This window comes from Paraburkholderia caffeinilytica, from assembly GCF_051027425.1.
GTDB lineage: Bacteria > Pseudomonadota > Gammaproteobacteria > Burkholderiales > Burkholderiaceae > Paraburkholderia > Paraburkholderia caffeinilytica_A.
In genome coordinates this window covers 1,262,390-1,723,762 of record NZ_CP186553.1, presented here as the reverse complement: position 1 = coordinate 1,723,762, position 461,373 = coordinate 1,262,390, and the positions used below count along the sequence as shown (strand labels likewise).

Annotated in this window: 387 protein-coding genes and 2 pseudogenes (2 of these 389 only partly in view); 178 read left to right on the top strand and 211 right to left on the bottom strand. The window is 62.2% G+C overall.

What is annotated here, in order from left to right:
• The 4 genes from ACOSV0_RS28105 to ACOSV0_RS28090 form a co-directional block, all read right to left on the bottom strand.
• On the bottom strand, nucleotides 1–1,755 hold the 5' portion of the coding sequence (locus ACOSV0_RS28105) for a DUF2341 domain-containing protein (protein WP_434115656.1). 30 nt of this gene lie to the left of the window's left edge; only the first 1,755 of its 1,785 coding nucleotides appear in the window; the start codon lies at nucleotides 1,753–1,755; its stop codon lies beyond the left edge, outside the window.
• 117 nt (nucleotides 1,756–1,872) lie between these two features.
• Entirely contained in the window at nucleotides 1,873–3,426 is a 1,554-nt protein-coding gene (locus ACOSV0_RS28100; protein ID WP_434116180.1) for a ShlB/FhaC/HecB family hemolysin secretion/activation protein, read from the bottom strand.
• Between the two features lie 380 nt (nucleotides 3,427–3,806).
• Nucleotides 3,807–4,406: an adenylyl-sulfate kinase gene (cysC, locus tag ACOSV0_RS28095; protein ID WP_434115655.1), complete on the bottom strand. Its 600-nt coding sequence runs from the start codon at nucleotides 4,404–4,406 to the stop codon at nucleotides 3,807–3,809.
• Between the two features lie 13 nt (nucleotides 4,407–4,419).
• Nucleotides 4,420–5,586: a TIGR03032 family protein gene (locus ACOSV0_RS28090; RefSeq protein WP_434115653.1), complete on the bottom strand. Its 1,167-nt coding sequence runs from the start codon at nucleotides 5,584–5,586 to the stop codon at nucleotides 4,420–4,422.
• Between the two features lie 613 nt (nucleotides 5,587–6,199).
• On the opposite strand from ACOSV0_RS28090, the gene ACOSV0_RS28085 reads away from it, so the two are divergent.
• A complete protein-coding gene (locus ACOSV0_RS28085) occupies nucleotides 6,200–6,781 on the top strand; it encodes a hypothetical protein (RefSeq protein WP_434115651.1) in 582 nt (193 codons plus the stop codon).
• Between the two features lie 95 nt (nucleotides 6,782–6,876).
• On the top strand, nucleotides 6,877–7,869 hold the full coding sequence (gene gspK / locus ACOSV0_RS28080) for a type II secretion system minor pseudopilin GspK (RefSeq protein WP_434115649.1): 993 nt from the start codon (nucleotides 6,877–6,879) through the stop codon (nucleotides 7,867–7,869).
• Nucleotides 7,870–7,880: 11 nt separating this feature from the next.
• On the opposite strand, the gene ACOSV0_RS28075 is transcribed toward gspK, so the two are convergent.
• Nucleotides 7,881–9,530, bottom strand: a complete 1,650-nt coding sequence (locus tag ACOSV0_RS28075; RefSeq protein ID WP_434115648.1) for a transposase — start codon at nucleotides 9,528–9,530, stop codon at nucleotides 7,881–7,883.
• Between the two features lie 357 nt (nucleotides 9,531–9,887).
• Here ACOSV0_RS28075 and ACOSV0_RS28070 point away from each other — a divergent pair, with 357 nt between their 5' ends.
• A complete protein-coding gene (locus ACOSV0_RS28070; RefSeq protein WP_434115646.1) occupies nucleotides 9,888–10,721 on the top strand; it encodes a hypothetical protein in 834 nt (277 codons plus the stop codon).
• A 114-nt stretch (nucleotides 10,722–10,835) separates the two neighbouring features.
• Here ACOSV0_RS28070 and ACOSV0_RS28065 read toward each other — a convergent pair whose 3' ends face one another.
• The 8 genes from ACOSV0_RS28065 to gspG form a co-directional block, all read right to left on the bottom strand.
• Nucleotides 10,836–11,129 (bottom strand): FecR/PupR family sigma factor regulator, encoded by a 294-nt coding sequence (locus ACOSV0_RS28065; protein ID WP_434115644.1) that lies wholly within the window; start codon nucleotides 11,127–11,129, stop codon nucleotides 10,836–10,838.
• A 225-nt stretch (nucleotides 11,130–11,354) separates the two neighbouring features.
• On the bottom strand, nucleotides 11,355–12,353 hold the full coding sequence (locus ACOSV0_RS28060) for a FecR family protein (protein WP_434115642.1): 999 nt from the start codon (nucleotides 12,351–12,353) through the stop codon (nucleotides 11,355–11,357).
• An 11-nt stretch (nucleotides 12,354–12,364) separates the two neighbouring features.
• On the bottom strand, nucleotides 12,365–12,913 hold the full coding sequence (locus tag ACOSV0_RS28055) for an RNA polymerase sigma factor (RefSeq protein ID WP_434115640.1): 549 nt from the start codon (nucleotides 12,911–12,913) through the stop codon (nucleotides 12,365–12,367).
• 5 nt (nucleotides 12,914–12,918) lie between these two features.
• Complete coding sequence (locus tag ACOSV0_RS28050) at nucleotides 12,919–13,533, bottom strand: TonB C-terminal domain-containing protein (RefSeq protein ID WP_434115639.1); 615 nt, start codon at nucleotides 13,531–13,533, stop codon at nucleotides 12,919–12,921.
• Nucleotides 13,534–13,830: 297 nt separating this feature from the next.
• Nucleotides 13,831–14,343 (bottom strand): type II secretion system protein GspM, encoded by a 513-nt coding sequence (gene gspM / locus ACOSV0_RS28045; protein WP_434115638.1) that lies wholly within the window; start codon nucleotides 14,341–14,343, stop codon nucleotides 13,831–13,833.
• Nucleotides 14,307–15,758, bottom strand: a complete 1,452-nt coding sequence (gspL, locus tag ACOSV0_RS28040) for a type II secretion system protein GspL (RefSeq protein ID WP_434115636.1) — start codon at nucleotides 15,756–15,758, stop codon at nucleotides 14,307–14,309. Before gspL ends, gspM begins: the two co-directional genes overlap by 37 nt.
• A gap of 49 nt (nucleotides 15,759–15,807) precedes the next feature.
• A complete protein-coding gene (locus tag ACOSV0_RS28035; RefSeq protein WP_434116178.1) occupies nucleotides 15,808–16,317 on the bottom strand; it encodes a GspH/FimT family pseudopilin in 510 nt (169 codons plus the stop codon).
• A 7-nt stretch (nucleotides 16,318–16,324) separates the two neighbouring features.
• Entirely contained in the window at nucleotides 16,325–16,789 is a 465-nt protein-coding gene (gspG, locus tag ACOSV0_RS28030) for a type II secretion system major pseudopilin GspG (protein WP_434116176.1), read from the bottom strand.
• 158 nt (nucleotides 16,790–16,947) lie between these two features.
• Here gspG and ACOSV0_RS28025 point away from each other — a divergent pair, with 158 nt between their 5' ends.
• A complete protein-coding gene (locus ACOSV0_RS28025; protein WP_434115634.1) occupies nucleotides 16,948–17,382 on the top strand; it encodes a type II secretion system protein N in 435 nt (144 codons plus the stop codon).
• Between the two features lie 8 nt (nucleotides 17,383–17,390).
• On the opposite strand, the gene gspF is transcribed toward ACOSV0_RS28025, so the two are convergent.
• The 3 genes from gspF to gspD are packed head-to-tail and all read right to left on the bottom strand — an operon-like array spanning nucleotide 17,391 to nucleotide 22,490.
• Nucleotides 17,391–18,608, bottom strand: coding sequence for a type II secretion system inner membrane protein GspF (gene gspF / locus ACOSV0_RS28020; protein ID WP_434115632.1), 1,218 nt, complete (start codon nucleotides 18,606–18,608; stop codon nucleotides 17,391–17,393).
• A gap of 1 nt (nucleotide 18,609) precedes the next feature.
• Nucleotides 18,610–20,142 (bottom strand): type II secretion system ATPase GspE, encoded by a 1,533-nt coding sequence (gene gspE / locus ACOSV0_RS28015; RefSeq protein ID WP_434116174.1) that lies wholly within the window; start codon nucleotides 20,140–20,142, stop codon nucleotides 18,610–18,612.
• A 17-nt stretch (nucleotides 20,143–20,159) separates the two neighbouring features.
• Nucleotides 20,160–22,490 carry a type II secretion system secretin GspD gene (gene gspD / locus ACOSV0_RS28010; protein WP_434115630.1) on the bottom strand — a complete coding sequence of 777 codons (2,331 nt, stop codon included), beginning with the start codon at nucleotides 22,488–22,490 and terminating at the stop codon, nucleotides 20,160–20,162.
• A gap of 781 nt (nucleotides 22,491–23,271) precedes the next feature.
• Here gspD and ACOSV0_RS28005 point away from each other — a divergent pair.
• Both ACOSV0_RS28005 and ACOSV0_RS28000 read left to right on the top strand, forming a co-directional pair.
• Nucleotides 23,272–24,582 (top strand): substrate-binding domain-containing protein, encoded by a 1,311-nt coding sequence (locus tag ACOSV0_RS28005; RefSeq protein WP_434115629.1) that lies wholly within the window; start codon nucleotides 23,272–23,274, stop codon nucleotides 24,580–24,582.
• Between the two features lie 184 nt (nucleotides 24,583–24,766).
• Entirely contained in the window at nucleotides 24,767–26,095 is a 1,329-nt protein-coding gene (locus ACOSV0_RS28000) for a substrate-binding domain-containing protein (RefSeq protein ID WP_434115627.1), read from the top strand.
• A 160-nt stretch (nucleotides 26,096–26,255) separates the two neighbouring features.
• Here the strand turns inward: ACOSV0_RS28000 and ACOSV0_RS27995 are convergent, their stop codons facing one another.
• From ACOSV0_RS27995 to ACOSV0_RS27965, 7 genes are all read right to left on the bottom strand, one after another.
• On the bottom strand, nucleotides 26,256–38,846 hold the full coding sequence (locus ACOSV0_RS27995) for a filamentous haemagglutinin family protein (protein WP_434115625.1): 12,591 nt from the start codon (nucleotides 38,844–38,846) through the stop codon (nucleotides 26,256–26,258).
• A 301-nt stretch (nucleotides 38,847–39,147) separates the two neighbouring features.
• The gene (locus ACOSV0_RS27990) at nucleotides 39,148–41,424 is read right to left on the bottom strand and encodes a tetratricopeptide repeat protein (RefSeq protein ID WP_434115623.1); all 2,277 of its coding nucleotides are present in this window, start codon (nucleotides 41,422–41,424) and stop codon (nucleotides 39,148–39,150) included.
• Nucleotides 41,421–43,673 (bottom strand): tetratricopeptide repeat protein, encoded by a 2,253-nt coding sequence (locus tag ACOSV0_RS27985; RefSeq protein WP_434115622.1) that lies wholly within the window; start codon nucleotides 43,671–43,673, stop codon nucleotides 41,421–41,423. The genes ACOSV0_RS27990 and ACOSV0_RS27985 overlap by 4 nt, the downstream gene beginning before the upstream one ends.
• A 35-nt stretch (nucleotides 43,674–43,708) precedes the next feature.
• Nucleotides 43,709–45,931: a tetratricopeptide repeat protein gene (locus ACOSV0_RS27980; RefSeq protein ID WP_434115620.1), complete on the bottom strand. Its 2,223-nt coding sequence runs from the start codon at nucleotides 45,929–45,931 to the stop codon at nucleotides 43,709–43,711.
• 255 nt (nucleotides 45,932–46,186) lie between these two features.
• On the bottom strand, nucleotides 46,187–46,849 hold the full coding sequence (locus ACOSV0_RS27975) for a PulJ/GspJ family protein (RefSeq protein WP_434115619.1): 663 nt from the start codon (nucleotides 46,847–46,849) through the stop codon (nucleotides 46,187–46,189).
• The gene (gspI, locus tag ACOSV0_RS27970) at nucleotides 46,833–47,246 is read right to left on the bottom strand and encodes a type II secretion system minor pseudopilin GspI (RefSeq protein ID WP_434115617.1); all 414 of its coding nucleotides are present in this window, start codon (nucleotides 47,244–47,246) and stop codon (nucleotides 46,833–46,835) included. Before gspI ends, ACOSV0_RS27975 begins: the two co-directional genes overlap by 17 nt.
• 58 nt (nucleotides 47,247–47,304) lie before the next feature.
• Nucleotides 47,305–47,511, bottom strand: a complete 207-nt coding sequence (locus tag ACOSV0_RS27965) for a hypothetical protein (protein WP_434115615.1) — start codon at nucleotides 47,509–47,511, stop codon at nucleotides 47,305–47,307.
• Nucleotides 47,512–47,820: 309 nt separating this feature from the next.
• On the opposite strand from ACOSV0_RS27965, the gene ACOSV0_RS27960 reads away from it, so the two are divergent.
• The 6 genes from ACOSV0_RS27960 (at nucleotide 47,821) to ACOSV0_RS27935 (ending at nucleotide 57,283) form a co-directional block, all read left to right on the top strand.
• The gene (locus tag ACOSV0_RS27960; protein ID WP_434115613.1) at nucleotides 47,821–48,171 is read left to right on the top strand and encodes an Arm DNA-binding domain-containing protein; all 351 of its coding nucleotides are present in this window, start codon (nucleotides 47,821–47,823) and stop codon (nucleotides 48,169–48,171) included.
• Between the two features lie 507 nt (nucleotides 48,172–48,678).
• Entirely contained in the window at nucleotides 48,679–50,754 is a 2,076-nt protein-coding gene (locus tag ACOSV0_RS27955) for a putative bifunctional diguanylate cyclase/phosphodiesterase (RefSeq protein ID WP_434115611.1), read from the top strand.
• Between the two features lie 20 nt (nucleotides 50,755–50,774).
• Nucleotides 50,775–53,075 (top strand): putative bifunctional diguanylate cyclase/phosphodiesterase, encoded by a 2,301-nt coding sequence (locus ACOSV0_RS27950; RefSeq protein ID WP_434115609.1) that lies wholly within the window; start codon nucleotides 50,775–50,777, stop codon nucleotides 53,073–53,075.
• 363 nt (nucleotides 53,076–53,438) lie between these two features.
• Complete coding sequence (locus tag ACOSV0_RS27945) at nucleotides 53,439–55,190, top strand: methyl-accepting chemotaxis protein (protein WP_434115607.1); 1,752 nt, start codon at nucleotides 53,439–53,441, stop codon at nucleotides 55,188–55,190.
• Nucleotides 55,191–55,224: 34 nt separating this feature from the next.
• Entirely contained in the window at nucleotides 55,225–55,779 is a 555-nt protein-coding gene (locus ACOSV0_RS27940) for a chemotaxis protein CheW (RefSeq protein ID WP_434115605.1), read from the top strand.
• A gap of 571 nt (nucleotides 55,780–56,350) precedes the next feature.
• Entirely contained in the window at nucleotides 56,351–57,283 is a 933-nt protein-coding gene (locus ACOSV0_RS27935; RefSeq protein WP_434115604.1) for a helix-turn-helix domain-containing protein, read from the top strand.
• Between the two features lie 234 nt (nucleotides 57,284–57,517).
• Here the strand turns inward: ACOSV0_RS27935 and ACOSV0_RS27930 are convergent, their stop codons facing one another.
• The 7 genes from ACOSV0_RS27930 to oxdA all read right to left on the bottom strand — a co-directional run bounded on the left by ACOSV0_RS27930 (nucleotide 57,518) and on the right by oxdA (nucleotide 64,527).
• Nucleotides 57,518–58,573 carry a HoxN/HupN/NixA family nickel/cobalt transporter gene (locus tag ACOSV0_RS27930; protein ID WP_434115602.1) on the bottom strand — a complete coding sequence of 352 codons (1,056 nt, stop codon included), beginning with the start codon at nucleotides 58,571–58,573 and terminating at the stop codon, nucleotides 57,518–57,520.
• Between the two features lie 46 nt (nucleotides 58,574–58,619).
• Nucleotides 58,620–59,519 carry a transporter gene (locus tag ACOSV0_RS27925; protein ID WP_434115600.1) on the bottom strand — a complete coding sequence of 300 codons (900 nt, stop codon included), beginning with the start codon at nucleotides 59,517–59,519 and terminating at the stop codon, nucleotides 58,620–58,622.
• Between the two features lie 153 nt (nucleotides 59,520–59,672).
• Nucleotides 59,673–60,107, bottom strand: coding sequence for a nitrile hydratase accessory protein (locus ACOSV0_RS27920; RefSeq protein ID WP_434115598.1), 435 nt, complete (start codon nucleotides 60,105–60,107; stop codon nucleotides 59,673–59,675).
• Nucleotides 60,108–60,109: 2 nt separating this feature from the next.
• Nucleotides 60,110–60,766 (bottom strand): nitrile hydratase subunit beta, encoded by a 657-nt coding sequence (gene nthB / locus ACOSV0_RS27915; protein ID WP_434115597.1) that lies wholly within the window; start codon nucleotides 60,764–60,766, stop codon nucleotides 60,110–60,112.
• 27 nt (nucleotides 60,767–60,793) lie between these two features.
• The gene (nthA, locus tag ACOSV0_RS27910) at nucleotides 60,794–61,411 is read right to left on the bottom strand and encodes a nitrile hydratase subunit alpha (protein WP_434115595.1); all 618 of its coding nucleotides are present in this window, start codon (nucleotides 61,409–61,411) and stop codon (nucleotides 60,794–60,796) included.
• 110 nt (nucleotides 61,412–61,521) lie between these two features.
• Nucleotides 61,522–63,045 carry an amidase gene (locus tag ACOSV0_RS27905; protein WP_434115594.1) on the bottom strand — a complete coding sequence of 508 codons (1,524 nt, stop codon included), beginning with the start codon at nucleotides 63,043–63,045 and terminating at the stop codon, nucleotides 61,522–61,524.
• 423 nt (nucleotides 63,046–63,468) lie between these two features.
• Nucleotides 63,469–64,527: an aliphatic aldoxime dehydratase gene (oxdA, locus tag ACOSV0_RS27900; RefSeq protein WP_434115592.1), complete on the bottom strand. Its 1,059-nt coding sequence runs from the start codon at nucleotides 64,525–64,527 to the stop codon at nucleotides 63,469–63,471.
• 556 nt (nucleotides 64,528–65,083) lie between these two features.
• On the opposite strand from oxdA, the gene ACOSV0_RS27895 reads away from it, so the two are divergent.
• From ACOSV0_RS27895 to ACOSV0_RS27880, 4 genes are all read left to right on the top strand, one after another.
• Nucleotides 65,084–65,566 (top strand): group I truncated hemoglobin, encoded by a 483-nt coding sequence (locus ACOSV0_RS27895; RefSeq protein ID WP_434115590.1) that lies wholly within the window; start codon nucleotides 65,084–65,086, stop codon nucleotides 65,564–65,566.
• 275 nt (nucleotides 65,567–65,841) lie between these two features.
• Nucleotides 65,842–66,867 (top strand): helix-turn-helix domain-containing protein, encoded by a 1,026-nt coding sequence (locus tag ACOSV0_RS27890; RefSeq protein WP_434115589.1) that lies wholly within the window; start codon nucleotides 65,842–65,844, stop codon nucleotides 66,865–66,867.
• Nucleotides 66,868–67,440: 573 nt separating this feature from the next.
• On the top strand, nucleotides 67,441–67,713 hold the full coding sequence (locus tag ACOSV0_RS27885) for a hypothetical protein (protein WP_172178058.1): 273 nt from the start codon (nucleotides 67,441–67,443) through the stop codon (nucleotides 67,711–67,713).
• A gap of 72 nt (nucleotides 67,714–67,785) precedes the next feature.
• Nucleotides 67,786–68,187, top strand: coding sequence for an RcnB family protein (locus tag ACOSV0_RS27880; RefSeq protein ID WP_434115588.1), 402 nt, complete (start codon nucleotides 67,786–67,788; stop codon nucleotides 68,185–68,187).
• Nucleotides 68,188–68,466: 279 nt separating this feature from the next.
• Here ACOSV0_RS27880 and ACOSV0_RS27875 read toward each other — a convergent pair whose 3' ends face one another.
• The 11 genes from ACOSV0_RS27875 to ACOSV0_RS27825 form a co-directional block, all read right to left on the bottom strand.
• Complete coding sequence (locus ACOSV0_RS27875) at nucleotides 68,467–69,375, bottom strand: MxaL protein (protein WP_434116172.1); 909 nt, start codon at nucleotides 69,373–69,375, stop codon at nucleotides 68,467–68,469.
• 44 nt (nucleotides 69,376–69,419) lie between these two features.
• Complete coding sequence (locus tag ACOSV0_RS27870; RefSeq protein ID WP_434115586.1) at nucleotides 69,420–70,001, bottom strand: tetratricopeptide repeat protein; 582 nt, start codon at nucleotides 69,999–70,001, stop codon at nucleotides 69,420–69,422.
• Nucleotides 69,998–70,984 carry a vWA domain-containing protein gene (locus ACOSV0_RS27865; protein WP_434115585.1) on the bottom strand — a complete coding sequence of 329 codons (987 nt, stop codon included), beginning with the start codon at nucleotides 70,982–70,984 and terminating at the stop codon, nucleotides 69,998–70,000. Before ACOSV0_RS27865 ends, ACOSV0_RS27870 begins: the two co-directional genes overlap by 4 nt.
• Complete coding sequence (locus ACOSV0_RS27860; RefSeq protein ID WP_434115583.1) at nucleotides 70,981–71,817, bottom strand: calcium incorporation protein MxaA; 837 nt, start codon at nucleotides 71,815–71,817, stop codon at nucleotides 70,981–70,983. Before ACOSV0_RS27860 ends, ACOSV0_RS27865 begins: the two co-directional genes overlap by 4 nt.
• A 95-nt stretch (nucleotides 71,818–71,912) precedes the next feature.
• A complete protein-coding gene (locus ACOSV0_RS27855; protein WP_434115581.1) occupies nucleotides 71,913–72,776 on the bottom strand; it encodes a DUF58 domain-containing protein in 864 nt (287 codons plus the stop codon).
• Between the two features lie 3 nt (nucleotides 72,777–72,779).
• Nucleotides 72,780–73,799 (bottom strand): AAA family ATPase, encoded by a 1,020-nt coding sequence (locus ACOSV0_RS27850; protein ID WP_434115580.1) that lies wholly within the window; start codon nucleotides 73,797–73,799, stop codon nucleotides 72,780–72,782.
• A 269-nt stretch (nucleotides 73,800–74,068) separates the two neighbouring features.
• Nucleotides 74,069–75,031, bottom strand: a complete 963-nt coding sequence (locus tag ACOSV0_RS27845) for a LysR family transcriptional regulator (RefSeq protein ID WP_434115578.1) — start codon at nucleotides 75,029–75,031, stop codon at nucleotides 74,069–74,071.
• 15 nt (nucleotides 75,032–75,046) lie between these two features.
• Nucleotides 75,047–75,811 (bottom strand): hypothetical protein, encoded by a 765-nt coding sequence (locus ACOSV0_RS27840; protein ID WP_434115577.1) that lies wholly within the window; start codon nucleotides 75,809–75,811, stop codon nucleotides 75,047–75,049.
• Entirely contained in the window at nucleotides 75,808–76,719 is a 912-nt protein-coding gene (locus ACOSV0_RS27835) for a substrate-binding domain-containing protein (RefSeq protein ID WP_434115575.1), read from the bottom strand. Before ACOSV0_RS27835 ends, ACOSV0_RS27840 begins: the two co-directional genes overlap by 4 nt.
• 30 nt (nucleotides 76,720–76,749) lie before the next feature.
• Nucleotides 76,750–77,169: a c-type cytochrome gene (locus ACOSV0_RS27830; protein WP_434115573.1), complete on the bottom strand. Its 420-nt coding sequence runs from the start codon at nucleotides 77,167–77,169 to the stop codon at nucleotides 76,750–76,752.
• Between the two features lie 172 nt (nucleotides 77,170–77,341).
• A complete protein-coding gene (locus ACOSV0_RS27825; RefSeq protein ID WP_434115571.1) occupies nucleotides 77,342–79,159 on the bottom strand; it encodes a methanol/ethanol family PQQ-dependent dehydrogenase in 1,818 nt (605 codons plus the stop codon).
• Between the two features lie 465 nt (nucleotides 79,160–79,624).
• Here ACOSV0_RS27825 and ACOSV0_RS27820 point away from each other — a divergent pair, with 465 nt between their 5' ends.
• From ACOSV0_RS27820 to ACOSV0_RS27780, 9 genes are all read left to right on the top strand, one after another.
• A complete protein-coding gene (locus ACOSV0_RS27820; RefSeq protein ID WP_434115570.1) occupies nucleotides 79,625–80,023 on the top strand; it encodes a 4a-hydroxytetrahydrobiopterin dehydratase in 399 nt (132 codons plus the stop codon).
• Between the two features lie 147 nt (nucleotides 80,024–80,170).
• Nucleotides 80,171–81,199 (top strand): beta-ribofuranosylaminobenzene 5'-phosphate synthase family protein, encoded by a 1,029-nt coding sequence (locus ACOSV0_RS27815; RefSeq protein ID WP_434115568.1) that lies wholly within the window; start codon nucleotides 80,171–80,173, stop codon nucleotides 81,197–81,199.
• 184 nt (nucleotides 81,200–81,383) lie between these two features.
• The gene (locus ACOSV0_RS27810; RefSeq protein ID WP_434115566.1) at nucleotides 81,384–82,325 is read left to right on the top strand and encodes an NAD(P)-dependent methylenetetrahydromethanopterin dehydrogenase; all 942 of its coding nucleotides are present in this window, start codon (nucleotides 81,384–81,386) and stop codon (nucleotides 82,323–82,325) included.
• A 44-nt stretch (nucleotides 82,326–82,369) separates the two neighbouring features.
• Nucleotides 82,370–83,578: an ATP-grasp domain-containing protein gene (locus ACOSV0_RS27805; RefSeq protein WP_434115564.1), complete on the top strand. Its 1,209-nt coding sequence runs from the start codon at nucleotides 82,370–82,372 to the stop codon at nucleotides 83,576–83,578.
• Nucleotides 83,553–84,584: a methenyltetrahydromethanopterin cyclohydrolase gene (gene mch, locus ACOSV0_RS27800; RefSeq protein ID WP_434115562.1), complete on the top strand. Its 1,032-nt coding sequence runs from the start codon at nucleotides 83,553–83,555 to the stop codon at nucleotides 84,582–84,584. The genes ACOSV0_RS27805 and mch overlap by 26 nt, the downstream gene beginning before the upstream one ends.
• A gap of 107 nt (nucleotides 84,585–84,691) precedes the next feature.
• Nucleotides 84,692–85,663: an ATP-grasp domain-containing protein gene (locus tag ACOSV0_RS27795; protein WP_434115561.1), complete on the top strand. Its 972-nt coding sequence runs from the start codon at nucleotides 84,692–84,694 to the stop codon at nucleotides 85,661–85,663.
• Complete coding sequence (locus ACOSV0_RS27790) at nucleotides 85,656–86,600, top strand: triphosphoribosyl-dephospho-CoA synthase (RefSeq protein WP_434115559.1); 945 nt, start codon at nucleotides 85,656–85,658, stop codon at nucleotides 86,598–86,600. Before ACOSV0_RS27795 ends, ACOSV0_RS27790 begins: the two co-directional genes overlap by 8 nt.
• 105 nt (nucleotides 86,601–86,705) lie before the next feature.
• Complete coding sequence (gene fae, locus ACOSV0_RS27785) at nucleotides 86,706–87,215, top strand: formaldehyde-activating enzyme (RefSeq protein WP_434115557.1); 510 nt, start codon at nucleotides 86,706–86,708, stop codon at nucleotides 87,213–87,215.
• An 86-nt stretch (nucleotides 87,216–87,301) separates the two neighbouring features.
• On the top strand, nucleotides 87,302–87,709 hold the full coding sequence (locus tag ACOSV0_RS27780; RefSeq protein WP_434115555.1) for a hypothetical protein: 408 nt from the start codon (nucleotides 87,302–87,304) through the stop codon (nucleotides 87,707–87,709).
• 70 nt (nucleotides 87,710–87,779) lie between these two features.
• On the opposite strand, the gene ACOSV0_RS27775 is transcribed toward ACOSV0_RS27780, so the two are convergent.
• Complete coding sequence (locus ACOSV0_RS27775; RefSeq protein ID WP_434115553.1) at nucleotides 87,780–88,310, bottom strand: dihydroneopterin aldolase; 531 nt, start codon at nucleotides 88,308–88,310, stop codon at nucleotides 87,780–87,782.
• Nucleotides 88,311–88,719: 409 nt separating this feature from the next.
• Between ACOSV0_RS27775 and ACOSV0_RS27770 the strand changes: the two genes are divergently transcribed.
• The 3 genes from ACOSV0_RS27770 to ACOSV0_RS27760 all read left to right on the top strand — a co-directional run bounded on the left by ACOSV0_RS27770 (nucleotide 88,720) and on the right by ACOSV0_RS27760 (nucleotide 92,870).
• Nucleotides 88,720–90,834 (top strand): sigma-54-dependent Fis family transcriptional regulator, encoded by a 2,115-nt coding sequence (locus tag ACOSV0_RS27770; protein WP_434115551.1) that lies wholly within the window; start codon nucleotides 88,720–88,722, stop codon nucleotides 90,832–90,834.
• Nucleotides 90,831–91,409 (top strand): flavoprotein, encoded by a 579-nt coding sequence (locus ACOSV0_RS27765; protein WP_434115550.1) that lies wholly within the window; start codon nucleotides 90,831–90,833, stop codon nucleotides 91,407–91,409. Before ACOSV0_RS27770 ends, ACOSV0_RS27765 begins: the two co-directional genes overlap by 4 nt.
• A 78-nt stretch (nucleotides 91,410–91,487) precedes the next feature.
• Nucleotides 91,488–92,870, top strand: coding sequence for a DUF6513 domain-containing protein (locus tag ACOSV0_RS27760; protein WP_434115548.1), 1,383 nt, complete (start codon nucleotides 91,488–91,490; stop codon nucleotides 92,868–92,870).
• Nucleotides 92,871–92,892: 22 nt separating this feature from the next.
• Here the strand turns inward: ACOSV0_RS27760 and rpe are convergent, their stop codons facing one another.
• From rpe to ACOSV0_RS27720, 8 genes are all read right to left on the bottom strand, one after another.
• On the bottom strand, nucleotides 92,893–93,612 hold the full coding sequence (rpe, locus tag ACOSV0_RS27755) for a ribulose-phosphate 3-epimerase (protein WP_434115546.1): 720 nt from the start codon (nucleotides 93,610–93,612) through the stop codon (nucleotides 92,893–92,895).
• Nucleotides 93,613–93,640: 28 nt separating this feature from the next.
• Nucleotides 93,641–94,678 (bottom strand): class II fructose-bisphosphate aldolase, encoded by a 1,038-nt coding sequence (gene fba / locus ACOSV0_RS27750; RefSeq protein WP_434115544.1) that lies wholly within the window; start codon nucleotides 94,676–94,678, stop codon nucleotides 93,641–93,643.
• 91 nt (nucleotides 94,679–94,769) lie between these two features.
• The gene (tkt, locus tag ACOSV0_RS27745; protein WP_434115543.1) at nucleotides 94,770–96,812 is read right to left on the bottom strand and encodes a transketolase; all 2,043 of its coding nucleotides are present in this window, start codon (nucleotides 96,810–96,812) and stop codon (nucleotides 94,770–94,772) included.
• A 46-nt stretch (nucleotides 96,813–96,858) separates the two neighbouring features.
• A complete protein-coding gene (locus tag ACOSV0_RS27740) occupies nucleotides 96,859–97,731 on the bottom strand; it encodes a phosphoribulokinase (RefSeq protein WP_434115541.1) in 873 nt (290 codons plus the stop codon).
• A gap of 65 nt (nucleotides 97,732–97,796) precedes the next feature.
• Nucleotides 97,797–98,912, bottom strand: a complete 1,116-nt coding sequence (locus tag ACOSV0_RS27735; protein ID WP_434115539.1) for a class 1 fructose-bisphosphatase — start codon at nucleotides 98,910–98,912, stop codon at nucleotides 97,797–97,799.
• A 26-nt stretch (nucleotides 98,913–98,938) separates the two neighbouring features.
• Nucleotides 98,939–99,982, bottom strand: a complete 1,044-nt coding sequence (cbbX, locus tag ACOSV0_RS27730; RefSeq protein WP_434115537.1) for a CbbX protein — start codon at nucleotides 99,980–99,982, stop codon at nucleotides 98,939–98,941.
• Between the two features lie 54 nt (nucleotides 99,983–100,036).
• On the bottom strand, nucleotides 100,037–100,465 hold the full coding sequence (locus tag ACOSV0_RS27725) for a ribulose bisphosphate carboxylase small subunit (RefSeq protein ID WP_434115535.1): 429 nt from the start codon (nucleotides 100,463–100,465) through the stop codon (nucleotides 100,037–100,039).
• 126 nt (nucleotides 100,466–100,591) lie between these two features.
• The gene (locus ACOSV0_RS27720; RefSeq protein ID WP_434115534.1) at nucleotides 100,592–102,091 is read right to left on the bottom strand and encodes a form I ribulose bisphosphate carboxylase large subunit; all 1,500 of its coding nucleotides are present in this window, start codon (nucleotides 102,089–102,091) and stop codon (nucleotides 100,592–100,594) included.
• A 473-nt stretch (nucleotides 102,092–102,564) separates the two neighbouring features.
• Between ACOSV0_RS27720 and pqqA the strand changes: the two genes are divergently transcribed.
• The 3 genes from pqqA to ACOSV0_RS27705 all read left to right on the top strand — a co-directional run bounded on the left by pqqA (nucleotide 102,565) and on the right by ACOSV0_RS27705 (nucleotide 104,110).
• Nucleotides 102,565–102,639, top strand: a complete 75-nt coding sequence (pqqA, locus tag ACOSV0_RS27715) for a pyrroloquinoline quinone precursor peptide PqqA (protein ID WP_013342881.1) — start codon at nucleotides 102,565–102,567, stop codon at nucleotides 102,637–102,639.
• Between the two features lie 100 nt (nucleotides 102,640–102,739).
• The gene (locus ACOSV0_RS27710; protein ID WP_434115532.1) at nucleotides 102,740–103,339 is read left to right on the top strand and encodes a DUF447 domain-containing protein; all 600 of its coding nucleotides are present in this window, start codon (nucleotides 102,740–102,742) and stop codon (nucleotides 103,337–103,339) included.
• A gap of 27 nt (nucleotides 103,340–103,366) precedes the next feature.
• A complete protein-coding gene (locus ACOSV0_RS27705) occupies nucleotides 103,367–104,110 on the top strand; it encodes a (5-formylfuran-3-yl)methyl phosphate synthase (RefSeq protein ID WP_434115530.1) in 744 nt (247 codons plus the stop codon).
• Between the two features lie 52 nt (nucleotides 104,111–104,162).
• Here ACOSV0_RS27705 and ACOSV0_RS27700 read toward each other — a convergent pair whose 3' ends face one another.
• The 3 genes from ACOSV0_RS27700 to ACOSV0_RS27690 all read right to left on the bottom strand — a co-directional run bounded on the left by ACOSV0_RS27700 (nucleotide 104,163) and on the right by ACOSV0_RS27690 (nucleotide 107,207).
• A complete protein-coding gene (locus ACOSV0_RS27700) occupies nucleotides 104,163–104,753 on the bottom strand; it encodes an aspartate kinase (RefSeq protein WP_434115528.1) in 591 nt (196 codons plus the stop codon).
• A 256-nt stretch (nucleotides 104,754–105,009) separates the two neighbouring features.
• The gene (locus tag ACOSV0_RS27695) at nucleotides 105,010–106,143 is read right to left on the bottom strand and encodes a hydantoinase/oxoprolinase family protein (protein WP_434115526.1); all 1,134 of its coding nucleotides are present in this window, start codon (nucleotides 106,141–106,143) and stop codon (nucleotides 105,010–105,012) included.
• On the bottom strand, nucleotides 106,140–107,207 hold the full coding sequence (locus tag ACOSV0_RS27690; protein WP_434115524.1) for an ATP-grasp domain-containing protein: 1,068 nt from the start codon (nucleotides 107,205–107,207) through the stop codon (nucleotides 106,140–106,142). Before ACOSV0_RS27690 ends, ACOSV0_RS27695 begins: the two co-directional genes overlap by 4 nt.
• 14 nt (nucleotides 107,208–107,221) lie before the next feature.
• On the opposite strand from ACOSV0_RS27690, the gene ACOSV0_RS27685 reads away from it, so the two are divergent.
• The 11 genes from ACOSV0_RS27685 to ACOSV0_RS27635 all read left to right on the top strand — a co-directional run bounded on the left by ACOSV0_RS27685 (nucleotide 107,222) and on the right by ACOSV0_RS27635 (nucleotide 118,054).
• A complete protein-coding gene (locus ACOSV0_RS27685) occupies nucleotides 107,222–107,974 on the top strand; it encodes a HisA/HisF-related TIM barrel protein (protein ID WP_434115522.1) in 753 nt (250 codons plus the stop codon).
• A gap of 288 nt (nucleotides 107,975–108,262) precedes the next feature.
• A complete protein-coding gene (locus tag ACOSV0_RS27680; protein ID WP_434115520.1) occupies nucleotides 108,263–109,675 on the top strand; it encodes a formylmethanofuran dehydrogenase in 1,413 nt (470 codons plus the stop codon).
• A complete protein-coding gene (locus ACOSV0_RS27675) occupies nucleotides 109,672–111,372 on the top strand; it encodes a formylmethanofuran dehydrogenase subunit A (RefSeq protein ID WP_434115518.1) in 1,701 nt (566 codons plus the stop codon). The genes ACOSV0_RS27680 and ACOSV0_RS27675 overlap by 4 nt, the downstream gene beginning before the upstream one ends.
• A 21-nt stretch (nucleotides 111,373–111,393) precedes the next feature.
• Nucleotides 111,394–112,365, top strand: coding sequence for a formylmethanofuran--tetrahydromethanopterin N-formyltransferase (gene fhcD / locus ACOSV0_RS27670; protein ID WP_434115516.1), 972 nt, complete (start codon nucleotides 111,394–111,396; stop codon nucleotides 112,363–112,365).
• A complete protein-coding gene (locus ACOSV0_RS27665) occupies nucleotides 112,362–113,207 on the top strand; it encodes a formylmethanofuran dehydrogenase subunit C (RefSeq protein WP_434115514.1) in 846 nt (281 codons plus the stop codon). The genes fhcD and ACOSV0_RS27665 overlap by 4 nt, the downstream gene beginning before the upstream one ends.
• A 137-nt stretch (nucleotides 113,208–113,344) precedes the next feature.
• Nucleotides 113,345–113,911: a cytochrome b gene (locus ACOSV0_RS27660; RefSeq protein ID WP_434115512.1), complete on the top strand. Its 567-nt coding sequence runs from the start codon at nucleotides 113,345–113,347 to the stop codon at nucleotides 113,909–113,911.
• 193 nt (nucleotides 113,912–114,104) lie between these two features.
• Complete coding sequence (pqqB, locus tag ACOSV0_RS27655; RefSeq protein ID WP_434115510.1) at nucleotides 114,105–115,025, top strand: pyrroloquinoline quinone biosynthesis protein PqqB; 921 nt, start codon at nucleotides 114,105–114,107, stop codon at nucleotides 115,023–115,025.
• A gap of 87 nt (nucleotides 115,026–115,112) precedes the next feature.
• Nucleotides 115,113–115,874, top strand: coding sequence for a pyrroloquinoline-quinone synthase PqqC (pqqC, locus tag ACOSV0_RS27650; RefSeq protein ID WP_434115507.1), 762 nt, complete (start codon nucleotides 115,113–115,115; stop codon nucleotides 115,872–115,874).
• On the top strand, nucleotides 115,871–116,170 hold the full coding sequence (pqqD, locus tag ACOSV0_RS27645) for a pyrroloquinoline quinone biosynthesis peptide chaperone PqqD (protein ID WP_434115505.1): 300 nt from the start codon (nucleotides 115,871–115,873) through the stop codon (nucleotides 116,168–116,170). The genes pqqC and pqqD overlap by 4 nt, the downstream gene beginning before the upstream one ends.
• A 4-nt stretch (nucleotides 116,171–116,174) precedes the next feature.
• The gene (gene pqqE, locus ACOSV0_RS27640; protein ID WP_434115503.1) at nucleotides 116,175–117,395 is read left to right on the top strand and encodes a pyrroloquinoline quinone biosynthesis protein PqqE; all 1,221 of its coding nucleotides are present in this window, start codon (nucleotides 116,175–116,177) and stop codon (nucleotides 117,393–117,395) included.
• On the top strand, nucleotides 117,392–118,054 hold the full coding sequence (locus ACOSV0_RS27635; protein ID WP_434115501.1) for a response regulator: 663 nt from the start codon (nucleotides 117,392–117,394) through the stop codon (nucleotides 118,052–118,054). Before pqqE ends, ACOSV0_RS27635 begins: the two co-directional genes overlap by 4 nt.
• Here ACOSV0_RS27635 and ACOSV0_RS27630 read toward each other — a convergent pair.
• Nucleotides 118,024–119,034 (bottom strand): histidine kinase, encoded by a 1,011-nt coding sequence (locus ACOSV0_RS27630; RefSeq protein WP_434115499.1) that lies wholly within the window; start codon nucleotides 119,032–119,034, stop codon nucleotides 118,024–118,026. The genes ACOSV0_RS27635 and ACOSV0_RS27630 overlap by 31 nt on opposite strands.
• Nucleotides 119,035–119,239: 205 nt before the next feature.
• Here ACOSV0_RS27630 and ACOSV0_RS27625 point away from each other — a divergent pair, with 205 nt between their 5' ends.
• Nucleotides 119,240–121,624, top strand: a complete 2,385-nt coding sequence (locus ACOSV0_RS27625; protein ID WP_434115497.1) for a TonB-dependent receptor — start codon at nucleotides 119,240–119,242, stop codon at nucleotides 121,622–121,624.
• A 62-nt stretch (nucleotides 121,625–121,686) separates the two neighbouring features.
• On the opposite strand, the gene ACOSV0_RS27620 is transcribed toward ACOSV0_RS27625, so the two are convergent.
• Nucleotides 121,687–122,802, bottom strand: coding sequence for a beta-propeller fold lactonase family protein (locus ACOSV0_RS27620; RefSeq protein ID WP_434115496.1), 1,116 nt, complete (start codon nucleotides 122,800–122,802; stop codon nucleotides 121,687–121,689).
• 215 nt (nucleotides 122,803–123,017) lie between these two features.
• Here ACOSV0_RS27620 and ACOSV0_RS27615 point away from each other — a divergent pair, with 215 nt between their 5' ends.
• The 5 genes from ACOSV0_RS27615 to gph all read left to right on the top strand — a co-directional run bounded on the left by ACOSV0_RS27615 (nucleotide 123,018) and on the right by gph (nucleotide 126,660).
• Nucleotides 123,018–123,779, top strand: a complete 762-nt coding sequence (locus tag ACOSV0_RS27615; RefSeq protein WP_434115494.1) for an energy transducer TonB — start codon at nucleotides 123,018–123,020, stop codon at nucleotides 123,777–123,779.
• 21 nt (nucleotides 123,780–123,800) lie between these two features.
• On the top strand, nucleotides 123,801–124,616 hold the full coding sequence (locus ACOSV0_RS27610) for a MotA/TolQ/ExbB proton channel family protein (protein WP_434115492.1): 816 nt from the start codon (nucleotides 123,801–123,803) through the stop codon (nucleotides 124,614–124,616).
• The gene (locus ACOSV0_RS27605) at nucleotides 124,607–125,029 is read left to right on the top strand and encodes an ExbD/TolR family protein (RefSeq protein WP_434115490.1); all 423 of its coding nucleotides are present in this window, start codon (nucleotides 124,607–124,609) and stop codon (nucleotides 125,027–125,029) included. Before ACOSV0_RS27610 ends, ACOSV0_RS27605 begins: the two co-directional genes overlap by 10 nt.
• Nucleotides 125,030–125,173: 144 nt before the next feature.
• Nucleotides 125,174–125,944 (top strand): HAD family hydrolase, encoded by a 771-nt coding sequence (locus ACOSV0_RS27600; RefSeq protein WP_434115489.1) that lies wholly within the window; start codon nucleotides 125,174–125,176, stop codon nucleotides 125,942–125,944.
• Nucleotides 125,941–126,660 (top strand): phosphoglycolate phosphatase, encoded by a 720-nt coding sequence (gene gph / locus ACOSV0_RS27595; RefSeq protein WP_434115487.1) that lies wholly within the window; start codon nucleotides 125,941–125,943, stop codon nucleotides 126,658–126,660. Before ACOSV0_RS27600 ends, gph begins: the two co-directional genes overlap by 4 nt.
• Before the next feature lie 71 nt (nucleotides 126,661–126,731).
• Here the strand turns inward: gph and xopG are convergent, their stop codons facing one another.
• Together xopG and ACOSV0_RS27585 are read right to left on the bottom strand one after the other, a co-directional pair.
• Entirely contained in the window at nucleotides 126,732–127,367 is a 636-nt protein-coding gene (gene xopG, locus ACOSV0_RS27590; protein ID WP_434115485.1) for a XopG/HopH/AvrPtoH family type III secretion system effector, read from the bottom strand.
• Between the two features lie 187 nt (nucleotides 127,368–127,554).
• Nucleotides 127,555–130,314: a hypothetical protein gene (locus ACOSV0_RS27585; protein WP_434115483.1), complete on the bottom strand. Its 2,760-nt coding sequence runs from the start codon at nucleotides 130,312–130,314 to the stop codon at nucleotides 127,555–127,557.
• 377 nt (nucleotides 130,315–130,691) lie between these two features.
• Here ACOSV0_RS27585 and ACOSV0_RS27580 point away from each other — a divergent pair, with 377 nt between their 5' ends.
• The 6 genes from ACOSV0_RS27580 (at nucleotide 130,692) to ACOSV0_RS27555 (ending at nucleotide 139,680) form a co-directional block, all read left to right on the top strand.
• The gene (locus ACOSV0_RS27580; protein ID WP_434115482.1) at nucleotides 130,692–131,546 is read left to right on the top strand and encodes a methionyl-tRNA formyltransferase; all 855 of its coding nucleotides are present in this window, start codon (nucleotides 130,692–130,694) and stop codon (nucleotides 131,544–131,546) included.
• A gap of 167 nt (nucleotides 131,547–131,713) precedes the next feature.
• Entirely contained in the window at nucleotides 131,714–132,340 is a 627-nt protein-coding gene (locus tag ACOSV0_RS27575; protein WP_434115480.1) for a hypothetical protein, read from the top strand.
• 124 nt (nucleotides 132,341–132,464) lie between these two features.
• Nucleotides 132,465–133,385, top strand: coding sequence for a phage tail tip lysozyme (locus ACOSV0_RS27570; protein WP_434115479.1), 921 nt, complete (start codon nucleotides 132,465–132,467; stop codon nucleotides 133,383–133,385).
• Between the two features lie 179 nt (nucleotides 133,386–133,564).
• A complete protein-coding gene (locus tag ACOSV0_RS27565; protein ID WP_434115478.1) occupies nucleotides 133,565–134,227 on the top strand; it encodes a hypothetical protein in 663 nt (220 codons plus the stop codon).
• Between the two features lie 115 nt (nucleotides 134,228–134,342).
• Entirely contained in the window at nucleotides 134,343–135,791 is a 1,449-nt protein-coding gene (locus ACOSV0_RS27560; RefSeq protein WP_434115476.1) for a helix-turn-helix transcriptional regulator, read from the top strand.
• Between the two features lie 109 nt (nucleotides 135,792–135,900).
• On the top strand, nucleotides 135,901–139,680 hold the full coding sequence (locus ACOSV0_RS27555; RefSeq protein WP_434115474.1) for a hypothetical protein: 3,780 nt from the start codon (nucleotides 135,901–135,903) through the stop codon (nucleotides 139,678–139,680).
• 171 nt (nucleotides 139,681–139,851) lie between these two features.
• Here the strand turns inward: ACOSV0_RS27555 and sctT are convergent, their stop codons facing one another.
• The 8 genes from sctT to ACOSV0_RS27515 all read right to left on the bottom strand — a co-directional run bounded on the left by sctT (nucleotide 139,852) and on the right by ACOSV0_RS27515 (nucleotide 146,568).
• Nucleotides 139,852–140,697, bottom strand: coding sequence for a type III secretion system export apparatus subunit SctT (gene sctT / locus ACOSV0_RS27550; RefSeq protein ID WP_434115473.1), 846 nt, complete (start codon nucleotides 140,695–140,697; stop codon nucleotides 139,852–139,854).
• Between the two features lie 67 nt (nucleotides 140,698–140,764).
• Complete coding sequence (locus ACOSV0_RS27545) at nucleotides 140,765–141,250, bottom strand: type III secretion system protein (protein WP_434115472.1); 486 nt, start codon at nucleotides 141,248–141,250, stop codon at nucleotides 140,765–140,767.
• A gap of 17 nt (nucleotides 141,251–141,267) precedes the next feature.
• Entirely contained in the window at nucleotides 141,268–142,572 is a 1,305-nt protein-coding gene (sctN, locus tag ACOSV0_RS27540; protein WP_434116169.1) for a type III secretion system ATPase SctN, read from the bottom strand.
• Nucleotides 142,573–142,768: 196 nt separating this feature from the next.
• Entirely contained in the window at nucleotides 142,769–143,746 is a 978-nt protein-coding gene (gene sctL / locus ACOSV0_RS27535) for a type III secretion system stator protein SctL (RefSeq protein WP_434115470.1), read from the bottom strand.
• Nucleotides 143,740–144,630, bottom strand: coding sequence for a type III secretion protein HrpB4 (locus ACOSV0_RS27530; RefSeq protein WP_434115468.1), 891 nt, complete (start codon nucleotides 144,628–144,630; stop codon nucleotides 143,740–143,742). The genes sctL and ACOSV0_RS27530 overlap by 7 nt, the downstream gene beginning before the upstream one ends.
• Before the next feature lie 59 nt (nucleotides 144,631–144,689).
• Entirely contained in the window at nucleotides 144,690–145,490 is an 801-nt protein-coding gene (gene sctJ / locus ACOSV0_RS27525; RefSeq protein WP_434115466.1) for a type III secretion system inner membrane ring lipoprotein SctJ, read from the bottom strand.
• 1 nt (nucleotide 145,491) lies between these two features.
• The gene (locus ACOSV0_RS27520; protein ID WP_434115464.1) at nucleotides 145,492–145,896 is read right to left on the bottom strand and encodes a serine kinase; all 405 of its coding nucleotides are present in this window, start codon (nucleotides 145,894–145,896) and stop codon (nucleotides 145,492–145,494) included.
• A 99-nt stretch (nucleotides 145,897–145,995) separates the two neighbouring features.
• A complete protein-coding gene (locus ACOSV0_RS27515; RefSeq protein WP_434115463.1) occupies nucleotides 145,996–146,568 on the bottom strand; it encodes an HrpB1 family type III secretion system apparatus protein in 573 nt (190 codons plus the stop codon).
• A gap of 296 nt (nucleotides 146,569–146,864) precedes the next feature.
• On the opposite strand from ACOSV0_RS27515, the gene ACOSV0_RS27510 reads away from it, so the two are divergent.
• The 11 genes from ACOSV0_RS27510 (at nucleotide 146,865) to ACOSV0_RS27460 (ending at nucleotide 156,636) form a co-directional block, all read left to right on the top strand.
• Nucleotides 146,865–147,926: an EscU/YscU/HrcU family type III secretion system export apparatus switch protein gene (locus ACOSV0_RS27510; protein WP_434115461.1), complete on the top strand. Its 1,062-nt coding sequence runs from the start codon at nucleotides 146,865–146,867 to the stop codon at nucleotides 147,924–147,926.
• A gap of 4 nt (nucleotides 147,927–147,930) precedes the next feature.
• Nucleotides 147,931–149,952, top strand: coding sequence for a type III secretion system export apparatus subunit SctV (sctV, locus tag ACOSV0_RS27505; RefSeq protein ID WP_434115459.1), 2,022 nt, complete (start codon nucleotides 147,931–147,933; stop codon nucleotides 149,950–149,952).
• A 16-nt stretch (nucleotides 149,953–149,968) separates the two neighbouring features.
• Complete coding sequence (gene sctP, locus ACOSV0_RS27500; RefSeq protein ID WP_434115457.1) at nucleotides 149,969–150,922, top strand: type III secretion system protein SctP; 954 nt, start codon at nucleotides 149,969–149,971, stop codon at nucleotides 150,920–150,922.
• A 27-nt stretch (nucleotides 150,923–150,949) separates the two neighbouring features.
• Nucleotides 150,950–152,113 carry a type III secretion system cytoplasmic ring protein SctQ gene (gene sctQ, locus ACOSV0_RS27495; RefSeq protein WP_434115456.1) on the top strand — a complete coding sequence of 388 codons (1,164 nt, stop codon included), beginning with the start codon at nucleotides 150,950–150,952 and terminating at the stop codon, nucleotides 152,111–152,113.
• The gene (gene sctR, locus ACOSV0_RS27490) at nucleotides 152,100–152,756 is read left to right on the top strand and encodes a type III secretion system export apparatus subunit SctR (RefSeq protein ID WP_434115454.1); all 657 of its coding nucleotides are present in this window, start codon (nucleotides 152,100–152,102) and stop codon (nucleotides 152,754–152,756) included. Before sctQ ends, sctR begins: the two co-directional genes overlap by 14 nt.
• 11 nt (nucleotides 152,757–152,767) lie before the next feature.
• A complete protein-coding gene (gene sctS / locus ACOSV0_RS27485) occupies nucleotides 152,768–153,031 on the top strand; it encodes a type III secretion system export apparatus subunit SctS (protein ID WP_434115452.1) in 264 nt (87 codons plus the stop codon).
• Nucleotides 153,028–154,275, top strand: coding sequence for a hypothetical protein (locus tag ACOSV0_RS27480; RefSeq protein ID WP_434115450.1), 1,248 nt, complete (start codon nucleotides 153,028–153,030; stop codon nucleotides 154,273–154,275). The genes sctS and ACOSV0_RS27480 overlap by 4 nt, the downstream gene beginning before the upstream one ends.
• A gap of 44 nt (nucleotides 154,276–154,319) precedes the next feature.
• Nucleotides 154,320–155,417: a secretion protein SctD gene (locus ACOSV0_RS27475; protein WP_434115448.1), complete on the top strand. Its 1,098-nt coding sequence runs from the start codon at nucleotides 154,320–154,322 to the stop codon at nucleotides 155,415–155,417.
• Between the two features lie 39 nt (nucleotides 155,418–155,456).
• On the top strand, nucleotides 155,457–155,717 hold the full coding sequence (locus ACOSV0_RS27470) for a type III secretion system protein (protein ID WP_434115446.1): 261 nt from the start codon (nucleotides 155,457–155,459) through the stop codon (nucleotides 155,715–155,717).
• A 141-nt stretch (nucleotides 155,718–155,858) separates the two neighbouring features.
• The gene (locus tag ACOSV0_RS27465) at nucleotides 155,859–156,068 is read left to right on the top strand and encodes a hypothetical protein (protein ID WP_434115444.1); all 210 of its coding nucleotides are present in this window, start codon (nucleotides 155,859–155,861) and stop codon (nucleotides 156,066–156,068) included.
• Between the two features lie 112 nt (nucleotides 156,069–156,180).
• Entirely contained in the window at nucleotides 156,181–156,636 is a 456-nt protein-coding gene (locus tag ACOSV0_RS27460) for a CesT family type III secretion system chaperone (protein ID WP_434115442.1), read from the top strand.
• 63 nt (nucleotides 156,637–156,699) lie between these two features.
• On the opposite strand, the gene ACOSV0_RS27455 is transcribed toward ACOSV0_RS27460, so the two are convergent.
• The 4 genes from ACOSV0_RS27455 to sctC all read right to left on the bottom strand — a co-directional run bounded on the left by ACOSV0_RS27455 (nucleotide 156,700) and on the right by sctC (nucleotide 161,934).
• Complete coding sequence (locus tag ACOSV0_RS27455; protein WP_434115440.1) at nucleotides 156,700–158,124, bottom strand: type II/III secretion system family protein; 1,425 nt, start codon at nucleotides 158,122–158,124, stop codon at nucleotides 156,700–156,702.
• A gap of 3 nt (nucleotides 158,125–158,127) precedes the next feature.
• Nucleotides 158,128–158,934: a response regulator transcription factor gene (locus ACOSV0_RS27450; protein ID WP_434115439.1), complete on the bottom strand. Its 807-nt coding sequence runs from the start codon at nucleotides 158,932–158,934 to the stop codon at nucleotides 158,128–158,130.
• 21 nt (nucleotides 158,935–158,955) lie between these two features.
• Nucleotides 158,956–160,047, bottom strand: coding sequence for a sensor histidine kinase (locus ACOSV0_RS27445; RefSeq protein WP_434115437.1), 1,092 nt, complete (start codon nucleotides 160,045–160,047; stop codon nucleotides 158,956–158,958).
• A gap of 69 nt (nucleotides 160,048–160,116) precedes the next feature.
• Nucleotides 160,117–161,934 (bottom strand): type III secretion system outer membrane ring subunit SctC, encoded by a 1,818-nt coding sequence (sctC, locus tag ACOSV0_RS27440; RefSeq protein WP_434115435.1) that lies wholly within the window; start codon nucleotides 161,932–161,934, stop codon nucleotides 160,117–160,119.
• 110 nt (nucleotides 161,935–162,044) lie between these two features.
• On the opposite strand from sctC, the gene ACOSV0_RS27435 reads away from it, so the two are divergent.
• Nucleotides 162,045–163,145 (top strand): type IV pilus twitching motility protein PilT, encoded by a 1,101-nt coding sequence (locus ACOSV0_RS27435; RefSeq protein ID WP_434115434.1) that lies wholly within the window; start codon nucleotides 162,045–162,047, stop codon nucleotides 163,143–163,145.
• 120 nt (nucleotides 163,146–163,265) lie between these two features.
• On the opposite strand, the gene pilV is transcribed toward ACOSV0_RS27435, so the two are convergent.
• The 9 genes from pilV to ACOSV0_RS27390 form a co-directional block, all read right to left on the bottom strand.
• On the bottom strand, nucleotides 163,266–164,873 hold the full coding sequence (gene pilV / locus ACOSV0_RS27430) for a shufflon system plasmid conjugative transfer pilus tip adhesin PilV (RefSeq protein ID WP_434115432.1): 1,608 nt from the start codon (nucleotides 164,871–164,873) through the stop codon (nucleotides 163,266–163,268).
• Nucleotides 164,866–165,339 (bottom strand): type IV pilus biogenesis protein PilM, encoded by a 474-nt coding sequence (gene pilM, locus ACOSV0_RS27425; RefSeq protein WP_434115430.1) that lies wholly within the window; start codon nucleotides 165,337–165,339, stop codon nucleotides 164,866–164,868. Before pilM ends, pilV begins: the two co-directional genes overlap by 8 nt.
• A gap of 34 nt (nucleotides 165,340–165,373) precedes the next feature.
• Nucleotides 165,374–165,949, bottom strand: coding sequence for a type 4 pilus major pilin (locus ACOSV0_RS27420; protein ID WP_434115427.1), 576 nt, complete (start codon nucleotides 165,947–165,949; stop codon nucleotides 165,374–165,376).
• Between the two features lie 93 nt (nucleotides 165,950–166,042).
• Entirely contained in the window at nucleotides 166,043–167,119 is a 1,077-nt protein-coding gene (locus tag ACOSV0_RS27415; protein ID WP_434115425.1) for a type II secretion system F family protein, read from the bottom strand.
• Nucleotides 167,109–168,818 carry a GspE/PulE family protein gene (locus ACOSV0_RS27410; RefSeq protein WP_434116167.1) on the bottom strand — a complete coding sequence of 570 codons (1,710 nt, stop codon included), beginning with the start codon at nucleotides 168,816–168,818 and terminating at the stop codon, nucleotides 167,109–167,111. Before ACOSV0_RS27410 ends, ACOSV0_RS27415 begins: the two co-directional genes overlap by 11 nt.
• Nucleotides 168,819–169,048: 230 nt before the next feature.
• Nucleotides 169,049–169,714, bottom strand: coding sequence for a type IV pilus biogenesis protein PilP (gene pilP, locus ACOSV0_RS27405; RefSeq protein WP_434115423.1), 666 nt, complete (start codon nucleotides 169,712–169,714; stop codon nucleotides 169,049–169,051).
• Nucleotides 169,704–170,972 (bottom strand): type 4b pilus protein PilO2, encoded by a 1,269-nt coding sequence (gene pilO2, locus ACOSV0_RS27400; protein ID WP_434115421.1) that lies wholly within the window; start codon nucleotides 170,970–170,972, stop codon nucleotides 169,704–169,706. Before pilO2 ends, pilP begins: the two co-directional genes overlap by 11 nt.
• A gap of 25 nt (nucleotides 170,973–170,997) precedes the next feature.
• On the bottom strand, nucleotides 170,998–172,740 hold the full coding sequence (locus ACOSV0_RS27395) for a PilN family type IVB pilus formation outer membrane protein (protein ID WP_434115419.1): 1,743 nt from the start codon (nucleotides 172,738–172,740) through the stop codon (nucleotides 170,998–171,000).
• Nucleotides 172,740–173,681 (bottom strand): toxin co-regulated pilus biosynthesis Q family protein, encoded by a 942-nt coding sequence (locus ACOSV0_RS27390; RefSeq protein ID WP_434115417.1) that lies wholly within the window; start codon nucleotides 173,679–173,681, stop codon nucleotides 172,740–172,742. The genes ACOSV0_RS27395 and ACOSV0_RS27390 overlap by 1 nt, the downstream gene beginning before the upstream one ends.
• Before the next feature lie 921 nt (nucleotides 173,682–174,602).
• Between ACOSV0_RS27390 and ACOSV0_RS27385 the strand changes: the two genes are divergently transcribed.
• The 5 genes from ACOSV0_RS27385 to ACOSV0_RS27365 all read left to right on the top strand — a co-directional run bounded on the left by ACOSV0_RS27385 (nucleotide 174,603) and on the right by ACOSV0_RS27365 (nucleotide 177,152).
• Nucleotides 174,603–174,902: a hypothetical protein gene (locus ACOSV0_RS27385; RefSeq protein WP_434115415.1), complete on the top strand. Its 300-nt coding sequence runs from the start codon at nucleotides 174,603–174,605 to the stop codon at nucleotides 174,900–174,902.
• Nucleotides 174,903–174,910: 8 nt separating this feature from the next.
• On the top strand, nucleotides 174,911–175,300 hold the full coding sequence (locus ACOSV0_RS27380) for an HrpB1 family type III secretion system apparatus protein (RefSeq protein WP_434115413.1): 390 nt from the start codon (nucleotides 174,911–174,913) through the stop codon (nucleotides 175,298–175,300).
• Entirely contained in the window at nucleotides 175,297–175,806 is a 510-nt protein-coding gene (locus ACOSV0_RS27375; RefSeq protein WP_434115412.1) for a GNAT family N-acetyltransferase, read from the top strand. The genes ACOSV0_RS27380 and ACOSV0_RS27375 overlap by 4 nt, the downstream gene beginning before the upstream one ends.
• A gap of 135 nt (nucleotides 175,807–175,941) precedes the next feature.
• A complete protein-coding gene (locus tag ACOSV0_RS27370; protein WP_434115410.1) occupies nucleotides 175,942–176,442 on the top strand; it encodes an HrpB1 family type III secretion system apparatus protein in 501 nt (166 codons plus the stop codon).
• A gap of 110 nt (nucleotides 176,443–176,552) precedes the next feature.
• On the top strand, nucleotides 176,553–177,152 hold the full coding sequence (locus tag ACOSV0_RS27365) for a hypothetical protein (RefSeq protein ID WP_434115408.1): 600 nt from the start codon (nucleotides 176,553–176,555) through the stop codon (nucleotides 177,150–177,152).
• Nucleotides 177,153–177,379: 227 nt separating this feature from the next.
• Here the strand turns inward: ACOSV0_RS27365 and ACOSV0_RS27360 are convergent, their stop codons facing one another.
• The 3 genes from ACOSV0_RS27360 to ACOSV0_RS27350 form a co-directional block, all read right to left on the bottom strand.
• Entirely contained in the window at nucleotides 177,380–179,605 is a 2,226-nt protein-coding gene (locus ACOSV0_RS27360; RefSeq protein ID WP_434115406.1) for a S1/P1 Nuclease, read from the bottom strand.
• Nucleotides 179,606–179,802: 197 nt separating this feature from the next.
• Nucleotides 179,803–180,327, bottom strand: coding sequence for an arsenate reductase ArsC (locus tag ACOSV0_RS27355; RefSeq protein ID WP_434115404.1), 525 nt, complete (start codon nucleotides 180,325–180,327; stop codon nucleotides 179,803–179,805).
• Between the two features lie 134 nt (nucleotides 180,328–180,461).
• Nucleotides 180,462–180,731, bottom strand: coding sequence for an acyl-CoA dehydrogenase C-terminal domain-containing protein (locus tag ACOSV0_RS27350; RefSeq protein WP_434115403.1), 270 nt, complete (start codon nucleotides 180,729–180,731; stop codon nucleotides 180,462–180,464).
• A 95-nt stretch (nucleotides 180,732–180,826) separates the two neighbouring features.
• Here ACOSV0_RS27350 and ACOSV0_RS27345 point away from each other — a divergent pair, with 95 nt between their 5' ends.
• Complete coding sequence (locus ACOSV0_RS27345) at nucleotides 180,827–181,597, top strand: ParA family protein (protein WP_434115401.1); 771 nt, start codon at nucleotides 180,827–180,829, stop codon at nucleotides 181,595–181,597.
• A gap of 91 nt (nucleotides 181,598–181,688) precedes the next feature.
• Here the strand turns inward: ACOSV0_RS27345 and ACOSV0_RS27340 are convergent, their stop codons facing one another.
• From ACOSV0_RS27340 to ACOSV0_RS27260, 17 genes are all read right to left on the bottom strand, one after another.
• Nucleotides 181,689–182,933, bottom strand: coding sequence for an acyl-CoA dehydrogenase family protein (locus ACOSV0_RS27340; protein WP_434115399.1), 1,245 nt, complete (start codon nucleotides 182,931–182,933; stop codon nucleotides 181,689–181,691).
• 91 nt (nucleotides 182,934–183,024) lie between these two features.
• Complete coding sequence (locus ACOSV0_RS27335; protein WP_434115397.1) at nucleotides 183,025–183,789, bottom strand: SDR family oxidoreductase; 765 nt, start codon at nucleotides 183,787–183,789, stop codon at nucleotides 183,025–183,027.
• A 42-nt stretch (nucleotides 183,790–183,831) separates the two neighbouring features.
• Entirely contained in the window at nucleotides 183,832–184,851 is a 1,020-nt protein-coding gene (locus tag ACOSV0_RS27330; RefSeq protein WP_434115395.1) for a phosphotransferase, read from the bottom strand.
• 75 nt (nucleotides 184,852–184,926) lie between these two features.
• Nucleotides 184,927–185,613: a histidine phosphatase family protein gene (locus tag ACOSV0_RS27325; RefSeq protein WP_434115392.1), complete on the bottom strand. Its 687-nt coding sequence runs from the start codon at nucleotides 185,611–185,613 to the stop codon at nucleotides 184,927–184,929.
• A gap of 140 nt (nucleotides 185,614–185,753) precedes the next feature.
• Nucleotides 185,754–186,653: a LysR family transcriptional regulator gene (locus ACOSV0_RS27320; RefSeq protein ID WP_434115390.1), complete on the bottom strand. Its 900-nt coding sequence runs from the start codon at nucleotides 186,651–186,653 to the stop codon at nucleotides 185,754–185,756.
• 257 nt (nucleotides 186,654–186,910) lie between these two features.
• Complete coding sequence (locus tag ACOSV0_RS27315) at nucleotides 186,911–188,620, bottom strand: thiamine pyrophosphate-dependent enzyme (protein WP_434115388.1); 1,710 nt, start codon at nucleotides 188,618–188,620, stop codon at nucleotides 186,911–186,913.
• 244 nt (nucleotides 188,621–188,864) lie between these two features.
• Complete coding sequence (locus ACOSV0_RS27310; protein WP_434115386.1) at nucleotides 188,865–191,966, bottom strand: ATP-binding protein; 3,102 nt, start codon at nucleotides 191,964–191,966, stop codon at nucleotides 188,865–188,867.
• A 164-nt stretch (nucleotides 191,967–192,130) separates the two neighbouring features.
• Entirely contained in the window at nucleotides 192,131–193,885 is a 1,755-nt protein-coding gene (locus ACOSV0_RS27305; RefSeq protein ID WP_434115384.1) for a LuxR C-terminal-related transcriptional regulator, read from the bottom strand.
• Nucleotides 193,886–194,077: 192 nt separating this feature from the next.
• A complete protein-coding gene (locus ACOSV0_RS27300) occupies nucleotides 194,078–194,476 on the bottom strand; it encodes a DUF3331 domain-containing protein (RefSeq protein ID WP_434115383.1) in 399 nt (132 codons plus the stop codon).
• 2 nt (nucleotides 194,477–194,478) lie between these two features.
• Nucleotides 194,479–195,069 carry a helix-turn-helix domain-containing protein gene (locus ACOSV0_RS27295; RefSeq protein WP_434115381.1) on the bottom strand — a complete coding sequence of 197 codons (591 nt, stop codon included), beginning with the start codon at nucleotides 195,067–195,069 and terminating at the stop codon, nucleotides 194,479–194,481.
• A gap of 114 nt (nucleotides 195,070–195,183) precedes the next feature.
• A complete protein-coding gene (locus ACOSV0_RS27290; protein ID WP_434115379.1) occupies nucleotides 195,184–195,588 on the bottom strand; it encodes a MucR family transcriptional regulator in 405 nt (134 codons plus the stop codon).
• 290 nt (nucleotides 195,589–195,878) lie between these two features.
• A complete protein-coding gene (locus ACOSV0_RS27285) occupies nucleotides 195,879–197,378 on the bottom strand; it encodes an MdtP family multidrug efflux transporter outer membrane subunit (RefSeq protein ID WP_434115377.1) in 1,500 nt (499 codons plus the stop codon).
• Nucleotides 197,379–197,552: 174 nt separating this feature from the next.
• Nucleotides 197,553–199,814, bottom strand: coding sequence for an FUSC family protein (locus ACOSV0_RS27280; protein WP_434115375.1), 2,262 nt, complete (start codon nucleotides 199,812–199,814; stop codon nucleotides 197,553–197,555).
• The gene (mdtN, locus tag ACOSV0_RS27275; RefSeq protein ID WP_434115373.1) at nucleotides 199,811–200,905 is read right to left on the bottom strand and encodes a multidrug transporter subunit MdtN; all 1,095 of its coding nucleotides are present in this window, start codon (nucleotides 200,903–200,905) and stop codon (nucleotides 199,811–199,813) included. Before mdtN ends, ACOSV0_RS27280 begins: the two co-directional genes overlap by 4 nt.
• 21 nt (nucleotides 200,906–200,926) lie before the next feature.
• The gene (locus tag ACOSV0_RS27270; RefSeq protein WP_434115372.1) at nucleotides 200,927–201,166 is read right to left on the bottom strand and encodes a YtcA family lipoprotein; all 240 of its coding nucleotides are present in this window, start codon (nucleotides 201,164–201,166) and stop codon (nucleotides 200,927–200,929) included.
• Nucleotides 201,167–201,301: 135 nt separating this feature from the next.
• A complete protein-coding gene (poxB, locus tag ACOSV0_RS27265) occupies nucleotides 201,302–203,023 on the bottom strand; it encodes a ubiquinone-dependent pyruvate dehydrogenase (RefSeq protein ID WP_434115370.1) in 1,722 nt (573 codons plus the stop codon).
• Between the two features lie 271 nt (nucleotides 203,024–203,294).
• Nucleotides 203,295–204,209 carry a LysR family transcriptional regulator gene (locus tag ACOSV0_RS27260; RefSeq protein ID WP_434115368.1) on the bottom strand — a complete coding sequence of 305 codons (915 nt, stop codon included), beginning with the start codon at nucleotides 204,207–204,209 and terminating at the stop codon, nucleotides 203,295–203,297.
• Nucleotides 204,210–204,337: 128 nt separating this feature from the next.
• Here ACOSV0_RS27260 and ACOSV0_RS27255 point away from each other — a divergent pair, with 128 nt between their 5' ends.
• The 4 genes from ACOSV0_RS27255 to ACOSV0_RS27240 all read left to right on the top strand — a co-directional run bounded on the left by ACOSV0_RS27255 (nucleotide 204,338) and on the right by ACOSV0_RS27240 (nucleotide 208,530).
• The gene (locus ACOSV0_RS27255) at nucleotides 204,338–204,979 is read left to right on the top strand and encodes a glutathione S-transferase family protein (RefSeq protein WP_434115367.1); all 642 of its coding nucleotides are present in this window, start codon (nucleotides 204,338–204,340) and stop codon (nucleotides 204,977–204,979) included.
• A 39-nt stretch (nucleotides 204,980–205,018) separates the two neighbouring features.
• Entirely contained in the window at nucleotides 205,019–207,256 is a 2,238-nt protein-coding gene (locus ACOSV0_RS27250; protein ID WP_434115365.1) for a pyridoxamine 5'-phosphate oxidase family protein, read from the top strand.
• 184 nt (nucleotides 207,257–207,440) lie between these two features.
• Nucleotides 207,441–207,719, top strand: a complete 279-nt coding sequence (locus ACOSV0_RS27245) for a DUF1488 family protein (protein ID WP_434115363.1) — start codon at nucleotides 207,441–207,443, stop codon at nucleotides 207,717–207,719.
• A gap of 19 nt (nucleotides 207,720–207,738) precedes the next feature.
• Entirely contained in the window at nucleotides 207,739–208,530 is a 792-nt protein-coding gene (locus ACOSV0_RS27240; protein ID WP_434115361.1) for a phosphate/phosphite/phosphonate ABC transporter substrate-binding protein, read from the top strand.
• A 42-nt stretch (nucleotides 208,531–208,572) separates the two neighbouring features.
• Here ACOSV0_RS27240 and ACOSV0_RS27235 read toward each other — a convergent pair whose 3' ends face one another.
• The 4 genes from ACOSV0_RS27235 to ACOSV0_RS27220 form a co-directional block, all read right to left on the bottom strand.
• Nucleotides 208,573–210,606 (bottom strand): acetyl/propionyl/methylcrotonyl-CoA carboxylase subunit alpha, encoded by a 2,034-nt coding sequence (locus ACOSV0_RS27235; protein ID WP_434115359.1) that lies wholly within the window; start codon nucleotides 210,604–210,606, stop codon nucleotides 208,573–208,575.
• 79 nt (nucleotides 210,607–210,685) lie between these two features.
• Nucleotides 210,686–211,471, bottom strand: coding sequence for an enoyl-CoA hydratase/isomerase family protein (locus ACOSV0_RS27230; RefSeq protein WP_434115357.1), 786 nt, complete (start codon nucleotides 211,469–211,471; stop codon nucleotides 210,686–210,688).
• Nucleotides 211,472–211,500: 29 nt separating this feature from the next.
• A complete protein-coding gene (locus ACOSV0_RS27225; protein WP_434115355.1) occupies nucleotides 211,501–213,108 on the bottom strand; it encodes a carboxyl transferase domain-containing protein in 1,608 nt (535 codons plus the stop codon).
• A gap of 83 nt (nucleotides 213,109–213,191) precedes the next feature.
• Nucleotides 213,192–214,373 (bottom strand): isovaleryl-CoA dehydrogenase, encoded by a 1,182-nt coding sequence (locus ACOSV0_RS27220; RefSeq protein WP_115777137.1) that lies wholly within the window; start codon nucleotides 214,371–214,373, stop codon nucleotides 213,192–213,194.
• 278 nt (nucleotides 214,374–214,651) lie between these two features.
• Between ACOSV0_RS27220 and ACOSV0_RS27215 the strand changes: the two genes are divergently transcribed.
• The 3 genes from ACOSV0_RS27215 to ACOSV0_RS27205 all read left to right on the top strand — a co-directional run bounded on the left by ACOSV0_RS27215 (nucleotide 214,652) and on the right by ACOSV0_RS27205 (nucleotide 218,355).
• Complete coding sequence (locus tag ACOSV0_RS27215; protein ID WP_434116165.1) at nucleotides 214,652–215,371, top strand: TetR/AcrR family transcriptional regulator; 720 nt, start codon at nucleotides 214,652–214,654, stop codon at nucleotides 215,369–215,371.
• Between the two features lie 937 nt (nucleotides 215,372–216,308).
• Nucleotides 216,309–217,115 (top strand): DUF72 domain-containing protein, encoded by an 807-nt coding sequence (locus ACOSV0_RS27210; protein ID WP_434115353.1) that lies wholly within the window; start codon nucleotides 216,309–216,311, stop codon nucleotides 217,113–217,115.
• Nucleotides 217,116–217,236: 121 nt separating this feature from the next.
• Nucleotides 217,237–218,355, top strand: a complete 1,119-nt coding sequence (locus tag ACOSV0_RS27205) for a 3-deoxy-7-phosphoheptulonate synthase (protein ID WP_434115351.1) — start codon at nucleotides 217,237–217,239, stop codon at nucleotides 218,353–218,355.
• Nucleotides 218,356–218,680: 325 nt separating this feature from the next.
• Here ACOSV0_RS27205 and ACOSV0_RS27200 read toward each other — a convergent pair whose 3' ends face one another.
• Nucleotides 218,681–218,959 (bottom strand): HU family DNA-binding protein, encoded by a 279-nt coding sequence (locus ACOSV0_RS27200; RefSeq protein ID WP_006049832.1) that lies wholly within the window; start codon nucleotides 218,957–218,959, stop codon nucleotides 218,681–218,683.
• Between the two features lie 590 nt (nucleotides 218,960–219,549).
• Here ACOSV0_RS27200 and ACOSV0_RS27195 point away from each other — a divergent pair.
• Entirely contained in the window at nucleotides 219,550–221,517 is a 1,968-nt protein-coding gene (locus ACOSV0_RS27195) for a putative bifunctional diguanylate cyclase/phosphodiesterase (protein WP_434115347.1), read from the top strand.
• Nucleotides 221,518–221,606: 89 nt separating this feature from the next.
• On the opposite strand, the gene ACOSV0_RS27190 is transcribed toward ACOSV0_RS27195, so the two are convergent.
• Entirely contained in the window at nucleotides 221,607–222,335 is a 729-nt protein-coding gene (locus ACOSV0_RS27190) for a DUF899 family protein (RefSeq protein WP_434115345.1), read from the bottom strand.
• 342 nt (nucleotides 222,336–222,677) lie between these two features.
• Here ACOSV0_RS27190 and ACOSV0_RS27185 point away from each other — a divergent pair, with 342 nt between their 5' ends.
• Nucleotides 222,678–223,655 carry a LysR substrate-binding domain-containing protein gene (locus tag ACOSV0_RS27185; RefSeq protein ID WP_434115343.1) on the top strand — a complete coding sequence of 326 codons (978 nt, stop codon included), beginning with the start codon at nucleotides 222,678–222,680 and terminating at the stop codon, nucleotides 223,653–223,655.
• A 109-nt stretch (nucleotides 223,656–223,764) separates the two neighbouring features.
• The gene (locus ACOSV0_RS27180; RefSeq protein WP_434115341.1) at nucleotides 223,765–225,015 is read left to right on the top strand and encodes an MFS transporter; all 1,251 of its coding nucleotides are present in this window, start codon (nucleotides 223,765–223,767) and stop codon (nucleotides 225,013–225,015) included.
• A gap of 117 nt (nucleotides 225,016–225,132) precedes the next feature.
• On the opposite strand, the gene ACOSV0_RS27175 is transcribed toward ACOSV0_RS27180, so the two are convergent.
• Nucleotides 225,133–225,738, bottom strand: a complete 606-nt coding sequence (locus tag ACOSV0_RS27175; protein ID WP_434115339.1) for a peroxidase-related enzyme — start codon at nucleotides 225,736–225,738, stop codon at nucleotides 225,133–225,135.
• Nucleotides 225,739–226,115: 377 nt separating this feature from the next.
• On the opposite strand from ACOSV0_RS27175, the gene ACOSV0_RS27170 reads away from it, so the two are divergent.
• From ACOSV0_RS27170 to ACOSV0_RS27160, 3 genes are all read left to right on the top strand, one after another.
• Complete coding sequence (locus ACOSV0_RS27170; protein ID WP_434115337.1) at nucleotides 226,116–227,135, top strand: VTT domain-containing protein; 1,020 nt, start codon at nucleotides 226,116–226,118, stop codon at nucleotides 227,133–227,135.
• Between the two features lie 142 nt (nucleotides 227,136–227,277).
• Nucleotides 227,278–227,811: a MarR family winged helix-turn-helix transcriptional regulator gene (locus ACOSV0_RS27165; RefSeq protein ID WP_434115335.1), complete on the top strand. Its 534-nt coding sequence runs from the start codon at nucleotides 227,278–227,280 to the stop codon at nucleotides 227,809–227,811.
• Complete coding sequence (locus ACOSV0_RS27160; RefSeq protein ID WP_434115333.1) at nucleotides 227,808–229,013, top strand: MFS transporter; 1,206 nt, start codon at nucleotides 227,808–227,810, stop codon at nucleotides 229,011–229,013. Before ACOSV0_RS27165 ends, ACOSV0_RS27160 begins: the two co-directional genes overlap by 4 nt.
• A gap of 43 nt (nucleotides 229,014–229,056) precedes the next feature.
• On the opposite strand, the gene speB is transcribed toward ACOSV0_RS27160, so the two are convergent.
• The 3 genes from speB to ACOSV0_RS27145 all read right to left on the bottom strand — a co-directional run bounded on the left by speB (nucleotide 229,057) and on the right by ACOSV0_RS27145 (nucleotide 232,287).
• Complete coding sequence (gene speB, locus ACOSV0_RS27155) at nucleotides 229,057–230,019, bottom strand: agmatinase (RefSeq protein WP_434115331.1); 963 nt, start codon at nucleotides 230,017–230,019, stop codon at nucleotides 229,057–229,059.
• A 133-nt stretch (nucleotides 230,020–230,152) separates the two neighbouring features.
• Nucleotides 230,153–231,646, bottom strand: a complete 1,494-nt coding sequence (locus tag ACOSV0_RS27150) for an aldehyde dehydrogenase (RefSeq protein WP_434115329.1) — start codon at nucleotides 231,644–231,646, stop codon at nucleotides 230,153–230,155.
• Between the two features lie 89 nt (nucleotides 231,647–231,735).
• Nucleotides 231,736–232,287 carry a cupin domain-containing protein gene (locus ACOSV0_RS27145; RefSeq protein ID WP_434115328.1) on the bottom strand — a complete coding sequence of 184 codons (552 nt, stop codon included), beginning with the start codon at nucleotides 232,285–232,287 and terminating at the stop codon, nucleotides 231,736–231,738.
• A 417-nt stretch (nucleotides 232,288–232,704) separates the two neighbouring features.
• Here ACOSV0_RS27145 and ACOSV0_RS27140 point away from each other — a divergent pair, with 417 nt between their 5' ends.
• From ACOSV0_RS27140 to ACOSV0_RS27090, 11 genes are all read left to right on the top strand, one after another.
• Nucleotides 232,705–232,926, top strand: coding sequence for a hypothetical protein (locus ACOSV0_RS27140; protein WP_407945944.1), 222 nt, complete (start codon nucleotides 232,705–232,707; stop codon nucleotides 232,924–232,926).
• 303 nt (nucleotides 232,927–233,229) lie between these two features.
• On the top strand, nucleotides 233,230–234,024 hold the full coding sequence (locus ACOSV0_RS27135) for a gamma-glutamyl-gamma-aminobutyrate hydrolase family protein (protein WP_434115327.1): 795 nt from the start codon (nucleotides 233,230–233,232) through the stop codon (nucleotides 234,022–234,024).
• Between the two features lie 32 nt (nucleotides 234,025–234,056).
• Nucleotides 234,057–235,391, top strand: coding sequence for a glutamine synthetase family protein (locus ACOSV0_RS27130; protein WP_434115325.1), 1,335 nt, complete (start codon nucleotides 234,057–234,059; stop codon nucleotides 235,389–235,391).
• 49 nt (nucleotides 235,392–235,440) lie between these two features.
• Complete coding sequence (locus ACOSV0_RS27125; RefSeq protein ID WP_434115323.1) at nucleotides 235,441–236,886, top strand: aspartate aminotransferase family protein; 1,446 nt, start codon at nucleotides 235,441–235,443, stop codon at nucleotides 236,884–236,886.
• A gap of 73 nt (nucleotides 236,887–236,959) precedes the next feature.
• Nucleotides 236,960–238,081, top strand: a complete 1,122-nt coding sequence (locus tag ACOSV0_RS27120) for a polyamine ABC transporter substrate-binding protein (RefSeq protein ID WP_434115321.1) — start codon at nucleotides 236,960–236,962, stop codon at nucleotides 238,079–238,081.
• A 207-nt stretch (nucleotides 238,082–238,288) separates the two neighbouring features.
• The gene (locus ACOSV0_RS27115; RefSeq protein ID WP_434115319.1) at nucleotides 238,289–239,452 is read left to right on the top strand and encodes an ABC transporter ATP-binding protein; all 1,164 of its coding nucleotides are present in this window, start codon (nucleotides 238,289–238,291) and stop codon (nucleotides 239,450–239,452) included.
• Nucleotides 239,449–240,420, top strand: coding sequence for an ABC transporter permease subunit (locus tag ACOSV0_RS27110; protein WP_434115317.1), 972 nt, complete (start codon nucleotides 239,449–239,451; stop codon nucleotides 240,418–240,420). The genes ACOSV0_RS27115 and ACOSV0_RS27110 overlap by 4 nt, the downstream gene beginning before the upstream one ends.
• A complete protein-coding gene (locus ACOSV0_RS27105; protein ID WP_434115315.1) occupies nucleotides 240,417–241,328 on the top strand; it encodes an ABC transporter permease subunit in 912 nt (303 codons plus the stop codon). Before ACOSV0_RS27110 ends, ACOSV0_RS27105 begins: the two co-directional genes overlap by 4 nt.
• Before the next feature lie 39 nt (nucleotides 241,329–241,367).
• Nucleotides 241,368–242,951 carry a DUF3138 family protein gene (locus tag ACOSV0_RS27100; RefSeq protein ID WP_434115312.1) on the top strand — a complete coding sequence of 528 codons (1,584 nt, stop codon included), beginning with the start codon at nucleotides 241,368–241,370 and terminating at the stop codon, nucleotides 242,949–242,951.
• Nucleotides 242,952–243,024: 73 nt separating this feature from the next.
• Nucleotides 243,025–244,317, top strand: a complete 1,293-nt coding sequence (locus ACOSV0_RS27095; protein ID WP_434115310.1) for an NAD(P)/FAD-dependent oxidoreductase — start codon at nucleotides 243,025–243,027, stop codon at nucleotides 244,315–244,317.
• Complete coding sequence (locus ACOSV0_RS27090) at nucleotides 244,317–245,639, top strand: NAD(P)/FAD-dependent oxidoreductase (protein ID WP_434115308.1); 1,323 nt, start codon at nucleotides 244,317–244,319, stop codon at nucleotides 245,637–245,639. The genes ACOSV0_RS27095 and ACOSV0_RS27090 overlap by 1 nt, the downstream gene beginning before the upstream one ends.
• 33 nt (nucleotides 245,640–245,672) lie before the next feature.
• Here the strand turns inward: ACOSV0_RS27090 and ACOSV0_RS27085 are convergent, their stop codons facing one another.
• The gene (locus tag ACOSV0_RS27085) at nucleotides 245,673–246,554 is read right to left on the bottom strand and encodes a LysR family transcriptional regulator (protein WP_434115307.1); all 882 of its coding nucleotides are present in this window, start codon (nucleotides 246,552–246,554) and stop codon (nucleotides 245,673–245,675) included.
• A gap of 338 nt (nucleotides 246,555–246,892) precedes the next feature.
• On the opposite strand from ACOSV0_RS27085, the gene ACOSV0_RS27080 reads away from it, so the two are divergent.
• From ACOSV0_RS27080 to ACOSV0_RS27065, 4 genes are read left to right on the top strand one after another with little or no spacing between them, the layout of a single operon-like run.
• Nucleotides 246,893–247,111: a DUF3311 domain-containing protein gene (locus tag ACOSV0_RS27080; RefSeq protein ID WP_434115305.1), complete on the top strand. Its 219-nt coding sequence runs from the start codon at nucleotides 246,893–246,895 to the stop codon at nucleotides 247,109–247,111.
• Nucleotides 247,108–248,586, top strand: coding sequence for a sodium:solute symporter family protein (locus ACOSV0_RS27075; RefSeq protein ID WP_434115303.1), 1,479 nt, complete (start codon nucleotides 247,108–247,110; stop codon nucleotides 248,584–248,586). Before ACOSV0_RS27080 ends, ACOSV0_RS27075 begins: the two co-directional genes overlap by 4 nt.
• A 5-nt stretch (nucleotides 248,587–248,591) precedes the next feature.
• Entirely contained in the window at nucleotides 248,592–249,788 is a 1,197-nt protein-coding gene (locus ACOSV0_RS27070; RefSeq protein WP_434116163.1) for an amidohydrolase family protein, read from the top strand.
• A gap of 41 nt (nucleotides 249,789–249,829) precedes the next feature.
• Nucleotides 249,830–251,308 (top strand): amidohydrolase family protein, encoded by a 1,479-nt coding sequence (locus ACOSV0_RS27065; protein WP_434115302.1) that lies wholly within the window; start codon nucleotides 249,830–249,832, stop codon nucleotides 251,306–251,308.
• Between the two features lie 13 nt (nucleotides 251,309–251,321).
• Here the strand turns inward: ACOSV0_RS27065 and ACOSV0_RS27060 are convergent, their stop codons facing one another.
• Nucleotides 251,322–252,527, bottom strand: a complete 1,206-nt coding sequence (locus ACOSV0_RS27060) for an amidohydrolase family protein (RefSeq protein WP_434115300.1) — start codon at nucleotides 252,525–252,527, stop codon at nucleotides 251,322–251,324.
• 441 nt (nucleotides 252,528–252,968) lie between these two features.
• Here ACOSV0_RS27060 and ACOSV0_RS27055 point away from each other — a divergent pair, with 441 nt between their 5' ends.
• Genes ACOSV0_RS27055 through ACOSV0_RS27045 form a run of 3 tightly spaced genes read left to right on the top strand, consistent with a single transcriptional unit; the run spans nucleotide 252,969 to nucleotide 255,647 of the window.
• Nucleotides 252,969–253,676 (top strand): DUF969 domain-containing protein, encoded by a 708-nt coding sequence (locus ACOSV0_RS27055; protein WP_434115298.1) that lies wholly within the window; start codon nucleotides 252,969–252,971, stop codon nucleotides 253,674–253,676.
• Nucleotides 253,676–254,626 carry a DUF979 domain-containing protein gene (locus ACOSV0_RS27050; protein ID WP_434116161.1) on the top strand — a complete coding sequence of 317 codons (951 nt, stop codon included), beginning with the start codon at nucleotides 253,676–253,678 and terminating at the stop codon, nucleotides 254,624–254,626. The genes ACOSV0_RS27055 and ACOSV0_RS27050 overlap by 1 nt, the downstream gene beginning before the upstream one ends.
• A 10-nt stretch (nucleotides 254,627–254,636) precedes the next feature.
• Nucleotides 254,637–255,647: a DUF2891 domain-containing protein gene (locus ACOSV0_RS27045; protein ID WP_434115297.1), complete on the top strand. Its 1,011-nt coding sequence runs from the start codon at nucleotides 254,637–254,639 to the stop codon at nucleotides 255,645–255,647.
• A gap of 183 nt (nucleotides 255,648–255,830) precedes the next feature.
• Here ACOSV0_RS27045 and ACOSV0_RS27040 read toward each other — a convergent pair whose 3' ends face one another.
• On the bottom strand, nucleotides 255,831–256,256 hold the full coding sequence (locus tag ACOSV0_RS27040) for a PRC-barrel domain-containing protein (protein WP_120345032.1): 426 nt from the start codon (nucleotides 256,254–256,256) through the stop codon (nucleotides 255,831–255,833).
• A gap of 268 nt (nucleotides 256,257–256,524) precedes the next feature.
• Here ACOSV0_RS27040 and ACOSV0_RS27035 point away from each other — a divergent pair, with 268 nt between their 5' ends.
• Nucleotides 256,525–258,891 (top strand): DNA polymerase II, encoded by a 2,367-nt coding sequence (locus ACOSV0_RS27035; protein ID WP_434115295.1) that lies wholly within the window; start codon nucleotides 256,525–256,527, stop codon nucleotides 258,889–258,891.
• Nucleotides 258,892–259,011: 120 nt separating this feature from the next.
• Here the strand turns inward: ACOSV0_RS27035 and ACOSV0_RS27030 are convergent, their stop codons facing one another.
• The 3 genes from ACOSV0_RS27030 to ACOSV0_RS27020 all read right to left on the bottom strand — a co-directional run bounded on the left by ACOSV0_RS27030 (nucleotide 259,012) and on the right by ACOSV0_RS27020 (nucleotide 260,946).
• Complete coding sequence (locus ACOSV0_RS27030) at nucleotides 259,012–259,485, bottom strand: hypothetical protein (protein WP_434115293.1); 474 nt, start codon at nucleotides 259,483–259,485, stop codon at nucleotides 259,012–259,014.
• A gap of 478 nt (nucleotides 259,486–259,963) precedes the next feature.
• Nucleotides 259,964–260,683, bottom strand: a complete 720-nt coding sequence (locus ACOSV0_RS27025; RefSeq protein ID WP_434115291.1) for a putative type VI secretion system effector — start codon at nucleotides 260,681–260,683, stop codon at nucleotides 259,964–259,966.
• A 77-nt stretch (nucleotides 260,684–260,760) separates the two neighbouring features.
• Nucleotides 260,761–260,946 (bottom strand): hypothetical protein, encoded by a 186-nt coding sequence (locus ACOSV0_RS27020; RefSeq protein ID WP_434115289.1) that lies wholly within the window; start codon nucleotides 260,944–260,946, stop codon nucleotides 260,761–260,763.
• 1,215 nt (nucleotides 260,947–262,161) lie between these two features.
• Here ACOSV0_RS27020 and ACOSV0_RS27015 point away from each other — a divergent pair.
• Nucleotides 262,162–262,653 (top strand): hypothetical protein, encoded by a 492-nt coding sequence (locus ACOSV0_RS27015; RefSeq protein WP_434115287.1) that lies wholly within the window; start codon nucleotides 262,162–262,164, stop codon nucleotides 262,651–262,653.
• A gap of 282 nt (nucleotides 262,654–262,935) precedes the next feature.
• Here the strand turns inward: ACOSV0_RS27015 and ACOSV0_RS27010 are convergent, their stop codons facing one another.
• From ACOSV0_RS27010 to ACOSV0_RS27000, 3 genes are all read right to left on the bottom strand, one after another.
• Nucleotides 262,936–263,748 (bottom strand): hypothetical protein, encoded by an 813-nt coding sequence (locus ACOSV0_RS27010; RefSeq protein ID WP_434115285.1) that lies wholly within the window; start codon nucleotides 263,746–263,748, stop codon nucleotides 262,936–262,938.
• A gap of 342 nt (nucleotides 263,749–264,090) precedes the next feature.
• The gene (locus tag ACOSV0_RS27005; RefSeq protein ID WP_434115283.1) at nucleotides 264,091–265,218 is read right to left on the bottom strand and encodes an aminotransferase class V-fold PLP-dependent enzyme; all 1,128 of its coding nucleotides are present in this window, start codon (nucleotides 265,216–265,218) and stop codon (nucleotides 264,091–264,093) included.
• Between the two features lie 119 nt (nucleotides 265,219–265,337).
• Nucleotides 265,338–266,570 (bottom strand): hypothetical protein, encoded by a 1,233-nt coding sequence (locus tag ACOSV0_RS27000; protein ID WP_434115281.1) that lies wholly within the window; start codon nucleotides 266,568–266,570, stop codon nucleotides 265,338–265,340.
• Nucleotides 266,571–266,984: 414 nt separating this feature from the next.
• Between ACOSV0_RS27000 and ACOSV0_RS26995 the strand changes: the two genes are divergently transcribed.
• The 6 genes from ACOSV0_RS26995 to glnQ all read left to right on the top strand — a co-directional run bounded on the left by ACOSV0_RS26995 (nucleotide 266,985) and on the right by glnQ (nucleotide 272,047).
• Entirely contained in the window at nucleotides 266,985–267,560 is a 576-nt protein-coding gene (locus tag ACOSV0_RS26995) for a MarR family winged helix-turn-helix transcriptional regulator (RefSeq protein WP_434115279.1), read from the top strand.
• Nucleotides 267,557–268,450, top strand: a complete 894-nt coding sequence (locus tag ACOSV0_RS26990) for a DMT family transporter (protein ID WP_434115277.1) — start codon at nucleotides 267,557–267,559, stop codon at nucleotides 268,448–268,450. Before ACOSV0_RS26995 ends, ACOSV0_RS26990 begins: the two co-directional genes overlap by 4 nt.
• 82 nt (nucleotides 268,451–268,532) lie before the next feature.
• Nucleotides 268,533–269,645 (top strand): branched-chain amino acid ABC transporter substrate-binding protein, encoded by a 1,113-nt coding sequence (locus ACOSV0_RS26985; protein ID WP_434115275.1) that lies wholly within the window; start codon nucleotides 268,533–268,535, stop codon nucleotides 269,643–269,645.
• A 203-nt stretch (nucleotides 269,646–269,848) separates the two neighbouring features.
• Nucleotides 269,849–270,601, top strand: a complete 753-nt coding sequence (gene glnH, locus ACOSV0_RS26980; protein ID WP_434115273.1) for a glutamine ABC transporter substrate-binding protein GlnH — start codon at nucleotides 269,849–269,851, stop codon at nucleotides 270,599–270,601.
• A gap of 64 nt (nucleotides 270,602–270,665) precedes the next feature.
• The gene (gene glnP / locus ACOSV0_RS26975; protein WP_434115271.1) at nucleotides 270,666–271,322 is read left to right on the top strand and encodes a glutamine ABC transporter permease GlnP; all 657 of its coding nucleotides are present in this window, start codon (nucleotides 270,666–270,668) and stop codon (nucleotides 271,320–271,322) included.
• Complete coding sequence (gene glnQ, locus ACOSV0_RS26970; protein ID WP_434115269.1) at nucleotides 271,319–272,047, top strand: glutamine ABC transporter ATP-binding protein GlnQ; 729 nt, start codon at nucleotides 271,319–271,321, stop codon at nucleotides 272,045–272,047. Before glnP ends, glnQ begins: the two co-directional genes overlap by 4 nt.
• Nucleotides 272,048–272,366: 319 nt before the next feature.
• Here the strand turns inward: glnQ and ACOSV0_RS26965 are convergent, their stop codons facing one another.
• Nucleotides 272,367–272,768 carry a hypothetical protein gene (locus tag ACOSV0_RS26965; RefSeq protein ID WP_434115267.1) on the bottom strand — a complete coding sequence of 134 codons (402 nt, stop codon included), beginning with the start codon at nucleotides 272,766–272,768 and terminating at the stop codon, nucleotides 272,367–272,369.
• Nucleotides 272,769–273,332: 564 nt separating this feature from the next.
• Here ACOSV0_RS26965 and ACOSV0_RS26960 point away from each other — a divergent pair.
• Nucleotides 273,333–273,743, top strand: coding sequence for a cupin domain-containing protein (locus ACOSV0_RS26960; protein WP_434115265.1), 411 nt, complete (start codon nucleotides 273,333–273,335; stop codon nucleotides 273,741–273,743).
• A 75-nt stretch (nucleotides 273,744–273,818) separates the two neighbouring features.
• Here ACOSV0_RS26960 and ACOSV0_RS26955 read toward each other — a convergent pair whose 3' ends face one another.
• Complete coding sequence (locus ACOSV0_RS26955; RefSeq protein WP_434115263.1) at nucleotides 273,819–275,804, bottom strand: SMP-30/gluconolactonase/LRE family protein; 1,986 nt, start codon at nucleotides 275,802–275,804, stop codon at nucleotides 273,819–273,821.
• 487 nt (nucleotides 275,805–276,291) lie between these two features.
• Here ACOSV0_RS26955 and ACOSV0_RS26950 point away from each other — a divergent pair, with 487 nt between their 5' ends.
• Both ACOSV0_RS26950 and ACOSV0_RS26945 read left to right on the top strand, forming a co-directional pair.
• On the top strand, nucleotides 276,292–276,609 hold the full coding sequence (locus tag ACOSV0_RS26950) for a DUF4148 domain-containing protein (RefSeq protein ID WP_434115261.1): 318 nt from the start codon (nucleotides 276,292–276,294) through the stop codon (nucleotides 276,607–276,609).
• Nucleotides 276,610–277,143: 534 nt separating this feature from the next.
• On the top strand, nucleotides 277,144–278,829 hold the full coding sequence (locus ACOSV0_RS26945) for a phospholipase C (RefSeq protein WP_434115259.1): 1,686 nt from the start codon (nucleotides 277,144–277,146) through the stop codon (nucleotides 278,827–278,829).
• 205 nt (nucleotides 278,830–279,034) lie between these two features.
• On the opposite strand, the gene ACOSV0_RS26940 is transcribed toward ACOSV0_RS26945, so the two are convergent.
• The 3 genes from ACOSV0_RS26940 to ACOSV0_RS26930 all read right to left on the bottom strand — a co-directional run bounded on the left by ACOSV0_RS26940 (nucleotide 279,035) and on the right by ACOSV0_RS26930 (nucleotide 283,948).
• Nucleotides 279,035–282,133, bottom strand: a complete 3,099-nt coding sequence (locus ACOSV0_RS26940) for an efflux RND transporter permease subunit (RefSeq protein ID WP_434115257.1) — start codon at nucleotides 282,131–282,133, stop codon at nucleotides 279,035–279,037.
• Nucleotides 282,130–283,251, bottom strand: a complete 1,122-nt coding sequence (locus tag ACOSV0_RS26935) for an efflux RND transporter periplasmic adaptor subunit (RefSeq protein ID WP_434115255.1) — start codon at nucleotides 283,249–283,251, stop codon at nucleotides 282,130–282,132. Before ACOSV0_RS26935 ends, ACOSV0_RS26940 begins: the two co-directional genes overlap by 4 nt.
• A 79-nt stretch (nucleotides 283,252–283,330) precedes the next feature.
• A complete protein-coding gene (locus tag ACOSV0_RS26930; RefSeq protein ID WP_434115254.1) occupies nucleotides 283,331–283,948 on the bottom strand; it encodes a TetR/AcrR family transcriptional regulator in 618 nt (205 codons plus the stop codon).
• Nucleotides 283,949–284,034: 86 nt separating this feature from the next.
• Between ACOSV0_RS26930 and ACOSV0_RS26925 the strand changes: the two genes are divergently transcribed.
• Nucleotides 284,035–285,537, top strand: a complete 1,503-nt coding sequence (locus ACOSV0_RS26925; RefSeq protein WP_434115252.1) for an efflux transporter outer membrane subunit — start codon at nucleotides 284,035–284,037, stop codon at nucleotides 285,535–285,537.
• A gap of 206 nt (nucleotides 285,538–285,743) precedes the next feature.
• Here ACOSV0_RS26925 and ACOSV0_RS26920 read toward each other — a convergent pair whose 3' ends face one another.
• The 3 genes from ACOSV0_RS26920 to ACOSV0_RS26910 form a co-directional block, all read right to left on the bottom strand.
• Nucleotides 285,744–287,204, bottom strand: a complete 1,461-nt coding sequence (locus tag ACOSV0_RS26920; protein ID WP_434115250.1) for an MFS transporter — start codon at nucleotides 287,202–287,204, stop codon at nucleotides 285,744–285,746.
• A 136-nt stretch (nucleotides 287,205–287,340) separates the two neighbouring features.
• Nucleotides 287,341–289,308 carry an aconitase family protein gene (locus ACOSV0_RS26915; protein ID WP_434115249.1) on the bottom strand — a complete coding sequence of 656 codons (1,968 nt, stop codon included), beginning with the start codon at nucleotides 289,306–289,308 and terminating at the stop codon, nucleotides 287,341–287,343.
• A 106-nt stretch (nucleotides 289,309–289,414) separates the two neighbouring features.
• Entirely contained in the window at nucleotides 289,415–290,317 is a 903-nt protein-coding gene (locus tag ACOSV0_RS26910) for a LysR family transcriptional regulator (protein WP_434115247.1), read from the bottom strand.
• A 383-nt stretch (nucleotides 290,318–290,700) separates the two neighbouring features.
• Between ACOSV0_RS26910 and ACOSV0_RS26905 the strand changes: the two genes are divergently transcribed.
• The 4 genes from ACOSV0_RS26905 (at nucleotide 290,701) to ACOSV0_RS26890 (ending at nucleotide 296,022) form a co-directional block, all read left to right on the top strand.
• A complete protein-coding gene (locus ACOSV0_RS26905) occupies nucleotides 290,701–291,435 on the top strand; it encodes a gluconate 2-dehydrogenase subunit 3 family protein (RefSeq protein ID WP_434115245.1) in 735 nt (244 codons plus the stop codon).
• Nucleotides 291,435–293,213, top strand: a complete 1,779-nt coding sequence (locus tag ACOSV0_RS26900; RefSeq protein WP_434115243.1) for a GMC family oxidoreductase — start codon at nucleotides 291,435–291,437, stop codon at nucleotides 293,211–293,213. Before ACOSV0_RS26905 ends, ACOSV0_RS26900 begins: the two co-directional genes overlap by 1 nt.
• Nucleotides 293,214–293,296: 83 nt before the next feature.
• The gene (locus tag ACOSV0_RS26895) at nucleotides 293,297–294,589 is read left to right on the top strand and encodes a c-type cytochrome (RefSeq protein WP_434116159.1); all 1,293 of its coding nucleotides are present in this window, start codon (nucleotides 293,297–293,299) and stop codon (nucleotides 294,587–294,589) included.
• Nucleotides 294,590–294,828: 239 nt separating this feature from the next.
• On the top strand, nucleotides 294,829–296,022 hold the full coding sequence (locus ACOSV0_RS26890; RefSeq protein WP_434115242.1) for a porin: 1,194 nt from the start codon (nucleotides 294,829–294,831) through the stop codon (nucleotides 296,020–296,022).
• A 16-nt stretch (nucleotides 296,023–296,038) separates the two neighbouring features.
• Here the strand turns inward: ACOSV0_RS26890 and ACOSV0_RS26885 are convergent, their stop codons facing one another.
• The 4 genes from ACOSV0_RS26885 to ACOSV0_RS26870 form a co-directional block, all read right to left on the bottom strand.
• A complete protein-coding gene (locus ACOSV0_RS26885) occupies nucleotides 296,039–296,896 on the bottom strand; it encodes a helix-turn-helix domain-containing protein (RefSeq protein WP_434115240.1) in 858 nt (285 codons plus the stop codon).
• Nucleotides 296,897–297,038: 142 nt separating this feature from the next.
• The gene (locus ACOSV0_RS26880) at nucleotides 297,039–297,587 is read right to left on the bottom strand and encodes a carboxymuconolactone decarboxylase family protein (protein WP_434115239.1); all 549 of its coding nucleotides are present in this window, start codon (nucleotides 297,585–297,587) and stop codon (nucleotides 297,039–297,041) included.
• Between the two features lie 232 nt (nucleotides 297,588–297,819).
• Nucleotides 297,820–299,040: a porin gene (locus tag ACOSV0_RS26875; RefSeq protein ID WP_434115237.1), complete on the bottom strand. Its 1,221-nt coding sequence runs from the start codon at nucleotides 299,038–299,040 to the stop codon at nucleotides 297,820–297,822.
• An 86-nt stretch (nucleotides 299,041–299,126) separates the two neighbouring features.
• Nucleotides 299,127–299,669, bottom strand: a complete 543-nt coding sequence (locus ACOSV0_RS26870; RefSeq protein WP_434115235.1) for a hypothetical protein — start codon at nucleotides 299,667–299,669, stop codon at nucleotides 299,127–299,129.
• A 410-nt stretch (nucleotides 299,670–300,079) separates the two neighbouring features.
• Between ACOSV0_RS26870 and ACOSV0_RS26865 the strand changes: the two genes are divergently transcribed.
• Entirely contained in the window at nucleotides 300,080–300,781 is a 702-nt protein-coding gene (locus ACOSV0_RS26865; RefSeq protein ID WP_434115233.1) for a GntR family transcriptional regulator, read from the top strand.
• Nucleotides 300,782–300,839: 58 nt separating this feature from the next.
• Here ACOSV0_RS26865 and ACOSV0_RS26860 read toward each other — a convergent pair whose 3' ends face one another.
• From ACOSV0_RS26860 to ACOSV0_RS26820, 9 genes are all read right to left on the bottom strand, one after another.
• Complete coding sequence (locus ACOSV0_RS26860; RefSeq protein ID WP_434115232.1) at nucleotides 300,840–301,610, bottom strand: ATP-binding cassette domain-containing protein; 771 nt, start codon at nucleotides 301,608–301,610, stop codon at nucleotides 300,840–300,842.
• Nucleotides 301,610–302,599: an ABC transporter permease gene (locus tag ACOSV0_RS26855; protein WP_434115230.1), complete on the bottom strand. Its 990-nt coding sequence runs from the start codon at nucleotides 302,597–302,599 to the stop codon at nucleotides 301,610–301,612. Before ACOSV0_RS26855 ends, ACOSV0_RS26860 begins: the two co-directional genes overlap by 1 nt.
• A gap of 8 nt (nucleotides 302,600–302,607) precedes the next feature.
• Nucleotides 302,608–303,687, bottom strand: a complete 1,080-nt coding sequence (locus ACOSV0_RS26850; RefSeq protein ID WP_434115228.1) for a sugar ABC transporter substrate-binding protein — start codon at nucleotides 303,685–303,687, stop codon at nucleotides 302,608–302,610.
• 578 nt (nucleotides 303,688–304,265) lie between these two features.
• The gene (locus ACOSV0_RS26845) at nucleotides 304,266–304,994 is read right to left on the bottom strand and encodes a FadR/GntR family transcriptional regulator (RefSeq protein ID WP_434115226.1); all 729 of its coding nucleotides are present in this window, start codon (nucleotides 304,992–304,994) and stop codon (nucleotides 304,266–304,268) included.
• Between the two features lie 203 nt (nucleotides 304,995–305,197).
• Complete coding sequence (locus ACOSV0_RS26840; protein ID WP_434115225.1) at nucleotides 305,198–305,455, bottom strand: hypothetical protein; 258 nt, start codon at nucleotides 305,453–305,455, stop codon at nucleotides 305,198–305,200.
• A gap of 77 nt (nucleotides 305,456–305,532) precedes the next feature.
• Nucleotides 305,533–305,742 (bottom strand): hypothetical protein, encoded by a 210-nt coding sequence (locus ACOSV0_RS26835; RefSeq protein ID WP_434115223.1) that lies wholly within the window; start codon nucleotides 305,740–305,742, stop codon nucleotides 305,533–305,535.
• Nucleotides 305,743–306,023: 281 nt separating this feature from the next.
• The gene (locus ACOSV0_RS26830; RefSeq protein ID WP_434115221.1) at nucleotides 306,024–306,656 is read right to left on the bottom strand and encodes a response regulator; all 633 of its coding nucleotides are present in this window, start codon (nucleotides 306,654–306,656) and stop codon (nucleotides 306,024–306,026) included.
• Nucleotides 306,649–308,289, bottom strand: a complete 1,641-nt coding sequence (locus tag ACOSV0_RS26825) for a response regulator (RefSeq protein WP_434115220.1) — start codon at nucleotides 308,287–308,289, stop codon at nucleotides 306,649–306,651. The genes ACOSV0_RS26830 and ACOSV0_RS26825 overlap by 8 nt, the downstream gene beginning before the upstream one ends.
• Before the next feature lie 556 nt (nucleotides 308,290–308,845).
• Nucleotides 308,846–311,029, bottom strand: a complete 2,184-nt coding sequence (locus ACOSV0_RS26820; protein ID WP_434115218.1) for a tetratricopeptide repeat protein — start codon at nucleotides 311,027–311,029, stop codon at nucleotides 308,846–308,848.
• Between the two features lie 287 nt (nucleotides 311,030–311,316).
• On the opposite strand from ACOSV0_RS26820, the gene ACOSV0_RS26815 reads away from it, so the two are divergent.
• The 4 genes from ACOSV0_RS26815 (at nucleotide 311,317) to ACOSV0_RS26800 (ending at nucleotide 316,397) form a co-directional block, all read left to right on the top strand.
• Complete coding sequence (locus ACOSV0_RS26815; protein WP_434115217.1) at nucleotides 311,317–311,718, top strand: DUF2946 domain-containing protein; 402 nt, start codon at nucleotides 311,317–311,319, stop codon at nucleotides 311,716–311,718.
• Between the two features lie 82 nt (nucleotides 311,719–311,800).
• Nucleotides 311,801–314,179, top strand: a complete 2,379-nt coding sequence (locus tag ACOSV0_RS26810; RefSeq protein WP_434115215.1) for a TonB-dependent receptor — start codon at nucleotides 311,801–311,803, stop codon at nucleotides 314,177–314,179.
• 200 nt (nucleotides 314,180–314,379) lie between these two features.
• Nucleotides 314,380–315,900: a PepSY-associated TM helix domain-containing protein gene (locus ACOSV0_RS26805; RefSeq protein ID WP_434116157.1), complete on the top strand. Its 1,521-nt coding sequence runs from the start codon at nucleotides 314,380–314,382 to the stop codon at nucleotides 315,898–315,900.
• Nucleotides 315,901–315,935: 35 nt separating this feature from the next.
• The gene (locus ACOSV0_RS26800; RefSeq protein WP_434115213.1) at nucleotides 315,936–316,397 is read left to right on the top strand and encodes a copper chaperone PCu(A)C; all 462 of its coding nucleotides are present in this window, start codon (nucleotides 315,936–315,938) and stop codon (nucleotides 316,395–316,397) included.
• A 78-nt stretch (nucleotides 316,398–316,475) separates the two neighbouring features.
• Here the strand turns inward: ACOSV0_RS26800 and ACOSV0_RS26795 are convergent, their stop codons facing one another.
• Nucleotides 316,476–316,706, bottom strand: a complete 231-nt coding sequence (locus ACOSV0_RS26795; protein ID WP_434116207.1) for a hypothetical protein — start codon at nucleotides 316,704–316,706, stop codon at nucleotides 316,476–316,478.
• Between ACOSV0_RS26795 and ACOSV0_RS26790 the strand changes: the two genes are divergently transcribed.
• Together ACOSV0_RS26790 and ACOSV0_RS26785 are read left to right on the top strand one after the other, a co-directional pair.
• Entirely contained in the window at nucleotides 316,602–317,324 is a 723-nt protein-coding gene (locus ACOSV0_RS26790; RefSeq protein ID WP_434116155.1) for a DeoR/GlpR family DNA-binding transcription regulator, read from the top strand. The two genes, ACOSV0_RS26795 and ACOSV0_RS26790, sit on opposite strands and share 105 nt — an antisense overlap.
• Nucleotides 317,321–318,499, top strand: a complete 1,179-nt coding sequence (locus ACOSV0_RS26785; protein WP_434115211.1) for an MFS transporter — start codon at nucleotides 317,321–317,323, stop codon at nucleotides 318,497–318,499. Before ACOSV0_RS26790 ends, ACOSV0_RS26785 begins: the two co-directional genes overlap by 4 nt.
• Here the strand turns inward: ACOSV0_RS26785 and ACOSV0_RS26780 are convergent.
• From ACOSV0_RS26780 to ACOSV0_RS26690, 19 genes are all read right to left on the bottom strand, one after another.
• Complete coding sequence (locus ACOSV0_RS26780; RefSeq protein ID WP_434115209.1) at nucleotides 318,496–319,188, bottom strand: methyltransferase family protein; 693 nt, start codon at nucleotides 319,186–319,188, stop codon at nucleotides 318,496–318,498. The genes ACOSV0_RS26785 and ACOSV0_RS26780 overlap by 4 nt on opposite strands.
• 105 nt (nucleotides 319,189–319,293) lie before the next feature.
• Nucleotides 319,294–320,277 carry a type II secretion system F family protein gene (locus tag ACOSV0_RS26775; RefSeq protein WP_434115208.1) on the bottom strand — a complete coding sequence of 328 codons (984 nt, stop codon included), beginning with the start codon at nucleotides 320,275–320,277 and terminating at the stop codon, nucleotides 319,294–319,296.
• Nucleotides 320,278–320,318: 41 nt separating this feature from the next.
• Nucleotides 320,319–321,296, bottom strand: coding sequence for a type II secretion system F family protein (locus ACOSV0_RS26770; RefSeq protein WP_434115206.1), 978 nt, complete (start codon nucleotides 321,294–321,296; stop codon nucleotides 320,319–320,321).
• Between the two features lie 76 nt (nucleotides 321,297–321,372).
• Nucleotides 321,373–322,740 carry a CpaF family protein gene (locus ACOSV0_RS26765; protein ID WP_434115205.1) on the bottom strand — a complete coding sequence of 456 codons (1,368 nt, stop codon included), beginning with the start codon at nucleotides 322,738–322,740 and terminating at the stop codon, nucleotides 321,373–321,375.
• A 16-nt stretch (nucleotides 322,741–322,756) separates the two neighbouring features.
• On the bottom strand, nucleotides 322,757–323,950 hold the full coding sequence (locus ACOSV0_RS26760; protein WP_434115203.1) for an AAA family ATPase: 1,194 nt from the start codon (nucleotides 323,948–323,950) through the stop codon (nucleotides 322,757–322,759).
• A gap of 30 nt (nucleotides 323,951–323,980) precedes the next feature.
• Nucleotides 323,981–324,445, bottom strand: coding sequence for a TadE/TadG family type IV pilus assembly protein (locus ACOSV0_RS26755; RefSeq protein ID WP_434115201.1), 465 nt, complete (start codon nucleotides 324,443–324,445; stop codon nucleotides 323,981–323,983).
• Nucleotides 324,442–324,924: a TadE/TadG family type IV pilus assembly protein gene (locus ACOSV0_RS26750; protein ID WP_434115200.1), complete on the bottom strand. Its 483-nt coding sequence runs from the start codon at nucleotides 324,922–324,924 to the stop codon at nucleotides 324,442–324,444. Before ACOSV0_RS26750 ends, ACOSV0_RS26755 begins: the two co-directional genes overlap by 4 nt.
• An 11-nt stretch (nucleotides 324,925–324,935) precedes the next feature.
• Nucleotides 324,936–326,186 (bottom strand): pilus assembly protein TadG-related protein, encoded by a 1,251-nt coding sequence (locus tag ACOSV0_RS26745; protein WP_434115199.1) that lies wholly within the window; start codon nucleotides 326,184–326,186, stop codon nucleotides 324,936–324,938.
• 89 nt (nucleotides 326,187–326,275) lie between these two features.
• Nucleotides 326,276–326,584, bottom strand: a complete 309-nt coding sequence (locus ACOSV0_RS26740; protein ID WP_434115197.1) for a hypothetical protein — start codon at nucleotides 326,582–326,584, stop codon at nucleotides 326,276–326,278.
• A 21-nt stretch (nucleotides 326,585–326,605) separates the two neighbouring features.
• The gene (locus ACOSV0_RS26735; RefSeq protein WP_434115195.1) at nucleotides 326,606–328,543 is read right to left on the bottom strand and encodes a type II and III secretion system protein family protein; all 1,938 of its coding nucleotides are present in this window, start codon (nucleotides 328,541–328,543) and stop codon (nucleotides 326,606–326,608) included.
• A gap of 105 nt (nucleotides 328,544–328,648) precedes the next feature.
• Nucleotides 328,649–329,494, bottom strand: a complete 846-nt coding sequence (cpaB, locus tag ACOSV0_RS26730) for a Flp pilus assembly protein CpaB (protein WP_434115193.1) — start codon at nucleotides 329,492–329,494, stop codon at nucleotides 328,649–328,651.
• A gap of 63 nt (nucleotides 329,495–329,557) precedes the next feature.
• Nucleotides 329,558–330,985: an ATP-binding protein gene (locus ACOSV0_RS26725; protein ID WP_434115191.1), complete on the bottom strand. Its 1,428-nt coding sequence runs from the start codon at nucleotides 330,983–330,985 to the stop codon at nucleotides 329,558–329,560.
• 103 nt (nucleotides 330,986–331,088) lie between these two features.
• On the bottom strand, nucleotides 331,089–331,637 hold the full coding sequence (locus ACOSV0_RS26720; protein ID WP_434115190.1) for an A24 family peptidase: 549 nt from the start codon (nucleotides 331,635–331,637) through the stop codon (nucleotides 331,089–331,091).
• A gap of 114 nt (nucleotides 331,638–331,751) precedes the next feature.
• Entirely contained in the window at nucleotides 331,752–331,940 is a 189-nt protein-coding gene (locus ACOSV0_RS26715; RefSeq protein ID WP_434115188.1) for a Flp family type IVb pilin, read from the bottom strand.
• Nucleotides 331,941–332,931: 991 nt separating this feature from the next.
• Entirely contained in the window at nucleotides 332,932–333,135 is a 204-nt protein-coding gene (locus ACOSV0_RS26710) for a hypothetical protein (protein ID WP_434115186.1), read from the bottom strand.
• Nucleotides 333,136–333,583: 448 nt separating this feature from the next.
• Nucleotides 333,584–334,537, bottom strand: a complete 954-nt coding sequence (gene rbsK, locus ACOSV0_RS26705; RefSeq protein WP_434115184.1) for a ribokinase — start codon at nucleotides 334,535–334,537, stop codon at nucleotides 333,584–333,586.
• A gap of 27 nt (nucleotides 334,538–334,564) precedes the next feature.
• Entirely contained in the window at nucleotides 334,565–335,566 is a 1,002-nt protein-coding gene (locus ACOSV0_RS26700) for an ABC transporter permease (RefSeq protein WP_434115182.1), read from the bottom strand.
• Between the two features lie 3 nt (nucleotides 335,567–335,569).
• Nucleotides 335,570–337,195 (bottom strand): sugar ABC transporter ATP-binding protein, encoded by a 1,626-nt coding sequence (locus ACOSV0_RS26695; RefSeq protein WP_434115180.1) that lies wholly within the window; start codon nucleotides 337,193–337,195, stop codon nucleotides 335,570–335,572.
• A gap of 72 nt (nucleotides 337,196–337,267) precedes the next feature.
• Nucleotides 337,268–338,233 carry a sugar ABC transporter substrate-binding protein gene (locus ACOSV0_RS26690; RefSeq protein WP_434115178.1) on the bottom strand — a complete coding sequence of 322 codons (966 nt, stop codon included), beginning with the start codon at nucleotides 338,231–338,233 and terminating at the stop codon, nucleotides 337,268–337,270.
• A gap of 206 nt (nucleotides 338,234–338,439) precedes the next feature.
• Between ACOSV0_RS26690 and ACOSV0_RS26685 the strand changes: the two genes are divergently transcribed.
• Nucleotides 338,440–339,312 carry a LysR family transcriptional regulator gene (locus ACOSV0_RS26685; protein WP_434115176.1) on the top strand — a complete coding sequence of 291 codons (873 nt, stop codon included), beginning with the start codon at nucleotides 338,440–338,442 and terminating at the stop codon, nucleotides 339,310–339,312.
• Nucleotides 339,313–339,415: 103 nt separating this feature from the next.
• Here ACOSV0_RS26685 and deoA read toward each other — a convergent pair whose 3' ends face one another.
• From deoA to ACOSV0_RS26665, 4 genes are all read right to left on the bottom strand, one after another.
• The gene (gene deoA, locus ACOSV0_RS26680) at nucleotides 339,416–340,735 is read right to left on the bottom strand and encodes a thymidine phosphorylase (protein WP_434115174.1); all 1,320 of its coding nucleotides are present in this window, start codon (nucleotides 340,733–340,735) and stop codon (nucleotides 339,416–339,418) included.
• A gap of 125 nt (nucleotides 340,736–340,860) precedes the next feature.
• On the bottom strand, nucleotides 340,861–342,135 hold the full coding sequence (locus ACOSV0_RS26675) for a NupC/NupG family nucleoside CNT transporter (RefSeq protein WP_434115173.1): 1,275 nt from the start codon (nucleotides 342,133–342,135) through the stop codon (nucleotides 340,861–340,863).
• 105 nt (nucleotides 342,136–342,240) lie between these two features.
• Nucleotides 342,241–343,287 (bottom strand): purine-nucleoside phosphorylase, encoded by a 1,047-nt coding sequence (locus tag ACOSV0_RS26670; protein ID WP_434115171.1) that lies wholly within the window; start codon nucleotides 343,285–343,287, stop codon nucleotides 342,241–342,243.
• Between the two features lie 47 nt (nucleotides 343,288–343,334).
• Nucleotides 343,335–344,339, bottom strand: a complete 1,005-nt coding sequence (locus ACOSV0_RS26665; protein WP_434115170.1) for a nucleoside-specific channel-forming protein Tsx — start codon at nucleotides 344,337–344,339, stop codon at nucleotides 343,335–343,337.
• 486 nt (nucleotides 344,340–344,825) lie between these two features.
• Between ACOSV0_RS26665 and ACOSV0_RS26660 the strand changes: the two genes are divergently transcribed.
• The 4 genes from ACOSV0_RS26660 to ACOSV0_RS26645 are packed head-to-tail and all read left to right on the top strand — an operon-like array spanning nucleotide 344,826 to nucleotide 348,962.
• Nucleotides 344,826–347,171, top strand: a complete 2,346-nt coding sequence (locus ACOSV0_RS26660; protein WP_434115168.1) for a TonB-dependent receptor — start codon at nucleotides 344,826–344,828, stop codon at nucleotides 347,169–347,171.
• A gap of 27 nt (nucleotides 347,172–347,198) precedes the next feature.
• A complete protein-coding gene (locus ACOSV0_RS26655) occupies nucleotides 347,199–347,846 on the top strand; it encodes a MotA/TolQ/ExbB proton channel family protein (protein WP_434115166.1) in 648 nt (215 codons plus the stop codon).
• Nucleotides 347,843–348,241 (top strand): ExbD/TolR family protein, encoded by a 399-nt coding sequence (locus tag ACOSV0_RS26650; RefSeq protein WP_434115164.1) that lies wholly within the window; start codon nucleotides 347,843–347,845, stop codon nucleotides 348,239–348,241. The genes ACOSV0_RS26655 and ACOSV0_RS26650 overlap by 4 nt, the downstream gene beginning before the upstream one ends.
• A 58-nt stretch (nucleotides 348,242–348,299) precedes the next feature.
• Nucleotides 348,300–348,962 carry an energy transducer TonB gene (locus ACOSV0_RS26645; protein ID WP_434115162.1) on the top strand — a complete coding sequence of 221 codons (663 nt, stop codon included), beginning with the start codon at nucleotides 348,300–348,302 and terminating at the stop codon, nucleotides 348,960–348,962.
• Between the two features lie 80 nt (nucleotides 348,963–349,042).
• Here the strand turns inward: ACOSV0_RS26645 and ACOSV0_RS26640 are convergent, their stop codons facing one another.
• From ACOSV0_RS26640 to ACOSV0_RS26620, 5 genes are all read right to left on the bottom strand, one after another.
• Nucleotides 349,043–349,894: a carbohydrate ABC transporter permease gene (locus ACOSV0_RS26640; protein WP_434115160.1), complete on the bottom strand. Its 852-nt coding sequence runs from the start codon at nucleotides 349,892–349,894 to the stop codon at nucleotides 349,043–349,045.
• A 10-nt stretch (nucleotides 349,895–349,904) separates the two neighbouring features.
• Nucleotides 349,905–350,900, bottom strand: a complete 996-nt coding sequence (locus ACOSV0_RS26635) for a carbohydrate ABC transporter permease (RefSeq protein ID WP_434115158.1) — start codon at nucleotides 350,898–350,900, stop codon at nucleotides 349,905–349,907.
• 71 nt (nucleotides 350,901–350,971) lie between these two features.
• Complete coding sequence (locus tag ACOSV0_RS26630; protein WP_434115156.1) at nucleotides 350,972–352,225, bottom strand: ABC transporter substrate-binding protein; 1,254 nt, start codon at nucleotides 352,223–352,225, stop codon at nucleotides 350,972–350,974.
• A 74-nt stretch (nucleotides 352,226–352,299) separates the two neighbouring features.
• Complete coding sequence (locus tag ACOSV0_RS26625) at nucleotides 352,300–354,294, bottom strand: beta-galactosidase (protein ID WP_434115154.1); 1,995 nt, start codon at nucleotides 354,292–354,294, stop codon at nucleotides 352,300–352,302.
• Between the two features lie 11 nt (nucleotides 354,295–354,305).
• Nucleotides 354,306–355,463: an ABC transporter ATP-binding protein gene (locus ACOSV0_RS26620; RefSeq protein WP_434115153.1), complete on the bottom strand. Its 1,158-nt coding sequence runs from the start codon at nucleotides 355,461–355,463 to the stop codon at nucleotides 354,306–354,308.
• Between the two features lie 192 nt (nucleotides 355,464–355,655).
• Here ACOSV0_RS26620 and ACOSV0_RS26615 point away from each other — a divergent pair, with 192 nt between their 5' ends.
• The 6 genes from ACOSV0_RS26615 to ACOSV0_RS26590 all read left to right on the top strand — a co-directional run bounded on the left by ACOSV0_RS26615 (nucleotide 355,656) and on the right by ACOSV0_RS26590 (nucleotide 362,611).
• Nucleotides 355,656–356,693, top strand: a complete 1,038-nt coding sequence (locus ACOSV0_RS26615; protein ID WP_434115151.1) for a LacI family DNA-binding transcriptional regulator — start codon at nucleotides 355,656–355,658, stop codon at nucleotides 356,691–356,693.
• A gap of 380 nt (nucleotides 356,694–357,073) precedes the next feature.
• The gene (locus ACOSV0_RS26610; protein WP_434115149.1) at nucleotides 357,074–357,835 is read left to right on the top strand and encodes a flagellar brake protein; all 762 of its coding nucleotides are present in this window, start codon (nucleotides 357,074–357,076) and stop codon (nucleotides 357,833–357,835) included.
• Between the two features lie 479 nt (nucleotides 357,836–358,314).
• Nucleotides 358,315–359,319 (top strand): sugar ABC transporter substrate-binding protein, encoded by a 1,005-nt coding sequence (locus ACOSV0_RS26605; RefSeq protein WP_434115147.1) that lies wholly within the window; start codon nucleotides 358,315–358,317, stop codon nucleotides 359,317–359,319.
• A gap of 174 nt (nucleotides 359,320–359,493) precedes the next feature.
• Complete coding sequence (locus ACOSV0_RS26600; RefSeq protein ID WP_434115144.1) at nucleotides 359,494–360,480, top strand: ABC transporter permease; 987 nt, start codon at nucleotides 359,494–359,496, stop codon at nucleotides 360,478–360,480.
• Between the two features lie 76 nt (nucleotides 360,481–360,556).
• On the top strand, nucleotides 360,557–361,354 hold the full coding sequence (locus ACOSV0_RS26595; protein WP_434115142.1) for an ATP-binding cassette domain-containing protein: 798 nt from the start codon (nucleotides 360,557–360,559) through the stop codon (nucleotides 361,352–361,354).
• A 30-nt stretch (nucleotides 361,355–361,384) separates the two neighbouring features.
• Nucleotides 361,385–362,611, top strand: a complete 1,227-nt coding sequence (locus tag ACOSV0_RS26590; RefSeq protein WP_434115140.1) for an ROK family transcriptional regulator — start codon at nucleotides 361,385–361,387, stop codon at nucleotides 362,609–362,611.
• 117 nt (nucleotides 362,612–362,728) lie between these two features.
• Here ACOSV0_RS26590 and ACOSV0_RS26585 read toward each other — a convergent pair whose 3' ends face one another.
• On the bottom strand, nucleotides 362,729–365,809 hold the full coding sequence (locus tag ACOSV0_RS26585; protein ID WP_434115138.1) for a transglycosylase domain-containing protein: 3,081 nt from the start codon (nucleotides 365,807–365,809) through the stop codon (nucleotides 362,729–362,731).
• Between the two features lie 196 nt (nucleotides 365,810–366,005).
• Nucleotides 366,006–366,998: a LysR family transcriptional regulator gene (locus ACOSV0_RS26580; RefSeq protein ID WP_434115137.1), complete on the bottom strand. Its 993-nt coding sequence runs from the start codon at nucleotides 366,996–366,998 to the stop codon at nucleotides 366,006–366,008.
• A gap of 160 nt (nucleotides 366,999–367,158) precedes the next feature.
• Between ACOSV0_RS26580 and ACOSV0_RS26575 the strand changes: the two genes are divergently transcribed.
• The 3 genes from ACOSV0_RS26575 to ACOSV0_RS26565 all read left to right on the top strand — a co-directional run bounded on the left by ACOSV0_RS26575 (nucleotide 367,159) and on the right by ACOSV0_RS26565 (nucleotide 370,512).
• Nucleotides 367,159–368,091 carry a dihydrodipicolinate synthase family protein gene (locus ACOSV0_RS26575; protein WP_434115135.1) on the top strand — a complete coding sequence of 311 codons (933 nt, stop codon included), beginning with the start codon at nucleotides 367,159–367,161 and terminating at the stop codon, nucleotides 368,089–368,091.
• A 227-nt stretch (nucleotides 368,092–368,318) separates the two neighbouring features.
• The gene (locus ACOSV0_RS26570; RefSeq protein ID WP_434115134.1) at nucleotides 368,319–369,695 is read left to right on the top strand and encodes an NAD(P)/FAD-dependent oxidoreductase; all 1,377 of its coding nucleotides are present in this window, start codon (nucleotides 368,319–368,321) and stop codon (nucleotides 369,693–369,695) included.
• Between the two features lie 121 nt (nucleotides 369,696–369,816).
• The gene (locus ACOSV0_RS26565) at nucleotides 369,817–370,512 is read left to right on the top strand and encodes a TetR family transcriptional regulator (RefSeq protein WP_434115132.1); all 696 of its coding nucleotides are present in this window, start codon (nucleotides 369,817–369,819) and stop codon (nucleotides 370,510–370,512) included.
• Nucleotides 370,513–370,619: 107 nt separating this feature from the next.
• Here the strand turns inward: ACOSV0_RS26565 and ACOSV0_RS26560 are convergent, their stop codons facing one another.
• The 3 genes from ACOSV0_RS26560 to aroQ all read right to left on the bottom strand — a co-directional run bounded on the left by ACOSV0_RS26560 (nucleotide 370,620) and on the right by aroQ (nucleotide 373,469).
• The gene (locus ACOSV0_RS26560) at nucleotides 370,620–371,999 is read right to left on the bottom strand and encodes an MFS transporter (protein ID WP_434115130.1); all 1,380 of its coding nucleotides are present in this window, start codon (nucleotides 371,997–371,999) and stop codon (nucleotides 370,620–370,622) included.
• Nucleotides 372,000–372,123: 124 nt separating this feature from the next.
• Nucleotides 372,124–373,017 carry a shikimate dehydrogenase gene (locus ACOSV0_RS26555; protein WP_434115128.1) on the bottom strand — a complete coding sequence of 298 codons (894 nt, stop codon included), beginning with the start codon at nucleotides 373,015–373,017 and terminating at the stop codon, nucleotides 372,124–372,126.
• Entirely contained in the window at nucleotides 373,014–373,469 is a 456-nt protein-coding gene (gene aroQ, locus ACOSV0_RS26550; protein WP_434115126.1) for a type II 3-dehydroquinate dehydratase, read from the bottom strand. The genes ACOSV0_RS26555 and aroQ overlap by 4 nt, the downstream gene beginning before the upstream one ends.
• Nucleotides 373,470–373,789: 320 nt before the next feature.
• Between aroQ and ACOSV0_RS26545 the strand changes: the two genes are divergently transcribed.
• The 3 genes from ACOSV0_RS26545 (at nucleotide 373,790) to ACOSV0_RS26535 (ending at nucleotide 376,601) form a co-directional block, all read left to right on the top strand.
• Nucleotides 373,790–375,673 carry a bifunctional sugar phosphate isomerase/epimerase/4-hydroxyphenylpyruvate dioxygenase family protein gene (locus tag ACOSV0_RS26545; RefSeq protein ID WP_434115124.1) on the top strand — a complete coding sequence of 628 codons (1,884 nt, stop codon included), beginning with the start codon at nucleotides 373,790–373,792 and terminating at the stop codon, nucleotides 375,671–375,673.
• Nucleotides 375,674–375,852: 179 nt separating this feature from the next.
• Nucleotides 375,853–376,185: a hypothetical protein gene (locus ACOSV0_RS26540; RefSeq protein WP_200651445.1), complete on the top strand. Its 333-nt coding sequence runs from the start codon at nucleotides 375,853–375,855 to the stop codon at nucleotides 376,183–376,185.
• A gap of 155 nt (nucleotides 376,186–376,340) precedes the next feature.
• On the top strand, nucleotides 376,341–376,601 hold the full coding sequence (locus tag ACOSV0_RS26535) for a hypothetical protein (RefSeq protein ID WP_434115122.1): 261 nt from the start codon (nucleotides 376,341–376,343) through the stop codon (nucleotides 376,599–376,601).
• A gap of 32 nt (nucleotides 376,602–376,633) precedes the next feature.
• Here ACOSV0_RS26535 and ACOSV0_RS26530 read toward each other — a convergent pair whose 3' ends face one another.
• The 6 genes and pseudogenes from ACOSV0_RS26530 to ACOSV0_RS26505 form a co-directional block, all read right to left on the bottom strand.
• On the bottom strand, nucleotides 376,634–376,963 hold the full coding sequence (locus tag ACOSV0_RS26530) for a hypothetical protein (protein WP_434115121.1): 330 nt from the start codon (nucleotides 376,961–376,963) through the stop codon (nucleotides 376,634–376,636).
• Nucleotides 376,964–376,974: 11 nt separating this feature from the next.
• Nucleotides 376,975–377,742 (bottom strand): helix-turn-helix domain-containing protein, encoded by a 768-nt coding sequence (locus ACOSV0_RS26525; protein WP_434115119.1) that lies wholly within the window; start codon nucleotides 377,740–377,742, stop codon nucleotides 376,975–376,977.
• Nucleotides 377,743–377,999: 257 nt separating this feature from the next.
• Nucleotides 378,000–379,280, bottom strand: coding sequence for an FAD-dependent oxidoreductase (locus tag ACOSV0_RS26520; protein WP_434115118.1), 1,281 nt, complete (start codon nucleotides 379,278–379,280; stop codon nucleotides 378,000–378,002).
• A gap of 152 nt (nucleotides 379,281–379,432) precedes the next feature.
• Nucleotides 379,433–379,684 (bottom strand): annotated as a pseudogene (locus tag ACOSV0_RS26515) ((2Fe-2S)-binding protein); the annotation flags it as partial.
• Nucleotides 379,677–380,804: an NAD(P)/FAD-dependent oxidoreductase gene (locus ACOSV0_RS26510; RefSeq protein ID WP_434116153.1), complete on the bottom strand. Its 1,128-nt coding sequence runs from the start codon at nucleotides 380,802–380,804 to the stop codon at nucleotides 379,677–379,679. The gene ACOSV0_RS26510 and the pseudogene ACOSV0_RS26515, both read right to left, overlap by 8 nt.
• On the bottom strand, nucleotides 380,801–381,757 hold the full coding sequence (locus tag ACOSV0_RS26505) for a 4-hydroxyproline epimerase (protein ID WP_434115116.1): 957 nt from the start codon (nucleotides 381,755–381,757) through the stop codon (nucleotides 380,801–380,803). Before ACOSV0_RS26505 ends, ACOSV0_RS26510 begins: the two co-directional genes overlap by 4 nt.
• A 347-nt stretch (nucleotides 381,758–382,104) precedes the next feature.
• Between ACOSV0_RS26505 and ACOSV0_RS26500 the strand changes: the two genes are divergently transcribed.
• Nucleotides 382,105–383,010 (top strand): dihydrodipicolinate synthase family protein, encoded by a 906-nt coding sequence (locus ACOSV0_RS26500; RefSeq protein ID WP_434115114.1) that lies wholly within the window; start codon nucleotides 382,105–382,107, stop codon nucleotides 383,008–383,010.
• A gap of 62 nt (nucleotides 383,011–383,072) precedes the next feature.
• On the opposite strand, the gene ACOSV0_RS26495 is transcribed toward ACOSV0_RS26500, so the two are convergent.
• The gene (locus ACOSV0_RS26495) at nucleotides 383,073–383,792 is read right to left on the bottom strand and encodes a response regulator transcription factor (RefSeq protein WP_434116152.1); all 720 of its coding nucleotides are present in this window, start codon (nucleotides 383,790–383,792) and stop codon (nucleotides 383,073–383,075) included.
• Nucleotides 383,793–384,200: 408 nt separating this feature from the next.
• Between ACOSV0_RS26495 and ACOSV0_RS26490 the strand changes: the two genes are divergently transcribed.
• Both ACOSV0_RS26490 and ACOSV0_RS26485 read left to right on the top strand, forming a co-directional pair.
• Nucleotides 384,201–385,502, top strand: coding sequence for an MFS transporter (locus tag ACOSV0_RS26490; protein ID WP_434115112.1), 1,302 nt, complete (start codon nucleotides 384,201–384,203; stop codon nucleotides 385,500–385,502).
• Between the two features lie 160 nt (nucleotides 385,503–385,662).
• Nucleotides 385,663–387,315 carry an MFS transporter gene (locus tag ACOSV0_RS26485; RefSeq protein WP_434115111.1) on the top strand — a complete coding sequence of 551 codons (1,653 nt, stop codon included), beginning with the start codon at nucleotides 385,663–385,665 and terminating at the stop codon, nucleotides 387,313–387,315.
• A gap of 273 nt (nucleotides 387,316–387,588) precedes the next feature.
• On the opposite strand, the gene ACOSV0_RS26480 is transcribed toward ACOSV0_RS26485, so the two are convergent.
• From ACOSV0_RS26480 to ACOSV0_RS26455, 6 genes are all read right to left on the bottom strand, one after another.
• Entirely contained in the window at nucleotides 387,589–387,861 is a 273-nt protein-coding gene (locus ACOSV0_RS26480) for a hypothetical protein (protein ID WP_434115110.1), read from the bottom strand.
• A 64-nt stretch (nucleotides 387,862–387,925) separates the two neighbouring features.
• Nucleotides 387,926–388,357: a DoxX family protein gene (locus ACOSV0_RS26475; RefSeq protein WP_434115109.1), complete on the bottom strand. Its 432-nt coding sequence runs from the start codon at nucleotides 388,355–388,357 to the stop codon at nucleotides 387,926–387,928.
• Between the two features lie 209 nt (nucleotides 388,358–388,566).
• A complete protein-coding gene (locus tag ACOSV0_RS26470; protein ID WP_434115107.1) occupies nucleotides 388,567–388,974 on the bottom strand; it encodes a VOC family protein in 408 nt (135 codons plus the stop codon).
• 30 nt (nucleotides 388,975–389,004) lie between these two features.
• The gene (locus ACOSV0_RS26465) at nucleotides 389,005–389,469 is read right to left on the bottom strand and encodes an RbsD/FucU family protein (RefSeq protein WP_434115105.1); all 465 of its coding nucleotides are present in this window, start codon (nucleotides 389,467–389,469) and stop codon (nucleotides 389,005–389,007) included.
• A 135-nt stretch (nucleotides 389,470–389,604) separates the two neighbouring features.
• Nucleotides 389,605–389,865, bottom strand: a complete 261-nt coding sequence (locus ACOSV0_RS26460) for a hypothetical protein (protein ID WP_434115103.1) — start codon at nucleotides 389,863–389,865, stop codon at nucleotides 389,605–389,607.
• Between the two features lie 30 nt (nucleotides 389,866–389,895).
• Complete coding sequence (locus ACOSV0_RS26455) at nucleotides 389,896–390,264, bottom strand: nuclear transport factor 2 family protein (RefSeq protein ID WP_434115102.1); 369 nt, start codon at nucleotides 390,262–390,264, stop codon at nucleotides 389,896–389,898.
• A gap of 293 nt (nucleotides 390,265–390,557) precedes the next feature.
• Here ACOSV0_RS26455 and ACOSV0_RS26450 point away from each other — a divergent pair, with 293 nt between their 5' ends.
• The 7 genes from ACOSV0_RS26450 (at nucleotide 390,558) to flhC (ending at nucleotide 395,563) form a co-directional block, all read left to right on the top strand.
• Nucleotides 390,558–390,929: a type II toxin-antitoxin system RelE/ParE family toxin gene (locus ACOSV0_RS26450; protein WP_434115100.1), complete on the top strand. Its 372-nt coding sequence runs from the start codon at nucleotides 390,558–390,560 to the stop codon at nucleotides 390,927–390,929.
• The gene (locus tag ACOSV0_RS26445; protein ID WP_054039070.1) at nucleotides 390,926–391,228 is read left to right on the top strand and encodes an addiction module antidote protein; all 303 of its coding nucleotides are present in this window, start codon (nucleotides 390,926–390,928) and stop codon (nucleotides 391,226–391,228) included. The genes ACOSV0_RS26450 and ACOSV0_RS26445 overlap by 4 nt, the downstream gene beginning before the upstream one ends.
• Before the next feature lie 156 nt (nucleotides 391,229–391,384).
• Nucleotides 391,385–392,236, top strand: a complete 852-nt coding sequence (locus tag ACOSV0_RS26440; protein ID WP_434115098.1) for a helix-turn-helix domain-containing protein — start codon at nucleotides 391,385–391,387, stop codon at nucleotides 392,234–392,236.
• A complete protein-coding gene (locus tag ACOSV0_RS26435) occupies nucleotides 392,233–392,763 on the top strand; it encodes a GNAT family N-acetyltransferase (RefSeq protein ID WP_434115096.1) in 531 nt (176 codons plus the stop codon). The genes ACOSV0_RS26440 and ACOSV0_RS26435 overlap by 4 nt, the downstream gene beginning before the upstream one ends.
• Nucleotides 392,764–392,913: 150 nt before the next feature.
• A complete protein-coding gene (locus tag ACOSV0_RS26430) occupies nucleotides 392,914–394,137 on the top strand; it encodes a YeeE/YedE family protein (protein WP_434115094.1) in 1,224 nt (407 codons plus the stop codon).
• Nucleotides 394,138–394,658: 521 nt separating this feature from the next.
• Complete coding sequence (flhD, locus tag ACOSV0_RS26425; protein ID WP_408229570.1) at nucleotides 394,659–394,979, top strand: flagellar transcriptional regulator FlhD; 321 nt, start codon at nucleotides 394,659–394,661, stop codon at nucleotides 394,977–394,979.
• A gap of 14 nt (nucleotides 394,980–394,993) precedes the next feature.
• Nucleotides 394,994–395,563 (top strand): flagellar transcriptional regulator FlhC, encoded by a 570-nt coding sequence (gene flhC / locus ACOSV0_RS26420; protein WP_434115092.1) that lies wholly within the window; start codon nucleotides 394,994–394,996, stop codon nucleotides 395,561–395,563.
• Between the two features lie 215 nt (nucleotides 395,564–395,778).
• On the opposite strand, the gene ACOSV0_RS26415 is transcribed toward flhC, so the two are convergent.
• The 6 genes from ACOSV0_RS26415 to ACOSV0_RS26390 all read right to left on the bottom strand — a co-directional run bounded on the left by ACOSV0_RS26415 (nucleotide 395,779) and on the right by ACOSV0_RS26390 (nucleotide 402,750).
• Nucleotides 395,779–397,107, bottom strand: a complete 1,329-nt coding sequence (locus tag ACOSV0_RS26415) for an Nramp family divalent metal transporter (RefSeq protein WP_434115091.1) — start codon at nucleotides 397,105–397,107, stop codon at nucleotides 395,779–395,781.
• 60 nt (nucleotides 397,108–397,167) lie between these two features.
• Nucleotides 397,168–398,361 carry an acyl-CoA dehydrogenase family protein gene (locus tag ACOSV0_RS26410; protein ID WP_434115089.1) on the bottom strand — a complete coding sequence of 398 codons (1,194 nt, stop codon included), beginning with the start codon at nucleotides 398,359–398,361 and terminating at the stop codon, nucleotides 397,168–397,170.
• Between the two features lie 192 nt (nucleotides 398,362–398,553).
• A complete protein-coding gene (locus tag ACOSV0_RS26405; protein ID WP_120344862.1) occupies nucleotides 398,554–399,210 on the bottom strand; it encodes a methionine ABC transporter permease in 657 nt (218 codons plus the stop codon).
• Nucleotides 399,203–400,360, bottom strand: coding sequence for a methionine ABC transporter ATP-binding protein (locus ACOSV0_RS26400; protein ID WP_434115087.1), 1,158 nt, complete (start codon nucleotides 400,358–400,360; stop codon nucleotides 399,203–399,205). The genes ACOSV0_RS26405 and ACOSV0_RS26400 overlap by 8 nt, the downstream gene beginning before the upstream one ends.
• 12 nt (nucleotides 400,361–400,372) lie before the next feature.
• The gene (locus ACOSV0_RS26395; RefSeq protein WP_434115085.1) at nucleotides 400,373–401,788 is read right to left on the bottom strand and encodes an LLM class flavin-dependent oxidoreductase; all 1,416 of its coding nucleotides are present in this window, start codon (nucleotides 401,786–401,788) and stop codon (nucleotides 400,373–400,375) included.
• A 122-nt stretch (nucleotides 401,789–401,910) separates the two neighbouring features.
• Nucleotides 401,911–402,750: a MetQ/NlpA family ABC transporter substrate-binding protein gene (locus ACOSV0_RS26390; protein WP_434115083.1), complete on the bottom strand. Its 840-nt coding sequence runs from the start codon at nucleotides 402,748–402,750 to the stop codon at nucleotides 401,911–401,913.
• Nucleotides 402,751–403,064: 314 nt separating this feature from the next.
• Between ACOSV0_RS26390 and ACOSV0_RS26385 the strand changes: the two genes are divergently transcribed.
• Both ACOSV0_RS26385 and ACOSV0_RS26380 read left to right on the top strand, forming a co-directional pair.
• Nucleotides 403,065–403,430 (top strand): helix-turn-helix domain-containing protein, encoded by a 366-nt coding sequence (locus ACOSV0_RS26385; protein WP_434115081.1) that lies wholly within the window; start codon nucleotides 403,065–403,067, stop codon nucleotides 403,428–403,430.
• A complete protein-coding gene (locus tag ACOSV0_RS26380) occupies nucleotides 403,423–404,724 on the top strand; it encodes a type II toxin-antitoxin system HipA family toxin (protein WP_434115079.1) in 1,302 nt (433 codons plus the stop codon). Before ACOSV0_RS26385 ends, ACOSV0_RS26380 begins: the two co-directional genes overlap by 8 nt.
• A gap of 96 nt (nucleotides 404,725–404,820) precedes the next feature.
• On the opposite strand, the gene ACOSV0_RS26375 is transcribed toward ACOSV0_RS26380, so the two are convergent.
• The 4 genes from ACOSV0_RS26375 to ACOSV0_RS26360 all read right to left on the bottom strand — a co-directional run bounded on the left by ACOSV0_RS26375 (nucleotide 404,821) and on the right by ACOSV0_RS26360 (nucleotide 411,835).
• A complete protein-coding gene (locus tag ACOSV0_RS26375) occupies nucleotides 404,821–406,437 on the bottom strand; it encodes an efflux transporter outer membrane subunit (protein WP_434115077.1) in 1,617 nt (538 codons plus the stop codon).
• 13 nt (nucleotides 406,438–406,450) lie between these two features.
• Nucleotides 406,451–409,636 carry an efflux RND transporter permease subunit gene (locus ACOSV0_RS26370; RefSeq protein ID WP_434115076.1) on the bottom strand — a complete coding sequence of 1,062 codons (3,186 nt, stop codon included), beginning with the start codon at nucleotides 409,634–409,636 and terminating at the stop codon, nucleotides 406,451–406,453.
• Nucleotides 409,637–409,723: 87 nt separating this feature from the next.
• Entirely contained in the window at nucleotides 409,724–410,935 is a 1,212-nt protein-coding gene (locus tag ACOSV0_RS26365) for an efflux RND transporter periplasmic adaptor subunit (protein ID WP_434115074.1), read from the bottom strand.
• Nucleotides 410,936–410,980: 45 nt separating this feature from the next.
• Nucleotides 410,981–411,835 (bottom strand): alpha/beta hydrolase, encoded by an 855-nt coding sequence (locus ACOSV0_RS26360; RefSeq protein ID WP_434115072.1) that lies wholly within the window; start codon nucleotides 411,833–411,835, stop codon nucleotides 410,981–410,983.
• 172 nt (nucleotides 411,836–412,007) lie between these two features.
• Here ACOSV0_RS26360 and ACOSV0_RS26355 point away from each other — a divergent pair, with 172 nt between their 5' ends.
• Both ACOSV0_RS26355 and ACOSV0_RS26350 read left to right on the top strand, forming a co-directional pair.
• On the top strand, nucleotides 412,008–413,012 hold the full coding sequence (locus ACOSV0_RS26355; protein WP_408215396.1) for a LysR family transcriptional regulator: 1,005 nt from the start codon (nucleotides 412,008–412,010) through the stop codon (nucleotides 413,010–413,012).
• A gap of 268 nt (nucleotides 413,013–413,280) precedes the next feature.
• A complete protein-coding gene (locus ACOSV0_RS26350) occupies nucleotides 413,281–413,589 on the top strand; it encodes a DUF4148 domain-containing protein (protein ID WP_434115070.1) in 309 nt (102 codons plus the stop codon).
• Nucleotides 413,590–414,744: 1,155 nt separating this feature from the next.
• Here ACOSV0_RS26350 and ACOSV0_RS26345 read toward each other — a convergent pair.
• A complete protein-coding gene (locus ACOSV0_RS26345; protein ID WP_434115069.1) occupies nucleotides 414,745–415,818 on the bottom strand; it encodes a purine-nucleoside phosphorylase in 1,074 nt (357 codons plus the stop codon).
• Between the two features lie 245 nt (nucleotides 415,819–416,063).
• Between ACOSV0_RS26345 and ACOSV0_RS26340 the strand changes: the two genes are divergently transcribed.
• Nucleotides 416,064–417,044: an aldo/keto reductase gene (locus ACOSV0_RS26340; RefSeq protein WP_434115067.1), complete on the top strand. Its 981-nt coding sequence runs from the start codon at nucleotides 416,064–416,066 to the stop codon at nucleotides 417,042–417,044.
• Nucleotides 417,045–417,146: 102 nt separating this feature from the next.
• Here the strand turns inward: ACOSV0_RS26340 and ACOSV0_RS26335 are convergent, their stop codons facing one another.
• From ACOSV0_RS26335 to ACOSV0_RS26320, 4 genes are all read right to left on the bottom strand, one after another.
• A complete protein-coding gene (locus ACOSV0_RS26335) occupies nucleotides 417,147–418,052 on the bottom strand; it encodes a cation diffusion facilitator family transporter (RefSeq protein ID WP_434115065.1) in 906 nt (301 codons plus the stop codon).
• Between the two features lie 156 nt (nucleotides 418,053–418,208).
• Nucleotides 418,209–423,050, bottom strand: a complete 4,842-nt coding sequence (locus tag ACOSV0_RS26330; RefSeq protein WP_434115063.1) for an NAD-glutamate dehydrogenase — start codon at nucleotides 423,048–423,050, stop codon at nucleotides 418,209–418,211.
• Between the two features lie 168 nt (nucleotides 423,051–423,218).
• Nucleotides 423,219–423,995 carry an alpha/beta fold hydrolase gene (locus ACOSV0_RS26325; protein WP_434115061.1) on the bottom strand — a complete coding sequence of 259 codons (777 nt, stop codon included), beginning with the start codon at nucleotides 423,993–423,995 and terminating at the stop codon, nucleotides 423,219–423,221.
• Nucleotides 423,992–425,026 (bottom strand): M14 family zinc carboxypeptidase, encoded by a 1,035-nt coding sequence (locus ACOSV0_RS26320; protein ID WP_434115059.1) that lies wholly within the window; start codon nucleotides 425,024–425,026, stop codon nucleotides 423,992–423,994. Before ACOSV0_RS26320 ends, ACOSV0_RS26325 begins: the two co-directional genes overlap by 4 nt.
• Nucleotides 425,027–425,317: 291 nt before the next feature.
• Between ACOSV0_RS26320 and phnC the strand changes: the two genes are divergently transcribed.
• The 4 genes and pseudogenes from phnC to ACOSV0_RS26300 all read left to right on the top strand — a co-directional run.
• Complete coding sequence (gene phnC / locus ACOSV0_RS26315; protein ID WP_434115058.1) at nucleotides 425,318–426,235, top strand: phosphonate ABC transporter ATP-binding protein; 918 nt, start codon at nucleotides 425,318–425,320, stop codon at nucleotides 426,233–426,235.
• Nucleotides 426,236–426,278: 43 nt separating this feature from the next.
• On the top strand, nucleotides 426,279–427,256 hold the full coding sequence (gene phnD, locus ACOSV0_RS26310; protein ID WP_434115056.1) for a phosphonate ABC transporter substrate-binding protein: 978 nt from the start codon (nucleotides 426,279–426,281) through the stop codon (nucleotides 427,254–427,256).
• The gene (phnE, locus tag ACOSV0_RS26305; RefSeq protein ID WP_434115054.1) at nucleotides 427,253–428,092 is read left to right on the top strand and encodes a phosphonate ABC transporter, permease protein PhnE; all 840 of its coding nucleotides are present in this window, start codon (nucleotides 427,253–427,255) and stop codon (nucleotides 428,090–428,092) included. The genes phnD and phnE overlap by 4 nt, the downstream gene beginning before the upstream one ends.
• 211 nt (nucleotides 428,093–428,303) lie before the next feature.
• A pseudogene (locus ACOSV0_RS26300) lies at nucleotides 428,304–428,546 on the top strand (EamA family transporter); the annotation flags it as partial.
• A 68-nt stretch (nucleotides 428,547–428,614) separates the two neighbouring features.
• On the opposite strand, the gene ACOSV0_RS26295 reads toward ACOSV0_RS26300, so the two are convergent.
• Complete coding sequence (locus ACOSV0_RS26295) at nucleotides 428,615–430,126, bottom strand: PLP-dependent aminotransferase family protein (RefSeq protein ID WP_434115052.1); 1,512 nt, start codon at nucleotides 430,124–430,126, stop codon at nucleotides 428,615–428,617.
• A 137-nt stretch (nucleotides 430,127–430,263) separates the two neighbouring features.
• On the opposite strand from ACOSV0_RS26295, the gene ACOSV0_RS26290 reads away from it, so the two are divergent.
• Together ACOSV0_RS26290 and ACOSV0_RS26285 are read left to right on the top strand one after the other, a co-directional pair.
• Nucleotides 430,264–431,547: a 4-aminobutyrate--2-oxoglutarate transaminase gene (locus ACOSV0_RS26290; RefSeq protein ID WP_434115050.1), complete on the top strand. Its 1,284-nt coding sequence runs from the start codon at nucleotides 430,264–430,266 to the stop codon at nucleotides 431,545–431,547.
• Nucleotides 431,548–432,617: 1,070 nt separating this feature from the next.
• On the top strand, nucleotides 432,618–434,078 hold the full coding sequence (locus ACOSV0_RS26285; protein ID WP_434115048.1) for an NAD-dependent succinate-semialdehyde dehydrogenase: 1,461 nt from the start codon (nucleotides 432,618–432,620) through the stop codon (nucleotides 434,076–434,078).
• Between the two features lie 78 nt (nucleotides 434,079–434,156).
• On the opposite strand, the gene ACOSV0_RS26280 is transcribed toward ACOSV0_RS26285, so the two are convergent.
• From ACOSV0_RS26280 to mdlC, 4 genes are all read right to left on the bottom strand, one after another.
• The gene (locus ACOSV0_RS26280) at nucleotides 434,157–435,293 is read right to left on the bottom strand and encodes a porin (protein ID WP_434115047.1); all 1,137 of its coding nucleotides are present in this window, start codon (nucleotides 435,291–435,293) and stop codon (nucleotides 434,157–434,159) included.
• Between the two features lie 209 nt (nucleotides 435,294–435,502).
• On the bottom strand, nucleotides 435,503–436,774 hold the full coding sequence (locus ACOSV0_RS26275; protein WP_434116150.1) for an MFS transporter: 1,272 nt from the start codon (nucleotides 436,772–436,774) through the stop codon (nucleotides 435,503–435,505).
• 366 nt (nucleotides 436,775–437,140) lie between these two features.
• Nucleotides 437,141–438,592 carry an aldehyde dehydrogenase gene (locus ACOSV0_RS26270; protein WP_434115045.1) on the bottom strand — a complete coding sequence of 484 codons (1,452 nt, stop codon included), beginning with the start codon at nucleotides 438,590–438,592 and terminating at the stop codon, nucleotides 437,141–437,143.
• Nucleotides 438,593–438,647: 55 nt separating this feature from the next.
• Nucleotides 438,648–440,267, bottom strand: coding sequence for a benzoylformate decarboxylase (gene mdlC, locus ACOSV0_RS26265; protein ID WP_434115043.1), 1,620 nt, complete (start codon nucleotides 440,265–440,267; stop codon nucleotides 438,648–438,650).
• 226 nt (nucleotides 440,268–440,493) lie between these two features.
• On the opposite strand from mdlC, the gene ACOSV0_RS26260 reads away from it, so the two are divergent.
• Entirely contained in the window at nucleotides 440,494–441,402 is a 909-nt protein-coding gene (locus ACOSV0_RS26260; RefSeq protein ID WP_434115041.1) for a LysR family transcriptional regulator, read from the top strand.
• A gap of 151 nt (nucleotides 441,403–441,553) precedes the next feature.
• On the opposite strand, the gene ACOSV0_RS26255 is transcribed toward ACOSV0_RS26260, so the two are convergent.
• Complete coding sequence (locus ACOSV0_RS26255; protein WP_434115040.1) at nucleotides 441,554–441,880, bottom strand: DUF4148 domain-containing protein; 327 nt, start codon at nucleotides 441,878–441,880, stop codon at nucleotides 441,554–441,556.
• A gap of 98 nt (nucleotides 441,881–441,978) precedes the next feature.
• A complete protein-coding gene (locus ACOSV0_RS26250; RefSeq protein WP_434115038.1) occupies nucleotides 441,979–442,974 on the bottom strand; it encodes a GlxA family transcriptional regulator in 996 nt (331 codons plus the stop codon).
• Between the two features lie 361 nt (nucleotides 442,975–443,335).
• Between ACOSV0_RS26250 and ACOSV0_RS26245 the strand changes: the two genes are divergently transcribed.
• The 5 genes from ACOSV0_RS26245 (at nucleotide 443,336) to ACOSV0_RS26225 (ending at nucleotide 447,909) form a co-directional block, all read left to right on the top strand.
• Complete coding sequence (locus ACOSV0_RS26245) at nucleotides 443,336–444,289, top strand: choline ABC transporter substrate-binding protein (RefSeq protein WP_434115036.1); 954 nt, start codon at nucleotides 443,336–443,338, stop codon at nucleotides 444,287–444,289.
• A 96-nt stretch (nucleotides 444,290–444,385) separates the two neighbouring features.
• Nucleotides 444,386–445,315: a 3-keto-5-aminohexanoate cleavage protein gene (locus ACOSV0_RS26240; protein WP_169485965.1), complete on the top strand. Its 930-nt coding sequence runs from the start codon at nucleotides 444,386–444,388 to the stop codon at nucleotides 445,313–445,315.
• A 78-nt stretch (nucleotides 445,316–445,393) separates the two neighbouring features.
• Complete coding sequence (locus tag ACOSV0_RS26235) at nucleotides 445,394–446,359, top strand: L-carnitine dehydrogenase (RefSeq protein ID WP_434115034.1); 966 nt, start codon at nucleotides 445,394–445,396, stop codon at nucleotides 446,357–446,359.
• 100 nt (nucleotides 446,360–446,459) lie between these two features.
• Nucleotides 446,460–446,969 carry a thioesterase family protein gene (locus ACOSV0_RS26230; RefSeq protein ID WP_434115032.1) on the top strand — a complete coding sequence of 170 codons (510 nt, stop codon included), beginning with the start codon at nucleotides 446,460–446,462 and terminating at the stop codon, nucleotides 446,967–446,969.
• The gene (locus ACOSV0_RS26225; protein ID WP_434115030.1) at nucleotides 446,962–447,909 is read left to right on the top strand and encodes an alpha/beta hydrolase; all 948 of its coding nucleotides are present in this window, start codon (nucleotides 446,962–446,964) and stop codon (nucleotides 447,907–447,909) included. Before ACOSV0_RS26230 ends, ACOSV0_RS26225 begins: the two co-directional genes overlap by 8 nt.
• A 36-nt stretch (nucleotides 447,910–447,945) precedes the next feature.
• Here the strand turns inward: ACOSV0_RS26225 and ACOSV0_RS26220 are convergent, their stop codons facing one another.
• Together ACOSV0_RS26220 and ACOSV0_RS26215 are read right to left on the bottom strand one after the other, a co-directional pair.
• On the bottom strand, nucleotides 447,946–448,782 hold the full coding sequence (locus ACOSV0_RS26220) for an alpha/beta hydrolase (protein WP_434115029.1): 837 nt from the start codon (nucleotides 448,780–448,782) through the stop codon (nucleotides 447,946–447,948).
• Between the two features lie 223 nt (nucleotides 448,783–449,005).
• Nucleotides 449,006–449,782, bottom strand: a complete 777-nt coding sequence (locus tag ACOSV0_RS26215; protein ID WP_434115027.1) for an NAD(P)H-dependent oxidoreductase — start codon at nucleotides 449,780–449,782, stop codon at nucleotides 449,006–449,008.
• Between the two features lie 85 nt (nucleotides 449,783–449,867).
• On the opposite strand from ACOSV0_RS26215, the gene ACOSV0_RS26210 reads away from it, so the two are divergent.
• Nucleotides 449,868–450,767 carry a LysR family transcriptional regulator gene (locus ACOSV0_RS26210; protein ID WP_434115025.1) on the top strand — a complete coding sequence of 300 codons (900 nt, stop codon included), beginning with the start codon at nucleotides 449,868–449,870 and terminating at the stop codon, nucleotides 450,765–450,767.
• A gap of 98 nt (nucleotides 450,768–450,865) precedes the next feature.
• On the opposite strand, the gene ACOSV0_RS26205 is transcribed toward ACOSV0_RS26210, so the two are convergent.
• The gene (locus ACOSV0_RS26205) at nucleotides 450,866–451,747 is read right to left on the bottom strand and encodes an aldo/keto reductase family oxidoreductase (protein WP_434115023.1); all 882 of its coding nucleotides are present in this window, start codon (nucleotides 451,745–451,747) and stop codon (nucleotides 450,866–450,868) included.
• Between the two features lie 105 nt (nucleotides 451,748–451,852).
• Here ACOSV0_RS26205 and ACOSV0_RS26200 point away from each other — a divergent pair, with 105 nt between their 5' ends.
• The 5 genes from ACOSV0_RS26200 to ACOSV0_RS26180 all read left to right on the top strand — a co-directional run bounded on the left by ACOSV0_RS26200 (nucleotide 451,853) and on the right by ACOSV0_RS26180 (nucleotide 457,617).
• The gene (locus ACOSV0_RS26200; protein WP_434115022.1) at nucleotides 451,853–452,746 is read left to right on the top strand and encodes a LysR substrate-binding domain-containing protein; all 894 of its coding nucleotides are present in this window, start codon (nucleotides 451,853–451,855) and stop codon (nucleotides 452,744–452,746) included.
• A 276-nt stretch (nucleotides 452,747–453,022) separates the two neighbouring features.
• Nucleotides 453,023–454,240, top strand: a complete 1,218-nt coding sequence (locus ACOSV0_RS26195) for a sensor histidine kinase (RefSeq protein ID WP_434115020.1) — start codon at nucleotides 453,023–453,025, stop codon at nucleotides 454,238–454,240.
• A 55-nt stretch (nucleotides 454,241–454,295) separates the two neighbouring features.
• Nucleotides 454,296–454,784, top strand: coding sequence for a GNAT family N-acetyltransferase (locus tag ACOSV0_RS26190; RefSeq protein WP_434115018.1), 489 nt, complete (start codon nucleotides 454,296–454,298; stop codon nucleotides 454,782–454,784).
• A gap of 540 nt (nucleotides 454,785–455,324) precedes the next feature.
• On the top strand, nucleotides 455,325–457,163 hold the full coding sequence (locus tag ACOSV0_RS26185; protein ID WP_434115016.1) for a S10 family serine carboxypeptidase-like protein: 1,839 nt from the start codon (nucleotides 455,325–455,327) through the stop codon (nucleotides 457,161–457,163).
• Nucleotides 457,164–457,224: 61 nt separating this feature from the next.
• On the top strand, nucleotides 457,225–457,617 hold the full coding sequence (locus ACOSV0_RS26180) for a 2-oxoglutarate dehydrogenase (protein WP_434115014.1): 393 nt from the start codon (nucleotides 457,225–457,227) through the stop codon (nucleotides 457,615–457,617).
• A gap of 478 nt (nucleotides 457,618–458,095) precedes the next feature.
• Here the strand turns inward: ACOSV0_RS26180 and ACOSV0_RS26175 are convergent, their stop codons facing one another.
• Nucleotides 458,096–459,052, bottom strand: coding sequence for a hypothetical protein (locus ACOSV0_RS26175; RefSeq protein WP_434115012.1), 957 nt, complete (start codon nucleotides 459,050–459,052; stop codon nucleotides 458,096–458,098).
• A 352-nt stretch (nucleotides 459,053–459,404) separates the two neighbouring features.
• On the opposite strand from ACOSV0_RS26175, the gene ACOSV0_RS26170 reads away from it, so the two are divergent.
• A complete protein-coding gene (locus ACOSV0_RS26170) occupies nucleotides 459,405–460,871 on the top strand; it encodes a metallophosphoesterase family protein (RefSeq protein WP_434115011.1) in 1,467 nt (488 codons plus the stop codon).
• Between the two features lie 179 nt (nucleotides 460,872–461,050).
• On the top strand, nucleotides 461,051–461,373 hold the start of the coding sequence (locus ACOSV0_RS26165) for a patatin-like phospholipase family protein (RefSeq protein ID WP_434115009.1). It continues 2,008 nt past the right edge of the window; 323 of the gene's 2,331 nt are visible here — the first part of the coding sequence; the start codon lies at nucleotides 461,051–461,053; its stop codon lies beyond the right edge, outside the window.

Sequence of the window (461,373 nt, the reverse complement as noted above, 5' to 3'; positions counted from 1 at the left end):
ATTGCTGTGCGCTTCCGCCAGACGCGTCACAAACTCGTCGACGAACACCTGCATGTTCGCGGTCACGTTCTTGTTGCGAATGAGCAGGTAGTTGTAGCCAAAGAGTGCGGGGATCGCGACGAACAGACCTGTGACGGTCGCAAGCAATGCGGCGGCAATACCCGGGGCAATGGCGTTGACGTTCACGTCGCCCGCGGCGGCAATCGCGGCGAACGTGATCATCACGCCGACCACCGTGCCCAGCAGGCCGAGGAAAGGGCCACCCGAAATGGCGATGGTCAGCAACACCATCGATTTCGACAGCCGCTGGTTTTCGCGCACGAGCGTGGCGTCCATCGTCGCGCGGATCGCTTCGATCGATTCGGCGGTGATCACGGTGCGGCCATTGCCGTCGACCCGGCTGTGAATTTCCGAAACTCCGGCCCGGTAGAGGCGATACAGCGACGACTGGCGCAGACGCTTGCCTTCTTCCGATTTCTCATCGGTGTGAGCGAGACCCACCAGGTGTCTGCCCGCTACCTCACGGAAGCGCCGCACGAAGAAACCGTTGGCCTTGTCGACGTTACCGACATAGGTCGCCTTGTTCCACATCACGACCCATGAGGTAAATGCCATGACCAGCAGAATGCCGATCACCACCCATGCGTCCACCGTCACCGACTTGACGATCACGCCAAAGTAGCCAAAACCGAAACCGGACTGCTTCTCATCGGTGCCGTATGAAACCAGTTTCGATTCGGCACCCTGGCTGAGCGCATCGAGTGCGATCAGCGTCGCCGGTCGCGCCACCTTCGAGAGGCGCAACTCATCGACCACGCCGTTGAACGACGTGAAACCGGCCGGCGCACCGGCGATATCGCCACCGACGGCCGCCGCGCCCGTCAGGGCAGGCAATGCCGCCGCCACCTGGGTGTATTGCTTGCCGCCGACATAAAGCGTCAGGTTTTTGCCGTCTGCCGTCACCGCCACATGAGTCCACTGGTTCGCCGCGACCGGCTGACCGGCCGGCGTACGAACCGGTGCCGGACTGCCTGCCGCGCCGTCCACCTCGGCAAAGGGCACGCCGTTGTCCAGGCCGATCAGCAGCCCACTCGCGCCGTCGCGACGGCTATAGAGCAGCGTGTTCGGTGCGAGCGCACCCGGCTTGACCCATGCACTAAAAGTAAAGCTGCCGCCCGCGCTCACGTTCAGCGAGGGGCTGGCCGGCAGATTCAGCGGGCCGGACCCGTCGAGCTGCGCCGCCTTGCCGACGATGCCGTCCTCGACCGTTCTCTCCGGTGCGTTCTGCGCGTTGTTCCCATACGCGGTCAGATCTTTCGGCGGCGTACCGGCCGCACCGTTGAAGTGATAGACCAGCGTGTAGTCCGGGTCGAACGTGTCGGCGGCCTTGCTGCCGTCCGGCGCTTTCTTGTTGCCGTAGTACATCCAGATGTTCTGTGCCGCGCCCGCCGGGAATTGCGGAATGTCGACCCAGATCAGCGCGACGCCAAGCACTGCGTCGTACTGCTCGATGTGGTAGTTGAGCGGCGTTTTGTCGTCGGCCGCGACGAAACGGATGTCCGCACCGTTATCCTCGAGTCCGTCGAACTGGAAGTTGCCTGAATGCAAACGGATCAGGAGCGGCACGCGACCGGCGGACTCCGTGACGTTGGCGCCCTTGGGCGTCGTATCGATCGTGATCGCCTTGCGATAGGACCAGTCGTTCTGCCACCAGGCGTTGGCCACGCCCGGCAGACACCCCATCAGCACTGTCATGGCTGAAATGAAAAGAAATAACACTCGCTTCACAGTCGTACTCCCCCGATAAACCGGCTGGATCGCGCCGGCACAACACTTTTGAAAACCGGTCAATGCCTGTCGCTCACGCATTGTTCAGAACGCCAGACGAACAAAGAAATCGAAACGCGGGCTGTACTGCTTCGTATAGACCCCCGCCTTGAGCGGCCAGCCCGCCTCAAAGTCCGCGCTCGCGTACTTCAACAACTGGATGCGCGTGCCGAATCCAACCGATAGCAGATTGAAACTGGAGGTCTGCTCCGGCAGCGGGCTGAGCAGCCACAGATGCGCGGCATCGACAAACGCGTGGAAGCGCCACTCATTGATACGGCCATCTACGGCGCCGCCCAGATACTTCGAGATGGACGGGCTGCGCAGTTCCAGCGAGCCGATCACGCCGCTGTCCGCGGTGTCCTCCGCCTGCATGTAGCCGCGCACGCTGTTCATGCCGCCTGCGGCGAACTGTTCGCTCGACACCAGCGGCGAGTTCGCCAGCTGCGCGCTCACATGTGCGTTCGCGTCAATGTCGTGACCGAAATGCTGCGTGTGATTCACGTCGAACTTGCCGTATACGAAATCCGGCGTCGCGTTGTAACGCTTGTTGTCGTATGCATTCCAGTCGCTGCCCACACCCCGGATGTTGGTCGTGAGCGACGCCGAAAACGCGGTCTGCGAGTTCTTCAGGCTCAGTTGTCCGTTGTACGAAAACGTGACCGGCACATAGGTCAGCGGCGCGGTCGACGTCTGTCCTGCCAGGCTCACGTTCTCGTCGTAGTGCTTACGGTCGATCTCTACGCTGGCCGACTGCGCATACGTGTCGCTGGACGGTAGCGCGTAGATCGCGGTAAAGCCGAACGTCGTGCCTTTGCCCAGCACATTGGTGCCGCCCAGCGAAGCGACATTGCTGTCCGAATGAATGACCGTGGCCAGGAAACTCCAGTGCGAGTCCCGCAACGGCGCGAGGTAGGAGAACGAATACACCCGCGCGTCTTCCGGATGCTGCGGCGCGATCAGGTAGGTGCCCGAGAGCACATGTCCGAGTTGCCACAGGTTCGAGTAGCTGAGCGACGCGGTGGTGCGCAACGAGGACGTATTGGGGCTATTGTCGTTGTTCAGTTCGAGGCTGCCGTGCAGCGGATTGTGATCGTCGACCTTCAGGTCGACGTCCACCGTCTGCGGCAGCGCACCCGGCTTGAGTACCGGGATCACCTGCCGGTCCGCCGAGCGGTTCAGGTCCGTCAACTGCTGCTGGGCCACCGTGAAATCCGGCACGCTGCCTTCGGCAAGCGCGGGTACCGCGTCGCGGATGTTCTGCGGCGAGTAGTATTTCGCGCCTTCCACGCGCAGGCGTCCCACCTTCGCTTCGACCACTTGCAACAGGATCACGCCGTTGTTCACGCGTTGCTGTGGCAACTCGACCACCACCGACTGATAACCCTTATCCTGATAGACCTTCTGCAGTGCGTCCCGCGCAGCGTTCACGTCCGAAAGCGTCTTGCCCGGACCTTCGAACGGGTAAACCGCCTTCTCGATATCCAGACTCTGAAGCGCCGTATTGCCGCGTACGATGTACTCGTTCACGTCGAATGTTTGTGGCGAACCGGCTGCCGGTGCTGCTCCTGCCGGCGCAGACGCCCCGGGCGCCGCCATGGTAGCGACAGGCGTGCTTCCGGTTGCCGGTCCGGCATTCTGGGCGCTTGCGCCAGGTGCAAACGTCAACCCGCCAACCAGTAGTGCCCCTGCGAAATGCGGTCCGAACCGGCCGTACGCGAGACCGTTTATCGATCCTTGCGTACGCGCGCGCATTCGCCCAGGCATTGGCTTGCGCGCTTCGTCGTGTGATTCCCCGATAATTCCTGGCGTCATGCGCCATTCCCCTTGTCTGTTCGAAATCGTCCGTCTTGTCGTCCGGCCGCCCAGCGATGACACGTGGGCGTTACATCGCGCACATGTCATCGACGTGACAATTAGTTTGTATTCCTAAAAACAACGTGCGTTTAGTCTTCTTCAGATTAACGACGTATCTCCCGCTATACCACTCGCCGACGCGGAAGCATCCGCACAGACGTTCGCACCATGTCGATGTTCGCGAACTCCCGTTCCACGAAATCCATCAACCGCGTCACGCACTCGTCGACCGTGTGCGCGCCGGTATCGACCACCAGATCCGGATTCAAGGGAGGCTCCCAAGGCGCCGACACCCCGGTAAAATCAGGTACCTCGCCGCGCCGCGCCTTCCCGTACAAACCCTTTGGATCGCGCGCCTCACAAACCTCGAGGCCGGCTTTGACATACACTTCCCGAAACCGCTTGCCGACAATCTCGCGCGCCCGCCCCCGCATCGCGGCCAGCGGCGCAATCAGCGCAACGACTGCAATTTGACCGGTGTCCGCAAGGACCGCGGCGACCTCGCTCGCACGCCGCACGTTCTCGTAGCGGTCGCGCTCCGAAAAGCCCAGATCGCTGCTCAAGCCCCGCCGTAGAACATCGCCATCAAGCACCGTCGCGCGGAATCCCCGAACCATCAGCGCCGTTGCCAGCGCATGAGCAAGCGTGGTTTTACCCGCCCCTGAAAGGCCCGTTAGCCACAACACGGGCGCATCGTCGAATCCCTCATCGTTGGGCACCATCGCGCCGGATGACCTAGCCTGCATGTGCTTCGCCCTCGTCCTCTTCAGCAGGCCGTGTCTGCCAGAAGCCACCGTTCATGGTGACGATCGACGGCGTCTCGAACCACTGCCGCGGACTGAGAATCTCCGCACGCAGAATGCCCGGCAGCACCTGCACGTCGAAAATCTCCTCGACGCCGTTGTAAAACTCCAGGATTCCAAGCACCTGTCCGCTCCGCGCATCCACGGCTGCCACACCCGCTACCAGTTCGTCGCGCTCCGCTTCGATCGGCAGCCCTTGCGGTCCGCGTTTGTCGCGCAGTCTGGAAAGCCCGATGAACAGCACGCCGCCGTATTCGACCAGACCGTGCGTAAAACCCGGCAGCTTTGCAACCACACGCTTCGCACCGGTGCCAGGATCGATCTGCAGCAACTGTCCACGTCCACCTTCGAGCACGTAGAGTTGCCTGTTGATCACGCGCGGCGAATGAGGCATCGATAACCCCGATGCAACGATCCGGCCCGACGGCACTTCCATCACGATGCCACCGTCGGCCATACCCTTGCGCCACCCGAACGGGGTATCGGTCTGCCCAAGCGCGGTCACAAAGCGCACCTTGCCGTCATGAAATGCCATGCCGTTCAGATGGCATCGGTCTCCAGGACCGAACTCCGTCACGAACGGCGGCTGCCAGATAGATGTGAAATTGAAAAAGCCGTCGATCACGCTGATGCACGAGTAGCGCGTATTGATTGCCAGCACGACGTTCTTGTCGAACACCATGTCGTGCAGATCCAGATCGCCGGTGTAGTGCGCGGTGCGCGGCACAAAAACCGCGTCGTAGTAATCCGGGCGTGCCGGATAGCGCGACGCGAGCGACGGGACATTGGCGAAAATCATCAACTCGTGACTCGTGGCGATCGCAAGGCGATTACCCGACACCGCAAGTCCCATCGAACGCGGCAACAGACAGGCGGATAACGTCGGAATGCCCTTGTCGACGCCGAGCAAGGCGACCCCCGACGGGCGCCGGCTGATCGCCAGCGTGCACTTCAGCGAGGCGAGCACCTCCAGAAAGCGCCCGTTGTCGCGCAGATTGATGAAAGGCGAGTCGGCTTCGCTCGCATTCGTCGACGGAACAACTTCGCCTTCCCCGGCCTGCAATGCGTCTGCCGACTCGCTGCCTTGAACCTGTTCCACGTCCCTGTGCCTTTCAGAACTCCACGGCGCCCTGATAATGGACAACACGTGGTCATGCAATAAAAAGGCTGCGCGGCATCAAAGAGATCATCGCGCAGCAAGGAGCGATCCGGTGCGCTATTAGCGCGCTCTTCAAACGTCTTCCACCATTCCCCGGGATGAAATTAGCCGGCAACAGCGATGCCCGGGTTCATACCTACATAGACGGAATGAGTTACCCGATACCGCATACTTTTTTTTGCGTCAGCTTCGCGCCGATGATCGCTGGCAATTCACCGGCTTGCGTTGCAGTGTTTCCGCCGGCTCATCACGTATCTGAATGGCTCGCTAGCGCCGATATGGGTTGAATTAAGTCAGACGAAAGCGCGTTTATGGTCCTCTTTCAATACGTTACTTTTTATGACAGACCTTAACGACTCTGAAATATGCGCTGCGCGTATTTTGTACAGGCAGTGAAGCCACTGATCTGCTGCCGCCAAATCCGGTTTTCGTCTCACCCACGACGATTCTGAATGCGGCATAGGGACCGCCCATCCGTCTTATAAGAAGAAGACGCCGATATTCATGCAAGCGCGGCATCTCAGCTTCCCGGATGTCCATGAAAAATGTGCCTATGTCCATCGCCATGATGTTGCTCCGGCGGCTCGCCGAACGGTTGTTGCCCGGCGCCGTTGCCGCGAGCCGGTCCGCGGTTCCCGGCTCACGCCACACCGGCGGCTCGCTCGCGGCCATGCCCCTGCAATGGCGCACGCACTGGCTCGCGTGGCAGTTCCTGTCATGGATTTCAGGCACACTGCTCGCGCCGCCCTTCTGGATGGTCGGCATCCTGCTGATGATCAATGCGCACAGCGATCAACCGTTCTTCTGGTCCCTGACGATGGCTATTGTTCCCGTCACGAACGCCATAGCGATCGTTCATGCAAATCAGCGCCACCATCGCGAGCCATTCACCGCGCGCTGGCAGGTCGGCCTGCATTACTTCATAGCAGGCATGCTGACCGGCTGCGCACTGTTCATGCTGATGGGGTGGTATACGGGTGCTCTGCAGGGTCTCGTTGAGCCGTTAGTCGTCACGATGGGCGCATCGGGTCCCGCGGCTACCGTCTTATGGAGCGGTACTGTGATCGCAGCCTTCGGGGTGTTGTCCTTTGCACACGCCGCCGTTTTGCACGCATGGCTTGCTTTCGAGGCCTGAACGCCCTGGCCTTATTTCTGAGGATCGCTGACAGTCCGCAAACGAGCCGGCTGCGAATCGCCGGCCCGGCACGATCGGACCCAATTGGAGCGGACATGCATCGCATGCACCACGTTCAGACAAGGCGCCCGCCCCGGGAGCGCGGCATCGCTATCGTGACCGTGCTGCTGGTGGTGGCGTTGGCGGCCACGCTGGCCGCCAGCGTACTGTGGCGCCAGAGGGTTGCCATACGCGATGTCGAAAACCAGCGCCTGTCTGTCGAGACAATGTGGGTCGAACGCGCTGCCGTAGAGTGGGCGCGCGCGACACTGCGTCTACAAAGTGTCACTTCCAATGTGACTTACGACGGACAATCCTGGGCCGCCCCCGTCAGCGACATCCAGCTCGCCGACTTTCTGCCGCGCCAAACCATGGCCGTGAACGGCGAGCTGGCTAGTGCCTGGATTTCCGGTCACGTGGAGGATGCCCAAGCCAGGTTCAACCTGACGAACCTGGTTTCAAGGGCGGGCCCCGGTCGACCGTGGCAAGCCAACGGCGACGGCATATTGGGTTATCGTCGCTTGCTGGGCGAGCTTGGCCTGAACCCGGGTCTTGCGCAGATCACCGCCGCCTATATGCAGCGCTCGCTGAGCGAAACCAGGGACGCGGTTGACTGGCCGCTGCAACTTGTCTCGGTCGACGACCTGATCCGCATCCCGGGATACGACGCGCGCGCCGTCGAGACACTCTCGCCCTACGTCACGATCCTGCCGGACCTCACCACCGTCAATGCCAACACGGCGGCCGAACCGACGCTCGTCGCCGCCATTCCGACCCTGTCCCGCAGCCAGGCTCACACGCTTGTCGAGCGGCGCGCCACAGCCTACTTCGTCAGCACCGGGGACATCGCTGAAATATTGGCGCCGACCCAAACGAATACGACGCTGCCTCCCGGCTCACTCGTTGGGGTCAACAGCGGCTATTTCATCGTGCATTGCAGGATCCACTCAGCGCGGATCAATACGCGAATCGACACACTGATCGCGCGATATGGTATCGGCAATTTCAGCTGGACCGCCGTGCTCTGGGTGCATCGCGTCACCGGTTAGACGACGCCGGTCTAGTTGAGCGACGGCTTCGACGCGCTCTCATAAGCCGCCGCCTGAAATCCCGGATATTCAGGCGCCAGCCGATCCATGGTGGTTTCGCGTATTTCCGATTTCATCCGGTTCCAGTCTTCCACGGAAACCAGAAACGCGATTGCCTGACCGTATTTCGTGACCATCACCGGTGACTCGGCCGCGTCCCGCAACGCCTTCGATGGATTACTGCTGAAGTCGCGCGTGGCCATGGCGGTAGCACGCTGCCCGGAACGCGACCCGCCGTCCGGATCGACGCCGGCTTCCCGGCAAAACATGCTGTCGAGTGTCGACGCGCGCAACATGGCCTTGGTTTTCGGCGGCGTCGTATGCTCGCGCTGCTGCTTGCGCCGGCTGCGCGGATCGACATGCGCCGCAATATTTTTAAGGATGCGGCCGAATTGACTGGGCACAAGGTGATCGTAGTGCTGCCAGAATTCGGATGGAACGGCGATCATCATGCCCGCGTAGGCTTCCCTTACGCCCGCCGCAATGTAAAGCGGCAAGCGTCTGGTTTCGCGCTCGTTCAGTTCCTGCCTGTTGCTCACCGCGCGCACCATCGCGCTCAGTCCGTTATATGCCAGCGCGGCAACACCGAAAGCCAGTAGCGCTGCCCGCGGCGTGCCCGACGAAAGCACCCCGCTATAGAACACCGGCTCGAGCGGCACCGGCAACGTCTCGCTCCAGCGCCGGCAGGACAGACGCACGACCTCCTGAGCGCTCAGGTGCGAAGCAGGAACATTCGTCAGGATCCGGATCACCGTGTCACCGTCCATACCCGGATGATCCAGATGCAATTCGATGCGCCTGAAGACAAGCGACGAACCTAACTCGTCGGTCATGCTAACGGATTGTTCGTAGACGAGCCCCGACTCGATGCGGCCTTTTTCCAACCGGCCCTCCCTCTCCAGCCAGACGGGGCTGCAGCCATGTTCCTGCACGATGAATGCGCTGCCGCGTCGCGGCCAGCCGGCGAGTATGGCGCGGGTATTGAAGTGGCGATCGACGATCCACAGTTCGCCAGGCTGAACCGAATCCAGCAAGGCGGCCATGACAGACTGCTCCTGCGCCCGACCGTGTTCGCACGGCACCAGATCGACGATCATCGCGAGATCCGGATCGTAGACCACGAGCGACTGTGCGAGCGATTCCGTATCGCGTTCCCCACCGGGTGTCGTCGCACCGTGCATACAGCCCGACGGTCCCGGCGAGCATCTTTCGCTTGCCGGCAAACGGCTGCCGTCAAGAATCCTCAATCGATAACCGCTTACAGTCGCCTGCCGGTCGTGCAACATCGGTTGCACGAGGGGAAGCAATCGCTGCGCGCTGTCCCGTACAAGGGTGCGTCCCCAGCCGGACCGGGTCCGGCTGATCCTGTCGTGCAAGGCGGTGATCGATGCCGGCAACTCGGGAAGCGTTTTCACTGCCGTATCCATCGAATGCCGCAATCGCGCGGCGATGATCGACATCGTTTCCACCGTCATCGAGAACAACGACTCCCGTATCTGCAGACTGTCGCCAGCCTCCACCTGCTCGAATGAATCGCCGGCCCACTCCGCATCCAGCGCGCATTGCAGGACCAGACGCGCCATCAGGGTCATCGGGCTGTGTTCGACAAAGCGTTCTATCACTGCGCGTATCACCTGATTGCCTCGTAATTGTCTGGTAAAGCGCCCGCGAGCGCCCGATCCCATCACCGTGACGGGAAATCTTTCCCTTGATTCCCGTCACGCCCCTTGTCTTGCCACACCCATTAACATGGGGTGCCAAGATGCCCGCGCGTCATCCTTACCGCGATGCACGCGCCGGCCACGCGAATACATTCACTTTCCCTCAGGCACGCCCCGTTACGACCGCTGCCATCGACAACGACTTGCTGACGAGCTTGACGCGCCGTTTTCGATATCGGAATATCAAGCGTGACTGGATACCGGCGCGGCGGCACTACACTCCAGCAATCCGCTCAACTGGATCCGGGAGGAACCCGCATGTACGTAGATCCACGCGTCGCGCATGGCCGTGCGAAGTTCGACCTGAACCGCTCTCCACGCATGTTCGCTGAGGAGCGTCGCTGGAAAATCACCGACATCATCGTGAAGAGCCTTGAATACTTCGCCGGGACACCTAACCGGCGCGGCTTCATGCGACTTCTCGAACAGCAGATCGCACCGCGGCTCGAGCGCCTCGGACTCGAGCCGTACATCGGCACACTGGGCGATATGGAAGGCCTTTTTGTCAATTTTTCGACGATGAGCGCCGAGCACGGGTTGCGCGAATTCCAGTTGCGGCTCACCGTCCCCGACCTGGTCCTGAACAGCTTCGCCTCCAACACCATCAAACCACACGCTGTAGCGCGCTGCATGCAACGCAATGGGGTTCTGTCGGTCGCGGAAATCGAACGCGAGACCAACATGGCATTCGTGTTTGCGCGCGTGCTGCGTCCGCTCGCTCTGGTCGAGAAGTGGAAACAGGCCGCGGTTCCAACGGCAGACGGACTCTTTGTCGGCGAAATCAGCCATGCCGACGACATCTTCATGAACACGTACATCCGGCCCGCCGCCAGCGACCGGCCTTCCCGCTGGAGCGGTTTTGCCGAACTTTTCTCCGTCATGCCGGACTGGACTGCGGCCCAGATTCACGAAGGAAGCGATCTCCTGCAATGGATGATCAACCATATCCTGGCCTTGCGAAAAACCGCTTCATTAGCCGAGCGCTTTCCATTCCTGCTCGAACCCTATCAGGCACTCAACGATCCGCTCGACGCAACCTGGGACGCTGCGCGCGCCAGCGCCGACAGCGAGACGAACCCAGCGCCGCGCTAGGCGAGCCGCCGGTCGCGCAGCGGCCCTTGCGCACCATGCCTTGCAAGCCGTCGCGCGCAAAACCGCACGCCCGCATGATCGAGGCCTACATAAACAAGGTCGAACCCAGTGCGTCTATCCCGCAGATTTTTTTGGGGGGACGCTGCGAAAGGTCCTGATGCCCGGTTCGCAGGCCACGTCACGCGGATCGTCCAGCACGCCAAGTGTCCGCCAGACCCACATCGCCGCATACGCCGCTCGTGCATGTTCGGGACTCTGCGCACGCCAGCGCCGGAACGCATCCAGTTCGGCGGACGTACAGTCGGCCGTACGCAGCCAGAGCAACCACCGGATAGCGCCGTCCCGGACGCGATCGGACGCCGCCGCTTTCGCGAGAACGCGGCGTGAGCCTGCGTGATGATTTTTCATGGCCACTCCATCGCTCATGGGAGATCCGGCCCGAACTCGCGCACTTTGCTCGGTCCACGGCGGAGTTGCCCCGGTTCCTGCCAGACAGAGTCGGCCCTGTCATGCATGGCACATGGGAACCGGAACGCTGACAGGCCGTAAATAGCGGGCCTTCATGAGTTATGTCGGAAACGGCGGCCGTAACCCGCAGAAAATCGGGTGGCCGGAAACACCGCCTGCTCAGGCTCAGCTGAGCAGCACGATATTGCCGGGGAGTTTGGTGACGCGCGCGCCGTAGAGCCGGCCGAGCATATTGATGACGTCGTCCAGCTTGGCGATCGGAAACTGCGCCTGCATGCGATTTTCGCCCAGCGCCGCGTTCCGCAGAATGACTTTGCCCGGCCGGTAACGATTGATCTCGTCGACCACCTGGGCGAGCGGCACCCCGTTGAATACGAGCACCCCTCTTCGCCAGGCCATCACTTCGGCTGGATCCACCTGCGAAACGGCATGGACTTCCCGGTCGTCATAGACCAGTTGCTGGCCCGCAAGCAACGTCAGGCGCTGGCGGGGATGCTCGAATGCCACCGAACCCGATACGCAGGTCACGCAGACCTGGTCCCCGCTATTGCGAACATTGAATCGCGCGACTTGCGCCTGCATCCGGCCTTTACCTGCAACCAGTGCAATCGTCCGCAGCGGGTCGGTGCGACCGGCGGGCGGCGCCGCGGCAACGACCTCGGCCTCGCCCGCCAGCAATTCGACGCCACGGACCGCTTGCCGGGTAGGCAATATATTGAGCCGGGTCTGCGTATTCATCTCGACCACCACCCGGTCCGACAACGCCACACGACGCTGCTCACCGGTGCCCGTATGATAGTCGGCGGCGTAATCGGTCAAGGCCGGCCACAGGCTGAGGGGCGGACGCAGCGCGAGCCACGAAGCGCCCGCCGCTACGGCAAAACCCACGAATGCCCGCCGCCCGGGACGCAACGCGTGGGCGCGGCTCACGTTCCCTTTCCACGCCTGCCCCGATGCCAGTTCTTCCTGTCTGATCTCGGCGGCGGCGGTTCGCAGCATGCCCCACGTATCGCGCAACAGATGGGACGCGCGCGGGTGATCGTCGCACCATTGCTCAAAAGCCCGCACGTCATCCGGACACAGGTTCCCACCGCGCAGGCGCAGCAGCCATGCACGGGCCTGAGCCTGCTCTTCGCTCGCGGCATCGACCTCAGCTTTCGTCATCGGTAAGGTAATCAAAATTTTCGCGGCCCGCTTCTCGAACCCGTGTACGGATCGCCTAATTCCTGCATGCGTTCGAGGCAATACTTTATCGCAGTGCTCAGCTCGCTCTCGACCAGACGTAGCGAAATACCGAAACGTTCAGCGATTTCACGGTTCAACTGTCCATCCACACGCGCAGCCAGCAAGATCGCCCGGCGCCGGGGCGTCAGGCCACGCAGGATATCCTTGAGCGCCTCGACTTTGAAACGCGCTTCCACGATCCGTTCCGGATCGGCGAGTTCGTCCGGCAATTCGAGCAGCGCATCGACGTCGTCTTCATGGAAATGACGCCGCTCACGGCGATGCTGGTCAATCGCGACGTTGCTCGCCATGCCCAGAATATACGCGTCGCCATTCGCAACAGGCGTAGCGACGTTCGCGTTTTCGAGGCGCAACCAGGTTTCGTGCAAGGCGTCGGCGGCGCCGTCTTTCGATCCCGTCACGCGCTCAAGCCGTCGAACCAGATACGCATAGCGCGAAACCAGGAGTTTTTTTAGTTGTGTCCGGCTGCTGTCTGACATGACCCCTAGCCCCGTTCGCCTGATTGTGAGCAGTCGATATGCACGCCTTTACCGACTGGCCGCAGCAAAATCGTAACCGGCTCGGGAAGCCCGCGAGGCGGCGGCGAATCGAATCGCAACGTCCGGATCGCCCGCTCGATCGCCGCGTCCCGCGCCGACAGGCCTGTGGAGGTCACTACCGCGGCGGCTACCAGTTCTCCTTCATCGTCGATACGCAGTTGCGCCACCAGCCGGTAGCTTCCCGGACGCGTCAGGGGCAGCGCGCATAAAGCCTCGGTCAGGCGCGACTGGATCATCGCGGCATAAGCGCGCTGATCGCCGTCGTCGGCGATACCGTCGATCGCCAGCGTGCCGGTTGCATCCGGAACAACCGCGGGAGCGACCTCGTCGTTCTGTGGCGCGGCAACGATGAGCGCCTCGTCCGTGCCCGTAAAATCGGCCTGCAACCCGGTGCCTTCAAGCACGCGCTGCAGCGCTTCGCGGGGCAGATAGTCGCCGCTGAGCGGCGCGCTGATACGTCCATCGAGAAGCGGCGCGGGAGCGAGCACCACCAGTTCGGTCAGACGGCCAAACGCCTGAAGCACCTGTGCAAGAGGCTGCGCGGGCAAATCGAAGTGCACACTGCCCCCGGAGGGCCGACCACCCCGTCCGGCATCCTGTGCTTGAGCGCTCCGCACAATAAGGACGCAAAGTAAGAAGCATGCGGTAAGCGCCAGGACACCGGACGGTGCCCGTGAGCGTGTCATGTGTAAATCGCCGGAAGTTGGATTATGTCGTGCGGACCTGGGGCAGTCCGTGGCCAGCATCGAAACAGGTGAGCACCGTATCGTAAGAAGAGAATGTGACAGTTAAGTGTCCGCGACAATGTACGGTCGAGCTTGCCGCGGAGATTTACGTGCGCGCGCAACGATATGGCGTTATTGATCCGCCGCCGGCTGCAACGTTGCGGACACCGTAGCTTGCCCCTGCTTCACTTCCGCGCTCGCGTGAGCGTTGATCACGCGCACATGCTGCTCCCGGCGCGCCTGGTCGAGCCACGTCATCCACACTGCGAACGGTACAGCCTTCGCGTCGATCTGCACGCCTTTGCCCAGTACCGTAAACTGCGCGTTCGCGACACCTGCCTGCGTCAGCGACGCGCTTAGAGCCTCGCGCAATGCAATACCCGCAGACGGGCGAACCGCGGCCGCCGCTTTCAGCCGGCGCACCTCATCGACCTGCAACTGCACATCGGCGAGCTGCGCCTCGAGCAGCGGAAGCTTCGCGACGATCTGCGCGCGGCCATCGTAAGCCGGTTCCCACAGCACGTTGTAGACAAGCGCCAGTGCCACGAGCATGCCGCAACCAAGCAGCAGCTTTTTTTCGCGGGGGGCGCGCGCCTCGAACCACTGCGTCAGCGCGGCCCGGACTGCACGGATTTGACCGTCCATTTGCCGTTATCCTCCTGAGCGGACAAACCCTGCGCCGTCAGGCGGCGCTTGAGCCCGTCACTGTCGATCGTCGTGCCGGGCTTGAATGTCATATCAAGTGCGCCGCCGTTGTAGTCGAGCCCGGCGATCGCACTGGACGGCACCGGCCCCAGCGCATGGGCAACGCCGGTCGCGAGCGCCAGAAAATCGTCCGGCCGCAATTCCCCGGCCGCGCTGCGCAGCCGGGTCAATTCCGCGCCCATCTGCGCGTGCGGATCGAGAATCACCGTCGTACCCGGAAATGCGGTTTTCACAAGCTGCGCCATCTGCTCGTTCAGCGCGTCGCGACGATGGCGCAACTCGAACCATTGCACATTGACGGCGGCAATCGACACCACGAGCGACGCCGCAACGAAGCCGAGCGCCACCCGCCATGGCTTGAGTCCGCCGGCGCCGGGGCGGCTGCGCCCCGCATTCGCAAATTCGAACTGGCACAGGTCGAACCGGCAAGCGAGCGCTTCGCGAGCCACACTCACCCACGGCAGAACATGTGCCGCCAGAGGAAAGGCCGTGCCCGAATGGGCCGGCTGACCGGTCTGAGTCACCGTTGCGTCACCGCGGTGCTTTCCGGCTTCCTCGGCCGGACCGGCAGACGGAGCGCCGTCAGCGGTTGCGACTGCGAGCGAATAGACCATCAGCGGCTGACGCTTCGCCAGTTCCGCGATCGTCGCGTCCAGTTGAACCGCCGGGACACGCGTGCCGAAACCCAGCGCGCCCTGCCTGAGCGCCAGCTCTACCCATTGCACATCTTCGCTGCCCGACGCCGACGCTGACACCGACTCCGGCACTACGCGATCACATCTCATGATCAGCGCACTGGCTACGTCACGGCCCACTTCTGCTCCTACTTCTTCAAGCTCGTCGTTCGCAGCGGGACGATCGGTCACGGCCACGTCCTGCGGTTGTTCGGATGACTCCGCTGCCTGCGGCGATAGCGCGGCAGTCAGCAAAGGAATGCAGTGAATCAGCGGCACGGCGCGCAAGCGACGATGGCCTGCCGTCGTAAAGCGCTCGATGACAGACGCGAACCACTCACGGTCTACGACCGCCGCACACTTCACACCGGCGTCCTGCGGCGTGGGGTCGATCGCAATATGACTGTGCTGTGCGTCCTGAATCAGGAATTCCTCGACCACATTAGGCAATATGCGGCGCAATCGTGGCCCCGTCACCGGCGGCAACACGACATTGAGCAGCAGCGCGTCGCGCGCGGCCAGAACGAGCACCGTGGCATGCGCCCGAGGCAACGCATCCATCGCGGCAAGACCGGCCCGCACGGCTTTACCTTCACGGTCGAACAGCGCAAACGGCATCGCCTCGCCTGCGTTCGCCGCGCCCATGTCGCTCGACGGTAACAGCACGATCAGGCTCGACACGGTCTCACCTCACGGAGCAGGCGCTGATGACGACGGCAATCCCGCACCTTCATGGCCGGCTCACTGCAAAATTGCCGATCCCGCTGCTGATCACGAGCAGACGTACGGCACCCGAGTACAGCGTAATCGTGACTGGCACATCGATGCTCTCATTGCCCAGCACGACCCGCTGGATCGGATCGCCACTGCCCGTGTAGCGGATCGACACGCCGGTCACATCCGTGGCCCAGCGATGCGGGGCGAGCAACTCATCCGCCATCGGCCGCCAGGAGCCATCTCCTGCTCGCTGATAAAACCGGTAGCCGCCGTCGACAGGTTGCCACGCAATCGGAGCCGAGCGGATTTGCGCCTCATCGCCTGCGGACTCAAGCAGCGCGGCAAGGCGCTGCGCCTCTTCCGCAAGATCCGTGCGACGGTTCCGGCTTGGCGCCAGTGCGACGACCGCGACGAGCAGTCCGGCGATCACCAGCACCACCAGCATTTCCAGCAGCGTGAAACCCGCGGAACGGCGATGCACGTGCCGCCGCTGAACCGACGACGCGCGCCGTCGCCGTTGCATGCCGGCGCTATTGCCACGAACCAATATCGGCATCGTTACCCTCCCCACCCGCTTTGCCATCCGCGCCAAAACTGAATACGTCGATCGCACCATGCACGCCCGGGTTCAGGTACTGATAGGCATTGCCCCACGGATCGTTTGGCAAGCGTTCAAGATAGCCACCGTCTTTCCAGTTGTTGGGGAGTGGATCGACGCTCGGCTTTTCGACGAGCGCACGCAGCCCCTGGTCCGTGGTCGGATACCGGCCGTTGTCGAGCCGGTACAGATTGAGCGCCTGCATCACCGTGCCGATGTCCTGTTTCGCCGCGACACGCCGCGCTTCGTCAGGACGGCTCATGATCTTCGGCACGATCAGCGCGGCAAGGATCCCGAGAATCGCAATCACCACCATGATCTCAATCAGCGTAAAACCGTGCTGCGCGCGACGTCCTCTCCGACCGAAGTGAACGCCGATGCTACGTGAGCCCGGCATGTTTGAACCCGTCATCATGTATTCACCCTTTCGTCCAAGAATAAGAGCAAGCCGTGCGCTGTCGTGTCGTTGCCATGCGTATGCAATTCGAGTCAGCAACGCATCGCGCAATGCCCTCGATCCGTTCCTCTACCGCTTTGCCAGCCGGAATCCACATCATGCTTCGTCCCGTTCTGCATCGATTCTCGTCCCCGCCGCTGCTTGCAACCGTTGCAGCCATTGCACTGTTCGTAGCCGTTCTTGCAGCGTGGATCCGGATTCTGCATGCGCCGATGCCCGGCGCGTCGGCGCGTCCTGTCCCAGCCGCATCCATCGACGCGTCAGCTGGCGCGACGCTCTTCGGCGCACAACCCGATCAGGGCCAGCATGACGCAGTCCAACTGCTGGGCATCCTCTCCTTCGGTCCGCAACACGCCGCCGCCATTGTCAGCATCGGCGGTGAAGCAGCCCGCGTCGTTCGCGTGAACGGCGCGATCAACGATGCGACTACGCTCAGCGAAGTTCGCCCGCACTCGATCGTGGTCGACAGAAACGGCGTGCAGCATGAAATCGCGCTGCCCGCCGCTCAAGACCCGAGTGTGTTCGTGCGCTGAACGGTCCATCACTGCACCAGGTTGTTGAGTTCGATAATCGGCATCATCACGGCGAGTACGATCACGAGCACGACGCCGCCCATGGCCAGAATCAGCAGCGGCTCGAGCAGACTGGTCAGGAACATCGTGCGGCGTTCCAGCTCGCGCGACTCGCCGTCAGAGGCGCGGTCGAGCATGGTCGTCACGTCGCCGGTCGCTTCGCCCGAACGGATCAGGTGAACCAGCACCGGCGGGAATGTTTTGGTATTGCCCAGCGCGCGAGAGAGCGATGTCCCCTCGCGCACCCGCACGATCGCGTCGTCGATGTTGTCGTGCATCGCACGATTGCTCAACGTCTCGCCCGCTGCCTGTAACGCGCGCAGGATGGGCACGCCGGCCGCGGTGAGAATACCGAGCGTGCTCGCAAAGCGCACGGTGTTATAACCGCGCACCAGTTTGCCGAAGAGCGGCGCGGTGAGCGCCCACCGGTCGAATGCGAGTCTGGGGCCGGGCTGCGCGAGAATACGACGCACGAGCCAGACCACGATCGCAACCGCAATGAGGGTCGCCCACCACCAGTGCCGCACGTAACCGGAGAGCGCCAGCATCATGACGGTGAGAAGCGGCAACGCCTGTTTCGTGCTCACGAACACGTTGGCGACCTGGGGCACCACGTAACTCAGCAGGAAGGTCACAATGCCGAACGCGATACAGGTCACCACCGCCGGATACGTGAACGCGAGCATGATCTTCTGCTTGAGCGCATTGCTCTGTTCGATATAGTCGGCGAGACGCGAGAGCACGACGCCGAGCTTGCCGGTATGTTCGCCCGCCGCCACCAGTGCGCGATATATCTCCGGAAAATCCCGCGGATGCTGTGAGAGCGCGTTGGCAAACGAGTGTCCGCCCACAACCTCCGCGCGGATCGACGCCATCAGCTCGCGCACGTAGTCGCGCTCGGCCTGCTCGCTCAGCACCGACAACGTTTCGTCGAGCGGCAAGCCGGCGATCAGCAGACTGGCCAGCTGGCGTGTCAGGATGGCCTGCTCCCGCTGCGACAGCTTGCGGCCCAGCGCAAGACGCTGGCCTCGTGCGCCATGCGCGCGCGCCGCAGCCGGCTCGACAACCAGCGGCGTCAGCCCCTGTGTGCGAAGCTGGCTGCGTCCTGCTCGCGCACTATCGGCCTCCAGTACGCCCTTGAGTGTCTTGCCCGTTGCATTGATCGCCTCGTACCGGAATGCCGACATGTCATTCTCCGCCTGTCACCCGTAAGACTTCTTCCAGCGAGGTTGCCCCCGACGCGAGCCAGCGGTTGGCGTCCTCGCGTAGCGTGCGCATCCCCGCCGCCCTGCCGGTCGCCAGAATCTCCGCGTCGGCCGCATTTCTATGGATTAGCGATGTAATCGCGTCGTCCACCAGCAACAGTTCGTAGACACCGCGCCGTCCCGCATAGCCGGAGTGGTTGCATTTTTCGCAACCCACCGGATGCCACTGTTTTTGTTTTCTCTCAGGTTCTTCTTGATTGTGTTTTCTCTCAGGCTCTTCTTCGACACGTTCCACTTTGCACGCCGGGCATAGCTGACGCACCAGCCGCTGCGCCAGCACGCCAAGCAGCGACGACGCCAGCAGATACGGTTCAACGCCCATGTCAGTCAACCGGGTCACGGCGGATGCCGCGTCGTTCGTGTGCAGCGTCGCCAAAACAAGGTGACCTGTCAGCGATGCCTGCACCGCGATCTGCGCGGTTTCCAGGTCGCGGATTTCACCGATCATGATGACGTCCGGGTCCTGCCGCAAAATCGAGCGCAGCGCTCGCGCGAAGGTCATGCCGATCCGCTCGTTGACCTGCGTCTGACCGATGCCGGACAGGTCGTATTCGATCGGGTCTTCGACCGTCATGATGTTGGTGGTCGCGGTCTCGAGCCGCGACATCGACGCATACAGCGTGGTTGTCTTGCCCGAGCCGGTCGGGCCGGTTACCAGCACGATGCCGTGCGGTTTGCCGATCAGCTTGTCGAACCTGGCGAGCGTGTCCTGCGCCATCCCTAATCGCTCCAGATTCAGCCGCTGCGCGTCCTTTTCCAGCAGACGTAAAACTGCGCGTTCACCGTGACCGGTAGGCAAGGTGGAGACACGCACATCGACCGGGCGTCCGCCGACGCGCAACGTGATACGGCCGTCCTGCGGCAAACGTTTCTCGGCAATGTCGAGCTGCGCCATGATCTTGATCCGCGAGATCAGCGCGCCGTGCAACGCTTTCTTCGGCCGCACGACATCGCGCAAGGTGCCGTCGACGCGAAAGCGCACTGCGGAAGAAGTCTCGAACGGCTCGATGTGAATATCCGAAGCCTGTTCGCGCGCCGCTTGCGTGAGCAGCGCATTGATCATGCGGATGATCGGTGCATCGTCTTCCGATTCGAGTAGATCCTCGATCTCGGGAATGTCCTGCATCAGTCGCGACAGATCGACTTCGCCTTCCACTTCGCCGACCACTTGCGCCGCGCTGCCGTCCTGACGCGCGTAAGCGTGGTTGATCGCCTGGGCCAGTTCGTCGGCGGGCATGCATACCAGCGTCAGCCCGCCCGCGTGGCGCGCAACCTCGGCGACTGCCGACATCGGTGTGCGTTCGCTGATCCAGACTTCGAGCGTACCGGGCGCCGGGAGTGGATGCTGGTTCACGATCAGGATCTGCCCGGTGCGCGCAAAGCCATAAGGCAGCATGCGCAGCGTGTCGACCGGCGCACCCGCACGGGGACTCCTGAACGGACCGGGAGAAGTCATAACGGGCGCTTCGGGCGTCATGGCTGTGTCCGTTCGACGTTAGCGGGTTGCGACGCGCTGGGTTGTGACTCGTTAGGTTGCAGCGCGTTGGGTTGCGACGCGTTGGGCGCAGACGCATCGGGCCGCACCGGCGCCGGACGCGACATCCGGTTCAGGTCGAATATCCCCTCCGCCGGCGGGACGCCCTGTGCAGGACCCGGCGCAAGCGGCGGCAACGCCGGGCTATCGTGATCGCGCTCGATACGATTGTCCGACTGGTAATCCCCTGCCTGCTGCCTCAGATAGTCGTAACGGTTTTCGGAGATGCTCGCCGTGGTCTGGGCATCGCGAATGATCACCGGACGCAGGAACACCATCACATTGGTCTTCGTGCGGTTTTTGTTTTCAGCCCGAAACAGCGACCCGATGACCGGAATATCGCCCAGCAACGGCACCTTGTTATTGCCTTCGGAATAGTTGTCCTGGATCAGCCCGCCGAGCACGATGATCTCGCCGTCGTCGGACAGCACGGTGGACTGCACCGAGCGCTTGATGATCGTCACGCCGCCCTGGTTATTGACGGAGGTCGGGTCGACCGACGAGTCCTCCGAATAGATCTGCAGCTTGATGGTGCCGCCCTTCTCGATCTGCGGCTTCACGTGCAGCACGATACCCACGTCCTGCCGGTCGAATGTATTGAATGCGTTCACGCCGGTACTCGACACCGCCGTCGCCGTCGAATACGAACCGGTCTGCACCGGCACGTTCGAGCCCACCACGATCCGCGCCTCCTCATTGTCGAGCGTGATGAGGTTGGGCGACGACAGGATCGACGCATTGCTGACCGTTGCCAATGCCTGCACGAGCGCGCCGAGCCCGAAGAACTTGCCGAAGTTGTGAATCAGCCCGATGTTGATGCCGTTGTTCAGGAGCGTCGTCACCGCCGCCGTCGACAGGTTCTGGCTTATCGTCTGCCCCTGTGCGGTCAAGTTGACGATGCCCTGACTCGTCGACGTCGCAAAGTTGGTGCCGCCGTAAAGCACATTGTTGCCGCCGCTGGACTGCAGCGCGCCCTGCCACTGCACACCCAGGTTCGCCGCGGACGTCGCACTCATCTCCACGATCATCGCTTCGAGATAGACCTGCGCGCGGCGCACGTCGAGTTGTTCGATGACGTTGCGGATATTCTGGTAGAGCGGCTCGGGTGCGGTGATCACGAGCGAGTTGGTGGCGGCATCCGCCTGAATCATGCCGCCGCCCGTAGAGTCGCTGCCGCCGCCGCGCGCGGCGGCGATCAGGCCGCCCTGGCTGCCGGATGCGTCGCTGCCGCCGCCCGAGCTGCCGTCGGTCGTGCCAGGCAATGGCGGCACCCCTGCGGTGCCTGTCGATGAATTGGTCCCGGTCCCGCTTTTGCTCGAGGTCCCGCCGTTGCTCTGGTTGAAGCTTTTCGCGCCGGACTTGTCCGAGTCACTGCCGGTGTCACCACTGCCCAGCCCCATCATGCCGCGCAGCACCTTGGCAAGATCCGGGGCGTTCGCATTCTGCAATCGCACGACGTGCATGTTTCCAGGCACACGCGTGGGCGCATCGAGCTCCGCGATCAGCGCCTTCGCATCTTTGAGCCGGCCAGGGTCACTCGCACGCAGTAGCAATGCATTGATGCGCGGATTAGCCGTGACCGACACCTTGAGCGTTGCATCGGTGTTGCCGATGCCGCTCGGGTCGAGCATCTTCAGCACGACCGGCGCGAGGTCGACGGCGCTCTCGTGATTGAGCGGCACCACGGCGATCTTTTGCGAGGATCCCGAGTCAACGCCGGCGATGATGGAAGCGATACGCCGGATGTTGTCCGCGTAGTCGGTCACGATCAACGTGTTGTCGCTCGCATAGGCGGCGATGGTGTTGTTCGGGCTGATGAGCGGCTTGAGCACGGGCAGCAGGTTGGTCGCGGACTCGTTTCTCAGCCGGAAAACCTGGGTGATCACATGATCCCCGCGCGCTTGCGGCGTGTTGCCCACGTAGGTCGGCACACCTTGCAGTTTCGCATCGGCTTCGGGCACGACCTTCAGGATGCCGTTATCCCGCACGAGCGCGAAGCCTTGCATACGCAACGCGGCCTCGAGGGTCTTCAGCGCCCGTTCCTTGCTGACGGGGTTGTCCGATACGAGGTTGAGCTGCCCCTTGACGCGCGGATCGACAATGATCGTCGTGTCGGTTGCGGTGCCGATCGCTTTCGCGACCTGACCGATGTCGACATTGGAAAAACTGAGATTGACCTGGGCCTGGGCCATCTGTGCAAACAGCAGGTTGATTGCCAGCACCGTGCAGGCAACAGGATGACGCCGGGAGCAGGAGCGTGTGCGTGTCATAGACCTGGGGTTCGATGCCGGCACGACAGGCGGGCCGAGACGGACGCGCCTGCTGCGTGCATCGACTGCTCGACACACACCCCGCAAGTCAGCGTATGGTTTTCTGGTCCGTCCTGTTCTGCTGAACTCTCAACAGGCGGATTTACCGGGCAAAGACTAAGCAGTGAACCGGAGCAAAAATGTGACAGATGTTGGGTACCATTTTTGTCGCTCCTGCGAATAAATCTTTTCCCGACGGGAGTTGCGCGCTTAAAAACGCTTCACAAAAATTTAATCTTCATTTCGAATGACATTGGCGAGATCTTTTGATATTTAGCGGTGACTCTCCGGGAATATTTATTGGATGAAAACGTTGTCTTATTCATTTCGCATCGAACTTCGCACATTGAACGATCAGGCAGCGTGTTACGGATCTTTTGTCGCAAAGTTGACTTAAATGAAATTCGCCCCACGCGAATCGTCGAAGCACTAACGGTCTCTTGAGCAGGCATTCTGGAGGTAACGGACGCGCGCGATGTCCCGGCCGCTCCTGCCTCCGCCAACTTTTGCTCTCCGGTATCTACAACTCAATATTTGCGATTGCGCAATTCGCATGACGCATTCGGATAGCCGGTATTGCCAGTGTTTCAATGCTGAATTGGAACCGACAAAATGTTGGGTACCATCCGTTACTAAAAATTCACACGCCGCCCGTGAAATTCCATCTAAATTGATCACGCAGTCGACGCAGTACGCGACTGCAATCGCTGGCTCCCATTTATCTTCGTTCCAAGGAATTCTCATGAAATCCAGTAAGCGCAAGATTTGTCAGGTTCTCGCTCTCGTTATTTCGGGTATCGGCGCATCGGCCGCTATGGCTGCAGGCCCGCTCGTGCAAGGTGGCGGTTCGTCGCTCGTCGCTCCGACGATCGGCAACCCCGGCCTCACCGGCACCGAAATCGGTCTGTTCGGTACCACCGAAGGCACGTTCACGTACTACTCGGTTGGCTCGGGTGCAGGCCAGAACGCGTTCCTGGGTAACCAGCCGACGTTCCTCAGCCCCGGGCTGACGGGTACTGTTGACTTCGCCAACAGCGATGCCGCGCTGAGCGCCTCGCAACTCACGGCCTATAAAAGCGGCCTGGGCGCAACCAATGGTCCGCTGATCCAGATTCCGTACATCGTCACACCGATCACGGTTCCGCTCGTCAACGGTCCGACTGTCACCAGCACGACCACGCCGCAAACGACGCCGGGTCAGACACACAGCATCGCGCTGAACGACAACGACCTGTGCGGTATCTATTCGGGCAAGATCACGAACTGGAATCAGGTGATCAATCCTGAGACCACGTCGGCCTATGCCTTGAGCGCGCCGATCTCCGTCGTCTACCGTTCGGACGGTAGCGGCACGACCGAATTGCTGACCCGCCACCTGGCCGCCGTGTGTACGACCGCCAACACCGCTACGGGTGTCACGTTCGTCGACTCGCTGACTTTCACCGCATCGTTCCCGAGCGGCGTACCGTCGAATTTCGTCGCGGCTTCGGGTAGCGGTGGCGTTCGTACCTCGCTAATTTCCCTCTCGTCCGCCGGCACCGCCGCCGTTGCTTATCTGAGCCCGGACTACACGAACACGTTCCTCGCGCCGTCGAGCACGGTCGTGACGCCGACGGGCGCACTGCAACTCGCGGTGGCCAGCCTCGTCAACACGAACCAGACCCCCGCTGTGTACTACGCGCCGACGTATGCGAATGCTACGACTGCTCTCGGCTCTGTCGCGCCTCCCTCGACCAAACTTACAGCATCTAATCCGGCGAATTGGGTGCCTGCCGCAGGCAATCCCGCATCGGGCTATCCGGTTTCTGGAACGAGCCAGATCATCTTGAGCCAGTGCTACGCCGCCTCCACTGTCAAGACGGCTGTGCATGATTTCCTGAACGACCACTACACAAACGCCAGCTTCGCTTCGATCGTTCACGGCAATGGTTTCGACACTGTGCCGTCCACCTACCAGACGGCGATTTCGAACGACTTCCTGAGCAATGCCAGCACGTTCAACCTGGACATCGGCAACACAAGCGTTTGTACGGGAACCGTCACCGGCCGTTAAGCGATCGGTGGAATAGTACTTTCGCTGTACATCTGAACTGCGTCCCTGGGCAACCAGGGGCGCAGTTTTTTTACTTGAGCCACCGTCGTCGATCGTCCGCCGGCCATGTAATCCGGAAGCCGCATCCTGAGACTTCACATCTATCACGCGCAAACTTCATTTATTTTTTCAAAAGGTAAATTTCATGAAATCCAGCAAGCGCAAGATCTGTCAGATCCTCGCTCTCGCGCTATCAGGCGTGGGTACAGCTGCGGTCGCGACCGCAACTCCTCTCGTACAGGGCGGCGGTTCGTCGCTCGTCGCCCCGTTGCTCGGTAATCCCGCTGTCGTCAACTCCGAAATCGGTCTGTTCGGCACCAGCGAAGGAACGCTCACGTATTACTCGGTCGGCTCAGGCACCGGCCAGAACGCGTTCCTGAATAACCAGCCGACGTTCCTCAGCCGTGGGTTGACGGGTACGGTCGACTTCGCCAACAGCGACGCCGCACTGACCACCGCGCAGATCACCGCCTACCAGGCGGGCCTCGGCCGAACCAATGGTCCGCTGATCCAGATTCCGTACATCGTGACGCCGATCACTGTTGCACTCGTCAACGGCCCGGCCGTGACCAGCACGACCACGCCGCAAACGACGCCGGGTCAGACACACAGCATCGCGCTGAACGACAACGACCTGTGCGGTATCTTTTCGGGTAAGCTCACATACTGGTACCAGGTAATCAATCCGGAAACAAGCTCGGCGTACACGACGTTCAACATTCCGATCACCGTGGTCTACCCTCAAGAAGGTAGCGGAGAGACTGAACTCCTGACACGCCACCTGGCTGCCGTGTGTTCGACCGCCAGCACCGCTACGGGTGTCACGTTCGTCGACTCGATGACCTTTACCGCATCGTTCCCGAGCGGCGTACCGTCGAATTTCGCCCCAGCCTCTGGCAGCGGTGGCGTCCGCAACGCGTTGACGTCCCTTTCGTCCGCCGGCACGGCGGCTGTTGCCTATCTCGGTCCCAACTGGACCAACACGTTCCTTGCGCCGTCGAGTACGGTCGTGACGCCGACGGGTGCACTGCAACTCGCAGTGGCCAGCCTCGTCAACGCGAATAACCTCGTGTACTACGCGCCGACGTACACGAGCGCGACAACGGCGCTGGGCAATGTCAGGGTTCCCCCCACAAAACTTACCGCCTCCAATCCGGCGAACTGGGCACTAACCTCTGGCGCGGCTTACAGGAGCCTCAGCAACCCCGCATCGGGTTATCCGGTATCCGGTACTAGCCAGATCATCCTGAGCCAGTGCTACGCCGATCCCGCTGTCACTACGGCCGTGCATAATTTCCTGAACGACCACTACACCAACGCCAGCTTCGCTTCGATCGTTCACGGCAATGGCTTCGATACCGTACCGTCTAGCTACCAGACGGAAATTTCGAACAGTTTCCTGAGCAATGCCAACGGGTTCAATCTTGACATCGGCAACACAAGCGTTTGTACTGGGACGGTCACCGGTCGCTAAGTGGTCTGGCAAACTGGGACTTTAGCTGTTCATCTTCGAACTGTGGCCTTGAACCTCCAAGGCCACAGCGCCTTCGTCGCGTAACGTTTCCTGAAGCCAACAGACAAACGAAACTCCGATGCGCAATCCGTCAGTCAAACTGACGACCTCTACGCCCCTTTCAGATCTTGCCCAATCGCGCGCGTTCTTCCGGGCTCAATGCAGACCGCTGAGCAGCCCCAACCGGACCGAAGCCGAGAATCGATACCGCACTAGACGAATCGTAGCTGACCTGCCCCCCCCGCTTGTGCTTTTTCGTACCGTCATCTCCGGCGTCCCCAAAACCCTCTACCTGTACGGTAATGGTCCACCGTCTGGGGCCGACACCCGACGCATTGTTCTTCGCAAGATCCTGCGCCATCTGGCTGGCTGCCGATGCAGCCGAGCTAGCCGCCGTCAGCGCGCCCGTATTGACTGCCTGAACCACCGGGATGCCCGTCGATGTCCCCTGCACCTGGATGTTGTCGACGTTCGCCACATGAAGTGCCGCCACGTTCAGGTTACCCGACACGCGAATACCCGCGTCGCCCGCATCCACCGTGCCACGCGGCGCGATCAGGTTCGCGTTGCCCGCTGGCGCACCCGGCACTGTCTGCAGCGTTGCAATACCTGCCCCCGTCACCTCGCCACGCACATCCAACGTACAGTAGTGGTTCGCATCACACACATAGTTCGGCGCAGGCGTGTCGGCTGACGACTTCGCTCCCTTGCCGGCGTTGATGTCGCCGTTCGAACTCCACATCGTGATGTTGCCGCCCTGCTCGGTGAATATCCGGCTCTGCGCGAGCAGCACGCTCTGGTCGGTGAAGACATTGATGTCACCCTGCTCCAGCGTCAGGATACCCTGCGTGCCGGGGCCAGCCACGACCTGGCCATTGCCGTTCACGATCGCAGGCGGCGCCGAGGTACTGCCCACCAACGCCTGCCCGCCCGGCCCCAGGATCGTCACGTTCCCACCCTGCTGCGTCTGGATCGTCGTGCTGCGGATATCAAGGTTGCCGGTATCGACCAGTTTGTTCGCGCCGTTCACCCCACCACCCAGACTGTTGGCCGTGTAACCCAGCGAAGCCGGAAACAGCGTATTGATCGCCTGGTAACCACGTGCGTACTGCTGGTAGTACGGGCTCGCCTGATTGTTGTAGTCAAGGCCGACCGTATTGAGCACACTGAACAGCACCTGTTCGGCGAACAGTTGCTGCACATAGACTGGTAGCGCCTGAAACTGCTTCCATGCTTCGTCAGACGTCAGTGTGCCGACCTTCTTCTGCGCCGCGGCCTTGTCTGCTGCAAGTCCCGTATCGACACCTTGCCCTGCGTCGTACTGCTCCATGAACGCGATCAGCGCCGAGGTCGCGCTGGGAATGCCCGCCACCGTGCTGACCGGGTCAATGTAGGTCGAGATGAACGCAGCATTGTCGACGCCCGGCCCCACTCCGAACAGCACATTGACGTTCGCGCTCTCGTGCGGCAGGTTCGGATTGTTGGCGTTACCCACCGCGTCAATGCCGGTGATCGCGGTACCTGGATAGCCAGAGCCCAAAGCCGCGTATAACTGTGCCTGACTCGTAAGCGGACCGATATTCCTTCCAGCCTCGACATTGAAAGTACCAGGACCACCGAGTACCAGTGCCGGTATTGCCCCGCCGCCGTTGTTTGGAACTGGTGTGTCGTAAATATCGCGGCCCGCAACGATGCGGGTGATATCCGCGCTACGCAGGTTCTGCCCCTGGAACGCCAGGTTCACGATGTCCTGTCCAGCCTGAATCAGTGCGGACTTATCGACGACGAGCGGAATCAGCTTGTCGTAGAACCCGGCATTGCTACCAGCCGTTTCGAGAATCCCGTCGACGATGCTGCCGTTCAGGCTGTAGACATGCGCAGGCACGGTATCGTCGGCATGGAGTGCGTTAGCGGCATGCGCACCCAAAGTCGTTTCAGTCAGAAGGGGAATATTGGCGTGAGGATTCGTCGGTGATGGCATCAATGACGGATCCACATCGAGCATACCGAATACTGGACGTGAGCCAGACGTCGCACTTGAGGCTAATCCATTGAGACTGGAGAAATTGATCGATTGATCCGCTATCAGATTCAGGTTTCCGGAAGCCGACGGGTACAGTTCGCCGCTCGATGCCACTGTAATGCCGCCGCTGAACGCTGCCAGATTCACGGTCGCCGGCAAGACGAACGACATATCGTTCAATCCCGGCGTCGTGCTGCTAACACCACCATCAATCAGATCGATCCTGTTCAACGAGCTCATAATCACATCGCCGGTCGTCGACAAGACGCTTACTGAGGATGTCGGAGAGTATCCCTGCGCGTCCGCGTACTGCCCATAGCCAAACAGCAACGTACCGCTTTGCACGTATGACGGATCGAACACGCCTCCGATGTTTGCCCCCTGACGCGCATTGACGTTCAGCACGCCATCCTGTGTCGCCAGCAACGTGGCCACTTCTGCAACCAGCGGCTGTCCGGGGGCCTGCGGCGGGACAGCGAGATCCGCTCCGATCTTCCCGCCTGCAGTGATCGCTCCCGTCCCTTTCGCGACAAAGTAATCGCCGCTCAGGATGTCGCCGCCCGCGCGCACCGTCAGATTGCCGCCGCCGACCGTATTGACTGTCGGGTTATCTGTGTTCGCTCCAGTCAGATACCAGGTAGTCGGCAACGACACGGCCAGGTCGGAGATATTCCCGCCCGCCAGCACGGAAACGTTCCCCCCTACGCTCATGACGCCCTGGTCAAATGCGCCAAAATTGATCGACGTCTGAACGATCTGCGATTTCGGATTGCTTGCGCCCACCAGCCCTATCGGGTTGCCAATCTCCATCCATTGCCACCAGAACTGGCTGATGCTGTTGCCGGCCTGTCCCGTCACGGCACCCGTCGCATCTGTTGTGTATTCAACGCCCGTAATGTCGCCCTGTGCGCGAATCGAGATGTCCCCGGCGGAATCAGGGTTCACACTCGGCGTAACCAGGATATCCGGATTGCCGGTCCCTGCCTGCAGGACCTCGACATTGCTGCCAACTGCAGGCGCTGTCGCTGACGGCGCACCTGCCGTGTAAATGACGCCAGGGACGACCATCACACCCGGATCGTTCTTCGGCGTTGTACTTGCATCAAACAATGCAATTCCGTTCGCCGCCGCCACATCAATGGAGCCGGTGCCGGTGCGAATCATCGTCGGCGAGAGCAGCGCGCGCCCGTTAGCGTCCACATAGGCAAAGTAGCCGCCGAAGATCACGCTTGCGTTATCCGACGTGCCTACTGAGGCCGGTGCCGCTTGCAAGGCTAGCGGATTCGTGCTGTTCAGATCGGCACCCGCCACCACCCGGAACGAACTACTCGCGCCGCCGGCCAATGATGCGGAAAGAAGCGGAATGGGATTCGCTGCAGTGGCGACAGGCGAAGGCGTGTTATCGGTCTCGGCCGGCACGCTGATCGTCGCCGTCGTGATCACCGCGACCGGCTGAACAGCCGGCGGTACGACCGTGTCCACCAAAGGTTGGGTATGGCTCTTCACATCGAACTGAGCGGCCTGCAAAAGATACGTTTTGTACTGGTTCAGATAGATCAGATACGATCCAGGGTTGACAGCCTGCTCTGAAGCGGAGGGGGCAACCGGCGCGGCAGGCTGCCCCACCTGCACTTGGGCGCTGCTCCGCAAAGTGCTAATGACGTCGATAGTGTCGAAACTCGCAGCATTCCATCCGAGCGTGGAAGTTAGCGTGGTCGCGGGCTCAGCCAGATAACTTGCATACGCGGCATACAACGCGTAATACTCCGCTATTTCGTCAGGCGTCCCACCAGTTGGTTGTCCCGGCCCAAAAACCAGATTGTGGTTGGCTCCAGATCCTTGACTGCCAAAGTAAGAGATCCCGTACCCGTAACTTGCGAACTGCCCCGCTGGCGTGGTGTAGATCGTCTGCGCCGCGCTAAATGTCGACAGCGGCGGTACAGGAATCGTCCCACCACCACCCAACGGATTCGCAATCTGGAAGAAGCCATCGGTCAAGCTTGCCTTGACCTGGACGTTGTTCTCGGCCCGGAACGTGATGACGGGCGCCTGCCCGTTAAACCGGAATGCCAGATCCGTCGGCGACGTGCCCGCGCCCAGATTCCAGTTCGTCAGGATCGAGATATTGCCGTTGTTGATCGCCGTGCTCGGATTGTCCAGCTCGACGCCTGGCACCACGTGGAAGTTCGCTATGTTCGTCGTCGCGAACTGGGCAGCGACGCCGGCCACCCCATTCTCGACGAAGTTCATCAGCGTGCCAGGACCGGCAACCGTACCGTCGCTGTTCAGCGCATATCCATAGAAGCCCTGATGATCCGCATTGACCGCCGTCGGTGCAAAGAAGTCGTTCGCCAGATAGGTGGCAAACTGATCCGCCGTCGGATTGGCCAACGCGTTGCCCTTCTGGTCCGTCCACGTACCCGCCACCATCCCTGGCTGCCCCGCACCTGCGACGCTATCGCCATACCATCCCGCCGGATCGACAATGCCGTCGAAATGCTGCGCGCCGGTACTCGGATCAGTGGTGCTCCACACCGCGTACGCTTCCAGATTGACGCTGCGCGCGCCCTTGATCTGCGCGCCGGGCGCGAGCGTCACGTTCACACCGCCGTTATCCAGCAGCGGTGCCCGAAAGCTCACCGTGCCCCCCGACAGACCACCCGCCGTACCGCCCGATACATCGATCACCGCGTTATTGCCGAGCGTGATCACGCCCGAGTTTGCCGCCGAAATATTCTCGTAGCCATAAGTCGGATTCACCGTCACCGTGCTGCCCGGCGTTCCCGTTGTGTCGATAACCACCGTGCCGCCGCGCTGGGTCGCGCTCGAACCGGTTGCAATGAGCGAGCCTTCCACATCCACGCCGCTCTTTCCATACAGGCCGATCTGCCCGCCGGCGACACCCGCCGCATTGATCGTGCCGAGAATCTGCACGTTGCCGTTGTTCGGATCCTGCCCACCTGCGCCGCCGTCCGCGGTCAGCGACACCGCGTGCGCGGTCAGCGTGTTGCCCGGCGACAGCGTCAGGTTGCCCGCTTTCGTCTGGATCGCGATCGACTGATTCACGCCGCTTGAAGCAAGCGTGCTCGCCAGACTGTCGAGGTTGGCAGCGCCGCCCGTGTTCAACGACAACGACCCGCCTGCGTAACCCGTCGCCGCGCCGCCCTTGAGCGTACCGTTCAGGTTCACCACCTGATCCGGCGCCGACAGCGTCAGACTACCTGCCGCCCCGCCGCCGCTCGCGCCCGAGAAGTCCAGTGTCGAACCCATCTGCACATCCACGGTGCCGGTATCGGCAGTGAGCGTAATCGCACCGGCCGGTGCGTACTCCGTCACGTCGAAGAACTGCTTCGACACGCCCGCCGAACTCAGCTTCGCGCCGCTGCCGACCGTCAGGTTGCCGGTCGTCGCTTCGAGGCTCACATTGCCCGCGGGCGCCGCGAGCGTCGCGTTGTCGTTAATCGTGCCGCCGATAAAACTCCACGCGCCGCCCACCGGCGTAATCGTCAGCGCCGTGCCCGCTGCGTTGTTGAGACTCAGCGCGCCAGTCGTCTTCACGGTGGAAGCCGAACTCGTATCGGCCAGGAACACCGGCGCACTGAGCGTCACCGGCAGTGCGCCGAAGTCGAACGTGCCGGTACCCTGCCCGACAATGCCGCCCGTCGCATTCATCGTCACCGCGCCGAAGCCGCTCGCCGTCTTGCTGCCGGTGCCGAAGTCGATCTCCTTCGCGTTGACCGTCAGCGTGCCAGACCCGGCGGTGCCCACCGGGGCCGGCGCACCGGTCTCGTTCGTGAACGCGATCTGTTGCGCGTTCAGTGTCACCGCGCCACCGTTACCCGTGAAGGTGCCCGCGCTCAGGTCCACGCTGTTGCCGAACGACGCGTTCACGTCGCCGACGAAATTGATCGCCCCGCTACTGCGCAGGATCACCTGTTGCGCGTTCGCGAGTTGCGCGAGTCCGGCCGGATCCAGTACGAAGCCCGGCAGACCCGCGGCGGCCGCACTCGTTTCGTTCGTGAACGTGATCGCCGAGCCGTCCGCCGTGATCGCCTTCGCCGACAACACCGCGCTCGGATCCACCTTCAGGTCGCCCGATGAATCGAGCGTGAGCGCCTGACCACCCGTGAGCGTTGCACCCGCACCCACTGTCAGGAGGCCGGTTCCGGTTGCCCCGCTGCGCGTGAGCGTCGTCATCGCACCGTCCGACACGCGCAGCAGCGCGCCGTCGCCCGTGATCGCGATCGGCAGATCCTTCGACGCGGGGTAGCTGCCGGTTGCCGTAATCGCACTGCCCGCATCGACCCGCAAACCGTTGACCGCGTTCGGATCGGTTCCCGTCGAATCCGTCTTCGTGACCAGCATGATCTCCGGACCGCTGAGCGCGCTGCCGGCACTGTTGGAAACGACCACGCTATTCGCGATCGGATTGATCGTGATACCGGCTGTCGTGGCACTACGTGTGCCGCCGATCAGCAGGCTGCCGGCGTTGAGCGAATCGAGCGCATCGGCGCCGATCTGCAGATAGCCGGCCAGCGCGGCCTGGCCATTGCCGGTGATCTGGATATCCTGCGACGCGATGTCGACCTCGGCGGGGGCGCCACCGGTAGCGGCAGCCGTATTTAGCGTCGCGCCGAGCGTGAGCGCCTGCGTCGCCGCCAGCACCAGTTGCCCGCCGTCGATGGGCAGCGGCGGCGTGACGTTGCCCTTGCCCGCGGCCAGGGTCGGGAAGAAGGTATTGGCGCCCGTCAGCGTGTACTGCGAGTACTGCTGCCAGACCGCGCCGGATTGCACGTTGAACAACGTCGGCGTCGCGCTGCGGCTGCCGCTGAGTGCGTCGGTAAAGTAACCGGCCGTGACCACGGTACCGTCGGGCTGCACCTGGCTCGCGCCTGGCGCGACCGCACCCGTGGCGCTCGACACTGTCACGCGATAGGCGCCGGGCAGCGTCGCATATTTGCCCGGCAGCAGCGTATAGACGCCTGCGGCCAATCCGGGCACACCGGACAGGTACACCGCCTGCCCAACCGCACCGTTGAGCGACGCCTGGCCGACGCCGTCGCTCAGCGTGGTGGTGCTCACCGTGCCGTTCGCATTGGTCGACGGCTGCAGCGTTTGCGCGAGTACCGGATCGTATGCTGCTACCGGCGACTGCGCGCCCGGCACGATCGCGTAGACATTGCCGGCATTGGCGTTCACCGGAATGGCGACACCGCTCGCGCTCGACGCGTAGCTTACGTTGTATTGCGACAGCACGTCACGACTGCCGCCGGTACCGGCCACCCATTCGGCCGCCTGCAGATTGCCGCCGCCCGACAGGTCGATCGTCGCACCCGGATTGAGCGATACGCTGCTGCCGTTCACGCCGACGAACTTCGCCGGCGGCGCTGTCAGGTCCGGCGACGTGGTGCCGGCCACCGGGTTGAACTGCCACTCGACGCCGTCGACCGTCGTGCCGTAGGGAATCGTGGCGTTACCGTTCGACACCGAAGTGACGCTGCCACTGGCCAGGGCGACCGAGTCTGTTGCCACGAGCGGCAGGTTATTGAACTGGGTCAACGTCGCACTGTTCGTCGGGTCGCCCACGCCGAACACGAGTGTGCCCGACGGTGCGCGGACCGTGCCGCCCTGCACGATATTGGTCGCGTCGACAAGCAGCGTGCCGCCCGCCGACAACGGCACACCGGAGGCGCCGTTCGATTCGAAGGTGATCGTCGTCGGCGTGGGCTTGCCCGTTACCGGATCCGTGGGCCCAACCGCGTCGAGGACGAAGGTGCTGCCCGTCGCGGGATACAGGTCCGCCGCCCGGAAGGTCAGGTTGCCTGGCGTGTACAGTTCGCCCGCAATCAACGCTCCTGTGCCCGCTGGCACTCCGTTCGTCGAACTGAGCCGGATATCACCGCTGCTGGTGAAATTCGCCTGGGCGAAATTGTTCAGTTGAACCTGATTCTCGATATCGATGAACGACGCGCGTACGTTCAGCGTGCCATCCGCAGCCGCACGCACCGGCACCATGTCGGTGGATTGAGGCGTGAACAGAGGGCCGACCAATGCCACATAGGGGGCGTTGATGGTCACATCCGTACCCGTTGTGGTCGCCGCAGGCTGCGATGCCAGCAACGACGACAGGCTGGCCTGCTGCGGCGGCAGCCATTGTCCGGTAACAGGATCGACCGTCGGCAACAGACTGGCGAGCTGCCCGCTGCCCAGCGCGACAACCTGGCCCGCATTGACGATGACGGCCCGGCCCAGGTTCAGGTCGACGTTGCCGGAGAAAACGACCGGCACCGTCCCCAGGCTTGGCGTGCTGGCGGTACCCTGACTGCCCAGCACCAGTGTCGAGATACCGGACCCGTTCAGACGGTCGGCCGCGAACTGCAGCACCCCAGTGGGCGAGCCGACCGCATTGACAAAGCTCTGGCCCGGCGCAAGACCTGCCGGCACCAGATTGCCGCTTTGCTGAATGACAAGCGCGCTCGCACCCTGCTGGTTCGATCGTTCGGGCAGGATCGACAGCGTCCCGCCCTGCGCCTGGCTGGCGCCGGGCTGTGCCTGCAACGTGCCGTCGAAGTACAGTCCACTGGCGGCGGCCAGCGTGATCGAGCCCGCGTCGCTCCACACCGGCTGCGACGCATAAGTGCCGTTCGCCTGCAACTGATCGAAGCTCGCCGATGCGCCTGACGCGTTGATCAGCGACCCTGCCTGCGCGACTACGTAACCTGCATCGCCCACGATCGTGACCGAGCCGCCGGGCAGCACCTTGCCCGTGTTCGGCGTGAAGGTCGTCAATCCGCTCTTCACCGGTGTCGCCAGCGGGTTGGTCAGCGCCACGCCGGACACGTCGAGCACGGCATCCGCGCCCAGCCACACCGACTTGCTCGGGCTGGTGAACGTAGTCCCGCTGTTCTGTCCGCTTAGCAGATAGGGCCCACCGCTAACCGCATTCAGCGAGATCGAGCCGCCTAGCGCGATCAGCGAACCCAGCACTGTCACCTGCGCGGGCGAACCCAGTCCAATGCTCGCGCCCGCATCGCCGACGATCGACGCGCCCTGGCCAACCGTGATCGTATTGGTTACGCCAGCAAAGGCAGCCGTGTTCCCGACGTTGTCTTTCCAGACCAGATCCCCGCCTGCTGTCATCACGAGGCTCGTGGCCTGGCGATGGTAGGCGTCTAGCGTGCCGGTGGTCACACCGCCCGACGACAGGCTTGCGCCCGTCGCGATCTGCTGCAGCGTTTGCGCGTCCGGCATCAGGTTCTGCTGGGTCAGGCGTACGGTCGCACCCGGCGCGACCGACGCATCGTACAGTGCGTTCAGTACGTACCTGCCGAAACCCTGCTGCGCAAAAAAATCCTCAGGCAGCACCGTATCCCAGGCCGCTGCCTGCGCCGGATCGCCGCCAATCTGGAACCCCAGCGCCTGCAGTGTCAGCGTGCCGCCGCCCGAAAAACCAGCGCTGTCGATGGTGCCGCCCAACTCTATCCTGCCCGCTTGCGGCTGGCTGGACGGCAGGATGGGCGCGCTCGGATCGCCGCCGTATTGCGAGGACGCCCCGGCGGAATACGTCAACAACGACAGATTGCCGCCAAGCCCGGCGGGAATGCCGTTCTGCATCAGCAACTGCCCATTCGGCAGCATCTCACCACCGCTGGATACATCGATCAGGCTGCCCGGTTGCAGGATGATCGAACCGGTCGTGTCGTTATGACTCGACCCGTTCGCACTGCTGGGTACCGTCGCTAGCGTAATGCTGCCGCCGTTGATGTACTGGCTGTTGCCCGGCGTGGTGCCCGCTGCCGCCTGAGTGTCGTTGTTGACCCATTGGCCCGCAACACTCAGTGAGCCGCCGGCTCCGACGACGATATTGCCGCCAGCCGTGATCGCGATCGTGCCCGCCGGCGCGCTCAGCCCACCCAGGATACTGTCGCCTGCTCCCAGTGTTTTGAACGTGATCGAACCGCCAGGCTGCATCTGCAATTGCGTACCCTGCGCCACGACGACGCCTTTGCCGGACCCAGTGTCCTCCGTGACGTTCAGCTTCGCGAAGCCACCCGAGTTCAATACGTCGACCGGCACTACCGTCGTTGCCAGCACGTTGTTCGGATCGGTGCTGGACAACGCGCTCAGTGCGGCTGCATTGATCGGCGTAGTGGCAGAAAAACCTGGCGCAAGGTCAGTGAGTTGCGGTGCGTCGTCCTGCAGGATCACCGTACCGGTCTGTCCGTTGAACGACAGGTTGTTCGGTTGGGTCAGGTCGACGAGCGCACTGCTGCCCAGAGCCGGATCGGCGCCGAGATTGAACGTACCCCCTGTCGGCAGGCTATTGCCCTGCACCTGTTTCGAGCCGCCGAACGCCTGCGCGGTGATGTCGCCGTTAAGCACCAGCGCCTGCGTCGCGTAGAGGTCGAGCGTTCCCGCATTGCCGCCCACAATGTAGTCCGGCTGATATACGCCCCCTGTGGCAAGCGCGTTGTACCAGGTCTTCGTGATGCCCCAGCGCGGATGGCTCTCGGTGAATTGCCCGGCGATCCCGACGTACGTATCGTTCGGGCTCGCCTGACCGATCGGCACAATCACGCCGTTTGCGTCGATCAGGCGGGTCGTGTTCACCACGCCGCCGTCGTAATGCACGTACCCGCCGTTCAGGTTCATCGACGAACCGGCCGCCGTCATCACCTGGTTGCCCGATAGCGTGATCGTGCCGCCATTGGTCAGCAACTGGTCTACCGTGCGCGGAATCAGGCTGACATAGCCGGCCAGATTCAGGATCGGACTGCCAACCCACTGCAAGCCGTCGGCATTGGTGCCCGACAGCGTGCTGTCGACCACCACGTTCTTCAGGCCGAAAAGAAAACCATTGCGCAGCAGCGGCGAATCGGCCAGTTCGTTCTGGCCGATGCGGGGAATCGTGACCAGCGTATCGGCAACCGGCAACTCGACGTTCGCGAGACCCGACACGTCGATCGTCGCGCCGTCGTCCAGGTAGATACGGCCGGGAACCGCCGTTTGCCCCGGAGGTGTCGGACTGCTCAAGGCGGACGGCGTGAGTGCGACAACGGATACGCTCGAGCCCGGCGCCTCGATCAGCGAACCACCCTCGAACCACACCGAACCCGCCGTCATCGAGATACTGCCGGGGGTGAAGATCGTACCTGGCGCGGAAGTCGCAGTCTGGCCGTCCGTATCCGGCATGACGGTCGTCACGGAGCCGGGACCGAAGCTCAGCAGACCGGCACGGTGCGTGGTGTTCGCGTCGTTGCCTGTCACCTGTGAAAGACCCAGGTACTTGTTGCCTGACGGATTGTTCGAACTGTACTCGTCGACCGTCGAGATCGTGATGGTGCCTGGCGTGTTCACGCTCGTGGTTACACCCACTACACCATTTTGCGCCACCTGACTGCCCAGCAGATTCACGTTGCCGCGCGCGGCCTGAATGATGCCGGTATTGGTCAGCGTGCCGGCCGGCGTCAGGTCGATCGTCGCGCCATTCTGGCCGGTCGTGACAATCTGCCCGCTCAGTTCGGGCAGCAGCACCTGCGGATAGGCCGTTGCCCCTTTTTGATTGGGTTTGAGACTGACACCCACGCCCGCTGCCAGCACCACCTGACCATCAGTGGCGGTGATGTTCCCGCCATTGGTCACATTCGGCGCAGCCACCAGTACGAAGCCGCCGTCACTGGCCGTGCCGTTCTTCTGCGTCGTGATCGACGCACCCGGCGCGATCGTGATGTCGCCCCAGCCCTGATACTGGCTCGCCGAACTCAACGCGACCTGATTGCCAAGCCCCAGCACCTCGTTTGGAATCAGGCTATTTCCCTGCACACCGCTCGAACTACCCGATTCCTGGTACGCCAGCCCACCAGTCGTTCCGGCCGGCAGACTCAGGAACTGCTGGTTGCTCGCCACGATGCCGGCGACATCCTGCGCGAGGTTGCCGACGACCACCGGGTTGCCATTGACCAGTGCCTGGTTGTAGTCGTTCATGTTCAGCAGATCGAGCGACGACGCCACCAGCGCATGCACATTCACCTGCGACCCCGCACCGAACAGAATCCCGTTGCGGTTGATCACGTACACCGCGCCTTGCGCCTTGACACTACCCAGAATCTGGCTCGGCGCACCGCTCGGATCGTTGATACGGTTGAGCACCGCCCAGTTGTTCGCGCCGTTTGTTTGCGTGCCCGCCGACTGGTCGAAATTGAGCGTGGTCTGTTTGCCGACGTTCATCGTCTGCCAGGTCAGGATCGCGTTCTGCCCGGTCTGCGTGATGTCGACGTTCACGTGACCGCTGCTGTCGACGCTCTGCGTCGGTGCGTTCGCGTTGTACCAGAGCACCGCGTTGTTCGTATTGGCGGTTGCCGCCGTCGGCGCGCCCTTCGAATCGAAACTCAGCCCCGGCGCCACCTGCAGCCCGCCCGGCGTCAGGCCGTTCGGCACATTCGACGCGGTCGCAGCGGCCGCAGCGGCCTGCTGCGCGGCGATCTGTGCGGCGATGCCTTGCGCCGCGCGTCCCAGGTTCTGGATCGACGGCTGGCTTGCCTGCAGCGCCTGCTGCGGCGAGACGCCCAGGTTGGCGGTACCCGAACCGCCATAGCTTCCGCCGCTACCCGCCGCCACGCGCGCACCGACCTGACCCAGATTCACGATGCCGCCGGCATGCGCGTGTGCCGTCACGCCTGCGGCGAGCATCAGCGCAATCGCCCGGTAAAGCGGTCGCAGATCCGATCCCGGGACAAACCGCGAACGATGGAGGTCCTGTTGTCGTACTATGCGTGCGCGTGCTGCCATTCTCTACCCCGAACTCAAAGAATTTGACGGCTGAATCGATCGCGTCGAATCCGACGCCAACGCACAGCCTTGAATGTCGATTGCCTGTGGCAGGCAACCAGAATCAGTAGAAAATACGCAGCCCGCATGGCAACGAGATGGCGGGTGTTACGGACCACCATGCCGCCTCAAAAGGTCCGTACCTTTTGTCATATGAGCATGGTCAAGCCGGGTCGCCGACGGTCTGCAGCAGCCCAACCAGCGCCTCCCTGACGTGCCCGATCACGGCAGGCCAGTCGCCCGGCCTTGCCTGCCTGAAAAGCTTTGCGTCCGGATACCACGGACTGTCCTCGCGCTCGAGCAGCCAGCGCCAGTCGGGCACGCGCGGCAAAAGAACCCAGACCGGCCGTCCGACGGCGCCGGCCAGATGCGCCACCGACGTATCCACCGAAATCACCAGATCGAGCGCCTCGACAAGCGCGGCGGTATCCGCGTAGTTCGCGAGCGCATCGCCAAAGCTCAACATGCCGCTTGCCGCAAATGCCTCTGCATCGCGCGGCCTCACCTGCGGCTGCAGACTCACGAACGTCGCATCGCAGGTAAGAAGCGGCGCGAGCGCACCGAACGGCAGCGAGCGGTTTTCGTCGTTGTTGTGCCGCGGATTGCCGGCCCACGCGAGACCGATCTTCAGCCGTTTCGGCGAAGCCGCGGCATCGAGACGCCGCACCCATGCTTCGCGGCGCACCGCATCCGCCCGCAGATAGGGAATCTCAGCGGGAATCGTGTCGAGCGTGGTGCGCAAGGCAAGCGGCAGACTCATCAACGGACATTGCAGATCGAATGCAGGCGTAGCGTCGGCTTCGGTGACGATGCGGCTTACGCCGCGCAACGAACCGAGCAGCTCCGCGAGCGCGGACGGCACTTCCAGAATGACTGTCGCCCCCTTCTGTTCCACGAGGCTCGCATAACGGCAAAACTGCAACGTGTCGCCGAATCCCTGTTCGGCGTGCAGCATCACCGTCTTTCCCGCGACAGACTCGGCACCCAGCCATAGAGGCCGGTCGGCATGACGGCGGCGCAACAGCACGTCGGACGCCTGCCAGCGCGTTTCGTGCTGCGTCCAGCCGGCCTCGAAATCTCCCATCAGCAGACGGCAAAACGCCTCCGACCGCCGCGCCCCGCCGTGATGAGGATCGTGTTCGCAAGCGAGCAGGAAGTCTTCGAGCGCGGCCTCGTGCTTGCCAAGCTGCTGCAATGCCACGGCGCGTGTAAACAGACCTGGCGCACTTTCCGCGGGCGCCTGAGATGCCGCGGCATGGCTCGCGAGTGCCTCGTCGAAGCGTCCCAACTGCTGAAGCGCAAGGGCGCGGTTGTACAGGAGTTCGGCGTGCGCGCCGGTAATCGAGAGCGCGCGATCATAGTGCTCGATCGCCGCTTCCATATCTCCCAGCGCCCTTAGCGCCGCAGCGCGATTACGCAGCGCATCGATATGCTCCGGCATACGCGCAAGTGCTTCAGCGTAGGCCCCGGATGCTTCAACGTGCCGGTCCAGTCCGAGCAACGCATTGCCACGCCCGACCCATGCCGCCACGTTGTCCCGATTGCGCGCGAGCAAGCGGTCGCAGCGCCGCAGCAGTTCGTCACGCTCATGCAGCAGATCGAGCGCCACACAACTCGCATACAGCAACTGGTCGTCGCCCGGCGCCATGACCAGCCCTTCGTCCAGCCAGGCCAGCGCCTCGGCGATGCGGCCTAATTCGGTCAATACCACGCCGCACCAGAACACGAGCTCCGGCGTCTTGCCGCGAATGACCATGGCCAGCCGATAACAATGCAATGCCTCTTCATACCGGGGTAGCGCTCGCAACGCATGGCCGCGTTCGACGTACGTCGCCGGATCGTTCGAATCGATCCGCAACGCGCGATCGAAACTGATCAGCGCATCAGCCGGCCGGCCCAGTACTCGCAGCGCTTCACCGCGCTTGCTCCACGCCGCCGCAAGGCCGGGCTCCCGTTCGAGTGCGCGCTCGTAGGCAATCAATGCGTCATCCGGCAGTGCGAGCGCCAGCAGCGCATCGCCGCGTGCGGTGTTGGCCGCCGCATGCGCCGGATCGAGCCTCAGCGCTTCGTCGAGCACGGCAAGCGCTTCCCGATGGCGGCCCACGCCGGTAAGCGCCGCCCCATGATTGGCGAGATTCCAGGGCTGGCGCAACCCGAGTTGCATCGAGCGGGCAATCAGCGGTTCCGCACGAACGGCGTCGCCCTGGCGAAGATGGACAAGCCCAAGCAGATGCAGCGCCTCGACACTGTCGGGCGTCATGACCAGGACGCCCTCGTAGAGACGCTGCGCGCCGGCGAGGTCTTTCCTCTCCAGCAGCCCACGGGCATTTCGCAGCGCATCGTCGATCGCCGCGCGCAAGGCGCTTGCGTTCGTGCCTGCTCCCGTGCCTTGCTCGAGCGCCTGAGCCGGCTGCTGCCGGATCCCCTGGTGGCGGTTCATCGCACGGCTCCCTGCACGATCAGCGGCAGTGCCGCCTTGATCTGTTCGACGACCGGCGCCCACTTTCCGGCTTCCGGTTGGCGGCACAGTCTTGCCGTCGGGTACCACGGGCTATCTTCGCGCTCGAGCAGCCATCTGAAGTCGGGCGTGTGCGGCAGCATCACAACGAGCGGACGGCCCAGCGCGCCTGCCAGATGCGCCGCGGACGTATCGACGCTCACGACACAATCCATCAACTGGGTAAGCGCAGCGGTGTCGGCGAAATCCGCGAGATGTTCGCCGACGGATCGGATAGGACTCGACGCAAGCGCGGCCTGGTCCTCGTCGCGAATCACTTTCTGCAGGCTCACCCACTCGTACGCATCGTCCAGTAGCGGCAACAGGTCGGTCAGCGCCATCGACCGGTTGCGGTCGTTCAGATGCTTCGGATTGCCCGACCACACGAGGCCGACTCGCGGGCGCGCGGACGGTCCAAGCCGCTCTCTCCAGCGCTCGACACGCACCGGATCCGCCTGCAGATAGGGCACGTCCGATGGAATCGTCGGAATGTGGGTCTGAAATTCGAGCGGCAGACTCAGGAGCGGGCAATGCAGATCGAACGGCGGCAGCGGCGCGCCGCGTTCGACGAGCACATCCACGCCATCCAGGCTCTCCAGCAAGGCTTTGAGTTCCGTGGGCGACTCGAGGACGACCCGCGCCCCCAACGCCTTGACGAGCGACACGTAACGACAGAACTGCAGCGTGTCGCCGAGCCCCTGCTCGGCATACAACAGGATCGTCCGGTCAGCGAGCGGCATCTCTCTCGTCCATCTCGGCTGCGCAAATTCACGCCGGCTCGTGTCGAGTTGCGCGTCGCGCCAACGCCATTCGTATTCGGCCCAGCCCGCTTCAAAGTCACCGATCGACAGGCACAGAAACGCGCGCAGGCAGTGCGCCAGCACATAGTCCGGATCGATCTCGATCGCCTGCGCATAGGCTTCTTTCGCCTCTTCGTGGCGGCGCAGCGCACGCAGTGCATTGCCGCGATGAAAATGCGCGAATTTATCGCGCGGAGCAGTTGCCAGTACCCGGGCAAAATCCTCCAGTGACTCGTCATAGCGATGCGTTTCGAGCAGCACGCGGCCACGCGCGAACCACGCCGGCAGATAGTCCGGATCGACCGTCAGCGCATGCTGACAGGCTTGCCATGCATCGTCGTAACGGTCGATATGCATCAACGCGCTGGCGTAGTTGCATAACACGCCAAGGCTATCGGGCTCGACTTCAAGCGAACTCGCGTAGTTCGCAGCGGCCTCCCGGTTCCGCCCGACGTTGCTCGACGCGTTACCGCGATTGGCCAGCGCCATCGCGTGCTTCGGTGCAATCGCAAGCACACGGTCACAGCGCGTAATCGCCTCGTCATGCCGCCCCAACTGCTCGAGCGCGACGGAACTGTTGAAGATCGCATCGACGAAATCCGGACTCGCCGCGATCGCCCCGTTGAAGTCCGCGAGCGCGCGCTCCGGTTCGTTCAGATCGAGAAACGCCACGCCCCTCAGGAACATGACTTCGGCGCTGCCCGGCGTGATCGACAATGCGTGACCATAACTGTCCGCGGCTTCCCGGTACCGGCCGAGCGCGCGCAACACCAATCCTCGCTCGCGGTGGCCTTCGAAGGAACGCCCGGTCAGCGCAAGCGCACGATCGCAATCCGTCAGCGCATCGTCGAAGCGCCCGAGCGCGCGCAGCATGTCGCTCCGCTTCAGGAAACCGTCGGCAAAAGCCGGTGCAAGCTCGATCAGCCGATCGTATGCCGCAACAGCATCCGCATGGCGGCCCAATTGCGCCAGCAGACCGGCGCGTTGAAAAATGGCGCGCTGATGGGCGGGATTGATCGCCAACGCTTCGTCGAGGCGAGCAAGGGCGTCGTCTTCACGCCCCAGGCCGGCGAGCACGGCCGCGTAATTGGCCAGTGCCAGCGGCACCGGCTGACGTTCGATCGATGCCCGCATCAGCGTTTCGGCCTCGGCAAGCCGCCCCTGCTGAAAACGTACGGCGCCAAGCAGATGCAGCGCTTCCGAATGCTCCGGATCGAACGCCAGCAACTCACCGTACGCTTTCTCGGCCTGCTGAAGCGAGCCCTCGGAGTGTGCCTTGCGCGCCCGCAGCAGCAGCCTCTCGAGCCGTGCGCCGTCGGGCTTCGGGACGTCTGGCGGCCGCGGCGAAATCGTTGGTATCGCGAGCGTCGTCCCTTCCCCGTTCGAAGTCATTGTTTGGTTCCTGTTGTCACCCAGCAATTTTCTGCCTAACGGCCGATTCCACCGACAGCGGTCCGCACCGCGTCGATCACGCTCGTCCACTGCCCAGGGACCGGCTGCCGGAAAAGTCGTGCGCCGGGATACCACGGACTGTCCTGCCGGTCCCGCATCCAGCGCCATTCAGGCGGATCCGGCAGCAACAGCCAGAGGGGACGGCCCAGCGCACCGGCCAGATGCGCCACGGCGGAATCGACCGACAGCACCAGATCGAGCGACTGCATGAGCGCCGCCGTGTCCGCAAAATCGCCGAGCTCGTCGTCAAAGCGACGCACAGGCGCATTGGCGAGCAACGGCTCTTCATGCTCCCGCACGATCTTCTGCAAACTGATCCACTCCACGTCCAGTTCGAACAAGGGCGCGAAAAGCGCAAAGTCGATCGAGCGGTTATGGTCGTTGCGGTGCTCGGGATTACCGGACCAGGCAAGGCCGATGCGAGGCCGCCGCTTCTCGCCAAGCGTCTCCGCCCACGCCTGCACACGCTGCGGGTCCGCGCGAAGATACGGAACCTGCTGTGGAATATTCGTCAAATCCGTCCTGAACGCAGAAGGCAGGCTGAGCAGCGGAATTTGATAGTCGAATGCCGGCAGCGGCTCGCCTTTTGCGAGTACTTGTGTCGGCCCTGCCAACGACGCCATCAGCGACTTCAACGCGGGCTGCACTTCGAGCACGACGCGCGCGCCCTGCTCCGCGAGATGCGACGCATAGCGGCAAAACTGGAGCGTGTCGCCAAAGCCCTGTTCGGCGTGCAGCAGGATGGTCTTGCCGTCGAGCGGTTCGTCACCGCGCCACAAGGGTTGCGCAAACGGACGATAGTGGTGCGAAAGCAGCGAATCCCGCAGGCGCCATTCATATTCCGCCCATCCCCGCGCGAAGTCGCCCTGAACGAGGTAGAGCGAGGCCCGCGCGAAATGAGCATCCACGTAGTCGGCATTTAGTCCGATCGCGCGATCGTAGGCCGCCAGTGCTTCACGCTCGTGTCCCATCTCATAGTGCAGATTGCCGCGATTGAACCAGTTCGTCGCATGATCCGGCCGCAGCGCCGTCGCCCGGTCAAGCGTGCTCATGGCTTCCTCATAGCGATGCAGGTCCTGAAGCACGTTGCTGCGGTTGGTCCATGCCTCGGCAAAATTGTCGTTGGCGGCGATCGCGGCGTCGTAGCTTTGCAGCGCATCGTCAAACCGCTTCAGATAGCGCAGCGCCGTACCCCGATTGCACTGGACTTCACTCGCGCCGGGTTCGATCTCAAGTGCGCGCTCGTAGCTCGCCAGCGCGTCGGCATAGCGCTTTAGCTGCAGCAGCGCATTGCCGCGGCAGGCATGCGCCCGGGCGTGCCGCGGTTCGAGCGCCAGCAGGCGCTCGCATCGTCCGATCGCCTCTTCGGCGCGGTTCAACCGTTCAAGCGCCACGGCGCTGTTGTAGACAGCCTCCGCGAGGTCCGGCTGGATCGCAATCGCTTCGTTGAACGCCCCCATGGCTTCGTTCAACCGTCCCAGATCAACCAGCGTCTGACCGCGCGCCGAGAGCATCGTCGCAATACCCGGCTTGATCTCGATGGCTCGCTCGAAGCAGTGCAGCGCATCGGCAGAACGTTGCAGATCACGCAGAACAAGCCCACGGTTAAACCACGATTCGAACGAGCGGGGGTCCACCACGAGCGCGCGATCGTACGTCTCCAGCGCCTCGCGATGCCGCTTAAGCGCGCGCAACGCACTACCGCGATTGCACAGTGCATCGAGGACGAGCGGCGCAATCTCGAGCACCCGGTCAAACGAGGCGAGTGCCGGACCATATCGACGCAGGCCGATCAGCAGGTTGCCTTGCCGGACCAAGGTCTGAACGTCGTCGGGTTCGATGCGCAAGGCCGCGTCGAACTGCTCGAGCGCTTCCGTCGTGCGGCCGCTCTCGGCCAGTATTGCGCCAAGATCGGAGCGGGCGCGTGCACCCGATTCAAGCGAAATCGATCTGCGCACCAACGACTCCGCTTCCGCTGCCGCGCCACGTTGATACTGCAGCACGCCGTACAGATGCAAGGCCTGCGGATTGTCCGGATCGCGTGCCACCACTGCCGCGTATTCGCGGGCCGCGTCATCGAATCTGCCTGCCGAGTGCCAGTCCCGTGCGCGGGAGAGGCTCGCCACCGGTTGCCGTATTCCGGGCGCATCGGTCACCGATTGGGTGGAATCTGCACCATCCGGATACTCGACCTCCATATTCGCTCCCTCGTCGTGTTGCGGAATCCATTGCCACTGGATCGTCTGAAGCGACGGGTTGCCATGGCTATTTCCAAAGCCAGACTAGCGGACGAGTAGTAACAGGCGTATGACGGATGTTACGGACCATTTTGCCGACGCCCAGCGCTATCGGCATGCCATCAAAACCGGGGCAATTGCACTCGTTCAATCGAACACGGTTTCCGTGCAACGAGATCATTCAATGCGCATAAAGACAGCCGGTGAGTGCGAGGATCACTGGCCGATCGGGATCATCCGCTCGAAACGCTGAGGCGGGTTGCCCAGCGTCATGGAGAAGCGGATGCCGCGCGGCAGCGGCATCCCCAGCGAAGTGATATTGCTGATGCCGTGCTGCGCCAGGAACTGTGCGTACGCCTGATCGACGACCTCCTGTTTCGATGTCCAGCCTCCGGGGGCAACCCACACTGCAAGGCTCATCGAACGCACATCGTCATTGGCGACGACACCCGCAAAGTCGTCCATGTGGTGCAACGCGCTGGACAAATCGGCCAGTGTCGACAGGGGCTGCGATGCGCTGCGCATGAGCCGGTTGCCCTTGAGCTGATAGCGCACGACCTGCACCGAGGCCGGGCCATTGCCGACGCTCAGGTGTCTCACCAGTACAAGTTCGTTGGGACGGATGCGCAGCGGCGGCCCAAAAACCTCGTCGGCCGTCACCAGATTGAGCATGTCGTATTGCATCTGTGAAAAGTATCGACCCAGCATGCGCGTCTGCGTGAGACTCGCGACAATGTCGTCGCGTCCACGTACGGTTGCGTCGAGACCCCGCCAGGACAGCAGCGCGATCACCGCGAGCAGCGTAATCGCGACCAGCATCTCGATCAGCGTAAAACCGGCGACCCGCCTGCGGGCGGACCTTTTAGTGTCGAGCTTCATCCTGCACCACCGTAACGACTTCCGCGAGCACCGCGCGGCTGCCTGCCGAAGGGTAGACACTCACGGTCACCTGGCGTACCAAGGGGCTCCCTGAGGCAGCCACCGTCTGCCGGCAGACGAAGCGGTACTGCCCTTGTGGACAGACGAATGTACTTTGTCCCACTTCCGGCCACGCCGCCGAGATGCGTATCGCGCTCAGGGCATTGTCCGCGCTCCACAGAGCGAGCAGGCGCGCGCGTGCCGAGTCGGTATCCGTCGCCAGCGAACCAATTGCGCGTAGCACCGCACCCAGCGCAATGGCGACGATGGCCAGCGCGATCAATACCTCGATTAAGGTAAAGCCATTCGCGTTGGCATGTCGTCGTGCGGAATGTTTCGTGTGGAATGCGGCAGTCATCTGCCTTGTATGGAGCGCTCGCCATGGTCTGATCGACATCGGCTGTCTGGCATCGATATTAACCATTCAGTGCGGTGTCACCGGGCCCTTCCAGTCGCTGGAGGTACTCGCGCCACACCTCGACGGGAACGAACATCGCGACCTGTTTGTTTTCCTTGCAGATCGTCACGCCAATCCGCTCTGCCGTGCGCAGCACGCCCTCTGGATCGCGATCGGGTGCATCAACCGTTATCGTGACCATCGGTCCTGTTGATCGGGTGCCCATGGGATCCTCGACGAGCGAAAATGAAGTGACGAATCTCCAGGCCGAACTTACCGTGCTCCCGTTGCAGAAGCATGTCGGATTGTACGCAGCATTTCTGTCGTCTCATCCGGCGTAAGCTGCGCGAAAAAACGTGAGCCGGTGCTTAAGGATCTCCTTCTCCGGCCGCGTGTTCGATTCGGCATAGCGGCCATCACCATTGGCCACACGCGCCTCGGACGCTCTTCATCGCAGACCGCTCGGTGCTGAAGATGCGATCAGGGAAGCGCGTGCTCCAGAGCGCTCGAGACGGTGTCCGTCGAGGAGAACGCCATGAAGCCGACCTACCCGCCGCTGCTGAACGCCAAACCGCAAGACAAGCCCTATAAGATTCGCGACCGCGATTCCATGTATCCGCGGGTGTCGGTCCCGGGTTCGAAGGTATGGAAATTTGACTACCGGTTGGATGGCAAGGATTGCAGTTACACGCCTGGGCGATTCCCTGACCTGTCTATAAGCGACGCCCGCCAACGTCGCAACGATGCGGCCAGGCTCGCGGCGTCCGGCATCCATCCCAAAGCCCATGATCAGCAGTTGCAACTGCAAACGATCACGCACAACAAGAACACCTTTTGGGCCGTCTGCGAGGGCTGTCAATGCAGTGTTGATCCGCGCTGGATTTGATAACGAACGGCTAGCTTGAATTTCTGGTATCGCACCGGTCGTCAATCCCCTAATGACGATCAACATAACCCGGGAACATTGGCCATAACCCCGCACAATTGTTAAACATTGTCAGCCAACGTTTGCATCATAGCGGCGAAGGTTCAGTTTCTGAAAACGGCTCCGTAAACCAGAAATATGGCACCGCCGCCCGCCGGGTATAGAAACCTGGTAATTGAATATTTCATCTAATTACTTTATTTCCACCCGCTGCATTAACCCATCCACAATCCGGATGAACTGGCGCGCATCCTGAACATCGGGGCAGGCGTGGGTAACGGTCGCGGTAGCGGAGGGATAAGTGCCGCGCTGGGCGATTTTGAATATTTCGGACACAGGAGCAGACGCACCGGAGTCAACCACTCTCCCAACCCGATCGACTACCACGGCATCCTGGCGTGGTGGCGTCGCCGGATAAACCGGCAACCGTTTCAACGGGTAGACCCATTTTCGGAAGAGAGCGTTTTTGTGATTACGGTACTGGGGTGCATCTACCACAGGCACGATCTCTGGCTGGTGCTTGTGGCTACGCTGATCTGCGTGGCGGGCGCGTGGGTTACCGCCCGGCTGTTCCTTCGCACGGTCAGCACGGCCGGCATGCAGAAGGTCGGCTGGCATTTCCTGACCGCACTCGCCGCTGGGGTCTCGATCTGGTGCACGCATTTCGTCGCCATGCTCGGCTTCGACGCCGGCGTGCCGGCCAGTTTCGATCTGGCGCTCACGATTGTTTCCCTGCTGATCGCAGTCGGCGGCAGCACGATCGGCTTTATCGTCGCGGGCAGCGGCCTGACGCGATTCGCGCCGGCGCTGGGCGGAGCAATCGTCGGCGTGGCAATCGCACTCATGCACTACACCGGCATGCTGGCCTGGCGGGTGCAGGGCATCGTGTCGTGGGATCTGACTTACCTGGTCGCCTCTATTGTGCTGTCGGTCGGACTCTCGGCCGCGGCGCTGTACTGCGCGATGCGCCCGGATTCGCAATCCGTCAACCTCATGGCAGCCATGCTCGCGCTGGCTGTGCTTGCCCTGCATTTCACCGGCATGACGGCGCTTCGCATCGAGCCCGTGCGTGTCGACGAGGCGTACTCCAACCCGGCCGCGCTTCATACCCTCGCGCTCGCGATTGCGGGCATGTCGCTGGTCATTGTCTGCACCGGCCTCGTGAGCTACCTCATCGATGACAACGTGCGGGCCGAGTCGCTGGAACATCTGCGCCGCATGGCACTGAGCGACATGCTCACCGGCCTGCCGAACCGGGCGAATTTCGACGAGCGGCTTGACCTTGAGATAGCGCTCGCGAACGATCAGCGAAGCCGGCTCGCGCTGGTGGGTATCGACCTGAACCGCTTCAAGGAAATCAACGATCTGCGCGGTCATCATACGGGAGACGAGGTGCTGCGCACCCTGGGCCGGCGCATGTCCAACCTGCTGCGCGACGGCGAATTCGTCGCAAGAACGGGCGGCGACGAATTCGTTGCGATTCATCGCCTCGGCGAACAGGCGGGTCTGCTCGATTTCCTGGGCCGCCTGGAAACCGCGCTGTACAGGCCAGTCCGTCTTGATGACTGCGAGGTCATTCCCGGTGCGAGCTTCGGGGTCGCGATCTATCCCGACGATGCGGCAAGCAAGGCCGTGCTCATCAACAACGCCGACCTGGCCATGTACCGCGCCAAGGCTAACCGGACGCGTCCGGTCTGCTTCTATGAGCCCGGGATGGACGAACTGGCCAGGGCGCGCCGCGCGCTCGCGGCCGATCTGCGCCAGGCGCTGGGCGGCAACCAGTTCAGTATCCACTACCAGGTCCAGACGTCCCTGTCGACGGGAGACATCCTTGGCTATGAGGCCCTGCTACGGTGGTGGCACCCGAAGCAGGGACTCATTCTGCCGGAGGAGTTCATTCCGCTGGCCGAGGAAAACGGCCAGATTCTCGAGATCGGTGAATGGGTGCTGCGTGAGGCCTGCGCTGCGGCGGCGTCATGGGAGCCGCCCTGCAGGGTCGCGGTCAATCTGTCGGCCGTGCAGTTTGCCCATGCCGACCTGCCCCGGCTCGTGGCCGGCGTGCTGGCGCGCTCGGGGCTGCCGCCGGAGCGACTGGAGCTCGAGCTGACCGAGTCCACGATCTTCGCGGACAGGGAGCGCTCACTGCACACGCTGCGCCAGATCAAGGCCCTGGGCGTAAACATCGCGCTCGATGATTTCGGCACGGGCTATTCGTCGCTCGACACGCTGCGCGCCTTCCCTTTCGACCGGATCAAGCTCGACCAGTCGTTCGTGGGCGAAGCGGTCACCAGCCCGCAGGACAAGGCGATCATCCGCGCCGTCCTGGCGCTCGGCAGAAGCCTCGGCATCCCGGTCCTGGCAGAAGGTATCGAAACGCACGACCAGCTTGCGCTGCTCATCGACGAGGGCTGCGATGAAGCGCAGGGCTTCCTGCTCGGCCGGCCGGCTCCGCTCGGCCAGATAGTCCGAAGCGGCCAGTTCACGGTGACGGAAGACTCGTTCGTTCGCGCCGATGCATTGCCACCAACCGGCCCGAAGGCCTGACTGGAAATAGAGAGTACGCGATGATTCCGAAACAGTTGCTCTCTGCGAGAACGACGCTGATCCGCTTTCTCGCGGTGCCGTCGGACAATCCGGAACTGCTCAAGGCACAGTACCGTGCCTTTTCCCGACAGCTTCCGGTGATGTATTTCATCCTGCTGTCGAGCACCTGGAGCGTCGCCGTCACGCACATCGGGATTGCTCCCTTCTGGCTGACGATCGGCGTGCCGGTCGTGATGACACTCGCTGCAGCACTGCGTTTTTACTACTGGCTGAAGTCTCGCCGCATCGATCCGACGCCTGAGGTAGCCCGGCTCGCGCTCGTCCGGACCAATCAGCTTGCCAGCATCATCGCGATCGCCTTTACGGGCTGGGCGCTGATGATGTTTGCGTACGGCAATGCCTATGAGAAGGCGCAACTGGCTTTCTACATGGCGATCACCGTCATCGGCGTTATTTTCAGTCTCATGTTTCTGTGGTCGGCGGCGGTCATCGTAACCGCGATTGTCAACGGGGCTTTCATCGTCTTCTTTATCTCTACCGGCGAACCGACGCTCATCGCCGCGGCCATCAATGTTGCTCTGGTGTCGATCGCCCTGCTGGTTGTCGTGACCGTTAATTACCGGGGTTTCACGCTCCTGATCCGTGCGCAGACGGACTCGCGTCTGCGGGAGGAGGCGCAGAAACGGCTGCTGCGGATGATTGACGACATGCCGGTGGCTGTGATGACCGTGGATCTGGATACCTTTGACATCAACTATGCCAACGAAACCTCGAAGCACACGCTGCGCCGCATCGAGCACCTGCTGCCGGTTCGGGTCGACGAAATCCTTGGCACCTCGATTGACGTCTTCCACCGGCATCCGGAACACCAGCGCAAGCTGCTGGCCGACCCGGCCAACCTGCCGCACCGTACCCGCATCCGGCTTGGTCCCGAAGTGCTGGACCTCCAGGCATCGGCCATTCGCGATGCCGACGGCAGCTATATCGGGCCGATGCTTTCATGGTCCATCGTCACGCGCGAAGTACAGGCCGAGGAACGTATCCACCGGCTTGCCCACTACGATACGCTGACCGGCCTGCCCAACCGCGCGACGTTTCTGGCGGAACTCGAAACGGGTCTTGCGGAACCGGGCAGCCGGCCCGGTCTGCTGTACATCGACCTCGACGGTTTCAAGATGATCAACGACACCAGGGGTCATCACGCGGGAGACGATCTGCTCGGGCAGGTGGCGGGGCGCCTGCTCAGGGAATTCACGATACCCGGCATGACGCTTGGCCGCATTGGCGGCGACGAATTCACGGTCCTGATTCGCGACGCCACACCGGAAGGGATGAACGACGTCGCAGCCCGTATCGTCGACATGCTGGGCGCACCTTACCGCCTGGACAGCGACAGGCAGGTCCGGATCGGCGCATCGATCGGCGGCGTGCTTGCCCCTGTGCACGGAACGGATGCCGGAACCCTGCTCGCCCGGGCCGACATCGCACTCTATGCCGCCAAGGCGGCCGGCAAAGGGACCTTCCGGATGTTCTCGCCGGCCATGGAAACCCGGATCCAGGAACGCGTGGATCTCGAGGCACGACTACGCGAAGCAATCGAGCAGGACGCGGGCCTGTTCGTGTTCTATCAGCCGATCGTCGATATCGGAACCCGCCGGATCACGGCTCGCGAAGCGTTGCTGCGCTGGCATCACCCGAAGCGCGGGTGGATTCCTCCCGCCGAGTTCATTCCGGTTGCCGAAGACACCGGGCTGGTGGAACGCCTCGGTCTGTTTGTCCTTGATCGGGCCTGTCGGGACGCGGCCGGATGGCTAGATGAAGCACGCGTGGCCGTCAATATCTCGGCCGCCCAGCTTGGCAAGGGAACACTCGCCCTGTCGGTGAAGGCGGCGCTGGCCGCCACTGGCCTGGCGGCCGGCCGGCTGGAAATCGAGGTGACGGAAACCGCCCTGCTCAACGATCGGGATAGGGCCGTCTCCGATCTCACGCAATTACGGGAAATGGGCGTGCGGGTGGCGCTCGACGACTTTGGTACAGGGTACTCATCGCTGGCGCATCTGCGCGTGTTTTCGTTCGACAAGATCAAGATTGACGGGTCGTTCGTGCGCGATGCCGTGGAGCGGCCGGACTGCGCTGCCGTTGTCCGGGCGATTGCCGACCTGGGCAGGCGACTTGGCGTCACCACGGTGGCAGAAGGCGTCGAGACCGCGGAACAGCTGGCGCGGGTCACCGAAGAAGGTTGTGAGGAGGTTCAAGGCTATCTATTCGGCCGACCGGCGCCGGATGATCGCGATGCCGCGCTGGTCGCGCTTCTGCAATGATCAGTACTGCCAGATTGTTAAATCGCCACCCAGAATTGTTAAATCGACGCCTGATATCTCATTCGAATCATCCGTTATTTTCTGAAGTATGAAGAATTTAAATATTAAGTTATCCATATCATCAAGATTAAATAGATGCCCCACTAATCGCAGCCTTATCGCCATATAGAAATTCAATCGGTCGCAAACCTTTGCGGTCGCCCGATAAGGGATTGTCACCCTGCAGCAATACACAACCGTGCCGTAATGCAGGATGCATAGAGGCGAAATGTGCCCTCCGTGCAATCGGGAGCGCGTCGGCCGTGGAATCCAAACACCTTGAGTATTTTTTCGTCTACCAATAATAGCGTCAGGAGTTGAACCATGAATTTAAACAGTCTGTCAGTCAAGGCGAAGCTTTCCGCCGCTTTTGGCGTACTCGCCGTTGTCGTCCTGATCGTGTCGGGTCTGTCTCTCAAGTCACTTAACGATGCCAACGACCGCTTTTCGGGCTTTATCAGTGGCGTCATGGCGCGCGCTGATATGGCTGAATCGGTTCGCACCGCCGTGGATGATCGCGCGATGGCGGTCCGCAACCTGGTGCTGGTTACGACACCCGCCGACGTAGAGACCGAAAAAAATGCCGTCAGCGACGCGGAACGCCGGGTCGAGAACAATCTGGAAAAATTCAAGGCGATGGTGGCCAGCACCCAGGACATGAGTGAAAAGGAGCGCAGTCTCGCTGCGGAAATTCCACGCATCGAAGAGCTTTACCGTCCGGTTGCACTGGAAATTAACCAGCTTGCCCTGAACAACCAGCACGATGCCGCGGTGGCGGAGATCGATACGAAATGCAGGCCATTGCTCGCAGCCCTGATCAAGGCGGCTAACAACTACGCGGCCGCGACGCAGGAACGGGCAGCGCAGATGGTGCAGCAGTCCGGGGAGCAGTTCGCGCACCAGCGTAATCTGCTGATCGCCCTCTGCCTCGCCGCTGTCGCGATGGCGGTCGCGGCGGGTGTGGTCATCACACGAAGCCTGTTGCGTGCCCTCGGCGCCGAGCCGGCCGAACTGGGGGTGCTCACACAACGCGTCGCTGCGGGAGATCTGAGCCCGATCGCCGGAGCGAAGAATGCGCCAGCCGGCAGCGTGCTCGCGTCAATGGGCGAAATGCAGGCCAGTCTCGTCAGCCTGATCAGTCGGGTCCGCACCGCGGCAGACAGTATTGCCACGGGTTCCAGCCAGATCGCTTCGGGCAACGTCGATCTTTCTTCGCGAACCGAACAGCAGGCGGCATCGCTGCAGGAAACCGCCTCCAGCATGGAAGAGCTGACGTCGACGGTGAAGCAGAACGCCGAGAACGCACAGCAGGCAAGCTCGCTCTCCGCCAATGCGTCCGAGGTGGCGCTCAAGGGCAATGAGGTAGTCAGTCAGGTCGTCGGTACGATGGGCGAGATCAGCACGAGCTCCACAAAAATCGCGGATATCACGGGAATCATTGAAGGGATTGCGTTTCAGACCAACATCCTGGCGCTGAACGCAGCGGTGGAAGCAGCCCGGGCCGGCGAACAGGGCCGCGGGTTCGCGGTGGTCGCAAGCGAGGTGCGCAGCCTCGCGCAGCGTTCGTCCACTGCGGCGAAGGAAATCAAGGATCTGATCAACGCGTCGGTGCAGAAAATCCAGGATGGTTCGTCGCTCGCAAATGAAGCGGGAAAGACAATGTCGGAGGTCACGCAGGCGGTCGCCCGGGTGACCGACATCATGGGCGAAATCGCCGCCGCCTCGACCGAACAGAGCCGGGGCATCGAACAGGTCAATCAGGCGATTACACAGATGGACGAAGTCACGCAGCAGAATGCCGCACTGGTGGAGGAAGCGGCGGCGGCATCGAAGTCACTCGAAGACCAGGGACGACAACTGAATGACGCGATCTCGTTCTTCCGTCTGGATGCCAGTGCCGTTTCTCCAGTAACGGACGGACGGGCATCCGCAGCACATCGTCCGGCGCCACGTCCACAACCCGCACGCCCGATAACCCGGAAAGTTGCAGCGCCGACGCGGCCTGCCGTAGCATCGACGTTGCCCGCCAGCGCACCGGCAACGACCGTCGGCAGCGACGGCTGGGACACGTTCTGAGCCAGGTCGAAAAACATGAATCGTGGGGCACACCATGGAAACCATTGAAAAGAGTCAGGTCGCCCCCTCTGCGGCCGTACGTTCAGTTGGGGAGCCTGCCGGACACGCGAAGACCGCATCGCCACTGGCTGGAGAATTCCTGATTTTTCACCTTGGCGCCGAGGAGTACGGCATCGACATCCTGCGGGTTCAGGAGATCCGCTCATATGAGCCACCCACCTGCATTGCAAACGCACCTGACTTTATCAAGGGCGTAATTAACCTGCGGGGCGTGATCGTGCCGATCCTCGACCTGCGGCTCAAATTCGCCTTGAAATCGGTCGAATACGACGATCTGACTGTCGTTATCGTGCTGAACATGGGCGAGCGTGTAGTGGGCGTAGTCGTCGATGCGGTCAGTGATGTTCTTCCGCTCGGTCATTCGCAGATCAGCCCGGCGCCCGAACTCGACGCGACCGCCGACATCCGGTTCATCACCGGCATTGGCACTGCGGCGGGCGATGGGCACGAGCGCATGCTGATCCTGGTCGACATCGAACAACTGATTGCCGGGAGCCACCTCGATCTGGGTGGTGTCGCGCTGCGTTGAAAACGCCGGGTGGGAGGCCCGCATTTCTAAAAATTCCTATCGGAAGAAATAGAAAATTGCAGTGAGAGAAATGCAACTGTTATGGATGTCTTATTACTGGATTCCGAATCCGCGTTTCCAGTTATCCTAAAGCTCTCTCAGGTTCGGCCGGCCCTCGGAAACACCCGGACTTTTTTCAGCCGGCGCATGCGCCGGCTTTTTTACCTGTCCAACTTCGGAACACCTGCTCATTTCAGCCAACCAGTAACACGCGTGGTGTTCGATGCCTCGTACCTTTCTCTGCCGACGATACGCTCCGAGCAGGTACTCAAAGGCTTCCTGCGTGATGCGCTTGCCAAATGGATCGGATCAAGCCCTGGTTCCTATCGGCGTGAGATACCAAGCTATATCGAACGCGTACACAATGTGTCACAAAGCACCACATCGCCCAAGAAAGTCCTCGCTTGTCAGCTTTTTTTGACCAACGTATAAAAACAGTCATATTCCCGCCAATCGAACGGTTCGCGGGAGCTAATCGCCCAGTACGGTCACATTGAGCCCGGAGCACGGGTTTCCCCCAAGGAAAACTGCCATGCGGTTCGACTACTCCACACAACACGTTGCCTCAGACCAACGACTTGAGTACTGGCATGATTCCGTTTGTGCGCATTTCGTCAGTTGTGAATGCCGCACTGGATCAACCATGGAAGGGCAAATGCACGGGCAGACACTCGGCACCTTTCTCGCCGCCCAATACACCACACCGCATCCCCACTCATGGCATCGTTCTTATCAGGACGTTCGGCGCGATCCCGACGACGGAATCATTATGATTTTTATCGAGGCCGGGTCTGTTGGATTGACGCAATCGGGACGGGAATCGACACTGCATGCAGGCGATATCAGCATGTATGATGCGGCCCGCCCGTTTGTCATGTCTAACCCAGTTTCCATGATGCTCTTGCGCATGCCGCGCCGCCTGCTACTGTCACGACTTGCAATGGCCGAACACATGACAGGTAGCCGCATCGCATCGGACATTCCTATCACTGGGGCAATCGGCACAATGCTCCGGGAAGCAATCGCACTTTCAGGCGCGACACCGGAAGCAGTACGCGCGCGCTTAAGCACCGCGTTGCTGGACACGCTCACTGTCGTACTGGAGCTTGTTTCCGGAGTAGAAACGACCGACCGTCAAAGCGCTCAACATACCATGCTGTACAACAAGGCCGTTCGCTTCGTTGATGCCAATTTCGACAACTACGACCTGAGTGTCGCAGATATCGCAAACGCGCTCAATATCTCGGAACGCACGCTCCTGCGCCTGTTTGCCAAACAAGGTCTCACCCCTTCGCAACATCTTTCTCACCGTCGCCTTGAGCACAGCTTCATGCTGCTATCCGAGCGACGCGTGTCGCAGATCGCCCAAGCCGCCTACCAGAGCGGCTTCAACGATCTTTCGCATTTCTGCCGCCTGTTCAAGAAACATTTTGGCCACACACCAAGTCATGTGCTAACGGGTTGACTGGCGGCCGGAGGATCGAGACACGTTATTCCGACGAGAACTCACCTGGGTCTCTGGTTCGGCTTCGGTCGCGAAGCCATATGCACATGCCACCAGGATCACTGCGGAATAAATTGCGCGCACGAGATCGGAAAATATCGACATGATTGTCACTCCCTTACCAGCTATGGAGAGGCTTTAGATCCAGAGGGAATGCGTGCTAGCCACAGGCCGCCCGCACCGTTACGCCCAGCCCTACCGCAAATTCGCTGGTAAATCGTCGTATTTGCCGATCCGATAGATTGCGATCGAAATAATCCAGCTAACGAAAAAAATCCCGATTACCAGATAACCGATCGTGCCGAAATTGTCGGACAGATTCCCGGCGAAATCCCAGAACCGCCCCTTGAGATCAAACTCCTGACCGATGAGCGCCGCCACCTCGATACTACCGATCAACACAGCCACCGCGACCGACACAAACGTGATCGTGATGTTATAAAACAGCTTGCGTGTCGGACGCCGGAACGCCCATCCGTAGGCGCCGAGCATCAGCAGGCCGTCGGCGGTATCGATCAGCGTCATACCCGCCATGAACAACAACGGAAACACCATGATCACGCCCGCCGACATACCCTTGGCTGCCTGAGTCGCAGAGATACCGAACAAAGCCACCTCGGTTGCCGTATCGAAGCTCAATCCGAACAGGAAACCAATCGGGAGCATATGCCAGCTGCGGGTGACAAGCCTGAACAGCGGTCGGAAGAGTCGACTCAGCATGCCGCGCCCGTTCATCAAAATATCCATATCGTCCTCCATCAAGGTCTCGCCGCGCTTGACGCGGCGGAACGCCTTTACCAAGGACAGCAGAATCTGGACATTGACGATTGAGAGGGTCAACAGGAAGATTCCAGAGACTAGAGTGGAAATCACTGCGCCAACCGACTTCAACTCATCGAAATGCCCTTCGATGGAAGTTGTCGCAAAAGCCACGGCAATCGACAACATGATCACGATGGTGGAATGACCCAGGGCGAAAAAGAATCCCGCGGACACAGGCCGCTGCCCTGTTTGCATCAACTTGCGGGTCGTGTTGTCGATCGCTGCAATATGATCCGCGTCAACTGCATGTCGAAGACCAAACGTATAAGCGAGCAACGCAGTGCCCAACAGTAGCGGATGTCCCCTCAGTGCCACGATGGCATAGATCCATGTCGCCAGATTGGCAAGCAGGACTATCGCCGCTATCGCACCGGCTCGCCAACGCATGCTGCCTCTGTCGCCGTTCATAAAACCCATGAGATAGTTCATGTACAGAATCCTCTCTTCCTTTTGATACGAAGGTTGACCCGGGATATCAGAAAAGTTTCAGCAGACGCAGGGTGGCGTACAGATCTTGCTTGAAACCTCCGTTGACCTTGATGTCGTGCTCGAGCAATCCCTGGATCTGGAAAGTCGGCGTAACGAACTTGGACACCTCGAGTCGAATCTGGTCGACTCGTGTCGCCTGGCCATTCGCAACGCCGTCGAGGTACTGCACACCGCCCCAATACTTCGAATATCCGGCAGCAACGGTCCAGGTCCTGTCGGCTGGCGGGGTGTAGGTAAGCCACCCCTGGAACTGATAGGTATTGTTCTGTCGAAGCGTGCCTGTACCGATACCTGTAGCGTCGCCATTGTTCCCGTACCACATCACGTCGGCGGAAAGCTGAGTGGCAAACCCATGACCAAGTTGCTGCGTGCCACCAACTTGCAAATCGAATTTCCATCGGTTTTCACCGACGTTGAGCGTTCGCCCTGGCACGTATGAACCAGCCGGAATATAGAGATATGGAACGACAGCAAAGGTTGTTCTTGGGTTGTTTACGAACCATACCGGAAGGGCCAGGATAGGGTCGCCCGCACCACTGGCCGAATCGAGTTTTGCGCCTCCCAGTGAACCGTCAAACAGCCTCCCATACGGAAGCAGGACCTGCGGAGCGGCAATGAATCCGCCTATATCCATGTAGCGAACGTAGCGGGCGATACCCACCAACGACTTCAGATCCGTGCCATCTTTGTATGTAGTGCCGTTGGTTGATACAAAGCTGCCATAGTCCCCATAGCTAAAATACCCAAGCATCGCGTTGGTACCAGCCGGCGCTGGGATTAGATCCTGAGAATTGAGGTCAACCGCTCGAGCCGGAACCTCCAGTAAGCCGAAAAGCAATGCAGACAGGCTGACATATATAGCCGCAATCCTAAGTGTTCTCAACATCACCAGCTCTCCAATTTATTCAGTATTACTTATTTAAATAGGTATTATTTTCATCATCATGAGACAGTAGGCGACGTCTATACACCACCTACTGAGCTCAGCCCGCTTAACGGCACGAAAAAAATTCCTGGAAGTATTTGCCGCCTTTCCTACTCAACCAGCGCGTGCCGGGCTTACCAGTACCGGCTCACGACGTGGCGTATGTAAGTGGACATGCTCGGGCGGACAAGTGGCATGAACCAGTGCCACGGGCTGACCATGCGGCGTATTGAGATAAGCCTGCCGCCACTCGTCCGTGCGGCGGGAAATATCGTCCGACACAGTTAAACCGAGCACCGCGACCAGTTTTTCCATTGCCGCCAGCCATTGCCGGTAGTACGTGTCGTTCACGCTTTCCCCGTGCAGAGCCGGCGAAGCCTTGATCTCGTCGCTGAAAATCCGGACCCAGTCCGCCCAGGAAAACAGCCCCTTCTTGTGCAGATGAACCGTCAGCGAGAAAGCCTGTGCCTGCCAGGGATGATCAAACGCCGGACCGTTGGCATTTACCGGGACACTCAAAGATTCCTGATAGTCGAGCGTGGTCGTCATTTTCAGGCCTTCTCGAGATAGTCGTCCCACAGATCGATACGAACCGTGTCTACCGACGACGCTCCTTCGCCCCACAATTCAGCAGCAGTAAAGTTCACACAATAAACGTGCTGCGGATGCGCGCCCTTGCCGTGCGCCGCCGTGTCCGGTGTGACGAACACGCCATGATCGATTTCGATGGTCCCGAGCTTGCCTCGCGCATAACGTGGCAAGCGTGTATGCGTTGTCGGATTGAAATTCTTCGCGCGCACCCGATCGCCCACCTTGAAACTCGGCGCAACCACTTCGTTCATGCGCGTGGAGCCACCCGTTTTGACAAGCGTCTCGACCATCTCCCTCTTCAAGGCAGGCGAGGTCACCTTGCCGGATGCCGCCTTCCCGCTCTCGAGTTCCGCGTGTGTCACCACGCCTTTCTCGATCAACAAGGTTTCGAACGAATGCAACCAATGCTCGTAGTATTGCGAAGAGAGATATTCGGCAGGGCTCATACGTTCGATGGCATGCCGAAACTCATCTACATTGAAGAGCCCGCCGGCGAACAGCGCGGGAAACAATGCGAATACCCGCCGCTCCCAGTCATCATGGAATACCGGTTCGCTCACTTCAGCCACAACCGGACCAAGGCCATGCATACCGCCGAAGTCGTGTATACCGTTCATGCTTTTCTCCTTTTCGAATGGTGCCGGTTATTTGGCGGAAGGCTGCATCGGCAGCCCAGTCCCGATCATCGAATCCCGGGTCACGAGTTCAGCCAGCTGTTCCTCGCTCCAGCCTTCCGTCCCCGCCGGTCGCTCCGGAAGAACCAGATATCGCAGCTCCGCGCTGCTGTCCCAAACGCGAACTTCCTTGTCCTCGGGGATCGTCAAGCCAAACTCGGCCAACAGGCCACGCGGATCGATCACGATACGGGAACGATAAGGTGCCGTCTTGAACCAGACCGGCGGCAAACCCAGGGTCGGCCACGGATAGCAGGAACAAAGGGTGCAGACCATCACGTTGTGAACGGACGGGGTATTCTCGACAACCAACATGTCCTCGCCCTGCACGCCTGTAAAACCCAGTTCTGCGATTGCCGCGGTGCCGTCAGCCAGCAGTCGTGCCTTATAGGCCGGGTCAGCCCAGGCTTTTGCCACCACCTTGGCACCGTTGCGAGGTCCAATTCGGTGTTCATACGTGTCAATCAACTCGTCCAGCGCAGCCGGGTCCACCAGCCCCTTCTCAGTCAGAAGAGATTCGAGTGCCTTGACGCGCAGCGCGATTTCCGAAGGCGGTTCAGTGTGGTCATGGTTGTGGTCATGGGACATATCAATCTCCAAACGGTTTTCTGTTTTCAAACTTCGTTTTGTGACGAAAAGAATTGCTAAATCTATGTAACCCTGCTGAGATTCAGGCTCTCTGCGGATGCCATACGGGCTCAACCGATAACGTGTTTCCAGTCCACTGCCTGTTCATAGGCATAGGCACACCGGTAGATAGTCGCTTCATCGAAACGCTTACCGATCAACTGCAGACCAATCGGCAGTCCATCAACCAGGCCGCACGGCACTGACATGGCCGGGTGACCGGAAACGTCGAACGGTGTGGTATTGCCCAGCATTTCGAAGGCTCGGGCGAGCGATTCGTCCATCTGGCAACGGGCGGCCGGCAGTTGTGACGCGCGCAATGGCAGGGTCGGCATCAGCAGCAAATCGTACGAGGCCAGCGCCGTGTCGTAAGCAAGCCGCACGCGGCGCGCAAGATTCTGGGCCTTCGCGTAATAGCGCCCGTTGTAATGGGTCGTGAAGTATTCACCGAGCACCATCGTGAGTTTGACCGTGTCAGGCAGCTCATCTGCTCGAGCGCGCCAGCGCGCATGGTGATCAATCATGCTGGTCAGATACATGCCACGCCAGTTGAATCCGTGGCTGTTGCCTTTCATCATCTGCTGGGTCGCCCCCTCGGCCGCAATACCAAGCCAGATCGCTGGTGCGGTGGTGTGTAACGGCACCGAGACTTCCTCGACAGTCGCGCCGAGCTTTCCAAGTGTTTCCGCAGCAGCCCGCACGGCGGCATCGACCACGGGTTCGGAATTGGCCAGCCCGAAACCTTCTCGCAGGATGCCGATGCGCAGGCCGCGGATACCCTGATCAAGGCTAGCCGTATAACTGGCCGGTGCCGGAACATCGATCTGACGGGGGTCGAGTCCGTCGCTGCCGGCAATCACTTCAAGCATCAGCGCATTGTCCCGTACGCTGTTCGTCAACGGCCCGAGGTGGTCGACCGTAGTTTCGATAGGCATCGCTCCGGTGTAGGGCACGAGACCATGCGTCGGCTTCATGCCATAGATACCGCAATAAGAAGACGGGATACGTACCGACCCGCCCTGGTCGCTGCCGATCGCCATATCAGCTTCACCGGCTGCCACCAGCGCGGCGCTACCGGATGACGATCCGCCGGCCGAATAGCCAGGCTTACGAGGGTTCTGTACTGGACCGGTCGAACTTGTATGTGATCCACCAGAAAAACAAAAATACTCACATACGGATTTGCCGAGGATCGTTGCGCCAGCATCAAGTAGACGTGTAACCACCGTCGCATCGATGTCAGGCACATAGCCCTCGAACGTGCTTGCGCCGTTCATCATCGGTACTCCGGCTACGCTCACGTTGTCTTTGATGACCACAGTCCGCCCTTTTAACGTCCCTTCCGAGGCGCCCTGAATAACGGCTTTTCGTTGCCAGGCACCGAAGCGGTTTTCCTCACCTTCCGGACGATAACCAGGCAGGCGCGGGTAACGAACCTCGGGAAGAAAGTCCGGCAACGAATCGAGCACATCGTAGGCGTCGAAGTTCGCCTGTAATGCCGAGTCATAGGCCGCAACTTCGCCATCGCTCAAATGGATACCCAGGGAAGCGGCCAGCTTAAAGAGCTGATCGGGTGTTGGTCGTTTTACTGCCATACGAATCTCCTGAATTACGCCCCTCGTCATGAGGATGACGTATCACTGATCTTTAAGAGTCGCGTTGCAACTCACTCAAGCAACCTGATCAAGATTTGTTACCGATAAGGCCGATGCTTCTCAAGATGAATTTCGCGATACCTTTCTCCATTACATTTCTAAACTCTTAAAAACTCCAACCCTAGCCTCGACTCAGTGAGGAAAATTTAAAGTGACAAAAATCGAGACACTTGGTGTATCCCGCCAGCCTGCTTGACAGAATCAGACAACCCAATTTGCTCATCCGCTTAGCCTGAGACAAGCACGAGAGATCTCGATTTGGCACCATCTCGAGCGAAACACTGCGCTAACGCGGAACGTATTTTCGCCATGGTTTTCTGCTGGGAAACACCATGCCATCCGGGATGGCGTGGTGTCGGCACATCACTGATTCTGAATAGCGGCATCGCGCATCAACCCAGTGCGCGCGTGACAATTGATGTACTCGTACACTTGGTGTTTAGCGTCGAAAACCGATACTTCGTGATAGAGCCTCAACTTTGAGAGGCCAGTGACGACGCGAAAGAAGGTCACGAAAATCCGCAGATGGGTCGGATGAGATTCGGCCCAGCGTTCAAGCTTGTCCAGCGAACGCCAGTGCCCGATGTTGTAGCTCTCGTCCTGGAGATTTCCGTCCAGATCGATCGATTGCACATAGCGGTTGCTGTAGCAGCCGAGCTCTTGACCGTTATCGCGCAGGAAATCCATGCCGGCACGCAATGTCGGCTCGATCTCGCCGAAATAAAGGTGGCGTTCGTCCTCACCCGCTTCCCGCCATTCCTGGCCAGAGCGGATCAGCGCGATGTTGTCGTGTCCGCGCACAATCACCCGGCCACCCAGTTCCGGCTTGCCGTGGATGACCTCGAGCGCGCCGTTCGGGCGCATCCAGTCAGTCTGGGAGATGGGAAAGCGGTCCCGGATCGAACCCCAGTAGCCATGCTCCTGAACTTCGCCGCTCACTCCATCCATGATTGCACCGACCCCTGGAAAGTTGTCAGTGAATGCATAGAGTGTTTCGAATTGCTCGGCGCGCGGCGCGGCAATTTCGCGGAAATAGCCGATGCCCTCCTTCAATCGTTCATCCGAGTTCCACCACTCGCTGACGCTCGGGCTTGCAAGCCACCGGTGATGAGCTGCCGGATCACGCCAGTATGCGACGGCGATCAGGTTGTCATAGCCCTGGTTGTCCACATGGTGTGTCAAGTCGTAGTGGGCAGGGCCGTCGGTCAGGCCAAAATCAGTGACGATTTTCCGCAACGCTTCCAGTGCCCGCGAGCGCGTTTCGGAGCCGTGGTATTGCACGCCGAAATAGGCCATGACGACCTGGCTCATTTCCTCGCCGGCACGCGCCGCGTACATCGGAAACGGCGGCTGGTAATCGTCAGCCACTCGGCGAGAGAGCGTGCGCGGACATTGCAAGTGCTTGTCGATCGCGGATTCCATGAATTGTTCCAGTTTGTAGGGATGAGGGGCGGCCAATGCAGAAGACGTGGGCTTACCGCGCTTCGCTCCAAAGGCCAACTCGCACTCCGTTATGGATCCCCAGACATGCGCGGCGGGGAAACCATATCGTTTGCACGAGTTGAAGATTAAGAAGTCGAAATAAAACCTTCTGTGCCAGACGGGAACAAAAATTGTGCTGCAGAGGATTTGGCAGGTAAGGAGCACATGGCGGAACTCTGCGCTATCGCCGGAGCACATCGCCGGCAGACGGGAGGTAGCCAGCCGTCTCACCACCAGGCAAGTGACATAGCGATGGGCTGCCTCAGATGTAAAGCAATCGGCCGCGGCGCTGTCTTTTTTTGCCAAACAGATTGGCTGTCAAAAGCAAGCCCGAATGGACCACCCGACCTAACATGAGACGCAGCAGGCTTCCTTGCGGCTCTCGACATGAAAAGCCCGATTGCTTGCGCGCCCCCGTATGTTTCGGATTGACCATAGAGCCGACTCTACGCAAATCGGAAGATTGAGAAACTCACCCAAACGGAGAATTCGCAACATGACTGAAACGCAGGCATCCACGGAACAAAAACCTTCCCTCTATGAACGCCTTGGGGGCTATGACGCAATTTACAAATTTGCGGGAGAGGTGTTAAGGACGTGCATGAAGCATCCCGACATTGGCCATATCTGGAGTCACATGTCCGAATCAACTTTTCAAAAGGAGCACATCAATTTTGTCGATTTTCTCTCCGTACATTGGGGAGGAAATGCACAGTACAGAGGGCGCGATATGGTGACCGCGCACCGCGGAATGGGCCTGACAGAGGTCCACTGGCGAGCTGTACTTGAGTGTATGGATGAGTGCTACGATAACTTCGCAGTTCCGGCTGATATTCGGGAAGAAGTCACCGCTTTCCTGACCAAGTTCAAACCGGCTGTCATTGGCAGTCCGTCCTACCGAGATGTCGTGCTTGCGCATCCTGAAATGGATGTTGCGAAAGGAATGAGAAGCGTCGGCATTACCTGGCCGAAATCCTGAAGCGCGTCGCGGGAAGGAACGTGAGATTGTTCCAAAGACGAAGTACTGCTTCACTGTATTAGTTTGTTGTTGGCTTCGGAGACTGAAATCTCCGAAGCCTGATATTCAGCTGGCGTTGCCGAAGTTTGTGCTCTGTCCCCTGGTTGACCGCCTGGTGATGTGTGACATACGCATTTTCATGCTGGAGCGACGACTACGCGTCGGCTATATCTGGACACGGCGATTTTGAACGATCACACTTTCTAGCCCCCCGATTTTCCCATAAGGCATCAGTCATGTCGCAACAGGATAGCGCGCTCGCCACCGCTCGACATATTGTGACGAACAACGACACCGTCGAATGGAACACATCCTGCATCGAAATCAGCGCAAATGGATCGACGAGCCAGCGCATCGACTTCTGGCGAGAAATGATTCTGCGCCTGTTTGCCGACGTGCAGATCGCGGCGATCCAAAAGCAAAATTTCGTCGGACACGTCCGCTCTCAAAAATGCGACAGACTTCGCCTTTCGGACATCCAATCCTCTGACCAGACAGTCAACCGTCGATACAATCACGCTCGTGCGGAATACGAGGACAAGTACTTTGCCATCCTCATGCTTGAGGGCACGCAATCCGTCGAACAGGACGGTAAAGTGGTCACGCTGAAACCCGGCGATTTTGCGCTCTATGACGCGACCCGCCCTCATTTTCTGACCTTCCATCAACCCTGGCGGGAAATCGTGGTCAGCGTGCCCCGTGCGACGCTAAACCAGTTCGTCGTCGGTGTGGAGCAACGCACGGCGATCCCTATCGATACGTCGCAAGGCGTGGGTAATATCCTGCGCACCTATCTGGAAGGCATGTCATCCCAGATCGGCGCGGTTAGTGAACAGGAAATGCAGCAGCTATCGGATACCGCCATCACGCTGCTGTCGATGACGCTCGGAAAACTCAAGAGCAACGATCTCGTTCAGTCTCGGGTCAAGACCCTTACGTTGATGCGCGTCAAGGCTCAAATCAACACGCAACTCGGTAATCCCGGACTCGACGCGCGAACCGTAGCCGAGGCGGTCGGACTTTCTCCCCGATACATCAACAAACTCTTCGAGGTGGAAGACTCGTCCTTGATGCGCTACGTCTGGAATACCCGCCTTGAATATTGCGCCAGGGAGCTTGCAGACCCTGTCAGTTCGATCACGAGAATTTCCGACGTTGCCATGAAATGGGGATTCAACGACATGTCCCATTTCAGCCGCGTATTTCGAGAATTTTTTGATATGTCGCCTCGTGACTGGAGGAGAAAGTCAGCGCAAAACTAAACGACAGCGGGCTCATGCATGGGCGGACAGACAAAAGGGTTACGCCGCAGTCCGACGTGACCCTTTGATTTTTCTGGCGAAGCAGACGGGACTAGAACCCGCGCCTTGCTGGCTATAGTCATCGACACATTCGTGAAGCAGCGCGACCTGCTTGCAGTCATCGCCTTCAACGAAGGCGCTTCATGAGTCGCCCGGTCTCAGTGCGTTGATTCAGTTTCGGCAATCAATGCGTTTTCGCACTCTCTGGGGCGACAAACGCCTGTCACGAATTTTCCGGGTTGAACCTTGTGATGTAATCGGCGGGAACCGCCCGACACAGATTTGCGATCTATTGGCGATCGATCGAGAAGGCGTGCCAGTGAGCCTTTACGGAATACTCTCCAAACTTCTGATGCAGGTAGAGCACGGCGTTTGCCGCGAAGGACCGTGTATGCAATACAAGCACTTCGAGGGAGAAATGTGTCATTTTTATCACAGGCGACACTCAAACATTATTTAACACACGCCTCCATCGTATTTTGATAGCCTTTGAAGTGGCTGAGGAAGAGCATCCAACGACAAGAGGGCTTCGCCATGCTGAGATGGATCGCAAACTGGGCTGTACACAACGCACTCACCCCGGAGAAGCAGGCCGAAAAAGCGTTGCGGGAACTGCGTCTGGAGCTTTTCCAGGCGGAGCAGCGAATTCTCGATGCGCAAATGCATGCGGATTACTATCGTGCACGCCTGGCCTTTTGCGAGGAAGTCATAAAAAATGGCATTGAGCAGGTAGCCGATCAGCGCAAAGGTCAACAGGAAACGTCACAAGCGTCGCGGCCCGGACTCAAGCTCACGGCCGCGCAATAGCAAATAGCAAGTCGATCAGAGACACCCTCAACCGTTAAACCGATATTTCGTCATTCTCTCTGGGACACAGACATGAAGTTGAGAATCATCGTACCGCTTTTGATTGCTTCGCTACTTGGCGCCTCAGTTACCGCTTTCGCGCAGCCACACAATGACGACCACGGCGGTGACCAGCCTTCGCACGACAGGCCAAACCCTGGCCACGGGGCGCAGCATGATGGATATGGTCGCGGGCCTGCTTTGCACGACGCCTCGCGTGGAGGGCCAGGCGGCCCCATTCCTCATAACGACTGGCACAAGGGTGAGCGGCTTCCGGTGGAATACCGCGATCGCAATTACGTTGTTGACGACTGGCGTGGGCATGGACTGCAAGCGCCACCGCGCGGGTATCAGTGGGTGGGAGTGAACGGGGACTACGTACTCGCTGCTATCGCGACAGGTGTCATCGCAAACGTTCTGCTTTCCGGGCACTGACCAGTCGAATCGATATCGATCGCATTCCGAACTTCCAGGCATTATTCGTTATGCTGACAATTTAGACTAAAGCCTATCATTGTCGAGCACAGTCCTGCTTGTGTCGCATATTGATGACTATATTGATCGGCAAGTATGCCAACGACAGAAGCGGGATCAAGCAAACACCCCGAGCGGCGTCCCCACTCCATCGTCAATCGGCGAACTGAATCCTTGTGGAGACAACCTTTCCGCCCGTCGGAGCCAGCGGCTGGGAGAAAGGCGTTGTTGGGAAGAATGCTATACCCTCGAACGCCCCCCTAACCTCCCAACAGCGCGACGCCTCGCCCAGCCAAACTCCGGCATGAATCGCCAGACCAGCAGCAGCAACGCAAGCAACGCGGGGCACCAGCGCACATCGGTCGGCACCGGCTCCTCGTGAGCGAATCGGGCATCGAGCATGGCGTCGCTCAAAGACTCCGCCCCCGACAGGCGGCGATACCCGAAGCCGATCTGTCCGGCCACCGCCGCCAGGTATTGCCCATGCAATTCGGACAGCTCCTCGTGACTTGCCGCCGGCGTTGCGGAACCCGGCATCGGCGGAACCTGGATCACATCCTCTGCCTGCCAGTAGCCGTCGCGGGTACCGTCCGCATCGGTGCGCGGAATCGGCGCGGCCTGATCGCCACCCACGCCGATCAGCCAGCCCTTGACCCGAGCCGCCGGGTTGATGTCCTGCTTCAATGCATCCGACGGCAAGACCGGCGGCGCCTCCTGCCCATCGGTGACGAACATGACTGCCGCGCCGTGACCGACATCCCGCGCCACACGAACCGCGGAATAGACGCCGCCTTCCGCAATGCGGCTCCAGTTGGTCCAGCGCATGCGCCAGTCGATCCTGTCGAGCGACGAAAGCAGTGCGTCATAGTTGCTGCAGACTTCGACGGGCGGCAGCAGCAGCAATGTCCGCTGACCGGTAAATACACTCCAGCCGATCTTCGAGCCGCAAGGCAATTGCCCCAGCGCGTCGCGCATCGCAGCCCGCGCGAACACCAACCGGCTCACCGGGGCGCCATTCAGCATGACGTCCTCGACGTCCATGCTTTGCGTAATATCGAACGTAACGATGTAGCTGAACGTATTGCGCGGCAGTGTCACGCGTGGCATGGCGACCGCCGCGATCAGCAACACGAGCGCCACCGACGTCATCCAGTGGCGCCTGCCGAAAAAATCACGCGCCTGCGCGCCGAAGCTCACGGCAGATCCTTGCTTTGCGGGTCGCTCACCTTGACGTTGTGCTGCGACTTGACATCGGGCGAGTCCGGCGCGGAACGCGTTTCGGGTGCGAGCCACAGCGCCCGCTCGAGGTTGTAACGCGCGTCCCAATCGTCCGGCGCTGCACGCAGCAAGGTCCGGTAGCGCGCCTTGGCCTCCTCGATCATGGCGACCGACTGAACGGTGCCGGACGCGCTGTTGCCCATACCCTCACGCAGATACATGTTGCCAAGATCGAACAGCGCCGCGCGCCCCACGTCGTCGAGGCGTTCGCGAATCAGTTCCTCGAAGAGCGGGCCGGCCGTATCGTAAGCGCCCGCTTTCGACAGCGCCATTGCGCGCGCGAGTCTGACCTCCCGGGTGTCGTCGCTGCTGCGGCTGTTGCCCGGGGTACCTGTCGTACCTGCTTTGTCCGCTGCTTTGGTCATTTCTCCCGCGGCGGCGGCAACCGCCTGATTGACATGCTGCGCATGTTGCAGGCGTGCCCAGTCATACGCTGCCACCGCGGCGCACGCCAGTGCGACTGTCGCGAAGATGACGTGAATCGGCGTGCGCTTCATGACCAGGCTCGCACCTGAAACAGCCGCAAAGCCAGCAACAGCAGGCAACCCAACAGCGCCACCGCGAAGCAATACGCGCTCAGATCCTGCCGCGGCAAACGCTCGACAAATGACGTCAGCGCGTTTTGCTGCCGGTTGATCTCGGCCATGGCATCCATCATCGTCTTCGCATTGCCGGCCTGAAAAAGACGATAAGGCGTCTTCAGCGAGACGAAGTAGCGATGCAGTTCAGCTTCGGCCGAAGACTCGCGCGCGGGAACCGCGGCGTTCAGATCGGGACTGTAGATGCTGCTGCGCAAATAGATAAAGTAAAGCGCGATCTGGTTGCGCAGCAGTCCATCCTGGATAAGCCGCCGCACCGGCGCGTCGAGTTTCGCGCCGCCGTCGGAGACAAGAACGATCGCCCGCCGGGCCGATGACGCCCGCCCATCGAACTCGCCGATCGCCGCCAGCAACCCGCGGTCGAGTTGCGTGTCCGGCATGCCGCGGCCCACCGCGGTGCCCGCAATCGCCGCCTCGATCGCGCGATGGTCGTAGGTGAACGGCATCGCAAGGACCGGGCTCGTGCCGAACATCATGAACGCGAGCCGGTCGTTAGGCCGTTGGGCAACGAATCCGGTCAACGAAGCACGCGCCACCGTGTTCTTCGATTCGCCCGCCGACGACTCCACGCCTTTGCTATTCATCGTTTCATCCATGCTCGCACTGCGATCCATCAGGATCAGAATTTGCGCCCCGCTGCCCGTACGCAACACTTGCCGGTGCGAGCGCCCTGGGCCGGCCAGACCGACGACAATCGCCGCCACCGCCAGTACGGCGCTGCCCCGCCCGATAAAGCCGATCCACCGCCCGACGCGATCGTCCGGCAGCCACGCGACCCAGGAGAATGGCAGCGCATCGCCGCGCCGTGGCAACAACGGTAGCGCGGCCAGCGGCAGCAGTAAAAGCAGCCACGGATAGGCAAAATCGAATGCCATGTTCATCGCTGATGACGCTGCTCTGCGCGATACAGCGCCCGGCACAGCACCTGCAGCGGATAAGGGGCGACCGCCGGTGCAGGCGTGAAGAATCGCTCGGTCGATTGCCGATAGAACTGTTCGAGTTGCTCGCGGAGCGGTTGCAAATACGGCGCTCGAGCGAACAGACTGGGCAGCGAGCCCTGGTGAACGACGTGCCCCGCCGTTTCGTTCAGCGCGCGGTGCAGGCAGAGCCACGCTTCCGCGGACGTAGCTGCGTTCGCTCCGTCGAGCCGCCGCATCTGCCGCCAGGCGCGCGCGAACGGCAGCCGGGCCGATTCGCGCCAGCCGCGCCACAGCCACCAGCCTGCCCACGACAGCAAAGCCAGCAGCAGCAAGCCTGATGCGAGGCTCGCCTGCCGGCGCAGCGGCGCGGTCGGCACAGGGGGTACCTGCCGGTCGGGCCGCATCCCTTGCAGGTCGCCGGCATTGAAGGCGTCGGCGGGCGTCAGCGGGCCGATGCTCAGCGGCCACTCTGCAACCTGCAGCGTCGCGCCGGATGACGACGTCAATGTCAACGCGGGCAATGCAGCCCTGGTGAGCGTCGGCGCGACGTTGACGACCTGGTAGTCGATCGCCATCCACCGGCGGCCCTCAGCATCGGTTTCGAACCGGGCAAGCCGGCGCTCGAGCCACGCGCCGGTGCGGCCGATGGAAGGCGGCGTCACCGAACCCACATCGTGATCGCCGGCCGGCAGCAGAATGCGTTGTGTGAGGACATCTCCAAGCAGGTAGCCGAATGCGCGCGGCTGTTGAACCGTCGGCTGTATGACAGCGGCCGGGGTCGCGGCGATGCTCATCACCGGGGCCAGCGTTAACGAGGCGGCGAACATCGTCGCGACACGCGCGCGGCGAATTAAACCACCCGATCTGCCAGTCCGGCGCGCACCAGGTCTCATGCGATCGCCTCCAGAAAGTAGCGCGACATGGCCTCTGGATCAAAAACGTTCTCGACGTAAAACGGCTGGATCCCGTGCTGGCCGAATACCGCCGAGAGTTCCGCACGCCGCCGCACGACGGCCTCTCGCCAACGCTCGCGCACGCTGGCGCGCAGCCACAGCGTGCGCTGCCCGGCGGACTCGGCGTCGTTGAGCGCAAGCAGCGGACCGCCGTTGGGCGGTGCGATCTCAGCCGTATCCCAGACCACGATCGGGACCACGCATGCATGGACCAGCAGGTCGAGTACGGCGGGCAACTCCACGAGCGGCCAGTGGAAGTCGGAAACAACAAAGACCAGCGCCTGCCGTCCAGCCAATGTCGAAGCCGCGCGTTGCAGCCCCGCGATACCGCCGCTCCCGGCTGCAACGCTCGTGCTTTCGCGCAGCATCGTCGCGAGCGCGTTGCCGACGCCCCGGCCATATCGCGCCGGCATGAAGAGATCGTCGCGCGTGCCGGCATCGAAACCTAGCATGCCTAAATGATCGCCGACACGGAACGCGCTATATCCCAACGCCTCGACAAAGTCCGCGGCAACCTGCAACTTCGTCCGGCGCGTGCCGAAGTGCATCGACGCGGAAACGTCGGCGATCACCTGCACGGGCACCGCGGCGCGCTGCAGATGAACCCGCACCAGCCACTCCGAGCGCGCGGCGCGCACGCTTGCACGCAGATCCAGGCGGCGCGGATCCGGGTAGTCGAACAAACGGCCGTGCATCGCGAATTCCTGACCGGCGCCGAAGCTCGATCCAGGGTGCGAGCCGGGACGAAATCCCCCGGCGCGCATCGGCAAACGGTAGTGAAACTCCGATGTCCTGTTCATGGTTCAGGGTACGGCGAGCCTGTTCATGATTTGCGCGGTCAGGGCTTCGGCGAGTTCCTGGCGGCGCAGTTCATAGATCGGCGTGAAGAACACGCGATGCCCGAGCGCGGGCATCAGCACCGCATGAATATCTTCCGGTATCAGATGCGAGCGGCCGGCCAGCCACGCCACCACGCGGGCGGCCCGCAACAGCGCGCTCATGCCGCGTGGGCTCGCGCCCGCCAGAATGAGCCGATCCATATCGACGCCGTCGAGCGCAATGCCAAAACGCTGCGGTGTTTCCGTGGCCTGCCAGATATCCAGGACATAGCGCTCGATCGTTTCACTCGGCTGCACACTCTCCTGAATCGCCGCCCCGACCTGATTCAACTGTTCCCATGGCACGATCGCCGGCGAGAGCCGTGAGAGCAGCCTGTCGACGTCGTGGAACGCCGCATCGAATACCAGCGCGCGCCGCACCTCGGCCTCGTTCGGCGTAGGCATGCTCAACTCGAACAGGAAGCGGTCGCGCGCGGCCGACGCGAGCTCGAAGGTCTCTTCCTTCTCGACCTTGTTGCGGTCGGCGAACACCGTCATATGCGGGAAGCGATATTCGCGATCGAACGCCCACACCGAACGCTCCGCCATCGCACGCAGCAGGAGCGACTGAACCTGCGGACGCGCACGGTTGATTTCGTTGAAGAAGAAGGTGGTCAGCCGCTCGCCGTGCCGAAGAAGCGGACCGGGGTCGATACGCGGCTTCCCCTCGGCGTCGACGTAGGTGTGGTAGACGAGGTCGCCCGGCATCAGATCGATGGTGCCCTCGACACGCTCGAATTCCCCGCCCACGACGCGCGCAAACGCACGCAAGACGGTTGTCTTGCCGACACCGACGCCGCCTTCGAGGAGCACATGACCACGGGCGAACAAGGCCACATTGATGAGACGGATCGTCTGCGGCTGGCCGATCACGGCTTTCGAGATCTCGTCTTCGATTTGTAGCGCATGCAAACGCCAGTCCTGAAGCAGTTCGCCAGAACCCATCGATGCACTCCCCTATAGCAGTCCTGCAGGATCAGACTCGTCGTCAACCGGCGCGACGAACGTGCTTCTCGTGAAATCTGCGATGGTCTGTCTTCGCATACTCTGTGCCAGCATGGCGGCACGCGCAGCACGCGCTCGCGCGAAGAGGGATGTCACGCTGTCACGCCTTTTCAGTACACAGTGTGCCGCTGCGGCGCAATCCGGGCCCGTATCGCGGTGCGGCACCGTTAGCCGGTGCACCCGCGCCGTATCTTGCGCAACGCGCTCATTCATGTCAGCCCTCTGGACTTCGCGGGCAACGCGGCAAATGGCGCATACTCGCGCTCCAGATACGCGGCGGCCTGCTCGAGCAGAAACTGCCTGAATACCGTACAGGTCGGCGACAACTGCTTGGCCCGCAGATGTACGATCTGCCACGTACGTTCGATTGGCGTGCCGTTCACGTCGAGCAAGGCGATTTCTTTCGTACGCAATTCCAGCAGCAGCGTATGGAGGGAAATCAGGCTCACCCCCATCCCCGCCATCACCGCCTGCTTGATCGTTTCGTTGCTGCCGAGCGTGACGATCTTGACGGGCGTGAACAGATGCTGCCTGAACATTTCCTCCGCAGCCGCACGCGTTCCCGAGCCGGGTTCGCGCAACAGGAACGTGTCGCCTCGCAGTTCCTGCAGATCGAAGCGCCGCGCACCGCACAGCGGATGGGTAAGCGGCGCGATCACCACTTGCGGATGCCATGCCAGCGGCTCCGTGGTGGTGTCGAGTTCCGGCGGCGGCCGCCCCATGATGGCAAGATCGATCGCATTGTCCTGCAACAGGCGCAGCAGCGCGTCGCGGTTGCCGACGGAGAAGTGCACGTCGACTCTGGGATACAGGTGCGAATACATGGCCAGCAGTTTGGGCGCGAAATACGTCGCCGAACTGACGATGCCCACCGCGATCGAGCCGCTATCAGCCTGCTTGAGCGAGGTCATCGCGTCCTCGGCATCCTTGATCTCGCCGAGAATCCGGCTCGCGTGGTGACTCAGCTTTTCTCCCGCTTCGGTCAAGGTGAGTTTGCGCGCGATACGCTCGAACAGACGCAGGCCGACCGCATCCTCGAGCTGATGAATCTGCATCGACACCGCCGGCTGGGTCAGATGCAGTTCCTCCGCGGCCCGCGCGAAGCTCGTGTAACGGCTCGCCACGACGAAGATCTGCAACTGACGCAAGGTCAGCGAGCGGATGAAATTCACCTTGGCACGACCCCGCTAACGGCTCGCCCGAGGCGCATTAGACGGCTTCACAGGCGCATTCGGCGCATGCGGCGGCGGGGGCAGTTTTCGCACCACGGCCTGGAAGCTCAGCGTCTGGGTCTGCAGCGGATGCGCGAAATCGTTGTTCGCGCCAGGCACGTCGGTGCGGATCAGCGCGACCTGGCCCGGCACCGTATCGGCGATCAGGAACGTGTAGCGCTTGCCGGTGTATTGCGCGAAGCGTTCCGCATTGGGATCGCCCAGGTACGGCTGCACGACGATCTGCCGGGCCTTCACGGACTTGCCGCCAACCTGGCTCGTCACCGTCTCGATCTTCGGTCCCGCGGCGAGCGCGAGGCGCAGGCGCTGCTGGAAATAACGGCGCTGGCCGCCCGTCAGATGCTCCATCTCCGTGATGTCGCGCTCGAGGAAATAGATGATCACGGGGTTGCATTGCAAACCGCTGTTCGGCAACGGCACCGCTCCGCTGTGATCGGACACCTGGGCATCGCCTTTGGCGTTGTCCGGGCTGACCACCAGCACCCTGACGATATCCGTGCTGTGCGCCGGCTGGTCCGAGCTGAGCAACGCGTAGTCGAGCTCGGTTTGCTGCTCGATGCCGTGCAGATGATCCGTCGTGAAGATGAGCCGCTCGGCGGGCGATATTTCGTCGGTGCCCGCAGCCTGCGCAGCAACATGCATCTGACAGGCCACGCACGTGATGCAAACCGCGAGCACACGCCGCCACTCGCCGCGCAACCGCCTCTGCGCCCCCGTCATGGCGACCCATCCGCAGGCTTGCCGGCCGGCGTATCGATGGGCTTCAGAAGCGGCACTTCGTAACTCGTGAGGATGCTGTCGATCTTGTCGTGGTTCGCGCCGATCCATTGATCGACCTTGTCCTTCCACGCTTTCTCGCCGTAGCGCACGCCCATCGAGATCGTATAGTCGAAGCGGATTCCCGGCGTGGCCGGGAACGGCACCAGCTTCACCGTGTCGCCGGAGCGCCTCGCAAAGTAGCCCGCAATCGGTCCCCACAGGAACACGACGTCGACATTGCCCGCCTGCAGATCCTTTTCGATCATCTGGCCGGGATACTCCTGCGGGTCGCCGCTTTGCACCTGATACGACACCGCCTGGTCGATCAGATCGTGACTGAGCAGCCAGTCGACCGCGGGCGTCTGCGAGAAGATGCCGAAGCGCAGCTTGTGCAACTGGTCCGGCGGCAGCTTGAGCAGATCGTCCGGGGTATTGACGCCGGCCAGCTCGGGCCGCCTGGTGAACACCATCGCATACGTGGAGCGCAGATAGGGCTGCGTGGTCGAGGTCATGTCGTAGCCTTTCGGCACGCCGATGATCAGATCGCACTTATAGCGCTCGGTATCCGGCACCTTTTCGCGCAAGGTGTGGCGCACAAAACCCATGCGCTGCGGAAAATAGGTGTATTCGAGCTTGTAGCCGAAATCGCTCGCCATCTGGCTTGCGATGCGGTTCTCGTAGCCCTCGCCTTTGTTGTTGGACAAAGGCATGTTGTTCGGGTCCGCGCAGACCCGCAGCACGCCGTCGGCGCCATCGTTATTGGGCATTGCCTCGCCCTGGGCACGCACCGCGCCGCTCGCCATCGCCGCATAGCACAGCGCGGCGGCCACGAGCGCGACGTGCGCGGGCATTCGTTTGCCATGACGCATCGGTAACCTCCTGAGGTAGAGACGTGGGCGCTATTTCGCGTCGAGGGCCTGCAGATCGCCGGGCTTGATCTGGCCGTCGGAACGCCCTTTCAGATAGGCGTAGAGGTTCTCCCAGTTCTTCTGCATCATCTGGCTCGTGCTGAAGTCGGGCATGCCCTTGTCCACCCGGCCACCGAATACGGTGCGGTGAAACTCGGTCTTGTCCAGCGTCTTGAACGCCTCGACTAGCGACGGCCCGACCATACCCTGCTGCTGCGCGCCGTGACAGCGTTCGCAGGCCAGCGCGCGCCAGGTCTTCCATCCTTGCAGCGTATTGCTGTCGACCTTGCTGCCGTCGACCACCTTGTACGCCACCTGGGCAATCGCGGGATTGGTCTGGGCGTATGTAACGGGCAGCACGACGAAAATGGCGGGCAGTGCCGCCCGCAACAAGATTGATCGGCCTTTCATAAGCGAATGTCTCCTTCAAGGTAAGGCCGCGCACTGACGCGTTTCATCGACACATCTGCAACAAGGCGCGGACCGGATGATTCCTGAACGGCTCGTATGACGGAAAGCGTTGCCGGCCGCCCGATCCTCCGCAAGGGCAAGCCGGCCGCGCATGTCAGACTGTCCCGCTCATTCAGCTATTGCCGCCGGGAATGGCGAACACGAAGAGCGTGCCGCCCAGCGCCGTGTACTTCGCAAGCTCGCGATAACCGCCCACCGCGCCGAGGCCTTCAGTCGACTTCTCGAGGCCTGCCGCCATGCCGATGCCGGCCCAGCCGCCAATCCCCGAGTAGACGCCGATGAACTGCTTGCCCTGATACTCGTAGGTGAACACGTTGCCGATGATCCCCGACGGGGTCTTGAAGCGCCACAGTTCCTTGCCGTCCTTGATGCGGACAGCCTTGATGTAGCCTTCGAGCGTGCCATAGAACGCAATGCCGCCGGCCGTGGCCAACGCGCCCGACCACACCGAGAACCGCTCCGGCTTCGACCAGACGATCTTGCCCTTCGAGGCATCCCACGCGATGAAGTTACCCATCGAGTTGTTGTCGTTCGGGCCCGGATACATCGACAGTGTGGCGCCCACATACGGCTGGCCCGACACGTAGTCGACATCGAACGGCTCATAGTCCATGCAGACGTGATTGGTCGGCACGAGGAAGAGGCTCGTGTTCGGGTCGTACGCCGCCGGTTGCTGGTCCTTCGAGCCGAGCGCCGCCGGACAGATGCCCTTCACGTTGTGGTCGGAGCCGGCTGCCTGGGTCGAATACGCCGCGTTGCGAATCGGCTTGCCGCTCTTCATATCGACATGGTCAGCCCAGTTCACCGCCGGATCGAACTTCTGGGCAACGAGCAGTTGTCCGGTCGCGCGATTCAACGTGTAGCCGAAACCATTGCGATCGAAGTGAACGATGGCCGGTACCTTCTTGCCGTCGATCGTCAGGTCCGACAGGATCATTTCATTGACGCCGTCGTAGTCCCATTCGTCGTGGGGCGTCATCTGATAGACCCACTTGGCCTCACCGGTATTCAGGTCACGCGCGAAGATCGACAGCGACCATTTGTTGTCGCCCGGACGTTGCGTCGGATTCCATGTACCCGGATTGCCGGTACCGTAGTAGACAAGGTTGAGCTTCGGATCCCACGCATACCAGCCCCAGGTGGTGCCGCCGCCCAGCTTCCACTGGTCCCCCTTCCAGGACTTCAGCGACGAGTCCGCGCCCACCGGCACCATCTTGCCGTCGGCATACGTCATCGTCTTGTCGGGGTCCATCAGCATGTCCTTGTCCGGACCCGTGCTGTAGGCTGTCCAGGCCGGTTTCCCGGTCTTGATGTCATACGCGATGAGACGCCCGCGCACGCCGAACTCGCCGCCCGAAATGCCGGTCAGCACCTTGTCGCCGAATACGTGCGGCGCGTTGGTGTTGGTTTCACCCGCTTTCGGATTGCCGTTCTGCGCGGTCCAGACCACGTCGCCGGTTTTCGCGTTCAACGCGACGAGTTTGGTGTCGGCCTGCTGCAGGAAGATCTTGCCGTCGCCATATGCGAGCCCGCGGTTGACGGTATCGCAGCACATCACGGACACCACCGAATCGTCCTGCTTCGGCAGGTACTGCCAGATGAACGTCTGATCCTTCAGGTTGATTGCAATAACCTTATTGGGGAACGGCGAGTGGATATACATGGTGTCGCCGATCACGAGCGGCGCGCCTTCGTGGCCGCGCAGCACGCCGGTCGACATGGTCCATGCGACCTGTAGTTTCCCGACGTTGTTTTCGTTGATCTGCTTGAGTGGACTGTAGCGATGATTGGCGTAATCACCCGCCTGCGCCGCCCAGTTGGACGGATTTTTCATGAGCCCGTCGAGCTGCGAATCGGCCTGTGCAACGATAGAACTCAAGGCTGCCGACGCGAGGATCGCGAGCCCAAGAACCGTGGTGCGTAAGTTCATGTCTCCTCCAGAATGGTCTTGCTGTTCAACTCACGAATGACCCACGCTACCTCGTCGCATCGGGCGCGCCTCCTCGAATGCGGGTAACGATCAGCGCCCTCTCCCGATCGTTGTCGGGCTTTGCGGCGCATGACGGCCAACGCATATTCCGTGCCGGAATCGAACTACCGTGCGCATCGTTCGCCGCCACAAGCTCGTCCGCACACGCCGCGCGGCGCATTGGGCCGATCGGCGCCCTATCCCACCACCTTCGGATCGCTCACGATCCGGCGCAACGGTGTCACGGCCGTAACCGGCTGCGCCGCGGCACGTGGGACATTCTGTGTCACGCCCCGATACGAAGCGTGTCCGTCGCGAGGCAAGCTGCGAGAGAACACCCCTGCCCGCACACGATCGTGTAACTGGCCCGTCAATTGCTGCGCGTTAGACGGTTAGGGTGGTTCCAACACGCGCGGAGCAACGGTCATGGCAAACGCAGAACAGGTCTATTCCGACGAGGAGATCCAGCAACGCCTCGTCGGTCCGCTACAGCACTGGTATCTGGAAGACGGCTGGCTGCGGCGCAAATATCGCACCGAAGGCTGGAAAGGGACCCTGATGGTGGTGAACGCGGTGGGGCATCTCGCGGAAGCCGCGTGGCATCACCCGGATCTCACGGTCTCCTATGCATTCGTGACCGTGAAACTGAAAACGCACTCCGCGAAGGGCATCACGGACAAGGACTTTGCGCTCGCCGGCAAGATCGAATCATTCATTCAGTGGCAGCCGGGAACGGAAGGCGGCCCGCTCGAAGGCACGCCAACCGAAGACCAGCGCTTCCGCTATATCAAGTACGACGCGCCGAAAACCGCGCAAGGCGGTTGAAGCCGGCGCCGCACCGCGGGCCTGGTACGGCTTTCGCTTGAGGTCCCTCGCCGCGCCGCTGCGCCGCGGCACGCACCGTCGCCACGACGGCCCTTCGGGCACGCCCGCCAATGCGCAACGAATCAAGCACGAACAAGGACACTCGCGATGCAGCTTCACAGTCGCCGCCTTCAGCCTCATGCCAGCGTGACCGTCGATGCGCCCGCGCGGCTGCACCTGGGGTTTCTCGATCCGAACGCCTCGCTGGGACGCGCGTTCGGCAGCCTCGGGCTCGTGATCGACGGCGCCGGCACCCAGGTCGAAGCGCGGCTCGCCGGGCGCGACCAGATCGAAGGTGCGGTGACCGATGCGGAACGCGAGCGCATCGCACTCTGTCTGGAACGGCTGCACGCCGCCTACGACCCGACTCCCGTCGCTATCGAGGTCACCCAGACGCCACGCGCGCACAGCGGCCTGGGATCGGGCACGCAACTCTCGCTCGCGGTCGGCAGCGCCTTCGTCCGTTTGCTCGGCCACGTCGCGACCAGCGCCGAACTCGCGAGCCTGCTCGGACGCGGCGCGCGCTCGGGCATCGGCGTCCTCGGCTTCGATGCCGGCGGCCTGCTGGTCGACGGCGGCCCGTCCGGCGGCCTGCATCCGGGCGTGCCGCCTCTGCTCGCGCGCCAGCCGTTTCCGGATAGCTGGCGCGTCCTGCTTGTCAGCGACAACGCTCGCGAGGGTCTGCACGGTGCGGAAGAACGCCGCGGCCTCGCCGCGCTCGCCCCGTTTCCGCAAAAACTCGCCGCGCATCTGTGCCATCTCGTGCTGATGAAGATTCTGCCGGGCGCCGCGGAGCGCGACATCGTGCCCTTCGCGCATGGCCTCACGGAGATGCAGCAGACCATCGGCGAATACTTTGCCCCCGTGCAAGGCGGTGTGTTCGCGAGCCCCGATGTCGAGCGCGCGCTGCGCGCCGTGGCCGCGCAGCGAACGGCCGGCATCGGCCAGAGTTCGTGGGGGCCGACAGGCTTTGCGATCGTCGCCAACGCGCACGAGGCCGAGTGTGCACTCGCCACGGCGCGCGCGGCCACGCGTGGCATGCCGCACATCGAATGCACGGTCGTCGCGGGACGCAATCGCGGCGCGACGGTGCGCGCCGCCGAAGCCCGGCTACCGCAGCGCAGCGATGCCGCGTGACGCGCCTCGATCCCACGCCATTGCCCGCAACTCCGGTTGCTCACTCAGCCGGAGACAGCCGAACGCAACCGCATGCAACCGAATGCAACCGAATGCAACCGCACACAACCGCACACAGTCACACGCAGCCCTGAGCCCTTCCCTTGCGCTCTCCATGGATCGCCACTGAAACGAGCCCCCTGCCATGTCCGACACCACTGAAAAACCCACTGAAAGGCCTTATATCCTGCACATGCTCACGGCCACGCCGCAGATGAGTCCGTTCGACGTGAACATGGCCGCCGACGCCGGCTACCAGATCATCGTGCCGTATTGCGGCGTCGAGGCCGGGATGGTCGCGAATCTGACTCAGGACGCGATTTTTTCGCGCGGTCCGAAGGGTGTGTTGCGCACCGGCATCTTCATTGGCGGGCGCGACGTCATGCTCGCCGCCGACATGCTCGACACCGCGCGCAAAGCCATGGTCCCGCCGTTCGAAGTGTCGGTGTTCGCCGATCCGAGCGGTTCGTACACGACCGCCGCCGCGCTCGTCGCGCTGGTCGAGCGGCATCTGGCCAAGGCGTACGGCATGGAACTGGGTGGCAAGCGCGTGCTGATTCTGGGCGGCACCGGCGCGGTCGGGCGCGTGGCCGCGGCGATGGCGGCTTCGCTCGGCGCCGACGTGTCGATTGCGAGCCACGTCGAGCAGGCGCGCGCGGTGCGCGTCAGCGACGAGATCAATCAGCGCTTCGGCATTGTGACCAAGGGCGTGAGCACGGCGACACCGGCGGAACTGCGCGCGGCGTTGGGCGAGGCCGAAATCGTACTCGCCACGGCCATCGCCGGCGTTCAGGTCGTCAGTACCGCCGATCTTGCGCATGCCGCCCATCTGCTGATCGCCGCGGATGTGAACGCCGTGCCGCCGGAAGGCATCGCGGGCGTCAACGTGATGAACGACGGCAAGCCGATCGAAGGCGTGCCGACTGCCGGCGGCGCAATCGGCATCGGCGCGCTGGCGATCGGCAACGTCAAATATCAGGTGGAGCATCGGCTCTTCACACGAATGCGCACGGGCGGCAAGCCGGTCTATCTGGGTTTCCCGCAAGCTTTCGACGAAGCCCGCGCCGTCGCCGCCGGCCTCGGTTGAGCGCGCCGCGTGACGATCCGCGCGCCGTCGATATCGGAGTCGCCATGAACTCGCGTCCGTCGCTCTCGCATGCGCCATTCGTCGCGGTGGCGGGACTGTCCGTGCGGATGCTCGCACAGTCCGCCGCGCGCGCGGGCCTGCGCGTCGCCGCGCTCGACATCTTCGGCGACCGCGACACCCGCGAAGCCTCCGAACTGTGGTTTGACATTAGCGGTGGCCCGTTGTCGATCGACGGCGTGCGGCTCATGGAGGCGCTCGAACGCACCGCGCGCTTGCCGCGCCTGATCGGCTGGATCGACGGCAGCGGGCTCGAGCCGTTCGTCGCACAGTTGTGCCGCGCGCACGGCCTGCCCCGCTTTATCGGCAATCCCGTGGAGGCAACGGCCGCGGTGCGCGAGCCGCAGCGGTTTTTTGCGCTGCTGGATGCGCTGGCTATTCCGCATCCGGCGGTCGCGTTCACGCGGCCCGCTGCGGCGCAAGGCTGGCTGGTCAAACACGCGGACGGCTGCGGCGGAACGCATATCGAACCGGTCACGGCGTTCAGCGATTCTCGCGTTCCCGCCCAGGCTTATTTCCAGCGCCAAAGCAGCGGCCGCTCCCTATCCGCGCTGTTTATTGCCGCTCGCGGCAGCGCGCGCGTGCTCGGCTTCGCTGAGCAGCTCACCTGCGAGATGGGCAACCTGCCCTTCGTGCATGCCGGGTCGATAGGTCCGATCGATCTGCCGCCGGCCGTCAAGGCACGCGTGTGTGCGGCAATCGCAGCACTCTGTGCGCGGACCGGCCTCACCGGCATCAATAGCTGCGACTTTCTGCTCGACGGCGACGCCTTCGAACTGCTCGAAATCAACACCCGTCCCTCGTCGACGATGACGCTCTACGAAACCGCGTCGCCTGAAGCGTGGCCGCGCGGACTGCTCGCGTGTCATATCGAAGCCTGCCGCTACGGCCGTCTGCCGGCACCTGAAACGCCTGCGCCCGCAGCGTGGCGCGCCGGTCAACGGGTGCTGTTCGCGCCGCATCCGTTCGCCGTGTCCCAAGGCTTCAGCGACGCCTGCCTGCACGACCCGCGCTGCCGCGACGTGCCGATGCCCGGCACGTGGATCGAAGCCGGACAACCGGTCTGCACGCTGCTCGTGCGCGCGGCGTCGGTGGACGCGGTGCGGCGTGCACTCGACGCGCAGCACGCACTGGTTCTGCAACGAATCGAAACCTGCCATGAGCCCGACTATGCTTTCATCCAATGCCACTCCTGAGGCGCCTCAGCCGCCCCTCGCCCATGCTGCCGCGCTCAGCGTCAACGCGCTCAGCGAGCGTCTTGTCGCCCGGCTGGTCGGCGATGCGGCTCGCTTCGGCGTGGCGATCAGCCACGTGGGAAACGGCTGCGTGCTCGTGGACGCGGGCGTCGCCGCGCCCGGCAGCGTCGCGGCAGGCGTGCTGATCGCCCGCATCTGCATGGGCGGCCTCGGCCATGTCACGGTGCGCGAGAGCCTGGAGGCGCAGCCGCTGTGGCCCAGCATGATCGAGGTCCGCACCTCGTGGCCGGTGCTGGCCTGCCTCGGCAGCCAGTACGCCGGATGGAGCCTGTCGGCGACCAAAGAACAGACCGGCGGCAAGAAGTTTTTTTCGCTCGGATCGGGACCGGCACGCGCACTGGCCGTGAAGGAGCCGCTGTTCGCCGAACTCGGCTATCGCGACAGGCACGAGCGCGGCACGCTGGTACTCGAGGTCGACAGCCTGCCGCCGCAGGTCGTGATCGACAAGGTGCTGCACGACTGCGGTCTCGCGCCTGAGGGGCTGACGCTTGTCACCACGCCGACACACTCTGTCGCGGGAACGGTACAGGTGGTGGCGCGCGTCGTGGAAGTTGCATTGCACAAAACGCATGTGCTCGGCGTGCCGCTGGACGAGGTCGTGGAAGGCGGCGGCTCGGCGCCCTTGCCGCCGCCCGCGCCGGACGGCATTCAGGCGATGGGCCGCACCAACGACGCGATCCTGTACGGCGGTCGCGTGCATCTCACCGTGAAGCACGATGCCGTGGCAAAACGGCTTGCCGCGGAATTGCCCGCCTCGACCTCGCGCGATTATGGCCGCCCGTTCGCGGACATCTTCACGTCGTTCAACTACGACTTCTACCAGATCGATCCCGCGCTGTTCGCCCCCGCCGAAGTGTGGGTGAGCAGCCTCGAAAGCGGCGCGACGTATCACGGCGGGCGCGTCGACGCGGCGTTGCTGCACGCTCAATGGGGTGGCAAGTCATGAGCGTCTCCTTGCCTGGCTCGTCGTCTGGTTCTTCGCCGGGCTCTTTATCTGGCTCTTTATCCGGCGCGGCCCCCGCCAACACGCAAGCGACACTGCGCATTGCGATCATGACCGACGAAACGGGCTGGCACACCGGCCGCCTGAAAAAAGCCTTTCGCGCGCGCGGTGCCGAAGCGCGCTGCATCGATCTCGCGGACTGCCGGATCGACACCACGTGGGAACCCCACGGGCTGATGCTGCCGGGCTTCGGCCACACGCTGCCCGATGCGGTCTTCGTACGCGGCATTGCCGGCGGCACCTTCGAGCAGGTCACGCTGCGGCTCGGCATCCTGCATGCGTTGCGCGAATCCGGTGTGCCGGTCTACAACGACGCGCGCGCGATCGAACGCAGCGTCGACAAATCGATGACGAGTTTTCTGCTGCATCGCAACGGTGTACCGACGCCCGCGACGTGGGCCGGCGAATCCGCGGCGTTCGCGCAGCGCGTGCTGATGCGCGAAGCGGCGGCCGGACGCCAGGTTGTGCTCAAGCCCCTGTTCGGCTCGCAGGGCCACGGACTCAAGCGGCTCGGCGCAGGCGCCGCCCACCACGGCGCGCTGACGCCTCTGCCTTCGCTCAAGCCGTATCGGCAAGTCGCTTATCTGCAACGCTATATCGACGGTGGCCAGCCGGGCTTCGACTGGCGCGTGCTGGTGATTGGCGGCCGCGCCGTGGCGGCGATGCGGCGCGTCGGCGGCAAGGGCTGGATTCATAACTTCGCGCAGGGCGCCACGTGCGAAGCCGCCGAACTCGATCTCCCCCTCGCGCAAATCGCGGTCCGGGCTGCGGAGGCACTCGGACTCGACTATGCGGGCGTCGACCTGATCCCCGATCCGCACGATGCGGCCCGGCCGCTCGTGCTGGAAGTCAACGGCGTGGCGGCATGGCGCGGCCTGCAGTCGGTGACTTCAGTCGATCTCGCAGCGGCGCTCGCCGATGACCTGCTGCAGCGCAGGCTGCCCGCGCAGCGCCGCGACGCGGGTGGCCTTGCGCATACCGGCGAGCCTGCGGTCCTGGCGTTGCATGGACGCCATGGCTGAGCCGCCCTGTTTCGTTGCGTTCGAGCACGTTCACGCCGCGTTCCTCGCAGCCTGCCGGCTCGATGTGGAAGTACCCAAACCCGGCAACGTCAGTGTGCAAAGCGACGGGCACGGAATGCGCGCGGCCCAGTTCATCATCAGCGCAGAGGTCGCCGCCGACGCGCTGCTCGCACGCGGCGCGCCGGTCGGCCTGCGCGTGCTCGATGCGGTCACCCGCACGCGCGACGCCGTCGGCTGCAACACCAACCTCGGCATTCTGCTGCTCGTCGCCCCGCTCGCCGCGGCGCTGGAGGAAACGGCGCGCCCGCTGTCGCCCGACTGGCGCGCGGCGACCGGGCGCGTACTCGCGCGGCTCGACCTCGACGACACGCGCCTCGCGTACCGCGCGATTGCGCTGGCCAATCCCGGCGGTCTCGGCGACGCCCCCGAGCAATCGGTCCACACTTTGCCCACGGTCGGCCTGCGCGACGCAATGGCGCTCGCCGCCGGGCGCGACAGCATCGCCCGTCAATATGCGGAAGACTTTCGCGACATCTTCGAAACCGGCCTCGCCGCGTTCCGCGAAGTGCCCGCCGATCAGCCGCGGATCGCCACGCTCAACGTCTTTCTCAGCTTCCTCGGCCGTTGGCCCGACTCTCACATTGTGCGTAAGCAGGGCATGGCCGTGGCGCAGAGTGTCACGCTTGCGGCACGCGAACAGCACGCGCAATGGCGCCACGCGCTCGCGCAAAAGCGCCCTGACGCAGCGGCCCAACCGCTCGATGCATGGGATGCCGAACTGAAGGCGCACGCCATCAACCCCGGCACCAGTGCGGACCTGACGGTGGCGACGCTGTTCGTCGCCGGCTGCCTCGCCCCCGCCAGCAGCGCCGGCTTACACCCGCGCCCGCCACGCCAGCCGCGCGTATCGCGCTCTGGCACGGATCCTGTTAGTTAGTGCCACCGTGCATCAACACGCCGCCCGGCGATCGCGGACCCGCGCCGCCTTGGGCGACATGTCAGTTAGTCAGCAAGTCCCTATTCCACTCATCGGAGGAACAGAATGGCCAAGATAAATCGCGTCCTGATAGGAGAGTCGCTCGTCGGCGACGGCAACGAGGTCGCACACATCGACTTGCTGATCGGACCGCGGGGCTCGGCTGCCGAAACCGCGTTCTGCAATGCGCTCACCAATAACAAGGATGGGTTCACGTCGCTGCTCGCCGTCGTCGCGCCGAACCTGCTCACCAAGCCGAACACGATTCTGTTCAACAAGGTGACGATCAAGGGCGCCAAGCAGGCCGTGCAGATGTTCGGACCTGCGCAGCATGCCGTTGCGCTCGCTGTCGCGGACAGCGTCGAGGACGGCACGATCCCGAAGGACGAGGCAGACGATCTGTTCCTGTGCGTCGGCGTCTTCATTCACTGGCAGGCGGACGACGACAAGAAGATCCAGCAGTTCAACTACCAGGCGACGCGCGAGGCGATCAAGCGCGCCGTCGCCGGCGAACCGAGCGCCGCGGAGGTGGTGGCGAAAAAAGGCAGCGTCGCGCATCCGTTTGCACCGAACTGACGGTGCGCGGATTCGCGTGGATGCGACGAGGGTCCGCTGTCGCGCGGGCCTTCGTTGCCGTGCGAATCCTCTCTTAGAGGCATGAGATGACCATACGAAGTCGCGTGCTGGCGGCCTGTGCCTGCATCGCGCTCGCCGTACCGCTCGCCTGGGCGGACGGCGACGCGCCCAGGGCGCCGGCCCCGGCGGGAGGCTACAACTACCCGACGCAGGGACGCGTCGAATACGTGCTGAGTTGCATGGACGACAACGGACACGATTTTGTGAACGTATATAAATGCTCGTGCGTGATCGACAAGATGGCAACCACGCTGTCCTACGACGAGTTCGTCGATCAGTCGACCTTCTCGAAGTACGCCACATTGGGCGGTGAAGGCGGTTCGGAGTTTCGTGTCGACCACGCGAAAGCGCAGACGAAGAAATTCCGCGCGCTGCAGACCGAAGCGTACCGGAGCTGTGGGTTAGGCCCCGACAAGACTGCATCAGCGAAATAGCGGGCTAAGTACGCAAGCGCACCGTGCACGCGGCGCCATCCATCGGGCACCGGCGTGCACCGCGGTGCTTTTATGTTCGATCCGGAATCAGCCCTGCCCCGAGCGACGCATAGCCCATAAGTCCGGTGGCCGCTTGCGGTATATCGCTGCGCTGCCGCTCGATCTGCACGCCGACGGCCGACACGTCGTCGAACTTGGCCGGTTTGGCGAGCGCGACACGCACCCAGTGAGCGCCGAACTCGGTGATCAGGAGGCGTGCCACCGCTTCGGCAAGCGCTTCGAGCAGACGCACGCCATGCGACGCGAGCAGCGCATGCAGCGCACCGCGTACCGCTGCATAATTGATCGTGTCCTCGATGCGATCGGTCGTACACGCGCGAATAACGGGAACACCGATTGCGAGGTTCATCCTCACCGGCTGCGGGACATGTTGCTCGCTGGAATCGATACCGATGATCGTCTGACCGATAAAGTCCTCGATGAATACGATGTCCATGCGCCCGGACAGCGTGCCGGCAGCGGGCGCGTCGAACGGGGCGGTGGCGCCTGGAACGCCGGCAACGGAGAAACTGGCAAGACGAACGGCATCGATACGATCCATGGTGGACTCCGCCGCAGAGCGGCAAATAGTGAGCAAACGGTATTCGGGTAAACGCAAAGCACGACAGATGTGACAGAACACGAAGCACTCTGCGCCGAACCTGCAACACTCTCTTCGCAACCGGGGAGCGGAAGAGGCCTGAAACGGCATGGCGGAGATAAAAGCAAAAATCGGGCACGCCATGTATGGTTATTGCGACTTCTTATTGAACGGGAGCGCCATCCGGCGTACAGTTTTAAGTCAATGCCTGATATCAGGGCGGATCACTCGGTGCGCATACGGACCTCAGAATCCGCAGCGCCAGGGGAAGACGGTATCGATAAAGCGGCACTCGTGACGCGCGTGGCAAAGCAGAGCAAACGCAACGCAAGCCCGGCGCACACGAATTGACGCAACGGAGACACACCCCATGTCGTTGCTTGCTGACAGCACCATGCACGTCCGTGAAGTTCTGAACGTCGTCAATCATCAATTGGCCACGCGTCCAACGAGCGAGCCCGTCGCGCAATCGTGGGCGCGCTGCATGAACGAATTCCAGCTCGACCCTTCCCGTTTTGTCGTACCCCCTATCCTGACGGACTACGAACTAAGCTCGCGCCGCGAGGCGATGGGCGATCTGATCGCGTGTTCGAAGCTCGAAATGACCACGCTTTATCAGCAACTGGCCGATCCCGAACTCGCGGTGGTGCTGGTCGATGCGGGTGGCATGATCGTCCACCAGGTTTCGTCGGTGCCTTTCGCCGAAGCGGTCGCCGCCGACGGCTTTCGCGTCGGCGCCTTGTGGAGCGAGCGCGAAGCCGGTACGAACGGCATGGGCACCTGTCTGGCCGAACGCGACTGCATCGCGGTCTGTCAGCACGAGCATTTCTATCCGCGCTATACCTCGCTCACCTGCTCCGCCGCGCCGATTTTCGATGACCGCGGCGAGATTGCCGGCGTGCTGGACGTGACGAGCCGTTCGAAGCTGCTGCAGCAGCATTCGCTGGTGCTGGTCGGCATGTCGCGGCAGATGATCGAGAACCGTCTGCTGGATGCGCGTTACCGGCACGCGAACATGATCCATTTCCACAGCCGCCCGGAATTCGTCGGTACGCTGCACGGCGGCAAACTGGCGGTGGCGGACGACAGCACGGTGCTCGCGGCGAACCGCAGCGCCCTCTTCCAGCTCGGCTTCCGCACCCTCGGCGAATTGCGTGGCCGGCGCATCGAGGAAGCGTTCAATGCATCGCTCGAGGACATGATCGCGCGCAGCATCCGCGGGTCGTTCCATCCCGTCACCGTGTATAGCGCGAACGCGACCAACCGCTTCTTTCTCGTCGCACAGACGCCGCAAAACAGCGCGGGGCGCGGCACGCGGGTAGCGGTGACAGCGCCCGCGGCCCGCGCCCCTGAAAAACGGCTGCCGGCGGCCCGGCTCGACGAGATCGCGCACCTCGAGTTCGGTGACCCGCGCATGGCCTCGCAAATCCAGCTCGCGGCGCGCGTGGTTCAGCGCAAGATCCCGATCATACTCAGAGGGCAAACGGGTACCGGCAAGGAAGTCTTCGCGCAGGCGCTGCATAGCATCAGCCCGCATTCGTCCGGCCCGTTCGTGCCGGTGAATTGCGCGTCGCTGCCTGAAAACCTGATCGAAAGCGAACTGTTCGGCTATCGTGCCGGCGCGTTTACCGGCGCGCAGCGCGAAGGACGGCGCGGCAAGATCGTGCAGGCCAACGGCGGCACGCTCTTTCTCGATGAGATCGGCGACATGCCGCTCGCGTTGCAGGCGCGGCTCCTGCGGGTGATCGAAGAACACGAGGTCACGCCGCTCGGCGCCGAAACAACCGTCAAGGTCAATTTTCAGCTGATTAGCGCAAGTCACCGCAACCTGCTCGAACTCGTGCACAGCGGGCAGTTCCGCGAGGATCTGTACTACCGGCTCAAGGGCGTCGAGCTGAACCTGCCGCCGCTCAGCGAGCGGGTCGACAAGCTCGCGCTGATTCATCATCTGCTCGAAAACGAAACCGACAACGATCCGCCTGAGTTGACCCCGGAAGCCGAGCACGCCTTGCTGACCTATGCATGGCCCGGCAATATCCGCCAGTTGCGGCACGTCTTGCAGATGGCCATCGCACTGTGCGACGGACAGCCGATCCGCTGCGAGGACCTGCCCGTCGAAATCACGCAACGTATGCCGGAAACCGGAGCGCCGGCCGCCGGATCTCCAGCCACCGGACTGCCGGCCACTTCACACGCGGCGGCGAATCTCGACCCGCACCCTGCCGACGATGCGGATCTTTCCGCGCTCAATGCGATCCAGCTGAACGAACGCGAGACCGTCCTTACGCTGCTGGACGAGCACCGCTGGAACGTCAGCAATGTCGCCAAGGCGCTCGGCATCAGCCGCAACACGCTGTACCGGAAAATGCGGCGGTTGCATATCCGTCTGTCGCACGACGGCTCGACGCTCGACGGCGCACCGCCCGACGGAATGCCGCCCGACGATTCACCCCCTGAAGAATCGCCGCCCGTGATCAATGCATGACCCAGGCACCCACTCGCAATCTCACCGACTTCAAGCCTGATGCGCGCTTCGCGTGGTGCGTGACCGGCTCCGGCCATTTGATCGAGGAGTCGATCGCGCTCGCACTTGAATTGCCGTACGCCGATCTCTTCCTTTCCGCGGCGGCGGCGGAAGTCCTGCCGCTCTATAACTGGCCGCTGCCGAGGCTGCGCAAACACTTCCGCGTGTTTCGCGACAATAGCGCGAGCGGCGTGCCGGTCGGCATGCTCTATCACGGCATGTACCACACCGTTGTGATCGCACCGGCCACCAGCAACACCGTGGCCAAATGCGCGTTCGGCATCTCCGATACGCTGCCGACGAATATGTACGCGCAGGCAGGCAAGCAATGCATTCCAGGCATTGTCTTTGCATGCGACACGGAACCGACCGTGGTCACGCAGAGCCCGAACGAATGGGTCGAACTGCGGCCGCGGGCAATCGAACTCGACAACGTCGAGCGCCTGTCGCGCTTCGAATACACCACGGTCGTCCGCTCGCTGGATGAACTGAAAGCGGCGCTCGATGAACGCCTGTCGACGCTCGATCTTGCATGAACCACTCCCCGCGCGCGCTACGATCGCCGCCCCCCGCGGGGGAGTCAGTCCGCCCGGGGCGGCCCGGCGCGTACTGACATGGACCACATCGTCTTCCTGACTGGCCGGCTCGCCGAAAAGAGCCTGATCCGCGTGCTCGAGAGCATGACGCCGACGCCGTTCAGTTGGGAGATTCGCGAAATCGGCCTGCAGGTCGCCGCGCTGATGACGGCCGACATGATCCGCCGCAGAGTGCCCACCCCGCTCGTGGCGCAACGGGTCATCGTGCCCGGGCGCTGCCGTGGCGACCTCGCCGCGCTGACCGGGCATTACGGCGTGCCGTTCGAGCGCGGTCCCGAAGAGGTCAAGGATCTGCCGCAATTCTTCGGCCGCGAGGCGCAGCCCTTCGATCTGACGCGTTACGAGACCGAGATTTTCGCGGAGATCGTCGATGCGCCGCGGCTCGATCTGGACGGCATCGCCGCGCGCGCGCGCGACTATGCCGCGCAGGGCGCGGATGTGATCGACATCGGTTGCCTGCCGGAAACGCCGTTTCCTCATCTCGAAGACGCGGTGCGCCGGCTGAAGGCCGAAGGGTACCGTGTGAGCGTCGATTCGATGCTCGGCGAGGAACTGCTGCGCGGCGGCCGGGCAGGCGCGGACTACCTGATGAGCCTGAATCTCGATACGCTATGGATCGCCGACGAGGTGCCGTCCACGCCGATCCTCGTCGCGCGCGAACCGGGTGATCCGGCCTCGCTCGATGCCGCGATCGATCTGCTCGCCGCACGCGGCCGCGCGTTTCTCGCCGACCCGATTCTCGACCCGATTCCGTTCGGTCTCGCCACGTCGATTGCGCGTTATGTCCGGCTGCGCGAACGCTATCCGGACATCGCCATCATGATGGGTATCGGCAATGTGACCGAGTTGACTGAAGCCGACACCAGCGGCATCAACGCCGTGCTGCTCGGTATGGCAGCGGAGCTTCATGTGAGCGCCGTGCTCACCACCTCAGTCAGTCTGCACGCACGGCGCGCGATCCGCGAGGCCGATGTCGCGCGCAGGGTGATGCACGCCGCTCGCGAAGCGCAGGTGCTGCCCAAGGGCATTAACAGCGACCTCGCGACGGTTCACGCCAAACGCCCGTTTCCGTACACCGCGGCCGAAATCGACGAAGTTGCCCGCGACGTGCGTGATCCAAACTTTCGCGTCCAGGTCAGCACCGACGGTATTCATGTTTATAACCGCGATGGCCATCGCCAGGCCGGCGACCCATTCGCGCTCTACCCGGACCTGCATGTCGAAGCCGACGGCGGCCACGCATTCTATATGGGCGTCCAGCTCGCCCGCGCGGAGATCGCATGGCGGCTCGGCAAGCGGTTCGATCAGGACCAGCCGCTCGACTGGGGCTGCGCGGCCGATCGGCCCGAACAGGATCTCATGGCGTGGCAGGCACCCGGCGAGACAATGAAGAAGCGCTAAGGGCCGAAACCCGCACGGCCCTTCATCGCGCCACCGCCAACGCGCCGGCGCCTTCGTTGTCTTCGTTCACCTGCTCGAGCGCGGCGCGCATCCCGCCGATGGCCTGCGCGTAGTCGCCGGCGCCGAACACCGCCGAACCGGCCACGAACACATCCGCGCCCGCCGCTGCGATCTGCGCGATGTTCGCCCCCTTCACGCCGCCGTCCACTTCGATCAGCAACTGCCGTCCCGTCCGCTGCATGGTCGCGTCGACCCGCTCGCGCAAGGTCCGCAGTTTATCCAGCGTTTCCGGAATGAACGCCTGGCCGCCAAAACCCGGATTCACCGACATCACGAGCACCACGTCGAGCCGCTCGATCACATGATCGAGCACCGCGAGCGGCGTGGCCGGATTGAGCGCCAGTCCCGCGCGCGCACCGCTCGCCTTGATGAGTTCGATGGTTCGGTGCACATGGAGCGACGCTTCCGGATGAAAACTGATGGTATTCGCACCGGCTTCGGCAAAGCCGGCCACGAGCGAATCGACGGGCATCGTCATCAGATGCACGTCGATCGGTACGGACGTGTGCGGCCGGATCGCCGAGCACACAAGCGGCCCGACCGTGAGGTTCGGGACGTAGTGGTTGTCCATCACGTCCAGATGAATCCAGTCCGCGCCGGCTGCCACGACGTCGCGAATCTCGTCGGCAAGGCGGGCGAAATCCGCCGACAGCAGCGACGGAGCAATCAGGAAATCGCGCATGGCCGTCTCCTTGAAACCGGTCGGTGGATCAGTGGTAACGACGCGCCATCGCCTCCAACGGCAACGGCTTGATGCGCGACGCCTGGCCCGCACAGCCGAACGCCTCGAAACGTTCGACGCAGACGGCTCGCGCGGCCGCCGTCGCCGCCTTCAACGCGGCGCGCGGATCGAACTCGGAGCGCGCATTCGCCATCGACTTGCGCATCGCGCCGCTCATCGCGAGCCGGATATCGGTGTCGATATTGACCTTGCGTACACCGTGCGCAATGCCACGCTGGATTTCCTCGACGGGCACCCCGTACGTCGTCGGAATCTCGCCGCCATATTCGCGGATCACCGCAAGCCACTCCTGCGGCACCGACGACGAACCATGCATCACGAGGTGCGTATTCGGAATCCGCTCGTGAATCTCGACGATCCGGTCGATGGCCAGAATGTCACCGGTCGGTTGGCGGCTGAATTTGTATGCGCCATGCGAGGTGCCGATCGCGATCGCCAACGCGTCGACGCCGGTCGCCTCCACGAAAATCTGGGCCTCGCGCGGATCGGTGAGCAGATCGTCGCGCGAAAGCTGGCCTTGTGCGCCGACACCGTCCTCTTCGCCCGCCGTGCCGGTTTCGAGCGAACCGAGACAACCCAGTTCGCCTTCGACGGAAACGCCCACCGCGTGCGCCGCCTCGACGACCCGGCGGCTCACGTCGACGTTGTACTCGTACGCGGCGGGCGTTTTCTGGTCCGGCAGTAAAGAGCCGTCCATCATCACCGACGTGAAGCCCGAACGGATCGCCTGCTGACACACCGCCGGGCTCGCACCGTGATCCTGGTGCAGCACAAGCGGGATATCCGGATGCGCCTCGAGCGCGGCAAGCACAAGATGGCGCAGGTACGGCTCGCCCGCATACTTGCGAGCACCCGCCGACGCCTGCAGGATCACCGGGCTCGCGGTCGCCTCGGCGGCCTGCATGATCGCGTGGATCTGCTCCATGTTGTTGACGTTGAACGCGGGCACGCCGTAGCCGTGCTCGGCCGCGTGGTCCAATAGTTGCCGCAGTGCTATGAAGGCCATCGCAAACTCCTCGAAGTCGAATCGGATCAGGTCGTGGGCATGCTGTTCGTGCCACTTGTTCGTGTCGCTTGTGCGTGCTGCCTGTGCGTATTTAAGGCGCGAGTTGCGCGACGCGGCGGGCTTCGTCCACCACGGCCCGCGCCGTCAGGTTGAAATGCTCGAACAGCGCGGCGGCGGGGGCGGATTCGCCGAAGGTATCGACGCCCACCACGCCACCTTCGAGGCCCACGTATTGCCGCCAGAACGCGCGCACACCCGCCTCGACCGCGACGCGCGGCACGCCCGGCGGCAGAACCGCATCGCGCCATGCGCCCGGCTGCCGGTCGAACACACTGGTTGACGGCATCGACACGACTCGCGCGGCAATGCCGGCTTCCGCCAGCGGCGCGACGGCATCGAGCGCCAGCGAGACTTCCGAACCGCTAGCGATCAGCACGACGCGCGTCTGCGCCGGGGCATCCGGCCAGTCGCGCAAGACATAACCACCCCGCCCGATCGCGTCGATCTGCTCGCCGCTGCGCGCGGCGAACGGCAGATTCTGGCGGCTCAGCAGCAGACACGACGGCCCGTTGCGTTCAACCGCGCTCGCCCACGCCTGCGCGGTCTCGACCGTGTCGCATGGACGCCAGACGTCGAGGCCGGGAATGAGCCTCAGGCACGCCGCGTGTTCCACCGACTGATGCGTCGGCCCGTCTTCGCCGAGGCCGATCGAATCGTGCGTAAACACGAAGATCGAACGGGTCTTCATCAACGCAGCCATACGCAAGGCGTTGCGCGAGTAATCGGAGAACGTGAGGAAGGTACCGCCGAACGGAATATGCCCACGATGCAGCGCGATGCCGTTCATCACCGCGCTCATGCCGAACTCACGCACGCCGTAGTGCAGATAGTTGCCGCCTTGCAGACCGCCGTCGTCGGCATGAACGTCGACCGCGGCTTTCCAGTTGGTGAGGTTGGAGCCGGTCAGGTCCGCCGAACCGCCCAGCAGCTCCGGCAACGAACGCGCCAGTACGGCGATCGCCTGCTGCGAGGCCTTGCGTGTCGCAATCGATTCGGCCGCGCAGTCCGCGTCGCGCACCAGCGCGCGGACCGCATCGCGCCATTGCGCGGGTAGCGTGCCTTGCGTCCTGCGCTCGAACTCGGCAGCTTCATGCGGATAGTGCTTGCGATAGGCTTCGAAGCGGCTTGTCCAGTCCGCTTCGGCGACCGCGCCGCGCTCGCCTGCATCCCAGAGCGCGCGGACTTCGGCCGGTATCGCGAACGGCGGATGCGGCCAACCGAGCGCGCGGCGCGTGTTTGCCACCTCGTCCGCGCCGAGCGGCGCGCCGTGCACATCGTGCGTACCCGCTTTCGAAGGCGACCCTTTGCCGATCACCGTCCGGCAGCAGATCAGCGTCGGCCGGCCCGCGGCGCGCGCAGCACGCAAAGCCTGATCGACCGCGTCGGCGTCATGGCCGTCCACGTCGCGTACGACGTGCCAGCCGTAGGCGGCAAACCGCGCCGGCGTGTCGTCGCTAAACCACGGCGCAACGTGGCCGTCGATCGAGATGCCGTTGTCGTCGTACAGCACCGTGAGCTTGTCGAGCTTCAGCGTGCCGGCGAGCGACGCCGCTTCGTGCGAGATGCCTTCCATCAGGCAGCCGTCGCCGGCAAACACATACGTGCGGTGATCCACCACCGGATGGCCGGGCCGGTTGAATTCACGCGCAAGCAAGGCCTCGGCGAGCGCCATGCCGACCGCATTGGCCAGCCCCTGTCCGAGCGGCCCCGTAGTTGTCTCAACACCGGGTGTCACGCCCACCTCGGGATGTCCCGGCGTCTTGCTATGCAATTGCCGGAAGCGCTTCAGTTCGTCGATCGGCAGATCGTAGCCGGTGAGATGCAGCAGCCCGTACAATAGCATCGAGCCGTGTCCGTTCGACAGCACGAAGCGGTCGCGGTCGGGCCACGCAGGATTGCGCGGATTGTGTTTCAGATGGCGGTCCCACAGCGCGACCGCGATTTCGGCCATGCCGAGCGGCATGCCCGGATGACCCGATTTGGCCGCTTCGACCGCATCGATCGCGAGCATGCGCAGCGCGTCGGCCATCAGCCGGGTCGCGGGTGTTGCGACGGATTCTGCGACGGCACTCATCGAACCTCTCCTTACGCGAAATAAACAAACCGTGTTGCGCGGCGCCTCAGGCCCGCGCCCGCCGGTCGACCAGTTGAAGAATCATCGGCGTGAAAATCAGCTGCATCGCGAGACCCATCTTGCCGCCCGGCACGACGATCACATTCGGGCGCGACATGAACGAGTCGTGCAGCATCGTCAGCAGATACTGGAAGTCGATCCCTTTCGGGCGCGCGAAACGGATCACGACGAAGCTCTCGTCCGGCTGTGGAATCTCGCGGGCGATGAACGGATTCGACGTATCCACGGTCGGCACGCGCTGGAAGTTCACATGCGTGCGCGAGAACTGTGGACAGATGTAGTTCACGTAGTCAGGCATGCGCCGCAGGATCGTATCGACCACCGCCTCGTGCGAGTAGCCGCGCATGGTCTGGTCGCGGTGCAGCTTCTGAATCCATTCGAGATTGATGATCGGCACGACGCCGATCAGCAGATCCGCGTGCCGCGCGATGTCGATGCTGTCGGTCACCGCCGCGCCGTGCAGGCCTTCATAGAACATCAGGTCGGTTTCGGTCGTGACGTCCTCCCACGGCGTGAAGGTCCCGGCATCCTGCTTGTAGAGCCGCGCTTCAGGCTCGTCATGAACGTAGTGGCGCAACTTCCCGGTGCCGTTCTCGCCATAACTGGCAAACAGCGTTTCGAGTTCCTCGAGCAGATTCGCTTCCGGTCCGAAATGGCTGAAGTTCGGTGCGCCATCCTGCTCGTGCTGCTTCATGGCTTCGCGCATGCCGTTGCGGTCGTAGCGATGAAAAGCGTCGCCTTCGACGATCTGCGCATTGATTTTTTCGCGCCGGAAAATATGGGTGAAGCTCTTCATCACAGTCGTCGTGCCGGCGCCGCTCGAACCGGTCACTGCGATGATCGGGTGTTTGACTGACATGCGCTTGTCTCCGGATAGGGGTGTTCTGATCGGACCGCAGTTCGCGAACCTGGGTGTTCAGGCGGCTAAGCCGTGAAACCCGGCAGGAACAGCGAGCGCCGGCTAAAGAGCGGCGACGTGAAGGGCTGATCCTCGCCGCGGTCGTATTCGCCGTGATAGCGGCCAATGCGTTCCACCTCGTTCTTCGAGCCGAGGATCACCGGCACGCGTCCATGCAGCGCGCGCGGCATGACGTCGAGAATGCGTTCGCGCCCGGTGATCGAGAGGCCGCCCGCCTGTTCGACGAGAAAGCTCATCGGGTTAGCTTCGTACAAAAGCCGCAAGCGTCCTTCCATGGCCGGCGTCTTCGAGTCGCGTGGGTACATGAACACGCCGCCGCGCATCAGGATGCGATGCACCTCGGCGACCATCGAAGCGATCCAGCGCATATTGAAGTCACTCGAACGGCAGCCGCTGCGCCCGTCCTTGCATTCCTGCACGTAGCGGCGCACCGGTGGCTCCCAGAAGCGTTCGTTCGACGCGTTGATCGCGAACTCGACGGTGTCTTCGGGAATGCGGATATTCGAATGCGTGAGCACGAAATTGCCGATGTCGCGTTCCAGCGTGAAACCATGCGTGCCGTTGCCGACCGAGAGCACGAGCATCGTCGACGGACCGTAGACGGCGTAGCCCGCCGCGACCTGCTCGCAGCCCGGCCGCAGAAATGCGGACTCGCCGACCGACCCGTGCGGATCGCCGGGCTTGCCGTCGCCATTGCGCAGCACGGAAAAGATCGACCCCACCACACCGTTGATGTCGATATTCGACGAGCCGTCGAGCGGATCGAAGGCAAGCAGATAGTCGCCGCGCGGGTAGCCCGGCGGAATCGAATAGACGGTCTCCATTTCCTCGGACGCCATCGCGGCGAGCAGTCCGTCCCACTCGCACTGCTGCACGAAGATCTCGTTGGTCGCGACATCGAGCTTCTTCTGTTCCTCGCCGTGCGTGTTGACGCTCTGGGCGGAGCCGTAGTTGCCGCCAAGCGCGCCTTTGGTGAGCATCGCCGAAATCGACTTGATCGCGGCGGCTACGTCGATCAGCAACGCCGAGAGGCCGGCATTCTGCACCGTCCCCTCAGTACAAGGCTGGCGGTCGAGGGTGTCGATCAGAAACTTCGAAAGAGTCGTACGTCCGTCTTGCATGGCGATCTCCTGAGGATTGTTTTCGTTCAGCCTGGCGGCGCCGGCACGGCGCGCGTTGCATGAGAGGGCACAGGCGCCGCGTCGCCTGCCGCGAGCGGCTCGGCGAATACCCGGCTTGCGCGAACGTCGGCAGCGGCAATCAGGGTGAGCGCGGCGGCGTCGACCGGCGCGCCGCCTTGCATCGCCGTGGCGAAGAGGCGATTGGCCTGGCGCAGGCGCGAGCGATCGAGCGCATTGCGCACCGAGCGGGCGTTGGCGAAATTCGGCTGACGGGAGCGCCGGGCGAGATAGTCCGCGAAGGCGCGCCGCGAATCGGCGTCGAAGCGGTAATGCATCGTCGCGAGCATCCGCTCGGCGATGTCGAGCAGTTCCGCGTCGTCGTAATCGGGAAACGTGATGTGGTGCGCGATGCGCGAACGAAAACCCGGATTGCTCTCGAAGAACACCTCCATGCGCGCCGCGTAACCGGCCAGAATCACCACCAGATCGTCGCGCTGGTTTTCCATTGTCTGGAGCAGGATTTCAATCGCTTCCTGACCGTAATCACGTTCGTTTTCCGGGCGATACAGGTAATACGCTTCGTCGATAAAGAGCACGCCGCCCATCGCGCGCTTGAGCACGTCGCGCGTTTTCGGCGCGGTATGGCCGATGTACTGGCCGACCAGGTCGTCACGCGTCACCGAAACCAGATGATTGCGGCGAATGTAGCCAAGCCGGTGCAGCACTTCGGCCATGCGCAGCGCGACCGTGGTCTTGCCGGTGCCGGGATTGCCGGAGAAACACATATGAAGAGTCGGCGCACCGCCCGCGAGACCGAGCGAGTCGCGCGCGCGCTCGACGAGCAGATGCGCCGCGACCTCGCGAATGCGGGTCTTCACCGGGGCGAGCCCGACCAGATCGCGCTCGAGTTCGGCCAGCACGTCGCCGATGCCCGAGTCGCGATAGAGCGCGGCGAGATCGACCTGCGGCGCCTGCGCTCGGCTGTCCTGCAACGCGGCAGTGTCCCGTGCGGCGAACGACGGCGCGTTGGGGTTGACGTTGACGGCATCTATGGCGGCAGCTTCGGTCATGACCTCTTCCTCTGCGTGTGGCGGTTCATCGAGCCTCGCATCGCGGGCCATCCTCTAGCGCGCCGGTTCGTATCGTTCGCCTGACGGCCGGTCGCCCGCGTAGCCCGACAGCCCGTACCGCTGCGTCCGTCCCTGCCCGTCCTGGCGCGTGAGGCGGAAGCCCGGTTCCTCGTCCGGACGGTTGACGATGAACGACAGGCGCATCGTCTCGAAGCTGCGCACCGAGTCGAATGCGTTGATCTTGATGTAGTGCTGCGGCCGCGCCGCGCGGCATGCCTTCACTTCCTGCAGCACGCCGGCCGCATCGTGAAGATCGAACATCGGCAAGCCCCACATTTCCCAATAGGTGTTGCGCGGATGTGGGTCGTCGGTGAATTCGACCGAACAGGCCCAGCCTTGCCGCAGCGCGTAGTCGATCTGCAAGCTGATTTCCTCGTCGGTCAGTTCCGGCAGGAAGGAAAACGTGCCCTGTGTAATACGCATGACGTACCTCGTTAATGAGTGCAGCGGTAGGAACGGCGTCAACAGTCTCTCGCGCGGTGCGGCTGCACTGCGGTTGTCGGACCTGCCTTAAAAATTCTTTAAATGCCCGCTCTGGATGCCCACCATTCAGGCCGCGGTCGGCGTGGCCGCAAAATCCGGCGTGTCGGTCGACGCGTAGTTGAAGGTCACATCCCGCCACGTATCGAGCGCCTGTTTGAGCGGCGTGCACCAGCGCGCTGCCGCTTCGAGAATGTCCGGCCCTTCGTGAATAATGTCGCGGCCCTCGTTGCGCGCCTTCACCATCGCTTCGAGTGCGACGCGATTCGCTACCGCGCCTGCCTGAATACCGGCCGGATGACCGATCGTGCCGCCGCCGAACTGCAGGATCGCGTCGTCGCCGAACAGATCGAGCAGTTGATGCATCTGTCCCGCGTGAATGCCGCCCGAGGCCACCGGCATCACCTTGCGCAAGCCGGCCCACGGCTGATCGAAGAAAATCCCGCGTGACAGGTCGACCTCGTTGTGCGCCTCGCGGCACACGTTGTAATAGCCCTGCACCGACAGCGGATCGCCTTCGAGCTTGCCGACCGCGGTGCCCGCATGCGCGTGATCGACGCCCGCCATGCGCAGCCACTTCGCGATCACGCGGAACGAAATGCCGTGATTGCGTTGCCGCGTATAAGTACTGTGCCCCGCGCGATGCAGATGCAGAATCATGTCGTTCCTGCGCGCCCAGCGCGCCATCGATTGAATCGCGGTCCAGCCGATCACGAGATCGATCATCACGATGCATGAACCCAGTTCCTTCGCGAATTCGGCGCGCTCATACATATCCTCCATCGTGCCGGCCGTCACGTTCAGGTAGTGGCCCTTGATCTCACCCGTTTCCGCTTGCGCGCGATTCACCGCTTCCATCGAAAAAAGAAAACGGTCGCGCCAGTGCATAAAAGCCTGCGAGTTGATGTTCTCGTCGTCCTTCAGAAAGTCCAGGCCGCCGCGCAATCCTTCGTACACGACCCGGCCATAGTTCTTGCCCGACAAACCGAGCTTCGGCTTGACGGTCGCGCCAAGCAGCGGCCGCCCGTACTTGTCGAGCCGTTCGCGTTCGACGACGATTCCGGTCGGCGGCCCCTGGAAGGTCTTCAGATAAGCAACAGGTATGCGCATGTCTTCGAGACGCAGCGCCTTGAGCGGTTTGAAGCCGAACACGTTGCCGATAATCGACGCGGTCAGGTTGGCGACCGACCCCTCCTCGAACAGATCGAGTTCATAGGCGATGTACGCGAAATACTGCGGCTCATCGGCGCTCGAGGCCGGCACCGGGTCGACGCGGTAGGCCTTCGCGCGGTACATGTCGCACGCGGTCAGCCGGTCGGTCCACACCACGGTCCAGGTTGCCGTCGACGATTCGCCGGCCACAGCCGCCGCCGCCTCCTCCGGATCGACGCCGGGTTGCGGCGTGATGCGAAAGAGCGCAATGATGTCGGTATCTTTCGGCGTGTAATCCGGTTGCCAGTAGCCCATCTCGCGATACTTCATGACGCCGGCGGCGTACCGCTCGCGAGGATTGCCCGCATTGCGCGGCTTGTGTATGGACTCGATCACCGGTTGACTGAAATCGTTCATGACATATCCTCGAAGGTGAGCAAACGCGCTGTCGGAAGAACGAAGCGCTTGTTCGCACTGTAGGCAAGGACGTAGCCATTGGGAATTCACGATTTTATTTGGCAGACTTAACCGATCCATTATCGATTGCAGATCGTGAAGCGAATTTTCAACACGTGAGCGATCGATCGGCGGAGAATGGCCTGCATGGGAATTGCAAGCACTGCGTGACAGAAGGACAGAAATCTTCTGCCCGTGATGGAACACTTTGCTGCATTCCCGGAACAGTGCGCGGCGTGACCACATCGAGCCGCTCGCGCGGCCGCCGGGCCGGAGCAATTCGGCAAACGCTGCATTGCGGCGCGCCGATATGCTGCCCATGCCTCGTCATCCAGAACCCGGCATGGAGCTTGCATGGTAAGAAACGCCAATGAAGTCCGGCATCACGCCGGGCCGACGGCGCAATGCTGTATCAACACCTGGAGGAAGCACATATGCAATGGACGACTCCGAGCTACACCGATATGCGTTTTGGTTTTGAAATCACGATGTATATCGCTACGCGTTAAGCCCGCACGGGCCGCGAGGCGCGGCCCTTCTGCGGATTGTTCGTTAATCACCAGTTGAACGGCCGGCCTTTCGGCGCTGCCAGGACACGCGTTCCCACCCATGATCCACGAAACGATCGTCACCACGACAGCGTGCGATGGCCGTCCTCATATCGCGCCAATGGGAGCCCGTTACGAGGGCGACTTCGTCATCCTTTCGCCTTTTCGACCGTCGGTAACACTCGACAATATCGTTGCGTCGCATGCGGCGGTGCTGAACTTCACCACAGACGTCCGTATCTTCGCCGGCTGCGTGACGCATTGCGCGACCGATTGGCCGACGCTCGCCGCCAGCCGTGTGGCGAGCGTCAGGCTCGCCGGGTCGCTTGCGCACGCCGAACTCGAACTCGACGAGCTGCGTGACGACAAGGAGCGCCCGGTGCTGCGCATGAAATGCGTGCACCGCGAAAACCATGCGCCGTTCACGGGTTTCAACCGCGCCCAGGCAGCGGTGGTGGAAGGCGCGATTCTCGTGAGCCGGCTCTTCATGCTGCCGGCCGACAAGGTGGACCGCGAAATGGCCTACCTGCAGATCGCTATCGACAAAACCGCGGGCGATGCCGAACGCACCGCCTGGGGGTGGCTCACCGCCGCGATCGCGCGGCACCGCGAGAGCCTCGACTCTTCCGGCGGCCCGGCCGCCGAACTCGTATCCCACTAGCTTTTCCCGTCTTTTCGGAGAACACCGATGACCGCATTGCTCGCGAGCGTCCGCTCGGACGAAGAGGCATTCGACGCCGCCCAGGCCGGCGCCGAACTGATCGATCTGAAGGAGCCGAACGCGGGTGCGCTCGGCGGTTTGTCGATCGGCGACATCACGCATATCGCCCGCCGGCTTCGCGCGCGTTATCCGGTCAAGCCGATCAGCGCGACGATCGGCGACGTGCCGGCGGACGCGCTCGGCGAAATCGCCGCACGTGTCATCGAAGTCAGCGCCGCGGGCATCGATTATGTGAAAGTGGGCGTGACGCCAGGACCAGCTGCGCGGCGCTGCCTTGAACAATTGGCCAATCTGCCCGCCGCGGTCGTGCCGGTGCTGCTGTGCGACGGCGGCATGGACGGCGAACTGGTCGCCTATGCGGCCACGCTGGGCTTTGTGGGCGTGATGTTCGACACCGCCGGCAAGGACGGCAGCACGCTGTTCGATCATGTGGATAGCGAGACGCTCGCGCAATGGCTGCGGCTCACGCGCGAGCGTGGCGCCATGAGCGGCATTGCCGGCTCGCTCGGCTGGGCGCAGTTCGAGCAGATTCGCGCGCTCGCGCCGGATGTGGCGGGTTTTCGCACGGCGCTATGCGTCGACGGGCGGCGCTCGCGGCTCGATCCGCAGCGCGTCGCGCAATGGGCTGCCGCGCTGCACCGTCCGGCCGGCGCCATGAGTGGCGCGGTCATCGCGGCAGACGCCAGACCCTCGGGTGCGGCGCGCTTTTAATCCTCGCCATAACCTTTTCCCGCAACCTTCTCCCGCGCATGCCGGAGCAACGCTAGATCACCGGCATGTTCAGCAGCCGGTCGCGCATCAACGCGACATTGTCCTTGTTGAACAGCTCGACCACATAATTGGCTTCGTTCACATAGTCGACGAAACGGCAGTCGAGCACGCCCGTTGCGGCCAGCGTCTCGAGCCGGTCGTTCTCCGAGATGGGGCATGACTTCACCACGATCAGCCGCTCGGCGTTGAGCATGGTCGAGAGCCACGCGGCGAGGCTGTCGGAGGTGGTGTCCCAGTTGCTCATCGCGTCTGGCGTGTCGCGCATCAGCGCGGTCGGCATCCACACGGCGACATGGCCGTCGCGCAGCGCGCGGCGGATCTTCGCCTCGCTCGAGGCGAGCACGAGTTCGGGCAACATTCCTTGCATCAGGAGCGCGTACTGCGTCATGGCGAGCAGACACATGTTGTGCGCGGTGAGATCGTCGAAGCGCCACTCGCTCTGGTATTGCCGCACTTTGTCCGCGAAATCACCCCCACCGGGCACGATGACGACGCGCCCGCCGCCCACTTCGCATAGCTCGGTGAGCCACTGGCGCAGCATCGGCTCGTGACTCAGGCTACCCCCGATCTTGACCACCCACATGATCGTTGTCCTCGTTTCCGATTAACCGCGTTTGCCTGCCCGTTTGCTCAATTGCGTGCCAGTTTGTGTGCCCGCTCATGTGTCAGCTCATGTGTCAGCTCATGTGTCAGCTCATGTACCAGCTCATGTACCAGCTCATGTACCAGCTCATGTACCAGCTTACGTGCCCGCTTGCATACCCGCTTGTGTGTTCTGTCACGCGCGCTAGCGTTTTTCCGCCTTACACGCGAACGTGCGTCCCGGCGCGTCCGTCGCGTCAAGCCGCCCGCGATGCCGCGCTGCGACTGCCATCACCGGCTTCTCCGTAGCGAGTGGCCGCCAGCAATGCCACCGCCACGCTCGGGGCGCACGTCGCGGCCCATTCCGACAGGCTCGCCGGCACACCCGCCAGCGTGCCGAAATCAATGTAACCGCGGGCCTCTTCGCGCGCCAGCGCCGCCACGAGAAAACGTCCACAGCCTGCTCCCACCAGCGGCGCGGCGGCAAGGTCCGGGTGGGCCGCCGTCACGCGCGCCAGATTGACACCGATCTCACGCAACTGCAGCTCGCGCCAGCGCAGCGCGAATCCGCGCCATTCGGCGGGACTCTTTTCATGGGCATCCAGGCCGATCATCCGCGCGAGCCGCGTCCGGCTTGCGCTTTCCGTCTTCGGTCCCTGGTCGGCGCTCGGATGCAGGTCGTACTGCGGCGCCAGTTCCCCCGTGAGCCGGTAAATGTCCGCCGTGGTCGCAAACCATTCGTTCATCACGTTGACAGTTGCCCCACCGAATTCGATACGCTGCGCAATACCGCACAACGGCGTGCGCACGACCCCTTGATACACGAGTTCGCCGGTGACGAGCCGCCCGGCATCGGTCGCGGCACGCGCGACAACATGGCCGCCCGCGATCGGAATGATGTCGGTGGTGGTGCTGCCGATGTCGATCAGCAGCGCATCGGGTACGCGTGTCGCGACCCAGCGCGCGGTGGCGAGCCAGTTCGCCGAGGCGACGCTGCGCCAACCGGCCGCGCATGCCTGCGGCGTGAGCCAGCCCGCGTCGCCCGCATAGAAACGCAAGCGTGGTCCAAGCCGTTGCGCCAGCGCGGCGGCGATCGCCCGCACGCCTTGTGCGCGGTCCTCGAAAAGGTCGACCATCTCGCCGGTCATCGTCACCGCGTGCTGCGCGGCGTAAGTCTTCGCGGCCGGCCAGCGCTCGAAGACGAGGTCGATGGTTCGCTCAAGATGTTCAAGGCCCTGCCACAGCGGACACGCCCATTGCGCGACATCGAGCACGGTGCCGCCGGCGTCGGTCATCGACACCTTCACGTGCGCGCCGCCGACATCCCAGCCGAACACCGCCGCGCCATCCGCCGCCGCGGGGCTCGTGCGACCGACATGCGCGGCGCTCATGGCTGCGCTCCACAGGCCGACTGCGCGCCGTAGCTGCGCGCCGCCGGGCCGGATCGCCCGATACGCACCCCATGGGCTGCAAGCAGGGTGCGGGCGAGATTGCCGCCGAGCGCCGCGGACATACCGGCATACGCCACCGTCAGACGCGGATTGACCTCGATCACAACCGGGCCGCGCACCGGATGCCACACCACATCGATGCCGACAAAGCCGCGCAGACCCGGTATCGCCTTCGCCACCTGCTGCGCGAGCGCGTCGAGCATGCGGCCCTGGTCACCGGCCGGATCGATCTGGTTGACCATCACGCCATCGAATTCGACGATGTGCGGTTGCGGCCCCGGCGCCTCGCCGTCGCTCAAACTTATCTGCTGCCGGTTGATGCTGATGAGTTCGGCGCGCTCGCCGTGGCAGATCAGAGAAAGGCTGAGCGGCTCGCCGTCGATCCATGCCTGCAGCACCGGATTGCGCGCGGCGGCCGCGCGGGCGTCGTATTCGGCGCAAGCGTCGGCGAAGTTGTCGAACACGAAGGTATCGAGACCGCCCGCGCCATCGTCCGGTTTCACGACCCAGCGGCTGGCGGGCCAGCGGCCGCCTGGCTGCCCCTCGGCCCGTCCGGGTTCGACCGTGGGTGTGGTGGCGATGCCATGCGCCGCGAGGCACGCCGCGGTCGCACTCTTGCTCGACGTCAGGCGGATCGCTTCTTTCGCGCAACCGAGCCAACGCGCCGCGCCCACCGCGTCGTACAGATGCAGCAGCAAGCCGTCGCATTCCGGCGCGATGATCCACGCGTAATCGTGCTCACGCGCCACTCGCGCGACAAAGGCCGTCATCGACTCGCCTTGCGCTGCCCTACAATGAGCAAGCGCCGGGTCGACGGTTTCGAAGCGCGAGCTCGCAAAACTCACGTCCACTTCGTCGAGTTCGCGCAGGTCGTTCACCAGCGCGTCACGCATCACCCGGCCTTCGACGATCAGCGCGCTCAGGTCGGCGAGACTTCCCGCACCGGCATGCGCCGGGTCGATGCCGCCGCCGGTGAGATACTCGTAGACAAATATCTTGGTCAAAGGAACGCGCCCCTATGCAGGTGATACCGGTTCTCGATCTGCTCGACGGCCACGTGGTGCGCGCGGTGCGCGGCGAACGGGCGGCCTATCTGCCCATCCGCTCGTCGCTCGCCGCCACCAGCGAGCCGCTTCACATCGCCCGCGCGCTGCTAGCTGCAAGCGGCGCGCGTGCTCTCTATATCGCCGACCTCGGCGCGATCCTTCAGCAACGCGCTCATGTCGAGACGCTCGCTGCATTACGTGCCGCCCTGCCCGGCACTGACATCTGGCTCGACGCCGGTTATGCCGACTACGCGTCGATGCATTCGCTGTTCGAACTGATCGACGAAACCGGCAAGCGCAACCATCATGGCCAACCTGCTCCGCACGATCTCGCCACTTTCGTGCCGGTGTTCGGCACCGAGTCGCTGCGCGACATCGACGCGCTGCGTGCTGCCGAAACCGCCGGGCTCTCGCCGATACTCTCGCTCGATCACCGCGCCGGTCAACTGCTCACCGCTACCGCCCTCGATCGCACTTCCGCATGGTGGCCCCGACGGGTGATCGCCATGACGCTCGATCAGGTGGGCAGCTACGGCGGCCCCGACCTCGCCACATTCGAACGCATCCGTACCAGCGCTCCCGCGCATACCGCCGTGATCGGCGCGGGCGGTATCCGCCATCGCGACGATATGAGGGCGGCGGAGCGCACTGGCGCTTCAGCATGGCTCGTGGCGTCCGCGCTGCATGATCGCCAGATCGGCACGCCGTTCGTCGAGTCCACCTAAGCGTGCTATACAAATTCCATGCCAATCTCCGGGCACGGCGCGGATGTAAACGAACGGCAAGCTACTGTGGCAGTCCGTGACACTCTGCTCCAGTTCGACACACAACCTGTGCGGCGCAGTGCCGCTTGCGTGCCACCGGTTCGACACTGCCGATGCAGGGCAGCGCACATACCGCGACCCTATCGGGCCTTTTAAGCGCAAGGCCACATACGCGGCGCGCGATTCGTCGCGCACCCGCGCCACTGCGCCGGGACGCACATCGGCATGGAGCTTGCTAAAAGTGCGGCCATGCACCTTTCGCCCATCGATCCATCGTCCACGAGCCCATCGGCCGCGGCCAACGAGCCCGCCTCGTCGCCCGGTTCGTCGCTTGCTTCTCCGCCCGGCTCGTCGATTACGCGCGACTGGACCTGCCCGTTCTGCCCGCTGCTGTGCGATGACCTCGTAGTCGAGTCGCACGGCAACGCCACGCTCACCGTGCCGGATACCGAATGCCCGCGGCTCGCGCAGGCGCTTGCCTGCTACGGCGGCTCGGATGCACCGTGCCGCAGCAGCGTCGACGGACAGGACACGGATCTCGACACTGCCCTGGCCGGCGCGGCGCGGATACTGTCGTCGGCACACCGCCCGTTGTTCGGCGCGCTGGCCACCGACGTCGGCGGCGCCCGTGCGCTGTACACGCTGGCCGCCGGCTGCGGCGCCATCCTCGATCATGTGCACGGCGATGCGATGAGCTCGGCCACGCTCGCGTTGCAGGATCGCGGATCGTTCTTCACCACCCTTTCCGAAGTGCGCGTGCGCGCCGACCTGCTGGTTTTTTTCGGCTGCCGGCCGTCGCAGCGTTATCCGCGCTTCTTCACGCGTACGCTGGAAGGCACGGCACTCGAACGTGAGCTGGTGTTCGTCGGCTGCAGTCCCGACCCCGCTGCGAGCGGCCTTGCGAATACGCGGATCGACGCGATTCTTCCGGACGCCGATCCTTTTGACACGCTCGCGCTCTGGTCCGCGCTTTGCGAAGGACGTGAGGCTGACGCGCTGCAAGACAACGGGACGGGCGCGGCAGAAGCACTGGCGGCGCTGCAGGCGCGCATCGCCGCCGCGCACTATACCGTGCTTGTCTACGAGCCTGCCGCGCTGCCCGGTCCGCACGCAGCGTTGCTAATCGAAGCCTTGAACCGGATCGTCAAAGCGGCCAATCGCACCGTACGCGCGGGCTGTCTCGCGCTCGGCGGCGAGGACGGCGCCTTGACGGTCAACCAGACAGTGACCTGGCTCTCGGGTCTGCCGCTTCGTACCCGCATCGCCGCGCCCGCCCGCATCGCCGGCACAGCGCCGCTCGACCACGATCCCTATCGTTATCGCACCGCCAGACTGCTCGCCGACGGTGAGATCGACGCCTTGCTGTGGGTCGCCAGCTTCGCGCCGCCGGTCTGGCCGCAAGCGCTCGATCAGAATGTGCCTGCGATCGTGCTCGGCCATCCCGCCTTAGCCGAAGCCGCGAAAGCACGCGGCGGCGCCACCGTCTTCATTCCCGTCGCAACGCCTGGCATCGATAGCGGCGGCCATCTGTTTCGCGTCGACAGCTCGGTCGTGATGCCGCTCGCCGCCGCACGCGGCGCGGCACTCCCCACGGTGGCAACGATCGCGGCGCACCTGAGCGCGCGCCTTCACGCCCAGCCAGCCGCGCGGGTGCAACCATGAGTCTCATCCGGCTCAAGGGCGGCACGATCTTCGACCCGGCCAACGGCGTCGACGGCGAACGCCGCGATCTGGCGATCCGCGACGGCCGCATCGTCGACGTGCCCGCCACGACGCCGGCCGATCGCGAATACGACGCCACCGGCATGATCGTGATGGCAGGCGGCATCGACATGCACTCGCATATTGGCGGCGGCAAGACCAATCTGTCGCGCCTGCTGCTCCCCGAGGATCATCGCGAAGATCCCCTGCGAGACGCGGCCTACGAATCGGTGCAGGATGCGAACGGCCGCTACCTGAGGCTGCCGTCGTGCGGCGTCTGCACCCCTGGCACGCTCGCGACCGGCTACCGCTACGCCGAAATGGGCTACACGGCCGCATTCGAACCGGCGATGATGCCGTCCAACGCACGCCACACGCACCTCGAAATGGGCGACACGCCGATCATCGATCACGGCGCGTACGTGATGCTCGGCAACGACGAACTGTTTCTGCAGATGCTCGCCGCACGCGACGACTTCGAGCGTCTGCGCGACTACATCGGCTGGACGATCCACGCGAGCAAGGCGCTCGGCGTGAAGGTCGTCAATCCGGGCGGCATCTCCGCCTTCAAGTTCAACCAGCGCTCGCTGAACGTCGACGAGCCGCATGTGCACTACGGCATCACACCGCGCGACGTGCTGCACACACTGTCGCGCGCGTTGACCGAACTGCGTGTGCCGCATCCGCTGCATGTTCACGCGAGCAATCTCGGCGTGCCCGGCAACATCGATTCGACGATCGCCACCATGGATGCCGCCGACGGCCTGCCGATCCATCTCACCCATATCCAGTTTCATAGCTACGGCACCGAAGGCCCGCAAAAATTTTCGTCGGGCGCGCGTCGGATCGCGGAGGCGGTGAACGCGCGGCCGAACGTGTCGATCGACGTCGGCCAGATCATCTTTGGACAGACCGTCACGGCCTCGGGTGACACGATGATGCAGTTCCGCAACACACCGCTCGCACGGCCGCACAAGTGGGTGGTCGGCGATATCGAGTGTGACGCGGGCTGCGGCGTAGTGCCGTTCCGCTATCGCGAGCAGAGCTACGTGAATGCGTTGCAGTGGATCATCGGCCTCGAGATCTTCCTGCTGGTCGACGACCCGTGGCGCGTCGCGATGACGACCGATCATCCGAACGGCGGCCCGTTTACGAGCTATCCGCATCTGATCCGTCTGCTGATGGACAAATCGTTTCGCGACGAGCAGCTCGCCAGGCTCAATGCCGACGCGCAGGTGGCGAGCGCGTTGCCGCAGTTGCAACGCGAGTTCTCGCTGTACGAGATCGCCGTCATCACGCGAGCGGGACCGGCACGCCTGCTCGGCCTGCGCGACCGCGGCCATCTGGGCGCGGGCGCCGCGGCGGACATCGCCGTCTATCGCGACGACCCGGACCGCGAGCGGATGTTCACGTCGCCCGCCTATGTGTTCAAGGACGGCGAGCTGGTCGCGCGCGACGGCACGCTCGTCGCCACGCCGACGGGCGGCATCCATTTCGTCTCGCCCGAATTCGACCGTGGCATCGAGAAGACGCTGCGCGCCTACAGCGACGCCAACCTCGCGAGCAACTTCGCGCATGCCGCCATCAGCGACGACGAGGTCTGCAGCTGCTGCCGCGGCGGCAAGCTGCTGCCTGTCGAATGTTTCGCGCAAGACTGAGCAACAGGTGAAACGCACACGATGAGCGACCCGGCGACCCTGCAGATCAACGGCACCACGATCGACGCCACCTTCGCGGAAGCCTTTCCGATGAAGGCGACCCGGCTCGTCATCACCGCGCATACGCCGGCGTGGGCGATGAACGCCGCCCACTCGCTGACGGGTTTCGCGACCTCGGTGATCGGCTGCGGCTGCGAGGCCGGCGTCGAACGAACGCTGGCCGCTGAGGAAACGCCGGATGGCCGGCCTGGCGTCGCCGTGCTGCTGTTCGCGGTATCGTCGAAGGAATTGGCGAAGCAGATCGAACGGCGCGTCGGACAATGCGTACTTACGTGTCCGACCACGGCCGTATACGGCGGCATCGATCCGGAAACGAGCCGCGCACCGCTTTCCGACCGCGCGCCGCTTGGCAGCACCTTGCGCTTTTTCGGCGACGGCTGGCAGATCTCGAAGATGCTCGGCGACACGCGCTACTGGCGCGTGCCGGTGATGGACGGCGAGTTCGTCTGCGAAGAGACGGCGCTCACCGTCAAAGCCGTGGGCGGCGGCAACCTGATCCTGCTGGCGCGCGATATCGACGCCGCGCTCGCCGCCGCCGAGGCCGCGGTCGCCGCGATGCGCAGGCTCCCGAACGTGATCATGCCGTTTCCGGGCGGCATCGTGCGGTCGGGATCGAAGGTCGGCTCGAAATACAAAGGAGCGAGCGCGTCCACCAACGATGCGTTCTGTCCGACCCTCATGGGCCTCTCGGCGCGCAGCGAACTGAGCGCGGAGGCCGGTTGCGTGCTCGAAATCGTGATCGACGGGCTCACCGATGCGGACGTCGGCGCGGCCATGACCGCGGGTATCGCCGCGGCCGCCGGGCTCGGGCAGCCGGCGGGCCTGCTGCGGATTTCGGCGGGCAATTACGGCGGCAAGCTGGGGCCTTACCACTTCCATCTGCACAACCTCGCTGCGGGTCTCACATCGGGCCCCGAGGGGAGCCGCGCATGAGTCTTCGCACAACGCTGCGCGTGAAAACGCCCCCGGGTTTCCGCGTCGACGCTTCTGCCTTGCTGCCGGTGCGGCTCGCGGCCATGAGCGTGGCGGAAATCGAGCGCATCGTCCTGCCTGCGGGCAATGACAGGTGTATCGTGGGCGACGTGTTCGAGGTGTCGCGCGGCGAAGCTACCCCTGCATTGGAAGCGCCTCACGCCGGCGCCACCCTGGTGATCGAGAACGCCGCGCCATGGCTCGACCGCGTCGGCGCGCGGATGACGGACGGCCATCTTGTCGTGCACGGTTCGACCGGCGATTACAGCGGGTTCCAGATGGCGGGCGGCGTGTTGCGCATCGAAGGCGATGCCGGCCACTTCACCGCGTGCGAAATGCGCGGCGGCCGGTTGACGGTAACCGGCCATTGCGGCGATTTCGCCGCCGGCGCGCTCGTCGGCGACATGGAAGGCATGACGGGCGGCACGCTGACGATTCATGGCAATGTAGGCGCACGGCTCGCCGATCGCATGCGCCGCGGCCTTGTGCTGGTCGGTGGCAATGCGGGCGAATTTGCCGCGTCACGGCTCGTGGCGGGCACCATCGGCATCGCCGGTCAACTGGGCGCGCATTATGCATACGGTATGAGGCGCGGCACGCTCCTGCTTACACAGCGGCCTGCGCAATTGCCGCCGACTTTCACCGGAGGCGGTCGCGGTTTCGACGTGTTCTGGGCGCTCCTCGTGCGCAGTCTCGCCGGCGAAATCGCACCCTTTTCTCAGTGGCACGCAGCGAGTTTGCCGACGCGCTACGCAGGCGACCTCGCGGTCGACGGACGCGGCGAAATACTGGTCGTAAGCTAATCGCCGAAAGCCCTTTCGGGCCGAGCAACAGGCAGTCAAACAGTGTTCGACAGAGACACCGCATAACTAGCAACGAATTTGCATGGAACGAGAGTAGCGCGCTAAAGCGCGAACTCCGGCCAACAAAGGAGACAGGCATGACGATGGCGCATTCTCCCCCCGCACAGCCGGGCGCCGACGCATCCGCGCCGCGCTATGCCGGCTCGATGATCGCGCTGCATTGGCTGATCGCGCTCGGCATCGTCGGCCTGCTTGCGCTCGGGCTCTACATGATCGGACTGCCGAAGGGTTTGCCTCTCAAAGCGACCCTGCTCAACCTTCACAAATCGCTCGGATTAACGGTTTTCCTGCTGGTGCTTCTCCGCATCATGGCGCGTGTGGCCCTCCACCGGCCGCCCTTGCCGCCGATGCGACCGTGGCAACGCGCCGCCGCGCGCACTACGCAGGGTCTTTTATACGTAGCAATGGTCGCGATGCCGCTATGCGGCTATCTCGGTTCGTCGTTCAACCGCTATGGGACTCGCTTCTGGGGCATCCCGCTGCCGAAGTGGGGCTGGGACGACGCGGGCTTGCGCGAGCTCTTCTTCGGCCTCCATCAGGCGATCGGCTATGCGCTGATCGCGCTGATCGCACTGCACGTGGCCGGCGCGCTCAAGCACCAGTTGATCGATCGCGACAATCTGCTTGCGAGGATGCTGCCATGATGCGGTACGGGTCACTGACTGGGTTACAGCCGGGGTCAAAGCCGGGGTCAAAGCCGAATTCACAGCCGAGTTCGCGGCGCGCTTCGCCGCAAGCGCCGCTGACGGTCGACGCGCTGCACGAACGCGTTGCCCACGCACTCACGACGATGTTCCTTCCAACCGTTCACGAGGGGCGCATTCTGCGCCACGCGGCATGAAGATCAAGGTACTCGGCTCATCGGCGGGCGGCGGCTTTCCGCAATGGAACTGCAATTGCCGCAATTGCGACGGCGTGCGGCGCGGCACGATAAAGGCGACGCGGCGTACGCAATCGTCCATCGCGGTGAGCGCGAACGGCGAGGACTGGCTGCTCGTCAATGCATCCCCAGACCTGCTCGCACAGATCGCCGCCAACCCGGAACTGCAACCGGCCCGCCGCGCGCGCGACAGCGGCATAGCCGCGGTGCTGGTCATCGACGCGCAGATCGACCACGTCACCGGCCTGCTGATGCTGCGCGAGCGCGACACGCCGCTGCCGCTCTACGCCACCGACGCGGTATGGCAGGACCTGCGCAGCGGTTTTCCGGTCGCGCCGATCCTCTCGCACTATTGCGGCGTCGAGCATCACCGCATCGCGCTGGACGGTGCGCCGCTGGCCGTCGACGCGCTGAACGGCGTGCAGATCGACGCGCTGCCGCTGTCGAGCAAGGCGCCGCCCTACTCGCCGCATCGCAATGCGCCCGAGCGCGGCGACAACATCGGACTCGTCTTCACGAACCGGCAAACCGGCAAGCGCGCGTTCTACGCACCGGGCCTCGGCGCAATCGAGCCACATGTGCTCGCGGCGATGCGCGAGGCGGATCTGCTGCTGGTCGACGGCACGCTGTGGACCGGCGATGAAATGATCCGCCTGGGTCTCTCGAAGAAGACCGCCGCCGATATGGGCCATCTGCAACAGTCCGGCCCGGGTGGCATGATCGAAGTGCTGGACTCGCTTGACGCTCACCCCATCCGGAAGGTGCTGATTCACATCAACAACACCAATCCGATTCTCGTCGAGGATGGCCCCGAGCGCCGCATCCTGACTGAACACGGTATCGAAGTGGCGAACGACGGAATGACGTTCGACATATGAAATGACGCTGTGAGGCGAGACGATGCGAGACGATGCAATGAAGCGTCAGTTGAAAAGCACAGCCATGAAACAGGAGACGGAGACGGCATGAACGCAAAAGACACCTTAGGCACGGCGCCGCCGCGGGACACGGAGACGAGCGGGCGAAGCGGACGTGACGACCGGCCCGCCTGGAGCCGCGAAGAATTCGAAGCCCAGTTGCGGGCAAAAGGCACCGCGTATCACATCCATCATCCGTTCAATGTGAAGATGAATAGCGGCGGCTGTTCGCGTGAGCAGATTCGCGGCTGGGTCGCCAACCGTTTCTACTATCAGATCAATATCCCGCTGAAGGATGCGGCTGTGCTGTCGAACTGTCCGGATCGCGAGACGCGCCGCCGCTGGGTGCTGCGCATTCTCGATCACGACGGCTATGGCGACGAGGAAGGCGGCATCGAAACATGGGCGCGTCTTGGCGACGCGGTCGGCCTCTCGCGTGACGACCTGTGGTCGCTGAAACAGGTGACGCCCGGCGTGCGCTTCGCCGTCGACGCCTATGTGAATTTCGCGCGCCGCGCGCCGTGGCAAGAATCGGTCTGCTCGTCGCTCACCGAAATGTTCGCGCCGCAGGTTCACCGCGACCGGCTCGCGAGTTGGCCGGAACACTATCCGTGGATCGAGCCTTCAGGTCTTGCATATTTCCGCTCGCGCATTTCGCTGGCGCAGCGCGACGTGCAGCACGGACTCGAAGTCACGCTCGATCATTTCACACGGCACGAGCAGCAGGAGCGCGCGCTCGAGATCCTGCAATTCAAGCTCGATATCCTGTGGACCATGCTGGACTCGATCGAAAAGGCCTTTCCGCAATGACCGATCTGCCACGCGCCGGCGCCACCATGCCCACCACGCCCACCATCGATCGTCCGACGATCAGCAAGCTCTTTCGTCTGCAATGGGAGCCTGCTCAGAACGCTCACGTGCTGCTCTACCCCGAAGGCATGGTGAAGCTCAATCAGAGCGCCGCGGAAATCCTCAAACGTTGCGACGGCACGCGCGATATGGACACACTGATCGCCGACCTGGAACAGGCGTTCAACACGACCGGGCTCGCTCCCGAAGTGCGGGCATTCGTTGCCGACGCGCAGTTGCGCGGCTGGCTGGAGTAACGCCATGACGGACCTCTCGCAGCCCGCTGCCGACACACAGACTCACGCGGCCTCGACCGGCGTCGCGCCGCCGCTCTGGCTGCTCGCGGAACTGACTTATCGCTGTCCGCTGCACTGCGCGTTCTGCTACAACCCGGTCGACTATACGGATCACAGCCGCGAACTCAGCACGGACCAATGGATCGACGTGCTGCGTGAGGCGCGCGCGCTCGGCGCCGCGCAACTGGGATTTTCGGGCGGCGAGCCGCTCGTGCGCGACGATCTCGAAGTGCTGGTCGGCGAGGCGCGCAAGCTCGGCTTTTACACGAATCTGATCACCTCCGGCATCGGTCTCACGGACAAGCGCCTCGGCGATCTGAAGGCGGCCGGCCTCGATCATATCCAGTTGTCGTTCCAGGATTCGACCCAGGAACTGAACGACTTTCTCAGCAGCACCCGCACCTTCGATCTGAAACGGCGCGTTGCCGCATCGATCAAACAGCACGGCTTTCCGATGGTGCTCAACTGCGTGCTGCATCGCTACAACCTGCCGCACGTCGACAAGATCATCGAGATGGCGCTCGCGATGGGCGCCGAGTACCTGGAGCTCGCGAACACGCAGTACTACGGCTGGGCGCATCAGAACGAAGCGCAGTTGATGCCGACACGCGAACAGATCGACGAAGCCGAAGCGGTGGTCGAGCGTTACCGCCGCACGCATGGCGAACGCTGCAAGATCTTCTTCGTCGTGCCGGACTATTTCGAGCGGCGCCCGAAGCGCTGCATGAACGGCTGGGGCGCGGTGTTTCTCGGCGTCGCTCCGGACGGCGCGGCGCTGCCCTGCCACGCCGCGCGCAGTTTGCCCGGACTCGTGCTGCCGAACGTGAAAGAGACGCCGCTGCGCGAGATCTGGTACGAGAGCGACGCGTTCAACCACTTTCGCGGCCTCGCCTGGATGAAGGAGCCCTGCCGCAGTTGCGACGAGAAGGAACGCGACCTCGGCGGCTGCCGCTGCCAGGCCTATCTGCTTACCGGCGATGCGGCCAATGCCGACCCCGTCTGCGACAAGTCGCCTGCGCACGACACGGTGGTGAAGGTAGTGAACATGGCACGGCGCACCGCCGCCGCGATCGAGCCGCGCGAGCAGCCGATCCTGTTTCGCAACGACGCCAACTCGCGCAAGCTCGCGTCCACCGCGGTGAGCGGCAAGACGGGCGGCCACAGCGGCACAGGAGGCTCACCATGACAGCGGGAGACATCTCCGTTTTGCTCGTCGACGATCACGCGGTGGTGCGCGAAGGGTACCGGCGCCTGCTCGAACTGAATGCCGACGTGCATGTATGCGGCGAGGCCGCCGACGCCGCGCAAGCCTATCAGCGTTTTTGCGCGCTGCGGCCGGACGTGGTGGTGATGGACGTTTCGTTGCCGGGCGCGAGCGGCATCGAAGCGATGCGGCGCATGCTCGCGCGCGAACCGGATGCGCGTGTGCTGATCTTCAGCGTGCACGAGGATGCGATTTTCGTGCGCCGCGCGCTCGACGCCGGCGCGCTCGGCTACGTGACCAAGGCCAGCGCGCCCGACGTGCTGGTCGAAGCGGTCCGCACCATCGCCCGGCGCGCGGGTTATCTGAGCCCGGATATCTCGCAAGCGCTCGCGCTGCGCAACGCGTTCAGCGAAGGCCCGCCCGGGCGGCAGTTGTCGGCCCGTGAATTCGAAGTGCTACGTTTGCTCGTACAGGGTTATACGCTGCCGAGCATCGCCGAAAAACTGGGACTCAGCCAGAAGACCGTGGCCAATCACCAGTCCGTGATCCGGCAGAAATTCGGCGCCGACAACGGCGTGCAGCTCGCACAGATGGCGAACCGCCTCGGGCTTCAGCTCACGGGTTCGGCAAGCCCTGCGTGAGCGGGCACGCGCGCGCAGAACAGGAAACCGCCTGCCGGCTTGCTCGCCACGTGAAATTCGCCACCGAGCGCCTCGACGCGCTCACGCATGCCGATCAGGCCAAGGCCGCCGCGCGGCTTCTCGAGGTCGGCGCCGGGGCCGTCGTCGGCCATGGTGACGACGATTTCGTCGATAAGCCGGGTCTCCTGCCGCCCTTGCGCCTCGCGCGGCGCACGCACCATGAACACCTCCACGCGTGAGCTGCGGGCAAACTTCGAGACATTGGTCAGCCCTTCCTGCACGAGCCGGTAAAGCGTGATGGTCAGCGTATCGCTCAGACCGGCGAAATCTCCTTCGATCGTCAGCGAGAACGACGCGTCCGGCAGCCGTTCGCGCCAGCCGTCGACGCAATGCTCGAGCGCGCTCGGCAGGCCGAACTCGTCGAGGCCGATGGGCCGCAAACGCCGGATCATGCCGCCGATCTGCCGGTAGACGTAGCTTGCACTCTGAATCAGGCCGAGCGATATGCGATGAATCTCCGGCTCGCGTCCGCTGGACAGATCGCGGATACGCGCGGCGTCGAGCGAGATCGCATTCAGGTACTGGCCCAGTTCATCGTGCAGCTCGCGCGCCAGATGGCGGCGCTCGAGTTCCTGTACCTGCAACGCCTGATTGTCGAGACGCCGGTTGTCGGCAAGCAGACGTTCGGCCTGCTCTTCCAGCACGCAGCGGCGGCTCAGCTCGCGGCGCGTCTCGCGATAGCGGCGCCATGCAAACCAGGCGAGGCCGATGGAGAGCACACACAGCGTGCCCGGCAATTCGTCGAGCTGGAAGCGCTCGAGGCCCCGCGTCCAGCGATAGGCCCGCTCGCTGAAATCGAACGTCGCGCCGAGCACGGCAGCCAGCACCGTCAGCGCGAGCACCCACGCAAGATCGCGCCGTACCGCCGAATGCGGCGGTACGCGGCGCGCTGAAGAAGGGTTCGAGGGGTCGCTTGACATCACGTTTGCATTCTACTCAAGTGGGTCGCACACAGCGGTTTGTTGCAGCGCGTTTGGGAACGCTTCCCCGCGATATCGGGAAAAGCTCCCGGGTTTCGCGCAGCGGCCTATGCGAAGCTTTGCACACACCGAAAGAAAGCGCCATGCAAGCTGTAACGCGGTTGCGCTCACAAAGAAAAACGTCGATCCGGCAGGAGACAAAACGATGAATATGCCATCCCGCGCGTGCCGCACTTCCCTCCTGGCAGGCTTATCAGGCTTGCCCGGCTTGCCGCGCTTCCGGCGGCGCGCCGGCCTCACCCTCTGCTTCGGCGGCGCCCTTGCAAGCCTGTCCGTCACGGCGTGGGCGCAGGCCGACACGGCCGCGCCAGCCGTGGCGGCATCGTCCGCCGCGCCTGCCGGTGCAAGTCCGGACGCCGATACGGTGAAGCTCGCGCCGATCGTCGTGGTCGGCACCACGCCGCTTCTCGGCATCGGCACGCCATTGTCGCAAGTGCCGGCCAATGTGCAGACCGTTCACGCCCAGGACCTTGAACAACAGCACCGCAGTACGCTCACCGATTACTTCGCGAAGAACCTGCCGAGCGTCGATATCGCGGATGCGCAAGGCAATCCGTATCAGGTCAACATCAACTACCGCGGCTTCACCGCGTCGCCGTTGCTCGGCACGCCGCAAGGCCTCTCGGTGTTCGTCGACGGCGTGCGCGTGAACGAACCGTTCGGCGACGTGGTGAACTGGGACCTGCTGCCGCAACAGGCGATCGACACGATCCAGCTGATCCCTGGTTCGAATCCGACCTATGGGCTCAACACGCTGGGCGGCGCACTCGCGATCACGACGAAAAACGGCAAGACCAGCCCCGGCGGCGAGGCCGAGGTGACGGTGGGCTCCTGGGGCCGCAAGACCGCGCAGATCGAACAGGGCGGCACCATCGGACAAAACCTGGACTACTACGTGACCGGCAGCGTGGCGAATGACGACGGCTGGGCGGAGCAGAATTCCAGCCGCGTACGGCAGGCGTTCGGCAAGCTGCGCTATACCGATGCCGACACCACGCTGTCATTATCGGCAGGCGGCGCCGACAACGATCTGCAGGGCACGCAGACCATTCCGCGCTCCTTCCTCGGCAATCCGAAGCAGCCCTATACGTACCCCGACCAGAATCTGAACAGCGCCGCCTACGTGACGCTCTCAGGCGACCACTACTTCAACGACCACGTCGAACTGAGCGGCAATCTCTATTACCGGCATTTCCGCAACGACAACATCAGCAGCAACACCAATTCGAATTTCGGCTCGGTAGAAGACGACGGCGACATCGACACCACCCAGGCGACCAACGAAAAATCGATCGTCTCGACCGACAGCTACGGCGCAGCCCTGCAACTCACGCTGCTCGGCAAACTCGGCGGGATGGAGAACCAGTTCGTCGCGGGCGTGTCGGCGGATATTGCCAACTCCCAGTACACCCAATCCTCGCAGGACGCCGTCTTCACCGATTCACGCGCGACCGTCGGCATTGGCGATTTCACGCAGGAAACCGCGGCGAAAACGCGCAACGGCAACTACGGCATCTATCTGGAAGATACCTTGTCGCTCACGAAGCAATGGACGCTGACGCTCGCCGGACGTTACAACTGGGCGGACGCCACGATCGGCGACTCGAGCGGCACGCAACCGCAACTCGACGGCCACCATACGTTTTCCCGCTTCAATCCGGCGATCGGCATCAACTGGAATCCGACCTCCGCGTTCACAGCGTATGCAACCTACAACGAGGGCATGCGTTCGCCAACCGCCATCGAACTGGCCTGCGCCGATCCGGCCGCGCCCTGCTCGCTGCCGAACGACTTCGTGTCGGATCCGGCGCTCCAGCCGGTGATCTCGAAGACCTTTGAAATCGGCGCACGCGGACGGATCGGCCGGGCGACGACCTGGAGCGCCGCCGCTTACAGCACGACGCTCGACAACGACATCGAATTCATCAGCAGCAATGGCGCCACCAGCAACCAGGGGTTTTTCCAGAACGTCGGACGCACGCGCCGGCAAGGTATCGAACTGTCCGGACACAGCCAGTTCGGACCGCTCGCCGTCACGGCCAGCTACAGCTACGTCGACGCGACCTACCGGTCGAGTTGGACCGAAAACAGTCCGAGCAACTCCAGTGCGGATGCGAATGGCAACATCACAGTCAAGCCGGGCGATCATATTCCCAGCATTCCGGCGAACACCGTCAAGCTGCAACTCGACTACGCCGCCACCGCGAAATGGAACATCGGTACGAACCTGACCTGGCGAGGCAGCGTCTATGCACAGGGCGACGAAAACAATCAGGATGTGAACGGCAAGATCGCAGGCTATCTGCTGATCGATCTGGACACCTCGTATCAGGTGACGAAGCAACTCCAGGTCTTCGCGAGCATCACGAACCTGCTCGACAAGCGCTACGCGAGCTTCGGCGCGCTCGGCGAGAACTTCTTCAACGGCCCGAACCATACGTTCGACGGCGCCAATCCGACCAACGAACAGTTCGTCGGGCCAGGCGCGCCGCGCGGCTTCTGGGTCGGTTTGCACTACGCATGGAAGTAGTGCGATAAGGGCGGTGGCGTGAGTCGATCGACGAGAGCGAACGACTCACACGCAGCGAGCGATCAATGCGATTCGATCGAACCGTCGCTATGCGGATAGGTGACGATGCCCCAGGCTAACGGCAGTTCGCCGATCTGCCTGATCGGCTGATAATTCTGTGCGTCGAGCACATAGACCGCATCGGAGCGCCCGCAGGCCACCAGCAGCTTCGCGCCGTCCGGCGTGAAGCTGAAGTGCCAGCAGCGCTGTCCGACCGGTACGTCGGCGAGATGCTCGTAGCTGTGCCCGTCGAACACCTGGACCGTCTTGTCGCGCGCCGCGGCGACGAAGAGCCGCTTGCCATCCGGCCCGAATGCGACCCCGTACGGTCCGAGCTTCGTGTCGACGGTCTTGACGACCTGGAACGTGTGCGCATCGATAACCACGAACTTGCTCAGCGATTCGAGCGTGACGATATAGTCCTTGCCGTCGGGCGACAAACGGATGCCGCGCGGGCGGCCGCCTGCCGCGAGCTTCACGGTTCTGACCGGTGCACCCGTGCGGGCGTGATAGACGGAAACCGTATCGTCGCCCTCATTGGTCACGAGCATCGTGTGGCCGTCGCGTGAAAATTCGATGCCTTCGGTTTCATGGCCGCTCGTCACCGAACGAATCACCCGCCATGTCTTCATATCGACAATCGCGATTTCCGCGGGCGGCTTGTTGGCGTCATCGTCATCGGCACCCGGTTTGCCGTTGGGTGCGTTATTGGCCGCGGGCGGCCCGCCCTCTTCGCCGGGTTCGTAGGTCACGTACGCATAGCCGTTGCGCACGCGCACATATTCGGGGTTCTTGCCGATCTTCACGCGCTGCACGACCTGACCCGAGGCCGTGTCGATCACCGCCAGGTCACCGGTATTCTTGCTGGCCACCAGAAGCCGTGTGCCGTCCGCATTCAGACTCAGGCCGCGCGGGCCGTCAGCGCCGACCGGAAACGTCTTTGTCAGCGTCATCTGATCCAGATCGATCACGCCGACGCCGGCCTTCTCGCTGGTCACGTAGGCCACCGGGGCGGCAGCGCAGGCCGTGCTCGCGGCGAGCGCGAGTGTGAACGCCGTGGCGGCGGCAGCGGTGACAGTGGTGACAGCGAAAGCGAGGGAACGTTGTGGGGTTCTGATGCGAAACCGTGTCTCCAGCATTGTTGTACTCCGTAGTGAAATCGCTGCGCCGCGAAAGCTCGCGGCATTCAAGCAAAGTAGTCCATCCGGGGCTCGTTTGACAACGGACATCGGGCGGGAGATTTTCCCGAATTGACGCTGTGGGGCCACCGGCAGTTCAAAAACGCGGTGCAGGGGTGGAAAATGAACGCGGAGGTGGCCAATGCGAGGCCTCGACCGTCATGCTGCAGCTTGCGATGGCAACGACTGGATATACCGCAATCGATGCGGCACGGCGCCGTCGGGTCGTCGTGGCGCTGGGCGCCGTGATCGCCGCGCATGCGGGCCTGCTCGTGTGGGCGTTGGCGGTACGGGACAGGACCGTCGAGCGGACCGTCGAAGAGCCGACCATCGTTGCGGCGTTGTTGAGGGATGAGCCGGCGGCTATTGCCCCTGTCGTGCCCGCGCCGGCCGCCGTGAGCGCGGCGCCGCAAGCCGGGCATCCTCCGGTACGGAGCAAACCCCTGCCTCAGCCTCGTCTCAAGGCGCCGAGCAGCGCAGCAGCACCGGGCTTGACGACCGCGCCGCTTTCACGCGACATGACGAGAGAGACCACACCTTCGCCGGGACCTGCGGCGCCGCCCGTTGCCGCCGAGCCCTCGCCCGCCACATCCGCCGCCACACCCGCCGCGACTGCGTCCGCGACCGCCGCCGGGCGCACGGTGCCGGCGACGAGCACGCCAAGAAGCGTCTCGCACATCGACTGCGACATTCCCAAACCGGATTATCCCGACATATCGAAGCGCCGTAATGAAAGCGGCACGGCGATCGTCCGATTCGTAGTGGGCCTGAGCGGCCGTATCGAAACGGCTCAACTGCAAAAGAGCAGCGGCTATCCCCGGCTCGACGACGCCGCGCTCGCCGCCATTCACGGCGGAACCTGTCAGCCGTACAGGGAAAACGGCGAAGCGGTACGCGCCGCCTATTCGCAATCGTTCGTCTTCGGATTGACCGACTAACCTGAGTCAAAGGAAACGACCATGCACCACTATGGCCTCGCGAATGTCTGGGAAAACGGGGATATCGTCACGCGCTGCATTCTGGGCACGCTGCTGATCATGTCGGTCCTGTCGTGGACGGTGATCCTCGTCAAGCTATGGACCATCATGCGGATCAAGCGCGTGACACACCAGGCCGAAGCGCAATTCTGGCGCGCGGATCGTTTCGAAGACGGGCTCAGGAGTCTCGGCGCCCACGCGTCGGGGCCGGCTCAGCGCGACAATCCGCTTCTGGCGCTCGCTCTCGCCGGCGAGGAAGCCGCGGCCCATCATCAGCAGACCCAGACGCATCTGCACGACCGCATCGACGTGTCGGACTGGATCACACGCCGCCTGCAAGACACGATGGACGACGCCATCGCACGCATGCAAAGCGGGCTGGCGGTGCTGGCGTCGATCGGCAGCACCGCGCCGTTTGTGGGGCTCTTCGGGACCGTGTGGGGCATTTACCACGCGCTGATCCTGATTGGCGAGACCGGCCAGACATCGATCGATCATGTCGCCGGACCGGTCGGCGAGTCGCTGATCATGACGGCCTTCGGCCTCTTCGTGGCGATACCCGCGGTGCTGGGATACAACGGTCTGACGCGTGCCAACAAATCGATCGTGACCCGGCTCAAGCGTTTCGCGCATGGCCTGCATGCTTATTTCGTGACCGGATCGCAACTGCCGTCGAGTAGCGGCCCCGACATGCGCATCGTGCCGCGCAGTGTTGCCGGAACTAACGGCGGAACCAACGGCGGAACCCATGACGGAGCCCAGGACGGCACGAACGACGGAGCGCTCAAATGGCAATGACCCCGTTCTCCGACGACGACGAAAGCGGCCTGATGAACGAAATCAACATGACGCCGCTCGTCGACGTGATGCTGGTGCTGCTGATCATTTTTCTCGTCACCATTCCAGCGATGCAACATGCGGTAAAGATCGATCTTCCGCACGCGAGCAGCCAGCCGGACAACGTCAAACCCGCGCATCTGGACGTCGCCGTGCAGGCGGACGGCTCGATTCTGTGGGACGGCCGTCCTGTGGCCGACGACGTTTTGCGCGCGAGAATTGCCGAGGCCGCTCGCGCGAAGCCTCAACCCGAACTGCATTTACGCGCCGACCGCAAGGTGCCTTATGAGCGCGTCGCCGACGTGATGTCGGCCGCGCAGGCCGGCGGGCTGACGAAAATCGGTTTCGTGACCGATCCCCGGGCGAAGAAGTAACGCGGCGTTCCGCGCGGACACACGGCGTGCCGGCACATCGCGAACACCTAAAGGATGTCTTATCGGAGTCCAAAGAATCTCTGAATTCAAATCGGTATCGTGCTCCGCTATCGTGGATGCTTGAACCCAGGAGAGGAGCGGACCATGCAAGCCCTGATCTTCGACGTCGACGGCACGCTCGCCGATACCGAGACGGCCCATCTGCAGGCGTTCAATGCTGCATTCGCCGAGGTGGGTCTCGACTGGTTCTGGGACGAGGCGCTCTACACACGTCTTCTCAAGGTGGCGGGCGGCAAGGAGCGCCTGCGGCATTACTGGCACGTGGCCGATCTGGAAGAAGCGGACGGCACGAGCGTGAACGACGTGATCGACGCCGTGCATGCGATCAAGACCCGTCATTACGCGGCGCGCGTGCGCGGCGGCGGCTTGCCGTTGCGGCCCGGCATTGCGCGTCTGATCGCCGAGGCGCAAGCAGCCGCCATTCCCGTGGCGATCGCGACCACCACCACACCCGCGAACCTCGACGCGTTGCTGCATGCGCCATTTGGACCCGCCTGGCGCACCCGCTTTGCCGCGATTTGCGATGCCGGCACGACCCACGTGAAGAAGCCTTCGCCCGACGTCTACCTCGACGTGCTTCGGCAGCTCGGCCTGAAAGGCGCGGACTGCGTCGCCTTCGAAGACTCCGCAAACGGACTGCGCGCGGCACGCGCCGCCGGCGTCCCCACCGTCGTGACGCCGACCGCGTATACGTCGCAAGACAGTTTTGAGGGCGCATTAGCCGTGCTGCCTCACCTGGGTGAACCCCACACGCCGATCCCTTCTTCCGTGCCGGATGAACGACCCGGTTGGGTCGATCTCGCCACCTTGCGCCACTGGCATCGCCATGCGCTGACCGAGGTTGCCGGAGCATGAGTCAGAAGCCTTCCGTCACGGCCGCGCGGACCCGGGCCGTCCTGGTCGATCTCGACGGCACGATGATCGACACCGCGCCGGACATCGTCGAGGCGGTCAGCCGCATGCTCGATGAGTTCGGTACGGCGCCGTTGCCGTTCGCGACCGTCAGCGGCTTTATCGGCAAGGGCGTCCCCAATCTGGTTCGACGTTCGCTCGAGGCGGCCGGCCTGGATCGGCAGATCGACGCCGAACATGCGCTGACGGTATTCCATCGCCACTATGCACAAACCAACGGACGCCTCGGCCGCGTCTTCCCCCACGTGGGCGCCGGTCTTGGTGAACTGCAGCGGCTCGGATACCGGCTGGCCTGCGTCACCAACAAACCGAAGGCGCTGGCCGCACCGCTCCTGCTCATGACCGGGCTCGCCAGCTATCTGGATGTGCTGGTCGCCGGGGATTCGATCGCCAGAATGAAGCCCGATCCCGACCCGCTGTGGCACGCGTGCCGGCTACTCGACGTGGAACCTGAAAACAGCGTATTGGTCGGCGATTCGCCGGTCGACGTGATGGCCGCGCGGGCGGCCGGTCTACCGGTGTTCATCGTGAGCTATGGCTATGCCGGGCCGGACGGTGCGTCGGCACTGGGATGCGATGGCCTGATCGACTCGCTCGCGGCCATGCCCGCGATTCTTGCTTCCCGCAGCGCGGGGTTGCGTGCCGACGCCCAGGCGTAGTTCAACCCGCACCAGACACCAATCCGCGCTTCCAGTCGAAGCGGCAGCACGGACAGGACGATTCTGGCTGGCTAATACTTTTTCCGGAGTGGCTCCCCATGTTCTTGCCGGATAGAATTTTCGGACGGCGTTTTTCCATCAAATTCTCCAATACCGATTGCACGCCGTTCTTCCCTGGCTGCGGGCGTCGCCGGGTCATATCTGTCGCCTGAACCGCCGGTGTAGGTTCCTTTCAAGATTCTGTTCGCATGCACAAGTTCGTGTCCTAGTACCAGATACGAGCGGCTTTCATCATTGCTGCTCGACACCCTTCCCTGTTCGTCAACATCAAGAGACTGATCCGGATTCCAGTGGATAATTGCCCGGGCACCTGATCCTTTAATCTTGCCGAAAAAACGGGGTTGGGCAAGCGTCACGGCCGCCTTGTTATGCAAGGGGTCCCGATCGTCTCCCGCAATACGCGGCCGGGACGCCTGCTGTGCTTCCGTCAGTGCCGCTCTGGTTGTGGCGCTGCCCGTTGTGGGTCTAATGGTGACCTTTTTGCCGTTGCGAGAGAGGCTTGCAAGATTGTCAAGCAACTGGCCGCCGGTCCTCCCCGCTTTTAGCCGATCAAGCGCCTGATTGACCTTGTCCGGATAGTCGGGATACAGGCGGCTTTCGTATTCCATGTCGATGTGAGGAGCGACATTCGAGTTGATTTTTGTCATCGTAAGGACCTGCAACTGTTCGTGAGCATGCCGCTGACCGGCCGGAGCCGGATACAGTCTTCTGCCGCCATAGGGAAACATCCTTGTCGCTTCTCCAAACGATCTGCTTCGGCCACCTCACGGCTACGGCAACGATTAGACACGCGCGCTTTCGCGCGGCGCATCGGACAATCGTGATGCTTTGGGTTCACACCACCTCGAAGCTTCGACGGCCGGTGCTCGATACCGAACCGGCAGCGCTCGCCGGACGCAAACCGCCCAACGGCTGCTGCGTCGTGTCGGGCGACAGATTGCCGGACGGGTCCGCCACCACGGTGGGCGTCGGCGCCGTGTCGTCCGCCGGAATTTCGGTGATGGACGCGGTTGCCGGCTCCTGTTCCGCAGGAGCGCTGCTCGTGCTCATTGCAAACGGCAGGCACCCCGCGATAATCAGCGCGGCGCCGATAACCTCTTCGAGATGATTCTGCACCGCCTTGCCAAGGCTCGTGCCTCCGAACGCGTAAGCGATCGTCCCGGTCACCGCGTAGAGCGACAGGAAAAGGCTCAGACGGGCAATTCCCGCACCGGCCATCTTGTCGCCAAATTGCGCCGCGAAGGAACCCTTTTCGGAGTCGTATTTGCCGTACGACAGACGCAAATCCTTGATGGCCTTCAGCGCCTCCGGGCTGCCGAAGCCGTGAACCGAGAGTTCGTTCGCGACCCGCAAGCTCACGTTCGCGATGCCTTCGCCAGCGGCATTGAGGGTCGCATAGCTGAACAGCTTGCCAACCGCATCGTGTAACGACGTGCCACCGCTCCCAACCGCGTCCAGCAGGCCGACGCCCGATAAGCCGACGGCATCCTGTCCGGCGTTCACCGCTTCCTCGGTACCGAGATACGAGACGTCCGTCGCCTGGCCCTGCACAGGTCTGGTGTACAGGGCATCGTGATTACCATCGAGCGGCAGGACCAGGTTGATCACGTCGCGCGCAAGATAAGCGATCGACTTGATGGCCGAGGGCAGCAGCGTCGACAGCACGCCGAATTGTCCGTTTTCACCGCCGCGACCGACTACCCCGGCCAGCGCCATCGAGCCGAGCAGCGCCGTAATCTGCAACATGTGGCCGCGGTGCGTCGTCGGGATCGCCGAGCCCTGGTATTTCTTGTGCACCATCGCGATCAGGTTGGCTCCGGCTGTGGCGACGAAGATTGTGCCGACAGCGAACCCCTGACGCTCGGGCGACAGGGAAGTAGCCTTGATGGCCCACTCCGTCAGCAGACTGAGCAGTTCGCGCGTTATCGTGGTGCCGCCGGTAGCGAGCAATTCGTGGGTCATGGTGTTCACCCAGTTCGCGGACCATCCCTTCCAGGGTTCTTCGGGACCGAAGCTGTTCTGCGCTATGAGCGTCAGCACGCTTTTGATCGCGGCCGGCGTGGCCCTGAGCGTGCCGGGCGTGGCGGCTATTGCGCCGCGTACCGGTGCGGTCAACGCCGCCATCCGGGAACGCGTCTGGTCCAACCGGGTGCGGGTGTCCGGTACGCCGCTTTCGATGTCGGTGTTACCGGCGGCGCGGTGAGTGCCGACGGTGCCGAGTTGCATGATCGACGTCGGGGTCTGCGTCTGCGTTGTCGCTCTGGTATTGCGGATGAAGTTCTGCACCATAGGGTCCGACAGTTGGGACTGCCGTGGCTGGGCGGATACGCCCGGTGTCGTTGTGTTCGTGCGAATCAGCGGCGGCGCGAGATGCGTTGGCGACGGGTTCAAATGAACTGGCGGCGGCGTTGTGAGATGCGTCTGCGGGGTCTGGGCGGTAGCCTTCGACGCGGCGTTTGAGGACGTCGTCGGCGTGCTCGTTTCTTCGGGTACGGCTTTGGACGAAGACGCTTCGCTTTCCTTAATCAGCGGAGTGCTCGGCTGTTTGATCGCTGCTTCGGACGAAGACGCTTTCTCGTTCTTCACCAGTGGCGTGATTTCCTCTTTAGTCGCCTCTTTGGTCGACGACACTTCGCTTTCCTTCATCAGCGGTGCGCTCGTCTCCTTGATCGCTGCTTCGGACGAAGACGCTTCCTCGTTCTTCACCAGTGGCGTGATTGCCTCTTTAGTCGCTGCCTTGGACGACGACACTTCGCTTTCCTTCATCAGCGGCGTGCTCGTCTCCTTGATCGCTGCTTCGGACGAAGACGCTTCCTCGTTCTTCACCAGTGGCGTGATTTCCTCTTTAGTCGTCGCTTTGGGCGACGACACTTCTCTTTCCTTCACCAGCGGCGCGCTCGTCTCTTTGATCGCTGCTTCAGTTGAAGACGCTTCCTCGTTCTCCACCAGCGGCGTGATTTCCTCTTTTGTCGCCGCCTTGGACGACGACACTTCGCTTTCCTTCATCGGCGTCGTGCTCGTCTCTTTGATCGCGGCCTCAGACGAAGACGCTTCCTCGTTCTTCGCTAGCGGCGCGCTATCCTCTTTAGTCGTCGCCTTGGTCAACGACACGTCGCTCTCCTTCACCAACGGCGCGCTCGTCTCTTTGATCGCTGCTCCAGACGAAGACGCTTCCTCCTTCTTCACCAGCGGCGTGCTCGACTCCTTAACCACCGCCTCGGATACCGGCGGTGCAAGCGGCGTGGACGTTTCCGCCGACGTCATAAGCGGCGTCTGCTGCAACACCGGCGACTCCGGTGGCGACTCATGATCCCGATCGTGGTCCGTCACCGCTGCTCCGGATAACGACAACGGTGCCGCCGTCGCCGACGGCGCGCCCCCGCCCACCGATGCCGTCCGGCGTCGCCCCTGCCCCTGTGCCGGACTGCTGCGCAGCTCCGTCGACCGCGAGCGCCTCAAGGCGGTGAACTGTTCCGAATGCGATTGCGAAGGCTGGGTCGGCGTGGTCTGCAGAGTGGGCGCAGGCAGCGCCGTGTCGGTTGGCGACGTCGAATGCACGGGTGATGTGGACCGCGGAAGCGAGATGCCTGACATGATTGTCCTTATGAAATGATGACCCTCGGTTAGTCGACAGACCTATTACCGATTCACACGACAATTATGAAATTTTCGAGTCCGCGAATGACCTGCCATACGAAGCACGCGAACAAAAGGCGAAGCGTCCAGCCCTAAAAACACCGCGACTATGCCCGCCGCATCACGAGCCGGCACGCGCCACACCATGCCACGCCGCACGGCCGGCGGTCACCGGCACTTCGCCTGACAGTGTCCAACTTCCGGTACGCCCCGCACCGCTGCCCACACATCTGTTCTATTGATGGACTTGAACCCGACGGGTCGGCGAAAGACCACGCCAACGCCAGATCACGCTTTGGCGAAACCCGCGGTCAACCCCTCAACCTGGAGCAACCATGCGCTTCGCATTCGCAGGCTTCGACCGCTGGCGCGGTGTCTTCGACGCGTTCGTCGAGGCCGGCTGGGAGCCGGTCGCGATGTTCACGATCCCGGTCGACAACGTCATCGACTTCAACGACGAGATCGTTGCGCGCGCCGAGCGGCATCGGCTGCCGCTCAAGATGTCGGCACTGCGTGAAGACGATCTGCGTGCCCTGCGCGAGCTGCAATGCGACGTGCTGGTGGTCGCCGGTTATAGCTGGAAGATTCCCGACTGGAGCGCGTATCTCCCGCACGCCGTTAACTTTCATCCGTCGCCGCTGCCGGAAGGACGCGGCCCCTATCCACCGATTCAGGCGCTGCTCGAAGACCGTTCCGAATGGGGCGTGAGCTGTCACCGTCTGGCGGCCGGATTCGATACCGGTCACGTGCTCGCCGCCGAGCATTTTGCGATGACCGGCGACGAATGCCACGAAACGCTGCAGCTGAAATTGCAGATGGCGGCGCGCAAGCTCGCCGCGCGCGTGGCCGGCGGTTTTCATCGGTTGTGGGAAGAAAGCCGGCCGCAGACGCAGGGCAGCTACTGGCCACGCATCGACGACGCACGCCGCACGCTCGACTTCAACCAGCCGGTGGCCGACGTGATGCGCGTCGTGCGCGCGTGCGGACTGTTCGAATGCTTCGCGCCGCTGCGCAATGCGAAGGTCTCGGTGAAACGTGCGCACGGGTGGCGCGAAGCACACGATTACACGCCGGGTGAAATCGTTCACGAGTACCGGCGCTGGGTCGTGATCGCCGTGCGGGATGGCTTTGTCGCGTTGATCGAATGGAGTCCGCTGCCGCTGACGCTGCGTCTGCAGATGGGACCATGAAGGACGCCATGAAGCTCGCTGTCGCGACGTTCGCGATACGGTGCAACGCTTCGCATCGCAAGGCTGGCGCGCAGATCGATTCGATATTCTGAATAAGTGGAAGTGCGGTTCCCACATCACTGGCAGCACAGCTCCGATCCACTCACTTTCTTTGACAGAGGTAATTCATGGCTCTTACCACGACCATTACGTCGAACCAACCTGGTGGCAGCGGCTACGTCGGCAGTCTGCCACTGACCGGCGCTTCGACCACGTCATCCACGCAATCTTCGCCCGCGCAAATCCTGAGCCAGCTGCTGCAGGAATTCCAGCAGATGATCCAGCAGGCCGGCGGCGGCAGCACGCCGTCCACTACGCCCTCGCAGGCCGGCGGCTCGACGCTGCCGGCCACGGGCGGCTTGCCGACCACCGGCAGCTTGCCGGGTACCAGCACCCTGCCGGGCACGGGCACCCTGCCGGCGACCGGCTCGTCCAACACCAATCTGTCGAGCGTTCAACTGCAGGTCGGCACGAGCGGCAGCGGCACCACCCTCGCACAAGGCCCGAAGAACACCGACGGTTCATCCGATCTGTATCTCCCGCAAAAGGACGGCTCGGAAAAGCACGTCGGCAAGGAAATGCCCGATGGTTCGATCCAGTTCGATAACGCCGACGACGCCAAAGCCGTGCTCGGCAAGAGCGGCACGTTTCTCAACGCACTGGGCGGCAAGCTGAAGCACAACAGCGACGGCACCGCGACGCTCGCGGCAGGCGCCTCGACATTGACCGCAGGGAATCTGCCCGCGCCGGTCTAGGCATGGCACGTGATGCGTCGCCGCCGCGCGCGGCGGCGCATACGCTGCGACGCGCACTGACGGATACGGCGGCGCCTCGTCGCGATCCGTCGCACGTGAATGTGGTTCAAGCATGGAGAAAGCCATGACGGGCTTAGTAATGCAAGGCGGCTACTCAAGCAGTCCGATGGATTACCTGAACAGCTTCGAAAGCGGCTCCCTGGGTGGCGTGTCGGGTGGGAGCAACAGCAGCAGCGGGCTCGGCGGCATGAGCCAGCAGCAGATTCTGCAGATCGTCGAAGAACTGCTCGCGATGCTCCAGCAGGCGCTGCAAGGCGCCAACAGCGACGATTCCGATGACGGCGGCGTGGGTGGCGCAAGCGGTGCAGGTGGCGGCGGCGGTAGCGGCGGTGGAATGCCTTCAATGCCTTCTTCGCTGGATGCCACGCCTTCAGCCGGCACGGCACCGCCTTCCGCTCCGCCCGTCACGCCTTCGGCGACACCCGCATCGACTGGCGGACCCGCGGCCACCACCGGCAGCGGCACGGTCGGTTCGAGCCCCTCGTCGAGCGGACTGAGCACCGCGCCGCAGACCGCCGCCAACACGCCGGAGCAAAGTCAACAGGTCGCGGGACAGTATGTGAACAACCTGATGCAGGATTTCAATCTCACGAAACCGCAAGCGGAAGGCATCGTCGCGAATCTGTGGCACGAAAGCGGCGGCATGAATTCGGGCATCAACCAGGGCGGTGCGATCGGCCAGCCGAGCGGCAACATGGCGGACGACAACGCCAACGGCTACGGCATCGCGCAATGGGGCGGCTCCCGCAAGGAAGGCCTGATCAACTACGCAAAACAGAATGGGCTCGATCCGTCGAGCCAGGCCGCGAACTACGGTTACCTGAAACAGGAACTGGAAACGACGCAGTCGGGCGCGATCAGCGCGGTCAAGAACACCAGTACCGCACAAGACGCGACCCAGGCATTCTGCGACAGCTTCGAAAAGCCGTCCGATCCGGAAATGAGTTCACGTCTGGCCGATCTCGCGCTGGTCCAGAACGCCTGAAACATCGCTGCGCCGCTTATGACGCAGCTTGTGGCATAGCTCATCGCATCATTCATCGCGCCATGAGATTCTTTCGCCGCGCCCTGGGGCACGTCCCGGATGCCGGCGGCATGGCGCGTTTTCATTCACGCTACGAAGATTGCGAGCGTTGCGCCATCCGGCGCGTTCACGCCAGAGCTATGACCGCACCCGACCCGTTCGCTCATGAGACCCGTTGCGACCTGCTGTGCTTTCTGGTGATCGGCCAGCTGATCAAACACGCGGCAAGCGGCACATGGCTCGGCCCGGTGCTGCTAGAAGCCCGCATGCGGCTGTGGCTCGGCTCCGGTCATCCTGGGCTTACACGCGCCGAACAGCGCACGCTCGTGCGGCTGTCGATAGCGCTCGCCACCGTGCTTCAATCGCAGCCCGTGTTCAACGATCCGGAGAGGCTTGCCCGCCTGTCGCTGGACACATGGCGGCTGAATTTTCACGAGCCGTTGCTGGCCGCACTACGCGCGGCCTGTGAGGACCGGTTGAAGCGAACCGTCGCGCCGGCCCGTTCCGCCGGACACGGTACGTCGCCCACGTGCGGCACAGCCGAGGGAACGGACAGCACACCCTGCCCCGAAGTGCTGGCGCGCGCCATGACGCTGAGCGTGGCGGCGATCCGCAGGGCGCAGGGCAAGCGCAATCCGCAGGACCTGTCCGTGCATTCGCCCGCATGGCAAGCCGTCCACGACGACTTCGCACGCGACCTGCAGCGCGCGCCGCGCCTCACTCCCGCCGACCTTCACGACGGCACGTTTCCCCCCGTCGCCACCGTGAAGAAAGGCAAGCGAAAGACTTCGCGCCGATCGTAACAGACCATCACAAATGCGAGTCAGCGTCGCGCCCGAATGAAAAGATGGCTTCACAGGTTCAGCACATTGGCTCGATACCCGCCATCCACAGCATCTTTCAGTCAGGGGCGACATCATGTTCTCGACGGTCTACTTCGCAGCTTCCTCGGTCCTCTCCTGCGACGGCATCCCTGCCGCGCTCGCAGCCAAAGTACTCGACGGCCAGCTTCACGACGCCGCCCGGCTCGCCGCCAATTTCGCCGACAGCGACGCCCTTGCCTCGCAGACTTCCGCGTCGGCGTATGCGGCGCTGCAAATCTACGGCGACATCGAACTGGTGCTCGGCCGTGACGAAGAAGCCGAAGAAACCTACCGCAAAACGCAGAAGGCAATCCGCCATTCACGCGACGCGATGCGTATCGTGTCGGTGCGCAACACCGGCTGGCAAGCATGCTTTCGCAGCCAGTTCCACGTCGCGCTGACCTGCTTCAAGCGCGTGGTGGAAGACAAGGCCGCGACACCGGCCCAGCAGCTCGACAGCATGATCGGCGCAACCCTGGTGCTGTTCCAGCTCGGTTGTGTGCAAGCCGCGTGCGACCGTCTCAGCGAACTCGCCGTGCGCGCGGCCGCGCACGCCGACCGCCGCTGGGCCTATCTGGTCGAGATGCTGCGCAAGGATCTGCGCGCCCAGCACCAGCTACACGACACCGAGCCGCTCGCCGATCATATCTACTGGCGCGCGGTCGTGACGAGTCTGCAGGCGCTGGACACGCCGGCTGCTCCGGCGGCCGGCCTCGCGATGCCGCTGCTCGCGCAACGGCTCGACTACCTCACGCATCTGCAGGCGTTCGCCGGCGGCCGCGCGACTGCGCGTGAATCGCTGAAGGACCATGCTGCGTGGAGCCGCAAGATGGGCCTGAACGAATACCACCGCAGCCTGTGCCTCGAAATGACGCTCGGCGCGATCGCCGCCGGTGCGACCAGCGCCGCGGAAGACCTGCTCGAACAATCGGGCGCGGCCGCGATTCACGGCAGCCAGCACGCGCGCTGGTATCTGGACTATCTGTACTGCCGCGCGAAGATCATGCAGCAACAGATGCGCACGCAGGAGTTCGCGACGCTCTACGGCCGCTACGCGCTCGCCTCGATCCAGCACGTTCGCGCCGACAGCGTGTCGCTGCCGTCAGCCTCCACGCCTGCGTCCGACCGCGCCGCGCAGTCGCGCCATGCCCCACGCGCCGACGACGTCAGCGCCCGTCTGCCGGCCAAGTATCGCCGCGCCTATCGTTACCTGATGGACAACCTCGATCAGAAGGATCTGTCGGTGCGCGAGGTGGCATCGCAGATCGGTGTCACTGAACGCGCGATGCAAGGCGCGTTCAAGAAGCATCTCGGCCTGTCGCCGAGCGAACTGATCCGCCGTCAACGCATGGAACGCATCCGCGAAGAACTGCTCGACGACGACGCACCGGTCGCACGGGTCCTCGACGTCGCGAAGAAATGGGGGGTCCAGCATCGCTCGACCCTGATCAACGGTTATCGCAGTGTGTTCAACGAAGCACCGTCTGAAACGTTAGGCCGCTAGAACGCGCGCTTTCTGCCGCCGGACTGTCCGGGGCCCGCTCGCGCACGCTGCGCGAACGGGACGCCGGCACGTCGGGCGGCTCAATCCAGCAGATTCAGGTAGGCCACTTATGGTTACCCGCCCGATTGCCCTTCGCACGCTACCCAACCTCGGACGTGTAGAGCAGGACGAGCCAGCCGATCCGGCCGTCCCCGCGCAACCGTCGAAAACCGCCGCGGCCATCAATGCCGTCAAGTCGCTGCCGGCCAAACTCAGCGGTCTGAACCCCAGAGAAAAAATGAGTTCGGCGCTGGCGCACGCGCAGGAAAAAATGCGCCATCGCCGACGTGACTTCGCCGCGCCTTTTGTGCAAAACAGCAAGACCGGCGCGCCGATCGGACCACCCGACGTGGCGCGCCCACGCTATGCGCTGCGCACCCATGCGGACATTCATCCGGCCACCGCGCCGGCCGCGCCGACGCGCATCCAGCGCTACGACGCACAGGTCAAGCATGCGGCCGCCGGGGCTCATAATGCCGGCACATCGGCCCGGCATCCGCCGTCGTTTTCCGCGACGCTGTCGCGGCAGGCCGCGCGCGGCGAACCGCAGTTGCGCGATTTCATCAAGCACGTGCTGCCGGCCCTCGACGACGCGCCGGCAGTACAGGCCGGCGGCGTGTTGCCGGCGGCGGCGAATATCGGTGGCGCGCTGCCGCTGGCGGCACCGGCGGATGACACCACGGACTTCGCCGCCGATATGGCCGCCGCCTTCGAGCGCGTCGCCGGCGCGGCGGCACAGCCCGCAGCAGCACCGGCTGTGGGGGCCGCCCCTGCCGTACCGGCCGGCGCCCCTGCATCGGCGCTTGCGCATCGGCTCGACGGCCTTGCCGCGCAAGCCCAGTTGACCACCCGTCTGGCCGCGCTCGGCGCCCCTCCCGGCGCCGGGCCGACGAGCTACGGCTCGATGATCGTGACGGCCTTGCGCAACGTGGGCATTGGCGATCCGCGCATGGCCGAACAGGTTTCCGCGCGGATGCAGACGTTGTCGATCAACGACATCGTGCACGGCGGCGCCGCGCTCGCGAACGATCCGACCACCCGTCACGCGTTGCTCGCGATGCGCAACCTGTCGCGCGGCGGCCGGTACAGCTTCGAGGCACTCGGCGCACTGCGCACGGCGGGCGGCCAACCGTTCGCCAACGGCACGGAGGCGCGAGCCGTTCACGCGCTGCTCAGCGCAACCGATCATATGGCCTCGCTGCCGGGCGCCGATGTCGATGCGTTGCCCGCCGGGATTGCGGCACAGGCACGCCGCGACGGCACCCCCGGCAGCGAGTTCGCCCTCGAGGCCTTCGATGCGGCAACCCATCTGCTGGACCACGGCGAAGCGGCAATGAACGAACGGCAGAAGCACATGCTGTTCGCCTGGCGCCAGGGCGATCGCAGCGAAGCGGCCGGCACCGAGGCGTCGAAGAAAAATCATCGGCTGCAGAAGTTCACGCGCACGTCGATTCCGCGCGTGGCCGCCTCGCGTTTGTCGCGCGCCATCACGGCGCCCAAGCGGATGCTCGGCATGAACAAGTCGCCGGTGACGGCGAGCACGCTGGGACTCGGCGGCGTGCCGCGCGACACGCTGAAGAAAGAACAGAACGCACTGAAGGTTTCGATGCAGGCGGCGCTCACGGCATTGACGGCGGTGCCGGAAGCCGTGCCCGCTCAGCCCGCGAACCCCGTGGCCCAACCTCAGGTCGAGGGACAGGCGACCGGTGCTGCGGGCGGTCCGCCGGCGGCGCTCACGGCATCCACGGCCACGGCCACGCCCGCCCCCACGCCAGTCGCCCCGCTCTCGGCCGCCGCGGCCCTCACGCACGCCGACCCGGTCGGCTCGCTGGTGGAACTCGCGGGCCTGCATGTGTGGCTGCAGGCCGGCGGCTTCCCGACCGGCCGGATCGAGCCTGACGAATTGCGGCAGGTCGCGCACAAAGCCGTCGAGTTATCCGCCGATGCGCCGGCTGACGTACGCGAACGGCTCGCGGCCTTCAGCCGGCTGCCTGACGCGGAACTGCGCTCGACGCAGCCGTTCAGGTCCCTCGCGCACCGCCATTTTTCAATCGACCTGCTCGAAAAGTGGGGCACCGTCGCGCGCCTGCCGAAGGGCGAGGACTCACCGTTCTGGCATCAGATCGGCGTGCTGCGCAAAATCGCCGACAAGGTGGCGCCGGTTCGGGCGGACAAGGATTCGACGCTCTCGCAACAGGTCGATATCCTGCGTAAAGTCAGCAGTCCGCCGGAAAAAAAGCTTGAAACGCGCAGTGTCGAAGCCGCACGCGAATTGCTGGTCGAAGTCGCCGGCTCGCTGAAGAGCGGCTCGCGGCTGCGTCTGAGCGACGGCCATCACTTCGGCGGCAGCACGCGCGGCGTGTCGGTCACGCTCAGCAACCTGATTCACGCGGCGGGTGTGCCGCTATCCGTGCAGGCCAACCTGCGCGCGATCCATGCGAAGGACGCCGTGGTCGAACTGGCCCGCTCCACGCACGGCATCGAAATTTTCATCGGCACCGCGGAGCGGCTGTCGACGCACGTCGAAGGCGGTGTGTTCGCCGGCTATAAGTTCGATATGGGTCTGGCCGAAGCGCGCGCCGGCGGCGCGCTGAACGTCGTGTTCCACGCGGGCGACCGCGGCAATTCGACGGGCGTGACAATCGGCATCGAACGTCCGGTGAAGGCCGACGGCTCCGGCTATGACGATAGGGTCATGCTGGAGAAAGCCGCGAACATCGTTGCCTCGCTGTTCGACGAAGCCGCTCAGGCCGAAGGCGAGGCCGTTCCGGCCAGCGCGTCCGAGCACGTGTTCGCCCGTTATTTCGACGACCCCGGCGTCAGCGCCGCGTGGACCGACACCCGCAGCAGCAATCACAGCAGCGGCGCTTCGCTCACCGGCAGCCTGACCGTCAGGCCGCCCGAAAGCATCCATCACGTCCTCTCGACGGATCCGACCGACGGCTCGGTGAGCAGCAAGGTCGAACGGAGTTTGTTGCCGGTCGGGATCGGGCCGTCGATCGGCATCGCGTCGATTCACGACTATCGGCAAAAACAGGAATCGCCTGGCGGCGACGGCGCGATTCAGGTCGAACAACACCGGCGCGGCGGCGGCAGCCGGCTTATCGGCCGGCTCGGCCTGGGCCTGTCGGCGAGCATACCGGTCGGCAAGCAGATCTACGACAAGGACGGCAAGCCCAATGGCCGGCTGCTCGGTCTCGGCGTGTTGTCGCTCGACACGCCGTCCTGGAACATCACGTTCCGCAACACGCGAATGTCGGCGCGGCTGCAACTGGTGCGCAACGGCGCGCAACTGAATCATCGGGCCTGCTCGCTCGATCGCGAATTCGCAAGCGCCAGCGCGTACATCGAGGCGGTGGAGAGCGAGCGCGACAAGTGGGTCCACCTGTTCGCCGCCGAGACGACACCCGCCGGCCAGGCGCCGGACGAGGCGGCAATCAGGGCCGCCCACGAGAAGGTCGACGAGCATCTGTCGAATGCGCGCGCGAACTGGCGGCCCAGTCAGACGCTGTTCACGCGCCACCGGTTGCGCGAGCACGCGGCGCGGGCGCTTGATCTCAATCAGGCGCTGCACGAGCAGATGCAGCCGCGCGATCCGGACGACCCTGAAGTGATCGCATTGGCCGACGCCAACGCGCGCATTCTCGACGATCCCGAGTCGTACATGCCGATCGAACTGAAGGGCCGGGAAACCACCGGCAGCGACCGCTCGTATGGGCCGAACGTGCTGCTGCATCTCGGCACGCGCAAGGCAATGAGCGCACAGCGCGAGTTCGTTGCGGATAACGTGTCGTTCACGACGATGGACCGGGTCGACCGGGAGATGCCGGTGCCCGCGGAATATCGCTAGACACAAGCCGGCCCGCAGGCATCGGATCATGCGGGCCGGGAAGTTTCATACCGCCGCGCAAACGGATCCGGCTCGATCTCAGGCGCGGCCAGCAACGCAAGCGCCCTCCTGAGCCATCCCCCGGTCCCGTTTCACAGCGTGCATACCCGTCGTCCAGAATCCCCGTTCAATCTAGCGGCCGTCCTGTTTCCGGCCCTGCATCTTGCTCGACACCTGGCCATGCGCCATTGCTTGCGCTTCGGCCGCTATGCCGGTCAGCGCGAGCTGGCCGCGCACCTGGTCGATGAACACGCTGGCAAGCAGCGCGAGCATCAATACCGTCAGCAAGCCTTTGACCGGCTGCGCGAGCGAACTCAGATTCAGCTTCGACGACACCTTGCCGGTAAAGCCAAAGCCGATGTCGATCAGCAGCAGCAACAGCATCATCGGCGTCGCCAGCTTCGCGACGGTCTCCATCAGCGAGTCGGTCTTGTGCATCACGAAAGATTCGATGATCGCGCCGCCGGCCGGCGTCAGGTCGTCGAGCGGCCACCATTGATACGACTGGTAGATCGCGCCGAGTAGCGACATCATGCCGCCCAGCAGCCAGAACGCCGCAATCGCGAACTGGCTGAGCAGCGCCGACGTCAGCGAGGTTTGCTGCCCCTGGCTGGGGTTGGTCATCTGGATGTTGTTGAAGCCGGTCAGATCGTCGACATAGGTGCCGACGCTTTCCGCGGCCCAGAAAACGCTCGAGGCCGCGAAGCCGAGACCGACGCCGATCAGCCCTTCCTTCAGGCCGATGCCGATCAGCATCAGCGGACTTTGCACCATCAGCGCGTCGTGCTGGCCGTACGCGGCGAAGCCGCCCCACAGCAGCGCCAGCGCGGTGCGCAAACGGCCTTGCACGACGTTGTCGCTGGTCGGCGGAAAAATCATCATCAGCACCATCAGGCGCTCGCTGCACAACGCGAGCATGATCAGGTAGCCGACCAGCTTGTGACTCGATTCGATCGCGCTATAACTGAGGCTGCTCATGGTGTGGGTCCAGGGGTCCGGTTTCTTTGGTCAATGACGTGAAGCGGCGAGATCGAGACAGCCGGTCTCAGAACGGCCGCGGACCAGGCCGCCGGCTTTCCGACGCCTCCTCGTCCTGGGCGTCCTCGACGGCCGTCTCGATCTCGCGGCACAACTTGTCGCGCCGCTTCGCGTAGATATCGATGCGCGCGCGGTTCTGCACGATCTGCGCGCGGCCTTGAGCCACCTGCTGCTGTTTGCCGGCAACCTGATGCGCCGCCTCGTTCGCCTGATTCTCCAGCAGCGAGTGCCGCTGGGCCGTCGCAATCTGATGTTCGCGCAGCCGCAGATACGCGTCGGGCTGAAACGTCTGGCTCATCATCTCGTCGAGCTTGCGGTTCTGCTCGCGCAGCACGAGGGTCTGCTGGTCGACCGCCTGGCGGCATTGCGCGAGCGCGCCTTCGAGCGCCTGCTGCTCGCCGCGCAACACCAGCAGCGCGTCGTTGAGCTTGCGCTCGAGCGTCTTGCGGCGCGATAGCACCCGCTCGAGCGAAACGACCCGGCGATCTTTCATCGTGAGCCTCCGCGTGCCTAGCCGTGCGCGATCTGATGCAGCAGATCCACCGTGACGTCGGCGCCGACCAGTTGATCGGTTTCCTGGCCGAGGAACTGACGGATCATGTCGATCTTGCGGATTGCCTCGTCGGCCAGCGCATCGGCGCCGCTCTGATATTCGCCGACCTGCAGCAGCAGTTCGACTTCCTTGTGCCTCGCCATCAGCCGCCGGATATGACCGGCCGACGCGACGTGCTCGCGCGGCACCACCTGGGTCATCACGCGCGACAGGCTGCCCAGCACGTCGATCGCCGGATAGCGGTTCTGCGCGGCGATCTCGCGCGACAGAATCATGTGGCCGTCGAGAATCCCGCGCACCTCCTCGGCGATCGGGTCGCCGCCCGATTCGTCTTCGGCGAGCACGGTGTAGAGCGCGGTGATCGAGCCGCGCACGCCGAGGCCCGCGCGTTCGAGCAGGCGCGGCAATTCGGCGAAGATCGACGGCGGAAAACCGCGGCGCGTCGGCGGCTCGCCCATCGCAAGGCCGATCTCGCGTTGCGCGCGGGCAAAGCGCGTCAGCGAATCCATCATCAGCAACACGCGCAAGCCGCGGTCGCGAAAGTATTCGGCTACGGCGGTGGCCGCATACGCCGCCTTCGCACGTTCGATCGACGAACGGTCCGAGGTCGCGCACACCACCACCGAGCGCGCCATCCCTTGCGGTCCGAGAATGTGTTCGACGAATTCGCGCACCTCGCGGCCGCGTTCGCCGATCAGCGCGATCACGTTGATGTCACATTGCGCGCCGCGCGCGAACATCCCCATCAAGGTGCTCTTGCCGGCGCCGGCCGGCGCGAAGATGCCCATCCGCTGCCCTTCGGCCAGCGTCATCATGCCGTCGACCACACGCACGCCGGTCGGCATCGGTTTGTCGATGACGGGGCGGCTCATCGGCGTGGGCGGATCGGCGAATACCGGCTGGAATTCGTGGCAATCGAGTTCGCCTTTGCCGTCGATCGGCTGACCGAGGCTGTCGATCACGCGGCCCAGCAGCCCGTCGCCGATGCGGATCGCCAGCGGCCGTTTCAGGCCGATCACGCGAGTCTCGCGCGAGATGTTGCCGAGCCGCCCGAACGGCGACAGCAACGCGATATCGCGCGAAAAGCCGACCACCTCGGCGCTTTGCAGCAACGCGCCTTGCGGGGAACGCAACTCGCACAGCTCACCGAGCGTCGCATCGAGTCCGCTGACCTTCAGCAAGGTGCCGATCACTTCCTGCACCTTGCCGGCGGCAGCGGGCCGCGGACGCGCGCGCAGTTCGCGCTCGATCGCATCGGCCATCAGATCGAAGCGGCGTGCGCCGGCCTGTTGGTCCGCGGCGGGGCCGGCGGGTGCGAGATCCAGATCGGCGACGGTATCGGGTGTGATCATCGTGAAGGGTCCGTGGGCGGGAGGAAGACGGCGTGCCATGCAGTGCCGGTGGTGTTGGGCGGTATTAGTCGGCCTTAGTCGGCGTTGAGCGGTCCAGGATAAACAGTCAGGCGGTGTTCAGTTCGCCGGCTTCGGATACGGCGCCGGCATCGTGTGGTCCGTCGATCGCGGCGACCGCGTCGGCGAAGACATCGTCTTCGTCCAGGTCCGGCGGCAGCGTCTGCGCGTGATCCGGTTCCGGCCGCATCGCATCGGGCGGATCGAGGTGAAGCGCCGGCGCGCCGAGGTCCATGCCGGCGTCGACCCGAACGGCGGCATCGGCTTGCACGCCGTATTCGCCCGGCGCCTGCGCGGCCGTATCGTCTTCGTCGTCCGGCAAACCCTGCACGGCACGCGCCAACGCCGCATTGATCGCGTCCAGTTGCTGCGGCAAGCTGGCGTCGATCGCGCCGAGATCGGCTTCGCACACGCACGCGCCGCGCTCCAGCTGCGCGTCGCCGCTCACCTGCAACCTCACCGAGCGGCCGGCCTCGCGCCAGGTACGCGAGATGTCGTCGAACGCGGCGGCGGCCGATGCAAGATCGTCGGGATGCACGCGCACTTTCAGCGGACTGCCGTCGGCGATGATGCCCTCGACGTGCGTCGCCGCCTGCCTGAACAGCATCACCGGATCGGCGCTGAACACGATCTGCTCGACCGCCAGCGCGACCAGTTGCGCAAGCCGTTCGCGCTGCCGCTGTCCAATCGACGGCATCCCTGTCTGCGTCTGCAGACTGCGTTCGTGCCACGCGGTCAGCGCTTCCTGCCAGCCGCCTTCATAACCCGTCTGATACGCGCTGGCGTAAAACATCTGGGCCTGGTCGATCAGCTCGCTCGCTTCGGCCTGGGCGGCGGCGAGCACGGCGTCGGCCTGCGCGCGCGCTTCGTCCAGCAACGCCGCACAACGCTCGTTCAGCGCGTGATAGGCGGCATCGACCTCGACCAGCGTCGCCAGATCCTCACCGCGCAGCACGTCGCCGCACACACCGACCCCGGCCTGTGCGCCTTCGTCCGCGCCCTTCGAATGACGTAACCAGATCAGCATGAGCGCGCCGCAAATAGTTCAGGCAGTTGAGAAATGAGCGTGTCGCTTGCAGGACTGACTTTCGCATGCTCGGCGGGATCGAGCGGCGCGGCGAGCGCACTATCGTCCGATAACGCGAACTGCACGAGCTGCATCGGATGATCGGCGCCCCAGCCGCAGTCCCGTTCGAACAGGCGAAAACCCCGCCACGCGAGCGCATCCGCAGTCGGTTCCGCGGCCAGCGGCAGATTGCTGCCCGCGAGGCCGCCGCGCTGGGCGAGCAGCGCGCGCGCCAGCTGCGGCCCGAGCCACTGGTTGAGCCGCAGGCGGCGTGGCCGGTCGATCCACGAACGCACTTCGTCGACGTGTTCGAGCAGCGCGCGCATGCGCAGCACGCATAGGCTGTCGGGCAGCGGCAACTGGGTGAGCGGGAAACTCGGATCGGTGAACGACAGCAGCGGCGCCGGCTGCATGCCGAGACGCTCGAGCCACGTTTCGGCGAGCTGCGCCGTGCGGCGCTCGTCGAGCGCGGGCAGCAACGGCGCATACGCAAACGCCGCAAGACGCTGCGGGTGCAGCCACTCGAACAGCGTGCGGCGGCGCCGATAATAGTCGGCGATGCAGCCTGCCAGGACGGTGGCGAGCGGCGCCAGCGGGTCGGCGTCCTGAGACGATGCAGCTTGTTGCGCTTGCGGGTCCGGCGCCGCGTCGTCGAACACGGCATCGAACCCGTCGTCGAACATTACGTCGACCGCGCCGCCGCTGTGGTTGCCGCTGTGGCCTCCGTTGTAGTCGCCGCTGTGGTCTCCATTGTTTCCACCGCCGTTTCCACCGTTGTTGCCGAAGTCTTCGCCGACGTTGCCGCCCAGGTTGCCGCTCGTGTCGCCCGCGATCTCGCCGCCCATGTCCCTCTCCGTGACTGCCGCTGCTTATCCGGCACGCTCAACCGCGCGGCGCGGCGCTCTCACGCCGCGGCCTTCGGCGTCTTGGCCGCGCGGGCGCCACGCTTCGGCAGAAACTGCGCGAGACTGTCCGGCGTCAGGCGAGGCAGCTTGTCGCGCCACACCACCAGCGCGCCGGCGAGACCGATCAGCACGATCCCCAGCGCGATGGCGACGAACGTCAGCCAGCCGCCGCGCTGGTTGTCCGGCAACGGCAGATTGAGCGGGTCCGCCGGCACCGAGGTCACGCTGACCTGGTCGTAGGTCAGCCCTTCGATACTGTGGACGACGAGGTTCTTGATGGCCGGTGTCAGCGTTTCGACGTTCGCATCCGCGCGATACTTGATGAACACCGCCGCCGACGAAGGCTTGGCCGATTCCGCCAGCGGATCGTTGTTCGGCAGCACGATCTGCACGCGGGCTTCGACCACGCCGTCGATTTTCGACAGCGTGTCGTCGAGTTCCTGCGACAGACCGTAGATGAAGCGCACGCGCTCTTCGGTCGGCGTGGAGACGAGGCCGTCTTTCTTGAAGAGCGTGCCGAGGTCGTCGAATTTCTTCGACGGAATGCCGCGCGCGCGCAGAATTTCCATTGCGTGCACGATCTGCTTTTCGTCGACGCTCACCGACCACGTCTTGCCGCCGTCGGGCGTGCTCTTCTGCGCATCGACACCGTATGGCACGAGCGCGGCGACGATCTCGTTACAGTCGCGCTCGGTCAGTTGACCGTATAGCTCCTTCTGGCAGCCGCCCAGCAGGAACACGAGGGCGAGACAGGGCAGCAGCTTGCGCCAGCGCGCGGGGGTGTGTTCGAGGATCGACATGTTATTGGTTCTTCATCAAGGTCTGAACGGCGTCTTTCGACGACTGAACCGCGGCCATCTTCACCTGAAGATCGGCGTTGAGACTGGAGATTTCCATCTGCACCGTCATGTTGGCCGCCGCCATGCGCTCCATCGACAGCGAACTCATGTGATGCATCAGGTACATCATGTCGTTCGGCACCTGCCGGTAGTAATCGGCCTGTTCCGACACGGCGCGCGCAACGATGTTGTGATCCGGATGTTCCGGGACGCTCTGCACCGGCGGAGTCGGCACGCCCTGCGACATCAGCGCCTGGAAGCGGTCGGCCTGCTCCGGCGTGACCGCCGGCGCGGATTCGGCCCCTGCGCTCGCGCCGGTCTGGGCGATTTGCGGGTGGAGCTGCGACATCATCATCGATATGTCCACGTGCATGTCTCCCATGAAAGCCGCTGCGCGCCGACACGGCTCGCCGCGGTGACTATGACTCCGCGTTCAGATACCTGAGCGTCGGCGGGTGCGGCGTCCTCAAATACGGATGTACTGCATCGACAGCAACATATCGCCGGTCGGCGCCGCCGCCGGTGCGTCGGCTTTGGCATGACTCACCGGCGCACCCTGGTCGAGTTCGCGCGCCGATTCCGGCGCCACGAAATGACCGGTGCGCCGCGCGGCCGCATACGCTTCCTGAAGATCGTCGCCCGCCAGATAGACCCTGGCGAGCCGCCCCACCTCGTGGTCGCGGTACTCGTCGGCGAGCTTTCTGGCTTCGTCCTGCCAGCCGAAAGTCTTGCTCGATTTCAGGCAGCGCAGCAGCATGCCTTTGCTGGCCGGCACGCACACCGAACGCTCGATCAGGCCGCGATAAACCGTCTCCGCGCTGGCCCAGTCGCGGCGCAACAGATGCAGCCAGCCATCGAAGAATTCGAAGTCCGCGAACGCGGGACGCAACACATGCAAGGTATCGACCATCTGCTCGATGTCGTCGACGTCGACCTTGGCCCCGAGCCCGCTCGTGGCCGCGAATGCGGCACTGACCAGATCGACGAGACAGCCGAGCGCCGCCGGTGGACATTTCGCTTGTGCCTTCTGTTGATTCATTTCTTTTCCCCAGGAGTTCCAGAGCGGTGGGAAGCCTGTCCCACGCCCTGCACGATCAGCCGAACTTGATCCACACATTACGTCGCCACAGCTTCGCGGCCGGCGTGCCGCACGAAGTCGCACACCAATTTGCGAAGCGACGGCGCAACCCGCATTGCTTCGCACGCGCCGCCCACGCTTCGCATCGGCCGGCCGGCGCAAGGGCGCGGGCGGATAAGGTCTGTCTGGGGTAACCGGCAAGCGCCGTGACCTGCGCCAGTCACCAAGCAGAAAGCCAGCACAGCGAGAAGCAAGCCATGAGCGACGACAAAACCGAAGAGCCCTCAGAACAGAAACTGCGCAAGGCCCGCGAAAAAGGCGAGGTTGCGAAGAGCACGGACGTGGTCGAAGTCGCGTGCCTCGGCGCCATGCTGGTGGTCCTGCAAGCCGGCCAGCACTATCTGGTCGACTCGTTACGCGGAGTCGTGAAGAGTTCGATCGATTTCCTGAGCGGCCCACGTTCGATGGACGACCTGTACGTCACGCTCGCCGACATGGCCGGCCACGCGGTCGGCATGGTCTGCGGGGTCGCGGCCGTCGGACTGTTCGCGGCAATTCTCGCACTCGCGCCGCAAACCGGCCTGCAGTTCTCGTTCGAAGCGGTCAATCCGAAGTTCGACGCGGTCAACCCCGCATCCGGGTTGCAGAAGATATTCTCGGCAAACTCGCTGCTCGATCTGGCGAAGATGACCGTCAAAGGCGTGCTCGTTGTCGCGGTGATGCGCGAGGCGATCGTCTCGGTAATGCCGGTGGTCGCGAGCGCGCTCGAACAGCCGCTCGCGCAGCTGATCCAGGTGCTGTGGTCGGTGGTGATGAAGGTGCTCGCCACCGCGCTCGGCGTGTTCATCGTGATCGCCGCGGTGGACTACAAGCTGCAGGCCATGATGTTCATCAAAAAACACAAGATGAGCAAGGACGAAGTCAAGCGCGAACACAAGGAAAGCGACGGCAACCAGGAGGTTAAGGGCGAGCGCAAGAAGCTCGCGCACAAGCTGGCGAACGAAGGTCCCAAAGGCGGTCTCAAGCGCGCCAATGTGGTGGTGGTCAACCCGGTTCACTACGCGGTCGCGCTGCGCTACGACCCGAGCGAATTCCCGCTGCCGGTGGTGATCGCCAAAGGGCTCGACGAACAGGCGCTGCTGCTGCGCCGCCAGGCCGCCGACCTCGGCATTTCGATCGTCGCCAATCCGCCGGTCGCGCGGCTGCTCTACAAAGTGGCGGAAAACCAGCCGATTCCCGAAGAGTTATTCGAGGTCGTCGCAGCGATTCTTCGCTGGGTGAGCGGCCTCAGCGGCGCGAAAGCGTCAATCACGGAGTAAGTCCATGTTCAAGACCTTCAAGATTCCCGGCTTCGGCGAGGCCGGCATCGCGGTGCTGCTGGTGGCGATCATCTCCCTGATGATCCTGCCGCTGCCGACCCTCGTGATCGACATTCTGCTGTCCATCAACATCACCATCAGCGTGACGCTGCTGATGGTGACCATGTATGTGGGCAGCATCACCTCGCTTTCTTCTTTTCCGTCGATGCTGTTGTTCACCACCTTGTTCCGGCTCTCGCTGAACATCGCCTCGACCAAGTCGATCCTGTTGCATGCGGACGCCGGCGACATCATCGAGAGCTTCGGCGAACTGGTGGTGGGCGGCAACCTGGTGGTCGGCCTCGTGGTGTTCATGATTATCGCGGTGGTGCAGTTCATCGTGATCGCGAAAGGCTCGGAACGGGTCGCCGAAGTCGGCGCGCGCTTTACGCTCGACGCGATGCCGGGCAAACAGATGAGTATCGACGCCGACTTGCGCGCTAATATCCTCACGCCCGAAGAGGCGCGCAAAAGGCGCACGCTGCTCGCGGTCGAAAGCCAGCTGCACGGCGGCATGGACGGCGCGATGAAGTTCGTCAAGGGCGATGCGATCGCCGGCCTGATGATCACGATGATCAATATCGTGGCCGGCATCGCGGTGGGTGTCGCGTACCACGGCATGACCGCGGGCGACGCGGCCAACCGCTTCTCGGTGCTGTCGATCGGCGACGCGATGGTGTCGCAGATTCCATCGCTGCTGATCTCGGTCGCGGCCGGCGTCATGATCACGCGCGTCGGCGACGACGCGCACGAAGGCGAGGACCGTTCGCTCGGCGAAGACATCACCCGCCAGTTCGGCGGCAGCTCGCGCGCGCTCTACTTCGCATCCGTGCTGCTGCTCGGTTTCGCCGTGGTGCCGGGTTTTCCGGCGGCGCTCTTCGTGCTGCTGTCGGGCCTGCTCGCGTTCGTCGCATACCGGCTGCAAAAGAAATCGGGCAAACCGGCCGGCGGCACCGGCAAGCCGGTCGGCGCGCTGCAACGCGCCGGCGCGAAAGGCGACGCGCCGTCGATCCTGCCGCGTCCGCCGCAATTCACCTGCCCGATCGGCGTGCGCATGTCGAAGGACCTGAGCGCGCGCCTCGCCGCCGAAGCGCTCGACAAAGCCTTCGACACCCAGCGGGCGACGTTGCAGGCCGAAGTCGGCCTGCCGTTCCCCGGCATCATGATGTGGAGCGACGAGACGCTGCCCGCCGACACCTATGAAGTGGTGATCTACGACGTGCCGCACGCGCGCGCGAATCTCGCCGCCGGCGCGGGCGAACCGCCCGAGCTGACCGCGCTGCTCGCGCGGCAGGCCGGCGCGCAGCCCGCCGAAGAGGAGGCCGAAGCGGCATCGAAGCCCGCGCAGCGCAAGCCGGAAAGCATCATCGCCCAGCACACCATTGCGCTGTTGCGCATCAACGCGCATCTGTTTCTCGGCATCCAGGAAACGCAATGGATGCTCGATCAGCTCGAAACCGACTATCCGGGTCTGGTCGCCGAAGTGCAGAAGGCGCTGCCGCTGCAGAAAATGGCCGACGTGCTGCGCCGCCTGCTCGAGGAACAGGTGCCGATCCGCAATATCCGCAGCATCACGGAGAGCCTGATCACATGGGGGCCGAAAGAAAAAGACATGCTGATGCTCACCGAGTACATCCGCATCGATCTGGGCCGGATGATCGCGTATCGCGCGACCGGCGGCCCGCGCGATCTGCCGGCGGTGCTGGTCGACGTGCAGGTGGAACAGCACATCCGCCAGTCCATCAAGCAGACGCCGACCGGCAACTTCCTCGCGCTGCCGCCCGACGAGATCGGCCACCTGGTCGACAACCTCGTGCAACTGGTCGGCGAAGTGCCGCGCGGCCAGCTGGCGGTGATCGCGTCGATGGATATTCGCCGCTACGTGAAGCGGATGATCGAGTCGCGCCTCGGCTGGCTGCCGGTGTATTCGTATCAGGAACTCGGCGCGCATATCGACCTGCAGCCGGTCGGCCGTTTGATGATCTAAGCCGGGGGCCTTCATCATGCACAGCTCGGCGACCCATCGCGTCCATGTGATTGCCGGACCGGAGCCGGCGCGCGAGCCCGTGCGCGCCCACCCGGACACCCCTGAAATGCGGCGGCTCGCGGCGCTGTTCAACGCGCATCGCGATGCGGTGTGCCGCGCGGACGATCAGGAGGCGGAACAGGATGCCACATCCGACACAACCGGCGAAGCGAAGCAAACCGGCGCGCCGGAACACGAACCGGCGCGCGCGGCCGGCGAGACGCCGCCCACCGACACTGCCGCGCAGGGCGAAGCGGCCCTCGCCGGACTGCCCTGCGCGCCGGTCTCGCAAAAGCCGGATCAAAACGGCGGTGGCGGTGGCGGCTCCGGCAGCAACGGCGGTGAGCACGGCGGCAACAGCGGCGCTCAGAACCCCTCTTTCGCTCAACCCGGGCGCCGCAGCGGCATACCGGCAACCGGCGCCGCGCACGCGAACCTCATCGCCGCGTTGCGCGGCGCGACGACGTCACCGGCTTGCCCAGGCAAACCCGCAGCCGCGCCGGCTTCCGCCGTCGTACCCGCTTCGCCTCAAGCGCCCCAACCGGCTCATCCCGCTCCGCCGCCGCAGCCTCGTCACGGTCGCGTCGAGCCGGCGCCCGCCGCACTCACCGTCGGCGCGTTGAACACCGCGCAGCAGTCGAGCCCGCTGGTCGATTCGATCGTCTCGAGCGTCGCCGATTTCTGCGCGAACCCGGCCGTGTTTTCGCGCAGCCCGTGGCATCTCACCGTGCCGCTCGATCCCGCGCTGCTGCCAGGCTGCCAATTGACGCTGATGCTTTCGCATTTCGTCCTGACGCTTCGCTTCACGACCACGGAGCCGGCCTCGCACGACTTAATCTCGCAACATGCAGATGCGTTGCGGCGGAACCTGGAATCGTTACCGAGTCTTCACCAGGACACACCGCGCGCGGTTGAGATCGTCGTCACCTAAGCAGCGCCTTCACTACATAAGAACGCCATGGATCCTATCGACACGCGGCCTGTCCAGCCCGCTGCCACCGGAATCGAACCGACGCCCGGCCCCACGCCCGTCACGCTCGATTTCACGCGGCTGCCAGGGCTCACGCGCGGTGTCGCGCGGATGCAGCGGCTCGCGGTCGACGAACGGCTCGACGCACTGCTCGCCCATCAGTTCGGCATCGCCAACTGGCGAGCCGGCACGCGCAACCCGATCGACCCGGCCCGCGCCGCGACCTTGCGTCTGCGCTGGGGCGCGCTGAACGCATCGCTGCTGATCGACCTGTCGCAACTGACGGAGCTCGCCAGCGTCGTGCGGGCCGATCAAACCGGCGAGGTCGATCCGGCGATTGAAGCGTCGCTGCGCGCGAAGGTGGGCGGCTTTCTGCTCGGCCCGCTGCGGCAGGCGCTGGCCGACCTCGGCATGCAAGGCGTCGAAGTGAGCGGGCTCGATCTGGCAGCCGGCGGCGACCCCGCACCGCCCGCGCCGGATGCCGAATGCTGCACGGTGTCGTTTCAGCTCGGCGCGACGCGCTACGACGCCGTCTTCAACCATCTCGACGACGGCTGGCTCGACGCGTTCGAGCAACTGGTCGCGCAACGCCGCATGCCGTTCGCCACGCGGGTCAGCGAAGTCACGGTGCCCGGCCGGCTGCTGCTCGGCGAGAAGTCGATCACGCTGACCACGCTCGACTCGCTGCGCCCCGGCGACATCATCCTGCGGGCTCTGCCGGCCGCGCTGCGGGCCTTTTTTCTGAAGCAAACCGGGTCGGTCCGGCTGCCGGTGGTGTGGGGTCATCCCGGCACCCGGCAATTGCATGCGCTGGCCGACATCGCCGACCACCTCCTCACCTTGACCGAGAACCCTACGATGAGCCACGACATGAGTTTCAGCACGCCGCTCGCCGACGCCCACAACACGCCCGTCGAGATCGAGCATCTCGATCTGCCGCTGAAGCTGGAGATCGACACGGTGTCGCTGCCGGTCGCACAGTTGTCCGCGCTGCGCGCGGGTTACGTGCTCGAACTGCCGACCGCGCTGCCGGATGCGCGCATTCGCCTCGTCACGTATGGCCAGACGATCGGCTTCGGCGAGCTCGTCACCGTCGGCGATCATCTCGGCGTGCGCCTCGTGCAGATGGCGTCCGGCCATGGTTCAGTTTAGCGATCTCACCGGGCTGCTGATCGCGGTCGTCGCGATCGGCCTGATCCCGTTCGTCGCGATGGTGGCAACCTCGTACGCCAAGATCGTGGTCGTGCTCGGCCTGCTGCGCAACGCGCTCGGCGTGCAGCAGGTGCCGCCGAACATGGTGCTCAACGGTATCGCGATTCTCGTCACCGCGTACGTGATGGCGCCGATCGGCATGCAGGCGGTGCAGAACATGCAGAGCATGCCGCACCGCGGCGGCAGCGATTCGTCGGCGATCGTGCTCGATGCGTTCGACGCCGGCAAGGAACCGTTCCGCGCGTTCCTCAAGGCCCACGCGCACGAACGCGAGAAACGCTTCTTCGTGCACTCGGCTTCGGCGATCTGGCCGAAGGACATGGCGGCCAAACTGCGCGAAGACGACCTGATCGTGCTCGCGCCCGCCTTCACGCTGACCGAAATGACCGACGCGTTCAAGATCGGCTTTCTGCTGTACATCGCATTCGTGGTGGTCGACGTGGTGATTGCCAACGTGCTGATGGCCATGGGCCTGAACCAGGTGCAGCCGACCAATGTCGCGATCCCGTTCAAGCTGCTGCTGTTTGTCGCGATGAATGGCTGGTCGACGCTGATTCACGGACTCGTGATGACTTATCGCTGAAGGGAGTTGCGATGGAAACCGATACGCTGGTTCGCCTGACGACCGAAGGCCTGTTGCTGTGTCTGTCGATCTCGATGCCCGTGGTGATCGTCTCGGCAGTGTCGGGGCTTGCGATCTCGTTCATTCAGGCCATTACGTCGATGCAGGATCAAAGCATCTCGTACGCGGTGAAACTGGTCGCCGTGGTGGCGACCGTTCTGATCATGGGCACCTGGGGTGCGTCGGCACTGCTGCGCTTCGCCAATGAAATCGTCGTGATGGCGGTGCCGTCATGAACAATCGCATCACGCACGGCGGCCACACGCCCGAGGCCACGCATCTGCAGGAGCAGACCGCGCAGTTGCATCACACGCAGCAGACCACCCGATCACAGAAACTGCAGCACACCAGGATGCAGCAGGCGCGCGTGCGTCACAACATGCTGGCGGCGAAGTTCGCGCTCAACAAGAGGTGGGCGCATAGTCACGGCGCGGGGGCGCGCGGCCCGCTTGCCCAGAAAGTCGCCGCGCGCTTCGGCGCGAAGCCGACGCCCAAAGGCGCCGCCGGCGGCAAGGGCGCGGGACTGCGCGCAAAAGACAAAGGACTCCACGACAAGGAAGCGCTGCACGACAAGGACGTCGACAAGGAATTGCACGAGCAGCCGACGCCGCGCGAGCGCGACCAGGATACACCGAAGCAGAAAGAAAGAGACCGCGAGAAAGACCGCCAGCAGCAGGAGCAGCGGCAACCGGACAAGGAGCGGCAGAAGGACGGCGAGTCGCAGAATCGCAACGGCAACGGCGGCCACGGTCATGGCCGTGAGAGCGGTCATGACGGCGGCAATCACGACGACGATCATCCACAACAGCAACAGCAGTCGTCGCAGCAGCAATCCCAGCAGCAGCCGCAACAGCAACCTCAGCAGCAACCTCAACAGCAGCAGCCACAACCACGGCAGCACCAGCCACGCGAAGGCAGAAGCAGCGAAGGCGGCGCATCGAAGTTCGCGGTCACGGGCAAGAAGATCAGCACGGCCGTCACGGTGCCGGAGAACTTCCAGATGCTCGGCGCCAAACTCGGCAACGCGCGCTCCACCGAGACGCACCGCGTGCTGCTGCAGACCTTCGCCAAGGTCGTGCTGCGCCTTGCCGCGCAACTCGAATGCGGTTTCGCGCTCGCGCCGCTGATGGTGCTCAACGCGACGTCGCCTGGTGCGATGCGGCGCAGCCCGGCGCGCATGCAGTCGCAGATCGCCAGCGCGATGTTCAGCCAGCAGCGTGCTCCGGCGAGCGGCACGGCGTCCGCCAGGGCGTCGGCGGGTGTCGGTATTCTCAGTCATTCGCTCGATCTGACGATGGCCCGCAAGCGCTTCGGCGTCGGCTATCCGATCGACGACCAGAGCCTGCTGTCGGTGCGCCAGCTGATGATCGACGTGAGGGCGGCCATGCCGGCCCTCGCGGCGTCGAACGGCGTGCCGACCGCTTCGGATAAACCACCGGAAGTTCGCGTTGCACCGGCAACGCCCGGTACAGGCTCATAAACTGAAGTCATCGGAATCACGCAACGTCTAATGGGACCACGAGCATGAAAGCGCTGCGAGTATTGACCGGCATCCACGCCGGTGCGCAAATCCGCTTGACGGTGGGGTCCTATCGTCTTGGCGGCGCAGAGGATGCGGATATCTGCATCAGCGACTGGCAGGTCGGCGAACTCGTGCTGACCCTGGGCGAAGACGGCGTGACGCGGCTTTGCCTCGACGGCGGCGAAGAAGTCCTGGTTCCGGATTTCGTCGCGGTGCCCTACGGCGACGTAGTGTTCTGCGTCGGCCCCGACGACGTGGCGTGGCCGCGCGATCTGGATCTGCTGGCGCCCCTGTGGCAGACGGCGGAACCGGATGCTCAGGCTGTGCAGGCAGAAGAACACGCTGACGCGCAAGAACAGGAACAGGGGCATGGACAGAAAGCGGCGCAGCAGCCCGAGCCGGAACTGCCGGACCGCGAGCCGCTACTGCCGTCACTGCCGCTACTGCCCCTGCCGCGCGCCAAGGCATTGCGCACGGCAGGCGTCGCACTCGCCTGCACCGTGCTGATCGTGGCGCTCTCGACGGCCGGCGTATTGATGGCAGGTTCGCAGTCCACCGAGGCAGCGAACGTCAAGTTCGACCCGGACGCGACGTCGCGGCAGCTTGCCGGAGCGTTGCATCGAGCGGGGTTGAACGAGCTGACGGTGAAGCCACGGGGCGCCCAGCTGGTGGTGCGCGGCATCGTGCGCACCGCCGACGACAGCGACTCCGCGCGCCGGATCATGGATCAGCTGGCGCGCGGCAAGGCGCTCAGGGAATACGACGTGGCGCAGCAGGACGCAGTGAACATCCAGCAATCGCTGGGCGACACCGGCGCGCACGTGGAATACAAAGGTAATGGCGTGTTCCTCGTCAGCGGCACGGTGTCGTCGATGAAGAAGTTTCGCGCGCTGCTGGCCAACGTCAAGCCGGATCTGGACGCCAACATCAGGCGGCTCGATGTCGACGTGAAAGAAGCCCGTAGCACGATTCCGGATGTGCGCTACTCCGAAGTCGTGTCAGTAGGCGGCTTGCGCTACATCGAGACGCCGGACGGCACCAAGCATCTGCTGGACACCGGCGGCGACAGCACCGATTCCGGCAATAAACGCATCGACTGATTCGATTGAATTCAACCCACGACCTCACGAGGAACCGTTATGTACGACGCCTTGCTCCCCATTGCGCAGGACCTGAACACACTGGACGCCACGCTCAACGCGGCGGACAGCCAGCAACGCGTCGCGCGGATCGCCGCGGCCTTCGATGAAACCGCTCAGCGCATCAGCACGGTCACGCAGTCGGCGGCGAACGATCACGAGCGCGTCGAGTTGCAGAAGCTGTATCGCGGGATGATCGCCGCGCGCCGTATCGTTCTCACGCTGCAGGAGCGTCACAACGAACGCGGCGCGACGGCGTGAGCCGGCGCGGCGGGTTGTGGGGTTTCACGATCCGAATCACGTATTTTTCACGCTTTGCATTACTGACTTCGCAGTAGCAGCACCGGGCTTCATGCCTTGCAGTGATTTTCACTCACTCTTTTACTTTTTTGGAGAATCATCATGTCAGGTTCTATCAGCGGCTCTGGCGCAGCTTCGTCCGCATCGAACTCGGCCGATATGCTGGCCCAGATGCAGGCTTCGGCAAATGCGAGCAATCAGTTCACGATGGCTGCCGCGCAGATCAATCAGGAACAGCAGGAAACCTCCGCAGTCGCATCGCTCGAAAACACGGGCGCCAAGAATATTTCCGACGCCGCGAAGGGTCAGTAAGCCCGCACGCACCCGCCGGATGCAGGTACGGGTTACGGGATTGGGCGGCTCTTCGCCGGCGCCGGTTTCGTAGCCTTTTCTTTTTTTTCTTTCGGTAACCGCGAGCGCCATCATGAGCCAGGAACGATACGCGGAGCTGGTTCGGGACATCTGCGATGTGGTCGGCCTGCCCGACGCCGATTACGTACTCGAAACAAAGACGCTCGAAATCGAAGGCTTCGACGTCCGGCTGGAAAATTACGAGAACGACCCGGAAGCGCTCTACGTCAATTTTCACTACGGCGCGGTCACGCCGGGACGCACGCTGGTCATCTTCAGGCTGATGCTCGAGGCGAACCTGCTGATCTATGCGCAGGATCAGGCGCAATTGTGTCTCGACGCCGACACGGGCAGCATCGTGCTGCTGGTGCACGTGCCGATGACCGACGACCTCACCGGCGAATACCTGGCCGAACTGTTCGCGCACTACGCCGAGCACGGCCGCTACTGGCAAACCAATATCATCGAGTCGTCCGACGAGATGTTCGAAGGCATCGTGTCGGGCAACTATCTCTGGCTGCGCGCCTGAGTCTGGCTGCATGCCCGAGCGTGCCTGAACACGGCTCGCGGCGGCAGATTCGGCGCCGCAGTCTCAGGTCGCGAGGCGAGGAATCAGCAGCACCAGACGCTGCCTCGGGACGGTATTCACAGGATTCGCCGCGTCGGCCGCATCCGCGGGATTCACGGGACCCATCTGATCCGTCGTGCCCGCAGACGGCGCCGCGATCACGAGGCAAGCGCCGGCCGCGACCGTGGCCTCGACGATCCGTTCGCGCGGCCTCTGCCCCGGCTGATCCGCCGGCGGCGTGCCGGTCGGGCCGAGATCGACACGCAGGCCGATGCGTTGAACCGTCGGATCGGCATCGAGCGTCGGTTCGATGGCGAGCCACAGATCGGCGGTGTCGGCCGGCACGAGTCCCACGCTTTGCGCGAGCCGTGCCTGATGCCGGTCGATCACCGCCGGTGCACGGTCGAACGTGACCGCGGTGCGCCACACCTCGGTGTGCGCGCGGTGCACCTGTTCCAATGCGTGCAGCCGGGCGAACAGATCGCCGCCGCCTTCGGCGACGATCGACGATTCGCTCGCCGGCAGCGCCGCACCCAACTCCGCCAGCGCATCCCGATCGACATCGATCACCCAGGTTTGCACGGTCACGACCTGCGGCGCGGTATCGAAATCGGCGACCTGCATCGCATCGCCGTCGATCCGCTCGGACTTGTCGCGAATCAGGATCGAGTTGGTCGCGGCATCGGCTTCGATGATCGGCAACGGCGCCGCAAACTCGACGACGCGCACCCCGTCCGGGTCGCGCCGCGTCTGCTGGAAACGGCGCGCGAGCAGGCTCGCCGCGCCCGGCACGACGAGCTGGCGCCCGTCGATCACGCGCACCTGATCCGCGGCGCTCGCCGACGTGAGCCGCAGAATCTTCGCGCCGGTGCGCACGCGCGCCTGCGCCCCGAGCTCGAAACGCTGCGCCGCGCCGCGAATCCGTTCGACGTAGCTCGCCGGTCCCGTGACGCTGAGCGTGCCGTACCCGGCATCGGTCCGCAGCGGAAAATGCCGGTCCGAAATGCCGGCGTGATCGAGCGCCGCCGCCAGCGCTTGCGGCGACAGATAGTTCGGCCGCATCGTCAGGCTTTGCTGATCGCTCGCGGGTGATATCTGGATCACCGCGCCGTCGTAATACCAGACGAGGCCAAACGACGCGCAGAGCATGTCGAGGAACTGCTGCGGCGCCATTGCAAACCGGCCGCGGACAATACCCGTGACGGAGCCGTTTATGCTGACCGGCACGTTCTGATCGGCGCCGAACAGATTCAGCGTATCGGCGAGACTGCTGCCGTTGGACACATACACGAAGCGGCTGCCATGCCAGCCGGCGCCGGCGGAACCGGAACCGAAGTCGCGGCCTGCGCGCACCGCGCCGAGTGCCTCCGCGCCGCCAACCGCAGCGGCCAGCGCGCCGGCCAGCACCGAATAACGCATGAACGCGCGCAGCCGCCGCTGTATCCGCATGGTTCAGTCCCGCCGCGGTGGGGATGCGGCCGGATCCGAACCCGGACCGCCCGCGCTGCCGCCGTTCGCGTCGCCCTCGCGGTCCTCGCGGCCCTCGCCGTCCGGCCGCAGCGTGAGCCGGTAGCCGGTCGCATACACCGACTGCACGGTCCAGCCGACACCCGCCGCTTTCAGGTTGCCGCGCACGCGGCTCACGTACATGTCGACCGAACGGCTTTGCACGGCTGCGTCCCAGCCCCACACCACGCTCATCAGATCCTGGCGCAGCACCACCGCGCCCAGATGCGACGCGAGATGCCACAGAATGTCGAACTCCTTGGTGCCTAGCGGATGCGACGTGCCGTCCGCCGTCACCAGCGAACGCGCCTGCTGATCGAGCACGCAGTCTTCGATCATCATCTTGCGGCCCTGCACGTTCGACGAACCGAAGCGCCGCAGCAACGCGCGCAAACGCGCGAGCACCACCTGGCGGTCGAACGGTTTGACCAGATAGTCGTCCGCGCCGGCGTCGAGAATCTTGACGATGTCCGACTCCGCCGAATGCACCGTCTGGAACAGCACCGGCATCGCGGACTGTGAACGGCCACGGATTTTCTGCAGCAGTTTGTCGCCTGACACGCCGGGAATATCCCAGTCGAGAATCGCGAGATCGGCCCAGTTGTCGACCAGAAACTGCTGGGCCTCGAGGCCGTTGTGAAACGCATTGACCTGATACCCCTCGGTCTTCAACCAGGAGAGCAGTAAAGCGTGATGCGCCGGATCATCCTCGACCAGCAGGATGCGCACGGGTCTGCCTGACATCAGTTTCATCGTCGAACCTTGATTGCAAAATTACTCGCGCGACGCATGCAGCGCCCGGTCCGCATCCACCAGCGAACCGCCGCCCGGCACGCGCGCCGAACCGGCATTCAGGCACGGCAGCCGCAACACGAAAGTCGTGCCGCCGTTTTCATTCAATTCCGCGTACAGCGTGCCGGCATGCAACTCGACGATCTGCACCGCGAGCTTCAGGCCGAGCCCGAAACCGGTCGCGCTCTTCTTGCCGAGCGTATCGAAACGGTTGATGCGCCCGCCCGCTTCGCGCAACCCCGGCAAGCCGCCGGCGCGATCGTTGACGATCACTTCGGCAAACCCGTCCACATGACGCAGCGAGACCGTCACCGGGTCGCCGCGCGGCGACGCCCGCACCGCGTTGTCGATCACGTTCTGGATCGCGCGCGCCGCGAAGTTGCGCATGCCGTTGACCCATACCGGCGAACTGTCGGACAGCCAGAGCCGCAACGGCACGCCGTAATAGGTCGCGGTAACTTCGAGCTGCGAGGCGATCTGCCGCAGCGTCGCGCGCAAATCGAAGCGCCTGAAATCGCGCGTATTCAGATGCTCGGCGACCGAGCTGAAAATGAACTGCTCGCCGAGCGACAACACGTAATGCGCCAGTTGCGTAATCTGCTGCATGCCGCCGCAACGCTCGAACGCTTCCGGGTCGCTCGAATCGAGCTGGGTCAGCGCGCTGATCGAATTGAGCGGCGAGCGCAGATCGTGCAGCAGGAAGCGCAAGGACATCGCACGTTCGTCGACCGAGCGGCTGAACGGCGATACGTCGGTTACCGTCACCACCATGCCGATCGCGCTGTCGGCACAGGCATTGGCCTGCACCCACAGCGTGGTGTCGTCGACGTGCAGATCGAAACCGCGCTCGATATCCTCGCGGCGCAGCACTTCGGTCAATGAGAACTGGTCGCCGAGCGCGGACGCGAAATCGGTGCCCGCCGGCAGCGCCATGTTCAGGAGGCCGGTGGCGCGTTCGCTCGCGTCGAGCACCTGGCCGGCGTGATCGAGCGCGATCACGCCGCATGGCATGCTGTCCATCATGGCCCGCATGCGCCGGGTCTGCTCTGCGGACTGCCGGGCTGCTTCGTCCACGGTCGATCTCCTTTTTACCAGTTCACCAGCGGCTGTACCGGCGGCGCATTCACGTGCAATGCAGTGCGCTTACGGGGTGATGACGCGCGGCGACAGCAGAAACAGCCGCTCCATGTGATTCTTGGTCCGGTTGTCGGTGCGGAACAACGCGCCGAGCAGCGGAATTTTCGACAGATAGGGCACGCCGGTCACACCGCCCGACTCGTTATCCGCGCGGTAGCCGGCAATCAGCAATGCCTGCCCTTCGTTGATGAACGCCTGCGTGTTGATGTTGCTGTTCTGGATCACCGGCAAGGTGCCGACCGTCTGCGATGTCAGCTGGCCGTCCTGGATCGCGACGTCGAGCTTGATGCGCGTATGGCCGTCTTCCTCGACCACCATCGGCAGCACGCGCAGCGAAATGCCGGTCGAAATGCTGTACAGATCGCCCGACGTATAGCCCTGCACCGGCACGAAGAACTGGGTCTTGTTGTCCATGATCGCTTCGACATTATTCAGTGTCACGACTTTCGGACTCGCGTCGATCTTCGCGGTGTCGTTCTGTTGCAGCGCCGACACGCGCGCCATCAGATAACGGCCTGCGTCGCCGAGCACCGCCGCCATCGAAAAACCGACCGGCGTGGCCGCCGCCGTCACATTGCCGGGCAGCGTGGTATTGCCGAAGTTCTGCGACACGGTGCCGTTATAGCTGTTCTGCGCACTGGTGCCGGTGCCGGTCTGGATGTCGATGTGGCTGTTGTGCGCGGTCCAGTCGATGCCGAGCTGGCGCAGCGCGTTGTCGTCGATTTCGATGATATGCGCTTCGATTTCGATCAGTTGCGGCTTCACGTCGAGGCGCTCGATCAGCGTGTCGTATTGCCCCATGCGATCCGGCGTGTCGCGAATCACAACCGAGTTGGTGCGCTGATCGGCGACGATCACCGGCAACGAGCCGTCGGTGCCCGGCCCCATCGTGGTCGGTACAGTGGTCGCCTGGTCCGAACCGCCGACCACCGACTGCAATTGCGGCGACGGCTCGCCGGTCAGGCCTGAGAACATGCCGCCGCCACTTCCACCACTTCCGCCACTTCCACCGCCGCTGCCGCCACCCGCGTTCCCGGGCGGCAATGGCGGCGCGAAATAGGGACTGTTGTTCGCTTGCCCGTTGACGTCGTTCATCGGCTTGTTGCGCGTCACGCCCTGGCCGTTGCCATGCGAATCGCCGCCTTTGTCCTTGTCTTTCGCTTTCGCGGACTCGGGATGGTAGAGATTGTTCAGCACGGTCACCACGCCCGGCAACGTGACCTTGTCGCCGTCGAGCGTCACGGTGCGATCCTGCGCCCAGCCATGGCTCAGCGGAAACACCCGCACCGAGGTGCCGCTGCGGCGCGCCGCATTCGAGTCGATCCGCTCGGCGATCTGCGTGACCAGTTGCACGTAGCGCGGCGGCCCGCTGACGATCGCGGTGCCCTGGGTGGCGTCGTACGTAATCGGAAAGCGGTCGTCGGAAATCTGCATCTGCGCGAGCGTGTCGCGCAAGGTCGCGGTGCCGGCGCTGTCGAGCTTGATCAGCGTGCTTTGCAAGTCCGACGACGGCACCACGTTCAGCACTTCGCCGTCGTAGTACCACGCAAAACCGAACGACGCGGCGAGCGTATCGAGGAAACGGCGCGGCGCCAGATGAAACTTGCCGCTGACGGTGCCGGTCACGCCCTGGGCGATGTTGGTCGCCAGCCCCTGGCTCGCGCCGAAATCGCGCAGCACGTCCTTGATATCCTTGCCGTCGGCGGCATAGTCGACCACCGGCGAGCGCCAGTGGATCGGCGCCGCCTGGAGCGTCGGTGCGGCCGTGGCCAGTGCGATGGCAGCGCCGAATACGACGGCGTTCAGCTGTCTACTCCACTTCATATGTGCTTACCCTGACCCGGTTGATGGCTGAATCTGGTGACATCCGGCGATACGCCGCGTGCCGTTTCGTGTGAGAATTTCCCATCCGTCTTTCTTTGGCAGGCCTCGATATGCATAACCCCCACCTCGAACGGCGCGATCTCACGCGTGAGATCCTCGATCTGATCGACCTGCGGCAGACTTTTACCGACATCCATATCGAGCAGGACCGGCCGATCATGATCAAGGCGCCGCGCGGCTGGCTCGCGGTCGGCGAGGAACCGGTGCTGCTCGAAGAAATGATGCCCACGCTCGAATCGATCGAACCGGACTGGGAAAACTTTCTGCAGCACGGCGCGATCGACCGCCCGTTCGTGCTGACGCGCTGCCGGCTGCGTTGCAACATCTATCGCACGTACGGCCGGCGCAAACTGGTGATCTCGATTCGCCGCCTGCCGCTGCAGCCGATTCCGTTCGACAAGCTCGGCCTGCCGGCGTACGTACGCACGATGATCGACAGTCCGAAGGGTCTCGTGCTGGTCACCGGCCCGACCGGCTCGGGCAAGACCACGACGATCGCGTCGATGCTCGATCACATCAATCGCACGCGCAACAGCCATATCGTCACGATCGAAGAGCCGATCGAATACGAACTCGAAAGCCATTCGTCGATCATCTCGCAGCGCGAGGTGCCGACCGATACGCCGAGTTTCCCGGCGGGCCTGCGCGAAGCGTTGCGGCAGAAGCCGGACGTCATCATGGTCGGCGAGATCCGCGATCCGGAGACCGCCGAAACCGCGTTGCAGGCCGGCGAATCCGGTCACCTCGTGCTCGCCACGATGCACACCGGCAGCGCGGTCGGCACACTCACGCGGTTGTTGTCGTTCTTCCCGGCCGACCATCGCGAGCGTTATGCGGCGTCGCTCGCCAATTCTCTGATCGGCGTCGTCTGCCAGTGCCTCGTGCCGACCGAGGACGGCGAGAATTTCGTGCTGGCGAGCGAGCTGCTGTTCAACAACAACCAGCAGGTCGGCGCGATGCTGACCGATCCGGCAAAGCTGCCGCTGATCGGCGACTTCATGAAGCGCAAGCACGACAACATGTCGCGCCTGCTCAACGAACATCTGGCGAGTCTGGTGGCGAAAAACATCTGCACGCCGCGCGACGCGATGCGCACCACGTATAACCGGCTGGAATTGCACGATCTGTTGCAGGCGATCGTGCCACGCTGAGCGTGAAGCGGGCATGCCATGGCGGCGCCATGCCCGCGCCGCAGCACGCGGCGAACTACGGCGCGGCGCGTGTGGGCGGGAGGATGGAGTCGGTCGGTTCATGGAGTCGGCGTTCGTCGTTCAATAGAAACTGCTGACCGTCCATCCGGCCGCCACAGGCGTGTTCGGAATGGTGGCGCCCGATTGACTGCAGAAGCTGCTGGTCCATGGCGTAGAGATGACGGCGTAGGTTGCCCAGTTGGTCGTCACGACCACGTTGTACGTACCCAGCGGCACGGGCTGCGTGATGCTGTTGTTGATGCCGCCGGAATCGTCGGTCAGCGTCGGGCCCTGGCTTTCGGTGTGACCGAACGATGCGCCGGTAGCCGGATTGACAATGTCGACACTTTGCGAGATTTGCGCCTGCGCCCCCGGCTTGGTGGGCGCGCACACACCGTCGTTCATGTGCGCCCATGTGGCCGCCACGATGCCACCCGGTTTCGTCAGCGACACCTGGACCGTTACCGCGTACGAATAGGTGCCGTTCGTCGTGTTGTGCGTAAAGGAACCCGCGCCAGGCGGCCCCGGGCAGGTGTAATCGGTCGCGCCGGCGGAGGTCATGATCAATTCGCAGCCCGACGTGCTGCCGTTCAACGTCAGATCCGACTGGGGCTCCCAGAGGCCGCCCTGACATGACAGCACGCTGCCCTGCGCGTCGGTGGTAATGGGCGTGGTGGTCGCGGAACTCGGCGTGCACGCCGTGCCGGCCACCTGCGTATTGCCCAGATCGAGATTGCCCGCTTCGTTGACCGCCAATGCTTGCCATGTCGAGCCGTTGTACGTGTAGGCGCGGTTGGTCAGCTTTGTCATGACGACGTCGCCCTGCATGGCCGAAGGAACGGTGCTCAGGGAAGCTTCGTCGGCAACCGGCGCGCGCCAGTGAAACGACGCCTGCGGTTCCCACATGGCGCCGTCGCAGTTCACCACGTTGCCGGTGGCATCGGCTGCAATCGCACCACGCGTCGAGCAGCTCGAATAGTCGCCGTATTGCTGCGCGAGCACGATCGGCACCTGCATCGTATTGGCAGCCGGATTCCCCGGTACGGCGACGCGATACAGAAAGTCCGCGTTCTGCGCCTGGCTGCCGTTGAAGAACACCTCGCTCGCCAGATGACCGCCGCCTGCTTTCGTGCCCGTGCACGACGCGCCGGCCGGATTCGGCGCCGCCACCGACCACGCGCCGAACGCGCCCTTCGCCGCACCGCCGGCATTGTTGATCGACGGAATCGAGCCGCCGCCCTGGCCGGAATTGGCCGCGATGTAGCCGAGCTCCGGATCGGGGATCGTGGCGCCGCCCTCGGTCACCAGCAGCCCCTGCAATGCGCCGCCGGTGCCGCCGTAGACCAGCAGGCACGGCGTTTGCCGGTATGCGTTGGTGCTGCTCACGTTGGCCGACAGAAAGGTCGACAGCTGATAGGGCGACCCCACCAGCGGCACGACCACCGGTGCGGTGGAAGTCGCCACTGCGGACAGCGCCGTGTAGTTCTGCTGGATCAACTGCTTCGCCGCCGCGCCCAACTGCTGTTGATACAACGCGGCCTGCTGTCCGCGCGTGTCTTCGAGCGTCGAGTTCAGCATGGTCATCATGCCGCCCACCATCAGCGCCGTAATCGCCAGCGCGACAAGCACTTCGATCATCGTAAAGCCGCGCGCGGATGCGCGCCGGCGCGGCGCCGAACGCTTAGTCATAGGCCTGCGCCATCCACACCACCGCGCCGTCCGGCACGCTGCTCACGAGCGCGGCCGGCAACGGCACTTGCGGATTGCCCGGCGACTGCACGAAGCCGCCATGCTTGACACCGGCGAGCGCGGAGCCTTGCGCCATCTGTTCGATGTCGAACGCCGCCGACCCCGACAGCGCCGAGGTGCCGTACACCACCACCAGACTGCCGGCTATACCGCTGTTCGGCAGCACGTAGTTCTGCAACGACGCGGTTTGCGTGCCGGCGGGCATCGCGAGGCTATCGGCCGGCACGCTGCCTGCGAAGCCGGGATTGGCGAGCGCGTAGGCGATCACGGCCTGCCGGTAGGCGCTCAGGCTGCTCGCGAGATTCACCGTCGCCGCGGATGGCATCGACGGATTGGTCTCGCTGCCGAGCAGCGCGTAAGCGCCGGTCAGCATGCCGACGAAGGCCAGGGCCCAGAGCATGTACATGGTTGTGTGTCTGCGGCGGGTGGCTAGCGGGCAATCAGTTGGAGGTCCACATGATCGTGTTAGTCGCATTAGCGCAAGCGGTTTGCGCACTCGCCGGAGTGATCGGCAAGGTACCTACGTCCGTACCGTTCACCGAGATTGCCGTCCAGCTTCCGCCGGCGGAAGCGGCACTGATGCACACGGCCTGAGGCACGTTTCCGTAGGAAATCGTGAAGAAACCGGTGTTGGTGCCTGGCGCAACCGTCACAGCACCGCCCCAGTTGTCCGTTGCCGTGCCGGCTGTTGTATCGACCGGCACGGTACTCGGAAACACGCCAGCGGCTGCGAGCGTGCTTGTGCTAATGCCGGTATATCCGCTCGTCTGCCCCATATACAGCTTCTTCACGCCGGCCTGAATCGCATTCACCTGCTCCGCCAACTCATTCGTTCCCGCGCTACTGAACGCGCCATTCAGCAACGCCACCGCCCCGATCACCACAATCGCGGCAATCCCAAGATACGCAATCGCTTCGAGCAACGACGCACCACGTTGAGCCCTGCGCGCAGCACGAAGCGCGCGGCGAACACGAATTTCACGCACCGATGTAACCCGTTTTGCTACTTGCTGCATGTGGTTCTCCTTAATGGCCAATGACTGCTGCCGACGGTGTCCTGTCCGCGCGGCATCCCCGCAGCGACGCTATTTGACGATTAAACGCCGCGCTCAATGCATCGAGCGGGACATAGCGGCAATTTCCTGCTGAATCCCGAAGAAACCGGTAATCAGCCACGACAAAACCAGCGCCAGCGTGATGATCGCAATACCGTTGATGATGCGCATCTGCGCCTCGATGATCGTCACGCCTTCCTGCATCCATTCGTCCGCGAGCGCGTGCAGCGCTTCGGTAAAACCGTTGTATTCCGCGTAGACGCACAGGTCGTCGACGATCTCCGTCGACGGAAAACGGTAGCCGGTGTTCTTCATCGCCTCGCCGACGTTCAGCCCGGACTTGACGCCGAACAGCATGTCGTCGATGCGTTCGCGCAGCCACGGCTGCGCGTTGTCGGCAAGCCGGTTCAACGATTTTTCGACAGTGAAGCCCGCTGCCTGCAACGACGAAAACGCCACCAGAAAACCGCAGCCGACAATCAGCCGGTACACCGAAAAGGGAGGATAGCGATCCAGAACGACGCGGGCATTGCCGGTCCAGCGCGGCATCGAATAGAACAGCGCGGCCATCAGCAGCACGACCAGGATGACGCAATAGATCATCCAGCCCTGCACGAAGCGCGACATCGTGTACAGCGAATGCGCGACGCCGTGCCAGCGTTCGGGACTGACGATCAACTCGAAGCGCGGAATCACCAGCTTGCCGAACAGGTACAGATAGCCGATCGTCATCACGAAGATCACCAGCGGATACGTGAGCCCGCCGACAATCGCGGTGCGGATGCGCCGTCCCGAAGTCACGACGGCGGAGACGGTGCTCAACGCCAATTCGAGGCGGCCCGACTGCTCGCCCGCCATCACGATCATCTGTTCGGTGTGCGGCACCCACCACTGCATCGCCTCGGACAACATGCCGCCGTTCTGCACCACGCGGCGCCAGTCGGACAGCACCACCGCTTCCGCTTCGTTCGGCTTGCGGCCCTCGTGCGACGCGCGCATTTCGAGTTCCTCGAGCACCTTGAGCAGCGGCAGGCCATTGCTGAGCATCTTCGCGATCTTGCGATAGAGGCGCAGCCGCCCATGCGCGGTAAATTGCAAACGCGCCCAGCCACGATTGAGGTCAATCGCCATGACCGTCCTCAGCGCCCTCGCTGCTCTCGTCCTTGAGCTTGCCTTTGTCTTTGCCTTTGACGTTCACGGCGCGCACGCTCCTGCGGGCCGGCTTGCGCCCGTCGTCACGGTGGCGTGCACGCTGGCCGTGACTGTCGGCCGACGGCAGCGGCCCGACCACCCGTTCCGCCATGCGCGGATCGACCAGACCCGCGGCCACTTTGTCGATCGCATGCTGGGCGACCGTCTGGCCGCCCAGCTCGTGAATCCAGTAATCGTGCGCGGCGCCCTTGCGGCCTTCGCGCAGCAATTCGCTGAAGGTCGTGTCGGTGCGAATCACTTCCGCCACCACCGTGCGTCCTACGGTGCCCTTGCTGCAATGCGCGCAACCCGGTCCGGCGAGGCGCACCTGGTCGAACCGGTCGCCCACCGCGCGCTTCACACGCGTGACGAGCGCCGCATCGAGAGTCGGGATTGCGTCGGCGAACGGCTGCGAGCAATGCGGACACAGCAGCTTCACCAGACGCTGGCTGATGAGGCCGGTGATCAGCGTTTCGTCGGTCACCATCGCGAGCGGCAGGCCGAGATCGGTCAGACGGTCGGAGATCGCGAGCGCGCTGTTGGCGTGCACGGTCGTCCACACCTGGTGGCCCGTCATCGACGCGCGCAACGCGCTTTGCGCCGACGCGCGGTCACGCATTTCGCCGATCATGATGGTGTCCGGATCGAGCCGCATCGCGTTGGCGATCGCCGCGGCGAAGGCGGTCGAGCGCGCTTCCTCGGTTAACGCGTTGACAACCGGCGTCTGCACCGCACCGGTGATCGGGTATTCGACCGGATCTTCAACGGTGATCACGTGAATCGAGCCGGCCATGTCGCGGATCTGGCCGGCGAGCACGCGCTGCAAGGTGGTCGATTTGCCCGACCCGGTCGGACCGCTGATGATGTTCATCCCGTGCGGCTGGTGCTTGAGCGACTCGATCATTTCCGCCTGCCGCGCGGTGAAACCCAGTTCCTCGAGCGACGCGGCTTCGCCCGCGTCGTTGTACAGCAGCCGCATCACCATCACGCTGCCGACGCTGGTGGGCGCGGTGGCGATCCGCACGCCGAACAGCCGCTCGGGCAGCTTGTCGCGATCGCCGATGCTGGCGTCCTGCCGCTCGGTCGGTTTGTACGTGTTGTCGGACACGCTCGCCATCGCCGAATACAGCGTGGCCAGAAGGCGTTCGCCGTATTCGCGGGTCTGTTCGCTGACGCGCACGAGTTCGTTGTGAATGCGGAACAGAATCTCGGTGCTGAAGCGGTTCACGCGAATGTGAATATCCGACGCGCGCTCCGTGCAGGCGCGCGCGATCAGGTTCTTCGCGATCACCTGCATCTGCGTATGATCGACGCGCTCGCCGGTGCCGTCGCGGCGCTGGCCCTGATAGGCGCGCCGCACGGTGTCGAGCGAAACGACCTGTGCGGTGTAGCGATAGTTGAGCCGTTCGAGCCGCGCGCAATACGACAGCACGAACGGGTTCATGTCATGCCCTGCGGCGATCAGCAGACGGCCGTCGTCGAGCAGGCACAGGAACTTGCGCTCCTCCTTGCTGGCCGCGTACTCGCCGGCATCGGACAGCGGCCGGGCGGCCGGCGGCACAGGCGCCTCGGCGGCGCTTTGCGGGTCAGCATGCTCGCCGGCCTGATCGAGCGTTTGCGCGGCCACTTCAGCGGACATCTGAACGGATCCTTGCACTACCGGTTCATCGGACGGCTTCGCCGGTTCACCGCGTGCCGCGCGCTGCGCGGCCGCGAGCGTCGGCGACAGATTGAGCGCTACGACAGCCGGCGTCGCGGGTCCGCTCGAGGTTGGCTCGGGTACGCGCGCAGCAGCCAGTGCCGGCGTCGAAAATGGCGCGAAGCCTTTCTTGAACAGATTGGCTGGGTGCAGAGGAGAAGCCATGATGCTTACCTCGCTGGCATGGGAAGAGTAGGAATCGGCGGCACGCCTGACGACGTGCCGTTGACCGCGACCATCCGCGGTTCGCGCTGACGCGGCGAGGACACCGTCAGCGTGCTGCGCCGGCCGTTACTGTCGACCACCACCACACCCGGGCGGATCGACACGATGCGGATGCCGTTCGGCAACCGGTCGCCGGCGCGCACGTCGAGCTCGCTGCCGTCGTTGACGTCGATGGTCGCCATCATCGTGTTGCCGAGACCTTGCGTGGCGACGACGCCAAGCTGATCGGCATTGACCGCGTGGCCCATCCGGCCGAGCGCGTCCTGGCGCGCGGCCACATCGGCTTGCGCTTCGAGTTTTTTCAGCTGCGCTTTCAGGATCACTGTGTCCTCCTGCAGGCTCATCAACTGATTGGCGGCGGCAAGCGCGGCGGGCGACGCCGTCGGGTCCGGCGGCGGCGCGGCTTGGGCGAGCGCGGCACCCGGCGCGGGCGCCACGGCCTTCACGGTCGGCGCTGTAGACACGGCCTGCGCGCCAGCCGCCGTGGGGAACGCGCCGCCCGCAACACCGGCAAAACCCGCGAGCGTGCAAACGAACACGAGCGCGCGACCTGCTGGCGAGCGGCATCGCGCCGCATCCGAAGCACACTCTGACGATCGGTCATTTTTCATACACGACTCCTTCGATGCTCCATTGGCCCGACTGATACGCCAGTTTTTCCAGCCGTACGCCAGGCTCGTCCAGATAATCCATCACGTTGCGCGGCGACAGTTCACCCAGATCGGCGGAAAAATGCCAGACCTGCCAGGGCGGCGCGTCGGCGGCCGACTGCGTGGACGGCCGCTGCAACGAGAAATGCAGCGCGATGCCGAGCAGTTGAAACACGGACAGCAGGCGGATACGCACTCCATGCACGCCGTCGATCGATTCGTCGCCGGCTGCCGGCAACGCGAACGGTTCGACCAGCGACGCGTGATCGCCACTCGTGTCGGCGACCGCGCGCGGCTCGGCGGCGAGCAGAATCGCGACGTTCGAGTCGTTGCGCGACCAGTTGAAGCTGACGTTGTTCGGACGGCAAACATAGTTGTCGACCTGCCAGCCACCGGGACCGACAACGTCGAGATGATCGAGGCAATAGCGCACGAACACCGACGGTAACGCTATGCTCGCCCACGGATGCACCGGCGGCGCTTTGGCGAGCGCCTGCGACGGATGCCGCAGCAGTTGCTGCCGCGCGTATTCGAATGCTCTCTCGCGAGCAATGTTCTGCCGGTAAGCGCGATACAGCAGCCCGCCGTAGATCACCACGCTCAGCGCCAACGCCCCGCCGACGATCATCGCCAACCGCCGCCACTGCAGATTACGCGATACCGGCACCAGATTCAGCCAGCTCGGCAAGCGGGTCTTGCCGGCCCGCCGCGGGAGCATGTCCTCGATGCGGCGTGGATAGAAATTGTGGAAACCCTGTGCTTCGATGCTCGGGTCGCCGATCACGACGTTCCAGCCGCCGAGGCTGTAATCGCTATGCAGATGCTCGAACACTTCCTCCGCGCTGCCGACCCAGTCGCCGTTCGGCAGGAACGCGCCGTCGCGCACCGCGAAATACGCCCAGCGCCCGTCCGGCAAGCTGAACGCGCCGAGCCAGTTCGGCGCCGGTTGCTGGCGGCCGTCGTAGAACGCGCCTTCGGTCGCGATCGTCCTCGACACCAGTGCGCCGAGCGACGGCAAACCGAACTGCGCGCCTTCGCGAGTGCTCGCAAAACCGGCACCGGCGAAATTGCGGTCGATGCGCAGCACCATCGCATCGAAGTTCAGCCGGGTCGCCAGTTCGACCGCTTCGGCGCGCAGCTCCTGGCGCCGCGACAACGATTGCCAGAACAGGCCGCATACGAACCGATGGCGGTCGATCTGGATGATTTGCGTTGCCATGATGGGGAGCTCGGTCCGTAAAGGCTCAGGCGCCGTTCATCGTGACGGGCGAGATCAGGATCACGATCACCTCGCGCGAACGCTGCGCGGTGTAGCCGCCGCCGAATGCATAGTTGGCGGGCGAGCCGATGCCGCTCTGGGTACCGTTGTCGACCACGCCTTCGTAGCCGCCGATCAGCAGCGTCTGGCCGGATTTCATCGAAATCCGCTGCAGGAAGTTGCGCGTGTCGACCGTCGGCAACTGGATCGATTCGCTGTTGCTGCCGCTGCCGCTCTGGAACGTGGTCAAGGCGGTCAGCGACGAGATGTTGGTATAGAACTGCATCATCACGGTGCCGTCGTCGAGAATGTGCGGCAGCAGCGTGAGGTTGAAGCCGGTCGTCACGGTGCCCGGAGACAGCGAGGTCTGGCTGCCGACATTCGCCGTATTGGTGGTCGACACCTGCGCGAGGTAGCTCGTCTGGGTCGCGACCTGCACCGGCACCGGCTGGTCGTTGAGCGTCGTCACCGAAGCGGACGTCTTGCGCCGTACGGTGCCCTGATCGGAGAGCGCGCTGATCACGGCGCTGGTCGCGTTAGCCCGGCTTTGCGGCGAGATCACGGTGGCCGAGAACGTGGCCGGCGTGACACCCGTCAGCCCCTGAAAAATGTTGCCGCCGAACGTGAAGCGCGTGCTCAGCGCCTGGTACACCGCGTTCCAGTTGATGCCGTAGCTGTCGTCGGCGTTCAGCGCCACCGACAGCACCGTCACGTTGATCAGGATCTGCCGCGACAGCACCCGGTTCTGCTGTTCCATGAACGAGCCGACGCGCTCGAGTACTTCCGGCGTGTCGGTCACCGTGATCGAGCCGGTGGCCGGCGACGGCACGACCGACCCGGCCGGCGACAACATCGCCTTGATGGCCGACTGCAAGCCGCCGTACACCGACAACTGCGCGTTCATCACGGTGTTCGACGTGTTATCCGAGGACACCGACGGCGACGCATTCGACCCGCCGCCGGCACCTCCGCCACCGATCGAACCGCCGTTGACGCCGGCACCGCCCGCACCGCCGGACGCCCCGCCGCTGTTGCTCGCGCCGCTCATCACATTGGCGTCGAGCTTCGAATCGCCGGGGATCGCCGAGACCTGGTACACGCGCGTGTCGGTATAGAAGAACACGATCGCACCGTCGGTATATTTCCACGACACGCCGAAGCGCGCGCTCGCCGCATCGAGCAGGCCGTGCAGATCGCCATGCGTGTACACGATATGCACCGGCCGCGCCTCGAACGACGTCGCCTGATTGCCGCGCCCGCCCGTCGGCGACGGCCCTTGCAGCAGGCCCGTCGGAAGCGGCGGCGGATTCGCCGACGATGCGCCGCCACTGGACAAGCCCGCACCCCCGCCTTGCGTAGCATACGTGGCGGCCTCGTCGGCGCCCGGCGCGACCTTCACGGGCAAGTGGGTGATGCGCCCGATCCGGTCGGCGAAAGTGCGCAGCGAATCGACCGTGCCGTCGAAGCTGGCCGGCTCCCTGAATACGGCCGGCATCAGCATTTGCGGTGCAAGCCTGAGGGTGTTGCCCGACAGCCAGAGCTGATCGCTCACCACGACCGCGTCGCTGTCGTGCTCGCGGTTGTCGCCGTGGTTCGCCTGATCGAGCAGATGATCGGCGCGCGCGACGTCGCTGTGCGTGTCGTGCTGGAGACGGGCGAGCAGACCGGTACAACCGGCCAGCACGCACATTGAAATGACGACGACGACGAAGTGACGGAGTAACCGCATCAACCTGCTCCCTTCGCGGTGACCCGCAAAACGTGATTGCCCTTGTACAGGACCGCCTGAATCGGCACCTGAGAATGACTGAGCGCATCGACGACCGAATGCAACGCGTCCTCGAACGAACCGTGAATCGTGGCGGACGCGTCGATCGTGAAGTCGGTCGGCACCGCCCAGATGAACTGCCAGCCCGCGTCCTGCGCCCAGCGCGCGAGCGCGGTGCGCACGGAGCCGTCGGCGAGCCTGAGCTCCCAGGTGCGGGCGGCGGCCGGATCGGCCGGCGCCGCCGCGGCAAGCGCCGGCGCGGGGTCTTGCGCCGGGGCCGGGGCCGACAGCGTCAACGGTGTGCCTTGCGGCAACGGGCTGTCCGTGCGCGATGCCGGAAGCACGCTTTCCCCGGCGGATGCAGCCGGCGGATTCTGCGGCGGCAGTTGTACTTGCGGTTGCGGTTGCGACTGCACTTGTACCTGCGGTTGCTGTTGCGACGGCGACGGCGACGGCGACGGCATTTGTACCTGCGGTTGCGGTTGCGGTTGCGGTTGCGGCGGGATTTGCGTCTGACGCTGTGCGATCATCGGCGGCGTTTGTGCAGGCGGCTGCTGTGCGCCGGTCTGTGCGGCCGGCGGCGGCGTGTCGATCACGGCGGCAGCCGGTACGGCCAGCGGCGAACTGGCGACAGGCTCCGGCAACGCGGTTACGGTGACCAGATGAAGATCGGTGTTGACGCGCGCCTGCAAGATGCGGTTTCCGCTCAGAATCTCGCCGAGGGCCCGGACGAACGGCGTATCGCCGTGCCAGCTCACCGGCGCATCGGCCCACGCGCCGGCGTTCGGCACATTGACGCTATAGCTGGTCGGTACGATCTGCTCCAGCGCCCGCAGCAACGGCACGCCATGACCGCTGGCGCGGACGGTCTCGGCCGCGCGCTGACTTCCCTCGACAATCACTTGCGAGTCCGACGCGGCGGCTCCTACGCTCGCGAACCCTGCCCAGCATAAAAAGAGTGCCACCCAAACATATCGCTTTCGCATACTGTTTCGTCGCCTTCCGCTTTGCTCTGATTCGTCCCGTCGTCTCGTCGTTATCTATTTGCACGAAAATGCGCTATGGATACCTTTTGCGCCCGCGCAAGTTTAGCTGGTAATAATTGGTTATTTCAATTGAAAAAAGGAAATTAGCGGAAACATTAATCGTAAAAAATATTCGCTCGCGAGTGCAAGTTTATTAAATTCGTGATAGGACGCGAGACCGAAAGCCGGCCAATTGCTGCAATACACAAATCATGCAGCGTTCGCATTGCAATGCCGTATCGGTCATCGCCCGCCACTGGCCTGGCGCTAAAAACCCTATCCTGTCGGCCTTATTTGAATACCGGATGCGATGTTGACGCGCCCGGATCGATGTCACACCGGATACTCATTGCCAAAGCGGATTCGCCGGACTCTTATTCTTACAATTGCATAACACTCATCCGGCCAATATATTGCACACCCGGCGTACCTATTTGCCCCGTCGTCATCATGGTGCCGTATCCCGTCGAACCGTTCTGAAGACCGCTCCAGAAAAAAGTTAAATAGCGGCTGTCCGGCCCACACAGAAGTATCCAATTCGCCATTAGCGGGCGAATTCACAGTCTTCTCAATATCCAGGAAAAAATCTTAAGGACGGCGCGCTCGACCGCCCCCTGTATCGGGCGCGATTTCCCACGACATTTCGTTCGGATTTCCGCACCCCGATTCGCAATACGCAGTGCCACCGGATACGGCGACGCTACATTGGTGACCGGGACGTTCACAAGAATTCTGTCTCGCAGGTTTTCTCTCCTTCGTCGAAGGAGGGCCATTTCTCTCGACATACAGGGATACACGATGAGCGCGATCGGCAAAGCAATTGAAGGTCTGGGAAAAGACATCGGCCATGCGGTTGAAGGCGTCGCCAGCGGTATCGGCAACGTCGTGAAAGGTGGTTTCGACCTGGCGAAAGGGGCATTGACGCTGAACCCGAAAGAAATGCTGGGCGGCGCAAAGGAAGCGGCCGGCGGCGCGTTCGGCGCGGTCAAGAGCGCGGCCGACCTGACGCCTGAAGGACTGGAAGCCAGCGCCGCGAACAATCTGCTCGACGGCGTGGTCAGCTCGTTCGGCGGCAGCAGCAATTCAACGGCTTCGTGAGCGACGTCATGCAAGCCGTCGACACACTCCATACGACCGGCGCGGCCGCGATGGCCGATGCCGTGGTCATCGCCATCAGGGAAAACCGTCTCGACGACGCCGACGCGCTGCTCGAGCAACTCTACGATGCTCATCCGGACGCGCGCGACCAGTTGGCGCTCCCTGTGATGATCGCCATCCAGCGCGGCCAGGCGACCGAGGCGTGGCAGCTCGTCAACGGTTTGCCTGATACGCAGCATCCCGAGTTGAAAGCGCTGTGCCTGCGCCTGCTGAAGGATCCGAGCTGGTACGGCTACGCCGAGGCTGCGCTCGATCATCCCGATCCTTATGTGCAGAAGGCGATGCGCAATCTGCTCGGCCGCTCCGGCGAGGAGGATATTCACGAGCTGTTACGATGAGCCGGTTGCGGCTCGCGGCCGAAGCGGATCTGGCGGTCTATTACGACGCCGATGCGCCCCGTTACGAAACGCCCGGCCAGAAGGCGCTGCAGATCGTCACCAAAGAGATCTTCATCGCCTATTACAAGGACTGCCCGTCGATCGGTTTCGTCTGCGACGACATGCCGATCGGCGGCATCATTTTCGACGGCGACGAGGCCCATATCGCCGTGCTGCCCGCCTATCGCGGACGCTGGGCGCTCTTGTTGCGGCCGGCGCTCGACTGGCTGTTCAGCCTGAAGGCCGAGATCGTCGTCGACGTGGAAATCGATAACCGTGTCTGTATCGAGTTCATGCGCCGCAACGGCTGGCCGGTGATCGGCGGCAAACCGGGCTGGCTGACTTACCGGATGACGCAGCAAGCGCGGCGGCATCGCGCGGCGAGCTCCGAAAGTTTTTCGCCGTCGCCGGGTTCGCCCGATGTGACGGACGACTTCGCTCAGCGCTCGTTTGGTTCGCATCGGTGAATCCGGGCTGCGGAGAATATTGCACACTGAAGTTGTCGGCCATGCCGGCGGCATGGACCGGGGAAGACGCGGCGAAGCAGGTAAAGCGGTACGTCACGGTCTTTTTATTGCAGTTTCCACACAGGTGACGAAATCGTGAATTACACAGCATGCAAGGACGATGTGGCGGGCGGACTCACCAAGGTACTGTGGACCGCGTCGCAACTCGACGATCTGTCCGACTTCGACGATCTGCTCGACGCGATCCGGGTGCTGCGGCCCCGCTGGACCGGCGCCGGCACGGTGGTCGCATGGCGCTATCTGCGCCGCCAGTCCTGGCTCGACGCATTGCGCGTGCTGGAGGACGACGACGAGGAGGCGAAACGCTCGGCGCTGCATTCGGCGCTGATGGCGGTCTGCCTGTTCGGCATGCAGGATCCGCTGTGGCAGAGCTATGCCCGCACGGCGGCGGAACAGCGCGAGCATCGTGAAGCGTCGAGCATCGGCGCCCGGCTGCTCGAGCGCGCGGCCAAACTGGACGGCAGCGTGCGCGCAGCAGAGTCGGCAGCCACGGAACCTGCTGCCGCAACGCCGGCCTGGCCGGCGGTATCGGCGGACACGGTCAGCCATATGCCGTCGAGCTGGGTGCGGGCGTGACGGGTTGACAGTGTTTGAGCCGCGCTTGAGTCGATGTCGGGATCGGTAGCGCCTCGTGCGTCACGCTGGGTTCAAGCGAAGACTTTCATCGTTTCATCGAGGAGTGGATCATGCCTTCTATCAAAGGATTGAACAGCGTAGCGGATGTAGCCGGCGCGGTTATCGAGAATTTTTCCAAAAAAGAGGGAACATCCAGAACGCCGGGTGCGCCCACGTCGTCGCCCAGCGGCCATTCGATGGGCGTGCTCAACGGTCTCGCGAGCAACAACCCGTTCGCGAGCACCAATCCGTTCAGGAACGGCATATCGTCACGGATGCGCGCCGCGCTGCCGACGATGACTGACGGCGGCGGCATGGCCAGGAACGTACTCGACACGGCGGCCTCCGTGGCGTCTCATCTGCCGGGGCCGATGGGAGCAATAGGCACGGTGGCTCAGGCCGGTTTGAACAAGATCGAGTCGTCGAAGACAGATACGCTTGGCGCCGTTGGGGACGCGTTGGGACAGGGCCCCGCTCCGTCGAGCACGACCGCCTCCGGCGACATGGATCAGGCAGCCATGCTGAAGCAGGCGACCGACGCCCAACAGAAAAACGCCGTCATGACGATGAAAATGAGCCAGTTGAGTCAGGAAGCGGAGCAGACCAGCACGATGGCCAGTTTTCTGACCACATTGAACAAGAACATGTGCAAGGCGCTGACGGGGCAGTAACAGCGAAGTTCGCACCGTGCCGCTCAGGGTCCAGTGGTAGCCGCTGCAACGCGCTGACGCATGTCGGATCGTGGGCACGCCTACGTGACTGTTTGGGGCGCTGATCGTGACTGTTACCCAGTGTACCCAGTGACCTTTACCCAGACAGCCGCACGGGAGCGCCGGACCCGCAGGTCGCCGTCATGGCGATCGCGCGCGAACTGGCCGCGCGCACCCGAGCACGTCGCCTAAAGCAACGAAGCAATCTTGTCCAGGGTCACCGACGGCACAAAATCCTTGTCCTGATAGACCTTGGCCAAATCCGTTTCCGCTATTTCGCGAGCGCCCGCCGGCAGTGACGTATCTGCCTTGACGAATGCGGCTTCCCACATTGCCGCAAGGTACCGGGCGCCGGCGCCCATCAGCTTTGCCGTATCGGTTCCAAAGGCGTCCCACAGACCGTCGACCACCCTCGCGGCACTGCCGCCACCGAGCCGGATGTATTCGTCAATGAGCGTCGCCGGAGGAAGAATGTCCGCTGCCTGACCCATCAGCGTTACCGTGGCGAACGCCGCATCTCGCCCGTCGGAGATAGCAGGAATCGCCCCCTTGAATTCCTGGGCCTGCGGAAGAATTTGCGGCAGCAGGTCAGCCGAGTGCCGGTCCACCATCTTGTCTTCATAGGTGGAATGAACGCCCTTGCCGGGCCACTTTTTGCTTGTAGCATCCGGCGCGTCCTTATATCCATCCGAACGATAGGAGCCGTGAAGCGGCTGACAGGCATCCCCAACGTAGTGGGCTAGCACGCCTGCCGCGCAGAGGAATCGGGTATCGTCTCGCGCCTTGAGCTGCCGAACCATTTCGTCGAAGATTTGCCACACGCGGAACGGCAGCAGGCCCTCCGAGCGGCTATTCGTTTGCCCCTCATCCGCATACCATTTCAACCACACGGCAACACTCATGTTGTCGATGCTGCTTAACGTGGTATCGCGCAGCGTCTTACCGTCCGCATTGGGCTGGTCGATGTCGGCGTAGTGGTTGGGATGTTCCGGGCCGGCGTTCTGCGCATAGTCCCGTCCACCAGGCGCGCGGGCCGACGTTTTCTTCCACACAAGGTCCGGCACATCGGCCAGCTCGACGAATTCGCCGTTGGTCAATTTTTCGCGAATCTGCTCCGGCGTCAGTTCGTTCGGGCGAAAGCTGATGCGCTCAAGGTTCGCCTTAAGGAAGTCCTGCAAGGGTCCATTTTCCACGGACTCAATCGCAGCGGTCGCGATGCTGTAGTGACCGGTTTGTCCCCAGTAGGGATTGGCGCCCGTGTTGTGGTCCCGAACCAGGTCGACGTCAAGCAGCTGGCAAGCGGTGCTGAGCCCCGTGGCCAACGCGTAGTTCAGACGCCGGTCGCCCTCGAGGAGCGACTGGCCGCCCCACTCCACCGCCAACGGATGCAACGTGGGGTTTTCTGCGTCGCCCGATTTCAGATACCACACCGTGCCCGAGTCGCCAGGCTGGGTTTGCGTCGAGTTCGCTGCCGGAGCGATGAGAAACTGCGAAACGTAGTCGTAGCCCGCCAGCGATTTGTGTCGATAGAAGAGCGCCTTGATGGTGCCCTCGAGCAATCCGGAAGCGCTGCCGAACGCCGTCACGAGCTGGTCGATAAACTGAAGGCTCAGGCTCAGTTCGTTGAGATCCGCGATTTCACCGGGTTCGCCTTTGATTCCAAAGGGCTGACTTGACCAATCGTTGACGTCGTGGACTTCGACCAGACCGATGTCTAGCGTGAGGTAACTGCGGCTCCCGGGAAACGCGGGAAAGACCGAAGTGAACGGTTCACGGGTCAACTGCCGCTCAGACGCGATGCCCACTTCAGCGACTGCGCCACGCAGTCGCGCCTTGACGGGACTGCCGGGTTCACCGCAAACGTGCCGGTTCGTGAGCGCATATGTGGTATGGCCGTCCGTGACGAGACATCCCACGCTTGCCGCCCGTTCGACGCCCTGCGCCTGCGCAAGCAGCGGACATCCTCCGCCGATATAAGTGGAGGGCCAGCGGGTATCGGCCGGGGCAGCGCTCGACGGCGCGCTCACCTGCACCGCGACCACGCAGACAGGCACTGCTCGGCCGTCCGGCATATAGAGCGTGCGCGGCACCATGTGGTCCGGGTCGACCTTGCCATGACCGAATTCCGTCGCATCCACCCAGTCCCGTACGAGGACGATGACTGCGGGCCACGAATACGGGCGCACTTCGGAGTTGTCGAATGTGCGGATGCCCTTCCCGGCGGGCGAACTGCTCTCATCGGATGCCGCACGCTCGCTGGGCCATGGGTCGTTTTTCCGAATCAGATACAGCCCAACAGCCGTGCCGACGACATTCGCCTTGTTGGACAGATGCCAATGGTACAAGTCTCTGGCTTCGAGCAAATCCTTCAACGAGAGACTCTGGAAGTTCTGCTGTGCGGACAGTGGGCTCATCTCGTCACCTTGGGAAGTTCGACCGGGAGTGGCCATAAGCTGCGCATTGCCGGTCGAAAAACTCCCGGCTCAGCGCTTTCGCGCTCAAGGTTGTACGAGCCATGTGACAGCTTCGCGAAAGCTCCGTGAACTCCGCTGCCAGCGTGGACGTTTTTATCATCCAGTGGCGTGTCAGTAGTTCGATCCCCCTGGACTACTCAGGAATCGTCATCGGGAGAGATGGCCGGCGGAGCGTGGTCGTCCATGGCATTAACTGCCGCACGCTGTTCGAGCGGCCTCATTGAATGCAGAGGAAGCGCAACAAAGAGGCTGACGCGACGCAGAATCTGACGGAACACCTGCTCGAAAGCGCGTTTGCGTTCTGCATCGGTTCCTGTGACAGCCAGCGGATCGGCGAAACTCCATTGGCAGAACGTGGGATTTCCAGAGAATGACGGCGCGTGAGACTCACCCGCTTCATCGCACATAGCGATAATCACGTCCATTTCCGGCGCGGATGGGCCGACAAAGTGTTCCCAGCTTTTCGGCCTTAGCTTGCCCACCGATGCAATCGTTGGGCGTAGCTGCTCAAGTGTCAACGGATGCACATCGGCCGTCGGCTCAATACCTGCGCTGAACGCATTGAATCTGTCGCCGCCCAGTTCGCGCAGCAGCGCCTCGGCCATGATGCTACGGGCCGAGTTGGCGCGACATAAAAACAGCACATTGTATTTTTGAACCATGGAAACCCCCGTCATATTTTGGCCAATAAGTTATGCGAGAATTTTGACGGCCAAGTTTTGCGTATCCATGACATATCTTCAGTAAAAACGTGTCGCCGGCGCATCGACGCATCGGCGTATTTCTGAACCACCGCCTAGAACTGCTCGATCGCCAGGCCCGCCCCACTCGATGCGCCGCTGCGTATCGTCTCCAGAAGCGCATTCGCTTTGGGCAAAACCTTGTCGGCATAAAAGCGCACCGTGGCAAGCTTGGTGCGATGAAAATCCGGGTCCTCACCCGCCTGGCTTTTGCTCGACGCAACCAGCGCTGCGCGGCCCATCTGCCAGCCCCCGCACACGTAGCCGGTCAGCATCAGATAGTCGACGGAACTGGCAAGCGCTGAGTCGGCGCGACTGCAGCGCAAGTACGGCCGTGGAGGCCGGGCTAAGGGAAGTTCCGCCAGGGTAAGCTGTATCTTTCGCAAGTTCTCGCTAGTTCTCGCAAAAAGGGGCAAACCAGATGCGGCGTGTCGTCTTCAATCAGAAGGGTGGCGTGGGTAAATCGACCATCGTATGCAACCTGGCGGCGATCAGTGCCAGCGAGGGATTGCGCACCCTGGTCATCGACCTCGATCCTCAGGGCAATTCCAGTCAATACCTTCTCGGCGAGCAGGCGAATGGACTCAAGCCGAGCGTGGCGGACTTCTTCGAAACGGCGCTGAGTTTCAGCTTCAAGCCCACACCGGTCTCGACCTTCATCCATCCCACGCCGTTCGAGAACCTCGATGTGATGCCCTCTCATGCCGAGCTTGACGCGTTGCACGGCAAGCTCGAATCACGCTACAAGATCTACAAGCTACGCGATGCCCTGAACGAACTGGATGCGTACGACGCGATTTATATCGACACGCCACCGGCCCTGAATTTCTACACCCGCTCCGCGCTGATTGCGGTCGAACGCTGCCTGATCCCATTCGACTGCGACGATTTTTCTCGTCGCGCGCTCTATACGCTGCTCGACAACGTCAAGGAAATTCAGCAGGACCACAATGCCGATCTGGAAGTCGAAGGGATTGTGATCAACCAGTTTCAGCCTCGCGCGAGCTTGCCGCTCCAACTGGTCGAGGAACTGGTCAGCGAGGGCTTGCCGGTGCTGGAATCCCGGCTGTCTTCTTCCGTGCGGATTCGCGAATCGCACCAGCACGCCAAACCGATGGTTCACCTCGATCCACGGCATAAGCTTGCACTGGAATTCATGGCACTGCATCGCGAGCTGATTGGGGAAGCCTGATAGACGAAGGCCGGCAGATGCGGCTCGGCGGGACGCGCTGGAAACCCAGGGCGCGCCCCGCCGGATCATGCGTTGAAACGCGCGCGATGCCTTATACCGGCGTCGTCAGGTAAGGATTGCCCTTGCCCGGCTCATAGTGATGCGTCTTGAGTTCCATCCGTGCAATGCTCTGCAGATGGACCTCGTCCGGGCCATCCGCGAACCGCAATGCACGGCCCCACGTCCAGCTATCGGCCAACGGCGTGTCGGGGCTCAGGCCCATCGCGCCGAACACCTGCATCGCCCGCTCGCACACGGCGGTGTGAACCGTCGGCACGAGCGCCTTGATCATCGAGATTTCTTTTCGCGCGTCTTTCGCACCCACGTTATCGATCATCCACGCGGCCTTGAGCACAAACAGCCTTGCCTGATCGATTTCGATTCTGGACTTCGCGATCCACTCGGCAACCGTCCCGTGTTCGAACAATGTCTTGCCGAACGCCGTGCGCGCCTGGGCCCGCTCCACCATCAACTCGAGCGCCAGTTCCGCGGCGCCGATCGAGCGCATGCAGTGATGAATCCGCCCCGGCCCAAGACGCGCCTGCGCCAGTGCAAAGCCGCTGCCCTCTTCACCGAGGAGATTCGATCGCGGCACGCGCACGCCTTTGAATTCGATCTCGCAGTGGCCTTCCGGCGCCACGTGATTGACCACCGAAATATTGCGGATCACCTTGACGCCGGGTGTGTCGCGGGGCACGAGAATCATGCTCTGCTGACTGTGGCTCGGCGCGTCCGGATCCGTTTTGCCCATCACGATGAAGATCTGACAATTCGGATGAGCTGCATTCGTGATGAACCACTTGCGGCCGTCGATGACATAGTCGTCCCCGTCGCGACGAATCGACGTGGTGATATTGGTTGCGTCCGAGGAAGCCACCGCCGGCTCCGTCATCGCAAACGCCGAACGGATCTTGCCGTCGAGGAGGGGCTTGAGCCACTTCTCGCGCTGCGCGGGCGTGGCGAACATATGGAGCAGCTCCATATTGCCCGTGTCCGGCGCGTTGCAGTTGAACACCTCGGACGCCCACGACACCCGACCCATGATTTCGGCCAAGGGCGCGTACTCGAGATTGGTCAGGCGGGTACCCGGCTCGTCATCGCGCAGATGTGGCAGGAACAGATTCCAGAGACCCTCTTCGCGCGCCTGCTCCTTCAAGGTCTCCATAAAGGAAACCGGATATTGACCGGAGCTCACTTCATCGTGCCATTGCCGGATGCGCGGAACGATGTGCGTATCCATGAACGCCCGCACCTGGGTGCGCAGCGCTTCGACTTTCGGGCTGTATGCAAAGTCCATTTTTACTCTTCCCTAATCTGATTGATGTCGTCGAGGCATGGGTCAACCACACAGCAAACAGCGCGACTAATACCGTGCCTCGACCCCATGACTAGATCGTCAGTCCACCGTCGACGACAACACACTCTCCGTTGGTATAGCTCGCAGCGTCGGACACCAGGTACAGCACGGTGCCCGCCATCTCACGCGGTTCTGCATGGCGTCGCAGCGGAATCTGCGATACCCAGCTCTCATACGTGGCCTGATCCGCGAACAGCGCACCCGCAAAGCGGGTTTTGGTCAGTCCGGGGAGCAGCGCGTTCACCCGAATCCCCAACGGCCCGCACTCCTTTGCAAAGGCCCGTGTCATGTTGACAACGGCGGCCTTGGTGATCGAGTAGATGCCCTGTTTGTCGCCAGGCTGCAATGCATTGACCGAAGCCGTGTTGACGATCGCACCGCCGCCGTTCTCACGCATCAACTTGCCCGCCTCGACGGACATGAAGAAGTAACCGCGCAGATTGACTTCCACCGTCTTTTCGAAGGACGACAGATCGGTATCGAGAATGTGGCCAAAATACGGATTGGTCGCCGCGTTGTTGACGAGAATGTCCAGGCGGCCATGCCGTGCCCGAATATGCTGAAAGATCGCGAGGATGTCCTCGAGACGCCCCACGTGGCACGGGTGTGCTTCGGCACTCCCGCCCGCCTCCTTGATCTCGCGCGCAACGGATTCACAATCGTCCTGCTTGCGGCTCGACACAATCACATGGGCGCCCTGCTCTGCGAGCAGTTTGGCGATCTCCTCGCCGATACCTCGGCTCGCGCCCGTCACCAGCGCAATCTTTCCACTCAGGTCAAACAAATTAGTAGTCACGATCTGCATTCCTATTTCTATGTTCCTATTTCCTGCCTGCCTTCAGATCAGGTCGATGCCCATCTTCGCAAGTGCTCCGGCCATCTCCCCCACCTGCCGCGCTTTTTCGTTCGATGCGTTGCCGCTCAAGGCCCGCTTCTTCACGCCCTGCGCGATCGCGGCGAGCCGGAAGAAGCTGAACGCCAGGTAGAAGTTCCAGTTCTCAATCGACGGAATTCCGCGCAGCGCGCAATACCGCTCGACGATCGACGCCTCGTCCGGCACGCCCAACGCCGCTCGATCCAGCCCTGCTAGTCCCGCGATATGGCTGCCGGGCGGAAGCCGCAAACACATGCAGAAGTACGCGATGTCGGCCAACGGATTGCCGAGCGTGGAGAGCTCCCAATCGAGAACGGCACGGACTTGCGGCGCGTCGCGCATGAAGATGATGTTGTCGATACGGAAGTCGCCGTGCACGAGCGCAGGCTTTCCCATTTCTGCCGGACAGTGCGCAGGCAGCCACTCGATCAGCAACTCCATCGCCGCCAAGGTATCGGTCTGCGCGGCGCGATATTGCCTGGTCCAGACGTCGATCTGACGCTCGAAATAGTTGCCCGGGCGGCCGTAGTCGGACAATCCGGCCTGGTCGATATCCACGTCGTGGAGAGCAGCCATTGTGCCGATCAGTGCGTCATAGACGGCGCCGCGCTCCTCGACGGGTACTTCAGGCAGCGCCGGGTTCCAGAAGATTCGCCCGTCCTCGTAGCTCATGACGTAAAACAGGCTGCCGATAACCTCGCGGTCCTCGCACAGGTGATAAGCGCGAGCGACAGGAACCGGTGTCCGGCCGAGCGCCGATATCACGCGAAACTCGCGATCGACCGCATGCGCGGCCTTGAGCAGATCGCCGGGCGGTTGACGCCTCAGCACGTAGCTTCCGCTTTGCGCCTTCAGGAGAAACGTCGGATTGGATTGTCCGCCGGGAAATTTCCCGACGGACATCGGCCCTTGAAACCCAGGTACGTGCGCAGTCAGATAACGTGTGAGATCGTCGATGTCGAATTGGAGGCTTGGGTGGTTCATGTTGCTTCCCCTTCGGGGGGCAGCGAACGTAAGTGAGCGTGGGGGTCGTTCATTGAGTGGAAATACCGGTGTAGGTCAGCCATAGGTGACAAATTCACGCCTCTCGGCATGTTCGAGATGCGGCACTGAATTGAAACTGACTAACGACATCGCCTTGTCGTTAAAGACATATTGGCAAACGCTGCTGTTTCGAATCTGCAGGTTCAGTGCAATCGCGGTCGCAGCGGGTGTCTGCAAAACCTGCTGGGCAGTGACCGCGATCGGACCACCCGAACTCACCACCAGAACGCGCCGGCCGCCGGCCCGCTGGATGTCGCTGCGCGCACGCTGGACACGTGTCTGGAATTGCTGCCATGTCTCTGGAACGGCGCCCGGCAAGCGGTCATCGGCCCAGAGCTGCAGCACGTGCCGGAGCCCTTTGTAGAAGTCTTTTTTTGAACGGGTGGCCGACAGACCCGCGGACAAACCTGACGGCGAACCCTCGTCGCCCAGGGCCGCGAACAACGCTTCGAAATCGTATTCGTTCAAACCCGCGTCTTGCGCGAGCTCGATTGGCGGGCCGCCCATGGCGGCGAGAATGGCGTCAGCGGTTTGCCGATGCCGCTGCATCGTGCCAATGACAACGCGATCGAACCGCAAGTCCGCCTGCGCGAAGTACTCGCCGAGCCAACTCGATTGGGTATGACCGGAGGGTGATAGCGCGTCGTAGTTTTCAGCGCCGAAAGACGCCTGACCATGCCGCACAAGATAGAGTTCTGCCATGCCATCCTCGCTTCAACATGGCTAGCAGAATACCCAGCGCCGGATCATTCAGGAAATTGATTATTGTGATAGTCGGCTATAAATTTTCGTGACACTGGACGTGGGTAGCCCCTGTGTCCCGTATGCCCCGCCGGCCCGCGCTACTGGTTCATTTCTCGCATAAGACGGCCAACCTGCTCGCGCAACCAACGATGAGCGGGGTCCCCCGTCACGCTTCGATGCCAGTAGCCATGCGACTGAAGATCCGGCAGATCGAACGGCAGTGCCAGGATTCGCGCGTCGTAGCGCTTGAGGAGCACAAGCGGCGCCGTGAGCACGAGATCGGTTCGCATCGCGATCAACGGGGCGACGAGATAGTGTTGAACCCGCGTCTGAATCGATCGCCTGACACCCAGCCTGGTCAGTTCCGCATCGACGAGACCCGATCCTTGCGGGCGGCTGGATACGTGAATATGACCGAAGCTGAGGTAGTCGTCGATCGTCAGCTTCTTCTTTGTAAACGGATGGTCGCGACGCAGCATGCATGCATAGCGGTCGCGGCCCAGCGGCTCCTGTTCGAGGTAGGGATCGTCGATCAGCGGCGCGTCGATCGCGAGATTGACCGCACCGCTGGCCAGCGCTTCCGGCACCTCTTTACGCGTGGTGAAGTAGCTCTCGATGCGAATGCCGGGCGCCAGTCGCTGCAACACTTCCTCAAGCGCGGGCAGTAGAAGCGCCTCCGTCAGGTCGGTCATGCTGAGCCGGAACGTACGCTCGGACGTGGCGGGATCGAAGCGTCCGCCGACGTGCGTACTCGAGTCGAGCAACTGCAGCGCCTCGCGAACCTGGCCGATGATGTTTTCCGAAACGGGAGTCGGCATCATGCCGGCCGACGTGCTCACAAACAGTTGATCGTCGAAGGTTTTGCGCATCCGCGCCAATGCATTGCTGACAGCAGGCTGAGTGATGAACAGCATCTCCGCTGCGCGCGTCAGGTTTCGTGTCCGGTAGACGGCTTCGAATACAACGAAGAGATTCAGATCAACCTTTGACAAACGCATTTTCAAATTCCCCGACGCCACTCTAACTGTATTGTCGACTCCTCCTGTTCACGCGCACGCGTCGGCGCAAGACGACAATCGGCGTGGTATCACGGAGCAACCCCGGCGAGTCTACTCCTGCCAGTGCAAGACAGCCAAACCGGGGCCAGGCAAGGGCCACACAAGGACATGAGGACGCTTCGCGCACACCGGTCCCTCGGTTCCGCGCGATCGTAAAGGCGGTGATCGATCCACCGCCGCCCCTGCCCCAGCACGTCCTACAAGTTTTCGCGGATCATCGCGAACACGTCGGCGGACTGCCCCTGCAGCATGGCTTTCGCTGAATACAGAACCATGCCGTACGCAGCACCCCACTCGATCTTGGGCGGCATCACGAGCGTCATCGTGTCGACCTTGACGTTCAGCAGCGCGGGGCCCGGCTCGTTCAACCATGCGATGACGGCCTCTTCGAGCTCATCGGCTTTCGATACCGTGCGTCCCCACAAGCCGATCGCCTCGGCAACTTTGCCGAAGTCCGGATTTTGCAGACCCGTATAAAGCGGGAGCATGCCTTCGGACTTCTGCTCGATGTCGATAAATCCCAACTTGCCGTTGTCGAACACCACCACCTTAACGGGCAGCTTCTCCTGCACGACCGTCATGAGTTCGCCGAACAGCATGGCGAGGCCACCGTCGCCGGACATGGAAATCACCTGGCGTCCAGGCTGGCACTTCTGCAGACCCATTGACATCGGCAGGGCCGCCGCCATCGTGCCGTGCAGCAGACTCGAAAACACCCGGCGTTTTCCATTCGTGTCGATATGGCGATAAAGCCAGACCGTCGGCGTGCCATCGTCGGCGCAGAAGAGCGCATCGCTCGCTGCGTGCCGGTTGAGCAGTTCGGTCAGATAGATGGGCGGAATCGTTCCGCGGTTGGACGCAACCGCCTTCGACCGATGAGTTTCCACCGCGCGGGCATGCCGTTCGACGAGCTTGTCGCGGAACTCGGTCGACGTACGCGGTTTAAGGCGCGGCAGCAACGCCTCCATCGTCGACTTGATATCGCCAACCAGGCCCAGCGTGACCGGATGCCGGCGGCCGAGATGATCGGGCGCCATGTCGATCTGAACGATTTTGGCTTTGTCCGGATAGAACTGCCGCCATGCGAAATCCGCGCCCAGCAGCAGCAAGGTCTCGCATTCGGACACGGCCAGATAGCCTGCTTCGCCGCCGATAATGCCGGTCATGCCGACGTTGTACGGGTTGTCGTGTTCCAGCGCGTCTTTGGCGCGGGACGTGTGCGCAATGGGCGCCTTGAGCCGCTCGGCAACCGCCATGATTTCCGCGTGCGCGCCACGGCATCCGGAGCCACCGTAGATCGCAATCTTCTCACCCGAATTGAGGATGTCGGCGACACGGTCGAGGTCCGCGTCACTCGGCCGGACCACCGGCACGTTCGTGTGGACCGAATACGGGACGTTATCGCTAGCGTCAGCATGGGCGATGTCGACCGGAACGATCAGCACGGCGACGCCACCTTTTGCAATCGCGGTCTGACAGGCAATCACGGTTTTGCGCCGCGCCTGCTCCGGCGTAATGATCATGTCGCAGAACACGCTGCACGATCCGTAGATCGCCTTGAAGTCGACTTCCTGCGGAAAGTTGAAGCCGAGTTCCTCGCTCGCCACCTGGGTCGCGATCAGGATAACCGGCGCCCGATTGCGGTTGGCATCCACGAGGCCGTTGATAAAGTGAAGGCTGCCGGGGCCGCAGCTTCCCGCCACGGCCGTGAGATTGCCGGTCAACATGGCTTCGGCTTCGGCGGCGAATGCCCCCGCCTCCTCATGACGCACATGGACCCACTCGATGTCGCTCTCATTGATGTGATGAGCAATGAGATTCAGCGTGTCGCCTACGATACCGTAGCAATGTTTGACGCCCGCCGAGGCGAGCGTATCCACAATGATTTCGGCAACTTTCCTGCTCATATCGGCTCTCCTGAAAGTGCTCCATGCATTAAATGATCCGCTGCCGATATGAACCGCGCGACCGGCGTTCGTTACTTCTGGTCGCGCTGATTTCATCGGTGGGGATTCACTTATCTTGCATCGACACCTTCCCGGCCGATATCACCCTGCGGGGGGATCGGTGCAATCACGGCTCCCCCGCCTCTCGTGCTTCATGCCTGACGCTTCATGCTTCATGCCTCGTGCCTCACGCTTGAAGCACGTGTCAGCTTGCTGAAAGAGCGAGCAGGCGCTGGCCGATCTGACCGCCACGCGGCAAGGAATTCGACAGCCGCTCGAGCGTCGACCTGAAATGGCGCTGTTGCACATCGGCCTGTTCGGCGTCGCCGTGAGCCTCGTGAATCGCCGTTGCCGTGCGATGAAGCCGCCAGTCCACCAGCGGCGTTTCGAAGCCTTCCGTGACCGCGAACGCCGCGTTGATATGCTCGTGTGCCATAACCGGATCGCCACTCGCAAGCGCCACTCGCGCAACGACTTCCCAGGCGAGTGCCTGCCATGTGCGGTCTTCGGTAGCGAGGGCGAGCCTGAGGAACGCCTGGGCGTGAGATCTCGCGGTGTGATGGTCGCCCGCCATCATCGCGGCCTCGGCGGTACCCCATTCGATTGCCAGCCGCCAATACCAGTCGAACATGATCGGCGTGGCGTCCATCTGACGTTGTGCTTCAGCGAACAGCGACAAGGCGCGTGCGCCGTCCTCCAATCCGATATACGCGAGGCCCGCGAGCACGATGCACGCACGGTGTTGCACGGGCAGCAATGCGCCTGAGTCGGGCTCCACCACCTGATCGGACGAGTTCGAAGCCGGCACGAAGCGTTCGTACATTTCAATGATCGACTCGTAGTCCATCGTATGGACGAGCAACCAGCCTCGATAGACCTCGAGCGTGCGGGCCGCAAAATAGTCGCCGTTCTCGTGGAATGAAGCCATACCCTGGGCAAACGATTCCGTCGACCGGCCTAACTCGCCAAGGAAAAGCTGGGCCCACGCCGTACCCAGCCGGAGCATCCACGTCGCCCGCGCGAGGTCGAAGCCCGGATGCTCCACCGCATGCTCAAAGAGAATCTGGTAATTCGCCCGCACCGTGCCGAGCGCTTCGCGATACCGGGTGGAAATGATGCACAGCATGCTGTGTTCCATATTCGCGCGGGCGATCAGCAAGGGATCCCCTGTCTCGCGCAGCGCCCGCATCGCCGTCTCGCACTCGGTCAGGTCGGCATGCGACCAGCCATCGGTCCAGATACGGCGTACGTAGGCACTCACGCGCACCAGCGCACTGACGCGCAAGTCGGGATGCGATGCGCTGAGCGCCAGCGCTTCGTTTAGCATCTCGATGCAACGTTGTCTGTCGCTCCAGCTAAACACGTAAGCGAGGCCGAGCATGGCGCGCAATTGCGCATCGAGCCGGCCAATCGCGCGCGCCTGCTCGTCCAGTTCGATCCAGGCGGCCTCGGCGCGCGGATCATGGGCTGCCGCGTAAAGCGACGCGCGCGCCTCGGCAAACTCAAAGCTTTTCAGCGGACGCAAATCGGCCGGCAACCTGGTGGTGAGCGAAGCGGCAAAGTCGAGAATCGACTGCGCCTCGCGATACGCAAAGCGAACCTTCGCGGTTTGCAGCGCAATGCGGAGATAGTCGATCGCCTTGAGCCAGTCTTGCGCGTCGGCGAAATGATGGCCGAGTTCGTCAGCCACCTCCGCGCGCTGATCGCGAGCATAGAGGGCTTCGAGCCGTTCCGCGATTTGCCGATGCAAACGGGAGCGGCGAGTCAGCCCTTGGCGTCCATAGAATGCGTGACGAACGAGAGCATGGTCGAAACAGAACATCGCCGCCGCGCTTCCGTCAGGTAAGCGCTTCACTCCGCTACGTTGAATAAAGCGTTGGGTGCGTGCCAGAGCCTCGCACAGATCGTCGAACTGTTCCGCCGACAGACCCGCGGCCTCGGCCACGGTCGCCGATGAAAAAGAGAGCCCCGCCACGCTGGCGGCTTCAAGCAGATTCCGCTCGTCGGCGCCGAGGCGCCGGATTCTGTCTTCGAGCGTCCGGGTGATCGTATGTGGCGCCGCCGCGCCGATCGCCGCGAGCGGCGCCAGCGGCCGCCAGCCCGTCGCCGTCTTGCGGAGCATGTTGCGCTCCACGAGATCGGCAAGGGTCGCCCGCATAAACAGCGGATTGCCGCCGCAACGCTGCGCGATGAGATAAGACAGTTCTTCTTCGGCAGGGTCGGTGTGATCGCGGTCGGTCAGCCACGCCACCACCGCATCGCGCGGCAACGGACCCAGCGTCAGCTCGCGGCATAGGCCCCTTAGCGCCAGCTCGTGGTGCAGTTGCTCGATGGGATGTTCGGTCAGCACCGCCTCGTCCGGCCGGTAAGTGACAACAACCATCAGACGCAGCGCGCCGGGCTGGCGCGCCAGTGCCGCCAGAAAATCGATGCTTGAGAAGTCGGCCCAATGAAGGTCTTCGAAGATCAGAAGCAGCGGTTGCGTCTGCGTCAGAGCGCTCAGCAAGCCCCGGATCTCCCGCAGCATGCGTTCGCGCGACGCGCCAGGAAGCTGCCGGTGCAGGGACTCGCGTACCTGACTCGCCACCTGACCGGGGAGCTGCCATGCCCACGTGGGCGCCAGCGTCACCAGCGCTTTCACGACTTCGCTGCCGCCGCTTCCCTGGCAAAGCTGGCCGAGCGCCTGCAGAACCGGATAGAACGGCTCCGTGCCGCCATAGCCTTCGACGCAATGCCCTTCGGCAACCCACGCATCGTCACGTTCGAACCGTTGGGCGGCAACGAACTGCCTGAGCAACGCTGTTTTGCCGATGCCCGGTTCACCGGTAACCACCACGATCTGAGCGTTTCCAGAGCGGGCCTGGTCCATGGCGACACGCAGCTGCTGCAGTTCGCTCGTGCGTCCGGCAAAGCGGCCGAAACCCTGCTCGCTGACGGCCGGCACCGGCTCCTTTGCAGCGCTCTCGACGGGCGCGACGAAACGATAGCCGCGTCCGCGCAATGTTTCGATGTAGCGAGGGCGCTGCGCGCTATCGCCGAGCCGCGCCCGGATCATCTGTATGTGGCTCTTCACGACTTCGGGCTGCACGTGCACATCGGGCCACACGGCTTCGAGCAGCGCGTCATGGGTAATCAGCGCACCGCGATTCTCGATCAGAAACCGCAACACGCCGAAGGTCTTGCGCGTCAGGTCGATCCGCCCGGTTGTCGTGCCGGAGGCATCCAGCCGCCAGAGACATTCGTTCACCGTATCCAGACGAAAGCCTTCAAAACTGACCGACGATAAGCTGCTCGAATGAGCCTTCATGTCAACCTTGCTCCTCACGCCTTTATCCAACCCTCTGAAGAACACACGCGTCCGCCTGCCGGGACGAGACGCACATTTTTCCCGTCAGGGTAAGGTGTTCGCGGTTCGGAAGGGTGATTTTCTGGTCCTGATTGTGCAAAGGGATGCTCCACTCTCGAAGCGGGTTAATCGCCGGCATGCCCGCATCCGGATAGCCGGACGAGACCCAGGCGGCTCGCCAGCGTCACCGCTTCGATCCGGTTCCTCACCGAGAGCTTCGAATACAGATGCTTGGCGTGCGACTTCACTGTCTCGGGCGCGATGCACAGCCGGATCGCAATTTGCTTGTTGGTCAGTCCACGCCCCATCAGTCCGATGATCACGCGTTCGCGCTCGCTGAGGCCCATGGCGGCCACCGACCCTGCGAGGTCCCGCGCCGTATCGCACGCCGGTTGCGCATGGGCGACGCCACGCCGGCGTCGCGACATTAAGGCGCCTGCGTAGGGAAGCAGTTCGCGGACGTCGCCGGCCGGCACGATCGACCCGCGCACCACCCCGTCGATCAGTTTCGCCACGCGCTCGCTGCAGTCGACGAGCGTCTGCTGCAGCCCCGCCGAAGCCGCCTGCTTCAGCAGCGTGACAAGCGCCTCGACCGCGTCATCGCGCAGACCGGCGACCAGCAACGCTTCGATCAGCAACAGCATGATCGTCACCGCGCCGTATCGATCGCGCCTTAGAACGGTATCGCAATGGAGCTGCCGCAGCGCTGCGAGATCGACCGCGGCGGATATCTCGATGGGCGCCTGAGGGAACGCGGGAGCACATGTTTGTGAATGCGTCTGGGCGAGCGCAAGCCGCGCCTGGGTGAGCACGTGGTAGCGCGCGATCTCGAAGCGCGCGCTGCTGCTGGCCGCGCCGCATTGCCCGGCCAGCACGGCGAGCCGTTGTGCGCAGAGCGCCGCCTGGTCGAGGCGATCCGCGGCGACGAGCAGCTCGACCTGCTGCGCGACGCTGGCGGCGCGCAAGCGCGGCCAGTTGCGCTTGATCCCGAGCGCGTCCGCCTCGGCCAGCAACAGGAGCGCCTGCCCCGGTTGCTGCCGGTTGGCCGCGATGCGCGCAAGCAGTCCGTAAGCGCGCACCGCGCCTTCGATCGTACCGCCCTGGCGGATTCCCGGCAGCCGTGCCGCGACCAATGCCTCGCTCTCGTCGACGCGGCCTTCCTCGTACAGCACTTGCGCCATCACGCAGGCAGGCAGCGCGTCGATTGCCGCCGGACCGGCCCCGAAACGGCGCGCGATAGCGAGCGCGTCGTCGGCCAGCAGGCGCGCGGCATTGAAATGCATCTGACCGAATTCGATCGCGGCATCGAGCGCAAGGTCGAGCATTGCGGCGATCGCGCGCAGCCGGCCCGGCCGCCCGTCCGGCGCGCGGCGTTCCACCGCGTGGAAACTCTCGGGGTCGCCCAGGCGCAAGTAAGCGCCGCGGCACACCGTCAGCGCGACGTGCGCGGTGGGCGTTGCGGTGCCGAACCGCAGCGCGGAAAGCGCGGCGGCCAATGCGGCCCCCGCGTCGTCCTGCAGCATGAGCGACGCGGCCCGCACCGCCGCGATCTCGCAACGCACCGCAAGCGCAACCGGGCCCGTCAGCAAACCGACCTGCCCTTCGGCCCGCTGCGCGCTCAGCAGCGCTTCGGCGGCCTCGCCGCGGATCACCATCTGCCACGCGCGCGCAAGATCCGGATGGGGGCGCGCTACACTCACCGCAGGCCGTTCCCGGCCGACGCGCGCCAACGACTGAACTTCCTCGGCGGACACCCGCGCGGGCGGCACGACATGAAGCGCCCGCGTCACGAGCGCTTCGGACTGCCCTCGCGCCGGCACCGCGCGGGGCTGAAGATGCCCCGCTTCCTGATGAATTTCGCGGACAAATGCCTCGTTCATTTCTCGCTCCGTCGGACATCCGATCGTCACAATCGCTGGACGAACACAATACCGTCCAGACTAGACATGACCGTCCGGAAAAGCGTGATGATTCGGTTCTTTTTTGGTAAAGGATGGGTCGTTGTCCGGTATTGCCTGGACTGCAACCGAAACGAAAGCGATCAATACCGGGGTTTGTAATGCGGACAACGATCAACCAGGTGACACGCGCTCGACCTCCGAGGCCAGCATCATCGCGGCCGCGTTGACGGGCCTCGGCCGCCCCTGCCGTGGACGGTAGACCGCGTCGCCGGCCTTGATCGGCGCGCCCGACAACGCGCAACGACCGCGCCGCCGCGAGACGCCCACCCGCCATAACTGATCGCCGTAGCGGCAGGACGTTGCATCGCACCAGTACACGACCACGACCTTCGTCGAAACGCGATCGAGCACGCGCACCACGCATTCGCGGCACGCGTCGGTTTGCGCCGCCCGCACCTTTGCTGCTTCGACGCCAGGCGTCAGCCGGCTCGCGGCCCCCTCCCACGAGCCTCCGTCGAGCAGGCGCAACGCGGCGCACCAGCATGCATCATCCGCCAGATCGGTCTGCATGATCACGCTCCGGTGTCGCCACGGCGCGGGTCGATCGCTGCGACCGGCTCAATGAACGGTTCCTCGTCGCGCATGCGGGTCCGCCAGCTATTGGGCGGCTCGCCGACCATCCGCCCGAAGACAGTCGTAAAGTGCGCATGCGACCCGAAGCCGCAACTGAGCGCGACGTCGAGCACGCCTAGCCCCGACGAGCGCAGCAGCATCTGGGCATGTTCGATCCTGCGCCGCAGCAAATACGCGTGCGGCGAGTAGCCGGTCGCCGAACGGAACTGCGCGGCGAAATGCATGCGGGTGAGTCCGGTGCTGGCGGCGACATCGGCCAGTCCGATCGGCTGCGCGAGATTCGCTTCGATAAAGTCGAGCGCGCGCCGCAAACGCCATCTCGGCAGCGACGCCGCGCGCCGCGCGGACGGCCGCGTTTGCTCGGCGGCCCGCGCCACGAGGCGCGCGACGATCGCATCGCAGACACTGTCTGCGTGGAGCCGATGGGACGCGCCGGCAAGCGGTTCGGCCTCCTCGAGCGCGGTCCCGCTGTCGGCGGCACAATCTGCCGCTTCGTTGCCGCACGCTGCATTCAGTGTTTGCATAAACATGTGCGCCTCCGCGGGGCGTAAGTCGACGGCCCCTATCTTGCGCAGTCTGGCGGCGGCGCGACATCCCCTTATCGGGTGAGCGCGACGGGAACGGCATCCCTCGTTCGTGCGATCTCAGGCGCCGCGGCGCGGCTTGATTGCGCCCGCGGGATGGCGCTTCGCAATCGACGAGCGCAGCGCGGAATAGGCCGGCGCGACCATCGGGTAGTCGGCGGGCAGGCCCCACTTCGCGCGGTATTCGTCGGGGGTCATCGCGAAGTGGCGCTGCAGGTAGCGCTTGAGCGACTTCAGCTTGCGTCCGTCTTCGAGACAGACGAGATAGTCGTCGCGCACCGATTCCTCGATCGGCACGGCCGCCCGCGGCCGCACGGCCGGTATCGACGCCGTGCGCAATGCGGCCAGCGCGGTGTAGGTGCTCCAGATGAACGCCGGCAGGTCGGCCGCCGGCAACGGATTGCACGACACGAAACTCGCCACGATTTCGGCGGTGAGCTCGATCAGATCGATATCCTCAGTCATGAGCCGCCTCGACGGATCGACTGCTCCGGGTGGCACGGCGGCATTGCCCGACGTGGAGTGCGGATTCCCGAAGCATCATGATTCTTCATGACCTGGCTCCATGGCAGACGGGTCATCGGTCGCGTTGGCGGTCGCGGTCACGCTGGTGGTCGCGCTGACGATCGCGCTGGCAGTCGCAGCCGCGCTGGTGGTCGCTTGAGCATCGCAGGCATGGCGATCCATCCCCGAGCAGAGGGTCGACACGCTCGCGCGGGCAACCGGCAGCAGCAAGAAGCCGGCCTGCTCGCCGCCTAGGGCTTGTTCGTGCTGGCCGACTGCCCCGGCAGGTCGTCGCTGCGATAGCCGCCACCGAGCGCGCGGGTCAATACAATCCCAGCCTCGATCTCGTCCCCGGTAAGTTGCACGAGTTCGAGGCGCCCGGCGATCACCGGCGCCTTCGCCTGCATCGCGGTCATCCGGTCGCTCAGCCCGGTCTTGTAACTCGCCTCCGCACTGTCGCTCGCGAAGCTCAACGCGTCGATCCGGTCACGCTGCAGATGCACGCGATGATCGAGGTCGCCGATCTCGCTGCCGCTCTGTGCGACGTCGCGTACCGCGTCGAGCACCGCCTGGTCGTACTGTTCGATCAGCGTGTTGCTGGCCGCGCGCGCACCGTGCAGGTTCGCGTTCAGGCGGCCGCCGTCGAAGATCGGCAGCGTGAGGCCGGGAATGAGGTTGATCTGCTGGCTGGAATGCAGGAACAGGTCGCGCATTCGCAGCGCGTTGAAACCGAAGAACGCGGTGATGTCGAAGCTCGGATAGAACGCGGCCTTCGACGCATCGATCCGATCGAACGACGCCTGGACCAGCCAGCGCATGGCCTGCAGATCCGGACGCCGGGCGAGCAATTCATACGACAACGTCGACGGCAGCGAACCCGACGGCATTGGCAACGGCGTCGGCGCGATTGCCGGAAGATCGTCGGGACCGACGCCCGCCAGCGCACGCAGCGCCTCGCGCGCGTGGACGATCTGTTGTTCGCTCGATGCGATCTGCTGGTCGATCGCGAGCAACTGCGCACGCGCGTCGGCGGTTTGAGTCAGCGCTTCGAGGCCGCGCCCGTGCCGCGCCGATCGGGTGTCGAGCTCGAACGCGCGCACGTCGCGAAGCTGCCGCAGCAGGTCGAGACTCGCGTAGGTGATCTGGATGCTGTAGTAGAGCTGCGCGACGCCGGCCGACAGTTCGAGTTCGGCCTGCGCCTCCTCCGCGCGCTGCGCGTTCTGCTCGCCAATCGCCGCGCGCACCAGGTCGCGTTGCTTGCCCCAGATGTCGATGTCATAGTGCGCGGCGACGCCCACCAGGCCGGTCCAATACCAGGGTCCATACGCGCCGATTGCCGGGTCGTGCGACGCATACGCGCTGAGGAAACCGTGCCCCGAGACATGTTCGCGATCGGCTTCCGCCAGTGCGGACATCTGCAGACCGGCCCCGGCGCGGATCAGCTCGACCTGCGCGTGGGCCTGCGAGACATGCTCGCGCGCAATGGCGAGCGTCGGCGCATGAGCGAGCGCCAGCCCGACGAGCGAATCGAGCTGCGGATCGTGATACTGCTCCCACCAGCGCGCCGACGGCCAGCCTTCGTTCGCGAGATGGATGTCGTCAGCGAGGCGGATCTGCTGCGGCGCGATCATCGCGTCGGGTGGACTGTCGTGGTGAATGATCGCGCATGAGGTGACGCACAAGGTGAGCAACGGCAATGCGAGCGACGCGAGGCGGAGGTCAATCTGTCGTGTGGCTGGACGTGTGCCCAAGTGGATGGCTGGCTGTGCGCCGGGTTGTGTGCCCAATAGATTGACTGGCCGCGTGGCCAGTCGTACGGCCGGCGTGCGCGTCAGGCGCCACCGGCTAAGTAAGCCCGGTAAGCCCAGTAAGCACGTTAAGCGCAGCACGCGGCGCAGGATGCAAGCGAAGTGCGTCATCGCCGATCACCCCGCACTCGCGAAATCGCCGGATGCACGTTCATCGGGCGACCAGCGTGGCAACCCGGCAAGCGCGGCGTCAATGCGTTGCGCGAGCCGCTCCAGCGTTTGCCCGGCTGCCGTCTCCGCCGCCCCTGCCGGCGGCAGCGCGGCGCGCAATCCGCTCAGGTCGAGCCGTGCCGGCATCATCGCGGCCGGTGGCTCGGCCGCGAGCTGTGACGCGTATCGCTCCAGCGCGTCCGCCACATCCGACTGAAACTTCACTGCGCGCTCCATCGGCGTGCCTGCCGACGCATCGATCATCGCCTCATGGTGAAACGCTTCGAGCGCGACAAGCAGCGCGCGGCTCTGCGCAAGCACCGTCTGCGACAGCAGCGTAATACGTGTCGTCTCTCCCTCGCGCCAGTCGGGTTCGAGCGCGACGCGCGCGAGCGCCATTTCACAATCGGCGACCATGGCCCACGCGTCAACCACCGCTGCAGCATCCGCCGCGCTCGGGCCGCTCTGCACCGCCTTCGCCTCGATACGCGCCAGCGCCGCGATCTTGCGCAAGATCGACGTCAGTTGTGCACGCAGGCCATCCGATTCGCGTTCCGGCCACAGCGACATCTGGATGAAGGTGGCGACGCCGACACCCAGGACGATGCCGACGATCCGGTCGCGGATCTCGGTGAGATCCGACGGCGGCGAGAACGATTCGAGCAAGGCCAGCGAAAACGTAAACATGATCTGGATTCCTGCATAGCTGATCCGTTCGGAACCCGCCGCCACCCAGGCGCCGAGCGCGATCACGGGCAGGCTCATCAGCAGCAGCCCCGTCACGCTTTCCAGTTGAGGAATCACGAACGCAACCATGAACAGCGCCAGTGCAGTGCCGATCAGCGCACCGCTGATCCGCAGCACGCCCTGGCGGCTCGATGCGCCGAGGCTCGGCAGCGCGACCACGAGACACGTCAGCATGATCGTGTGGATACCCGGCCAGTTCACCGCGTTGTAGAACACGTAGCAGATCAGCACCGAGAACAGCGTACGCAGCGCGAAGCGCGCGTAACGCGGATTCGCGAAGACGTCCGGTTCGGGCTGCGCGGGACGCGCCGCCGCTTTCGCCGCTTTCGTCGCCGACTCCGCTTTCTCCGCTTTTTCCGCTTCCGCCGCCTGCTCCGCTTTTTCCGCTTTTTCCGCTTTTTCCGCTTTTTCCCTCTTATCCGCTGCACTGCCTGCGGCCGCATCTTCCGGCGTCGGCGCGACGGCACGCCGCGTGGCCTCGGAGAACACGTTGAGCGCGCGTTGTATCGCGTCGAGCGCGGGTATGGCGGTCGACACCGACGCCTGACGCGATGCGCCCCAATGCCGCCATTGCGCGTTGTCGCCAATCGCGTGATCGAGCGAAACGAGTTCGTCCTGCACCACGCGGATGGCGTCGATCTGCCCGGCGTCGCGCGCGGCCGCATGCTCAGGCAGCACCGCCGCAGCTTCGAAGATGCGCGACACCACGGTCACGCAGGCCAGCCACGCCGAGGCATCTTCCTCGCTGTAGTGGTGACGCATGGTCGAAAAGCGCAACAGCTTCTGCAACGCCAGGGCGCCGCGCTCGAGATCGAGCGGGCCGATGTGCGCGGCCGGCGCATTCGCGTCGATCATCACAGCAAGCCGCGCACGTGCCGTCGCAAGCTGCCGTTGCATGGCGGCGCGCAACTGCTGCTCCGGTTCGGCCGGCAGAAACAGCGTGTTGATGATCAGCGACAGGACAATCGGGTAGTTGACCGCCACCCACACCCACAGACAGTTACGCACCAGCGCTTCCGCGTTATCGGTCTGATCGACGAAGGTCTGCGCGTAAATCACGATCAGCGAGACGAGAAAGAACACCAGCCCCAGTTTCGCCACGGCCCGCATCAGATAAGCGCTGCAGAAAAAAATGGCGCTTGCGATGACGATGCGCAGCAGCGGGTAGTCGAACGTCAGCTTGTAGACGCCGATGATGCAGGCGATCGCGCAGGTCGTGCCGATCACGGCCAACAATGCGACGAGGCGGGTCAGCACGATGTTCGACTGCGTGACGAAGAACACCGCGATCAGCGACAACGCCAGCTCCGGCACCTGCAAGGTCATCGACACGACAATCGCGATCGCGCAGCCGAGTACGCTGCGCATGGCCACGTTGGCGCGCCCCGGAAACCCGCCAAGCTCCGAACGCAGGAAGCCCGCCAGTTGTTCGAGCGGCCGCGGCCAAGCGAGACGGCGCCCGACGCCGTCGAGCCCGCTCATGACGGCGCTCCATTGGACGTCGCGCGATTGTCACGATTGTTGTCACGACGTTCGGGCTGCAGCACGGCGACAGCGGACGTGCCGATCCGGAACAACTGCGGATCGGGATGATCGACCAGGATCTTCACAGGAAAGCGCTGTGCAACGTGCACCCAATTGATGCTGCGCTGAATATTCGGCAGACCGTTCGCGGTGCTACCGCCATCTTGCGGATCGACGCCGAACCCGACCGAATCGACCGACCCGCTGAAACGGATGCCGGTATTGCTCATCAGGTAAACGGTCGCGCGAGTGCCGGGCCGGATGTTGCCGAGCTCGTTCTCGCGCAGATTGGCGATCACGTACCAGTGCCGCGTATCGATCAGCGTGAAGACCGGCTTTTGCGCGGACACGAATTGCCCGACCGACGTGCGCAACTCGACGACGCGGCCGTCGAACGGCGCGCGCACAGTCGCATATTCCAGGTTGAGTTGCGCCGTCGAGATTTCGGCCGTCAGCACGGCGCGCTGCGCGACCAGCGCGGCGACGCTGCTGACGCCTGCCTCCGCCTGGCGCGCCTGGGCCTGCGCGGCCGCGAGCTCCGCCTGCGCGGCGCGGTACGCGGTGCGCGCGCGGTCCAGATCGTCGGCGGAAATGTAGCCCTTGCCGATCAGCGGCTCCATTCTCGCCAGCGTGTCTCCCGCCTGCTTCGCGGCGGTCTGCGCGCGCACGACTGACGACTTCGCGGCGTCAGCGTTGAAGACTTGCGCGTTGACGGTGCGCTGCGTCAGTGGAATCTGCGCATCGAGTTGCGCGAGCGCCGCCTGCGCGCGCTGCAACGCGAACTGATAGGGGCGCGGGTCGATCTCGAACAGCAGATCGCCCTGCTTCACCGCCTGGTTGTTGCGCACCGCGAGCGTGACGATCTTGCCGCTGACTTCGGGCGAGACGCCGATCGTGTCGGCGTACGCATAGGCGTCGTCGGTGCGCGGCGCGGTATCCACGCGCCAGATCACGGCGATAATCGCGATCACGGCCAGCACGATCAACAGGATGGCGGGCCAGGTTCGCGGACGCTGCTTGCCTGCGTCCGTGCTTTGAGCAGCGGTCATGGTGTCACGGTCGATCAGAAGTTAAAGGTTGAAGCCTGCTACCCACAGCGCGATCGAAAACAGCACCGTCAGCGCCGGGTAGACGATCGCGGGCGGCGTGAGCCAGGCGCCGCGGCCGCTCTTCGACAGCAGCACGTGCACACACGCGACCAGCAGCACGCCGCCCACAATGCAGAACAGCCAGTCCGGAAAATACGCGCCCAGCACGCCGATCGACGGCGCGTCGCTACAGCCAGTCAGCGTCAACGTCGCGCACGACATCGGAAGCGTCCACGCATGGCGCCTATGGCGCACACCACTCCACATCGCCGTCTCTCCCTGATGGCAGGCAATGAAGCATTACAGGTCAGCAACGCGCGCGATCCGGGCGCACTAGACATTCCCGGATACCGCGGTTCAGCGCGTCAGGTTCACTTTCGCAAGATCGATCAACTCGCCGCCACGGCCGTCCATCACCGCCTTCATCATGAAGAGGCCGAAATGCCAGGCTTCGTCGACGGTGGTCTTCGGCGGCATGATCAGCTCCTGACGCGCGCTGACCACGTCGACGAGCGCGGGCCCGTCGTGAGCGAGCGCTGCCGCGATCGCACCTTCGAGTTCCTGCGGCTTCTCGACGCGAATGCCCTTCACGCCCATCGCTTCGGCCATGCGCGCGAAGTTCGGATTGACGAGGTCGGTGCCGGTATCGACGAAGCCCGACGCGCGCATTTCGATCTCCACGAAGCCGAGCGTGCCGTTGTTCAGTACGATCACCTTCACCGGCAGCTTCGCCTGAACCAGCGTGATGAAGTCGCCCATCATCATCGTGAAGCCGCCGTCGCCGGACATCGAGATTACCTGGCGGCCGGGATACGCGGCCTGAGCGCCGATCGAATGCAGCATCGCGTTCGCCATCGAGCCGTGATTGAACGAACCGATCAGCCGGCGCCGGCCGTTCAGCTTCAGATAACGCGCCGTCCAGGCGATCGGCGTGCCGACGTCGCAGGTGAAGATCGCGTCGTCGGCCGCGAGCTGGCTCACGAGCCGCGTCACATACTGCGGATGGATCGTCGTGCTCGACGGATTGCTCTCGGCAAGCGAGTCGAGATCCTTACGCGCCTTCTGGTAATGCGCGAGCGCGCTGTCGAGGTGCGATGAATCGGTCTTTTCCTTGAGGATAGGCAGCAGCGCGGCGAGCGTGTCCTTGACCGTGCCGACAAGGCCGATATCCAGCGAACAGCGGTTGCCGAGCGCTTCGGGGCGCACGTCGATCTGCGCGATCGTGGCGTCTTCCGGATAGAACTGCCGGTAAGGAAAATCGGTGCCGAGCAGCAGCAGCATGTCGCACGCCTTCATCGCGGCGTAGCCCGACGCGAATCCCACCATGCCCGTCATGCCGACGTCGTACGGGTTGTCATGTTCGATGTGCTCCTTGCCGCGCAGCGAGTGCACGATCGGCGCCTTCAGGCGCTTCGCGAGCTCGACCACTTCGTCGTGCGCGCCCGCGCAACCCGCGCCGCACATCAGCGTCACGCGCGATGCCGCGTGCAGCACGTCCGCGAGGCGCGCGATATCTTCGTCGGCGGGACGCAGCACGGGCGGCGCCGACGGCACCAGCCACGGCGCGACCTTGGCCGTAGTCGGCGACAGCGCGACGTCGCCCGGAATCACGACGACCGCCACGCCGCGCCGCCCGACCGCGGCGCGCATTGCGCGGGTCAGGATCTGCGGCAACTGGTCGACGTGGGACACGAGTTCCACGTAATGGCTGCACTCCTTGAACAGGATTTCCGGATGCGTCGCCTGAAAGTAATCGATGCCGATCTCGGAGCTGGGAATGTGCGCGGCGATCGCGAGCACGGGCACACCGCTGCGATGGCAATCGAACAGCCCGTTGATCAGGTGCAGGTTGCCCGGCCCGCAACTGCCCGCGCATACCGCCAGTTGACCGGTGAGATGCGCTTCCGCACCGGCCGCGAAGGCTGCGCCTTCCTCGTGCCGCACGTGGATCCAGTCGATTTCGCCGGAACGCCTGAGCGAATCGGAGATGCCATTCAGCGAGTCGCCGACGACGCCATAAATGCGCTTCACGCCGACGTGCGTCAGGGCGTCGACCAGGTAGTCTGCTGCGGTGGTCATGCTGCCTCCCGGTGGCGGCGAGGCATGCAGGCACGTGTGCCGGCGGCCTCGGGTTGACTTCGACCATGGTGTCGCGGCTCGTCCGGGCGTGCTTTAGGATTCGCACGGTGACGTATCGGAATCGCACGAACCGGCGTGCTGGGCAGAGGCCGGTTCGTGGGGAAAAGGGGCAATCGAAGAGGCCTATCGAAGCTTTACCGGACGGGCGAGACGGTTCGTGCGATCCCGATACGTCACGCCTTACATCCAGAAAGCGAAAATGTGCTCAGCGCTAGCCGAACACCTGCGGCTCAAGCCTTCTTCTGATCACGTCGATCAACGCGCGCACCTTTGCCGTCGGATAACGGGTAGGCGGAAACACCGCGTAGATGCCCTTGGGCTTGCCGGCCCAGGCGGGCAACAACCGGACCAGCCGGCCTGCCGCCACGTCCGCCGAAATCGAAAAATCCGTCAGCAAGCCGAAGCCGCCGCCTGCGAGCGTCGCTGCGCGGGCTGCATCGGCCGCGTTCACCAGCATCGCGTTTTCGCACCGTACGCTTTGTTTTGCGCCTTTCTCACGCTGCAGTTCGAGCGTCAACGGGTGCGGCAGAACCGACAATGCGACATGCGGCAGAGCGGCGAGCGCAGCCGGCGTCTTTGGCTTGCCCCACGTGTCGATGAATGCCGGACTCGCGACGATCCATTTGACGAACCCGCCGATTTTCACGGCCCGGTAGCCCGAGTCGGCAAGCTGCCCCAACCGGATCGCGACGTCGATGCCTTCCGCGATCAGATCCACATAGTGATCGTTGCAAACGAGTTCGATATCGAGCTCCGGATACGCGCTGCGCATCTCGACGAGCGCCGGCGCCACCACCAACGACCCGTAATCGATCGGCGCACTCACGCGCAAGGTGCCGCGCAACGGCGCCGATTCGCCCGACACGGCCGATAGCGCTTCTTCGGCCGCCTGCAGGATCTTGCAACTTGCTTCGTAGAACGCGCGCCCGCTTTCAGTCACACTAAGCCGCCTCGTCGTCCGGACGAGCAGGCCTGCGCCGATCTCGCGTTCGAGCCGCTGTAAATGCGTGCTGACCATGGTTTTCGTGAGTCCGAGGCGCGCCGCCGCTGCCGTCATGGAACCCGCGTCGACCACTGCGACGAAAATCGCAAGGCGGTTCAGATTGACGTCCCGTATATCTGCCATTCGCCGATTGTCCATCTTCGATTGATTATGTTTTCCAGCTTAGCAGGCTTCTGCCCGGCGCTGCGGATCGGTAGGCTTGTCTTATTCCAGCCGGCGATTGCCGGCGTTTCCCGACTCAGGAGCTTTCGATGTCTGCCGCCAAACCCGCCCAGCCGATCCGCCTTTACACCACGCTCCTCTCCGGGCACGGACACCGCGTCAAGTTGTTCCTGACCTTGCTCGATCTGCCTTTTGAAGTGGTCGAGCTGGACATGCGTGCCGGCGACAATCGCCGCCCCGAATATCTGAAGCTCAACCCGTTCGGTCAGGTGCCGACAATCGAAGACGGCGACACGGTGCTGTTCGATTCCAATGCGATCCTCGTCTATCTGGCGAAACGCTATGGCGACCCGTCATGGCTGCCGGAAGACGCGCTCGGCGCCGCTGCGGTGCAACGGTGGCTTTCGCTCGCGGCCGGCCAGATTGCTTACGGGCCGTGCGCCGCGCGGCTGGTGACGGTATTCGACGCGCCCCTCAATCTCGAAACCGCGCAGAAAATTGCCGTCAAACTGTTCGACGTGCTCGACGCGGAGCTTGCCAGCAAACCTTTCGCTGCAGGAGACCACGTGAGCATTGCCGACATCGCCGCGCATACCTACATCGCCCATGCGCCGGAAGGCGGCGTATCGCTTGAACCGTACCCGAACATCCGCGCATGGCTGCGTCGTGTCGAAGCGCTGCCGCGCTTCATTACGATGCCCGCGACGAAAGCGGGACTGCTCGCCGACTGAGCGAAGACACAACGCACGCAGCAACAACCCGAGCCCGCCATGTCTCAACACGCCACCAGCACGCCCCGAGGTTGGGACGCTGCCGACTCGCCGTTTCACGCCGCCGAACGCATGGTGCAGCGGCGTGCAGGCGTGAGCGAGGAGGCGGAGTCGAGCGGTCGTCACGGCATTCGCCGCTATATGCCGGATCAGCATCGGCAGTTTTTCTCCGTGCAGCCCTTCATGGTGTTCGGCGGTCTCGATGCTAACGGGCAGCCGTGGGCGACCCTGCGCGCGGCTGCACCCGGATTCGTGTCGTCCCCTGACCCGCGCACTTTGCGGATCGACAGCGGCGTTTTGCCGGGCGATCCGCTGGCCGGCCGCTGGCAGCCCGGCATGATGATCGGCGGCCTGGGTCTGCAGCCGCAGACGCGCCGGCGCAATCGCGTCAACGGCGTCGTGTCGTCGGTAGAGGGCGATACGGTCGTGCTCGAGGTCATGCAAAGCTTCGGCAACTGCGCGAAGTATATTCAGAGCCGTACGCCGACATTCGTAGCGCGCAGCGACACCGCTGTGCAGACGTCCGTTGAGACGGCGACGCAGCTCAGCGACGCGGATCGCGCATTGCTCGCCAATGCGGACACTTTTTTTATTGCCAGCGCGAACGTCGGCGAAGAAGCGGGCTCCGCTCGCGGCGCGGATGTTTCGCATCGCGGCGGCATGCCGGGATTCGTGCGCGTTGATGACGCCACCACCCTGACAACGCCCGATTTCAGCGGCAACCGTTTCTTCAACACATTGGGCAATCTGCTGCACGATCCGCGCGCCGGCTTGCTGTTCGTCGACTTCGCGAGCGGCGATCTGCTGTATATCGCCGCTCTCGCCGAGATCGTCTGGGACGGTGCGGAACTGGCCGACTTCCCGCTGGCCGAGCGCCTCGTGCGCTTTCGCATTACCGAAGTGCGGCGCAGTCGCAAGGCGTTGCCGTTTCGCTGGTCGGAAGTTGCGTATGCGCCGCAGTTCGCGCGGTCAGGTTCGCTGTCGGGTTCAGGGCTTGGTTCAGCGCTTGGTTCATCGCCGACTTCACTGCTCGGTTCTTCGCCAGCTTCACCACTCGGCTCCCTACCCGCTGTATCGCTCGACTCCTCGCCTGGTGCACCGTTCGCATCGCCATCGCCATCGCCGTGGAAAAAGCTCAAGATCGCCGCCGTGCACGACGAAACGCCCATGATCCGCTCGTTCTATTTTGAGTCGACGGACGGTACGCCATTGCCCGCGTACGAGCCCGGCCAGTACTTGCCGATCCGCGTGCCAATCGACGGCATGGACAAACCGCTGACGCGCACCTATACGCTGTCCGACGCGAGCAACCGGCAGCAATACCGGATCACCGTGAAGCGCGACGGCGCCGGCTCCGCCTGGCTGCATGAACGCTTCGCCGCCGGCATGCAGGTCGAAGCGATGACACCGCGTGGCGTATTCACCTACGATTCAGCCAGCCCGCGCCCCGCCGTATTCATTTCCGCGGGCATCGGCATCACGCCGATGATCGCAATGCTGCATCACGCCATTGCGGCACGCGAGCCGCATAAGCAGCCCAAGCCGCTGCATTTTTTCCACGGCGCGCGACGCGACGCCGATCGGCCGTTCAGCGCGCACCTACGGGAACTCGCGGCGCGCCATCCTGCGATCTCGATGCATCTGTTCGACAGCACCCCCGACCTGGCCGCCCACGCCGACCCGGCCACCCACGCGCCGTCCGATACGTTGCCCGGCCGAGTGAACATGGCGGAAATCAAGCGCGCACTCCCCCTGGACGACTACGACTTCTATCTATGCGGTCCCGAGTCGTTCATGCGCGAACTGTATGAAGGATTGCGCGCGCTCAACGTCGCCGATGACAGAATCCGTTTCGAGGCGTTTGGACCGGCAACCGTCAAACGCACGCCTGCCAATCCGCCTGCGCTTCAGACGGACACGCGAGACTCGGGGGCCGCAAACGTAGCGGAAAACAATGTGCTCGGCATCCCCGTCACGTTCGCACGATCGCAGCGCACCGTGCACTGGCTACCGAAGGACGGCACACTGCTCGAATTCGCGGAGGCATGCGGTATCGCGGCACAGTCGAGTTGCCGCTCCGGGATGTGTGGCACCTGCTCCACGCGCGTGTTGAACGGCCGCGTCGCTTACGAGGAAACCACCGATGCACCGGTCGAAGCAGGCCACGCGCTCATCTGCATGGGCCGGCCGGTTGCCGACGACGCAGCCGCAACGCAGGGTCTGTCGCTAGAACTCTGAATGACGGTTCCCGCATCCTGGTGCAAAATCAGAGTACGCATGCTTCCACGCGGACAAGTTCTGTTTCCGGGCGGTAAGGTGAAAACGGATACCAGGCATTTTCACACCGAATGCCGGTTTTCCCACATACCGAAAGCTTACGGCTTGTCATCCTGACCACTCGAGCATGCAGCGGGAGATGGCCATGTCGGTATATGTCGATGAAGGATTCAGACCCTGTGTCACGGAATGCGCAACCGTCGCATTCCGAGTCTGGTTTGACGATCGGGCACAGGTTTTCGAAGTGAGCGCCGAGGCACTCATGACCTATTGCGGCGCGGCGAGCAAACGGCGCCGCGACCTGCTTGTCGCGTTCGAAGACGCGCAACTGGAAATATTGAAGGTGGTGGAGTGCAAGTGGCCCTTCAGAGAGACCGAACCCGTGCGCCTGGGACTCGACGAATTCCGAATGGTCAGACATTAGATGTGCCAGAATTGCGTCCATGACATGGATTGCCGCTCTGCCGATGTACAACGTGACGCCCGCGCTTGCCGGCGCGTGGCGGGCGCTCCTGGACGACGTCTTGCGCGGGGTGACGCCGGCCTGCCGCATCGTCGAGCCGGACGAAAAACTGCATACCTTCTGGCGGCGCCCTAACGTACTGCTCTCGCAAACCTGCGGCTATCCCTTGATGCATGGTTTAAACGACCACGTTCAGCTGGTCGCAACGCCACGATTCGATGCGCCAGGTTGCGAAGGCGCGGATTATTCGAGTGTGCTGGTCACGCGAACGGACACGCCGTTCGATTCGCTTGCGGCGTGCCGTGGTGCGCGCGCCGCCTACAATCAGGACGATTCGAATAGCGGCATGAATGTGTTTCGCCATGCCGTGGCGCCGCTTGCGCGCGAAGGAGCTTTTTTCAGCGCGGTCCTGCGCACCAGATCGCATCTCGGATCGTTGCGGGCCGTGGCTGAAAATCGTGCGGATGTCGCCGCAATCGACTGCGTGACGTTCGCTTTTGTCCGCGATGAATTGCCGGAACTGGCACAAAAGGTTCGGCAAATCGGTGTAACGGCAGCATCGCCGGGATTGCCTTTGATCGCCTCCAACAACGTGCCGCTCACGACAATTGAAACGCTGCGCGAGGCGCTGAACGCAGCGCATCTTGCGCAACCCCAGCGCGCGAAACACCTGCGTTTGAAGGGCTTTTCCACGTTGCCGCTTGCCGACTACGAACGAATCGAACACCTCGAAAACGAAGCGCGCGCTTTGGGCTACGCGCGCCTCGTTTAAGCTTCGCGCTTATTTCTCGCTTATTTCGCGCTCGCTTCGCCGTTACCCCACATCCAGCACCAGAAGTTGCGCTCCATCGGCAACCTGATCGCCGACTGCATACAGCACTTCCGACACCGTGCCTGCCGTAGGCGCACCGATCGTGTGCTCCATCTTCATCGCTTCCATCACGATCAGCGGCGTGCCCTTCTCCACCACCGTGCCCGGTTCGACCAGCACCGCAATCACCTTGCCCGGCATCGGCGCGGTCAACCGGCCTTCGCCACCTTCAGCATCCGCGGCATGCGCGAGCAGGTTCTGCCACTCGAACGCCAGCGCCTCGCCGAGGCAGAACACATGGAACGTATCGCCGTCGATGAAAACGCGCCCCGTGACCCGTGCATCGCCGATCGTCGCGCGGTATGCGTGCCGGCCCGTGCCGTTCGACCATGTGAAGTCCTCGCGCACGCCGTCGTGTTCGAGCGTTTGCGTGGCGCTGTCGCGTGCGAACGTGACGGTGAATCCACTTTCGTTGTGGTTATGGTCACTGTTATCGCCGATATCGCGCCAGCCGAGCGTCTGCGTGTAGCCGCTGTTCAGGCGCCAGTGCGATAGCGCATCCCACGGCGACGCGCCGTGCGCGGTGCCGCCTTCGCGCGTCAGCAACGCGGCGCACGCGAGCGCCAGCGCTTCCTTGAAAGGCTTTTTCACGGGCGCGAACAAGGCATCATGATGACGCTCGATCAAACCCGTATCGAGATCGCCGGTCGCAAACGGCTCGCTCGTAACGATGCGCTGCAGGAACTCGACGTTGGTATGCGGGCCGACCACTTCGCAGGCACGCAGCGCGCGATTCAGGCGTGCGAGCGCCTCTTCACGCGTCGCGCCGTGCACGATCAGCTTGGCGATCATCGGATCGTAGAACGGCGTGATGGTATCGCCTTCGCGCACGCCGCTGTCGATACGTACCGGCGCTTTGCGATCCGGCTCGCCAATGGAAAATTCGACGCCTTCGGGCATGCGCAGATGCTTGAGCGTACCCGTCGACGGCAGGAAGCCACGCGCCGGATGCTCGGCGTAGATGCGCGCCTCGATCGCATGGCCGTCGATTTTGAGCTGTGGCTGCGTGAGCGGCAACGGTTCGTCGGCGGCGACGCGCAGTTGCCATTCCACCAGGTCCTGCCCCGTCACCATTTCCGTGACCGGATGCTCGACCTGCAGGCGCGTATTCATCTCCATGAAGTAGAACTCGCCCGTGCTGGTCATGATGAACTCGACCGTGCCCGCACCGACGTAATTCACCGCACGCGCGGCGGCCACGGCCGCTTCGCCCATCTCGCGTTTGATTTCCGCGGACAAGCCAGGCGCGGGTGCCTCTTCCAGCACCTTCTGATGACGCCGCTGCACCGAGCAGTCGCGATCGAACAGATACACCGCGCCGCCATGACGGTCCGCGAACACCTGCACTTCCACGTGACGCGGCCGCGTCAGGTACTTTTCGATCAGCACGCGGTCGTTGCCGAAACTGCTGGCTGCTTCGCGTTTGCACGACGCCAATGCCGCGACGAAATCTTCCGAACGTTCGACGACACGCATGCCCTTGCCGCCACCGCCCGCGCTCGCTTTCAGCAAGACCGGATAACCGATCGCATCCGCTTCGCGATGCAGCAACTGCGGATCCTGATCGTCGCCGTGATAACCCGGCACGAGCGGCACGGCAGCGGCATGCATCAAGGCCTTCGCGGCCGCCTTCGAGCCCATCGCGGCGATCGCTTCGACCGGCGGTCCGATGAACACAATACCGGCTGCTTCGCAGGCACGCGCGAAATCTTCGTTTTCCGACAGGAAGCCGTAGCCCGGATGCACTGCCTGTGCACCGGTTGCGCGCGCGGCTTCGATAATGCGCTCGACGCGCAGGTAGCTTTCCGCTGCGGTCGATCCGCCGATATGCACGGCCTCATCACAGGCGGCCACGTGTTTCGCGTTGGCGTCCGCATCCGAATACACGGCCACGCTCGCGATGCCGAGCCGCTTGCAGGTCGCAGCGACGCGGCACGCAATCTCGCCGCGGTTGGCTATCAGGATCTTGTTGAACATGAGGTGTCTCGTTCCGTTTTCGGGCTGTTGTTCTGGTGAAGGCCGGCATGCGCCTCGGAATAGATACTTTCGCGGCGCGTCAACTGCGCCAGGACGGCGTGCGTTTTTCGAGGAACGATGCGACACCTTCGCGGCCTTCCGCGCCGGCTCGCGTGCGCGCGATGCGCGCCGCCGTGTCCTCGATCATGGCCTCGTTCAACTCGTGCCCGGCGATGTCCTGCACGAGCTGCTTGCAGGCACGCACCGCTTGCGGGCCATTTGCGCACAGCGTCTCGGCGATCTGCTGGACGGTTGCGTCGAGTTGCTCCGCATCGACGGATTCGCTAACCAGGCCGAGGCGGAACGCCGTCGCGCAATCGAACTGCTCGGCCGTTGTGAAGTAGCGACGCGACGCCTGTTCGCCCAACGCGCGGATCACGTACGGCGCGATGGTGGCCGGGATCAGACCGAGACGCGCTTCCGACAGGCAAAAACGCGCACTCTCAACCGCGACGACGATATCGCACGCCGAGATCAAACCCATGCCGCCCGCGTACGCGTCGCCGTTCACGCGCGCGATCACCGGTTTGTTGCAGCGATAGATCGACGACAGCATGTTCGCCAGCAGCATGGCGTCGGCGCGGTTCTCGTCGTCGGAGTAACCGGCCATCTTCTTCATCCAGTTCAGATCCGCGCCCGCGCAGAACGCTTTACCGTTTGCTGCGAGTATCACCACGCGCACGTCGTCGCGCGCGTTCAGCGCCGTGAACACCGAGGTCACTTCGGCGATCATCGTTTCGTTGAACGCGTTGCGCACGTCCGGGCGATTCAGCGTGACCGTGGCAATCTGACCGGCAAACGTGAGATTCAGCGTTTCGTATTGCATCGTTGCAGCTCCTCTCTCGTAGCGCGCCGTCACATTCTGAACACGCCGAAACGCGTGTCTTCGATCGGCGCGTTCATCGTCGCCGAGAGGCCGAGACCGAGCACATCGCGTGTTTGCGCCGGATCGATCACGCCGTCGTCCCATAGACGTGCGCTTGCATAGTACGGATGACCCTGGTGCTCGTATTGATCGCGGATCGGCTGCTTGAACGCCTCCTCCTCCTCCGCGCTCCACGAACCGCCCTTGCCTTCGATACCGTCACGCTTCACCGTAGCCAGCACCGACGCCGCCTGCTCGCCGCCCATCACCGAGATGCGCGCATTCGGCCACATCCACAGGAAGCGCGGCGAATAGGCGCGGCCACACATGCCGTAGTTGCCGGCACCGAACGAGCCGCCGATGATCACCGTGAACTTCGGCACCTTCGCCGTCGCCACCGCGGTCACCATCTTCGCGCCGTTGCGCGCGATGCCTTCGTTTTCGTACTTGCGGCCCACCATGAAGCCCGTGATGTTCTGCAGGAACACCAGCGGAATCTTGCGCTGACAGCACAGCTCGATGAAGTGCGCGCCCTTGAGCGCCGACTCCGAAAACAGAATGCCGTTGTTCGCGATGATGCCGACCGGATGCCCCCAGATGTGCGCGAAGCCGGTCACGAGCGTGGTGCCGTAGCGGGCCTTGAATTCGTCGAAAGCGGAATCGTCGACGATACGCGCGATCACCTCGCGGATATCGAACGGCTTGCGCGTATCGACGGGGATCACGCCGTACATGCTCTTCACGTCGTAGCGCGGCGGCTTCGGTTCCTGCAACGCCACCGGCACCTGCTTCGTACGATTCAGATTGCCGACGATGCTGCGCGCAATACCCAGCGCATGCGCGTCGTTCTGCGCGAGATGATCGACCACGCCCGACAGGCGCGTATGCACGTCGCCGCCGCCGAGGTCTTCCGCACTCACCACTTCGCCGGTGGCGGCTTTGACGAGCGGCGGCCCGCCGAGAAAAATCGTCCCCTGATTCTTGACGATGATCGACTCGTCGCTCATGGCGGGCACGTAGGCGCCGCCTGCCGTGCACGAACCCATCACCACGGCGATTTGCGGAATGCCTGCCGCGGACAGATTCGCCTGGTTGAAGAAGATGCGGCCGAAGTGATCGCGATCGGGGAACACGTCGTCCTGATTCGGCAGATTCGCGCCGCCCGAGTCGACCAGGTAGACACACGGCAGATGGTTTTCAGCGGCGATTTCCTGTGCCCGCACGTGTTTTTTCACGGTGACGGGATAGTAGGTGCCGCCCTTGACCGTCGCGTCGTTGCAGACGATCACGCACTCCTGCCCCGCGATCCGGCCAATACCGGTGATGACGCCCGCGCCAGGCGCGTCGTCGTTGTACATGCCGTAGGCCGCGAGTTGCGAGAACTCGAGAAACGGCGTGCCGGGATCGAGCAGTTTCTCGATACGCTCACGCGGCAGCAGCTTGCCGCGGCCCGTGTGTTTGTCACGCGCCGCTTGCCCGCCGCCCAGCGCGAGTTTCTCGACCTTCTCGCGAAGATCGGCGACCAGCGCTTCGAGCGCCGCCGCATTGGTGCGGAAGTCGTCCGAGCGAGGATTCAATTTTGATTCGATGATCGGCATTGCCAGGCTTCTCCTGTGTCGACCAGAGTTGACGCTTTAGCGTCTACTCTGGTCCCATGCATAGCTGTCGCGCAATGTATGGCTCAAGCCGTTTCGGCGAACAGTTCGCGGCCGATCAGCATGCGACGGATTTCGCTCGTACCCGCGCCGATTTCATAGAGCTTCGCATCGCGCCACAGACGGCCCACCGGATACTCGTTGATATAGCCATTGCCACCGAGGATCTGGATCGCCTCACCGGCCATCCACGTCGCTTTTTCGGCGGTATAGAGAATCACACCCGCACAGTCCTTGCGTACCTGGCGCACGTGCTCCTTGCCAAGCGTGTCGAGTTGACGGCCCACTGCGTAAAGATACGCACGACACGCCTGCAGCGTGGTGTACAGATCCGCGACCTTGCCTTGAATCAATTGGAATTCGCCGATCGACTGTCCGAACTGCTTGCGGTCGTGGATATACGGCACGACTGCGTCCATGACCGCGACCATGATGCCGGTCGGGCCGCCGGCGAGCACCGCGCGCTCGTAATCGAGGCCGCTCATCAGCACCTTCACGCCGCCGTTCAACTGACCGAGGATATTTTCTTCCGGCACTTCCACGTTCTCGAACACCAGTTCACCGGTATGGGAGCCGCGCATGCCGAGCTTGTCGAGCTTCTGCGCAACCGAGAAACCCTTCATCCCCTTCTCGACGATAAACGCGGTAATGCCGCGCGAATTCGCTTCGAGATCGGTTTTTGCATAGACGACGAGCGTGTCGCAATCCGGGCCGTTGGTGATCCACATTTTCGTGCCGTTCAGCACATAGTGATCGCCCTTCTTGTCCGCGCGCAGCTTCATGCTGACAACGTCCGAACCCGCGTTCGGCTCGCTCATGGCGAGTGCGCCGATGTGTTCGCCGGAGACCAGCTTGGGCAGATATTTCTCTTTTTGCGCTGCCGTGCCGTTGCGATGAATCTGGTTGACGCACAGATTCGAGTGCGCGCCGTACGAGAGACCCACCGATGCCGACGCGCGCGAGATTTCTTCCATCGCGATCATATGCGCCGTGTAGCCCATATTCGCGCCGCCGTACTCCTCCGAGACCGTCATACCGAGCACGCCCAGGTCGCCGAATTTGCGCCACAAGTCCATGGGAAACTGATCCGAGCGATCGATTTCCGCGGCACGCGGGGCGATTTCTTTGGCAGCGAATCCCGAGATGCTGTCACGCAGCATTTCGATTTCTTCGCCGAGCGGGAATTGCAAACCGGGCAGGTTGCTCATTGCTGTGTCTCCAGAGTTCGTTGGCGGCCGGTCAGCCGGGGTGGGCGCGGCTCGTCCGAGTGCGGCTCAGCGGACGACAGCGGCCTTGTGAGCCGCCTTCATCGCCCCGCACGAGACGCGAAACGTTCAAGGCGCATTTCACGCTAGATTTACGTAAGCGTCAATAGGTATTTTTGAGTGTTACTCAGAAACTGCCTGACATGGTGCAGGCGGCGCTACAGCGTGATAGGATCGACGTCATCGGCGTTATTGGCCTTACAAAACTGAACTGGACTCATATGACGGTTGCCTTGAAGGCTGAGCTACCTGCCTCGCGCCGCCAGCCGGCCGGGCGCAAGTCGCAGCAGCGCGTGAAAGAGATCTTGCAGGCGGGGCGTGACGTGTTCTCCGAAAGGGGCTACGAGCGCGCGACGACGGCGGAGATTGCGCAGCGCCTGGGCATTTCCGAGGCGACCGTGTTCAGTTATTTCCGCGGCAAGCGCGAGTTATGCGCGCGGGTGATTGGCGACTGGTACGACGAGATCATTGAAGCGATCGAGTCCGGTTTGCCGCGTGACGGCAATGTGCGGCAGCAATTTGCTTTTATTGTGCGCACGCATTTGCGGTTGATGCTGGTGAATGGCACGGACCTGTGTGCTTTGGTGTTGTCGGAGGGCCGGGCCCGGCATCATGAGTTGAGTGAGGCGCTGACTGAATTGCAGCGGCGGTATACGGCGCCTTTGATGCGGGTGTTGGCGCAGGGCCAGGAGACTGGGCAGATTCGGGCCGATATGCCGTTGAGGCTGTTGCGGTCGATGGTGTTCGGGCCGATGGAGCATGTGCTTTGGGATGCCACTTTGGCGAATCGGCACATTGATATTGATGCTACGGCGGATCAGTTGATCGATGTGTTGTGGGCGGCGCTTAGGCCGCAGGATTTGGTGGTTAGTGCTTTGCAGCAGTTTAGGGCTGAGGTGGCTGAGGCTAATCGGCGGTTTGAGGAGGTTACAAAGGGTTAGGTTTTTTTGCCTGTGCGGCGCTTTGGTTGTCTGTTTTGGTTTTTGGTCTTTTCTCGTGTTGGTTGCCTGCGGCGTTGGTCTTTGCTTCTCTGGTTGTCTGTGGTGTTGGGTTTTGCTTGATTTGGTTGCCTGCTCGGCGCTTATTGTTGTGTGCCTGCGGCGGTGGCCTTTCCTTGAATTCTTATTGGTTTATTAGCGTCGCCCCTGTGCGGGGCAGGCACCTACTTTTCTTTGCCTGCTGCAAAGAAAAGTAGGCAAAAGAAAGCAGCTCACACCGCTAGCTTATAAGCGGGTCCCCCGCGCAGCCACGGTAGTGGTACATCTGGAATCCGTGTTCCCGCACATTCGGCCTTCGTGACAAGGCAGTCATACTTCCGGCGGCGCTGCGCGCGCCGACGCGCGCTTCATAAAACCGACCTCCGCGTTTCGCATTCGCACTTCATTCGGCATTCCGCCGAGGCAAAGCCGATGGCCCCCACCACGCTCAACCGAAGCCCCTGGTTCTCGATGGCCCCTTCCGGCGAGCACGTAGTGCGAGGCGGGAAGCATGACTGCTTTGTCACGAACGCGGAGTGTGCGAGGGCACAGATTCCAGATGTGCCACTACCGTGGCTGTGCGGGGGACCCGCTTAAGAGTTAGCGGGGTGAGCTGCTTTCTTTTGCCTACTTTTCTTTGCAGCAGGCAAAGAAAAGTAGGTGCCTGCCCCGCACAGGGGCGACGCTAATAAACCAATAAGAATTCAAGGAAAGCCCAAAGAATCCAGATCAAGGAAAGCCCAACGCCGCAGGCGAACAGACAAACAAGCGCCGCGCAGGCAAAAACCCAAAAAAAGCAAACCCCACCGCCGCAGGCGCAAAAACCCCCAAACCAAAACAAATCCGCTAATCTACCCTTCCCGGCGGAGCCACAAACAAGCACCTACGAGGACCAACAAACATGCCATCCCCAAAACCCGCAAAAATCAGAATCGGCATAGGCGGCTGGACCTATGCCCCTTGGCGAGGAACGTTTTACCCGTCAGATCTGACACAAAGCCGTGAACTCGAACACGCGAGCAAAAACCTCACCTCGATAGAAATCAACGGCACCTTCTACGGCTTGCAAAAACCCTCAAGCTACGAAAAGTGGTACCAGGAAACACCAGAAGATTTCGTCTTCTCGCTAAAAGCCCCCCGCTACGCAACAAACAGAAAAGTCCTCGCCGACGCAGGCGAAACAATCGAACGCTTCCTCGCCAGCGGCGTACTGCTGCTAAAACAGAAGCTAGGCCCAATCAACTGGCAATTCGCCACCACCAAAAAATTCGACCCGGAAGATTTCGAAGCTTTCCTGAAACTCCTGCCCGCCAGCATAGAAGGCCAAAAACTAAGACACGCAGTCGAAGTCCGCAACGAGACCTTCAAGACCCCCGAATTCATCGCGTTAGCCAGAAAGTACAAAGTCGCCATCGTGCTGGCCGCCGACAGCGACTACCCGCAAATCGCCGACATCACCGCACCATTCGTCTATGCCCGCATCATGGGGACAAGCGACAAGGAAGCCAAAGGCTATTCGGCCAAAGCCCTCGACGCCTGGATCGATCGCGCCCGCCAACTCGCCGCAGGCACGACACCGGGCGACCTGGAAACATCGGCAGCCGCTCCCGCAAAAAACACGGCACGCGACGTCTACCTCTACGTCATCAGCGGTTTCAAGGAACGCAATCCGGCAGCCGCCATGGCCCTGATCAAACGCCTCGAATAACGGTCATCCGGCCGGCACGCGCGAGTGTCATAATCCCGGCAGCTACCTCATGCAACGACGCACCCGCATTCATGCATTGACGTCGTGAGATAACCCCAATACCAAGGTCCGGGAGAATATTTTGAGCGCCATCGACAATCCTTTGCACGATCAGGAAGTCGGCTCGGCCGACGCCACCCAGGACACCACGCGCATCGACGACGTTCGTATCGGCGCGGTACGTCCGCTGATTTCGCCCGCCCTGCTGCAGGACGAGTTGCCCGTGCCGCCATCGGTACAGACGCTCGTCGAGAAAACCCGCGCGGAAATCGCCGACATTCTGCACGGGCGTGACGACCGGCTCGTGATGATCGTCGGCCCGTGTTCAATTCACGACCATGACCAGGCGATCGAATACGCCCGCAAGCTCAAGGTCGCGGCACAGACCTACAAGGACGATCTGCTGATCGTCATGCGCGTTTACTTCGAGAAACCGCGCACCACGGTCGGCTGGAAAGGCTATATCAACGACCCGCGTCTCGATGGCAGCTTCCGCATCAACGAAGGTCTGCGTCTCGCGCGGCAATTGCTGCTCGACATCAACGGTCTCGGCTTGCCCACGGCCACCGAATTTCTCGATCTGCTCAGTCCGCAGTACATCGCCGATCTGATCGCGTGGGGCGCTATCGGCGCGCGCACAACGGAGAGCCAGAGTCATCGGCAGCTTGCATCGGGGTTGAGTTGCCCGATCGGTTTCAAGAACGGCACAGACGGCGGTGTGCAAATCGCGGCGGACGCGATCGTTGCGGCGCGCGCAAGTCACGCGTTCATGGGAATGACCAAGATGGGGATGGCCGCGATTTTCGAAACGCGCGGCAATGACGACGCGCACGTCATCCTGCGCGGCGGCAAGAAAGGACCGAATTACGACAGTGCGTCCGTTGAAGCAACCTGTGCGGCGCTCAAATCGGCCGGCCTGCGCGAACAGGTCATGATCGATTGCTCACACGCGAACTCAGGCAAATCGCATTTGCGTCAACTCGACGTGGTGCAGGATCTGGCGCAGCAACTCTCGCAGCGCGAGCGCCGCATTATCGGCGTCATGCTCGAAAGTCATCTGGAGGAAGGCCGTCAGGATCTGAAGGCCGATGTGCCGCTGCGTTACGGCGTATCGATTACGGACGCCTGCGTAAGCTGGGCGCAAACCGAACCGGTGCTCGAAACACTGGCTGAAGCGACCCGGAAGCGGCGCGCGGGTTAACTCCGCCGACGCGGCCTGCACGATCTCGCGCAACCAACAACCGTAACCGACGGCTGGGAGGCGAGCGTGCACGACGCAAAACCAGAAGCAAAAAACGGCGGCATAAGCACAATGCGGCGCGGCATAAGGCACCAAACAAGGCACCAAACAAGGCACCAAACAGGGCACCAGACAAAGCGCCCAATATCGCACCATACGCGCCGCACCAACCACCGATCTAACACCCTCACCGGGGTTGGGCAGCGCGTAGTCCTCACACCCGAGGCATCGGGCGCCGCGCCGCTCTGGCAGCGCGCGTGGATGCTCCGGCGCAAGGCGCGTTGCGTTACGACGCGTTGACAGCTTCCTTGAATGCCTTGCCGGCGGTGAACTTCACCGTCTTGGCTGCCGCGATCTGGATCTCGGCACCCGTCGACGGATTGCGGCCCACGCGTGCTGCGCGCGCGCCGGTCGAGAAAGAACCGAAACCGACCAGTTGCACCGTATCGCCACCCACCACGGCTTTGGTTACCGCTTCGACGATAGCGTCGATGGTCTGGCCGGTGGCCGCTTTGCTTTCGCCCGTCGCTGCGGCGACTGCATCAATCAGTTCCTGTTTGTTCATAGCACTTCCCGTATGGTAATCATGGAACCGGCGCCACATCTGTTGCGCCGGGACCGACACACTAACGCATAGGCGCATATTCGCGCAAACCTTGGGTGTAAGCCTTGTATCACCCGCCCAGCGGCAATTTGACGATTTTTTGTCCCAAAGTGCCATAAGAATCGTGTGCTTACGTATTTCTTCCGCTTTACGGCTGTCCGCGGCGTATCACAATCCGTTGCAATTTCAGTGCTTTAGCGGTGACAAAGCCGCTGCGGCCACCTTTTTAACCAGGCTTTGGCGGACCGCAAAGATTTGTCATTCCTTACCGCGCCGTGCCTGGCAATAAAAAATCCGGCAAGGATAAAACAATGAAAATTCTCCATATTGCAACATGGGCGACGCCCGCCCGGTCTTGCCCAGCCTGGGCCGAGCGCCAATCTCGTACAAATCGACACAGCACAAATGACTCGTAACCGGCTCGCTTTCCGGGCGTATTTACCGCTCATTTAAAGCCGCGCGCTTTATTTCCACCGGACCGCCCTCAAGGTCCCGCTCGCATTGCCGATATACCAAGCTGCGAGTGCGGCGCAAACGTTACAAGGACGGGCATGGTTCGGTTACCCAGATTCAGGGAGGCGCTATCGGTCGCGGAAGGCGATCCTGAACTCGTGCGCTCGCAGGTCCAGGCATTCGCCCGCCAGATTCCGCTGCTCTATTTCATTCTGGTGGTCAACACACTGGCTGTCACCATCACGCATCTGGGATCGGCGCCGGCATGGTTGTCCATCTATTTCCCGGGGGCGCTCTGCACGCTGTGCATCGTCCGTTGCGTGAGCTGGTGGCGCGTCCGGCATCGGGTTCTGACACATGACAAGGCCGTGCCCGAACTGCGCAAGCTGATCTGGCTCGCGGTCATCTTCGGCGTCGCGTTCAGCGCCTGGTCACTCCTGCTGTTTCCCTACGGCACTGCCTATGAGCAGGCACAAGTCGCGTTCTATATGGCGACGACGCTGGTCGGCTGCGTGTTCTGCCTGATGCATCTGCGGGCGGCCGCCCTGCTCCTGCTCTCGATCGTCATCCTGGCCTTTTCGACGTATCTGATCGCCACGCGCTCGCCCGTCTTTATCGCAATGGCCGTCGACATGACACTGGTCGGCGTCGCACTCGCCTTCATTATCGAACTGTATGACCGGACGTTCGCCGGCGTCGTGCATGCGCAGCGCGAATTGCAGATGAGCCAGCAGAAAACGCAAAGACTCAGCGACGACAACTTCCGGCTCGCCAGCATCGACAGTCTGACGGACCTGCCCAACCGGCGCAGCTTCTTCGCGTCGCTGCGCGCGCTATCGGAACAGGCGCTCAGCAGCGGTGGCGGCTTCAATGTCGGGCTGATCGATCTCGACGGCTTCAAACAGGTCAACGATATCTACGGACATGCAAGTGGCGACCTCGTCCTGCAGGAAGTCGGCGTGCGACTGCTGGCGCTTGCCGAGCCTGGTATTTTCTTCGCGCGCCTGGGTGGCGACGAATTCGGCGTGGTGGCCCAGCATAAACTGGCCAACGAGACGCTTGTCGAGTTGGGCGAACGCATCTGCGAAACGCTCACCGAGCCCTACCGGGTGGCCGGCAATGTCGCCGAACTGACGGGAACGATCGGCTGGGCATCGTTTCCGGAAGCGGGCATGACCGTCCAGCAGGTTTTCGAACGCGCCGACGCCGCCTTGTACGTCGGCAAGGAAAGCCGCCGCGGCACGCCGGTAATCTTCTCGACGGAACATGAAACCCGCATCCGGCGCTCGAGTCTCGTCGCCCAGGAACTTCGTCATGCGGATCTGGAGTCCGAACTGTTCCTCGAGTTTCAGCCGATCTACGACGTGTTCACGCAACGCACCATCGGCATGGAAGCGCTCGGGCGATGGCACAACGAGCGGCTAGGCGCGGTCGGCCCGGAGGAATTCATTCGGATTGCCGAGCGTACCGAACTGATTCTGCGCGTCACTGAAGTGCTGCTGCGCAAAGCGCTCGGCGAAGTATCGCGCTGGCCTTCCGATCTCTACCTGTCGTTCAATCTCTCCGCGATCGATATCTCGACTTCGCCGCGCGCTCGCCGCCTGATCGATATCGTGTTCGACAGCGGTGTGCCCGCGCATCGCGTGAACTTCGAGATCACGGAAACCGCGGTGACGCGCGATTTCGAGCAGGCCCACAGCGCCCTCACGATGATCAAGCAAGCCGGCTGTCACGTCTCGCTCGACGATTTCGGCACCGGCTATTCGAGCCTCAGCTACGTGCATCGCCTGCCGTTCGATACGATCAAGATCGATCGCAGCTTCATGACCGACGTGGATTCCAATAGCGCGTCGAAGAAGATCGTCAAGTCGGTGCTCGACCTGTGCAGAAACCTCGGCCTCGAATGCATCGTGGAAGGACTCGAAACCTCGTCGCAAGCCGACGTCGTCCAGGCGCTGGGCGCGCGTGCGATGCAGGGCTATCTGTTCGGCAGGCCGATGCGCGCGAACGCCATCTCAACCTATTTGCAGACGGCGCTCGGGCAAGGTTACGTCGTAGAGACGTAGGTGCCTCGCCTCTTGTACCTCGCGCGAACCGGCACGCGCGAGGCACAGATAACGCATGTGCAAAACACACTCGCACCGCACGTGCGTAACTAGCGCGCCACCGCGCCATATTCCAGCTTCGGATACCAGTCGGCGCCGCGGCCGCCGGGTGTCATGTCGAGCACTGTCCAGATCGGCATCACATCCGGGGCGCCGCGTGGATCCTGACCCGGGTCCGCTGTCGACGGCCCCATTTCGTCGGCCCAGAAGTGCCGCACCGTGCTGCCTGAACGCGTGAACACGTTGAAGGCAGGATGATCGTCGCCGTCCGGATCTTCCGCGGCGTAGTCGCGGTTAAAAGTATTGCCGCCCGACGAATACAGCAGCAGATGCCGCCAGCCGCGCTCTTTCTTGAACGCCACCAGTTTGTCGATCGGCGAGCGGCCGATCACGGCGAATGCCACGCGCTGCAAGATGTCGGGCATTTCACCGTCGTAAGCGCTCAGGAGCGAGGTGCACATCGGACAGGGTCGCGCGCGCCGCGGGCCAAACATCCAGTTGTAGGTGACGAGGGTGTCATGCGCGCCGAACATCTCCGACAGCGTCACCGCGCCCGCCTCGCCCTCGAAGCGATAGTTCTGCGGCACGACACCGCCAGGCGGCAGCGCGCGGCGCTGCACGGCCACGCGTTCGATCTGCCGGCGCAACTCGATTTCCTCGGCCAGCAAGTCGTTGCGCGCGCGGCGATATTCCCCACTCTCGCCTGGAAACCGGCGAGGCGAGTCGGCCAGCAACCGGGCCGGTTTCAGCGTTTGTGCGGACGGGTCTACGTCAGTCATCAGCCACCTCCTCTTGCGGTAAAAAGGATAAAGGGCACGATAGCGGCGCGATGCAGGCGTCGCGAACGCGATCACCAACGCGAACGCGTTTTTCGCCCCTATCTGGCTACGACGAACGGCGAGCCCGTAGATCGACAACATCGGCGAAATTTTTCCGGCCGTCCCGTGAGGACTTTCAGGCATATCCGTTCGACATACGGACGACATACGGACGACGCGCGGACAACCCACGGATAACGATCGGAACCGCATTGCAAGGTATCCTTTCGCGAAACAGCATGCGCGCGCCAGCGCGCCAATGCACCGTCACGGCGCCCGCCGCGCCGCCTTTGGGGATGCACCATGCCGCTTCGTCTGCCACCTCTGCCAGCGCTTCGTTTCTTCGAGGCGGCCGGCAGGCACCAAAGTTTCAAGCTCGCCGCCGCGGAACTGAACGTCACGCCGAGCGCGGTTAGTCACGGTATTGTCGGCCTCGAACAGTCGCTCGGCGTCGAACTGTTCGTGCGCGAGCCGCGCGGAATTTCGCTCACGGCGACGGGCGTCGACTATCTGTCGTACGTATCCGAAGCGTTTTCGTTGATCGCGATCGGCACGCAGCGTCTGCCGAACCTCCGCGCGAATCGCCCGATCGCGCTGAGTTGCGCGCCCACGCTAGCCTCGCGCTGGCTACTGCCGCGCCTCGCCACCTTTCGCTCGCGCTGGCCGCACGCGAACGTCACCGTCGATACTTCGCACCGTCATGTCGGCTTTCCCGTCGACGGTTTCGATTTCGCCATTCGCCTGAGCCGTGCCCCGGTCGCGGGAACCGCCTGGGCGCGCCTGTTCGGCGAGCGCCTGGTGCCGGTGTGCAGCCCTGCTTACATGGACAATCTGCGCGACGAACACGGCAACGTCGATCTGGGTCGCGCGACGCTCATTCACGTGAACTCGGCAAGCGAGGACTGGCAGGCGTGGTTCGACGGGGTCGCCATAGACGGGGTCGCCGTAGACGGGGTCGCCATCGAGGGTGTCGAATTGAACGACGGCTTGCGCGTCGACACGATCCAGCTTGCTTTCGAAGCCGCGAGCATGGGCCTCGGTGTCGCGCTCGGCAGACGGCCGCTGGTGGACCGCGATCTCGCGGACGGCACGCTCGTCGAAGCCTGTCCACAAACGATCTCGTCCTCCACGGCCTACTGGCTGGTGTCCGCGCAAAACGCGGAGCGCGCGGAGCATCGCCCGGAATTGTCCGACTTCAAGCAGTGGCTGCTCAGCGAGGCTGCACCGTTCGACAACCCGTCTGCTGCTGCCGACCCGGACTTGCGCAGCGCCAACCACTGAACCGTGCGATCAATCTGAACAGGTGAGCCGCGCTCACCTGTCGTCAAAGTCTTTTCCTTTGCTGCTTCTGACGCTCGCTGCGACCATGGTGTCGAAGGAGATCAGAACCATGTCCACGACAAACAGCAAACGCCTCGCCCTCCCGTTGACTCAAACGACGCTCGTGATCCTCGCCGGCGCGCTGATTCTGAGCGCCGCCATGGGCATCCGGCAAACCTTCGGTCTCTTCATCGGCCCGTTCTCGTTCGACCGCGGCCTGCCCGTCACGCTGATCGCCTTCTCCATCGCGCTGCACAACCTGGTGTGGGGTTTCGCGCAACCGTTCGCGGGCGCCGCCGCGGACCGCTTCGGCTCGGCGCCGGTGGTCGCGTTCGGCGCGACGACATTCGCAGCGGGCCTGGGCCTCGCGGCGGTCGCGCCATCGGGTCCGATGCTGATCGTCGGCATGGGTCTGCTGGTCGGCATCGGCGTGAGTTGCACGACGTTCGGTGTGGTGTTGCCGGCGGTCGGCCGCATCGCGTCTCCAGAAAAACGCAGCATGGCGATGGGTCTCGTCAGCGCAGGCGGCTCGGCAGGACAGGTGCTGATGATCCCGCTCGTGCAGAGCATCCGGCTCAGCTCGGGTATCGCCACCTCGCTCTTCGTACTGGCCTTCCTGATGCTGCTGATCGCGCCGCTCGGCATTGTGCTCGACCGGCGTCAAAGTGTCGGCATGCGCGTCCAGGAACCGCCCGCTGCGCCGCTTCGCAAGGTACTCGCTCAGGCGGCCCGGCATCGCGGCTATCGGCTCCTGACGCTCGGCTTCTTCACCTGCGGATTTCAACTCGCGTTTATCGCCACTCATCTGCCTGAATATCTGACGCTCTGTCATATGCCTGTCGGACTGGGCGCAACCGCGCTCGCGCTGATCGGCCTGTTCAACATGGCGGGCAGTTGGGGATGCGGCTGGCTGGGCGGCCGGTTCCGCCAGCACCATGTGCTCGGCTGGCTTTACCTGATTCGAAGCGTGACGATCGGCGCTTTCTTTCTGCTGCCGAAAACCTCCGCTTCGGTCGTGATCTTCGCAGCGGTGATGGGTCTGACCTGGCTCGGCACCGTCCCGCTGACGAGCGGACTCGTGGCGAAAGTGTTCGGCACGCGGCACCTGGGCAGCCTCTTCGGGGTTTGCTTTCTAAGCCACCAGATCGGTTCGTTTCTGGGTGCGTGGCTAGGTGGCTTGGTGTTCGATATGACCGGGTCGTATTCGCTGCTGTGGGAGGCCACGGTTGTCGCAGGACTCATCGCCGCGATGCTGCACTTCCCAATCGACGACAAGGCCGTTGGTACGTCGGCGATTCGAAACGAGCCGGCGGCTGCGTGAGGGTTCGGGTGTGAGCGTGTCGGCGTGTCGGCGTGTCGGCGAGCATACCTGCATACGCGCGTGAGCACGCATCCGCGCGCACCGCGTGCCGCGAGTCCACAGCCGGCAACTCCGATGCTATTTTCGCGGCACATCCGCCGCCGCTTTCGGCACGCGCCCCATCAGAAAGAACTCGTCGTTCGGCCGCATGGAAATGACGTTGGCCATCCGGTTCGACAAACCGAAAAATGCCGTGATGGCCGCGATATCCCACACGTCTTCATCCGAAAAGCCGTGCTCGTGCAGCGTCTGAAAATCGGCATCGTCGACGGTGCCGGATTCGCGGCAGACCTTCAGCGCAAAATCGAGCATTGCCTTCTGACGCGCCGTGATATCCGCCTTGCGATGGTTGACGGCCACCTGATCCGCAAGCAGCGGCGCCTTTTCGTAAATGCGCAGAATCGCCCCGTGCGCGACCACGCAATACAGGCATTGATTCACGCCACTCGTGGCGACGACGATCATCTCGCGCTCGCCCTTGGTGAGGCCGCCTTCTTTCAGCATCAACGCGTCGTGGTAAGCAAAAAACGCGCGGAATTCATCCGGCCGGTGCGCCAGCGTCAGGAATACGTTCGGAACAAAACCGGCTTTCTCCTGCACTTCCAGAATGCGGGCGCGGATGTCGTCCGGCCACTCGCTGGGCTCAGGCACGGGGTAGCGGCTGATCGGCTGAAGGGTTGCCATGCGGTGTCTCCGTTGTATCTGTGTGTGTCCAACGATTGTAGCGAATTCCGCCTGCCCGCCGTCCGTGCCGATCTGGCGTTTTGCTCGCCGCTGAGCAGCGACGTGAACAGGCTGCACAGCGGCACCACCGAACGGTCAGCCGCTCTTTCCCTTTGAATTTTTGCGGGTACTCAGCCCGCCCCGCAGCGCCCTTTCATCAACCTGTGCTTAAATCCGCATTGGCACCGTTGCGTCCGTGCCGGCCGGCAGAACGATCCAGCCGGCCGCTGTACTGCGCCAACCGAACCGGCACGACGTGTCCGCCATGCGGGCCGTCTGCGCGCGGGCGGAGCGCCGACTGTTCCAGATTCCTTCATCGCATCAACAGGAGCGTGGTTGTGTGGCATTTTCCAGTTGCTATTCCACCCTCGCTGGGCGTGTGGGCCGTGTTCATGAGCGTGCTCGTCACGCAACTTGGCCTGCCGATTCCCGCGGCGCCGATGCTGGTCCTCGGCGGAACGATGGCCGCCATGGGACAAACCTCTTACGCCAGCGTCATCGGGGCCGCCGTCTGCGCAACGCTGCTGGCGGACACGCTCTGGTTCTTCACCGGACGGACATACGGCCGGCGTTTGCTGACTCATCTGGTGCGCTTTTCGCTCTCGCTCGACACCACCGTCCGCGTCGCACGCAATACGTATGAACGGTACGGGGCGCCGATCCTCACCGTCGCGAAGTTCCTGCCCGGTCTCGGCCTGATCTCGGCGCCGCTGCTCGGCACCACGCCCATCAACGTCGGCGTTTTCCTGTTGTGGGATTTTGTCGGCGCGATGCTGTGGGCCAGCGTGTGGGTGATCGGCGGCGCCGCGCTCGACGATCAGATCGTGCAACTCGTTCTACTCGTGCGCCACAACGGCGGTACGATTTTCGACGCGTTCGCGGTGATCTTCGTTGCCGTGCTCCTCTATCGCTGGGTACGTCGCTGGCAATTTCGCCGCTGGCTCGCACATATCCGCATCTCGCCGGACCAGCTCGACGAACTGATGAAGTCCAATGAACCGCCCCTGATCCTCGATGCGCGGCCGCACAGCATCCGTGCGAAAGAATCGCACCGGATTGCGGGCGCGCAATTGCTGGATCTCGATTCGCCCGAGCCTCTGCATCCCGACTTGCTGAAGCGGCCAATTGTCGTCTACTGCGTGTGTCCCAACGAAGCGACGGCCAAGCGGATTGTCGCCCAGTTGCATCGGAAGAATATCCACCACGTAAAAGCGCTCAAGGGTGGCCTCGACGCGTGGGAAAAACGCGGTTATCCGGTCGAACCGCTGCCGCCCGACTTCGAGACCGCGATGGCGCATATGGCGGAAGACGAGGGCAACGAGGGCGAATACACCGTGCGTGCGAGATTGGCGAAGTGACAATCGGGTGACAATGCCCCGCCGCGAGCGGTTGAACCCGCTCGACGAAGAACAAAACGAAGCCACATTAAAAACCGCTTGCGCATCGCGCTCAATGTGTGCACTATGCATATATGCACGTTGCACACATTGAGGTGTTGCCATGACGCAGCGCACAGAGAACCTGCTTGGCGTGCTCGCCCTGCTGATCACGGACGAGATGAACGCGCAGCCTGCCATGGCCGCGCTCGCGGGCCCCACCGCCCGCGCCATGCTCAATGCAGTCGGTCAATATCCCGATTCATCCATTGAGGTGTTACGCGAGGCGGTCGATCTGTCGCATCCGGCCGCGGTCCGCGCCGTCGCGGGACTGGTAGACGCCGGTCTCATCGAAAAGAAATCAGGTGCCGACAAACGTTCCGTCGCGCTTGCGCTGACCGCTTCCGGCAAACGTGAAGCCAAACGCCTGCAAACGGCACGCGACCAGATGCTGCAACGCATCGTCGGGCAACTCGACGAGCCCGAGCGCGAGGTACTCGAAAGCCTGCTGATCAAGATCCTGTGGAATGAGACCCGCGATCCGGCGCACGCCATGCAACTGTGCCGCCTCTGCGACGACGGCCCTTGTCTGAAAGCCGGCTGCCCGGTCGAATGCCGCGAACAGGGTCTGCCCATGCCTGCTCGGAGCGGCACATGAATACCGCCGCGCCGGTGCGCTGGCCGGCGATCGCTGCGCTGACCGCGGTCTCGGCGCTCTCGCAGATCGGCCAGTTCGGCATCGGCTTCATGGTGCTGCCCGTGTGGCTCGCGCAGCGTGGCCTCGACGCACCGCGCGCCGGCCTCTTCTCCGCTTCGCAATGGACCGGCATGCTGGCCGGTTTGTTGATCGCGCCGTGGCTGGTGGAACGGATCGGCGCGAAGCGCACGGTATCGCTCGGTCTCGCCGCCACAGTTGTTGCGTTCGCGACGATGAGCGCGCTGTGGTGGCCGTTGTGGCTCGTGCCCGGTCTGCTGACTGGGTTCGGCATCGGCTTGCGCTGGATCGCCAATGAAACGTGGCTCTATCGGCTTGTGCCGGCTGAGTCCAGCGGACGTGTCGTGGGCGTGCACGAAGCGCTGATTGCCACCGCCGGCGTGATCGGCCCGGCATTGGCGGTGTGGTGCGCAGTCGACGGACGCATCACGTTCGCGACCGGCGCGGCCTTCACGTTTGCGGCGGCCCTTCCGCTGTGGCTGACTGCGTCGGACGATAGGCCCGCTGCAGTCAAATCAGCACGGCCTGTGCGAACAGACAGTGCCGCAAAACGCGCCTCAGTCGGTCCTATTGCCCCAATGGTCAGCCTCGGCATGGTGGTCGTTGCGGCAGGCGGCATCGGCGATGGCGCGCTCTATGGGCTCTTCCCCCTCTTCGCCGACGCCCACGGTCTCAGCACCACGCAGACGGCTACGCTGCTCACGCTATTCGGTGTCGGTGGGATGGTGCTGCAATTTCCGGTCGGCTGGTTCGCCGATCGCGCGGGCCTCGCCGCCACGGTGATCGTCTGCGCCGCGCTCAGCACGCTGGCGATCGGCGGTTTCGCGCTCGCCGCGCCCGCCTCATGGCTCGCCGACGCGAGCGCACTGCTGCTAGGTGGCATGAATAGCGCGTACATCACGCTCGGCATGGTCGCGGCGGCATGCAGCGACAAAGCAGCACTCACGCGCAACATGCGGCTCGTGTCGCTCACCTTCACCGCGAGTTCGATCGTGGGGCCGCTCATCGCCGGTTTCGCCATGAAGGCACGCGGCAGCGACATGCTGATGTGGCAACTCGCGATCATGAGCGGCGCGCTCGCTGCCTACACGCTCGGCTTGCGCGAAGGCCGGCGTCAGCCCGATCGATCGTCGTCGATGGGCTAACGCCTGCACGGCATCGCTTGCGTTTCAGGACGATTGAACGTGCCTAGCGTTCAGCCACTTTCCGTTGCCGCCAAAGACACAACAGATCGCACGCGATATGCGCGGCCGCAATCGCCGTGATCTCGCTCTGGTCATATGCGGGCGCCACTTCCACGACATCCGCGCCGACCAGATTCAACGCACCGAGTCCACGCACAATAGCCAGCCCCTGTGCCGACGACAAACCGCCCGCCACCGGCGTGCCCGTGCCCGGCGCGAACGCCGGATCGAGACAGTCGATATCGAAGGTCAGATAGGCGGGCCGCTCGCCGACAATCGACGTGATCCGCTCCACCGCCGCGCGCGTGCCATGTTCGTGAACCCACGCGGCGTCGAGGATATTGATGCCCATGAAGTCGTCGTTCCATGTGCGAATGCCGACCTGCACCGAAGTCTTCGGATCGATCAAACCGTCCTTCACCGCCTTGTAGAACATCGAGCCGTGATTCAGGCTATCCGGGCTGTCGTCGGCCCACGTATCGCAGTGGGCGTCGAAATGAATCAACGAAAGCGGCTTGCCGTACTTCTCCGCATGCGCGATCAGCAGCGGATACGTAATGTAGTGATCGCCGCCGAGCGTCAGCATTTTCGCATCCGAGCGCAGGATCGTGCGTGCATGCTCGACGATCGATTCCTTGATCGTCATGGGATTGTGCGCGTCGAACCAGCAGTCGCCGTAGTCCGTCACGGCGAGATCGTCGAACGGATTGAAGCCCCACGGATACGGATGCAGCTCCGACAATTGCACGCTCGCCGCGCGCACCGCCGCCGGGCCGAGACGCGCGCCCGAACGGAATGTGGTGGCGAGATCGAGCGGCACGCCGGAGACCACGACGTCGACGCCGTCGAGTTCGCGGGTGTACTTGCGGCGCATGAACGACAACACACCCGCATAGGTGTTTTCGATCGACGAGCCATAAAGCGACGGACGACGGATCGCGCCGTCGCCATAGATGAGTTCAGTCATGGATGACCTGATACCTAAACATGCCGGCGTTGCACGCGGGGCTTCCAGGTGATGCGTGCGACGTCCGGCCTCGGATTCATTGGGAACGCGACGGCGTTTCTTTCAAACGCCGCCGCGCTGGCTTGCGAATCCTTTAGCGCAGCCGAACGAGCGTGGACTTCAGCTCGGTGTACTTCTCCAACGCGTGCAGCGACTTGTCACGGCCGTTGCCCGATTGCTTGTAGCCGCCGAACGGGAAATTCATGTCCCCGCCTTCGTCGTAGCAATTGACCCAAATCGTACCGGCACGCAGCTTGCGCGACACCTCATGTGCGGTGGTCAGGTTCGAGGTCCACACGGCGGCGGCGAGACCATATTCGCTGTCATTAGCGATCCTGATCGCCTCCTCAACCGTGTCGAACGTAATCACCGACAACACCGGCCCGAAGATTTCCTCACGCGCAACCTTCGCACCGGAAGCAGGAATCTCGAAGATGGTCGGTTCGATATAGAAGCCGCCCGTCTCCTGCTTGACGCGCGAACCGCCCAGCAGCAGCTTCGCTTCGGCGCGGCCCGCTTCGATATAACCGAGCACGCGTTCGAGTTGCACGTTATCGACAATCGCGCCCATCGAGGTTTGCGGGTCGAGCGGATTGCCCGGCGTATAGCTGCGCGCGGCGGCGATCAGCTTGTCGAGGAACACGTCCTTGATGTCTTTATGCACGAGCAGGCGCGAACCCGCGGTACACATTTCGCCCATGTTGTAGAAGATCGCGCCGGCCGCCGCATTGGCCGCACGGTCGAGGTCGGGGCAATCGGGCATCACGATGTTGGGCGACTTGCCGCCGAGTTCGAGCCACACGCGCTTCAGATTCGACTGGCCGGCGTATTGCATGATCAGCTTGCCAACGTTGGTCGAGCCGGTGAAGGCGAGGCAGTCCACGTCCTGATGCAGCGCCAGCAGCTTGCCCGGTTCGCCCGCGCCCGGCACTACGTTGAACACGCCGGCGGGAATGCCCGCATCCAGCGCGAGTTGAGCAAGGCGAATCGCGGTGAGCGGCGACTTCTCCGAAGGCTTCAGCACAACGCTGTTACCCGCGGCGAGCGCCGGGCCGAACTTCCACGACGCCATCAGGATCGGGAAATTCCACGGCACGACGGCGGCAACCACACCGATCGGCTCGCGCGTGACGAGCCCCACCAGATGATGATCGGCCGGCGCGACTTCGCCGCCGACCTTGTCGATCGCTTCAGCGAACCACTCGACGCAATAGGCCGCGCCCGGCACGTCCACCGTGGTGGTGTCGGCGATCGGCTTGCCTGCGTCCAGCGTTTCGAGCAGCGCGAGTTCGTCCATGTGCTCCCGGATCGACGCGGCCCAGCGCAACAGAATCGCCTTGCGCTTACGCGGATTGAGGCCGGACCATACGCCGGAATCGAACGCGCGGCGTGCGGCGGCCACGGCGGCGTCGACATCCGCCGCGCCGCTGTCGGCAACCTTGGCGAGCAGCTTGCCGTCGATCGGGCTCAGGCAGTCGAACGTGCGGCCGCCAGCCGCGTCACGGTATTCGCCGTCGATAAACGCGCGGCCTTCGATCGAAAGCGTAGCGGCTTTGTCTTGCCAGAAAGCGAGAGATTTCGTGTCCATCAGGATGCCTCAATGTTATGCGCTCGACGCACGCCGGCATCGACTTCAGGCGGCTTGGAACTGCGTCGCGGCGCGTTGGCGCGGAGTCTTTAGAACGTGGGCGGCGAATTGGCCGACACGATCTCGCAGAGATGCTCCGCGCTGGGATTGCGAAAACGATGCGGTAGACGGCTTTCGAAGTAGTAGCTGTCACCGGGGTCGAGCAACCACGTGATGCCGTCCACCGTCAGTTCGATCTGACCTCGGACCACCACCCCGCCCTCGTGCCCCTCGTGCTCCAGCATCTCCGGTCCTGTATCCGACAGCGGCTGATAAACCTCACGCAGAATGCCCATATTGCGGTCTTTGATACTGGAGCCCGCGAGATAGAACTCAATCGACTCGTTGCCGAGATTCGGCATGTCGGCACGGCGTGACACGACAGAGCGCTCCGCTTCGACTTCAAAAGTGAAGAACTCGGCGAGACTCATTGGTATGCATTCAAGCAGTTTCTTCAGCGAGCCGACCGACGGACTCACGCGGTTCTGTTCGATCAGCGAGATCGTGCCATTGGTCACACCCGCCCGTTTCGCCAGCTCACGCTGAGACAGGCCGTTCTTCTTACGGATGTACTGCAGGCGGGTCGCTACTTCTATGGACATCGCTAGGTTCTCTGACATGGGAGACGATCGGGCGCGTGGGCTCGGGCAACGTGTGCCCGCGAGTGTTGAATATTCTAATCACTTTAATCGTTGCGCCGCTGGGGAAAACCCTGAAAGGATTCCGAAATATGACGCGCGCAACGAATGTTCCCACAGACCGTGTTTCTGGCGACACCCTCGGGAAAGCCCTGATAAATCTTTTATAAAAATGATTTGACGGCATTATTGGCTCGTATACGATGGTTCTCAGGCGATCGTCATGCCGGCGTCACGAAGCACGAAACGGTGTTTTCTGGCGCAGCGAACCCAGTTCGCATCGATCAGAGGCGATCAACCCAGCGTGATGTTTCTTTAAACGCCCTGTGCGTTTTTCGAGCAAGCGTTCAATACTTTCAACGTCGCTAGTCGAGTGTAATCGTGAGAGTCCGAGGCCCTTTGGTGAGATGGAATCGAAGTCAGGCGAGTTGTCCTCGCGCTGACGGCGCCATCGCCGACGGCAGCAACGGCAGCCTTACGTTCCGCCGCTTTCTGTCCGTCTTCACGATCCTGTCCCGCCGTTCAGTTCGACGTCACAACTCCATCTCCGCGCGCGCCTTCATTGCTGTGCGTACGGACGAAGTCGCCTCGCTGCTGCCGTAGCGCCTCCCCCTTTTCCGCCGTTCGATTCGTCCGTTTGCGTGAATGCGCTCTCTTGAGCTATGCGTTCGTGCGTGTGCGGTGCCGTCTGCCGTCTATACGCTTCACGCGGATCAGATCAGTTGCGCACCGCAACGGACCGAATCGAACGGCACATCTAATTACCACGCGCGGCGCGTCCCGCTGACGACGACCGCCTGCACTACCCGGTGGCCTGACGCCTTGCGTCCGGCTGCGGAATGTTGCCGCGCCGTGTTTAACGTTGTTCGTGCCGCGTCCCGCGGGGAACATACACGTCTATCCGTTATGCGAAACAAACCCCTGGTCGGCATCAGCGCCGACAGAACGATGATGGGAGTCCACCCGTCGCATGTCACCGGCGAGAAGTACATCGCCGCGATCGTGGACGGCTCACAGGCGCTGGCCATGTTGCTGCCGGCGCTCGGTGAGCGTCAGTCCACCGAAGACGTGCTGGCTACGGTCGACGGCTTACTGTTCACCGGCAGCTATTCGAATGTCGAGCCGCACCGCTACGGCGGCCATCCCAGCGCGCCGGGCACGCTGCACGACGCCGCACGCGATGCGACGACGCTGCCGCTCCTGCGCGCCGCGATCGCCGCAGGCGTGCCGGTGCTGGCGGTATGCCGGGGCTTCCAGGAAATGAACGTGGTGTTCGGCGGGACGTTGCATCAAAGCGTTCACGCGGTGGCCGGCTTGAACGACCATCGCGAGAACAAGGAAGACGACCTCGACGTGCAATACGCACCGTCGCATTCGATCACGCTGACGCAGGGCGGCTTGTTGCAGCGCCTCGCGGGCGGCACGAATGAAGCGCGTGTGAATTCATTGCACGGTCAGGGCGTCGAGCGGCTGGGCGCGGGACTGGTGGCTGAAGCCACTGCCCCGGACGGATTGATCGAAGCGGCGAGTGTGAAAGATGCGCGTGCCTTCGCGCTGGGTGTGCAGTGGCACCCGGAATGGAAGCATGCCAGCGACGCGCTTTCCACCGCGATCTTCCGCGCCTTCGGCGACGCCTGCCGCGATCGAATGCGCACCAAGGCCGGCTATGGCGCGGCATCCGCCGCTGCCACGCATGCCTGAGCCGGTCGCGCACCAAAACTGAGAGAATAACCATGCATGAAATCGACGAATTTCTGAAACAGAACCGCGTCACCGAAATCGAAGCGATCATTCCGGATATGGCCGGGATCGCACGCGGCAAGATCATTCCGCGCAGCAAGTTCGAATCCGGCGAGTCCATGCGCTTGCCGCAAGCGGTGATGATCCAGACCGTCACAGGAGACTATCCGGAAGACGGCACGCTCACCGGCGTCACCGATCCGGATATGGTGTGCGTTCCCGACGCCAGCACCATCCGCATGATTCCGTGGGCCGTCGATCCGACCGCCCAGGTAATTCACGATTGCGTTCACTTCGACGGCACTCCCGTCGCGATTTCGCCGCGCCGCGTGTTGCGCCGCGTGCTCGAACTCTATAAGGCCAAAGGCTGGAAGCCGGTTATCGCGCCGGAACTCGAGTTCTACCTGGTCGACATGAACAAGGACCCGGATCTGCCGCTGCAACCGCCCATCGGCCGCACGGGCCGTCCGGAAACGGGGCGTCAGGCGTATTCGATCGAAGCGGTCAACGAATTCGATCCGTTGTTCGAAGACATCTATGAATACTGCGAGGTGCAGGAACTGGAAGTCGACACGCTGATTCACGAAGTCGGCGCCGCGCAGATGGAAATCAACTTCATGCACGGCGATCCGCTGAAACTAGCCGATAGCGTGTTCCTGTTCAAGCGCACGGTGCGTGAAGCCGCGCTGCGTCACAAGATGTACGCGACTTTCATGGCCAAGCCGATGGAAGGCGAACCGGGTTCGGCGATGCACATGCACCAGAGCCTCGTCGACGAAGAAACCGGCCACAATCTGTTCACCGGTGCGGACGGCAAGCCCACCTCGTTGTTTACCGGCTATATCGCCGGCCTACAGAAATACACGCCGGCACTGATGCCGATTTTCGCGCCGTACATCAACTCGTATCGCCGCCTGTCGCGCTTCATGGCCGCACCGATCAACGTGGCATGGGGTTACGACAACCGTACGGTGGGTTTCCGGATTCCGCATTCGGGCCCGGCTGCGCGCCGCATCGAAAACCGCATTCCGGGCGTGGACTGCAATCCGTATCTGGCGATTGCCGCAACGCTCGCCGCGGGCTATCTCGGCATGACGCAAAACCTCGAAGCCACCGAGCCGCTGTTGAGCGACGGTTATGAATTGCCGTACCAGTTGCCGCGCAACCTCGAAGAGGGTTTGACGCTGATGGGCGCCTGCGAGCCGATCGCCGAAGTACTCGGCGAGAAATTCGTCAAAGCCTACCTCGCATTGAAAGAAACCGAATACGAAGCGTTTTTCCGCGTGATCAGTTCGTGGGAACGCCGGCATTTGCTGCTGCACGTCTAAGACTTTTATCGACGACGTCGCCCGCAAACGCGAAAAAATTGGAGGCAGTATGAGCTACAGAACAGAAGAAGTCGCTTACGTGCAACCGGCCATTCAACCCAGCGCCGCTGCTGGCGCGCAGGCCACGCAACAACGCAGCACCGCCGAATACCGCGCGCTCGACGCCGCGCACCATATTCATCCGTTCTCGGATATGGGTTCGCTCAATCGCGCCGGCAGCCGCGTGATCGTCAAGGCACAGGGCGTGTACCTGTGGGATTCGGATGGCAACAAGATCATCGACGGCATGGCCGGTTTGTGGTGCGTGAACGTGGGTTATGGCCGCAAGGAACTAGCCGACGCCGCATACCACCAGATGCAGGAACTGCCCTTCTACAACACCTTCTTCAAGACGACTCACCCGCCGGTGATCGAACTGTCGGCCTTGCTCGCGGAGCTGGCGCCGGCACCGTTCAACCACTTCTTCTATTGCAACAGCGGCTCGGAAGGCAACGACACCGTGCTGCGCATCGTCCATCAATACTGGGCGACGCAAGGCAAGCATTCGAAGAAGGTCGTGATCTCGCGCAAGAACGGCTATCACGGTTCGACGATCGCGGGCGGCACGCTGGGCGGCATGGGCTACATGCATGAACAGATGCCCTCGAAGGTCGAGAACATCGTGCATATCGACCAGCCGTATTTCTTCGGCGAAGCAGAAGGCAATCTGACGCCGGAAGAATTCGCACTCGCCCGCGCGCAGCAACTCGAAGCGAAGATCCTCGAGATCGGCGCGGACAACGTGGCCGCGTTTATCGGTGAGCCTTTCCAGGGCGCGGGCGGCGTGATCTTCCCGGCTTCGACTTATTGGCCGGAAATCCAGCGCATCTGCCGCAAATACGACATCCTGCTGGTGGCCGACGAAGTGATCGGCGGCTTCGGCCGGACCGGCGAATGGTTCGCGCATCAGCACTTCGGCTTCGAGCCGGATCTGATCACGCTGGCCAAGGGCCTGACGAGCGGTTATGTGCCGATGGGCGCAGTCGGCCTGCACGATCGCGTGGCCAAGGCGATTATCGAGCACGGCGACTTCAATCACGGCCTCACCTACTCCGGCCATCCGGTGGCTGCGGCGGTGGCGCTCGCCAATCTGAAGCTGCTGCGCGACGAGAAGATCGTCGAGCGCGTCAAGACCGACACGGGTCCGTACTTCCAGAAGAAATTGCGTGACACCTTCGCCAATCATCCAATCATTGGCGAAATCTCCGGCGCGGGTCTGGTGGCCGGGCTGCAACTCGCAGAAGACCCTGAAACGCGCAAGCGTTTCGCCAATGGCGGTGACGTCGGCACGATCTGCCGCGACTTCTGCTTCAATGGCAATCTGATTATGCGCGCCACCGGCGACCGGATGCTGCTGTCGCCGCCGCTCGTAATCAACAAGCTGGAAATAGATGAGATCGTTTCGAAGGCGAAGTACGCCATCGACGCGACGGCACAACAACTCGGAATTTCGTAACGGCAGTTCGTTCCGGCATGAGCACACCCACGATACGCGCCCATGCCGGTTCTCCACATCAAGGGAAAAAACCATGAGCGTTTGTCATCTTCGTCATGCGGTCGCGGGGGCCGCGCTTCTCGCCTTCACGGGTTTTGCGGCGTTGTCGGTTACGCCGGCCCTTGCGGCCGACACGGAACTGAATGTCTATAACTGGTCGGACTACATCGCCAAAGACACGATTCCGAACTTCGAGAAGCAGCAGAGCATTCACGTCAAGTACGACAACTACGATAGCGACGATACGTTGCAGGCCAAACTGCTCGCGGGCAGTTCCGGCTACGATATTGTGGTGCCCACGTCGAACTATATGGCCAAGCAGATTCAGGCCGGCGTGTACATGAAGCTCGACAAATCGAAGCTGCCGAACCTGTCGAATCTCGACCCCGTGTTGATGAAGATGATCTCCGACGCCGATCCGGGCAACCAGTACGGTGTGCCTTGGGCCTACGGTACCGACGGTATCGGCTACAACGTCCAGGCCGTGCAGAAAGCACTCGGCGCGAATGCACCGGTGGATAGCTGGGCACTCGTGTTCGACCCGGCCAATCTGTCGAAGTTGAAAGGCTGCGGCGTGTCGTTCCTCGATCAGGCGGTCGACGTGTTCGCTGCGACGCTGCAATACATGCACAAGGATCCGAACAGCACGAACCCCGCCGACTACCAGGCCGCGTTCGAAGTGCTGAAGAAAGTCCGCCCCTATATCACCCAATTCAATTCGTCCGGCTACATCAACGACCTCGCTAACAACGACGTTTGCGTCGCAGTGGCATGGTCCGGCGACGTCGGCATTGCCAGCCGCCGTACCGCTGAAGCCAAGCGTTCGTATCAGGTGAAATTCTCGAACGTCAAGGAAGGCGGTCTGCTGTGGTTCGACGTGATGGTGATCCCGAAAGACGCACCGCACCCGGAAGCCGCGCTGAAGTGGATCAACTACATTGAAGACCCGAAGGTCAACGCGGCGATCACCAATGAAGTGTTCTATCCGACTGCGAACAAGGCCGCGCGCCAGTTCGTGATACCGGGTGTTTCACAGGATACGACCGTTTATCCGGGCGATGAAGTGTTGAGCAAAATGACACTGATGAAGCCGATGCCCACCGACATTCTGCGCCTTGAAAATCGTCTTTGGGCGCAGCTTAAAACCGGCCATTGATTAAGCCAAACTAAAAACTTTTTATCCCGCGCTCAGGGATCGCTTGAACCCTGAGCGCATGAATGGCAGTAACGGTAGTCAGCCTGCGCTTTAGGGTTCCACCTGCGCGCAGTCCCATGTTTTCCGATCGCAGCGCATCTTGCGAGCCGCCTTGGGCGACTCGTATGGAGACACTTGCGCTCGCGATCCGCAAGGAATGGTTACATCATGAACTCGACGACCTCAAATAGCACGGCCAGCGCCACCCAGATGGCCCGCCCCGCACCGACGACAAAATCGAAATCGGACGAATTCGTTCGCATTGAAAATGTCGTGAAAAAATTCGGCGACAGCACCGCTGTCGACAACGTCAATCTGAGCATCGCAAAGAACGAGTTGTTCGCGCTGCTCGGCAGCTCAGGCTGCGGCAAGTCCACCCTTCTGCGCATGCTCGCAGGACTCGAGTCGGTTACGTCGGGGCGCATTTTCGTCGACGGCGAAGATCTCGCCGCGATGCCGCCGTACAAGCGGCCGGTCAACATGATGTTCCAGTCGTACGCGCTGTTCCCGCATATGAGCGTCGAAGCGAATATCGCCTTCGGCCTCAAGCAGGAAGGCACACCGAAGAACGAGATCAAGGAACGCGTCGCCGACGCGCTGCATCTCGTGCAGATGAGCAAATACGCGCAGCGCAAGCCGCACCAGTTGTCCGGCGGCCAGCAGCAGCGTGTGGCGCTGGCTCGCTCGCTCGTCAAGCGCCCCAAGCTGCTGCTGCTCGACGAACCGATGTCGGCGCTCGATAAAAAGATCCGCCAGAAGACCCAGCTGGAACTGGTGAACATCATCGAGAAGGTCGACGTGACCTGCGTAATGGTCACGCACGATCAGGAAGAAGCGATGACCATGGCCGGGCGCCTCGCCGTGATGAGCGAAGGCCGCATTGTGCAGATCGGCTCGCCCAGCCAGGTGTACGAGTTTCCGAATAGCCGCTTCTCGGCCGAGTTCATCGGCTCGACCAATCTGTTCGAAGGCACCGTGGTCGCGGATGAACCGGATCACATCTTCGTCGAAAGCGAAGACCTCGAAACGAACATCTACGTCAGCCACGGCATTACCGGGCCGCTCGGCATGCCGGTGGGCATCTCGGTGCGTCCGGAACGCGTGAAGGTCTCGCTCGAGAAGCCCGCGACGCCGCACAACTGGGCGCGCGGCGTGGTCTCGGATGTCGCGTACATGGGCAGCTATTCGCTGTATCACGTGCGCCTGCCGAGCGGCAAGACCGTCGTGTCGAATCTCTCCAGCTCGCACCTGATGAGCGAAGGTGCGCCGTCCTATAACGACGACGTGTTCGTCTACTGGTCGCCGGCTAGCGGCGTGGTGCTGACGCAATGAGCAATCCCACTACCTCCCCCGCGGCGCTTGGCGCGCCGTCCGGCAGCCGCCTGCTCGGCTCGCTGAAAAAACGCCTCTCCGTACTGGTGCCGTCGGGCCGCACGACCGTGATCGGCGTGCCGTTCCTGTGGCTCTTCGTATTCTTCGCGTTGCCGTTCGTGCTGGTGCTGAAGATCAGCTTCGCCGATCTGCGCCTGGGCATTCCGCCGTACACGGATCTCGTGACGGTCAAGGACGGCATGGTGCACTTCGCCATGCAGCTCAGCCACTACGCCTTCCTGCTGCAGGACGATCTGTACATCGCAACGTACATCAGCTCGCTGAAGATGGCGGCGATCTCGACCTTCTTCTGCCTGCTGATCGGCTATCCGATTGCGTACTACATCGCGCGTTCGGAACCCGCCAAGCGCAACCTGCTGATGATGGGCGTGATGCTGCCGTTCTGGACGTCGTTCCTGATCCGTGTCTACGCGTGGATCGGCATTCTGAAGGACGACGGCCTGCTCAATCACACGCTGATGGCCATCGGCATGATTCATTCGCCGTTGCGCCTCTACCACACGGATATTGGCGTCTATATCGGCATGGTTTATTCGTACTTGCCGTTCATGGTGATGCCGCTGTATGCGCATCTGGTGAAAATGGATCTGACGCTGCTCGAAGCGGCTTACGACCTCGGTTGCAAACCCTGGACGGCATTCACGCGCATCACCTTGCCGCTGTCGAAGAACGGGATCATCGCCGGCAGTCTGCTGGTGTTCATTCCGGCGGTGGGCGAGTACGTGATTCCTGAACTGCTCGGTGGCGCCGACACGCTGATGATCGGCCGCGTGATGTGGGATGAATTCTTCAACGATATGGACTGGCCGATGGCATCCGCTGTCACCGTCGCCATGGTTCTACTGCTGCTCGTGCCGATGGCCGTGTTCCAGTACTACCAGGTCAAGGAACTGGAGGGCGCGAAATGATCAAGCCAAATAGAACGCTTTCCAATAGCGTACTGACTTTCGGGTTTCTGTTTCTGTATATCCCGATCATCAGCCTGGTGGTGTATTCGTTCAACGAGTCGAAGCTCGTCACCGTCTGGTCCGGCTTTTCGCTCAAATGGTATGGCGCGCTGCTGCAAGACGACGAACTGCTGAGTGCCGCCTGGCTGTCGCTGAAAATCGGTCTGCTGACCGCGTGCGCGTCGGTGGTGATCGGCACGTGGGCAGGCTTCGTGCTGGCCCGCTTCGGACGCTTTCGCGGCTTCACGCTGTTCGCCGGCATGATCAATGCGCCGCTCGTGATTCCTGAAGTGATTCAGGGCATCTCGCTGCTGCTGCTGTTCGTCGCGCTCGAACAGATGCTCGGCTGGCCGAAGGGCCGCGGTCTCTTCACGATCTGGATCGGTCACGTGATGCTGTGCGTTTCGTACGTGGCGATCATCGTGCAATCGCGGGTGAAGGAACTCAACAAGTCGCTTGAGGAAGCCGCACTCGATCTCGGCGCGACACCCTTCAAGGTGTTCTTCCTGATCACCTTGCCGCTGATCTCGCAGGCACTCATGTCCGGCTGGCTGCTGTCGTTCACGCTGTCTTTCGACGATCTCGTGCTCTCCGCGTTCCTGTCCGGCCCCGGCTCGACCACGCTGCCGCTCGTCGTGTTCTCGCGCGTACGCCTCGGTTTGAATCCGGAAATGAATGCGCTCGCCACGATCTTCATCACCACGGTGACGATCGGCGTGATCGCCGTCAACCGCTGGATGCAGGTGCGTGAGCGCAAGCGTAATCGCGACATGCAGATGGCGTTCGCACTTGCCGACGCCGCCGACCCGTTGCCGTCAGCACCACAACAAGCCACCGTACGGAAGCCACTCGATACGGCAAGCGCATAAGAAGTCCCTTTTGCAATACGACCAATAAGGAGAATTTGCATGAGAAAGAAGCTCATCTGTCTGTTGGTGGCGGGGAGTTTGCCAGGCTTTGCCATGGCAGACGCCACCAGCGACCAGATCAAGGCGCTCCAGGCCCAACTCAACGCACTGCAAAAAGAAGTGAAGCAGTTGCGTTCAGAGGTAGCGTCCAAGCCGAAGGCGGCGGCTACCGTCGCGCCGGCTGCTGCACCGGCCGTCGCGGAAGCGCCGGTGGACATTTCTTCGCCTGATTACGGCAAGGCACGCGCGACGCTGACCAACGATCAGGTCGATTCGATGAAGCAGCAGATCGCCAATCAGCAGTTGAAGGTCGACTCGCTGGTGGACGCGGCGAATACCGGTCCGCTCGCGGGTCTCTCGGTCACGGGCTATATCGATCCGACCTACATCTACAACCGCGCGGCAAGCACCTCGTCGTTCCTGTTCGCGAACCACGAAAGCAGCTACAACTACTTCAACAGTACGTTCGGCGATCTGTACCTCGACATCAAGAAGACCTTCGGTGTCGGCCCGATGGCGCCGTCGGCCGAAATCACCCTGATGCCGAACCGCGGCAACGGCATTACGCTGCTGCAGAACGAGCACGGCAATATCGGCAACAACCTTCTGAATACGGCTGTCGTGACCGTTCCTGTGACGGCGACAACGACCTTCGTAGCAGGTTTGATGCCGAGCTTCGGCGGCTATGAAGTGCAGCAGTCGAATCAGATGCTGACGCTCACGCACAACCTGCTGTACGACTTCTCGGATCCGGGCAGCTATGTCGGCGTCGGCGTGAACTATACGGGTGACGGCAGCAACTGGGCATGGAAGTTCATGCTGGGCAACGAACAGTACCGCACGTATGGCTCGGTGATTCAAACCGGCACCAACTCGCTGGGCGACCCGATCACCAGCAGCAACAAGATCCCGACGTTTACGGCTCGCGTCGACTACACGTGGTCGAGCGCACTGGATATTGGCGGTTCGTTCAATATCGGCCGTCAAACGCTCGCGCAAGCAACGGATTCCAGCGGAAACGTGTTGCCGGGCGTATACGGTGTTGGCGGTCAGTCGACTAATCCGTACGGCACGTTCTTCTTCGGCGAAGCGGATCTGGCCTACACCCAGGCCGACGTTCAGTACAACGCCGAAATCGACTACGGTCAGCAGCAGAACGCCGCGTTCAACGGTGGCCAGGCACAGTGGTACGGCCTGTCGCTGCTCGCGCACCGCAAGTTCAGCATGCCGGGCTTGGGCCGTATGGGCGTAACCGCTCGCTATGACGTGCTGGTCGACAGCAAGAACGGCGGCGGCGGCGGTGGCGTCGCGCTGAATGCGAACGGCATGGACACGGCTGACGGCTTCGGTATCGGCGCGGACTGTCTCGCCAATTCGAAGTCGAATGGCGGCCTCGGCTTCGAGTGCAAGGGCGCCACCCATCAGGACGTCTCGCTCGACCTGTTGTTCTACCCGACCCAGCAAATCACGGTCAAGGTGGAATATCGTCACGACTGGGCCAACAAGCAGGTGTTCCTGAAAAACGACGGTTCGTACGGCAAGTCTAACGATCTGCTCGGCACGCAACTCATCTACTCGTTCTAAAACGACCCGCCTCGTCGCGTGGCCCGGCTGGTTTGCGGGCCACGCGCCAGGGCCTCTTCTGCCTGCTCTGCCTATGCTCCGATTCTCGAACCAGCCTCACGTCGCCTCGTATTACGCAGCAACCGCTAACGACACCACCCGCCATCCGCCGCTCGAAGAAACGCTCAACGTCGACGTCTGCGTGATCGGCGCGGGTCTCACCGGTATCTCGACTGCGCTGAATCTCGCCGAACGCGGCCATTCGGTCGCGGTGCTCGAAGCATCGAAAGTCGGATGGGCCGCGAGCGGCCGCAACGGTGGCCAGTTGATCGGCGGCTTTGCCTGCGATATCGATACATTCGCGAAGTTCATGCCTGCGGATGACGTGAAGCGTGTTTGGGACATGGGGCTCGAAACCCTGGATATCGTCAAGGAGCGCGTCGCGAAGCATCAGATCGACTGCGACCTGACCATCGGCTATCTGACCGCGGCGAACAAACCGCGCGATACGGATGCCCTGCAAAAATGGCGCGACGAAGCGCAAAAACGCTTCGGTTACGACCGTTTCAGTTATGTCGATGCCGATGGCGTCGGCAACTATGTTCAATCGCAACGCTACCTCGGCGGATTGTTCGATGCGGACAGCGGCCATCTGCATCCGTTGAATTACACGCTCGGCCTGGCGCGTGCGGCACGCGCCGCCGGCGTGCAGATTTTCGAAGACAGTTGCGTCACCGCATTGCGCGAGGAAAACGGCCGGCATGTGGCCGAAACCGCGCGCGGGAAGGTGCAGGCGCAATTTGTCGTGCTTGCCTGCAATACCTATCTCGGCCAGCTCGCGCCGGACGTCGCCAGCAAAATCATGCCGGTCGGCACCTACGTGATCGCCACCGAACCGCTCGACCCCGATCGCGCCGAAGCGCTGATGCCGGCGAAAGCGGCCGTGTGCGACAGCCGCTTTGTGCTCGACTATTTCCGCCCCGCTCCCGACCACCGCTTGCTGTGGGGCGGCAAAGTCAGCTATTCCAAACTCGCGCCGCGCAACCTCGGTGAAGCGATGCGCCGCGATATGCTGAAGACGTTCCCGCAACTCGACGATGTCAAAATCGACTATGCGTGGGGCGGTTTCGTCGACATTACGATGAATCGCGCGCCGCATTTCGGCCGGCTCTCGCCCACGGTCTATTTCGCGCAGGGATTTTCCGGCCACGGCGTGAACACCACCGGGCTCGCGGGTAAACTGATCGCTGAAGCAATTGACGGCCAGGCGTCGCGCTTCGATCTGTTCGGCAAGATTCGTCACCGCGATTTTCCTGGCGGCGCTACACTGCGCACCCCTGCCCTCGTGCTTGCGATGGCCTGGTATCGAATGAAGGACCTGCTTTGATGAATGCACCGACTCCTGGCTTCAACACCCTCGACCACCGCGCCGACGCGCTGATCGCCAACTCCTACTACGAAGCGAGCGCCGCGCGTCCTTCGGTCGACGATCCAATGCTCGACGGCTCGCTGGAGGCCGACGTCTGCGTGATCGGCGCGGGCTTCTCCGGTTTGTCGGTGGCGCTGGAATGCCGGGCGCGTGGCTTGTCGGTGGTTGTGCTCGACGCGCATCGTCCGGGCTGGGGCGCATCGGGCCGCAACGGTGGACAAACGCTGGTGGGTTTCGCGAAAGACGAGGTCATCGAACGGCAACTCGGGCTCGATGGCGCACGCGCCGCATGGGCCATGTCGGTCGAAGGCGTCGCCTTGGTGCGCGAGCGTATCGAACGCTACGGCATCGATTGCGATTTCACCTCCGGTTATCTGACTGTCGCGACAAAACCGAAGCGTGTGCCGGATCTGCGTTCGTGGATGGAATCCGCATCGCAACGCTGGGGTTATACGAAACTCGCGTGGCTCGATACCGACGAAGTGCGTTCACGCGTCGCTTCGAAACGTTATCTGGCGGGTGTCTACGATCCGTTTTCGGGCCATCTGCATCCGCTCAAATACTGCCTCGGTCTCGCGGACGCAGCACGTCGTGAAGGTGCCCAACTGTTCGCGCATTCGCCGGTGATCCAAGTCGTGCGCGGCGCGCGGCCTGTGGTGCGAACCGCTAGTGGCGAGGTGCGCTGCCGCTTTGTCGCGGCGTGCGGCAATGCCACGATCGGCGACGTGTTGCCCGCGCCGGTGGCTGCGCGTATTGCACCGATTGCTTCTTACATTGTTGCCACGGAGCCGCTCGGTCAGGCACGCGCCGACGCGTTGATCAAGGGACGTGAGGCGATTTGCGACAACAACTTTTTCCTCGATTACTTCCGTCTGTCGGCCGATCATCGGGTGCTGTTCGGCGGGCGGGCGAGTTCCACCGGGGCCTCGCCCGTGCAGCTCGGTGAAGAGATTCGCAAACGCATGATCGGTGTGTTCCCGCAACTCGGCGACGTGCGAATCGACTATGCGTGGGGTGGTTTCGTCGACGTAACGCGTAATCGTGCGCCGGATTTCGGTTCGATCGATCCGAATTACTTCTACGTGCAGGGGTTCTCAGGGCACGGTGTGGCGTTGACCGGAATTGCCGGGCGCGTGATTGCTAAAGCTATGGCTGGTGAGACGGCGGCCTTCGATCTGTTCGCGCAGTTGCGGCATGCGCGCTTTCCGGGTGGCCCCGCGTTGCGTGGGCCGGCGCTTGAGCTTGGGATGATGTATCACCGGATTCTGGAGTTGTTTTAGGGGCGTTTCCTCGATCACCGATACTTGCCCGCTTCACCGCCGCTGCGGCCCCAACATACGCGACAACGCACGCGCGAGCTCCTTGACAGCGGCATCGGCCGTCGGGCGATGCAGCAGCGCGATATCCATGGTTTCGATTGAAGGCAGCCCGCTTTTCGGTGTCAGCACAGCGTGATCCGCCGTCACCGCGCGTGCGGGCAAGAGACTGATGCCAAGACCATCGGCAACGGCTGCCTGAATTCCGCTCAAACTCGAACTGATAAAGCTAAGCCGCCAGCGGCGTCCGAGCCCTTCAATGGCGTTGGTCATGTCGTCGCGGTATAGCCCGCGCGGCGGAAACGCAACGAGGGGGATCGGATCGAGCTGAAACGAAGGATTCTTCGCACTGTCGATCCACCTCAATTGCTCCGGCCAGCACGCAACTGCCTCACGACTATTGCGCCGCTGCTTCACGAGGATCAAATCGAGGTCACCGCGATCGTAACTGTTGCCGAGATCGCGGCTCAATCCGCTGGTCACTTCCAGTTTCACCTGCGGATGCTTGCGATTGAACGCAGCAAGCATATGAGTTGTCGGCCCGCCGACGAAATCTTCCGGCACGCCCAGCCGGACAGTCAGCCCCACCGTCGCACCCGAGAGCGCCTCGATCATTTCATCGTTGAGTGCAAGCATCCGGCGCGCGTAGGCAAGCAGCGTTTCGCCGGCATCGGTCGGACTCACGTCGCGACTGCCTCGCTCGAGTAGCTTGTGTCCCGCCATGTCCTCCAGGCGCAGCACCTTCTGGCTCACGGTGGACTGCGTGGAATGAAGCCGTGCGGCAGCCGCTGTAAAAGTGCCGCAATCGGCCACCATGACGATGGCCTTCAGCAAATCCAGATCGAATAGCGGTGTACGCGCTTTGGCGTTGGATTTCATTGAACCTCCAATCAGACGCCGCAATGCTGGATAACGGCATACGTCTGATCAACAGTATTCGATTTTACACTGACAGGCATTTGAACATTTAATTTTCGAATATTGAGCGAGATGGATAACATCAAGCGATGTCGATGCGGCGACCCCAAGCGGCCCCTCATTTCGCGTCGACATCAGACAAACAAATCTCGAATGCAAGGCGGCGCGCGGCCCGATACGGCCGTGACAGCAGAAGAAAAGCCATGACGAGATAACTATCCGGAGACAGGTATGAAGAAAACGCAATCGAGAACGGTGGGAGGATGCCGCTCGCGGGCATCGGCACAAGGAAGCGTCCTATGAAATTTCGCTTTCTGCTGGCCGCGCTGCCGTTCATTGGTATCTATTCGGGCGGCACCCTCGCCGCCAGTACGCCGCTTCTGTTCGGCCTGCCGTTTCTGCTCGTGTGGAACCTGTTCTGGATGGCCGCAACGGCCGCCATCCTCGCATTCATCTATTACCTCGACAGCCGCGACGAAGCGGCACGTGCGAGCGAGCGGACGGGAGACGGACAATGAATCCGGCTCTCGTCATCATCGTTCTGTTTGCGCTCTTCGCGCTGACGGTCGGCCTGTACGCGCGTCGCGGCAAAACGTTCAGCCTGGAACAATGGGCGGTCGGCGGGCGCGGCTTCGGCTCGCTGCTTACTTTCCTGCTAATGGCAGGTGAGGCTTTTTCGACCTTCTCGTTTCTCGGCGCGAGTGGCTGGACCTACAGCAAGGGCGTGCCGGCGTTCTACATCCTGTCATACGGCTGCCTCGCGTACGTGTTTGGTTACTGGATGCTGCCCGCTATCTGGCGTTACGCGAAGGAGCGCGGCCTCGTGTCGTTCGCCGATTATTTCGCGTCGAAGTACGACAGTCGCGCCATCGGCGTGCTGGTGTCGGTGGTGGCCGTGTTCGCGATGGTGTCGTTGCTGATCATCCAGTTACGCGGTCTCGGCATTATCGTCTCCGAGATGTCGTACGGTTCGATCTCGCAGGACACCGCTATCTGGATCAGCGCAACCCTGATGGTTCTGTACATGAGCGTGTCGGGCATCCACGGTTCGGCAAGCATTGCGATCTTCAAAGATGTGCTGATCCTCGGTCTCGCGATTTTTCTCGGCACCTATTTGCCGCTGCACTACTTCGGCGGTTTTGGTGAGATGTTCGCGCGCATCGACGCCGTTCATCCGGAACTGCTGCGCATGCCGGAGCGCGGGTTCAATCTGAGCTGGTACAACTCGACACTCCTGCTGACATCGCTCGGCTACTACTTGTATCCTCATGGTTTCACCGCCGTCTACGTGGCACGCGACGCGTCGGCGCTGCGCAAGAACACCATGCTGATGCCGATCTACCAGGTGTTGATCGCGTTCCTGTTCCTCGTCGGTTTCGCCGCGGTATTGACCGTGCACGGGCTCGAAGGCGCGCAAACCGATCTCGCGCTGCTGCGGCTCGTCAAGCAGACGTTCCCGTCGTGGTTCGTCGGGATTGTCGGCGGCGCAGGTCTGCTTACGGCATTGGTGCCAGGCTCGCTGATCATGCTCAACGCGTCGACGATGATTGCCCGCAACATCTATCGCGAAGGTTTCGCACCGCAAGCGACCGACCGGCAAGTCGGCCGCGTCGCGCGCATCGCGCTGCCGCTGTTCACGCTGATTGTCGTCTACTTTGTGCTGCGCGGCGGCTCGAACTTCGTCGCTCTCGCTATCTTCTCGTCGAGCCTGTTGACGCAACTCGTCCCCATGCTCGCCTCGAGTTTCCTGAGGCGCCCGTTCGGCACGCGGGAAGCGGCATTCGGCGGCATCTTCGCGGGCGCGCTCGTACTGGGTCTGGCGAACTGGCGCGGCATGACGCTGGCCTCCGTTTTCCCGGCCGCGCCTATCGCCTTCACTTCCATCAACACGGGCCTCGTCGCGTTGTTCGCCAATGCCGTGGTGTTCATCGCGATCAGCGCCGCGCAGCGCGCGCTGCGGGCTCGTATCGCCACTTCCGTCGAATCGGCATGACCACCATGACTCGCTCTATTCTTCTCTCCAACGTCCGGCTGGCTGACGGCCAACCGGTTTCCGTTTCCATCGCCGACGGCCGCATCGCGGCGCTCGGGCCGCATGTCGAAGCGCAACCTGGCGCGCTGGCCGAAGACGGCGGCGGCGCATTGCTGCTGCCGGGTTTCGTCGAAGGACACACGCACGTCGACAAAAGCCATTGGGGCCGCTCGTGGTATCGCAACGAGGTGGGACCCGCGCTAACCGACCGGATCCGCAACGAGCGCGAATGGCGCAAGACGTCGGGACACGATGCGGCCAGTCAGTCGCTCGCGCTGGCGCGGGCATTCGTGCAGGCCGGCACGACGCGACTGCGCACCCATGTCGATGTCGATACCGATGCGGGGATGCGCTATATCGAAGGCGTGCTCAGCACGCGGCAGACAATGCGCGATGTGCTGGACATGCAGATCGTCGCGTTTCCCCAGTCGGGCATGCTGATCCGTCCCGGCACGGTCGAACTGCTCGGCAGCGCACTCGCTGCGGGCGCCGACGTACTCGGCGCACTCGATCCGGCCTTGATCGACGGCGATCCCGTTGGGTCGCTAAACGCGACGTTTGAGCTGGCGGAGCGTTATCGCAAGCCGATCGATATCCATCTGCACGAACCCGGTGAAATCGGCGCATTCACGCTGAAACTGCTGCTCGACCGGGTCGAGGCGATGGGCATGCAGGGGCACGTGGTTGTCAGCCACGCGTTCTGTCTCGGCGCATTGCCCGAACGTGAACGCGATGCGTTGCTCGAACGGATCGCGCATCTGCGTGTGGCGCTTCTGACCAGTGCGCCGCCGTCTCGTCCCGTTCCTCCGCTCAAGATTTGCAGGGACAAAGGCATCACGATCTTCGGCGGCAATGACGGCATTCGCGACACCTGGTCGCCGTATGGCGTACCGGACATGCTCGAACGCGCGATGCTGATCGGCATGCGCTACGACTTGCGACGCGACGACGACATCGCGATTGCCTTCGACTGCGTGAGCGACGCTGCCGCCCGAGGTTGCGGTTTCAGCGACTACGGTCTGCGTGTCGGCGCACGCGCGGACCTCGTGTTAGTGGATGCGGAATGTGTCGCGCATGCCGTGGTCGCCCGGCCCAAGCGCAAGCTGGTTATCGCAAACGGACGCATTGTCGTGCGCAACGGCGAGCTGGTCGATGCGATGTAAACGTGCGCGAGCACCTCACAAGACACAAGAAGAATCTGCATATGAACGATAAGCAACAGGTCGACATACTGATCGAGCACGGCTGTGTGATCACAATCGATGCTACGCGCCGCGTCATCGACGACGGCGCGGTGGCCATCAAGGGTGATCGCATTGTCGCCGTCGGAGAAACCAGTGCGCTCGCGCAGCAATACCAGGCAGACCGCGTAATCGACGCACGTCGCAAGGCGGTGCTGCCAGGCCTGATCGATGCGCACGCCCACGCCGGGCACGCAATGCTCAGGACGATCGGCGGCGCGAACGGCGATGCGTGGTCGGCGGCGTGCGAGGCGATCTATACGCGCTCATCGGACGAAACATTCTGGGAAATGGAATCGCATCTCGCCGCGCTGGAGCGCCTCAAGGCAGGCGTGACAACGGGCGTATCGCTGCTAGGCGGCGGCGATTCGATCATGCGCGTCGACGACCCCGTGTATGCGCGGCGTCACTGCGACGCGGTGGTCAAGACAGGGACACGTTCGATCGTCGCGGTCGGTCCTTCGCGCCCGCCCGAACCGCGTGCCTACACTCGGCACGGCGTGAACGGCATGGACGGCATGGACGGCACAAGCGGCAGCGTGACACGCGATGTCGATTTCGCGCAGATGTACGACGTTTGCAAAGAGATCATCGACGCATGCCACGGCGACACCAGCGGCCGCATCCAGATTGCGTTGACGTTACCCGTCTACGCACCGCAGCACTATCCCGAGCAGGCCGCACACGAATCTATCTTCCGGCGTCAGGCCGAGCGATACATGGCGTTGGCTCGCGAACGCGATTTACTCTTCACGCAGGACGGCCATCGCACCGGCTCGCTGGATTTCGCGCATCGCGAGCTGGGACTGTTAAGCACGAAGTCGTTCATGTCGCACGCCATCGATCTGAACGCCGCGGACATCGCGGCATGCGTCGAGACAGGCGCCTCGATCGTGCACAACCCAAGTGCAATCATGTCGATTATCGGACGTTGCCCTGTGCCGGAACTCATCGATGCCGGCGTGACGGTGGCGATCGGTTCGGATGGCGCGGCCCCCGACCGTGGTTACGACATGTTCCGCCACATGTGGCAATGCATGCACTACCACCGCCGTCATTTTCGTGATCCGGACGTCCTGCCGCACGGCAAGGTGCTCGAAATGGTCACCATCGACGCCGCCAAAGCATTGTCGATCGACGACGAACTCGGTTCACTCGAAGTGGGCAAGCAGGCCGACATCATTCTGGTCGACCTGTACAAACCGCACCTCATGCCGATGAATATGCCCGTCCATCGCGTCACCTGCTTCGCCAATGCCGGCGACGTGTGTATGACGATGGTCGGCGGCAAAATCCTGATGGAGAACTACCGGGTGTTATCGGTCGATGAAGGAGACATACTCGAACGCGTGCAGGCGGCTGCGGATCTCGCGTTCGACCGCGCAGGGCTGCGTCATCTGCTGGAAACGCCGCCAACGCTGTGGCAGCGTAGCCATTATTGAGGCCGTCGTGGCTTTATCGTCCGGGCGTCGTGACCTTGAACAGCACACGCGACGAATCGCCCCAGAATTGCCCGTTTCGGACGATGGCCCGCTCAGCCGGTACGGCAGCGACAGCCGCAGCGGCGTTCGGTGCTTTCACGACGACGAATGTCGCCTCATTGCCAACCTTCAGTCCGTAGTCACTTTTCTCCAGCACAGCGGCGCCTGCTTCCGTCGCCATGTGCAGCGCTACGCGCAGTTCTTCATCGGTATAGAAACCTGAGCGGTAACCGACCAGCATGGCTCGTTGCAACATGTCGCCGTTGCCATACGGCCACCACGCGTCCTGAATGTTGTCGTTACCGGTGAACACGCGCACACCCGCTGCGCGCAGTTGCAGGATCGGCGGGAACGCGCGGTCGCCCGGCGCATTCGTCATGATCGATACACCGGCTTGCGCAAGCGCGACAGCGACGCGATCGACCACCCCGGGCGCGACATCGCCGAGCCCGTAGGCATGACTCACCGACACTCGGCCGTTCAATCCCGACGCCCTAGTGCGCGCGGCAATGCGGTGCAGTTGATCGATCCCTTGCTGCCCCGGTTCATGAAGGTGAATGTCGATTTTCACGCCGCGTCTTTCAGCAATGCCAAAGACAATATCGAGCTGGCCTTCGGCGTCGCCATCCAGCGTGGTCGGGTCGATACCGCCCACGACCTGCGCGCCTTCGCGGGCCGCTGCATCGAGAATCTCCGCCGTGCCGGGGCACGACACGACGCCCGCCTGCGGAAACGCTACGAGTTCGATATCCACGACACCGCGCCATTTCTCGCGTGCCTCCATGACGGCATGCAGGTTGGTCAGTCCCGTCGTCGCATCGACGTCGACATGACTGCGCATCGCAATCGTGCCGAACGACGCGGCCTGGCGGATCAGCGCGTCGGCGCGCTCGACGATAGGCGCGGCGCTCGCCAGTTCCTGCTTTTCGATAGCGAGACGCTCACGCAGACTCGCGACAGGACGATGAGGACGCCAGCCATCGCCAACGAAGCTCTTGTCCAGGTGAATATGTCCGTCGACGAATCCGGGCAGCACCAGGTGCCCTGCCAGATCGACGACTTCCGCGCCGCCGGTCTCGGGACGTTCCGGACCCATGCCGACAAAGCGACCCTCATGGATGGCAAGGTTGAGCGGGCGGCCGTCGGCGTCCACGGCATTGACGAATACGCGGTCGAACATTGTTCTGCCTCTGCGAGTCAGGACTCATCCAACGCGCCCTGATCGGGTTGCGTGCGTCGCGCTGCATGGTCCTGTGTGGGATGGATCGTTACACCATATCGGACCGCCACCATATCCACAAATTAAATGTTGGAATGGCCTATATTCATTTTCTAGATAGCTCGGCGTGAATACCGGTCAACAATAGCTGCGCGATCTGGCGTCCCCCTTCAGCGCGCCCACTCCGCAGAGTAACCCTTTGTCATCCCTGGCGTTTACCCGAGTAACGCATTTTGTTGACTATTTATCGATAAATTCTCGTGTTAGATTTCGTCGCCTGCGAGCCATTGCAACCTGGTGCAACTTGCCACCTTTACGCGTGTGCAACCGGCTCTCGTCACCCATCCGGCGTGGCGCGCGCAACGGCAAAACAACGACATAGCAGCGACACAGGAGAACAGAATGTGGGTTTTGATTGGCGTGCCGATTGTCGTACTCGGCTTTGCACTGCGCTTCAACGCGCTCCTGGTGGTGACGATCGCGGGGATCGCCACGGGCGTGGCCGGCGGCTTGCAGCCGGTGGAGATCGTCAGCGCATTCGGCAAGGCATTCGCGGATAACCGCTACATGGGCCTGATCTGGCTGACCCTGCCCGTGATCGCGCTGCTCGAACGCAACGGCCTGAAAGAACAAGCCAAGCACCTGATTTCGCGTTTGCACGCCGCCACCACCGGCCGCGTGCTGATGCTGTATTTCGTGATTCGCCAGATCACCGCAGCGCTTGGACTGACCTCGCTCGGCGGTCATGCGCAAATGGTGCGTCCGCTGATCGCGCCGATGGCCGAGGCGGCCGCCGCGAACCGCTACGGCGAATTGCCCGATACAGTGCGTCAGCAGATTCGCGCGAATGCGTCGGCGGTCGACAACATTGCCGTGTTCTTCGGCGAAGACATTTTCATTGCGATCCAGTCGATCCTGCTGATCAAGGGCTTCCTCGAACAGAACGGCATTGTGGTCGAGCCCTTGCATGTGTCGGTGTGGGCGATTCCTACCGCGATCGCCGCGCTCGTGATTCATCTCGCGCGCCTGATGCTGCTCGACCGCAACCTCTCCTACAAGATGAAGACGCTGGGCATCGACCGGACACAAGGACGAGGTATCGCACGATGATGATCAAGCTCGAATCACTCTACGTGCTGGCCGGTTTGATGTTTGCCGCGTTCGCGCTCTTCAACCTGCAGGACCGCTCGAATCCGCGCCGCGTCGTCAACTTTCTGTTCTGGGGCATCTACGCGATCACCTTCATGTTCGGCGGAGAACTGCCGCATTTCGTGACCGGTTGCCTCGCCATCGCCCTCGCCTTGATCGCCGGTTCCGGCAAGCTCGGCAAAGGCAAAGCGGACAGCAATACTGAAGCGGCGGCCGCGCGCCGCGAAGCAAACGCGCAGCGCTTCGGCAACACGCTTTTCATACCGGCGCTGCTCATTCCGGTCATCACGTTGCTCGGCACCTTGACACTGAAATACGTACCGTTCGTTGAACCGAAGAACGTCACGCTGATTTCGCTCGTGCTGGGCACGTTGGTCGCCTTTGGCGCGGCGCTTTTCATGTTGCGCGACTCGCCGGTGCACGCGCTGAAAGACGCGCGGCACACCATGGATACCGTGGGTTGGGCCGCCATTCTGCCGCAGATGCTGGCCGCCCTCGGCGCGCTGTTTGCGATAGCCGGCGTGGGCCACGTGGTGTCGGATCTCGTGAAAACGTGGATTCCAGTCGATTCCGCTTTCGCCGTGGTCGCGGCTTATACATTCGGCATGGCAATCTTCACGATGATCATGGGTAACGCCTTCGCCGCCTTTCCGGTGATGACAGCCGGTATAGGCTTGCCATTGATCGTGCATCAATTCCACGGCAACCCGGCTATTCTTGGTGCAATCGGCATGCTGTGCGGCTTCTGCGGCACATTAATGACGCCGATGGCCGCCAACTTCAATATCGTGCCGGCCGCGCTGCTGGAGCTGAAAGACCAGAACGGCGTGATCAAGGCGCAGTGGCCAACCGCTTTACTATTGCTGGTCGTCAATACCATACTGCTGTATCTGTTCGTATTCCGTTTCTGAGGAAGAGCCCATGACTGTTCAACTCACCCCCGAATTAGCTTCTAAATTCGCCAATCTTGCGCTCGCCCATCTTACGCGGGAGTATCCGAACAAGCTGACTCACTCGCTCGCCGGTCCGCAAGACGTGCAGGGACCGCGTGCCTTGCATCCGATTTTCTACGGCAGCTACGACTGGCATTCGTGCGTGCATGGCTACTGGCTGATCCTGCATCTGCTCGAACGTTTTCCCGATTTGCCTGAAGCGGCGCGCATCGTCGCGGTGGTGGACGAGCATTTCACCGAAGCGAATGTGGCCGGTGAGCTTGCGTATCTCGATCTGCCGCACAACCGCGGTTTCGAGCGCCCGTATGGGTGGGCGTGGCTGCTCGCGTTGAGCGCGCAACTCCATTCCTTGAAGCTCTCGGAAGCCGCGCGCTGGGCCAAGGTTTTTGCGCCGCTTACCGCGACCTTTGTCGACCGCTTCGAAGAATTTCTGCCGAAGGCGACTTACCCGTTGCGCGTCGGCACGCACTTCAATATGGCGTTCGCACTCGCGCTCACACTCGATTTCGCGCGGCAAACTTCACGTGAGTCACTTGAAGCGCTGCTGGTGAATACAGCGGAGCGCTGGTTCCTGAACGATGTCGCCTGTCAGGCATGGGAGCCCGCCGGCGACGAGTTTTTGTCGCCTTCGTTAATGGAAGCGGAATTGATGCGGCGTATCTTGCCGCCCGCGCAATTCGTCGAATGGTTCGGGCGCTTTCTGCCGGATCTCGGCGCGAAGAAGCCCGCCACGCTGTTCGAACCCGTCACCGTGACCGACCGCACCGACGGCAAGATCGCCCACCTGGATGGCCTGAATCTGAGCCGTGCATGGTGCCAGCGGTCGCTGGCGCGCGCGCTGCCCGCGGGCGACGTGCGCCGGACAATATTGTTCGAATCGGCCGAGCGTCATCTTCAGAGCGCCCTTCCCCACGTGGCCGGCGACTATATGGGTGAACACTGGCTGGGCACGTTCGCCACGCTCGCGCTGGAAGCATGAGCGATGGTGTGAGCGAACCTTCTTGAGGGTGCTCGACTTGAAGTACTTGAAATGCTTGAAGTGCAATTAGCGACGCAAGTCGCTGATCAATAGAAAACGGCGCTACGTGCGCCGTTTTCTATTGCTACGTGATTCAGAGGCTACCTGTAGCAGCCCAACCGGCGAACTCGCCGATTGCGCGCATTACTGGCCGGTCAGCTTTTTAGGCTTCGGCGGCGATTGAACCTTGTTGTACTGAAACGCGGGCGTCGCTTTCAAGGCATCTTTGGTCGCGCCGGCCAGATAGAAATTCCCTGAGCGGATATCCAGCGCAGCGATCGGCACCGCGACGTCATGCGACGCCACGCCGAGGAATCCGCCAGCGGAGACGATGGCGGCGGACAGCGAGCCATCGGGCGCCACCACCAGATCGCGGATCGTACCGATCTTTTCGTTCTGGTCGTTGTACACGCCCTTGCCGAGAATGCTCTTCTTGACACTCCAGCCGCTCAGCAGCGCATTCGATTGCTCGACCGTGACGCTCAACGGCTGCGTGCCGGCCACTTGCGCTTGCGCGCCAAAACTGGTTGCAGCTACCGCGACCACAATAACAAGTTTGCTCAACCTCATATCGTTCACTCCGTTGTTGGTGGACTTGTGCCCGGCGCATGGCCTGCGCCGAAGGAATCGCTGCAGGACGATCATACAGACTACGCCGTGCGTCTGCATTCAACGTGCCATCCGCGCGGCCCCGCCTCTTTGCAGCCCTACCGTCCCGCGACGGCAGCGCTGCGTCAACTGCGTGCCACCCGGTTGCGATCGCGCCTATACGGCCACGATAACAGCCGCATAACGGTAAAATCGCATAAGGCGATAACGCCCGTTTAGAGGTGGAAGTTTGACTGAGCTTGAACAGGGTTTCATTCTGACCCGACATTGGCGGGATACGCCCGCCGGCACGGAGGTGGATTTCTGGCTGGCAACAGACGGCGGGCCCCGTCACATCCGCCTGCGCCCTCAGCCTTCGGTGGCTTTCATTCCGGCCGACCACCGCGAGCGCGCCGAAACGATCCTGCGCCGCGAAGCGCCGCTCGATCTGCGCCCGCTCGACCTGCGCGACTTCCAGCATCGCCCGGTGATGGGGCTTTACGCCCAGCAGTACCGGCAATTGACGGGCTTCGAGAAACGCCTGAAGCAAGGCGGCGTCGACGTCTACGAGGCGGACATTTTCCCGCCCGAACGCTACATGATGGAGCGGTTCATCACCGCGCCGGTGTGGTTCAGCGGCGACGCGCAAAATGGCGGCCCGCTTCTGAACAGTGAGCTGAAACCGGCTACGAACTATCGGCCGCCCTTGAAGCTGGTTTCACTCGATATCGAAACCAGTGCGCACGCTGAGCTCTATTCCATCGCGCTCGAAGGATGCGGACAGCGTCAGGTCTATATGCTCGGGCCGCCGAACGGCGACGACAGCGGTGTCGACTTCGACCTCGAATACTGCGAAACCCGCGCACAGTTGCTCGAAAAATTGAACACGTGGCTGGAGCGGCACGACCCTGACGCGATTATCGGCTGGAACCTCGTGCAGTTCGATTTGCGTGTGCTGCAGCAGCATGCCGAACAATATCGCGTACCGCTGCGGCTCGGCCGTGGTGGCACGGTGATGGAATGGCGCGAGCACGGCCACAAACAGAATCACTTCTTTGCGGGCGCTGCGGGAAGATTGATCATCGATGGTATCGAAGCCTTGCGCTCCGCAACGTGGACTTTCCCTTCGTTCAGCCTCGAATATGTGGCGCGTTCCGTGTTGGGCGAAGGCAAGTCGATCGACAATCCGTATCAGCGCATGGACGAAATCCAGCGCCGCTTCGACGAGGACAAGCCTGCCCTCGCGCAGTACAACCTGAAAGACTGCGAACTGGTCACGCGCATCTTTGCGAAGACCGAGTTGCTGTCGTTTCTGCTGGAGCGCGCAACCGTGACCGGTCTGCCCGCGGATCGCAGCGGTGGATCGGTTGCGGCGTTCACGCATCTGTATATGCCGCGCATGCATCGGCAAGGCTACGTCGCACCGAATATCGGCGACGTAGCCGGTGCCGCGAGTCCTGGCGGCTTCGTGATGGATTCGCGGCCCGGCCTCTACGATTCCGTGCTGGTGCTCGATTACAAGAGCCTGTACCCGTCGATCATTCGCACGTTTCTGATCGATCCGGTGGGGCTCGTGGAAGGGATGCTGAACCCTGGCGACGATCAGTCGGTGCCGGGTTTTCTCGGCGCGCGCTTCTCGCGCACACGCCATTGTTTGCCATCGATCGTGGGCCAGGTGTGGCAAGGGCGTGAAGCCGCCAAACGCGAGCACAACGGGCCGCTTTCGCAGGCGTTGAAGATCATCATGAACGCCTTCTACGGCGTGCTCGGTTCAACCGGCTGCCGGTTCTTCGATCCGCGTCTCGCGTCGTCGATCACCATGCGCGGGCACGAAATCATGCACGCCACACGCGAGCTGATCGAGGCGCAAGGCTATGAGGTTATTTACGGCGACACGGATTCGACTTTCGTGTGGCTGAGAGACGCGCATAGCGAAGACGAAGCGAGCCGCATCGGCCGCGCGCTGGTCGAGCATATCAACGCGCAGTGGCGGCAGAATCTGCAGGCGCGTTTCGGCCTCGAAAGCGCGCTCGAATTGCAATTCGAGCGGCACTACAAGCGTTTCTTCATGCCGACGATTCGCGGCGCGGAGGAAGGCAGCAAGAAGCGCTATGCCGGGCTGACTGTGTTGCCGGACGGCAGCGAGGAAATCGTCTACAAAGGGCTCGAAACGGTGCGGACCGATTGGACGCCGCTTGCCCAGCAGTTCCAGCAGGAACTCTATGGACGAATCTTCAGGCAACAGCCGTATCAGGACTATGTGCGCGACTACGTACGCGATACGCTGGCCGGAAAAATGGACGATCAGCTCGTGTACCGCAAGCGGTTACGACGCTCGCTCGGTGAATATGAACGCAACGTGCCGCCGCATGTGCGCGCGGCACGCGTGGCTGATGAATTCAACCGGCAACAGGGGCGGCCGTTGCAATATCAGAACGGTGGCTGGATCAGTTATGTGATCACCACCGCCGGACCGGAACCGCTCGAAACGCTGCGCTCGGCGATCGATTACGAACACTATCTGACACGGCAGTTGCAGCCGGTTGCGGATGCGATCCTGCCGCTGTTACGTGATGACTTTACGACTTTGATGTCGGGGCAGAGACAGTTGTTCTGAGGACGGTTTTTATAGGTATCTTTGCACTACCCGCTGACGGTGCTGGGAAAGCCGCCCGTATTCGGGCGGTTGAGCCTTGGACGGCAGTCGGTCAACTGAAGCCGTCCGCCTTCTCGATGGTTAATGTTGCACGGGAGCGGGCTGTTGGTCCGCGTCTTCTTCCTGGCTCGTCGCGGGTTCGGCTGATGCTTGTTTGTGCTGGCTGGGTTTTGCGTCTGTCGGTGTTTCCGTCGCCGCTATTTGTGACGCCTCTGCAAGAAGGCGTGCTGCACGGTTCGCGGTGATGCGGCTTTGAGGAATGCCCTTCGCATCGAGCGCGATCACCTGGTATAGCTCGCGGTCACTTTCGAGCTCCCGCTGATATTGCTCTGCGGTGTCGACGAGCAATTCAAGCATGGTTTGCTGACGTCGTCTTTCATCGCTCGTGATGGCAGGATTCCTACATATTGAGGACGAAAGTGTGATCAATGTGTTGAGTTGGCTCAATTGCCGGTTGCAGAGGTCGAAGGTCTGCAATGCAAGTTTTTCGTACTGGAGCGCGTCGACTGGCGGGCGTGAAGCGGGTTGAGATTGTTTTGTAGGTTTTTTGTTCATGGTGCGACCTCCCTGGTACTTCCTGGATCGCCCGACACTCGCTTGCTTGGATGGCGGGTGAGCGGGCACGTGGCGGGTTTGGAAGACCGGTGTTCTAACGAGCCGGCGAGCCTTGCGGCTCCCCCACCACCGCCCGCCCATTGAAAACTACAGACGTGCAGGGGTAGACGCACGACCCGCGTGAGCGGGTGTGCGGTTAGAACAACAGGCTTCCACACCTGGCCACCGGGTGTTTCCCGATGACTTGGTGATTATAAGTCAAGGCAGCGGTGTAGCGTTCAACCAGGCGGGCTAAGTGTTTGCGTTTGGCCGATTGGATAAGGGTTCGGAGAGTATCGGCGGCGGTTGGCGGGTTGTCGTGAATTCGGGGGTGTCAGGTCGTTCGCCTGCAAACTTCGAACGCTCACGGAATCAGAAGCATGAACGACATGACGATCGTCCTTCCGCACGTTGTCCCGTGAAACAGCACCCGGCGTTTTCAATAGCGAAAAATCCACAAACCATACCCCGATCCATCGCTCTTCTTTTTCTTTCCCTTCGACGTCTTTTTCAAATCGATGCGAGCCGGATCGTGCCAGCCGAAGGTCTCGAACATACGCTCTGAAATCGCAATAAACACTTTGTCTTTTCGATATGCAGAAAGCGCGAAAAACAGCAGAAAGAGCGCAGGAAAAGCCGACGTCACGCCGAGAAAATAAAATTTCTGAGGCAAGGTCAGCTCGGGGGCCTTCATGAAAAATAGACAGGCCATCACCGAGATCCAGATGCCCAGCAGTGCGGTACAGATTTTTACGGACTTCTTCACATAGGCCTTGCGTCCACTCGTGCAGTGGGGATAAACAGCTACGAGTTCATCTTCTAACCGCCGCACCGCAAAGCAGGTCACACCGACGTTCGATTTCTCGACCACCACTTCAACTTCGTCGCTTTCGCGAAACGGGAAGCGCCATAGCCAACCCTCGACCCGCACCCCCTCGATCTGGAACGAGACTTTGTCGACCTCCTCTGCACTGTTGCCTGCAGCGGTGGATACACCTACGGCGAGCGCGGTCATGCCGGAAAGCCCCAGCGCGACTGTGCCGATACTAGTGGCAATTTTTTCGCTTTCGGTACGCATGAAATCGCGTGTCGTTTTCGTTCGCACGAGATTCACAATGCGTCCGCGCAATAAAGCGGGACGATCCGCCTGTTCTAACATGTTCAACGACCTTTAATGTCCTGCACCGCAGCCGGTATTAGAGTTCGGACGCAGCCGAGAAAACCCTTTGACCATTGTCATCCCACAGTCGCGAGCGATTTCTGGAGCTCGCCGATCTGCTTCAGTACTTCCTTGCCGGTATAGCGCATCATATAGTGGTCCACGAAAGAATCGACCTCCCGCTCGGCGCCGAACGCGCACCTCAGGCACTCGCTTTCGAGCGAGCTACAAGGTCGGCCCGTTGAAGCAGAACGGACGCTCACGGTTTGATCGCTCCGGATTTGGACAATCTCGAGAATCCTGGCATCCGCGGTGATGCATAAGCCTTCATCTTGTCACCGTGGAAAAACAGCAAAATAGCATTCACAGGAATACTCAAGAGTTCGCACCGCTCTGTAGACGCAACCTGCGCGCTTGCCTCGGAAGAACAATGTAGATTCCCACGACCGCCTGAACGGCGAGCCCCACCAATTCGCCCAGTAGGGCGTTACCTGTGCTGCTGAGCCAGAATATAGCGACACTGGCCGGTATAGACGCAAAGATAGTCCATCCCGATGTTGTGAGTCCCACCATAGCCGCCTGCCAGAACCTCGGCCTGTCGGGGGCAGTCAATTTCTGCACGATGAACCCTCGACGCACCGAGTAACCAATACACGGCAAACTGATTAGAAAGCCGATTGATCCGACCACAGCCAGCGCTTCCAGCATGGACACAAGCGATGGATACACCCATTGGCTATGCATGAATCCCCATATGAAGGCAAGTCCTAGACAGAGCACCGAGAGCGGCACGGTAAACAACAGTTGTCGCCATAGACACGACCACCATACCGCGAGCCGTCGCTCCAGATGCATGGCCGGAAGCATTCTGAACATTCTCTTCTCCTGTGTGAAGCTATATGTATCGCCCAGCGAGTCCGCCGGCGGCTATCTGCCTTACCCTTCTTACTGCTGAAATTGGTTGATTTCGCAAGGGTTGCTGGGTGGGAATCTGTTCAAATAACGGGTCGATTTGATCCATTCTCCAGCGACCTTTCTTCTTGGTTCCCAGAAAGCAGGCAATTCGATCTAATTCTCATCCTGACTTTCCTTTTGAGTCGGATGCACGGATGTGAGGATGTCGGTGATATTGTCAACAATATAGCCCGCGCTGTCGAATGTCTTAAACTGGTCGGAAGCCGCCACATGCAATGAGCATATGCTGCGTGGGCATCACAAGTTTGCGATCGGCAGCACGCGACCCATTTGATTCCTTCGAGCTAGCGCCATGATTGACCGCTATCGGACATAAGCTGGTTGATTGCGACTCCTTCGATCTAACATTAATGGTCCTTTTGCTAATGGCACATCACCGTAACATCAGAATACGAATGATTTAGTCGCTAAGCGAGGCGCATCGACTTTGAACTCGCCGGATACACGATTTCTCTTGGTTCGATCGAAACAACTTCACTTTCGTAGGAATCAAAGGGGAAAATGTGAAACTAGCAGATGAAAATACGAAAGGGAAAATGATGAAATTCGGAATTTTTATTGCATTGCAAATCACGTTACTTTTTCTGAACTCACAAACAGCGGGCGCGGAGGAACGCACGTCTGTTGACCTGTATTGTCAGAGCATGATCACTTCGGTCATTGATACCACCCAGTACGTTACGAAGAAAAAAATCCCTGTCGGAAAACTACAGCAAACGGAGAAGGGTATGAGCGATTTTTGTCTAGCGAAGCCTGCGATGAAATCAAAGCTTATATCCAACATGAGTGGCCAAGAGATCGCTATTGTGAGCTGCGTTGGATTTGCCGAAGGCGCCTATATTGCTTATCAGCCCAAGGGCGCGCCCGATGAGCCCTCCTCGAAGCTAGTGGCTCGCCGCGAGTTTGCATTTAAGGCCTGCGCATCAAATCCAAAGAAATTTCAAGAAGACATCTTTCGACGCGGTCCGGACTACGTTACAACGCAAATATACTGATGGTAGGCACTGGAAAGCCTTTATGAATATCGTCCATGACCTCGGTGACCACTTCACGTTGATCTGAGAGCGGAGTGCGACAAATTCGCTGGAGTGGGTCAAATTGGCCGCACAGAAGCCACCGTTGACCGGCTCAGGTCGAACCTGAGCCATTGGTCGAATGCGCGCGATACGAATTACCTCCGTCCGTTCATCATCGGCCATTTTCCCGATTGCCACGAGCGGCAGAATGCCTCGCTCTTCATGCTTCGCAGGCTGTGACTCGTTCGCGATCGCTCACGCCTATGAAAGATCAGTCACCGTGGCAGTACATGCTCCGGGCGTGTTTGTAGCAACGACAGTCACTGATTCGCATTTGTCATCACCGGGATTCCACTGCACTGAGCTTCGACGCGCAAACAGCAGCCTCGGACGCAGCCCTAATACAGCATTCGCTGGTGCAGTAAGGTGCCCAGCCACCAAATTTCCGGACAGCGACATCCGTTGCGAAAGACAACGCACAGCCTCAGCGTCTGGATCGGGATCAGCCTGTAGCCCAGCGACAATACCGTCGAGCAACTTTTTCAGCGTGCCCGGTAAACTCGCTCTGCCCGTCAATCCAACCTCTACGTGCAATGAAAACCGGCCAGTAATCGCCGCGTACGTGATCGGCGGAGAACTGGTAACCGCCCACCATACGTTGTCGACATTACAGATGGACGGCAAATCAAAGGTAATCGTAGTTCCATCGATCGGGCGAGGAGGGGCTGGGATAAGTTTGTAGGCGTGGTGGTGATCGTACAGTGATCCAGAAGGCGCGGCTGGCGGTGTCGCTCGTACCCGCTCAAAAATCATCCCACGTCGGGCCGCGCCTCGAAATGCCGACATGCCAACGTTGTACGCCAATACATTTTCGACGTCGAAAGATCCATCATGAGATGAGGTATAACGCGCCGATAGTATCGTCGATTGATCGTCGGGTAGTAGCCTCAAAGAATGACGCAATCTTTCGACTGCGGCACGTTCGCCAGTCGTTTGCCGGTCGATATAAGGAAGCCGGCGCGTGGTCCACATCTCTATCACTTCGCCATCAGCAAAATCAAAAATCTCAGTCATTTATATAGCGAAGTTGCTCACAGAAAGGACCCAACCAACGGCGTCGATTAAGGCGCTTAGCATCCTAACGCTAGCTTACCTTACTGCAGGGCGAAACTTGGGATCGGAGAAGGTCCGATACCGGGCGTTCGCAGACAGGACGCGAAGAGACCGTTCCTGGCCGGTTGCTACCTGACGCGGAACAGGCTGCAACCGGACATTCATCGGCAATACCAGGTAGCAACGAACGTCAGCTAAAGCCGAACAGTGCGCATAGCCCACCCGCCATACCTCGGCTTACCCCCACCAAGGCAGTTGCGACAACAAACAATCCGCACCTCCCCCACAAAAACAAAAACCACCCTAAACAATACTACCCAGCCCCTTCGCAAGCCTCCCCACCGCCCCCTCAACATCATGCAGCTTATCCAAACCAAATAACCCTATCCGAAAGGTCTTAAAATCTACAGGCTCATCACATTGAAGTGGAACGCCAGGCGCAATCTGCAAACCAGCATCAGCAAACTTCTTACCGGACCGTATTCCATCATCATCCGTGTAGCTGACAACAACCCCCGGCGCCTCAAAACCCTCCGCCGCCACACTTCTAAAACCCTTATCCACAAGAAGTGAGCGAACGCGCTTGCCAAGTTCAAGCTGCTCCACCCTCACCTTATCGAAGCCGTATGCCTCGGTCTCCTTCATAACGTCACGCAGCGTAGCGAGACCGTCCGTGGGCATCGTTGCGTGGTACGCGAACCCACCGTTCTCGTAGGCTTCCATGATCTCCAGCCATTTGCGAAGGTCACAAGCGAAACTGGTACTGGTTGTCGAGCCGATTCTTTCGCGGGCAAGCGGACTAAGCATAACCAGCCCGCAGCACGGTGACGCGCTCCATCCCTTTTGCGGCGCACTGATCAGAACGTCAACGCCGCTCGCCTTCATGTCGACCCAGATCGTGCCGGAGGCAATGCAATCCAGTACAAACATGCCGTCGACGGCATGCACAGCGTCGGCCACCGCGCGCAAATAATCGTCCGGCAGCATGATCCCGGATGCGGTTTCGACATGCGGCGCAAAGACCAGATCCGGCTTGTGTTCCCTGATCGCAGCGACCACCTCTTCGATCGGTGGCGGTGCATAGGCGGCCTGTCTCCCTGGTTCGACCGGGCGCGCCTTCAGCACGATCGATTCAGACGGAATGCCGCCCATGTCGAAAATCTGCGACCAGCGGAAACTGAACCAGCCATTCCGGATGACAAGACACTTCTTGCCCGTCGCGAACTGTCGGGCAACGGCTTCCATGCCGAACGTCCCGCTGCCCGGCACGACAACGGCCGACTTCGCGTTGTAGACCTTCTTCAGAGAACTGGAAATATCACGCATGACTCCTTGAAAGAGCTGCGACATATGATTGATTGATCGGTCGGTGTAAACGACTGAATATTCGAGCAGTCCCTCGCGGTCGACATCGGGAAGTAGGCCTGGCATGTTTGTCTCCGGTTTTGGACGAATATAAGGATCGCAAACACATTCTAACGAAAGCCGCCCGTCACGGCCCGTTGCATCCATGAGTCAGCTCGCCCAACGGTCCATGCGAGTGACTGCGCCTACTCCCATCCCTGATATCCGGCAGGCTGCGCCGGATTGCCGTAACCGGCGGGGTACGGCCGCCGCAGTTCAGGCGGCGTGTACATTTCGTTATAGGCCGGATAGGCAGGCGGGCGGCCCACTATGATGACCTGCTGCGCCGCCGCTTGAGCGGGCGGCCGGGGGACATAGGCGGACTGCGCGTCAACCGGTTGGTACCGCGCGGGCGGATACGGAGCTGGCGCGTATTGGCTAGCCTGAACAGTTCGAGACGGCGGCGGCGCGTAGTCCCGCCGGGTATACCCACCCGACTCCTGAGACTCTGTCGACGTCTGGTTATAAGCCGGCGCCGCTGCGTATTGCTGAGGCTGCTGAGCCTGCTGGGACTGCTGCGGCTGCTGACTCTGATATTGCCGAGCTTGCCGATTGTAAGCCGCTTGAGTCCCCTGCTCCGTCGCGTATTGCGGTTCCTCATCGGCCTGCCGATATTGCGGCACCGCCCGCTGAGCGTTCTGCAAATCGCGCCTCTGCGTCACCTGCGCTTCGTCATCATGCGGCAATGCCGTCACGGCTTGCGTCGGAATCAGTATGGGAGGTTCGGACTCGGTGGCAAACAGCTTTGGCGACGTAGTCCGAGTAGAAACCTGCTTCAGAGGCACAGGCCGCGTTTCAGCCTGCTTAGGCGGCGTAACCCGCAGTGAAGCCTGCTTCAACGGAGCGACCGGTGCAGAAACCCGCCTCGGCGGCGCAGACGCAACTTGCGCGGGGACGTGCTTCAGCGGCACAGGGCTGGCCTGCGCGACGACCTGCCTCACCGGCGTGGCTCGCGCAGCGGCATCCCGTTTCGGCGACGTGACCGGCGCGGTTATATGCCTCGGCGGCGCGGCTTGCGCTACAACTCGCCTTGGGGGTGCAACCCGCTCGGCAACCGGCTTCGGCGAGGCGGGCATGGCCGGCGCAGCAAATTGCTTTTGCCGATGCTTCACCTCGTCGCCCAACGTCGCATAGGATTTCGAGTCTTCCCTGGCGCGCGCGTTATAGCCGATGAAATACGCATAACGCAGGTCTGCCAGGCGCGCCTGAATGTCGGCATCGGAGGAGACGCGTTTTTCGCCGGGGTCAAGCGATGAGTCGATGGTCGAGTCGTCGAAGGCCGAGGTCGCCGCATCAGCGGCACGGGCAGATTCGGGATGCAGCGCGCCCACCGAAGACATAAGCGCAGCGGCTACCGCGACGAGCACTTTTCTTTCCATACTTTCACCTCGGAATTCCGTGCGACAGACCGCGTGGGATTCTCCAATCTCCGGACCGGACCATCACTCGCGCTTACGGGATATCGACTATTTCTAGCACGTCCTTAAGGGCCCGAGGTAGTGTTTGCGGGTATAACCCAGGCGTCACGATGCGTCGCGAAATGACAAAAAGCATAGCGATGCAGGAAGCAGGCAGCAGGCCACGAATGCCATCACCAATGGCGGCCGCACCTTCCCCGTTCACCTCCGCTTTCAATCGGTGCTGCGCAGATCCAAAACAGTGCGCCTCATGTGGGATGACGCGTCATGCCGTTGCCAAACCCTTGAAACTACGGTTGCGTTTTATGGCTCAGTAATTGCTTTGAAAATTTGAACGACCGGTTGGTCGCATTTTTTAGCTTCGATAATTTCAAAATGAAAATATCTCGCAAGCAATTGTCCTTACGCGATGCGGCTGACAAAGCGCCATCGACATCTTCACGTCCCTCGTTGCGACTCGACGAATGGCTGCCCTACCAGTGCTTCCTGCCGGCTCAACACACGGCCCGTCTGCTAGGGGAGTTCTACGGGCCACGCTTTGGCATCAGTCAGAACGCATGGCGCATTCTTGCCACGATCGCTGACCGGCCCGGCGCGAACGCGCGGCAAATCTGTGTGGTGCTCGGCATGGATGCCGTGTCCGTCAGCCGAGGCATTGCTCAGCTCGTCGAGACGGGATTCGCACAGCGCGACGCCGCCGAAAACGACCGTCGCTATGCAAGCGTCACGGCTACGCCGCGCGGCCGCGTGGCGTTCGACGAAATCGCAACGGTCGGGCTGGAGATCGAGAAACGCATGCTCGCCACCTTGACCGATCCGCAACGCGCCGTATTGCGGGACGCGTTGCTGGCGATCGGGCGCGAAAGCGAGCGGATGGCGAACAGCGGCTGGCAGCGACTGCTATTCGACGCCGCCGACAAAGATGAGCAGACCTCGCCGGAGGACGCGTGACGATTGCCATGTTCGCGTTGACCGCGTTGCTGTGGGGTTGCGGCGCGCTGATGACAGCGTTCCAGAACGGCATCGTCCCTGCACCGGTATCCGTTGCGTACCGGATGGCCGCGGCCGGCCTGTTGCTGCTGTCGTGGTCGCGGATCAACCACCTCCGTCTCGACGTGCGTCGCACCGATGCACTATGGGTTGCCGCGCAGGGCGTGCTGTTTTTCGGCTTCGCTTTCACCGCGTTCTATGAGGCAACCCAGCGCATCGCGAGTGGTCTCGCGGCATTGCTACTGTCGACTTCGTCGATCTTCGCGGCACTGCTCGGCTGGGCCATCCTCGGCATTCCGGTCACGCGGCGCGTGCTCGGCGGCGCTGCAATCGGTGTCGTAGGCGTCGCGCTAATTTTTGCGCCCCAACTGACCGCCCTTTACGACGGACACGCTGGCCGCCCACATGGCGCCTTCGATCTGCAGTATGCATCCGGACTCGCATGGGCGATGGTCGCCGCCATCGCGACGGCGGCCGGCACGGTGCTCGGCGCGCGCAATCAGCGACGCGGGATCGCCGCCTCGGTCATTCTCGGATGGGGTGCGCTGGTCGGTGCGCTGTTCTGTGCCGCATGGGCCTTCGCGACACACGCCGCATTCACCTTCGACCCGTCATTGCGGTATATCGGCAGCCTGCTGTATCTCGCGGTCGCAGCGTCGTGCGGCGCGTTCATGTTGTATTTCGAACTCGTGCAACGGCTCGGACCGGGGCGCGCCGCGTATTCGCTGTCGCTCGTGCCCGTGATCGCGTTGACCCTCTCCACGCTGTTCGAAGGGCTGACGCCGACCGCCTGGATCATCGCCGGCGCCGCCACCATCCTGCTGGGCAACGTTATCGTGCTGAAGCGGTAGCGGCCTGAATCAATGTTCGATCGACGCCTGTTCGTAAAGGAAGTCGTCGCAAAAGATCGTTAACTCTGAGAGAGAGGCTGGCATGGCATATCGGAAGTGGTGTGTTTCATGGCTCGCGGTCATCGCGCTCGGCGCGCACGCGCAAACCGTCGTCAAGATCGGACTCGCCGCGCCGCTGACAGGACCCGTCGCACATATGGGGAAGGACGTCGAGTCCGGTGCGCAACTCGCGATCGACGAACTGAACAGCAAGCCAGTCGCGATCGGCGGCAAGTCCATCCGTTTCGAACTGGTCGCCGAAGACGATCAGGGCGATCCACGTCAGGCGGTGCTGGTCGCTCAACGTCTCGTGGATGACGGCGTAGCTGGTGTGATCGGCCATCTGAATTCCGGCCCGACTATCGTGGCCGCAAAAGTCTACGCGCAGGCAGGCGTGCCGCAGATTGCGCCCGTCGCGACCAATCCTGCTTACACAGCGCAAGGCTTCAAGACGACGTTCCGTCTGATGGCCACGGACGACCAGCAAGGCGTCTCGCTTGCGACACTGGCCGCGAAGCTAGCGGGCGGCAAAAACATTGTGTTGATCGACGACCGTGGCGCGTATGGCCAGGGCTTGATGGACCAGGTCGAGAAAACCTTGCGCGCACGAGGAATCACACACGTTTCGCGCGACTACACGACTGACACCGCCGTCGCCTTTCAGGGCATCCTGACGAAGGTAAAAGGCGATCGCGCCGGCGTCATTGTGTACGGCGGCGCCGATGCGCAAGCCGGTCCGATGGTCAAACAGATGAAAGCGCTGGGGATACCGGCCGTGTTCATCGGCGGCGACGGCGTTTGCACCGGCGAGTGGACGAAACTCTCGTCGGGATCGAATGAAGGACAGTACTGCACCCAGGCCGGCGAGCCACACTCGAAGATGCCGCGCTATGCGGACTTCGAACAGCGATTCGAACCGCGCTACGGCAAGGTGGTTGTGTTTGCGCCTTATGGCTACGACGCGATGATGCTGCTCGCCGATGCGATGCGTCGCGCGAATTCAGTCGATCCGCATGTCTATCTGCATGCGCTGGAAACCAGCAACTATACCGGCGTAATTGGCACGATTCGTTTCAACCCGCAAGGCGATAACCGCAACGGAGTCGTCACGGTGTACCAGGTTCAACAAGGCAATCTGGTACCGGTTTTCAATTGACCCACAAAGAAACGCCTGTTGTCACCCTATGGTTTTCCGCAACAAAAATTTCTGTTGCCAAACATTTTGGTGTCGTATTATCCGCCATGACAACACTTGTTGTCATGCATAAGGGTTGAGCATCGCATGTTGCGACGCCGCCCGGTGCCCGTCAGCCGTCCCTTGACTCTGTCAGGGGCATTGCCCACCACCGCGGAGAAATTATGGGACGTCGCTCCTTCCTCATGTCTATGGTTGCTGTCGCCATGCTCGGCACAACCGTCGCCCACGCCGACACCAAAGAACTCGTTGTCGGCACCGACACCTCGTTCATGCCCTTCGAATTCAAGCAAGGCGACAAGTATGTCGGCTTCGACCTCGATCTATGGGCGGAAATCGCCAAAGATCAGGGCTGGAAATACAAGATTCAGCCGATGGATTTCAGTGGGCTGATCCCTGCCCTGCAAACGCAGAACATCGACGTCGCGCTCTCGGGCATGACGATCAAGGAAGAACGCAAGAAGGCGATCGATTTCTCCGATCCGTACTACGACAGCGGGCTCGCCGCGATGGTGCAAACCGGGAACACCAGCATCAAATCCATCGACGACCTGAACGGCAAAGTCATTGCGGCCAAAACCGGCACGGCCACCATCGACTGGATCAAGGCGCATCTGAAGCCCAAGGAAATCCAGCAGTTCCCGAACATCGACCAGGCCTATCTCGCGCTGGAAGCAGGCCGGGTGGATGCCGCCATGCATGACACGCCGAATGTGCTCTATTTCGTCAGCACCGCCGGCAAAGGCAAGGTGCAGGTCGCCGGCACGCCGGTCAGCGGCGACAAATACGGCATCGGTTTTCCGAAGGGAAGTCCGCTGGTCGCCAAGGTCAACGCAGAGCTGGCCAAGATGAAGGCCGACGGCCGCTACGCGACGTTGTACAAGAAGTGGTTCGGTGCGGAGCCGCCCAAGTCGTAATCGTCATTAGCAGGACGCGCAGCGAGGCCCGTTGCGCGAGAGACGACTCAACCAGGAGCGGTGTGTGGAATTCGATTGGTCAGTTATCTGGACTGCGCTTCCAGACTTGATGGCCGGCGTGAAATTGACAGTGTTCATTGCGTTCGTGGGACTGATCGGCGGGTTCGTCGTCGGCGTCATAGCCGGCATGTTCCGCGCGTACGGCCCACTCGCGTTTAACGTCATAGCGCAGGTTTACATTGAACTCATTCGCGGCACGCCGATTGTGGTTCAGGTGATGTTTCTTTACTTCGCGCTGCCGCTGCTCGCGCACATCAAGATCGACGGGCTCACCGCCGCCATCATCGCGATCACCGTGAACTCGGGTGCCTACCTTGCCGAAGTCGTGCGCGGTGCGTTGCTGTCCATTCCGAAGGGCTTGATGGAAGCCGGCCTCGCCATGGGATTGTCGATGCCGCGCGTGCTGCTGAAAATCGTCGGACCGCTGGCGTTCCGTCGGCTGATTCCGCCACTGGGCAATCAGTGCATCGTGAGTCTGAAAGATACGTCACTGTTCATCGTCATCGGGGTGGGAGAACTGACGCGCCAGGGCCAGGAGATCATTGCCGGGAATTTCCGCGCGGTTGAAATCTGGTCTGCCGTCGCAGTGATTTATCTGGTTCTCACCGGCGTGATGACACTGTCGTTGCGTCTCGTTGAACGAAGGATGCGCATACTATGAGCATGGTCGAATTCCAAAGTGTCTCGAAGAGCTTCGGCCACGTGCCCGTGCTTAAGAACATCGATCTTCGTATCGAGAACGGCGAGGTGGTGGTGATCGTCGGGCCTTCGGGCTCGGGCAAATCCACCCTGCTCCGTTGCATCAACGCGCTCGAAAAGATTAGCGGCGGCGAGTTGCTTGTCGATGGTGTGAGCGTCAAAGGTAGCGCGTCCGACATACGCAGCATTCGCCTCGAAGCCGGCATGGTGTTTCAACAGTTCAATCTGTTTCCGCAGATGACCGCGCTCGAAAACGTCATGTTCGGTCCCATCGAGGTACGCAGCGCAACGCGCGCCGAAGCGCGTGATCAGGCGATGGCGTTGCTCGACAAAGTCGGTCTCGAATCGCGCGCCAATCACTATCCATCGGAGTTATCCGGCGGACAACAGCAGCGTGTGGCCATCGCCCGTGCGCTGGCGATCAAACCCAAGCTGATGCTGTTCGACGAGCCGACGTCCGCGCTCGATCCCGAGCTTCGTCACGAAGTTCTCAAGGTCATGCAAGACCTCGCGATGGAAGGCATGACGATGATCGTTGTCACGCACGAGATTGGCTTCGCCAAGCGGGTGGGCACACGCTTGCTGTTTATGGACAACGGCGGCATTGCGGAAGATGGCGAACCGGCGGGACTCATCGACAACCCGCCTACGCAACGCTTGAGGGACTTCCTGAAACATGTGTCGTAGGTGTGCTTGTCGTAGCGTTTTCGATTGATTTTGAACGTCCGCCAGAGACCATGTTAGGCGCGAACACAGGCCTGTATTGGGGGGCGATTGAGAAGATATACCGTGCCCAGACTACTGGCCGGATACGCTGGCATGACGCAACAGCCTGTTGACGCGGTCTGAGTCGGAGTAAAACCGCGCTGTGATCGACTGCCCCATCGATCGACGGTCGGTGCAGGCCATTTTCAACGATTTAGACCACCATGTCGACCGGCTGAAACTGGCCGCGTGCTGCCTAATTTGTGCGCGACCAGAACGGCTCAGACAGTAAACGGAACGGCTACCGGAAAACGCGTGCCCATGCGGCCCGAACACGCCGCGCGCGGTCTTCAAGGAGATACGAGGCGGCCAGCGCGAACAAACCCGAAACAACACCCGTCGCGACGTGCTCGATCACGGGGATGCGGTAGTGACTCTTGTGTGAGTAAGCGTCACCCAACGTTGTCAGACACCCGAGGATCAGCGCATTACCATATCGATTCCCGTAGAGTTTCGAAGCCGGCGTAAAGGTCAGGAGTACAGCCAGAAGTCCGGTGAACAGTCCTGTCCGCAGCGCGATCGTCCAGTGCACAAGGCTCACGACGTTGCCCCAGCTCCCCGGCATGCAGGTCATGCATGCGCTGGCAGGTTGCCAGAAACGCTGAACAAACAGCCTCACGCGGCGCTTCCACTCATTTGACATGAGGAATTCCCCATCGACGCCGCTGTCACGTACACCGCCGCTCGACGTTTCGTCGGAGCTGTCGTCAGGCTTGTTTCTGTCTCCTGGCGAGACTCAAACAGGTGCGGAGAACGTGCTCGCGTCCGAGCCCAATCGATAATTTAGCCACGCTGGAATACTACACCGCGGCGGGTGCGACGCCTTTTGGCCACCGCGACAATCGGCGGGGTACCACGCCGTTGGGAAATGAACGAGAGCACGCAGGTGAAGACTTTGCCCGGACTCGATCCTCAAGCGACGGTGGACGCAGGCCTCCCGATCGGCAGGAACAGGCTGCACAACGGTCATTTGCTCCCTCACTGGCATGCAACCTTGAACGGGTGCAGTCTCTCAAATAGCGTTAAGCGGCTGGGCACTTCCCACCGCACACTTACCGATAGTGTGCCCTCACGCACATAAGTCACAGAAATAGAAAGCTAATGCGGCGCGCGCTCGCTTAGCATCAAGAACGCGTCTCGCAGCCTCGTGGCGATCAGCCAGATACTTCGGAATCCCCAGGCAAGGCCCTCGAATGGAGCACACATTGTGAAAACGATCGCCAGTCTGGCTTTAGCAGCCATCGTCGTGGGCTTTTGCCTACCTTGTGCCGCACAGGAGCCGGGAGCCGTCAAGCCTCAAATACTGCTTCAGCAAATTGTAGATGGCATGCCGAGAGGCGAAAAGCAGGAACTACGCGTCCTGACAGCGACTTTCAAACCCGGCGATAAAACCGTCTTTCATACACACAGGTTTCCGGTGACGGTCTATGTGCTCGAGGGTGCCTTCACGCTGGAGATGGAAGGCATGGTGCCAGTCACCGTGACGCAAGGTCAGGCGATGGTAGAGCCACCGCATGTGAAGATGACCGGTTATAACCGCAGCAATAGCGATTCGCTCCGCGTTGTTGTGTTTTATGCCAGTGACCCAGACACACCATTTCTCGATCCATTGCATTGATCTGCTATGTGAAAGCACGGTCGAGCGACCGTAGCTGGCCGAACTCTGCCGAATCACGGCGACTCATGCACACCCTCAATTCACGCTGAAGGGCGACACCACCGTCGTCTTCGTCGCACTCGCCCCGGTCCCAGTCGGTACAGGTGGCGTCCAGCGATACACCACAATGCTCGAGTCGTTGTAGTTGTCCTTCGTTATTTCATATTGGCCAGTCGAGCGCCGATACGCCCGAAGTCCGTACATGGAGTCCTCGTCGTTGCCCACGTCGACTGCGTTTGGATTGCTATTGACGAACGTGGTGTCGAGTTTTCCCGTCGTGAGGTTGAATGCGTCGATATTCGGCACGGTATGGACATAGCCCACAAACAGATAGTTGCCCGCGGCCACGATCGATTTGGGATTTGCGCCGGCGATATTGATCACCGGATTGGGCGCGCTTCGGTTGCCCGCCCGCCAGCCGTGATACACCTCGACACGCGATCCGACCGCGGTCCAGTCTGTGCTTCCGGTTGCCCCTTGCGAGAGAATCATCGTGTCGCTCTCAGGAAGGTAGATGATCCGCGTCAGTTGCGAGATCGTGCTCGGGATCGGCATCGTGATCGCGGCGCCCCACATCGGTTTGCCGTTTGCATCGAAGCCGGTCAGCGGATAGTGAGTAATGACGTTGGTTTTGTCGAGACCCACCCAGATATCGCCCTTGCTATCCAGACAGAAACCATTGCGGACTTTCGCCGCTGTACCGAACGACGTACCCGGCAACGTGCTATCGGGAATCGCAATGTACCCACTCGCCGGACTGAAGTGGAAAAAGTAGAAGGTATCGGGATTCTGGCTCGCAGCGACGAGTATCCGGTGTCCGCCCACGCTGGCGAGCTGGGCGAAATGTTCGCCGCGTTCGTGGTCGGCGAGATTGATGCGCGGATCGCTCGGGTAGGTGATCGGATCGATCGTGTTCGCGATGAAGGTGCCGCCCAGGGTGCCCGAATAGATATTCATGCCACCGTAGAAGATCGCTCCGTCGGTGGCCGGGTCCGGTGCCGCGTTGCCTTCAAAGTTCACCGATTGCAGTTGCCAACGCAGTACCCCGGTGCCGTCGTACGCGTGAATGTCGGTGCCGCCGTTTCGGCCGAGGTCCCACGACCCGCCCCACGGGTTGTTGAGCACATAAAGGTTGCGCGCGGAATCCCTGCCGATGCCGGTGACGCGCGTAAAGCGCCTGTCACCCACTTGCCCCTTGATGCCGGTGACCGTGTTGAGGAAGCCGCCTTGAACACCAAACGTACCGGCAGCATAGGGTGCACCGGACACATCATAAATCTTGATGTTCATATCCGGCCCCTCGTCGCCGATCCATAACTGCGCGCTGAGAGAGTCAAAATAAAGAGAAGAAGGCTGCGCTTTGACCGGCAACTGGATGGTGTTTTCGCGTTCGCCGGTCGGGCTGAACTGGATCACAGCGCCCATGCTCTGTTGCGCGACCCAGATGTTTCCGCCGGCGTCTACCGCAAGCGCGCCCGGTCCTTCCACGCTGATATCGCGCAGCCAGACACCCGACGTCGTGAATACGCGCACGCGGTTGCCTGGGAAATCGCTTGCGTAAAGGAGCGAGCCAGACGTCGCGAGTCCGGTGATCACATCCGCGAGACGTTCGGTGGTCGTGGCGCTGACCGTGATGAGCAGGTCACGCGTGCGGCTTGTCCGGTTGTATCGGCCAACCTTGCCGCTTCCATATGTGGCGTTGAACTGCAGCGCAGCGAACAGCGAGGTCGAGTTACCGGTGATCGCGCCACCCTGAAACTCGGCATGCGCCCCGATCGAACCGATGTTCTGTCCGTTCTGATAGATCGCGATGCCGCCTTCGCCCTCGTCCCACATCGATGCGGTATAGATCACCCCTTCCGGTGCCACCCACATTGAGCGGGCCACATTGCCCACCCGGGTTGTGGCCGTGCCATGCGTGTTGGCTATCCAGCCGGTGGTGTATTGCGCTTCGCAAACGGACGCAGCGGCTGCGCTCAGCATGACCGCGACGAATACGTTACAGAGTCCTTTGGAAAACATGAGGGATGCTTATTCGTTCGCACGCCGTGCAGCAGAGGCGTCCATAGTGCGGTGTTGCCAACCCTGGCAAACTTGCAGTCCGAACCCTGACGATTTGAGCCCGCGCGTCGTGAAGCGTGCGACGTGACGCGTCGAATTGGTCTGGGATGTCGTCTGAGTTAACGGCGGTGCGCGACGCGAGTTGAGCGATTTTTCAACTGGACCGTGACGATGCCTCAAGCAGGCGCGTTGCCGATCTCTATCGGTCAGGCGTTCGGTAATTTTGGGCGGTGTACGACCGCACGATGGTTACCGATGCACGGCGCGCTCTCGAAACGCATTGCAATCCTCAACGGCGCGAAGATAACGAAAACGTAATGCGGGCGTCAACATTGCGCAAGCGCCCTCCGCACAGAATAAAGGCAATTCATCTCCTAACGTTGGCGATGAGTCCCAAGGCTTCATTCATAGTGAGTGACGCCGACCACAGTTCAAGAGGCAATTCATCATGAAAACCCTAGTCTATGCAGCGCTGGTTGTGAGCGCACTGGCCGCTCCCGCGCTTTCTTTTGCACAGAGCACTACCGCACCCGTGACGCGTGCTGAAGTACGAGCCGACCTGGTGCGAGTTGAACAGGCGGGTTATCGCCCGAACGTCAAGGATGTGCACTATCCCGCGGGTATTCAAGCCGCGGAGGCGCGTCTCGCATCTCAGGACACGACGACGCAGGGTAACGCGTCATTCGGTGGGACGTCGAGCGGCTCCTCGCAGGCGGGTGCCCCGACGACCGCCGCAGGCACTCACTCAATCTACTTCGCTCATTGAGCCAACGCCTTCGGGTGACGGCGTGCTTGACCTGCGCGTGCCGGATTCGCATCTCGCCGCGCGCGCGTCAGCCGCTTGTCTGGAGCCGCGAACGCGCCTAGATACTGAGCCACCCCTGGTTTGGTGAAGGCTCCGGCTCTTGAGAGATCAGTCGAAGTTTCGGGGCTATGCCTGCATCCACTATCACTCCGCCTGCTGTCGACCTGAAGGGGACCATCGTCCGGTCAATGTCCCGGGCGGCCCTTTCCGCGGCAATTCCCGCCTGAAACATGACAGGCATTGCCAACACTCCTTCAACCGGTCTTCCCACCCACGATCGAGTTGACGCCCCGATACGCAGATCGCGAATCGAAACAAGATGAAAGCTTCCTGACGCCAATCATTCATGCGTACGTGATTGAATGATTGGCGCCTGCTGGACTGCAATCGCCGCGAGGCTCTCTATTGTCGGATTAAATCAGCGTTGTGAAGCAGGTTAGATAAGCCATCCCGGCGGCGCGATTATCTTTGGGTAACTCTACTGGGAGCCACACAATGCTTTGGCGTCGGATTGCCTTTATCTCGCTCACGGCTGTCGCGCTTGCGACGACGGCTGCATGGAGCGCCAGCGAAGACCACGACGGGGACCAGCATGGCTCCCGGCGTGACGAAGTCCACACAGCCACCCCCATCAAGCATCTGGTCGTGATCTATGGGGAGAACGTATCGTTCGATCACTATTTCGCGACCTACCCCCATGCGGCAAATCCGCCGGGAGAACCTGCGTTTGCAGCGCAAGCCGGCACGCCAGAGGTAAACGGCTTATCGGGCACGTTGTTGACGGCCAACCCGAACTTTACGAACTCCGCCAATGGCACGGGCGCGGCCAATCCGTTCCGTCTCGATCGCACGCAGGCGGCCACGGCCGACCAGAACCATGCGTACACGGCCGAGCAGCAGGCCTACGACAACGGCCGTGCGGACCTCTTTCCGAAATACACGGGTAACGGCACCACGGGCGGCGCCGGTGCGTTCGGCACGGCCGGCCAGGTGATGGGTTACTACGACGGCAATACGGTCACGGCGCTCTGGAACTATGCGCAGAACTTCGCGATGAGCGATAACGCCTATACAGCGACATATGGTCCGTCGACGCCAGGTGCGCTCGAAGTGGTCTCAGGACAGACCAACGGCATGAAAGTCGTCTTGACGTCGAAACAACCCTCGACGGCCGGCTCGTACTACGTCAACGACGGCCAAGGCGGATTCACGATGATCAACGACGTCGATCCTGCCTACGATCTATGCTCGAGCACCACCGATACCGCGCAGATGACCGGCAAGAACATCGGCGACCTGCTCAACGCGCGCAACATTACGTGGGGCGGGTTCATGGGCGGCTTCAATCTGTCGACCACGAACGGCAACGGAACGACAGGCTGCAAACGCAGCACGACCTCGCAAGTGGTCGGCGCCGCCACGGCCGACTACATTCCGCACCACAACTGGTTCCAGTACTACGCGTCGACGTCAAACCCCAAGCATTTGCGCCCCAGTTCGGTGTCGGCCATCGGGCATACCTACGAGGCACATCGCTCGACCGTCGATCCCGCGAATCACCAGTACGATATCGACGATTTCTATAGCGCTGTTCAAGCCGGCAATTTCCCTGCGGTGAGCTTCCTGAAGGCGCCTGCCTATCAGGACGGTCACGCCGGGTACTCGGATCCGCTCGATGAGCAGGCGTTCGTGACGAAGGTTGTCAACTTCCTGCAACAGCAGCCGGATTGGCGTGACACGGCCGTGATCGTGGCATGGGATGACTCCGACGGCTGGTACGACCACGCCTTTGCACTGACGACGAGCGCCTCGTTCGACCCGGTGGCGGATCAGTTGACTAGCCCAGGTATTTGCGGCTCAGGCACTGGACCCGACGGTTTGAAGGGCAAACCGGTGAACGGCCGCTGCGGTCCCGGCACCCGCATTCCGTTTGTTGTGATTTCGCCATGGGCGAAACAGAACTACGTCGACCATACGCTGATCGATCAGTCGTCAGTAGTGCGTTTCATCGAAGACAACTGGCTTGACGGCAAGCGTATCGGAGGCGGCTCGTTCGACGCGACGGCGGGCAGCATCACGGATATGTTCGATTTCAACCGCCGCCACGATGAGCACCGGGAGAGCAAGCTCTACCTCGATCCGAGCTCTGGCTTGCCCGTCAAGACACCTCCATCCATCTGACGCGTAACGCTTGTCCGTCCGACGCTGAATGTCTTGCGCCACAGCCCGCTGTTGCCGGGCTGTGGCCTCGACGATCGATATCGTACGGTTTGAGCGCGGCCACACTCGATTGACGCACGCCGTAGTTGTCCTGAAGGGGCAAGTCTTGCGCCTGCGGATCGTATGGTGAACACCCGGAAACATCCACGCTCGACGGCAACGATGTCTACGAATCGGTACTTTCGCTCAACTCAAGGACGACGCCGGCTTCCGATGTATCAGGCCTGATCTTGAACCAGATGGAGTACATCGCGGGGAGGAACACCAGAGTCATGATCGTGCCCGCGAACGTCCCCCCAATCAGCGTGTAGGCTAGTGTGCCCCAGAACACGGAATGGGTGAGTGGGATGAAAGCGAGCATCGCGGCGAGCGCGGTCAGAATGACTGGCCGGGACCGCTGGATCGTCGCCTCCACCACCGCATGGAACGGCGACATCCCCTCCCGGGTGTTATGCTCGATCTGTCCGATGAGGATCAGCGTATTGCGCATCAATATGCCCGAAAGCGCGATCAGTCCCACCAGTGCATTGATTCCGAACGGCTGATTGAACAGGAGCAATGTGGGAACCACGCCGATCAAGCCGAGCGGGCTGGTCGCAAACACCATGATGGTCGCGGCGATCGACCGTGTCTGGAAGATGATGATCAGCAACGTGAGCGCTATCATGATCGGAAACAGCGGCACGAGCGCCCTCGTCGCCTTGCCCGATTCTTCTATCGAACCGGCTTCCTCGATCCGGTAACCATCCGGCAGCTTCGCAATAATCGGCTGCAGCTTCGCCAGTATCGCAGTCGACACATCCGGCGGCTGCAGTCCCTCAGCAATGTCGCCACGTACCGTGATGGTCGGCGTGCGATCGCGACGTCGCAAAATCGGATCTTCCATGCGGATATCGACCTTCCCTATCTGGGACAACGGCACGCGTTGACCCGCCGCACCGACGAGCGTGAACCCATTGATCCGATCCGGATCGAGCCGGATATCGCCGGCCGATCTCGCGACCACCTCGACAGAGCGAATATCTTCGCGCACATCGGTGATCGGTATTCCTGTCAGCAGGAACTGCAACTGCTGGCCGACGGCACTGGAAGTCAATCCGACAGCCGCAAGTCGATCCTGATCCAGCGTGAAGTGAAGCGTCGGAACGCGCGGACCCCAGTCGGTATTCACGGTTTGCATCATGGGACTGGCGCTCATGACGCCCTCGACCTGCGCGGCGATAACTCGCAGGGTGTTGGCATCAGGGCCCATTACGCGGAAAGCGACCGGATACGGAGAATAAGGGCCGAACACCAGTTGCGTAACGCGTACCTGTGCGCCAGGCACCAACCCTTCGGCCACGGCCTTGCGCAAACGGAACTTCAGGGCCTCCCGCTCCTTCTCGTCATCGGTGCGTATCACAATCTTTGCAAAGGACGGATCCGGAAGCTCCGGAGACATCGCCAGATAGAAGCGGGGCGCGCCCTGCCCGATGTATGACGTCACAATTTTTGCGTCGGACTGCTTCGCAAGCCAGGCCTCAACTCTGGTCGTGGCAGCAGTGGTTTGCTCAATGGAGGTGCCATAGGGCATCTGGACCTCGACCAGCACTTCGGGGCGATCGGAGGTCGGGAAGAACTGCTGCTTCACTACGCTCATTCCCAGCACAGCCACCATGAAGGACGCCAGCACGATCCCCGCGACGAGCCACTTGCGCTGGACCACACGTATCAGGATTCGGCGAAAACGCTGGTAATTCGGGGTGTTATAAATCGCCTCGTGACCCCCTTCGATTTTTGGGATCTCGGGCAATAACTTGACGCCGAGGTACGGCGTGAAGACGACAGCAACGATCCACGATGTGACCAGCGCAATACCAACAATCCAGAACATGTTGCTGGTGTACTCGCCGGCCGTCGAGCGGGCAAAGCCATTGGGCATGAAACCCACCGCCGTGACCAGGGTGCCCGAGAGCATGGGGGCCGCTGTATGGCTCCATGCATACGCGGACGCCTGCACGCGGCTATATCCCTCCTCCATCTTCACGACCATCATCTCAATCGCGATAATGGCATCGTCGACGAGCAGGCCTAACGCAAGGATCAGTGAGCCCAGCGTGATACGGTCGAAGTTCTTCCCGCTTGCAGCCATCACGATGAATACGCCCGCGAGCGTCAGTGGCACGGCCGCGGACACCACGATGCCGACGCGCCATCCCATGCTTGCGAAGCTGACCACCATAACGACGAGCAGCGCGACGAAGAACTTGATCATGAACTCATCGACCGCGGAATGGATGTTGACGGCCTGGTCGGTCACTTTCGACAAAGTCATGCCCACCGGCAGCCCGCCGTTGATGGCAGCCACTTCCTTGTCGAGCGCCTGCCCCAGATTCAGTCCGTTCCAGCCGTCGCGCATGACGACCCCGAGGAGCAAGGCCGGCTCGCCATTGTTGCGGATCTGGAAGGTGGCCGGATCCTCATAGCCTCGCTCGACGGTGGCCACGTCGGCAAGCTTGAGCGTGCGTCCCTGGACCACGATGGGCGTGTCCCGGATCTTCTGCAACTTGTCGAAAGCGCCCTCGATGCGGATGAAAACCTGCGCTCCGGCGGTATCGATCGAACCGGCCGGTGTCAGGACGTTCTGGCTGTTCAGCGCCGCGAAGATGTCCTGCGGGGTCACGCCAAGCGTCGCCAGCCGATCGTGTGAAAACGAGACATAGATACGTTCAGCCTGCTCGCCGATGATGTTGACCTTCTTCACGCCCGCGACGTGCAGGAGGCGCTGGCGCAGATCTTCCGCGTCCCGGACGAGCAACCGTTCGGGCTGCCCTTTCGCCTTCAGCGCAAACAAGGCAAAGGTGACGTCCGAGTACTCGTCGTTCACGAGTGGCCCGATCACGCCTCGTGGCAGATTGTTCGCTTCGTCGGAGAGTTTCTTGCGCGCCTGGTAGAACTCTTCCGGGACCTCGGCCGGCGGGGTACTGTCCAGCAAGGTCACCGTCGTGAATGCCAGACCCGGGCGCGTGTAGGTTTCCGTCCGGTCGTACCAGTGCAGCTCCTGCATGCGCTTCTCAAGCGGTTCGGCCACCTGGTCCTGCATCTCCTGCGCAGTTGCGCCCGGCCATGCCGTGATGACCGTCATGGTCTTGACTGTAAAAGGGGGATCCTCCGCCCGTCCGAGCTTGAAAAAAGCGACGACACCCGCAACAGAGATCAGGATGATCAGAAAGAGCGTGACAGAGCGCTCGCGGACGGCAAGCGCTGACAGATTGAACCCGCTCATTGCTGCTCTCCTTCGCGGGTGAGCGATGCCGTCGCCAGTCCGTCATCGATGAGGCGCACCTTTTCGCCGTCGTGGATCAGCTGGGCCCCGAGAGCGATCACGCGATCACCCTCGTGAAGGTCACCGGTGACCCTTGCCGTGTCATCGCTCAAGCTTGCGACATGGACCTTATGCCACGACGCATGGGCCGGCGCTCCCTCGATCGTCCACACGCCAACGCCCGTGCCGGGATCGAATAACGCGCCGCTCGGGACTTCCATGGCGCGTTCGGTTTGCGTGGCATCAGCGGGAAGGTTGATCGTCACCGTAGCACCGAGCGGCGCGCCGGCAAGCGCACCACCGAGTACGTATCTAGCCTCATAGGTACGCGTCAGTTGGTCGGCGGAATCCGAGAGCTGCCGCAGAGTCGCAGCGCTACCGTTACCGTTGTTGCCGTAAAGCGTTGCTTGTGCAGTCGAACCGGGTGCGGGACGAAGCGTTTCCGGCAGTTGAACGATGGCTTCACGGGGGCCCGCGTGCGCCAGACGCACGACAACCTGGCCGGCGCTCACGACATGGCCCGGCTCAGCCAGGGTCTCGACGATCACGCCGTCGGAATCGGCGACCAGTACGGCATAACCCGATGCGTTATTCGCAAGGTCAGCCTGTGCCTTGGCAGCAATGAGCTGGGCTTTCGCAGAATCGGCGGCCGCTTTGAGCTGCTCATACGTCGACGCCGATACAGCGCCCGCGGCCACGAGGTCGCGGTACCGGGCCTCATCGTCAGCGGTCTGCGTGGCGCGAGCCTGTGCGGCGTCCACCAGCTTCTGCTCCGAACGGGCCTGCAACCCGAGATCGACCGGATCGATGCGCATCAAAGGCTGGCCGCGCTTGACCGTCTGCCCGGCGTCAACCAGACGTTCGACGACTTTCCCCTGAACCCGGAAACCCAGGTCACTTTGAACGCGGGCGCCCACGACCCCCGTGAATGAGCGGCTGGCCCCCGGGGCGTAGTGGACAACGCTCGCACGTACCAGCGGAGCTTCGGTACGCGGATCAGAGACATGCCTGTCGCCACACGCCGCAAGGGCGATCGACGTCAGGCTGAGTGTGAATACGAAATAACGGCGCCAAAACATGAGGACTCTCCTTGCGACGAGTAAGTGTCCTCATTCTGATGCGAGTGACCAAATCAGTCAATGGTCACATATAAAAATATCACGGCGCCAAACTTCTGAGCACAAGATTTGAAAGCCGCACCGTCGCGTCTTCCGCAGAATCCAGGTTGTATTGCAGCAGCAGCGGGTTGGTGTACGGCTTCATCACCAGAAAGATCGCGTGCACAGTCTCGTCCAGAGGAGTCTTGCGCTCAAATTCACCGGATTCACGCCCCTGAAGCACGATCTGCGTCAAAAGATCCTGTATTCGTGTCTCATAGCCTCCAACCGATGGCCACGGTGCGGCCGCGGCAACCGCAGCGATATCGTAGAGCTTGCGATCCGCGAAAAAGAGTTCGCTGCCGGCAGTCAGCAACGTCTTGAACATACGGCGAAATTTCTCAGTCGCACCGTACGGTTCGGCGACGGCTTCATTCACTGCAGCGATGATGGCTGCAAGCCGGTTCGCACAGATCACCTCGCCGATGGCCTGCTTCGAATCGAAGAACTTATAGATATAGGCTTTCGAGAAGCCGATTGCCTTCGCAAGGTCTGAAACCGTTGTCTTCTCATAACCGTAGCGGCTGAAGTAGTCCGTCGCCGCGTCGACAATCTGGGCGCGAACCTCATGTTCCGTGGGGCCACGGGACGGCTGTTGGGATGGGATGGGCTTGTTCATATCGAAAGCTTAGCCTCCAAGAAGGTGATTGACAACCAGTGACCGTATTGTATATTGGTCACAATGCTACTACTTCAGAGTCGATCATGCCTTCACATTTCCGCCCCCTTCTCCTGCTCTCCGCCGCAGTCCTTTCAGCCTGCACGGTAGGTCCAGACTACCGCAAGCCGACTGCCCCACTGCCGGCCACCTATATGTCGCAGCCGGCCACCCATGCTGATGCCGCTGTCCCTGCGGCGGACCTGTCCGCCTGGTGGGAGCAGTTCAACGATCCCCTTCTGACACGCTACGTCTCATTGGCTCTTTCAGAGAACCTGGACCTTGCTCAGGCAGTCGCGCGTATCGATCAGGCTCGTGCACGTCTGGGCGCGGCGGACGCGGCGCTTCTCCCCTCGGCGACGGTTACTGGCTCGGCAGCCAGAGCTTACCAGTCGGTCGATACGCCGGTAGGCCAGTTGCTCAATGCGACGCCGAATTACCCGCGCTGGGGCAGCGAGTATCAAACCAACCTCGAAGCCGGCTGGGAAATCGACATATTTGGCGGACTGCGTCGGCAACGTGAAGCTGCGCTCGCGGACTATTCAGCCACCCGGGCGGCAGCCGTCGCTACCAGACTTGCCGTCGCAGCCCAGACGGCCGACGTCTACGTCACGATCAGGGGCATCCAGTCCAGGCTTGACATTGCCAGTCATCAGGTGAAAACACAGGAAGACCTGGTCGCCAATGTGAAGCTGCTGTACGCGAAAGGAATCGCGGCCGACTATCAGGTCCAACAGGCGCAGGGTGAACTCGACCAGGTTAAAGCGACGATTCCAGTCCTGAATGCAGGCCTGGATGCAGCTTTGAATGCGCTCGATGTCATGCTCGGCTCGCCGCCGGGCACGCATCGGACGGAGTTGGCCAGTGCTGCCTCCATTCCGTCTGTGCCATCCATTTCAGATATGGGGACGCCAGCGGACCTGCTGCAACGACGTCCCGATCTGATTGCGGCCGAGCGTCATCTGGCCTCCACCAATGCGCAGATAGGCGCAGCAATCAGTGAGTATTATCCAAAATTCTCGCTCAGCGCGATGCTGGGAAGCGCTACTGCTGTTTCGGCGGGGACACTCTTTACCGGCGGCGCCACGCAGGCTGCCGGCCTCATGGGATTGCGCTGGCGACTGTTTGACTTTGGCCGCATCAACGCGCAGGTCAACGAGGCCAAAGGAGCAGATGCAGAAGCGCTCGCAGCCTATCGCCTGGCCGTACTTCGTGCCACAGAGGATGTTGAAGATTCCCTCTCGTCACTCGTGAACCGCGAGGCACAGACCGCTACCCTGTTACACGCCGAATCGTCCCTGTCGAGGGCAAGGGATTCCTCGATGGCCGCTTACCGTGGCGGCGCCGCGAGTCTGATTGATGTATTGCACGCCGACGAGACTGTGCTGCAGGCGTCGGACACGAGGGCTCAGGCGCAGACGGAATCTGCACGTGCGGCCATCTCGACGTTCAAGGCGCTTGGCGGCGGCTGGAATCCGGAATCGCTGGCACTGCAGAAGCCTTCACCGGCGGCATCCGGCTCAAAAATCGTATCAGCGGCCGGATCCTGAATTGCGGTCCATCACATCTGCGCGCATGGTGGCGGCAAAATAAATTGCCTGAAAACGCAAACGCCGACCCATCGAGGTCGGCGTTTTTCTGTAAAGCATATCTTTGCAGTGACTGCAAAATACGCTTCCTGCCCCACTCAAAACCAATCCAGCGTGATGTACGGCGGAGTGCGCAAACACTTTCTGCATCACTCCCCCACACCCCACTACCTGGAAATCTTCTCCAACTCAAGCCCCTTCGTCCTCGGCCCCATCAACCCAATCGCCAGCATCACGATCAGCATCGCCCCAGCGATAAACACAAACACCCCAGTCGTCCCAAAGTGCTTCAACACGGCCGCAATCAAAAACGCCGTAAAAATCGCCGAAAACCGGCTCCACGAATAGACGAAACCCACCGCACGCGCCCGGATGCTAGTCGGAAAAAGCTCCGTCTGATACGCATGGTAGCTGTACGAAATGATATTGCCCGCGAGCGTCAGACACACGCCGAGACTCACCAGCAACACCGCGCCAGAGGCCTGGCTAAACCACAACCCGCACACGATATTCACCGCAGCCATCACCACGATCACCGTCTTGCGCTCGAAGCGGTCGCCGATAAAGAGACCAATCACCGGACCAAGCGGCGCGGCCAACGCGATCACGCTCGAGTACATCAGGCTCGTGGTAATCGTAATGCCTTGCTTGATCAGCAGCGTCGGCACCCAGTTCGCAAAGCCGTAGAAGCCGACCGTTTGGAAGATGTTGAAGATTGTCATCATCAGCGTGCGGCTGCGGTACGGCGGCACCCACATATCGCGGAAGCTGCCACGCGGCGCGACCGGCACCGGCGGCGCGGGCGGCGGCAACTCACGGCCGTATTCGCTGCGCACTTTCGCTTCGAGCTCACTCATCACGCGATCGGCTTCGGCAAGACGCCCTTGCTGTGCGAGCCAACGCGGACTTTCCGGCAACGCGCGGCGGATCCACCAGACAAACAACGCACCGTGCGCGCCGATCAGCACCACCCAGCGCCAGCCATCGAGACCGAGCAACGTGCGCGGCACCAATAGATAAGAGAGAAAAGCCACCACCGGCACCGCCGTAAAACCAACCGCCTGCTCGCACGCGAAAGCGCGGCCGCGAATCTGTTTGGGCACCAACTCCGAAATATACGTACCGATCGTCACCAGCTCGACGCCGATGCCGACCCCCGCCACGAAGCGCCAGAAGTTCAAACCCGTCGCCGTTTCCTGAAACGCCATCACGACGTTGGCCGCCGTGTACCACAGCAGCGAATACGTGAACACGGCGCGGCGTCCGAAGCGATCCGCCAGAAAGCCGCACGCGATCGTGCCGATGAACAGCCCGCTAAACAAGGCCGCAATGAAACTCGCGACACCGGTCGAGCCGAACAGGCCGTGCGTCGTCGCGGTCAGCAGGCCGCTTTTGACGAGGCCGGGCGCGACATAGCCCGAGTACAGCAGATCGTAAAGTTCGAAGAAAAAGCCGAGGCTCAGCAGCACCACCAGCTTCCAGATGGAACGCGTGGCGGGCAGCCGGTCGAGGCGCGCGGAAATGCTGCCGGCGTCGAGCGTCGCTGACGTAGTGGACGCAGCACTTGCGGCAGACGCCGCGCCGCCTGCGCTGCGCGCGACGGACCCGGCGTGATCGGGCGATGTCATATTGTTTGTCTCCTGGTGATGCGGATCAGGCAGGCGATGCACGATGATGCCCGCCGCGGCCGGTCTTGTGCCGGCCTTTCGTACTTTCGCGTATGACGCGCACCACGATGCCGGGCCGCAAGGTCCGGCCAGCATTCTAGCCGCGTGCGCGCTTCAGTTGTTCGAAGGTGGTGATTTTTCCGGCCAGCGCGCTTGCCGCAACGGTGTACGGACTCGCGAGCCACACATTGCCCGGACCTGAACGGCCGGGGAAATTGCGGTTGATCGCGCTGATCGTCACTTCGTTCGCATCGGCCGACTGCCCCGGTCCGCAATTCGCGCACGAACCGCAACCCGGCATCACGAGTGTCACGCCCGCGCGCTCGAAAACCGGCAAATAGCCCTGGCGCTCGCAATACGCGCGCACCGCCATCGTACCGAATTGCAGAAAGAGACGCGTGCCCTCGGGCACATGCATGCCCTGCTCCACACCCCAACGCAATACCTCATGATAGAAGTCGAAGTCTTCGCGCTTGCCTGCCGTACACGAGCCACCGTACGCGATATCGATCGCGACGTCCTGCTCCAGTTGCGGTGCCGGCACACCGTTGCCCGGATCGCCTGGACGCGCGAGCATCGGTTCGATGGCGGTGGCGTCGATGCGGATCGTGTCGCGATACGTCGCGTCCGGATCGCTTTTCATCCAGTTTTCAAGGGTGAAATCGACACCGCGACGCTCCTTCAGAAACGCCACCGTGCGCTCGTCCGGTTCCACGATGCCCGTGAAGCCGCCCAGTTCAGCGACCATGTTGGTCAGCGTGGCGCGCTCGTCGATCGACATCGCGCGCACCGCTGAGCCGCCGTACTCGAACACGAGGCCGATCGCGCCGCCCGAGCGGATCGCATCCATCCGCAGCATATGCAGCACGACGTCCTTCGCGGTGACACCGTCGCGCAATGCGCCGTCGATTTCAATGCGCAAAGTCTCCGGCACTTTGCAGCGCACGTAGCCCGTCACCCAGCTATTGGCGATTTCCGTTGCGCCCGCACCGAATGCGAGGCAACCGAGCGCGCCGGAATGCGGCGTGTGCGAATCGGTGCCGCACGCAACCTGTCCCGGCAATGCGTATTGCTCGGCCATCAACGCATGACAGATGCCTTCGGAACCTGGCGCGTTGTCGAGCGCGCCGTGCGAGCGCACCGGATAATCGCGCGAAAACGACGTATGCCCTTCCATCAGATTGGCAACGCCTGGCAGCAAGCCGTCGCGTACGTGCGGAATGCTTTGCGACGCGAGCACCAGATGATCCTGGAACGCGATGATGTGATCCGGCGCATGCAGCGGTGCAGGTTTGCCGAACGCGCGATGCATCAGATGCGCGCACATGCCGGTGAAATAGTCGTGGCTGAAGCGCCAGTCGGCCGCGATGAACACGCCGTCGCCGCGCTGCGCGCTTTCAATGCCAGGATGAAGATGACGCTCGATAATCTTCTCGACCAGCGTCTTCGGTCCGGCGCCATTCGCAGCGTGTGCAACGTTTGCAACGTGTGCGGCATCTCGCACACGCGGCGCCGGCCAGTCCGCGAACCTGCTGTACGCAAGCAAGCCGCCGCTGCGAATGATTTGCTGCGTGAGCGCGTCGCGGCCTTTGAGAAACTCGTCGATCGGCACCGCCTCGCCTGCGATCAGACGATCGAGCACGGCGAAATCGGTTGTAGTGAGAATGCCGATGTTGTCGCAGTTCTGCTGATAGATGCGCTCGAAACTCTCCGCGACGATCAAGCGGATGCCCGCCGACAACTCCGCCAATGGACTCGATTCACGCGACGACCCTTTGCCGTAGCGCTTACCCGCAACCGTCACCTGAAAGCCGCCGTCCCTGATCGCATTGCGGCCGATCGGCAAGCGCTCGCCCGCCTTGAAGCCGACGTACGGATACTGGCCGAGGCGCTCGTCATACGTGAGCATGACGGTGACCGGCGTGATTTCGTCAGTGGAGACGTTGTCGCGCAGCGGGCCCGCAGTCGCGCGCGTGAAATTTTCACCGGCCAGTTGCGCCTCGATCACCTCGGGATCTTCTGACAGGTACAGCACGCGGCCATCCAGACGAATCGTATCGCTCATATGCATTCTCCTTGCGCTCACTATACGGTGCACGCAAGCGATGCCGAAGTGCTGGTCCGGCAATGCAGACGTCTCGTTTGGAGAATGGCGCGCGGCGTCCCGCGCGCTAGGGCTTGCTGCCGAGAAATCCCACCAGCGCCGCGGCACTGGCGCTCAACTGATCGCGAGACTTGAAGATCATGATGAGATGCCGCACCGCCCAGGCGTCGCTCAAGGACAGCAAGCGCACATCGAGCGCATTCACATAGAGCAGCCCGACCTGCTCGGGCACGACCGCAATGCCGAGGCCGGCGTGGACCATCCGGCACAGCGCGTCGAGGCTGCTGACGCGGATCTTGACGTCGAGCTGCCGCCCCGCGACGGCGGCCTGCTGCGCAAGAAGCTTCGTCAGTGCACTCTCGCTGCGCAGGCCGACAAAGCTATCGCCGAGCAGATCGCCGAACCCCACGCGCGATACGTTGGCAAGACGATGCCCGCCCGGCACCAGCACCGCCAGCCGGTCTTCCCTGTACGGCACCTGTTCGAAAGCTTCGCTGCCCGCCACCGGATTGCAGATGCCGAAATCCGCGCCATGTTCGTCGACGATACGCAGCACGTCCGCGCTGTTCTCCTCCTCCAGTTCGATCGACACCTCCGGGAACACGCGCCCGAAGGCCGCCACGTCTTCCGGCAAAAACTGCACGATCGACGAAAGATTCGCCACCACCCGCACCCGCCCCTTCGCACCCGACGAAAAACGCGACAACTCGGCGCTCATCTGTTCGATGTTGCCGATGATCTCCTGCGCAAAGCGCAGCACGGTCTCGCCGACCGGCGTCACGGTAATGCCGCGCGACTGGCGCTGAATCACCGGCAGGCCGATCAGCGCCTCGATCTCGGCGATACGCCGGCTCACGGCGGACGACGCAATGAACTCGCGCTCGGCCGCCCGCGCAATGTTCTGCTCCTGGCAGACGGCGACGAAGAGGCGCAGCGAGGTGAGGTCGAGTTTCTTGAGGAGGTTTTCCATGGGGTCGCTTGACGGTGAATCCCTCGATTGTGACGTGCCTTGCGCGATTCGCAAAAGCGCCGCCCAGACGGGCTCCGCCTGCCGGTAAGCCACTCCGGATGGTTTGCCAGAACGGCGTCCCTTCCATTGCGCATTCTGAAACGTCGCTTTTTCGCATCAGTTTCATCCGGGTCGATCCGACCCGTTCGCAGGCCACCCAGCCTGAAAAACACCTATGATTTGAAAGACATATTTCTTTCAGAACGACATTTAATCACTTCATGAAACAGCTTATTGTAAAAATGTAGAAACACTTTGGAACCGGTTCCATTTACTATGGCGCCGAAATCCGACGACCGTCCGTGGGCACCAGGGCGCGCTCCCATCTCGCGATAAAGAACAATATGGCTCAATCTCCCCTCACCTCCCGCCGTGGCTTCTTACGCACGGCCGTCGCGCTGGTTCCCGCCGGGACCCTCGCCGGCTGTGAAGTCAAGCAATCCGCGACCACCGCCGCGCCGGGTTCAAGCGCGCCCGCTACCGCGGGCCAGGCCTCCGGCGCCGACTACAAACCGCATTTCTTCGACGCGAAAGAATGGGCCTTCGTCCATGCGGCCGTCGACCGCCTGATCCCCGCCGACAGCGAAGGCCCGGGCGCCGTCGAAGCCGGCGTGCCCGAATTCATCGACCGTCAGATGGACACGCCGTACGCGCATGGCGCGCTCTGGTACATGCAGGGCCCGTTTGCCCAGGGCGCGCCGGAACTCGGCTATCAGTTGAAGCTCGTGCCGCGCGATCTGTACCGCCTGGGCATCGCAGCGGTCAACGCCTACTGCACGAAGACCTATGGGCATCCATTCGACGCCCTCGACGCGCCCACGCGCGACACCGTCCTGACCGCGCTGGAGAAAGGATCGATCGATCTCGCTGACGTGCCGGCCGGCGCCTTCTTCGGCCAGTTGCTGCAAAACACCCGCGAAGGCTACTTCTGCGACCCGATCCACGGCGGCAATCGCGACATGGGCGGCTGGAAGATGATCGGCTTCCCCGGCGCGCGCGCCGATTTCATGGACTTCGTCAATCAGAACGGCCAGGCCTATCCGTATAGCCCCGTGTCGATCCAGGGAAAACGCACCTGATGACTACACAAACCAAACCCCACACCGATGCGGTGATCATCGGCTTCGGCTGGACCGGTGCGATCCTCGCGAAGGAACTCACCGAGGCCGGACTCAACGTGGTCGCGCTCGAACGCGGCGAGTATCGCGACACCTATCCGGACGGCGCCTATCCGAACACGATCGACGAGCTGACCTACAACATCCGCAAGAAGCTGTTCCTCGATCTCTCCAAGACCACCGTGTCGATCCGTCATAACGTCGGCGAAACGGCACTGCCCTACCGGCAACTCGCGGCGTTCCTGCCCGGCGAAGGCGTGGGCGGTGCGGGTCTGCACTGGTCGGGCGTGCACTTCCGCATCACGCCGGAAGAGCTGCGTCTGAAGAGCCACTACGAAGAACGCTACGGCAAGCGCTTCATTCCGGAAGGCATGACGATCCAGGACTATGGCGTCAGCTACGACGAACTCGAACCGCATTTCGACTTCGCCGAAAAAGTGTTCGGCACCTCGGGCCAGGCCTATAAGGTCAACGGCAAGGTAGTCGGCGACGGCAACATATTCGACGCGCCGCGCAGCGACAACTTCCCGCTCCCCGCGCAGTTGAACACGTACTCGGCCGAACGCTTCGGCAAGGCCGCACGCGAACTCGGGCTGCACCCGTACCGCCTGCCTTCGGCGAATACCTCGGGTCCGTACACGAATCCGTACGGCGTGCAGATGGGCCCGTGCAATTTCTGCGGATTCTGCAGCGGCTACGCGTGCTACATGTATTCGAAGGCCTCGCCGAACCTGAACATTCTGCCGGCGCTGAAGCCATTGCCGAATTTCGAACTGCGCTCGCGCTGCCACGTGCTGCGCGTGGAACTCGACGATACGAAAAAGCGCGCCAAGGGCGTGACGTACGTCGATCCGGCCGGCAACGAAGTCTTTCAACCCGCGGATCTCGTGATTGTCGCGGCGTTCCAGTATCACAACGTCCACCTGCTTCTGCTGTCGGGCATCGGCAAGCCGTATGACCCGATCTCGGGCGAAGGCGTGGTGGGCCGCAATTTCGCGTATCAGAACCTCTCGACGATCACCGCGTTCTTCGACAAGGACACCTTCACCAATCCGTTCATCGGCGCGGGCGGCAACGGCGTCGCGGTGGACGACTTCAATGCCGACAACTTCGATCACGGCCCGCTCGGTTTTGTCGGCGGCTCGCCGTTGTGGGTGAACCAGGCCGGCACCAAACCGATCAGCGGCATTGCGACACCGGCCGGCACGCCGAACTGGGGCGTGGACTGGAAGAAATCGGTCAAGGACCACTACGCCCACACGATTTCGATGGACGCGCACGGCTCCAACATGTCGTATCGCGACGTCTTCCTCGACCTCGATCCGACCTATCGCGACTCGTACGGCCAGCCGCTGCTGCGCATGACCTTCGACTGGAAGGACAACGACATCAAGATGGCGCGGTACGTGACTGGACAGATGCACAAGATCGCGCAGCAGATGGGGCCGAAGGACATCAACGTCTATACACGCGAGTTCGGCGCGCACTTCGATTCGCGCCGCTATCAGACCACTCACCTCGTCGGCGGCGCGATCATGGGCACCGATCCGAAGACGAGCGTGCTGAACCGTTACCTGCAAAGCTGGGACGTGCACAACGTGTTCGTGATGGGCGCGTCGGCGTTCCCGCAAGGCATCGGCTACAACCCGACCGGCCTCGTCGCCGCACTCGCCTATTGGTCGGCGCGAGCGATTCGCACGCAGTATCTGAAGAACCCCGGGCCGCTGGTGAGCGTATGAAGAAAAACATCGATATCCAACGCCTGGGTCGGGCATTCAGGCGCGCGAGCGCTGCGTCGTTCTGCGCAGTTGCCGCGCTGGCCATGCCACTCGCCGTGCACGCGGCGGCGGCTCAACCGCAGGCGCAAGCTCAAACCGACGCGGCCCTGATCGCGCACGGCGAATATCTTGCCCGTGCCGGTGACTGTATCGCGTGTCACACCGCGCAATCGGGCAAGCCCTTCGCGGGCGGTCTGAAGTTCGACACGCCGATCGGCGCGATCTACTCGACCAACATCACGCCCGATCGCAACACCGGCATCGGCTCGTGGACCTTCGCGCAGTTCGATCGCGCGGTACGCGCCGGCGTGCGGCCGAACGGCGACACGCTGTATCCGGCGATGCCGTACCCGTCGTATGCGCGTTTGAGCCCGGACGACATGCACGCGCTGTATGCGTACTTCACGCAAGGCGTCGCGCCGGTGAACCAGGCGAACCGTGCGGTCGATATCGTCTGGCCGCTGTCGATGCGCTGGCCGCTCGGCATCTGGCGATATCTGTTCGCGCCTGAGCCTGTCATGTTCGACGCGAAGCACTACGCCGATCCAGTGGTCGCACGCGGTGCGTACCTCGTGCAAGGCCTCGGCCACTGCGGCGCCTGCCACACACCGCGTGCGGTCACGATGCAGGAACGCGCGCTGAGCGATCTGGACGGCACCGAGTTTCTCGCGGGCGGCGCGGCGATCGACGGCTGGGTTCCGTCGAGCCTGCGCGGCAATCCGCGCACCGGCATCGGCGCATGGAGCGAAGCGGATCTCGTGCAATTCCTGAAAACGGGACGCACGCAACACAGCGCGGCATTCGGCGGCATGACGGACGTCGTGCAGCACAGCATGCAGCACATGAGCGATGCCGATCTGACGGCGATCGCGCGCTACCTGAAGACGCTGCCGTCGACCGATCCGAAGGAAACGCCGTACGTGTACGACGATACGGCGGCTCGCGCCCTGCGTACCGGCGACGCCACGGCGCCAGGCGCCGCCGTGTACCGCGACAACTGCACCGCCTGCCACCGCAGCGACGGCCGCGGCTACACGCGCGTTTTCCCGGCACTGGGCGGCAATCCGGTCGTGCAAGGCAAGGACGCGACCTCGCTGATTCACGTGCTGCTGACCGGCAACACGCTCGAAGGCACGAAGACCGCGCCGTCTTCGTTCACGATGCCGGGCTTCGGCTGGCGTCTGAACGATCAGGAAGTTGCCGACGTGACGAATTTCGTGCGCAACAGTTGGGGTAATACCGGTTCGACCGTCAGCGCCACGGATGTCGCCAAGGTCCGCAAGACCGTCACGGTGCGCGCGCCCGAGATGCCGCCTGGCGCCGCGCTGAGCCACTAACCTGGACGTGACGTTGGCCGTTAGGCTGGCCACTGAGCTGACCGTTAAGTCGGCCATCGAATCGCACCGGCCCTTGCCAGGCGCTCGCAATCAAGGCGCGTAGCAAGGGCCGCACAAGCCGCTTCCCCTGCCTCACGCAATCTGTTCCGTTGTTCAGGAGCGGACTGCGTGCGCGTGGAAAAAAGAGAGATCGCCATTCAGGCGACTTGAGATAGACGATCCAACCGAGCTATAAAACGATGAAAAAGCAATTGATTGCTGCACCCCTCCTGTTGTCCTTCGCCGGCATTGCGTCCGCGCAGAGCTCCGTCGTGCTGTACGGCATCGTCGATGCGGGTGTCACGTATCGCAGCAACGAGCGTACCGGCTCCGCCGGCGCTTACACGGGACACTCGAACGTCGCGGTCACAAGCGGCAACCTCTCCGGCAGCCGCTTCGGCATCAAGGGTCAGGAAGATCTCGGCGGCGGCTGGAACGCGCTGTTCCTGCTCGAAGACGGTTTCGACATCACCAACGGCAAAACCGGCCAGAACGGCGGACTGTTCGGCCGTCAAGCCTTCGTCGGCATCGGCAGCCAGCAATACGGCACGGTCACGCTCGGCCGTCAGTACACGTCGCTGAACGACTTCGTCGCGCCCGTTGCACCGGTCGCGATGGTCGGCGGCTTTGGCGCGCATCCCGGCGACATCGACGATCTCGATCAGACCGCGCGCGTCAATAACTCGGTCAAGTACACGAGCGCGAACTATTCCGGTTTTACGTTCGGTGCGCTGTATGGCTTCGGCGGTCAACCGGGCAGCCTGAAACAGCAGAACACGTGGAGCGTGGGCGCGGCGTACGGCAACGGCCCGCTGCATGTGGGCGTCGGCTACGAGCGTTCGGATAACAGCAAGAGCGGGCCGAAAGATTCGACGATCGGCAAATGGAACGGCACGGACGACGGCCTGTTCAACTCGTCGATCAATGAAGGCTACGCGAGCGCGCAATCGCAACAGATCATTGCCACTGGCGCGACGTACAATTTCGGCCCGGCTATCGTCGGGGTGAACTACAGCAACGTGCAATACCGCTCGGGCGCCGATTCGTTGTTCAACGGGCACGCAACGTTCAACATCGCGGGCGTGTTCGGCCAGTGGACCATCCGGCCGGCCGTGCAACTGTTCGCGGGCTATAGCTACACGCGCGGCGGCGAAGTGGAAGGTGTGGATGAGCGCGCGCAATATCACAACGTGACGCTTGGCGCGCAGTACAACCTGTCCAAGCGTTCCACGGTCTATCTGATGGGCGGCTATCAGCACGCATCCGGTGTCACGCTGGATGCGCTCGGCAATCCGGTCGCGGCGACCGCGTCGGTCAGCGACAAGGGCAACAGCCACTCGTCGGACACGCAGTCTCAGGCTATCGTCAGCATCGGCTTGCGGCACCGGTTCTGATAAGCCGACGCGGCGCTCAGTGCGGTTGCTGGACCGCGTTGATCATCTCGAGATGACGCGCTTCCGTCTCGTCGTCGGCGGGGAACATGCATTCGATACGCAGTTCCTGCGCAGCGACGGTTTGTGGCGTGCCGACTGTCGCGACCATGGAAAAGTAGTTCAGGACTTTACCGTCCTTGACGAAGCCGATAGGGATCACCGGCATCGTTGCCGAGGGGGCTCCCGCCCCCGAGCCGCGCTGAGCAGACGTCAAATCGGTTTGCACATCCGGATAGGCACGCAGCGCGTCAAGCAGCTCATGCGTCTGATCGTCGACCACGCGACCAACCGATTCTCGATAAACACGCTGAATCAGACTATTCGACACCGTCGGCCAATCGGCAACGAACGGGCGCATTCCATCCGGATCGAAAATCAGATGCAGCATGTTGCGCGGCCCCGTGCGCGCCGCCATATCGATGAAGCAGTTGAAAAAGAGCGGCGTGGATTCGTTGGTCATCAGCACGTTCCAGTAGCGATCCATGACGAGCGCGGGAAACGGTTCGTGTTGACGCAACATTCGCCCGAGTGCATGGCTCACGCTCTGCATTTCCTGGGCATTCCAGGCGCTGTCGGCATACATCGGCGCATAACCCGCGGCCAGTAGCAGCGTGTTGCGCTCGCGTAGAGGAATGTCGAGCGTCTGGGCGATATCCATCAGCATCTGCCGGCTCGGCACACTGCGTCCGCTTTCGATAAAACTGATGTGCCGCTGCGAGACACCCGCGTTGAACGACAGGTCCAACTGGCTGATGCCGCGCATGTCTCGCCAGTGACGCAATAACGCGCCGAGTTCGTTCGGCGGTGTCTTCCTTTCGGGGTTCGCAGGATTCATGGGTCTCTTATCCGCGGATTACTACACATGAGGTTCAGTGACCGGCGGTGCCGGAGCATCGTCGATGCCCGGCGCCAACCGCTCGCTCAAACCGCGCCGCCCAGCATACTCCCAGTTGCCGGGCGGCTATCCAGAACAGGACCTACGCGGTCCAGACGTATTCCTGGAATGGCGCCTCCACCGGCGGCTTCGTAATGTTGCCAGCGTAGTTCGTGATAGTGGAAGCAGCCAGCACCGTGAGAACCTCGAGCACCTGGTCCTGACGAAAGCCCGCCTCGATAAACTGGGCCACGTCATTGTCATCCAGGTGTCCACGCTTCTCGATCGCAGTTTTTGTCAGGGTCGAAAGCGCCGCATGTTTGCGATCGGCGGGTGCGTGGCCTTCGCGAATGGCGTTGACGTCGGCGGGTGATAGCCCCTCTTTCAGCGCGAGCGCAGTATGAAATGCAACCGCCCATGAACAGGCATTCGTTACGGCATTGGTCAGCAATAGCGTCTGAATCTGCGCTTCCGTAAATGTACCGGCATGAACTTTCTGGAAAATGCCGATGAAGCCGCCGATCAGTACCGGCGATTCAGCCATGGCACCCGCAATGTTGGGGATAAGGCCGAAGTTTTGCTGGAGTTGCCGAAGTACGGGTTTGGATTGTTCGGGTGCGGATTCAATCGTATGGATGTGAAACGTGGGCATGGTGTGACCTCGATCGTTAGCGCCACTCGGGATGAGTTGCGCGATGACCTAAGATTAGGCGTGAGCAGGCGGCTCGCCAATTACCTCCGATGTAATAGCCTCGAGTCAGCGGTACCCGGGCATTCAACTGCCAGGCCTTCTTTCTGCTCGTACCGTTTGACCCGCTGCCACGCACGAAAAAAAAGACCGGATCGGAACTGCACCCGGTCTTTCACGCTGCAAGAACTACAGATCAGAAGCGGTGAATAATGCCTACACCGAACGCAAACTGACTGCCAGAGGAAGACGGCATGGTGTTATATCCGTCGCCGAGCGTTGCCGTAGCATCGACGATATGCCCTGCGCCGGCAGTTCCCAACGTCTTGCCCTTCGCCTTCTGATAGGCCTCCAGTGCATACAGACCCGTGCGCTTCGACAACGAGTAGTACTCGGAGAGATTGAACTGGTGATATTGCGCGACGTCCTGAATGCCGTTCGCGCGCGTGGCACGGGTATAGCTGTACCCCGCGCCGAAATCCCACGCAATGGCCGGCTTCCAGTGCAAGACCGCACCACCGGTGTTGAAGATCGCCGTGTCGTAGAACTTCGAGCCGCTACCCGGAATGTATTGAACATTCGAATAGGTGGCCGTGACATCCCACGCGCTATTGAACTTGTAGCCGCCACCCACCGCGAAACGCTGTTGTGCCTGTGCAGTCTGGTAACCGTTCGTCACCGCGGATACGCCTATCTGCGAGCCGCCGTTCGAGGTCGTCGAATCCGAACCCCATGTGCCGCCGCCCGAGGTCGAGTTGTTGATGCGCGAGAAGCCGACCGCGAAACCCACCGGACCCATTGCATACTGAACCGCGGTCGACCAGGTCGAGCCCTGGTTCGTGCTGCCCGCTACACCGCCCAGCGAATACGAACCGCTCACCGTCAAACCATAGAGCTTCGGCGACGTGTACTCCAGCGTGTTGTTCGAGCGGTAGATCGTGTCAAGGCCGTCGACGTCGCCAGGATGCGCGCCGTAGTAACCGGTCAGCCAGGTCGTCGGGCTATACGGAGAAAGAAGCTGGTAATACGAAGCGTATTGCCGGCCCGCCTGGAACGTACCGTACGTCGGGTTGGTCACGCCGACCCACGCCTGGCGGCCGAACATCGCATTGGTGTATTGCTGGGCGCCCGATGCCGAATTGAAACCGGACTCGAGCTGGAAGATCGCTTTCGTATTGCCGCCCAGATCCTCTGAGCCTTTCAAGCCGAAGCGGCTGCCCGCCCACACGCCCGGCGTCATCTTGACGTCCGATTTTCCGCCGCTGGTAGAGCCGACGCTCGCCTGATTGTTCGTATACGAAAGGCCGTTGTCGACAATACCGTACAACGTGACGCTACTTTGCGCGAAGGCCGGCACGGCAGCCGCGATCGCTGCTCCGAACAGCACGACATCTACTCGCCTGATGCTTTTACTCATTCTGCAGATCTCCAAATCATACGTGTTGTTGAATTTCTTTTTTTACGGCTCTGTTGCTCAAACTTCGTCAAACCCTTCAGCGTTATTTATTGGCCCCGTTGCTCCAGCAAGCGCTTGACCGTCAAGGCCAGCGGGACGGTAAAGAAGATATGGGACATGAAGCCGCCAATGATCACGGCCGGGTCGTAGTAGTTCGGGTGGTTATCGGAGGCGATCATGATGGCCACGTGCATCACGATCCACGCGACAACCGCGTAAAACAGCGCTACAAACGTGGCTTCGTATCCGCGGCGGCGGAAGTAAGGCCAGATTGCCGCGAACAGAACACCCCACGCCGACGCGAACACGAAGTGAATGCCCGTACCGACGATATAAGCCCACACGCCGAGCGACTCCTGCACCGCCTTGCCGAACACCAATCCAGTCGCGTTGCGTGGAATGCCCGCCAACGGCATCAGGTGCTGCGCCCCCACCCAGATGAGCGCTTCGTAAATCCAGATAATCACGGCGCCGGTCAATCCACCCGTGATGCCCGCGCGAATCATCGTCATACGGTCCGGCCATTCCGTCACATTCGTTGCCTCCCCCTTATTGAGCCCACTTCCACTCACGCCGAAACTGCCACTCATGTCTCTCTCCTTTGTCCCGTTGTTTTCCGTTGCGCCGTACCGCGCCAGTGCGCGTCAATCGAATAGATCGCCGCTACCGGCGCGATCAGCATCGCAACCCGCTTGGGATACAAAGATAGGAATTCCGCCTGTTTCGAGAAAGTACGGGTAAACCACATTCGAATGCGCTTAAACCCTTACATAGCATTAAAATCGCTGATTTTCAGGGTTTGGCAGCCGCTGTAATCCGCGCTGGATATGGGATTTTTGGTATCCCAAGTTGGAATATCTCGCCTCGGACGGTTCTTGTAATTGCCTGTTCGCCATAAACAGAACAGATGGCAATGAAACAAATTCGCAAGCCGCTTGTCAGGCGTGGTGAGGTGCCTGACGTATCGCTATACTTGATGGCATCGAATGAGTAGAGACCCATGAACGAGACCACCCAGCACGCCATTGTCCAGACGCTGCGCGAGAAAATTCTTGCGGGCGAGCTCTCGCCCGGGCAACGCCTTGTGGAAGCACAGCTCGCACAATGGCTCGGCGTGTCGCGCACGCCGCTGCGCTATGCGCTCAGTGTTCTGTCTTCGGAGGGATTGCTCGACCGCTCAGGAGGCCGCGGCTATGTGGTGCGGCGCTTCAGCGTGAGAGATGTATTGAACGCCATCGACGTGCGCGGCGTACTCGAAGGGCTCGCCGCCCGCTCAGTGGCGGAGAACGGTGTGGGCCCGGCGCTGGCGGCGTCTCTCGACGACTGCCTGCGCGAAGGCGACGATATCTTCAACAAAGGGCATCTGAAGAAAGACGACGACGTGCGCTATGCGGAAATGAATGGGCGTTTTCACGCACTGATTATCGACGCTGCGCAGAACATGGCCGTCAGCGCCGCGTTGAGCCTGAACGACAAAATCCCTTTCGTCTCGCCCTCCACGATCGCCTTCGACGAGTCCGCGCGCGAACGGCAGTTCATGATGCTCTCTTACGCCCATCGCCAGCATCATGCGATCGCCGACGCTTTGAAAAAGGGAGAAGGCGCACGTGTGGAGGCGTTGATGAAAGAACATACGCACATATCGAAGGAAAGCCTGAACCTGTCGCTTCCGGCGCTGCACCTGATCGCCGGCGCAGCATGAGAACATGCGTGGGTGAATCACACTCAACCTGAGTGCTCACAGAGGGAACGGGCGAATATCAGCGCGCGCCTGTCCGCATGGCCCGATATTCGCGCCGCACAATATCCATCAGCTCCTCGACCGACGTGCTGGCCGCCTCTCTCTGATAAGTCACACGCCCGCGCTGCATCAGCATCACACGATCCGCAATGTCGAGCGTCTGCGCGTAGTTGTGCATGATCATCACGATAGACAGACCGCCTTTCTCCTTGAGCCGCAGGATCAGATCGATGATCAGTCCCGCCTCACGGGCACCCATTGCAGCAAGCGGTTCGTCCAGCAGGAGGATTCGTGCATTCGAATTGACCGCTCGGGCAACCGCGATAGCCTGCCGCTGACCACCGGAAAGCTGCTCGACCGGCAAGTCCACCGAAGGGACATGTACGCCGATTTCTTCCAGACACTCCGCGGCGCGATTGCGCATCGCGCGATTGTTCAGGAGTCGAAACGGCCCTCGCCGGATGATCTCCCGGTTCAGGAACATGTTGTGATAAATGCTCAGCGAATTGGCAAGCGCCAGATCCTGGTAGACACATTCAATGCCAAGCGAACGGGCGTGATCGACCGAACGAAGCATCGTTTCCTCGCCGCCGACAAAAAGCTTACCGCTTGTCTGCTGATGAAACCCCGTGAGAATCTTGATCAGCGTCGACTTGCCGGCGCCATTGTCGCCAAGCACGCCGAGAATCTCGCCCTGCTTTAGCGTGAGCGACACGCCATCAAGCGCGGTGACCGCGCCGAAACGCTTCACAATGTCTTCGCCGCGCAGCGCCTCCACCGCCTCCGCCATCACAATTCTCCCTTGCGCGCGAGACGAACCACGTGGATGTTGAAGATCATGGCGCCAAGAATGGCGGCGCCGAGAATCATGTTGAAGGTGAACGCGTTGATACCGATCAGCGTAAAACCGTCGTTGAGAATGCCCAGCACTGCCGCGCCGATCAACCCGCCAATGATCGTGCCCGATCCACCGGCGAGGGGCGTACCGCCAATCACGGCTGCGGCAACTGCAAGAAACATGATCTGGTTGCCGCCCGCTTGCGGATCAATCGACGTGATACGGAACCCTTCCAGGATCCCGGTAAAACCGGCAAGCAACGAGGCAATGATGAAGTTGCCGAGTTTCAGGCGCCGAACCTGGATGCCTGCTTCGCTTGCGCCAAGCTGATTCGCTCCCGACGCAATCGTATGCAATCCCCAGCGTGTATGACGAAGCAGCACGTGCATCACTAAAGCAATCGCAAGCGTCCAGATGATCTCGCTGTAACCCCACCCTCCCATGACCGCCGAGAAGACCGAATCCTCCGGTGGCGAAACCGGCGTGCCGCGAGAGATCGTCAGCGTGAGACCGTTGACGAAGAACAACGTACCCAGCGTCGTCACAAAAGAGGGAATGCGCAGATACACCGTCACTGCACCATTGATCAGCCCGACGAGGCCCGCTGCGATGACGCCGGTGAGCATCCCGAGCCATGGCGGCAAGCCGGCCTCGATCGCGAAATACATGATGAAAGGCGCAAATGCGAAGACCATCCCGGCGGAAAGATCGATCTCCCCACCGATCATCAGCATGATTTCGCCAAACGCAATGATCGCCACCGGCGCGATGAACTGCGAGAGATTCTGCAGGCTCGCGCTGGTCAGCAGGAAGTCGTGGTTGACTGTCTCGAAGTAAATGCTGAGGATCAGCGCAACCGCAAAGATACGCACCTCGCTCGAACGCCCGAGCGCGCCTGACCAGCGCCTCGGGTGTCCGGCTGGTTTTTCGGTCTGCGTCACAGGAGACGTCACCCTTTGATCGCCCCCGTGCGTGGCACGATCTGGGCTTTCGTGCTCTTGCCTTCATAGCGCGTCGATGTGCTCAGGTACGGATCGACCGTGCCTTTGGTGACGAACTTCAGGCCCGTGTTGATATTGGCCGGTCCAACGAGCCCACCGGAGGCAAGAAAGATAAACGCTTCAAGCACGGTATAAAAACCCTGCACATAAGGCTGCTGATCGATCGTGAAGTCGAGGAAGCCTTCGTGGATCAGATCGACCGTGCGCGGCAACAGATCGAAGCCGCCGCCATGAACGCCTTTGGCAGGCAGATTGGATTCCTTCATCACTTCCGCCACGCCTTGGGTACTGCCCGCGTCGACCGCGAACATGCCCTTGAGATCCTGGTGGCCGAGAAAGAACGATTTGATCTTCGATAGCTCTTCGTTGACGGTCGCGCCGGTCGCGATGGTTTGCACGTCGATCTTCTTGCCCGATTTCTTGATCGCAGCCGCTGCCCCATCGAGCCGGGGTTGTATGTTGAGCTGACCCGGCGTCGCGATAAAGAGCGCGACAAGACCGCTATCGATGAGACTCACGATACGCTCGCCCATCTGATAGCCGGACAGGTAGAGATCCTGGCCGATATAGGCGAGGCGCGGATTCGTCGAACCCGAAGGCGCGTCGGCGTTATAGGCGAACACGGGAATGCCGGCGTCGAGCGCGGCCTGGATCGGTTTGTCGAACGCCTTGGGGTCGACGATCGGCACAGCGATGGCGTCCGCTTTCCCGGCAATCGCGGCGTTCACCGCATTCACCATTTCGCCGATGTCGGCATTGGCCGAGCCGGTCCATTGATAGTCCATTCCCAGCAAGGCGGTCGCATCCTGAATGCCGTATTGCGTAGGTACGAAGAACGGATTCGTCGTGACGTGATTGACGAATACGATCTTCCAACGCTTGTGCCCCGGAAACGAACCCGCTTCTGCCGCCTGCGCCGGCGTGATCACACCGCCCAGTAGCGCCAGCGCCGCGCTCAGGCCGGCGCCTTGCAGCAGACCGCGGCGCATGCCCTGTACTTCATCCTTGTCTTCCTGCTCGTGCGCCATCTCACTCTCCGTCTCTCAGTTGTTTAACACCTCACTGTGCATGACGGCGCAGGCCGGAAAAGCACCGGAGCCGGGTTTCACTCTTTCACGAAACCCGCGTGCACGCGCGTACACATGACGACCCTGCAGAAAATGCTATATCACGGCACTTTTACCTACTAATCGATGTATACCCTTAACTAGTCGGACTAATTAATTCAGGCAGCGCAGTGAAGCTTTCTGTAATCAAAATCAGCCGTGCGGCGTCATGTAATGCTGGTATGGGCGCGATTCGACGAACGCCGTCGCTCAAGGGTCGAAGCGATCCACACGATGCTCCGCTTCAATAGTATTACTATCAAAACGGCCTCATGGTGGAGGCGCATGTGAAGAGGAGGAGCGGAAAGCCCACGCTCCGCTCAATGGTTCTGCTCAGCCGACATCAACAGCTTCAAAGCAGCTTCAAAGCAGCTTCATCTACCGAAGCTGGATGAAGAACCACGGCATGCCCAAGCACGGGTTTCACGGCAAACCAATTATTGGGATTTGCAACGAGCAGGCGGAGCGGCGCAGACTCTGCCGCCGCATTCGAATGAGGATTAAGCCGGATACTGGGTCACGGCTTCCAGCACGCTCTCGGCATCCGCGCGCGCGTTGTCGAGTTGGACCAGACTTGCCTGGCGCGCGCCGAGCGGGTCACGGCTCTGGATCGCGGTGAGAATCGCCTTGTGACGTGGCAGCGAAAGCGCATGTGTGTCGGGATGACGGCTCGTCAGCTTGATCGATTCCGACAGCGCGAGGGACAGCATGTTGCCGATATAGGCCAGCAGGTCGTTGTGGGTGGCCGCCATGATTGCGCGGTGAAACTCGAGATCGGGAGTCAGTAGCGCGCTTGCGGTGTCCGCACGCTCCATTTCGTCGTAAGCCGAGGCGATGCGCGCAAGATCGTCGCTTGTCGCCGCGGTGGCGGCGAGTGCGGCCGCCGCGGGTTCGATCACGCGGCGCACCGTCAGGAGCGAACCGAAAAACTCGCCTTCCGGCACGCTGTTGATTGTCCAGTACAGGACGTCCGGGTCAAGCATATGCCACTCCGCGCGCGGCTTCACGACACTGCCGACACGCGGTTTCGACACCACCAGCCCTTTCGCCACGAGCACGCGCGTGGCCTCGCGCAGTACCGGGCGGCTCACGCCATAGCGCTCGCATAGGACAGCCTCGGCGGGCAAGCGCTGACCCGGTTCTACCTTGCCGCTCACGATATCCATGCCGAGTTCCCGCACGATGCGGCCATGCAGGCTCTTGCGCTGTTGCAAATGACGGTAGTCCATGGTCAGCGATCGAGGTCGTGCCCGGCGCAGCCCTGTGCCGACCGGTGCAGCATTCTGGACAGCACTTGCCTTGTCGTCGACACGGATGCGGGTCTGTTGCGTGGAGATCCGTTGTCGATTCAAGCATAGCACGCGATATCGGCTAAGGATTCCCTGACCCGAAGTTCAGCATCGACCCGGCTATTTTTCTTGATCTCCTGACATCACCGCAATAACTGGCCGCTTAGGATAAAGGCATGTAAATCGTCCTGCTTCCAGGTGTCGTCATGGTTCCCTATCTGTCCGAGCGAGAAAATGCGGTCGAGCATATCAACGCGATATGCTCGCGCCTGTTCGATCTGTGGTGCGAAAAGAGAAGCGTCATTCCGCTGACGTATCTGCTGCAAGGCTGGCCCCTGATGAACAGCGATCCCGCGGCGCTTCGGCGCCTTGGCAACGCGCTGCGCGATCTCAGACGGCACCCTCTGTTCGAAACCAGTAACGCCGCGTCCTTTCAGGAGCTCTGCGAACTATCGGATTGCGTCGAAGATCTAACGGATCAATGCACCACGCCGAAGATCGCACTGACCGCGTCCGCGGGCGTCAATCCTACGTTGAAATAGCCTTCCAGCCTCAATGCGGTCGCGTCATCGAGTATGAAGGGCGGCCGGATGAAGCCGAGCGTGACCGCGTGGTCGTACCACCCGCTCATCCACGCGCGCAATTCCGTCTCGTGCCTCGATAGTTCGCCCGTGCTATGCGTGCTCATTCGTGGTCTCCTTTGGGCCGCCCCGTCATGTCATGCAACGGTCGGCTCGAAACCCATTTTGCAGAGGCCGGCTTCCGGCAAAAACGTGTACCGGGTACCGTTGCCTGTAATTTTTCACGCATCCCGCGTAGTGAGCTTTTCGTCGTAACCACGTTCGCCCCCTGTGTTCCTGTTCCCATCAGGTGATCGTGAGGTAGCCGCGAGGACTATTCAGTCAGCAGCGGCGGATTGTTGATTCAGGAAACACTGGTTCAGCCATCAGGATTTCCTTAACGACAGCGTCATTCCGTCACCAGACCGTGCCTGATCGCATACCGGATCAACTCGGCGTTGTTGCTGAAGCCGAGTTTCTGCATAAGACGCATCTTGTGCGTGCTGATGGTCTTGGCACTCAGCGAACACGATTCGGCAACGTCGTTGATGCTCTTACCGGCCGCCAGCATTCGCAACACCTGGAATTCGCGGTCGGACAGAATCTCGTGGGGCGGCGCGTCGCCGGAATGCGTTTCGAAGACCATCGCATCGACCAGCTTCGGATCGATGAACCGCCCTCCACCGGCCAGCTTGCGGATCGCGGCGAGAAGAATGTCGGGGTCGCTGTCCTTCGTCACATAACCCGTCGCGCCGGCGCGCAACGCTCGCGACACGACCTGCGCTTCGTTGTGAATGCTTAACACCAGCACGGGCAGACGCGGCTGTTCGGCACGCACGCGGCGGATCAGATCGACCCCGCTGATTCCGGGCATCGTCATATCCAGCAGCACGAGATCGAATTGTCCCGTGCGTAGCCGGTCTAGCACTTCCGAACCCTGTGCGGCCTCGGCGGCGACGACGATATCGTGCGTCGTCGCGAGGATCTGTTTCAGACCGCCGCGCACGATCGCGTGGTCATCGGCGATCAGGACGTTAATCATGATGGCTCCCGCCTGCGAGCGGAATGTGAATGGAAATCGCTGTACCCACGCCCTGCGCACTGTCGATCGTCATCGCTCCGCCGATCAGGCGGGCGCGTTCCTGCATGCCGAGCAGGCCGTACGAATACCCTGCGCGCGCGGTGGCCGGATCGAAACCGCTGCCGTCGTCGCTCACGTGAAGGTCGAGCGTCGTCGCGGTGCTGGTCAGTGTCACGTCGACCCGCGCCGCATTCGCATGGCGTCCAACGTTGGTCAGCGAAGCCTGAACAATGCGGAATACGGCAGTGGCGTAGGCATCCGGCAGCACCGGCTCGCCGCCATTGATGTGCAACTGGCACGGAATGTTGTTGCGCCGTACGAAGTCTTCGACCAGCCACTCCAGCGCCGAAACGACCCCGAAGTTCAGCGCCACCGGCCGCAGATGATTCGCGACATTGCGCACCATCCAGATCGTCTTCTCGACGAGTTCGCGCATGTCTTCCACCTTGCGCATCGCGTCAGTGTCGGCGTCCGCGCCCAGGCGCATCTTCAACAGCGAAACGTCCATCTTCAGAGCGGTCAGCAATTGCCCCAGTTCGTCGTGAACTTCCATCGCGATGCGCTTGCGCTCCTCTTCGCGAATCGCCTCCATATACGCGGACAATTCGCGCAGCTGATTGCGCGACTCGAACAACTCCTGCTCGATACGCTTGCGCGCCGTGATGTCGTTCAGGCCGACGTAAATCGCGGGGCCATCGCCGAAATTCGCCACGCGCGCGGTCGCCATGGCCCAGAACTCCGTGCCGTCCGCTCGCCGCATATGGACTTCGCTGTTGTTGAAGCTCCCCTCCGTGCACAGATGCGACACCAGCCGGTCACGGTCGCCGGGATCCACATAAAAGTCGACGATGTTGGTCACCATGCCCGTGCGCGCATCGTGACCGAACAGGTCCCGCAGCGGTTCGTTCGCGTACAGGATGTCTCCCTCAGGCATCGACGTAATGCATAGCGGTATGGGACTCGTCTCGACAATCGTGCGAAAGCGCGCTTCGCTCGACTGCAGTTTTGCTTCGGCCCGGCGGCGCTCGTCGACTTGAGCGGACAGCCTGGCATTCGACTCCGCCAGTTGCCTCGTGCGCTTATCCACGCGCTGTTCGAGTTCATCGCGCACGCGCGACAAGGCGGCCTCGGCCTGCTGGCGAACCGACACTTCGGTCAGAAGCTGCTGGTTCTGCGCGACAAGTTTCCGATGCATTACGCGCAAGGCCAGGTGGGTTTCGATCCGGGCCATCATTTCATTGACACGAACCGGCTTGGTCACGTAATCGACGCCGCCGGCCGAAAAACCCTCGACCATGTCCTCGCTGCCGGTCAACGACGTCATGAAAATCACCGCGATGTCGCGCGTGCGCTCATCCGCCTTGAGCCGCCTGCAGGTCTCGAAGCCGTCGATCCCGGGCATCTTCACGTCGAGCAGGATCAGGTCCGGCTGCGAAAACAGCGCGCGCGCAAGCGCCTCCTCGCCGTCGAGCGCAACGAGTACCCGAAAACCGCGCCCCGTCAGACTGTCGACGACCACGCCGAAATTTGCCGGCGTGTCATCCGCAATGAGGATCGTTGGACCTTCGCCAGCAGGTATGTTCGGCTCGCTCATGGCTCAGGTTCGCATTTCAGATGTCGTTTGATAGGCTGGAGTATGGCTTTCGACAGGCAGGTCGTCACGAGCAGGCGCACGGAGCCGCGCCGTGAACGGGCAATCGTACGCGTCGTGCGCATGACGCGCCGCGATGTGCCCGAACCGTAGAGTGAGTTCTTTCATGCCGCCAACGTGGGCGAGACGATGCAGTTCGAAGATCGCATATTCCACCATGCGTCGAACATACTGTGCGTCATCTATCCCCGCGCGCGATATGGTTCTGGTTTCGTCTATTCTGCACGCGTTGAGGAACCGGGAGTATGCACCGCGGAGTCAGGAAGCCCGGAATATAGCGTAAGGAAATCCTGAATATCGCCCGGCCGTTGCGGCCAGGTTGGACATGCAGCCAGCGAGAGGCTTTCCACCCGAGGCCCGGAAAGCGCGGTACGGCGCGGCTGCAACCACGCCGCCCATGCCCGCCTCAGAAGAACTCCAGGCACCCGAGGCGACCGGGAGCCGGCTCTACACTTCGGCGCCAGCGGCGCCGCAAGCGTGGGCAGCGGGTCAGATGAGATCAGATGAGGAATCCGCCGGCATCCCCGGCGGAGAATCGCTCCACACACGCCTGCCGCACTCTCTCGACGGACACGGACCAGTCTTCGCCCGGCGCCCGGCGGAACAGCCGCAGCGTGTGCGGGTACCACGGCGAATCGCTGCGCTCGTGCAGCCAGCGCCAGTCGATGTCTTTCTCCGGCAACATCACCCAGCACGGTTTGCCCAGCGACGCGGCCAGATGCGCCGTGGACGTATCCACGCAAATCACCAGGTCGAGCTGCTCGATGATCGCGGCGCTGTCCGCGAAATCGTTCACTGCCGAGCCGAGGTCGAGCAGCGGCTGATCGGCCGGCGGGTTGTGCGCCTCATCCTCGCCCTGGCCTTTTTGCAGACTCACGAAGTTCAGGCCCGGCACGCTCCAGAGCGGCGCGAGCGTGGCGAGTGTGGGGATCGACCGGTTCGCATCGTTATGATGTTTCGCGTTGCCCTTCCAGACCAGCCCGATTTTGCGGCCGGGCGGCAGAGTCTTGAGCATCGGCCGCCATTTTTCGACGAGCGACGGCTCGACCGTGAGTCGAACCGGACGCGGAATCGTCTCGACGGTCGTACGCAAATGCAGCGGCGCGCTCAGCAGACTGGTCCAGCAGTCGTAGGTGGACGCGGCCACGCGGGCCATGGCCGTGTCGTGATCGAGCACGGCGTCGATACCGTCCACCGGGGCCATCAACCGGTGCAAGGCAGGCATGCACGCAAAGGCGATATGCGCGGCCCCTTGCGCCTTGAGCAAGGCGAAATAGCGGCTGAACTGGACCATATCGCCGAGCCCGTCTTCCTGCCAGACCAGCAGGGACTTGCCGGCGAGCGTGTCGCCTTGCCACTGCGGACAGCTCAACATCGCGCGCGTCTTGTGATGCACGAAACCCGGCTGATCGTAGCGGCACTCGTACAGGCGCCAGCCCTCTTCAAAGCGGCCCATACCGAGCACCGTCACGGCCAGACCGAAGCGGGCGTCGCCGTAATCGGGACGTAAAGCGAGCGCCCGCAGGTAAGCGGCTTCGGCTTCAGGCAGCCGCCTGAGTTGCGCCAGCGCGGTCCCGAGGTTGTAGTGCGCCTCGGCCAGATCGGGGCGAAGCGCGAGCGCTTGTGCGAAGGCCCCGATGGCTTCCGGCAACCGGTCCTGCAGACGAAGCACGCAGCCCAGGTTGTTGTGCGCGTGAACGATGTCGGGCCGGTAGCGAATCGCCTCCCGGTAGGCCGCTTCGGCCTCGGGCAGACGCTCCATGTTGAACAGCGCGAGGCCGAGGTTGTAGTGCGCCTCCGCATAGTCCGGGCGATGCGCGATGGCGTCCCGATACGCCGCTTCAGCCTCGGGCAGACGCTTGAGATCGGCCAGCACCGCACCGAGGTTGAGGTGCGCCTGGGCGTAATCCGGGCGAATGGCCAGCGCGAGCCGGCACGCCAGTTCGGCTTCGGCCAGGCGGTTCGCGGCCTTCAGCACGCCGCCGAGATTATTGAGCGCTTCGGGATACTGCGGTTTGATGGTCAGCGCCTGCCGGTACGCCTCGTCTGCCTCGGCAATGCGGCCCAGTTCCATCAGCACGTTGCCCAGGTTGTTGTGCGCCTCGGCATGGTCCGGCAGTCCGATCAGCGCCTGCCGATAGGACACTTCTGCTTCCTGCATCCGGCGCAGTTCGTGCAGCACGATGGCCCGGTTGTAGTGCGCCTGAGCATAGTCGGGACGGATCGTAACCGCCTGACGATACGACGCCTCCGCCTCGTCCCTGTATCCCATCCCGTAGAGCACGATGCCGAGATTATTGTGCGCGTCGGCCTGGTCGGGCCGCAGCGCGACCAGTTGCCGGTACACCGCTTTGGCCGCCGACAGTTGGCCGACCGATTTGAGCAGCATGCCGAGACTGCTGTACACCTCGGCGTAGCCGGGTTTTGCGCGCAGACATTGGCGCCAATAGGTTTCCGCGTCCGGCAGATTGCCCAGCGCATACGAACAGGCGCCCGCGATATTCAACGCGTCCGCCCGCGCGTCTTCCGGTACACCGGCGCGCGGTTCGAGAACCGGCTTCACCAGCAGCCAGGCCTCGGCAAATTGCCCGGCCGAACAGAGCGACGCCGCCCGCTGATTGATGTCGGTGATCGAGGTTGCGGAGGTTGCGCGCGAGGATGCGCGCGTCTGCGTGGCTGTCATGAGTCGTCGTAGCTGGGGTCGGCGGCGTTCAGGCCGGGTCAATCGCACGTTTCACGCCCTGTCCGGCGTGTCGCGCAGCCGCGTTTTTGCGCAGGCATGCCGGAACGCCGGCGTGGAAAGCCGAACATGTACCACGCAGCTTAAGGGAAACGGTCACGCGGTAACGTCCGGAAATGAGCGGGTTTCCGGCTTCTAATCCAACGCTATACCCTGCGCAATAAGCGGAATCAGACGAGAAAAGACTGCGCGGCAGTGCTAGAATCGCCCGCGTCTTTACCTTGACCGACATGACTCCACGCTCCCGCAACCGCATGACCGCCTGGCTTGGCCTGATCGCCATGTGGCTTGTCGTGTTCGCGCCGGTCGTGAGTCAGATGCTGGTGTCGAACCGCGCGCACGAGCCCTTCGCGGTGCTCTGTTCGGCGCTACAGCCGGGCAATCAGAGCCTCGCGAGCCAATCAGCGCCTGCCAGCCCGGCGCCCGTCCATCTAAGCCACGACGACGCCTTCGGCGCATGCGGTTACTGCCACCTGCTCGAACATCACGTCGCCATGCCGGGCGTTGCGGCCGTCGAACCGCCGCCCGCGCTCGCGCTGGCCGGCACCGCGCCGCCCGCCCTCTCCACCCGCTTCACACCGCTCGGCGCGTTCCCGTCCGGACGCCCCAGAGACCCGCCTGCCGTTTCCTGATCGCTGTTGTTCCTGATCGCGCATCTCGTCGCACCTGCTGAGGGGCGCGCGATCGCCTGTTCAATGCATCGAGGAAACGTTCATGTTCAACTTCCCTCTGCGAGGGCTGCCCTTTTGCGCCCGCCGTGGCGCCGGGCGCATTGCATCCGGCCGGCGGCCGCTGTCGTATTTTCCAGTTTGTCTGCCCGCGTTAGTGCCGGCGCTCGCACCGGCATTTATCGCTTCCCCGGCTCACGCGGATAGCGCACTCGCCGACGCCACGCTGCCCGCCGTCAGCGTCACCGCCAATGCCGTCGCCACTCCGCGCGCCGTCGACCCCAATCTGCCGGCCTCGGTGGAAACCGTCACGTGTGAGCAGTTCGACAACTGGAACGTCGTCAACACCGAAGACGTGTTGAAGTACATGCCGAATCTCGCCGTGCGCAAGCGCTTTATCGGCGATCTGAATTCGATCATCGCCGTGCGCGGCACCAGCAACACGCAGAGCGCGCGCGGTCTCGTCTATGCGGACGGCCTGCTGCTCAGCAATCTGCTCGGCAACAGCTATTCGTTTCCGCCGCGCTGGTCGATGGTGTTTCCCGACGAGATCCAGCAGGTCGACGTGATCTACGGGCCGTTTTCCGCGCTCTATCCGGGCAATTCGCTGGGCGCCACGGTACTCATCAGCACTCGCATGCCGAAGCAGTTCGAAGCCAACGCCGACGTCAAAGCCTTCACGCAGCACTTCAGCCTGTTCGGCGTAAATCAGAATTTCAACGGCAGCGAAGCGAGCGCGTCGATCGGCGACCGGATCGGGAAATTCTCCTATTTTCTGGGCGTGAATCACCTGGAGAACACGAGCCAGCCGCTGCAATTCGCCACGCTCGCCAAGTCCAGCACGCCAGCCAAAGCCGGCGACACGCCGGTTACCGGCGCGTATTTCTACAACAACCAGACCAACACGCCGACCGCGGTGCTCGGCGTGAACGGCGAGGGAATCGAACATACGGTGCAGGACCAGTTCAAGCTGAAGATGCAGTACGACTTCACGCCGACACTGCAGGGCGCGTTTACGCTCGGCTACTGGCACCAGACCTACAACAGCACGACGTCGAGTTTCCTGCGCGACGCGAACGGCAACCCCGTATACAGCGGCAAGGTTGCGATCGGCGGCTACGAGTACACGATTCCGGCCGCCGCCCTCGCGCCGAGTCTCGGCCACAGCGAGAACTGGCTATATGGCGTCACGCTTAAGACCCGCAACGCTACCGGCTGGAACGGCGAAGCGATCGCTTCGTATTACGACATCGGCAATAGCGTGGCGCGCACCGCGAATTCAGGTGCGCCGGGCAACGGCCCCGGCACGGTGATTTTCGGCGACGGCACCGGCTGGAAAACGCTCGATCTGCGCACCACGTACACACCCGTCACGCCGCAAGCGGGATGGACGAACCACGCGCTGAGCTTCGGCTATCACTACGACAACTACTTCCTCGATAACGAGAGCTACAACACGCTGAACTGGCGCGACGGCGCGGCGACCTCGTTTGCCAATGCATTCAAAGGCAAGACGCAGACTCAGGCACTGTATGCCCAGGATGCATGGCGCTTTTTGCCGCGCTGGAAACTGGTCTACGGCGTACGGTATGAAGACTGGCAAGCCTACGATGGCTCGCAAGCGCTGTCCGGCAAAACCATGCCGTACAGCGACGCAAATCAGCATCACTTCTCACCGAAGGCTTCGCTCTCGTTCGACGTCACCGACGATCTGATCCTGCGCGCGTCCATTGGCCGCGCCTACCGCTTTCCGACTGTGGGCGAGATGTTCCAGGGGCAAATCAACGGCTCCTCGATCGTCAACAACAATCCGAATCTGAAGCCCGAAGACGATCTCTCGAAAGAGCTGACTGCCGAATGGGCCCACTGGAACGGCGTGTTTCGTTTCTCGCTGTTTCAGGACGACGTGAAGAACACGATCTTCAGTCAGACCGATACGACCGTGATTCCGAACGTGACGAACTTCCAGAACATCGGCAAGGTGCGCTCGCGCGGCGTCGAAACGAGCTACTCGGGACAGGATGTTTTCGTACGCGGCCTCGATCTGATCGCGAGCGTGGCGTACACGCAGTCGAAGATCATTGCGAATGCGCAGAACCCGGCGACCGTCGGCAAGTACTTCTATCGGATTCCGTTGTGGCGCGCCAATCTCGCCGCGACGTATCACATCGACGAACGTTCGGCGCTCACGCTTGCCGCGCGCTATTCCGGCCGCGAATACAACACGCTCACCAATACCGACACGAATCCCAATGTATTCGGCGGCACCAGTTCGTACACGGTCGCGGACGCGAAGTTCACGTTCAAGCCGACCAAGCTGAGCGAAGTCGGGATCGGCGTGGACAACCTGTTCGACGCGCGCTACTTCGTCTATCACCCGTATCCGGGCCGCACGTTCTACGTCGAAGGAAAGTTGCGCATGTGAACGTGACACGCGATTTGCACGCACCCATTTTCATTCGCCTTGTAGTCGTTGTAGTCGATCTATTCGACGCATTCGACGCATTCGACGCATTCGACGCATTCGACGCATTCGACGCATTCGACGCATTCGCAAGCGGCAAACCAGCGCGTGCATCGCTGCGCAAACCGATCGACCCACTCTATCTGCTTCAGGAGGATTCAATGTCCACCACCACCGCTCAACGCACGACTTCGGCGGCAAGCACGGCGAGCGCCGGCTACCGCACGCTCTGGCGCTGGCACTTTTATGCAGCGCTCTTTGTGATGCCGTTTCTGGTCGTGCTCGCGATCACCGGCACGCTGTATTGCTTCCAGCCGCAAATCGAACCCTTGCTTTATCCGCACCGCCTGATCGTCGAACCGCAAGCCGCGCCCAGGCTGAGCGAAGATGCCTTGCTTGCCAAAGCCCGCGCGGCGATGCCGGCCAATGCGCGTGCGGTGACTGCGCCCATCGCGCGCACACCGGACCGCAGCACCGAGTTCATCTTTCGTCTTGCCGATGGCGAAAAACAGAGCGTCTATCTCAACCCGTACAGCGGCGAAGTATTGGGCACGCTGAGCGTCGAACGCCGCTTCATGCAGGTGGACCGCATGCTTCATCGCAAGCTGCTGCTCGGCAAACCCGGTGAATTGCTGATGGAGCTGGCCGCATGCTGGACCTTGGTGATGATCGGCACCGGCGTCGCACTCTGGTGGCCGCGCGACAAAACCAGCACACGCGCGGCACTGGTACCGCGTTTCTCGCTAAAAGGACGCCCATTCTGGAAGAACCTGCACGCCGTAATGGGTATCTGGCTCGCGCTCGGCGCGCTCGTATTCGTGCTGAGCGGTCTGCCCTGGACGGGTTCATGGGGCAAGCAGTTCAAGGCTCTCGCGAGCGCCGCCAATCTCGGCGCGCCGCCGGGTTCATGGGGCGGCTTGCCGTTGCGCTCCGTCATGCCAGGCATGCACGCTGATAAGCATGCGGACACAGGCGCCGAAACGCAATCGGCTCACGGCGCACACCCGTCAACCCATGAACACGACGCACACGACGAACACGCCGCGCACCAGGCGAACATGGATTCGATGCCTGGCATGGTGATGGACGACCTGCCGTTGCCGCTCACGCCATGGGCCGTCGGCAACACGCCCGTACCGCAATCCGCCGATGCACACGCAGCGCAAGCGCTGCCGCTTGGACGCATCGTCACCCTCGTCGCATCGCTCGGTGTCTCGAGTGGTTACGACATCGTCTTGCCCGCCTCCGCTACGGGCGTCTACACCGTTTCGTACTTTCCGGCCGACCCGAAAGACGAACGCACGCTGTACATCGATCAATACAGCGGCGCGGTGCTGAAAGATATCCGTTACAGCGACTACGGCGCAGTGTCGAAGGCCGTGTCGTACGGCACGTCGTTGCATATGGGCCGCTATTTCGGCGTCGCCAATCAGATTCTCTGCGCCGTGATTTCGCTCGGGCTCGCGGGAATGGCCGTGACCGGCTTCGTGATGTGGTGGAAGCGACGGCCGCAGCGCTCACTCAGCGCACCGTCACGTGAACGTGCCGCACCGCCCATGCGCGGCTGGAAAACCGGCCTCGTTCTGCTCGGCATCGTCTTCCCATTGATGGGCGCCACGCTGCTCGCAGTGTGGCTCGCCGACCGCACGATTTTTGGCCGCGCCGCGCGGCAACCTGCTTAACGCTTCATTCCCACAGTCAAAACCAGGAGCACATCATGACGACTTTCCGCAACCTTCTACTCGCCGCCTTGCTGTGCGGTTCATCCATGCAGGCGTTCGCGGGCGCCGCGGCGAACGGCCCAGCAGCGGCGAGCGTATCGGACTGCTGGATCCGCGCGTTGCCGGGCGATCTGCCATCGGGCGGCTATTTCAAGGCGAGCAATAAGGGCGACCAACCGGTCGATCTCGTCGGCGTCGACTCCAAGGCGTTCGGCATGGCCATGCTGCATCAGACGCAAAGCCAGGGCAGCACGTCGTCGATGGCGATGGTCGATCAGGTGGCCGTGCCCGCGCACGGTTCGCTCGTCTTTGCGCCGGGCAACTATCACGTGATGCTGGAACATCCGAAACAGCCGCTCAAGGTCGGCACGACGATCCCGCTGACGTTTTCATTCAGCGACGGCGAGAAAGTCACCGCCGCCTGCACGGTGAAAAGCGCGGGCACGATGGCTCCGTGAGGGTCCAAATGTCGACCGGAAGGCGGTGAAAATCGCTCGGAAGCCCCGTCCAGCCGGTCATTTGCACCGGTCGCTCGTTTACGATATATTTTGCTCGATTATGACCGATTCGCAATCAGGCAAGGTGACGTCATGCAACGAACGCGACAGGATGCAATGGACGGGCTTCTGCCCGAAGAACGGGAACGGCTGATTCTGGAACGGCTGCGGGCGCAGGGTCGCGTCCTCGCGTCCGAACTCGCGGCTGAATTTCAGACCTCCGAACATACGGTCCGCCGTCACTTGCGCGACCTCGCCGAGCAGGGCCATTGCAAGCGCGTCTACGGCGGCGCCTTGCTGCTTTCGCCTTCCGGCAAAAGTGCGCAGGTTCGCATGAGCGAAGCGGTGGATCGCAAGGCTCGTCTTGCCGCCGCCGCTGTGTCCATCGTCCGGCCGAAGCAGATCGTTTTGCTGGACACCGGATCGACCAACGTCGCGATCGCCGCGGCGCTCCCGGACAACGCGGACCTCACCGTCGTAACGAACTCGCCGGAAGTGTGTACGCGCCTCCTCAACCGGCCGGGCTTCGAAATCATTCTCATCGGCGGGCGCATCGCCCAGAGCGCGGCCGCCTCAACCGGCGCCACCGCCTTGCTGCAGATCCAGCAGATCAAGGCCGATCTCTGCTTCCTCGGCGCCTGCGCGTTCGATCCAGACGAAGGACTCGCCGCGTTCGACGCCGAAGACGCCGAACTCAAACGGGCGATGGTCAAAGCAAGCAGCCAGGTGGCCATTGCCATCACGTCGGAAAAACTGATGACCGCCGCGCCGTTTTCCGTTGCACCGGCAAGCGCCGTGGACTATCTGTTCGTCGAGGCGGATGTGACGGCCAAACGGCGCGCGCTGCTGGAAGCGGTCTGCGACAAAGTGAAGGTGGCGCGCTCATGAAAACGCTCGCCAAGCCGTTCGTGCAGTCAGACACGAAGCCGCTCAAGGAACGTGTGGCCACCCTCGGCGTATTTCTCGCCAACGGATTCGGGATCGGCGCGTGGGCGGTCGAAGTGCCACGTATCAAGGAAAGCCTGGCGCTCAGCGACACCTCGCTGGGCATCGCACTGTTCGCCTTTGCGCTGGGCGCGATCGTGGCCATGCCGCTGGCGGGACAGTTGGCGCCACGCTTCGGCAGCGGCCGGGCCACGGCGCTGCTCGGCGCGGCCTTTATCGTGACGCTGCCGCTACCCGCGTTCGCACCGAATCTGCCGACGCTGTGGATCGTGCTCCTCGCCCTCGGCGCGGCGAACGGCGCGCTCGACGTCTCCATGAACGGGCACGCCAGTACGATCGAAACACAGTGGAAGTCGCCGATCATGTCGTCGTTTCATGCGGCGTGGAGTGCGGGCGGCCTGCTCGGCGCGGCGACGGGCGCCATGCTTCAGAAAAACGGCATCGGCGTGATCGGCGGTCTCGTGTTGCCGGACGTGTTCATCGCCGTCTTCATGGCCGCTGCCGCCCTGCTTGCGTTGCGCGATCTCGGTCCGCGTGCGGCCGCGTCCTCCAGCGGCTTCGCGTTGCCCAACGCCAAAGTGATGAAACTCGCCCTGCTCGCGTTCCTTTGCATGCTGGTGGAGGGCGCGGTGGCCGACTGGAGCGCGGTGTATTTGCGCGCCACCTTGAGCGAAGCAGCCAGCATCGCGGCGGTCGGTTACTCCGCGTTTGCGTTCTCGATGGCGGCTTGCCGCATCGTCGGCGATGTGTCCGTGCGGCGCTTCGGTTCGAGCCGGGTGATCGGCTTCGGCGGCCTGCTGGCGGCGGCCGGGCTCGCACTGGTGTTGAGCCTGCCGACCGTGCTCACGGCTTGCGTGGGCTTTGCCATGGTCGGCGTCGGTCTCGCGAATATCGTCCCGGTCATTTTCAGCGCGGCGGGCCGCTCGACCGTTACGCCGGCGGTCGGGGTTTCGATGGCCGCCACCGCCGGCTATGCCGGCTTCCTGGTCGGGCCGCCATTGATCGGACTCGGTGCGGGTTTGCTCGGCCTGCGCGTGGCGCTATGCGTGCTCGTCCTGGCCACCGTGATCGTCTGTGTGACGGGCGGCAAAGCCGTGCGCAACGCGAGCGGGGTCTAGAACACGCCGGGAATCACGCGATAGCGTACGCGTCCCTTGTATGTCCGATACCCTTCGTCCGCTGAGAGAAGCTGCTCTTCACGAACGATCCGCCCTACCTGCAAGGCGAACTGGCAACCGTACACCAGCAGGTTTTGCAAGCCGAAGTTCACCAGCAGAAAGCCGATGTCGGCGATGACGTAACCGAGATACATCGGATGTCGCACAAAGCGATAGGCGCCGCGCGATACCACACCGCGATTGGCCGGCAAGATGCCGAACGAGCGGGAGAGCGACGCCTTCGCGAACAGTTGCCAGCAAATCCCCAGCAACTGCAATGACGCGCCCACTGTCTCCGGCACAAGTTGCGCGCCGGGCGAAAGGCGTACGGCCAGAAAGTAGTACGTGCCGCCCATCGAAAAGATGAACGCGAGCGGCCGCCAGTCGCGTTTCATCGGCACACGCGAGAACAGCGACAAGCCGACCGTCACGCATTCGGCCACCACCAGCAGCAACAGCGTGATACGTCCGGGGTCCGCACGCAAGCGCTGGATCGCGAGGTACGCGAACAGGCTCAACAATACGGCCGCGGCTGTCCTCGCCGATACTTCGATCAATGCATCGCGCAGGCGCGGCGCGGTGTCATATGTAGTACGCGCCGAGACGTCGGCAAGAGGTAGTGCAAGCCCCTCTGTTTCGGTGATGATCATGGCCATGTCCGTCCTCATTTATTCTCGTTAGGGCGCCGCATTGAGTCTGTTAGCGTTATCCGGCTGATTGCAGCCATCAGGGATGTGTCATGGCTCCTCGCCGCATCAAGGTAGTGGAGTTCCTGCGTCCATCTGACCAGAGAGCGTTGGTAGCAGCACACGGAGCACCTGAATAAAAGCCGGGCCGAGCAATATCAACATCAGCGTTGGGAATATGCAGAAAATGAGCGGAAACAATAATTTGACGGCAATTTTTCCAGCGGCCTCCTCGGCCCGAAGCCGCCGCTTGAGCCGCAAATTTTCCGAATGCACGCGCAGTGAATCGCCCACACTGGTGCCGAAGCGCTCTGCCTGAATCAGCATCGCGACCAGGATGTCCAACTCTTCCACGCCGGTACGCAGCGCCAGGTTCTTGAGTGCGGTTTCCTTGCTCAAACCCGCCCTCAGTTCAAGCATCAGCAATTGCAACTCGTCGCCCATCGCCCGGCTTTTCAGATGCATTTCATTGGCCACTTTCATAAGCGCCGCGTCCAGTCCGAGACCCGCCTCCACGCACACGGTGAGCAGGTCCAGCGCGTCGGGAAAATTCTCGAAAATGATTTGCTGCCGCAGGCGCACCTGGCGTGCCAGCGCAACGTTGGGCAGGTAATAACCGATTCCCGCCAGCACCAGCAGCCCGGCCAGGAACAGATGGTTGTTATCGTTCCGCAGGTACGGTCCGGCCGCCACGAGACAAACAAGGGGCAGCCCGATTACCAGAATCGTCTTGGCTGCAAAATAAACCCCTGGGGCAAATGGACTACGCCACCCCGCATGCATGAATTTCGTGCGCAACACCGAATGGTCCCAACCCTCTTTGGGAATAGAGAGTTTGGCGATTGGCTGTGAAGCCTGCGCAATCCTCTTTACCCATTGAGCGCCCTCGTCGTCGGCCGTTTCTGACGAAGGCTGGCCCATGCCGGTGAACTGCCCAAGGCGGCGGTGTATCGAGTTCGGCATGAGCAGCGCCATCAGACCGAAGGCGGCCATGGCGACAATCGCAAAAACAACGGCCAATAGTATGAGTTGTTCAGTTTTCATGGCGGGCATGGGCTCGACCCATCTCCAAAAAATGAAAATGATGTGTTTTGTTAAACATGGATACGAATGATCTTCCGCATCCAGAGCAGACCGAACATCATCATGACCAGCGCCGTGCCGAGCATTTTTACGCCGGCCGGATCGCTCCATAAAATGCGTAAGAAACCAGGATTGACCATCGAAATAATCAGTGCCACGGCGAACGGCAAAACGCCAAGAATCCAGGCCGACAACCGGCCCTCGGACGACAGCACCCTGACCTTGCCGAGCAGCGCAAGCCGGCTGCGGATAATCTGGCTGATGTTGTCGAGAATTTCGGCCAGGTTACCGCCGCTCTCGCGCTGAATCAGTACCGCGATCACAAAATAGCGGAGGTCGCTGATCGGTACGCGGTTGGCCAGCCCTCCCAGTGCATCGTTGAGCGGCACGCCAAAATTGATTTCATCGAACGCGGTGCGAAACTCGCCACCGATCGGCTCGGGCATCTCGTCACCCACGATGCCGAGGGCAGTCGAGAACGAATGCCCGGCCCGCAATGACCGGCTGATCATGTCGGCCGCCTCGGGCAATTGCTCTTCGATCTGCTTCAGCCGCCGGGCCTTGGCCCGGTTGACTCTGGACGACGCAAAGACGGCGCTAAGCAGTGTCGCCGTCAATAACGCCAGCGCCGGAACGTAGAGCATGCTGCCGACCATCCACACCACGAGCGGCGGAAACACGGTGTAAGAAAGAAACTTCCCAATCGACCAGTTCAGCCCCGACTGAACCAGCCAGCGATCGAGCACATGAATACGCGGCACCTGGAGCAGCAAGCGGGTCATCAGCGGTGATGTGCTCAGCTCGCGCTGCTTGAGAATCGACACCGCCTTGTCATTACCGTGCCCCCCGGCGGACATCATGCGAATGCGGTTTTCGATGCGCCTGGCGGCGCTGCTGTGCTGGCTCTGCCACCAGATATAGGTGGCCTCGATCAGCAAAATGATCGAAAAGAACACCAGAATGACGAATCCGTAGAATAGAAAGTTCATGACGATGTTCCTCGCAATGGGCCGCGGCCTTCTTGCCGCCGTCCCCGTCCTGCCGGTCGTTCCCGATCGGCCGTTGTTACACGGGATAGTGCTGTGTCGGGTCGTACACCGTATCCGGCACCGCCACGCCAAATGCCTGCAGCCGCTCGGAAAATTTCGGCCGCACGCCCGTCGCACAAAAATGCCCGCAAACCTTTCCGTTTTTATCCACACCGGCGCGCTTGAAAGAGAAGATTTCCTGCAAATTGATCACCTCGCCTTCCATGCCAGTAATCTCCTGAATGCTGGTCACCTTTCTGCGCCCGTCGGTGAGGCGGGCCACCTGAATGACGACGCCGATCGCCGAGCTGATCTGGTGACGCGCGGCCTTGGGTGGCAGATTCAACCCCGCCATGCCGATCATGTTTTCGAGCCGCGTCAGCGCATCGCGCGGCGTATTGGCGTGCACTGTCGCGAGCGAACCTTCATGCCCCGTGTTCATCGCCTGCAGCATATCCAGCGCCTCGGCGCCACGAACTTCGCCCAGAATGATCCGGTCAGGCCGCATCCGCAGCGCGTTGCGCACCAGCGAGCGCTGCGTGATCTCTCCCTTGCCTTCGATGTTGGGCGGACGTGTTTCGAGCCGCAGCACGTGCAACTGGCGCAACTGAAGCTCGGCGGCGTCCTCGATCGTCACGATACGTTCGTCGGATGGAATGAACCCCGACAGGACATTGAGCAATGTCGTCTTGCCGCTGCCCGTTCCGCCCGAAATCAGCACGTTGATCTTGGCGGCGGACAGCGCCTCCAGCACCTGAACCATCGGTGGCGTGAGGCTTTCATATTCAATCAGGTCTTTCACCGTCAGCGGGTTGACAGCGAAACGGCGAATCGACAGCAGCGGGCCATCGATCGCCGACGGCGGAATGATCGCATTCATGCGAGAGCCATCCGGCAGACGTGCGTCCACCATCGGGTTCGATTCGTCGATGCGGCGGCCGACGCGCGATACGATCTTTTCGATCACCTTCATCAAATGCGCGTCATCGTAGAACGTGACATCGGTCAGCTCCAGCTTGCCGCGCCGTTCGATATACACATGCTGGTGCGTGTTGACCAGGATGTCGGAGATCGTCGGATCCGCGAGCAGCGGTTCGAGCGGGCCAAAGCCGAGCATCTCGTCACGCACGTCGCGCACCAGTTGGCGCCGCTCGATCTCGTTCATCGGAATGTTGTCTTCTTCGACAATACGCTCGACCAGCTGTGCCAGTTCACGCTGAATCTGCTCGTTCGAAAGGCGCTGGAGTTTTTCCAGTTCGACGCGGTCGATCACCGCCTGATGAACGTTCTTCTTGAGTTCCTGATACGCTCTTCTGGCCATTCTGTTCCGGTTGAGGCTTTGCTCGTGCGTGGACAGATCGCCGTGATCAAAAAATTGCTCACGCAGTGTCGTGACGTTTTCCATTTTCCGCTCCTTTAACTCAGGCTCTGCCTAACACCGGCTTACCGAAAATCTTCCGCAAAGCGCCGGCCCCACCATTGGACGGCGACGGCGACGACGGCGGCGACAACAGGCTGCGCACCAGTCCATTCAGGCTCTTTGCCACGCCACTCGATTTGGCGAGCCGCAGAATCGGCACGCCCTGATTGATCGACGCCGACACCGAAGCACGGTCTTCAGGAATCACACCGGCCACCCGCAGGCCCAGTGCCTTTTCCAGTTCGGGCAACCCCACCGGCCCTTTCTTTTCGTAGCGGTTGACCAGCACGCGCACCTTGTCGCCGCGGTAGCCGAGCGAGCGGAAGATATCGAGCAGCCGGTGGCTGCCGCGCAGATAAGGCAAACTCAGTTGCAGCACCGGGAAAATGCAATCGCTCTGATCGAGCGCTGCAATCGTCACGTTGCAGATGCTCTGGCCGATGTCGAAAATAACCAGATCGTATTGATGCCGCACCAGATTCAGAATGCGCTGCAAGTGCTCCGGCTTGATTTCTTTCGCCTTGGCCGGATCGGCTGCACCGGCCAGCACATCAAAACTGTCGCTGACGTGGGTCAGACACGCATCGAGAAACGCGGGGTCAAGCCGGTCGATCTGGGCACTGACGTCGGCCAGCGTGGCCGGCGGCGTAATTTCCGACACCAGAAAAGCCGCTTCACCGAATTGCTGATTCAAATCGATCAGCAGCGCTCGCTTGCCGATTGCCGAGGCGGCGAATCCCAGATTCGCCGCTAAAAACGAGGTGCCGCTTCCACCTTTGCATGACACGAACGAGATCACCCTGCCTTCGCGCCGCGTGCCGGTAATTTTGCGGGCGATCCTTTCAACAGCGTGCTGCAATTCCTGGGGGGCGGCCGGCCACTGCTGCACATCGCGCACGCCGGCACGCATGGCACAAATCAATAGATCGGCCGACGGCGACGGCGTCAGCAGCACGCAGGTCAAATCGGTGTGCTGCGCAGTGAGCGCAGCGAGTGTGTCGAAATCCTGCTGCGCCATCTGCGTGCCATCGAAAATCAGCAGATCGACACCATCGAGTGCCTGCTGATGCGCGCACAGAGCGGCCAGCCCTTCATTCGATGTTTTGACGCGGTGATGAGAATCGCCCGCCCCGACGATCCGCGCAATCGCACTGGCCTGCGCTGGATCGGATGAAATCGTGAGAATGTCGATCATTTCGTTCTTCCCGTTAAAGTGGGCGACGTGCTAACTGCAAGTAGGATTGGTGCCGTTCACGCTACTCAGGCTTTCTCTCGGCAAGGTCGTGGTGAATGGCGGCATCGACAGCGAAAATGGCACGAAAGGAACCACCGTATTAACCGTGACGTTGGCGACGGCGACCGTGACCGAGGTGCATGACGAGGCGTCGCAACCCGACGGGTTATAAGTCACGGTCACGTTGGAAGGCTGCAGAATCGGCAACATCTGCTGCATATCCCTGATCACGGGGTTGGTCGCCGACTGGCTGCTGTTGACGTCGCACACCACGGCAACACGGGCGCCCAGCCTCGTCGCTTCTGCCGCCGTATTCCAGTAAAACAGCACGCGCCCCATCTCCATGACGCCAATCAGCAACGTGAAGAAAATGGCCGATATCAGGGCGAATTCGAGTGCGGCAACGCCTCGCTGGCGCTGTGCGCCGGGCAAACGACGGATAGTGAGCTTGTTCATACCTGCCTCATGACGCAGCTGATATCGCCGAAGATCAACGCACCCAGGTTGAAAAACCCGGTGATCTGCGCATAGGGATATCCGGTGACTTTCACTTGCACGAGATTGATCGTGTCGCCAGATGGATCGGTTTGCACATTCTTGAATTGCCCGGTGCAGCCGCTGGTATTGATCTGATCGCATACCACCACCATGCTGGTTTGCAGCCCGGCGATCAATGGCGATCCGTTACAACCCGTGTTGCCGTACACCACGAGGCACTGAGCGCTCGCCGTCGGATAGTCGGCTTGCAATGGACTGTAGGCGGACAACAGTCGCGCCGCGTCACGTACGGATTTGTCGATCGTGTTGTACTGGTAAAACATGTGGCCAAACTCCGCGATGCCTAGCAGCAGAATGACCAGCGGAATCGCCACGAGTGCGAATTCGACTGCTACAACGCCCTGCATGCGGCGGATACGATAATGACGATGACGCATGATGGACTCTCCTATTGCACCAGCACAGGTACCATCGGCCCGATCCCGATGGTGTTGGAGCCGGGTATGCCCTGCGTGGCGCAAGGCGTGCTCGGATCGGAGGCGGAACCGAGGTACTGGAGCATCGTCACGCCCTGCATGGGGTCTTTATTTGAATTGCTCGTCATCGGATGCAGCAGCAGGACGCAAGCCCAGGATGAAACTGTTATGGGCACCGAAGTACCACTCACGCCGCCGCAGTTACTGACGAGCGGAACCACGGCGAGCCGGCGGTCTGCCCCCTGGGCGTAATTGCTGTTCGGCGGTGGGGTGGTATCACCGTTCGTTGTATACAGGCCTGCGCTGGTGTCGCCCTGATACGGCGTGAATGTCAGGCGTTTGGCAAGAAAATCCTGAAAGCTGCCATGCTGGCTATTCCCTGCTGAAAGCCATGTGTTCGTATAGGCGAAACCGGTGAAATCGGATGGGCCGTCGCTCGGCCCCTTGTACTGGCCACCTGCGTAAATGCCAAAGCGTGTATTCCATGCGGCCGAGAGCGAGCTCTTGTTGCCTGGCGCCGTATTCAGCGTCGGACTTGTCGGCAGGTTGCATTGGCCTGGCCCCGCCAGCAACGTGGCCAGTGCGTTCGCTCCGCCGCCCGTGCCCAGATCGACCCAGCCGAAATTGCCTTTGATCTTGTCGCAAGGAGGCGGAGAACCTGAACCGACCTTGCTGCAAACCCAGTCGAGCGGATTGATAGTCGCCGGAGCGGGCGGCTGGCAGATGTATACCGGCAGCGCACACGTCGTCTGCGCCTGTGTGGTCGATGCGACCGCGGTCGCGGCAACCGCCGACGTGCCGAGCGTAGCGCTGACGATCTGCATGAACCAGTTGCTGATGCTGGCGCGGTTGACCGTACAGCGCACAAAACCGATGCTCGGCACGTCCGCCGCACCAAACTGGTTTTTGGTCAAATACGGGCCGCCGAACGACTTGCTGAATGTGACGTTGCTATTGGTTGTGAGCGACACATCTTCACTCTGCAGCAATACCCGATTCGCCGAGCCAACCGCGATACCCGCCGCCTCGGGCGTCGCCAGCGACAATGCTTTCGTGAGATCGCGCGCCGCCGCCAATGCACAGGCGTCGGCGGAGTTGGCCAACTCGCTCTTCGCGATATACAGCTTGCCCAGATCAATGGCGAGACCGGCAAAGCTGATCAGCACCACGAGCGTCAGTGCAAAGATGATCGCGACGATACCGCGCTCGCCCCGACGAGCCACCCCGGACGCACCAGATTGAATTACGCCACGCATGACGATCCCCCGTACCTATTGTTCTGACTAACCGTTGGCCCCGCCGCCGCTAGTTCTTACTGACCGCTGGCCCCGCTGCCGCTTCCGACGCCAATGACAAATGCATTCGGCGACGGTGCGGGTTGTTGAAATGACCTGTCATAGGTGTCCATCGCCGAAGCGGCGGACTTGCCGTCGATGCCCTGTGCCGATTGCGCGTGCTCTGTCGCGTGCGGATCGATGATCTGCGCCTGGGTGACGGCTTTGAGCGCCTGGCCAAAATGCGCATCCCAGATCGGCGTGCTGGACATGCAACCGCCGAGCGCCACGCAGACCGGCACGATAAGCGCGGTCCAGCGGGCGAAAACAAAGTGTTCGTGTTTCATGAGATTCCCCTTGGCATCACATCAATGTTCGACCGCGTGGCTCGACGCGTCCGCGTTGGCGACTTCCTGGTGCCCCTGACCGGCGGCGATCCGTGCCGCGGCACTTTCAATGCGAACCGCGCTGGCTGTCTGCGCAGCTGCCGGCGGTAGCGCTGTGCCGGCCGCCACATCCGGCGCGTGACTCGACTGAGTGGCGGTGGTGCGCGTCGCGGTCTGCGGGTCGGCCGGCAACGTCATCGCAACGGGTCCGGCGGGCGTTTGTGACGCCGGTGCGGGCGAAGGCTGCGGTGCCGGCGGAGTCACCGAAGCCGGGGCCGGCACCGGCACTGGCGAAGCAACCGGAGCAGCTTCGGCAGGCGCGGCATGCGTTTTCGGGTGACGGCCTTCCATGTTGCCGGTCGCGTAGACATCGACTGCATTGGGCTGCGAGAAGCTGTCCGTCGGCAGCGGCAGGTCGGCCGTCTGCAGCGGCTTGACGAGATGCGGCGTGATGATGAACACGAGCTCCGTCAGGTCCTGCTGGAACGACGTGCTGCGCGCCAGCGCCCCGAGCACCGGCACTTCGCCGATGCCGGGAATGGCTTTCAGCGCACCGGTCACGTTGCTCTTCATCAGTCCGCCGATCGCGAACGACTCGCCGTCGCTCATCTGCACAACCGTGGATGCACGGCGCGTCGTGATGAGCGGCAGGATCGACACGCCGCTCACGTTGGTGGCGCTGAGCGTGATGCCAGTCGGCGACAGCTCGGACACCTCGGGCGCGACCTTCAGGCTGATGCGGCCATTGGCGAGCACGGTCGGTGTGAACTTCAGGCCGACGCCGAATTCCTCTTCCTGCAGCGTGATGGTCGTCGCGCCCGTGCTGCTGCTCTGCGGCACCGGAATGAAGATCTTGCCGCCGGCGAGGAAGGTGGCCTCCTGCCCGCTGATCGCGACGAGATTCGGTTCCGCGAGGATCTTCACGAGGTCGTCTGTCTTCTGCGCGTCGACGGCGAAGCTGAATGGGCGGTTGTTCGCCTTGCTGCCCGCAATGACGCTCGTGACGCCCGCCAGCAGATTGCTCACGAGCGCGCCACTCCATGAACCGAAGCCGCCCTGAATGTTGAGCGCCGAGCCCAACTGGTTGATGAGCGTCTTCGACACTTCGGCGACCTTGACTTCGAGCATCACCTGTTGCGGTGCATCGACCGTCATCATGTTGATCACCTCGGCCGGCTTGCTGATGCTCGAACTCTGCTGATTCACGTTGGTTCCGCTGCCGAGGCTGCCGGACCCGCTCTGCGATTGCTGGGTAGGCTGTGCACTCGCATAGGCCTTCGCGATCTCCAGCGCCTGCTGGGCAGTCGGCGAGCTCGACACGTGCCCACCGAGCACCAGGTTGCCCGCAGCGGTCGATACGCGGATGCCACGCTCGCCGGGCAATAGCTGCCCGAGCGATTGCTGCAAGCCGTTGGCGTCGATGTTGACGATCACATCGATAATCTGGCATCCGCCGCTGCGTCCCTGAACGATCATGTTGGTCGTGCCGACCGCCATGCCGACGAGGTAAAGCGTGCGTGGCGACACCAGCGTGGCTTGCACGATCGTCGGATTGCCGAGCGTGCGGTTGCGTGCCGGTTCGACAAGAGGCAGGAGTGTCGACTTGCCGACCGGCACGACGACGCTGGTTTCTTCGCGGATATCGCCGGTGCAGTTCGGACCGCGCAGCGGCATGGCGGCACCGGCTGCGCCGCCGGCCGGCATCGGCGCCATGCTGACCATCATCGGTGTTGGCGCGCGGCCCACCGGCAACGGCGCATTTGGCCGGACCTTCGCGAGCACCGGGCTCTCGGCCGCTTCCTGCGCTGAGCCGCTTTGCGCGACGAACAATCCGGTGCACAACGCCGAGGCGAGTACGACGCCGCTCAGCGAGCGGCTACGCATCGCTCCACCGGTTGAGAATCCCAGTTTCGTTTTCATTTTCCTGCCCCCGTTTCTCGACATCGGTCGATCGAGACTTCTGTTATTTGCCTTGGTGGCGCCAGTCGCAGCGGCCCGCCTTCGCAGGCACCGCCGACTTCTGGCCTAAAAACATTCGACACTGCCCAACACACCCGAGAGCACACCGACGCAGTCGTGCTTGGCCGCTGGTCGTGCGGCGTAGTGCACGCGTGCCGGACGTGCGGGCAAAGCTGCAGGTGTCGGGGCCGGTGCGGCTGGCGTGCCGAGCAGCGTGATCTTTGTCGCGCCCCCCGTGGCCAGCGTTGCGATATCCACCTGGTTGCGCAGCACCAGTGACAACGTGCCGACACTGCGCGCAAGGTCGAGTTTTTCCGCCTGGTCAGGCGTGACTTCGAGCGTGACGGCGTTAACCACTTTCGGTTTGGTTTCGTCACGGCCCACTTCCTGCGCGACGGCCAGCACCAGAATTTTTTCGAGCACGATCTTGGAGATGTTTTCATCTCCGCTCGATTTTCTATCGCTGCCTTTTTCCTGCTGCGTACTGACGATGATGTCGACATAGTTGCCAGGCAGTGCGAAGCCCGCCACGCCGATCACGTCATTGACGCGCACTGTGATTGCGCGCTTGCCGTCGGCGATCACCGCCGACAACCCGCCCTGCGTACCGACAGGCGCCAGCTTGCCATCCAGAATCGGTTCGCCGCGCTGTGCACTGTTTTTCATCACGCGCCCGTCGAGTTTCTGCGAATCGCTGAATGCACCGGACGGTATGCTGCCCGCCGGCCAATCGACCATTTTGATGAATTCGGGGTTAAGGCGCTGCCCGAGACTGATATCGACAGCGGCGACCGCGACTTTGCTGGTCATGCCCGACGATCTGTCCATCAGCCAGCGCGACGCTACCGCTACCGCGCCGAGCCCCGCCACCGCTGCCACTACCAACATCACCAGCGCACGTATGTTCTTCATGATGAATCTCCCCGATGCCCGACCTGTTTATCAACTAGAGTTTCCGGCCGCCTACCCGGTCACTTAACCGGCCGCGAATTTTTTTGCTGCCCACTCCGTGCCACCCTGCTGCTGAGGTGGCGGGTTGTCATGTTCGCCGGCCACTGCGAAGTAACTGTTCCAGGCGCGCAACAAGTTCGGCCCGTCCGCCACGGCTGGTTGCTCGAGATAACGCGCATTGGCCAGTACGATGCGCAGCAGGTCCCCCGGATAACATGCCAGCAGCGGCCGGCCGGACGACATATGCAAGTGATGCACGAGATATTCGAAGGCCTCATCGTCCGACGCCACGTCCAGTTCTTCGCAGCGCTGCTCGTACACGGCGCGATACTCGGCGACATCGAGGGGCCCGACATACAGCTTGCAGCCGAGGCGCCGGAAAAATGCCTCGTCGCCAAGATCCGCCGGCGCAAAATTGCTTGAAAACGCAATCCAGACATCGAACGGCAGAGAAAAACGCGAGCCGGTATGCAAGGCGAGCATGTCGTGCCCGCGATCGAACGGCACGATCCAGCGGTTGAGCAAATCAGCCGGGGCCACGCGCTGGCGCCCAAGGTCGTCGACCACGTATAAGCCGCCGTTGGCCTTGACATGCGGGGGCGCCTGGTAAAAACCGCTGGCCGCGTCGTAGCGCAACTCGAGCATGTCCAGTGTCAGTTCGCCCCCGGATAGCACGGTAGGCCGCCGGCAAACTTGCCAGCGGGCATCGGAAGGAGCGCTCAACGCGCCGCCGGTCGCCCCCATTTCGTACGGCTCGTGAATCAGCGGGTCGAAAATCTGGATGACCTCGTTTTCGACCACGATGGCATACGGCACGGCCACCCGGCCGGGCAGCAGACGCCCCAATCGTTCGGCCAACGAAGTCTTTCCACTTCCCGGCGGCCCGAAGAACATGACTGGTTTGCCGCTGTTGACCGCGCCGCCGATCTCATCGAGCAGTGCTGTCCTGACCGTCAAGCCGGCAAAGGCGGCCCGCACGCTGGCGCGAGTGGCTTGTGTCTGCCGCACCGATTGCTGCCGCAGCACGGCTTCGTATGTAGCCAGCGCCACCGGCGCCGGGCCGACGTAGCGACAGTGGGCCATGAACTCAGCTGCGCGCTGACGCCCGCCATCGGTGAGCTGGAGATCGACATCGACATCGTTGGCACCGCGCCGCACGATTTCCAGCACCCGTTCGCGCACCCCGAATGCCACCACGCCATCGAGCACGCTGGCACCTAGCTTGAGGCGTTCAATCAGTTTGGACAACGATACTTTTCCCAGCAGAAAAGCCGTCTTGGCCACCAGTTCAAGCAGAAAATTTTGATCCAGACCGGTGTCGGCAATGGTGCGTGGCGCGCGCGCCAACAGATTCGCGTCAGCGCCGCCCTCGTTGAGGTGCACCCGGCCGGCATCCTGCAGGCGGCTGATGTCCGTCGGCGCGCCCGGCGCCGTTTTCCATTTGTTGATCACGTTGTTCCCCCTGTTATCCCGTGCTGCGCTTCTTGTTGTTTGCCCTTCTGCGAAGGCTCTTGAAGGCTCATATGTCATGAACGGATGCCTGCTCGCCTGGCCGTCAGCGCGTGCCTGCGCCTGCCTGAAGAAACATCACGCCCAACGTGCCGATGGCAATGGCCACGCCGTATGGCAGTGACCCAACCGAAGCAATGGCGGCGCCCTTGCCTTGCGTATTCATGTCGTCGTGGCGATTGATGCCACCCAGAAAAATCGCCAGGATATTCGTGCAGGTAGATTTCACGGCCCGCCTGAAAACAATCACTGCCAGCGCCCACGCGCCACCCATCGTGCAGGTCAGCAATGCAATCTGTAGCGCGATATCTGGTCCGACGAACGCGCCAACCGTAGCCATCAGTTTTACGTCACCCGCGCCCATGCCGCGCAGCAGATACAGAGGCAAAAACAAGCCGCCGCCGGTCAGCATGCCGAGCGCCCACCGCCCCGAGCCGCCACCGGCTCCATGCAGATGCCACTGCATCGTCAATGCCAGCGCCAACCCCGTCAGCACCAGCCAGTTCGGAATGCGCCGGGTATGCAAATCCCAGCCTGCGGCCACCGCCACCAGCCCCAGCAGGCACACCCCGACTGGAAATTCGAAAGCGTTCATGGAGTTCCCCGTTTCCACTTCGCTATTAGTGAGGAAAGAGCGACCCTCGAAGAGGCAAGGGCCGCTCTTCGCTCAATCTATTGCCCCTGAGGAGGCAACCCTGCCCTGTGGTTATCAAGCAGCATTAGCGGCAGTGAGTTTGGTTCCAATCGTGGTAAAGGTATCGTTAAGCTGCGTGCCGATCACTCCAACTGCAGTGATAATCGCGACTGCAATCAACGCAGCCAGCAGGCCATATTCAATTGCGGTCACACCGTCTTCTTCGCGTGCGAAGTCACGGATCAGGTCGAGAGTCTTTTGCATTTTGAAGCTCCTGGAAAAAGAAGTTTTTTACTCAGATACTCAAAACATGCCCGCTGCGGGACCGAGCATTGGTGGAAGGCTGCTGACTACTCAGCCGGGTTTGGCCTGGTTAACCGGTCAGGTACTGGAGCGCTCTCTTGAATGCGTCCCGGCCCTTCCCCTCCCCAACGCCATCGCTTTGGGAGCCCGATCACCGCAGAAGCCAGTGACGCTGTCTCCCGACTTCGGCACGACTGGCCATGCAGACCAATGCCGTGTCGAAGTTTTCCGGCGCCGCAGAATTGAATCCCCCCGTCAGCCGTTCTGCGGCGCCTGAAACCGGAGCGCCCTGTACTGCTCAAGCAGCGCGCCACCGTTGCGGACAGCTATGCCAAAAGAGTGCCAGGCGGCGCAAAGGCTTGCCGGACGGCGCAGTGCGATTCGGTGCACCCTGCAGAAGGGAGTTCGCATCGCGCGATGATTCGTGTTTGATACGCCGTGAACTGCCGTCGCGGCGCTCTGCCGCTATGCACCGCGGATGATTTCTGAAGAATGGAAAACCCTTGGTCGTGTTGGCCGGCAACGGTTTGACGAAGGCGCCGGTCAGATATGCCGGATCGCAATTCGGTGAAGTAGCTTTTACAGGCTATGGACCGACATGTCGCAAGCTTGAGACGGAAAGCCGTCGCGTCGGCGGATCTGTCGCGGGGTTCAGGTGGCCGGCGCTTGCATCGCTATGTGCGCTGGCCCGCATTACGGGTATTGACAGGGAATTTGTGAACAGCTTGAACGCGGAACACGGTGCGCGAGATCGATTAGCAATCCGAGACTCTTTTCCGTGCCACGACAAAGCGTGCGCGAAGTGGTCGGGCTAAGCACATCGCGTTGCGGGTAGCGCGTCACGCGGAGACACGGCGCGTTGCAGATTTGCATCGTCTTGCGAGCAAGCGACGGAAGATCCATCGAATTTCGCCGGTGATTCGTCGCTCGATCCGATCGCGCCGTACTCAACTCATTGCTCTGCGCCCGTGCGCAGACGCTCCAGCAACGCGCGACCTTGACGGGTCAGTTGCAGCGTCGGTCCTTGCGGATCGCGCTGGCGTACTTCGACGAGCTCGTACCGGCGCAGCGCAAGAACGTCCGGATCGAAAGCTTCCAGCCGCTTCTCGGCGTCGCCGAGCAACATGAGTGTCGCGAGTTCGTGATGGCTAAGCATCCGGCACCTCCATTGATCGATGCATGAGCGATGCGGACATCCTAGACAAGCGGCACTACAGTTTGGCTACGGTTGTGTTTCCGGGGATTACCGCCAGACCTGTATGCGCCGGCGGCAATCCATTGTTGCATCTCGCGGCAGCGACGGTGTGCGCAAAGCATGAGTAAAGATGCGCAACACAAGCCCCGCTCGCTGTAATCGGGGCCTGTGCATATAGCTCAATCGTCAGCGTGTCGAACGGCGACTGTCACATTGCCGCCACACGCAACAAGGGTCATCGTTATCATCAGGATATCTATATATTTCGATTTGATATCCGGTCCATTTCTTCAAGCAGAGATCGCGACTAAACCAAAAAAACACCATCCGGAGATGGTGTCGTCAATTCAACGTTCGGCTACCCAGAGTTGCAGGTCGGACGGCCTCATGTCACAACAGGCATCCGTTTTCAACCCGCGCTATCCACTTCCGCGCGAGTCGGGATCGACGGCTGCGCGCCGGCGCGCGTGACGGAAATCGAAGCCGCGCGTTGCGCGAGGCTGATCGCGCCTTCCAGCGGTTGCCGGGCAGCGAGTTGCGCGGCAAAGACACCGATAAACGTATCGCCGGCTGCGGTCGTGTCGACGGCTCGCACTTGCGGCGCGGGAAAATGCATGCCCTCGCCGCCTTCCGGCAACAGATACGCGCCTTGTGCGCCGAGCGTGACGATCACGTTGCGTGCGCCGCCTCGTTGCAGTTCCAGCGCAGCCCTTCTCGCTCCGCTTTGCGATTCGACGGGCAGGCCGGCGAGTATCGCGGCCTCCACCTCGTTCGGCACGAGATAGTCGACGAGCGGCAGCCATTCCGCGGGCAGCGGACCGGTTGCCGGCGCCGGGTTCAGCACGGTGACTTTGCCCAAACGCCGGGCAAGCGCGAGTGTCGCGTGGACCGAATCCCAGGGCGTTTCCAGCTGGCAAACCACGACCTCGCTGGCCTTGATCGCCGCTTCGTGGCGAGCAACGCTCTCCGGCGTGAGTTCGCCGTTACTGCCCGCGACCACGACGATCGTGTTCTGCCCGTCGTCCGACACCGTCACCATCGCGACGCCCGTGGGTTGCACCGGGTCGACTTCGATACCCGCGCAATCGATCCCTTCCGCTTCCAGATCCTGGACCCGCTGGGCGCCGTTCGCATCCTTCCCCACGCGCCCGACCATTGCCACGCGCGCACCGATGCGCGCCGCCGCCACCGCCTGGTTGCCGCCCTTGCCGCCGGCAACCTGCGAGAACTCATGCCCGCCGATCGTCTCGCCGGGCCGCGGCAAATGCGGTGCACGGGCGACCAGGTCGGTATTGATGCTGCCCACCACGAGCACACGGCCCTGCTTCGCTTCTTTCGACACTGTCACTCTCCTGCTGACCATTCACGCATGGTCGCTAATGGTCAATATTTATGCGGCGCGACGCCGGCTTCTATACGTATCCAGCACGACGGCCACGACAATGACGGCCCCCGTGATAATGCGTTTGGTCGGCTCGGTCGCCCCGATCTGGGCAAGACCCGCGGCCAGCACCGAGATGATCAACACGCCAAAGAAGGTGCTGATCACCGAGCCCCGGCCGCCCATCAAGCTCGTCCCGCCGATCACGACGGCCGCGATCACCTGCAACTCGATGCCTGCGCCGGCATTCGGGTCCGCAGCCTCGAGCCGCGAAATCTGGAACAGGGACGCCATGCCGGCCAACAGGCCCATCATCGCGAATACGGCGATCTTGTAGGGACGCGGATTGACGCCCGCGAGGCGCACCGCTTCCTCGTTCGTGCCGATGCCGACCAGATAGCGGCCGAACACCGTACGCGTCAGCACCAGCTGCGCGGCGATCATCACGACGATCGCAATCAGGAACGCGGGAGAAATGCCGAACGCAATCGGGTTGGAGAGGAAATCGAACGCATCGCCGATGTAGGCCGTGCGGGAGTTGGTCATCTGATACGCGAGACCGCGCGCCGCTTCGAGCACGCCGAGCGACACGATGAACGACGGAATCCGCCACGCCACGGTGATCGCGCCGGTCACGCAGCCCGTCAAGGCCGCGCCCGCCATGCCGAGCAAGGCGGCGGGCAACGCCGGCCAGTGCCACTGCAAGGCCGCGACGCTCGTGAGCGCCGCGCCGAGCGCCAGCACGGAGCCGACCGACAGGTCGATGCCGGCGATGATGAGCACAAAGGTCATGCCGACCGACATCACGACCAGATCGGGAATCTGATTCGCGATCGTGCTGAAGGTGTCGTAGCTCAGGAAGTGCGAGCTCAGCAGCGAGAACAGGACGATCATCCCGAGCAGCGCGCCGAGCAGGCCGAGGTAGTTTGAGAATCCCAGGCGCGTGCCGACCGGCTTCGCGTCTTTGGGCGGTTCGTTCTGCACGGTAGGCAGGCTGGTTGGTGCGGTCATGCTTCAATACTCCACAGATTTTTGATCGGGCGCCGATGCGTGAGGCGCCCCTGCGTCGGGTTCGATCGGATCGTGCAGCAGCGCGTCGCGTTTCGTGTAGCCCGCGAACGCCGCTGCGAGCAGCGCGTCCTGGGTCCAGCTTCCGCGCTCGAACATGCCCGTCATCCGTCCTGCCGACATCACCCCGATCCGGTCGCAAATGGACATCAACTCGCGCAGATCGCTCGACACCACCACCAAAGCGCGGCCTTCCCGCGCGAGCGCACCCATCAGGGCATAGATATCGAACTTCGCACCGACGTCGATGCCGCGGGTCGGCTCGTCGAACAGCAGCACCGCGCAGTCGCGCGCGAGCCAGCGGCCAATCACCACCTTCTGCTGGTTGCCGCCGGAAAGCTCGGACACCGGTTGCGACGGCCCCGCGCTGCGGATGCTCATCGCGTCGATCTGTTTGCGCGCCAGCGCCGCCTCGCGACGGGCATCCACCACGCCGTTCTTCGACACCGCACGCAGATGGCCGAGCGAGATATTGGAGGCAATCGGCTGCGTCAGCAGGAGGCCCTCGCCTTTGCGATCCTCCGTAATCAGCGCGATGCCGTTCTTCACCGCATCCGATGGCGATGACACCTTCACGGGTTCCAGCGGACCGCCGCCTTGCGCGATCGACACCGTGCCGGCATCCGCCCGATCGGCCCCGTAGATGAGCCGCATCAATTCCGTGCGGCCCGCGCCGATCAAACCGCTGATGCCGAAAATCTCGCCGGCCTTCACGTCGAAGGACACATCGCGCACGGCTGGCTCGCGAGTCATGCCCGTGACCTTGAACGCCACGTTGCCAATGCGCCGCTCGCCGAGGTCGATCCGCTCGCCGATATCGCGCCCGACCATCAAGGTCACGAGACGGTCGGCAGAGAGATTGGCCATTTCGTCGACATGCACGAGCTTGCCGTCGCGCAGCACCGCCGCGCGCCGCGCAATACGCTTCAATTCTTCCAGTCTGTGCGAGATGTATACCAGCGCCACGCCGCGCGCCTTGAGCCTGTCGACCTGCTCGAACAGCAGGTCCACCTCGCGGGCGGTCAGCATGGCGGTGGGTTCGTCGAGAATCAGCACGCGGCAATCGCCGATCAGATTGCGCGCGATCTCGACCATCTGCTGATGCCCGATGCCCAGCGTGCCTACCAGCGTGTCAGGGTCGATCGCGTCGAGCCCGACTTGCGCCATGGCGTGCCGGGCGTCCTCGCGCAGTTTGGCGCGGTCGATCCAGCCGAACATGCCGCGCTGCGGCAAGCGGTTCAGGAACAGGTTCTCCGCGACCGTGAGGGTCGGCAACAGGTTCAGTTCCTGCATGACCATGCGCACGCCGAGCGCCTCGGCGTCCTTGCGGCTGGCCGGCGTATAGGCCGCGCCGCCCAGGGTCATCGAACCGGTGGTCGGCGTGACGAGACCGCCGACGATCTTGGACAAGGTGCTCTTGCCCGCGCCGTTTTCGCCGGTCAGCGCCAGCACCTCGCCCGCGTACAGTTCCAGCGAGATATCGGCGAGCACGGGCCCGGCGTAGGTCTTGCCGATGCCGCGAACGCTCAGCACAGGCGGGACATTGGCAAGGGATTGGATGGGAGTAGACATCAGATTGATAAAGCCCGACAAAGATCAGGCAGCGTGGCCCGCAACCAGCACGGGCCACGTGTGCTGCCAGTCTTACTTGGTGACCAGATCGACAGGCGTTTCGACGACGCCCGACAATTCCGACTGCTTCTTGTGTTCGGCGAGCGCCTTCAAAGCGGTATCGATACCGAACACGGCCTGTTTGGCGGCGTACTGATTGGCTGTGGCGAGAACGCGGCCGTCGGCGAGCATCGGCTTGATTGCGTCGATGTCGTCATAGCCCACCACCTGCACCTTGCCGGCCTTGCCTGCCGCGCGCACGGCCGAGACCGCGCCGATTGCCATGTTGTCATTGCCGCACAGCAGCGCCTTGACGTCCGGATTGGCATTGAGAATCTGGCTCGCGACCGCGTTGCCCTTGTCGATTTCCCACTCACCCGATTGCAGCGAGACGACCTTCATGCCGCCCGTGGCCATGGCCTGCTTGAAGCCGGCCGTGCGTTGCTGCGCGTTGGTGGTGGTCGAGACGCCTTCAATAATGGCGACGTTGTCGCCCGACTTCAGCTTTTTGGCCAGGTAGTCGCCTACCTTTTGCGCGCCCTTCGCGTTATCCGGGCCGACGAACGGGATGTTCAGGTCTTTCGACTTGAGCACGCCCGGGTCGAGCTGGTTGTCGATGTTGACCACGATAATGCCGGCGTCGACCGCTTTCTTCAGAACCGGCACCAGCGCCTTGGAATCGGCCGGAGCGATCACGAGTGCGTCGACCTTCGATACGATCATCTGCTCGACGATGCGAATCTGGTTAGCCGTATCGGTTTCGTCCTTGATGCCGTTCGTGACGAGATCGAACTTCGTGGGGTTCTGCTTCTGATAGTTTTTCGCACCGGTTTCCATGGTCAGGAAAAACTCGTTCGCCAGCGACTTCATCACCAGAGCGACTTTCGGCTTGTGCGCGGCCTGAGCGAACGCTGCGGGCATCGGCAGGATCGACGCTGCGAGGAAGGCTGCGCTGGCTACGATGACGCGACGCCGCGCCGGTTGGAAATAACGAATCATGGATGTCTCCGTATCGCTCGTCCGGTCTACCGTTGTACTGATAGCCGTTGAGTCGCGTGATGGGTTGGGACGCCAAACCTGCCGCTGCCGGCCGTGAAAACCCTCGGGTTTCCCTGCCAGATGATGGGACGAGTATGGCCAGGTCCAATGCTATCCTCGCGTTCCACGTTATGCTATGTCTAATTTTAAAACTGGGCGTTTCAAAAATGGAACACGTAGACTGGAACGACCTGCGGATTCTGGTGGCAATCGCACGAGGCGGGACCATGCGGGCCGCCGCCACGGCATGCGATCTGAGCCCACCGACCTTGTCGCGCCGCCTGAGCGAGCTTGAACGGCGGCTGGGCGAGCCGCTCATCGACCGGGTGCCGTCGGGCTGCACGGTGACCGCATTCGGCGCGCGCGTGCTGGCCTGCGCCGAGCAGATGGAGGATCTCGCCCACCAGATCGAGCGCGCCGCGGACGTGACCGGCGGCGCAAGCGCTCACGGCACGGTGCGGATCAACGCGGTGGAATGGCCGTCTTACATCCTGCTCAAGTTGCTCGGCTCGTTCCAGGAGCGGCTGCCCGGCCTCGCCATCGAAGTCCTGACTTCACGACGGCCGTACAGTCTTGCCCGCCGCGAAGCGGACATCGCGCTATGGTCGGAATGCCCGGACGAGGGCGATCTGTATGTCCGGCGAATCGGCAGGATCCGCTTCGGGCTCTTCGGTTCGCGCGACTATTATCTGCGCCACAAGGCGGCGATCACGAGGAAGGAATGGGACAAGCTGTCGTTTGTCGGTTATGACGACCGGCAGCCCGATCATCCGGCCACGCAATGGCTGAAAACCCTGCCCGGCGCCCCTGCGCCTTCGCTTCGCAGCAGCTATGGCATGGGCGTGTTCGACGGCGTGCTGGGCGGCTCCGGGCTCGGTGTACTCGCCCAGCTCGCGGGCGACACGACGAGCGATCTCGTCTGCATCGAGAAGCACATCAAGGCGCTCGACCAGGACGTGTGGATGGTGCTGCATCCCGCTCTGCGCGATAGCGAGCGCATCCGGACAGTGGCCAATCTCATCGCCGAGATTTTCCGTTAAGCCAGGGCCTCGGCGCTCGCGATGTTCCGGTAACGCCGCCGGACATCGGACTAAATCGGGAACCAGAACTACAGCACGCATGACGCCTGCCCCCTGATCGCGTCTATTCAACGATTCGATAGAGGGTCGGCGGCACCGCTCCGCCTGCCGCCGAAAGCGTGTATGCGCGCTGCACCATGGCCGCCGCACGCGCCGCTTCCCCGACGCTTCGCCCGTGCACGAAACCGAGTGGCTGCCCGGCGTCCACATGTTGTCCCAGCGGCACAAGCGCCGACAGGCCGACCGCATAGTCGATCGAGTCTTCCGCCCGCACCCTGCCCCCGCCAAGTCCCACGACCGCGACGCCGAGCGCGCGGCAGTCGATCCTCTCCACCCACCCCGCCACCGGCGCCACGACCGGAATCCTCACCTGGGCTTCGCTCAGGTAACGCGCGGGCGCGTCGATCAGGTCGACCGGTCCGCCGAGTGCCGCCACCATTCTGGCGAACCGTTCCGCCGCGGCACCGGAGTCGAGCACTGCCTGCAGCTTGACTCGCGCCTGCGCGTCATCGGTAGCGATGCCGCCGATGACCAGCATCTGCGCAGCGAGCGCCATCGTGACCTCGTGCAAACGATGCGGACGCGACTTGCCCGTCAGATAATCGATCACGCACGCAATTTCCAGCGCGTTGCCCGCGCACGGCGCAAGCGACTGGTTCATGTCGGTCAGCAGCGCCGTGGTCTTCATGCCGGCGCCGGTGCCGACGTCGACGATGCTTCTCGCCAGTTCGAGCGATTTTTCGGGCGTCGGCATGAACGCGCCCGAGCCCACCTTGACGTCCATCACCAGACCTTCAAGCCCGGCCGCAAGCTTCTTCGACAAAATCGACGCCGTAATCATCGCGACGGATTCGACCGTCGCGGTGATGTCGCGTATCGCATAGATGCGCTTGTCCGCAGGCGCGAGTTGCGCAGTCTGGCCGATGATCGCCACGCCGACATCGCGTACCACGCGCTGGAATTCGTCCGTGTCGGGCGTCACGTTGTAGCCCGGGATCGCATTCAGCTTGTCGAGCGTCCCGCCTGTGTGTCCGAGCCCGCGGCCCGAAATCATCGGCACGTAAGCCCCGCATGCGGCAATCATCGGACCGAGCAGCAACGAGGTCAGATCGCCGACGCCGCCGGTCGAATGTTTGTCGACCACCGGCCCGTCGAGATGCAACGCGCGCCAGTCGAGCACCTGCCCGGAATCGCGTTGCGCAAGCGTAAGGGCGACGCGTTCGTCGACGCTCAGGTCGTTGAAATACACCGCCATCGCGAATGCGGACACCTGCCCTTCTGTGACGCTGCCATCCACCACGCCGCGAACGAACGCTGCAATGTCGTCCCGATCGAGCGGCTGCCGGTCGCGTTTCTTGCGAATGAATTCCTGTGGCATGAACATGGCATCCTCCTCAATCCAAGTTGGACTTCACCGCACCGCCATCATGGCCAGGCGTCGCAAGCAGGTTATCGAACAGACTGGACGCGCCGCAAGCGAAACGCTGCGGATTCCGCCCAGCCGCCCGATTAATGCAGCGAAAAGAAAAGGCCGGCAATCGCCGCGCTCATCAGGTTCGACAGCGTGCTGGCCGTCAGCGCGCGCAGACCATGGCGCGCCACCTCTGAGCGGCGCTCGGGCGCCACAGCGCTGAATCCGCCGGCCAGAATCGCGATCGACGAAAAATTCGCGAAGCCGCACAGCGCGAACGAGACGATCGCAATCGTTTTGGGATCGAGAACCTGCAGTCCCGCTGCGGCCACTTGTGCACTGTCCTTCAGATACGGCGACAGGTCGCCATAGGCGACGAATTCGTTGAGGATCAGCTTCTCGCCGATGAAGTTGCCGGCAAGCGACGCATCGTGCCACGGCACCCCGATCAACCAGGCAAGCGGCGCGAAGAACGCGCCGAGCAGCCCCTGAAGCGTCACATGCGCGAAGCCAAAGAGTGCCGCGATGCCGCTCACGGCCGTATTGGCGAGTGCGATGAGACCGATGAAAGCGATCAGCATCGCCCCCACGTTGATGGCGATCTTCAGTCCAATGGCTGCGCCGGAGGCTGCTGCTTCGATAACGTTGGCCGAGCCCTTTTCATCGAAATCGAGCGATTCGACCATCGCCTGACCCGGTTCGACCGTGGGAAACAGCAACTTGCCGAACAACAGGCCGCCGGGCACCGCCATGAACGACGCGGCCAGCAGGTACTCCATCTTCACCCCGAGACCCGCATAGGCAGCGAGAACGGACCCCGCGACTGAAGCCATCCCGCTCGACATCACGGCAAAGATCTCCGCACTGGTCATCTGCCTGACGAACGGCTTCACGAGCGCGGGCATCTCGCTTTGGCCGAGGAAGATGGTTGCCACTGCGGAGCAGGCTTCGATGCGGGTCACGCCCAGCAGTTTTTCCAGCGCCATGCCGACAATGGTGACGATCCACTTCATGATCCCGACGTAGTAAAGCACCGCGATCAGCGCGGTCACGAAGATGATCATGGGCAGCACACGCAGGCCGAACACGAAGCCACCCGCACCGAAGAGCTCGAACATCTTGCTGTCGACCAGGCCGCCGAAGAGAAACGACACCCCATGGTTGCCCATTTCGAGCACCCGGTTGACACCCGCGGCGATTGCCGCGAGCGCGTTGCGTCCGAGCGGCACGAATAGCACGAGTGCGCCAATCACCAGTTGGGTCGCGAGCGCGGCGATCAGGGTCCGCAGCCGTACCGCGCCGCGATTGTTCGACAGGAAATAGGCGATCAACAACAGTACCGACATGCCACAGAGGCTGCGCACGATATCCACGTAGTTCCCCTCGAAGGGTAGGAAAAAGAGAGCGCCCCGGATGGGGCGGTTCACACGACAGGAAGCCGGTATGTTTCAACCGGTCACCGGATCGGAACGAAGCGTTCAATCAGCCGGAACGCCGTCTTTCCAGTGCTTCCAGTTCCTGACGATCGCGTTCACGAGCGGCGAGCCGGTCAGATACAGGTTGTTCAGCGCCGGGACAAAACCACCCTGCTTCTGGTAATCGAGCAGGTTGTCGACGTTCGAGACGCCTTGTGGCGGACGATCGAAGTCCGAACCGGCGCGCAACACCGCTACGCGCTGCGTATCGGCGAGGCCCGCCGCCTCCGCGCGCTTGATGACCTCGAAGGTCGCGTTGTCTTCCTGCTGCGTCGTGCAGTACACGCCCTTGCCGTCGGTCAGGAGCCTGGTCCAGTCGCGGGCGCGCTGCCCCAGGGCATTGCCCGAAAACCACGTATCGCCCGCCAGGGTGTCGCACTGGATGACGGTCGGACGCTGATTGGCCGGTACACTCTGATACTTCGCGCGATAGGCGACGGCCTCCGGACTGTCGGTCAGCGTCACGTCGCGCGAAAGGCCGTAGGCTTTTTGCAGCAGAGCCTCATTCAGTTGAAACACTTCGGTGCGGTAATCCAGCGGCGGTTTTTCGTTTTCGCTCTTCGTATTGATGCCGAGATAGCCGGACTTCCATCCAGCCGGAATCTCACGTGCATCCAGTTCCCACTGGATGCCGAAATCCACCAGATAACGTGCCCAGGCGGCCGAGCCGAGCGTGCCCTGCGCCGGATCGATACCGGCGATACCCGAGACCAGGAAGTACGTCTTGCGTAAATCGAATTTTCTCGAATACACCAGCGCGGACATCGAGGCGGCTGCGTTCGTGTGGCCCATGCCGGTCGTCAGGACACACACGCTGTCACGATTGCACTGGACGTCGGGGTAATCCGCCGACAGGCCCGGTACCTTGATATGTTCCATCGGGCCCAGGTGGTCCAGCCACACTTTGCCTTCCGGCCCGAACATGCTGATGATGAGGACCTTCACAGATCGTGGGTGTTGCGCGGTGTCACCCGCAGCTTGAGCGCCGGTCACCAGCGAAACCGCAAGGCCCAGTCCGGCAAGCATCTGTGCAAATTTTTTCTTTATCATGAGATCAGTTTCCGAATCGTTTGTGCTGTCTGGTTTGTGTCGTTGCATCAGAACTGGTAGCCCACGCTGGCGTAATAGCCCCAGCCAGTCGAGCGATTCTGGAATGGACCCTCGCCGAAGTTCAGCTCCGTTCCGTTCCACTGGCCGCCGTTATGGAAATAGCGAGCGGCGGTCCAGAAACGCCAATGCGTAAACGAATAGATCAAGACGTTGGTCGCGACGAAGGCCGTATCGGTACGTGTGTTGTCGCCGCTCTCTTCACGCAGCTTCGAGCCGAAGTCGTAGTTGAAAAACCCGACGTAGGTCAGGTTGCCGCCATGGAACGTGCCGAGGGGATAGATGTACTTCATCTGGGCACGATATCCATCCCACGAATTCTGATTGGCCGCGCCATAGTTCTCCCACTGCCGGCGCACATAAAGATTGGCGGACAGGATCAACGGCGTGTGCGTGTCGATATCCGTGCCGAAGCCGGCATAGAGCGTATTCTGCCGTCCCGACACGCTGTGCCCCTCGTCGTAGATCCAGTCGAATGCGGCATACCACTGCTTGAAGGGGCCGAAGCCGAGATGCTTGCCGACAAGATCGTCGATCGAAACTCGCGGTTCCTGTTCGCTGAACACCGGCGACCCCTTATTCGTTATGCCGGTGTCGTGTCCGTTGCCCACGCCAAAGGCGCGCGGGGCATCGATATAGCCATACAGATCAAACGGGCCTTTTCGGCCGAAGTATTCGTACTCCAGGTAAACGTCATTCGTCTCGTACGGTCCGAACCGGATGTCTTTCGAGCCAATGACACCCAGGCTCTGGTGAAACCATGTCGACAGATAGGGAGAGGCAGTTGCTGCTTGCGGTGATGCATTGGTCACGACGGCGCCGCTTTCCGCGAGAGTCGGATCGTCGGACTCGCCTGCCCAGACCGTTTGCGCGAGCAGCAGATTGACCGCCATCGCCATCGCCGTCGCGATCGGGGTAGCAAGCGCGCCATAGCGCTTCATCAAAGCTACCGGATTCTTTCCACTCGTTTCGTTCGTATAACTAATTGTAATCATTGGATTGGCCCTTACCTATTATTACTATCGCGATAAGCCACTGCCGTGCACGTATCTCCAGCCCCCCGTCAGAAGCGCCCAGAAATCGTACGCGTTGCATGCTTTGTGTGCGCCTCCGCCCCAATGTTGACCGGTAGGTCAGCTTTCGACACCGTCATGCACGGAGGCCACGGTTCAACGCACGAACCATGCCAAAGCTGTCTGTCTGGTCAGGATTGGAAAGGACTGAGGTCTCATCCGGGGCATGGTCGCCGGACTCGATGAGCGGGATCGCGACCACGGCTCCAATCTGTCGCAACGCCCTCCATCTATGGTTGTCATTTTTGTTTTTCGATGTAATGATATAACATTCCTTCCGTCAGAATGACCGCAAGGATCCCGCTTGATCGGGATCGGGAAACGCACGCCCTGTCGTCCCGATCGCACTCAAGAAAACGTCAGCAAGACGGAAAGCATCCACCCGTGGTCAACCTCAAATAAACCAAGATGAAAAACCGCACGCGCGTCTCTCATGCAGCCCTGCTGCTATTCGCCATCGCTGCCCATGCTCATGCCGCGCCCGACGAAGGCTCGGTAACGGGCGCCGTCACCGACACAGCGGGCAAGCCCGTTCAAAACGCCACCGTCAGCGTTCAGAACGCGAGCGGCGCCGCGGTCAATGAAGCGAAGACGGACGCAGACGGCCATTTCGCGATCGCTCACGTGACGCCGGGCACCTACGCAATTGTCGTCACCGCACCAGGATTCGCGAGCGGCAGCAGCATGGCGACTACGACTGCAGGAGCAGAAAGCGCGGTGAGCGTCAAACTCGCTCAAAGCGACACACTCGACGTTCAGGTGAATGCCAAACGCCTCGATCGAGCCCGCAACGGACTGCTGCCGGAAACCGGCAGCAGCGTGTACCGCTTCAGCCAGGCCGATATCAATGCGCTGCCCGCGGGGCAAGATACGCCGCTGAATCAGGTGCTGCTCCAGGCGCCCGGCGTGGCAAGCGACTCATACGGCCAGTTGCACGTGCGCGGCGACCACGCGAACCTGCAATACCGCATCAACGGCATCATCATTCCCGAGCCGATCAGCGGGTTCGGCCAGGCACTCGATACGCGCATCATCGACCAGGTGAATCTGCTCACCGGCGCGTTGCCGGCGCAGTACGGCTATCGCACAGCAGGCGTGGTGGACATCCGCACGAAGACGGGTGACGCGGGCAACGGCGGGTCTATCGATGTATTCGGCGGCAGCCATCAGACCATCAAGACCAGCGCGGACGTATTCGGTACGCAGGGGCCGTTCAGCTATTACTTCAGCGGTTCGCTCGGCATGAACAACCTCGGGATCGAGAATCCCACCGCCAGTGCCAACGCGATTCACGACCACACCCGTCAGGGCGATGCGTTCGGCTACATGTCGTACATCATCAACCCGCTCACGCGCGTGAGCGTGATGTTCGGCACGACGAGCAACCAGTTCGAGATTCCCAATACGCCGGGTTTGTCGACCAACTTCACGCTCAACGGCAACAACACGTTCAATTCGAGCCAGTTGAACGAAACGCAATCGGAGTTGAACAACTTTGCCGTGGTGGCGCTTCAGGGCACCAATGGCGGTGCACTGGACTATCAGGTCGCGCTCTTTACGCGCTACACGCGAACGCAATTCAACCCCGATCCGGTCGGCGATCTGCTCTTTAACGGCGTGGCGTCGCAGGATTTTCACAGCAACTCGGCGAATGGCGCACAAGTCGACACGACCTGGCGGCTGAACGACAAGCATACGATTCGGGCGGGCCTCTTCGTCCAGCAGGAACACGCAGTGTTCGACGACAACGTCAACGTATTCGCGACGGACAGCAACGGCAATCAGCTATCCGATCAGCCCTTCAATATTCAGGACTCCAGCAGCAAGACCGGCTACCTGTACAGCGCCTACGTGCAGGACGAATGGAAAATCACGGACAAGCTCACGCTGAACTATGGTCTTCGTTACGACAAGATGGACGAGTACATCAGCGCAAGCCAGCTTAGCCCGCGCATTGGCCTCGTCTATACGTTGACGCCGAGCACGACCTTCCACGCCGGCTACTCGCGCTATTTCACGCCGCCTGCGTTCGAACTGGTGTCCGGCTCGACCATCAGCCGCTTCAATGGCACGACCAACCAGAGTCCGTCGAACCAGAACGATCCGGTGCAACCGGAGCGCAGCCATTATTTCGATCTCGGCGTGACCCAGCGTCTCGGGTCGAACGTGACGGTCGGACTCGACGCCTACTACAAGAAATCCACGAACCTGCTCGATGAAGGACAGTTCGGCTCCGCGCTCATCTTCACGCCGTTCAACTACCGCGAGGGACGTGTGTATGGAGTCGAATTCACGGCCAACTACAAACAGGACAACGTGTCGGCCTATGCGAATCTCGCGTGGAGCCGCGCGCAGGGAACGCAGATCGATTCGGCGCAGTTCAATTTCGACCCGGCGGAACTCGCCTATATCAACAGTCACTGGGTCTACCTGGATCACGACCAGCGCATCACCGCGTCATTCGGCGGAACCTACGATCTCGGCAGAACGACCTTCACGTTCGACGGACTGGTGGGCAGCGGTTTGCGCAGCGGCTTTGCGAACACCGACCGGCTGCCGCTCTACGCACAAGTCAATCTCGGCGTGATCCAGCATTTCAACCAGCCGCTCATCGGAAAGTTCGATGCACGCCTGCTCGTCATCAACGCATTCAATCGCGTCTACGAGCTGCGCGACGGATCGGGTATCGGCGTCGGCGCACCGCAATATGGCCCACATTTCGCCGTCTATGCCGGCATCACCAAGCATTTCTAATTCCGTCAGGCTACGAAGAGGTAAGTCATGCAAGATTGGGCAAGCGTTCTAGCGGCGGTACGCGTAGGCGGATGGGTCATCTATCCGCTGACGATACTGGCCATTCTGGCGGTCGCGATCGCCCTCGACCGCCTCTATGTGTTTCTGCGCTTTGGCCGCTTGCCGGGCGCACTGCGTGGTACGGACGAAATCGCTGAGCCCGGCTCGGCCCTTGATTGGGCCGGCAGATTAAAGGATGCCGCCAGTCAGAACGCATTCCGCCGTATGAGCGCGCCGTGGGCGCCCGATCCTTCTGTACCGCTGTGGCTACGCGAGGCCAAAGCGCAATCGGTTGCCTCGCAAATCGAACGTGATATGAGCAAAGGTTTCTGGGTGCTGGAAACCATCGTGACGGCGGCGCCGCTGCTGGGTCTGCTGGGCACCATCGTCGGCATGATGCATTCGTTCCAGTTGTTCGGTGGCGATGGTCTCGTCGATCCGGGAGGCGTGACCGGCGGCGTGGCGCAGTCGCTGGTGGCGACCGCGATTGGCCTGGTGGTTGCGTTGTTCGCGCTCTTTGCGTTCAACTATTTCTCCCGCCGGCTTGAACGTCTCATGGACGAACTCGAGTCGTTCGCGAATGCACGGCTCAGCGAAATCCGCCTTGCCGCGCCGCCCGCGGGAGCGCAGCCGTGAAGTTCAGGCGCTCACGCGCGGCGAAGCGCGGTCGCATCGAAATCATTCCGATGATCGATGTGATGTTCTTTCTGCTGGCGACCTTCATGCTCGCATCGCTCGCGATGCAGCGGCTCGACGCGCTCAAGATCAAGCTCCCGGCCGGCAGCGCGCAGCAGATGACGGCCCACGAGCCACTGACAATCTCGGTGGACAGCCGCAATGCGGTATTCGTGAATCGTCAGGCCGTTCGTCCCGATCAGATCGAACCGACCGTAAAGCGTCTGTTGCAACCGGACGGCAATGTCGTGATCGCCGCTGACGACGCAGCGGGTCACGGCGTAGTCGTTCAGGCAATGCTGGCCGCACGCCGCGCCGGCGCGGAGCGATTTCTGATCGCAGTGCATCGTGAATAGCCGGATGCGCTTCGCGGCCGCTGTGGATCAATTTCCGCAAATACGGATCGCGCTGGCAATGCTGGTCGCGTTGATCGTATGGATCGTGTTCCTGTTTCAGCTGGGGCGTTGGTTGGGCGTATCGGCGTCTACCCATGCGCCTGCCAAGCCACTTGAAATGCAGTTGGTGGAACTCGATCCTCCGAAAGCGCCGGTTGCGGCTCCTTCCGCGGCTGTGGCTACGCACGCGCCGATCACTCCGGCAAAGCCAAAGCAACCTGCCGATCCGCGCCCCCACGCCTCGACGCAAGCACACGCAACGCCACCGGTGCTTTCGAAGCCCGATGTGCAATCGGCGCAAAGCGTTGCACCGGCCCAATCGGCGCCCACAACGGAAGAAGCAAAACCGTCAGCCGAGCCGCTTGCGCGCGCCACGGCACCTTCGGCAGAGAGCGCAAATACCAGCTCGTCCGGCGATGCCGCAGCGCACGCGATCTCCCAACCGTTGCCGGAACTCCCCGACGATTTGCGCGAGCAGGCGTATCAAACCGTCGCGACGGCCCGCTTCGCCATTCATGTCGACGGCTCAGTCGAGGTCGATCTCATCAAGCCGACATCCAACCCGCGGCTCAACCAGATCCTCCTTGAAACGCTGCGTAAATGGCGGTTCTTTCCGGCGATGCAGGCCGGACATCCGGTCGAAAGCCGACAGGATGTCCGAGTGCATTTCAACGTGAACTAATGATCATCATTCGAGCCTCTGGTCCGTATCTGGATATCCGCGACCATAGGCCGAACGAAGGGGTTTTCATACCGCTCGCTTCACCCCTTCGTCGCTCCAAACGTCAAGCCGGCCACGAAGTGCTTCTGCATCGCAAAGAACATTGCGACTGAAGGCAACGCGGCAAGGATCGACCCTGCGGACACAAGATTCCACGCTGTGGTCCACTGCCCCTTCAACGCCGCGACGCCTACGGTAATCGGCGCGGCATCGTCGCCTTGCGTCAGACACAGCGCCCAGAAATAATCATTCCACACGAACGTGAACACGAGAATCGCAAGCGCCGCAAGCGCGGGACGGATCAGCGGCAATACGATTTTGAAGAACACGGTCCACTCGTTGGCGCCTTCGATCCGCGCCGCCTCGACCAACTCAAATGGCAGTTGCTTGATGAAATTCCGCAGAAACAGCGCGCAAAATCCGGTCTGAAACGACACGTGGAACAGAATCAGCGCGCTTACCGTATTGAACAAGCCAAGCTGCAACGACAGATCCCGCACCGGAATCATCAACACCTGCACCGGCACAAAGTTGCCCGCGACAAACGTCGCAAACAACGTCGAATTGCCGCGAAACCGATAGATAGCCAGCGCGAATCCCGCCATCGCCGCCAGCGCAATCGAGCCGACCACAGCCGGCACCGTAATCAGTACGCTGTTCCAGAAGTAGTGCAACATCGGCGAAGTCGTCAGCGCCTCGCGATAGTTATCGAACATCGCGAAATGCTTCGGCCAGCCCCAATAGTTGCCCTCGCTGAGTTCTTCCGTTGAGCGCACCGAGGTCACGAGAACCGCGATCATGGGCAGCAGCCAGATCAGCAGCGCGAATGGCAACGTCAGTTTGTACGCACGGCGCGTTACCGGCTTCCATTTGTCGATCGGAATGGGAAACATGACCGGCTCCTTATTGCTCGTTGCGCAGCATGCGGCGCAAGTGATAAATGATGTACACGAGCATGATCCCGAACAGCACGACCGCCACCGCAGCGGAATAGCCCACGCGGTAATACTTGATCGCCTGGTCGTACATGTAATACGCGAGCACGGTCGAACTTTCGAACGGTCCGCCGCCGGTCATCACCGAAATCAGATCGAAGCTACGCAGCGCGCCGATCACCGTGACGACGATCGCCATGAAGGTGGTCGGCCGCAATTGCGGCAGGATCACGTGCCACAACATCGACCAGCCGCGCGCGCCTTCCATGCGCGCCGCTTCGATCTGCTCGGCGTTCAGCGACGTCAGGCCGGTCAGGTAGAGAATCATGCAATAGGCCGTTTGCGGCCACAGTGCCGCAAACACGATCCCAAACGTCGCGTAACGGGGATCGCCGAGCACCGGCACGCCATGCCCGAGAATCACCGCGAGCAGGCCGAAAGTCGGGTCGTAGAACCACGAGAAGATCAAACCGACCACCACGCCCGATAAAACGAACGGCGCGAAAAACAGCGATTTGACGATGCGAATCCCGGCCACCGCCTGATTCAGATAGAGCGCGACGGCGAGCCCCATCGGCGGGGCAAGCAGAAACAGCAGCAGCCAGATGAGGTTGTTCTTCAGCGCCGTGTAGAACGTCTGCGTATGGAACAACTCAACGTAATTTGCGAGACCGACGAACGACGGATCGGTCATCCCATCCCAGTTGAAGAAACTCAGGTGGATGGTCGAGATGATCGGCCACACGACGTAAATCGCCACCATCACGCAGGCCGGCGCGAGAAACAGAAAGGCGGCTCGCCGCTGCCGGCGCGCGGTTGGCGATGGACGGCGCCGGCGGGCCACATGTGGCCCGCCGCGCAATGCACCGCCCGGAGCCGGCATGCCCGATGCAGGAAAGCCAGAACCGCCTGGTTCGGCAGGACCGCCAACAGTGTGACGGGTGACGGAGTGCGACACGATCATTCTCCAGATCGAACGTAGCGAGTTGACGCTTAAGCGGGCGGCCCGTCAACGGGCCGCCGCCGCTCATTGCTTCACTTCTTGTAGATCCGCTTGCGCGTCTGCTCGAGCTGCGCGAGCACGTCGTCAAGCTTCGAAGGATCGGAGACGAACTGCTGCATCCCCTTCATCCCTTCGTCGGCCATTTCCTTCGTCATATCCCGATCGTAGAACTGCGCAATGCCGCCCTTCGTGTTCGAGAGAATCTGGAAGCCGATCTTCGAGATCGAATCGTCAGGCTCAGGCGACTTGCTGTTCGCCGACAGCGAGCCGAGCCCGACCGCCAGCTTCGCGCCATTTTCCGGCGTCTCGACGAACGCGAGGAACGCATGCGCGTCCGCCTTGTTCTTCGCTTTGGACGGAATATGCAGCGATTCGACCGGACCGTCTTCAGCCGTCGGCACGTTCGCGTCGATGATCGGGAACTGGAAGTAGCCCATTTCCGGCTTCACGTTCGGCGGAAAACCGGCGGAGATGAAAGTGCCCATCAGCATCATCGCGGCCTTGCCCTGGAACAGGAACGGCTGCACCGAGTCCAGATCGTAGGAGAGCGAGTTGTCGATGAAATAGCCAGCGTCGATCAGTTGTTTCCACGTCGTGTAGACCTTCTTCACGCGCGGATCGGTGTAAGCGATGTCGCCCGCCATCAGTTTCTGATGGAACGCATTGCCGTTCAGGCGCAGGTCGAGATAATCGAACCAGCCGGCCAGCGTCCACGAATCACGGCCCGCCACCGCAATCGGCGTAATGCCGGCAGCTTTCAGCTTCTTGCAATCGTCGAGAAACTGGTCCCACGTTTTCGGTTCACCGGTAATGCCGACCTTCTGGAACAGATCCTTGCGATAGAACATGCCCCACGAGTAATACACGGTCGGGGCGGCGTACTGCTTGCCCTTATACGACGACGCTTCCTTCGTCGACGCATACATGTCGTTCCAGCCGTTCTTCGCCCAGTCGCCGCTCAGATCATCGAACAGGCCGCGCTGCGCGTAATACGCCATGCGCTCGCCGTCGTGCCAGTTGACGATATCGGGCGCGACGGTGGAGAGCCAGCCCGGCAACTGCACCTTGTACGCTTCCTCATCGATGAACGACACTTTCACGTCGGTACCGGGATGCGTTTTCTTGAAATCGTCGATGATCGACTGCCAGACAGCGCGTTGACTTGCGCCCTTGAACGCGATGTTGACCGCGAGCGTACCGGCCTGCGCCGTACTGACAACGGATGTGCCCGCAGCCGCCGCGGCGAGCGCGAGTGCCAGCAGAATCTTGCGAGGTTTCAGTGCCATATTGCCGTCTCCTTTATGCCTTGATTTTGCGTCGTTGTTGTTACTGCATGGAATCCTTCGTTCAGCGCTTCAGATCATCTGCCCGATCGATAAACGGCCACACCCTGCGGCTCCACGGTGCGTGAACCGATCACGAAAGCGTCGTCGGCGACATCGGCAAGCGTGTGGTTCTGGTCGCCGTAGTTCAACACGTAGGTGAGCGCGCCACGACGGCTGACCCGAACGCTGTCGCTAACCGGCAGCGTGTCGATGCCCGCTTCCCCGGCGATCTGCGCAAACAGGCGCACCGTGAGTGCGTCGTCGAACAGGCTCGCGAGGTAATGAAACGCGCCGCTTTTTACGTAGGCGGGATGACCGTCGGCGAAATAGGCACGCACGTCGAGCGCGTTCGTTGCAGGGCTGCCAACATCGATGAAATCGCGCCAGTGGCGTGCGATGCCATCTTCCCCGGACGCTTCGTTGCTGTCCACGAGCCGCACCGCTTCGGTCACATTCGGCCGCATCGATTCGACACGCCACACACGCAGCGGTATCACCGAGGCAAGCGCGCCCGGCGGCAGGTTCGCCGGAATCTGCAAATCCGGCGTTTTCGAACCGGTGCGCGGACCGAGCACAACTTGCGCGCCCGAGCTGGCAAGCCGCGCGGCGAAATCGGCAGGCACAACCGGCAACGGCGGCACAACGATCAGACGATAGCCGTCGAGCGGCGCATCGACCGGCACGATATCGACGTCGAGCCCAAGCGAGCGCAGCGCCGAGTAATACTCGAATGCGAAACGCGGATAGTGAAAGTCTGCGCCTTGCGGATGAATCTCGAAGAGCCACTTCGCTTCGTAGTCGTAGACGAGCGCGACCTTCGAACGAATCGCGGCATTCGCGTCGGCGTTCACGGCGAGCACCGTGCGAATCTCGTCGGCGACCTGCGCGGCTTCGTTGCCGCCCACGTCGAGCCGGTTGTCAGGCGTGTTCAAGCCCGCATGCATCTGTTCCTGTGCAAACGGCGCCTGACGCCAGCGGAAATACGACACGCAACCCGCGCCGTGCGCGAACGCCTCCCAGCTCCACAGCCGGACCATGCCAGGCAGCGGCGCAGGATTCCATTGCGCCCAGTTCACCGGCCCCGGCTGCTGCTCCATCACCCAGAACGGCAGCTTCGACATGCCGCGATACACGTCATGACTGAACGACGCAAAGTCGGGATGCCCGCTGCGCAACCAGCGCGCCTTCACATCCGGCGCAAACCACTGCTCTTCGAGTCCGCCGAGAGGATAGCTGTCCCATGCCGCGACATCGAGATCGGCCGCCACCTTGTAGTGATCGAACTCGGTAAAGAGCTGCATGAAGTTATGCGCGACCGGCCGTCCCGGCGAATGCGCGCGGATGATCTCGACCTGCATGCGGTTGTAGCGCGCCACTTCGTCGGAGGCGAAGCGCCGGTAATCGAGCCGGTGCGACGGATGCGCTTCGGTAACGGTCGCCACCGGCGCGTCGATCTCGTCGAAGCTGCGGTATTCCATGCTCCAGAACACCGTGCCCCACGCACGGTTCAACGCATCGACGGTTTGATAGCGCGCCTTGAGCCACTCGCGAAAACGCTCCACTGCCGCCTGCGAATAACTGACAACCGTGTGATGGCAGCCGAATTCGTTATCGGTCTGCCAGTACGCGACAGCCGGATGCTTGCCGTAACGCTCGGCGACCGCCGTACAGATCCGCTGCGATGCGGCGAAATACGAAGGCGACGAGAAATCATAGTGACGGCGTGAGCCGAAAGCGCGCGGGCGGCCATCGGCACCGACCGGCAGAATGTCCGGATGACGGTCGATCAGCCACTTGGGCGGCGTCGCCGTCGGCGTGCACATGACGACCTGCAAGCCGGCCGCGCCGAGCACGTCCACCGCGCGATCCAGCCAGCCCCAATCGTATTCGCCCGGCGTGGGCTCCATCCGGCTCCACGCAAATTCGGCGATCCGCACCTGCTCGATGCCAAGTGCTTTCATCCGGCGAGCGTCGTCTTCCCACATCGACTCCGGCCAGTGTTCCGGGTAATAACAGACTCCAAGGCGCATCCGAATGTCCTTTATGCGTAGTGTTCGACGGATTCGAGCGAAGCGGCGGCAAAGCCGTCTTCGGTAAACAAATGGCAGGCGCGGCTCGGAACGCGCAGGCTCGCGCGGTCACCCGGCGCGAGGCGTGTGTCGCCCGGCGCCTTGGCAATCAACGCGGCAACGCCGGGATGATCGAGGTGGACATAGCTGTGCTCGCCAAGCTGTTCGACGAGCGAGACGGTGCGGGTCAGAACGGCATCCTGCGTGTTGCCGGACGCTGCCGCGTCGATAAATTCCAGATGCTCAGGCCGCACGCCTAGCGTGACGGCTTGCGACATCTGGAGCCCATCGCCGCTGACCGGCACGCGCACGTTTTCACCCGTGTGATCGAGCGTGACAACCACGCCTTGCGGATCGACCGACACCACCCTGCCCGGCAAGAAGTTCATGCGCGGCGAGCCGATGAAACCGGCGACGAAGCGGCTCTTCGGGCGGTGATACAACTCGAGCGGCGCACCGATCTGCGCGATGCTGCCGTAGCGCTCGGTGTCCTTGCCGGCGTGCAGCAGCACGATCTTGTCGGCAAGCGTCATGGCTTCGATCTGGTCGTGGGTGACATACACGACACTGGCTTTGGCGAACTGCTTATGCAGCCGCGCGATTTCGACGCGGGTCTGGCCGCGCAGCGTCGCGTCGAGATTGGAGAGGGGTTCGTCGAACAGAAACACGCCCGGTTCGCGCACGATGGCCCGGCCAATCGCCACGCGCTGACGCTGGCCGCCGGACAGTGCCTTGGGCCGGCGCTCGAGCAGCGCCTCCAGTTGCAGGATGCGCGCGGCTTCGCGCACCTTGCGGTCGATTTCGTCTTTCGGAGTTTTGGCCAGCTTCAGGCCGAAGGCCATGTTCTCGAACACGGTCATATGCGGAAACAGCGCGTAGCTCTGGAACACCATCGCCACACCGCGCTGCGCCGCCGGAACGTCGTTGACGAGGTGGCCGGCGATCGACAGGTCGCCGTCGGTCACGTCTTCGAGGCCAGCGATCATGCGCAGCAAGGTGGATTTGCCGCAGCCGGACGGGCCGAGAAACACGCAGAACTCGTTTTCCCCAATCTCCAGATCGACGTCGCGGATTACCGGCGCGCCATCGCCATACGCCTTCTGCACGCCCTTCAACGAAATACTCGCCATCGCATCGACTCCGTGATTTAATCGGCTCGACGTCGGAGATTAAGCGCTTAATCAGTAAGACCTAAAAAAATCGATCGCATCCGATCGTGAGGCCTTACCTGTCTCCGATATCGTTTTGTCTGTGCGGCAAATGGTGCCGCGCCTTTGGCCGCGATGCAAATATCGAACAGCCATCCCAAATATTAGCAAGCCATGTCCACACTCAGTGAAGTCGCGCGTCACGCCGGCGTAACCCCCGCTACGGTATCGAACGTACTGCGCAATCGTGGCCGGGTCGGCGCGGCCACCCGGCAGCGGGTGCTGGACGCCATCGAGGCGCTCGGCTACCGCCCTCACCTCGCCGCCCGCGCGCTCGCCGAGGGCCGCGCGCCGACGTTGGCGTTGATGGTGTCGAGCATCGCCAATCCGTTCTATCCGGAGTTCGCGCTCGCGGTCGAACACGCGGCGCGCAGCAGCGGCCACTTCGTGATCATCTGCAATACGAACGAAGATCCGCTGATCGGACGGGCGTATCTCGACCAGATCGCGGGGACGCTCTCCGAGGGCGTGCTCGTGACGAATGCGAACCTCGATTTTTCGGACCTTCATACGACGGAATCGCGCGGCACGCCCGTGGTGCTGTGCATGTGGGAGCGGCCTAACGAGCCGCCGGGGCTGCCGTGCGTCGCGGTCGATTTTCGTCTGGCCGGCGAATTGGCCGGCACGCATCTGCTGGCGCTTGGGCATCGGCGGATCGGCGCGATTGTCGGCAGCAAGGCATCGGGCATTCACGCGGCCCGTTATCAGGGATTTGCCGAGGCAATGCGCGCGGCCGGTGCGCCCCAAAGCCCGGTCGAGCATGCGCCCGATACGATACAGGGCGGCTACACCGCAACGCGCGCGCTGCTGGAAGCCGATCCCACACTCACCGCGATCTTCGCGTCCAACGATCTGCCGGCGCTCGGCGCAATGCACGCGGCCGCTGATCTCGGCTTGAACGTGCCGGGCGATCTGTCCGTAGTCGGCATTACCGATATTCAACTGGCGCGCGAGTCGCGGCCCGCGTTGACGACGGTCGCTGTGCCGACTGTCGAAGTCGCCGGTCTCGCCGTATCGCTGTTGCGCGAGTTGATCGAATCGTCGTATGGCCAAGCGGGTCGTCAACCAGCCGCAAGCGTGCCGATGCGGATTTCCTCGCCGCCGCAACTGGTTGTGCGCGCATCGACCGGACCAGCACGTCAGATGCGGTGAATGATGCGGGCGAAAATCGGTCTGGCTGAGTCCCCCCTCCGGCGCGAGGCTTCGCTTGTGGTGACGCGCCGGGCGTAGCGGCGAGGTCGCCCGACGGTATGTCCGCCGGGTCGTCGCGCCTGTGCTCATGTGGCCGTAACGGCATCGAGCACGTTACGTAGCAAACCCTGCCTACCACCATCCCCACCTTCCGGGCCGTCGCCCGCAAACGCCCGTATCAAGCGGTTCCGCGACCCAACCATCGCTTCGATCAGTCCATCCATGCAGTTGGCACGGTCCCTGCAATCAAGCAGGAAAAGGCCGAGCGCCGGCAGAACCTGCATGCCGCTTGCGCTCCCCGTACTGGCCAGGCCAAGGCCATAACAAGCATGGATACTCAAATGATTGCCGATCTTCTGGACGCCGATGTCGTCGAACAGTTCTCCAACGCAGACTCGACCTTCGCTCAACGCCATCCCTTGCAAATTGCAGTTTGCCTGCGCAAGCTGATGGCCGGACAGGACTTCGTGACGGTGGAATTCAACGGCCGCCAGATCGTGACGCAAGTGCTCGATGTCGATTCGCGCAACGCGCGCTTTATCTTCGACGCCGGCAGTGTCGAGGCGGACAACTACGCTTTACCGGCTGCGCGCCAACTGATCTTCCGCAGTTTGCCGGGCGGCATCCGCACGGAGTTCTGGACGCTCAACGCCAACCCGATCATGTTCGACGGGCGCCCGGCTTTCGAGGCAGCCTTCCCCGCGCTGCTGTACTACGTTCAACGTCGCGAATTCTTCCGTGTGCAAACCCCCGTGCTGGAGCCGTATATCGCCAGCGGCCCGTATGCGGACGGCGGTTCGTTCCGGCTGGAATTGCAGGACCTTTCACTGGGTGGCGTGGCGCTGAAAACCGCCGACGAACGCTTCGGCTCGCTTGAAAGCGGCACCGTATTGCGCGACGTGACGCTGCAACTCGGCGGCTTCGGCACGCTTCGGCTCGATCTGGAAATCGTCGCGCCACGGCAATTGACTACGCCGAAGGGCGACCGCCGCTTCGTCATCGGCTGCAAATTCGTGCAGACACCGGGACCGGCGGAACGGACCTTGCAGCGTGTCGTCACTCAGCTCGAAACGAAGCGTCAAACGCTCGCGCCGCGCGGGTAAACACCCTCGAACGCACGCACCGCGATTCTCACGGCGTTGATCCGGTTTGCGGTCATCGCTGTGAGAATTGCGGTTTTCAGCCGTCACTGGAAATCTTCACGACGCATGCCAATGCGTTCGAGAACGCCCCCTTAATATTTCAATTCACCTTCAATCGAACCAGGACTTTCCCCAAGTTCCCAGGTTGAATCTCGCCTCGCATTTTGCCCGCCAAGTCCCGCCCCGTAAGTCTTTCAGCCCCTCCGACCGTTTCGGCGGCGCAACGCCTGTCCCAATCGTTTTCTTGACGAGCGTCCCCTCGCCTGCTGTACTAAATCAACTCAAGTGATTTAAGCGACACGCTTCGAATTGCCCTGGAATTGCGTTGGGTTCGAAGCCAGGTCGCCAATCAGGTTGCAAACAGGGTGCAAGCGCGCAGCGTTCGCGTGTGCATCCGCCCGCTGTCACAACGTCGTTACCAATAACTGGAGGAGCGTCCCATGAATCTGAATTCCCGCAGGCACCCTGTTGCCAGGAAAATCGTGTCGATGTGCGTAGCGGCGTCGGCCGTGTGGTGTGCGAGCGCGAGCCAGGCGGCCGATCAGCCTGTCGTCGGGCTCATCACCAAGACCGACACGAACCCGTTCTTCGTGAAGATGAAACAGGGCGCCGAAGCGGCCGCCTCGAAAGACGGCGCCAAGCTGCTCACCGCCGCCGGCAAGTTCGACGGCGACAACGCAAGCCAGGTGACCGCCATCGAAAACATGATGACGGCCGGCGCGAAAGCGATTCTGATCACGCCGAGCGATACCAAGGCGATCGTGCCGAGCATCAAGAAAGCGCGCGCGGCCGGTGTGATGGTGGTCGCGCTCGACACACCGACCGATCCGCAAGATGCCACCGACGCCCTCTTCGCCACCGACAACTTCAAGGCCGGCGTGCTGATCGGCAAGTACGCGAAAACCGCGCTGAACGGCAAGCCCGCGAAGATCGCCACGCTCGATCTCGCGCCTGGCGTGTCGGTCGGCGTATTGCGTCATAACGGCTTCCTGGAAGGGTTCGGCGTGAAGGAAGGCGATCCGTCGATCGTCTGCAGCCAGGACACCCGCGGCGATCAGGCGAAGGGCCAGACGGCGATGGAAAACTGTCTGCAGAAGTCGCCGGATATCAACGTGGTCTACACGATCAACGAACCGGCCGCTGCGGGTGCGTATCGCGCGCTCAAAGCGGCGGGCAAGGATAAGAGCGTGATGATCGTTTCCATCGACGGCGGCTGCGAAGGCGTGCGCAATGTGAAAGCCGGCGCGATTGCCGCGACCTCGCAGCAGTATCCGTTGAAGATGGCCGCGCTCGGCGTGACGGCCGGCGTCGAATACGCGAAGACCGGCAAGAAGGTTTCCGGCTATCAGGACACGGGCGTGACGCTGATCACCGACAAACCGATGTCCGGCGTCGACAGCAAGGATACGAAGTTCGGCCTCGACAACTGCTGGGGCAACAAGTAACACGCACCGAACGGCGGCCCGCTGCTTCGGGCCGCCGATGGATCGCCGGCCACTCTGATCGCCGGATTGCCGGACCACCGGATGGCCGCCATCGGATCGCCGGCCGCCGGATCGCCGGCCGCCATATTTACCGCATGGCCCGTACGCCAAGTTCATGTATCGAGGACACCCATCATGTCGACACCTGCCGCGCCCGCCGGCCACCCGCGCACCTTCGCCGACCGCTTGCCGTCGCTCGCTGAAATCGGACCGCTGATCGCGCTGCTGCTAGCCTGCGGCTTCTTCATTTCGCAGAGCAACCGGTTCCTGTCGTTCCAGAACCTCTCGCTGATCCTGCAACAGACGATGGTCGTCGCCGTCATCGCCATCGGCCAGACGCTGATCGTGCTGACAGGCGGGATCGATCTGTCGTGCGGGATGGTGATGGCGTTCGGCTCGATCATCATGACCAAATTCGCGGTCACGCTCGGCGTGCCGCCCGTTCTCGCGATTCTGTGCGGCATCGGCGCGAGCGCGCTGTTCGGTGCGCTCAACGGCGTGCTGATCACGCGGATCAAGTTGCCCGCCTTTATCGTTACGTTAGGTACGCTGAACATTGCGTTCGCGCTCACGCAGATCTATTCGAACGCGGAGAGCGTCTCGAACCTGCCGGACGCGATCATGTTCCTCGGCAACACGTTCAAACTCGGCCCCGCCGACGTCACCTACGGCACCGTGCTCACGCTGCTGATGTATGCGGCGACGTGGTTCGTCCTGCGCGACACCGTGCCCGGCCGGCATCTGTACGCGCTCGGCAATAATCCCGAAGCCGCTCGCCTGATGGGCCTCTCGTCGCAGAAGATCCTGCTGACCGTGTATTCGCTGGCCGGCGCGATCTACGGCATCGCCGCCTTGCTGTCGGTGTCGCGCACCGGTGTGGGCGATCCGCAGGCAGGGCAAACCGAGAATCTCGACAGCATTACCGCGGTGGTGCTGGGCGGCACGAGCCTGTTCGGCGGACGCGGCTCGATTACCGGCACGCTGCTCGGCGCGCTGATTGTCGGCGTGTTTCGCAATGGCTTGACACTGATCGGCGTCTCTTCGGTCTACCAGGTGTTGATCACCGGCATGCTCGTGATTCTCGCGGTGGCCGCGGACAAGCTTTCCCATCGGCGCGGTTGAGCACTCACCGCAATTATCTTGCATGGGTCCTGAGTAAGCGCTAAAGCGCCCACTCGGGCCGACACAGGAACCTGTCATGTCGACAACTACTTCCACCTCTGCCGTGATGCCCGTTCTGCAGGCGCGCGGGCTCGTCAAACGCTACGGCAACGTGACCGCACTCGACGGCTGCGATTTCGAAGTGCTGCCCGGCGAGATTCTAGCTGTGATCGGCGACAACGGCGCGGGCAAATCGTCGTTGATCAAGGCGCTTTCGGGCGCCACCGTACCCGACGAAGGCGAAATCCTGCTCGACGGCAAGCCGGTCAAATTCCGCAGCCCACTGGATGCGCGCGCACAGGGTATCGAAACCGTGTATCAGGAACTCGCGGTGGCGCCCGCCATGAGCATCGCCGAAAACCTGTTTCTCGCCCGTGAGCTCGTCAAGCCGGGCTGGCGCGGATCGCTCTTCAAGATGATCGACAAGCGCCGCATGCTCGAGGAAGCGACCGCGCACATGAAGGATCTGCAGATCGGCATCCGTTCGATGCGTCAGGCGGTCGAAACGCTCTCAGGCGGCCAGCGTCAAGGTGTGGCTGTCGCGCGCAGCGCCGCGTTCGCGCGGCACGTGGTGATTCTCGACGAACCCACCGCCGCGCTCGGCGTGAAAGAAGGCAATATGGTCCTCGAACTGATCCGCCGCGTGCGCGATCGCGGCCTGCCGGTGATCCTGATCAGCCACAACATGCCGCACGTATTCGAAGTCGCGGATCGCATTCATATCCAGCGGCTCGGCCGGCGTGCCGCGGTGGTGAACACCAAAGACATCCACATGTCGGAGGCCGTGGCGATCATGACGGGCGCGAAGGAAGCGGACGTCAAGGCGATTGCATGATGCACGCATCCCGCTGAGGAGCACGCGACGATGGACACCACCGGCACCCGCTCCCCCGCCAAACGCACGGTCGGCTCGAATCAGGTCGGCATGCGGCAGTTCAACGAACGAATCGTCCTGCAGACGATCCGCCTGCATGGACCGCTGCCGAAAGCCGACGTCGGCCGTCTCACGCGTCTTTCGATGCAGACGGTGTCGATGATCGTCGACCGTCTGATCGACGACGGCCTGCTCGAGAAGCAGGCGCGCGTGCGTGGCCGCATCGGTCAACCGTCGGTGCCGATCGCATTGCGTGCGGAGGGTGCGTACACCATCGGCATCAAGGTCGGACGCCGCAGCCTCGACGTGCTGGCGATGGATTTCGCCGGCCACGTGGTGTGCCGCGACGTATTCGAGTATGCCTATCCCGATCCGCGCACACTGTTCCCTGCCCTCGAAAGCAAACTGGCGCGCGTGAATCAGACGCTCGGCGCAAAGGCGAACAAAGTGGTGGGCGTAGGCGTCGCGGCGCCGTTGTGGCTCGGCGGCTGGCGTGACTTTCTCGGCGCGCCGCCGGAAGCCCTGGAAGCGTGGCACGAGATCGACTTGCGCAGCCGCATCGCGACGATGACGGGCTTGCCCGTCGAGTTCGCCAAAGACACCACCGCGGCCTGCGCGGCCGAACTCGTGATGGGCCAGGGCCGCGGCATTCACAATTTTCTGTATCTGTTCGTCGGCACGTTTATCGGCGGCGGCCTGGTGATCGACGGCCGCCTGCATGGCGGACCACATGGCAACGCGGGCGCGGTCGGCTCAATTCCGTTGCGAGACGGTAGCGCGAGCAAACCGGCGCGGCAACTGCTGCACGCGGCTTCCGGCTTCGTTCTGGAACAGCTATTGAGCGATGCGGGCGCGCCGCCTGCCGCCGCGCATGACCATCGCGCGTTGTCGCCCGAACTCTGGCGGCAGACCGAACAATGGCTCGACACCGCTTGCCCTGCGATCGCCAATACGTTGACCAATGCGGCGGCCTTGCTCGATCTGGAAGCGGTGGTGATCGACGGCGAATTCGACCGGCAACTGGTCCGCGAAATCATCCGCCGAACCGAGCGCGTGCTCGATCGCTTCGAATGGGAAGGCATGGTGCGTCCGCAACTGCTGGAAGGCACCATCGGTGCCGATGCGCGGGCAATGGGCGGCGCTATTCTGCCGTTGTACGCGCATTTCGCGCCCGTGCACGAGTTGTTCCTTAAACCGGCGACGGACGCGGGATATTAGACGTCGAGACGGAACTGTGTTTCTGTTTCGCGCGGGTTTGCAGCGTACGTACGTTTGCTCATCGGGTCATGGTCCTTCATGACCATCATGCGGTCATTGCCGGTGATATCCCACCGCTCATTGTGCAGCCACCTTCTCAACGGAAGCAGTTTTGGCAGGCGGATTCTTCAGCAACGGCTGCAACACCGGTGCGAGCGATTTCAGCAACTGCACCGACAGCGCGCTGGTGAAATCGTAGCGGGCCGCATACGGTTCATGCACGTAAGCGGTCAGCGTGCCATAGAAGCGGTCTCCCATCGCAAACACGAAGGTCGCGCTGCGGTTCACCTTGCGCGATTCGATCAGGCGCGCGCCTTTGGCCCACACATTGAAGCGTTGATCGCCGGTGCCGGTCTTGCCATAAACCTCGAGTGTCTGACCGTCAGGGAACGTCATGCCCTGCGCGAGACGCTTAGCCGTACCGCCTAATACGACATCACGCAACAGCCCCTTGACGACCCCGGCGATCTCCGGCGATATCTGCTGTTGCGGCGCGACCGCCGCGCGCTGGAAATGCGTTTCGTACGGCGTGTCTTTCGCGAAGTCGAGTTGCGTAAGACTTTCGGTCGGCACTTTGTTGCCGCCATTGGTAATCACGCCGATCAGTTGCGCGAGCGCAGCCGGCCGGTCTCCCGATGCGCCAATCGCCGCCGCGTACGAAGGCGTGAGCGTCGCGAACGGATAACCGAGCGCCTGCCATGATTTGCCGATCGCATCGTACGCGCGCAGTTCGACCATCCGCTTGATGCGGCGATCCTGGGTGGCGTGATAGCGGGTCTTGAAGAGCCACGAATAAGTCGAAAGACGCACGTCGTGGCTCGCCTTCTGCATCTGGTCGAGCGTCGCATCGGGATGCGTGCGCAGATAGTTGAGCGTCCACAGTTCCAGCGGATGCACACTCGAAATGTAGCCGCGATCGTTCAGATTGAAGCGGTCGATCGCATATTTGTCGTACAGATTGGCGAGATCTTCATCGTCCAATATGGAGGCAGCCGGCGTGTTCTTCAACGCGGCACGCATCTTCGCGTTGAACCACGCATTTGACTCGTCCGGTGCGACGCTGCGCAACACCGTGGCCACTTTAGGCGGCGATTTACGCACACCGAGCAGCAGCAAGGCCAACTGTTGGTCGGATGTTTTGCCGTGGTACTTCGTGTAGAAACGATTCATGTACACGCGGCTTTCCTGATCGGCGAAACGCGTGAGATACATTTTGCGGATCGCCGGATCGCCCAACCATTGCGACGACGGTCCGGTGGTCTGCACCATCTCGTAGTGGACGATATCGCGCATCAGCCGCACGAACACCAGATTCACCGAGTGCTGGAAAGCGCGGTGCACTGTGAGAATGCGGCTGTTGTCGTCGGAATCGAAGTTGTTGAAGGTCTGCGCGCCGCCGCCCGTGTAAAACGTTTCGCCCGGACTCGCCGAGTATTTGCGTTCCACGGCCGCATCGAGCATGGCTTGCAGCGAGCGATCCGAGGTATGCGTCAGATAATCGAGCGCCCAGCGCGTGAGCTGGTCGTTCGGATCGGGTTTCACGGCCTTCAGTTCCGCAGTGCTCAGCGGAGCATAACGCGTGTGCAGATCGGAGACGATCTGCAAATACGTCACTACGGTACGCATTTTTGCGGTCGAACCGAGATTCAGCCGCGCGCCGGAGTTGATGTCGAATGGCTGGTTGACGCTATCGGTTTGCACGCGCACGAGGTTTGCGCCGTCACGCCGTTCGAACAGCGTGAAGCTATAGGCGATTTTCGACGGATCGTCGGAGGCGCGCAGCATTTCAAAGCCGACCAGCCCCGCGGCTTTCGCGCCGTCGCGCGTCCCGGCTGCGGCGAGGCGCTCACTCACGGCCTGCTGCACGGCATTATTGAGCGTGCCCTTGGCCTGCAAGTCGAGCCGGTCGAGTTCATAGAAACTCGGAATGCCGAGCGCCGCCAGCAGATGCGAGCGCATCGACGTCACGGCCTTGCGCGACACGAACGAGTCCGCGTTCTGCGTAGCGTTGGGCGCGCGGCGCAGGTCCACTTGCGCGGATAGCGCGGCATCACGCAGCGCGCTCGTGATGACACCGCCGTTCGCCAACAGCCGCAAATAGCTATCCGTCAGACGTTCAAGTTCGGCATAGCCGTGGTGCAGGAAATACGACGGCGCACGTTGCGCGATCATCAGCGAGAGCACCTGGCGAAACGCCACGCCCTGCTCCGCGAGATTTTCCTGAGTCGGCGGCGCTTTGAGAATGCGGTTGACGTCGTTGAAATCGCGACCGTACCAGGCGGCCAGACCGTCGCCAATCCCATTGATTTCGCCGATGCCCGGTTGCGCGGCAAGCGGCACCGAGTTGAGATAGTGGACGACGATCTGCTGGCGCGCGGGCATGGTCTGCGGGCCGTTCAGATAGGCGCGTACCGAGGCCGATGCGATTTGCCGCAATTTCTCCGGCGGCGTTGCGGTGCGCCCACCCGCCGAATGGCGGAACTTCTCGATCTGGGTGGCGAGCGTGCTGCCGCCCGGCGTCGACTGATGGCGGTTGAATACGCGCGCGCCCTGATCGACTAGCGCCCGGCTAAAGCGCCCCCAGTCGATTGCCGGATTGCGGTTCGGCTGATCCGGATCGAGCAGATAGCGGTCTTCGATAAACAGCAGCGAATTGACGACGAGCGGCGGGATCGAATCGAAGCTGCTATAAATACGGCCCGGAAATTGGGCGCCAAAGAGCGGCGCGCCGGTGCCGTCGAAGAGTTGCAGCCCCGCCTGATCTTTTTCGGCGTAAGGAATGAATAAACCGTCATCCGCCAGCGACAGCATGCGTTCGGAATCACGCGACTGTGCGCTGATTTCAAACCCGCGTTGAAGCAATCGCTGCTGGAACGAAGGCAGCAGCGCGTAGCCGAGGCGGCTGTCGTAAGGGCCTTTGTCTGTCTGAGGGAATCGGATGGAATGACTTGGACCATCGGCGACGGAAAAACCCACATCGCGCGTCAGTTCCGAGAGATAGCGCGCCTGCAATCGCGAGGTTTCTATCTCGATCTGAACAAAACGGGCCGCGAGAGCCAGCGCAAGCAGAAAAGCCGCTGCCAGCCCCCATTTGAGCCACTTCCTGACAGGCGCCGTGCCTGTCGTACGAAGCGGTAACCGAATCAGTGGCCGATTCATGGCTGCTCTCCCCGAGCGTGCGCCATGCTCTTGATTCTGGCGCACCTTCAATCAAGTGTAGCGCGGAACGCGAGCGTGCAATCGGTTCGGATTTACCCGAGAGTGTCGCCGCCGCAACACCGCAATCGCAGGGCATGGCGGAGCGTCGAACGGCGTGAGATATTGGACGTCTTGCGGGATTCGAAGAATCGCTGTTTCAGGCGGTTTTTTGCGCTTTTTGCTTTTTTATCACCTGATTCCGCAACGGCGCCGCCGCCTGCTCCACTGTCCGTTCACGCAGCAACTCGATGAATTGCTCAGCCGGCGGCGACAGCACGCCGCCTTTGCGCGTCACAACGCCGAAAGTTTGCGAAGGCGACTTTAATTTGACCGGTACGAAACGCAACATTTTCTGCCGCACGAACAATTCCGCGATCGCGGTCGGCAGGAGCGAAACCAGATCGGCACTGCTTTGCAGAAGCGCTACCGTCACGAAGGTAGAGGCGGTGGAGATCGGGTTGTCCGGCATCTCGAGACCCGCCAGATCCATCTCCCGTTCGAGCAACGCATGCAACGGCATATGTGACGGATACATGACCCAGCGGTGGCCGGCCAGGTCACGCAGCTTCACCTCCTTCCTCGGCAATGGCGGATGGCCGTAACCCACCACCACGGATAACGGCTCGTCTCCCAGCGGACGATAGTGATATTTCGACGGATCGGCGGCAACCGCAGCACGGCCGATCACCAGATCGAGCCGGCCCTGGTCGAGTTGCGACAGCATGCGCGCGCTCGTGTCTTCCACCACTTCAATCGACAAACCCGGCTGCCCGGCATGCAGATCGTTCAACGCCGGCACGACGCATTCCGGAATCGCGCCCATGATCGCGCCGATCGCGAGACGCCCGCCGCGCCCCGAGCGGATCTCGGCGACGTCCTGGCACAGCGCGGTCAAATCCGTCGCCACGAGCCGCGCATAGCGGATCACGCAGTGGCCGAACTGGTTCGGAATCATGCCGCTCTTCGAGCGCTCGAAGAGCGGCGCCTCGAACATCGACTCCAGCTCCTGCAACGCCTTGCTCGCAGCCGATTGCGTCATCGACATCGCACCGGCGGCCTTGTGCAGCGAGGTGTGGTCGTCGAGTGCGATCAGCAATTGCAACTGCTTCATGCGCAATCTCGACAGCAGAATGTTCAGGGTGTCTTTCATGGATGGCCGGGCGGCGGCTGGGTGAGTCGCAAAAGCGATCACAAGATGGAAACAATTCAATATACCCGCCACGCACGCCGCCGTATAGTCAGCGGCGGAGACATTCAAAAACCCACGCCTCGCCACGTCATCACCTCACCTCGGCAGAACGCCCACCACCATGACCCAGACACCTACCCCTGTTCCAATGCGCGGCGTGTTCCCCGTCGCCCCGACCATCTTCGACGAGAGCGGCCGTCTCGACCTCGAAGGCCAGAAACGTTGCATCGATTTCATGATCGACGCGGGCTCCAACGGCCTGTGCATTCTGGCGAACTTCTCAGAGCAATTCGCGCTGTCCGACGACGAGCGCAACACGCTGATGCACCTCGTGCTCGAACACGTCGCCGGCCGCGTGCCGGTGATCGTCACGACCACGCATTTCAGCTCACACCAGTGCGCCGAACGCAGCCGCAGCGCGCAAACCGCGGGCGCCGCGATGGTGATGATCATGCCGCCGTATCACGGCGCGACGATCCGCATCGGCGAGCGCGGTATTTACGAGTTCTATCGCACGGTGTCCGACGCCATCGGGATTCCGATCATGATCCAGGACGCACCGGTCAGCGGCACGGCGCTGTCGGCGCCATTTCTCGCGCGCATGGCGCGTGAACTGCAGAACGTGTCGTACTTCAAGATCGAGGTGCCGCAAGCGGCGAACAAGCTGCGCGAACTGATCGAGCTGGGCGGCGACGCCGTGGTGGGTCCGTGGGATGGCGAAGAAGCGATCACGCTGATGGCCGATCTCGATGCGGGCGCAACCGGTTCGATGACCGGCGGCGGTTACGCGGACGGCATCCGGTTGATCGTCGACGCCTATGCGGCGGGCGACACGGAAGCGGCTGCCGCGCATTATCAGCAATGGCTGCCGCTCATCAACTACGAAAACCGCCAGGGCGGCCTCGCCTCGTGCAAGGCGTTGATGAAAGAAGGCGGCGTGATTCGATCGGACGCGGTGCGCCATCCATTGCCGCCGATGCATCCGGCCACGCGTGCAGGCTTGCTGAAAGTTGCGCGGCGGCTCGATCCGCTGGTGTTGCGCTGGGGCGGCTAAGGTCAGTCCAAAGCTGCCGGGGGCAACCGGAAGCCTACAAAAGAACGACAAGCGAGATCGCCGAAGTTCTCACGGTCCCGCTCGGCATGCTGCCTGACAGCGCCAGCGGCAAGGTGACGGCCGGCATGCGCTTTGTTGCGGATGCCGGCTTTTTTTTTGGGGTATCCCTGCGCAGTCATCGCGCGATGGCTGGACGTGGGCGCGACATTGCCGTTACCCTAACCCCCATGCAAAGTTTTTACGAAGCCACCGTCAACCGCTCCGCCGGGCACTCGCCCGCTTACACGCCGCTAACCGGCCGGCGGGGCGTCAACGTCTGCATCATCGGCGCGGGCCTCGCGGGTTTGTCCACCGCGTTGGGACTCGCCGAACGCGGCGTCGCCGACATCGCTGTGCTCGAAGCCGAGCAGGTCGGCTTCGGCGCGTCCGGGCGCAACGGCGGTTTTGTGTTCGGCGGTTATAGCCTCGATTGCGCGGACCTGCTGAAAACCCTCGGGCCGGCCCGCGCGCGCGAACTCTATACGCTGACAACCGACGCCGTCGATCTGATGCGCAAACGTATCCAGCGCTACCGCATCGATTGCGATATGACCGATGCCGGCGTAATCCTCGCCAACTGGTTCGATGAACCGGCAAGACTCGACACGCAGCGGCGTTTGATGCGGGAGTCGTTCGGCGTCGAGTGGGAACCCATTGCGGCCGCGGAGCTCGCCTCGCAACTGAAGACGAACCGCTATCACGGTGGTCTGTTCGAGCGCAACGCGTTCCACTTCCATCCGCTGAAATATGTGCTCGGCGTCGCTGCCGCGGCGGCAAGCGCGGGCGTGCAGATTCACGAAAAATCGCCGGTTGTGCGCTTGCAGCGCGACGGCGCCCGGCGCATCGGCGCCCGGCACGACGGCGCACGGCGCAATGGCGTCCAACGCATCGACACCCGGCCTGAAGGCGCCGGGTTCGTGGTGCATACGCCGCACGGCGCGCTCGAAGCACGCCACGTCGTGATGGCAGGCGGCGGCTACGCCCGCAACGTCTACGCACGAGTCGAACGCGCGGTGCTGCCGATCGCCACCTACGTGATGGCCACCGAGCCGCTCGGCGCACGCCTGAAAGAGGCGATGGACACCCGCGCCGCGGTCTACGACACCCGCTTCGCCTTCGATTATTACCGCCCGCTACCCGACACCCGTATCCTGTGGGGCGGCCGCATCTCGGTTCGCGACCGCGCTCCCGACGTCATCGCGCGGCTGTTACGGCGCGATCTGCTGAAAGTCTATCCGCAGCTACACGGCGTGCGTATCGAACACGCCTGGGGCGGCCTGATGAGCTACGCGCGGCACAAGATGCCGCAAATCGGCCGCAGCGCCGACGGCGTCTGGTACGCGGTCGGCTTCGGCGGTCACGGCATGGCGCCCACCACCGTCTCAGGCGAATTATTGGCGGCGGCCATCTCCGGCGAACGGCCGGTGCCCGACGCGTTCGCGGCCTTCGGCCTGACGCCGGCCTACGGCGCGCTCGGCCTCGCGGCCGCGCAACTCACCTACACCGTCATGCAGACGCGTGACGCACTCGCCGCCCGGCGCTCCCCGGCCCGGCCGACGCCTTGATGCCATCCGCCGTGACGCTACTCGATGCGCCGCGCAATACGCCGCCGCTTATGCCCGTGACCTGCTCCGGAGGCAGGTTTTGCCATGCTAGAATGCGCCGTCACTGCCGCTCGAATACACAATGAAAAAGGGAAGCAAGGCCGCCGAGCCTGATACCAACGGCACCGCGTCCAACGCTCCGCGTACCGACGCCCGACGTAAGTACGATCCCGAACAGACGAAGCGCAACATCCTCGACGTCGCGACGCAGGAGTTCTCCGCGATGGGATTGACCGGCGCACGCGTCGACGCGATCGCGGAGCGCACGAACACCACCAAGCGCATGCTGTACTACTACTTCGGCAGCAAGGAAGGGTTGTACCAGGCGGTGCTGGAAAAAGTGTACGGCGACATTCGCGCGCTCGAACAGGATCTGCACGTCAGCGAACTCGATCCGGTCGAGGGCATGCGCGCGCTGGTCGAGTTCACGTTCGACTATCACGACCGTCAGCGCGATTTCGTCCGCCTCATCACGATCGAGAATATCAACGGCGCGAAATACGTCGAGCAGGTGAAGAGCTTCAAAGGCCGCAACGTCACCGTTATTCATACGATCGAAGATCTGCTCTCGCGCGGCATCGCGGCAGGACTGTTCCGCAGCGACGTCGATGCGATCGACCTGCACCTGATGATCAGCTCGCTGTGCTTTCACCGCATCGGCAATCGCCATACCTTCGGTACGGCGTTCGGCCGCGATCCGTCGCACCCGCGCCTGCGTGCGCGTCATCGCGCGATGATCGTCGACGCCGTGCTGCGTTTCGTGCGCAAGGAAGACTGAGGCGCGGCTTGAGACGAACCTGAAACGAGCCTGAAACGAAAAAGCGGGACCTGGCTAACACCAGGTCCCGCTTTTTTTGCGCAAGCTATTCGATCAAGCCGCGCGGCTCAATCCACCAGCACGATCCGCTTGATATCGCCGACGATAAAGATGTACGACAGCGCGCCGATCAACGCAACCGCGCCGATGAACACCAGCGCGCCGACAAACGAGCCGGTTGCCGCGACGATGAAACCCACCACCAGCGGCGTGACGATACCGGCCAGATTGGCGGCAAAGTTGAAGATGCCGCCGGTCACGCCGAGCAGGCCTTCGGGCGCAATGTCCGAGACCAGCGTCCAGCCCAGCGCCGCCATCCCCTGGGCGAAAAACGCCACCGACAGAATCGCGATCACCACCACGTTGCTCTCGACATAGTTGGCGAGAATGATCGTCGACGCGAGCAGCAGGCCGGCGATGATCGGCAGCTTGCGCGCCACATTCGCCGACTTGCCGCGACGCAGCAGCCAATCGGAGAAGAGGCCGCCGAACATCACACCGATCGACGCGGCAATGAACGGCATGATCGCGAAGAAGCCGATCTTCAGCCATGCCATATGGCGTTCGGTGGCGAGATACGTGGGGAACCACGTGAGGAAGAACACCAGCGTCGAATTGCCGGCGAACTGGCCGAGACAGATCCCCGTGAGCTGACGATGCTTGAGCAGGCGTCCGATGGTGCGCCATTCGAAGCCGCTCCTGGCACTTGCAGCCGCCGTACCAGCCGCGCCGGAAGATTCAGCGTCCTTCCTGCTATGCGTCAGACCGCCGCCTGCTTCGATATAGTCGAGCTCCGCCTGATTGGCGGACGGATGATCGCGCGGCTCGCGATAGAACATCCACCAGATCACGCCGAACACGAGACCCACGCCGCCCACTACGTAGAACAGCGAACGCCAGCCGAACGTGCCCATCAACATGAACAGAAACGGGCTGAAAAACGCGAGGCCGATATATTCGCCGACAGTGTACGTGCCGGTCGCCATCGCGCGTTCGCTCTGCGGAAACCAGGTGGCCACCACGCGGCTATTGGTCGGAAAGCACGGCGCTTCCGAGACGCCGAGGCCGAGCCGGAACACGAACAACGCGCCGATGCCATGCACGAGCCCTTGCGCGAGCGTGCAGAGCGACCAGAACGTCATCGACAGGAAATACGTGAGCTTGCTGCCAAAGCGGTCGAGAAAGAGACCGCCCGGAATTTGCGAGGCCACATAGCTCCACGAGAACACGGAAAACAGCAGTCCCATCAGCGCGGCGTTGATGCCGAGTTCTTTGGTCAGCTGCGGCGCCGCGATGCCGAGCACCGTGCGGTCCAGATAATTGATCATCGTGCCGACGGCCAGTAGCCCGAGGACCTGATAGCGGGCTTTCGAGCGACGCACGGTGCTCGCCGCGGCATTCGCCTGGCTTGTCCCGCCGGCGGGTGTGGAATGAATAGGTTGCGGCATATCGCTCTGTCTCCTCAATCTGGTTTGTGTGCCGGGTTTGCGCGCCGGTTGTGTACGGCTCGCGTGCTACCGGCTTAGCGTCCCCCATCTCCGAAAGGGGACGTCCTTCAGGGCTGGGACTTCCTTAGGGGCGTTGCAACAAGGACTGGAAGTGCGTGTAAACGCGCTCGGCGTCGGGTTCGAGGCCCGTGAAGATACGCATCGCGTCGACCGCCTGATACACCGCCATCCCGCCGCCGCTCAACGTGCGACAGCCGAGTTCTTCGGCGGCCTGCAGCAGCGCGGTGCGAATCGGGAAATAGACGATGTCCGATACCCACAAGTCGCGATGCAGCAATTCGGCCGGCAACGGCAAGCCGGGCAATTTCGCCATACCGGTGGGCGTCGCGTGAATCAGGCCGTTGGCGGCGGCAAGCGATTCGGCCAGCGAGTTGCCTGCATTGACGGTCGATGCCGGGAAACGCTTCTGCAATTCCGCGGCAAGCGATGCGGCGCGCCCGGCGTCCACGTCGAATAGCGTGAGCGTTTGCGCACCCATGGTCAGCGCGGCATGTGCGACCGCTGCACCCGCGCCGCCCGCGCCCAGTTGCACGACGCGCTCCAGCGATACGTCAGGCAAGCCGCGTTGAAACGCGCGGGCGAAGCCGGACCAATCGGTGTTGTGGCCGATACGCTTGCCGTCCTTGAACAGAACCGTGTTGACTGCGCCGAGTGCGCGCGCGTCGTCGGAGAGTTCGTCGAGCAGCGGAATCACAGCCTGCTTGCACGGATACGTGATGTTCAATCCGTTGTAGCCCATGCGTTCGGCGGCGACGAGCAAATCGGAGAGCGCCGTGAGGTCGAGCTTCAACGCTTCCAGATCGATGCGCCGATACACATAGTGCAGGCCGAGCTTGCTGCCCTCTTCCTCATGCATCGCGGGGCTGAGCGATCCGCCGATACCCGCGCCGATCAGACCGACGAGAAACGATCCGGCGCCCGTTTGCGTGGCCGCTTGTGTGTTCACCTGCGCGTTCATTTAGCCGCCCGGTTCTTGAGGATGGTCGCCATCCGCTCCAGCGCGAGCACATAGCCTTGCGTGCCGCAGCCAATGATGATCGCCTCGGCCACCGCCGACACGTACGAGTGATGCCGGAACGCTTCACGGCGATGCACGTTCGAAATATGCACTTCGATGACGGGTTTTTCGATCGCGGTGAGCGCGTCGGCAATCGCCACCGAGGTATGCGTGTAAGCCGCCGGATTGATCACGATGCCGTCGACCTTGTCGCGCGCCGCATGCAGCCAGTCGATGAGTTGATGCTCGGCGTTCGATTGGCAGAAGCCGACCGACAGGTCCAGCCGCTCACCCGCATCGCTGCAAAGTTTCGCGACGTCGTCCAGCGTTTCCGAGCCATAGATGGCGGGCTCGCGCGTGCCGAGCAGGTTGAGATTCGGTCCGTTGAGGACCAGCACAGATGCAAAACTCATGACAACCACTCCTGCAGAAATAAGGCATAAAGCGGGCCACAGCATGCGCCGTGGCTCTACAACGTGATCGCAGTGTGCGCGCATTGACCGCAATCGTCATTCGGGGTTTATACGAATTTGTACCATCTAGTTAGTTTGTATAAACTGTCGAGAATTCCGGTTAGTGTGGGCATTTCCAGCTTGTGTGTTTCTCATTGCAGGTAACCAGCTAGACCATTTTGCGCATTGCAGCATGGCGAAGCACAAGGTTTGCGGGTGCGTCACAGCGGCTGCTTCGCGTAGTCCCAACAGCCGTTTCATTGTTTTTGCAGGAGCCGTTCATGCAACGTTCGATTGCCACCGTGTCGATCAGCGGAACCCTTGTCGAGAAGCTGACCGCAATTCAGGTGGCGGGCTTCGAGGGCGTCGAAATCTTCGAGAACGATCTGCTGTATTTCGACGGCTCTCCCGCCGACGTGCGACGCATCGCCGAGGATCTCGGGCTGAAGATCATGCTGTTCCAGCCATTCCGCGATTTCGACGGCGTGAGCCCGGAGCGCCTCGAACGCAATCTGGATCGGGCGAAGCGCAAATTCGACGTGATGCACGAATTGGGTACGGACCGGATTCTGGTGTGCAGCAACGTCTCGCCCGACACCATCGGCGACGATTCGCTGATGACCGACCAACTGGGCGAACTGGCCCGCGCGGCCGGAGCGGCCGGCGTGATCGCCGGCTATGAGGCGCTCGCGTGGGGCAAGCATGTGAAGACCTACCGCCATGCGTGGAAGCTCGTCAACGCGGTGAATCATCCGAATCTTGGGCTTGTGCTCGACAGCTTTCACACGCTGTCGTTAAACGATACGGTGGACGGGATCGCCGAGATTCCCGGCGATCGCATTGCCTTCGTACAAATCGCCGATGCGCCGAAACTCGCCATGGACGTGCTCGAATGGAGCCGCCACTACCGCTGCTTCCCGGGCCAGGGCGATTTCGATCTGGCGGGCTTCACCGCGCAGGTCGTGAAAACCGGCTACACAGGGCCGCTTTCGCTCGAAATTTTCAACGACGGTTTTCGCGCCGCGCCGACTACGATCACCGCGGCGGACGGCCATCGCTCGCTGCTGTTCCTCGAAGAACAGACTCGCGCACGGCTCGAAGCCACGCAGCAACCGGTCGGCGGGCTCTATCAGTCGCCCGCTGCGCCCGCGCACGTCGGCTACCAGTTTCTCGAGTTCGCGGTCGACCACACCACCCGCGCGCACCTCGTCGATTGGCTCGGCAAGCTGCGCTTCCGGCAGGCAGGCCAGCATCGTTCGAAAGATGTGACGCTGTTTCAGCACGGCGCGGCCTCGATCGTGCTGAATGCCGAACCGGATTCGTTTGCCAACGCCTTTTTCCAGCAGCATGGGTTGTCGCTGTGCGCGTCGGCGTTTCGCGTGGACGACGCCAATCAGGCGTTCGAGCGCGCCGCCGGGTTCGGCTACGCGCCGTTCTCCGGCCAGATCGGCCCGAACGAACGCGTGCTGCCCGCCGTGCAGGCGCCTGACGGCAGCCTGAACTATTTCGTCGACGAAACGCCAGACCAGCCCACCCTGTTCGAAGCCGATTTCGTGCTCACCGACGTCAACGGTCCGACCGAAGTGGGGCCGCTCACGCGCATCGACCACGTTTGTCTGTCGGTGCCGGCGCCTTCGCTGGATACATGGGTTTTGTTTCTGCGGACCGCGTTCGGCTTCCAGGCCGAGCCGGGCGTGCTGGTGCCCGACCCGTACGGGCTGGTGCGCAGCCGCGCGCTGCGCAGTCGTGACGGGTCGGTGCGCATCGTACTGAACGCGTCCGTGGACCATCACACGGCAGTGGCCGAGGCTTTGCACACTTACCATGGCTCGGGCCTGAACCATGTCGCGTTCAGCACCAGCGACATCTTCAGCGCGATTCCCGAATTTGTCGCCGACGGTTTGCCGGTGCTGCGCATCCCGCGCAATTACTACGACGACCTCGCCGCGCGCTATGCGCTGCCGGACGAAACGCTCGAGGCACTGCGCGCGTACAACATCCTGTACGACCGGGACGAACGCGGCGGCGAGTTTTTCCACGCTTACACCGAACAACTGGATCAGCGTTTCTTCATGGAGATCGTCGAACGGCGCGGTGGCTATGACGGCTATGGCGCAGCCAATGCGGCTGTGCGGCTGGCAGCGCAGGCGCAGCGCCGGAAATAGGCGGTCGGCGGTCGGCGGTCGGCGGATTCGAGCAAATCAGGCACGGCCCGTGCTGTATCGACTCAAGCGGGCACACCGCACCGATATAATGGCGCTTAATCCGCGGTCCGGCGCCGTGCGCACTCTGTCCCATGTGGGTGCCGCGCGCATCGTCGGCCGAATGAAACGCCAGGAGAGATATGAAGAAGTTTGCCGTAGTCCTGTCAGTTCCCCTGCTTCTCAGCGCTTGCGCGTACTTCCAGAAGAATCCGGATGCCGGTGAACCGGTCACGGACACCACCACGCAGCGTTCGGTCAACGATGTGGTTGCCTGCCTGACGCAAGTGGCAACCAGCCACAACGCGGCGTTCAAGTCCACGGCAATTCCGCAAGGCCAGATGCTTGACTTCGGCGATTCGAATATCGTTAAGGTGCGCAGCGACAATGGCGCGACAACTTACCGTTTCTATGCGGGCAAGCGCCACGTGAACAATCTCTGGATCGAGTCAGCAAGTAAAACCTGCGCACCGTGAGGCGAACTAGAGTAACAATTGCCTAAGTGTAACGATCGGTAACTTGTTCCGGTGCCATCTTCGTGTCACTGTGTTACAGGACAATGGGTCTTAAGAATCGTTTAAGACTTCATCAGCATGATCCGTTCGACACTATCCCGCACAAGGTGCGCTCCATGAACCAGCCCGACCACAACACGAATGACACGCCGGCACCGGCGAAGCGGCCCACAATTCTGCGCCGTCTGCTGAGCCACCATGAATTGGCGACGTTGCTGCTGTTGCTGCACGCACCGATCGACGCATCCGCGAAACCCGAGATTCCGCAGCTTCACGAAGCCGGCTTGATCGAAACGGTCTCCGGCGACGCTGGCGGCTCGCATATCCGTCTGACGCCTGAAGGCAATGCAGTGCTGCGCGGGCTGGGCGTGAAATAACGCGCGTTTTACATGCGCGTTTTACATTTTAGTTACGCCTGCCATACGCCGTATCCCGCTTCGCGTAGTCCAATCCCCAACTCCACTTCCATATCCTGTGCGCCGCGGTAAGGCATGGGATTGAACACTTCATACAACTCGGGCATGAGACGCAGGCCGTAATCGCGCACATAGCGATTTGCCTGAATGCCGGCCTTGTGCCGGTCGAATCTCAGATCCGGGTCCAGTCCCGTCATTCCCACGTACACGCAAGGCTTGTCGAACCGGTAATCCGGATTCGCGCGACGAAAGCGCGCCTCGTTCCAGACCTTGTCGTCCAGCGCGACGACATAGACGTAGTAATGATGCTTGCGACGAGCCATGTGCGGGCAGCTCAGCTTCGCGAGGTTCCGTGCAGCAGCATCCGGTACTCGGTCGGCGTGACGCCGACGGTCGCCTTGAATTGGCGCGTAAAGGCGCTGTGGTCGGTGTAGCCGCAGAGCGCGGCGACGTCGGTGACCTTGTCGTGCGAAACCAGCAGCGCAGTGGCCGCGTCCAGCCGCGTTTTCAGCAACACCTGGCGCGGCGTCAAATGAAACACTTTATGAAAATAGCGCTCCAGCTGCGCCACCGACATATCCGCCATCGCGGCGAGCTGTTTCAGATTCAGCGGCTGCACGTAGTTATCCTGGATGGACTGCACCACGGCGGCCAGCCGGCTGTAGGCGGGATGACTGCTTTCGTCCGCTTTCAGGTCGCGGGAAATGCCGGCGAGGCCGACCACTTTGCCCGCCGGATCACGCAACGGCTGCTTGCAGGTCAGGCACCAACCCGGCTGACGTCCGGGATACAGATGCAGTTCCAGTTGATCGATCATCTGGCTGCCGACGTTGATGATCGCTTCGTCCTGCGCGGTATAGATGCGGCCGAAGCGGCGCGGGAAGACGTCCTCGGCGGTCTTGCCGAGCAACGCGGTCTTTTCCTTGAAGCCGCAGCGCGAAGCCAGCGTGCGATTGACCAGCGCATAGCGGGCATGCGCGTCCTTGACGAAGAACACGACGTCCGGCATCGCGTCGAACACGGGCTCGAGCAGCGTGAAATGCGACAGCATGCCGGACAACGTTGCGTCGTCCGGTTCGAGCGGATGAGCCAGCGTGTTCATCGTGCGGGTTCCGTGGTCGTTGCGGTTGCGGTTGCGGTTGCGGTTGCGGTTATGCGTTCGTTGGTGAATCCGTGCTTTGTCGGGACACTCGCCCGTGCGGTTGCCGGTAGCTTTACTCGAACATTCGCCGACGCGTTTGCCGTTGCCATACGTGTGTCGGTATTTCACCTGCGCATTACGCGACGTAGCGCCTGCGGTCGATTATAGGGCCGAGCAGCCGCTGACAATATCCACCCTGCGTGCCGTCGATACCGGCGTCATTCAGCCGGCGGCTGCTCGCCGCTCGCCGCCATCAACGTGCCGATTTGCGCCGGGCTGAACGGCGGGCGCGGCATCGCAGCGCTCCAGCCGAAATACAGGCCGGCCGCGGCGCCGCAGATTCGTCCCTGGCATGCGCCCATTCCGCAGCGGGTATGCAGCTTCGCCTCGCGCCAATCCGGATAGGCGCGCACTTCGCCGACGCTGACATCTTCGCAGCGGCAAAGCAGCGTGGCATCGTCGGGCGGCGTACGCGCGGCGGCCTGCAAGGCAAAGGCCGTTTCGACGCGCCGACCGAAGCGCCGCCATCGCGCTCGTTGCGAATCCAGCGCGGTGTGGCTTGCTGAAGCTCCGCTCGCGAACAGGCCCGCGATCTCGCCTTCCACACCTGCCAGTTCCGCGCCGCCGACACCCGTGCATTCGCCTGCCGCCAGCACGCCGTCGATCGAAGTCCGCTGCTCACCGTCGACGACGATCTCGCCCGCTTCGCTGATCGCACAGCCGAGCGCCTGCGCAAGCGTGATGTTCGGCACGAGTCCATAACCGCACGCGATGCGGTCGCAGTCGAGCGTCGACACGCGTTGACCTCGCCGGATAATCACGCACTCGACGCGGCCATCGCCAGCAGCTTGCTGCACCATGCTGCCGGTCCAGTAACGCACGCCCGCGAAGCCGCGCGTCATGGCAACGGCTTGTCGCAACTTCGCTGGTTCGGCCAACAGGGAGATGCCGAATCGGGCGACCTCGAGCGCCGAAGCCTGCTCCACGACCGCTACCACCTGCGCCCCGGCAGCACGTGCGGTGGCAAGCGCGGCGATCAGCAAAGGACCGCTGCCTGCAATCACGATCCGTTCGCCACGCACCGGCATGCCGCCTTTGATGAGCGCCTGCAGTGCGCCCGCACCGGTCACGCCGGGCAGCGTCCAGCCGGGGAACGGCAATAGACGCTCGCGCGCGCCGGTCGCGAGGATCAACTTGTCGTAGGTGATCGACAAGCCACCATGTTCGGCCGATTCAAGCAGCAAACCGCGTGGATTCATCGGCGCAATCACGCGAGTCGACGGAAAAAGGGTGATGTTGGTTCGCGTCTTCAAGGCAGCGAGCAGGCCTTGCAGCGGCGCTTGCGGCGAATGGCCAGGACCTTGCCGCCAGATTTGGCCACCGGCGCGCGGATTGTCGTCGAGCAGCGCGACCGTAGCGCCCTCGCGTGCCGCTGCCTGTGCGGCGTTCAACCCGGCTGGACCGGCGCCCACGATGACGATATCGAAGTGCTGATTCATCGCGGGCCTGTGGTGGTGGTGGCGTTTGCGCCGTTTGCGCCGTTTGCGCTGGATTCGCTGGATTCGCTGGATTCGCTGGATTCGCTCGTCGCGTTGGTAGCGTTGGATACGTAGGCCGCGTTAGTCACCGTAGCCGTAGCCGCAGCGAAAGTCGTGCAAACCACCTGCCCCTCGCGGCAAAGCGTCTGGCACGCCAACGCATGGGCCCGGCCGTCGATCGTGACGCGGCACTCCTGGCACACACCCATCCCGCACAGTGCTGCGCGCGGCTGGCCGCTCACCGACGTCCGCGTGCCGCTCACACCCGCAATGACGAGCGCCGCAGCCACAGTCGTGCCCGCCTCGACCGCGACGCTTCTACCGTCGATCGTCAAGTGAAGACGTACTGCATTGGCGCTAGTCATGAGCCACCTTTTGCGCAAAACGAACCGGCAAGTACGGCTCGACCGGAATCGGCGCGACGCTCCCAGTGATTTGCGCGGCAAGCAACTTTGCGGTTGCGAGCGAGGTCGTCACGCCAAGGCCTTCGTGCCCCACCGCGAGCCACACGCCGGGCGAAAAATCGCCGGCCGGACCGATCAACGGCAAACCATCGGGCGACGCTGCACGAAAGCCGGTCCACGCGCGGATGCCATTGAGCGTCGGCAGCACCGGCAGATAGTGCGCCGCGCGCTGCAACATCTGCGCGAGCACCGGCATGTCGACGACAGGATCGGTCGTATCGAACTGGCGCGAAGACCCGATCAGCAGTTGGCCGGTTGGACGCGGCTGCGCATTGAATGCCACCGAGGTGCCGAGCGCGTGATGCGCGCTCTTGATGTAGCCCAGTTCGAGCAGTTGATGGCGAATGAGTTCGGGGTAACGGTCCGTGATCAGCAGATGCCCTTTCTTCGGCTGCAACGGCAGCGAGCGCAGCAGTTGCTGAGCGCCCAAACCATTCGCGACGATCACATGCGCGGCGCCGATGCGTTCGCCATCGGCAAGCGTCACGCCATCAGCATCGACTGAGGCAGCCCGTGTGCCGAGCCGAACACGAATATTCGAGACTCCTGAGGATTGTGTCAGCAGCCACTCGGCAACGGTGGGCGCATACACGACGCTGTCGTGCTCGATCCGCAAGCCGCCCGCCATCGATGCCGCCAGCGCCGGCTCGCACGCCCGCAACGCAGCCGCGTCGAGCAGTTGTGCCGAGACACCCTGTGCTTCGAACGCGGCATGCATGGTGCGGGCGGCTTGCCACTCTTCATCGTCGGCGGCGACCCATAGCGTGCCGCAACGCGCGAACGCGTCGCGCGTGCGCAGTTGTGGCGCGAGCGCCAGCCACAAGTCGCGTGAATAGCGGCTCAATGCAAATTCCGCGGGCGAGTCGTTCATCACGACGATGTGGCCCATGCCCGCCGCCGTTGCGCCGCCGCCGATGCCCTGCGCGTCGAGTACCTCGACCCGCATGCCGAGCGCGGCCAGCTCCGCCGCGCAAGCCGCGCCGACGATGCCGGCGCCGATGATCAGCGCGTCCGCGATCATGCCGTGCGGATGCCCCACGCGAACGGGTCGCGCTCGTCGAAACACAAACGCCCTTCGGCCATGATGTGCGCGTGACCGGTGATGGTCGGGATCACCGAAACGCCGTCGCCGGCATCGCGATAGCTCGCCTCGAACACGCTGCCGATGATGCTCTCCTGCCGCCACACGGCGCCTTCGGCCAGCTTGCCGTCGGCGGCGAGGCAGGCGATTTTCGCGCTCGTGCCGGTACCGCACGGCGAGCGGTCGTACGCGTTGCCGGGACACAGCACGAAGCTGCGGCTGTCGATGCCGTCGCGCGAGCCGGGTCCAAAGAGTTCGATGTGGTCGATCAAGGCGCCGTCCGCGCCGGTGATGCGCTGCGCGATCAGCGCGTCGCGGATGGCCGCACTGAACGTGGTCAACTCGGCGATACCCGCTGCCTCCAGCGTGCGCCCGTGCTCGGCGACGAGAAAGAACCAGTTGCCGCCCCAGGCGATATCGCCATTCAACATGCCGTAGCCCGGCACGCTCACCTGCACGCCCTGCCGGTAGCGATAAGCCGGCACGTTGCGCACCGCCACACTGCCGTCCTCGTTGAGCGTTGCTTCGACGACGCCGACCGGCGTCTCGATCCGATGACGCCCTGGCCCGATCCGCCCCATGTGCGCGAGCGAGACGACGAGGCCGATCGTGCCATGCCCGCACATGCCGAGATAGCCGACATTGTTGAAGAAAATCACGCCGGCCGCGCACGCCGGGTCGTCCGGCTCGCACAGCAGCCCGCCGACCACCACGTCCGAGCCGCGCGGTTCGGTGACGATGCCGGCGCGCCAGTCGTCGAAATGCGTGCGAAACACGTCGAGACGCTGCGCCAGCGTGCCGCCGCCGAGCGCCGGGCCACCCGACACCACCAGGCGGGTCGGTTCACCGCCGGTGTGCGAGTCGATAATGTCTAGGGTTTTCATAATGCACATGGTAGGAAGGCCGGGCCTCGGAGTCTTGGTGTGCTTACGCGTGGATTGTGACGATTTCAGCACAATATTTACGCCCGCATATTCACGCGTGGATCCCGGAAAACAGGCAAAGTCTACGGCTGAACAACGTACGTCGGCCGGACTCAGATGCGCACGCGCGACCCGCTCCATACAACTTCAACGCCGTTTGCGTTTTGTCTTGAAATAGTCGGCCCACCCAAGCTTGCTTGGCTTACCGGCATAACCGCTATGCCGAAATCGTCATCCACCACGCGCGAATCGCGCAAGACGGCGGCATTTTCCCTGCTTACACTGCGCTTCGACACATCACAATCAGGAGAGCAGTCGTGGCGCATATCTGGGAAGGCGTATTACCTGCGGTCACCACCAAATTCCACGCGGATTTCAGCATAGACCGCGAATGGACCGGCAAGAATATCGAGGCGCAGATCGACGCGGGCGTGGACGGCATCATCGTGTGCGGGTCGCTCGGCGAAGCGTCGACGCTCTCGCTGGACGAAAAGCTGCAAGTGCTCGACATCGCGGTCGAGGCATCGCGCGGACGCGTGCCGGTTTTGCTGACCATCGCCGAAAACAGCACGCTCGATGCCTGCCGCCAGGCCGAAGCCGGCAGCCGGCATGGCGCAGCCGGTTTTATGGTGCTGCCCGGGTTGCGCTATCTGTCGGACCGGCGCGAAACGCTGCATCACTTTCGCAGCGTCGCCGATGCCAGCGCGTTGCCGCTGATGATCTATAACAATCCGCTGGCCTATGGCGTCGACATGACGCCCGAAATGTTCGCGGAAATCGCCGATGAAAAGAAGATCGTCGCGATCAAGGAATCATGCGGCGATGTGCGGCGCGTGACCGATCTGATCAACGTGGTCGGCGACCGCTTCGCGATCTTGTGCGGCGTCGACAACCTCGCGATGGAAGCGATCCTGATGGGTGCGCATGGCTGGGTGGCCGGTCTCGTGTGCGCGTTTCCGCGTGAGACGGTGGTGATTTACAAGTTGCTGAAGGCCGGCCGTCTTGAAGAAGCGCGGGCGATCTATCGCTGGTTCGCGCCCCTGCTCGCGCTCGACGTCTCGTCGAAGCTGGTGCAGAACATCAAGCTGGCCGAAACGATCGTCGGGCTTGGTACGGAGCCGGTGCGGCCGCCGCGCCTTCCGTTGGCCGGCGACGAACGCAAATCGGTGGAAGCGTTGATTCGCCAGTCGATTGAAACCCGGCCGGCGCTGCCGCAGGTCTGAGTTGCGGCACGATGATGGGTAACCGCTCCCGGCCGCGGCGCGGCCGGTGATGTGCCGGTTTGTCAGGCCGCCTGCTGCTCCGCGGCCGCTTCACCTTGCCGCAAATGCAGCAGCCGATAGCCGCTCTTGTAAACGGGTTGCAGCCGGAAGTCGTTCTGCGGCTCGATCTCAAGCAGCAAACGCAGGCGCGACACATGGCTGTCGATCGTGCGGGTGAACTCGCGAAATTCACGGCCCCACACCATCGCGAAAATATGGTCGCGCGACATGACGCGGCCGATATTGGAAAAGAACAACGACGCCAACCGGTATTGCGTACCCGATAGCTGCACCGGCTGGCCGCGCAGCATGACGAGCTGGCGATGCGTGTCGAAATGGTAGGGGCCCACGTCGAAGCTCGCGCTGCTAAAACGGTCCGGATAGGCGCGGCGCAGCAACGCCGCGATGCGCTCGCGGAACTCGCCCGGCCGCAACGGCAGCGAAACATAGTCGTCGGCCCCGCTGGCAAAGGCGCGCACCACGCTCTCCTCCGACGTCTCCGCCGATGCGAACACGACCGGCAGCCGGTCGCCGCCGACGGCGCGCACCGATCGCAGGACCTCGGCGCCGGACAGGCGCGTGCCTTGCCAGTCCAGTATCAGCAGATCGACGGTGGAGCGGGCGAGCGCTTTCGACATGGTCAAACCGTCGTCGTAGGCCATGCAGGTATGGCTGGCGCCCATAAGGATCTTTTCGATCGACTGACGCATGACGGGGTCACGCTGAAGAATGGCAATGCGCATGAGATGACTCTTAACTGATAGCTTGGACGCGATTCTCAGAGGGACGCCCCGGCCATCCCATAGGAGCATTCCTAATTTGCGTACCAATCGCCCCACTCCGACAGGCGGGCGCACCATTCCTACACTCGAGCGCGACGGCTCGCACGGCACGCAATCACTGCGCCCCAGCACATCATCAAAACGACACGTCCTAAGGAACTTTTTCCAATCTAATTAAGCACTTCCCGAAGCAAACGGCTTTCATCCTGTAAAATCCCCGCCCGGCGCCTGTCGTCATCGTGCCTGCCCTACCCGGGCCGGCGCGCCGGTGTCCCGTGCTCTACCCAGCGCTTGCCACACTTCTCGCCTGACGACCGCCGTATTTCCACGCGCTACGTGTGGTTTCCAATTCAAGACAAGATACAAGCAATGCAAGCGACAAATCTGGGTGGAGCGCAGGCTGTCACCCCACGTCCTCTTGGGCGAAGCGACTACAAGACTCTCGGCCTCGCCGCGCTCGGCGGGGCGCTGGAGTTTTACGACTTCATCATCTTCGTATTCTTTGCGCCGGCGATCGGCCAGTTGTTCTTCCCCGCCGCGATGCCGGACTGGCTGCGTCAGGTGCAGACCTTCGGCATCTTCGCGGCGGGCTACCTGGCACGGCCGCTCGGCGGCATCATCATGGCGCACTTCGGCGACCTGTTCGGCCGCAAGCGCATGTTCACGCTGAGCGTGCTGCTGATGTCGGTGCCGACGCTGATGATGGGTCTGCTGCCCACCTACGCCAGCATCGGCGTGATGGCCCCGGTATTGCTGCTGCTGTTCCGCGTGATGCAGGGCGCGGCGGTCGGCGGGGAAGTGCCGGGCGCCTGGGTATTCGTCTCCGAACACGTGCCGCAGCGGCACGTCGGCTACGCGTGCGGCACGCTGACGGCCGGCCTCACGGCGGGCATCCTGCTCGGCTCGCTGATCGCATCGGCGGTGAATCGCAACTTCGTGCCCGCGGAAATCTCCGCTTACGCCTGGCGCATTCCGTTCCTGGTGGGCGGCGTGTTCGGCATGTTCTCGGTTTATCTGCGCCGCTGGCTGCATGAGACGCCGGTGTTCGCCGAGCTCAAGCAACGCAAGGCCATCGCCGCGGAAGTGCCGCTCAAGGCTGTGTTGCGCGACCATGGCCGCGCCGTGATCGTGTCGATGCTGCTGACGTGGATGCTGTCGGCCGCGATCGTCGTAGTGATTCTGATGACGCCGACGCTGCTGCAGAAGCAGTTTCATATCGCGCCGGCCACCGCGTTGCTGGCGAACTGCGTGGCGACGCTGTGCCTGACGATCGGTTGCGTGATGGCGGGTTCGATCGCCGGCCGGATCGGCGCGGGACGCACGATTTTCATCGGCGGCCTGGCATTGGCCGTGACGTACTACGTGATGTTCCAGCAGCTCGCGGTCGATACATCGGCACTGGTGCCGCTGTACGCCGTGGCCGGGCTTTTCGTCGGCGTGATCGGCGCGATTCCGTTCGTGCTGGTCAAGGCGTTCCCGCCCGTCGTGCGATTCTCGGGTATCTCGTTCTCGTATAACGTCGCCTACGCGGTGTTCGGCGGCCTGACGCCAATCGCCGTTTCACTGATGATGAAATCGAACCCGATGGCGGCGCCCCTGTATGTCGGCGCGATCTGCATTGTCGGCGCATTGACTACGCTGTTTATCAAAGACGCGCCGCAAACGCGCTAATCGAGCTGTTTCGCAATGGCGCACCGCCTGGTGCGCCGTTCGTTGTTTGCATCGGTTGTTTGCATCGGCTTTATGCCCCGCCTCCCTGGCTGGTTCGGCGACATCCATACTTCACGCCGGATCGAAACATCGTGCGCTGCATCGGCCTACGATGTTTCTCATGAACTCATCCAATACTTCCCGCTCACCCGCCCTCGGCCGCATTCTCGCGACGGTCAGCGTGGGCTTCGTCGTCACGCAACTCGACGTGACTATCGTCAACATCGCGCTGCCTAAGATCGGTGCGGACCTGCATGCGAATGTCGCGGGGCTGCAATGGGTCGTCGACGCGTACACGCTCGCTTTCGCCGTGTTGATGCTGTCGGCGGGCGCGCTCGGCGACCGGCTCGGCACGCGACGCATGTACGCGGCCGGCATCGTGCTGTTCGCGCTCGCATCGCTCGCCTGCGGATTGGCGCTCGATGCCACCATGCTGGTCGCGGCGCGCGCGGTACAGGGCATTGGCGCCGCCGCCATGTTGCCGAACTCGCTGGCGCTGCTCAACCGGTCCTACGGCCACGATCCGAAGCTACGGGCGCGCGCAGTCGGGCTATGGACCGCTGCGGGCGCGATTTCGATCGCGGCCGGACCGGTGGTCGGCGGTCTGCTGATTGCGGCGTTCGGTTGGCGCAGCATCTTTCTTGTCAATCTGCCGATTTGCGTAGCTGGTTTCCTGGCAACGCTGCTCTGGGTGCCACGGCCTGGATCCGCGCGGAAAGACGCGCGAGAGTCGGCTCCTGCTCCTGCTCCTGCTCCTGCTCCTGCTCCTGCTCCTGCTCCTGCTCCTGCTCCTGCTACAACTACAACTACAACTACGACTGGAACTGGAACTGGAACTGGGACTGGAACCCGCACGGGGACTGTGATGACGGCGGACACTGGCGCGACAACTACGGCTAGAAGCACAACAACCGCGTCGACTACCGCCAAAGCAATCCCGCGTGGCATCGATCTGAGCGGTCAGGCCCTTGCGATCGTCGCGCTCACCGCCTTCGTGGCCGCCGTGATCGAATTGCGGCCGCTGGGGCTGAACCATCCGCTGGTAGCCGGCGGGTTCATAGCCGCGCTCATCGCAACAGGTAGCTTTATCGCCGTGGAAGCACGCGTCGCGGCGCCGATGCTGCCGCTCTCGCTATTCAGCAAGCGCACGTTCAACGCGGCGGTGCTGTTCGGCATCTGCGTGAATCTGACGTACTACGGCATGGTGTTCGTACTGAGTCTGTATTTGCAACGCGTACGTGGAGATACCCCACTGCAGGCGGGCCTCGCCTTCCTGCCGCTGACGGGCGGATTTCTGCTCTCGAACGTGGCGAGCGGCTGGGTGGTCGGGCGCTTCGGCGTACGTGTGCCAATGATCGCCGGCGCAATCACCGCGGGACTCGGGTATGGCCTGCTGCATTTCGTCGATGCGTCTACGCCGCTTGCCGGCCTGCTGCTGCCGTTCCTGCTGATTCCCTCGGGAATGGGCCTTGCTGTCCCGGCGATGACGACCGCCGTGCTGGCCTCCGTCGAAGCAGAGCGCGCGGGCATTGCGTCCGCCGTGCTCAATACCGCCCGGCAAGCAGGCGGCGCGGTGGGTGTAGCCGCGTTCGGCGCGTTGGCGAGCGGTGCCGCCGCCACGCAGATCGTCTCGGGCATGCAGGCCGCGACGGCCATCTCGGTCGGTCTGCTGGTGGCCGGTGGCGTAATGGCCTGCCTTGTGCATCCGGAGCCGCACGCATCGTCTCCGAAGCCGCACAAGATTGGGGGCAGGCAGGTTCCAGAGTCGCGCTGATCGTCTCATCGCGTTGGCCGGCGCGAATCGGTGAATCGGTGAACCGGTGAACCGCAAATTCCCAAACTGCGAACCGCGAATCGTCGAACCACCGAACCACCGAACCACCGAACCACCGAACCACCGAACCACCGAACCACTCTTAGCGTGTCACGTCGTTTCATCGTGAGTGCGAAAAAAGACCCCCGCGGAGCGTAAGCATCGCGGGGGTCTTGTTTGACGCCAATACGGCACGAGCAGTGCGCGATAAAACTCGCTCTACCGCTGCACAGCTTACAGCGACGCTTCCTGAATCGTGCCGGTGTCGATCGCGCGCTCGATCAGTCCTTCGTTTTGCGCCTTGACGATTGCGTCGGCGATCAGCTTGTCCGGCTGTTCGATTTCGGCCTTGATCGTGCCGATCAGACCGGATGCATCCAGAACCACCAATGTTTTCGCTGAGTCGGCAAGGCTGATGATGACGCGATGCGGTGTCGGTCCTTCGCCGAGACTCGCACATAACTGCGTGACCTTGCCACCAATGGTTTGCTCAAAACTTTGAATCATTATTTGCTCCCTTGACTACAACCAGAATCACAAGCAACCGGCACGGACTCCCTCAACTGCATGATCAGAGATTCAGTCCGCTGCGGGGCGAACGCGCGCCGTCGATACTGATACGGCCCGCTCCGGTCACGAACAACAGCAGAAAACCGCCGGCGATACCGATGTTTTTCCAGAAGTGGATCACCATATCGCGCTGCAAAGCGGGATCGGTCATATTCCAGAAATCGTGGCCCAGCACCGCGGTTGCCACGGTGTAGACAGCCATGATGAGCGCGAGCGGACGGATCTTGAAGCCGACGATCAGCAGCAGACCGCCGAGTGCCTCGACCACGGTTGCAATCGGCGCGGCGACCTGTACGAACGGCACACCCTTGGAATGCAGATAGCCGACGAAACCCGCATAGCCCAGCAGTTTCATCACACCACCCCACAAAAACAGCACGGCAAGGGCGATACGCGCGATGAGGATGACGCCGGAATCGACGGGACGCGTCATGAGAAGCTCCTATAAATGAATAAGCAGCAGACCCGCTCAGGCCGCCGCAGTTCCCTGCTTTGCATCTGAGGATATGTGCATCGCCCGCCTTTTCCAAGCGCGGGCCGGTGTGGACAGCGCAATTCGCACCGTCTCAAGGGAAGGAAAAAGTGTCCAGGCGCTCGGCGAGTGCCCGATTTTGCACGGCGTGGCCGGTATCGCCGCCGTGCTCAGGCGCGAGGATAGGTCGCGACCTCGATCAGATTGCCGTCCGGATCACGGCAATACACCGACGTCATCTTGCCGCGCGCGCCGTCGCGCTCAACCGGGCCGGCCTCTATCTCGACACCCTGAGCGAGCCAATGCGCTTTGACCTCAGCGGAACTCGCGGTGGTGATAAAGCATAGATCGGCGCTGCCCGGCACCGGCTCGCGCCCGGTGAACCACGCGACCGTGTCCGCATCCGCCGGACGCAAGTTGATCTTCTGATTGCCGTAAGTCATCGCCACGCGCGTGCCGGTACGCGACTCGAACTCGATGCGCCGCATGCCGAGTATTCGAGCATACCAGGCCGCGCTGGCTTCCACGTCGGCGACGTTCAGAACGAGATGATCGAGACTGTCTATCGAGAAGCTCATAAATTTCGTCGCCGTGGCGAGGGTGAGATGCTATTGCTGCGGCGCATCCGGCGCGAGCAGGACACCCTTTGTCAACACGAAGCAGCCATAACCGCGTGCTTCGCCGGTGGCGATCACGCAATAGGCCTTGCGCGCCCGCTCATAGAACGCGAAACGCTCAACCGACGCAAACGGCACTTCGCGCCCCTCCGCCGCATTGATCTCGATCTGCGCTTCGCGCTGAACGGCCGGAATCGTATTCGGCTCGCCGACCACTTCCATCCGCGATGCAGGAAGTTCGATGAACGTATCCAGCGGCATCACCGACAGAACCGCGCGAATTGCACGCGGCGCGTTCACGCCATCGAGGCGAAGCAGCTTGCCCAACACTGTCTCCTGCGCGACGGAAGCGCCCGGGAAGTTGGCGTCGCAAATCACCAGTTCGTCGCCATGTCCCATCGAGCGTAGCGCATGCAGCACGTCGGCATTCAGCAGCGGGTCCAGATTCTTCAGCACGGTGTCTCCTTGAGGTCCGATTGGCGGCCAGCCGCCCGGGTTCGGACGGGTTGTTCTCGTAACATATCGTGGTCGATTGTAGCAAGACCACGGCGCACGGTGCGCTGTCCGCCATCCATCGCCCGCGGCTCGCCGTCAATCCACTTTCCGCACAATGCGACGAGCGGCATTCCGGCGACACTGCCACCGCAACCATCCAACCGACGCGAGCAGCACGAGACCCGCGCCACCCAACACCGGCTCGCGCCAGGCCAGCAACGCGGTGAAGGTGAACGCGCGCGGGCCGGCCAGCAGAGCGAAGCCGGCGACCGCGCTGGAGAGCGTGTCGACGACGCCCGACAGGCGCGTGAACGTGAGGACTGTGCCGGAAGCCGTGGCGGCAACGGACTCGTGCATGATCGTCTCCGTGGAAAAACCCGCAAGTGGTCAAGTGGCGGCAGGCACCTGATCGAGGAAGCCGGTCACCGCCTGCAGCCGACCGTGTGTGTCGAGCACACCGAAGTCGGAACCCTTGACGATCGCCTCGCCGGCCGGCGTGGTCAGTTCCCACGAAAAGCGCAGCCGGTTGGCGAAGCCGTCGACCTCCGTCGTGCGATGAAACGTGTGATGCGGGAAGCGTTCGTGCACCGCGCGAATCATCGCGTCGATGCCGTCATGGCCCGCGCCGGCCAGCAGCGGATCGCGATAGTCGGCGTCGCTGGCCCACGTCGCGGCAATCAGGTCGCGGCGGCGCACTGCATCGGTTTCATTCCATGCGTCGAAATAACGGTCGATCAGATCGGTATGTGCATTCATCTCAGACTCCTTGATTGGCATCACTGAGCACTACGCCTCGCAGACACGTTGTATGCGGCGGGCTCGGAATGAAGATTGGCGGCTCGAGCGCAGCGCGTCGATTACTTGGGAGGTAAAAATCCGGAAACACCAACGTGAAGATCCGCACCTGATTGAGCGCAGGATTGGCCGTTCGGCCGAATCGTCATGGGCCGCGTCAGCCGCTAACCTCATGCCGCAAATGGGGGCCGCGCAGCATTGGCGCGTGGCGTGTGACGAACTGAACGGGTGCGGACACGAGCCGCTTTTTTAATATGGTTTTTTCACTTGCAAGATCGTATCCACAAGGATACACTCATCGACAAATCGGCTCACCGCCTGTGTACACGCTCAACCGCACCGAGGCATTCGACAGTTGGCTTGCCGGCCTCGCAGACTTAAGAGCGAGGGCAAAAATCCTGGTGCGGGTCCGGCGTGCCGAACGTGGTCATTTCGGCGACGTCAAGCTGCTGGAAGACGGTGTGTTCGAGATGCGCATCGATTGCGGTCCCGGTTATCGGGTCTACTTCGCGCGCGAAGGGAGCGTGGTGTACCTGCTGCTCTGCGGTGGCGATAAATCCACGCAGCAGGCCGACATCAGGCATGCGAAATCAATGTGGGCAGAAATCAGAAAGGAACTGTCATGAGTAAAGTCAAAACCGCACGATTCGACGCATCGCACTACCTCGATAGCGAGGAAATGATCGCCGAATATCTCAACGCAGCGCTCGAAGAAGGTGACGCCGACCTCCTCCTCGCCGCGATCGCCGACATTGCGAAAGCACGCGGTATCGCAAAGGTCGCGGCCGACGCCGGGCTTGGGCGCGAAAGCCTCTATAAAACGCTCGCTCCCGGCTCCAAACCGCGCATGGATACGGTGTTCAAACTGCTGCGCGCGCTGGGTGTCAAGCTCAACGCCGTGCCGGAAGGTGTGGCGCCCGCCTGATTCACGCTTGCCATGTTGTTGCTTGCGGCAATGCGCTTAATGCGCTGCGTCTTCGTGTGTGCTCCTACGTTTTCTCGGGCATTTCTGGGTATTCCCGGGTATTCCATTACCTGTGAGGTAATGGATCACTAACGCGCTTTGGCTATCATCGGCAGCATGAACACACTTTCTCTTGCGCAAACCATCCCGTCGAACAGGCCGACCGCAAGCCGTACAGTCGGCGATCTGCTGCGCGAATGGCGGCAGCGGCGAAGAATGAGCCAGCTGTTGCTCGCAGCCGAAGCCGATATTTCAACGCGGCATCTGAGCTTTGTCGAATCAGGCCGCGCGGTGCCCAGCCGTGAAATGGTCATGCATCTCGCCGAGCGGCTCGACGTGCCACTGCGTGCGCGCAATGCACTACTGATCGCGGCGGGCTATGCGCCGCTGTTCCGCGAACGTCCTTTGACAGACCCGCAACTGGCCGCCGCGCGCGAGGCTGTCGAGTTGGTGCTCAAAGGCCATGAGCCGTATCCAGCACTCGCGATCGACCGTCACTGGACCATCGTTGCGGCGAACAATGCACTTGCGCCGCTGCTTGCAGGCGCAAGTCCGGAACTTCTGAAACCGCCGGTCAATGCGATGCGACTAAGCTTGCATCCGGAAGGTATCGCGGCGTCGATCGTCAATTGGCATGCATGGCGCGCACATGCGCTGTCCCGACTGCAACGGCAAATTGAGGTGAGCGGTGACGACACGTTGAGCGCATTGCGCGACGAGCTGGCCGCATATCCCGCTCCGCCTGGCGCGGAGATAGCCGATCACGACGACACCGCGGGCAATCAGGTCGCCGTACCGCTGCGGCTGCGCACACCGATTGGCGAGCTGTCGTTCTTCAGCACAACCACGGTATTCGGCACGCCGGTGGATGTGACACTGTCGGAACTTGCCATCGAGGCATTCTTTCCCGCCGATCAACAAACCGCGGCGGCCTTGCGCGCATTTGCCGACACGGAGAAACGCATTTGATCAACAACGCCCTACTGGTCCGCCAACTCGGGCCGTCCGACCGCGACGCCTACTTTCAGCTTCGCCTGCGTGGACTGAAGGCACATCCGGAGTCGTTCGGTCAAAGCTACGAGGAAGCGGTGGCCAAGGGCGCGGCGCAACATGACGCGATGTTGCAGGGCGCGCGCACGGCCGAAGGCGACTTTTTGCTCGGCGCCTATGCATCGGCCGATACGCCCTTGATCGGTGTGGTCGGATTGCTGCGCAACCAGCGCGACAAGGAACGGCACAAGGCCGCCGTCATCGGCATGTATGTCGCGCCGGAAGCGGCGGGCCGCGGAGTCGGGCGCGCCCTGCTCGATGAGTTGCTGGCGCGAGCGGCACGGATAGAAGGCCTACGGCAAATCCAGTTGATGGTGGGTAGCCGGAATGAGGCGGCGCGCAGGCTCTATGAGTCGGTTGGCTTTCGCAAATATGGCTGTGAGGTCGGTGCGTTGAACGTTGGTGGAGTGTTTCACGACGCCGATCTGATGGCGCGTTTCATGTAACGGCTATCGAGCATCGCACCACCTTCAGCCGCCCTGCTTCAGCGCGCGATCCGTGCTATCTTTTTTCGTCACCTTCCCGCAGCACCAACCCCGAAACGGCTCGTCCGCCCCTCGGGCTCTCTTCGATTTGCCGTTCGCCAATCAGACACCATGTCCGATCTCTCTACTTCCCTCCCACGCTTACCGCGCCGTTTCGACATCAATCCGAAACCGCTAGGCGTGGCGCTCGTCCTGATCGCGCTGGGCGCCGTCTATCTGGCGCAGACCGTCAGCGGCCGTCAGGCGGCGCTCTACATTGTCGGGACACTGCTGGGCATGTCGCTCTATCACGCGGCATTCGGCTTTACCTCCGCGTGGCGGGTCTTTATCGCCGATGGCCGCGGCGCCGGTCTGCGCGCACAGATGCTGATGCTGGGACTCGGCGTGTTGCTGTTCTTTCCGGCGCTCGCCGCAGGCACGCTGTTCGGCCGGCCCGTGGCTGGCCTGGTCGCACCGGCAGGCACGTCCGTGCTGGTCGGCGCCTTTATGTTCGGCGTCGGCATGCAACTGGGTGGCGGCTGCGCGTCCGGCACGCTGTACACCGTGGGCGGCGGCAGCACGCGCATGATCGTCACGCTGATGGCGTTCGTCATCGGCTCGGTTGTCGCGACCGCGCACATGCCGTTCTGGACCGCGCTGCCCTCACTCAAACCGCTTTCGATGGTGACCGAGTTCGGTGCGGGCTGGGCCATCGTGCTGAATCTGGTCGTTTTCGCTGCGATCGCCGCGCTCACTGTCCTGGTCGAGCGGCGCCGCCATGGCCGGCTGGTTGACGAGCCGTTGCGCCCCTCGCATGCGTCGCCATGGCTGCATGGCCCGTGGCCGTTGTTCGTCGGCGCAATCGCGCTGGCCTTGCTCAATTTCGCGACGCTGGCGCTGTCCGGCCGCCCATGGGGCGTGACGTCGGCGTTCGCGTTGTGGGGCCCCAAGCTATTTGCAGCGTTGGGTATCGACGTCGCCAATTGGCCGTATTGGGCGGCTCATGCCAACGCCGGCGCGCTAGCGGCACCCGTTACACACGACATCACCACAGTGATGGACATCGGCATCATCCTCGGCGCCATGACGGCCGCCGCGCTCGCCGGCCGTTACGCACCGGTCTGGAAAGTGCCGGCCCGCTCACTGATCGCGGCGGTGGCCGGCGGCCTGATGCTCGGCTACGGCGCCCGTCTGGCCTATGGTTGTAACATCGGCGCCTATTTCAGCGGCATCGTGTCAGGCAGCTTGCACGGCTGGCTGTGGCTGGTTGCCGCTTTCGCCGGCAACGTGCTCGGCACCCGCCTGCGCCCGGCGTTCGGCCTCGAGGTCGAACGGATCCGCGCAAACGGTTGCTAGAAGTTACAAATGCGGCCACGTTTGTAACTGGGGCCGCATCCATTTGTTACGTCTCTGGTTTGTCCCCATAGCAACGCCAATAAGCGGTATTTATTACTTTTAATTGGCCTCGCTTTCTATTTCCTTTCCGACTTAGACCTGATTTTCCGGCGCGCGGCCACGCGTACGGTTTTGCTCAGACAAATAACCAAGGTGCCCGCTACACAAGGGTTTTCATGGACCCAATCGAATCCGTGGCTCGCCAAAAATCTACGAAGCATCGTCTATTACAGGACTGTGAAAGAGTTACCGAAATTTGATGTATCTTTTTGAGATATTTTTTTGAGAAGGGATTGATTTCTTGTTTTACCCTTCATACAATTCGTCCCAAGCTGTTACGAAATGTAACGCGATGTATCAAAAAGTCGCCATCTGTATCAGGTGGTGACATGTAGCCGGAGGTCATCGTTTCCGGCGAGGCACAAAAGACATAACGGCAAAAAAAGCCGACATAGTAATTCGGGGCTTCGGAAACACAGAAAATGGACCGTAGCAGCGAGACGCTGGATTCAATCCGCGAGATCAACTTGTCTTACATCATGCTCGCGCAACGTATGTTGCGTGAGGACAAACCGGTCGGCATGTTCCGACTGGGACTGTCGTCGGAACTGGCTGATTTGCTTGCCGGGCTGTCGCTCGCGCAGATCGTCAAGCTGGCCGCTTCCGATCAGCTTTTATGCTTTTTCCGCTTCAACGACCACTCGATGTTGTCGGCGTTGACGCAAACGACGAAGCACGCAACCGTTGCACCGACTCACGCGGCGATCCTGCTTGCAGGCCAGCCTGCTGAGCAGTTTGCTTAATTGAGGTGACCGCGATGCTCAAGCGTAGCCTGACGGAAGACGCACAAGAAGTATTCCGTGCCATCGCGCTGATCGAACTCGGCGCGCGCATGCAGGTGCTCGAAAGCGAGTTGACGCTTTCGCGCGACCGCATGATCCGCCTGTACCGCGAGGTCAAAGGTGTATCGCCGCCCAAGGGCATGCTGCCGTTCTCGGCGGACTGGTACATGACGTGGCTGGCGAACATCCACGCGTCGTTGTTCTACAACACGTACCTGTTCCTGAAGAATGAAGCGCGTTGCTCGCATCTGGATGCGCTGACCAAAGGGTATCGGCTGTATCTGGAACATTGCCAGCACAGCGAGGCGGAACCGGTGCTGGATCTGACGCGCGCATGGACGCTGGTGCGTTTCTTCGACGCCGACATCCTGCAGTTGACCAAGTGCTGCCGTTGCACGGGCAAGTTCGTCGCACACAAGCACGACTTGCAACACAACGTGGTGTGCGGCGCCTGCCAGCCGCCGTCGCGTGCCGGCAAGACCAAGAAGGCCGCTGCCGCTCGCCAGGAAGCACTCGAAGCAGCGCAGATTGCACAAGCCGCTTGAGTTGAGTTGACTCGATGAAGGCCGGTCCAGCCTGATTCGAACCGAAGCACCCAGTAAAAGGTCCGCCATTGCGCGGACCTTTTTTTATGGCGTTCGCTTTCGCCCTTCGCACTGGGAACTGGGAACTGGGAACTGGAAAGGCAGCAGGCAACACAGGCAACATTGTCCACAGAAACACGCCACCCAGCGCTACCCCGCCACCACCTACCCGCTCTTCAATCCACCAACCCCACCGTCTGCACCACCAGCCAAAGATTCGCCGCGCTGATCACCACGAACAGCGCCCAGGCGAGGAGCCGTGTCGGCAGTTTGTTGGCGAATTCGCCCATCAACGAGCGATCGTCGGTCATGCGGATCAGCGGATAAAGCGCGAACGGTAGTTGCAGGCTCAACACAACCTGGCTTGCGACCAGCAGTTTGCCGACTGCGCCGTTGCCCATCATCTGCACGCCGATCAGCGCCGGAATCAAGGCGAGCGCCCGCGTGATGAAGCGCCGCTGCCAGCACGGAATTTTCAGCTTCAGGAAACCTTCCATGATGACCTGCCCCGCCACCGTGCCGGTGAAAGTCGAACTTTGTCCCGACGCCAGCAGCGTGATCGCGAACAGCACCGCCGCAAAGCCAGTGCCGACGATCGGCGCCAACAGCTTGTACGCGTCTTCGATTTCAGTGACCTGGTTGTGGCCAGTTGCATGGAACGCGGCGGCCGCGAGAATCAGGATCGCCATGTTGATCAGCAGCGCAATCACCAGCGAGACGATCGTATCGATGCGCGACATGCCGATCGCCGACCGGATGCTGGCCGGGTCGCGCTTGACCGCGCGGGTCTGCACGATCGACGAATGCAGATAGAGGTTATGCGGCATCACGGTCGCACCGAGAATGCCGATCGCCAGATACATCGGCTCGCGGCTGCTGAGTGCCTGCCACGAAGGAATCAACCCTTGCGCGACCGACGGCCAGTGTGGCTTCACCAGCGCCAACTCGATGATGTAGCCGACGCCGATCGTCGCGATCAACCCCAGCATGATCGCTTCGAGATCGCGGAAATTCTTGCCCTTCAGGCCGAGCACGATCAGCGTATCGAACGCGGTCAGCAACACGCCGGTGGTCAGCGAACATTTGAAGAGCAGATGGAAAGCCAGCGCGCCGCCGAGCACTTCCGCCAGGTCGCAGGCCACGATCGACAGTTCAGCGAGCAGCCACTGAAAACGCGCGACACCCGGTGAATAACGCAGTCTCGACAATTCCGCGAGGTCCCGCCCGGTGGCAATGCCGAGCCGCATGCTCAGGCATTGCAGCGCCATCGCGGCAAGACTCGACAGCATCACGACGAACAACAGGCTGTAGCCGTAACGTGAGCCCGCTTCGATATCGGTGGCCCAGTTGCCTGGGTCCATGTAGCCGATCGAAATCAGCAGCCCAGGTCCTGCGAATTGCAGGATTTTTTTCCAGAACGGCGCGCCTTGGGTGATGGCGACCGTGCCTTGCACCTCGGATGGGCAAAACGGCGCAGTTGCGGTGGTCGGTAATTTGAACTGCAATCCGGTGGTCTCTTGAAGGGGATAAACCGCGGCGCCTCGTGCAGGCCGCCGCGAACCGCCTCAAGTGTACAAAGAAACCTCCGGCAATGTCCCACTGAGTGCATAACGGCCGACATCGCGCACACGATAGTCGAGCGGATCATGCAGCGTATGCACGCGAGCATTGCGCCAGAAGCGGTCGAGCGCAAGCGGCGCGTGCGTGGCGCGCGCACCGCAGGCGTCGAACAGTTTTTCGCTGACGTCGAGTGCGGCGCGGTGCGCGACGATTTTCGCCTCCGAGGTGGCGAGCGCCACGTGTGCACGGGTTTCGGCATCCAGAGCAGGGCCCTGTTGCCACGCGTCTTCGAGTGCGCAGGCAGCTCGCGTTGCCAGCGCCTCCGCGCTCACCGCCTGCAGGCGCATCTCGCCGAAACGCTGGATCAGATAGGGATCGTCGGTGGCTTTATCGACACCGGAAGAAATCCACGGCTTGCCGTACTGCGTGACGTACGCGCGTGCCTCTTCAAGCGCGCCCTGCGCGATGCCGACGAACAGATTGATCAGCACCTGCTGCGAGATCAGTGTGCGCAAACTCGCGTATGGCGTGTCGGCCCGCTCCAGCACCTCATGCGGTTCGACCTTGACCTGTGCAAAAGAGACGCTGCCGCTATCGGTTTGCCGCTGACCGATCGGATTCCAGTCCTCGTGAACGGTAATGCCTTCACGCGTGGTCGGCACCACCGCGAACACCGCTTTGCCGGTAACCGGATCGTGCCCGGAAACCGTCATCATGTGCGAGCCGCGCGTGCCCGAGCAAAATCCCTTCTGCCCGTCGAGGCGATAGCCGCCGTCGCCGGTTGCGCTCGCAACGAGTCGCGTGTCGAGCGGATTGACCGCATTGCCCCACCACCAGCGCCCTTCCACGGTGCCGCCCAGATAGCGCGCGCATTGTTGCGGATTGCCCCACACATTGACGCTGACCACCTGCAGGCAAGTGAAGCCCAGCAGATGCGCGAGCGCACTGTCGACTCGCGCGATCTTGCGGATCGTCTCGTAGATTTCAGGCCAGCGAGCACCGGGACCGCCGAATTCACGCGGCACGGCGAGCGTCAGGAGGCCCGCGTCGGCGATCCATTGTTTTTCCTGGGCGGCGTGGCCGCCATCGCGATCGCGCTGGGCCGCGCTGGCACGCAGCGCGTCGAGCAAGCCGGCCAGATCGCGCACCGCCGGCGCCGCATCGGTTCGCAACGCCTCAGGATGACGAGGTTCGTTCATGCTGTTTCCACGTGAAGAGGTTCGGCAAGCAACACGCGGCCTAAATGCGCGGCCGGCTTGCATTTGATCAGGGTGAGCGGGAGTCGCGCCGCGCACATCGTCGTAGATAGCATGATAGACGGTGACGTCGGCGCTGAAAACGTGGAACGTGTGCCCGTATTCGTCATGCAAATAACGGGGGAATGGCGACGATCATGCACGTTGCGCAAGCCGTCGCACGAAGCGGTCGCCGACGAACTGCACCGCCGTCACGATCACGATCAGCAACACGATCACCGTCACCATCACGGTGGTATCGAAACGCTGATAGCCGTAGCGGATCGCCAGATCGCCGAGACCACCGGCGCCGACCGCGCCCGCCATTGCCGAGGAGCCGATCATCGCCACCACGGTGATCGTAAAACCGCCGAGAATGCCCGGCAGCGCTTCCGGCAGCAGCACATGCCAGATGATATGCCGGCGCTGTGCGCCCATTGCCTGCGCGGCTTCGATCAAACCGCGATCCACTTCGCGCAAGCTCACTTCCGCCACACGTGCAAAAAAAGGAATCGCCGCGATGCTGAGCGGCACGATTGCCGCCCATACGCCGATCGTGGTGCCGATCAGCAAACGCGTGAGTGGCAGCAGCGCGACCAGCAAAATGATAAATGGCGTGGAGCGGAACGCATTGACGAGCGCGCCGAGCGTGCTGTTCACCACACGTTTTTCAAAGATGCCGCCGCGCGTAGTGGTGACTAGCACCAGTGCGAGCGGAATACCGATCAACGCCGCCACGAAAGCGGATACGCCGACCATGACGATCGTGTCGCGAATGGCATCGGCGAGTTCCGAGAGCCAGAGATCAGACATAGCCGAGCACCTCGACATGATTGGCATGGTGACGCGCGCGCTCGAGCAGCGTCGCGATCTGCGTCTGCACCGTGCCGTCCACATTTCCACGCACCTCTGCCGACACGACCAGGCGTCCTTGCGCATGCCCCTGAATCCGGTCGATGCCGCCATGCACGAAACTCACCCGGCCGCCGTCAATGCTCAATGCCGACGTCAACGCGCCGAGGTCGGGTTCACGTGCATCGCTGCCGGTGAAGCTCACGTCGAGCAGAATCTGTGCATCCGCCTGCTCGATCTCATGCAACGGTTTCACTCGCGCGGCAAGATCCGCAGGCAGGTCATGCACCAAGGTACGCAGCAACGCGCGCGTCGCATCATGCTGCGGGTCGCCGAATACGCGCCACACGGGCCCTGTTTCCACCACTTCGCCGCGCTCGATCACCGCCACCGTATCGCAGACTTCGCGAATAACCTGCATCTCATGCGTAATCAGCACGATGGTCAGATTGAGCCGCTGATTGATATCGCGCAGCAACGCCAGAATGGCCTGCGTCGTTTCAGGATCGAGTGCGGACGTCGCCTCGTCGCACAGCAGAATGTCCGGGTCGGTCACGAGGGCACGCGCGATCCCCACGCGCTGCTTCTGGCCGCCGGACAAACTTGCCGGATAGGCGTCGCGCTTAGCCGACAGACCGACCAGTTCGAGCAGGGCGTCGACCTTTTTGTCGATCGCCGCTTTAGGCGCACCCGCGATTTTTAGCGGCAACGCAATGTTTTCGCGCACCGTCTTTGCCGAGAGCAGATTGAAATGCTGGAACACCATGCCGATGCGTCGCCGCAGCGTGACCAGTCCGCGTTCGTCGAGTTCGCCGACACTCACGCCATTCACGCGCACGGTGCCGGAACTCGGCTTTTCCAGACCGTTGACAAGCCGCAGCAGCGTCGACTTTCCCGCGCCGCTACGGCCGATAATGCCGAACACTTCGCCGCGCGTTACCTTCAGCGTGACATTCGCAAGTGCAGCAGTCGAGACACCGCGCGTGTTGGCGAACACCTTGCCTACATCGTCGAACACGACGGCGTCTTGCGCGGTATCGGCTGCAACACGATTCAAGGCGAGGGACGGTGCGTCTTCGATGAACTGCGGCACGTCGAACAGATTGGCCATGGCTTCGCTCCCCTATGCTTCCACGGTGGATCGCGCACCGGTTTGCGCAATTGGTGTATTACGCCGATGCTGCGCGCCGGCATGCACCGCCGGCAATCGCGCGCGACCGCCACCGAACAGCTTTTCGCGCAGCGTCGGCGCCGGATCGTAGTCTTCCTTGTAGACACCGCGATTCTGCAATTCCGGCACCACCAGATCGACGAAGTCTTCGAACGATTCGGGCATGACAGTACGCGTCAGATTGAATCCGTCGACGCCTGCCTCCTCGATCCACGACTCCAGTTCATCCGCGATCTGCTGCGGCGATCCGACTACAGGCTTAGCGCGACCGCCGAGCGTCATCTGTTCGAGTACCTTGCGTTTGGTCCACACACCGCTCACGCTCTTCTTCGAAATCGCTTCGACTGCCGATTGCATCGATTCGGTCTTCACATACGAAATCGGTTCGTCCAGTTCGTACTGTGAGAAATCGATCCCGGTCGAACTGGAGAAGTGCGCGATACCACCCTCGGCACTCGCATAACGCCGGTATTCTTCGAATTTCTCCTGCGCGGCGCGTTCTGTTTCACCGACTACAACGGTAATGCCGGCAAAGATCTTGATATCGTCGGGCGCGCGGCCAAAGCTCACCGCCCGTGCTCGAATGTCGTCGACAATGGAGCGCGTAAGCTGCTTGTTCTGCCCGCCGACAAACACGCATTCCGCATGACGTGCCGCGAAATCGACGCCGCGGCTCGACGAGCCTGCCTGATACAGAACCGGCGTACGTTGCGGCGACGGCTCGCTCAAATGAATGGCGTCGATCGAATAGTACGGACCGTCGTGTTTCACGCGATGCACCTTGTCAGGATGCGAAAAGATGCGCGTTGCGCGATCGCGCACCACTGCATCATCTTCCCAGCTTTGCTCCCATAGCTTGTAGACCACGTCCATGTAATCGTCGGCGCGGTCGTAGCGGTCGTCATGGCTGATCTGCTGTGCGAGACCCATACCGCGCGCCGCGCTGTCCAGATAGCCGGTGACGATGTTCCAGCCCACCCGGCCCTTGGTCAGATGATCCAGCGTCGACATGCGGCGTGCGAACAGATAAGGCGGCTCATAAGTCAGATTCGACGTGACGCCGAATCCGATATGCTTCGTCACGTGCGCCATCGCCGGCACGATCAGCGACGGATCGTTGATCGGAATCTGCACCGATTCGCGCAACGGCGTTTCAGGGCCACCCTGATAAACGTCGTACACACCGACGATATCCGCGAGAAAAATCCCATCGAACTTGCCGCGCTCGAGCGTTTGCGCGAGGCTCGTCCAGTAGTCGAGGTCGGTGTAATGCGCGGAACGGTCGCGCGGGTGTGTCCACAGACCATGATTGATATGGCCGACCGCATTCATATTGAACGCGTTCAACAGGATCTTTTTCTTCGCCATCGTGCGGCTCTCCTTGCTGGTTGCAACGTTGCTGGCTGCCTGGCTTAGTTACGTGGCTTAGTTACGCGGCCGAGTTACTCGACTCAGTTACGTAACTGAGTTGCGTAACCTGGCTACGTGACTCACCAGGCGACGGCATAAAGATTGCCGAAGGCTTTGTCGAGCGCGGCACGCACAGCGGGCGAATGTTGATAGATCGAGATGAACTTGCGGATACGCGGATCGTTGGCACTTTCCGGACGCACCACCCATTGGATCGCATAGTTCTTGTTTTCCACGCCATCGAACAGCAACGCGCTATTCGGATCGGTGGTGCCCGCGAGCTTGATGAAGCTCGGATAGCCTTGCGCGAGATCGACGTCATCGAGCGAGCGGGCCAATTGCGACGCCTCCAACTGAACGATCTTCAAATGCTTCGGGTTGTCGATGATGTCGAGTGTCGTGGCGCGATAGTCGACGCCCGGCGTCAGCTTGATGAGACCGGCGCGTTGCAGCAGCAACAGACCGCGTCCACCATTGACCGGATCGTTCGCGATAGCAACGGTGGCGCCATCTTTCAACTCGTCGAAACGTTTGATCTTTTTCGAGTACAGACCGATCTTCATGATCGTGCCCGGTGCGATTGCAACGAAGTTATAGCCGCCCTGCTTCTTCGCGTTCTCGAGAAACGGAATGTGCTGGAAATAGTTGACGTCGATATCTTTGTTGGCGAGTGCCGCGTTCGGTGTATTCCAGTCGGTGAACTCGATGATCTTCACATCGAGCCCTTGCTCCTTCGCCTCGCGCGCGGCCACTTTGAGCGCCTCGATTTGCGGGCTGGTGGCAATGCCGATTTTCAGCGTGGGCGTGTCTGCCGCGACTGCGTGCATCGCCGGCAACGCCAGTACAAAACCGAGCGCACTAACAAACGTGAGCGTCGGCGCGCGGAAAAAACGCCACACGGTAGAAAGAGAGATGCGCATGGTGAGCTCGTTAGGGTTGGGACGTGGTGTATTTCGAGGCGAGCCGATCCCACGGCATGCGGGCGTGCCGGAATCAGTCGGGCAACGGAAATCTGTTACGCGCGGTTTAACCGGCGCGCAGCAGTCATGGAGCGCGCGAGGACATCAGCGCGAACAGCGGCAGGTCGGACAGGTCATCGCCTCTCTCCAGATGAGGTGCGAATCATGATAGACGGCGGGAAAGCGGCGGTCTACGAACGGATTTTGGGAAGGAAAGCGGGAAAAACGATTTGGGGAAGACAGGATCGCCAACAAGACTTGAAAACACAAAAAATATGTATAAAATCAAAATTTCATGGTTTAAATTTGATTTTATTGTGAAAAAATCTCAGCTGCTCGACATGCTGCCGTTCGAAGCCGAAGAAGTCATCGTCGCGTTGGGAAGCAAGATCGCACTCGCGCGTCGAGCCCGGTCCTGGACCCAGGCCGATCTTGCCTCGAAGATGGGCGTCAGCGTAAACACGGTGGTCAATCTTGAGAAAGGCCGGCCTTCTGTCGCATTCGGGCAAGTGGTAATGGCGCTATGGCTGCTGGATTCTCTGGACATGCTTCGACAAGCAGCGCGCCCCGAAGATGACCCGGTGATTCAGAAGGAAGCACTGAGTCGCCTGCCAAAACGCGTGCGAGGATCCCATGGCTGAAAAAAAAAGGCCCGTGTGGATCTGGCTTCCCGGAGACGTTGCACCCGTCGTCTGCGGCACCTTCGAATGGTCGCCGGGAATCGGGCACTTTGCCTATCTTCCGGAATATAGGGCGCGCGCGGATGCCCTACCCATCGATCCTGGCAATCTACCGTTCTCCCGCTCGACAAAGCCTGCAACCACAACGCTGATGAACGGCATTTTCGGCGTATTGCGTGATGCAGCACCTGAGGGATTCGGTCTGGATATGTTGCTCGCGAAACACGCCGGACAGGATCTCGACGAAGTCGACCGGATGGACCTTGCGGTAGGAGATGGCGTTGGGGCAATCGAAGTCTGCCTGCCCGAAATGATCGATCGAAAGATCGCATACCGGCCGCCATCCGAAGATGAATTGAAATTGCAACTCGCGGATGCGGAGCCCGGGTTCTCAGTACGTCGCGTCGTTGAACAACTGTCCGGGATGGATGACGGCACTAGCCTTGGTGGGGAAAAACCCAAACTGACCATCACGCGGCAAAGCTACGCTTCGACAGAATGGTGGATTGCCAAGCTACAGGAGCGCGGCGCGGCACCCTTCCTTCCGGCGCGTGAATTCGTAGCGATGACATTGGCCGCGCAATGTGGCATTGACGCGGCCCAGGTACATTACAGCAGAGTCGGTCAGCACGAGATCGTGCTGGTTAAAAGATTTGACCGCAACGTGGTGGCGGACGGTGTCCAACGTTCATTGTTCGCGAGCGCTGCAACCGTGCTGCGGTTACGCCGCGACTCGACTCGGGAGGATCCAGATCGTTCGTATGTGAAGTTTTCGCATGAGTTGCGGCGCTGGTGCGCCGATCGAAATCAAGGCTACGTCGATCAGCAGCGTGAACTGTGGCGGCGTATGGCGTTCAATGCGCTGGTCGGCAATTATGACGATCATCCACGCAATCATGGGCTGCTTTACCGCTCCGGTTCATGGGCATTGTCGCCGGCCTATGACATCGTGGCGATACCGCGTCGGCGGGAAGATCAGGCGATGGCATTAAACCGCCAGGGAAGTCGCATTGCCACACCAGAAAACCTGGTCGTCGACGCACCGGCATTTTCGTACGAGATAGAGGAAGCGTGGAACACATTGCGCGCCATGGCCGACACTGTGCATACGTCGTGGCGCACATTATTCGCAATGTCATGTGATCTCAGCGAGCAAGAAGTAGAGATTCAACGCCCGGCTTTTAAACTTGCGGAAGACATATCAACGGGGCAACTGATGCCAGATTTGGTGCGATTAGGTAAACGCCGTCGATAAGATCTGTTCGCCAACGGCGGCAACATAGAAAAACGCCGGGCCACGCTTACGCGCAACCCGGCGTTCTTCGCCAGCCAACTCGCTAAACAGCCAACCCTAGCGCTTCGCCACCTGCTCCGCCGACACAGAAGCTGAAGCCGAAGCAGACGCAGCAACCGGACCCGAAGCCGGCGCAACCGCCCCCACCGCTTCGTTGCCCGCAGGCTTCGCATCGCCCCAGCCACCGCCCAGCGCGCGAATCAGATTCACCGTCGCCACCGCTTGCGTGCCCGACAGGTGACTCGCCTGCAGTTGCGAAGTCAGCACCTGCCGCTCGCCGTCGATCACGTCCAGATAGCTGACCGCGCCTTCCGTGTACTGCGTGCGCGACAGATGCGCCGCCCGTTGCGAAGCCACGACCGCATCGTTCTGCTCACGCATCTGATCGTCGAGCAACCGCAGATCGGCCAGGTTGTCCTCGACCTCACGGAACGCCACCAGCACCTGCTGGCGATATTGCGCCACGTCCTCGTCATACTTTCCACGAGCTTGCGCGAGATTTGCCTTGCGGCGGCCGCCGTCGAACAGAGGCAACGTCAACGCGGTACCGGCGAACGGCCCGAGAATGAACGCGCGGCTCGACCACATGAACAGATCGCCGAGCGTCGCCGACTCATACCCAAACGCGCCCGTGATATCGAGCTTCGGGAAGAATGCCGACTTGGCCAAACCCACTCGCGCATTTGCCGCCATCATCGCCCGCTCCGCCGCCGAAATATCCGGCCGGCGTTCGAGCAGCGCCGAAGGCAGACCCGGCGGCACACGCACCGTCACCGGCACGAGCGGCGCCTCCGCAAACGAGAAATCCGCCGGCGGCTTGCCGAGCAGAATCGCGAGACTATGCTCGGAGGCCGCGCGCTGACGCGCCACGCCAACCGCATCGGCCCGCGCGCTCGCCAGTTCGTTGCGGGAACGCGAAACATCCAGCTCGCCGATATCGCCTTCCTTGAAACGCCGCTCGACCAGCTTCAGCGTATCCTCGCGCAACGCCACGGTACGGCGATACAGATCCTGATCCGTATCGAGCTCGCGCAACTGGAAGTAGTTCTGCGCGACATCAGCCTGCAACGACAACTGAACCGACCGGAACAGCGCTTCACTTTGCTGCTCATCCGCACGCGTCGCATTCACATTCGACCCGACCCGTCCGAACAGATCGGTTTCATACGACGCCCCCACCTGTGCGCGCCAGATCGTGCCCGTCGTACCGCCTGCGCTATCCGGCTGGAATTGCGAGGCCGCCGACGCCCGTTCACGCGTCGGACCAAAGCCCGCGTCGAACTTCGGGAACCAGTCCGACTTCGCCGCCTGCGTCACCGCACGCGCCTGTTGCACACGCGCGGCAGCCGCCTTCAGATCCTGGTTCGCAGCAGCAGCCTGCTCTTCCAGCGCGTTGAGTTGGGGATCGCCGAAAATCGTCCACCATTCGCCGCGATGCGCGTCGTCGGAAGGTTGGGCCTGCTTCCACGTGCCGGTATCCTGAGCCGATGCAGCAGACGCGCCGGGAACAGCCGACGCCCCCGACGCAGCAGCAGGCGTTTCCTTGAACGCGACCGGCGTATCCACCTCCGGCCGCTTATACGTGGGCTCCACGGAGCAGGCGGCGAGCAACGCAACCAGCAAACCGCTGGCAGCCGCCCGGCCCCACCCACCTAAAGAATCAAATCGTTTCATTATTGTTTTCTCCTCAGGCGTCCGTCACCGGCGCCCCAAGGTGCGGCGCGTCTTTCTGCGCGACGTGAATCGTCCCGCCTGCTAACGTACGCAGCACCACATAGAACACAGGGGTCAGCATCAGGCCGAACAACGTCACGCCGAGCATGCCGAAGAACACCGCGATACCCATCGCGTGACGCATCTCCGAACCGGCGCCGCTCGAAAGCACCAGCGGCACCACGCCCATGATGAAAGCGATCGACGTCATCAGAATCGGTCGCAGACGCATGCGGCTCGCCTCGATGGCCGCCGCCAGCGGCGTACGCCCGTCATGCTCCAGCTCGCGAGCGAATTCGACGATCAGAATCGCGTTCTTCGCCGACAGCCCCACCAGCACCATCAAACCGATCTGCGTGAAGATGTTGTTGTCGCCACCCGTGAGCCACACGCCGGTCAGCGCGGACAGCACGCTCATCGGCACGATCAGGATCACCGCGAGCGGCAGCGTCAGGCTTTCATACAACGCGGCCAGCACGAGGAACACGAGCAGCACGCTGATCGGGAACACCCACAAACCCGCATTGCCGGCGATGATCTGCTGATACGTCAGGTCGGTCCATTCGAGCTTCACGCCATGCGGCAAGGTTTCCGCCGCCACGCGTTCCGCCGCGGCTTGCGCCTGACCCGATGAGAAGCCCGGCGCCGGTCCACCGTTGATGTCGGCAGCCGTATAGCCGTTGTAACGCACCACCATTTCCGGACCATACGTAGGCGTCACCGTCACCAGGGACGACAGCGGCACCATATCGCCTGCAGCATTGCGCGTCTTCAGTTGCAGGATGTCGTCGGCACGTTGACGGAACGGTGCGTCCGCCTGCACCCGCACCTGATACACGCGGCCAAAGCGGTTGAAGTCGTTCACATACAGCGAACCCAGATAGATCTGCATCGTGTTGAACACGTCCGTGACCGGCACGCCGAGTTGCTTGGCTTTCACGCGGTCCAGGTCGACGTTCAGTTGCGGCACGTTGATCTGATAGCTCGAGAACGTCGGTCCAAGTTCAGGCGTTTGCGCCGCTTTCTTCACGAACGCTTCCGCAGCCTTGTTCAACTCCGCGTAACCCACCGCGCCGTGATCCTCCAGCTGCATCTTGAAGCCGCCGAGGGTGCCCAGACCCAGCACCGGAGGCGGCGGAAACACGGCCACGAACGAATCCTTGATCGCACCGTACTGCTGGTTCAACGCACCGGCAATTGCACCGGCCGAGAGCTTCTTGTTGCCACGCTCCTTGAAAGGCTTCAGCGTAACGAACACGATGCCCGCGCTCGAACTATTGGTGAAGCCGTTCACCGACAAACCCGGGAACGCCACCGCGCTTTCCACGCCCGGCTGCTTGAGCGCAATCGCGCTCATATCGCGAATCACTTTTTCCGTGCGATCCAGCGACGCACCGTTCGGCAACTGCGCGAATGCAATCAGATATTCCTTGTCCTGCGCCGGCACGAAACCGCCCGGCACGACGCGCGCGATCAGCACCGTCGCACCCAGCAAGATGGCGTACACCGCGAGCATCGCACCCTTACGGCGCAGCACGCCCTTCACGCCGCGGCCATACTCCGTCGAGCCGCGATGGAACACCTTGTTGAAGCCCTTGAAAAAGCGGCCCAGCACACGATTCATCACACGCGTCAGGAAGTCTTCCTTCGCACCATGGCTGCGCAACAGCAGCGCGGACAAAGCCGGCGACAACGTCAGCGAGTTGAATGCCGAGATCACCGTCGAGATCGCGATGGTCATCGCGAACTGCTTGTAGAACTGGCCCGTCAAGCCGGTCATGAAAGCGAGCGGCACGAACACGGCGACCAGCGTCAGCGCGATAGCGATAATCGGCCCACTCACTTCCTGCATGGCCTTATAAGTGGCATCACGCGCACTGAGCCCGCTTTCGATATTCCGTTCGACGTTCTCCACCACCACGATCGCATCGTCCACCACGATCCCGATGGCCAGCACCATCCCGAACAATGACAACGCATTGATCGAGAAGCCGAATGCAAGCAGCAATGAGAACGTACCGACAATCGATACCGGTACCGCAATCAGCGGAATGATCGAGGCACGCCACGTCTGCAGGAACACGATCACCACGATCACCACCAGCGCGATCGCTTCGAGCAGGGTGTGAATCACCGCCTCGATACTCGAGCGCACGAACTGCGTCGGGTCATAGACGATCTTGTATTCGACGCCCGCCGGCATGTCTTCCGCCAGTTCCTTCATTGCCGCACGAACCTGATCGGAAATCGCCAGCGAGTTCGCACCCGGCGCCTGATTGATAGCGAGCGCCACCGCAGGCTTGTTATCGAGCAGCGAACGCAGGCCGTATTCCGACGCCGCGAGTTCGATACGTGCGATATCGCGCAGGTACGTCACGCCGCCATCCGGCGCGGTTTTGACGATGATGTCGCCGAATTCGCCCTCAGTCTTCAAACGGCCACGCGCATTCACCGACAACTGCAATTGCGTGCCCGGCACCGAAGGCGATGCGCCGATCACACCGGCTGCCACCTGAATGTTCTGCTCACGGATCGCGTTGACCACTTCGGTCGCCGTCAAACCGCGCTGTGCGACTTTCTGCGGATCGAGCCAGACGCGCATCGCGTAGTCGCCCGAACCCCACAACTGCACTTCGCCTACGCCCTGAATCCGCGCGAGCCGGTCCTTGACGTTGAGCAGCGCGTAGTTGCGCAGATACGTCATGTCATAGCGATTGTTCGGCGAGATCAGGTGGACCACCATGGTCAGCGTGGGCGAACTCTTGATGGTCGTGATGCCGAGGCGCTGCACGTCTTCCGGCAGGCGCGGCAGCGCCTGGTTGACGCGGTTCTGCACCAGCTGCGTCGCAAGGTCCGGATTGGTGCCGAGCTTGAAGGTCACCGTCAGCGTGAGATTGCCGTCGCTATTGGCTTGCGACTGCATATACAGCATGTTCTCGACGCCGTTGATCTGCTCTTCGAGCGGCGCCGCAACGGCCTCCGCGATCACTTTCGGATTGGCGCCCGGGTATTGCGCGTGCACCACCACCGAAGGCGGCACGACTTCCGGGTACTCCGAAATCGGCAGCTTGAAGAGCGCAATGATGCCGCCCAGCAGGATCAATACCGATAGCACGCCGGCAAAGATCGGTCGATCGATGAAGAATTTGGATATATTCATGGGAAGCTCTTAACGTTGGAGCATGCGCCGCTACGGCTGCTGAATATGGCTACGCAAGGTAGCGAATTAAGCGCGGCGCACGAAGGCTCACGAATTCTTGTCCGCTGCTTTCGCTCGCGTCTGTGCGAGCGGCGCGCTGTTCGGATCCTGATCGGCGGTCATCGGCACCATGTGAGCACGCACTGCATCGCCTGGGCGCACACGCTGGATACCGTTCACGACGATCCGGTCGGTGGCCTGCAAACCGCCCTTGACGACGCGCAGGTTGCCCTGCATGTTGCCCACCGAGATCTCGCGATACACGACGTGATTCTTCTCGTCGACCACCAGCACGAACTTCTTGTCCTGATCGGTGCCCACCGCTGCATCGTCGATCAGCAGTGCCGGATGCGGTTCGCTGCCGCCAACCTTCACGCGCGCATACAGACCCGGGATCAATGCACCATCCTGGTTATCGAAACGCGCGCGCACCCGAATCGTGCCGGACGACGTATCCAGCCGGTTGTCGACGGATTCGATCGTGCCGCTGCGCGAGTAGCCGCTTTCATCCGCGAGACCCAGATCCACCGGCACCTTGCGGCCGTCTTTCGCGCGGCTCAGGTATTGCAGGTAGGTTTGTTCGTCGACGTCGAACGATGCGTAGATCGGCGAAACCGACACCAGCGTGGTCAGCGGCGCCGAGCTCGCGCCCGCGGCCACTACGTTGCCCACCGTGATTTCCGCACGTGAGACGCGGCCCGCCACCGGCGCCACGATCTTCGTGTAGCCGAGATTGATGCGCGCGGTTTCGACGGCGGCTTGCGCGGCCTTCAGGTTGGCGCTCGCTTCGCGCGCGGCGTTCTGCTTCTCGTCGTAGTCGCGCTTGGCGATTGCGTTGTCGACGATCAGGCGTTGCGCGCGTTCCCAATCGCTTTGCGTGTAGCCCGTACGCGCTTGCGCCGCCGCGAGCTGTGCTTCCGCGCGATCGACTTCGGCTGCATACGGACGCGGATCGATCACGAACAGCGTATCGCCCTTCTTCACGAGCGCACCGTCCTTGAAGTTGACGGACACGATCGTGCCCGGCACTTGCGAACGGACGTCCACTTTTTCGACTGCTTCGAGGCGGCCCGAATAGCTTTGCCAGTCGGTGATGGTCTTTTGCACCACCGTGGCAACATCGACCTCCGGCACGATGGTCGGCGCGGCCGGCGAGCTCGCGTCGACGCGAATCGCGCCGAACGTGCCCAGCCCGGCCACGACGATAACGGCTAGCGCTGCAATCGCCACACGGCGACGGGAAAGAGGAAGGATAGTCATGAGAAGCTCCCGGTATCGTTGATTAAAGTTCTGCTTATTTCTGTCTCAGCGATGAGCGCGCGCATCGAAGCGCCACTGAAAAAATCGCACTGCTTCCTGCAATGCAGGCGGATGGTCGGCCAACGCGGCGTGCGAGACGCTGGGATAGCGGACCACCTGGGTCAGCACACCCGCGTCGATCAGACTGCTCGCGTATTTCTCCGCTTCCACATGCAGCACATCGTTTTGCGCCGTCGCGATCAGCGTGGCCGGCAGGCCCGCGAGGCGCGACGATTCGAGCGGCGCGGCATACGGATGCATGCGTTGCGACGCTTGCGGCAGATACGCGCGATAACACGCCGCGCATTCCTTCGCGGTAATGTCCGAGCTCAGGCGCCGCTCGTCGCCGAGGCGCGTCAGGCTTGGATCCAGCATCGGTCCAAACAGCGCTTGCGCGGCAATACGCACGTCGCCGCGGTCCCGCGCGATAAAAGCGAGGCAGTTGGCCAACTGGCCGCCCGCATCGTGCCCCGCCACGCCAATCTTCCCGCTGTTTCCGCCAAACGCACGGGCTCTGGTCTGCACCCAGAGCGCCGCGCGATGTGCGTCTTCGGGCGCCGCCGGAAACGGAAACTGCGGCGCCAGCGAATAACCGACCGAAACGACGAGCGCCGGTAAGTGTTCTGCGAAATAACGGGCGGCGTACTCAGCCTGCTCGATCGAGCCCTTCGTAAAACCGCCACCGTGGAAATAAAGCAGTACCGGCAGTGCGGTTTTTTGTGGCTGCCGGTACAAACGCAACGTGATGTCCTGTGCGTGCCCTTCGATCTGCACGTCAGTAACGTCGAGTGCCGTGCTGTCTGCCTGTGCCAGGCCGCTGCCGGCGGGCACAAAGGAGTACGGCGGTTTAAATGCATCCATGTCGAGCCGCGCAATGCGCATAGAACTTCAATGGTGCGAATTGTGGGTTCAGCAGACTCGTAAATAAATGCCTATAATCCGGCAACACAATTCGGCGCCCCTGAACAATCGAATGCGATTGCTCTGCGGATTCGATTCCTGCTCAGTGCGCCCGCCCCTTTGGAGGTTTGCAATGGACCGGCTTCAGGCCATGCAAGTGTTCACGCGCGTCGTCGACACCAACAGCTTTACTCGTGCGGCGGAAACGCTCGACCTGCCGCGCGCATCGGTTACCACCATCATTCAGAACCTCGAAGCGTTCCTCGGCACGCGGCTGATGCACCGGACCACGCGGCGTTTGTCGCTCACGCCGGACGGCGCGGCGTATTACGAGCGCTGCGTGCGCATTCTCGCGGACGTCGAAGAAACCGAGGCCAGCTTCCAGAGCGGCAACAAGAAGCCGCATGGCAAGTTGCGCATCGACATGCCGGGATCGATCGGGCGCCTGCTGGTGATCCCTTCGCTGTGTGAATTCCACACGCGCTACCCGGACATCGACCTGCAACTCGGATTGACGGACCGGCCCGTCGATCTGTTGCAGGAAGGCGTGGATTGCGTGGTACGTGTGGGTGCGCTACAGGATTCGTCGCTGGTGGCGCGGCGCATCGGTTTGTTCGAGGGCGTGACGTGCGCGGCCCCCGACTACATCGAGCGCGCGGGCATGCCGGCTTCGCTCGAGGACCTCGAGAATCACAAAGCAGTGAATTATTTTTCTAGCCGCACGGGGCGCACGATCGATTGGGCCTTCATGGTTGATGGCAAAGAAATTGAAGTGAAGATGAAGGGCATTGTGTCGGTGAATGACGCCGATGCCTACGTAACTTGCGGGCTGGAAGGCTTCGGCCTGATTCAGCCGGCGCTCTTCATGGTGTTGCCGCATCTGCGTTCGGGCCAGCTGGTTGAAGTGCTGCCGGAGCTGAAACCTTTGCCGATGCCGATTTCCGCAGTCTATCCGCACAGTCGGCATCTGTCGCCTAAAGTCCGTGTTTTCGTAGACTGGATCGCGGAGCTGTTCGACCGCTGCCCGTTGCTGAGCGGACGCGGCAGTCTCGACGCGATGTGCACGAAGCGTACTTTCGAAGAACGCGAATCTGCTCCGACGCTCGATACACCGGTAATAACGGAGTGGGTCGCCTGAATCGCGTGAATTGAAGTACAGAATCTGGAACAGTGAATTCCAACCGCGGCTCTAATGCCGCGGTGATCGCGAAGTTGCCTCGCTGTTGCCCCGCTGTTGCCCAGTGGTTGCCGTGTAGCTGTCCGGGAGTCGTGCACGTTGCGGCGATTGTTCCGGAATCGCGACAATTCATTTCGCGAAAGTGCGATTTATCCGAGTCACCTCGAAGTCTACATTTCACCCTGTCGCGGCGCTCCTCGCGCTGCAAACGAATCGACAGGAGTGAATCATGAAACGCAATCTCTTAGCAGGTCTGGCTCTTTCGCTGCTTGCCAGCGCACCGGTGTTTGCTCAAAGCAATGGCGGTGGAATCGGCCATGCCGGCACATACGAAACGCAACCTGCGCCGACTACAGGCGGCAAGACTCGTGCTGAAGTTAAGGCCGAATTGGTCGCGGCGTATCGTGACGGTTCGCTGCCTGCGTTGAATCGGACGTCGTATCCGAACAAAGGTCTGATTGGTCAGACGCAGGCTGCGCGTATTGCATTGCAGGAAGGGACGAGTGGCGACGTTACGCGTGTCGCCAATGGGCAGTAAGGCGAATTCGCCGCGATGATTCGGTTTCCAAAAGAAATTTTCATCGTGGCGGGTTGTTTGCACTCTTTACAAAGGAGCTTGTTATGACACCGTCTGAACTTGATGATTGGGATGTGGATACGCCTGTGTGGACGCCTTATCGGGCGTTGGGGCGATAGAAGGTTAGGTTTTTTGCCTGCGGCGGGTGTTCGTTTGTTCGTTTGTTTGCCTACGGCAGCGGGGGTGCTTGGGGTGCTTGGGTTGTTTGCCTGCTTGGCGCTTATTGTCTGGTCGCCTGCGGCGTTGGCCTTTCCTTGAATTCTTATTGGTTTATTAGCGTCGCCCCTGTGCGGGGCAGGCACCTACTTTTCTTTGCATGCCGCAAAGAAAAGTAGGCAAAAGAAAGCGGCTCACACCGCTAACTTTTAAGCGGGTCCCCCGCGCAGTCACGGTAGTGGTGCATCTGGAGTCTGTGCCCTCGCGCATTCGACGTTCGTGACAAGGCAGTCATTCTTCCGGCGGCGTTGCGCGCGCCGAAGCGCACTTCATAGAACCGACCACCGTGTTTTTGCACTCGTGCTTCATTCGGGACCCCGCCGAGGCGAAACCAATGGTTCCCGCTGCATTCAAACGAAGCCGGTGATTTCCCACGCAACCCCGTTGTTGCCGAGGCGAAGCGGATGGTTCCCGTTGCATCCAAACGAAGCTGCTGGTTTCCCATGCAACTCTGTCGTTGCCGAGGCGGAGCCGATGGCCCCCACCACGCTCAAACGAAGCTCTAGGTTTCCTTGGCGGACCCATCCACGACGCACGCAGTGCGAAGTGGGAGCGGATGAGTGCTTTGTCACTCATGCCGAATGTGCGAGAACACGGATTCCAGATGCACCACTACCGTGACTGCGCGGGGGACCCGCTTAGAAGTTAGCGGTTTGAGCCGCTTTCTTTTGCCTACTTTTCTTTGCGGCAAGCAAAGAAAAGTAGGTGCCTGCCCCGCACAGGGGCGACGCTAATAGACCAATAAGAATTCAAGGAAAGGCCAAAAACCAAAGAATTCAGATCAAGAAAAAGCCAACGCCAGAAGCGCACAGAAAACCACACCGAGCACGCAAAAAACCAAGCAAACCCTAGTGCCGTAGGCAAACAAACAAACGAACACCCGCCGCAGGCAAAAAAACCTTACCTCTTCTGCACCCCCTCCCGCCACTCCCCCCAATGCGTCACAATATCCTGCACCAGCGGATTCCCCGCCCTAAACAAATTCTCAATAGCAATCGTAAAGCCCCCTTGCGCAGCATAGTTAAGCAAATTATCCGCACTAGTCTGCCCATCGTAAGGCCGATCGAAATCAGACCCCGCCCTCACCACAGCAACGCGATTCAAATCGACCTTATGCACCGAGGCCGCGCGCTTAAGCGCCTCATACGTCGCGTTATCCTCCTGCTGCGTGGTGCAATAAACCCCCTTGTTGTCAGTCAGAATCTTCGTCCAATCCCGAGCCCGCTGCCCAAGCAGCGTGCCTGACCACCACGTATCGCCCGCCAGCGTATCGCACTGAATAACAGTCGGCGGCCGATTCGCCGGCGCATACGAATACTTGGCCCGCGCCGCCTGCGCCTGTGCGCTATCCGACAACACAACGCTCCTCGACAAATCAAACGCCGAGTCGGCAAGCTGGGTATTCAACTGAAACACCTCCGTCCGGTAGTCAAGCGGCGGCTTGTCCGTCGGACTCGTCGTGTTGATCCCAAGGTACCCGGTATTCCAGCCAGACGGAATCTCCCGCCCGTCGATCTCCCACTGAATCCCGAAGTCGACCAGATATTTCGCCCACGCAGCAGACCCGACCGTGCCCTGCTGCGGATCGATGCCGGCAATCCCCGCCACCATAAAGTACGTATGCCGCAAATCGAAACGCGGCGAGAAAGTCAGCGCCATGATCGACGCGGCAGCGTTGCTATGCCCCATGCCGGTGGTCATGACGCACACATCCTGCTTGTTGCAATGAACCGTCGGGTAATCGGGAGAGAGACCGTCGACCGGAATGTCACGCCATGGTCCCAGCCGGTCGAGCCACACCTGCCCCTCCGGCCCGAACATCGAAATGATCATCACCTTGACCGGCCGGCCGTGCGAACCGCCGTCGCCTTGCGAGCCACCGTCGTTGTCGTCGGCGCTGGCAGCGCCAGGCGTGAAGGCGGCGCAAGCCGCGAGTGCAATGGCGGAAATTGCACCAAGTGTGCGAGTCAGCATCGTGATCCTTCCTTTTTGCTTGTGATGCATATTGGGAGAGGGACTGCTTTCAAGCCGAAAGAAGTATAGATGCGAAGAAATTATTTTCCACTACGTGTTACCGCATTTCATACGTCGCTGCTGGCCCCGCCGAACCGGGCGTCTGATCTGCCCGTCGGCCCCTCAGCACGCCGACGCGTCCCTTCCTATAATGGAGGACCGTCAGCACGCACCGCGTTTGTACCGTTCAATACAGGAGCATCACGATGGATTATGTGAAACTCGGCCGCACCGGCCTCGATGTATCGCGTCTTTGTCTCGGTTGCATGAGCTACGGCGTGCCCGCTCGCGGCACCCATCCCTGGTCGCTCGACGATGAAGCGGCACGCCCCTTCATCAAGCAGGCGCTCGACCACGGCATCAATTTCTTCGATACCGCCAACGTTTACTCGGACGGCACCAGCGAGGAAATCGTCGGCCGCGCGCTGAAGGACTTTGCGAAGCGCGACGAGATTGTGCTGGCAACCAAGGTCAATAGCCGCATGCATCCGGGCCCGAACGGCGCGGGCCTCTCGCGCAAGGCGATCATGGCGGAAATCGACAACAGCCTGCGGCGGCTCGGTACGGACTACGTCGATCTGTATCAGATCCACCGCTGGGACTACGACACGCCGATCGAAGAAACCATGGAAGCGCTGCACGACGTCGTGAAGGCAGGCAAGGCACGTTATATCGGCGCATCGTCGATGTATGCCTGGCAGTTCGCCAAGGCGTTGCATGTGGCTGAACGCAATGGCTGGACGCGCTTCGTGACGATGCAGAACTACGTGAACCTGCTGTACCGCGAAGAAGAGCGCGAAATGCTGCCGCTATGCGAAAGCGAAGGCATTGGCGTCATTCCGTGGAGCCCGCTGGCACGCGGGCGCCTGACGCGCGACTGGAACACCGAGAGCGCCCGCTCCGAGACCGACGAATTCGGCCGCACGCTGTACGCGCATACCGAAGACGCGGATCGCCGGATCGTGGAGCGAGTCAGCCAGATTGCCAAAGAACGCGGTGTGCCGCGTGCGCAAGTCGCGCTGGCCTGGGTGCTGCAGAAGAAGCCGATCACCGCGCCGATTGTCGGCGCGACCAAACTGCATCACCTGGACGATGCGGTCGCGGCGCTGTCGTTGAACCTGAGCGCGGACGAAATCCACCAGCTTGAAGAACTGTATGTGCCGCATGCGGTGACCGGCTTCAAATAAGCGGCAAATGCATCGGTCAGCGGACACATAAGGAGAGACCCACGCGGAATTCACCAGCCCCAAGACAGACCGGACGTACCCACGAGGCAGCACGACAGCGCATCAGATCCGCGGCACGTCCGGTTCAAAAAACACCCAGCGCACTTGCGGAAAAGCAGCCTGCAAGTCCGCTTCGATCACGTTGATCGCATCGACCATCGCGCGGCCGCTCGCATAGTCGATCATTTCCGCCTGCACCGCCACCACCACGTGGCGGCCCCATTGCAGCGTAATCATGTTGATAATGCTGCGAATCTCGGATCGGCCGCGCAGATGCGCCTCGATCGCGCGGCGCACTTCCGGTCCCGCCGATTCGCCGACGATCATCGACTTCACTTCGCGCGCCACCAGCCACGCAATCACCATCAGCAACAGACCAACGCCGATGGAGCCCAATGCGTCATAGAGGGGATTGCCGGTCACCATCGTCAGCAGCACGGCGACGAAGGCGATCGCGAGACCCGCGAGCGCAGCGATATCTTCGCCTGCCACCACCAGCAATTCCGACTCGCGCGTTTCGCGAAACCAGCGCCACATGCTTTTGTCGGGATGCGTCTTGCGGATTTCCTTCACCGCGCCCCACAATGAAAGCGCTTCGAGCACGACCGACACGCCGAGTACGACGAGCGCCACATACGCATACTGCAAAGGCTCACGCGCAAACAGGCGATGCACGCCCTCGTACACTGAAAACGCGCCGCCGACAAAAAACAGCAGCAACGCTACCAGCAACGAATAGAAATTGATTTCGCGGCCGCTGCCCATGGGATGCAACGGGCTCGCCGGTTTGCGCGCTTCACGCAAGCCGAATAGCAACAGCAGCTGGTTACCGCAGTCGGCGGTCGAGTGAATGGCTTCGGCGAACATCGAGCCGGAACCGGTGAAGGCGGCAGCGGCGAACTTGCAGATAGCGATGCCGAGGTTGGCGGCGAGCGCATAGAAAATGGCTTTCGGCGATTCTTCTTTCATCGTCGTGGGGAGGGTCCGTGAGTGTGCAGCGCGTTTTCGGTTGGCAATGGTCCGTATTATGGGCATGCCAGACCGCATGCGTCCAACCCCGGCGCTGTTTTGCGCCGTGTTCCATGACGTATGCCATGCATCCGCCCTCTCTCACGCTCTGTCGTGCTAGGCCCTTTCGAGCGCGGCCATCTCCCGCACGATCACCAGCAGCATCGACAGGCTCGCGCCGCCCGTGGCCCGCAGGTCGGCAAGCAGGCGCGTATAACGCTCCAGTTGCGCGGCGCGCCTGTCTCGCCACGTCTGAACCAGTGCATCCGGCGTCGACGCATCGTCCGCACCGGCCAGCGCGCTTGTCGTCAACGCGCGCTTCAGCCGCGCGAGCTCGGCCAGCGCCGTGGCGCGCGCCAGCATGTCCCAGTGCGTGGGCGCCGGCAGTGCGGCCGCGCGCTCGCTGATCCAGCCGTAGTTCAGCAGCGTACCGAGTTCGAAATAGACGCCCGCCACGAGTTCGAGACTGCGCCCGCAGGTCGACGCCACCTCGGCGATGTCGAGCAAAGCCGCCGAGATTTCGCCGCTGGCGATTCGCACCGCCAGTTCGCTATCCACACCGGCGTCTACGAGCGCGCGTTGCCGCTCGGACAGTGCATCGAGATCGGCGCTCGGCAGCAGCGCGGGCCATTGCGGTGCAAGGCGTTGCGCCGCGTCGCGGCAGCGCGCCAGCAAGCCGGCGACGTCACCGCTACTGACCGCCCCCGACTGCAATTGCCGCAGGAACCACAACGCCGAGCGTTCGACGAGCCGCGCCACTTCGACGAACATGCGCGCCTGCACATCGTCGGCGACACGGTTGTCGAGCGCATCGATATTGCGCCACACGTCGTCGAGATCGAACACGTCGCGCGCCATGATGCAGGCCCGCACAATGTCGCCGGGCTGCGCATCGGTCTCTTCCATCAGGCGATGCACGAACTCGCAGCCCACGCGATTCACCAACGCGTTGGTCAAATGCGTCGCCAGAATTTCGCGCCGCAACGGGTGGCGTTGCATCGGTTCGCTGAAGCGCTGCCGCAACGGCTTCGGAAAGTACTCGATCAGCATGTCGCTGACGAGCGGATCTTCCGGCATCGACGATTCAAGCAATGCGTCGTACAACCACATCTTGCTATAGGCAAGCAACACGGCGCGCTCGGGCGTGGTCAGCCCTTGTTTCGCGGCCTGGCGTTCAGCGACTTCTTCATCGGTCGGCAGGAACTCGATCACGCGATTGAGCCGGCCCGCGCGTTCGAGATAGCGCATCAACCGCGCTTCGGCATCGAGTAATTCGACGCCGAAGCGGCCCGCAATCGAAAGCGCCTGAGTCTGGTAATAGTTGTCCTGCAACACGAGCAGGCCGACCTCGTCGGTCATTTCCGCGAGCAGCGCATTGCGCTGTTTCTCGGTCATTTCGCCGTCGGAGACGACCAGCCCCAGCAGAATCTTGATGTTGACCTCGTGATCCGAACAGTCGACACCCGCAGAGTTGTCGATCGCATCCGTATTGATGCGGCCGCCGCGCTGCGCGAATTCGATGCGGCCGAGTTGCGTCAGGCCGAGATTGCCGCCTTCCGCAACGACCTTGCAATGCAGATCGGCGCCGTTGACGCGAATCGCGTCGTTGGCGCGATCGCCGACCTGCAGATGCGTTTCACGGCTCGCCTTCACGTAGGTGCCAATGCCGCCGTTGTAAAGCAGATCGACGGGCGCCTGCAGAATCGCGCGCATCAATTCAGCGGGTGCGAGCGCCGGCGCGCTGATCCCGAGTACCGATTGCACGGCGGGAGACAATGGAATCGTCTTGGCGGTGCGCGGAAACACGCCGCCGCCTGCCGAGATCAACGACGGATCGTAGTCGGCCCAACTCGACCGGTCGAGCATGAAAAGCCGCCCGCGTTCGGCAAGGCTTACCGCTGGGTCCGGATTCGGATCGAGAAAGATATGCCGATGATCGAACGCGGCAACCAGTCTGATATGCGGAGACAGCAGCATGCCGTTGCCAAATACATCGCCCGACATATCGCCGACGCCGACCACGGTGAAGTCGGTTGTTTGCGTATCGACGCCCATTTCGCGGAAGTGCCGCTTGACCGACTCCCACGCGCCGCGCGCCGTGATCGCCATTTTCTTATGGTCATAGCCGACCGAACCGCCCGACGCAAAGGCGTCGTCGAGCCAGAAACCGTATTCCTGCGAAATGGCGTTCGCGTAGTCGGAGAAGGTGGCGGTGCCCTTGTCGGCGGCGACTACCAGATAGGGATCGTCGGGATCGTGCCGCACCACGTCCGGCGGCGGCACGATCGCCGTGCCCGCGAGGTTGTCGGTCAGATCGAGCAGGCCGCGCAGGAAGGTCTGATAACAGGCGACGCCTTCACGCATCCACGCATCGCGTTCCGTCTGCGGCGGCGGATTCTTCACGACGAAGCCGCCTTTGGAGCCGACCGGCACGATCACCACGTTCTTCACCATCTGCGCCTTCATCAGCCCGAGCACTTCCGTGCGGAAGTCCTCGCGCCGGTCGGACCAGCGCAGCCCGCCGCGCGCGACACGGCCACCGCGCAAATGCACGCCTTCCACACGCGGCGAGTACACCCAGATCTCGAACATCGGTTTCGGTTCAGGCAGACCGGGCACCTGGGCGGGATTGAATTTGAACGACAGATATGGCTTCGGCTGGCCGTCGACGTTAAAGCGATAGTAGTTCGTACGCTGCGTGGCCTTGATGACGCCGAGGAATTGCCGCAGTATCCGGTCCTCGTCGAGATTCGGCACCTGATCGAGTGCGTTGTCGATCGTCTTCAGCAAGCCTTCGACGCGCGCCTCGCGCGTATCGCCCTGCGCCGGATCGAAGCGCGCAATGAACAATTCCACCAGCATGCGGGCAATCGCCGGATTGCCGGTAACCGCGCGTTCGATATAGGCGTCGCTGAAGGTCGACCCCACTTGCCTCAGGTACTTGGCATAGGCACGCAGAATCGTCACCTCGCGCGCATTCAGTTGCGCGCGCAACACGAGGCGGTTGAAATCGTCGCTTTCGATGCCGCCGGTCCACACCTGTTCGAACGCGTCTTCGAACAGGTCCTTCACGCGTTCGATATCGAACTCCGCATCGTCCGCGAGTTCGAGGCCGAAATCGTGGATCCACGCTGGCGTGGCGCCGAGCGCTTCGATCAGATAAGGCCGCTCTTCATCCACACGCACGCCGAGATGTTCGAGCATCGGCAAGCTGCGCGACAAGGCAATGGGCAATCCCGCACGATAGACCTTGAAGCGAAACGCGCGCGGCCCGGCTTCGATCGGGCGGTACAGGTTCATGGCGAGCCGCTCGCTGCCCTGCACGCGTTCAATCAGTTCGATGTCACGCACCGCGGTACGGGCCGGATAATCGTCGCGATACCCCGGAGGAAACGAATCCGCATAGTGTTGCAGGAGGCGATTGCCCTGCTCCTCGCCGAAGGCGTCGAGCAATGCGTCGGCAAGATCGTCCTGCCAACGGCGCGTGACCTGGACGAGCCGCGCTTCGAGTTCGCGCGTATCGACATTGGGCATGCCGCCCGGCTTTGCATGCACGACGAAGTGAATACGTGCAAGCGTCGACTCCGACAACAACGGCGTGAATTCGACACTTGCGCCATTGAACGCATCGACCAGCAGATTGGCAATGCGCTGCCGCATATCGGTGTTGTACTTGTCGCGTGGTACGAATACCAGACACGACACGAAGCGGTCGAACCGGTCGCGCCGCACGAATAGACGCGTGCGCTGATGCTCCTGCAAACGCAGCACACCGAGCGCGATATCGTAGAGCTGGTCCTCGTCGGCCTGAAAGAGTTCGTCGCGCGGATAGGTTTCGAGCACCGTCACGAGTGATTTGGCCAGATGACCCTTCGGCAGGAAGCCGGCCCGCCGCACGATGTTCGCGCATTTGCGCCGCACGATCGGAATTTCCGAAGCCGATACCAGGTACGCGGTAGACGTATACAGGCCGATAAAACGCCGCTCTCCGGTCACCTTGCCGTCCGCGCCGGTCAGCTTGATGCCGACGTAGTCCAGATAGCCCGGCCGATGCACCGTCGCGCGCGAGTTGGCCTTGGTCAGGAAAATGGGCGATGAGCCGGAGATGATATCGGCCGCCGCCGGTGGCAATGGCGTGACTTCGGCCGCGCCCGCGGGACGCAATGCGTCGCGCAGAATGCCGAGGCCGGAGCCCGGTACCGCGCGCAGACCAAAGCCGGCGCCGTGCTGTATCAGTTCATAGTCGCGCTGGCCGAGAAACGTGAAATGATCGGCCACCATCCATTCAAGGAAGGCTCGGGCCTCGACACCTTCCGGACCCGCCTCGCCGGCCTTCATGCTTTTGACGGTAACGTGCGCGAGTTCGACGATCTTCGGCCAGTCTTCCACCGCGGCGCGCACGTCGCGCAGCACCCTGGCGATCTCGTCACGCAAGGCGTCGAGCTTCGCTGCGTCGCCGCAACGGTCGACTTCGAAGTGAATGAACGAAGCGAGCTGCGAGCGCGTATCGGCGGCGTCTTCAGCACCCTGGCCCACTCGCACGATGCTGCCGTCCGGCCCGCGCCAGATGCGAAACACCGGATGCACGACCGAATGCAGCGCGAGCCCGAGGCGGTTGACTGCCATCGACACCGAATCGACCAGAAACGGCATATCGTCGTTGACGATCTCGATCACCGTGTGATCGGAATGCCAGCCATGCTGTTCGAGTATCGGGTTGTAGACGCGCAGCCGTTCGCTGCCGGGCACGAAGCGCTGAGCGGTTTGCCAATGCGCGAGCGCCGCGCCGTAAAGATCGGCAATCGCCCGGCTTTGCAGGTCGTCGGCGTCGACGAAATCGTAGTAGTGCTGCAGGAAAGGTTCGACGACTTTAAAGGTCGGCTCGGGTAAGCGCCCACGCGCAAATTCGAAGACATCGTTCAGCAGGTGCGTGACGGCTTCTTCATTCTTCGCTTGCATGATCAACTCCCTCGGCGGGCGGCAATAGCACGTATCGCTTGATTCGCATGCATCGTCTGAACGGGGATTATGCACCTGCCGGCCAGAAAAACGATACGCGAGCCCACTTAGGTTATACCCGCTGGCGGCCGACGTGCCGCTGGCTGCGCAGTTGCGCCCCGTCGCCTGCTAGAGCCCGGCCGCCGTCGCACCGGCGTCTTGCATCAGCCACGCGCGAACCTGTTCGCTGGTCCACGCCGGATCGTCGTGCGGCAGGTCGTGACCCGCCCATTGATGCTCGCGATGGGTTGCGCCCCACGCCACCGCGAGCTTCGCCGAACACACCGGATTAACCAGCTTGTCGGCACGTGAAGAGAGAATCAGCAACGGGCAACCCGGTTTCTCTACAGCCGCGCTAAAGTGCGCGGCGGCCCGAAGCTGCCGTAACGCGTTGCCCCGGCTCACCGGCGCGCTCCGGCGAATTTCGCTCCATGCATCGAGATCGGCGCCCAGCGTTTCGACGTTATTGCACGTCAGCCGATGAATGCCGCTTTCCGCGCGGGGCGCGTCGCGCCAGTGTGCCGCGACGCCCAGAAGGCCCGGCCATGCGGACGGCCGCAAGCGCTCGTGCATGCGGCTGAACGGCCGCATGCTGGTATTGATCAGCACGAGCCGCTCGATCTCGCCGGGATGCCGCTGTGCCCAGTCGGTTGCGACCATGCCGCCAAGCGACATGGCCAGCACGCGATAAGGGCCCGTTACTCCGGTTTGCAGCGCAGCAATCCGCACGAAGCCCACCATATCCTCGACCGCAGCCGGCGCGCGCAGGTTCGCGAACTCGCCGTTGCCGGGCAGATCGAGCAGCAACACGCGATCCGTTCCGATCGCCTCGCGCAGCAAGCCGGGCAAACGCCCCCAATGGCGAGTTTCGCGCGTCAGCCCACGCAACAGAATCCACGTGCTCATAACACTTCCGGCTTGTACCAGAGATCAATCGCGTTTTGCATCAATTGCTCGCGACGATTGCCTTGCGGCAACCAGCGTTGCGACGAGAACGCCGCGCGTGCGAGAAAATCGAGCAGATTCGCATGGCGGCGCAAGACGCGTGCGGTGCGATGCGCCTTCACCGGGTTGAACATGCCCTGACGCGAAAACAGTTGGCGCGGATTCTTCTTGATCCATAGCCATGAACCGAGCTCGAGCGTCATCGGCAGAAAGACGTTGGGCACCGGTGTGCGATCGTAGGCGTAGTCCCATAGATCGCCGTGCAATAGATACTGGTGGCTCTGTGGCTCGAACGCATAGCCATGATGCGGATGCGCGCGCTCGAACATGGTTTTCAGCACGTACATTTCCGGCAGATGCGGCATCAGCTTGCGCGTGCGCGCGTAGGGGAACCAGATGCTGTCCCGCCAGCCGTAACCCGAGTGGCAGTCGAGCGCGATGCTCAAGGGCCGCGCGGCCATTTCGGTTTCGACCACCTGCAGGAGCGCCGCGGCCTCCGGTTCCATCGGCTCGCCTTGCCGGCCGCGATACCAGGGCAGCCATGCGCCAACCCGCTGGCCGCCGGCGAGCAGCGGCACGCGTTCGTCGGCATTCTGCGGCGCGTTGCGCATCAGATCGACACCGTTGGGATTGGCGCGTGTGGCGGCCCACATGCCGCCCGGGTTGACGATCGGCATAAAGATCAGACGAATCGATTGCAGTTGCCGCACCAGCAGTTCGTCCCATTCCAGCCGGGCAAGCAGCGCGCGCATGTAATCGAGCACCAGTTGCGAGCCGATCCGTTCGAGCCCGTGAATGCCGCCAAAAAACCCGATCGCCGGCGCGAGCGGATCGGTCGAACCGATACTCGCGGTATGCACGCAGAACTGCCGGCCACGCACCGTCGTCTCGCAGACGGTGCGGATCTCGAAGCTTGCGCTGCCCTGATCGAGGATCGTCCTGAGATCTTCGTACTCCGCAAAACTGTTGGGAAGAAAGCTCAAAGGCTGCATGACGACATCGAAAGGAACTGCAAGGTTATTGGGGGCAGCATGCCGGATGACGCAATATAGCCTGGCTGCGCGCGATCATGCGCGCTCAGCCTCACTCAATGCAAATCATGTCATACGGGCGTCATCTTTTATTCCAACTGGTGACTTCTATCTGCCTTTCCAGCGACGCAAAAAAGACACATGGAGATATAGTCGTCTAGACGTTGCGATGCCTTCACTCAACCGTCACAGACGCTTCCTAGAATGAGCCCCACACATGCTGGCAATAGCCGGATGCATCAAGGGGTACTTATGGCAGAAATTCGGGAAGCAATCCGTATCGAACGGTTGAGCAAGACGTTCAGCAACGGCCGCAAGGCGCTGGACGAAATCGATCTGCGTGTCGAACCGGGCGAAATGGTTGCATTGATCGGCGCTTCGGGTTCGGGCAAGTCGACACTGCTGCGGCATATCGCAGGCTTCACGGCCTCGGACGCGCAGCCGTCGCAGATCGAGATTCTCGGCCGGCCGATCCAGCAGAACGGGCGCATCGTGCGCGAAGTACGCAGCATTCGCCGCGATATCGGTTTCGTGTTCCAGCAATTCAATCTGGTGAACCGGCTTTCCGTGGAGAGCAACGTGCTGATCGGCGCACTTGCGCGACTGCCCTTGTGGCGCCGTCTCACCGGCAGCTTTCCGAGTGCGGAGCGGGCCTTGTCGATGGCCGCGCTCAATGAAGTCGGCATCGGCGACCATGCGCGCGAACGCGCCGCCAACCTCTCCGGCGGCCAGCAGCAACGCGCGGCATTGGCGCGGGCACTGGTGCAACGCGCGCGTATCGTGCTTGCCGACGAACCGATCGCCTCGCTCGACCCCGAATCCTCGCGCCGTGTCATGGAAATGCTGCGCACGCTCAACGTCGATCATCAACTCACTGTGCTGGTGTCGCTGCATCAGGTCGACATCGCGATGCAGTATTGCCCGCGCACCGTTGCGCTGCGCCGTGGCAAGGTGGTCTACGACGGCCCATCCGCCGCGCTGAGCCCCGCTCTGCTCAAGAAACTCTACGGCGACGACGCCCGCGAACTGCTCGACGAAACCAGCGCTGATGGCGCGGCCGATCATACGGACAACGACGCTAACGGCGTCGACACCGGCGCACCGGCGCAAGACGCCGCGCCCACCTCGACGCGTTATGCGTTCGCCCTCAATCCGGCGCACTCGAACTGAGCGCGCCCACTCATTCTGTTCACTCAACCGGACCTCAAAAGCGATGAAATTCCTGCGTTCATTGATCACGCTGACCGTCGGCGCGGCGGCATTCGCCTGCGTCGCCACCGCACAAGCCGAGGACATCAACCTCGGCATCATCTCGACCGATTCGTCCTCCGTGCTGAAACAGCGCTGGGAACCGCTGATCGACGACATGAACAAGCAAACCGGCCTGAACGTCAAAGCATTCTTCGCTACCGACTACGCCGGCATCATCGAAGGAATGCGCTTTAACAAGGTGCAGATCGGCTACTTCGGCAATGCCTCGGCGATCGAAGCGGTAGACCGCTCGCAAGGCGAAGTGTTCGCGAAGGTCCTGTATGCGAACGGCGACACCGGTTACAAATCGGTGCTGATCACCAATGCGAACAGCCGCTTCAAGACACTCGACGACGTGTTTAAAAATACCAAGGACGTCACGCTCGGTTTCGGCGATCCGAACTCCACCTCGGGCACGCTGATCCCCGGCTATTACCTGTTCGCCAAGCACAACACGCCGGTGAACACCTCGTTCAAGGCAGTGCTGCCGTCGAGCCACGAAGCGAATCTGCTGGCCGTGGTGAACAACAAGATCGACATCGCGACCAACAACACCGAGATGCTCGACACGCTGAAACAGCAACACCCGGACAAATTCGCGCAAGTACGCGTGCTGTGGACCTCGCCGCTGATTCCGTCGGACCCGCTCGTGTGGCGCAAGGATCTGCCGCAAGCCACCAAGGACAAGATCCGCACCTTCTTCCTGAACTACGGAAAGACCGATCCGCATGAAAAACAGGTGATGGCTGCCATCACGGGCTACGCCGGTTTCGCGGCATCGTCGGATGCGCAGTTGCTGCCGATTCGCCAGGTCGCGTTGTTCCAGCAGAAGCAGAAGATCGAAAGCGACACGCATCTTTCCGACGACGACCGCAAGACCCAGCTGGCCGCACTCGATGCGAAGCTGAGCGCGCTCAACGCCGCCGTATCCAAGCAATGAACACGATTGATCTGATCACGTCGCCAGCGCGTGCGAGCGAAGCGCTCGCCGCGCAGACGGCGCGTGCCGCTCCCGCCGCGGGCAAGCGCAGTTGGCTGTCGCTCGTCGGCTGGATCGCCGTGCTTGCGATGTTGGGCGGCGCATGGCACGGCGCCGATATGCGTCCGCTGGATCTGCTCTCCGATTCCGGCAACATGGGGCAGTTCGCCAAGGACTTCTTCCCGCCGGACTTCACCGAATGGCGCAGCTATTTGCATGAGATGTATGTGACGCTGTCGGTGGCGGTGTGGGGCACCGCCCTCTCGCTGGTGTGCGCGGTGCCATGTGGGCTGATGTCGGCACACAACATGGCGCCGATGTGGATCGTTCAGCCGATGCGCCGCATGATGGACGCGTGCCGCGCAATCAATGAAATGGTCTTCGCGATGCTGTTCATCGTTGCAGTGGGACTCGGTCCGTTCGCCGGCGTACTGGCGTTGTGGGTGCACACCACCGGCGTGCTCGCCAAGCTCTTTGCCGAAGCTGTCGAAGCCATCGATCCGCGTCCGGCCGAAGGCGTACGCGCCACCGGCGCAACCAGTCTCGACGAAATCATCTACGGCGTGCTGCCGCAAGTGCTGCCTTTGTGGATCTCGTACGCGTTATATCGCTTCGAATCGAACGTGCGCTCGGCGATGGTGGTCGGCATGGTGGGCGCGGGTGGAATTGGCGTGGTGCTGTACGAAGCGATCCGCTCGTTCAATTACGCGCAGACGGCCGCGGTGATGATCATGGTGATCGTGGTCGTGACGGTGATCGATCTGGCGTCCGCGTGGCTGCGCGAACGCGTGACGTAACGCCGCCGGATTCTGCGCGACGGGGTCCGGAATTGAAGGTCTGGCTCGAAGCTGGCGAGGCGTCAAAGCATCATTGAGCGCCTCGCTGAGCTTGTCGAAGAACCCCTCATAGTCTTCCACGCTAGTCTCCATGCGCCGGTATGGTCTTCGTGCCGGCGTCGCCGTTGCTATCCCATAGAGTATTGTCGAAACGCGCTCGCACGACGATAGGTTGTTCATCGGTCGCACGGTGGTGTTCAAAGGCATCGCGTCCGGTGCGCTCGCGCTCACCGCGTATTGTCTGATTATCGAGGCCTACCGCTATCTGCCGATCGCGATGGTCTCCGCGCTGCGCGAGCTGAGTTCGATCTTTGCGGTGCTGATCGGCTGGCTGTTCATCGAGGAGAAGCTGACGGCACGGCGTATCGCGGCATGCGCGCTGGTGACGTTGGGGGCGGTGTTGATCCGGATTTGAGGCGCGCTGACACCACGTTAAAGACGTGTTGAGGTCAAGTTGACGCTATAAAGCAGCCAGACTCGCCCTCACGCCAACGCCACAAGCGTCGCATCGATCGCCTCGGCCAACGTATTGAATGCCGGCGCGATCTCCTCGTCCGGCACACACGCATAGCCGATCAGCAAACCCGACGGCGCCAGCGACGGTTGCGCGTAATACCCCGACAACGGCCGTACGACGATATTGCGCGCCAGCGCCGCAGCCGCTACCGCGCGGTCATCGCTACCTTCAGGCAACTGCATCACCAGATGCAGACCGGCATCGCCGCCCACGGCCGGCAACGCATCGCCATAGCGGTGCGCGGCGGCATCCAGCAAAGTCTGGCGACGCTGCCCGTACAGCGTGCGCATCTTGCGGATATGCGACGTGAAATGCCCTTCCGCGATGAACTCCGCGAGCATCGCCTGCTGCAATAACTGCCCTTCCCGATACAACTCCGCGCTCGCCGTCGCAAAGCTCTCCGCCAGCGCCTCGGGCACGACCAGGTAACCGATGCGCAACCCCGGAAACAGCGTCTTGCCGAAACTGCCCACGTAAATCACCTGTCCGGACGTATCCAGACCTTGCAGCGATGCCAACGGCCGGCTGCCGTAGCGGTATTCGCTGTCGTAGTCGTCCTCGATGATCCAGCACTGATTCTGCCGCGCGTACTCGAGCAGCATGCGGCGCCGCGCGAGACTCATCACCATGCCGAGCGGATATTGATGCGACGGCGTGACGAGCATCAGCTTCGGCGGCTGCGCGAGATCGTCGGCGGAGGGATTGATGCCCTCTTCGTCGACGGCGATCGGCCGCGATTGCAGACCGGACACGTGCAGCACGCTGCGCACGCCCCAATAGCAGGGATCCTCGGTCCAGATCAGATCGCCCGGATCGGACAGCAGACGCACCGCCAGGTCGACGGACTGGTGAATCCCGGTCGTGATGATGATCTGCTCGGGCGCGCATCGCACCGAGCGCGAAGTACGCAGATAGTCGGCCAGCGCGTGCCGCAACGAGGCCAGCCCGCCACCCGGCGCATAGGTCAGCAAGTCCGGACGCAGCCGGCGCCAATACTTGTTGTGCAGGCGGCTCCACACGCGCGCCGGAAACTTCGTGACATCCGGCACCCCGGGCATAAACGCGCCCCATTGCCGTTTCGACACGCCAGCCCCCGCGATGAGTCGCGCGCCCCGCGTCGACAACGCGCGACTGGCTTGCAACGGCGGCGGTAACGATTCGAGCGGCACGGCCGGCGCTTCGGCGTCGGGCACGCCGACGATCTCGTCCGGCGCGCTTTCGGCGACGAAGGTACCGCGGCCGGTCGCCGAATTCACGTAGCCTTCGAGCACCAACTGCTCGTACACCTGCGTAACGGTATTACGTCCAATGCCCAATTCCTGCGCCAGCAAACGCGACGACGGCACCTTGCTGCCCGCCGGCAATTCGCGCGACAGGATCGCCTGCTGCAACAGCCGGTGCAGCTGACGATAGATCGGCTGGCCGTTGCCACGATCGAGGCGCTGCGCCAGCCAGTCGGACAAAACGCTCGTGCGCATGATTGGCTCCTACATTTTTATTGAAATGGCTCTGAATTTAAGAGCCAAATCTTATTATAGTCGCTGCATGTGCTGCGCTGAGCGTGCGGCGTCCGTTGGCGGCACCCCCGCAAAACCGAGGAGCGAAGGAGATAACCATGAAGAATGCTGACCTGAAGAGCCGCAAAGACGCCGCCACGCCGCGCGGCGTCGGAGTGATGTGCGATTTCTACGCCGAGCGCGCTGAAAACGCCGAATTGTGGGACGTCGAAGGCCGTCGTTTCATCGATTTCGCCGCCGGCATTGCCGTGTGCAACACGGGCCACCGTCATCCGAAGATTCTGGCTGCGATCCGCGACCAGCTCGATCATTTCACGCACACGGCGTATCAGATCGTGCCGTACGCGTCGTACGTCGAACTGGCCGAGAAGATCAACGCGCGCACGCCTGGCGACTATCCGAAGAAAACCGCTTTCTTCACGACCGGCGCCGAAGCCGTTGAAAATGCAATCAAGATTGCGCGCGCCGCGACTGGCCGTCCGGGCGTGATCGCGTTCACCGGCGGCTTCCATGGCCGCACGATGATGGGCATGGCGCTGACCGGCAAGGTTGCGCCTTACAAGATCGGCTTTGGTCCGTTCCTGGCGGACGTGTTCCATGCCCCGTTCCCGAATCCGCTGCACGGCGTGACGACGGCCGATTCGCTGAAGGCGATCGAGTATCTGTTCAAGGCCGACATCGATCCGAAGCGCGTCGCGGCGATTATTTTCGAACCGGTTCAGGGTGAAGGCGGTTTCTACCCGGCGCCGGCCGAGTTCGTCCGCGCCTTGCGCAAGCTGTGCAATGAGCATGGCATCTTGCTGATTGCCGACGAAGTGCAGACGGGTTTTGCCCGTACCGGCAAGTTGTTTGCAATGCATCACTATGACGTGGTGCCTGATCTGATGACGATGGCCAAGAGCCTGGCGGGCGGCATGCCGTTGTCGGGCGTGGTCGGACGTGCTGATTTGATGGACGCGGCTGCACCTGGCGGTCTGGGTGGCACTTATGCCGGTAACCCGCTGGCGGTTGCTTCCGCGCATGCTGTGCTCGATATCATCGACGAAGAAAAGCTCTGCGAGCGGGCTACCGTTTTGGGCGATCGTGTGAAGGCGAAGCTGATCGCGCTTCAGAGCGAAGTTCCGCAGATCGCCGATGTGCGCGGTCCGGGCGGGATGGTTGCTGTTGAGTTTTGCAAGGCGGGTGGGACTGAGCCGGATGCTGACTTTACCAAGCGGGTGCAGGCTCGGGCGCTTGAGCGCGGGTTGTTGTTGCTGGTGTGTGGTGTTTATTCGAATGTGGTTCGGTTTCTTTTTCCGCTCACTATTCAAGACTCTGTCTTTGATGAGGCTATGGGGATTCTGGAAGCTGTGCTGAAGGAAAGTGTTGTTGTAGCTGTTTGATAGTTTTTTGGCCTGCGGAGCGGTTTTTTTTGTATGCCTGCGGCGCGGGCCTTTTACTTGAGTTGGTTGCCGGGGCGGCGCTTGTTCGTCTGTTTGCCTACGGCGTTGGCCTTTGCTTGATCTGGCTGCTTTGGGGTTTGGGTTTTTCCTTGATCTGGATTCTTTGGGCCTTGGTTTTTTGGTTCTTGGCCTTTCCTTGAATTCTTATTGGTTTATTAGCGTCGCCCCTGTGCGGGGCAGGCACCTACTTTTCTTTGCTTGCCGCAAAGAAAAGTAGGCAAAAGAAAGCGGCTCACACCGCTAACTCTTAAGCGGGGCCCCCGCGCAGTCGCGGTAGTGGTGCATCTGGAATCCGTGCTCTCGCACATTCGGCGCTAGTGACAAAGCACTCATCAGTTCCCACTCCGCACTGCGCGCGTCGCGGATGGGTCTGCATGGGAAACCAGAAGCTTCGTTTTGGTTTAGCGGGAGCCATCGGCTTCGCCTCGGCGAAGCACCCGCGCACTTACAGATGCCCCCGCTTCGGATGAAATGTCGGTGTGTTGCACCGGCAGTAGCACCAGCAGTAGCAGTAGCAGTAGCAGTAGCAGTAGCAGTAGCAGTAGCAGTAGCAGTAGCAGTAGCGATGATGAGCTACGGACCTGAGCAAAACGCAAGAGTCGAGCTGCGGTGGATGGTTTTAAGAGGTACGTTTCGGCGCGCGCAGCGCCGCCGGAAGTATGACAGCCTTGTCACCGAGGTTGAATGTGCGAGAACACAGATTCCAGATGCACCACTACCGCGACTGCGCGGGGGACCCGCTTATAAGCTGGCGGTGTGAGCCGCTTTCTTTTGCCTACTTTTCTTTGCGGCATGCAAAGAAAAGTAGGTGCCCGCCCCGCACAGGGGCGACGCTAATAAACCAATAAGAATTCAAGGAAAGGCCAACGCCCAAAGAATCCAGATCAAGGAAAAACCCAAAGACCAAAACAACCAGATCAAGCAAAGGTCCAACGCCGTAGGCAAACAGACAAACAAAGCGCCGCGCAGGCAAAAAAACCCTCAAATCCAAACCCCCAGGAGCCCCCCAAATGCCAACACCAACCCTAAAAGACCCCACCCTCCTAAAAACAAATTCCTACATAGCAGGCGAATGGCAATCCGCCGACGACAACGCAACATTCGAAGTAAAAAACCCCGCCACAGGCGAAACAATCGCCACCGTGCCCCGCATGGGCACAACCGAAACCCGCCGCGCAATCGACACAGCAAACGCCGCATGGCCGGCATGGCGAGCCACCACCGCAAAACACCGCGCCACGATCCTGCGCAAATGGCATGACCTCATGCTGGAAAACGCCGACGATCTGGCCACAATCCTGACCACCGAACAAGGCAAACCCCTCGCCGAAGCCAAAGGCGAAATCTTGTACGCCGCTTCGTTCCTGGAATGGTTCGCAGAAGAAGGCAAACGCGTCAACGGCGACACCATCCCCACGCCGGCAGGCGACAAACGCATTGTCGTGACGAAAGAACCGATCGGTGTCTGCGCAGCCATCACGCCGTGGAATTTCCCGGCAGCCATGATCACGCGCAAAGTGGGGCCCGCCCTCGCCGCCGGTTGCCCGATCATCGTCAAACCGGCCGAAGCCACACCGCTGTCGGCACTCGCCCTCGCCGTGCTGGCCGAACGCGCCGGCGTGCCGCGCGGCGTGTTCAACGTCGTCACCGGTGAGCCGAAAGCCATCGGTGCGGAAATGACCGGCAATCCGATCGTGCGTAAATTGTCCTTCACGGGCTCGACGCCGGTCGGCCGCTTGCTCATGGCGCAATGCGCGCCGACGGTCAAAAAGGTGTCGCTCGAACTCGGCGGCAACGCACCGTTCATCGTCTTCGAAGACGCGGATCTGGACGCAGCCGTCGCAGGCGCCATCGCGTCGAAATATCGCAATAGCGGCCAGACCTGCGTCTGCACGAATCGCTTTTACGTGCACGACAAAGTCTACGATGCATTCGCCGAAAAACTGCGAGTGGCCGTCGAACAGCTCAAGGTGGGTCGCGGCACCGAAGACGGTGTCACGCAAGGTCCGTTGATCAACGAAGCCGCCGTGCTCAAGGTCGAATCGCATATCGAAGACGCCCTCGCCAAAGGCGCACGCATCGTCACCGGCGGCAAGCGCCATGCGCTCGGTCACGGCTTCTTCGAGCCGACCGTGCTCGCGGACGTCACGCCCGCCATGAAAGTCGCACGCGACGAAACCTTCGGGCCACTCGCGCCGCTGTTCCGTTTCTCGTCGGATGAAGAAGTGATCCGCCTCGCCAACGATACGGAATTCGGCCTCGCGTCGTATTTCTATAGCCGCGACATCGGCCGCGTCTGGCGTGTCGCCGAAGCGCTCGAATATGGCATGGTCGGCATCAACACCGGGCTGATCTCCAACGAAGTCGCGCCGTTCGGCGGCGTCAAGCAATCCGGTCTCGGCCGCGAGGGGTCGCACTACGGTATCGACGATTACGTTGTCATCAAGTACATGTGCGTCGGCGGTATCTGATGCAAAAAACGGCCACGTCGGACATTTCGACGTGGCCGTTTTATCTTGCGCGTGGTCACCGCATTGTCAGTGCATCGTTCAGAACGAGTGGCGAATGCCCGCCATCACACCAAGCTGCCCGATGCCCGGCGCCGGCGTCGTGCCACCGCCGCCCTGGCTCACCGTATAAGCGGCATGCGGGCTATTGAACAGATACGCGCCTTGCAGGTAAACCGCTGACTGTTTCGACAACAGATACGTAGTGCGTAGCGCGGCGATTGTGCCGCGAGTGTCGTCGGCACGATTGATGATGCGATACACACCGCCATCCAGGATGAACGCAGGCGTCACGTTATACGCTGCGGTGACGTAGTACAGATTCGAACGCACATCCGGCAGCGCCGGCGACACCGTTTCGACGTGACGGCCAAGCCAGCCCGCCCCGAGTTTTACCGGCCCGATATGTCCGTAGCCGTTCAACTGCATCCGCACGTCCTTGTCGCCGGACTGCGTCAATGCAAAAGGCGCCGTGCCATCGTACAGATTCGCCGCCGCGCCCGGGCCGCCACGTTGTTCGTCGTACGCGCTCGCCACGCCGTAGCCGTTCATGTCATAGCGCAACATCGCCGACCATTCGCGGCAACTCTGCGAACTGCCGGGAATCGACCCCACGCAGGTGCCCTGCCCCGGTGAATTGCCCGTACCCGCGGAATCGCGTCCGAAGGAATAGGTCGCGCCGAACGTGAAACCCGACAACGTGCCCTTGTATGCAATCGTATTGTCGCTGCGCGCGCTCGGCATGTACTGATCGAACGACCCGGTGCCACCGTAAATGTCCGGGCCGAGCAGATCGGAATCGAGTATCGCCCAGTACGTCATCGTGTACTGGCGGCCGAACGTCAATGTGCCGTACGGACTCTCGATACCCACGTAGGCTTGCCGCCCAAACAGCCGGCCACCCTGGTTGAGGGTGCCGCCCCTTGTGTTAAAGCCGCTTTCCAGCACGAATACCGCTGACAACCCGCTACCCAATCCTTCTTTGCCGCGAATCCCCCAGCGCGACGGAAATTCGCCGGTGACGCCCGGCATGCGTACTAGGCTATCGCCCGCTGCATTCGAATGCGTCACCAGTTCGATGCCGGTATCGATGATCCCGTACAACGTCACGCTGCTCTGCGCAAACGACGAGGCGCTGATTCCGAGCAACATACTGCCTAAAGCGAGTTTGTATTTCATTGTCTCCGTGTCTCCTGGATTAGTGCTTTGCGTGAGTGCGTACCGATCCCGATGCCTCTCACACGCAGCGTTTTTATGTAGCCATACTAATTACAGACGTGACGATACCGACCGCTATTCAAGCCGCCCGATACGTTAAAGACTGGTTGCTTCAGATAACGGCGATCCGCGTGTCACGCCCGATCGCCGCGATTCAGGACATTGCGCCCTCAAACGCCCGGCTTCGGAATATGGCGCTTAACCACCATCAGCGCGAGCATCACGATGAGCATCGCGATCCCGAGCATCCACAGGTACGACGATGCGCCACCCGCCGTAATCACCACGGCGCCCGCGAACGCGCTGGCAATCGCACCGAGGCGGCCGAATGCGAGCGCCGATGCCGTGCCGGTTGCGCGCACGCGAGTCGGATAGACGTAAGCGCACAACGCAAACATGGTCGACTGAACCGCGTTGACGAACAGGCCATGCACGCCGAGACCGAAAATCAGCAAGCCGGTGTGGTCGGAGATGTTCACGCCGAGCAGCAGCAACGCGCTCGCCGCGCCGCCCGCGCTGCAGAGAATCAACGGCCAGCGCGAACCGGTGCGGGCGATCACGATCGCGCACAGCAACGCGCCGACCACGCCGCCCAGGTTGTATGCGGTGAGTCCCGAACCCGCCACCGAGACCGACAAGCCTTGTGTGCTCAGCATCGTCGGCAGCCAGCTAAAAGCGCTGTAGACGGCCAGCAGGCACATGCAGAACGCGCACCAGATCGCCACCGTATCGAGTGCCAGTCCCTCGCGGAACAGTGCGGTAAAACCGCTATGTTTTTCAGCGGCCTGTTCGCGAACGTCGGTAAAGACACAGCCGCTTGCCACAGGGCGCGACATACGGGCAAGCAGGCGCTTGAGTTCCGGCCAGCGCTGCGGCTGCCGGGCGAGAAAGCGCGGCGACTCGGGCAAGGTGAAGAGCAGCAACACCGCAAGTGCCAACGGCAACACGCCGCCGATCAGGAACAGCCCTCGCCAGCCATACGTCGGCAGAATTTCATGCGCGAACAATCCGGCCACCATACCGCCGAGCGGCACACACACGATTGTCGCGGTGACGGCCAACGTGCGGCGGCGAGCCGGCGTGAACTCCGCGGTCATGGTCGTCGAGCTCGGCAACGCGCCGCCAATACCGAGACCAGCGACAAAGCGCAGCATGGCAATCGTCACAACGTCGGGGGCGAAGCTGATGCCGCACGTAGCGGCGCCGAACACCAGCACGCTGCCGATCACCGCCCAGCGGCGGCCAAAGCGATCGGCCAGCAGCCCGGCACACGCGCTGCCTATACCCATGCCGATCAAACCGGCTGCGACGACCGGAGCAAAAGCCGCGCGCGTGACGCCCCACTCCTTGATCAGCACGGGAATCGCAAAACCGATCAACTGACTATCGAAGCCGTCCAGAACAATCGACAACGCCGCGAGAAACACCACGATCTTCTGCATGGTGGTGTAAGGGCCTTCGTCGAGCGTGCGGCCAATGTCGACCGCGTGACGCCCCTCCTCGATTCCCGCCTGATGGCCGGCGAGCGGCGCGCCGGCCGCACCGGTTGCCGCACTGGCCGGGCCGGCCGGTGGTACATAACTGGTCATGTAGCTGTCTCCTGATTTGTGTGCGCGATCTGAACGTCGCGCTTTTGGGTCACGCTTGTGGGTCATGCTTGTGGGTCAGTATGTGAGCGAGCGACCGGCTTTTGACATTGCCATTTCGCGCAAAAGCCATGACATGCAGGCATGGCTTTCACGACGCGCTTGTCTCTACACTGAATCGGCGCACTGCAATGCACCGCAATCGGAACGACAATCGCCCTTTCAGAACGGGTAATGACGTGGCGTGGTCTGCACGGTAATCCAGCGCAAATCCGTAAACTCGGCAATTCCCGCCTGGCCGCCGAAGCGTCCAAAGCCGCTGCCTTTCACACCGCCAAACGGCATTTGCGCTTCGTCGTGAACAGTCGGTCCGTTGACATGACAGATGCCCGACTCGATGCGCCTTGCGACATTCATCGCGCGCGCCACATCGCGGCTGAACACAGCCGACGAAAGCCCATATTCGTTGTCGTTCGCACAGGCAACCGCTTCGTCTTCGCCGTTGACGCGCACGATGCCCTTCACGGGCCCGAACGATTCATCGCCATAAATGCGCATGGCGGGCGTGACGTGATCGAGCAGCGTCGCAGGCATTAAAGTGCTATCCGCCTTGCCGCCGCAGATGAGCGTGGCGCCTTTGGCCAGCGCGTCGTCGATCAGCGCATTGCAGCGTTCCACCGTGCTCATGTCGACGACCGATCCCAACACCACCGGCCCTTTGCGCGGGTCGCCAAGCGGCAGGCCGCGCGCTTTCTGCGCGAGCTTTGCAACGAACGCATCAGCAATCCGTTCGTCGACGATGATCCGCTCCGTCGACATGCAGATCTGCCCCGAGTTGGCGAACGCGCCGAACGCAGCGGCGTTGACGGCTGCATCGAGATCCGCGTCGTCGAGTACGATCAACGGCGCCTTTCCGCCGAGCTCCAGCACAGACGGCTTCAGATAGCGCGCACAGGCGGCCGCGATGATCTTGCCGACATGCGTGGAGCCGGTGAAGTTGACTCGCCGGACTTTCGGATGCGCGATCAGCGCTTCGACAACCGCGCCGGCATCGGCCGGTGCGTTGGTGATGAAGTTCACCACGCCCTTCGGCAATCCCGCTTCCTGCAGGACTTCGATAATCAGGCCATGCGTGCCGGGGCAAATCTCCGAACCCTTCAGCACGACCGTATTGCCGCACGCGAGCGGCAACGCAATGGCACGCACCGCGAGAATCACCGGCGCATTCCACGGCGCGATGCCAAGCACGACACCCGCCGGTTGACGCACACCCATGGCGAGACTGCCGGGCACGTCGGATGGAATCAGCTCGCCGCCGATCTGCGTAGTGAGCGCCGCAGCCTCCATCAAGCCGCCGGCCGCGAGATGCACGTTGAATCCCGCCCACATCGCCGACGCGCCCGTCTCCGCCGCCATCACCGCGGCGAACGCAGCGCTGCGCGCTTCCAACGCATGCGCCGCCTTCATCAGCAGTGCGCGGCGCTCGCCCGGCCCCATCGCGGACCATGCCGGAAACGCCGCAGCCGCGGCATCGGCGGCGGCGACCGCATCGGCGACAGTTGCCGCAGGGGCACGCGTCGCGACTTCGCCATCGAGTGGATTGCGCCGCTCGAAGGTGGCGCCGTTGCTCGCCTGCACGGCTGCGCCGTTGATCAGCATTGAAATGTTCTGCATCGTGTTTGTCTCCTGCGGAAAATTTTATGAATGCGGGCGTCGTGCTTGCTCGCGGTCAAGCCACGACGACTTCGACCAGCATCGGTCCGGATGAGGCCAACGCATCGCGCAAAACGTCACGCAGGCGTTCGGCATCGGTTACGCGCGTGCCATGGCAACCCATGCCCGCAGCAAGCGCCACAAAGTCGAGTCCCGGCAGATCGGTGCCTTGCACAGGATCGGCCGGACCGAAACCGAATTCCGGCGCAAAGTCCTGCAACGCGGCATAGCGGGAATTGTTCAGGATCACGAAGGTGATCGGCAGTTTCATCTGCACGGCGCTATAGATGGCCTGGATCGAATACATGCTGGAGCCGTCGCCGATCAGACCGATCACGCGCGTGCCGGGTTTCGCCAATGCCACGCCGACGGCAGCCGGCATGCCATAACCGAGGCCGCCGCTGTCCATCGTGTAGAACGTGCCGCTACGCGTGAACGGCAAATAGTTCTGCATCGCAGGCCGCGAGCTCGGTGCTTCCTCGACCACGATATCGTCCGCATTGCGCACGTCAGCGAGGGTCTGCAACGCGAACTCCACCGACATCACCGGCGACGGTTCCGCGCGCGGACGTGCCGCACGTGGTGCGGGCAACGGACGCGTCTTCGGCGCGGGCCGCGTCAGCAGGTCGGCCACGCCGAGGCGAATATTGCCGACCACCGCGGTGCCGGTCGGCAGCCACGCCGCAATCGCCGGATCGTCGATCAACTGGCATAGCGTTGCACCGGCCGGCAGATGCGGGCCGTGACCTTCCACGTGATACGTGAAGGCCGGCGCGCCGATAACAAAGATCAGGTCATGGCCGCCGAGCAGCTCGACAATCCTCTCGCGCATGGCCGGCAAAAAACCGGCGAACAGGCGATGGTCTTCGGGGAACGCGCAGCGGCCGGTCATCGGCGCAACGAATACGCGGGCGTTATGGCGTTCGGCGAGACGCACGACTTCGTCCCAGCCGCCGGCGCGGTCTACCGCACCGCCCACCACGAAAGCCGGCCGTTCGCAGGCATCGAGCGCCGCGCCAATCTGCTCCAGCACGAACGGTTCCGGCCGCGTCCCGGTACTGACTACGCGTGCCGGCACCGGTTCGGCCGCGCGGTCCCAATCGTCGACGGGAATCGACACCAGCACCGGCCCACGTGGCTCCTGCATCGCGACGTGATACGCGCGCGCGATCGCCAGCGGCACGTCTTCGGCGCGCGCCGGTTCGATGCTCCATTTGACGTACGGCTTCGGTAATTCAGTGGCTTGAGTGGACCCGAGGAACGGGTCGAACGGCAGAATCGAGCGGGCCTGCTGGCCTGCAGTGATTACGATCGGCGTGCGATTGCGGAACGCGGTGAAGATATTGCCCATCGCATTGCCCACACCCGCCGCCGAGTGCAGATTGACGAACGAAGCATTGCGGGTAGCCTGCGCATAACCGTCGGCCATGCCGACCACGGTCGCTTCCTGCAAGCCGAGCACGTAACGGAAATCTTGCGGGAAATCGCGGAACAACGGCAATTCCGTCGACCCCGGGTTGGCGAACACCGAAGTCATACCGACGCGCCGCATGAAATCGATCACGGCGTGGCGCACGGTGAACGGTGCGGGTTGAGAGAGTCCCGATACGTCTGAACGGGGGGTGTTACTGGTCATACTTGTCTCCTGTCGATCGGAGTTAGCGCTTTAGCGCTTACTCTGGTCCCATGCAAGGCGGTCGATCGGAGTTCGCGCTTTAGCTGTCGATCGGAGTTGGCGCTTTAGCGCGCTACTCCGATCCCATGCAACGCTGTCAATGAACACCGTCTCTTAACGACTCATTATCAGAACCCCGACATTGATTGAAAATTGCCTTTTCCAGGAAAAGGCATTACTTTTGCGCATGACTTTCAATCTTCAGCAATTGCACGCCTTCGCAACCATCGTCGCGAGCGGCAGCCTGGGCCGCGCCGCAGAGGTGCTGCACGTCACGCAGCCCGCGCTGAGCCGCACCATCAAGCGGCTCGAGGATCAGGTCGGCGCGCCGCTGTTCGAACGTCACTCGAAGGGTATGCAGCTTACTGCGATCGGCAGCGCGCTGCTGCCGCACGCCACGCTGCTGCAACGCGAAGCCGATCACGCACGCGAGGAAATCGACGCGATGCGTGGCCTCGCGAAAGGGACGATCCGCGTCGGCGCGGTGGCGAGCATCGCGACGCTCGTGCTGCCGCTCGCGGTGAGCGGCGTGCTCGCACGCTGGCCGAATCTGCGGGTGGAGATCATGGAAGGGGTATGGGACCGGCTTGCGGATAGCCTGATGAAACACGAGATCGACCTCGCGCTCAGCATGGCCGTGCCGGATACGGACGAGATTACCGCGATCGCCGATTGCAGGTGGGAAGACACGAGCTACGTGGTCGCCGCGCTCGATCATCCGCTGCGAAGCAAAACAGATTTATCGCTTGCCGACACGCTCGATCAGCAGTGGTGTGTGCCGCCGCGAGGCACAGGTCCATTCGAGCATATGCAGCACGTGTTCGCCGAGCATGGGCTCGGCATGCCGCCGATCGCCGTCGAAACGCGCTCGATCACGGTACTGAAAAGTCTGGTGACACGCGCGGGATTTCTGAGCTGGATGGCTACGCCGATGTACGACACCGAAAGCGCAGCCGGCGTGTTCGATACGCTGCCCATTCCGGGTTTGGTCGCACGCCGCACGTTGACGGCATTTCGGCGCCGTCAGGGGATTTTGCCGAGTCCGGCGGTGAAGTTGCTGGAGCAGCTCCGGCAATTGACTGCCGTTCAGAACTAGGCGCCTGTACGAGCCCGCCTGACACTACAAGCGGCAATTGCGTCGCTTAAAGCCAGATCGCGCAGCGGCCTTCCACTTTGCAATGAAAGCAGGCCTGCTGCGCGTTATTGCCAATCAAGCCGGCGCGACACAACTGTTCGCGCCGCAGCCATTAATGACCGACGTTGACGACCGGAGCCGAATAAGAGCTCGGCGTGACGTCAGTGCGGCTACCTGCTTGCGACGAGCCATTCGTAGCCGTTCCGTAACCGCTAGTTTGAGCACTGCCGTTTTGTGCCGCGACACGTGCCTCAGCAGCCTGAATGTTCGCCGGATAATCGTCGGTATTAGCAGTCGCCGGGTTGTAACCTGCCTTTTCCAGTTGGATCAGTTCCGCACGCACCTGGGCGCGGGTTACCGGCTGGTTGGATTGGGCAAAAGCAGCAAGCGGCGCGGTGATAAGTGCAGCGATAACAGCAGCTTCGATCAGGGATTTCATGACGACTACCTCCAGAGATTGTTTTTTGCCGTGCTGCAAACCTGTTTGTTTGCAGCCAGTAGATACAGTCTAGGAGTCAGTCGACCTAGGGTAAACCCCTAATTAACAAATTCACTGTTGCTAGATACGACACAATCGCCGCCATTTCTGCCGCCCGTCACCTGCCGGTCGCCCCTCGGACTCACGCCGAACCGCACGCGATACGTCCGTGAAAAATGCGAAGGAGACTCGAACCCGCATGCAACGCAAATCGATGTGATCGACATATCGGTTTGTTGCAGCAGCTCGCGCGCCCGGGTGAGGCGCAGTTGCAGATAGAAATGCGTCGGGGTGTCCTTCAGCGACGCGCAGAATAACCGCTCCAGCTGCCGCCGCGTCACGCTGATCTCCCCGGCGAGCTGGTCAGGCGTCAGCGGCTCTTCCATATGCTGTTCCATTGCGCCGATCACCTGAATCAGCTTGCGGTTGTGCACGCCGTAGCGCGCCGCAATTTCCATGCGCTGATGGTCCGAACGCTGACGGATCCGGCTCACGACGAACTGCTCCGATACCGCCGAGGCCAACGCTGCGCCGTGCTTGCGGCCAATCAGGTCGAGCATCATGTCGATCGATGCCGTGCCGCCCGCGCACGTGATCCGCCGCGCGCCGATTTCGAACAGCTCCTGGCTTGCGTTCAACGAGGCATAGCGCTCGCGGAACGCCGACAGCGCTTCCCAATGCACGGTCACGCTATCCGAGCCGCCGAGCAGCCCCGCTTCCGCGAGAATGAAGCTGCCCGTGTCGATGCCGCCGAGCGTCGCGCCGGCGCGCTCGAGCCGCTTCAGGCAATCGCCGAGCTCACGCGTATAGCAGGCGAGCGGCTCGAAACCCGCAACGACGAATACCGTCTGCGCTTCGCGAACGTCGACAATGGCCGCCTCTGCATTGATCGAAATGCCGTTGCTGGCCGCGACCGGCGCACCGTCGAGACTCAGAATGCGCCAGCGGTAGAGATCGCCACGAAAGCGGTTCGCCACGCGCAACGGCTCGACCGCCGACATGAAACCGATCGCCGAGAAGCCGGGCAGCAGCAGGAACGATATATCTTCGGGCATCTTGTGCAGACTCGATCGGGGACACAAACCGCTAGCGGACGCGGGATTCCGGGCGAGCGTAGCAAGCAGCGCGCGAGCCGGCAAGGCGCTCCAAAAATCACCGCGCAATCGATGCTGCACCGCAATGACGAACGATGCTGGTTTTCCCTCGCTGTCGCGTAGGAGCAAGAACGGGTCGCAGGCGGTCGCTTTGGCAGGAATATGGGGCATTAACGTTACGTCACTCGTGCTGATCAAGCCCGACTCGAGCATTGCCCGAACACTATTCAAACCGTAGCGCGCAGGTCCGGGGGCCGCGGTGTTTTTCTCATCGCGGTCCGGTTCGAAACACGCTGTCTAACATGTCCGAAGGGGGAACGTCATGAAGTTACGCGTCAAAGCCTTGCTTGCCCATCTCGCCTGTATGGCGGCCGCCGTTGCTGCGGCGCCGGCGTTTGCGCAGGATCCCGCCGCGTGCCGCGCGGTGCATTTCGCCGACATCGGCTGGACGGACATCACGTCGACCACGGCGCTTGCGTCGACCGTATTCGAGGGACTCGGCTATCAGCCGGTTACGACAGTCGCCTCGGTACCGATTTCGTTCGCGGGCCTGAGAAGCAAACAGCTCGACGTGTCGCTCGGCTACTGGTGGCCCGTGCAGGAGAAAGCGATTGCGCCGTTCGTCGAGTCGAAATCGATCCAGGTGCTGCAACCGCCTAACCTGACCGGCGCCAAGGCGACCTTCGCGGTGCCGAGTTACGAATACGACGCGGGCCTCAAGACTTTCGCCGACATCGCGAAACACCGCGATCAACTCGACGGCAAGATCTACGGCATCGAACCCGGCAGCAGTGCGAACGCCGCGATTCAGAAAATGATCGCCAGCAATCAGTTCGGCCTCGGCGGTTTCAAGCTGATCGAATCGAGTGAAGCGGGCATGCTGGTTTCGGTGGATCGCGCGATTCGCGAGAAGAAATGGGTGGTGTTTCTCGGCTGGGAACCGCATCCGATGAATATCCAGATCGACATGAAATATCTCACCGGCAGTGACGGCGTATTCGGTCCGAACGATGGCGAAGCACGCGTTTATACGCTGACGTCCCCCGACTTTCTGACGCGTTGCCCGAACGCCGGCAAGCTCGTCAGCAACCTGCGCTTCTCGACGCAACTGGAGAACGTGGTGATGCAGTCGGTGATGAACAAGGAAAAGCCTGCCGATGCCGCCAAAGCGTATCTGAAGAAGAACCCGCAGGTATTGGATGCGTGGCTCGCGGGCGTGAAGACTTATGACGGTAAAGACGGCTTGCCGGCAGTGAAGGCTTTTCTCGGACTTTGACGGGGTCGGCTAGACGCGGTCAGTTAGACGCACCTTAGCCCCACTCCGCCTCTCATCCATTGAATCGCGCATTTCAATCCACAGGAACTAGCACGCATGAATCATGAAGTCATCGTGACCTGCGCCGTCACCGGCGCGGGCGATACGGTCGGCAGGCATCCGGCCATTCCCGTCACGCCGAAGCAGATCGCCGAAGCCGCCATCGAAGCCGCGAAAGCCGGCGCCACCGTTGCGCATTGCCACGTCCGCGATCCGAAGACCGGCCGCGGCAGCCGCGATCCGCAGTTATATCGCGAGGTCGTCGACCGGATCCGCTCGTCGGGCACCGACGTAATCATCAATCTGACGGCAGGCATGGGCGGCGATCTCGAGATCGGCCCTGGCGAAGACCCGATGCGCTTCGGCGCGGGAACCGATCTGGTCGGCGGCCTGACGCGGCTCGCGCATGTCGAGGAACTGCTGCCGGAAATCTGCACGCTCGATTGCGGCACGCTCAATTTCGGCGACGGCGACTACATCTATGTATCGACACCCGCGCAATTGCGCGCCGGCGCGCAGCGTATTCAGGAACTCGGTGTCAAGCCGGAACTGGAGATCTTCGATACCGGCCATCTATGGTTCGCGAAGCAATTGCTCAAGGAAGGCTTGCTCGACGCGCCGCCGCTGTTCCAGATCTGCCTCGGCATTCCATGGGGCGCGCCCGCCGATACCACGACGATGAAAGCAATGGCGGACAACCTGCCGCCCGGCGCGCAATGGGCCGGTTTCGGCATCGGCCGCATGCAGATGCCGATGGTCGCGCAGGCAATGCTGCTCGGCGGCCACGTGCGCGTCGGCCTCGAAGACAACATCTGGCTCGATAAAGGTGTGCATGCAACCAACGGCACGCTGGTGCAACGCGCGGTCGAGATCATCGAACGGCTCGGCGGGCGCGCGCTGACACCCGCTGAAGGTCGTCGCAAACTCGGCTTGCCCGCGCGTGGCGAGCGGCAGTTGGAGCGGCGTGTGGCCGGACAGTACGCGTGAATACAGCGCGTACCCGTCGCGCCTGAAATAGCGCGCTTCTGGACCTGAGACAACTCATAGGCAAAGGAAACGTCAGCAATGGCAGTAATCGTCGACATCAAAACTTTCGCGGCAATCGGCGTGGGCGTGATCGGCAGCGGCTGGGTGGCCCGCGCGCTCGCGCATGGGCTCGACGTCGTCGCGTGGGACCCCGCTCCCGGCGCGGAAAAGCAGTTGCGCGAGAACATCGCGAATGCGTGGCCGGCGTTGGAGCGTGTCGGCTTGGCGGAAGGCGCAACACCTGAGAGATTGCGCTTCGTCGATACGATTGAAGCCTGTGTCGAACAGGCGGATTTCATTCAGGAGAGCGCGCCCGAACGCGAAGAATTGAAGCTCGCCTTGCACGAGCAGATCAGCCGTGCGGCCAAGCCGGATGCGATCATCGCGTCATCCACTTCCGGCCTGCTGCCGAGCGATTTCTACGCGCGTGCTGTGAATCCGCAGCGTTGCATTGTCGGGCACCCGTTCAATCCGGTCTATCTGCTGCCGCTCGTCGAAGTGGTCGGAGGTGAACGTACCGCACCGGCAACCATCGACGCCGCAATGCAGATTTATCGTTCGCTGTCGATGCGGCCGCTCCTCGTGCGCAAGGAAGTGCCCGGATTTATCGCCGACCGTTTGCTCGAAGCACTGTGGCGCGAGGCGCTCCATCTGGTCAACGATGGCGTGGCGACCACGGGCGAAATCGACGATGCCATCCGCTTCGGCGCGGGCATCCGCTGGTCGTTCATGGGGACGTTCCTGACATACACGCTGGCAGGCGGCGATGCGGGTATGCGTCACTTCATGCAACAGTTTGGACCGGCTTTGGAGCTGCCGTGGACTAAACTGGTAGCACCGCAGCTCACCGATGAATTGATCGATCGGGTGGTGGACGGGACGTCCGAACAGGTCGGACCGCGCTCGATCAAGCAGCTCGAACGCTATCGGGACGATTGCATTACGAGTGTGCTGGCGGCGATTGAAGCGGCCAAGGCGCGGCATGGCTTGCTCCCTGCAGAGTGAGATTGCATGCTGAACGATGCGCCGCCTCGCCTGAATGCGTCAGCGGCGCATAATCGTTGCAACGAGTGCCATTCATAGGGATGAAGGAGATCAATTGCATATGCCGGACCACGCTTCGCTGCCCTGCTACCGCGATATCGTTCGCACCGAATGGGTCGACTACAACGGCCATCTACGCGACGCGTTTTATATGCTGATTTTCAGCTTCGCGACAGATGCATTGATCGATATGATCGGGTTGCCCGATGCCGTGCGCAAGGCGCGTAGCCGCTCGATCTATACGCTTGAAGCGCATATCAACTATCTGCACGAAATCAAGGAAGGGACTCAGGTTCGCGTCGATATGCGCGTGCTGGGGCATGACGCGAAACGGCTGCATCTTTACCTCGAAATGTTCGCTGACGATGGCGTTGAACCGGTGGCCGCAGGCGAGCAGATGCTGCTGCATGTGGACACCGGCGGCCCGCGCGCCGTTGCCTTCGACCCGGATGTCGAGGCGCGCGTGCGGGCATTGGCAGAAGCGCATACTGCGTTGCCGGCGCCCAGGTTTGCAGGACGCGTGATCGGATTGCCCGTTAAAACGCCGCCTCATGGGAGTGCACATGCTTGAACCGGAGATTGCTGCGTTCATCGAACGGACCGCTGCAATCTACGCGGGTCATTCGACTTCATTGCCGCCGAGCGAGCAGCGCGCGATTTACGATCGCTACGCGGCCTCACTCACGCCGCCGTTACCAGTCGATGTAATAGCCGAAGACGCCGTGTTTCGGGCAAGCGCGGGGCATCCGATCAAATTGCGGCTTTATCGGAATCGTAGAAAGGCGAGCGAAACACCTGCCGGCACCGTGTTGTACTTTCACGGTGGCGGTTTTGTGCTCGGCTCGCTGGATAGTCACGAGATCGTAACCGCACGAATTGCCGCGGATACCGGACTCAATGTGATTGCGGTCGACTACCGGCTGGCTCCCGAACACCGCGCTCCGGCGGCGCATGAGGATTGTCTGGAGATTACGCTCGCCGTGTTGGCCGGCCAGTTACCGTTCGATTCGCTCTCAGATGGCGCACTGCAACTGGCGGGTGACAGTGCTGGCGCCACGCTCGCCGCCAGCGTCGCAATGCGGTTGCGCGACGACGGCGTACAAGGCGTGCGCGGACTTGCGCTGGTCTATCCCATGCTCGGCACCGAGCCGCAAATGCCCGCACGCGAAAGCGAAGCGCACGCGCCGATGCTCACGCTTGCCAATGTCCATGCGTTTCGCGATCTGTATTGGGGCGAACGGCCGCCCTATCCAGCGTGGACGATACCGCTCGATGGGACACGCTTTGACAGACTCCCGCCGACGCTTGCCATAGGCGTTGAACACGATCCGTTACGGGACGACGCGAGGGTGTTTGTCGAACGTGTTAATGCGGCCGACGGACAGGCCCGGTTGTGGATCGGCACCGGACTCGTACATGGGTGCTGGCGTGCGCTCGAATCGAGTCCCGGCGTAAAGGCGTTGCATCACACTGTCTGCCAGTTTCTAGACGAGCACTCAGGCATGCAGTGATGGTCCATCAGACCCACGCACGCCTTAGCTTCACGTCTACGCCACGGCTCCACTCCGCCTGAACGAGCTGGCAAAGAACAGCACCTGATACTGCACCGCGTTGCCCCAATACTTCCACGTGTGTCCGCCAGGCCGCTCGGCGTAATCATGCGGCACACCTAGCTCGACAAGCCGCGCATGCAGCATCCGGTTCGATTGGACCAGCGAGTCGTTCACTCCGCAATCGATCGTCAGCGCAATATGCGCATTGCTAAAACTACGGGCGTTTTCAACGATTGCCTCGTTGTTCCAGAAGTCCGCGTGACGGGTAGGATCCCCAAACACCTGATCGATCCCTGGCTCGTCCTCACAGCCGCGCGGATCGACCGCGCCGCTGATACTTCCTGCTGCGCCGAATTCATCCGGCCGGTCCAGCGCGATATGCAGCGCCCCAAAGCCACCCATGCTTAGTCCGGTAATCGCACGGGCCTGGCGCGTCGCGATCGTGCGGAAATGCGTGTCGATATATCCGACGACTTCCGTCCCCACATAGGTTTCGTAACGGCTGCGCGGATCGACCGGGCTGTCGATATACCAGCTTTCGTGACCGCCATCCGGCATGACGAGGATCACGTGATAGCGGTCGGCCAGTTTGCCGATGTGCGAATTCGTGGTCCAGTCCGTGTAGTCGCCGCCTGAGCCGTGCAGCAGGTAGACGACCGGGAAGCGATCGGCCGCTTTGCCGTGCGTGTATTGAGCGGGCAGCACCACCGTCGCCTCGAACGACTTATGCATGGCTGCGCTGGGAATGGTGACGACCCTGGACTGAAACGCCCAGACCGGGTGCGTGAAAAGCAGCATCAGAATGAGCCAGAACGCGCGATTCATCTTCATGGCTTGTCGCTCTCCCCTTTCTAGGTGTCCAAAGAACACTGTCCGGCATCTGGCGGCAAAATTCTGTCGATGACTCTAGCAATGGCGACTTACAACCAAATTTCAGCGAAGCATACGATCCTGTCAGTTTGGCGCCGCTCCAGGAGAGCGGCTCAGCGAAACTGCACGTCCAGACAGGGGCTGCGCGTGAAACACAAACACAAACGCAGCCGCAACTCCCCGCTTACGCGATATGTGCCGCGAATCCAACCTGATCCGGAGAAACATCGGCGCGCAACGTAAGTTCCGGAATGTCATACGCGCCGGCGTTCTGCGGACGAAACGGGATCGGCGCCGTCTTCCACAGGTCATCGAGACGTTGTCCGAGCGCGTCACGGACGTTCGAGAAGCGTGCCTCGTCGATCCGGCTCGTCCGATGAATGACGAACGGCGGCAAGACGTCGAAACCGGGGTAATACAGGACGCCATGCTGAATGGGGAACAACACGTCGTCGATCGGCCCGTTGATACCGCGCGGGCTGTAATGAGACTCCCATCCACCTGTCGTCACGATCAGCATCGCCCGTTTGCCTGCCATGGTGCCTTCGCCATAGCGGTCGCCCCAGCGCGCGTCGGAGTGTTCCCCGACACCGTACGCGAAGCCATAGGCATAGACACGTTCCACCCAGCCTTTCAGGATCGCGGGCATCGAGAACCACCACAGCGGAAACTGCAGGATCACCGCATCCGCCCACATCAGTTTCTCCTGTTCGAGCGCGATGTCCTCGCTCTGCAAACCCGCCTCAAAAGCACGCTTAGAGTCGAGCGAGGGATCGAAACGCGCATCGGTTTGCCGATTCAGACTGTCGTCCGCATCCAGCGATGCTTTCCACTTCATTGCATACAGATCCGATACCTGGACGACATGTCCGGCGTCCTCGAGATGTTTGATCGAAAAATCCTTCAGGGACCCATTCAGTGAGCGGGGTTCCGGGTGTGCATAGACGAGAAGAACATTCATGACCTGGGCTCCTTTGCCAGAAAAGAACACGATAGATTCCCATCCGGTATATTGGAAATGAATTGCCAATATATTAGGTATTGCCATGAATAATCTCAGAAGACTCGACCTCAACCTGCTGGTGACACTCGATGTCCTGCTGTCGGAACACAATGTGACCCGCGCGGCGGAACGCCTGAACTTCTCTCAACCATCGGTGAGCGTGCATCTTGCCAAGCTGCGAGATGTCTTTGGAGACCCCTTGTTACTGCCGGGGCCGCGAGGTATGCGCCCCACTGCAAGGGCGGAAGAATTGCGCGAACCTTTGCGCCAGGCGCTCGACGCACTCGAACACGCAGTATCGCCGGCAAGCCCATTCAATCCAGCCGAAGCGAATCATACGTGGCGCGTTGCCGCCACCGACTACGCCGAATCGACAATCCTGCTGCCCGTCCTGCCCAAGTTGCGCGCAGCGGCGCCCGGCACGCGGCTCGCGATCGTGGAAGCTGTTCCGCCACGCATCGCGAAGCAGGCGGAACAGGGCGACATCGATCTGGCATTCCATACCAGCGAAGGCGCGCCGTCCGGATTGCGCCGGCGGGTGCTTTTCAAGGAACGGTACGTGCTGGCCGGCCGCGCGGATCACCCGCGCCTGAAGCGACGGCCAACGCTTGCGCAGTTCTGCAAACTGGAGCACGTAATCGTCTCGCCGGACGGCGGTGGATTTAGCGGCGTCACGGATGACGCGCTGGCGGAAGTGGGTCTCACACGCCGGGTTGTGCTTTCGGTCCCGCACTTCCTGTTCATGATGTCGGTCCTGGCAAGCACCGACCTCGTGGCGATGCTGCCGGCGCGATTAGTGCGTGGCAATAGCGCGCTCAGAACCGTCGAGGCGCCAGTCGAGGTGGCGGGTTACGAAATGGCGATGCTCTGGCATGAGCGGTCTCATCGCGACCCGGCACATCAATGGCTGCGGGAATGCATCGTCGACGCGGTCGCAACGTGAACATCCATGCTTCAGAAGAGCGGCCTGGGTAGCGAGGTTATCGTCCGGGCGATTCCATTCGATCCCAGGCGACTCCGGCCGCCACTCCGTCTACGGGATCACGCTTCGCCATTCCCCGCGCCGATCGCATCCAGTTCCGCGCGCACCTCGTCAGTCAAACTCAAGTGCGCTGCCTGCATGTTTTCACGCAAATGCCCGAGCGACGAAGTCCCCGGAATCAGCAGAATGTTAGGCGATCGATACAGGAGCCAGGCGAGCGCCACCTGCATCGGCGTCGCACCGATCGTTTGCGCAATCGTGGACAACGCCGACGACTGAATCGGCGTAAATCCGCCAAGCGGGAAGAACGGTGCGTAGGCAATGCCCTTGGCCGCCAGTTCGTCGACGAGAGCGTCGTCTTCCCGGTGAACCAGGTTGTAGTGATTCTGCACGCAGACAATCTCCGCGATGCCCCGCGCCTCAGCAATCTGGGCCGCGGTCACGTTGCTCAAACCGATATGGCGAACCAGCCCTCGTTGTTGAAGTTCGGCAAGCGCCGCAACCTGCTTCGCGATCGACCCTTCGGCCGGCGCATGCACGTTGCCCATGATTCGCATGTTGACGACGTCGAGCGCGTCGACACCGAGATTGCGCAGGTTGTCGTGAATGCCGCGCTCGATCTCTTCCGGCTCCTGCGCCGGCAGCCACGCACCATCGTTGCCACGCACCGCGCCCACCTTGGTGACGATCACCAGATCGTCCGGATAAGGATGCAGTGCTTCGCGAATCAGCTGGTTGGTGACGTGGGGACCGTAGAAGTCGCTGGTATCGATGTGATTGACGCCCGACGCCACCGCTTCGCGCAGTACGGCGATCGCTGCCTCACGATCTTTCGGCGGTCCGAATACGCCGGGTCCGGCCAGTTGCATGGCGCCATAACCCATACGCCGCACGGGGTGGCCAGCCAGTGAAAATGTGTCCACGGGGGTGAAGTTCGACATGGTGCGCTCCTTGATGTGAGGTGTTGGGCGCAGTATGGCGGGGATTGCGCTGTTCGATAATCCGGCCTAAATTGCACAGGTTGTTAAACATTTTGAACAGCGACCATGGAATTCAACGATCTTGCCGCATTCGTTTCGGTCGCTCGCGCCGGCGGCTTTCGCGACGCCGCGCGCAGCAGCGGCGTCTCCGCGTCCAGTTTAAGCATTGCTGTGCGCCGTCTCGAGTCGAAGCTCGGTATGCGCCTGCTCAACCGAACCACGCGCAGTGTGGCCCCGACCGAAGCCGGACTGCGTCTGATCGAAAAACTGACGCCATTGTTCAGCGAGATGGACGCCGCGCTGGACGTCCTGAACGGCTTCAGAGACAAACCGACCGGCACGCTCAAACTCAACGTCCCGTCGAGCACCGCGCGCATTGTATTGCCAACCGTCATTCCCCAGTTTCTGAAGGCCTATCCCGACATACGCGTGGAGGTCGTGGTGGAAGACGGCTTTGTCGATGTGCTGTCGATCGGCTGCGACGCGGGCATTCGCTACGACGAGCGGCTTGAACAGGACATGATCGCCATTCCAATCGGGCCGCGTGTGCAGCGATTCGCTACGGCCGCGGCGCCAGGCTATCTCGACACGCACGGCAGACCCGAACATCCGCGCGACCTGCTCTCTCATGCATGCCTGCGTGGCCAATTTGCCGGCGGCGCTACGCCGACCTGGTATTTCGAACGTGATGGCGAGGTGGTCCAGTTGAATCCGTCAGGACCGCTCCTCGTCAGGCCCGGTGCCGCAATCGACCTGGCGGTCAGTACGGCTGTCGCGGGCGTGGGGGTGATTCACCTTTTCGAGGACATGTTGCGCCCGCACCTCGACAGCGGTGCATTGGAGCCGATCCTGGAACCGTGGTGGCAGCGCTTTTCGGGGCCGTTTCTTTACTATCCTGGCCGTCGTCACTTACCGGCGCCGCTGCGCGCATTTGTCGATTTCCTGAAAGCGGGTGCCTGATCCTGCCTGGTCCGATACGCCCCGGCGTTTGAATGGCAGGCGGTTACGCAAGCGCTGTTCCACGAGCAGTAATTGCAGCGATAATGGCATCAGTTGCCGGCTGAGGCGGCTCGGCTTCGGATACCTGAAGCCACGAGATCGCTGGCCTGAGGCCTCTAATTCATTCCAGCCGCAATAGGTTTCCCGCAAGGCGCAGGCATGTGCCCTCGTGCCCGACGTGTCTGGTGTGGTTCGAGCGCATATATGTTGTAGCAACTTCACACCGATGCACTCAATATGACCGAAATACGCCTTAGCCCACTGCGCAAATTTGCCGATTTCATTCGCGAGCGACAGTCCCATCTGACCGAGCAATGGATAAATGCCGTTTTCAGCGATGCCGATCTCGTCGAAGCGGACAAACTTACCTATCAGCAGCTCGCCGATCATCTACCGGAAATTCTCGAAGGACTTTGCCTCGCGCTCGACGTCGAAGATCTCGAACGTGTCGAACCGGCGCTCGAACGCAATGCGAGAAAGCACGGCATCGTCCGCTGGCGTCAGGGCTACCGGATCGAGGAGCTCGTACGCGAGCTCGATCTGTATCATCAGGTGCTCGCCGACGCGCTGGAAGAATTCGCCGATCAGGACAGCACGTTCACGCGCCGCCATGAAAGCCGGGCGCGGCGCCTGGTCGCCGAAACATTCAGCATGGTGACGCTCACGTCGATCCGTGAAGTTGTCAGCGAGCGGAACCGCAAGATCGATGAATACACAAGCAGGCTCGAGCGCGTCAATCACGAACTGACGCTCAAGCAGCGGCTGGTCGGCGATCTTTACGAGTCACGCATGCAGATCACCCGCAGCGTGGTCCATGATCTGCGCAATTTTCTGAACGCGTTTTCGATCGCGTTGCAATTGATCGAGCGGGCGCCTTCAAAGGCCGATATTGCGCTGACGCTGGCCAACCGGCAGGCCGCGGACATGAAACAACTCGTCGATCAGATGGTCGAGTACTCCGTCGTGCTCGGCGACGAGACGCCTCTCACACGCGAGCCGGTTGAGCTGCATGCGCTTTATGACGAACTCGTCGCCGCCTCGCGTCCGGCAATCGAGGCCAAAGGACTGACGTTGCGCGCCACGTTCGATCCGGCGCTATCCACAGTCACCTCCAATCGTCTCAAGCTCAAGCAGATTGCGGTCAATCTGCTCTCCAACGCGACGAAGTACACCAAGTCCGGTGAGATCGAACTTGACTTCGCAACCGCAGGCACGGAGCACTGGTCGATTCGCGTGTCGGATACCGGCGTGGGCATTGCACCTTCGGATACGAACCGGGTATTCGACGAATTCGAGCGCGCTGCGGGTGAAGATATTCCCGGCACAGGGCTCGGCCTCGCGATCGTCAAGGAGCTTTGCCGCGTGTTGAACGGTCAGATCGATTTTGCGTCACGCGAAGGCGTCGGCACCCGATTCGAAATCCGGTTCCCGCTGGTGCTCGCTGAAACCGAATGAATGTCCGACGGCACCCGGCTGCCAGAACCGGCGGTGAGGCGATGAAGAGGTGTGAATGGTAGAAATTTATCCCGCTCGATTTCCCGATCAGCTTGACGTTGTGCGGGCAATATTTCGCGAGTATGCCGACAGCCTGGGTGTCGATCTAAGCTTCCAGAATTTCGAATCGGAACTCGCGGAGTTGCCCGGCAAATTTGCAGCGCCCCGGGGGCGCGTTCTTCTCGCGCGGAACAATGGAAACGTGGTCGGTTGTGTTGCAATGCGTCCTCTGGATGAATTGACGTGCGAAATGAAGCGTCTTTATATCCGCCCATCCGGACGCGGCCAGCAGATTGGCAGGCAATTGGCAACCCGGATTTGTCAAATAGCACGGGAAGCCGGATATACGCGTATTCGTCTCGATACGCTTCCGGACATGCAGGCCGCGCAACGGCTTTATGCATCGCTTGGTTTCGAGCCGATTCCGGCTTACGTCTTTAATCCCATCGTGGGCACGATCTTTATGGAGCGCGATCTGACACGCCTGGAAAATCAAACCGCGTAGCCGTGCTGCACCGCATTGATTGCTGCGGCGGCACATCAGGCCGCCCTACCCGGCCAATTCATGGAAGATCGCAACGCCACGAATAAGCGAAACGCATATGCTCCCGGGCACACTTTAATTATTACGATTAACAAACAAAAACATTTTATTTAGTAATTGATATCCAACTAACCAATACTGCCTCCCGCCGCGTAACCAATTGAATAAATTGCGAATTCAAGTAAAGCCTTCCAGATTGCAATTACGGAAATTCGGCACTTTCTTGACAAACCGAAGTTGCGTCACCTATTTTTCTTCTGCCACCAATATACGAATGTCCGATTAAGGCAACGTATCCAGAAAAGCACCGGAATATCTAAACCAGATATTTAGTTATTCTACGCATCCCGCATAGAACTCTTTATCTATGCGCTTTGAAGCAAGTTGGTCTCAACCGCTGCATGCCGACGATTCACCCTCAATAGTTCGAACTCCGATATATCTTCGCCGGCGAGAGCGGCCTTTGTGAAACGGTATCTGAACCCACCACCAAGGATAGAGATGAAACGAGACGAGCGTCTTACCGGCCATAGCCATCATCGCCACAGCAGGCTGCCGGTCCTGGGAACCTTAGCGGTCGCGATCGTGCTTCTCGGAGGTTGCGGCGGAGGGGACGGCGGTTCGTCCTCAGGCACGGCTGTGAGCATGCAGCAGACTGCAGCGAATCAGCAACTCACCGCGCAACAGGCCGCCGCGCAAGCGCAAGCACCAACGGCCAATCAAACCTATGTCGACCCGGTGGCCTATTCCGGCAATGCCACAGATGGCCTCGCGCCGGCTCAGGCATCGGAGAAAACCGCGGTCAGGCACTACACGTGGAGTTTAGGCAAAACGCCGATCAACTACACCACGACGACCGGCCATTTGACGGCCACCGATTCGAGCGGCAACCCCGAAGCCACGATGTCCTATGTCGCGTACACCGCGCCGAGTACGAACGGCTCGCCCCGGCCGCTCACGTTCGTCTACAACGGCGGCCCGGGCTCTGCCTCCATCTGGCTGCGGCTCGGCTCGTTCGCGCCGACGCGGGTCGCGACGCCCGACCCCACGTTCGGGAACTGGCCTAACTATCCGCTCGTCGACAATAAGGACAGCCTGATCGACACCACCGACATGGTCTTCATCGACCCGCCGGGAACCGGTCTTTCCGAGGCGATTCTGCCGAATACGAACCAGAAGTTCTGGACGACCGACGCGGACGTCAACATCATGCGCGACTTCATCGAGCGCTATCTGGCGGTCAACAATCGCAGCAGTTCGCCGCTTTATCTGTACGGCGAATCGTATGGCACGCCTCGCACCGATATGCTCTCGTTGGCGCTCGAATCGGCCGGCGTGCATCTGACCGGCATCGTGCTTCAGTCGTCGATCCTGAACTATTTCGCGGATGCAATCGAGGCCGTCGCCATCACGAACTCGACGAGCGCACTGGCTTTGGATACGGACACGCTGGCCGGATATTTCCCCGGCTACGCGGCAGTTGCGGCTTACTTCAACCAGGTGTCGCCGGCGCCACTCAATCAGGATCTGTACGCCTACCAGGCGAGCCTGTTCGCAACCAACGAATACAACCGGTTCAGGCGCTATTCGCAATCGTGGGTGCTCAGTCAGCTCGGCATACCGGACGCTTTGGGCACACCGGTGTTTCCCAATGCCAAAACGCTTCAGTCGTGGACCTTGCCGTCCAGTTTGACCCTGCAGGCGTTGCAGGGCTACTTCGGCGCCAACCCGTTCTCGACCAGCCTGCTGCCTGGCACGACGATCGGCCGGTACGACGGACGCGTGTCTTTGCCGAATTCGGATCCGCGGCTGCAAAACGACGGGGACCCGTCCGACATCCTGATCTCCCAGCCGTTCACCACGGCGCTGGCGACGCAGATGCCTGACTACCTCGGGTACACGGCGCCGAACGCGACCTATCTGCCGCTGAACGACAACGTCATTCAGGTCTGGGATTTCTCGCACGACGGAAAGCCGCTGCCCGATACGATCCCGGATCTGCTCGGTGCGCTGACGCTCAACCCGAAACTCAAGGTGCTGTCGGAAAACGGCTTCCATGATCTGGCCACGCCGTTCTTCAATACCGAGAAGCAACTCGCGCGACTGCAGACCGTACCCGGCCTGAATCCTGACTTGCAGGTCAACTTCTTCCAGGGCGGGCATATGATCTATCTGGATGACGTTGCCCGTCCGCTGATGAAACGCGATCTGGTGCGCTTTTATCGGGGCACGCCGCTTCCGGATGCGCTCGCGCTCTGGACGCTGCCGCCGCCGTGGCGCGACGAAAGCCCCGCCAGTGAGCCGACGGCTACCGCCACGGCGCAAGTCACGGCACCCTGACTGAACTGACGCGATGTGCCTCGTTCGCGATACTCTATTCACTCAATCAATGCGAGTCATCATGTCTCTTTTCGATAGATTGCGGCGTGTTTCCCCGTTGATCGTCCTCGGCTGTCTGATTGGCAACGCGTATGCGTTACCGCCGCAAGCGGTGGCGCCGGCGACGCCGCCAACCGGGTCGAGAGGTGTCGACGGTCCGTTCTTCCCTCAAAACCGTGCTGCCCCAGTCGCACCGTCGACCGGCACGGCCCTGCAACAGGAAGCTCAACAGCGGCTCGAAGCGCGGCTGGGGGCCAATACGGCCCTTAGCAATGGCGCCGCGGTCACCAAGGCGCAAGCTCAGACTCAGGGGCTTGGCTATGTCGCCAAGCACTTCGATCAGATCGATACGAGCCATAAAGGAAGTGTGACCATGAGCGACGTCAGGCAGTATCTGCAGCAGCAGGGCCGCTAGCGACCGGCCATTGCCGGTGTCGACGTATTGCTTCTTCGGAAGGCTGCGTTGACAGGCGCGAATGGCCGCTCGGGCCATTCGCGCGTCTACCTCGCCCCGTCGCGCCTGCCGATCGGCAAGCAGTCGCTCATTGCGCCGCCGCGGTCGCTTAGCCCACGCACCACGACCTCCGACGATTTGCCATCGCGTCTCGCCAATTCAGCGAGATCGAGCAACGCTGCATATTTCGCCGAGCAGTCCTGCCCGGGTTCAATCGCCCCGCGCACAGCACGCGTTTCAGTGTGGGTGACGCGCTCACCCACTGCAATCGCCATACCTGTAGCAACGATCATCGCTGCCAACACAGTTGCCTTGCACAACGTCCGTGTGCGTAGCGCGTTGAAACGTGCCCGGACCGCCTGCGCACGTCCCCGCGCGCTTATCAACGGCGGCCCGATTCGTCCGGCGTCATCGTCGAGTCTCACCCGCAGGTTTTCGCTCATGACCAGTGCGCCGGCACCCAGACATTCCCCACCCAGTGACCCGGCACCCACACTGCAGGGCGCGGCACAGGCGCCACATATACAACGCGCGGTGCAACATACACCGCAGGCGGCGGGGGCGGCGGCGGAACGTAGACCACCGGAGGCGGCGGCACATACGCAACCGGCGGCGGTACGACAACAACAGGCTTCGGTGCAACGACAACCGTCGTGCTGCCTGTCGTGACGACACCGGTGGTCGTGACGGTTCCACTTGTCGTCACCGTGTTGCCGTGTGTACCCGTCGTGCTTGTCGACGTCGTGACGACGCCCGGCGCAACACGCGTCGCCGTTCCGGAGTGGTTGACGGTGCCGCCATCGGACCCTGTCACCGTGCCGGAACGCGAACACGAAGCACCCGCGCAGTTTGTGGATGCTGAATGGTCGATCGTGTTGCCGTTCGATCCGGTGATCGACCCGGACGACGAATACTGGCCAGGCGCGGTTCTGGTTACATCGCCGGAGGTGGTGGCTGTTTTTCCGTCCGGTCCGGTGAGGGTGCCGGTATGCGAACAGGTGCCGCCCGCGCAACTGGTATCGCCGGCGTGCTGGACCTGGTTGCCGTAGCGCCCCGTCGCCGTGCCTGAATTCGAGAATTGACCCGGCGCGTTGCGGGTCACCGTGCCGGTGTTGGTCGCCAGACCGCCGTAGGGGCCGACTACGCCCCCTGCATGTGAACAACTGCCGCCGCCACACGAGCCGTAACGCGCACCGTTGTAGGTGCCGCGCGAGGTGTACGCGGTGCCGTGTTGCGACCAGGCGAAAGCTGAAGCGCTGCCGAGCGTGAGCACGGCGGCGGTTGCGGTGAGCATGAGCTTGCGCAGCACGCCGCGCGCAGATGTAACTGTCACTGTTGAGGCGGGGGAAGCAGGGGAAGCAGCGGTGGCCGGCACGACGAATGAATAATGTTTCACGGAATGTCCTTCCTGATTTCGGGCCACTTCTGCGCACTGCGGCGTGGCGACGAACGGACTATAGAAGGACGCGTGTGTTTAATCAGCAACGAAGATATGTCGCCCTGTTTCACCACAAAAGAGGCCTGCTGGACAAGGGTTTGCGGGCGATTCGAACATCCCGCGACATACGCCGACATAAATTGTTTCGGGTCGGGCTCCGCATATAACGCGCGCCGGGCCACGCGCGATAGCACTGCAAGTTCGACATCGCCGCGACACTTTTTCGAAATACACCTGTCGTAGGGTTCGATAGACGCAACGGCGAAAGCCGCTTGCGGCCCACCCCGCTTACTCTTTTCAAGAGGCGCTCATGCCGGCAAAACGCGAGTCGAAACCCAAAGCCAAGGCGAAAGAAAGCACGACGAAAGCAGAAGGCAAACAAAAACCGGACGGCAAGGCAGCAGCCTCCGGCAAAAAAGCCACTGTGCCCGCCCAAGGCTCAAACCATCCTGCCGCAACGGCCACCACGTCGGCGCTCCGTCCGCGGATGCTGAACAAACCGGTGTTCGCCCAGCCTCAGCCGACCGCGGACCCCACGGTGTTTCGCGTACCCCATCCATCGGACGATGCGGCCTACAAGGAAATCGACAAGCTCAATGCGGAGCACAAGCTGTTTCCGCTGCCGTTTCCCGCGCCAAGAGGCGGCGTAGAGCCCCAACTCACGCTGGCCGAGGTCATGGGCGGCAATGCAACCGCCATCGACCGGATCACGGCCAACGGACAACTGGTATTTCATGCGCTAGGAGATTGCGGCAATACGAAAGGCCCGGCGACTCAAAACGAAGTGGCCGACAAATTGACCGCGGACTTCAACGAAACCAATGCCGGCGAGGTGCCGCAGTTCGCGCTGTTACTCGGCGACGTCGTCTATAGCTTCGGCGAAGGCAAGTACTACTACGATCAGTTTTACGAACCATATCGGGACTACCCCGCGCCGATTCTCGCCTGTGCCGGCAACCATGACGGCATGGTTTCACCGGAGGCGCACGCCGCGAGCCTCACCGCGTTCCTGAGGAATTTTTGTGCGGATACGTTCGCCGTTTCGCCCGAAGCCGGCGGGTTGTCGCGCACCGCGCAAATTCAGCCCGGCGTGTTCTTCACGCTCGATGCACCGTTCGTGCGCGTACTGGTGATATACAGCAACACGCTCGAAGATCCCGGTGTGATTTCAGACCCGCACATCGGCAGCACTCAACTCGACTTTCTCGACGCCGCGCTCAAGCGCGTCAAGGCCGAGAAGTTCACCGGCGCACTGCTGATCGCGGATCATCATCCGCCGTATTGCGCGGGCGGACATGGATCGAGCGTCGATATGCTGGCGCAGATCGACAAGGTATGCGAAGCCAACGGCGTGTGGCCGCATGCATTTCTTTCCGGCCACGCTCACAATTATCAGCGCTTCACGCGCACGCGAAATGCGGACGGCACGCAGATTCCATACCTCGTATGCGGCAACGGCGGACATGGTCTGATCAAGCTCGCCACACAGGGGGCGCCCGCTATTCGCGCACCGCAGGTCATGCAGGCGGCGTCGGCCACCACGGATCAGGTCGTACTGGAAAACTACGACGACACCAATTACGGTTATCTGCGCGTGGTCGTGACCGCGACGCAGCTACGTATCGAGTATCACTCGGCGTCCGACGGTCTCAACACGAAAGCGCCGAACGACTACGTGACGGTCAACCTTGCCGAACGTAAAGTGGCGCATTTCGTTGCGCCGGATATGGGGCATCCGCTGGCGGCAAGGGCCGTGCGCGCTTTGGTACGCCGCTAGCGATAGAACGTCGCGCCATCAGCGTGTTTCCAACCCACTTCACCGGCGCACCCGGCCGTGATGTGAGGTTCAACGCGCGACGGCTACGCTTTTCCGTAAACCCGTGTTTACGCAAAATCACCTGTTTTTGCCGGAGAAAAACAATGTAATCTCTCGGTTTTCTTCCTGCATCAAAACAGATGAGTCGAGCGTTGGCGAGCGAACAACTACAACAAACGGCAACCCATACGTGGCGTCGGCCCATCGTTCCCCGTCTGCGCTGCACCGTGCTGCTGCTGGCGTGCGGGATCGCCGCGCTCGCACGCCCCGCTCTTGCAGCCGAGTCCGCGTGCAGTGCCGAAGCAGGCGCGGCCGGCCGGCCCTCCGTCGGTCTCGTGCTCTCAGGCGGCGGCGCGCGCGGCTATGCCCACCTCGGCGTGTTGAAGGTGCTCGAGGAAAACCGCATTCCGGTCGACTGTATCGCCGCCACCAGCATGGGCGCCGTGGTCGGCGGCCTGTACGC

Bases quoted from the DNA above. Each gene is read 5' to 3' on its own strand.
- gspG (WP_434116176.1), bottom strand. From the start codon at position 16,789: ATGCCGGGCTCACGTAGCATCGGCGTTCACTTCGGTCGGAGAGGACGT.
- ACOSV0_RS26700 (WP_434115182.1), bottom strand. From the start codon at position 335,566: ATGACCGCACCAACCAGCCTGCCTACCGTGCAGAACGAACCGCCCAAA.
- ACOSV0_RS27995 (WP_434115625.1), bottom strand. From the start codon at position 38,846: ATGCTCGCCGCAGGCGTGACGGCACACGCGCATGCCGGCGGCATCGTG.
- ACOSV0_RS27865 (WP_434115585.1), bottom strand. From the start codon at position 70,984: ATGAACATGGCATTCGATTTTGCCTATCCGTGGCTGCTTTTACTGCTG.
- ACOSV0_RS27210 (WP_434115353.1), top strand. From the start codon at position 216,309: ATGCCATCCCCAAAACCCGCAAAAATCAGAATCGGCATAGGCGGCTGG.
- ACOSV0_RS26585 (WP_434115138.1), bottom strand. From the start codon at position 365,809: ATGAATCGGCCACTGATTCGGTTACCGCTTCGTACGACAGGCACGGCG.
- ACOSV0_RS27850 (WP_434115580.1), bottom strand. From the start codon at position 73,799: ATGGGTTCTGGCGAACTGCTTCAGGACTGGCGTTTGCATGCGCTACAA.
- nthB (WP_434115597.1), bottom strand. From the start codon at position 60,766: ATGAACGGTATACACGACTTCGGCGGTATGCATGGCCTTGGTCCGGTT.
- ACOSV0_RS28100 (WP_434116180.1), bottom strand. From the start codon at position 3,426: ATGGCGGCGCCCGGGGCGTCTGCGCCGGCAGGAGCAGCACCGGCAGCC.
- ACOSV0_RS27040 (WP_120345032.1), bottom strand. From the start codon at position 256,256: ATGAGGTTGAGCAAACTTGTTATTGTGGTCGCGGTAGCTGCAACCAGT.
- ACOSV0_RS26860 (WP_434115232.1), bottom strand. From the start codon at position 301,610: ATGGCGGAGGCGGTGGAGGCGCTGCGCGGCGAAGACATTGTGAAGCGT.
- xopG (WP_434115485.1), bottom strand. From the start codon at position 127,367: ATGACAAAAATCAACTCGAATGTCGCTCCTCACATCGACATGGAATAC.
- ACOSV0_RS27295 (WP_434115381.1), bottom strand. From the start codon at position 195,069: ATGTTTATGCAAACACTGAATGCAGCGTGCGGCAACGAAGCGGCAGAT.
- mch (WP_434115562.1), top strand. From the start codon at position 83,553: ATGCTTTCATCCAATGCCACTCCTGAGGCGCCTCAGCCGCCCCTCGCC.
- ACOSV0_RS26540 (WP_200651445.1), top strand. From the start codon at position 375,853: ATGAAGAAGTTTGCCGTAGTCCTGTCAGTTCCCCTGCTTCTCAGCGCT.
- ACOSV0_RS26755 (WP_434115201.1), bottom strand. From the start codon at position 324,445: ATGAACAAGCTCACTATCCGTCGTTTGCCCGGCGCACAGCGCCAGCGA.
- ACOSV0_RS27580 (WP_434115482.1), top strand. From the start codon at position 130,692: ATGCGCTTCGCATTCGCAGGCTTCGACCGCTGGCGCGGTGTCTTCGAC.
- ACOSV0_RS26580 (WP_434115137.1), bottom strand. From the start codon at position 366,998: ATGAAAGACACCCTGAACATTCTGCTGTCGAGATTGCGCATGAAGCAG.
- ACOSV0_RS27665 (WP_434115514.1), top strand. From the start codon at position 112,362: ATGAGTCTTCGCACAACGCTGCGCGTGAAAACGCCCCCGGGTTTCCGC.
- ACOSV0_RS27475 (WP_434115448.1), top strand. From the start codon at position 154,320: ATGAAAGCGCTGCGAGTATTGACCGGCATCCACGCCGGTGCGCAAATC.
- ACOSV0_RS26660 (WP_434115168.1), top strand. From the start codon at position 344,826: ATGAAAAACCGCACGCGCGTCTCTCATGCAGCCCTGCTGCTATTCGCC.
- ACOSV0_RS26360 (WP_434115072.1), bottom strand. From the start codon at position 411,835: ATGGATGCATTTAAACCGCCGTACTCCTTTGTGCCCGCCGGCAGCGGC.
- ACOSV0_RS27025 (WP_434115291.1), bottom strand. From the start codon at position 260,683: ATGTTAGAACAGGCGGATCGTCCCGCTTTATTGCGCGGACGCATTGTG.
- ACOSV0_RS27770 (WP_434115551.1), top strand. From the start codon at position 88,720: ATGTCGTTGCTTGCTGACAGCACCATGCACGTCCGTGAAGTTCTGAAC.
- speB (WP_434115331.1), bottom strand. From the start codon at position 230,019: ATGACTGAACTCATCTATGGCGACGGCGCGATCCGTCGTCCGTCGCTT.
- ACOSV0_RS26535 (WP_434115122.1), top strand. From the start codon at position 376,341: ATGAACCAGCCCGACCACAACACGAATGACACGCCGGCACCGGCGAAG.
- ACOSV0_RS26195 (WP_434115020.1), top strand. From the start codon at position 453,023: ATGACCGAAATACGCCTTAGCCCACTGCGCAAATTTGCCGATTTCATT.
- gspE (WP_434116174.1), bottom strand. From the start codon at position 20,142: ATGACTTCTCCCGGTCCGTTCAGGAGTCCCCGTGCGGGTGCGCCGGTC.
- ACOSV0_RS26205 (WP_434115023.1), bottom strand. From the start codon at position 451,747: ATGTCGAACTTCACCCCCGTGGACACATTTTCACTGGCTGGCCACCCC.
- ACOSV0_RS26835 (WP_434115223.1), bottom strand. From the start codon at position 305,742: ATGAGCACGCATAGCACGGGCGAACTATCGAGGCACGAGACGGAATTG.
- ACOSV0_RS28000 (WP_434115627.1), top strand. From the start codon at position 24,767: ATGAAATCCAGCAAGCGCAAGATCTGTCAGATCCTCGCTCTCGCGCTA.
- mdlC (WP_434115043.1), bottom strand. From the start codon at position 440,267: ATGACCAGTAACACCCCCCGTTCAGACGTATCGGGACTCTCTCAACCC.
- ACOSV0_RS26640 (WP_434115160.1), bottom strand. From the start codon at position 349,894: ATGTTTCCCATTCCGATCGACAAATGGAAGCCGGTAACGCGCCGTGCG.
- ACOSV0_RS27570 (WP_434115479.1), top strand. From the start codon at position 132,465: ATGACGGGCTTAGTAATGCAAGGCGGCTACTCAAGCAGTCCGATGGAT.
- ACOSV0_RS26190 (WP_434115018.1), top strand. From the start codon at position 454,296: ATGGTAGAAATTTATCCCGCTCGATTTCCCGATCAGCTTGACGTTGTG.
- ACOSV0_RS26625 (WP_434115154.1), bottom strand. From the start codon at position 354,294: ATGCGCCTTGGAGTCTGTTATTACCCGGAACACTGGCCGGAGTCGATG.
- ACOSV0_RS27830 (WP_434115573.1), bottom strand. From the start codon at position 77,169: ATGAAAGGCCGATCAATCTTGTTGCGGGCGGCACTGCCCGCCATTTTC.
- ACOSV0_RS26345 (WP_434115069.1), bottom strand. From the start codon at position 415,818: ATGCTGACTCGCACACTTGGTGCAATTTCCGCCATTGCACTCGCGGCT.
- ACOSV0_RS26600 (WP_434115144.1), top strand. From the start codon at position 359,494: ATGTCGACACCTGCCGCGCCCGCCGGCCACCCGCGCACCTTCGCCGAC.
- ACOSV0_RS27410 (WP_434116167.1), bottom strand. From the start codon at position 168,818: ATGTCCGCTGAAGTGGCCGCGCAAACGCTCGATCAGGCCGGCGAGCAT.
- ACOSV0_RS28025 (WP_434115634.1), top strand. From the start codon at position 16,948: ATGCTTCGTCCCGTTCTGCATCGATTCTCGTCCCCGCCGCTGCTTGCA.
- ACOSV0_RS27085 (WP_434115307.1), bottom strand. From the start codon at position 246,554: ATGAAATCCAACGCCAAAGCGCGTACACCGCTATTCGATCTGGATTTG.
- ACOSV0_RS27450 (WP_434115439.1), bottom strand. From the start codon at position 158,934: ATGAAACTGATGTCAGGCAGACCCGTGCGCATCCTGCTGGTCGAGGAT.
- ACOSV0_RS27820 (WP_434115570.1), top strand. From the start codon at position 79,625: ATGGCAAACGCAGAACAGGTCTATTCCGACGAGGAGATCCAGCAACGC.
- ACOSV0_RS28060 (WP_434115642.1), bottom strand. From the start codon at position 12,353: ATGACGAAAGCTGAGGTCGATGCCGCGAGCGAAGAGCAGGCTCAGGCC.
- ACOSV0_RS27235 (WP_434115359.1), bottom strand. From the start codon at position 210,606: ATGTTCAACAAGATCCTGATAGCCAACCGCGGCGAGATTGCGTGCCGC.
- ACOSV0_RS26485 (WP_434115111.1), top strand. From the start codon at position 385,663: ATGAACTCATCCAATACTTCCCGCTCACCCGCCCTCGGCCGCATTCTC.
- ACOSV0_RS27005 (WP_434115283.1), bottom strand. From the start codon at position 265,218: ATGCCAGGCCTACTTCCCGATGTCGACCGCGAGGGACTGCTCGAATAT.
- ACOSV0_RS26695 (WP_434115180.1), bottom strand. From the start codon at position 337,195: ATGTCTACTCCCATCCAATCCCTTGCCAATGTCCCGCCTGTGCTGAGC.
- ACOSV0_RS26880 (WP_434115239.1), bottom strand. From the start codon at position 297,587: ATGCCCACGTTTCACATCCATACGATTGAATCCGCACCCGAACAATCC.
- pilV (WP_434115432.1), bottom strand. From the start codon at position 164,873: ATGACTAAGCGTTCGGCGCCGCGCCGGCGCGCATCCGCGCGCGGCTTT.
- ACOSV0_RS28070 (WP_434115646.1), top strand. From the start codon at position 9,888: ATGTACGTAGATCCACGCGTCGCGCATGGCCGTGCGAAGTTCGACCTG.
- gspM (WP_434115638.1), bottom strand. From the start codon at position 14,343: ATGGACGGTCAAATCCGTGCAGTCCGGGCCGCGCTGACGCAGTGGTTC.
- rpe (WP_434115546.1), bottom strand. From the start codon at position 93,612: ATGCGCGATTTCCTGATTGCTCCGTCGCTGCTGTCGGCGGATTTCGCC.
- ACOSV0_RS27175 (WP_434115339.1), bottom strand. From the start codon at position 225,738: ATGGCAACCCTTCAGCCGATCAGCCGCTACCCCGTGCCTGAGCCCAGC.
- ACOSV0_RS27380 (WP_434115413.1), top strand. From the start codon at position 174,911: ATGCAAGCCGTCGACACACTCCATACGACCGGCGCGGCCGCGATGGCC.
- ACOSV0_RS26490 (WP_434115112.1), top strand. From the start codon at position 384,201: ATGCAAGCGACAAATCTGGGTGGAGCGCAGGCTGTCACCCCACGTCCT.
- ACOSV0_RS26445 (WP_054039070.1), top strand. From the start codon at position 390,926: ATGAGTAAAGTCAAAACCGCACGATTCGACGCATCGCACTACCTCGAT.
- gspF (WP_434115632.1), bottom strand. From the start codon at position 18,608: ATGTCGGCATTCCGGTACGAGGCGATCAATGCAACGGGCAAGACACTC.
- ACOSV0_RS26220 (WP_434115029.1), bottom strand. From the start codon at position 448,782: ATGAAGATGAATCGCGCGTTCTGGCTCATTCTGATGCTGCTTTTCACG.
- glnQ (WP_434115269.1), top strand. From the start codon at position 271,319: ATGAGCATGGTCGAATTCCAAAGTGTCTCGAAGAGCTTCGGCCACGTG.
- gspD (WP_434115630.1), bottom strand. From the start codon at position 22,490: ATGACACGCACACGCTCCTGCTCCCGGCGTCATCCTGTTGCCTGCACG.
- ACOSV0_RS26390 (WP_434115083.1), bottom strand. From the start codon at position 402,750: ATGCGCATCTCTCTTTCTACCGTGTGGCGTTTTTTCCGCGCGCCGACG.
- ACOSV0_RS26480 (WP_434115110.1), bottom strand. From the start codon at position 387,861: ATGATTCAAAGTTTTGAGCAAACCATTGGTGGCAAGGTCACGCAGTTA.
- flhC (WP_434115092.1), top strand. From the start codon at position 394,994: ATGCTCAAGCGTAGCCTGACGGAAGACGCACAAGAAGTATTCCGTGCC.
- ACOSV0_RS27030 (WP_434115293.1), bottom strand. From the start codon at position 259,485: ATGAACAAAAAACCTACAAAACAATCTCAACCCGCTTCACGCCCGCCA.
- pqqC (WP_434115507.1), top strand. From the start codon at position 115,113: ATGAACGCAAAAGACACCTTAGGCACGGCGCCGCCGCGGGACACGGAG.
- ACOSV0_RS27395 (WP_434115419.1), bottom strand. From the start codon at position 172,740: ATGCGGTTACTCCGTCACTTCGTCGTCGTCGTCATTTCAATGTGCGTG.
- ACOSV0_RS26180 (WP_434115014.1), top strand. From the start codon at position 457,225: ATGTCTCTTTTCGATAGATTGCGGCGTGTTTCCCCGTTGATCGTCCTC.
- ACOSV0_RS27980 (WP_434115620.1), bottom strand. From the start codon at position 45,931: ATGGAGGTCGAGTATCCGGATGGTGCAGATTCCACCCAATCGGTGACC.
- ACOSV0_RS27835 (WP_434115575.1), bottom strand. From the start codon at position 76,719: ATGCGTCATGGCAAACGAATGCCCGCGCACGTCGCGCTCGTGGCCGCC.
- sctN (WP_434116169.1), bottom strand. From the start codon at position 142,572: ATGGCCGATGCGATCGAGCGCGAACTGCGCGCGCGTCCGCGGCCCGCT.
- ACOSV0_RS26455 (WP_434115102.1), bottom strand. From the start codon at position 390,264: ATGAATGCACATACCGATCTGATCGACCGTTATTTCGACGCATGGAAT.
- cpaB (WP_434115193.1), bottom strand. From the start codon at position 329,494: ATGAAGAACATACGTGCGCTGGTGATGTTGGTAGTGGCAGCGGTGGCG.
- ACOSV0_RS26780 (WP_434115209.1), bottom strand. From the start codon at position 319,188: ATGATCATCACCGAAACAGAGGGGCTTGCACTACCTCTTGCCGACGTC.
- ACOSV0_RS26570 (WP_434115134.1), top strand. From the start codon at position 368,319: ATGCAAAGTTTTTACGAAGCCACCGTCAACCGCTCCGCCGGGCACTCG.
- ACOSV0_RS26495 (WP_434116152.1), bottom strand. From the start codon at position 383,792: ATGCGCATTGCCATTCTTCAGCGTGACCCCGTCATGCGTCAGTCGATC.
- ACOSV0_RS26440 (WP_434115098.1), top strand. From the start codon at position 391,385: ATGAACACACTTTCTCTTGCGCAAACCATCCCGTCGAACAGGCCGACC.
- ACOSV0_RS26430 (WP_434115094.1), top strand. From the start codon at position 392,914: ATGTCCGATCTCTCTACTTCCCTCCCACGCTTACCGCGCCGTTTCGAC.
- ACOSV0_RS27895 (WP_434115590.1), top strand. From the start codon at position 65,084: ATGACTGAAACGCAGGCATCCACGGAACAAAAACCTTCCCTCTATGAA.
- ACOSV0_RS26230 (WP_434115032.1), top strand. From the start codon at position 446,460: ATGCCGGACCACGCTTCGCTGCCCTGCTACCGCGATATCGTTCGCACC.
- ACOSV0_RS26225 (WP_434115030.1), top strand. From the start codon at position 446,962: ATGCTTGAACCGGAGATTGCTGCGTTCATCGAACGGACCGCTGCAATC.
- ACOSV0_RS27565 (WP_434115478.1), top strand. From the start codon at position 133,565: ATGACCGCACCCGACCCGTTCGCTCATGAGACCCGTTGCGACCTGCTG.
- ACOSV0_RS27120 (WP_434115321.1), top strand. From the start codon at position 236,960: ATGAGCGTTTGTCATCTTCGTCATGCGGTCGCGGGGGCCGCGCTTCTC.
- ACOSV0_RS26240 (WP_169485965.1), top strand. From the start codon at position 444,386: ATGAATCATGAAGTCATCGTGACCTGCGCCGTCACCGGCGCGGGCGAT.
- ACOSV0_RS27950 (WP_434115609.1), top strand. From the start codon at position 50,775: ATGATTCCGAAACAGTTGCTCTCTGCGAGAACGACGCTGATCCGCTTT.
- ACOSV0_RS27250 (WP_434115365.1), top strand. From the start codon at position 205,019: ATGTCTCAACACGCCACCAGCACGCCCCGAGGTTGGGACGCTGCCGAC.
- pilM (WP_434115430.1), bottom strand. From the start codon at position 165,339: ATGTACATGCTCTGGGCCCTGGCCTTCGTCGGCATGCTGACCGGCGCT.
- ACOSV0_RS27685 (WP_434115522.1), top strand. From the start codon at position 107,222: ATGCAGGTGATACCGGTTCTCGATCTGCTCGACGGCCACGTGGTGCGC.
- ACOSV0_RS26945 (WP_434115259.1), top strand. From the start codon at position 277,144: ATGCTTTGGCGTCGGATTGCCTTTATCTCGCTCACGGCTGTCGCGCTT.
- ACOSV0_RS26450 (WP_434115100.1), top strand. From the start codon at position 390,558: ATGGTTTTTTCACTTGCAAGATCGTATCCACAAGGATACACTCATCGA.
- ACOSV0_RS27240 (WP_434115361.1), top strand. From the start codon at position 207,739: ATGACATGGATTGCCGCTCTGCCGATGTACAACGTGACGCCCGCGCTT.
- ACOSV0_RS27320 (WP_434115390.1), bottom strand. From the start codon at position 186,653: ATGCGTTTGTCAAAGGTTGATCTGAATCTCTTCGTTGTATTCGAAGCC.
- ACOSV0_RS28085 (WP_434115651.1), top strand. From the start codon at position 6,200: ATGTCCATCGCCATGATGTTGCTCCGGCGGCTCGCCGAACGGTTGTTG.
- ACOSV0_RS27045 (WP_434115297.1), top strand. From the start codon at position 254,637: ATGACTGTTCAACTCACCCCCGAATTAGCTTCTAAATTCGCCAATCTT.
- pqqB (WP_434115510.1), top strand. From the start codon at position 114,105: ATGAAGATCAAGGTACTCGGCTCATCGGCGGGCGGCGGCTTTCCGCAA.
- ACOSV0_RS27675 (WP_434115518.1), top strand. From the start codon at position 109,672: ATGAGTCTCATCCGGCTCAAGGGCGGCACGATCTTCGACCCGGCCAAC.
- ACOSV0_RS26255 (WP_434115040.1), bottom strand. From the start codon at position 441,880: ATGAAATCCCTGATCGAAGCTGCTGTTATCGCTGCACTTATCACCGCG.
- ACOSV0_RS26720 (WP_434115190.1), bottom strand. From the start codon at position 331,637: ATGAACGCTTTCGAATTTCCAGTCGGGGTGTGCCTGCTGGGGCTGGTG.
- ACOSV0_RS27795 (WP_434115561.1), top strand. From the start codon at position 84,692: ATGACCGACGAAACGGGCTGGCACACCGGCCGCCTGAAAAAAGCCTTT.
- ACOSV0_RS27885 (WP_172178058.1), top strand. From the start codon at position 67,441: ATGCTGAGATGGATCGCAAACTGGGCTGTACACAACGCACTCACCCCG.
- ACOSV0_RS27700 (WP_434115528.1), bottom strand. From the start codon at position 104,753: ATGTGGGTGGTCAAGATCGGGGGTAGCCTGAGTCACGAGCCGATGCTG.
- fae (WP_434115557.1), top strand. From the start codon at position 86,706: ATGGCCAAGATAAATCGCGTCCTGATAGGAGAGTCGCTCGTCGGCGAC.
- ACOSV0_RS27270 (WP_434115372.1), bottom strand. From the start codon at position 201,166: ATGTCGTGCGCGACGTTGACGCTGACTGGCTGTAGCGACGCGCCGTCG.
- ACOSV0_RS27415 (WP_434115425.1), bottom strand. From the start codon at position 167,119: ATGGCGATTGACCTCAATCGTGGCTGGGCGCGTTTGCAATTTACCGCG.
- rbsK (WP_434115184.1), bottom strand. From the start codon at position 334,537: ATGGTCAGCAGGAGAGTGACAGTGTCGAAAGAAGCGAAGCAGGGCCGT.
- ACOSV0_RS26575 (WP_434115135.1), top strand. From the start codon at position 367,159: ATGACCCAGACACCTACCCCTGTTCCAATGCGCGGCGTGTTCCCCGTC.
- ACOSV0_RS26365 (WP_434115074.1), bottom strand. From the start codon at position 410,935: ATGACTATCCTTCCTCTTTCCCGTCGCCGTGTGGCGATTGCAGCGCTA.
- ACOSV0_RS26555 (WP_434115128.1), bottom strand. From the start codon at position 373,017: ATGAACGCGCAGGTGAACACACAAGCGGCCACGCAAACGGGCGCCGGA.
- ACOSV0_RS27090 (WP_434115308.1), top strand. From the start codon at position 244,317: ATGAATGCACCGACTCCTGGCTTCAACACCCTCGACCACCGCGCCGAC.
- sctS (WP_434115452.1), top strand. From the start codon at position 152,768: ATGGAAACCGATACGCTGGTTCGCCTGACGACCGAAGGCCTGTTGCTG.
- ACOSV0_RS26395 (WP_434115085.1), bottom strand. From the start codon at position 401,788: ATGGCGAAGAAAAAGATCCTGTTGAACGCGTTCAATATGAATGCGGTC.
- ACOSV0_RS27515 (WP_434115463.1), bottom strand. From the start codon at position 146,568: ATGAATCAACAGAAGGCACAAGCGAAATGTCCACCGGCGGCGCTCGGC.
- ACOSV0_RS26355 (WP_408215396.1), top strand. From the start codon at position 412,008: ATGGACCGGCTTCAGGCCATGCAAGTGTTCACGCGCGTCGTCGACACC.
- ACOSV0_RS26385 (WP_434115081.1), top strand. From the start codon at position 403,065: ATGTATAAAATCAAAATTTCATGGTTTAAATTTGATTTTATTGTGAAA.
- ACOSV0_RS27225 (WP_434115355.1), bottom strand. From the start codon at position 213,108: ATGCCGATCATCGAATCAAAATTGAATCCTCGCTCGGACGACTTCCGC.
- sctC (WP_434115435.1), bottom strand. From the start codon at position 161,934: ATGAAGTGGAGTAGACAGCTGAACGCCGTCGTATTCGGCGCTGCCATC.
- ACOSV0_RS26410 (WP_434115089.1), bottom strand. From the start codon at position 398,361: ATGAACGAACCTCGTCATCCTGAGGCGTTGCGAACCGATGCGGCGCCG.
- ACOSV0_RS27775 (WP_434115553.1), bottom strand. From the start codon at position 88,310: ATGGATCGTATCGATGCCGTTCGTCTTGCCAGTTTCTCCGTTGCCGGC.
- nthA (WP_434115595.1), bottom strand. From the start codon at position 61,411: ATGTCCCATGACCACAACCATGACCACACTGAACCGCCTTCGGAAATC.
- ACOSV0_RS26610 (WP_434115149.1), top strand. From the start codon at position 357,074: ATGATTGCCGATCTTCTGGACGCCGATGTCGTCGAACAGTTCTCCAAC.
- sctV (WP_434115459.1), top strand. From the start codon at position 147,931: ATGTTCAAGACCTTCAAGATTCCCGGCTTCGGCGAGGCCGGCATCGCG.
- ACOSV0_RS26200 (WP_434115022.1), top strand. From the start codon at position 451,853: ATGGAATTCAACGATCTTGCCGCATTCGTTTCGGTCGCTCGCGCCGGC.
- ACOSV0_RS26865 (WP_434115233.1), top strand. From the start codon at position 300,080: ATGAACGAGACCACCCAGCACGCCATTGTCCAGACGCTGCGCGAGAAA.
- ACOSV0_RS26170 (WP_434115011.1), top strand. From the start codon at position 459,405: ATGCCGGCAAAACGCGAGTCGAAACCCAAAGCCAAGGCGAAAGAAAGC.
- ACOSV0_RS27080 (WP_434115305.1), top strand. From the start codon at position 246,893: ATGAAATTTCGCTTTCTGCTGGCCGCGCTGCCGTTCATTGGTATCTAT.
- ACOSV0_RS26250 (WP_434115038.1), bottom strand. From the start codon at position 442,974: ATGCCCGAAGATATATCGTTCCTGCTGCTGCCCGGCTTCTCGGCGATC.
- ACOSV0_RS27925 (WP_434115600.1), bottom strand. From the start codon at position 59,519: ATGTTGAGAACACTTAGGATTGCGGCTATATATGTCAGCCTGTCTGCA.
- ACOSV0_RS26765 (WP_434115205.1), bottom strand. From the start codon at position 322,740: ATGGAAAACGTCACGACACTGCGTGAGCAATTTTTTGATCACGGCGAT.
- ACOSV0_RS27760 (WP_434115548.1), top strand. From the start codon at position 91,488: ATGGACCACATCGTCTTCCTGACTGGCCGGCTCGCCGAAAAGAGCCTG.
- ACOSV0_RS27705 (WP_434115530.1), top strand. From the start codon at position 103,367: ATGACCGCATTGCTCGCGAGCGTCCGCTCGGACGAAGAGGCATTCGAC.
- ACOSV0_RS26325 (WP_434115061.1), bottom strand. From the start codon at position 423,995: ATGAGCACGTGGATTCTGTTGCGTGGGCTGACGCGCGAAACTCGCCAT.
- ACOSV0_RS26330 (WP_434115063.1), bottom strand. From the start codon at position 423,050: ATGCAAGCGAAGAATGAAGAAGCCGTCACGCACCTGCTGAACGATGTC.
- ACOSV0_RS26520 (WP_434115118.1), bottom strand. From the start codon at position 379,280: ATGAATCAGCACTTCGATATCGTCATCGTGGGCGCCGGTCCAGCCGGG.
- ACOSV0_RS26950 (WP_434115261.1), top strand. From the start codon at position 276,292: ATGAAAACCCTAGTCTATGCAGCGCTGGTTGTGAGCGCACTGGCCGCT.
- ACOSV0_RS27310 (WP_434115386.1), bottom strand. From the start codon at position 191,966: ATGAAGGCTCATTCGAGCAGCTTATCGTCGGTCAGTTTTGAAGGCTTT.
- ACOSV0_RS26795 (WP_434116207.1), bottom strand. From the start codon at position 316,706: ATGGCCCTGCTCGGCGAGGTCGCGCAAGTGACGGCGGACCGTATGTTC.
- ACOSV0_RS27600 (WP_434115489.1), top strand. From the start codon at position 125,174: ATGCAAGCCCTGATCTTCGACGTCGACGGCACGCTCGCCGATACCGAG.
- ACOSV0_RS27195 (WP_434115347.1), top strand. From the start codon at position 219,550: ATGGTTCGGTTACCCAGATTCAGGGAGGCGCTATCGGTCGCGGAAGGC.
- ACOSV0_RS27615 (WP_434115494.1), top strand. From the start codon at position 123,018: ATGGCAACGACTGGATATACCGCAATCGATGCGGCACGGCGCCGTCGG.
- ACOSV0_RS27255 (WP_434115367.1), top strand. From the start codon at position 204,338: ATGTCTGCCGCCAAACCCGCCCAGCCGATCCGCCTTTACACCACGCTC.
- ACOSV0_RS26375 (WP_434115077.1), bottom strand. From the start codon at position 406,437: ATGAAACGATTTGATTCTTTAGGTGGGTGGGGCCGGGCGGCTGCCAGC.
- cysC (WP_434115655.1), bottom strand. From the start codon at position 4,406: ATGGTGCCCAACGATGAGGGATTCGACGATGCGCCCGTGTTGTGGCTA.
- ACOSV0_RS27220 (WP_115777137.1), bottom strand. From the start codon at position 214,373: ATGAGCAACCTGCCCGGTTTGCAATTCCCGCTCGGCGAAGAAATCGAA.
- ACOSV0_RS26820 (WP_434115218.1), bottom strand. From the start codon at position 311,029: ATGACAGCCACGCAGACGCGCGCATCCTCGCGCGCAACCTCCGCAACC.
- ACOSV0_RS27465 (WP_434115444.1), top strand. From the start codon at position 155,859: ATGTCAGGTTCTATCAGCGGCTCTGGCGCAGCTTCGTCCGCATCGAAC.
- ACOSV0_RS27710 (WP_434115532.1), top strand. From the start codon at position 102,740: ATGATCCACGAAACGATCGTCACCACGACAGCGTGCGATGGCCGTCCT.
- ACOSV0_RS27635 (WP_434115501.1), top strand. From the start codon at position 117,392: ATGACAGCGGGAGACATCTCCGTTTTGCTCGTCGACGATCACGCGGTG.
- ACOSV0_RS26900 (WP_434115243.1), top strand. From the start codon at position 291,435: ATGACTACACAAACCAAACCCCACACCGATGCGGTGATCATCGGCTTC.
- ACOSV0_RS26670 (WP_434115171.1), bottom strand. From the start codon at position 343,287: ATGATAAAGAAAAAATTTGCACAGATGCTTGCCGGACTGGGCCTTGCG.
- cbbX (WP_434115537.1), bottom strand. From the start codon at position 99,982: ATGACCGAAGCTGCCGCCATAGATGCCGTCAACGTCAACCCCAACGCG.
- ACOSV0_RS26460 (WP_434115103.1), bottom strand. From the start codon at position 389,865: ATGCACGAGTCCGTTGCCGCCACGGCTTCCGGCACAGTCCTCACGTTC.
- phnE (WP_434115054.1), top strand. From the start codon at position 427,253: ATGAACACGATTGATCTGATCACGTCGCCAGCGCGTGCGAGCGAAGCG.
- ACOSV0_RS27875 (WP_434116172.1), bottom strand. From the start codon at position 69,375: ATGACGTCGGTGGCGCTCGTGTTGCTGATCGCGGCGGTCGCCATGCCA.
- ACOSV0_RS26405 (WP_120344862.1), bottom strand. From the start codon at position 399,210: ATGTCTGATCTCTGGCTCTCGGAACTCGCCGATGCCATTCGCGACACG.
- ACOSV0_RS27300 (WP_434115383.1), bottom strand. From the start codon at position 194,476: ATGCAGACCGATCTGGCGGATGATGCATGCTGGTGCGCCGCGTTGCGC.
- ACOSV0_RS26275 (WP_434116150.1), bottom strand. From the start codon at position 436,774: ATGCAGAAGATCGTGGTGTTTCTCGCGGCGTTGTCGATTGTTCTGGAC.
- ACOSV0_RS27720 (WP_434115534.1), bottom strand. From the start codon at position 102,091: ATGAACGATTTCAGTCAACCGGTGATCGAGTCCATACACAAGCCGCGC.
- ACOSV0_RS27935 (WP_434115604.1), top strand. From the start codon at position 56,351: ATGCGGTTCGACTACTCCACACAACACGTTGCCTCAGACCAACGACTT.
- ACOSV0_RS26260 (WP_434115041.1), top strand. From the start codon at position 440,494: ATGACTTTCAATCTTCAGCAATTGCACGCCTTCGCAACCATCGTCGCG.
- poxB (WP_434115370.1), bottom strand. From the start codon at position 203,023: ATGACCACCGCAGCAGACTACCTGGTCGACGCCCTGACGCACGTCGGC.
- ACOSV0_RS26750 (WP_434115200.1), bottom strand. From the start codon at position 324,924: ATGCGTCATCGTCATTATCGTATCCGCCGCATGCAGGGCGTTGTAGCA.
- ACOSV0_RS27075 (WP_434115303.1), top strand. From the start codon at position 247,108: ATGAATCCGGCTCTCGTCATCATCGTTCTGTTTGCGCTCTTCGCGCTG.
- ACOSV0_RS27455 (WP_434115440.1), bottom strand. From the start codon at position 158,124: ATGCGGATACAGCGGCGGCTGCGCGCGTTCATGCGTTATTCGGTGCTG.
- ACOSV0_RS26335 (WP_434115065.1), bottom strand. From the start codon at position 418,052: ATGAAAGAAGAATCGCCGAAAGCCATTTTCTATGCGCTCGCCGCCAAC.
- ACOSV0_RS27420 (WP_434115427.1), bottom strand. From the start codon at position 165,949: ATGCAGCAAGTAGCAAAACGGGTTACATCGGTGCGTGAAATTCGTGTT.
- ACOSV0_RS26955 (WP_434115263.1), bottom strand. From the start codon at position 275,804: ATGTTTTCCAAAGGACTCTGTAACGTATTCGTCGCGGTCATGCTGAGC.
- ACOSV0_RS26995 (WP_434115279.1), top strand. From the start codon at position 266,985: ATGAAAATATCTCGCAAGCAATTGTCCTTACGCGATGCGGCTGACAAA.
- ACOSV0_RS27180 (WP_434115341.1), top strand. From the start codon at position 223,765: ATGTCCACGACAAACAGCAAACGCCTCGCCCTCCCGTTGACTCAAACG.
- ACOSV0_RS27825 (WP_434115571.1), bottom strand. From the start codon at position 79,159: ATGAACTTACGCACCACGGTTCTTGGGCTCGCGATCCTCGCGTCGGCA.
- ACOSV0_RS26690 (WP_434115178.1), bottom strand. From the start codon at position 338,233: ATGATTCGTTATTTCCAACCGGCGCGGCGTCGCGTCATCGTAGCCAGC.
- ACOSV0_RS26930 (WP_434115254.1), bottom strand. From the start codon at position 283,948: ATGAACAAGCCCATCCCATCCCAACAGCCGTCCCGTGGCCCCACGGAA.
- ACOSV0_RS26910 (WP_434115247.1), bottom strand. From the start codon at position 290,317: ATGGAAAACCTCCTCAAGAAACTCGACCTCACCTCGCTGCGCCTCTTC.
- deoA (WP_434115174.1), bottom strand. From the start codon at position 340,735: ATGTTCATGCCACAGGAATTCATTCGCAAGAAACGCGACCGGCAGCCG.
- ACOSV0_RS28005 (WP_434115629.1), top strand. From the start codon at position 23,272: ATGAAATCCAGTAAGCGCAAGATTTGTCAGGTTCTCGCTCTCGTTATT.
- ACOSV0_RS26870 (WP_434115235.1), bottom strand. From the start codon at position 299,669: ATGAGTGGCAGTTTCGGCGTGAGTGGAAGTGGGCTCAATAAGGGGGAG.
- ACOSV0_RS27150 (WP_434115329.1), bottom strand. From the start codon at position 231,646: ATGGACACGAAATCTCTCGCTTTCTGGCAAGACAAAGCCGCTACGCTT.
- ACOSV0_RS26655 (WP_434115166.1), top strand. From the start codon at position 347,199: ATGCAAGATTGGGCAAGCGTTCTAGCGGCGGTACGCGTAGGCGGATGG.
- ACOSV0_RS26685 (WP_434115176.1), top strand. From the start codon at position 338,440: ATGGAACACGTAGACTGGAACGACCTGCGGATTCTGGTGGCAATCGCA.
- ACOSV0_RS27145 (WP_434115328.1), bottom strand. From the start codon at position 232,287: ATGTCCATAGAAGTAGCGACCCGCCTGCAGTACATCCGTAAGAAGAAC.
- ACOSV0_RS27630 (WP_434115499.1), bottom strand. From the start codon at position 119,034: ATGTCAAGCGACCCCTCGAACCCTTCTTCAGCGCGCCGCGTACCGCCG.
- ACOSV0_RS27930 (WP_434115602.1), bottom strand. From the start codon at position 58,573: ATGAACTATCTCATGGGTTTTATGAACGGCGACAGAGGCAGCATGCGT.
- oxdA (WP_434115592.1), bottom strand. From the start codon at position 64,527: ATGGAATCCGCGATCGACAAGCACTTGCAATGTCCGCGCACGCTCTCT.
- ACOSV0_RS26925 (WP_434115252.1), top strand. From the start codon at position 284,035: ATGCCTTCACATTTCCGCCCCCTTCTCCTGCTCTCCGCCGCAGTCCTT.
- ACOSV0_RS26775 (WP_434115208.1), bottom strand. From the start codon at position 320,277: ATGCCCGCCATGAAAACTGAACAACTCATACTATTGGCCGTTGTTTTT.
- ACOSV0_RS27315 (WP_434115388.1), bottom strand. From the start codon at position 188,620: ATGAGCAGGAAAGTTGCCGAAATCATTGTGGATACGCTCGCCTCGGCG.
- ACOSV0_RS27130 (WP_434115325.1), top strand. From the start codon at position 234,057: ATGCATGAAATCGACGAATTTCTGAAACAGAACCGCGTCACCGAAATC.
- ACOSV0_RS26590 (WP_434115140.1), top strand. From the start codon at position 361,385: ATGGACACCACCGGCACCCGCTCCCCCGCCAAACGCACGGTCGGCTCG.
- ACOSV0_RS26635 (WP_434115158.1), bottom strand. From the start codon at position 350,900: ATGATCGTGTCGCACTCCGTCACCCGTCACACTGTTGGCGGTCCTGCC.
- ACOSV0_RS26285 (WP_434115048.1), top strand. From the start codon at position 432,618: ATGCCAACACCAACCCTAAAAGACCCCACCCTCCTAAAAACAAATTCC.
- gph (WP_434115487.1), top strand. From the start codon at position 125,941: ATGAGTCAGAAGCCTTCCGTCACGGCCGCGCGGACCCGGGCCGTCCTG.
- ACOSV0_RS26800 (WP_434115213.1), top strand. From the start codon at position 315,936: ATGACGACTTTCCGCAACCTTCTACTCGCCGCCTTGCTGTGCGGTTCA.
- ACOSV0_RS27815 (WP_434115568.1), top strand. From the start codon at position 80,171: ATGCAGCTTCACAGTCGCCGCCTTCAGCCTCATGCCAGCGTGACCGTC.
- ACOSV0_RS27470 (WP_434115446.1), top strand. From the start codon at position 155,457: ATGTACGACGCCTTGCTCCCCATTGCGCAGGACCTGAACACACTGGAC.
- ACOSV0_RS27985 (WP_434115622.1), bottom strand. From the start codon at position 43,673: ATGACTTCGAACGGGGAAGGGACGACGCTCGCGATACCAACGATTTCG.
- ACOSV0_RS26620 (WP_434115153.1), bottom strand. From the start codon at position 355,463: ATGGCGAGTATTTCGTTGAAGGGCGTGCAGAAGGCGTATGGCGATGGC.
- ACOSV0_RS26920 (WP_434115250.1), bottom strand. From the start codon at position 287,204: ATGACATCGCCCGATCACGCCGGGTCCGTCGCGCGCAGCGCAGGCGGC.
- ACOSV0_RS27905 (WP_434115594.1), bottom strand. From the start codon at position 63,045: ATGGCAGTAAAACGACCAACACCCGATCAGCTCTTTAAGCTGGCCGCT.
- ACOSV0_RS26630 (WP_434115156.1), bottom strand. From the start codon at position 352,225: ATGGCACTGAAACCTCGCAAGATTCTGCTGGCACTCGCGCTCGCCGCG.
- ACOSV0_RS26185 (WP_434115016.1), top strand. From the start codon at position 455,325: ATGAAACGAGACGAGCGTCTTACCGGCCATAGCCATCATCGCCACAGC.
- phnD (WP_434115056.1), top strand. From the start codon at position 426,279: ATGAAATTCCTGCGTTCATTGATCACGCTGACCGTCGGCGCGGCGGCA.
- ACOSV0_RS28035 (WP_434116178.1), bottom strand. From the start codon at position 16,317: ATGCAACGGCGACGGCGCGCGTCGTCGGTTCAGCGGCGGCACGTGCAT.
- ACOSV0_RS26595 (WP_434115142.1), top strand. From the start codon at position 360,557: ATGTCGACAACTACTTCCACCTCTGCCGTGATGCCCGTTCTGCAGGCG.
- ACOSV0_RS27945 (WP_434115607.1), top strand. From the start codon at position 53,439: ATGAATTTAAACAGTCTGTCAGTCAAGGCGAAGCTTTCCGCCGCTTTT.
- ACOSV0_RS26280 (WP_434115047.1), bottom strand. From the start codon at position 435,293: ATGAAATACAAACTCGCTTTAGGCAGTATGTTGCTCGGAATCAGCGCC.
- ACOSV0_RS27245 (WP_434115363.1), top strand. From the start codon at position 207,441: ATGTCGGTATATGTCGATGAAGGATTCAGACCCTGTGTCACGGAATGC.
- ACOSV0_RS27805 (WP_434115564.1), top strand. From the start codon at position 82,370: ATGAACTCGCGTCCGTCGCTCTCGCATGCGCCATTCGTCGCGGTGGCG.
- ACOSV0_RS26615 (WP_434115151.1), top strand. From the start codon at position 355,656: ATGTCCACACTCAGTGAAGTCGCGCGTCACGCCGGCGTAACCCCCGCT.
- sctL (WP_434115470.1), bottom strand. From the start codon at position 143,746: ATGCTGATCTGGTTACGTCATTCGAAGGGCGCGGACGAAGGCGCACAG.
- ACOSV0_RS26470 (WP_434115107.1), bottom strand. From the start codon at position 388,974: ATGAGCTTCTCGATAGACAGTCTCGATCATCTCGTTCTGAACGTCGCC.
- ACOSV0_RS26545 (WP_434115124.1), top strand. From the start codon at position 373,790: ATGCAACGTTCGATTGCCACCGTGTCGATCAGCGGAACCCTTGTCGAG.
- ACOSV0_RS27870 (WP_434115586.1), bottom strand. From the start codon at position 70,001: ATGAAGCGCACGCCGATTCACGTCATCTTCGCGACAGTCGCACTGGCG.
- ACOSV0_RS27055 (WP_434115298.1), top strand. From the start codon at position 252,969: ATGTGGGTTTTGATTGGCGTGCCGATTGTCGTACTCGGCTTTGCACTG.
- ACOSV0_RS26735 (WP_434115195.1), bottom strand. From the start codon at position 328,543: ATGAAAACGAAACTGGGATTCTCAACCGGTGGAGCGATGCGTAGCCGC.
- ACOSV0_RS27230 (WP_434115357.1), bottom strand. From the start codon at position 211,471: ATGCAATACGAAACGCTGAATCTCACGTTTGCCGGTCAGATTGCCACG.
- ACOSV0_RS26215 (WP_434115027.1), bottom strand. From the start codon at position 449,782: ATGAATGTTCTTCTCGTCTATGCACACCCGGAACCCCGCTCACTGAAT.
- ACOSV0_RS27780 (WP_434115555.1), top strand. From the start codon at position 87,302: ATGACCATACGAAGTCGCGTGCTGGCGGCCTGTGCCTGCATCGCGCTC.
- ACOSV0_RS27385 (WP_434115415.1), top strand. From the start codon at position 174,603: ATGAGCGCGATCGGCAAAGCAATTGAAGGTCTGGGAAAAGACATCGGC.
- ACOSV0_RS27070 (WP_434116163.1), top strand. From the start codon at position 248,592: ATGACTCGCTCTATTCTTCTCTCCAACGTCCGGCTGGCTGACGGCCAA.
- ACOSV0_RS27280 (WP_434115375.1), bottom strand. From the start codon at position 199,814: ATGAGCGGGCTCGACGGCGTCGGGCGCCGTCTCGCTTGGCCGCGGCCG.
- ACOSV0_RS26830 (WP_434115221.1), bottom strand. From the start codon at position 306,656: ATGATTAACGTCCTGATCGCCGATGACCACGCGATCGTGCGCGGCGGT.
- glnH (WP_434115273.1), top strand. From the start codon at position 269,849: ATGGGACGTCGCTCCTTCCTCATGTCTATGGTTGCTGTCGCCATGCTC.
- ACOSV0_RS27725 (WP_434115535.1), bottom strand. From the start codon at position 100,465: ATGCGTATTACACAGGGCACGTTTTCCTTCCTGCCGGAACTGACCGAC.
- ACOSV0_RS26530 (WP_434115121.1), bottom strand. From the start codon at position 376,963: ATGGCTCGTCGCAAGCATCATTACTACGTCTATGTCGTCGCGCTGGAC.
- ACOSV0_RS27855 (WP_434115581.1), bottom strand. From the start codon at position 72,776: ATGAACAGGACATCGGAGTTTCACTACCGTTTGCCGATGCGCGCCGGG.
- ACOSV0_RS28065 (WP_434115644.1), bottom strand. From the start codon at position 11,129: ATGAAAAATCATCACGCAGGCTCACGCCGCGTTCTCGCGAAAGCGGCG.
- ACOSV0_RS26370 (WP_434115076.1), bottom strand. From the start codon at position 409,636: ATGAATATATCCAAATTCTTCATCGATCGACCGATCTTTGCCGGCGTG.
- ACOSV0_RS27375 (WP_434115412.1), top strand. From the start codon at position 175,297: ATGAGCCGGTTGCGGCTCGCGGCCGAAGCGGATCTGGCGGTCTATTAC.
- tkt (WP_434115543.1), bottom strand. From the start codon at position 96,812: ATGAGTGCCGTCGCAGAATCCGTCGCAACACCCGCGACCCGGCTGATG.
- ACOSV0_RS27660 (WP_434115512.1), top strand. From the start codon at position 113,345: ATGACGATGGCGCATTCTCCCCCCGCACAGCCGGGCGCCGACGCATCC.
- ACOSV0_RS27840 (WP_434115577.1), bottom strand. From the start codon at position 75,811: ATGACGGGGGCGCAGAGGCGGTTGCGCGGCGAGTGGCGGCGTGTGCTC.
- sctT (WP_434115473.1), bottom strand. From the start codon at position 140,697: ATGAGCAGCCTCAGTTATAGCGCGATCGAATCGAGTCACAAGCTGGTC.
- phnC (WP_434115058.1), top strand. From the start codon at position 425,318: ATGGCAGAAATTCGGGAAGCAATCCGTATCGAACGGTTGAGCAAGACG.
- ACOSV0_RS27560 (WP_434115476.1), top strand. From the start codon at position 134,343: ATGTTCTCGACGGTCTACTTCGCAGCTTCCTCGGTCCTCTCCTGCGAC.
- ACOSV0_RS26760 (WP_434115203.1), bottom strand. From the start codon at position 323,950: ATGATCGACATTCTCACGATTTCATCCGATCCAGCGCAGGCCAGTGCG.
- ACOSV0_RS27125 (WP_434115323.1), top strand. From the start codon at position 235,441: ATGAGCTACAGAACAGAAGAAGTCGCTTACGTGCAACCGGCCATTCAA.
- gspI (WP_434115617.1), bottom strand. From the start codon at position 47,246: ATGACTGCCGCATTCCACACGAAACATTCCGCACGACGACATGCCAAC.
- ACOSV0_RS27060 (WP_434115300.1), bottom strand. From the start codon at position 252,527: ATGTTCGACCGCGTATTCGTCAATGCCGTGGACGCCGACGGCCGCCCG.
- ACOSV0_RS26770 (WP_434115206.1), bottom strand. From the start codon at position 321,296: ATGAACTTTCTATTCTACGGATTCGTCATTCTGGTGTTCTTTTCGATC.
- ACOSV0_RS26905 (WP_434115245.1), top strand. From the start codon at position 290,701: ATGGCTCAATCTCCCCTCACCTCCCGCCGTGGCTTCTTACGCACGGCC.
- ACOSV0_RS27365 (WP_434115408.1), top strand. From the start codon at position 176,553: ATGCCTTCTATCAAAGGATTGAACAGCGTAGCGGATGTAGCCGGCGCG.
- ACOSV0_RS27575 (WP_434115480.1), top strand. From the start codon at position 131,714: ATGGCTCTTACCACGACCATTACGTCGAACCAACCTGGTGGCAGCGGC.
- ACOSV0_RS27355 (WP_434115404.1), bottom strand. From the start codon at position 180,327: ATGGTTCAAAAATACAATGTGCTGTTTTTATGTCGCGCCAACTCGGCC.
- ACOSV0_RS27920 (WP_434115598.1), bottom strand. From the start codon at position 60,107: ATGACGACCACGCTCGACTATCAGGAATCTTTGAGTGTCCCGGTAAAT.
- sctP (WP_434115457.1), top strand. From the start codon at position 149,969: ATGCACAGCTCGGCGACCCATCGCGTCCATGTGATTGCCGGACCGGAG.
- ACOSV0_RS27110 (WP_434115317.1), top strand. From the start codon at position 239,449: ATGAGCAATCCCACTACCTCCCCCGCGGCGCTTGGCGCGCCGTCCGGC.
- ACOSV0_RS27160 (WP_434115333.1), top strand. From the start codon at position 227,808: ATGAATACCGCCGCGCCGGTGCGCTGGCCGGCGATCGCTGCGCTGACC.
- ACOSV0_RS27330 (WP_434115395.1), bottom strand. From the start codon at position 184,851: ATGAACCACCCAAGCCTCCAATTCGACATCGACGATCTCACACGTTAT.
- ACOSV0_RS26710 (WP_434115186.1), bottom strand. From the start codon at position 333,135: ATGCTTAGCCATCACGAACTCGCGACACTCATGTTGCTCGGCGACGCC.
- ACOSV0_RS26270 (WP_434115045.1), bottom strand. From the start codon at position 438,592: ATGCAGAACATTTCAATGCTGATCAACGGCGCAGCCGTGCAGGCGAGC.
- ACOSV0_RS26810 (WP_434115215.1), top strand. From the start codon at position 311,801: ATGTTCAACTTCCCTCTGCGAGGGCTGCCCTTTTGCGCCCGCCGTGGC.
- ACOSV0_RS27880 (WP_434115588.1), top strand. From the start codon at position 67,786: ATGAAGTTGAGAATCATCGTACCGCTTTTGATTGCTTCGCTACTTGGC.
- ACOSV0_RS26510 (WP_434116153.1), bottom strand. From the start codon at position 380,804: ATGATCGCGGACGCGCTGATCATCGGCGCCGGCATCGTCGGCGCGGCT.
- ACOSV0_RS26985 (WP_434115275.1), top strand. From the start codon at position 268,533: ATGGCATATCGGAAGTGGTGTGTTTCATGGCTCGCGGTCATCGCGCTC.
- fhcD (WP_434115516.1), top strand. From the start codon at position 111,394: ATGAGCGACCCGGCGACCCTGCAGATCAACGGCACCACGATCGACGCC.
- ACOSV0_RS27435 (WP_434115434.1), top strand. From the start codon at position 162,045: ATGCATAACCCCCACCTCGAACGGCGCGATCTCACGCGTGAGATCCTC.
- ACOSV0_RS27610 (WP_434115492.1), top strand. From the start codon at position 123,801: ATGCACCACTATGGCCTCGCGAATGTCTGGGAAAACGGGGATATCGTC.
- ACOSV0_RS27135 (WP_434115327.1), top strand. From the start codon at position 233,230: ATGCGAAACAAACCCCTGGTCGGCATCAGCGCCGACAGAACGATGATG.
- ACOSV0_RS27695 (WP_434115526.1), bottom strand. From the start codon at position 106,143: ATGAGCGCCGCGCATGTCGGTCGCACGAGCCCCGCGGCGGCGGATGGC.
- ACOSV0_RS27190 (WP_434115345.1), bottom strand. From the start codon at position 222,335: ATGACTGACGTAGACCCGTCCGCACAAACGCTGAAACCGGCCCGGTTG.
- ACOSV0_RS27325 (WP_434115392.1), bottom strand. From the start codon at position 185,613: ATGGCAGAACTCTATCTTGTGCGGCATGGTCAGGCGTCTTTCGGCGCT.
- pqqD (WP_434115505.1), top strand. From the start codon at position 115,871: ATGACCGATCTGCCACGCGCCGGCGCCACCATGCCCACCACGCCCACC.
- ACOSV0_RS27965 (WP_434115615.1), bottom strand. From the start codon at position 47,511: ATGGGCACCCGATCAACAGGACCGATGGTCACGATAACGGTTGATGCA.
- ACOSV0_RS27545 (WP_434115472.1), bottom strand. From the start codon at position 141,250: ATGAAAGATCGCCGGGTCGTTTCGCTCGAGCGGGTGCTATCGCGCCGC.
- ACOSV0_RS26290 (WP_434115050.1), top strand. From the start codon at position 430,264: ATGAAGAATGCTGACCTGAAGAGCCGCAAAGACGCCGCCACGCCGCGC.
- ACOSV0_RS26940 (WP_434115257.1), bottom strand. From the start codon at position 282,133: ATGAGCGGGTTCAATCTGTCAGCGCTTGCCGTCCGCGAGCGCTCTGTC.
- sctJ (WP_434115466.1), bottom strand. From the start codon at position 145,490: ATGTCGATCCTCGAACACACCCCCGCGCGCTGGCGCAAGCTGCTGCCC.
- ACOSV0_RS27185 (WP_434115343.1), top strand. From the start codon at position 222,678: ATGCCGCTTCGTCTGCCACCTCTGCCAGCGCTTCGTTTCTTCGAGGCG.
- ACOSV0_RS27105 (WP_434115315.1), top strand. From the start codon at position 240,417: ATGATCAAGCCAAATAGAACGCTTTCCAATAGCGTACTGACTTTCGGG.
- ACOSV0_RS27165 (WP_434115335.1), top strand. From the start codon at position 227,278: ATGACGCAGCGCACAGAGAACCTGCTTGGCGTGCTCGCCCTGCTGATC.
- ACOSV0_RS26965 (WP_434115267.1), bottom strand. From the start codon at position 272,768: ATGTCAAATGAGTGGAAGCGCCGCGTGAGGCTGTTTGTTCAGCGTTTC.
- ACOSV0_RS27000 (WP_434115281.1), bottom strand. From the start codon at position 266,570: ATGGAAAGAAAAGTGCTCGTCGCGGTAGCCGCTGCGCTTATGTCTTCG.
- ACOSV0_RS26605 (WP_434115147.1), top strand. From the start codon at position 358,315: ATGAATCTGAATTCCCGCAGGCACCCTGTTGCCAGGAAAATCGTGTCG.
- ACOSV0_RS27620 (WP_434115496.1), bottom strand. From the start codon at position 122,802: ATGCTGGAGACACGGTTTCGCATCAGAACCCCACAACGTTCCCTCGCT.
- ACOSV0_RS26645 (WP_434115162.1), top strand. From the start codon at position 348,300: ATGCTGGTCGCGTTGATCGTATGGATCGTGTTCCTGTTTCAGCTGGGG.
- ACOSV0_RS27605 (WP_434115490.1), top strand. From the start codon at position 124,607: ATGGCAATGACCCCGTTCTCCGACGACGACGAAAGCGGCCTGATGAAC.
- ACOSV0_RS27215 (WP_434116165.1), top strand. From the start codon at position 214,652: ATGACGGTTGCCTTGAAGGCTGAGCTACCTGCCTCGCGCCGCCAGCCG.
- ACOSV0_RS27290 (WP_434115379.1), bottom strand. From the start codon at position 195,588: ATGACTGAGGATATCGATCTGATCGAGCTCACCGCCGAAATCGTGGCG.
- ACOSV0_RS26295 (WP_434115052.1), bottom strand. From the start codon at position 430,126: ATGCGCACGAGCGTTTTGTCCGACTGGCTGGCGCAGCGCCTCGATCGT.
- ACOSV0_RS27585 (WP_434115483.1), bottom strand. From the start codon at position 130,314: ATGTCAGGCATCTCGCTTCCGCGGTCCACATCACCCGTGCATTCGACG.
- ACOSV0_RS26805 (WP_434116157.1), top strand. From the start codon at position 314,380: ATGTCCACCACCACCGCTCAACGCACGACTTCGGCGGCAAGCACGGCG.
- ACOSV0_RS26825 (WP_434115220.1), bottom strand. From the start codon at position 308,289: ATGAGCGAGCCGAACATACCTGCTGGCGAAGGTCCAACGATCCTCATT.
- ACOSV0_RS27625 (WP_434115497.1), top strand. From the start codon at position 119,240: ATGAATATGCCATCCCGCGCGTGCCGCACTTCCCTCCTGGCAGGCTTA.
- ACOSV0_RS27100 (WP_434115312.1), top strand. From the start codon at position 241,368: ATGAGAAAGAAGCTCATCTGTCTGTTGGTGGCGGGGAGTTTGCCAGGC.
- ACOSV0_RS27530 (WP_434115468.1), bottom strand. From the start codon at position 144,630: ATGGGCGGCGAGATCGCGGGCGACACGAGCGGCAACCTGGGCGGCAAC.
- pilO2 (WP_434115421.1), bottom strand. From the start codon at position 170,972: ATGGCAACGCAAATCATCCAGATCGACCGCCATCGGTTCGTATGCGGC.
- ACOSV0_RS27460 (WP_434115442.1), top strand. From the start codon at position 156,181: ATGAGCCAGGAACGATACGCGGAGCTGGTTCGGGACATCTGCGATGTG.
- aroQ (WP_434115126.1), bottom strand. From the start codon at position 373,469: ATGAGTTTTGCATCTGTGCTGGTCCTCAACGGACCGAATCTCAACCTG.
- ACOSV0_RS26885 (WP_434115240.1), bottom strand. From the start codon at position 296,896: ATGAATCCTGCGAACCCCGAAAGGAAGACACCGCCGAACGAACTCGGC.
- ACOSV0_RS26740 (WP_434115197.1), bottom strand. From the start codon at position 326,584: ATGAAACACGAACACTTTGTTTTCGCCCGCTGGACCGCGCTTATCGTG.
- ACOSV0_RS26475 (WP_434115109.1), bottom strand. From the start codon at position 388,357: ATGACGCGTCCCGTCGATTCCGGCGTCATCCTCATCGCGCGTATCGCC.
- ACOSV0_RS27510 (WP_434115461.1), top strand. From the start codon at position 146,865: ATGAGCGACGACAAAACCGAAGAGCCCTCAGAACAGAAACTGCGCAAG.
- ACOSV0_RS26340 (WP_434115067.1), top strand. From the start codon at position 416,064: ATGGATTATGTGAAACTCGGCCGCACCGGCCTCGATGTATCGCGTCTT.
- ACOSV0_RS27960 (WP_434115613.1), top strand. From the start codon at position 47,821: ATGAAGCCGACCTACCCGCCGCTGCTGAACGCCAAACCGCAAGACAAG.
- ACOSV0_RS27810 (WP_434115566.1), top strand. From the start codon at position 81,384: ATGTCCGACACCACTGAAAAACCCACTGAAAGGCCTTATATCCTGCAC.
- mdtN (WP_434115373.1), bottom strand. From the start codon at position 200,905: ATGACCGCTGCTCAAAGCACGGACGCAGGCAAGCAGCGTCCGCGAACC.
- fba (WP_434115544.1), bottom strand. From the start codon at position 94,678: ATGGCCTTCATAGCACTGCGGCAACTATTGGACCACGCGGCCGAGCAC.
- ACOSV0_RS26320 (WP_434115059.1), bottom strand. From the start codon at position 425,026: ATGCAGCCTTTGAGCTTTCTTCCCAACAGTTTTGCGGAGTACGAAGAT.
- ACOSV0_RS26915 (WP_434115249.1), bottom strand. From the start codon at position 289,308: ATGAGCGATACGATTCGTCTGGATGGCCGCGTGCTGTACCTGTCAGAA.
- ACOSV0_RS27890 (WP_434115589.1), top strand. From the start codon at position 65,842: ATGTCGCAACAGGATAGCGCGCTCGCCACCGCTCGACATATTGTGACG.
- ACOSV0_RS26850 (WP_434115228.1), bottom strand. From the start codon at position 303,687: ATGGCGCACGAGCAGGAAGACAAGGATGAAGTACAGGGCATGCGCCGC.
- ACOSV0_RS27095 (WP_434115310.1), top strand. From the start codon at position 243,025: ATGCTCCGATTCTCGAACCAGCCTCACGTCGCCTCGTATTACGCAGCA.
- ACOSV0_RS27115 (WP_434115319.1), top strand. From the start codon at position 238,289: ATGAACTCGACGACCTCAAATAGCACGGCCAGCGCCACCCAGATGGCC.
- ACOSV0_RS27735 (WP_434115539.1), bottom strand. From the start codon at position 98,912: ATGCAAGACGGACGTACGACTCTTTCGAAGTTTCTGATCGACACCCTC.
- ACOSV0_RS26560 (WP_434115130.1), bottom strand. From the start codon at position 371,999: ATGCCGCAACCTATTCATTCCACACCCGCCGGCGGGACAAGCCAGGCG.
- flhD (WP_408229570.1), top strand. From the start codon at position 394,659: ATGGACCGTAGCAGCGAGACGCTGGATTCAATCCGCGAGATCAACTTG.
- ACOSV0_RS27050 (WP_434116161.1), top strand. From the start codon at position 253,676: ATGATCAAGCTCGAATCACTCTACGTGCTGGCCGGTTTGATGTTTGCC.
- ACOSV0_RS27975 (WP_434115619.1), bottom strand. From the start codon at position 46,849: ATGAAGCTCGACACTAAAAGGTCCGCCCGCAGGCGGGTCGCCGGTTTT.
- ACOSV0_RS26350 (WP_434115070.1), top strand. From the start codon at position 413,281: ATGAAACGCAATCTCTTAGCAGGTCTGGCTCTTTCGCTGCTTGCCAGC.
- ACOSV0_RS27765 (WP_434115550.1), top strand. From the start codon at position 90,831: ATGACCCAGGCACCCACTCGCAATCTCACCGACTTCAAGCCTGATGCG.
- ACOSV0_RS26245 (WP_434115036.1), top strand. From the start codon at position 443,336: ATGAAGTTACGCGTCAAAGCCTTGCTTGCCCATCTCGCCTGTATGGCG.
- ACOSV0_RS27200 (WP_006049832.1), bottom strand. From the start codon at position 218,959: ATGAACAAACAGGAACTGATTGATGCAGTCGCCGCAGCGACGGGCGAA.
- ACOSV0_RS27065 (WP_434115302.1), top strand. From the start codon at position 249,830: ATGAACGATAAGCAACAGGTCGACATACTGATCGAGCACGGCTGTGTG.
- ACOSV0_RS26890 (WP_434115242.1), top strand. From the start codon at position 294,829: ATGAAAAAGCAATTGATTGCTGCACCCCTCCTGTTGTCCTTCGCCGGC.
- ACOSV0_RS27260 (WP_434115368.1), bottom strand. From the start codon at position 204,209: ATGGCAGATATACGGGACGTCAATCTGAACCGCCTTGCGATTTTCGTC.
- ACOSV0_RS27360 (WP_434115406.1), bottom strand. From the start codon at position 179,605: ATGAGCCCACTGTCCGCACAGCAGAACTTCCAGAGTCTCTCGTTGAAG.
- ACOSV0_RS27480 (WP_434115450.1), top strand. From the start codon at position 153,028: ATGAACAATCGCATCACGCACGGCGGCCACACGCCCGAGGCCACGCAT.
- ACOSV0_RS27345 (WP_434115401.1), top strand. From the start codon at position 180,827: ATGCGGCGTGTCGTCTTCAATCAGAAGGGTGGCGTGGGTAAATCGACC.
- sctQ (WP_434115456.1), top strand. From the start codon at position 150,950: ATGGATCCTATCGACACGCGGCCTGTCCAGCCCGCTGCCACCGGAATC.
- ACOSV0_RS26845 (WP_434115226.1), bottom strand. From the start codon at position 304,994: ATGGACTACCGTCATTTGCAACAGCGCAAGAGCCTGCATGGCCGCATC.
- pilP (WP_434115423.1), bottom strand. From the start codon at position 169,714: ATGAAAAATGACCGATCGTCAGAGTGTGCTTCGGATGCGGCGCGATGC.
- ACOSV0_RS27555 (WP_434115474.1), top strand. From the start codon at position 135,901: ATGGTTACCCGCCCGATTGCCCTTCGCACGCTACCCAACCTCGGACGT.
- ACOSV0_RS27990 (WP_434115623.1), bottom strand. From the start codon at position 41,424: ATGAACCGCCACCAGGGGATCCGGCAGCAGCCGGCTCAGGCGCTCGAG.
- pqqE (WP_434115503.1), top strand. From the start codon at position 116,175: ATGACGGACCTCTCGCAGCCCGCTGCCGACACACAGACTCACGCGGCC.
- ACOSV0_RS27340 (WP_434115399.1), bottom strand. From the start codon at position 182,933: ATGGACTTTGCATACAGCCCGAAAGTCGAAGCGCTGCGCACCCAGGTG.
- ACOSV0_RS27680 (WP_434115520.1), top strand. From the start codon at position 108,263: ATGCACCTTTCGCCCATCGATCCATCGTCCACGAGCCCATCGGCCGCG.
- ACOSV0_RS26400 (WP_434115087.1), bottom strand. From the start codon at position 400,360: ATGGCCAATCTGTTCGACGTGCCGCAGTTCATCGAAGACGCACCGTCC.
- ACOSV0_RS26935 (WP_434115255.1), bottom strand. From the start codon at position 283,251: ATGTTTTGGCGCCGTTATTTCGTATTCACACTCAGCCTGACGTCGATC.
- gspK (WP_434115649.1), top strand. From the start codon at position 6,877: ATGCATCGCATGCACCACGTTCAGACAAGGCGCCCGCCCCGGGAGCGC.
- ACOSV0_RS26665 (WP_434115170.1), bottom strand. From the start codon at position 344,339: ATGATTACAATTAGTTATACGAACGAAACGAGTGGAAAGAATCCGGTA.
- ACOSV0_RS27940 (WP_434115605.1), top strand. From the start codon at position 55,225: ATGGAAACCATTGAAAAGAGTCAGGTCGCCCCCTCTGCGGCCGTACGT.
- ACOSV0_RS26875 (WP_434115237.1), bottom strand. From the start codon at position 299,040: ATGAGTAAAAGCATCAGGCGAGTAGATGTCGTGCTGTTCGGAGCAGCG.
- ACOSV0_RS26785 (WP_434115211.1), top strand. From the start codon at position 317,321: ATGAAAACGCTCGCCAAGCCGTTCGTGCAGTCAGACACGAAGCCGCTC.
- ACOSV0_RS26210 (WP_434115025.1), top strand. From the start codon at position 449,868: ATGAATAATCTCAGAAGACTCGACCTCAACCTGCTGGTGACACTCGAT.
- ACOSV0_RS26505 (WP_434115116.1), bottom strand. From the start codon at position 381,757: ATGTGCATTATGAAAACCCTAGACATTATCGACTCGCACACCGGCGGT.
- ACOSV0_RS27305 (WP_434115384.1), bottom strand. From the start codon at position 193,885: ATGAACGAGGCATTTGTCCGCGAAATTCATCAGGAAGCGGGGCATCTT.
- ACOSV0_RS27740 (WP_434115541.1), bottom strand. From the start codon at position 97,731: ATGTCAGTCAAACACCCGATCATCGCAGTGACCGGTTCGAGCGGCGCC.
- ACOSV0_RS26715 (WP_434115188.1), bottom strand. From the start codon at position 331,940: ATGCAAAAGACTCTCGACCTGATCCGTGACTTCGCACGCGAAGAAGAC.
- ACOSV0_RS28055 (WP_434115640.1), bottom strand. From the start codon at position 12,913: ATGTCAGACAGCAGCCGGACACAACTAAAAAAACTCCTGGTTTCGCGC.
- ACOSV0_RS26380 (WP_434115079.1), top strand. From the start codon at position 403,423: ATGGCTGAAAAAAAAAGGCCCGTGTGGATCTGGCTTCCCGGAGACGTT.
- ACOSV0_RS27790 (WP_434115559.1), top strand. From the start codon at position 85,656: ATGGCTGAGCCGCCCTGTTTCGTTGCGTTCGAGCACGTTCACGCCGCG.
- ACOSV0_RS26235 (WP_434115034.1), top strand. From the start codon at position 445,394: ATGGCAGTAATCGTCGACATCAAAACTTTCGCGGCAATCGGCGTGGGC.
- ACOSV0_RS27010 (WP_434115285.1), bottom strand. From the start codon at position 263,748: ATGACTGAGATTTTTGATTTTGCTGATGGCGAAGTGATAGAGATGTGG.
- ACOSV0_RS26895 (WP_434116159.1), top strand. From the start codon at position 293,297: ATGCCACTCGCCGTGCACGCGGCGGCGGCTCAACCGCAGGCGCAAGCT.
- sctR (WP_434115454.1), top strand. From the start codon at position 152,100: ATGGTTCAGTTTAGCGATCTCACCGGGCTGCTGATCGCGGTCGTCGCG.
- ACOSV0_RS26565 (WP_434115132.1), top strand. From the start codon at position 369,817: ATGAAAAAGGGAAGCAAGGCCGCCGAGCCTGATACCAACGGCACCGCG.
- ACOSV0_RS26525 (WP_434115119.1), bottom strand. From the start codon at position 377,742: ATGAACACGCTGGCTCATCCGCTCGAACCGGACGACGCAACGTTGTCC.
- ACOSV0_RS27860 (WP_434115583.1), bottom strand. From the start codon at position 71,817: ATGAGCATCGCCGCGACCCCGGCCGCTGTCATACAGCCGACGGTTCAA.
- ACOSV0_RS26815 (WP_434115217.1), top strand. From the start codon at position 311,317: ATGACTCCACGCTCCCGCAACCGCATGACCGCCTGGCTTGGCCTGATC.